The 357,572-nt window shown below is 46.3% G+C and carries 336 protein-coding genes, 4 pseudogenes and 1 riboswitch (1 of these 341 only partly in view); of the genes and pseudogenes, 99 read left to right on the top strand and 241 right to left on the bottom strand.

What is annotated here, in order from left to right:
* Positions 1–63 precede the first annotated feature (63 nt).
* From DHU66_RS05705 to DHU66_RS05695, 3 genes are all read right to left on the bottom strand, one after another.
* The gene (locus DHU66_RS05705) at positions 64–1,410 is read right to left on the bottom strand and encodes a DEAD/DEAH box helicase (RefSeq protein WP_108774912.1); all 1,347 of its coding nucleotides are present in this window, start codon (positions 1,408–1,410) and stop codon (positions 64–66) included.
* A complete protein-coding gene (locus DHU66_RS05700) occupies positions 1,403–1,771 on the bottom strand; it encodes a DUF3846 domain-containing protein (protein ID WP_167836283.1) in 369 nt (122 codons plus the stop codon). Before DHU66_RS05700 ends, DHU66_RS05705 begins: the two co-directional genes overlap by 8 nt.
* 96 nt (positions 1,772–1,867) lie before the next feature.
* Positions 1,868–2,494 carry a sigma-70 RNA polymerase sigma factor region 4 domain-containing protein gene (locus tag DHU66_RS05695; protein ID WP_108774910.1) on the bottom strand — a complete coding sequence of 209 codons (627 nt, stop codon included), beginning with the start codon at positions 2,492–2,494 and terminating at the stop codon, positions 1,868–1,870.
* A 644-nt stretch (positions 2,495–3,138) separates the two neighbouring features.
* On the opposite strand from DHU66_RS05695, the gene DHU66_RS05690 reads away from it, so the two are divergent.
* From DHU66_RS05690 to DHU66_RS05680, 3 genes are read left to right on the top strand one after another with little or no spacing between them, the layout of a single operon-like run.
* Positions 3,139–4,170, top strand: a complete 1,032-nt coding sequence (locus tag DHU66_RS05690; RefSeq protein ID WP_209451749.1) for an ABC-three component system protein — start codon at positions 3,139–3,141, stop codon at positions 4,168–4,170.
* Entirely contained in the window at positions 4,155–4,403 is a 249-nt protein-coding gene (locus tag DHU66_RS12580; protein ID WP_342587731.1) for an ABC-three component system middle component 7, read from the top strand. Before DHU66_RS05690 ends, DHU66_RS12580 begins: the two co-directional genes overlap by 16 nt.
* On the top strand, positions 4,388–5,203 hold the full coding sequence (locus tag DHU66_RS05680) for an ATP-binding protein (RefSeq protein WP_108774907.1): 816 nt from the start codon (positions 4,388–4,390) through the stop codon (positions 5,201–5,203). Before DHU66_RS12580 ends, DHU66_RS05680 begins: the two co-directional genes overlap by 16 nt.
* Here the strand turns inward: DHU66_RS05680 and tnpC (DHU66_RS05675) are convergent.
* From tnpC (DHU66_RS05675) to tnpA (DHU66_RS05665), 3 genes are all read right to left on the bottom strand, one after another.
* Positions 5,171–6,763, bottom strand: a complete 1,593-nt coding sequence (tnpC, locus tag DHU66_RS05675; protein WP_135358314.1) for an IS66 family transposase — start codon at positions 6,761–6,763, stop codon at positions 5,171–5,173. The genes DHU66_RS05680 and tnpC (DHU66_RS05675) overlap by 33 nt on opposite strands.
* A 240-nt stretch (positions 6,764–7,003) precedes the next feature.
* A complete protein-coding gene (tnpB, locus tag DHU66_RS05670) occupies positions 7,004–7,357 on the bottom strand; it encodes an IS66 family insertion sequence element accessory protein TnpB (protein ID WP_108774905.1) in 354 nt (117 codons plus the stop codon).
* On the bottom strand, positions 7,350–7,709 hold the full coding sequence (tnpA, locus tag DHU66_RS05665; protein ID WP_108774904.1) for an IS66 family insertion sequence element accessory protein TnpA: 360 nt from the start codon (positions 7,707–7,709) through the stop codon (positions 7,350–7,352). The genes tnpB (DHU66_RS05670) and tnpA (DHU66_RS05665) overlap by 8 nt, the downstream gene beginning before the upstream one ends.
* Positions 7,710–7,816: 107 nt before the next feature.
* On the opposite strand from tnpA (DHU66_RS05665), the gene DHU66_RS05660 reads away from it, so the two are divergent.
* Positions 7,817–8,776, top strand: coding sequence for a DUF2326 domain-containing protein (locus DHU66_RS05660; RefSeq protein WP_209451748.1), 960 nt, complete (start codon positions 7,817–7,819; stop codon positions 8,774–8,776).
* The gene (locus tag DHU66_RS05655; protein ID WP_108774902.1) at positions 8,760–8,972 is read left to right on the top strand and encodes a helix-turn-helix domain-containing protein; all 213 of its coding nucleotides are present in this window, start codon (positions 8,760–8,762) and stop codon (positions 8,970–8,972) included. Before DHU66_RS05660 ends, DHU66_RS05655 begins: the two co-directional genes overlap by 17 nt.
* Before the next feature lie 217 nt (positions 8,973–9,189).
* Here the strand turns inward: DHU66_RS05655 and DHU66_RS05650 are convergent, their stop codons facing one another.
* The 3 genes from DHU66_RS05650 to DHU66_RS05640 form a co-directional block, all read right to left on the bottom strand.
* Positions 9,190–9,519 carry a hypothetical protein gene (locus DHU66_RS05650; protein ID WP_108774901.1) on the bottom strand — a complete coding sequence of 110 codons (330 nt, stop codon included), beginning with the start codon at positions 9,517–9,519 and terminating at the stop codon, positions 9,190–9,192.
* A gap of 107 nt (positions 9,520–9,626) precedes the next feature.
* The gene (locus tag DHU66_RS05645) at positions 9,627–10,235 is read right to left on the bottom strand and encodes a VanZ family protein (RefSeq protein ID WP_108774900.1); all 609 of its coding nucleotides are present in this window, start codon (positions 10,233–10,235) and stop codon (positions 9,627–9,629) included.
* Positions 10,235–11,137 (bottom strand): sugar phosphate nucleotidyltransferase, encoded by a 903-nt coding sequence (locus DHU66_RS05640; RefSeq protein WP_108774899.1) that lies wholly within the window; start codon positions 11,135–11,137, stop codon positions 10,235–10,237. Before DHU66_RS05640 ends, DHU66_RS05645 begins: the two co-directional genes overlap by 1 nt.
* Positions 11,138–11,685: 548 nt before the next feature.
* On the opposite strand from DHU66_RS05640, the gene DHU66_RS05635 reads away from it, so the two are divergent.
* On the top strand, positions 11,686–13,413 hold the full coding sequence (locus DHU66_RS05635) for an IS1634 family transposase (protein WP_108774898.1): 1,728 nt from the start codon (positions 11,686–11,688) through the stop codon (positions 13,411–13,413).
* Positions 13,388–13,600: a hypothetical protein gene (locus tag DHU66_RS05630; RefSeq protein ID WP_108774897.1), complete on the top strand. Its 213-nt coding sequence runs from the start codon at positions 13,388–13,390 to the stop codon at positions 13,598–13,600. The genes DHU66_RS05635 and DHU66_RS05630 overlap by 26 nt, the downstream gene beginning before the upstream one ends.
* Before the next feature lie 65 nt (positions 13,601–13,665).
* Here the strand turns inward: DHU66_RS05630 and DHU66_RS05625 are convergent, their stop codons facing one another.
* The 17 genes from DHU66_RS05625 to DHU66_RS12325 all read right to left on the bottom strand — a co-directional run bounded on the left by DHU66_RS05625 (position 13,666) and on the right by DHU66_RS12325 (position 31,430).
* Entirely contained in the window at positions 13,666–14,340 is a 675-nt protein-coding gene (locus DHU66_RS05625; protein WP_108774896.1) for an acyltransferase family protein, read from the bottom strand.
* Positions 14,341–14,363: 23 nt separating this feature from the next.
* Complete coding sequence (locus tag DHU66_RS05620; RefSeq protein ID WP_167836282.1) at positions 14,364–15,809, bottom strand: flippase; 1,446 nt, start codon at positions 15,807–15,809, stop codon at positions 14,364–14,366.
* Positions 15,810–15,834: 25 nt separating this feature from the next.
* Complete coding sequence (locus DHU66_RS05615) at positions 15,835–16,548, bottom strand: glycosyltransferase family 32 protein (protein ID WP_108774894.1); 714 nt, start codon at positions 16,546–16,548, stop codon at positions 15,835–15,837.
* Positions 16,538–17,773: a hypothetical protein gene (locus DHU66_RS05610; protein WP_108774893.1), complete on the bottom strand. Its 1,236-nt coding sequence runs from the start codon at positions 17,771–17,773 to the stop codon at positions 16,538–16,540. The genes DHU66_RS05615 and DHU66_RS05610 overlap by 11 nt, the downstream gene beginning before the upstream one ends.
* A gap of 3 nt (positions 17,774–17,776) precedes the next feature.
* Positions 17,777–18,799 carry a sugar kinase gene (locus tag DHU66_RS05605; protein ID WP_108774892.1) on the bottom strand — a complete coding sequence of 341 codons (1,023 nt, stop codon included), beginning with the start codon at positions 18,797–18,799 and terminating at the stop codon, positions 17,777–17,779.
* A 14-nt stretch (positions 18,800–18,813) separates the two neighbouring features.
* Positions 18,814–20,391 carry an aldolase catalytic domain-containing protein gene (locus DHU66_RS05600; RefSeq protein ID WP_209451747.1) on the bottom strand — a complete coding sequence of 526 codons (1,578 nt, stop codon included), beginning with the start codon at positions 20,389–20,391 and terminating at the stop codon, positions 18,814–18,816.
* A gap of 21 nt (positions 20,392–20,412) precedes the next feature.
* Entirely contained in the window at positions 20,413–21,069 is a 657-nt protein-coding gene (locus DHU66_RS05595) for an acylneuraminate cytidylyltransferase family protein (protein ID WP_108774890.1), read from the bottom strand.
* Between the two features lies 1 nt (position 21,070).
* The gene (locus DHU66_RS05590; RefSeq protein ID WP_167836281.1) at positions 21,071–21,913 is read right to left on the bottom strand and encodes a 6-hydroxymethylpterin diphosphokinase MptE-like protein; all 843 of its coding nucleotides are present in this window, start codon (positions 21,911–21,913) and stop codon (positions 21,071–21,073) included.
* 44 nt (positions 21,914–21,957) lie between these two features.
* Positions 21,958–23,172 (bottom strand): glycosyltransferase family 4 protein, encoded by a 1,215-nt coding sequence (locus tag DHU66_RS05585; protein ID WP_108774888.1) that lies wholly within the window; start codon positions 23,170–23,172, stop codon positions 21,958–21,960.
* A gap of 1 nt (position 23,173) precedes the next feature.
* Positions 23,174–24,178 carry an acyltransferase family protein gene (locus DHU66_RS05580; RefSeq protein ID WP_108774887.1) on the bottom strand — a complete coding sequence of 335 codons (1,005 nt, stop codon included), beginning with the start codon at positions 24,176–24,178 and terminating at the stop codon, positions 23,174–23,176.
* Positions 24,165–25,277: a glycosyltransferase gene (locus tag DHU66_RS05575; RefSeq protein ID WP_108774886.1), complete on the bottom strand. Its 1,113-nt coding sequence runs from the start codon at positions 25,275–25,277 to the stop codon at positions 24,165–24,167. Before DHU66_RS05575 ends, DHU66_RS05580 begins: the two co-directional genes overlap by 14 nt.
* Positions 25,278–25,332: 55 nt before the next feature.
* Positions 25,333–26,214 (bottom strand): glycosyltransferase family 2 protein, encoded by an 882-nt coding sequence (locus DHU66_RS05570; RefSeq protein ID WP_108774885.1) that lies wholly within the window; start codon positions 26,212–26,214, stop codon positions 25,333–25,335.
* A gap of 1 nt (position 26,215) precedes the next feature.
* Entirely contained in the window at positions 26,216–27,184 is a 969-nt protein-coding gene (locus DHU66_RS05565; protein ID WP_108774884.1) for an acyltransferase family protein, read from the bottom strand.
* Positions 27,184–28,371, bottom strand: a complete 1,188-nt coding sequence (locus DHU66_RS05560; RefSeq protein WP_108774883.1) for a radical SAM protein — start codon at positions 28,369–28,371, stop codon at positions 27,184–27,186. Before DHU66_RS05560 ends, DHU66_RS05565 begins: the two co-directional genes overlap by 1 nt.
* 25 nt (positions 28,372–28,396) lie before the next feature.
* Positions 28,397–29,596, bottom strand: coding sequence for a glycosyltransferase family 4 protein (locus DHU66_RS05555; RefSeq protein ID WP_108774882.1), 1,200 nt, complete (start codon positions 29,594–29,596; stop codon positions 28,397–28,399).
* 299 nt (positions 29,597–29,895) lie between these two features.
* A complete protein-coding gene (locus DHU66_RS05550; protein ID WP_108774881.1) occupies positions 29,896–31,026 on the bottom strand; it encodes a glycosyltransferase family 4 protein in 1,131 nt (376 codons plus the stop codon).
* Between the two features lie 89 nt (positions 31,027–31,115).
* A complete protein-coding gene (locus tag DHU66_RS12325; RefSeq protein WP_209451746.1) occupies positions 31,116–31,430 on the bottom strand; it encodes a hypothetical protein in 315 nt (104 codons plus the stop codon).
* A gap of 169 nt (positions 31,431–31,599) precedes the next feature.
* On the opposite strand from DHU66_RS12325, the gene DHU66_RS05540 reads away from it, so the two are divergent.
* A complete protein-coding gene (locus DHU66_RS05540) occupies positions 31,600–33,078 on the top strand; it encodes an ISL3 family transposase (RefSeq protein WP_108774880.1) in 1,479 nt (492 codons plus the stop codon).
* Positions 33,079–33,212: 134 nt separating this feature from the next.
* Here the strand turns inward: DHU66_RS05540 and DHU66_RS12035 are convergent, their stop codons facing one another.
* The 8 genes from DHU66_RS12035 to DHU66_RS05505 form a co-directional block, all read right to left on the bottom strand.
* Positions 33,213–33,431, bottom strand: coding sequence for a hypothetical protein (locus DHU66_RS12035; RefSeq protein WP_135358313.1), 219 nt, complete (start codon positions 33,429–33,431; stop codon positions 33,213–33,215).
* A gap of 435 nt (positions 33,432–33,866) precedes the next feature.
* Positions 33,867–35,393: an LCP family protein gene (locus DHU66_RS05535; protein ID WP_167836279.1), complete on the bottom strand. Its 1,527-nt coding sequence runs from the start codon at positions 35,391–35,393 to the stop codon at positions 33,867–33,869.
* A 112-nt stretch (positions 35,394–35,505) separates the two neighbouring features.
* A complete protein-coding gene (locus tag DHU66_RS05530; protein WP_108774878.1) occupies positions 35,506–36,225 on the bottom strand; it encodes a CpsD/CapB family tyrosine-protein kinase in 720 nt (239 codons plus the stop codon).
* Positions 36,226–36,231: 6 nt separating this feature from the next.
* Positions 36,232–36,996 (bottom strand): YveK family protein, encoded by a 765-nt coding sequence (locus DHU66_RS05525; RefSeq protein ID WP_108774877.1) that lies wholly within the window; start codon positions 36,994–36,996, stop codon positions 36,232–36,234.
* An 87-nt stretch (positions 36,997–37,083) separates the two neighbouring features.
* Complete coding sequence (locus DHU66_RS05520; protein ID WP_167836278.1) at positions 37,084–38,382, bottom strand: ATP-binding protein; 1,299 nt, start codon at positions 38,380–38,382, stop codon at positions 37,084–37,086.
* 363 nt (positions 38,383–38,745) lie between these two features.
* Complete coding sequence (locus tag DHU66_RS05515) at positions 38,746–39,744, bottom strand: SGNH/GDSL hydrolase family protein (RefSeq protein ID WP_108774875.1); 999 nt, start codon at positions 39,742–39,744, stop codon at positions 38,746–38,748.
* A complete protein-coding gene (locus tag DHU66_RS05510) occupies positions 39,731–41,245 on the bottom strand; it encodes an MBOAT family O-acyltransferase (protein ID WP_108774874.1) in 1,515 nt (504 codons plus the stop codon). Before DHU66_RS05510 ends, DHU66_RS05515 begins: the two co-directional genes overlap by 14 nt.
* Positions 41,246–41,535: 290 nt before the next feature.
* Positions 41,536–42,921 carry an IS200/IS605 family element transposase accessory protein TnpB gene (locus tag DHU66_RS05505; RefSeq protein ID WP_108774873.1) on the bottom strand — a complete coding sequence of 462 codons (1,386 nt, stop codon included), beginning with the start codon at positions 42,919–42,921 and terminating at the stop codon, positions 41,536–41,538.
* Positions 42,922–42,982: 61 nt separating this feature from the next.
* Between DHU66_RS05505 and tnpA (DHU66_RS05500) the strand changes: the two genes are divergently transcribed.
* From tnpA (DHU66_RS05500) to tnpC (DHU66_RS05480), 5 genes are all read left to right on the top strand, one after another.
* Entirely contained in the window at positions 42,983–43,423 is a 441-nt protein-coding gene (tnpA, locus tag DHU66_RS05500) for an IS200/IS605 family transposase (RefSeq protein ID WP_108774872.1), read from the top strand.
* 266 nt (positions 43,424–43,689) lie between these two features.
* Positions 43,690–44,898, top strand: a complete 1,209-nt coding sequence (locus DHU66_RS05495) for a HipA domain-containing protein (RefSeq protein WP_108774871.1) — start codon at positions 43,690–43,692, stop codon at positions 44,896–44,898.
* A 179-nt stretch (positions 44,899–45,077) separates the two neighbouring features.
* Complete coding sequence (gene tnpA / locus DHU66_RS05490; protein ID WP_108774870.1) at positions 45,078–45,350, top strand: IS66 family insertion sequence element accessory protein TnpA; 273 nt, start codon at positions 45,078–45,080, stop codon at positions 45,348–45,350.
* Positions 45,347–45,700 carry an IS66 family insertion sequence element accessory protein TnpB gene (tnpB, locus tag DHU66_RS05485; RefSeq protein ID WP_108774869.1) on the top strand — a complete coding sequence of 118 codons (354 nt, stop codon included), beginning with the start codon at positions 45,347–45,349 and terminating at the stop codon, positions 45,698–45,700. The genes tnpA (DHU66_RS05490) and tnpB (DHU66_RS05485) overlap by 4 nt, the downstream gene beginning before the upstream one ends.
* A gap of 49 nt (positions 45,701–45,749) precedes the next feature.
* Complete coding sequence (gene tnpC, locus DHU66_RS05480) at positions 45,750–47,438, top strand: IS66 family transposase (RefSeq protein ID WP_108774868.1); 1,689 nt, start codon at positions 45,750–45,752, stop codon at positions 47,436–47,438.
* Positions 47,439–47,473: 35 nt separating this feature from the next.
* On the opposite strand, the gene DHU66_RS05475 is transcribed toward tnpC (DHU66_RS05480), so the two are convergent.
* From DHU66_RS05475 to DHU66_RS05390, 18 genes are all read right to left on the bottom strand, one after another.
* Positions 47,474–48,853, bottom strand: a complete 1,380-nt coding sequence (locus DHU66_RS05475; protein WP_108774945.1) for an RNA-binding domain-containing protein — start codon at positions 48,851–48,853, stop codon at positions 47,474–47,476.
* 250 nt (positions 48,854–49,103) lie between these two features.
* Positions 49,104–50,354, bottom strand: a complete 1,251-nt coding sequence (locus DHU66_RS05470) for an ATP-binding protein (protein ID WP_108774867.1) — start codon at positions 50,352–50,354, stop codon at positions 49,104–49,106.
* A 411-nt stretch (positions 50,355–50,765) separates the two neighbouring features.
* A complete protein-coding gene (gene rfbC, locus DHU66_RS05465) occupies positions 50,766–51,374 on the bottom strand; it encodes a dTDP-4-dehydrorhamnose 3,5-epimerase (RefSeq protein ID WP_108774866.1) in 609 nt (202 codons plus the stop codon).
* Position 51,375: 1 nt separating this feature from the next.
* Positions 51,376–52,299, bottom strand: coding sequence for a dTDP-4-dehydrorhamnose reductase (gene rfbD, locus DHU66_RS05460; protein WP_108774865.1), 924 nt, complete (start codon positions 52,297–52,299; stop codon positions 51,376–51,378).
* Positions 52,296–53,327 (bottom strand): dTDP-glucose 4,6-dehydratase, encoded by a 1,032-nt coding sequence (rfbB, locus tag DHU66_RS05455; protein WP_108774864.1) that lies wholly within the window; start codon positions 53,325–53,327, stop codon positions 52,296–52,298. Before rfbB ends, rfbD begins: the two co-directional genes overlap by 4 nt.
* A gap of 3 nt (positions 53,328–53,330) precedes the next feature.
* Positions 53,331–54,242 carry a glucose-1-phosphate thymidylyltransferase RfbA gene (gene rfbA / locus DHU66_RS05450; protein WP_108774863.1) on the bottom strand — a complete coding sequence of 304 codons (912 nt, stop codon included), beginning with the start codon at positions 54,240–54,242 and terminating at the stop codon, positions 53,331–53,333.
* Positions 54,243–54,307: 65 nt separating this feature from the next.
* Complete coding sequence (locus DHU66_RS05445) at positions 54,308–55,492, bottom strand: MerR family transcriptional regulator (protein WP_209451745.1); 1,185 nt, start codon at positions 55,490–55,492, stop codon at positions 54,308–54,310.
* Positions 55,482–55,715, bottom strand: a complete 234-nt coding sequence (locus DHU66_RS05440) for a DUF1653 domain-containing protein (protein WP_108774862.1) — start codon at positions 55,713–55,715, stop codon at positions 55,482–55,484. Before DHU66_RS05440 ends, DHU66_RS05445 begins: the two co-directional genes overlap by 11 nt.
* Positions 55,716–55,821: 106 nt before the next feature.
* Positions 55,822–57,072, bottom strand: coding sequence for an ATP-binding protein (locus DHU66_RS05435; protein WP_108774861.1), 1,251 nt, complete (start codon positions 57,070–57,072; stop codon positions 55,822–55,824).
* A 367-nt stretch (positions 57,073–57,439) separates the two neighbouring features.
* Positions 57,440–58,561 carry a UDP-galactopyranose mutase gene (gene glf / locus DHU66_RS05430; protein WP_108774860.1) on the bottom strand — a complete coding sequence of 374 codons (1,122 nt, stop codon included), beginning with the start codon at positions 58,559–58,561 and terminating at the stop codon, positions 57,440–57,442.
* Positions 58,562–58,576: 15 nt separating this feature from the next.
* Positions 58,577–59,578: a hypothetical protein gene (locus tag DHU66_RS05425; protein WP_108774859.1), complete on the bottom strand. Its 1,002-nt coding sequence runs from the start codon at positions 59,576–59,578 to the stop codon at positions 58,577–58,579.
* Positions 59,579–59,629: 51 nt separating this feature from the next.
* Positions 59,630–60,481: a peptide chain release factor N(5)-glutamine methyltransferase gene (prmC, locus tag DHU66_RS05420; protein WP_425349068.1), complete on the bottom strand. Its 852-nt coding sequence runs from the start codon at positions 60,479–60,481 to the stop codon at positions 59,630–59,632.
* A complete protein-coding gene (prfA, locus tag DHU66_RS05415; RefSeq protein WP_108774858.1) occupies positions 60,478–61,560 on the bottom strand; it encodes a peptide chain release factor 1 in 1,083 nt (360 codons plus the stop codon). The genes prmC and prfA overlap by 4 nt, the downstream gene beginning before the upstream one ends.
* Positions 61,561–61,571: 11 nt before the next feature.
* Positions 61,572–62,768 (bottom strand): RNA polymerase sigma factor RpoD, encoded by a 1,197-nt coding sequence (rpoD, locus tag DHU66_RS05410; protein ID WP_108774857.1) that lies wholly within the window; start codon positions 62,766–62,768, stop codon positions 61,572–61,574.
* A 112-nt stretch (positions 62,769–62,880) separates the two neighbouring features.
* Positions 62,881–63,084, bottom strand: a complete 204-nt coding sequence (gene rpmE / locus DHU66_RS05405; protein ID WP_108774856.1) for a 50S ribosomal protein L31 — start codon at positions 63,082–63,084, stop codon at positions 62,881–62,883.
* Between the two features lie 87 nt (positions 63,085–63,171).
* Positions 63,172–64,449 carry a UDP-N-acetylglucosamine 1-carboxyvinyltransferase gene (locus DHU66_RS05400; protein ID WP_108774855.1) on the bottom strand — a complete coding sequence of 426 codons (1,278 nt, stop codon included), beginning with the start codon at positions 64,447–64,449 and terminating at the stop codon, positions 63,172–63,174.
* Positions 64,450–64,501: 52 nt separating this feature from the next.
* Positions 64,502–65,356 (bottom strand): MurR/RpiR family transcriptional regulator, encoded by an 855-nt coding sequence (locus DHU66_RS05395; RefSeq protein ID WP_135358312.1) that lies wholly within the window; start codon positions 65,354–65,356, stop codon positions 64,502–64,504.
* A gap of 95 nt (positions 65,357–65,451) precedes the next feature.
* Positions 65,452–65,757, bottom strand: coding sequence for a hypothetical protein (locus DHU66_RS05390; RefSeq protein ID WP_108774853.1), 306 nt, complete (start codon positions 65,755–65,757; stop codon positions 65,452–65,454).
* 608 nt (positions 65,758–66,365) lie between these two features.
* On the opposite strand from DHU66_RS05390, the gene DHU66_RS05385 reads away from it, so the two are divergent.
* Positions 66,366–67,007, top strand: a complete 642-nt coding sequence (locus tag DHU66_RS05385; protein ID WP_108774852.1) for a DUF6088 family protein — start codon at positions 66,366–66,368, stop codon at positions 67,005–67,007.
* On the top strand, positions 66,991–67,902 hold the full coding sequence (locus DHU66_RS05380) for a nucleotidyl transferase AbiEii/AbiGii toxin family protein (protein ID WP_108774851.1): 912 nt from the start codon (positions 66,991–66,993) through the stop codon (positions 67,900–67,902). Before DHU66_RS05385 ends, DHU66_RS05380 begins: the two co-directional genes overlap by 17 nt.
* A gap of 191 nt (positions 67,903–68,093) precedes the next feature.
* Here the strand turns inward: DHU66_RS05380 and DHU66_RS12150 are convergent, their stop codons facing one another.
* A complete protein-coding gene (locus DHU66_RS12150) occupies positions 68,094–68,252 on the bottom strand; it encodes a hypothetical protein (RefSeq protein ID WP_167836277.1) in 159 nt (52 codons plus the stop codon).
* Between the two features lie 87 nt (positions 68,253–68,339).
* On the opposite strand from DHU66_RS12150, the gene DHU66_RS05370 reads away from it, so the two are divergent.
* A complete protein-coding gene (locus DHU66_RS05370) occupies positions 68,340–69,113 on the top strand; it encodes an RNA-guided endonuclease TnpB family protein (protein WP_108774849.1) in 774 nt (257 codons plus the stop codon).
* A gap of 326 nt (positions 69,114–69,439) precedes the next feature.
* Positions 69,440–70,231: a LytTR family DNA-binding domain-containing protein gene (locus DHU66_RS05365; protein WP_167836276.1), complete on the top strand. Its 792-nt coding sequence runs from the start codon at positions 69,440–69,442 to the stop codon at positions 70,229–70,231.
* 117 nt (positions 70,232–70,348) lie between these two features.
* Here the strand turns inward: DHU66_RS05365 and DHU66_RS05360 are convergent, their stop codons facing one another.
* The 6 genes from DHU66_RS05360 to ispF form a co-directional block, all read right to left on the bottom strand.
* Positions 70,349–71,776, bottom strand: coding sequence for a PTS sugar transporter subunit IIC (locus tag DHU66_RS05360; protein WP_108774847.1), 1,428 nt, complete (start codon positions 71,774–71,776; stop codon positions 70,349–70,351).
* A gap of 407 nt (positions 71,777–72,183) precedes the next feature.
* Complete coding sequence (gene fba / locus DHU66_RS05355) at positions 72,184–73,053, bottom strand: class II fructose-1,6-bisphosphate aldolase (protein WP_108774846.1); 870 nt, start codon at positions 73,051–73,053, stop codon at positions 72,184–72,186.
* 111 nt (positions 73,054–73,164) lie between these two features.
* The gene (gene rpoE, locus DHU66_RS05350; protein ID WP_108774845.1) at positions 73,165–73,512 is read right to left on the bottom strand and encodes a DNA-directed RNA polymerase subunit delta; all 348 of its coding nucleotides are present in this window, start codon (positions 73,510–73,512) and stop codon (positions 73,165–73,167) included.
* 93 nt (positions 73,513–73,605) lie between these two features.
* Positions 73,606–73,980: a hypothetical protein gene (locus DHU66_RS05345; RefSeq protein WP_135358310.1), complete on the bottom strand. Its 375-nt coding sequence runs from the start codon at positions 73,978–73,980 to the stop codon at positions 73,606–73,608.
* Positions 73,981–74,076: 96 nt separating this feature from the next.
* On the bottom strand, positions 74,077–75,285 hold the full coding sequence (locus tag DHU66_RS05340) for an HD domain-containing protein (RefSeq protein ID WP_108774843.1): 1,209 nt from the start codon (positions 75,283–75,285) through the stop codon (positions 74,077–74,079).
* Complete coding sequence (gene ispF, locus DHU66_RS05335; RefSeq protein WP_108774842.1) at positions 75,286–75,762, bottom strand: 2-C-methyl-D-erythritol 2,4-cyclodiphosphate synthase; 477 nt, start codon at positions 75,760–75,762, stop codon at positions 75,286–75,288.
* A 39-nt stretch (positions 75,763–75,801) separates the two neighbouring features.
* On the opposite strand from ispF, the gene DHU66_RS05330 reads away from it, so the two are divergent.
* On the top strand, positions 75,802–77,010 hold the full coding sequence (locus tag DHU66_RS05330; RefSeq protein WP_167836275.1) for a CCA tRNA nucleotidyltransferase: 1,209 nt from the start codon (positions 75,802–75,804) through the stop codon (positions 77,008–77,010).
* A 441-nt stretch (positions 77,011–77,451) separates the two neighbouring features.
* Here the strand turns inward: DHU66_RS05330 and DHU66_RS05325 are convergent, their stop codons facing one another.
* The 11 genes from DHU66_RS05325 to dtd form a co-directional block, all read right to left on the bottom strand.
* A complete protein-coding gene (locus DHU66_RS05325; RefSeq protein WP_108774840.1) occupies positions 77,452–78,030 on the bottom strand; it encodes a phosphoribosyltransferase family protein in 579 nt (192 codons plus the stop codon).
* Between the two features lie 8 nt (positions 78,031–78,038).
* The gene (locus DHU66_RS05320) at positions 78,039–79,100 is read right to left on the bottom strand and encodes a benzoate/H(+) symporter BenE family transporter (protein ID WP_108774839.1); all 1,062 of its coding nucleotides are present in this window, start codon (positions 79,098–79,100) and stop codon (positions 78,039–78,041) included.
* A 250-nt stretch (positions 79,101–79,350) separates the two neighbouring features.
* Positions 79,351–80,121 (bottom strand): hypothetical protein, encoded by a 771-nt coding sequence (locus tag DHU66_RS05310; RefSeq protein ID WP_108774837.1) that lies wholly within the window; start codon positions 80,119–80,121, stop codon positions 79,351–79,353.
* 47 nt (positions 80,122–80,168) lie between these two features.
* Positions 80,169–80,675, bottom strand: coding sequence for a GNAT family N-acetyltransferase (locus tag DHU66_RS05305; RefSeq protein ID WP_108774836.1), 507 nt, complete (start codon positions 80,673–80,675; stop codon positions 80,169–80,171).
* 35 nt (positions 80,676–80,710) lie between these two features.
* Entirely contained in the window at positions 80,711–81,034 is a 324-nt protein-coding gene (locus tag DHU66_RS05300) for a cyclic-di-AMP receptor (protein ID WP_108774835.1), read from the bottom strand.
* Positions 81,035–81,106: 72 nt separating this feature from the next.
* Positions 81,107–81,772 (bottom strand): hypothetical protein, encoded by a 666-nt coding sequence (locus DHU66_RS05295; protein ID WP_108774834.1) that lies wholly within the window; start codon positions 81,770–81,772, stop codon positions 81,107–81,109.
* Positions 81,756–82,310 carry a TetR/AcrR family transcriptional regulator gene (locus DHU66_RS05290; protein WP_108774833.1) on the bottom strand — a complete coding sequence of 185 codons (555 nt, stop codon included), beginning with the start codon at positions 82,308–82,310 and terminating at the stop codon, positions 81,756–81,758. The genes DHU66_RS05295 and DHU66_RS05290 overlap by 17 nt, the downstream gene beginning before the upstream one ends.
* Positions 82,311–82,437: 127 nt before the next feature.
* Positions 82,438–83,538, bottom strand: a complete 1,101-nt coding sequence (gene ychF, locus DHU66_RS05285) for a redox-regulated ATPase YchF (protein ID WP_108774832.1) — start codon at positions 83,536–83,538, stop codon at positions 82,438–82,440.
* Between the two features lie 3 nt (positions 83,539–83,541).
* The gene (locus tag DHU66_RS05280) at positions 83,542–83,745 is read right to left on the bottom strand and encodes a DUF951 domain-containing protein (protein ID WP_108774831.1); all 204 of its coding nucleotides are present in this window, start codon (positions 83,743–83,745) and stop codon (positions 83,542–83,544) included.
* A 4-nt stretch (positions 83,746–83,749) separates the two neighbouring features.
* Entirely contained in the window at positions 83,750–84,613 is an 864-nt protein-coding gene (locus tag DHU66_RS05275; protein WP_108774830.1) for a bifunctional 5,10-methylenetetrahydrofolate dehydrogenase/5,10-methenyltetrahydrofolate cyclohydrolase, read from the bottom strand.
* 24 nt (positions 84,614–84,637) lie between these two features.
* On the bottom strand, positions 84,638–85,084 hold the full coding sequence (gene dtd, locus DHU66_RS05270) for a D-aminoacyl-tRNA deacylase (protein ID WP_108774829.1): 447 nt from the start codon (positions 85,082–85,084) through the stop codon (positions 84,638–84,640).
* A gap of 181 nt (positions 85,085–85,265) precedes the next feature.
* Here dtd and DHU66_RS05265 point away from each other — a divergent pair, with 181 nt between their 5' ends.
* Both DHU66_RS05265 and DHU66_RS05260 read left to right on the top strand, forming a co-directional pair.
* Positions 85,266–86,417, top strand: coding sequence for a C40 family peptidase (locus DHU66_RS05265; RefSeq protein WP_209451743.1), 1,152 nt, complete (start codon positions 85,266–85,268; stop codon positions 86,415–86,417).
* 115 nt (positions 86,418–86,532) lie between these two features.
* Positions 86,533–87,675, top strand: a complete 1,143-nt coding sequence (locus tag DHU66_RS05260) for a C40 family peptidase (RefSeq protein ID WP_167836274.1) — start codon at positions 86,533–86,535, stop codon at positions 87,673–87,675.
* 79 nt (positions 87,676–87,754) lie between these two features.
* On the opposite strand, the gene cuyB is transcribed toward DHU66_RS05260, so the two are convergent.
* The 7 genes from cuyB to DHU66_RS05225 all read right to left on the bottom strand — a co-directional run bounded on the left by cuyB (position 87,755) and on the right by DHU66_RS05225 (position 96,601).
* Positions 87,755–88,462, bottom strand: coding sequence for a cysteate racemase (gene cuyB, locus DHU66_RS05255; RefSeq protein WP_108774826.1), 708 nt, complete (start codon positions 88,460–88,462; stop codon positions 87,755–87,757).
* The gene (locus DHU66_RS05250) at positions 88,459–89,694 is read right to left on the bottom strand and encodes a carboxylate--amine ligase (protein WP_108774825.1); all 1,236 of its coding nucleotides are present in this window, start codon (positions 89,692–89,694) and stop codon (positions 88,459–88,461) included. The genes cuyB and DHU66_RS05250 overlap by 4 nt, the downstream gene beginning before the upstream one ends.
* Positions 89,695–89,705: 11 nt before the next feature.
* A complete protein-coding gene (gene asnB / locus DHU66_RS05245) occupies positions 89,706–91,553 on the bottom strand; it encodes an asparagine synthase (glutamine-hydrolyzing) (protein WP_108774824.1) in 1,848 nt (615 codons plus the stop codon).
* Positions 91,554–91,653: 100 nt separating this feature from the next.
* Entirely contained in the window at positions 91,654–91,995 is a 342-nt protein-coding gene (locus DHU66_RS05240; RefSeq protein ID WP_167836273.1) for a phage holin family protein, read from the bottom strand.
* 11 nt (positions 91,996–92,006) lie between these two features.
* Positions 92,007–93,143 (bottom strand): D-alanyl-D-alanine carboxypeptidase family protein, encoded by a 1,137-nt coding sequence (locus DHU66_RS05235; protein ID WP_167836272.1) that lies wholly within the window; start codon positions 93,141–93,143, stop codon positions 92,007–92,009.
* 26 nt (positions 93,144–93,169) lie between these two features.
* Positions 93,170–95,722 (bottom strand): heavy metal translocating P-type ATPase, encoded by a 2,553-nt coding sequence (locus tag DHU66_RS05230; protein ID WP_108774821.1) that lies wholly within the window; start codon positions 95,720–95,722, stop codon positions 93,170–93,172.
* Between the two features lie 99 nt (positions 95,723–95,821).
* Positions 95,822–96,601 carry a MurR/RpiR family transcriptional regulator gene (locus DHU66_RS05225; protein ID WP_108774820.1) on the bottom strand — a complete coding sequence of 260 codons (780 nt, stop codon included), beginning with the start codon at positions 96,599–96,601 and terminating at the stop codon, positions 95,822–95,824.
* A 114-nt stretch (positions 96,602–96,715) separates the two neighbouring features.
* On the opposite strand from DHU66_RS05225, the gene DHU66_RS05220 reads away from it, so the two are divergent.
* The 4 genes from DHU66_RS05220 (at position 96,716) to bsh (ending at position 100,807) form a co-directional block, all read left to right on the top strand.
* Positions 96,716–97,525: a PHP domain-containing protein gene (locus tag DHU66_RS05220; protein WP_108774819.1), complete on the top strand. Its 810-nt coding sequence runs from the start codon at positions 96,716–96,718 to the stop codon at positions 97,523–97,525.
* Positions 97,526–97,599: 74 nt separating this feature from the next.
* Complete coding sequence (locus DHU66_RS05215) at positions 97,600–98,547, top strand: TAXI family TRAP transporter solute-binding subunit (RefSeq protein WP_108774818.1); 948 nt, start codon at positions 97,600–97,602, stop codon at positions 98,545–98,547.
* Positions 98,544–99,722: a sodium/glutamate symporter gene (gltS, locus tag DHU66_RS05210; RefSeq protein WP_209451742.1), complete on the top strand. Its 1,179-nt coding sequence runs from the start codon at positions 98,544–98,546 to the stop codon at positions 99,720–99,722. Before DHU66_RS05215 ends, gltS begins: the two co-directional genes overlap by 4 nt.
* Positions 99,723–99,832: 110 nt before the next feature.
* Positions 99,833–100,807 carry a choloylglycine hydrolase gene (bsh, locus tag DHU66_RS05205; RefSeq protein ID WP_108774817.1) on the top strand — a complete coding sequence of 325 codons (975 nt, stop codon included), beginning with the start codon at positions 99,833–99,835 and terminating at the stop codon, positions 100,805–100,807.
* A gap of 119 nt (positions 100,808–100,926) precedes the next feature.
* Here the strand turns inward: bsh and DHU66_RS05200 are convergent, their stop codons facing one another.
* From DHU66_RS05200 to tnpA (DHU66_RS05190), 3 genes are all read right to left on the bottom strand, one after another.
* Positions 100,927–102,819, bottom strand: a complete 1,893-nt coding sequence (locus tag DHU66_RS05200) for an ABC transporter ATP-binding protein (protein WP_108774816.1) — start codon at positions 102,817–102,819, stop codon at positions 100,927–100,929.
* A complete protein-coding gene (locus tag DHU66_RS05195) occupies positions 102,812–104,587 on the bottom strand; it encodes an ABC transporter ATP-binding protein (RefSeq protein ID WP_108774815.1) in 1,776 nt (591 codons plus the stop codon). The genes DHU66_RS05200 and DHU66_RS05195 overlap by 8 nt, the downstream gene beginning before the upstream one ends.
* A gap of 279 nt (positions 104,588–104,866) precedes the next feature.
* A complete protein-coding gene (tnpA, locus tag DHU66_RS05190) occupies positions 104,867–105,349 on the bottom strand; it encodes an IS200/IS605 family transposase (protein WP_108774814.1) in 483 nt (160 codons plus the stop codon).
* A gap of 77 nt (positions 105,350–105,426) precedes the next feature.
* Here tnpA (DHU66_RS05190) and DHU66_RS05185 point away from each other — a divergent pair, with 77 nt between their 5' ends.
* Complete coding sequence (locus DHU66_RS05185; protein ID WP_167836271.1) at positions 105,427–106,722, top strand: RNA-guided endonuclease InsQ/TnpB family protein; 1,296 nt, start codon at positions 105,427–105,429, stop codon at positions 106,720–106,722.
* A gap of 203 nt (positions 106,723–106,925) precedes the next feature.
* On the opposite strand, the gene DHU66_RS05180 is transcribed toward DHU66_RS05185, so the two are convergent.
* The 3 genes from DHU66_RS05180 to DHU66_RS05170 form a co-directional block, all read right to left on the bottom strand.
* Positions 106,926–107,849, bottom strand: a complete 924-nt coding sequence (locus DHU66_RS05180) for a transketolase family protein (RefSeq protein WP_108774812.1) — start codon at positions 107,847–107,849, stop codon at positions 106,926–106,928.
* Positions 107,846–108,667 (bottom strand): transketolase, encoded by an 822-nt coding sequence (locus DHU66_RS05175; protein ID WP_108774811.1) that lies wholly within the window; start codon positions 108,665–108,667, stop codon positions 107,846–107,848. The genes DHU66_RS05180 and DHU66_RS05175 overlap by 4 nt, the downstream gene beginning before the upstream one ends.
* Positions 108,668–108,813: 146 nt before the next feature.
* Positions 108,814–109,674, bottom strand: a complete 861-nt coding sequence (locus DHU66_RS05170; RefSeq protein WP_167836270.1) for a DMT family transporter — start codon at positions 109,672–109,674, stop codon at positions 108,814–108,816.
* A gap of 179 nt (positions 109,675–109,853) precedes the next feature.
* On the opposite strand from DHU66_RS05170, the gene DHU66_RS12435 reads away from it, so the two are divergent.
* Positions 109,854–111,431 carry a hypothetical protein gene (locus DHU66_RS12435; protein WP_108774809.1) on the top strand — a complete coding sequence of 526 codons (1,578 nt, stop codon included), beginning with the start codon at positions 109,854–109,856 and terminating at the stop codon, positions 111,429–111,431.
* Here DHU66_RS12435 and DHU66_RS05160 read toward each other — a convergent pair.
* The 12 genes from DHU66_RS05160 to DHU66_RS12630 form a co-directional block, all read right to left on the bottom strand.
* Positions 111,428–112,075: an HAD family hydrolase gene (locus DHU66_RS05160; RefSeq protein ID WP_167836269.1), complete on the bottom strand. Its 648-nt coding sequence runs from the start codon at positions 112,073–112,075 to the stop codon at positions 111,428–111,430. The two genes, DHU66_RS12435 and DHU66_RS05160, sit on opposite strands and share 4 nt — an antisense overlap.
* On the bottom strand, positions 112,068–112,811 hold the full coding sequence (locus DHU66_RS05155; RefSeq protein WP_167836268.1) for a gamma-glutamyl-gamma-aminobutyrate hydrolase family protein: 744 nt from the start codon (positions 112,809–112,811) through the stop codon (positions 112,068–112,070). Before DHU66_RS05155 ends, DHU66_RS05160 begins: the two co-directional genes overlap by 8 nt.
* A gap of 75 nt (positions 112,812–112,886) precedes the next feature.
* Positions 112,887–113,204, bottom strand: coding sequence for a PTS sugar transporter subunit IIA (locus DHU66_RS05150; protein WP_108774807.1), 318 nt, complete (start codon positions 113,202–113,204; stop codon positions 112,887–112,889).
* Positions 113,205–113,206: 2 nt separating this feature from the next.
* Complete coding sequence (locus tag DHU66_RS05145; RefSeq protein ID WP_108774806.1) at positions 113,207–113,521, bottom strand: PTS sugar transporter subunit IIB; 315 nt, start codon at positions 113,519–113,521, stop codon at positions 113,207–113,209.
* A gap of 25 nt (positions 113,522–113,546) precedes the next feature.
* Positions 113,547–113,849, bottom strand: a complete 303-nt coding sequence (locus tag DHU66_RS05140) for a PTS sugar transporter subunit IIB (protein WP_108774805.1) — start codon at positions 113,847–113,849, stop codon at positions 113,547–113,549.
* A gap of 177 nt (positions 113,850–114,026) precedes the next feature.
* Positions 114,027–114,284: a hypothetical protein gene (locus DHU66_RS05135; RefSeq protein WP_108774804.1), complete on the bottom strand. Its 258-nt coding sequence runs from the start codon at positions 114,282–114,284 to the stop codon at positions 114,027–114,029.
* Positions 114,285–114,354: 70 nt separating this feature from the next.
* On the bottom strand, positions 114,355–115,410 hold the full coding sequence (locus DHU66_RS05130) for a Gfo/Idh/MocA family protein (RefSeq protein ID WP_108774803.1): 1,056 nt from the start codon (positions 115,408–115,410) through the stop codon (positions 114,355–114,357).
* A gap of 12 nt (positions 115,411–115,422) precedes the next feature.
* Positions 115,423–116,868: a glycoside hydrolase family 1 protein gene (locus tag DHU66_RS05125; protein WP_108774802.1), complete on the bottom strand. Its 1,446-nt coding sequence runs from the start codon at positions 116,866–116,868 to the stop codon at positions 115,423–115,425.
* A gap of 99 nt (positions 116,869–116,967) precedes the next feature.
* Positions 116,968–118,203, bottom strand: coding sequence for an MFS transporter (locus DHU66_RS05120; protein ID WP_108774801.1), 1,236 nt, complete (start codon positions 118,201–118,203; stop codon positions 116,968–116,970).
* A gap of 147 nt (positions 118,204–118,350) precedes the next feature.
* The gene (locus DHU66_RS05115; RefSeq protein WP_108774800.1) at positions 118,351–120,717 is read right to left on the bottom strand and encodes a phosphoketolase family protein; all 2,367 of its coding nucleotides are present in this window, start codon (positions 120,715–120,717) and stop codon (positions 118,351–118,353) included.
* A gap of 160 nt (positions 120,718–120,877) precedes the next feature.
* On the bottom strand, positions 120,878–122,065 hold the full coding sequence (locus tag DHU66_RS05110; RefSeq protein ID WP_108774799.1) for a metallophosphoesterase family protein: 1,188 nt from the start codon (positions 122,063–122,065) through the stop codon (positions 120,878–120,880).
* A gap of 246 nt (positions 122,066–122,311) precedes the next feature.
* Positions 122,312–122,704: an InlB B-repeat-containing protein gene (locus tag DHU66_RS12630; RefSeq protein WP_108774798.1), complete on the bottom strand. Its 393-nt coding sequence runs from the start codon at positions 122,702–122,704 to the stop codon at positions 122,312–122,314.
* Between DHU66_RS12630 and DHU66_RS05100 the strand changes: the two genes are divergently transcribed.
* Positions 122,699–123,451: a hypothetical protein gene (locus DHU66_RS05100; protein ID WP_108774797.1), complete on the top strand. Its 753-nt coding sequence runs from the start codon at positions 122,699–122,701 to the stop codon at positions 123,449–123,451. The genes DHU66_RS12630 and DHU66_RS05100 overlap by 6 nt on opposite strands.
* A 168-nt stretch (positions 123,452–123,619) precedes the next feature.
* The gene (locus tag DHU66_RS05095; protein ID WP_108774796.1) at positions 123,620–125,005 is read left to right on the top strand and encodes an IS200/IS605 family element transposase accessory protein TnpB; all 1,386 of its coding nucleotides are present in this window, start codon (positions 123,620–123,622) and stop codon (positions 125,003–125,005) included.
* 404 nt (positions 125,006–125,409) lie between these two features.
* Here the strand turns inward: DHU66_RS05095 and DHU66_RS05085 are convergent, their stop codons facing one another.
* A complete protein-coding gene (locus tag DHU66_RS05085) occupies positions 125,410–126,888 on the bottom strand; it encodes a nucleoside hydrolase-like domain-containing protein (protein WP_108774795.1) in 1,479 nt (492 codons plus the stop codon).
* 214 nt (positions 126,889–127,102) lie between these two features.
* Between DHU66_RS05085 and DHU66_RS05080 the strand changes: the two genes are divergently transcribed.
* The 4 genes from DHU66_RS05080 to DHU66_RS05065 all read left to right on the top strand — a co-directional run bounded on the left by DHU66_RS05080 (position 127,103) and on the right by DHU66_RS05065 (position 130,608).
* On the top strand, positions 127,103–128,509 hold the full coding sequence (locus DHU66_RS05080) for an MATE family efflux transporter (protein ID WP_108774794.1): 1,407 nt from the start codon (positions 127,103–127,105) through the stop codon (positions 128,507–128,509).
* Positions 128,506–129,081 carry a cytidylate kinase-like family protein gene (locus tag DHU66_RS05075; protein WP_108774793.1) on the top strand — a complete coding sequence of 192 codons (576 nt, stop codon included), beginning with the start codon at positions 128,506–128,508 and terminating at the stop codon, positions 129,079–129,081. The genes DHU66_RS05080 and DHU66_RS05075 overlap by 4 nt, the downstream gene beginning before the upstream one ends.
* Before the next feature lie 69 nt (positions 129,082–129,150).
* Complete coding sequence (locus DHU66_RS05070) at positions 129,151–129,696, top strand: phosphatase PAP2 family protein (protein ID WP_108774940.1); 546 nt, start codon at positions 129,151–129,153, stop codon at positions 129,694–129,696.
* Between the two features lie 63 nt (positions 129,697–129,759).
* Positions 129,760–130,608, top strand: coding sequence for an HAD family hydrolase (locus DHU66_RS05065; RefSeq protein WP_108774792.1), 849 nt, complete (start codon positions 129,760–129,762; stop codon positions 130,606–130,608).
* Between the two features lie 55 nt (positions 130,609–130,663).
* Here DHU66_RS05065 and DHU66_RS05060 read toward each other — a convergent pair whose 3' ends face one another.
* The 11 genes from DHU66_RS05060 to DHU66_RS05010 form a co-directional block, all read right to left on the bottom strand.
* Complete coding sequence (locus DHU66_RS05060; protein WP_167836266.1) at positions 130,664–131,959, bottom strand: C1 family peptidase; 1,296 nt, start codon at positions 131,957–131,959, stop codon at positions 130,664–130,666.
* A 43-nt stretch (positions 131,960–132,002) separates the two neighbouring features.
* On the bottom strand, positions 132,003–132,920 hold the full coding sequence (locus DHU66_RS05055; protein ID WP_167836265.1) for an alpha/beta hydrolase: 918 nt from the start codon (positions 132,918–132,920) through the stop codon (positions 132,003–132,005).
* A gap of 110 nt (positions 132,921–133,030) precedes the next feature.
* Complete coding sequence (ltrA, locus tag DHU66_RS05050; protein ID WP_108774013.1) at positions 133,031–134,338, bottom strand: group II intron reverse transcriptase/maturase; 1,308 nt, start codon at positions 134,336–134,338, stop codon at positions 133,031–133,033.
* Between the two features lie 684 nt (positions 134,339–135,022).
* Positions 135,023–135,841: an HAD family hydrolase gene (locus DHU66_RS05045; protein WP_108774789.1), complete on the bottom strand. Its 819-nt coding sequence runs from the start codon at positions 135,839–135,841 to the stop codon at positions 135,023–135,025.
* Positions 135,838–136,812 (bottom strand): Gfo/Idh/MocA family protein, encoded by a 975-nt coding sequence (locus DHU66_RS05040; RefSeq protein WP_108774788.1) that lies wholly within the window; start codon positions 136,810–136,812, stop codon positions 135,838–135,840. The genes DHU66_RS05045 and DHU66_RS05040 overlap by 4 nt, the downstream gene beginning before the upstream one ends.
* 196 nt (positions 136,813–137,008) lie before the next feature.
* A complete protein-coding gene (locus tag DHU66_RS05035) occupies positions 137,009–138,451 on the bottom strand; it encodes a transposase (protein ID WP_108774787.1) in 1,443 nt (480 codons plus the stop codon).
* A gap of 297 nt (positions 138,452–138,748) precedes the next feature.
* Positions 138,749–140,191, bottom strand: coding sequence for a transposase (locus DHU66_RS05030; RefSeq protein ID WP_108774786.1), 1,443 nt, complete (start codon positions 140,189–140,191; stop codon positions 138,749–138,751).
* 317 nt (positions 140,192–140,508) lie between these two features.
* Positions 140,509–141,645, bottom strand: coding sequence for an amidohydrolase (locus DHU66_RS05025; RefSeq protein ID WP_108774785.1), 1,137 nt, complete (start codon positions 141,643–141,645; stop codon positions 140,509–140,511).
* 91 nt (positions 141,646–141,736) lie between these two features.
* Positions 141,737–143,194, bottom strand: coding sequence for a TrkH family potassium uptake protein (locus DHU66_RS05020; protein WP_108774784.1), 1,458 nt, complete (start codon positions 143,192–143,194; stop codon positions 141,737–141,739).
* Positions 143,195–143,200: 6 nt separating this feature from the next.
* The gene (trkA, locus tag DHU66_RS05015) at positions 143,201–144,565 is read right to left on the bottom strand and encodes a Trk system potassium transporter TrkA (protein WP_108774783.1); all 1,365 of its coding nucleotides are present in this window, start codon (positions 144,563–144,565) and stop codon (positions 143,201–143,203) included.
* Positions 144,566–144,665: 100 nt separating this feature from the next.
* On the bottom strand, positions 144,666–145,232 hold the full coding sequence (locus tag DHU66_RS05010; protein ID WP_135358309.1) for a uridine kinase family protein: 567 nt from the start codon (positions 145,230–145,232) through the stop codon (positions 144,666–144,668).
* A gap of 300 nt (positions 145,233–145,532) precedes the next feature.
* Between DHU66_RS05010 and DHU66_RS05005 the strand changes: the two genes are divergently transcribed.
* A complete protein-coding gene (locus tag DHU66_RS05005) occupies positions 145,533–146,678 on the top strand; it encodes a hypothetical protein (protein ID WP_108774781.1) in 1,146 nt (381 codons plus the stop codon).
* A gap of 79 nt (positions 146,679–146,757) precedes the next feature.
* Here DHU66_RS05005 and DHU66_RS05000 read toward each other — a convergent pair whose 3' ends face one another.
* The 6 genes from DHU66_RS05000 to mutL form a co-directional block, all read right to left on the bottom strand.
* The gene (locus tag DHU66_RS05000; protein WP_108774780.1) at positions 146,758–147,405 is read right to left on the bottom strand and encodes a CpXC domain-containing protein; all 648 of its coding nucleotides are present in this window, start codon (positions 147,403–147,405) and stop codon (positions 146,758–146,760) included.
* Entirely contained in the window at positions 147,405–148,100 is a 696-nt protein-coding gene (locus tag DHU66_RS04995; RefSeq protein WP_135358308.1) for a hypothetical protein, read from the bottom strand. Before DHU66_RS04995 ends, DHU66_RS05000 begins: the two co-directional genes overlap by 1 nt.
* Before the next feature lie 58 nt (positions 148,101–148,158).
* Positions 148,159–148,884 carry a Bax inhibitor-1/YccA family protein gene (locus DHU66_RS04990; protein ID WP_108774778.1) on the bottom strand — a complete coding sequence of 242 codons (726 nt, stop codon included), beginning with the start codon at positions 148,882–148,884 and terminating at the stop codon, positions 148,159–148,161.
* A 125-nt stretch (positions 148,885–149,009) separates the two neighbouring features.
* Positions 149,010–149,591: a zinc ribbon domain-containing protein gene (locus DHU66_RS04985; protein ID WP_108774777.1), complete on the bottom strand. Its 582-nt coding sequence runs from the start codon at positions 149,589–149,591 to the stop codon at positions 149,010–149,012.
* Positions 149,588–150,490 (bottom strand): tRNA (adenosine(37)-N6)-dimethylallyltransferase MiaA, encoded by a 903-nt coding sequence (gene miaA / locus DHU66_RS04980; protein WP_108774776.1) that lies wholly within the window; start codon positions 150,488–150,490, stop codon positions 149,588–149,590. The genes DHU66_RS04985 and miaA overlap by 4 nt, the downstream gene beginning before the upstream one ends.
* A complete protein-coding gene (gene mutL / locus DHU66_RS04975; RefSeq protein WP_245309398.1) occupies positions 150,490–152,397 on the bottom strand; it encodes a DNA mismatch repair endonuclease MutL in 1,908 nt (635 codons plus the stop codon). The genes miaA and mutL overlap by 1 nt, the downstream gene beginning before the upstream one ends.
* Before the next feature lie 65 nt (positions 152,398–152,462).
* On the opposite strand from mutL, the gene DHU66_RS04970 reads away from it, so the two are divergent.
* Positions 152,463–153,071, top strand: coding sequence for a YigZ family protein (locus tag DHU66_RS04970; RefSeq protein ID WP_167836264.1), 609 nt, complete (start codon positions 152,463–152,465; stop codon positions 153,069–153,071).
* Here the strand turns inward: DHU66_RS04970 and DHU66_RS04965 are convergent, their stop codons facing one another.
* The 5 genes from DHU66_RS04965 to DHU66_RS04945 all read right to left on the bottom strand — a co-directional run bounded on the left by DHU66_RS04965 (position 153,072) and on the right by DHU66_RS04945 (position 158,346).
* A complete protein-coding gene (locus DHU66_RS04965; RefSeq protein ID WP_108774774.1) occupies positions 153,072–153,977 on the bottom strand; it encodes a glycoside hydrolase family 25 protein in 906 nt (301 codons plus the stop codon).
* A gap of 61 nt (positions 153,978–154,038) precedes the next feature.
* On the bottom strand, positions 154,039–155,196 hold the full coding sequence (locus DHU66_RS04960) for a toxic anion resistance protein (protein WP_108774938.1): 1,158 nt from the start codon (positions 155,194–155,196) through the stop codon (positions 154,039–154,041).
* 43 nt (positions 155,197–155,239) lie between these two features.
* Positions 155,240–157,057, bottom strand: a complete 1,818-nt coding sequence (locus DHU66_RS04955; RefSeq protein WP_135358307.1) for a bifunctional UDP-sugar hydrolase/5'-nucleotidase — start codon at positions 157,055–157,057, stop codon at positions 155,240–155,242.
* 105 nt (positions 157,058–157,162) lie between these two features.
* Positions 157,163–157,738: a ferritin family protein gene (locus DHU66_RS04950; RefSeq protein ID WP_108774772.1), complete on the bottom strand. Its 576-nt coding sequence runs from the start codon at positions 157,736–157,738 to the stop codon at positions 157,163–157,165.
* Between the two features lie 143 nt (positions 157,739–157,881).
* Entirely contained in the window at positions 157,882–158,346 is a 465-nt protein-coding gene (locus DHU66_RS04945; protein WP_108774771.1) for a GyrI-like domain-containing protein, read from the bottom strand.
* Positions 158,347–158,605: 259 nt separating this feature from the next.
* Between DHU66_RS04945 and DHU66_RS12025 the strand changes: the two genes are divergently transcribed.
* Genes DHU66_RS12025 through DHU66_RS04915 form a run of 6 tightly spaced genes read left to right on the top strand, consistent with a single transcriptional unit; the run spans position 158,606 to position 162,672 of the window.
* Positions 158,606–159,067 carry a hypothetical protein gene (locus DHU66_RS12025; RefSeq protein ID WP_135358306.1) on the top strand — a complete coding sequence of 154 codons (462 nt, stop codon included), beginning with the start codon at positions 158,606–158,608 and terminating at the stop codon, positions 159,065–159,067.
* 4 nt (positions 159,068–159,071) lie between these two features.
* Positions 159,072–159,698 (top strand): hypothetical protein, encoded by a 627-nt coding sequence (locus DHU66_RS04935; protein ID WP_135358305.1) that lies wholly within the window; start codon positions 159,072–159,074, stop codon positions 159,696–159,698.
* Positions 159,699–159,747: 49 nt separating this feature from the next.
* Positions 159,748–160,560: a hypothetical protein gene (locus DHU66_RS04930; protein ID WP_108774768.1), complete on the top strand. Its 813-nt coding sequence runs from the start codon at positions 159,748–159,750 to the stop codon at positions 160,558–160,560.
* Entirely contained in the window at positions 160,547–161,395 is an 849-nt protein-coding gene (locus DHU66_RS04925) for a DUF2705 family protein (protein WP_135358304.1), read from the top strand. The genes DHU66_RS04930 and DHU66_RS04925 overlap by 14 nt, the downstream gene beginning before the upstream one ends.
* Complete coding sequence (locus tag DHU66_RS04920; RefSeq protein WP_108774766.1) at positions 161,388–162,029, top strand: ATP-binding cassette domain-containing protein; 642 nt, start codon at positions 161,388–161,390, stop codon at positions 162,027–162,029. The genes DHU66_RS04925 and DHU66_RS04920 overlap by 8 nt, the downstream gene beginning before the upstream one ends.
* Entirely contained in the window at positions 162,022–162,672 is a 651-nt protein-coding gene (locus DHU66_RS04915) for a DUF5028 domain-containing protein (protein ID WP_108774765.1), read from the top strand. The genes DHU66_RS04920 and DHU66_RS04915 overlap by 8 nt, the downstream gene beginning before the upstream one ends.
* Positions 162,673–162,689: 17 nt before the next feature.
* Here the strand turns inward: DHU66_RS04915 and DHU66_RS04910 are convergent, their stop codons facing one another.
* The 5 genes from DHU66_RS04910 to DHU66_RS04890 form a co-directional block, all read right to left on the bottom strand.
* The gene (locus DHU66_RS04910; RefSeq protein WP_108774764.1) at positions 162,690–163,478 is read right to left on the bottom strand and encodes a CPBP family intramembrane glutamic endopeptidase; all 789 of its coding nucleotides are present in this window, start codon (positions 163,476–163,478) and stop codon (positions 162,690–162,692) included.
* Between the two features lie 132 nt (positions 163,479–163,610).
* A complete protein-coding gene (locus tag DHU66_RS04905) occupies positions 163,611–163,811 on the bottom strand; it encodes a helix-turn-helix transcriptional regulator (protein ID WP_108774763.1) in 201 nt (66 codons plus the stop codon).
* A complete protein-coding gene (locus DHU66_RS04900; RefSeq protein ID WP_108774762.1) occupies positions 163,804–164,166 on the bottom strand; it encodes a DUF3796 domain-containing protein in 363 nt (120 codons plus the stop codon). Before DHU66_RS04900 ends, DHU66_RS04905 begins: the two co-directional genes overlap by 8 nt.
* A 134-nt stretch (positions 164,167–164,300) precedes the next feature.
* The gene (locus DHU66_RS04895; protein ID WP_108774761.1) at positions 164,301–166,352 is read right to left on the bottom strand and encodes an AAA family ATPase; all 2,052 of its coding nucleotides are present in this window, start codon (positions 166,350–166,352) and stop codon (positions 164,301–164,303) included.
* 8 nt (positions 166,353–166,360) lie between these two features.
* The gene (locus DHU66_RS04890) at positions 166,361–167,293 is read right to left on the bottom strand and encodes a hypothetical protein (protein ID WP_108774760.1); all 933 of its coding nucleotides are present in this window, start codon (positions 167,291–167,293) and stop codon (positions 166,361–166,363) included.
* 182 nt (positions 167,294–167,475) lie between these two features.
* Here DHU66_RS04890 and DHU66_RS04885 point away from each other — a divergent pair, with 182 nt between their 5' ends.
* From DHU66_RS04885 to DHU66_RS04865, 5 genes are all read left to right on the top strand, one after another.
* The gene (locus tag DHU66_RS04885) at positions 167,476–170,049 is read left to right on the top strand and encodes a PD-(D/E)XK nuclease family protein (protein ID WP_108774759.1); all 2,574 of its coding nucleotides are present in this window, start codon (positions 167,476–167,478) and stop codon (positions 170,047–170,049) included.
* 2 nt (positions 170,050–170,051) lie between these two features.
* Complete coding sequence (locus DHU66_RS04880; RefSeq protein ID WP_108774758.1) at positions 170,052–173,183, top strand: UvrD-helicase domain-containing protein; 3,132 nt, start codon at positions 170,052–170,054, stop codon at positions 173,181–173,183.
* A gap of 78 nt (positions 173,184–173,261) precedes the next feature.
* Complete coding sequence (locus tag DHU66_RS04875) at positions 173,262–174,242, top strand: ROK family protein (protein WP_108774757.1); 981 nt, start codon at positions 173,262–173,264, stop codon at positions 174,240–174,242.
* Complete coding sequence (locus DHU66_RS04870) at positions 174,239–175,114, top strand: histidinol-phosphatase HisJ family protein (RefSeq protein ID WP_108774756.1); 876 nt, start codon at positions 174,239–174,241, stop codon at positions 175,112–175,114. The genes DHU66_RS04875 and DHU66_RS04870 overlap by 4 nt, the downstream gene beginning before the upstream one ends.
* Positions 175,115–175,118: 4 nt before the next feature.
* Positions 175,119–176,480 (top strand): MATE family efflux transporter, encoded by a 1,362-nt coding sequence (locus DHU66_RS04865; protein WP_108774755.1) that lies wholly within the window; start codon positions 175,119–175,121, stop codon positions 176,478–176,480.
* Between the two features lie 11 nt (positions 176,481–176,491).
* On the opposite strand, the gene DHU66_RS04860 is transcribed toward DHU66_RS04865, so the two are convergent.
* The 8 genes from DHU66_RS04860 to DHU66_RS04825 all read right to left on the bottom strand — a co-directional run bounded on the left by DHU66_RS04860 (position 176,492) and on the right by DHU66_RS04825 (position 182,771).
* Complete coding sequence (locus DHU66_RS04860) at positions 176,492–177,061, bottom strand: alpha/beta hydrolase (RefSeq protein WP_108774754.1); 570 nt, start codon at positions 177,059–177,061, stop codon at positions 176,492–176,494.
* The gene (locus DHU66_RS04855) at positions 177,048–178,082 is read right to left on the bottom strand and encodes a zinc-ribbon domain-containing protein (RefSeq protein WP_108774753.1); all 1,035 of its coding nucleotides are present in this window, start codon (positions 178,080–178,082) and stop codon (positions 177,048–177,050) included. The genes DHU66_RS04860 and DHU66_RS04855 overlap by 14 nt, the downstream gene beginning before the upstream one ends.
* A 47-nt stretch (positions 178,083–178,129) precedes the next feature.
* Positions 178,130–178,840, bottom strand: a complete 711-nt coding sequence (locus DHU66_RS04850) for an FHA domain-containing protein (RefSeq protein WP_108774752.1) — start codon at positions 178,838–178,840, stop codon at positions 178,130–178,132.
* Positions 178,841–178,910: 70 nt separating this feature from the next.
* A complete protein-coding gene (gene rsmI / locus DHU66_RS04845) occupies positions 178,911–179,768 on the bottom strand; it encodes a 16S rRNA (cytidine(1402)-2'-O)-methyltransferase (protein WP_108774751.1) in 858 nt (285 codons plus the stop codon).
* Positions 179,765–180,973: a regulatory iron-sulfur-containing complex subunit RicT gene (ricT, locus tag DHU66_RS04840; RefSeq protein ID WP_245309396.1), complete on the bottom strand. Its 1,209-nt coding sequence runs from the start codon at positions 180,971–180,973 to the stop codon at positions 179,765–179,767. The genes rsmI and ricT overlap by 4 nt, the downstream gene beginning before the upstream one ends.
* On the bottom strand, positions 180,957–181,946 hold the full coding sequence (locus tag DHU66_RS04835) for a DNA polymerase III subunit (protein ID WP_167836263.1): 990 nt from the start codon (positions 181,944–181,946) through the stop codon (positions 180,957–180,959). Before DHU66_RS04835 ends, ricT begins: the two co-directional genes overlap by 17 nt.
* Positions 181,939–182,565: a dTMP kinase gene (gene tmk / locus DHU66_RS04830; protein WP_108774748.1), complete on the bottom strand. Its 627-nt coding sequence runs from the start codon at positions 182,563–182,565 to the stop codon at positions 181,939–181,941. Before tmk ends, DHU66_RS04835 begins: the two co-directional genes overlap by 8 nt.
* Positions 182,566–182,573: 8 nt before the next feature.
* Entirely contained in the window at positions 182,574–182,771 is a 198-nt protein-coding gene (locus DHU66_RS04825) for a hypothetical protein (protein WP_108774747.1), read from the bottom strand.
* A gap of 96 nt (positions 182,772–182,867) precedes the next feature.
* Between DHU66_RS04825 and DHU66_RS04820 the strand changes: the two are divergent.
* A pseudogene (locus DHU66_RS04820) lies at positions 182,868–183,629 on the top strand (M15 family metallopeptidase); the annotation flags it as partial.
* Positions 183,630–183,712: 83 nt separating this feature from the next.
* Here DHU66_RS04820 and DHU66_RS04815 read toward each other — a convergent pair.
* A complete protein-coding gene (locus DHU66_RS04815; RefSeq protein ID WP_167836262.1) occupies positions 183,713–186,238 on the bottom strand; it encodes an MBL fold metallo-hydrolase in 2,526 nt (841 codons plus the stop codon).
* 258 nt (positions 186,239–186,496) lie between these two features.
* The gene (locus DHU66_RS04810; protein WP_108774744.1) at positions 186,497–187,030 is read right to left on the bottom strand and encodes an NUDIX hydrolase; all 534 of its coding nucleotides are present in this window, start codon (positions 187,028–187,030) and stop codon (positions 186,497–186,499) included.
* A gap of 202 nt (positions 187,031–187,232) precedes the next feature.
* Here DHU66_RS04810 and DHU66_RS04805 point away from each other — a divergent pair, with 202 nt between their 5' ends.
* On the top strand, positions 187,233–188,237 hold the full coding sequence (locus DHU66_RS04805) for a serine hydrolase (protein ID WP_108774743.1): 1,005 nt from the start codon (positions 187,233–187,235) through the stop codon (positions 188,235–188,237).
* Positions 188,238–188,288: 51 nt separating this feature from the next.
* Here the strand turns inward: DHU66_RS04805 and DHU66_RS04800 are convergent, their stop codons facing one another.
* Positions 188,289–188,801: a QueT transporter family protein gene (locus DHU66_RS04800; protein WP_108774742.1), complete on the bottom strand. Its 513-nt coding sequence runs from the start codon at positions 188,799–188,801 to the stop codon at positions 188,289–188,291.
* A gap of 141 nt (positions 188,802–188,942) precedes the next feature.
* Between DHU66_RS04800 and DHU66_RS04795 the strand changes: the two genes are divergently transcribed.
* Positions 188,943–189,779: a Cof-type HAD-IIB family hydrolase gene (locus DHU66_RS04795; protein ID WP_108774741.1), complete on the top strand. Its 837-nt coding sequence runs from the start codon at positions 188,943–188,945 to the stop codon at positions 189,777–189,779.
* An 11-nt stretch (positions 189,780–189,790) separates the two neighbouring features.
* Complete coding sequence (locus DHU66_RS04790; RefSeq protein ID WP_209451741.1) at positions 189,791–190,969, top strand: MFS transporter; 1,179 nt, start codon at positions 189,791–189,793, stop codon at positions 190,967–190,969.
* Positions 190,970–191,018: 49 nt separating this feature from the next.
* On the opposite strand, the gene DHU66_RS04785 is transcribed toward DHU66_RS04790, so the two are convergent.
* From DHU66_RS04785 to istA (DHU66_RS04760), 6 genes are all read right to left on the bottom strand, one after another.
* Entirely contained in the window at positions 191,019–192,377 is a 1,359-nt protein-coding gene (locus tag DHU66_RS04785) for an MATE family efflux transporter (RefSeq protein WP_108774937.1), read from the bottom strand.
* Positions 192,378–192,511: 134 nt separating this feature from the next.
* Positions 192,512–193,240, bottom strand: a complete 729-nt coding sequence (locus DHU66_RS04780) for an energy-coupling factor transporter transmembrane component T (RefSeq protein WP_108774739.1) — start codon at positions 193,238–193,240, stop codon at positions 192,512–192,514.
* Complete coding sequence (locus DHU66_RS04775) at positions 193,237–193,887, bottom strand: ABC transporter ATP-binding protein (protein WP_167836261.1); 651 nt, start codon at positions 193,885–193,887, stop codon at positions 193,237–193,239. The genes DHU66_RS04780 and DHU66_RS04775 overlap by 4 nt, the downstream gene beginning before the upstream one ends.
* Positions 193,888–193,921: 34 nt before the next feature.
* Positions 193,922–195,769, bottom strand: coding sequence for an IS1634 family transposase (locus tag DHU66_RS04770; RefSeq protein ID WP_108774718.1), 1,848 nt, complete (start codon positions 195,767–195,769; stop codon positions 193,922–193,924).
* 385 nt (positions 195,770–196,154) lie between these two features.
* A complete protein-coding gene (locus DHU66_RS04765; RefSeq protein ID WP_167836257.1) occupies positions 196,155–196,973 on the bottom strand; it encodes an ATP-binding protein in 819 nt (272 codons plus the stop codon).
* On the bottom strand, positions 196,948–198,534 hold the full coding sequence (istA, locus tag DHU66_RS04760) for an IS21 family transposase (protein ID WP_167836256.1): 1,587 nt from the start codon (positions 198,532–198,534) through the stop codon (positions 196,948–196,950). The genes DHU66_RS04765 and istA (DHU66_RS04760) overlap by 26 nt, the downstream gene beginning before the upstream one ends.
* A 222-nt stretch (positions 198,535–198,756) precedes the next feature.
* On the opposite strand from istA (DHU66_RS04760), the gene DHU66_RS04755 reads away from it, so the two are divergent.
* Positions 198,757–199,494 (top strand): GntR family transcriptional regulator, encoded by a 738-nt coding sequence (locus DHU66_RS04755; RefSeq protein WP_108774737.1) that lies wholly within the window; start codon positions 198,757–198,759, stop codon positions 199,492–199,494.
* Positions 199,495–199,627: 133 nt separating this feature from the next.
* Here the strand turns inward: DHU66_RS04755 and tnpC (DHU66_RS04750) are convergent.
* Positions 199,628–200,812, bottom strand: a pseudogene (gene tnpC / locus DHU66_RS04750) (IS66 family transposase).
* A gap of 228 nt (positions 200,813–201,040) precedes the next feature.
* Here tnpC (DHU66_RS04750) and DHU66_RS04740 point away from each other — a divergent pair.
* Both DHU66_RS04740 and istB read left to right on the top strand, forming a co-directional pair.
* Positions 201,041–202,573, top strand: coding sequence for a Mu transposase domain-containing protein (locus tag DHU66_RS04740; RefSeq protein ID WP_108774734.1), 1,533 nt, complete (start codon positions 201,041–201,043; stop codon positions 202,571–202,573).
* Complete coding sequence (gene istB, locus DHU66_RS04735; RefSeq protein WP_108774733.1) at positions 202,570–203,322, top strand: IS21-like element helper ATPase IstB; 753 nt, start codon at positions 202,570–202,572, stop codon at positions 203,320–203,322. The genes DHU66_RS04740 and istB overlap by 4 nt, the downstream gene beginning before the upstream one ends.
* Here istB and DHU66_RS12020 read toward each other — a convergent pair.
* From DHU66_RS12020 to DHU66_RS04670, 14 genes are all read right to left on the bottom strand, one after another.
* A complete protein-coding gene (locus DHU66_RS12020; protein ID WP_135358302.1) occupies positions 203,288–203,515 on the bottom strand; it encodes a hypothetical protein in 228 nt (75 codons plus the stop codon). The two genes, istB and DHU66_RS12020, sit on opposite strands and share 35 nt — an antisense overlap.
* Before the next feature lie 49 nt (positions 203,516–203,564).
* Positions 203,565–203,918, bottom strand: coding sequence for an IS66 family insertion sequence element accessory protein TnpB (gene tnpB / locus DHU66_RS04730; RefSeq protein ID WP_108774732.1), 354 nt, complete (start codon positions 203,916–203,918; stop codon positions 203,565–203,567).
* On the bottom strand, positions 203,915–204,187 hold the full coding sequence (tnpA, locus tag DHU66_RS04725) for an IS66 family insertion sequence element accessory protein TnpA (RefSeq protein ID WP_108774731.1): 273 nt from the start codon (positions 204,185–204,187) through the stop codon (positions 203,915–203,917). Before tnpA (DHU66_RS04725) ends, tnpB (DHU66_RS04730) begins: the two co-directional genes overlap by 4 nt.
* A gap of 150 nt (positions 204,188–204,337) precedes the next feature.
* A complete protein-coding gene (locus tag DHU66_RS04720; RefSeq protein WP_108774730.1) occupies positions 204,338–205,015 on the bottom strand; it encodes an HAD family hydrolase in 678 nt (225 codons plus the stop codon).
* Between the two features lie 21 nt (positions 205,016–205,036).
* The gene (locus DHU66_RS04715) at positions 205,037–206,110 is read right to left on the bottom strand and encodes an SIS domain-containing protein (RefSeq protein ID WP_108774729.1); all 1,074 of its coding nucleotides are present in this window, start codon (positions 206,108–206,110) and stop codon (positions 205,037–205,039) included.
* Between the two features lie 17 nt (positions 206,111–206,127).
* The gene (locus DHU66_RS04710; RefSeq protein WP_108774728.1) at positions 206,128–207,471 is read right to left on the bottom strand and encodes an MATE family efflux transporter; all 1,344 of its coding nucleotides are present in this window, start codon (positions 207,469–207,471) and stop codon (positions 206,128–206,130) included.
* Positions 207,472–207,582: 111 nt separating this feature from the next.
* Positions 207,583–208,554, bottom strand: a complete 972-nt coding sequence (locus tag DHU66_RS04705; RefSeq protein ID WP_108774727.1) for an SIS domain-containing protein — start codon at positions 208,552–208,554, stop codon at positions 207,583–207,585.
* A 40-nt stretch (positions 208,555–208,594) separates the two neighbouring features.
* Entirely contained in the window at positions 208,595–209,431 is an 837-nt protein-coding gene (locus tag DHU66_RS04700; protein WP_108774726.1) for a PTS system mannose/fructose/sorbose family transporter subunit IID, read from the bottom strand.
* 14 nt (positions 209,432–209,445) lie between these two features.
* On the bottom strand, positions 209,446–210,234 hold the full coding sequence (locus DHU66_RS04695; protein WP_108774725.1) for a PTS mannose/fructose/sorbose/N-acetylgalactosamine transporter subunit IIC: 789 nt from the start codon (positions 210,232–210,234) through the stop codon (positions 209,446–209,448).
* Between the two features lie 15 nt (positions 210,235–210,249).
* Positions 210,250–210,723 carry a PTS sugar transporter subunit IIB gene (locus DHU66_RS04690; RefSeq protein ID WP_108774724.1) on the bottom strand — a complete coding sequence of 158 codons (474 nt, stop codon included), beginning with the start codon at positions 210,721–210,723 and terminating at the stop codon, positions 210,250–210,252.
* Between the two features lie 69 nt (positions 210,724–210,792).
* Positions 210,793–211,224, bottom strand: a complete 432-nt coding sequence (locus tag DHU66_RS04685; RefSeq protein ID WP_108774723.1) for a PTS sugar transporter subunit IIA — start codon at positions 211,222–211,224, stop codon at positions 210,793–210,795.
* A 131-nt stretch (positions 211,225–211,355) separates the two neighbouring features.
* Positions 211,356–212,021 carry a deoxyribose-phosphate aldolase gene (deoC, locus tag DHU66_RS04680; RefSeq protein ID WP_108774722.1) on the bottom strand — a complete coding sequence of 222 codons (666 nt, stop codon included), beginning with the start codon at positions 212,019–212,021 and terminating at the stop codon, positions 211,356–211,358.
* Positions 212,022–212,044: 23 nt separating this feature from the next.
* A complete protein-coding gene (locus DHU66_RS04675; protein ID WP_108774721.1) occupies positions 212,045–212,668 on the bottom strand; it encodes a hypothetical protein in 624 nt (207 codons plus the stop codon).
* Positions 212,669–212,692: 24 nt separating this feature from the next.
* Entirely contained in the window at positions 212,693–213,373 is a 681-nt protein-coding gene (locus tag DHU66_RS04670; RefSeq protein WP_108774720.1) for a ribulose-phosphate 3-epimerase, read from the bottom strand.
* A gap of 410 nt (positions 213,374–213,783) precedes the next feature.
* On the opposite strand from DHU66_RS04670, the gene DHU66_RS04665 reads away from it, so the two are divergent.
* Positions 213,784–215,478, top strand: a complete 1,695-nt coding sequence (locus DHU66_RS04665; RefSeq protein ID WP_108774719.1) for an IS1634 family transposase — start codon at positions 213,784–213,786, stop codon at positions 215,476–215,478.
* A gap of 643 nt (positions 215,479–216,121) precedes the next feature.
* The gene (locus DHU66_RS04660; protein ID WP_108774718.1) at positions 216,122–217,969 is read left to right on the top strand and encodes an IS1634 family transposase; all 1,848 of its coding nucleotides are present in this window, start codon (positions 216,122–216,124) and stop codon (positions 217,967–217,969) included.
* 77 nt (positions 217,970–218,046) lie between these two features.
* On the opposite strand, the gene DHU66_RS04655 is transcribed toward DHU66_RS04660, so the two are convergent.
* Genes DHU66_RS04655 through DHU66_RS04640 form a run of 4 tightly spaced genes read right to left on the bottom strand, consistent with a single transcriptional unit; the run spans position 218,047 to position 221,489 of the window.
* The gene (locus tag DHU66_RS04655) at positions 218,047–218,595 is read right to left on the bottom strand and encodes an energy-coupling factor transporter transmembrane component T (protein WP_108774717.1); all 549 of its coding nucleotides are present in this window, start codon (positions 218,593–218,595) and stop codon (positions 218,047–218,049) included.
* Positions 218,592–219,956: an ABC transporter ATP-binding protein gene (locus tag DHU66_RS04650; protein ID WP_135358301.1), complete on the bottom strand. Its 1,365-nt coding sequence runs from the start codon at positions 219,954–219,956 to the stop codon at positions 218,592–218,594. Before DHU66_RS04650 ends, DHU66_RS04655 begins: the two co-directional genes overlap by 4 nt.
* Before the next feature lie 23 nt (positions 219,957–219,979).
* Positions 219,980–220,858, bottom strand: coding sequence for an ABC transporter substrate-binding protein (locus DHU66_RS04645; RefSeq protein WP_108774715.1), 879 nt, complete (start codon positions 220,856–220,858; stop codon positions 219,980–219,982).
* Between the two features lies 1 nt (position 220,859).
* Entirely contained in the window at positions 220,860–221,489 is a 630-nt protein-coding gene (locus tag DHU66_RS04640) for an ECF transporter S component (protein ID WP_209451740.1), read from the bottom strand.
* Between the two features lie 92 nt (positions 221,490–221,581).
* Positions 221,582–221,680: riboswitch (TPP riboswitch) on the bottom strand.
* A gap of 202 nt (positions 221,681–221,882) precedes the next feature.
* Between DHU66_RS04640 and treR the strand changes: the two genes are divergently transcribed.
* From treR to DHU66_RS04620, 4 genes are all read left to right on the top strand, one after another.
* A complete protein-coding gene (gene treR, locus DHU66_RS04635) occupies positions 221,883–222,599 on the top strand; it encodes a trehalose operon repressor (protein WP_108774714.1) in 717 nt (238 codons plus the stop codon).
* A gap of 109 nt (positions 222,600–222,708) precedes the next feature.
* Positions 222,709–224,661 carry a PTS system trehalose-specific EIIBC component gene (treP, locus tag DHU66_RS04630; RefSeq protein ID WP_108774713.1) on the top strand — a complete coding sequence of 651 codons (1,953 nt, stop codon included), beginning with the start codon at positions 222,709–222,711 and terminating at the stop codon, positions 224,659–224,661.
* An 11-nt stretch (positions 224,662–224,672) separates the two neighbouring features.
* Positions 224,673–226,316, top strand: coding sequence for an alpha,alpha-phosphotrehalase (treC, locus tag DHU66_RS04625; protein WP_108774712.1), 1,644 nt, complete (start codon positions 224,673–224,675; stop codon positions 226,314–226,316).
* A 60-nt stretch (positions 226,317–226,376) separates the two neighbouring features.
* A complete protein-coding gene (locus tag DHU66_RS04620; RefSeq protein WP_245309394.1) occupies positions 226,377–226,706 on the top strand; it encodes a putative quinol monooxygenase in 330 nt (109 codons plus the stop codon).
* 124 nt (positions 226,707–226,830) lie between these two features.
* Here the strand turns inward: DHU66_RS04620 and DHU66_RS04615 are convergent, their stop codons facing one another.
* The 8 genes and pseudogenes from DHU66_RS04615 to DHU66_RS04580 all read right to left on the bottom strand — a co-directional run.
* On the bottom strand, positions 226,831–227,418 hold the full coding sequence (locus DHU66_RS04615; RefSeq protein ID WP_108774710.1) for a GGDEF domain-containing protein: 588 nt from the start codon (positions 227,416–227,418) through the stop codon (positions 226,831–226,833).
* Positions 227,412–227,729 (bottom strand): hypothetical protein, encoded by a 318-nt coding sequence (locus DHU66_RS04610; protein ID WP_108774709.1) that lies wholly within the window; start codon positions 227,727–227,729, stop codon positions 227,412–227,414. Before DHU66_RS04610 ends, DHU66_RS04615 begins: the two co-directional genes overlap by 7 nt.
* A gap of 272 nt (positions 227,730–228,001) precedes the next feature.
* A complete protein-coding gene (locus DHU66_RS04605) occupies positions 228,002–228,187 on the bottom strand; it encodes a hypothetical protein (RefSeq protein WP_108774708.1) in 186 nt (61 codons plus the stop codon).
* A 72-nt stretch (positions 228,188–228,259) separates the two neighbouring features.
* Positions 228,260–229,105 carry an SAM hydrolase/SAM-dependent halogenase family protein gene (locus DHU66_RS04600; RefSeq protein ID WP_108774707.1) on the bottom strand — a complete coding sequence of 282 codons (846 nt, stop codon included), beginning with the start codon at positions 229,103–229,105 and terminating at the stop codon, positions 228,260–228,262.
* Positions 229,102–229,965 carry an SAM hydrolase/SAM-dependent halogenase family protein gene (locus tag DHU66_RS04595; RefSeq protein WP_209451739.1) on the bottom strand — a complete coding sequence of 288 codons (864 nt, stop codon included), beginning with the start codon at positions 229,963–229,965 and terminating at the stop codon, positions 229,102–229,104. Before DHU66_RS04595 ends, DHU66_RS04600 begins: the two co-directional genes overlap by 4 nt.
* A 15-nt stretch (positions 229,966–229,980) precedes the next feature.
* On the bottom strand, positions 229,981–230,823 hold the full coding sequence (locus DHU66_RS04590; RefSeq protein WP_167836259.1) for an energy-coupling factor transporter transmembrane component T family protein: 843 nt from the start codon (positions 230,821–230,823) through the stop codon (positions 229,981–229,983).
* Positions 230,820–232,532: an ABC transporter ATP-binding protein gene (locus tag DHU66_RS04585; protein ID WP_108774706.1), complete on the bottom strand. Its 1,713-nt coding sequence runs from the start codon at positions 232,530–232,532 to the stop codon at positions 230,820–230,822. The genes DHU66_RS04590 and DHU66_RS04585 overlap by 4 nt, the downstream gene beginning before the upstream one ends.
* A gap of 79 nt (positions 232,533–232,611) precedes the next feature.
* Positions 232,612–233,151 (bottom strand): annotated as a pseudogene (locus tag DHU66_RS04580) (ECF-type riboflavin transporter substrate-binding protein); the annotation flags it as partial.
* A 127-nt stretch (positions 233,152–233,278) separates the two neighbouring features.
* Between DHU66_RS04580 and DHU66_RS04575 the strand changes: the two are divergent.
* Positions 233,279–234,772: an ISL3 family transposase gene (locus DHU66_RS04575; protein ID WP_245309389.1), complete on the top strand. Its 1,494-nt coding sequence runs from the start codon at positions 233,279–233,281 to the stop codon at positions 234,770–234,772.
* A 208-nt stretch (positions 234,773–234,980) separates the two neighbouring features.
* Here the strand turns inward: DHU66_RS04575 and DHU66_RS04570 are convergent, their stop codons facing one another.
* The 15 genes from DHU66_RS04570 to DHU66_RS04500 form a co-directional block, all read right to left on the bottom strand.
* Positions 234,981–236,057: an SIS domain-containing protein gene (locus tag DHU66_RS04570; RefSeq protein WP_108774704.1), complete on the bottom strand. Its 1,077-nt coding sequence runs from the start codon at positions 236,055–236,057 to the stop codon at positions 234,981–234,983.
* Positions 236,054–236,716, bottom strand: a complete 663-nt coding sequence (locus DHU66_RS04565) for an HAD family hydrolase (RefSeq protein WP_108774703.1) — start codon at positions 236,714–236,716, stop codon at positions 236,054–236,056. Before DHU66_RS04565 ends, DHU66_RS04570 begins: the two co-directional genes overlap by 4 nt.
* A complete protein-coding gene (locus tag DHU66_RS04560; protein WP_108774702.1) occupies positions 236,700–238,055 on the bottom strand; it encodes an MATE family efflux transporter in 1,356 nt (451 codons plus the stop codon). Before DHU66_RS04560 ends, DHU66_RS04565 begins: the two co-directional genes overlap by 17 nt.
* A gap of 218 nt (positions 238,056–238,273) precedes the next feature.
* On the bottom strand, positions 238,274–239,245 hold the full coding sequence (locus DHU66_RS04555) for an SIS domain-containing protein (RefSeq protein ID WP_108774701.1): 972 nt from the start codon (positions 239,243–239,245) through the stop codon (positions 238,274–238,276).
* 31 nt (positions 239,246–239,276) lie between these two features.
* The gene (locus tag DHU66_RS04550) at positions 239,277–240,119 is read right to left on the bottom strand and encodes a PTS system mannose/fructose/sorbose family transporter subunit IID (RefSeq protein WP_108774700.1); all 843 of its coding nucleotides are present in this window, start codon (positions 240,117–240,119) and stop codon (positions 239,277–239,279) included.
* A 145-nt stretch (positions 240,120–240,264) separates the two neighbouring features.
* Positions 240,265–241,083, bottom strand: coding sequence for an ATP-binding protein (locus tag DHU66_RS04545; RefSeq protein WP_167836257.1), 819 nt, complete (start codon positions 241,081–241,083; stop codon positions 240,265–240,267).
* The gene (gene istA, locus DHU66_RS04540; protein WP_167836256.1) at positions 241,058–242,644 is read right to left on the bottom strand and encodes an IS21 family transposase; all 1,587 of its coding nucleotides are present in this window, start codon (positions 242,642–242,644) and stop codon (positions 241,058–241,060) included. Before istA (DHU66_RS04540) ends, DHU66_RS04545 begins: the two co-directional genes overlap by 26 nt.
* Positions 242,645–242,844: 200 nt before the next feature.
* Entirely contained in the window at positions 242,845–243,645 is an 801-nt protein-coding gene (locus tag DHU66_RS04535) for a PTS mannose/fructose/sorbose/N-acetylgalactosamine transporter subunit IIC (RefSeq protein ID WP_108774697.1), read from the bottom strand.
* A 29-nt stretch (positions 243,646–243,674) separates the two neighbouring features.
* Entirely contained in the window at positions 243,675–244,139 is a 465-nt protein-coding gene (locus DHU66_RS04530; RefSeq protein WP_108774696.1) for a PTS sugar transporter subunit IIB, read from the bottom strand.
* A gap of 14 nt (positions 244,140–244,153) precedes the next feature.
* Positions 244,154–244,570 carry a PTS sugar transporter subunit IIA domain-containing protein gene (locus tag DHU66_RS04525; RefSeq protein WP_108774695.1) on the bottom strand — a complete coding sequence of 139 codons (417 nt, stop codon included), beginning with the start codon at positions 244,568–244,570 and terminating at the stop codon, positions 244,154–244,156.
* Positions 244,571–244,572: 2 nt separating this feature from the next.
* Positions 244,573–247,206, bottom strand: a complete 2,634-nt coding sequence (locus DHU66_RS04520) for a PRD domain-containing protein (RefSeq protein ID WP_167836255.1) — start codon at positions 247,204–247,206, stop codon at positions 244,573–244,575.
* 399 nt (positions 247,207–247,605) lie between these two features.
* The gene (locus DHU66_RS04515; RefSeq protein ID WP_108774693.1) at positions 247,606–248,472 is read right to left on the bottom strand and encodes an NAD(P)/FAD-dependent oxidoreductase; all 867 of its coding nucleotides are present in this window, start codon (positions 248,470–248,472) and stop codon (positions 247,606–247,608) included.
* Between the two features lie 105 nt (positions 248,473–248,577).
* A complete protein-coding gene (locus DHU66_RS04510) occupies positions 248,578–249,324 on the bottom strand; it encodes a carboxymuconolactone decarboxylase family protein (RefSeq protein ID WP_108774692.1) in 747 nt (248 codons plus the stop codon).
* A gap of 19 nt (positions 249,325–249,343) precedes the next feature.
* Positions 249,344–250,249 carry a LysR family transcriptional regulator gene (locus DHU66_RS04505; RefSeq protein WP_108774691.1) on the bottom strand — a complete coding sequence of 302 codons (906 nt, stop codon included), beginning with the start codon at positions 250,247–250,249 and terminating at the stop codon, positions 249,344–249,346.
* A 20-nt stretch (positions 250,250–250,269) separates the two neighbouring features.
* On the bottom strand, positions 250,270–251,637 hold the full coding sequence (locus DHU66_RS04500; RefSeq protein ID WP_108774690.1) for an MATE family efflux transporter: 1,368 nt from the start codon (positions 251,635–251,637) through the stop codon (positions 250,270–250,272).
* A 496-nt stretch (positions 251,638–252,133) separates the two neighbouring features.
* On the opposite strand from DHU66_RS04500, the gene DHU66_RS12015 reads away from it, so the two are divergent.
* Entirely contained in the window at positions 252,134–252,328 is a 195-nt protein-coding gene (locus DHU66_RS12015; RefSeq protein ID WP_135358300.1) for a hypothetical protein, read from the top strand.
* A gap of 85 nt (positions 252,329–252,413) precedes the next feature.
* Entirely contained in the window at positions 252,414–253,622 is a 1,209-nt protein-coding gene (locus DHU66_RS04490; protein ID WP_108774688.1) for a CapA family protein, read from the top strand.
* 87 nt (positions 253,623–253,709) lie between these two features.
* On the opposite strand, the gene DHU66_RS04485 is transcribed toward DHU66_RS04490, so the two are convergent.
* The 4 genes and pseudogenes from DHU66_RS04485 to DHU66_RS04470 all read right to left on the bottom strand — a co-directional run bounded on the left by DHU66_RS04485 (position 253,710) and on the right by DHU66_RS04470 (position 257,260).
* Positions 253,710–254,252: a glutathione peroxidase gene (locus tag DHU66_RS04485; protein WP_245309386.1), complete on the bottom strand. Its 543-nt coding sequence runs from the start codon at positions 254,250–254,252 to the stop codon at positions 253,710–253,712.
* A 57-nt stretch (positions 254,253–254,309) separates the two neighbouring features.
* Entirely contained in the window at positions 254,310–254,852 is a 543-nt protein-coding gene (locus DHU66_RS04480) for a glutathione peroxidase (RefSeq protein ID WP_108774687.1), read from the bottom strand.
* A 108-nt stretch (positions 254,853–254,960) separates the two neighbouring features.
* Positions 254,961–255,443 (bottom strand): annotated as a pseudogene (locus DHU66_RS04475) (GNAT family N-acetyltransferase).
* 431 nt (positions 255,444–255,874) lie between these two features.
* Positions 255,875–257,260, bottom strand: a complete 1,386-nt coding sequence (locus DHU66_RS04470) for a transposase (protein WP_108774686.1) — start codon at positions 257,258–257,260, stop codon at positions 255,875–255,877.
* Between the two features lie 166 nt (positions 257,261–257,426).
* Between DHU66_RS04470 and DHU66_RS12625 the strand changes: the two genes are divergently transcribed.
* Positions 257,427–257,552, top strand: a complete 126-nt coding sequence (locus tag DHU66_RS12625; RefSeq protein WP_108774931.1) for a transposase — start codon at positions 257,427–257,429, stop codon at positions 257,550–257,552.
* A gap of 419 nt (positions 257,553–257,971) precedes the next feature.
* Here DHU66_RS12625 and DHU66_RS04460 read toward each other — a convergent pair whose 3' ends face one another.
* The 5 genes from DHU66_RS04460 to DHU66_RS04440 form a co-directional block, all read right to left on the bottom strand.
* Positions 257,972–258,925: an ABC transporter ATP-binding protein gene (locus tag DHU66_RS04460; RefSeq protein ID WP_108774685.1), complete on the bottom strand. Its 954-nt coding sequence runs from the start codon at positions 258,923–258,925 to the stop codon at positions 257,972–257,974.
* Positions 258,912–260,015, bottom strand: coding sequence for an ABC transporter ATP-binding protein (locus DHU66_RS04455; protein ID WP_108774684.1), 1,104 nt, complete (start codon positions 260,013–260,015; stop codon positions 258,912–258,914). The genes DHU66_RS04460 and DHU66_RS04455 overlap by 14 nt, the downstream gene beginning before the upstream one ends.
* 11 nt (positions 260,016–260,026) lie before the next feature.
* Positions 260,027–261,064, bottom strand: coding sequence for an ABC transporter permease (locus DHU66_RS04450; protein ID WP_108774683.1), 1,038 nt, complete (start codon positions 261,062–261,064; stop codon positions 260,027–260,029).
* Positions 261,065–261,067: 3 nt separating this feature from the next.
* Complete coding sequence (locus DHU66_RS04445) at positions 261,068–262,003, bottom strand: ABC transporter permease (RefSeq protein ID WP_108774682.1); 936 nt, start codon at positions 262,001–262,003, stop codon at positions 261,068–261,070.
* A gap of 75 nt (positions 262,004–262,078) precedes the next feature.
* Complete coding sequence (locus DHU66_RS04440; RefSeq protein ID WP_108774681.1) at positions 262,079–263,716, bottom strand: peptide ABC transporter substrate-binding protein; 1,638 nt, start codon at positions 263,714–263,716, stop codon at positions 262,079–262,081.
* Between the two features lie 529 nt (positions 263,717–264,245).
* Here DHU66_RS04440 and DHU66_RS12145 point away from each other — a divergent pair.
* Positions 264,246–264,407: a DUF6110 family protein gene (locus DHU66_RS12145; RefSeq protein ID WP_167836254.1), complete on the top strand. Its 162-nt coding sequence runs from the start codon at positions 264,246–264,248 to the stop codon at positions 264,405–264,407.
* 105 nt (positions 264,408–264,512) lie between these two features.
* On the opposite strand, the gene DHU66_RS04435 is transcribed toward DHU66_RS12145, so the two are convergent.
* Positions 264,513–265,874, bottom strand: coding sequence for an MATE family efflux transporter (locus DHU66_RS04435; protein ID WP_108774680.1), 1,362 nt, complete (start codon positions 265,872–265,874; stop codon positions 264,513–264,515).
* A 148-nt stretch (positions 265,875–266,022) separates the two neighbouring features.
* Between DHU66_RS04435 and cls the strand changes: the two genes are divergently transcribed.
* A complete protein-coding gene (cls, locus tag DHU66_RS04430) occupies positions 266,023–267,537 on the top strand; it encodes a cardiolipin synthase (RefSeq protein ID WP_108774930.1) in 1,515 nt (504 codons plus the stop codon).
* Here the strand turns inward: cls and DHU66_RS04425 are convergent, their stop codons facing one another.
* The 11 genes from DHU66_RS04425 to lacZ form a co-directional block, all read right to left on the bottom strand.
* A complete protein-coding gene (locus DHU66_RS04425; protein ID WP_108774679.1) occupies positions 267,538–268,086 on the bottom strand; it encodes a histidine phosphatase family protein in 549 nt (182 codons plus the stop codon). It abuts the gene before it with no gap.
* Between the two features lie 4 nt (positions 268,087–268,090).
* A complete protein-coding gene (locus tag DHU66_RS04420) occupies positions 268,091–268,435 on the bottom strand; it encodes an iron chaperone (protein ID WP_108774678.1) in 345 nt (114 codons plus the stop codon).
* Between the two features lie 94 nt (positions 268,436–268,529).
* Positions 268,530–270,308, bottom strand: a complete 1,779-nt coding sequence (locus tag DHU66_RS04415) for a DUF2075 domain-containing protein (protein WP_209451738.1) — start codon at positions 270,306–270,308, stop codon at positions 268,530–268,532.
* A 33-nt stretch (positions 270,309–270,341) separates the two neighbouring features.
* The gene (locus DHU66_RS04410) at positions 270,342–270,665 is read right to left on the bottom strand and encodes a nucleotide pyrophosphohydrolase (protein ID WP_209451737.1); all 324 of its coding nucleotides are present in this window, start codon (positions 270,663–270,665) and stop codon (positions 270,342–270,344) included.
* Between the two features lie 47 nt (positions 270,666–270,712).
* Positions 270,713–271,000 carry a DUF5963 family protein gene (locus DHU66_RS04405; protein WP_167836253.1) on the bottom strand — a complete coding sequence of 96 codons (288 nt, stop codon included), beginning with the start codon at positions 270,998–271,000 and terminating at the stop codon, positions 270,713–270,715.
* Between the two features lie 36 nt (positions 271,001–271,036).
* A complete protein-coding gene (locus DHU66_RS04400; RefSeq protein ID WP_108774676.1) occupies positions 271,037–271,855 on the bottom strand; it encodes a SagB/ThcOx family dehydrogenase in 819 nt (272 codons plus the stop codon).
* A gap of 2 nt (positions 271,856–271,857) precedes the next feature.
* Positions 271,858–272,226, bottom strand: coding sequence for a Rid family detoxifying hydrolase (locus tag DHU66_RS04395; protein WP_108774675.1), 369 nt, complete (start codon positions 272,224–272,226; stop codon positions 271,858–271,860).
* Between the two features lie 117 nt (positions 272,227–272,343).
* Complete coding sequence (locus tag DHU66_RS04390) at positions 272,344–273,660, bottom strand: MATE family efflux transporter (protein WP_108774674.1); 1,317 nt, start codon at positions 273,658–273,660, stop codon at positions 272,344–272,346.
* 260 nt (positions 273,661–273,920) lie between these two features.
* Positions 273,921–275,075, bottom strand: a complete 1,155-nt coding sequence (locus DHU66_RS04385) for an iron-containing alcohol dehydrogenase (RefSeq protein ID WP_108774673.1) — start codon at positions 275,073–275,075, stop codon at positions 273,921–273,923.
* A 1-nt stretch (position 275,076) separates the two neighbouring features.
* Positions 275,077–275,469 carry a MarR family winged helix-turn-helix transcriptional regulator gene (locus DHU66_RS04380; RefSeq protein ID WP_108774672.1) on the bottom strand — a complete coding sequence of 131 codons (393 nt, stop codon included), beginning with the start codon at positions 275,467–275,469 and terminating at the stop codon, positions 275,077–275,079.
* Positions 275,470–275,616: 147 nt separating this feature from the next.
* Positions 275,617–278,664: a beta-galactosidase, LacZ type gene (gene lacZ, locus DHU66_RS04375; protein WP_108774927.1), complete on the bottom strand. Its 3,048-nt coding sequence runs from the start codon at positions 278,662–278,664 to the stop codon at positions 275,617–275,619.
* A 28-nt stretch (positions 278,665–278,692) separates the two neighbouring features.
* On the opposite strand from lacZ, the gene DHU66_RS12010 reads away from it, so the two are divergent.
* The gene (locus DHU66_RS12010) at positions 278,693–278,875 is read left to right on the top strand and encodes a hypothetical protein (protein ID WP_135358299.1); all 183 of its coding nucleotides are present in this window, start codon (positions 278,693–278,695) and stop codon (positions 278,873–278,875) included.
* Positions 278,876–279,609: 734 nt separating this feature from the next.
* On the top strand, positions 279,610–280,884 hold the full coding sequence (locus DHU66_RS04365; protein WP_167836252.1) for a DDE-type integrase/transposase/recombinase: 1,275 nt from the start codon (positions 279,610–279,612) through the stop codon (positions 280,882–280,884).
* Between the two features lie 23 nt (positions 280,885–280,907).
* Here the strand turns inward: DHU66_RS04365 and DHU66_RS04360 are convergent, their stop codons facing one another.
* Entirely contained in the window at positions 280,908–281,888 is a 981-nt protein-coding gene (locus tag DHU66_RS04360) for a hypothetical protein (RefSeq protein ID WP_108774669.1), read from the bottom strand.
* Positions 281,889–281,955: 67 nt separating this feature from the next.
* On the opposite strand from DHU66_RS04360, the gene tnpA (DHU66_RS04355) reads away from it, so the two are divergent.
* The gene (tnpA, locus tag DHU66_RS04355; RefSeq protein ID WP_108774668.1) at positions 281,956–282,426 is read left to right on the top strand and encodes an IS200/IS605 family transposase; all 471 of its coding nucleotides are present in this window, start codon (positions 281,956–281,958) and stop codon (positions 282,424–282,426) included.
* Here tnpA (DHU66_RS04355) and DHU66_RS04350 read toward each other — a convergent pair.
* Positions 282,423–282,764, bottom strand: a complete 342-nt coding sequence (locus DHU66_RS04350; protein WP_425349070.1) for an aldo/keto reductase — start codon at positions 282,762–282,764, stop codon at positions 282,423–282,425. The genes tnpA (DHU66_RS04355) and DHU66_RS04350 overlap by 4 nt on opposite strands.
* Here DHU66_RS04350 and DHU66_RS12620 point away from each other — a divergent pair.
* Positions 282,684–282,851, top strand: coding sequence for a winged helix-turn-helix transcriptional regulator (locus DHU66_RS12620; protein WP_425349069.1), 168 nt, complete (start codon positions 282,684–282,686; stop codon positions 282,849–282,851). The two genes, DHU66_RS04350 and DHU66_RS12620, sit on opposite strands and share 81 nt — an antisense overlap.
* Positions 282,852–282,894: 43 nt before the next feature.
* On the opposite strand, the gene DHU66_RS04340 is transcribed toward DHU66_RS12620, so the two are convergent.
* From DHU66_RS04340 to DHU66_RS04325, 4 genes are all read right to left on the bottom strand, one after another.
* Positions 282,895–283,173: a DUF1905 domain-containing protein gene (locus tag DHU66_RS04340; RefSeq protein WP_108774665.1), complete on the bottom strand. Its 279-nt coding sequence runs from the start codon at positions 283,171–283,173 to the stop codon at positions 282,895–282,897.
* Between the two features lies 1 nt (position 283,174).
* On the bottom strand, positions 283,175–284,611 hold the full coding sequence (pepD, locus tag DHU66_RS04335; protein ID WP_108774664.1) for a beta-Ala-His dipeptidase: 1,437 nt from the start codon (positions 284,609–284,611) through the stop codon (positions 283,175–283,177).
* A gap of 267 nt (positions 284,612–284,878) precedes the next feature.
* Positions 284,879–285,436, bottom strand: a complete 558-nt coding sequence (locus DHU66_RS04330; RefSeq protein ID WP_108774663.1) for a DJ-1/PfpI family protein — start codon at positions 285,434–285,436, stop codon at positions 284,879–284,881.
* Complete coding sequence (locus DHU66_RS04325; RefSeq protein ID WP_108774662.1) at positions 285,433–285,999, bottom strand: DJ-1 family glyoxalase III; 567 nt, start codon at positions 285,997–285,999, stop codon at positions 285,433–285,435. The genes DHU66_RS04330 and DHU66_RS04325 overlap by 4 nt, the downstream gene beginning before the upstream one ends.
* Before the next feature lie 142 nt (positions 286,000–286,141).
* Here DHU66_RS04325 and DHU66_RS04320 point away from each other — a divergent pair, with 142 nt between their 5' ends.
* From DHU66_RS04320 to DHU66_RS04310, 3 genes are all read left to right on the top strand, one after another.
* Positions 286,142–286,894, top strand: a complete 753-nt coding sequence (locus DHU66_RS04320) for a MurR/RpiR family transcriptional regulator (protein WP_108774661.1) — start codon at positions 286,142–286,144, stop codon at positions 286,892–286,894.
* Between the two features lie 96 nt (positions 286,895–286,990).
* A complete protein-coding gene (locus tag DHU66_RS04315; RefSeq protein ID WP_108774660.1) occupies positions 286,991–287,881 on the top strand; it encodes an ABC transporter ATP-binding protein in 891 nt (296 codons plus the stop codon).
* A complete protein-coding gene (locus DHU66_RS04310; RefSeq protein ID WP_108774659.1) occupies positions 287,878–289,125 on the top strand; it encodes an ABC transporter permease in 1,248 nt (415 codons plus the stop codon). Before DHU66_RS04315 ends, DHU66_RS04310 begins: the two co-directional genes overlap by 4 nt.
* 35 nt (positions 289,126–289,160) lie before the next feature.
* Here DHU66_RS04310 and DHU66_RS04305 read toward each other — a convergent pair whose 3' ends face one another.
* Positions 289,161–289,976 carry a Cof-type HAD-IIB family hydrolase gene (locus tag DHU66_RS04305; RefSeq protein ID WP_108774658.1) on the bottom strand — a complete coding sequence of 272 codons (816 nt, stop codon included), beginning with the start codon at positions 289,974–289,976 and terminating at the stop codon, positions 289,161–289,163.
* Positions 289,977–290,126: 150 nt separating this feature from the next.
* On the opposite strand from DHU66_RS04305, the gene DHU66_RS04300 reads away from it, so the two are divergent.
* Complete coding sequence (locus DHU66_RS04300; RefSeq protein ID WP_108774657.1) at positions 290,127–291,179, top strand: threonine aldolase family protein; 1,053 nt, start codon at positions 290,127–290,129, stop codon at positions 291,177–291,179.
* A gap of 56 nt (positions 291,180–291,235) precedes the next feature.
* Here DHU66_RS04300 and DHU66_RS04295 read toward each other — a convergent pair whose 3' ends face one another.
* Complete coding sequence (locus tag DHU66_RS04295; RefSeq protein ID WP_108774656.1) at positions 291,236–292,984, bottom strand: ABC-F family ATP-binding cassette domain-containing protein; 1,749 nt, start codon at positions 292,982–292,984, stop codon at positions 291,236–291,238.
* Positions 292,985–293,049: 65 nt separating this feature from the next.
* On the opposite strand from DHU66_RS04295, the gene DHU66_RS04290 reads away from it, so the two are divergent.
* Positions 293,050–294,480, top strand: coding sequence for an aminotransferase class I/II-fold pyridoxal phosphate-dependent enzyme (locus DHU66_RS04290; protein ID WP_108774655.1), 1,431 nt, complete (start codon positions 293,050–293,052; stop codon positions 294,478–294,480).
* A gap of 305 nt (positions 294,481–294,785) precedes the next feature.
* Here the strand turns inward: DHU66_RS04290 and ltrA (DHU66_RS04285) are convergent, their stop codons facing one another.
* The 5 genes from ltrA (DHU66_RS04285) to DHU66_RS04265 form a co-directional block, all read right to left on the bottom strand.
* Positions 294,786–296,093 (bottom strand): group II intron reverse transcriptase/maturase, encoded by a 1,308-nt coding sequence (ltrA, locus tag DHU66_RS04285; RefSeq protein WP_108774013.1) that lies wholly within the window; start codon positions 296,091–296,093, stop codon positions 294,786–294,788.
* A 617-nt stretch (positions 296,094–296,710) separates the two neighbouring features.
* On the bottom strand, positions 296,711–298,135 hold the full coding sequence (scfB, locus tag DHU66_RS04280; protein ID WP_108774654.1) for a thioether cross-link-forming SCIFF peptide maturase: 1,425 nt from the start codon (positions 298,133–298,135) through the stop codon (positions 296,711–296,713).
* A gap of 82 nt (positions 298,136–298,217) precedes the next feature.
* Positions 298,218–298,367 carry a six-cysteine ranthipeptide SCIFF gene (gene scfA / locus DHU66_RS04275; RefSeq protein ID WP_108774653.1) on the bottom strand — a complete coding sequence of 50 codons (150 nt, stop codon included), beginning with the start codon at positions 298,365–298,367 and terminating at the stop codon, positions 298,218–298,220.
* 66 nt (positions 298,368–298,433) lie between these two features.
* Positions 298,434–300,437 (bottom strand): alpha/beta hydrolase family protein, encoded by a 2,004-nt coding sequence (locus tag DHU66_RS04270; protein WP_108774652.1) that lies wholly within the window; start codon positions 300,435–300,437, stop codon positions 298,434–298,436.
* Positions 300,434–300,979 carry an NUDIX domain-containing protein gene (locus tag DHU66_RS04265; protein ID WP_167836251.1) on the bottom strand — a complete coding sequence of 182 codons (546 nt, stop codon included), beginning with the start codon at positions 300,977–300,979 and terminating at the stop codon, positions 300,434–300,436. The genes DHU66_RS04270 and DHU66_RS04265 overlap by 4 nt, the downstream gene beginning before the upstream one ends.
* A gap of 47 nt (positions 300,980–301,026) precedes the next feature.
* Between DHU66_RS04265 and DHU66_RS04260 the strand changes: the two genes are divergently transcribed.
* Both DHU66_RS04260 and DHU66_RS04255 read left to right on the top strand, forming a co-directional pair.
* Positions 301,027–301,443 carry a nucleoside 2-deoxyribosyltransferase gene (locus DHU66_RS04260; protein WP_108774650.1) on the top strand — a complete coding sequence of 139 codons (417 nt, stop codon included), beginning with the start codon at positions 301,027–301,029 and terminating at the stop codon, positions 301,441–301,443.
* A 131-nt stretch (positions 301,444–301,574) separates the two neighbouring features.
* Complete coding sequence (locus DHU66_RS04255; RefSeq protein WP_167836250.1) at positions 301,575–302,777, top strand: MFS transporter; 1,203 nt, start codon at positions 301,575–301,577, stop codon at positions 302,775–302,777.
* 31 nt (positions 302,778–302,808) lie between these two features.
* Here DHU66_RS04255 and DHU66_RS04250 read toward each other — a convergent pair whose 3' ends face one another.
* Positions 302,809–303,312: an HD domain-containing protein gene (locus DHU66_RS04250; protein WP_209451735.1), complete on the bottom strand. Its 504-nt coding sequence runs from the start codon at positions 303,310–303,312 to the stop codon at positions 302,809–302,811.
* Positions 303,313–303,448: 136 nt separating this feature from the next.
* Between DHU66_RS04250 and DHU66_RS04245 the strand changes: the two genes are divergently transcribed.
* A complete protein-coding gene (locus DHU66_RS04245; RefSeq protein WP_108774648.1) occupies positions 303,449–305,053 on the top strand; it encodes a gamma-glutamyltransferase family protein in 1,605 nt (534 codons plus the stop codon).
* A gap of 45 nt (positions 305,054–305,098) precedes the next feature.
* Here the strand turns inward: DHU66_RS04245 and DHU66_RS04240 are convergent, their stop codons facing one another.
* The 3 genes from DHU66_RS04240 to DHU66_RS04230 are packed head-to-tail and all read right to left on the bottom strand — an operon-like array spanning position 305,099 to position 308,560.
* A complete protein-coding gene (locus tag DHU66_RS04240) occupies positions 305,099–305,977 on the bottom strand; it encodes a Nif3-like dinuclear metal center hexameric protein (RefSeq protein WP_108774647.1) in 879 nt (292 codons plus the stop codon).
* Positions 305,974–306,807 carry an MBL fold metallo-hydrolase gene (locus tag DHU66_RS04235; RefSeq protein ID WP_108774646.1) on the bottom strand — a complete coding sequence of 278 codons (834 nt, stop codon included), beginning with the start codon at positions 306,805–306,807 and terminating at the stop codon, positions 305,974–305,976. Before DHU66_RS04235 ends, DHU66_RS04240 begins: the two co-directional genes overlap by 4 nt.
* Before the next feature lie 49 nt (positions 306,808–306,856).
* Entirely contained in the window at positions 306,857–308,560 is a 1,704-nt protein-coding gene (locus tag DHU66_RS04230) for a PTS transporter subunit EIIC (RefSeq protein ID WP_167836249.1), read from the bottom strand.
* Between the two features lie 95 nt (positions 308,561–308,655).
* Between DHU66_RS04230 and DHU66_RS12005 the strand changes: the two genes are divergently transcribed.
* Positions 308,656–310,539 (top strand): BglG family transcription antiterminator, encoded by a 1,884-nt coding sequence (locus DHU66_RS12005; protein WP_167836248.1) that lies wholly within the window; start codon positions 308,656–308,658, stop codon positions 310,537–310,539.
* A gap of 71 nt (positions 310,540–310,610) precedes the next feature.
* Here the strand turns inward: DHU66_RS12005 and ltrA (DHU66_RS04210) are convergent, their stop codons facing one another.
* The 12 genes from ltrA (DHU66_RS04210) to DHU66_RS04155 all read right to left on the bottom strand — a co-directional run bounded on the left by ltrA (DHU66_RS04210) (position 310,611) and on the right by DHU66_RS04155 (position 324,168).
* On the bottom strand, positions 310,611–311,918 hold the full coding sequence (gene ltrA, locus DHU66_RS04210) for a group II intron reverse transcriptase/maturase (RefSeq protein ID WP_108774013.1): 1,308 nt from the start codon (positions 311,916–311,918) through the stop codon (positions 310,611–310,613).
* A gap of 617 nt (positions 311,919–312,535) precedes the next feature.
* Positions 312,536–313,060: an MBL fold metallo-hydrolase gene (locus DHU66_RS04205; RefSeq protein ID WP_245309401.1), complete on the bottom strand. Its 525-nt coding sequence runs from the start codon at positions 313,058–313,060 to the stop codon at positions 312,536–312,538.
* 5 nt (positions 313,061–313,065) lie between these two features.
* A complete protein-coding gene (locus tag DHU66_RS12430) occupies positions 313,066–313,308 on the bottom strand; it encodes an MBL fold metallo-hydrolase (protein ID WP_245309383.1) in 243 nt (80 codons plus the stop codon).
* 13 nt (positions 313,309–313,321) lie between these two features.
* On the bottom strand, positions 313,322–314,296 hold the full coding sequence (locus tag DHU66_RS04200; protein WP_108774924.1) for an aldo/keto reductase: 975 nt from the start codon (positions 314,294–314,296) through the stop codon (positions 313,322–313,324).
* 476 nt (positions 314,297–314,772) lie between these two features.
* Positions 314,773–317,487, bottom strand: a complete 2,715-nt coding sequence (locus tag DHU66_RS04195) for an ABC transporter permease (RefSeq protein ID WP_108774644.1) — start codon at positions 317,485–317,487, stop codon at positions 314,773–314,775.
* Positions 317,484–318,173: an ABC transporter ATP-binding protein gene (locus DHU66_RS04190; protein ID WP_108774643.1), complete on the bottom strand. Its 690-nt coding sequence runs from the start codon at positions 318,171–318,173 to the stop codon at positions 317,484–317,486. Before DHU66_RS04190 ends, DHU66_RS04195 begins: the two co-directional genes overlap by 4 nt.
* 76 nt (positions 318,174–318,249) lie before the next feature.
* Positions 318,250–319,248: a sensor histidine kinase gene (locus DHU66_RS04185; protein WP_108774642.1), complete on the bottom strand. Its 999-nt coding sequence runs from the start codon at positions 319,246–319,248 to the stop codon at positions 318,250–318,252.
* A complete protein-coding gene (locus tag DHU66_RS04180; RefSeq protein WP_108774641.1) occupies positions 319,245–319,901 on the bottom strand; it encodes a response regulator transcription factor in 657 nt (218 codons plus the stop codon). Before DHU66_RS04180 ends, DHU66_RS04185 begins: the two co-directional genes overlap by 4 nt.
* Positions 319,902–319,920: 19 nt before the next feature.
* Positions 319,921–320,418, bottom strand: a complete 498-nt coding sequence (locus tag DHU66_RS04175; protein ID WP_108774640.1) for a zinc ribbon domain-containing protein — start codon at positions 320,416–320,418, stop codon at positions 319,921–319,923.
* A gap of 191 nt (positions 320,419–320,609) precedes the next feature.
* Positions 320,610–321,863: an ATP-binding protein gene (locus tag DHU66_RS04170; RefSeq protein ID WP_108774639.1), complete on the bottom strand. Its 1,254-nt coding sequence runs from the start codon at positions 321,861–321,863 to the stop codon at positions 320,610–320,612.
* Positions 321,864–322,043: 180 nt separating this feature from the next.
* Complete coding sequence (locus DHU66_RS04165) at positions 322,044–323,645, bottom strand: spermidine synthase (protein ID WP_108774638.1); 1,602 nt, start codon at positions 323,643–323,645, stop codon at positions 322,044–322,046.
* Positions 323,646–323,907: 262 nt separating this feature from the next.
* Complete coding sequence (locus DHU66_RS04155) at positions 323,908–324,168, bottom strand: hypothetical protein (protein WP_108774636.1); 261 nt, start codon at positions 324,166–324,168, stop codon at positions 323,908–323,910.
* 436 nt (positions 324,169–324,604) lie between these two features.
* Between DHU66_RS04155 and DHU66_RS04150 the strand changes: the two genes are divergently transcribed.
* From DHU66_RS04150 to DHU66_RS04120, 7 genes are all read left to right on the top strand, one after another.
* Entirely contained in the window at positions 324,605–327,889 is a 3,285-nt protein-coding gene (locus DHU66_RS04150) for a hypothetical protein (protein ID WP_108774635.1), read from the top strand.
* Between the two features lie 24 nt (positions 327,890–327,913).
* Positions 327,914–329,410: a SpaA isopeptide-forming pilin-related protein gene (locus DHU66_RS04145; RefSeq protein ID WP_108774634.1), complete on the top strand. Its 1,497-nt coding sequence runs from the start codon at positions 327,914–327,916 to the stop codon at positions 329,408–329,410.
* Entirely contained in the window at positions 329,407–329,940 is a 534-nt protein-coding gene (gene lepB / locus DHU66_RS04140; RefSeq protein WP_108774633.1) for a signal peptidase I, read from the top strand. Before DHU66_RS04145 ends, lepB begins: the two co-directional genes overlap by 4 nt.
* 48 nt (positions 329,941–329,988) lie before the next feature.
* Complete coding sequence (locus tag DHU66_RS04135) at positions 329,989–331,194, top strand: DUF7601 domain-containing protein (protein WP_108774632.1); 1,206 nt, start codon at positions 329,989–329,991, stop codon at positions 331,192–331,194.
* Positions 331,195–331,219: 25 nt separating this feature from the next.
* Positions 331,220–331,969, top strand: coding sequence for a class B sortase (srtB, locus tag DHU66_RS04130; protein ID WP_108774631.1), 750 nt, complete (start codon positions 331,220–331,222; stop codon positions 331,967–331,969).
* 40 nt (positions 331,970–332,009) lie between these two features.
* Positions 332,010–332,711 (top strand): hypothetical protein, encoded by a 702-nt coding sequence (locus DHU66_RS04125; protein WP_108774630.1) that lies wholly within the window; start codon positions 332,010–332,012, stop codon positions 332,709–332,711.
* A 726-nt stretch (positions 332,712–333,437) separates the two neighbouring features.
* Positions 333,438–334,565, top strand: a complete 1,128-nt coding sequence (locus tag DHU66_RS04120) for an IS110 family RNA-guided transposase (protein ID WP_108774629.1) — start codon at positions 333,438–333,440, stop codon at positions 334,563–334,565.
* Between the two features lie 382 nt (positions 334,566–334,947).
* Here the strand turns inward: DHU66_RS04120 and DHU66_RS04115 are convergent, their stop codons facing one another.
* Positions 334,948–335,214, bottom strand: a complete 267-nt coding sequence (locus DHU66_RS04115; RefSeq protein WP_108774628.1) for a hypothetical protein — start codon at positions 335,212–335,214, stop codon at positions 334,948–334,950.
* Positions 335,215–335,347: 133 nt separating this feature from the next.
* The gene (locus DHU66_RS04110; RefSeq protein ID WP_135358296.1) at positions 335,348–336,475 is read right to left on the bottom strand and encodes an AAA family ATPase; all 1,128 of its coding nucleotides are present in this window, start codon (positions 336,473–336,475) and stop codon (positions 335,348–335,350) included.
* Positions 336,476–336,587: 112 nt separating this feature from the next.
* Here DHU66_RS04110 and DHU66_RS04105 point away from each other — a divergent pair, with 112 nt between their 5' ends.
* On the top strand, positions 336,588–336,803 hold the full coding sequence (locus tag DHU66_RS04105) for a hypothetical protein (RefSeq protein ID WP_108774626.1): 216 nt from the start codon (positions 336,588–336,590) through the stop codon (positions 336,801–336,803).
* A gap of 81 nt (positions 336,804–336,884) precedes the next feature.
* Here DHU66_RS04105 and gpmI read toward each other — a convergent pair whose 3' ends face one another.
* The gene (gpmI, locus tag DHU66_RS04100) at positions 336,885–338,474 is read right to left on the bottom strand and encodes a 2,3-bisphosphoglycerate-independent phosphoglycerate mutase (protein WP_108774625.1); all 1,590 of its coding nucleotides are present in this window, start codon (positions 338,472–338,474) and stop codon (positions 336,885–336,887) included.
* A 266-nt stretch (positions 338,475–338,740) separates the two neighbouring features.
* On the opposite strand from gpmI, the gene DHU66_RS04095 reads away from it, so the two are divergent.
* The 5 genes from DHU66_RS04095 to DHU66_RS04075 all read left to right on the top strand — a co-directional run bounded on the left by DHU66_RS04095 (position 338,741) and on the right by DHU66_RS04075 (position 343,631).
* Positions 338,741–339,829 carry a phosphate/phosphite/phosphonate ABC transporter substrate-binding protein gene (locus DHU66_RS04095; RefSeq protein ID WP_108774624.1) on the top strand — a complete coding sequence of 363 codons (1,089 nt, stop codon included), beginning with the start codon at positions 338,741–338,743 and terminating at the stop codon, positions 339,827–339,829.
* A gap of 197 nt (positions 339,830–340,026) precedes the next feature.
* Positions 340,027–340,803, top strand: a complete 777-nt coding sequence (gene phnC / locus DHU66_RS04090; RefSeq protein ID WP_108774623.1) for a phosphonate ABC transporter ATP-binding protein — start codon at positions 340,027–340,029, stop codon at positions 340,801–340,803.
* A complete protein-coding gene (gene phnE, locus DHU66_RS04085; protein ID WP_108774622.1) occupies positions 340,800–341,648 on the top strand; it encodes a phosphonate ABC transporter, permease protein PhnE in 849 nt (282 codons plus the stop codon). The genes phnC and phnE (DHU66_RS04085) overlap by 4 nt, the downstream gene beginning before the upstream one ends.
* 11 nt (positions 341,649–341,659) lie before the next feature.
* Complete coding sequence (phnE, locus tag DHU66_RS04080; RefSeq protein ID WP_108774621.1) at positions 341,660–342,484, top strand: phosphonate ABC transporter, permease protein PhnE; 825 nt, start codon at positions 341,660–341,662, stop codon at positions 342,482–342,484.
* Positions 342,485–342,551: 67 nt separating this feature from the next.
* On the top strand, positions 342,552–343,631 hold the full coding sequence (locus tag DHU66_RS04075; protein ID WP_108774620.1) for an alpha/beta hydrolase: 1,080 nt from the start codon (positions 342,552–342,554) through the stop codon (positions 343,629–343,631).
* Between the two features lie 58 nt (positions 343,632–343,689).
* Here the strand turns inward: DHU66_RS04075 and DHU66_RS04070 are convergent, their stop codons facing one another.
* Positions 343,690–344,460 (bottom strand): tyrosine-protein phosphatase, encoded by a 771-nt coding sequence (locus DHU66_RS04070; protein ID WP_108774619.1) that lies wholly within the window; start codon positions 344,458–344,460, stop codon positions 343,690–343,692.
* Positions 344,461–344,536: 76 nt separating this feature from the next.
* Here DHU66_RS04070 and DHU66_RS04065 point away from each other — a divergent pair, with 76 nt between their 5' ends.
* The 3 genes from DHU66_RS04065 to DHU66_RS04050 all read left to right on the top strand — a co-directional run bounded on the left by DHU66_RS04065 (position 344,537) and on the right by DHU66_RS04050 (position 348,245).
* Positions 344,537–346,057 (top strand): bifunctional metallophosphatase/5'-nucleotidase, encoded by a 1,521-nt coding sequence (locus DHU66_RS04065; RefSeq protein ID WP_108774618.1) that lies wholly within the window; start codon positions 344,537–344,539, stop codon positions 346,055–346,057.
* 72 nt (positions 346,058–346,129) lie between these two features.
* Positions 346,130–346,411: a hypothetical protein gene (locus DHU66_RS04060; RefSeq protein WP_108774617.1), complete on the top strand. Its 282-nt coding sequence runs from the start codon at positions 346,130–346,132 to the stop codon at positions 346,409–346,411.
* A 412-nt stretch (positions 346,412–346,823) separates the two neighbouring features.
* Positions 346,824–348,245, top strand: coding sequence for an IS4 family transposase (locus tag DHU66_RS04050; protein ID WP_108774616.1), 1,422 nt, complete (start codon positions 346,824–346,826; stop codon positions 348,243–348,245).
* 242 nt (positions 348,246–348,487) lie between these two features.
* Here the strand turns inward: DHU66_RS04050 and DHU66_RS04045 are convergent, their stop codons facing one another.
* From DHU66_RS04045 to DHU66_RS04025, 5 genes are all read right to left on the bottom strand, one after another.
* Positions 348,488–348,811: an FtsB family cell division protein gene (locus DHU66_RS04045; protein ID WP_245309380.1), complete on the bottom strand. Its 324-nt coding sequence runs from the start codon at positions 348,809–348,811 to the stop codon at positions 348,488–348,490.
* Positions 348,812–348,844: 33 nt separating this feature from the next.
* Positions 348,845–349,117, bottom strand: coding sequence for an RNA-binding S4 domain-containing protein (locus tag DHU66_RS04040; protein WP_108774615.1), 273 nt, complete (start codon positions 349,115–349,117; stop codon positions 348,845–348,847).
* Positions 349,114–352,527, bottom strand: coding sequence for a transcription-repair coupling factor (gene mfd / locus DHU66_RS04035; RefSeq protein WP_108774614.1), 3,414 nt, complete (start codon positions 352,525–352,527; stop codon positions 349,114–349,116). The genes DHU66_RS04040 and mfd overlap by 4 nt, the downstream gene beginning before the upstream one ends.
* A gap of 99 nt (positions 352,528–352,626) precedes the next feature.
* Positions 352,627–353,205: an aminoacyl-tRNA hydrolase gene (gene pth, locus DHU66_RS04030; RefSeq protein WP_108774613.1), complete on the bottom strand. Its 579-nt coding sequence runs from the start codon at positions 353,203–353,205 to the stop codon at positions 352,627–352,629.
* A complete protein-coding gene (locus DHU66_RS04025) occupies positions 353,202–354,161 on the bottom strand; it encodes a hypothetical protein (RefSeq protein WP_135358295.1) in 960 nt (319 codons plus the stop codon). Before DHU66_RS04025 ends, pth begins: the two co-directional genes overlap by 4 nt.
* A gap of 220 nt (positions 354,162–354,381) precedes the next feature.
* Between DHU66_RS04025 and DHU66_RS04020 the strand changes: the two genes are divergently transcribed.
* From DHU66_RS04020 to DHU66_RS03995, 6 genes are all read left to right on the top strand, one after another.
* Positions 354,382–355,161 carry a M15 family metallopeptidase gene (locus DHU66_RS04020; RefSeq protein ID WP_209451734.1) on the top strand — a complete coding sequence of 260 codons (780 nt, stop codon included), beginning with the start codon at positions 354,382–354,384 and terminating at the stop codon, positions 355,159–355,161.
* A 63-nt stretch (positions 355,162–355,224) separates the two neighbouring features.
* Entirely contained in the window at positions 355,225–355,701 is a 477-nt protein-coding gene (locus DHU66_RS04015) for a low molecular weight protein-tyrosine-phosphatase (protein WP_108774611.1), read from the top strand.
* 155 nt (positions 355,702–355,856) lie between these two features.
* Entirely contained in the window at positions 355,857–355,991 is a 135-nt protein-coding gene (gene rpmH / locus DHU66_RS04010) for a 50S ribosomal protein L34 (RefSeq protein WP_108774610.1), read from the top strand.
* A 34-nt stretch (positions 355,992–356,025) separates the two neighbouring features.
* The gene (gene rnpA, locus DHU66_RS04005; protein ID WP_108774609.1) at positions 356,026–356,358 is read left to right on the top strand and encodes a ribonuclease P protein component; all 333 of its coding nucleotides are present in this window, start codon (positions 356,026–356,028) and stop codon (positions 356,356–356,358) included.
* A gap of 20 nt (positions 356,359–356,378) precedes the next feature.
* The gene (gene yidC / locus DHU66_RS04000; protein ID WP_108774608.1) at positions 356,379–357,272 is read left to right on the top strand and encodes a membrane protein insertase YidC; all 894 of its coding nucleotides are present in this window, start codon (positions 356,379–356,381) and stop codon (positions 357,270–357,272) included.
* Positions 357,269–357,572, top strand: the beginning of a protein-coding gene (locus tag DHU66_RS03995) for a Jag family protein (protein WP_108774607.1). 335 nt of this gene lie beyond the right edge of the window; only the first 304 of its 639 coding nucleotides appear in the window; its start codon is at positions 357,269–357,271; its stop codon lies beyond the right edge, outside the window. The genes yidC and DHU66_RS03995 overlap by 4 nt, the downstream gene beginning before the upstream one ends.

The raw sequence follows: 357,572 nt of genomic DNA, 5'->3' as shown, positions 1-357,572 counted from the left end.
AGCATTCAGACTACAATTTAATGGCAAGAATATGCGGAACCCGTCTCTTTAACTAGCGTTCCGCTAAAGCGGAACGGCGCACCGATGAAGCGGAACAGCCGTTCCGTTTTTCCGGATTGTGCAGATTCTTGCCTTGGCCTGATCAAAGTTACTCATAGAATAATCGAGGCTGTAGAACACCATGGTATGTGCCGCCGTAAGTGTGATCCCAAGTCCTGCTGCTGCGATCTGACCGACAAAAACCTGACAGGAAGGATCCGTCTGGAACTGCTTTACTTCATCATCCCGATCCTTTACCCCACCGCGAACCACGGCGTATCCGATGCCCTTACCTTTTAGCAGCTCCTCGATGTCATCCATCTCGGCCACAAACCGTGCCATCACAACGAGTTTCTGGCCATCGCTTACCGCCGCATCGATGATGTCTGACAAGGCATCTAGCTTCGCATGGCTGACCGGGCGGACATGGTGTTCATCATCCGTCAGATGGCCGCCTGTAAGCTGGGAGAGCCTGAGCATCTTTGTCAGGACATTGGCTGCTGTCACCTCGGAGCCTTTGAGCTGAGTGAAGCAATCCTCCTGCAGCTGTTCATACATCTTCATTGCCTTCGGCTCCAGATCAATCTTTCGTACTTCCTCCCGGATCTGTGGCAGATCAAGGCACTCCGCCTTAGTCACCCTGTAGGCGATGCAGTGCATCCGCTTTAGGAAGTCATCTGCCATCGACTGCCGGAAGACCGGGATATGGTTCCCGTATCCTGTCATGTCAAAGTAGCGATTTCGGAAGGCATAAAAGCTCGTGCCAAAAATCCGGCTGTCTAAGAAGCGATACTGTGAGAACACATCCATCTCCCGGTTGGTAATGACCGTTCCGGTAAGGAGCAGCTTGTATCTTGCCTTATCCCCGAGATGCTGCATCCCCTTTGACTGGCGGGACCTGTTGTCCTTCAGCTTATGACCTTCATCGGCAATGATGAGATCAGCATCAAACTTCAAAAGCTCCGCTTCCAGCCTCCATGCGGACTCATAATTTACAATAAGAACCTGCAGACCATCCGACGGGATCTTAGAAATCTGCTGTTTCTTCTTTTCACTAGTGCCTTTCAATACCGTGATATTCACCGGATAGTCGGCAAACGCCTGAAACTCCTCTTCCCATACCCCTGTGATTGACAGCGGGCAGGCCACAAGGACCCGATTCACCAGTCCAAACTGATAGAGGGCACCGGTAACTCCAATGCTCGTCAGCGTCTTTCCGGTTCCCATTTCCATGAGAAATGCCGCCCCGTGTGATCTCATTCTTCCGTCGGAAAGACCAAAGACCTGGCAGGCGAAGTCATACCCCGCCTGCTGGTGAGCATAAGGACGAACCTTGACCGGCATTGGAAGTGGCATCGGCCGATCAATCATCGCTGTCCTCACTTTCTTTGCGGTACATAAAATCCGGATCGCCATACATCATCATGTAGATGGCAGCCTCTATATCTGTCAGGGAATCAAACTCCTCATTCTCCGGGCGGCTGCCGATACAAACGATTGTTCCGCAGTAGACATCCACGGGATTTCCATTATCGCCCCTGATGATCCGGTTCATCGGCAGTCCCATGAGTTTTCCCTCTTCATTGCAGAGAACAGCGGTATCCTCCGACAGCGGTTCCGTCACCTCGACAGGGCCTCCGACCAATTCCTTCAGTGACTCATAGACCGCTGGAATCACTCTGATCTCCGCCTTCTTGCCTGGCTTTGCAACAACAACTTTCCATGTGTTCATCGTGTGTTTCTCTCCTTTCTGAGAAATAAATGAAATACAAGGGAAGAAGGAATCGTCCCTCTTCCCCCGTAAAGGAGCCATAAAAATCAACCGGTCTTATTCCTTGTGACGATCTTCTCCGTGGTAACCAAGCTTATCGGCCAGAGCCTTCGTAAGACGCCTCTCAATTCGCTGGATGCTGCGGCTGATCGACTTCGGATCCCGATGCAACTCATCTGCAACCTCATTCTGCTTCCGTTCACTTCCAAAAACTCCGAACATGATGGTCTGGTCCGCATCATTCAGGCTGCAGAGAAATTCATGGACAAACACTAAGACAGGGTCCTCATCATCGTCTTCCTCCCCGTTCTGCTTTGCTTCCCACCGAAGATATGTCTCCTTATCTATTGGACTGCATCCAGCGTTAAGCCCCCTGTCATCTGTGTCTTGCCGCCTCTTGTAACAGATATAAAGGCCATCCGCATGATCCTTGTCATTGCGCTTCTGGATATTCACCTTGTGATCTTCTTCTGCCAGTATCTTGATCCACTCAGAATTGTCCTCTCCGTTCTTGCCATGGAGCGGAACAACAGGCGGCACTGCCGCACCCATACCAATTCCCGTCACGTAGTGGTAGTTGCCCTGCTCATCGACGAAACCTTCCCGGTTCTCGTCGTAGCGGTCCTTTGCGATATCCAGTCCTCCGAACTGGTCGGAATAATCCTTACTCTTGCCTCTTGGCATCTTTTGTTCCTTTCCGCTGAGCTGTTGCTGCGGCGGGAAAGCACAAAAAAAGGAGCCGGCTGATAGTTCACCGACTCCTGTCACCTGAAAATGTGCACGACAAGAACGGTGAAAAGCATCAGAGACAAGAAACCCTGTATTGGATTCTTGTGACCTCTATGTGCTTCCCGCCGTCTTATGCGCACTCAGACTTTGAGATAGATTTATTGGTAATGTGGGAGGCCGTTCTTTCCTGAACGTTCCTCCCGGGAATTAAGGACTTGCATCTGCAATACGGCCTTTTTCTACGGTGGCCGGATCGTTCTTCTGACTTCTGTGTTCATCGCTTGGCTCCTTTCTGTCTCTATAAACGAAGTGAAACGAAATCTTTGTCACATCCTTTTCTCAAACAATATATTTGAGATTTGTATGCGCTTGTGCTATCCTATGGATAGATTCCTTATTTTCTGTAGTTCCTTTTGAACTACTGTGATTATAGGAAATTGGCTTTTTGAAACAGGTCTCGTTTGGGTCAAGCCGGGTCATCGTGGGTCAAACGAAGAAGGGAGCATGGCCTCGTGGAATTCAAGACAATATTTCAAATTCTGAAAAAGTACCTATCGGACGGTGAAGACACTCCGACTTTTATGCGAGACCTCATCTCTATGCTCACCGATGTATCTGAGAAAGACTGGGACACAAAGAAAGATCCGTCCAATCCAGACAGGGTGTCTGACGATACTTTGATAAATTATTCAAAAAGAGGACTTTCCGCGAAGCTTGCACGCCAGATCATGTATCGTACAAAGGAAGAGTATTTAATTGAGCGGATAAATGAATGCCCTTCAGGTACGCGAGAAGCAATGGCCAAAGACTTTTCTTCGTATGATCCATCTGTCAATGAATCCAATGTCGCAGACAAAGCAGCAGGTTGGATCATCGAATGCATACGAAAGAAAGCAGGTTTTGTATCAGAGGATCAGCTGTCGCAGCAAAGATGGGAACAGCAATCTTCAGATCTGAAAATGAAATATGGTAATTATCTTCTTGCAGAGTCCGACAACTTCTGCCCGATCTGCGGCAGGCGGTTGATTGCCATTCGTAACAGCCAGTCGGTCCCTGTTTATGAGGTTAGCCTCATTGATAAGACCAAGGACCCGACACCAGAGAACCTGCTTGCCATGTGTCCGAACTGTGCTGCCAACTATCAAATGGACGACAATCCAAAACTGCAAAAAGAGCTGGAAGCAAAAAAGAGCGTGCTCTCCACACATGAACAAAGCATCGAGACATTGGAAGACCTTCCTCTTGAAGCAGGGATTACCGGGGTTGTTACGCGGATAAAGAAATTAAAAGAAAAAGATCTTGCCGAAGCAGCGCTTGATCCAAAAGATCTGACAAAAAAGATTGATCCTACTGTTGACATCGCACTCTATATTTCAGTGAGGACATATGTAACTACCTACTTCAATAAGATCAACCAGATTATGATTAACCTGGATAAGAAAAATTTGATTGATTATGAAGAAGTACAGGATCAGATGAAGGGAATCTACAGGAGGCTCTCAAAAGCAAAGAAAAGTAAGGCAGAGATCTTCAATGAGATTTCCCGAAAGATACAGAGAGTAACTTTGCAGGAAGATATCTACTGCCAGATTGTGGTTTCCTACTTTATACAAAGATGCGAGGTGTTCTAATAATGCAGTTACCAAGCAAACTCTACCCATACGAAAAAAGCACTCTCGCTTTAATCCCGAGAGTGCTTGAACTATTGCAGTTTGGTCCGATAAAGGTTATAGATCTATACACATCTATGCGGCAGTCATTGGCAGATCCTACGGATTTTCTTTCTGTGATGGACTGTCTCTATGCGCTTCGTTCTGTAGATATCAATTCTGAAGGTGAGGTGTATACATGCTTAAAGAAATAAGCTCTCCAGCGTTTAGAGAGAAAGGGAAAGAACGACCTCCGATCAAATTTAAACCCGGTCTTAATGTTGTTCTTGGCAAAGAGGACGGTGCAAACTCAATCGGCAAGTCTTCTGCCCTTCTCGCCATTGACTTTGTGTTTGGCGGCAATACATACATCAGCAGCGATGGTGTAAAACATATAGGACATCATACTATTTTCTTTACATTTGAATTCGATGGAAAAAAATATTACTTTGCCAGAAATACGGAAAACGCAGAGCAGATACAGGTATGCGATTCACACTATAATCTCACTGGTTCAGTCTTCACAAAAGCGCAATATATCGATTGGCTGAAAAAGAAATACCACATTGATTTCCAAGGACTGAATTTCCGGCAAACGCTGAGCAGCTTCTTCCGCATCTACGGGAAGGGTAATACTGATGAGACAAAACCGCTTGCCGGCATTCCGGGCGATAACATGGAGAAATCCATTAACCGGCTGATCGCACTCTTCAATCGCTATCAGGAAATCGAGGATTATACCAACCGCCGTACAGCACAAGAGGATAAACTAAAGGCGTATAAGCAGGCTCGGTCCTACGACTTTGTATCCAATCTTGTGGGTGGCAAAGAACAATATGAAAAAAATGAGGCTGAGATCAAATCATTGAAGATGCAGCTAGAAACTCTGACCTCAGAACAGGTGGAAGGTAAGCGCTCGATAATCCGTACCTATGATAAAAACCATTTCCAGGTACACTTAACGGTGTCAATGGGAATGGTTTTACATACCAAGCTTTTGATGGACTTCTTCTGACCATGGCAGAAGTCTATCAGGTATTGTTGTACAGCCTTCATTGATGATCTTTGGAAGTTCTTCAAGCAGGTAGGTGAAGTATGGATACAGTTTTAATCCATTTGCTTTTGCTGTTTCGACGATGGAATAGATGCCTGCACTGGCTTCTGCTCCTCTTGGTGTGTCGATCAGAACCCAGTTCTTCCTTCCTACTGTGAATGGGCGGATTGCGATTTCTGCCGCATTGTTGTCCAGAGGCACTTGTGCATCCTCCAGAAATACCCGAAGATATTTCTCCTGATTCAGTGCATATTGAAGGCTCTTTCCTGTTTCTGATGACTTATCCGTGCTTTCTGCTGCTGATTTGTCCTTTACCCACGCGAAAAACTCATCTACCAGAGGTTTGATCTTTTCCTGTCTCTTCTGCAGGTGCTCTTCTGGTGGAAGATCCTGGATCAGATGTTCTTCATGGTAGATTCTTTGAATTCTCCGTACCGCCTCTGTGGCAATTGGATTGTTATACTTCCTGCCATTTGCCTTCACGATTGTTGAAAATTTTCGTTTCAAATGTACCCAGCATCCTGCCACTTTGAACTTTGCCGGATCCTCTTTCTCCAGCTTGTGGTAGGCTCCGTATCCATCTGTCACCAGAGTACCTTTAAAATCCTTCAGGTAATTCTTTGGATTCTCATGTCCTCTGGTTGGACAGTACTGATAGAGAATCACTCTATGCCCAGGAATCTTTGCATTGGTACGGTAGTCCCACATGTAGGATTTGGAACCTGCTTCCCGGCCATCCCGGATTACTTCGAATGGTGTTTCATCGGCGTGAAGAATTCTCTGTTTTGTCATTTCCTGCTTCAGGGCTTCACACACATATCTCAGATATTGATCGTAGGCGCGGATGACCCAGTTTGCCATCACTGCTCTGCTGATATGAATGTCATTCTGCGCATAGGCAGCTTCCAGTCTGTACAGAGGAATGGCATTCACGTATTTTGCAGTTATGATGGAAGAAACCAGAGATGGGGTGGCAATACTTTTTGGAAACATTTCTGCCGGCTTAGGTGCTCTGACAATTGTCTGATTGTCATCTTTGGCATAGACAGCGATATGATAGGTGACTGCTTCAAAAGAAGCTGGTCTGTGTTCCAGCTTATAGATCAGTTCTTCAGACAGTCTTTTCCACTTTCCTTTGCCGTACTGCTTGTTAAGTTCGTCTTCCGTAAGCTCAAGATATTCATCTCTGTGATTGGTAATCTTCTGCCAGTCTTCCTGCTTTTTACCTTTAGCCTTTTTCTTCTTTGGTGCAGCTTCATCCAGTACAGGATCAGCTGCCTTTTCATCAGAAATCTCTTCTGCCTCATTCAGGCCGAGATCAAACTGCAGCTGCTGAACAAATTGGGATGACTCTGTCTTTCTTCCAAATGATCTCTGATTCATCAGGCGGATTTGCTCGGTAAGTTCATCAATGTGACGTGTCAGGGTTTCAATAGTTTCCTGCTGATTCATAATCAGCTTTACCAGAATGGAAACTGGCATGGCTTCAAGTTCTTCCTGACTCATCTTCGGTGTGCTCATGCCATAGGTATACACGAATAAAATGCACGTTTCAACCAGCCGAAATTGTGGAAAACTTCCGCAATGTTCAGTGGTTATGAAGACGTGCGCCTGCCTTTTTATCACGTATTATCAGGCAGTTTTCGAGCCGCTGTAAAGCAGCACAGGCAGTAGCTGAATACAAACAGTCCTGCCTGAAAGCGAGCCTTAAATGGCTTCTAATCAGGCCGTTCTCCAGAAAAACTGTGGAAAAGAAAATTTTTATCCTGTGTACTTAGGATGAGAAGGATGAATGGATGATTCGATAGCGAATCCGGTCATCAGGTTGTGATACTGCTCTGGTGTCATCGCTTTCAGCTCGCTGCTTGATCTTGGCCACTGAAACCTGCCATTCGCCAGGCGTTTGTACAAAAGCAGAAAGCCGTCTCCATCCCAGAGCAGGCCCTTCAGCCGGTCGGTTCTCCTTCCACAGAAGAGAAAGAGTGTTCCTTCGTCATATGGATCCAGCTTGAATACTTCCTGGATCGTGCAGGCCAGTCCATCAACTCCATATCTCAGATCCGTATAGCCGCAGGCAATATAGATCTTCTTAAACGAATTCCCGTCTTTAAACATTGGACAGCGCCCTCATGATCCGGACAAGCATAGCATCCGATATGTCTTCATTCAGGTTAACCGTCATGCCATCTTTTTCAATCTGGGCGACAGAATGCGGCTTTACCGGAACCGAGCATTTCAGCTCAGCTATATCCAGAGCAGGTCTGTTCGCTTGAACAGGTTTGTTTACTTCAGAAAGAAGAAGATCTGTGCCTACCTGCATTCTGAGCTTCTGCTGCCATCGGTAGAAAGCTTTTTCACTGATATTGTGCTGGGCAAGCCACACCTTCTTCTTCATTCCGCTTTCGTTGCATTCCTTGATAACGCCAGCCCAATACTGTGCCCGCATAGCATGGGTAACCCGCTCCATAAAGACATCACTCTCCTTTGTCGAGTCCCGAAAATCCCTGGACTTTACGGACTCATCTTGCCAGAGTGTCTCTCTTTTTAACAGGTACGGATTATCGAGCACTTACGGTGGAAGCACATAATGAAGAGGACATTGAAAAGAGCAGGAAAAAATCCGAACTGAAAGACAGACGCTTACGCCTGGAAGAACAGATCGATGACAAGAGAAGAAGACTCTCGCTCATCAAACTGAGCCTTGAATATGGTGTCTATCCAACAGAGGCAGACCTGACAGCATTGCAGAAATTCTTCCCGACCGTAAACCTGCGGAAGCTTTATGAGATAGAAAAGTATCATAAGAAACTGGCCAAAATCCTTGACGGCCAGTTTAATACAGAGCGTGAGAATCTTTTGTCGGATATAAACGAACTGGAGAACCAGCGAATGGTTCTGAATGATCAGATTCGACAGCTTGGATTTGTAGGGAATCTGTCAAAAGAATTCCTGGTCAGGTACTCTGAGATAAAGGGTAAAATGGATGCGTTGCGAATCCAGAATCAGGCCTATCTCACATTAACAGAACTTCAGGAACAGAAAAAAGCCGCTGATAAGATGTTAAAAAGAGCCATTGCCTCCATCCTTGCAGATATGCAGGATTCAATAAACGATCAGATGAAGGCCTACAATGATACCCTATTTGCAGAGCCGCATAAGCCTCCGGTACTACAGTTTAACGACTATAACAGCTATCGTTTTGAGACGCCGGACGATACTGGAACAGGTTCGAATTTCAAAGGAATGATAATTTTTGACCTTGCCATTCTTGCTCTGACCGATCTTCCGGCAATCGCTCACGATTCACTTATACTCAAAAATATCAGCGATGGTTCGATCGACGGAATCATGAAGATCTACAGCCAGAGTGAAAAACAAATATTCATTGCTTTTGATAAACAAGATTCATATGGTCCACAAACTAGGAAGATCTTATACGACAATAGAGTATTGCAGCTCTCTGATGATGAAAGAGAGCTATATGGAGAGTCTTGGAATATAGGAGTAATAAATCCTGATGAAAATCAGTTATAAAAAACTATGGAAGCTGCTTATTGACCGTAATATGACAAAAACCCAGCTACGCATCGCAGCTGGGATCAGTTCTTCTTCACTTGCAAAATTAGGAAAGGATGAAAATGTCACAACATCAGTTTTGCTAAAGGTTTGCTCTGTCTTAAAGTGTGATGTGTCAGACATTATGGAAATTGTGCCAGACAGTGAAAAATAAAAAAGCCCCGGCGCAGCAGATCAATTGATCTACCAGCACCAGGGCTATAGCTCTATGTTGACAAATAAGGTACACAATTACTGCCACCGCCGCCTCAGTACCTGTCACCGGCATCCGTGACCTTGAAATCGTAGTACATTTAGATCGTTTAACCCTCATATGAAGTTAAGGGTTCAGTTTGTCCACACGGATTTTATTTTTTCTTGGGTTCCCTTGTTTATTTCAGTTTTTCAAGGATCTCATCTGCGCTCATCCCACTAGCTAATAATCTCTCAACCACACTCTCGGCTTCTGCCTTCTTAGCTTCTTCAGCGGCCTTAGCATCTGCCTTTGCCTTCTTTGCTTCCAAGGATGCCACTTCTTTTTCGGCCTTCTTCAAAGCAGACTTCTTTTCTTTCAGGTCAGCCTTCAAAGTGTCAATGTTAGCGGTAATGGATGTGATCTCGGCTGTGAGTGTTTCCTTTGCGGACTGCTTTTCTGCAATCTGTGTTGCAAAATCTGCAGTCACAGTTTTGGGCTTATTCTTGCTACCTTTAGTTCTGGGCATAGGACACAAACCTCTTTCCAAAATTATAATCGTTTAAATTAAGTATTGTGTAGGTATGAGAACAACATAAACTTCTCATTTTTAGTATATCACAAAACTATATTCTTTTACAGACGTTTTCTTGCCTTCATCACCGCACAATACATCAATCCGCCTAGCACTCCGCCGACTGTGTTATAGAAGATGTCTGATAGCTGAAATGTACCCAAGCGAAGCAATAATTGTAGTATCTCAATGCTTATCGAAAAGATAAATGCTATCTTCCCGCTATGCCACAGTATCTTCTTCCAGCCGTTTCCAATTTTCTCTCCGAATGTCCACATCACTACTGCTGAAAACGGCACCATCATAATTACGTTCTCGATGCACTCGGTGGTCAGCTTCTGTTCGCCATTCACAGTCTCCCAGATGCCCCAGCCACCCATGATATCAGCCAAAGGATTCATCCACTGGCTTCGATTCAACAAGGTGCGGAAAAGAACAAGTGAGGTAACAAAAGCCAAGAAAAACAGTTTCCGAAAGAACACGCTCTCTTTGAACTTCTGATACCACGTCACAATGGCGCTCTTCCAACCTTTTCCGGCCTCTTGAGGCTCATACGCATACAGGTAGAAAAACATTGCGAGGAAGGAAAGCAGGAGTGAAAATCCGAACGGCTCATACAGAGCAGTCAAGATGTTTCTGAGAATTTTGGCTAACACTTCAAGCACATTCATTACAGATCACTGAACAGATCAGCCTTGTACACGCCTTTTTCTAACATTTTCTTGAAGCTGTCCTTTACAGCTGCGACATCCTCGTGATAGGTCATACCGTACCAGGTGTCGTTGGTCTTCAGAACCTTCACAGACATCTCGCCCTGCTCCAGCAGCTCACCGATGAAAATAGGAATCAGATACTCTGCTTTCAGAGGATTGCCCGGAACTTCCTTCTCGAAGAACTCTTTGAATCCGTCCTCCAACACATCCAGAAAATCGGGAGTCAAGCCCCACATATTCATGGAAACCAAAGAATTCACATCAACAACCACACCGTCTGCCTCTGCTCCATCTGCAGTCTTTACGATGTTCTTGGTCTCCACAACCTCAGTCAGGTTGTTTTCCTCATCCATCTTGCAGATACCGCGAGTCACACCGCCGTTATCGGACAGAGTGTTCTTCAGAACGAAACCAGCCATGCAGGACTTGCCGCCATTCACCAGATACTCGTGTACAGCCTTGAAGCCTTCTTTGCCATAGTAATCATCTGCATTGATCACAATGAACGGAGTCTTTATTACGCTCTTTGCTGCAAGCACAGCCTGACCAGTTCCCCACGGTTTTGTGCGGCCTTCTGGCAGAGTTCCCGGAATATCGTTGATATCCTGGAAAGCATAGTCCACAGTTACATTATGAGCGGAGCAGATAGAAGCAATGCGGTCACCAATGACCTCTTTGAACTCCTTCGCGATATCCTTACGGATAATAAATACCACATGGTTGAAACCAGCTTCAATCGCATCATGGATTGAGTAGTCCATGATGATATGTCCGGCATCATCCACCGGCTCCAACTGCTTAATTCCCGTTCCGAAGCGGCTACCGATACCGGCTGCCATGATAAGTAACGTTGTTTTCATATTCATAGCCTCTCTATACACAATTATTGTCTTGAAATAGTCCTACTCTTTTGATTTTTGTTTTTCACCAGATAGTAAAACACAGAAATCATAATACACATAGCACTTGTGTACACCCAGCATACTATGCCATACGTTTTTTCTCCGTAGATTAAGCAGTAGAAAATTGTCCAAACCCACATATGAATCAAGTAAGTTGTCGTACTTATACTGCGCATAACTGAATAGACTTTACTATCATATAATTTGATTCCAATCACCAACTCGAACAGACTAACAGATGCTGCAACTAAAAAGAAATCCGCCCAAAATTTATTTTCTATGAATATATATCTAAGGATAAGAGTTGTCGCAAAAAAAGTAACGGCCTTGAATTTATTTCCGTCTTTTTTTACATCACTCTTAACTTCCAGAAAAATTATCCCTCACATTGAGATTGGCAGATTCTGAGAGTGAATTTCTCCAGTATTTATCGAAGAAATTCACTCTTTTTTTATGCTCTGGTGGTATAATATTAGTGGGATAATTGTACCACCAGTGAGGCTGCTATGTATCTTAATTCAAGAGTTAAAATTCCTTCTGATAAGGGTAAAATTTCTATTAAATCTGTTCGCGGTTATCAGTATGTTTACTATCAGTACGATACGAATTACCGTCCGGAGAGAAAGTACAATATGCCCAGGCGTACAACGATTGGTAAGGTGTGCAAGGATGATCCTTCCATGATGAATCCCAATCCCAGCTACCTGAAGTTTTATCCAGATGCTCAGCTCCCTGAGTTCAATGACACAGGCCGCAGCAGCTGTCTTCGGGTTGGCACATGGATCGTGATTGATCATTTGATTCATCATTATCACCTGCAAGGATATCTCAAAGACATCATTGGTGATAAGTACGGTCTGTTCCTTGACCTGGCTGTTTACACAATTGTCACTGAGAATAACGCAGCTCAGTATTATCCGGATTATGCCTATGACCATCCGCTGTTTACCAGGGACATGAAGATCTACAGTGATTCGTCTGTCAGCACATTCCTGCATGATTTAACCAGGGATGAAAGCATCAGTTTTCTGAATGCATGGAATGAGCACAGAGACCACCGCAGTAAGATCTACATCTCATATGATTCAACGAACAAGAAATGTCAGGCAGGAGATATTGAACTGGTTGAAGTTGGACACAGTAAGACGGGACAGTCTGATACGATTTTCAACATGTCTATCGCATATGACAGGACGAACAGAGAACCGCTGTTTTATGAAGCTTATTCTGGCAGCATTACAGATGTCACTCAATTGACAGAAATGATTGAGAAGGCAAAAGCTTTTGGCTACAAACATGCAGGCTTCATTCTTGACAGAGGCTATTTCTCGGAAGCCAACATTCGGTTCATGGATGATAACGGATATGACTTTGTCATCATGGTTAAAGGCATGAAAAAGATGGTAAGCCAGATCGTACTTGCCAATAAGGGAAGCTTTGAGGAAGTATATTCCTGCATGATCCATGAGTATGGCATTCCCGGCACCACTATCGCAATGCCTGTATTCAGAGGCGACAGTAAAGACCGGTATGTCCATATCTACTTCAATGAATCCAAAGCGGCACAGGAGAAAGCACAGCTATTGCAAAAGATTGATGTGATGGAGAAGTGTCTGAAGAAACATCAGGGAGATCCCATTCATCCAGATGCCATCTTCAGCCACTATTTCGATCTCATTTACTATCATGAGGGGCAAGAGGATGAAGTCTTTCAGGCGGCAGCTGCCAGGAATGATGTCATTGAGCAGGAAATGAAGCTCTGCGGCTATTTCTGCATTATTACCTCAGAGAAGATGAATGCCAAAGAGGCCCTTCTTATGTATAAGAGCAGAGATGATTCTGAGAAGCTGTTCAGAGGAGACAAATCGTATCTTGGTGAACGAGCAGAAAGAGTTTATACAATCGAGCCATTTGAATCAAAAATCTTCATTGAATTTGTGGCACTGATCATCAGATCCGGTATTTATACATCACTGATCGAGCTGATGAAGGAAGAAGGAAAGAGGATGAATTACATGACAATTCCAGCAGCGGTGAAAGAGCTGGAAAAGCTTGAAATGATCCGCTATGCGGATGGAGACTATCATCTGGACCATGCCATCACAAAAACACAGAAAGAAATACTGAAAGCATTTGGCATGGATGAGAGAACCGTCAGAGAAAAGATCAAATCACTGAGTGTACAGCTCAGCTGTCTGGAGGAAGAACATGGCAAGAAGAGCAATCACGATTGAAGAAAAGATCAGCAGGAAGGAAGAGGAAGTCTTCAAGCTGAAGAAAAGATATGAGGAAGCCTTGGAAGAGCTGAATACATTGGTCAAGCAGAAGAAAGAAGCAGAGACCAAGGCAGTAGCACAAGCATTCCAGGAGAGTGGAAAGACAGCCGAAGAAGTGATTGCCTGGATAAAAAACACGAAATAGAAAGACAGCCGTTGGGTAAGCAAGCTCAACGGCTGTAAGCATTCAAGGGATAATATTTCTGGAAGTTAAGAATCACTCAGGGAAAACCCGATTGGAATATAATATAATCCCTGCAATATACGTCCATTTAATATAGTCTTCTGTATAATACTACCAATTGTCAAAATAAGTGGATGAGTATCAGAATACCGACCTAATGAAACGATATAACTCAAAAGTAAACTGACTATTGCTACTGCAGTCACATAAGCACACTTTATTCGTTTTGATTTAATGGCATTTAATAGAAAGAAGAGGAAAATCAATCCATAAACTGTAGACAGCAAATACCACAATTGCCATGAGTTATAGTGCATTCCTCCCAAAAGCAAATTTCTCAAATATAATGCCATTGCTTTTAATGGTGTTACATTTTGACTCCAGTAATCATAAATTGCTAGTGGAAGATATATTATGCTCCACTTTATATACATTTTTAGAATCTTTATAAGTTGCTTCTTTATTGGCAACAAATCACTATTATCATGTATCCGCTTTCCAAGTAAAAATCCAGACGATATGAAGAAAAAAGGCACTGCTAACCCTGAAAACGTATCAAATATCGCCTGTATATTTTCACTACTTTCATGAAATGGCTCTGTATGAATAGCTACAACCACCAATGCCATTATAAATTTAACAAAATCGATGGTATTATACCCTGCCTGCCTGCCTGCCTGCCTGCCTGCCAAAATTATCATTCAATTTTTCCACCTTTTCAATCCTATTTTTTAATTATTTTTATGGTAGTTTCAACAACCTTTTTATAATTTAGCATCATTACGATTGTTACAATGACTATCGTCAACACTCGCACTATCGGATAGCTATACAAAATATTTGTCACTACTGTATAAGCAAGAACAGCCATTGAAAGGACTATTATCTTTTGTACAGAAAACAGTGCCTGCTTTATATTAGCACTCTTCTTCAATGAAGCACAAAGGCATCCATGTCCTATTGCAAACAAAATATAGCACACCAAAGTAGTATATCCAGCTGCAATATATCCAAATTTAGGAATCAATAGATAATTCAAAAAAATATTTAGGATTGCACCTAAAACCGACACAATCATCGAATACTTAGTTTTTTCAAAGTAAAACTCCACGTTAATAAAAAGCGTATACAAATATGTGAAATAAATTGAAGCTGCTACTGGAGGTATACAATAGATAGCCTCTGCATATTCTTTTGACGCTAAAATTCCAATTATCTCCGGGCCGATTAGCATCACTCCACAAACAGCAACTGCAATTATAATGCAAAGCGGAAAACTTTCTTTTTCAATTTTATCATATTTTTTTTCATCCAAATTTTGATACATCGATGGTATAAATGAGCTATTTATTGCGTTTATCATCAGCGTCATTATTGATGCTACGGTGTACGCCACGCTATATATTGCTGCTTTAGAGTTACCCACCATATTCCCTATCATGATTCTATCAGCCTGTCCCAAAATATTTTGAGATAAATAGTGTGGTATAAGTGGAAGATTAAATGCCAAGGCAAATTTCCAGTATCCTTTATCAAAGAGTCTTTTTCCTTTGTATACTTGCAAAACATAAAATACCAAACCGACGCATATTTGCACAAGCGCATAGGAAAACACTCTTGCAAAAACTTTATCCTTAGCCGTAACAACCGCTATGACTCCCAAAATCGGGCTTAAAATCGACAAAATCAGTGTGACCGATACAACATTCCGATACTTAAATTCGAATCTATTTCTCTGCATCCAAAACAAATACGCAGGTTCGAATAAAAGCTGAACAAACATAACCAGCATTAAAGATGTAGGCAATTCAAACAGTTCATTCCAAAACGGCCTGTTCAAAAAATAAATGACAAAAAAAGCAACTGTCACTGTTGTTGAAAGTCCCTGTAATGAAGAAATAAACTCTGCCCTTTTATCTTTATATTTTATCATACCATTATTAACAACAGCGCCTGCAAGATTTAATGTCACAAAAATGCTAACAATCGAATACCATGATTGATAAATTGTAAACAGGCCATAATCTTCTGTTGGTAATAGCCGCGTAAATATCGGCATTGTTATCATGAAGATTGCTTTTTGCAAGAAGTTACATATTGTAAACCATATTCCCGCTTTTACTGCCATTCCCATGCTATTATACTTTTCAACTATTTTCTTTAATTTCATTGACATATCCAATCTAATAAACTGCTTACTTTTTTATAAGTCTTTTTATTTTATGCCATCGGTCAATATTTTTATGTCCAACGAATCGTCTCATAGTATTCTTAAAGCGATCCATCGGAGAAAACCAAGTTGCAGCATAGTGGTGAATAGAATAAGCTCTTTTATCAATCTGTCCTCGCATATCACCATCCGTTGGGTTAAAATAGTACTGAGGATAGATAGTGTAATCTTTTACTGTTTGAAGTTGTCCGTTGCATTGCAAACCATTATTTACCAGGATTCTTGTAACTCTACGGCCAATTGCTAAGATCTTTGATGGATCGTCCCACACAAAATATTCTCCAATATAACTATCCATAACTTCTTTACACAACCAATCTCCTTTTTCGGCTGCAAGAATAAGTCCAGTACTCACAATCTCACTGTTTCCAAATCCGGCAAATTTTCCCTTCTCAAGCAAATTATCCAGATTTTTTACTAGTTGAACATCTGTATCAAGATATACTCCACCATAATTATATAAAACATAAAAGCGGGCATAATCAGCCACAAATGCCCATTTTTTCATTTCATGTGCTTTCTGCACATATTCGTTGCAATTAATATCAAAATTGCTTTCATTCCATTCCTTTATTTCATAATCTGGACAGAATTTCTTCCAGCTCTCAATGCATCTTTTTATAAGAGCAGGTTTTTCATTTCCACCAAACCAGCAATAATGTATAACTTTAGGAATCATATTCTATCTCCTTTCCTTTCGACAAACCACAAAAATAGCCCATAATAACGAATACCATCATGCCAATACTTGACTTAGTAATTCCTGTAGCTAAAAAGCACACCAACATGTCGATGTAAATACTCATTATCATTGCTTTACTTTTAACATCACATTTTATAGCGTTAATTTGCCTAAAGATGTTAACAAACAAGCCAATAAAAATAAACAACCCAACATAGCCTGCCTCACCGATAATTGTTGCCAGATAATTATCGTTTAGTGCATCACCATTTTGTTTTCCCATCGCCCATTTATTGGCCCAGCCATACAACTCATATAGCTTTGAGTAATGTTTGACTGCTTCTGAGGAACCGTATGTGGCAAATCCCGATCCAAATGGAAAATAGCTATTTGCTGTTTTAAAACCATATCGTATAAGAAGAGCTCTCGGAGCTTTTTCATCCAGAAGATAGCTTGTAATCTGGTATGAGGATGTTGCCACACCAGCAATACCTAATGGAATTATCGTTTTAATGTCAATTTCTTGATTTTTATTCAACTTTCTAAAAAGAATCTGCAAAACGATATACGTGACAAAAATGATATAAACAGCACCCTTTGTAGTTAACAACATATTTATAAGTGCCAACAGTTCATATGTCCGAACATTTTCTCCTCTATTTTTCCACAAGATGAAGAGAAGTTCACACCCAACAATCGCTCCATATCTTCCACTATTACCAAATACAAAGTAATATGCCGGGATTCCATATCTTTGATCTGCTGAATATGATGCCATGCCAATATCCACAAACAAACTCACAAATCCACACAGCGCTCCCACTACCAGCATTATCTTGCAAAGTGTTTCAAGTGAATCCGCTACATATTCATCATCATAATTCAATGCGATATATTTTCCTGCTATAAAGCCAACAAAAATCTTCCATTGTAAAAGTGCATCAATAAATACTGACATCCAACTATATGCCAAGCCACTAAATATATTAGAAATCAATCCATAAATGGTAAAAAACATCATCAGAATGACAATATTGCTATCTGCTTTATACAAATTTCTCTTAGCGAATAAGATCATAGCATACATTGCCATTATCACTGTTAGCAGTTCATCGCAGTATCCAATAGCTGGATTACCCATGTTTAACTCCAGTGATAAACTCATCGGCAACATTACTATCGCTAAAATTAGTAAAGACTGCTTATTTTTTCTTATTTTCATAATTTAGCGTTGCACCCTTCCATTCCCTCCATTCTTTATCAGGTTCTCAACATCAGATACTGTCACTCTGTTAAAGTCCCCTTCAATCGAATGTTTCAGGCAGCTCGCAGCAACTGCAAATTCAATAGCATCCTTATCATTTTTACCCGTGATCAAACTGTAAATCATTGCACCGGTAAAGCTATCACCACCGCCGACACGATCCACAATATCAATATCATAATGAGTGGAATAATATGCCACGCCACTTGCATCATAAATCATTCCGCTCCATCCGTTGCGGCTTGCATTGATGCTCTCTCGCAATGTAATAGCTACCTTCTTGCACCCGAATCGTTTGCAAATCTCCCTGGCCACATACTCATAGCCACTCTTATTCAGCTTTCCAGATTCGACATTATTATTCGGTGCCTTAATTCCAAGAACCTTGTCCGCATCTTCTTCATTTGCAATGCAAACATCAACATACTGAACAAGTTTACTCATCACATCCTGAGCTTTTTCGGAACTCCAAAGATTTTTTCTGAAGTTCAAATCACAGGAAATCGTGATGCCCTTTTCCTTTGCTTTTTTACAAGCCTGCTCACAGATTCGCACCATATTGTCAGACAGAGCCGGGTTAATACCTGTCCAATGGAACCAGTTCACGCCATCAAACAACGCATCCCAATCAAAATCTGTTGGCTCAGCCAAAGCAATCGATGAAAATGCTCGGTCGTAAATTACCTTAGATGGACGCTGCGAAGCTCCCTTTTCAAGATAATAAAGTCCCATTCGGCCATTCTTGAAAAAGGTCTTGCTCGTGTCAACGCCGAAGTACCTCAGAGCATTCAACGAGGCATGCCCAATATCATTATCAGGAACAACTGTCAAAAACTCCGACTGAACGCCAAAGTTAGCCAGCGATACTGCAACATTCGCTTCTCCGCCACAAAAAGTGGCATCCAAACTATCTTTTTGAAATAATTTTGTATATCCAGGCGATGCCAATCTTAAAAGAATCTCACCAAAAGAAAGCACTTTCATTCTATACTGTCTCCTCAAATCTTCACATAATGTGGTTTGGTTAAAAAGTTCAGTTCTACAAGTGTGCTATACTTTTTCAGCATCTCTGTCATTCCCTGGTTCATTGCATCAAGGACAGCCGTTCTCGTAACGAACGCCATTGTAGATTCCCCATAGTTTTCTTTTTCATCGTGAGAATATCCATCAAATCCAGCCAAATAAATCTTTTTTACACCCATCTGTGCAAAGAATTTAATTGCCATCAAACCAGCATTATCTTTCACTGCTTCAATGTCGCACAGAAGATCTCGATATTTTGTCTGAAGATAAACATTGTCAGCCGGAATATTTGATGTAACAATGCACTTTTCCCTGTTTGATGCATCTAATTCTCTAAAACGTCTCAGATTGCTCAGGAAAATATAGTCTGTGTTCACAAGAGGGTAGTTATAATTAACACTTACTGTCACGACATCTTCATTTACGAAAGATGCAATCTCATCCTTTTCCTCTATCGAACTTTTTCCGGGAGCAATTAACAATACTGTTTTCCCACGCAAATTCTCAATTAATTCGGTCTTATGTTCTTCCTGTGACTTTCCTGTCGCCATATATCTTAAATAAAGCTCTTCAATATAATCCTTATCATAGGATACTTTTTTATCCTCATCCATCATGTCAAAAATTTCATTCATATTTTCTACAGTCAGAGTCTTTTTGTCGTCTAAGTATCCTGCATAATTTGGATGTGCGTTATGCGACGCAGATAAATAATTCGGTAGCGAATAGCCCCAGTAGTTACGCTGATAGAATTCATTCAAAATCTCATCGATAATAGAGAGCAGTGGTTTGATATCATAGTTGCCATCAGCATTATCATTCAGGTACTGCACAAACAGCTCTGTGTTCAAATTTCCAGCACCACGTCCCATTCCATAGACAGAAGCGTCAATGATCAACTCACGATCAGAATGTAGATCCACCAAGCTCTGAGCATTCGAGTAAGCCAACTGCATATTATTATGCGAATGGAAGCCAATTTTAATTTTCTCATTCAAATTATGCTCAACCAAATAGAAGAGTCTGGTCAAGTCTTTACGTTTCATCATGCCAAAACTGTCCACGATATAAAACGCATAAGGTTCCAATTCATTCACTCGACGAATCAAATCAAGGAACTCTTCATCCGTATAGCTCAGCGAAACCATTGCCTGAACAAAGACCTTGTAGCCTTTGCTTTTGATAGCTTTACATTCTTCTAATGCAGCTACACGATCTTTTTTATGAAAAGCTACACGCAAACCATCTACAGAAGTTCCATCGTACTCTGGCAAATCTTCGGGACGATACTTACCATAGTCAGTAAGCATTACAAAGGTTTTTCCCTCTTTATTTTGTGGAATAATTTTTGCAACCTCATCGAGAGAAGTGAATTTTGTGACATCTTTATCATATTCCACAGTATTCATGAGGAAGCCACATTCAATAATATCGATGTTGGCATCCACAAGTCCGTGAACAATCTTTTTCTCATTATCAAAGCCAAATCTACAATTATTGCAATAGCCACCATCTCTAAGTGTGCAGTCCAGTACCTGTATTTTACTCATCATGCTTTCTCCATAAAATTGATTTTACTTTTGCTGAAGCTGATAGTTATAGATTGCATCAGCAATCATAAAATCCTCTGCCTCATCGATATCAACACTTTCAATTTCGCCCACCTCAACGATAAACGGTTTATCACCAATTCGACGATTAAGATCTGTCATAACATTGCTTCTGTAAATATAGAAGCCACTGGTTTCTTCATAAAGTGCCGGCAAGTCCTGTGTACGCGGAATATTATTCAGCTCATAGTTAAACGGCTTTCCATCTTTCCACAGAAAATCCTGCAACTTCTTTGCTGCAAACGAAGAATCATATTCCCCACTCTTAACTGCTTCCAAGCCCTTTTCGATGGACTCTTTCTTAATGAACGGAGCAGTCGTATGTGTCATCACATAAATATCCGCCGGTACTTCATTTGCAAAGCAATGCAGAACTTCATTCATCTTTGTAGTATCCTGATCCAAACTGGTCGAACGCTGAAGATACTTTACTCCTTCCGGGATAAATTCCTGAATATCTGGATTACTGCAGTAAACATAAACCTCGTCTACCCCCTCAACGGTCAAAAGAGTAGACAGGATATAATGGCAAAGCGGCTTGCCGTTGGTAAAGCTCTTGGTATTTTTCTGCGGCAAACGACGATTATTAAGTTTCATAGGAACAATTGCTACTGTTTTCATCTTAATTTTTCTCCTTTAAAACATCTTCCAATTTCATTCTTTTAAATGTTTCTAACATGCCACCACGGGTACAGTTTACGATTTTGATTCCGTGCGTATCTGCGTATTCTTTTGCAGCCTGATATCCAACACGCATTCTGATCGGATTAGATGCGGCGTTTTTATCAACAAATCCGCTCTCTACAAAATGATTTTTCTCTCCCTTTGGATAATTACAGTCTGCACCCAGAAGGTAGATTTCTTTAAATCCCATATAGATAGCAATTTCAATCAACGAATACGTAATAGAATATCCGTCATACACTACTTCGTATGCGTTTGGACTAAAATCAACGGAATAATCTTCATATGCACCTCTATAAATGTGATAGTTTCCGTTGTAAGGGAACTGTATATAGTTTGCTGGCAAATGAAAATACCTTCCGAGCTGATCCGCAACAAAAACATTGTCGGCAGTCTGATAATAGTCTAAAATTGAATTTTCCATTTTTTCATAGACCTGTCTATCTTGAATGCCGTAATATGTTGGTCTCCAATCTGTTTTATCAAATATCTTAGTAATTGAATTCATACCAAATGTAATTTCATCTTTTATTAGTTCTAGATCTGACATAGTCAAACTTGGACCAGTAGCAACAATAAAGCAACGATCCCCCTTATGAATATTTTCCATTTTTCTTATTGCTGCAAATTTTTTATCGTCGAATCCATTTTTTCTTTTTTTTATCATTTTTTCAACATTATGTTGATCAGGATAATCCTTGCACCGCCAATAATACAATTTTATCTTCTTAAATAGAGGGTTTGTATCTGACAGATAAACAAGTTTTTCTTTAATATTCACTCCAAGTCCACCTCCACAACTAATAAGCATCTACTCTGAAATAATTATAAAAAGTCTTTCAAAAGGGTCTTATATTTAGCTTCCCATGTCAAATATTTATTCACATATTGATAACCGTTTAGTCCCATCTGTTTTGCCAGTTCTTTGTCCTGTCCCAGTGTTACAATTGCTTTGCAATAGTCTGCCTTGATGTCGTCAAGTGCCTGTTCCGTATTTACAAATACACCGCAGTCAACTTTCTTTAGCAGTCTACAAAAGCTTGTATCAAACGCGACAATTGGCACAGCATATGCCATTGCCTCAAGCAGCACATTTCCACTTGTTTCTCTAAGACTCGGCAAAACAAAAACATCTGCCTGCTGATATGCTTCAGCAATTTGATCCAATGGGCGATTACCCATTAGTTTTACATTTTTTCCAATACCACTATCTGCTATTTGTTTTTCGATTAATGCGCGATCATCGCCATCACCAAAAATCAAGAGTTCCCACTCCATATCGGTAGGCATCAGCGAAAGAGCGTCAACAAGAAAAGCTATTCCTTTTTTTCCAATCAATCGTCCTACAAAAACAATTTTGAGAATATCGTTTTTTCTTTTCTGAATAGGAATATTTTTGTATTCATCTCTTAATGCCAACTCTGGCATTAATGGCACATCTTTTCCTACGATGCGAGAAATTTGTTTTTGAGTTTCATTATTTATGCAATATATCTTATAATATGAGCGCAGTGCTTTCTTATAAAAGGGATTCCATGAACAGCTCTTATTTACAAACTCTCTAAAATTCGCAACCAGTTGATTTTTTTCATAGACCTTCAATGGCTTAGGTGTGACCTGTGCACCACCCATTGGTCCCCAAATCACCTTTGCACCTTTAGCTTTATACATCTCACTTGGAATCCTGTAATCATTCATAGTAACATGATGAATTACATCAAAATGAATTCCTGAGTGCTTAACCCAAAGCCAAGCCCAATGCTGCCATAAAATGTAATACATATGATGAAAGGCTGAATGCTTTTCTCTGAACCAGTTAAGTGCGTCAGGAACATCTACAATAACCAATTCGACATGTTGTATATTAAATTCTTCAAGTCCTTTTCTTGTGTCCTTCTCATTGAATTTCTTGGTAAGAAGGATTATTCTATCGCCTTCTTTATAGTTTTTCTCATACTGTAAAACCCAATTCCAGCCAATACTATCCTCTGATCCCTTATAAGGATTCACACTATATGCAGAAATAAGATAATTCATCATTTCACCTCCCAAGAATCAGCGTTGAAAGAATTCGATTATTTCTAACGATGTATTTCGACAGAATTATCGGAGCTATCAATCCAAAAATCAACATTAGCCAAGCATATATTAAATAATCAAGTCCTAAGATTTTGCCACATATAACAAAAATTGCTTGCTGCACATAATACCCAATCATATATATATCCATTCCATAATCGCCTAGCAACATCCATACCTTTTCTCCGCAATGGTAATGTTCAATCTGCACGGCAATAACAAAAAGCAGAAATACACCAATAACGGTTACTGCGGTTGCCAAAATCCAAGACTGAGACTTATAGATCCTAACAAACGCAAGCATCATATATCCTACGGAAACAACCGCTATTATCACTATTCCTTTTACCGACATCAGTAGTTCGGAATTCTTTATTTTTTCATAAAGATGCTTTCTCACAGCACCACCCATAAAGTAAATCCATGCGTAACTAAGGAAAAAACCAACAGCATATCCAGACTGTTTGAAGACAACAGTGTTTAGCATATATAGTACAAACATAGTACCCGTTAAAGCTGTGCGATTTATAGTATCAAATAGGATTCCAAAAATAGAAATAATAAACAGGGCGTACAGAAACCAAAGACCGCCGTTCGGATTATTTCTTCCAATTAAAACATCTACCGCAAGAGTAGAATAATTAAGCGGATTCCTTGCAAATGCACCAAATAATAGCTTAAGAACGGCTGTGACCACTGTTAAAAAGAAATACGGCACCATCAGCCGCTTAGCTTTTTTAACAATTGCTTGTCTCTTTTCACTAAAGCTACGTCTTTTCTCGCCTTCAAGAAATCCACTAATAAAGAAAAAAGCTGACATATGAAAACAATATACAAAACTTTTTATAAAGCCCAAAATAGTCGGTGTTTCTGTCGGATTAAAAGAATGTCCAATGACGACACAAAGCACAGCCATTCCACGCATTATATTTATTTCATTAAAATATTGTTTTTTACTTTTTTCCATCGTCAAGCCTTTCTCTTTCTATCTCTAAAAATTGTTCTACCCTTTGTTTCGTAGAAAGTTTATATCTATACTTCATGCAGTTTTCAATATACAGTTTGCTATTGGAAACCACATCTTTCAAATCTGATTCATCCCACTGTTTCTTGGCAATACCCAACTGATATTCTTTGATGTAGGTAGAATTTAGCGGAACATCTGTTGTCACAATAGGCGTTCCAACCGCAATCGCTTCTACGATGGAAATCATATTATTATCTTTCACCGTATTAACGAGCAACGCCTTTGATTTAGACAAAATCGGGAGCAGTTCATCATGTGTCATCTTTCCAGTGAAGATTACATTCGGAGCTATTCCCAGAGTTTGTGCCATCCTCTGAAGTTTTTCTTTCAGCTCACCTTCGCCTATAATGTATAGCTGACAAGTTTCATCATACTGGTTCAGGTATTTCGCAAACTTTTCAAGTATCCCATCAATTTTCTTTCGTTCAATCAACTGTGAACAAACCACAAAGATATTTTCCTTCTCAGTAGATGCCTTAAACTTATCAAGATTGACGCCATGATCAATTACATTTACATCTGTGTTCATGCAGTATTTCTTCACAAAGTTCCTTGCCTCTACTGAGCGTGCAACAACCTTTGCATTTCGCATGAAGAGTCTTGCTATAACTCCATACCAAATCTTTGATGGTATTTTCTTCATGATGGCATTATGCTTTGCAAGTTCATGCCAGATAATTGTCTTGTCTGGTGCTGCTCGATATGCCATCAAAGAGTTCAGTGAGAACACTTCACTTGTAATAATAAGATCATATTCTGAACGATGTTGTTTTACATACTGATATGTCTCCGGCATAAACGGTAAACAGTGCGGCATACAAACTTTTTGGCACTTACACTTCCACCACAGTACCTCAAATGGATATGTTTCGCTTTTTGTCGGTTTGAACGGCTCTCCTCCAACTAGCGTTACAGAATGGCCTAATTCATGGAATGCCAAACAAAAGTCATACATCATCGTATCTTTTATTGATGTAGCTCTTTTTATATTTTTTGTTTCCGATGTGTACATAATCGGATTGATAACAAGTACTTTCATTAAATATCTCCTATCATCTACTGACAGAAGACATTTAGGCACTTAATCAATCGAATTACTGTGCTTTATTCCATCGGGCGTATAAGAGCAATCCCCCCGGTATGCACACTGTTGCAAGAATTTTATGTCTTGATTTGCGAATCAAATCGACAACTTTGACTCCCGCAAATCTCCCATATACAATATATTGTAGTCCACCCTTGATTCTGTATCTTGTCTTTAAGTCGGACTCCATGAATTCCTCTGCTCGATGCATACACCCAACTGGCGAAGCAATATTATGCTTACGGCGATTATTGGTTAATCCATCTTCAAGATAATTTCCAATATAAATAGCCTTATTAATATGTACCATCTGATATTTTCTGGCCATTCTAACCCAAACAAGATCTTCCCCAAGGAATTTCTCATTCGGATATTCGGGAAAAGGGAATTCCTTCAAGCAATGTGTTTTGAACACCTCTGCTTTATCTGAGCTGGTGTCATCACCATTTACGCGCACATCAATATAGGAACCTATTCTTTCATCTACATCAAACTTCTTGCCATTGACTTTGCCATCAGGGAATGCTCTGAGAAACGCATATCCACAAATATTATTTTGTAGTCTGTATTTCTTGTGAATCTTCAGTATCGACTCAACCGCATCATCAGTCACACAGTCATCTGAATCAACAATAAAGGTAAGTTCGCTGCAAATAGTCTGTATTCCTACATTTAAAGCAGTGTGTTTTCCACCGTTACTCTTATAGATATATCGTATTGGAAAATCACTATTTTCTTGTAACTGAGTAATTAGATTTTTCGTACCATCAGTACTTCCGTCATCAACTACAAGCCACTCAAAATCTTTTACAGTTTGCTTTTGCAGCGAATCCCAAAGGCTTCGCAATACCCCCCCCCGATTAAAAGTTGGGGTTAAAACTGTTACTGTCATTTTATGATCTCACTTTTCTAACTAAATTATCTTGGACAACCTTCAATATACTTGATAAAAGTAGAGTCAGCCCAATTGTCCACAATACAATTTCTAAGTCACTCACTTGTTTTCCTTCCGCTGTCTCCTTTTCAAAGAAATAGAGAATAAACGGATGGATGATATAAATTTCATAGGATATTGTTCCTAACCAAATCAGAAATCTTTTCTGTATCTTCACTTTTTTCAATAATTCAATCAGAGGAACAATAAATGAAATCGTAATAATGTTCCGAAGAATTGTCTGAAACAGTTGATTATCAAAACCCGCCGCGCTTAAAACAAGTCTTCCGATAAACAAAATTACAAAAGCTGCAATTGCAACAATTTCTTTTCTCAAATAACAGATTTCAAAATAAGAATCTATTTTTCTCTCATACATCGCCCACAAAATGCCGAGAGGCATTCCAATAATAGATGCATACATTTCATCTCGCGGGTTAACAAAAGCACTTATCAAGATATAAGCAATAGTTATAACCGCAAACCAATATGCTCCTACATTGATTTCTGTATGGTTAAACACTGCATAGAATACAATGTATACGGCTATAATCACCCATATAAACCAAAGCGGTTGAATGTATCGAATTGTAAATGCTTCAGCAATTGCTCTTGTAGGTGTTTGCCCCCCCCCGATAATTTCCAGTCCTATCCAGACGATTGCGACTATCACATAGGGAGCAATAATGTTCAAAAGCCTTTTGGACAGAAACCCTTGAAGATAATTTTTCTTTTGCAGTAACCCACAGGTCAAGCCATAGCCTGACATAAAGAAGAAGAATCCCACTATCGGAAAAGCAATGTACCAAATCGGTTTCACATACACAGGTAAATTTGATAACCGAAAAGATATGTGGTGCAACATGATAATTATTGCCGCAATTCCTTTACAGCAATTCGTAGTCGTCCTATCCAATCGGCCACCCATTACTTCGTCTCCATCTGCTGTGCGATATCAGCATCCACGATTTCCTCGCCGGTCTTATGCTTCAACTGCTCCTTGCTCGCCTCACTCAGACCGTTGTTGATCACACAGTTCATATCGCAGGTGCTGCACTTATCCAGCTCCTCTTTGGTAACTTTGCCATCGCGGTAGTCACGGCAGATCTTCAGCTCGTACATGCTGTACGGATGCTTGGTGAACAGAGCCTTGAACTTGTGAACCAGAACCCAGGTAGCCGGCTTCCAGATGTACTTGTGCATCGCAGGACTTACGCTGCCGATCATCCAGCAGTCACGGTCGCAGCAACGAACCTTTGCACGAACCTTCTCGGCCTCCGGGCTATTCCACAGCTCATCCCAAGTCTGGTTGTTCAGGTTGCCCATGACCTCTTTGTCCTTGGTGCCATTGCAAGGCATAACATCGCCATACGGGTCGATGAAGAAGGTATCAAAACTCATGTCGCAAGGCAGCAGACGCTTCTGGCCGTAGATGTAGTTGATCAGGCCGTGGTTGAAGTAAGCACGGAACCACTTCTTCGGGCTATTGCTACGGAGCAGTTCATTGACCAGATTCTCGAAGTTCTTTGCGACCATAGGACGGTCATGGATGATGTTCTTTGCCTCAACGAAGTAGAAGCTGTTATGCAGAGAAGCAGTTGCAAACTCCATGCCCATCTCATCGGAGATTTTGTACAGAGGAACAAGGTCAGGAGCGTTCTTATCCTGGACGGTCATGCCGAAACCAACGTCCTTCATCCCCATCTCACGCAGCTTCTTCAGCGTGCCGTAACCACGCTGGTAGCCGTTCTGCAGACCACGGATTTCATTATTGGTCTGTTCCAGACCTTCGATAGAGATACGGATACCAATCTGCGGGAACTCCTTACACAGGTCAACAATGCGGTCGGTGAAGAAACCGTTCGTGGAAATAACGATACGGTCAGACTTCTTGTACAGTTCGCGCACGATATCCTTCAGGTCAGTGCGAATGAACGGTTCACCGCCGGTGATATTTGTGAAGTACATCTTCGGCAGTTTCTTGATGGTTTCGATGCTGATTTCCTCTTCCGGCTTAGAAGGTGCTTTGTAGCGGTTGCACATGGAGCAACGAGCGTTGCAGCGGTAAGTGACGATGACCGTACCATTCAGTTTCTTTTCGTTATTGTTAGCCATTTTTCTAATACCTCTATCTCTCTTTTTATCTATAAATTTTCATAATTTTCTCGTAATACTCATCAATGGTATCAAAGCTGATGTCCTTGCAGTTCTTGCTATATGCTTCACACAGCTCCTTATCACCCCAGAGCTTCTCAATCTTTTTCTTCAGATCTTCGGCATTACCGCTTTCAAACAGCTCGCCGGTCTTGCCGACCTGAATCAGCTCCGGGATACCTCCGATGTTCGCTCCCAGCACCGGTGTGCCGTACATCTGGGATTCCATCACGGAGAACGGACAGTTCTCATACCACTCAGACGGGTAGATGGAGAATCGTGCTTCACGGATGAGTTTTTCCAGTGCCTCACCCTTCTGGAATCCTACGTTCTTGATGTTCTTAACACCATTCACCGTCTCTTCCAGAGGGCCAGTACCTGCGAAGATGAACTGCACATCCGGCAGATCCTTGCAGACCTTGATGAGTGTGCCGATGCCCTTTTCTTCAGAGAAGCGGCCGAAGTAGAGGACGTAGTCCTTCTTCGGAATCTCTTTCCACTCCACCTTGTCGATGAAGTTGTGCATCGCCACGGTCTTCGTTGCAAACAGAGGATTACTGTCCATCTTGCTCTTCATGAACTCGGAGCAGCAGATCATCGTGTCAATGTACTTGTAGGTACCCTTCCACTTCCAGAACTCGGCTTCCATCATGCCGATGGCAGATTTCGCCGTGGAACCGTGGATGCATTTGCCTTTCATGCAGTTCACGAAATGGCCACCGAGACACTTCTCACAGTTCTGGTGGGTGTTCGGATTGTTCAGCATGTGGTTCGGGCAGACCAACTGGTAGTCATGTGCCGTGAAGATGATCTTACACTCTCTTCCGGTCTCCTTGCGCCACTTCACGATTTCCAGGATGATGGAAGGTGTCAGCTGGTAGTTGAAGTTGTTCAGGTGACAGACATCCGGTTTGAAGTCGTCCAGAACTTTCCGCAGCTGCACTCTTGCTTCCTTGCTGTAGATGGTCTTGATCGGGTAGGTCAGCTTGCTCAGTTTGCTGCCACCGTGGAAGTCCATATCAGATGTATAAGCATTGACTCGGTTGCCCACGCAGCGACCTTCATGTTCCATACCGAAGTACTGAACCTCGTGTCCATGCTGCTCCAGTGCCTCACCCAATTTGAATATATACGTCTCACTTCCGCCGTTTCGGTGCAGAAATTTATTCAAAATCAGCGTCCTCACGTTAAATTTCTCCTTATTTTATGTTCTATTTCACTACCTCTGTTCAGATGCAGCACTTCCAATGTATTGTTCATAAACCAGAGTGCTCCATACAAACGCAGGTAGTGATACTGAAAGTTCTTATGATAAAATCATCTGCTGTTACTGAACCTGGGTAGCGAGATAAAAACCGCACTCGCAGCTCTACCCATATCTCAAAAAGTGCCGTAAATACGCTATTTTTCCAGCGTTTTCACTATGTACATCTCACCACCTGCGTTCGGTTAGAGGAGATTATTTATTATCAATACTCTCATCTATTATTTTCTCCTGTACAGTTTCATCGTTTCCTTTACAACTTCATCCCAGTTGTATTTTTTGCAGATAAAGTCAGCTGCATGCTTCTTCATTTTCATAACCATTTCAGGATGGTCACAGGCATCTTGCAATTTTTCTTGCAAGTCCTCTACATTCGTCTTTTGGAAAATTAACGCCTTATCTTCCACAACCTCTGCGCACTCTGGAATATCGGAAACCAGACAGCAATTGCCATAACTCATTGCCTCCAGAAGACTTAATGGCATTCCTTCCAAATCAGACGGCAGCGTGTAAATGTAAGCATTGCTGTATAGTTCATCCAGCATCGCTCCCTGCACAAATCCGGTAAAGAGAATCCGATCGTCACCCTTCGCCAGTTCTTTCACTTCCTCCATAAAGGAATCCGTATCGCTGGAACCGCCTGCGATGACCAGCTTTTTATCCGTCTTGACATTCTTGAAGGCCTCAACAAGATATCGAATACCCTTTTCTGGCACCAGACGACCGAGGAACAATATGTATGAGTCTTTTTTCAGCCCGAACTTATCTTTAATCAGACTTGCTTCCCGAATCTGCGGCCTATTCACGCCATTAGGAATAAAGTGCGTTTCTCTTCCATAAGTTTCCTTAAAATAGTCCTGCACTCCTTTGCTCAGAACAATGACCTCGTCTGCATATTTCGCAGCATTTTTTTCGCCTTGGTGGATAAACTTAGAACCAAGTCCTGATTGCCATTTCTCGCGCTGCCAATCAATGCCATGGACGGTAACAACAACTCTTTTCCCAAACATCTTCGGCAGCCATGTAAAAAAAGCTGGTCCTTCAGCATGAATATGTACTACATCATATCTTCCGAATGCGCTGTAAAGAGCCGCAAAAAAAGATGAACTTACAGCCGCAAGTCCACGCCGTTCAATAGTCGGAACAGACTTCTGACGGATTCCCTCGTACTCCGTTTTACCAGCATCGTCATATTCTGCACCACTCACATGATGGCCTGCTCTGTTGTAACAGGTCACGTCACAGCCATTCTGCGCCATTCGGGTGCAGAGCTCTTTGACAACGATTTCTACTCCGCCTTCTCTCGATAATCGCTTTTGTCCGAACATCGCAATCGCAAGTTTCTTACTCATAAATCTTTCCCACAATCCCACTCAATTTCTTCATCAATCTCTCGGCCAACACAAAGAGCGGATAGGCTTGTTCACCTGTCCGCTGGCTGTCACCCCACCCTCATGATCGAGATTTCTTCCTGTGCAGCATTTCTGCCACCCAAAAAGATCAGTCGTTCATTCTTCGGGTAAGAAAATATGAACTTCGGGTCGCGGAGCCTATCATTCTCTGCCGTACCCTTGTCCCTATTATGACAGCCGCGTATTATTTCACACTCCCCATGAATCGTAACAATGACTCTTTTTCCAAAAAATTTAGGTATGGCACACCAGAATGCCGGACCCTCTGCGTGGATATGAACAGCACCATAGTTTCCCCATGCAGCACATAAAGATGCAAAAAAAGAAGACGAAACCGCAGCCATACCCTTTCTCTGAATAGTCGGTACCGTCTTAATACGAACACCCTTATAACTTTTTAGGGTCTTTCATTTTTCTTGTGTGATGCACTAAAAGAAGGCAGCCTATAGAGAATATCATCTATTTACAAAAAGAGATTTCCTGATATCATCTCGATTGCACGTCGCCCAAGATATGCAATACGGGATAAAAAGGAAACCTCTTATGAATCAGAATTATACATACACCGAGGCGAATGGGCAAATGTCTTTTGCTGCCCGGACTCAAAATGACTATCTGATGTTCCCAAGCCACCTGACGGGGTTCCATCAGGAGAGCGTTGAAGAGGTTCCTATTCGAGACGTCAGGCCCTTCCACTCCATGCGGAAGAGCAAACTGAGTGAGAATACCTTCAAAAGGGCTTATATTCTGCGCGGTAAATTGGACCAGCTGGACCATCCTGTATGCTCTTGCTGCGGGCGCAGGATGTACAAGAATCAGACCTACCACACGAAGATCAAACACATTCCCTTTCAGGCATGCCAAACCATCATTGAGTGCGACAAGTACCAGTGGAGATGCAATCTCTGTGGCAAGACCATCACACCGGATGTCGCGTTCAAGGCAGATGATTCGATGATTACAAAGGAGCTTGAGCAGCTGATCATCCGCTATCTTTCTATGGATGAATTTACCCTTACGGACACGGCAATCATTACTGGCGTCAACATCAATACGATCAAGAAGATCGATCTTAAGCGTCTGAAGGGTCTTTACGCGGATGAGAATGGCAAGCTCAAAAAGCCTGCCGCCTATGCAAGGTATCTTGCCATTGATGAGTTCAAGCTGCATAACGGACACAAATATGCGACGCACATCATAGACCTGATAACCGGTGCGGTGCTGTTCATCCGAGCAGGCAAAACAAAGGCCGTTGTAGAAGAATTCATGGAGCTGGTGGGTGACGACTGGATGCATCATGTAGAGGCCGTTGCCATGGATATGAACAGCGACTTCCAGGAGGCTTTCAAGGCAAAATGCGGTTGGATCCAGATCGTTTATGATCATTTCCACATCGTCAAGAACTTCAACGAGAAGGTCATTGCCGAGGTTCGGAAGGAGGAACAGATCCGCCTGAAGAAGGAAGGCCTGGTCGAGGAAGCTACTGTTCTGAAGGGGTCAAGGAAGATACTCTGTGCCAGCAGGGAGTCCCTGCAGAAACACGATCAGGAAGCCCGTGAGGGCAAGGTGTGCCGCAAGGGATCTGCGATCTTCGGTACGACCGATTACAGGCATACCCATGACGATTTCGAGCGGCGATACGACGACATCATCAACTCGAACAAGCTGCTGTTCACCTGTGATCTGATCAAGCAGGCCATGCAGGAAGCATATGCCTCAGCCAATCAGGCGACGATGATCGAGAAGTTTACAGATATCATCGACTGGTGCAGGGGCACGAAAAATGAGCACTTTCTCTGGTTTGCCAGGCTCATTGAGAACCACTTTGACGGCATTGTGGGATACGGGCTCTATCCGATCAGCTCCGGGAAGATAGAGGGGATCAACGCACACATCAAGGTCATTCGCAGGAAAGCCTATGGCCTTCCAGATGATGAGTACTTTTTCCTAAAGATCATGGATGCATCCAGAAATCCGTACAAGAGGATCTGATGGATAAAGCTGTTCCGAGACCGTGGGCCCCTCGGCGATGCTCCCACGGTCCGCCCGGGAGTACAGATGCACGGAGAGCAGAAGGCACCTGTGGAGGACCGGGGCAGAGGACCTCGGAGACGGTCAGGAAGGGCTCATCCCACAAAAAAAGTGAAAGGGCCACTTTTTAATTGCTTTCCATCAAATACCGATCCACTTACATGATGGCCTGAACGATTATATACGGTGACTTGATTTCCAAGGGATGCAGCATGTGTAGCTAATTCCTTCACTGCGATTTCCACTCCACCCTCTCTAGAAGGGATGCGTTTCTGTCCAAATACTGCAATTTTTAATTTCTTCTTCCTTACCACTTGCACATCTATCTACCCCACCCCCGAAACCAATTCACATCATCTGACCGTCCTCTTCTACCACCTCAACTACCAAAACTAGCAAGTTTATAACCTTTGTAATGAAATAGTCAATGCCCTATGGAACAAGAATTTGGCTGTCCTACTCTCTACTCACATTGTCAACCATTATCTCTGGCTTCTCTGTGAATGGATGCCATAAGAATCCTCGCCGTACTCTTCCATTCACCCGCAGGTCTAATCATTCTCTCGCCGTTCAATCGCTGACCATCCCGTGAATGAATGCCGGAGCATGGAATACAAACGTTCATAAGCAAGCGATTGTTAAGCTCAGTGAAGAAAAGGCACCTGTTATCATTTACACTGGTTTGTTATTACTCCAGACTAGCACACACATAAGAAAAAAAAGAGAGATTCATCTCTCCCTGTCATAATTCAGTTCTCCTGGAATGTTGTCTTTGCGCCATCAGGTAGGTCTTCCATCTGGATTTCTTTTCCACTCAGTACCTTCTCGATCTGTTGTTTTGCAAACTCTTCCTGTGATGCAAAAGGTTTACACACATATAACTGACGGTCAAATCCCATGGAAGCCGTGCCAGCATATGTTCCCTCTCCGCCAAGATGATAGCGATAGTATGACCAGTCCTGTCCATTGTTGGTACTCTTGTACAGACTGTACATCGTATCCAGAGAAACATTGGACAGGAAATTATCCATCGCTGACTTGATGACAGTCAGATAATCTCCCTTTCTGCAATTCTCCTGAATCTTCTTCAGAAGACCCTCCATCACAATACCATGATGCTCATTCCGCCCATAGTCACCATTACTCAAAGAATAACGCTCACGGGAATAAGCAAGTGCCTCTGCACCATTAAGCGTAATTGTACCCTCAGCAAAATCATATCCACGTCCAGAGAATGCATACGGGTTATCCACTGTAATACCACCCATATCATCTACCAGAGCAGAGAAATGGTCAAAGTCTGTCACCATATAATCGGTAATATTCAGTCCAAACTCCTGATTAATGCCATCCAGTGTATTCTGAATGCCATCATTGCCAAGATGGGTCAACTTGTCCAGACCATTATCCAGAGCTGGATTCTTGATGTAATAATCGCGCGGAATAGAAATCATCAGAATCTGTTTCAACGTCGGATTGACAGCAACCATCATATCCACATCCGTTCTGCCATACAGAGAGAACGAAGTGGAAGAGGCATCATGTCCCGCCACATAGATCACAAACGAGCCAGAAGAGGAAGAAGCAGTATCTGAAGAAGCACTTGATTCTGATGCATTGCCAAGCTTAACAGAATCCAATACAAAGGTATCAGAATCAAAAGAGGCATATTTTGCAATGGAAGAAATGGAAGAGGAGAAAGCCTGATTCAATACCAGCACATCACCTTCATTGTCATACAATGCTTTAAGTGCATCTGATACTGTATCCTTCTGTACCAGTGTCAAAGATGTCACGCCAAGCTTTTCTTTGAGCTGTTCCAAAGCATCACTCTGATCCTGCTGATCAAACTCACCCTGTACAATAAACTTTGCATCCGCGTAATCTTCCAGATTTACAGAAGGCTTTGTTGAAGAGAAAGTGGAAGAATGATCACTTCTATAATCTGCACTCATGACATACAGATTCATTGTTCTCACTGCTGTATGGGCAGGTTCAGAGAATACGCTTGCTTCACGGCTCTGCAGTTTTGGCATCAGCACACAGCATAAGGCCAGAACAGCTGCCAGTACACCATTGACAATAGCTGCTCTTTTCTTCTTCAAAGAAAGAATCAGTAATACAGCAAGAACAATAACTGCTGCTACAATAGCTATCAGTTTTTTGTTCCCAGCAAGCACCCCATACTTCCCTGCCAATACCACTGTCAGCACAGCAAGCACAGCACATACAAGCCATAGAATCAGACCAGGTTTGAAATGTTTGTTACTTTCCATAAGCCCTCTCAAAAAAAGAAGCCACATCTTCTGCAGCTTCTCCTTGTGTTCTTAATATGACTTGTATATGATACTACAGTTCATCTCATTCATTCCAGATAAATTGTACAGCTCACTTTTTCTTCTTGTCTTTATGCTGATAATACTCTGCACCATAAGCATAATAATCTTTGTAATAATAACTGCCTGAGCCTCGTCTTGTATCGACTCTGTTAAGCACAAAGCCAAGAAGCGGAGATCCCGCACGTTTCAATGCCTGCACTGAGTTCATAACCAGCCTCTTGCCTGTCATACCGCTGCGCACTACCAGAAGGGAACCATCACAGTACTTGGAAATATTCAATGCATCCGCAACAGAGCCAAGCGGCGGACAGTCAAGAATAATGTAATCAAACGTCTTTGCGCATGAATCCATCATTTCCCCAAAGCGCTCACTCTCCAGCAAAAACGTAGGATCCGCTACCAGATTGGTAACCGGCATCATATAGCCATTAGGAACATTCGTACGATATATCACATCGGGAATATCTGCCTGCCCTGAAAGAAGATGCGCAATACCGACAAAGTTCTCCCCTGACACAAGATCAAGCCTTGTACGCATCTCTGACAAACGCAGATCACAGTCAATCAACAGTGCACGCTTCCCAACCGATGCCATAGAGCGCCATAATCCTACTGAAATATATGACTTGCCCTCATTAGGAACCGAAGAGGTAATCATTACTCTTTTAACATTTGGACCAGAGAAAGAAAGATTAATACGAAGCTGATTCAATGCTTCAGACACATCAAAGGGAAGATCAGGCAGCTTATTGATCGTTAATGATTTCATATCTGCTTAGTCCTCCTTCTTTCTATGCTTCCGGCCGCTCCGCTTTTTTCCCTCAGGAATTGCTGCCAGCGGCTGTACACCAAATACCTTGTTGATATCTTCCGGCGTCACAAACGCATCATTTGTCACATGCTTAATAATAATCACAGCACAATATAACAGCGCAGCAAGCACTCCGCCAATCAAAGCATTCTTCTTATAGGATGGCGAAGACTTATGATCAGGCACCTGCGCCTCTTCAAACACATTCGGCTCATCCGTCTTCATCACCTTCGGCAGATATGTCTTTGCCTGTTTGGCAAGCTCATTGGCAATATCTGCAGACAACTGCGCATTGGTCGTCGTTACCGAAAGATTCAAAATACGTGTATCCGAAGGATTAGATACTGTGATCTGTCCCTTCAGCGTCTCTACATCTTCATCCAGGTCAAGATCGTCAATAACATCCTGAAGAATACTGCTAGACTTAACCAGTTCCTGATAATCTGCTTTCAACTGCGTACTCACCTGCAGCGAAGATAAATCCACAATTTGATTAGAACCAGATGTGATATACATTCTCGATGTAGCCGTATACTTTGGGGTCACCAGGAAGAGCGTCAGCAGGTAAACAACAACCGCGCCCGTCACAAATAGTCCCACAATCTGAACAATATGTATCCAGAGCAGATAGAAGATCTCACCAAGATCAATTTCTATTTCATCATCGCTTTCAGTATGATTCACAGGCAGATTTACCATCTCGCCACCGGTATTTACTTCTTTACCCACAGAACCCCCTCCTATGCTTTACCGGTCAATGATACCCCATTTTCCAAAACTTCAACAGAAAAATCATATCAGAAACAAGATTTTGTACTATATGCACCATGCCGCATACAGCGGAACAGAGAACAAATCATCCTGCCAGCCAAAGTTCAATGCAGATATGTGTACTGCAAAGGCAGGATGATACTTGTTCCGGTAATTCTGCAGGCTGGTAGAGCGCTTATGCCGCCCAGACTTGATCTCTACCGGAATAATCTGTTCCGCATGATCCAGAATAAGATCAATCTCCATGCTTGGTGAAGGCTTATAGTAATACATCTTGATACCAGCAGCTTTCAGCTGCTGAATCACATAATTCTCTGTCAAAGCTCCCTTATAAATATTCTGGCTTTCCATCAGCAAATCACGATAATGCAGCCCACACATATGCCGCAGCAGCCCCACATCCGATAAATAAATCTTAAAGCTGCTATCGTCCTCATAGCTCTTCAAAGGCGGCAAAGGAGCCTGCAGGCTGTGTACCGCATAGACCATACCTGACGCATACAGCCAATCCAGAGGCTCGCTGAAATCACGTCTGTTGCCGCCAGAACGAACCCGACTGTATTGAAACTTTGGATTCTCTTTCGCAAGCTGCCTGGGCACAGAATGATACACCTGCGTGATCTTGACAGACTCCTGCGGTGAAGTTACATACTTGGTCATATCCGCAAGATAAGCAAGCTGCAGGTTATCATAAATAACAGAATCTACCGCAAGCGCATTCTTACCATGGTCAAGATATGACTGCACAGCCTCCGGCATTCCACCCACATACAGATAATCCTGATACAAATGAAGTGCTTTCTCATGGATGCCCTGTGCCAAGGGTGCTTTTTGCACATACGCATTCCGAATGCCATCCCTCAGCAGCTCTTCACCGCACGCAAGCAGAAACTCTTCAAAATCAAGAGGATACATCTGCACGATGTGCACCTTGCCAACCGGAAAAGAACTATGGAAGCGGTGCATTTTTACACCTAACAAACTTCCCGCACAAAGAATCCGATAATTCTTCTCTGACTCACAGAAATACTTCATGGAAGTCACAGCGCGCTCACAGCACTGTATTTCATCAAAGAACACAGGTGTCTTTTCATCAACTGTTCTGCCGAACAACTGCGAAATCTTCATCAGAATCATTTCAGGGTCAAGACTCCCTTCAAACACAGAAGCAACATCATTTCTCTCCTCTAAGTTAATATAGACATAGTCATGATACACATCCTGACAGAACTTCTTCATCAGCCACGTCTTGCCAACCTGTCTTGCCCCAATCACCATCAAAGGCTTCTGTTCCTGATCCCTTTCCCACTTCCTGATCACTTCATAAAACTTTCGATACATCATCACAGGCACCTCTGACTTTCTGTATTTGCATTCTATCATTGTTAGGCATTCCAATGCGCACATTTTATGAATCATTTCATCTTTTTCACGTTAAAAAGATGAAACATTTCATTTTTTTAACGTCAAAACATGAAATTCATCAAAAGTAAACAGTTCTCTGCAAACTCTTCTGCGCTGTATTCCATTCCAAATTTCATCTGATCAAGTAGAGACTTTAGTAATGAGCAGTAAAGGAAATGTCATATTGTATTTCATTCAGCATTCCAAGTTTCTTCAAATCTACATACTCCGGCAATAATCAGCAGCACACATTGGTGGCTCCTGTTATACACACTATCTGGTGCTATCCTAGCGCATTCACCCTCATGACTGTGAATTAATCTGCTTGATATTGGCATTCACCTGTTCCAGAAACTCATCTGCCATCTCATCCCAGCTGCTGTAAGCAGAATCACCTCTGTGGTCAGGCAGATCCATGGTTTCAAGGATACTGATCAGGTAGTCTGTAACTTTCCATGCACCGGAATCATTGAGGTGATCGCCGGCATCTCTTGTATCCTTGTTCCAATCGATGCCAATCTCATCCACAATTGCATTGAAGTCAATATATGTAATATCCCAGTCTTCGGCAAGCTGCTTCAGATAGTTATGCATTCCCATGGAGAAGTTAACCGGTGTCGGTGCACTGACCAGAACAAGCTGGGCACCGGCATCTTCTACTTCCTGCTTGATCTGCTCCAGAATAAGCTGATTCAGCCAGGGAATCTTATATTGCTGATCCATTGGTGACATATAGGAACTCAACGAGGTGCATGGTGCAACAGCCCCATTGAGATAGTACCCTTTCCAGGATGAATACTTTGCATAGTCATTTTCACCAAGCATCTTCCAGATGTTGTGATACTGGAACACTGGGAACAAAGTGTTCAGCCCTTCTTCCAGAACAGACTCTATGCCGGAGACGGAACCATAGCTGCGGTAAATGGCATCTGTCTCCAGGATGACAACCTTAGGATGCTGAGTTCTTAAGGCAACCGTAAGCATATGCTTCATTTCTTCAATTGTCTGGGCACCCTGTGATGCGACAAAAGAAGTAATGCCTGTATCGTGATAAATCTGCAGTGGCGAAAAGGAAGAGTAAGCTTCACTGTCTCCTATAATCAGCACATCAAGGCTGTCTTCATCCTGTGACAAGAGATCCGTCTCAGCCGCATTGCGGTTCAATATTTTCGCATCTTTGGTAGAGACAGCCGTGTATAGAAATGCATTGGACACAACATCCAGCAGCACACCAAGGACCAGGAAGAAGGCGATACAGCGCAGCCAGATTCTTTTCTTGTTTTTCTTCTCAGAATCCTGCATAGATTAGACTCACCTTATCATAGCCAGTGCCATAGGCACCTAAGATCACAATCGCAAAGAATAACAGATACACACATGCCCAGCGCACCGGTGTCTTCTGTCTGCTTAGAACGTCATACACATTGACACCATTTTCCTGCAGGATGTCATAGATCAGCACAAGCAGAATGCCGATCACAATCACCAGATAGTCATGATGATCCAGATTCAGTGACATCAATCCGCCATTCCATAATGCTGAAAGCTGGAAGTTCTGAAAGATCCGCTTGAACATATTAAGACCGGCTCTTAGCCCATTGGCACGGAAGAACATTTCACCAGTAAAGAGAATCACCCATGTACGCAGAATGCGGAACGTATGCCAGAATACATTGTTCTTGTTGAAGCCAGTCTTTGCATAGAATGCTTTCTTGACTGGTTCCAGCATCTCCCCGATCATCAGAATCACCAGGTAGTAAATGCCATAGAAGATATAGTTCATCTGCGGTCCATGCCAGATGCCATTGAATAACCACACAGGTGTTAATGACATTGCACAGATACCGATTTTGGTAATGTATTTGCCAAACTTCTTCTTAGCAAACTTATTCCACTTTATGCAGAGCTTGGATGTCGTTACCGGATAGAACAGATAGGTCTTGCACCAGACGCCAAGGGTAATGTGCCATCTGCGCCAGAACTCTGCTGCCGACTGTGAGAAGAACGGCTGCCGGAAGTTCTCTGGCAGTGTAATGCCAAACATCTGGGCGGAACCAATGACAATATCCATAGCACCAGAGAACTCCATATACAGCTGCAGTGCATAGAAGATCCCAGAGACCGCTGTCATGGCACCGGTGTAGCTGTTATAGTTGGTAAACAGAACATTCACGGCTGTATTCAGCCTGTCCGCAATCACCATCTTCTTGAACAAGCCCCACAGGATCCGTACGCATCCTGCCTGCAGTGCCGCAAGATGAACATTTTCACCTTTGGTCAACTGTGATGCAGTATCCTGATACCTTGCAATCGGACCTTCCATGGTCTGCGGGAAAAAGCTCAGAAACAGTGCCACAGAACATAAACTGTGATCTGCTTTCACTCTGCCCCAGTAAACTTCTGTCAGATAACTCACTGCTTCCAATGTATAGAACGAAATACCAATCGGTGCTGCAATGGTTAGTGCAGAAACAGAACCATGGCTGAGATCATTAAAAATCCGGATCAAGAAGTTGGTATATTTCACATAGAGCAGTGCACCAAACAATCCAGTCAATCCTAATAGAAACAATGCTTTTCTTGTTCTGGATTTCTTTGGTGCCTTGTCTATGACAAGCCCCATGATGTAGACAAACAACGTTGTGGCTAACAGATAAATGATGAGTTTCTTACTGCACAGGATGAAATACATCCAGCTGAACAATAGCAGGACATACTTGCGGAAACGCACAGAAGAAAGATGATAGATCAATACACAGCATGGCAGAAATAAAAGCAGGTAGATCAGATCTGTATATGCCATGTACAAACCTCCTTCCACAGGTTATGTCTGTCAAACATAGCATGTTATCCAAAGAGCGATCATACTGTCATATTCCTGATGCCGCAAGGGATGAGTCTTAAGATTCCGTTAAGATTCGTGAAGCTCCCCACCTAAGTCCTCGCTTACGTCCGGACTATAGATGGAGCTTCCAAAAGCTTGTGTGCTTTCAGACTTTCGTCTCCTTCAGATACGGTTGCAGCACAGTATAGCTTGCTGACGCTTGCTATACCCATCTGCACTAACTTTTGGGAGACTTATGTGCAGAACAATCAGCTGACTGCTGTACCTATTGCAGTGTTTAACTGCCATAGATCAGCTAATGTTCTGGAGCTTCCACTGCCCAGATCAGGAACTTCTGCCTGTATCTGGGGTAGTGCTTTCAACAGTTCGCGAATAAAATATCGTGCTCCAATGTTGTATGACGCATTGAGATCACAATTGTACAGCTTTCCATTCATGAACTGACAAATGTCATAAGGAACTCTTTCTTCCATCCTGCCTTTATAGATGGAATGACGAATCATGGATTCTGTTTTTTCAGAACGCGGTACATCGCTGCCGCGTTTTACATTGCCAGAACCATCATACGCAAGCTTACTTGTATTCCATGCACAGACGCGCGATATCCGCATGCCATAACGATGCGCTAAGCGTTCAGCCGTATTCTGCACATCACGGTGTTTCCACATGACAAGCTTCTGTTTCTTTGAGCCTTTCTTCTTACCTGCCGTGTCCAGATGCTCAAATACAATTGTGTGGCATTCATTTGCCATGGCATACTCCACAATTGCATTGGCAATCAGGCGGGCATGGTTCAGGTTTCTTCGCTTTGCCAGATTCCAGAGTCTGCCGCTGTCATGAGATCCGTGATAGCGCTGGAAATCAGATACGCGGTGCAGCGCATTGGATACAGAGTCTTTTTCTCTGCCAAAGTTAATAAACTCCCTTGACAGGACAGTTCCCTTAGAATCCAATACACTGCACACGGCATCTGTACCAATGCCAAGATCTACCGCACATATCTTCTGTTCAAAGATCGGCGTATGATGCAGTCTGACATTCTCCTGAATCGTAAAGCGAAGCTGATAGTGTCCATGTTTCTTTTCAATGACGGGTGCGGACAGCTTTGCGTTATGCAGACGCTTTCTGCTGTTCAAATACCTGATATCTGTCTTGGAAAGGCGGATTTCTCTCCATACCCAGTCATTGTTAACATAAACCTTTACCTGAGCAGTGCGGCCAAGCTGATCCCAATTGAACATATTGCCATTAAAGAAACACGGCATGAGATGGTCACACGTATCGATCTGCGGCATCACGCCTTCACATTCATTTTTTATCCATAGCTCGAAAAGTTTGAAATACGTGGTTACTTTGCCAATGGCATCCGCAATCGCAGCTCTTCTCAGATAAACAGGGAACTTATAAAACTGGTCATCGAAGTTATACGCTGCCTGGTTGTTCTTATTGCTGTGGATCAGGCATTCAATAAGGCGCACTCTGCCTTTGCTATAAGATATCGGCTCAACAGCGTCCCAGTTTACGCGGACTACAGGTATCAGATATTTAACAGCAGAAGCGTAATACGCGCTTGTGTTCTTAATTGCTGATTCACTGCCTTTGAAATGTAATCCGTAACTTGACGTCAGTATCATATGTTCCTCTAAGGATATTATAACATATTCAGTGGTACAACATTCACAGAGGTGAAACGATATGCAATATTGTAATGGATATTATACAAATCGGCATGCGGTGTACAGATTGCAATATCACTTAGTGGTTTGTACAAAATACAGGCATCCTGTATTAGTAGACGGCATTAAGGACAGGCTCATCCAAATCAGCTATGCCATTATTGAGAATAGCTGGAAGTCTAAGATACTGGAGATTAACACGGATACGGATCATGTTCATATCCTGTTTGAAACGTCACCACAAACGCAGCTTTCCAAGCTGATTCATAACGACAAGACAGTTACGTCCAGACTGCTTAGAAAAGAATTCTATGACACCTTAAGGCCTTACTACTGGAAGCCATATTTCTGGTCTGACACATATTTCATCAGCACCGTATCAGATACAACAGAGCAGATGATCCGTAAGTATATTCAGGAACAAGGCCAAAAGAAAAATGACGCTGCTAACCCCGCCTGAGCCTACACCGCTTTGTGCAAACATTGAGGGTTTGGCTATAGACAGGGTATGCGCAGCGCATCAATCAAACTTACACATTCAGGATTTTCATCAGTTCATGCATTGGTTCTGATCTGTGATTTCACTGTATTCGATCTGCTTCTGTTCCATATTCACACTTTCCTTTGTCCTTTTCATTCTGACAGAAACCAGTTCTGTTTGAAAGCGATGCATTATCCGCATTTTCACTCACAAATTACCAGTATTTTCCGCTACAATGATGATGTATGGCACTCTTTACATTTAAGAAGAAAAATCCTGTCTATGTGCTGATGCACAAAGACAAACCCGTCCTGCATGGCAGCTTTGATTTTGGCCGTCATGCCTTCGGGGAGGATGTAGAAATCATTGATCCTGTCCTTTTACCGGTTGGTGTGACCCACGAAGATGGCACCATCTCTCTGCACAAGCTGAATCACTGGTACCGCTGGCGGGGAATCCCCGGTTATCGGGTCGGACTGCTGCAGCTGGAAGAGCGGCTGGAGATCAGAGATCCTCTGGAATTATTGGAAAGGGAATATGCACTGTCTGTCTCGGACACCTTCTGGCGCAAAGCTGCGGATGATCCCATCACATGGAAAGAAGTCAACTTCTTCCACCGTTCCTTTGACCAGCAGGGCTTTGGTCTTGCCATGTTCTCCAATGTCGGTGCTCATGCCGGCCATGATGCCCGTCATACGCCTAATAACACTACCTGTGGCTATCATCGCAAAGCATGGTTCAGGCGCAATGGCCGTCTGTTCCTGTTAAAGGGCGGAACACCCTTCTATCAGCAGGAACCTGTCAATGAATGGCTTGCATGCCGTATTGCCCATCAGCTGGGCATTCAGCCAGTTCCTTACAACAATGAAATCTACGAAAACAATCTTGTATCTGTATGTCCTGCCATGACCAGTGAAGATGTGGATCTGGTCACGGCCGGTGATGTCCTGAACAGCGTTCATTCAGATGCCCGTCATTTCCAGTATGATGACTATATCCGCGCACTGGAAAGTCATGGCATCATGGATGGCAAAGAACGCCTGTCCGACATGCTGGTCATGGATTATCTGATGATGAACACAGACCGTCATAACCAGAATTTAGGCATTCTCGTGGATGCCAATACCGGCAGATGGCTGCAATGTGCACCTGTCTTTGATACTGGTACAGGACTTGGCTGTCTGGTGGATGACAATGAAATCTTTGAACAGTATCACAGTGAATCATGCAAACTGTTCAATGCCAGAAACTTCTCCCATGAGATTTTGCTGGATTACATTGATCTGAAACGGTATGACTTCAATGCTCTGGACGGACTGCCAAGAGCATATGGCAACCAGCTTGTCAAATACCAGTCCACAACCAACATTTCCAATAAGAGAATCAACGAATCATACCGCCTGTTCTGTAAACGCATCCTGATGATCAGGAAAGCTGCTGCAAGCGTACAGTGATGAATGTCTGCCCCAATAGCAGGCATTTTCTTTCTTATAATACGTGCCAATAGCCCGTCTTATTAGATCCAACTCGTTCCAGCAGTCCATGTTCTTTAAGAGTAAGCGTCAAAGTAACACCGTCTTTCAATAAATAGCAGGATATCCGATACTGTATGCAGTAAAGGAGATCCTGTTTTATGAATGAAGAAGAATGGAAATTGCTCTGGGATCAGTTTGAATTATCGGATGAGTCTGTCAAAGAGTTCTGCAGTCGTATCGGGATGAAGCCACGGGCTTTTTACTACTTTAAGAATAAATACCAGGATGATAGCACCTGTCAGTTATGCCCTGTTGTTATCAGTCATTCTACTGAGACAGCAGTAAGGTTCAATGGCATTCCGGTTTCTTATGATAATGGCATTTCTGATCTGGAACTGCAGAGAATCATTCGTCTCTGCAGAGATCTATGATGCCCTTTGAAAAGATCGGTAAGCTGTATCTTGTGACTGGTGTTACTGATCTGAGAAAAGGGATTGATGGCTATGCCGCATTGATTCAGTCACAGCTGCACCAGAGCCCAATGGACCATTCGATGTATCTTTTCTGTAATCGTGACAAAACAAAGCTGAAGTGTCTTTACTTTGACAGCACAGGCTTCTGGCTGTTATATAAACGTCTGGAGAAAGGCCATTTCAAGTGGAAAAAGGATGATGCCAACCACTCTGTCATGATCAGTGAGCAGCAGCTCGGATGGCTTTTGGATGGGCTGAAGATTGAACAGAAAAGTGCTTTTCAGCCTGTCAAAAAAGATTATATATGAGGCTTTAATGCTGTTACACAAATGCATGCAAGAATGTATAATATAATCAATGATAGACGAGAAAGAATTCAAAAAAAATCTCGACAATATGAGCCATGATGCCCTGGTATCATTTGCTTATTCCCTGGCTGTTAAGAACTCTGCACTTGAAGAAAACTATCAGGCTTTGAGACGCAGAGTTTTTGGTATTAAGCACAATGAACACAATCCGCATGTTTCACCAGATCAGCTGTCATTGTTTAACGAAGCAGAAGCGATTGATGATACTGCTTCTGTTGATCAGAAGAAAGAGCCATCTGGGGATGATATTATCGTTAAGCCGAGTAAAAAGCACAGGCATGGCAAGAATGCAAAGCTGAAGAATGTCCGCATCATTGATGAACCGGATATTGAACTTGAGGACAGAAACTGTCCAAAATGCAGTAAACCAATGGGAGAACTGGCTCCTACTGTTTTTGAATGGCTTGAGCATATCCCGGAGGAGTATGTTCTGCACCGTGTAAGAATCCATAACTATACATGTCATTCATGCAATAACCAGAATATGAATTGCGTGACATATCATGGCAATACAGACTGTCTGCCTGTAAAGCCGATTCAGAGTTCATTGGCCTCAGCTTCTGTAATCAGCCATATTGCGTATGAGAAATATCTGGTCGCCGTTCCCATCTATCGTTTGTCTAAAGATCTCAGGACCAGAGGAATTGAAATCAGCCGCCAGGTAATGTGCAGCTGGCTGATGAAGTGTGCAGAGCTATATCTGGATCCCATCGTCAGACGAATGACTGAGGATCTGAGAAAGTGTAAAGTTCTCAATATGGATGAAACATCGCTTGAGGTTCTGGAAGATATCCGTAACGGATCCAGAGAAAAGAGCTATACGTGGCTTGCCATGAGCGGAAAACACGAGACAAAGCAGATGGCTTTGTACTTTTATAATGTCTCAAGAGCATACAGCTTTATCTATGAGATCCTGGGCCATGATTTTCATGGTGTCATTCAGTCAGATGGCTATCAGGCATATGACAAATATGAGGCTGCCAGCGCTCATGCCGGGTGCAGCGCACACTGCCGCAGAAAATTTGAAGAAGCAGCGAAGGCCTATACTGATCTCTATGCAAAGTATAGCAGCCTGAAAGATAAAGAAGAGATCAAACAACTTCTTGATAACAATCCGTCCTTCGGCATCATCATTCGCTTTCTGGATGAATACTCAAAACTCTATGGCATAGAGAAACAGTTGAATGAAGCCAAGGCATCTCCAGAGACTATTCTCAGGATCAGGCAGGAAAAAGAGAAGCCAATATGGGAAGAGCTCAGGAATCAGCTGGATTACATGGATGAGAAACTCATGACCAGCGGAAAGCTTGGAAAAGCGATTACATACGCAAAGAATCAGTGGGACAAGCTGATGTATTATCTGAGCGACTGGCAGGTTGGACTGGATAATAATCTGGCTGAGCGTGAAGGAATAAAACCTTTTGTCATGGCGAGAAAAAATTTCCTGTTCGCTGATACAAAGCACGGAGCGAAATACTCCTGCATGTACTTCTCGATCTTAATATCAGCCAGAATGAATTCCCTGAACCCAGAGAAATATCTTGCCTGGCTGATTGATCAGATGGCAAGAGCTTCAGTCAATGGAGGCATTCAGGAAGAAGATATCCAGAGATGCCTGCCATACGCAGCTGATCTGCCACAAGATCTTCAAATTTCAAAGAACTGCTCTGAATCCTAATACACATACAAGATACTCAGAACAGTCCTTATTTTCTATACGTGGCTATATTGACGCTTACCTTTAAGAAAAGCAATGCCCCTGTCAATTGTTGTCTTGCCAACCCCGATTGCCTTCATTAACTGCTGTTTTGTCATACCAGGTTCCCGTTCTAATTCATCCAGAATCTTCTGCTGATTTTGTGATAAATGAACGTTATCATGACCATTTCTATCGCGTTCATTCTTAGGAGTCTTTTGCTTATTTTCGCTCTTTTCACCCATCACATTGATCCAATGAAACGGGATTTTCACAACAATAGAATTTTCTCTGAATTCAAAAGCCTCTCTGCCATACAGTTTTGTAATTACAGGAACACCTCTTCCTGTCTTCTCACTGATATGCAGCTGCAGAAAGATTTCAGACAGCTTTCTGTTCACCGGTACAGATTCTCCTGCAAAGAAACCTTCCATTGTCTGTGCACCATCAATGGTGCCGCGGGACAAAATTTCAATCCGATCTGAAAACACACTGATCATCGGCTCATTGCCAGATACCCAGAGATTATGAACAAACGCATTGATGACAGCCTCACGAAAAGCTGCATTTTCAAATAATGGAACGTCTTTTCTTTCCACCACACGGTTGGTTTCATCTGCCTGAATGATGTTCAACACATCTCCATAGCGCAGCACTTCATCCAAGGTGTACAAAAGGCACTGATAGCCAAACTCTCTGACAGAATACAGCTTGTCTGCTTTACTCGATCCCGAGAAGATGGATACCCGCAGCGGCATATGAGAATTATCCGAAAGCAATTGAGCCAGCAGATTATACCTGCCATCCTCCGTATAGAAAGACAAATTCTTCTTAAATGTTTTCGGATTCAGTTTGATCCCCTTTGCCCCGTAATAGATCAGCAGCTTCTCAAATGTAAGGTCCTGATACTGTGACGGGGTGTTTTCAATTGTCGGCTTGCCATGGCGAAGAATCTCAAACAAGTAAGATTCCTTCTCAGGATATCTGCGCAGATTTTCCTTGCTGGAACCGATTCGGATATAACGTTCACGTCCAAAAGACACAGGCACAGTCCTGGCAGCAGGAATGACAAGCAATACTACTTTCTTCCCATCTATCTCACTCTCTTCAAAGCGAAAATTCACATCCGGAGACAATTGCCTTGCCAGGAAATGCTTTACTGGTTCCTTCTTCACATCACAGTTGGGATTAAACTTTGTACCGGTAACCTCATGCGTCTGATCATTAATTCCCCATACGAAATAGCCATAGGATCTTCCCTCTACAGCAGCACTATTTGCAATTTCAGAGATGTATTCGCCAAGTTCAACAGGATCAAACCAGTTTTCTGTGCATTTGCACCATTTCAGCTCTTGCTCACAGAGCTGGATCTCTCTAATCACTTTATTAACATCCATCATCTATCACCTGCAAGAAGTATGACATATATGGACTGTAATAAGGCAGCAAAAAGACAGTCAGGCCATAGTTCAATCTGATCATCACATTCGAATTGAATCAATTCACGAATCGTTACAAATCGTTTTGCAACAATAAAAGAATCGTTGCAAGCAATACTGCAACGATTCAGATTGTGTAAATAATTGCTACTTGTGGAAATCCATTGTTATGAATCTGCAGCGTTAATAACCTCAACTCATAAAACAGTCAGATATGATACCTTGTTGTTCTTGCATGTCCTGTTTTAACAATCAGGTTTCTTTCAATCAATGAATTCAGGAGCCGGATTACTTTAGCTTTTGTCATGCCCGTCCGTTCCGCAATATCTGTACTGGAGAGTATATTTCTTCCTTTTAATGCATCATAAACCTTTCTTTCATCATCAGTCATTTCTAGTCCTTCCGATAGAACCGGAAGAATAACTCTTACTGCAGTTTCAGTAGTGTCAAATACCGGTCTCTGGCTCTTTCCCTCATAGGACATAAGAATTCTCTGAATACCTGTACCAAATGCCTCAATGTAATTCATTCGGTAAAACACGGATGCTAATGTAGGATTTCGTAGTATCGAAATCCCACCTTTCAGATAATTATCCTTGTCAAGCCCCTCTGGCAGACCACCAACTGAGATAATTTCAATACGGTCATCATACATTGCAATATGAATATCAGCATTTACATCCCAGCTCCGATGGACTAATGCATTTGCGACTGCCTCCCTGAACGCTTTTTCTGGAATCAATTCTCTTTCCTTGCGCTGAATTCCTTCGATAACCTGTTCGACATAATATCTTCTATATACACCCACTGCATCATCATACTGTTTCAGTACCGATACCCCTTTGGAGGTTACCCGCTCCTTCATCACATTCAAATTGCTTCCAAATTTCACCATATCGATTCCAGGAAAATTATTACGATCAGCTAATAATGCAGCCGCAATGTTATATCCATTCTTCTCATCGTATAAATCAAGGGTTTTCATGATATCAATTGTCAAGGACTGAATATGGATAGTTTCTTTTAACTTTTCCTCAAGAATCGTAAATTTTAATTTCTGATCCTCAGATTTCAAATCTTCATAATTGCGATTAGATCCAGCAAGAGCAAGCCTTCTGAGTCCAAGTGCATCAACTTCAATGGTCGCAGTATCATTGCGCTGATATGCCTTGCCTTTATAGAAATATGGCTTTTCTACGCCTTCTTCAACAAATAATGAAATAGTATGATCCTGAGGATGTTCTGCAAAATAATAATCCGGGCGCGGATGAATTGAATCATTAATCATATTTTCAATATCGAGCTTAGCCTGATCAAGATTGGATAACCCGACTACAGTTCCATCATCGCTAACGCCAAACAGAATCTCCCCACCGGAATAATTAGCAAATGCACTGACCGTTTTCAAAAATGAACCTGTAATCTTTTCCTTTATTTCCAAAGTCTTCGTTTCATTCATCGTATCGTTTCCTTCTGAGCAAATATTATTATCGTTGCAATCGTTTTGCAACGATTAATGAATCGTTACATATTTATTTGCAACAATAAAAGATTCGTTGCATATTTCCTCTATCAAGTCAGCTTCATCATGGATGATTTACATCGAAAAAACATTGAGATATCAGTGATAAGCAAAATTATTCGTTATCAACAATATAACGCTAATCATGAGATTGACCACTACGCATTATCGAAACGCAAGAGTTTGAATATTTGCATTATTAATACCCCAATATGTGAATCATTACAAATCGTTTTGCAACAATAAAAGAATCGTTGCATACAATACTGCAGCGATTCAGTTATCATTACACAATCGTTTGAAACGATTGCATCAAAAAAGCCAGGACCTTCATCCTGACCTTGTGCCTTAGAACTTGAATGTATCCTTCAGCCCTACCCATTTCTGATCTTTATCAGACAGATTCAGCGGTGTGCCATCTTCCAGGGTATATCCTTCTGCGCTTGGTGTGCCGTTGTAAGTACCCTTGAGCTGCGGCCATTCAACACCGATCTCAGGATCATTCCAGGCCATGCCGCCTTCATCATTGGGATGCCAGTAGTCATTGACCTTGTAGCAGAACTCTGCTTCATCGGAAAGTACCAGGAAGCCATGGGCAAATCCTTCCGGAATCAGGAACTGCTTCTTGTTGTCTTCGGAAAGTGTGACACCATACCACTTGCCATAGGTGGCACTGTTCTGTCTCAGATCAACAGCGACATCAAATACCGTGCCTCTGACCGCTCTGACCAGCTTGCACTGCGGATAGTGCTTCTGGAAATGCAGGCCTCTGAGCACACCCTTGGTGCTCTTGGACTGGTTATCCTGAACAAAGTTAATGTGGAAGCCAGCTTCCTCCATATCCTTCTCATTGTATGTTTCCATGAAATAGCCGCGGGCATCCCCATGTACGGTTGGTGTAATCACACACAGACCTTCAATGCCGCCAACATTCTTCTCTACTTTGATCTGTCCCATCTTACAAACTCTCCACATCTAATTCATCAATATAGCGCTTGACTGCATCACGCCAGTCCGGCAGCGGTGTAAAGCCATTTTCAACAAGCTTGCTCTTGTCAAGACGGCTGTTGAACGGTCTGGCCGCCTTGCTTAAACCATATTCCTCTGTGGTCACCGGAATTACCTTTGTCTTAAAGCCGGCATCCTTGTAAATCTCCTTGGCAAAATCAGCCCAGGAAATATAGCCGCCTTCATTGGTCGCATGATAATAGCCATACTTGTCAGTCTCAATCATATCGACCAGCAGTCTGGCCAGATCAAACGTATAGGTCGGCGTCCCGATCTGATCATTGACAACTCTTACCTCATCATGTGTCTTGCCAACTTTCAGCATCGTCTTGATGAAGTTCTTGCCGTTTTTGCCAAAGACCCAGGCAATGCGGACAATGAAGTACTTCTGCAGTGTATTGGCAACGGCCAGCTCCCCTTCCAGCTTTGTCTTGCCATACACATTCAGCGGCTGATAGTCCTTGCAGTCAGGCTGCCATGGTGCGGTGCCCTTGCCATTGAACACATAGTCCGTGGAAATATAGACCATCTTGGCATCCAGCTCCTTTGCCACATTGGCAATGTTCTGGGTACCGCCGGCATTGACAGCTCTGACCTTGGCGACTTTGTCATCATCCTCAGCCATATCCACTGCTGTCCATGCTGCACAATGGACAATGACATCGGGATGAATGTTCATCAGCGTATCATGCACTGCCTTTGCGTCGGTAATATCCATTGCCACATACGGCATGGCAGTAACAGCAGAACCATCCTGCACACCAGCATAGGCCGGGGCAATATCAGAACCAATGCCCTCATAGCCGCGCTTTGCCAGCTCATTCATCACATCATGGCCAAGCTGGCCGGAAACACCTGTTACAAATACTCTCATCCAATTACCTTCTTCTTGCCATACATCTCTTCATAGTAATTCTGATAGTCACCGGCAATGATATCCTTCCACCAGTCCTGGTTGTCCAGATACCACTTGATCGTCTTCTTGATGCCATCCGCAAACTTTGTCTCCGGCAGCCATCCCAGATCCCTGTGAATCTTGGCCGGGTCAATGGCATAACGCTGGTCATGGCCCTTGCGATCCGTGACGTGCTGAATGAGAGATTCCGGCTTGCCAAGCTCCTTCAGGATGATCTTGACGATGTCAATGTTGCGCATCTCATTGTGACCGCCGATGTTGTAAACCTCACCAACATTTGCTTTCCTGATAATCAGATCAATGGCACGGCAGTGATCCTCCACATACAGCCAGTCACGGATGTTCATACCCTCACCATATACCGGCAGCGGCTCATCGGCAAGAGCTCTGGCAATCATCAGCGGAATCAGCTTCTCCGGGAACTGGTAAGGACCATAGTTATTGGAGCAGCGGGAAATCGTTGTCGGCAGGCCATAGGTTCTGTGATAGGCATTGACCAGCAGGTCAGCACTAGCCTTGGAAGAAGAATACGGAGAAGAAGTATGCAGCGGTGTCTCTTCCGTAAAGAACAGATCCGGACGGTTGATCGGCAGATCGCCATATACTTCATCGGTAGAAACCTGATGATAACGCTTGATGCCATACTTGCGGCAGGCATCCATCAGCACACTGGTGCCAATGATATTGGTCTCCAGGAAGATCTCAGGATTTTCAATCGAACGGTCCACATGACTCTCAGCTGCGAAGTTAACAACCACATCCGGCTTTTCATCCGCAAACAGCTTGTATACACCCTCACGGTCACAGATATCCAGCTTCACAAACTTGAAGTTCGGAGCATCCATGATATCCTTCAGTGTCTTCAGATTGCCGGCATAGGTCAGCTTGTCCAGGCAGATGATCTCATCCTCCGGGTGTGCTTTTCTTTCATAGAAGATAAAGTTGGAGCCAATGAATCCCGCTCCGCCAGTCACGATCATTTTCATAGTTTACTTTCCCTCTCTTTTTGCAATCGGTCCCTGCACAGAACCACTCACCAGACTTCTCAGATACGCCCCATACGGACTCTTGCCATACAGATCTGCCATCTTCAGAAGCTGTTCCTCATCAATCCACTTGTTATAGTAGGCAATCTCCTCCGGCACCGAAATACGAATGCCCTGAATATGCTCAATGGAACGCACATAATTGGCTGCCTCTGCCATCGATTCCACCGTGCCGGTATCCACCCAGGAGAAACCTCTGCCAAGAATCTGCAGATCCAGATCATCATGTGCCAGATAAACCTTGTTCAGATCCGTAATTTCATACTCGCCGCGGGGAGAAGGCTTCAACTGTTTGGCATATTCCACACAACGGTTGTCATAGAAATACAGGCCGACAACCGCATAGTTGCTCCTGGGGTGGGCCGGCTTTTCTTCCAGAGACAAAACATGTCCCTTCTCATCAAAGTCGGCAATGCCAAAGCGCTCCGGATCCGATACATACTTGCCAAAGATTGTTGCCTTGCCAAGATGCTCGGCATCTCCCACAGCCTTTCTCAGCATGCGGCCGAAGTGGTTGCCATAGAAGATATTATCTCCCAGCACCAGGGCCGCACAGTCATCACCGATGAAATCTTCACCCAGCACAAATGCCTGGGCAAGACCATTCGGTGTTTCCTGCACCTTGTAGGAAAAATGCATGCCAAACTGAGAGCCATCTTGCAGCAATGCCTCAAAATTACCGATATCATGCGGCGTAGAAATAATCAGAACATCCCGGATCCCCGCCAGCATCAATGTACTCAGCGGATAAAAGATCATCGGTTTGTCATACACCGGCAGCAGCTGCTTCGATGTCACCCGGGTCAATGGATACAGCCGGGTCCCCGAACCACCGGCCAGAATAATACCCTTCATACATGTACCTCCTGTAGACAGCAGAAGTATAAAAGGTGACGCAAGGTCACCTTCAAGCATTATTTTTACTTTTTTACGGCAAGAAACACACCGGCATCCTTTGTAATCGTAAAACCGCCCGCTGTCATCTTCACCACATAGTCATGAAATTCCTTGTAGCGGTCCAGCAGCAGCTGATTCTGATTGCCATGACATGACAGAATATAGGCAATCAAAGGCTCCGCCTCATGCAGGACAATCGAATCCTGATATTTTCTTCTTTCGATATCCCCAAAATAAGGAGACAGCAGCTGGGCACCATGATCCAAGCCAAACTTCTCATACAGCTTGTCTTTGGACAGCACAATCTGCGGCGAGAATGACTGCACAAGCTCTGTGATCTCTTTCATATGCCTGGAACTATACGTACTGGCCTCCAGATGTCCATTCACCTTGAGTACCCTGGCACATTCCTGCAGCACCTGTGAAAGATCATCGCAATAAAACAGCATGTGATTGGCAATGACAAGATCAAATGTATTGTCATCAAACGGCATATGCGCTGCATCAAACACCATGCAGGAGAATCGTGCATCATTTCGGAAGCGGTTCTGCACATCATGAATCATACCGGCTGAAATATCCGACAGTACAATCTGTACATGCGGCGGCAGAACAGACAGATTCTGCTGCCACAGGGCACCATTGCCGCAGCCAATCTCCAGGATCTTCATGCCATCCTGAATGGATGCCTGCTGATACAGCCACACAAACCAGCCCAAAGGATTGGTAGAATAGAGGGAATGGAGACGAATACGGGCGGTGATATTGGCCGCATTCTGATACTGTGTTTTCAGGCTGCGCTCCATGGCATCACTGTCAATCAGGGCCAGCATGTGATCATAGTCCACTTCCTGTCCCTTCTTTAATGCGGACATGGTTGAAGACAATGCTTCCGCAACTGCCTGCATCTGTCCGATTCTTTCCTGTACCAGTTTCTGCTGCACACGCATTGTCTCCAGCAGGAAATGCTGATCAGCACCGGCCATCGTCATCTCCCGGATATCATCCAGAGAAAAGCCAAGATACTTGTACAGAAGAATCTGCTGCATGCGGCCAAGATCTGCATCATTGTATAACCGTGCTCCAGCATCAGAATGAGCAGAAGGAGACAGCAGGCCAATACGGTCATAATAGCGTACCGTACGCAATGACACATGGGCACGCGCTGCAAATTCCCCCGATGAATAAAAGCCCTTCTTAGTCATCATCCACCAGCTCAAAGCGATACTTCTGCTTTACATCCGGATATTTGGCATGATCCACCTCAGACAGAAACATACTCTTTGGACGCACAAACAAGCCATAGTCCCCATATAATGCCCGATAGATCACAACCACCTCGCGACTCTCAGTATCAATGGCTTCATCCAGCACATAGTAGTACTTTCCCTTGAAGTGTCTGTATACTCTGTTTTTTACAAGTTCCCGCATATCAGTATCATAGCATGCATATCAGTAAAAGAAATGTACTACAAGCTGAGTATACATGTATAGACAGAAGATGCGCAGCCAGAACACAGTGGACTTACTGCTGTTATTAGCCAATCTTGTATTTTGTTCCTCTGCCTTTTCCTTCAATTGTGATGTATTGCTTTTCAGCCATTGCTTTTAACAGCCCGGCTGTCTTTGACCTGCCAAACGGAACCGCAGCCGCAATTTCACTGATTGATTTTGGCATTGTTTTGCTTAGAATCTGATAGACAATCTTTTCATCTGCAGACAGCTTTTCCTTGCTGATGACCGGCAGAATGACATGAATTGAGTTTTCATAAACCTCAAAAGCCGGTTTCTGGATGCTGTTTTCATATGCTTCCCGGATTCTCAGAATTCCTGTTCCCAATATTTCTACAAGGTTCAGTCTGTAGAATACATTCCCCAATTTTGGATTTCTCAGTATTGAAACACTCCCCCTCAGATATTCCTCTTTGGAAAGACCGGGTGGCAGCCCTCCCGGTGATGATACTTCAATCCGGTCATCAAACATCATTATCCGGATATTGACATTGATATCCCAGGTTCTGTGAATCAGTGCATTGGCAACTGCTTCTCTGAATGCCTCTTCAGGTACTTTTTCGATTTTGATTCGATCCATCCCGTGAATTTCTTCATATTGATAATAATCACGAAATATTTCCATTGCTTTTCCGAGCTCATCAATAACCGATTGATGCTCAATAACCGCGCGTTTCAGAATCACATTGATGCTTTCCCCAAATCTGGCAATATCAATGCCAGGAAAACCATTCTCATCCGCCAGAATCTCAGCGGCATGGTTATATCCTTCCCCGTCACTGTATAAATTCAGCGTTTTCAATACATCCCGATTTAACGATGTAATACCGATTTTCTCCTTTGCCAGTCTCTCAAGAGTATTGAACGTCAGATCCTGTTTTTCGGCCGGGAGGTCCTCAAAATTGATGTGTTCACCCCTCAGGACCAGTCTGCTCAGTTCCAGACTGTCAGCCTCAATCGTGGCCGTGTCATTTCTTCTATACGCTTTGGATTTATATGTATACGGAGTATTTCTTCCTGACCTGACCACAAGTGTCACTGTTTTGTCTGACTCCTGAACGGACAACTCGTAGGGAGGCTGTGGATGAATCGAATCATTAATCTTGTTTTCGATATCCAGACAGGCTTGTACCGGATCATCCAAACCAACGACATCACCATGATCATCCACTCCGAAAACAATCTTTCCACCATCGTAATTGGCAAAAGCACTTACGGTCTTCAAGAATGTATTCGTAATATCTGATTTAAACTCCAGTTGTCTTGTCTCTTTCATGATGGTCGTCTCCAATCTATTGTACTTTCAGGGTAAAGGAATCCGCGTATATTTTCAACCATATTTTTTTGCAACCGAATTTGTGATTGTTTTCCAACTGTATTTTTGAATTTTCACCTGAAAATCACGTAATAATTCAGGCACAGATGGATTTCAAACCAATGTTTCAATTGTTTTTGCGTGCAAATACAAACGAAATCGGTCATAAATCCGGTTGTATTTTTTTGCAGCCGGATTTATGACCGCTCAGCAGTTGTATTCTTTGCCAATAGTTTGTTATCTTTCAGGATCCGGCGGATCACATGTATGCAGGCAGACATCTGATGACATAGCAAGATTAAAAAAAGAACCTTGCGGTTCTTTCTTGTTAAAGCAGGATTTCATCTGCTTTGTTCAAAGCACTGGCAATGACAGCATCCATGTCATAGTACTTGTATTCGCCAAGACGGCCGCCAAAGACAATGTTGTTTTCCTGATCGGCAAGTTCACGATACTTCTGATACAGCTCGGAATTTCTTGCATCATTGACCGGATAGTAAGGCTCATCGCCCGGCTTCCACTCAGAGGAATACTCTCTGGAAATGACGGTGCATGGAATATCCTTACCTTCATCATCCATGCCAAACTCAAACCACTTATGTTCGATGATTCTGGTCCATGGTGTCTCTCTGTCTGTGTAGTTGACAGCCGCATTGCCCTGGAAATTCGGCGTATCCAGCAGTTCTGTCTCAAAGCGGACAGAGCGGTACTGCAGTGTACCCAGGCTGTAGTTGAAGTAGGCATCAATCGGTCCTGTATAGATCACCGTATCTGCCAGTGCATCAAACTGTTCCTTGTTCTTCAGATAGTCCTCATGCAGACGGACCTCAATGCCATCCAGCATATTGGCAACCATTTTTGTATAGCCGCCCATCGGAATTCCCTGATACAGGGCATTGAAATAGTTGTTATCAAAGGTAAAGCGCACCGGCAGACGCTTGATAATGAATGCCGGCAGATCCTTGCAGTCGCGTCCCCACTGCTTCTCTGTATAACCCTTGATCAGCTTCTGATAGATATCGGTGCCAACCAGAGAAATAGCCTGCTCTTCCAGATTCTTCGGCTCCTTGATGCCGGCAGCTTTCTTCTGTTCCTCTATTTTTTCATATGCTTCCTGCGGCGTCACAACACCCCACATCTTATTAAATGTGTACATGTTAAAAGGCAGGGAATACAGCTCCCCATGATAATTGGCCACCGGGCTGTTGGTAAACCGGTTAAAGGTGGCAAACTGCTGTACATAATTCCATACTGTCTGATTGTTGGTATGGAAGATATGCGCGCCATACTGATGGACGTGGATGCCTTTGACATCTTTGGTATACACATTGCCTGCAATCTGATCCCTGCGGTCAATGACCAGGACCTTTTTGCCTGCTTTCTTTGCCTCATGTGCGAATACGGCACCATACAGACCAGCGCCAACAACAAGATAATCGTACTGTTTCATCTTATCTCCTTTTTCTTAATACTGTGTATATTCAGCCCAGGTGCCATCACTCGGCATCCACTGGTTCTCACCGATCTGGTACCATGTATAGCCATCTGCCTGAGCTGTGGCAATCACATCATACTCCTGACCAGCTGCAGTCGAACCAACCTCATTGCCAGACAGAGAAGCACTGTCTCTGATCCTGACGGCATCTGCAGTCACCTTCAGATGACCGACATAGCCCTCATGTACATTGGCTGTTGCTGCTGCAGTTGGTGTAGGCGTCGGTGTTGGCGTCACGGTCGGTGCGGCAGTGGCTTCCACTGTCTCCTTCGGTGCAGCTGTTACGGCCGCAGTCTTATTGGTCAACCTGCCTTTGAGATCTGACACAATACTGCCGCCAGTGAAATGATCCACCAGATAGATACCGCCAGCCAGCAGTGCCAGAGTCAGGATAATGAATAACAGAATGGCCGGCAGCACAGAATGATGTTTCTTATTGTTCCTGTGATGTGTTTCCGGTTCCTGTCTGCTCTTCGGGGCTGTCTTTCTTTCTGTTTCTTCCTCATGTTCATTGGGATCAAACAGCGTATCCTCCAGAGACCTTCTCTGTTCACGGCTGGGATCATACTGCTTTGTCTCAATTGCCTCTTCCTGTTCCAGCTTCTTCATCTCTGCTGTTTCCTGAATCGGCAGATCTTTGACATCCAGATCCGTAAAGGCACCCGGCTCGGCATGACGGGGCTTTGATCTATGAGAGGTCTGTTGATACTGACCATAGTAGTCATCATAGGAATTGTTCTGTGGATAAGAGCGGGATGCATGCTGCGAAGGCCGCTCATATGTTTCATCTCTTTCCACACGCTGATGCCTCTGACCAGTCTGCTTTTTCTGTGCTGATTTATCTTCATCCAGAGAAGGCAGCACAAAGTCATCCTCATCATCCAGCAGCCAGCCGCAGTGCGGACACTGCTTCATATCCGCCGGCACTTCAAAGCCACAGTTTTTACAAATGCGCTTTCCATTTGATGTCATGATTCCCCGCCTCCTTATATATCTATATCCCGGGATGATTGTATCATCCTATTACAGATTCCTGTAGACAAACAGCATGCGGTCCTTGCCATTCATATCCTTCAGAATCTCATGCTTCCAGCCAGGAAGTGCCTTCTCCACAAGCTGTGACATCCGCTCACGCTGGTCCCAGCCCATCTCAAAGGCCATAAAGGCTTTATCTTTCAGCACCTTCTGGCAATCCGCAAAGATTTCCCGATAGAATTTCAGGCCATCCTCACCGCCAAACAATGCCACATGCGGCTCAAAGTCCACCACCGACTTTTCCATCTTCTCTTCCTGGGGAATGTATGGCGGATTGCATACAAGCACATCCACCCGGATGTTCTTCTCAATCAGCGGCTGCAACATATCGCCTGCCATAAACTGCACATCGGCTTCATTCATCTGTGCATTCTTTCTGGCCGTCACCAGTGCTTCCTGGGAAATATCGGTTGCCATCATATGCACATGCGGTTCTTCTTTGCATAACGTGATGGCAATGGCACCGGAGCCTGTGCCAACATCCACACAGTGAATGGTTTCATTCTTCGAGAAATACTGATCCATTCTGGCAAGAATGTTGGCACACAATTCCTCGGTCTCCGGCCGGGGAATCAGCACGTCCTCATTGACAATAAACTTGTACCCATAGAACCAGGAATACCCCAGCACATGGGCCATTGGTTCCTGTTTCAGAATTCTGGCCATGCCTGCTTCAAAGCTATTGCGAAGATCTTCCGGCATCTCTTCCCTGAAATTAGCATATAGGTTATAGCGCTCCTGCTGTGAAAGCTCCACCAGATAGGCCATTACCGTTTCACGCGGCACATCATTCTGGTCACACAGCTTCTCATATTTTCTGACTTCCTGTTCAAATGTCACAGTTTTGCCTCCTGCAGCAGTCTCTTCTCTTCCTCAGCTTTTAAGCCGGCAATCATGCCATCCAGTTTCCCCTCCATGATCCGATCAAGCTGGGTAATGGTCAGGCCAATGCGGTGATCCGTCACCCGGTTCTGCGGATAGTTGTAGGTACGGATCTTTTCAGAGCGGTCCCCCGTACCAATCTTAGCTTTGCGCAAAGCCCCGGCCTTGGCTTCTTCCTTTTCCCGTTCATATTCATACACACGGGAGCGGATAATGGCCATGGCCGTCTCCCGGTTTTCAATCTGGGATCTGCCTTCCTGGCAGTTTACCGTGATGCCGGTGGGCTTATGCACAATGCGCACAGCCGAATCGGTCTTATTGATATGCTGGCCGCCGGCACCGGAAGAACGGTGCGTCTCAATCTCAAGATCATTGGGATCAATCTCAAAGTCACTCTTTTCCACTTCCGGATAGCAGTAGACCGTAGCCGTACTTGTCTGGATACGGCCTTGTGATTCGGTCTTAGGCACACGCTGCACGCGGTGCACCCCACTCTCCCATTTCAGCCTGCCATACACACCGCCGTCTTTCGCCTTGATCGAAAAGACAATCTGAGAGAAGCCGCCTGCCTCTCCTTCGGATGCCTCCATGACCTGTACCTTCCAGCCCTGGCTTTCCGCATAGCGGCTGTACATCCGGAACAAGTCGCCGGCAAAAATATTGCCCTCATCACCGCCGGCACCGCCGCGGATCTCCATGATGGCATTGCAGTCATCGGAAGGATCATGCGGAATGAGCAGCTTCTGGATATGAGCCAGCAGCTCCTCTTTCTGCTTTTCACATTCTTCTTTCTCACTGGCAGCCATTTCCTTCAGCTCCGGATCCTCTTCCTTTGCCATCTCGTCTGCCTGCTGCAGCCGCTCATCCAGATCACACAGCTGATGATATGCCTGTACCGGTGCTTCCAGCCTTGCCTGTTCCTTGCTCAGCTTTGTCAGCTTCGCAGGATCCGACACAATGTCATCCTGCATCATTTCCCGGGCAATCTCATCATATCTGCCAGCCATCTCTGCCAGTTTTTCCTTTACGGCATCCATTCACAAATCTCCTAACTCTTCAAATCTTCCAGCTCCGTGCGGTGGGCATGCATCCGATGCAGCCGGCGCAGAGCCTTGGCCTCAATCTGTCGGATTCTTTCCCTGGTCACATCACACGCCTTGCCAACCTCTTCCAGGGTCTTGGGCCGGCCGTCATCCAGACCAAAGCGCATCCGCAGGATCATCTCTTCCCTTGGCGGCAGTGACTTGAGCATATCAGCCACCATGTCCTTCATCGCCTGATCGTTCATGTAATCTTCCGGATTAACAGCAGACTTATCCTCGATGAAATCACTCAGCGTGCTGTCTTCCTCTTCACCAGCCGGTGTCTCCAGAGAGACCGGCTGCTGGGCAATGCCCTGAATCTCACGCACCCGTTCCGGCGTCATGCCATTGCCAAGTTTACGGGCAATTTCTTCCACAGTAGGTTCCCGGTTCAATTCCTGCATCAGGCTGCGCTGGGCACGATTGACCCGCATGATCTGCTCCGTCATATGGACCGGAATACGGATATCGCGGGACTGGTCAGCAATAGCCCTGACCATGGACTGACGGATCCACCATGTTGCATATGTAGAAAAACGGAATCCCTTGGTATAGTCAAACTTCTCCACAGCCCGGATCAGGCCGAGGTTGCCTTCCTGGATCAGATCCTGGAAGGACAGGCCGCGGTTGGTATACTGCTTGGCCATGGATACAACAAGGCGCAGATTGCTCGAGATCAGAAGATCCTTGGCATCCTTGTATGCCTGAGAATCCACCGGATTTTCCTGCATGGCTTTGGCAGCGTCCTTCTCCTGCTGTGCTGTCAGCAGCGGGATCTGACCGATCTGGCGCAGATACTGCCGCTCGGCATCGCCAACACCATGAGAGCGGTTTTCCTCAATGTACGGAGCAGCCACATCATGATCTTCATCAGCTTCCTCGTCTTCCTCAGAAGATTCATCCTCCTCATCTTCATCCTCATCAGAAGAAGAATCATCCCCGTCATCATCCGAGAACAGATCTTCCTCATCATTCAGGAAAATATCATTTTGCTGGCACCAGTTGAAAAGATCCTCTTCCTCATCCTCACTGAGATGATTCTTCTCGGCCATCTCCATAATGTCCTTTTCGCTGATTTCCTCATTCTTTGCGGCTTTTTCGGCAAACAACTTCTTGATTTCATCCAATGATAAAAGCGTCTTTTTTGTTTCCTCTTTCACCATGACAATATCTCCTGTTCCTTTCTATTTTACAATGAAAACAGGATCTTTGCCTCCCCACAAAAAAGTGCAAACAAAAACAGCTGACATCCATCAGCTGTCTGTTGTGTCCATCTTACTTCAGGCCGTACTTCTTGTTGAACTTCTCTACCTGGCCAGCAGCCTGAGCAAATCTCTGACGGCCAGTATAGAAAGGATGGCAATTGCTGCAGGAGTCAACTCTGATCTCCGGCAATGTGGAGCCTGTCTCAAACTCAGCACCACAGGATGTGCAGATTACCTTAGCCTTGTAATACTTCGGATGAATTCCTTCTTTCATGTTCATTCTCCCTTCTGCCTTACGCCTCTACGCGTGCGTAAAGAAAGTTGCGACAGTATATTACCATCCACAGACTGACAAATCAAGTCAGTCTTCTTCGTCATCCGCAACCTTTTCACGCCATACCTTAGCACCCAGGGCATTGAGCTTGTCATCAATGTGATCATAGCCGCGGTCGATATGATAGATGTTGGAAATCGTGGTTGTGCCCTCTGCCAGCAGACCTGCCACAACCATGGCAGCCCCGCAGCGCAGATCAGTTGCGGCCACCTTGGTGCCATACAGCGGTGTCGGTCCATGAATCACAGCCTCGCCCTGATGCACATCAATGTTGGCACCCATCCGGCACAGCTGCTCACAATGCTTGAAGCGCTCCACATAGATCGTCTCTTCCACATGGGAATCACCCTCTGCCTGGGTCATCAGGGATGTCAGCGGCTGCTGCAGATCCGTGGCAAAACCCGGATACGGACGGGTTGTAATATCCGTTCCCTTAAGATGATCACTGTGGCGCACCGTAATCGAATCCACCGTGACATCCATGTCCACGCCCATCTCTTCCAGTTTCAGCAGAAGGGCTTCCAGATGATGGGGAATGACATTGTTGATCTTCATCTTTTCCGCCATGGCAGCCGCAATAATGATATACGTGCCTGCCTCAATGCGGTCCGGGATGATCTCATGGAAACAGCCGGACAAAGACGTCACACCGTCAATGGTAATGACATTGGTACCGGCACCGCGGATATGTGCACCCATCTTGTTTAACAAGGTTGCCACATCAATGATCTCCGGTTCTCTGGCTGCATTTTCAATCGTCGTTCTACCCTTGGCATAGACAGCTGCCATCATGATATTGATGGTGGCACCAACGGAAGAAATATCCAGGAAAATCTTGTCTCCGACAAGCTCATCCGCATCGATTTCAAAGCATCCCTTTTCATATTTGACCGTTGCGCCAAGTGCTTCAAAGCCCTTGAGATGCAGGTCAATCGGACGGGGGCCGAGATAGCAGCCGCCCGGCATCTTCATTCTGACATGGTGATACTTGCCAAGCAATGCACCCATAAAATAATAGGAAGCACGCAGCTTGGTGACCGCATCATCCAGCAGATCCACATTCTGCATGTGGGTAGGATCTATAATCAGATGGTCCGCATGGGGCTGATCCACCTGTACATTCAGTATCTTCAGTATTTCCGCAAGATTGCGTACATCCGCAATTTCCGGAACACCAACGATGGTTACCGGCCCATTGGCCAGCACCGCCGCCGGAATCAGGGCAACCGTCGCATTCTTACTGCCGGAGATCGTTACTTCTCCATTGAGCCGGTGTCCCCCTTCAATCTTGATTACTTCTGGCATATGATTTTCCTTTCCGCCTCAAATGCAGCAGACATATTGTACTGCAAAGGCGTTACTGTGCAACTTTTCCAGCGTTCTTGAGCATTGTCTCCTGCTGTTTCAGCCCCTGCATATTGGCTTCATAGTCTCTGGCAAACACAAAGCCATACAGGATATCGGCCAGCAGGCCCATGCCTTCCCAACTGCCAAGTGCCCGCACACCTGTACCTTCGGCATGGAAGGCAGAGTGCAGCACAATTGTGGCATTCTTCTGCAGGCCGGTATGGGCATAACCAGTCAGCAGAATGATCGGAATATTCTTCTGCCGCAGAATTTCCGATACCGACTGCAGGGAAGATGAATTTCCATTGTAGCAGAGCATAATCGCCACATTATCATCCTGCCAGGAAGCTGCCTCAATCAAATCGGTGTTGGGCAGAATCGGCAGCCGTACATCACAATTGATGCTGCGCAGACGGGCAGCCAGTTCCAACTGTACCGGATAGTCTGTGGAATTGCCATAGATCACAACTTTATGATTCCGGGCAATCAGATCTGCTGCCTCCTCCATCTTGGAAAGATCCAGATCATTGAATGTATCCGTCAAGGCACGGTACTTCAAAGACAGGATATGACGGGCAATGCCATCTGCAGAATCATTCTGCTGAATGACAGCATTTGTGACCTCATCCCCGGCAATGAAAGAATTCATTTCCCGGGCAAGCTGTACGCAAAGCTCCTTATGGCCGCGGAAGCCAAGCTTCTTGCAGAAACGGATAACAGTACTCTTGGAGACATACAGCTTTTTGGCAAGATCATCCAGCGGCATTTCAATGACTTCCCGTGTATGATCCAGGATATAATCCGATATCTGATTCTCAGCCGGTGTAAATCTCTCCCGGTTTTTAACTTTATCTCTTACAAGCATATAACCTATTTTAAACGGAATATGAAGACTTTGAAAATGAAAATTGTCTCTGCCTTCCTGCACGCGCCATCCAAAAAAAGCATCCGTATGGATGCTCAGCCCTTCAGCCCAATGAAATATGTAATCCAGCGGACAATGATAATAATTGCAATCATTGTCCAGGTTACCATGGCAGGCATTGTCAGATGATGCTTGTCACGCTTTGCCCAGACATACCAGATACCTACCGGCGGCAGAAATGCACACAACAGATACGCATACCAGTTTTCCTTGCTTAACAGATCCGTAATCCGTTTCTGTCCCTCCGCATCCGTGGTCTGTGCCAATTCACTGCGGATTCTGTCATTTTCCTCTTTCAGCTCTTCTTTGCTGAGCCGCTTGCGGCGATTTGCCTTTGCCATACGATACTACCTCCAGGAACACTTGTCTTCTATTTTATAGGCAAAACGCAGCGCTTTCAACATAATTAAAATGTCTGGCTTGGGAAGAAGCCAGACCGGATGAAATGCGGCACATTGGGGGAAAGCCGCATTTTCCATGAGCCTTTCTCAGAGCCAACCGAATTTCTATTTGGGGTGAGGACAGTACAAACAACTAGGTCAATACTGTATTCGGGGGAAGCTGGCTCCTCAGCAAAAGACTCTTCGTTATTATACGTCGGTTTCTGACAAACCATAGATGCAGAGGGAAAATCACCAACCAAATTCAAGAAATGACGCACTTTTTTCACAAATTTCAGATTCATTTAAGCGGTTTCACAAATAAATAATTCGGTAGAAGCCACTCCCCTTTATGGGGCGGTTTTACTATTAGCCTTGTTTTTCAATATAGTGTTCGATTGTCTCTTGTGATACTTGCCCGATAGGTGCGGCAAAATATCTCACCCCTGCAGAAATCTTCAATGTAAAAGTGATAGAGACTTTCCTTTCGCTTGAAAATTGTCCAGCTCTGAATTAGACTACAAATTAGAAATATATTATTTCTATTTTGTATTAAAGGAGGCGGGCTTATGACACAAGGTGAACAGGTGTATGAATTTCTGAAAAGTAATTTCAAGGAGAATGAGCCGATCCTTCTGGCTGAGATCATGATCCCAGGAATGAATGATGTAACAATTCGTCAGCAATTAAAGAAGCTCACCACCAAAGGACTGATTAAACGCTTTGATACTGGGATTTACTACATTCCCAGGAAATCAATATTTAAATCAGGATCTACACTTTCTGTTGATGACGTAATCAGGATCAAATATCTGAATGATCAAAATGGATGCTGTGGATATCTTGGCGGGCTCCTATTTGCAAACAAAATTGGAATCACTACACAGGTTCCTATGACCTATGAGGTATTTACAAACAAGGCAACCACAAAATACAGAAACACAACAATTGGTAATGTCCGGGTTATACTGAAAAAGCCCTATACAATCATTACAAAAGAAAATGTTTTAGAACTGCAGTTTCTTGATTTAATAAAAGAAGTGGATGAGGTTTCTGAGATCGATGGGCCCAGGCTCCAGAATCAGTTAATATCTTACATGAAAGCAAAAGGAATGAACTTTAATAGTCTTAAGCCATACCTTAAATATTATCCAGATAAGATTTACAAAAACATGTATGAAGCGGGGTTACTGAATGGAATATCTGCATAACAATCGAGCTGAATTTCTAACAGCGATTAACTTGACAACAGAGAAGTATGGTATTTTACCTGCTGTTGCTGAGAAAGACTATTATGTAACTCTGATCCTCCGGGGCCTTGCCGAGCGGCTTCCTTTTATCGTCTTTAAGGGTGGAACTTCCCTATCGAAATGCCATAAGGTGATCAAACGTTTTTCCGAAGACATTGATGTAGCAATTGATGAAAAACTGACACAAAGTCAGCAAAAGAAAGTGAAAGAAGCTATTAAGGCAACTGCAGAGGAACTCGCACTTAGCATTCCTAACCTTGATGAAACAAGAAGCCGAAGAAGCTACAACCAGTATGTTATTGCTTATCACTCTGTTCTGGGCGAAGAAGACAATGCCGCACCGCCAAAAGTTCTCCTGGAAACAACAACATTTGAAGTTTCTTTTCCAACAGTAATTCTTCCAGTACATAGCTATATCGGTGACATGATGGAAGAAGAAGCCCCAGAGGCGATTGAAGGATTCCTGCTTGAGCCATTTACAATGAAGGTACAGGATCTTGACCGTACACTGATTGATAAGACTTTTGCTATTTGCGATTACTACATGAGTGGAGCCACAGAGCGGCACTCAAGACATCTTTATGACATTTACAAATTGCTTCCTCTTGTTCCGCAAACAGAAGAATTTAAGAAACTGATTGAGGAAGTTAGAAACGAACGGGCAAAAGATATTAAAATCTGCCATTCCGCTCAGCCGGGTGTGGATATTACAGAAATCTTGAATGAAATTATTGAAAAGAGGATATACAAGACCGACTACGATAATCTGACTTCAAGAATACTCGAAGAACCTGTGCCCTACGAGACTGCAGTAAAGGGTATAAAAGCTATAGCAGATTCAAAAATATTTTCATAGGGACGCTGCATACAACAAGTTAACAGATGTTCTATTTTGCATATCTTTCTTTCTGACGCATTTCATAATGCAATACCGGCATGTCCTTCTGTCTTTACATAGTAAAGCTGCATCAGACCTGATGAGTACCCGTCCCCACCAGGATCCTGTTTGCAGCAATTGAATCAGAATAGCTCAATACTTATTATCATTCACTCTGTCTGATTGCTTTCATCATCTGAAAGCACCACAGCTCCTTCAGGTTCCAGACAATTCTTTGGCACAAGGATTACCTTGTAATCCAGTCCTTCCGCAAGCTGAACAAGCGCATCAACACCAAGGCAGTGCTTTTTATCTCTTGTTTTCGCCATTTCTTTCCAGTAGTGTTTTTTCAACATCTGCCCGTAATTCTTCCATGCGTAAAACGTGCTGTATGTGATTTTATACTGCCTGAATACATGCAGAAGTTCATGGATGGCAGCTGGACACTGGGAACAGCGAAGCTTGTGGAGCTGAACAACATCTGGTATCTGCATATTTCAGCAACAAAGAGCACAGATGAATTCGAAAGGAGTGATGTGAAGCATGTTGTAGGCATCGACAGAGGTCTCAGATTTCTGGCAACTGTTTATGATGAACAGCAGAAAACACAGTTTTTCAGTGGAAAAGATATCTTACGCAAGCGTGACCGATTCGACGCGGTGCGTGCGCAGCTTCAGGCAAAAGGAACACGGTCAGCCAGACGGAGACTGGCAAGTATTTCCGGGCGAGAGAACCGTTGGATGAGTGACGTCAATCACTGCATCAGTAAGGCACTCGTTCGTAAGTATGGCGCAGGAACGTTATTCGTATTGGAAGATCTGACCGGAGTATCTTTTGAAGAAGACAATATGCACGGGGCAAAGCAAACACACGACTTGCGAAACTGGTCATTTTATGACTTCAAAACAAAGCTGACGTATAAGTCTGGCGAAACTGGCTCTTTTGTGCTGAAGGTAAACCCGCAGTACACTTCTCAGCGCTGCCCAAGATGTGGTGCGGTTATAAAAGAAAACCGTGATCAGAATCTGCACTTATACAAATGCGGCCAGTGCAGGTATTCCAGCAACGATGAACGTGTCGGTGCAATGAATATCTATATGCTCGGTACGCTGTGGGTCAGTGGAAATGAAAAACCGCAGTTCGATAAGATTGAACTGATCGAGCATGCGGAAACCGTGTCAGTGAGTTAGGCTAAGGCTTCGGTATACCGGAGTGCTATCAAACGAGTGTTGTCAATCATCCGGCGATGTAACGCCACAGGAGGTGTAATCCTCGCTTGCAGAAACCAGGAGGCTCAAAAGAGCACATTTGTCCTGGTGGAGGCAGTTACAAGCCTCGTCCCTTTAGGGGCGGGGCAATTGACAAGACGATGCAAAATAGTCTGTACAGGAAATTGTAAGCACGTTCAAATTCTTCTTTCATTGATATCAAAGCAAAATGAAAAATTAATTCTTTTTTGCAAAAAATGTACAAATCATCTGTTTGCGTCGTATACTTTCTGCAGGCAATTATGAGCATGAACAGAAAAGAACTCATCCATCGTACAATGCAGTACATTCTGGATCTGATGGATGTGAATGTAACAAATACATGTGCCTGTCTGGCTGAGGATGTCTATTGGATCGGCATGCATGAAGGAGAGATTTTTCATGGACGGAAGGAAGTGTATCAGAAGCTGGCAGAAGCCGTCCATCCAATGCATGGACAGATTTCAGGCATCACCAGTACCGCAACTGAACTTGCCCCTTCTGCGTTAAGCATCATGACCGAATTCCGAATGATGTTCAGCCAGCCGTCCAATTTCTCCTCGGCAGTCATTATTCGTATTCATGTCATCTGGGCAATGCGCAATGGTATTGCCAGGATTGTCTTTCATCAATCCAGCATTGCTGAGCCAATCAACACATCCTCAAAGATGTTTTCCTTCCAGATGGATGAAACAACCCTTGACCGTTTTCCGCTCAAAGATGACCGTGTGCTGATCCGCGGCCTGAATGACTACTATTTCTACTATCCGGTTTCATCCATATCCTGGATGGAAAGTGTAGACAGATCAACACACACCATGATCCACCTGCCTAACCGCAATATCATTTCCATTGACCGTCTGCGCAGCTTTGATGCCAACTATGGCAGCAGCTTTCTGCGGGTATCCCGATCCATCATGGTCAATCCCTTCTATATCCGCCAACTGACAAGATATCAGCTGCTGATGGACAATGGAGATATCATCCCGGTACCAGAAAAGAAATACATGATTATCAAGAAGGAACTTGCGGACTGGAGCAACAGTTCCATTAAGCGCTGAGCCCAAACCATATACACGCCAAAGGAATCACACGCAGCATCTGTGTGATTCCTTTTCCATCAGGCAAAAAAACAGCTCTGCATTACACAGAACTGTTTTTCAATTATTATGTTCAGCTTACGCTGCAGCAGCCTCTTCCTTCGGTGCCTTGTTTGCTGCAATAACAAACGGTGTGTACAGAAGGATAGAAGAAGCGAAGGCGATCAACTGAGACAGAGCACCCATCAGCTTACCACCAGAAGCCAGGAAGCCCAGCAGTACAGGCGGAGTGGTCCACGGTGCATCGACTACCATCATCGGGCAGAAGCCAATCTTTGTCAGCACATAACCAATGATGACAGAGAGCAACGGTGCGCAGAAGAACGGAACTGCGAACAGCGGGTTCATAACCATAGGAATACCGAAGATGATCGGCTCGTTGATATCGAAGATGCCGCACGGAATAGCCAACTTTGCAATTGCCTTATAATCGTCTCTCTTGGAGAACAGCAGGATCGCAATGATCAGGCCGCCGGTAATACCGGAACCAGTCATAGAGAAGAATGTAGAACCGAAGGCATTGCAGATGATGTTGTAACCAGCAGTTGCAGGCTCAGCAGCTGTCTTGAACGGAATACCTGTCTCGGTATAGATTGCCAGGTTCTCAGCACTTGCCTGTGTCATGAATGCTGTTGTAACAGCAGACATAACGTTAGGTCCATGAATTCCGAAGAACCACAGCAGCTGCATCAGGAAGACAACCAGCAGATAGCCAGGCAGACCAGTCATGATCGCCTTCAGAGGTGCCATGATTGTTGCAATAACCTTGAAGATGTTTGTTCCGATCACATTATTGAAGATGAAGCCAATGATGGCAACAACCAGGATGCAGATGGCAACCGGGAACAGTACAGCGAAGGATGCGCTGACATTCGGCGGTACGGAATCAGGCAGCTTGATTGTAACCTTGCCAGAGTTAACCAGCTTGACATACAGCAGCGTAACCAGAATACCAACCAGCAGACCTACGAACAATGCGTTTGCATCAGTGAAGGACTGCAGGACGCCGGAACCAGCTGCGATGGATACCTGTGTATCCTCAGCAGCCCCCTTGGCAAGCTCCAGTGCACCATTGCTTGCTGTAACGACATCAGAAGCCTTGGCAGTAGCAGTGATGGATGTGCTCATCAGAGTAACCAGGGAAGAAAGCGCCAGAACCGGCACAGTCTTGTCACCATGACGTCCCAAGTTTTCTGCAAAGTGCATTGCCACAAGAATGCAGACATTGACAGCCATGAAATTCATGCAGCCATAGTTTGCTGTTGTAACAATCGGTGTGAGATTCTCCAACCATGCAAGGCCAGGGATGTTAGCCAGCGACAGGTAAACTGTCGTGGATCCTGCCGGATCGTGATGGAATACTACCCACTGGAACAGTGTGCAGAAGGCACCAACGATGACGATCGGCATGTTGTCGATAAAGGCGTCCTTAATGGCGGACAGAACCTTGTTCGACTGCATCTTGCCTGCTACGGTGAGGAGTCCGTTCATAAACTTCTCATTCATAATTATCGAAGTCCCCTTTCAACGCTTTTTATTCTAGGCCTATTGAAAACGCTTGCAACCTCACAGCCCCATTTTGATACATTCTTGCCAGCAAATTCATTTATGTGTAAATTATGTGACACTTAGTTATCTTCATTTTGTGACATTTTTTGTAACAAATTTGTATTTTTGAGTCAAAACCTGCAAAAATGGCAATTTTGATGCGAAATTTCATATTTTTTCCCTTCTGTACGCCTCATTTTTCACCATTCCGATCACCCACATTTACGTATCAATACTCACTTTTCATGCACTGCATCGCTGTTACAGACATGCGCTATTCTAAGCACGTATTCCTTCTCTGACTCACTGATTTCCCACAACAAAAGCAGGCTTCCGCCTGCTCATGTTCATACTTTCAGCTGTAATTACTCAGCCTTGCCGTCAGAACCGTAAGCCTTGATCAGCTCTTCAGCCTTAGCAACGATTGCATCCTGGCCCGGTTTCAGCAGCTTACGAGGATCGTAGCCCTTGCCTTCCAGATCCTTGCCAGCTTCGATGTACTTTCTTGTAGCATCAGCGAAGACCAGCTGCAGCTCAGTATTGATGTTAACCTTGGAAACGCCCAGGGTAACAGCCTTATGAACCTGCTCATAAGGAATACCAGAACCACCATGCAGAACCAGCGGCTTGCCATCAACAGCCTTGTTGATCTCATCGAGTCTGTCGAAGTTCAGGCCAGCCCAGTTAGCCGGATACTTGCCATGGATGTTGCCGATACCAGCAGCGAGGAAGTCAACGCCCAGATCAGCAACTCTCTTGCACTCAGCCGGATCAGCCAGCTCGCCCTGAGAAGTTACACCATCCTCAGTGCCGCCGATACCACCGACTTCGCACTCAACGGAAATACCCTTGGAATGTGCCAGAGCAATGATTTCCTTACTCTTGGCAATGTTCTCTTCGATGTCATAATGAGAACCATCGAACATAACGGATGTGAAGCCAACCTCGATGCACTTCTTGGCACCCTCATATGTGCCATGATCCAGATGCAGAGCAACCGGAACCGTGATACCCATGGAATCATGCAGATCGCGGACCATGTCAGCGACAACCTTGAAGCCGCCCATGTACTTGCCGGCACCCTCAGAGCACTGGATGATTACCGGAGACTTCATTGCCTCAGCAGCAGTCAGAATGCACTTTGTCCACTCCAGATTGTTCGTATTGAACGCCGGAATCGCATAATGACCTGCATGAGCCTTGTTGATCATTTCTGTTGCAGAAACCATTACCATAATCAATTTTCCTCCTAGTTTTTGCATTACCATTTTATCGTTTTCTCACGCAAATGGAAAGCTTTTGCAAAAGAAAGGGAAAGCACACCCCATATGCTTCCCCAATTCCTCTCAATACTTATTATTTTCACTATCCTGATCACTGATATCGAGGCTGTTGTCCTGATCGTCTGTATCCACCTCGTCATCGTCATCATCCAGCTCAATATCCGATGTATCCGTATGAATCTCATCAAACTTTCTGCGGTTGCGCAGATCCCACTTGTTATTCTCCAGTGATGCAAAGCGATTATCCAGCATCAGCTCACTATAGAACTGGCTCTTCTTCCTTCTCTGCTTATCCTCCGGAATATCCATGGACTTGCATACCGCCTGCCATAGCTTCAGAAACTCAATCTCTTTCTTCCGCTTCTCCATGTAGCCATACGCCACATCCGTCATTGTTTCTCTTGCACTCATACCTCAGCCTCCCCGATGCTGCACTTTCTGCAGCTCCAGCTTTAAAACAGCGCGTGAATTGTAAAGCATCCTGTTGCCCATGTCAACGCAATTCTAAGCAGGGTACACAATTTCCCAGATCAGTCTAAGATGACTCGCGGCATCTGTGCCATCCATCACCTTGTATTCCACCATCCACCGGCCTGCTTCCTGCCTGTAATCACACAGCTGCACATCCAGTTTCATCATGCCATATGGCGAAGAAATCTCACTTGTGCCATTGCCCAGATGGGAAATCCTGGTAAGGGAAGAAAAATCTCCCCGCCGCTGCAGAACAATCTCATCTTCCAGAAAAGAAATATCATGACGGTACTGGTTTCCTTCAAAATAGGACAGCCTGTTTTCTTTCAGCAATGCGTCTGTATCCGCAATGATACGTGTTTCTTTTGCCAGCAGATCCTGCTGAATCAGCTTTACATGCACTTTCATGGGTGTCATTTTAAGCCGCTAGAGCACTTTGTCAATTCACATGAACATACAAAAAGACGGCTCTGTATGATGCCGCCTTCCCCTCATGAAAATATTTCAATCTACTTCTTTGGGATAGAAGACCTTCTTCTCATCACGCCCCGGACCATGCGTTAACGAATAGACAATGTTGCTCGCATTGGCCAGCTCACGCACACTGCCATCCGGCATCAGCACAAAGATGGAGCCAGCACTTTCACTATACGGCACATACGGCCGCTGTCTGACTTCATCCTTCTGGAAATAATAATCAGGATCCAGATGCAAATGTGTCAGATTGGCACGGACTCTGCGGTTATGCACAGAACTGGAGTCCCCATATCCAAACAGATGCCGGTTCAATATCCGGGACGCAAGATCAGACACAATCGGGTCCGGATGATGTTCCAGGCATAAGAAACCATAGCTGCAGGTCGACTCATCCAGCCGGAAATATTCATCCAGAGACAGTTTCTGATCTGCCACCAATGATTTCAGTTCCGGAATGATGCTTGGATCAGAAGGATCCTTGAGATCACGCAGCCTTGCAAACAGCGCCGAAAGCATGCTTTCATATGCCCTTGCGACCGGATGATAATACACCTGCCAGTACATGTGATACCTGGCCATGATGTAATTCTCCACGGCATAGACACCGCTCTCCTTGACAAGCATCTGCTGATCTTTGACCCGCAGTGTACGCAGGATGCGTTCCAGGTCAAACGTACCATAGCGGGTGCCTGTAAAGTAGGCATCCCGCAGCAGATAGTCCATCCTGTCCGCATCCAGCTGAGAAGAAATCAATTGTGACAGCAGCGGATTGGCACTCTTATGACGGATGACATTTGCCACATCATGGCTTAATCCCTTCGCACAGCCTTCCAGAATGCCGCGGATCTCAGGATCATGCTCAATCACCCGGCAGGTAATCACTTCATGCGATGTGCGCGAAATTGACTCAAAGGCATGAGAGAACGGGCCATGGCCGATATCATGCAATAGACCTGCACACATCACGGTCAGCTTCTCCCGCTCATTCAATGCAGCACACAGATCCGGCACTTCCGTGACCATTCTGCGCACAATCTCATAGACGCCAAGACTATGGGAGAAGCGAGAATGCTCTGCACAGTGATACACCATGTAGGCACCGCCCAGCTGATGAATTCTCCTGAGTCTTTGCATCCACATGCTGTTAATCAGATCCCAGACCACCTGATCTTCCACATGAATATACCCATGCACAGGATCCCGCAGCACCTTCATCTCATTCGTTCTGGCAAACATTCACCTGTTTTCCTCCAGCAGCACAACCGCCTGGGCCAGCACACCCTCTTCTCTGCCCACAAAACCAAGCTTCTCACCACGGGTTGCCTTCACCGATACATTGTCAATATCCGTATGCAGGCAGGACGCAATGTTCTCACGCATCTTCATGATATGCGGGGCCATCTTAGGCCGCTCAATCATGACAAGCGCATCCACATTGCCAATGTGATATCCCTTTTCCTGCATCATGCGTGCCACTTCCTTCAGAATGATCAAAGAAGATACGCCCTCCCATTTGGGATCCGTATCCGGAAACCACTTGCCAAGATCTCCTAAAGCAAGAGCACCAAGAATGGCTTCCGCCACTGCATGCACAAGTGCATCGGCGTCACTATGCCCCACCAGACCTTTCTCATGCGGAATCTCCACACCGCCCAATATCAGCTTTCTTCCCGCAGCCAGCTGATGAATATCACTGCTTTGTCCAATTCTCATTGTCTTTCTCCCGTTTTCTTTCGATATAATTATACTGCTATGAATCTTCCAGAATATGTCACAATGCTATTGAAAAAGCTCAATGATGCCGGATTTGAGGCCTATGTCGTCGGCGGCGCTGTCCGTGACAGTCTCAGAGGAGAAATTCCCCATGACTATGACATCACAACAAATGCCCTTCCTGATCAGATGAAACAGGTCTTTCATGACTTTCATCTGATTGAAACCGGCATTCAGCACGGTACCGTTACCGTCATGGTTAACCACAAGCCTGTGGAAATCACGACATACCGCAAAGATTCTCCCTACCAGGACCACAGGCATCCCGATCATGTCGAGTTCACCAGTGCGCTCAAAGAAGACTGTCAGAGAAGAGACTTTACGATCAATGCCATGTGTTACCACCCAGATCAGGGATTTGTTGATTTCTTCGGCGGAAAAGAAGATCTGAAAAAAGGAATCATCCGGTGTATTGGCGATCCGGAAAAGCGCTTTGAAGAAGATGCCCTGCGCATCTTGCGGGCACTGCGCTTTGCGGCACGCTTTTCCTTTGCCATTGATCCAGATACGGCGAGAGTACTGCTGGAAAAGAAAGATACACTGTCCTATGTCTCCATGGAACGCATCAATGAAGAATTCACAGGGATCCTGAAAAGCAAAGGATACGCCGACATTCTGGAGGATTACAGAGAAGTCATTGAAGTCTTCCTGCCGGAAATCAAAACCATCCGTGATGACAATTGGAAACAGCTGCATCAGCGCCTCGATGAAGAAACAACCAAGCGTGCAGATATCCGCATGAGCCTGATCCTGTATGCCCTGCAGGACAGAATGCAGGCCAGAAAAGTTCTGAAACGGATGAAGTATTCCAACCATTTCATCGCCACATGCACAGATCTGCTCAATACTGCCGACGATCCAGCCACCAGCGATATTCAATTCAGGCAGGTATTAGGAAGAATGCAGACGGATACAGATACCTGGTTTGCCTTCCAGAAAGCACTGCACCCGGAAATGTCACTGGCAGAAAAGAAGCAGCAGTACGCTCGTCTTACCAATGATGCATACTGCTGGAAACTGTCGCAATTACATATCACTGGCAAAGATCTGATCAAAATCGGCATCAAAGGGATTGCCATCGGTGATACATTGCGTATTCTGCTGGAAAAAGTCATGCATGAAGAAATCCCCAATGAAAAGGAAATTCTGCTGCAGGAAGCACAGAAGTACCACAGCCACCAGAAATAGTCGTGATTTTCAATCATGAACGCAGCAGGCTTCAATCCTTGAAACCACCCTGCCAATCAGCGATCATATTGCATGTAAAAAGGACCACCGGTGACGGTTGTCCCTTCGTTCGCTAAAATAACCGCAAACTTTTCAGGGGTTGGCGGTTATTTTTTTGAATCTTTATTTGATCCAAGTGATACAGCCTGTATCACTAACATGGCTGTCTGTAAGACAATCACGATCATCTCATAAGGACTCATAGGCTCCGCCTTCTAATGCCTGGCATCGTGATAGAAGGGACATCATGCTTCTAATTTCGTGTGTGCATTGGAGGGAACCAACCGCCACCGTACTGGTGATCCATCTGCAGGGATTTTCTTTGTACATCAGATGATCAGGAAAGCATTGCTTACCTACATAAAAAGCAGACAGCCAAAGCCGTCCGCTCTTGATCATAACTTAGCCAATCGGCTGGAAAACGCCATTGTCATCTTTCTTAAACAACGGCAGTTTCTCCAGGAAAAGGATGTCCTTTCTGTTAGCCGCATCGCCTTCTGCCAAGACTGCTGCTCTGCATACAGGCTGTGCCCCTGCCTTGATGGCAAGATCCTCAATAGCCTGCAGAGATTCCCCAGTGGAAATGACATCATCAATCAGGCAGATTCTCTTTCCTTTCAGAAGCTGTGCATCATTGCCATCCAGATACAGCATCTGCGGCTTTGCCGTGGTAATGGACTTCACTTCATGTGATACCACATTCTGCATGTAGCTCTTCACACTCTTTCTGGCCACCACAAACTGTTTTAAACCCAGCAGCCGGCTGACCTCATAGGCCAGGGCAATTCCCTTGGCTTCTGCTGTTAACAGCTGTTCAATCGGACCGTTTTCCTGAATCTTTTCAACAAGCTGCTTTGCGGCAGCCTGAATCAGTTCGGTATCACTGATGATCACAAAACTGGCAATGGCGGTATCATCACTGATCCCAATGACTGGCAGCTGTCTTGTGACACCTGCCACATGCAATGTATAGGTCTGCATGATCCACCTCAAAGACCAAGGAATCTGGCTGCTACACCTGCCAGCATGCCAAAGAACGGATTGGTAACTGCTGTGACTGTCATCGTCAGTGCACCAACAGCCGGTGCTGTTGCAAGAGCAGCCGGCGCATCCAGGGCAACGGTCTTGAAGACACCCAGTACAAACAGGAAGCCGGCGATGGAAGAAGACGGTACATACTTGCCGATCTTTGGCAGTAAGCCGGAAAGAAGGATGATGCCGATGGCGGCCATCATGGCAACGCCTGCCCACACAGCATGCGGAGCAGCTGCCGTGGCAGAGATGATGGATTCAACCGGTGCCCCGCCGAAGAAGGAGGAGCACATATCAGCCAGTGAAGAGATGAAAGTCAACTGGTCAACGTTATAGTGAGCAGTACTTGCCATGCTGGCAGTGATGGAGCCAAAGGAAATATTGGAACCAATGTTCAGGCAGGCAATGCCAAGGGCCCCGAAGATCACATTCTTATTGATGGCAAACTTCTGATGCTTGAAGTTATCATCCACGACAGTGATGGTCTTCTGCTTTCCTTTTTCAAAGATGGCAGATGCGATGCAGGAAGCCACAACTGAGATCAGGATCGTGTAGACAAGGACGTTGGAGCTGTTGCGGGCAATGACATACGTGATGATGGCTGCTGCCAGTGAAACACCGCCGGCAATCTTGTCTTCTTTGATCATGTCAATGGCTGTCTTGGAGAGCATGATGCCGACACCAGCCATCATGCCATTGGCAATGTCGCTGCCGATAAAGTCCACAATCTTTGTCAAAGAGCCGGTCAGGCCAACAATGGCCATGATGACGCCGCCGATAAAGATAATCGTGCATGCCTCAGACCGGTTCTTGCCAGCCTTGCCGGCATACGTGATCGTCTCTGCCTGGAAGGAAATCGGCGCAACATTCTGGGTGACAGTGTTGCCAATGGCACCAACAAAGAATGCCAGTGCGGTTGGAATGCTGGCAAAGCCAAGGCTCAGTGCAAGCAGGCCCTGCGGCAGACCATTCAGCACCACGCCAATGACAGCCAGTATATCTGTGATAATACTGCTCATAGTGTGATATATCCCCTTTCATCTATCTTCATTCATCCAGAGATGAACTGAAGCCCACAAAGCAAAAAACATTCCGAAACACACTGGAAAGCATTTCGAAATGATACCTTGTTCTAACATCATTTTCAGATATGTACAAGCCATTTCTAAAAAAATGAAAATCTTGAAAAATCTTTTCACAGATCCGCCTGGCATCAGAAAAAACAGGCATGTCATCTGGCATGCCTGCGCACTGTTTATCAATTGTGTCTTATCCAATCTGTCCGATCAGCGCGGCAATCGTATCCGCATCCAGCTTGTTATCATCTCTGGTCAGAATCTGATAGTAATAGCCATGCGCTGACCAGGTTGCACTCTGGACAAGATCATCCTGTCCCTTCTCTGTGACTTCAATGCCATCAACATCCACGATATTGGACTGGCGGTATGCATTGGTATCTGCTGTTTCCAGATCATTGCGCTCACACTTGTGCAGAATGTACTCAACCGTACCATCATCATCGGTATAGCGCACATCATAGATGTAATCCTTGACGATCCAGTATTCCTTGTTGGAAACACCATTGATACTGTCAGGAACAGCAAAGGTAAAGTTGGCACTCTTATCAGCCTGGGAAGCACTCTTCAGCTGCACATAGATATAGCTTCTTCTGCCGCCAATGCCCCAGTCTTCGGGATCCATGATCAGACTGCCATTCTGTCTGAGCACCATTGCCAGCACACCAACACATGCGATGATCACCACAATAGCCGCCCAAAAAGGTACACCCTTTTTCTTCTTATGGGCTGCATCTTCCACCGCTTTTTCTTCCTTTGGTGCCTCTTCCTGCACCGGTTCTTCAAGAGATTCCGCAGCCTTTCCTTCTGAAGAAGCTTCTGGATTCTCAGCTTCCTGTGCCTCTGCCTTAGATTCTGCAGGCGTTACGGCAGATTCTTCCACTTTCACCTCAGTTTCTGTCTCATCAGCCATGGCGGAATCATCTTCCTTCTTTATCTCTTCATTGTTTGTTTCATCATTCATGTCAATACACTCCAGTAATGTAGCTGTGTCTTATTGTACATGACTTTTCACTTCTGTGCATCCAGTACCTTCTGTCCGGCCATTCTTGGCGAGCCATCATCCATCCAGACAGTCCCGCACCAGACAAAGCCGCTTTTCTCCATCAGATGACGCATGCTTGCATTCTTTTCATGGGTATCCATGCGCAGGTTTGCAATGTTTCTGTCCCGGGCAAGCTTTTCAGCATACTGGATCAGCACACTGCCATATCCTTTTCCTCTGCCTGCCACAGCAGTTCTATGAATCACGCCATACGGCTGATCATTCAGCCACTTGCCCTGAATCTGATGATAATGCGGATCATCCCCGAACAATATGGCAGTTGTGGCCACAATCCGTCCTTCATCCACCAGTACATAGCTGCCATGTGCCGCCATATCCTTTTCAATATCCTCTCTGGCAGGATAGCTTCCCTGCCACTGCGGATTGCCGGCTTCCTGCATCCACTTCTTTGCCTGGGCATAGATCTGCATCACTTCGTCAAGATCTTCTGTTCTTGTTTCTCTGAAGTCCATCACATAAAAAGAGCGGTTCCCCGCTCATTCCTTTCTTACAGCTTCTTGAACTGCTCAACATCCAGGACAAAGATCGTTGCCCCGCCGACCTGTACTTCAACCGGGAACGAAGCATAGCGGCCGATGTCATAGCTGGCAGTGCTCGGCACAATCTCTGTGCGGCGCTTTGCCTCTGAGCCAATCACCTCAATGCACTTGTCAACCAGATTGTCCTCAGTACCAACAATCAGCGTCGTATTGCCGGCTCTCAGAAAGCCGCCGGTCGTCGCCAGACGGGTCATGTAGAAATTATTCTTGGTCAAAGCAGAAGAAACGGCTGAAGCATCATCATTAGAAACAATAGCAAGGATCAGTTTCATTTCTCTTACCTCCTGTTGTGATTATTTTAGCACCAGTTGCATGTAATTGAGTGACCAATGCGTGAGAATTGTCTAGAGAAGTTTAAGCCCCATGGCAATCATCCACACATAGGCAAGCGTCTTTGGCATCATCAAAGCACCAATCGGCGGCATCTTGCTTGCCAGCATGGTCACCGGCAGATAGCAGCCAAAAGACAGCAGAATGGCCCAGGTCATATGCGTCATGCCGGTCTGATAAAACAGCACCATCATGATTGCACCGACAACTGTAAACGGAATATTGCGGTACAAAGACCAGCGCAGACTGCCTTCGGAATGGAACCAGTTATTCTGCGGGAACAAACACAGCACCATGCGCACAAAGGCACAGGCAAACAGCACAAACACCACTTTTGTCGAAGCCAGCCAGGCAGGGAACATCTCCGTCCAGATCATGAACAGAATCAGATAGAAGACGGTCATGGTTTCTGAGGTGATGGCTTTGCCAAGACCCAGCCAGAAATCAGACTTCTCACTCCTGCCAAACAGATTTACCTTGATTCTTGGCACCAGATGAAAGGCATCACCGCCGCCCAGTACCAGAGCCAGTGCTCCATACAGCTCAAACACCAGTCTGCCATCCGCATTCTTCAGAAACAGAATGCCTGCCACCAGGTCAAACAGCAGATAGCACACATCAAACACAGACTCAAAGATTCCCGTAGCCTTCGGCCTGAACTTCTCACTTTTTTCTTCCATACTTGCCTCCATATGCATATGCATTCACAACATCCAGCACGATCTTCTCATTAAAGTGATTCCGCAGCACCATGCCATTGATCAGATCCATCAACAGCTGTACAAAGCCATCCGGATCAATCTCTTTGCATACAGCAGGATCCTGGGACAGAGCACGCTTCAGCATCTGCTGCAGGCCGGCTTCCATCCTGCCCATCGCCACTCTGGCATCCGCCTTTGTGCCAAACACCATGGCATGGCTGGCAAAGAAATTGGGATACTTTTTCTGCCCACTGGCAAGATCATGGACAATGCGGTCCACCGTATCCGCAAAAGACAGATTCTGCATGCCATCCAGAGAGAGAATATCCTGCCATACCGAAGCCACACTCGCCATCACCAGTGCCTCTTTGCCTGGATAATAGTTGTACAAGGAGCCAAGGGCGATGCCAAGCTGCCGTGCCACTCTTCTGGCATTGACACCCTGAATGCCTTCCTGTCTGACAATATCCCGGCACACAGATAAGATTTCTTCTTTGCTGGTTACGTTGTGATTCATATGATCCTTTCAACTTGAACATTGTTCATTATAGCCTGCATCGCATCACCGTCAAGCTTTCTGCACGAAAAAAGGCAGACTGTGCTGCCCTGTACATATTGGTATCAGAATCTAAACAATTTGAGGATCAAACATTGAAGCGGAAGAAGACGACATCGCCATCCTGCATCAGATAGTCCTTGCCTTCCACACGCAGCTTGCCATGTTCCTTGAGAGCCTGCTCGCTGCCATACTCCATCAGATCTTCATAGCTGTAAACTTCTGCCTTGATGAAGCCGCGCTCAAAGTCAGAATGGATGATGCCCGCACACTGCGGTGCCTTCATGCCCTCATGGAACGTCCATGCACGGCACTCCGGCTCGCCAACCGTAAAGAACGTTCTTAAGCCAAGCAGATGGTAGGCAGCCTGAATGATCTGATCCAGACCAGACTGTTCAATGCCAAGGTCATCAAGGAATGCCTTCTTTTCATCCTTATCCAGTCCTGACAGTTCTTCTTCCATCTTGGCACAGATGGCAATGCAGGAAGAACCTTCTTTGTCCGCAAATGCCTTGACAGCCTGATAGTACTTGTTGGATGCCGGATCCCCGATTTCTTCATCCGACATATTGGCAACATAGATCACCGGCTTGCCTGTCAGCAGGCCGTAGTTCTTCAGATTCAGCCTGTCATCCTCATCCAGATCCAGCAGACGGACAGGCTTCCCCTGTTCCAGTGCTTCCTTGAAGCGGGTCAGAGAATTCATCTCCTTCATTGCTTCCTTATCCTTGGTCTGTGCCTTCTTGGCAACCTTGCCAATACGGTTCTGCACGGTATCAAGATCTGCCAGGCAGAGTTCCATGTTAATCTCATCAATATCACGGACCGGATCCACACTGCCCTCGACATGCTCAATATTGTCATCATCGAAGCATCTGACCACATGCACGATGGCATCCGTCTGACGAATGTTGGCAAGGAACTGGTTGCCAAGGCCTTCACCCTTGGAAGCACCCTTGACAAGACCCGCAATATCCGTGAATTCAAATGTCGTATAAATTGTCTTGCGCGGATGGAACATGTTAACAAAGTCATCCATTCTCTTATCTGGCACTTCCACCACACCGACATTCGGCTGAATGGTCGCAAATGGATAATTCTCCGCCAGCACCTGGCTGTTTGTAATTGCATTGAACAACGTTGACTTGCCCACATTCGGCAGTCCGACAATACCTGCTGTTAAAGCCATCTCTTACTCTCCTTCTTCTGAAGAAACGTGTTCCACAACCTTCTTCAGCTTCTTCTCAAACTCATGCCGCGGAAACATGACCACAGCCCCGCATCCCTGACACTTGATCTTGATATCCGCGCCCATGCGGATGATCTTCCATGTTTTTGCCTTATGGCAGGGATGTTCCTTCTTCATCTCGACAATATCATTGAGCCCATATTCCATATTATCATCCCACTTTCAGCCGATAGGAACGCATCGTATTCATCAGCAGGGCGCAGATCGTCATCGGTCCCACACCCTTTGGCACCGGTGTCACCATATGCACATACGGCAGCACATCCTCCGTATTCACATCTCCGCACAAATGACCGTCTTCCCTGCGGTTGATGCCCACATCCACAACACAGGCACCTTCTTTGACATACGTATGATCAATCATCTCCGGCACACCGACCGCTGCCACCAGAATATCCGCTTCCTTTGTAATCTGCCGCAGACGGCGGGTATGACTGTGGCAGATGGTCACCGTCGCATTGCGGTCCTGCAGAAGGCGCGCCACCGGATTGCCAACCAGCCGCGATCTGCCGACCACAACTGCCCTGGCACCATCAATCGCACATCCCATCGCATCCAGAATAGACAGGATGCCCAGCGGCGTACATGGCGCAAAACACGGTTCCCCGGCATACAGCCTGCCGACATTCAGCGGTGTCAGACCATCCACATCTTTGCCAACATCAATGCAGAAGATCGCATGATTGGCATCCAGATGATCAGGCAGAGGCATCTGCAGCAGAATGCCATCACAGGCATCATTCTGATTGCAGGCAAAGATGACATCCTCCAGGCCTTTCTGCGAGATATCAGCCGGCAGATGGTGGACAACATTCTCAATGCCGACAACCTCACATGCCTTCTTCTTGCCGCGGATATAGGAAAGCGAAGAAGGATCATCCCCGACCAGAATCGTATCCAGACGGGGTACCCGCAGCCCATTGGCACGGTATCCTTCCACTTCTTCCTTCATTTGTCTTTTCAGCTTCTCTGACAGCAGACTGCCATACAAAAGCTTTCCTTCACAGCATTCCATACACAAACCGTTCCCTATTATACATCAGAGCGTATCGGAATCGAGAACGATTGTCACCGGGCCGTCATTCAGCAGACTCACCTTCATATCCGCCCCGAAAATACCCTCCTGCACATCAAAGCCATAGCGGCGCATCACATCATTGAAGTACAGATACATCTTTTTCGCATGATCCGGTCTGCCGGCTTTGGAAAAGGAAGGACGGTTGCCCTTGCGGCAGTCCGCATACAGCGTAAACTGCGAAATGGACAAAATGGCACCGGACACCTGTTCAAGATTCAGGTTCATCTTGCCGTTTTCATCCTCAAAAATTCTCAGTCTGGCAATCTTATCTGCCATCTTGTTGATCACTGCTTCATCATCACTATCCGCAATGCCAACCAGAATCATATACCCTCTGCCAATAGCACCATGGACACTTCCATCGATCGTTACCGACGCTTCACTTACTCTCTGTATCACTGTTCTCATGCGTCAATTTTCACCTTTGCGCACCATTTTTTCAAGTCAATCGGCACAAGCCGATTTTCGAATATTTGCAATACGACAATTCTGTGAGTATGTCCTGATAATCCGCTTTCATTGTGTGAGACGCATGTGAAATCTTAAGATTTTGTTGCAAGGCATGTTTTTTGTGTGCTTAACTACGGCCATGCGTACAAATACAAAAAAACGGATGGCAAAGGCTTTTATTCCCTTTGCGGCTGCCGGCATGATTGCCCTGACAGCACCGCTGCATGTCTTTGCGGCAGATGAAACAGCCACACAGTCTCTGGCTGTCTATTCCATTGACATCAATGATGCCAATGCCATGGATACACTCAAGCAGCAGGCCATTGACAGCTATGTCAAAGCAAATGGTTCTGTGAAGGAAGATGACATTGACGCTTCTGCCAGCCTCATCAGTGTCGAAGGCCTCAGCCTGAACCACACCGGCCTGCAGACAGTCTCCATCTCCCTGCAGCCCGCGGTCTACACAAACGCTGAGCATACCACAAGCACCCTGCAGCAGGCCTGGACAACAAGCGCTGCCGTCACCGTCACTTCAACCGGTGCCCCCAGAGTTGTCCTGAAGCAGGATGAAGTCACGGTAGATTACCAGTCCAACTTCAGCTATGCCGACAATATTGCTATTCTTTCTACTTCCAGCGGTTCCCTGCCAGTCATTCAGGAAACCGACAACGTGGACGTCAATACCGAAGGCACGTATACCTGCACTGTAACAGCCATTGATGAGCGCGGTCAGAAGACAACCGTGTCCTATAGCGTGGTTGTCAAAAAGCCAGCCGAGGTTGTAAGAGCAGAGGAAGAAGCGGCCAAGAAGGCTGCCGAAGAAGCCGCTGCCCGGGAAGCAGCACAGAAAGCAGCTGAGGAAGCTGCTGCCCAGCAGGCCGCTCAGGAAGCAGCTGCCGCGGCAGCGGCCACAACAACAACCGTATCCACCAATGTGGCAGCCAATCCAACCGGCTCCTCCATTGCGGACTATGCCCTGTCATTTGCCGGCAGTGCCTATGTCTATGGCGGTTCATCCCCATCCGGCTTTGACTGCTCCGGTTTCACCCAGTATGTCTATGCGGCATTTGGCTACTCCCTGCCAAGAACATCCTATGGCCAGGAAGCAGCCGGCACCATCGTGTCCGTGGCTGATGCCCAGCCAGGTGATCTTGTCACCTATAACGGACATGCCGGCATCTACATTGGCAATGGCCAGATGATCAATGCCATGAATCCAACCCAGGGTGTGGCAGTATGTTCCATCTATGCCATTACCAACGGGAACATGTTAATTCACAGAATTGGCTGATGTCATCACATCACAGTCCGCAAAAATGTATTTGTGGACTGTTTTGGCTTATTCTTCACCAATCCTTCACACAGCTCACTTGAAATGGAGGGACGATCCGGTTAGACTTTCAAATATGGTGACAACAAGAAAAGTATTCGCAGCCGCAGCTGGCACTGTTTGCCTGCTTCTTAATTTCTCACCGGTTTACGCTGATAATTCCAGCACCGGAACAGTGAGTACAGACACCGCCAGCCTGCGCATCTTTGAAATTGATATGAATGACCAGAATCCTCTGGCCACCCTGAAACAGAAAGTGATCGAAGAAAGAGCCGGCTATGATGCCGCCGTCAACCTGAACAACATCAATATGGACGCTTCTTCGATCTATACCGACACCTTCGACCGCACAAAACCAGGTATCCAGAAAGTCAACATTTCTGTATCACTTGTACGCAGCAGTGATTCCACTGTCGGCTATGACTTTACCGAATATGCCGCAGTCAAAATGGTCTCTCCCAATGGGCCCCAGGTCATTTTGAAGCAGCCGTCCGTCACACTGGATCTTGGCACTGCCTTCAACTATGGCGATAACATCGGCTATGTTTCCTCTACCGGCGGCAAGCTGCCTGCCATCAAGGAAACCGATAACGTAGATATCAATGCCGAAGGCACATACACCTGCACCATGACGTTCTATGATACTTCCGGAACCAGTTCCGAAGTGTCCTATGATGTCACGGTGAAAAAGCCGGTGGAGGTTGTCCGGGCTGAGGAAGAAGCCGCTGCCCAAGAAGCTGCAAAACAGGCCGCGGATGAAGCTGCCCGCAAAGCACAGGAAGAAGCCGAAGCCCAGGCTGCTGCAGCTGCCCAGCTGCAGGCACAGCAGATTGCCTCTTTGATCAGCAGCAGCTCCACAACCGTCAATACAGGCTCCGGCAATTCCATCGTAGAATTCGCCACGTCACTGATCGGATCCAGATATGTCTGGGGCGGTACCTCACCGGCAACCGGCTTTGACTGCTCCGGTTTCACCCAGTATGTCTACAGCCAGTTCGGCATTTCCCTGCCAAGAACATCCTATGGTCAGGAAAATTCCGGTACGCTTGTGTCCGCATCGGATGCCCAGCCGGGAGATCTTGTCACATGGAACGGCCATTCTGCCATCTATGTTGGCAACGGCATGGTCGTCAACGCCATGGATCCTTCCAATGGCGTCAAGGAGTGCAGCATGTATGCGATCTCCAATGGCAACATGCAGATCCACAGAGTCAGCTGATCATTTACACAGCAGATTGAAAGAGTATGTTCCGCAGCAGGACATACTCTTTTTCATAATCCGCATAAAAAAGCATTCATCAGAGTTTTCCCTGATAAATGCCTCCACATGTTATCACACAGGTTTTGACTAAAGCATCCATGGCATCCAGATACCAGGGATCAGCAAGTTCTGTGTAATTGTTCTTCAATACAGACAGTTCTGTACATGCCAGAATGACAGCGTCACAGCCCTTTGCCCTCATATGTTCACAGATGCTCTGGAACAGGGCAAGATTGCCGCGCTGTCCCTTCTTGATCTGTTCATAGATGATCTGCATGACACTGCGTTGATCATCCGCGTCCGGATAGACGCATGTGCAGCCATTTCGCCGCAACGCCCTGCCATAGAGATCATTGGCAACCGTGCCATCCGTGCCCAGTACACCGATCGTTTTGCCAACCGTTTTAGCATAGCTGGCAGCTTCATCAATCATCGAGATAAAATGCCCGTCCATAAGCTGTTCAAAGCGATCCTGGAACACATGGCTCGTATTGCATGGCACTGCCAGATAGTCGCAGCCGCATGCCTTGAGCATTTCGACATCCTTTGCCATGACGGCCCACAGCTCTTCTTTCCTGCCAGCTTTGATACTGCCGGTGCGGTCGGGAATATCCGCATGCGACCACAGCAGAATGTTCAGATGATCCTGATCCTTCTCCGCCTTGGTGGCCTGGGTAAGCTTGAGATAGAACACTTCACTGGCTTCAGGCCCCATCCCCCCGATGATGCCAAGTGTTTTTTTCATTCGGCGCTCTCCGGTTTGGGATAATACTTTGCAAACTTGCCAAACTGGCGGCGCAGCTGTTCCTTGACGATCAGGAAGCGCAGCGGATTGTGCATTTCATCATAGCGGTATTCCAGCGAAGAAGAACTGCGTCCAATCTTCTCCAGATGTCTTGCCTTTTCAACAAGATCCTTGTCTTCGGTATACTTGAACGCAACGGCACTTGGAATCAGATGCCAGTAAGTCTCCTGCGTGCATACCTGCAGGTCCTCACCCGGATCCTCATACTTCTCCACAATCAGCCTGGCCAGATTCAGGCCGGCTCCGGTCATATAGTAATTGGAGCGGCCCTGGCGCAGATTGATCTCAAACACATAGAAGTTGCCGGTATTGCCGTCTTCCTTGATGTCAAAGTTGGAGAAACCGGTATAGCTGATCGTTTCCAGCATCTTGCGGATCTTTTCCGCCACCGGGAATTTCGTGACGTCTTCGGTCACAATTGCCGCATGGTTGCCCAGGCCGGTCGGCGTATGTTCCTCAACCATCGTATGGCCAAGGCACATGGCTCTGACCTTGCCCTTGTTATCCGAGAAACAGGTCAGTACGCGCATATTGCTGTCACCGCCGGCAACCATCTTCTGCAGAATCATCTTGTCACTGTAGCCATGGCTGTAGATCGTTTTGACAATCTGTACAGATTCCTCAGGACTGTGGGAGACGTATACCTTGCGCATGCCCTCAAACTCATGCATGAAGTATTCTGAAGAAAAGGAAGGCTTGATGATGATCGGATAATCAAAGCCAAGCGCATCTGCCTCTACTTCTGTAAGTTCCACCGGGCCTGTCTTGACAACTGTCTTTGGATACGGAATGTCAAAGCGGTCACACTCCTGGTAGAATTCTGCTTTCTTCTGAATTTCCTGATAAATGGATTTTGGCGGCATCGGGCAGTGATAGCGCGGGAAGCGGTCATGCAGACGGATGAGCATATCCGCATAGCGGTCTGTGCATGCCATCAGATACAGCTCTCCATCCGGATGCGCCTTTTCAAAATCCTGCAGCACCTGAATGACGGTCTCATCCTCTTCCAGATCCGGCAGGGCTGTATAGTGCAGGATGGAAGAATACATGGTTGGCGCCATCTTGTAGCGGCCAAAGCACCATGATTTCACGCCATATGCCTCATGAAACGCCCGGGCCAGGTTATAGCAGTTCAGATCAGCCCCGAGCATGACTGGAATAATATTCGTCATACTGCCTCCTTTTATTCCCCAAAGAACACTTTATGCCAGGTCAGGAATGTCCAGGCCGTCCAGATCTTTCTCTGGTTCATGGCTCTGCCATCCTTATGATCATTCAGCAGCTTCACAAGCCTGTCCGTATCAAAGTACTCATTGGCCACCTCACTTGTGAAATCATCACGAATCTGCTTATACCACTTGTCCTCTTTGACCCACTCACGAATCGGCACCGGGAAACCCTTCTTCTTGCGGAAAGCCCACTCCTGCGGAATCTTCGTGCTGGCAGCCTTGCGGAACACATACTTTGTATCAATATCATTGATCTTATAGTCAGCCGGAATCCGGGCAGCTTCTTCCACCACATAGCGGTCCAGATACGGCACGCGCAGCTCCAGAGAACTTGCACACGACATCTTGTCTGCCTTGAGCAGAATGTCTCCCGGCAGCCACAGATGGAAGTCGAGATACTGCTTCTTCTCCAGCTCCGAAAGATCCTTCACCTTATCATAGATCGGCTGGGTAATATCTCTCACGCCAGGTCCCTTGCGGTAGGACGGCTTGAGAATGTCATACGCTTCCTTCTCGGAGAACACTCTGGCCTGGCCGATGAAGTAATCCTCCGGCCGGCCGGTGCTGGCCAGAATCATGTCATGGCCCTTGAAGTACGGCAGATGGCGGACCATATCCGCAGCCAGGATCCGCATCCCCTGCGGCAGACGCTTGTACTTCTTCATCATGTCATACTCGTCATACCACTCATAGCCCGCATAGATCTCATCGGCACCCTCACCAGACAGGACGACCGTGACGTGCTGGCGGGCAAGCTTGGCAAGGAAATACAGCGGTACACTGGAAGGATTGGACTGTGGCTCATCCATGTGATACTGAATATCCGCAAAAGCTTCCATGCATGCATCTCCATCCAGCTCCTGCCGGAAATTCTTCACATGCAACAGAGAACTCAGACGGCTTGCATCTTCTGTCTCATCAAAGTTCTTGGACGGGAAGCCGACCGAGAATGTATCTTCCGGCTTGAGTTCCTCTGTAATATAGGAAGAATCGACACCGCCGGACAGGAAGGAGCCTACCGGTACATCAGAGATGCGGTGTGCTTTGACAGTCTCTTCCACCCGCCTGACAATCTCTTCGGCAACATCATCCATCGATGCCGTTGTCTTCCTGGAGAAATCGATATCCCAGTACTGCTCAATGTGCATCTGGCCATCCTGGAAGATAAACCAGTGAGCCGGTTCCAGCTTGTAAGTTCCCTTGAAGAACGTTTCATCCATGGCGGAATACTGGAAAGTCAGATACGGACGCAGCGCATCCGGATTGACTTCCTTGTGCCAGGCAGGATGTTCCAGGAAGGATTTGATTTCAGATCCAAAGATCAGATTGTGATTGTCCAGGAAGGAATAGTACAGCGGCTTGATGCCGAAGTAATCTCTGGCACCATACAGGCGGTTCTTTCTGGTATCCGCAATCACAAAGGCAAACATGCCGCGCAGCCGTTCAGCTAAGCCTGTGCCCCACTCTTCATAGCCATACAGCAATACTTCAGTATCGCATTTGGAATGGAAATGATAGCCCTTCTTCTCCAGGATCTCCTTGAGTTCCATGAAGTTGTAGATCTCACCATTGAAGACAACCACAACCGACTTGTCTTCGGAAATCATCGGCTGGGCACCGGCTTCACTCAGATCAAGAATGGAAAGTCTGCGGAATCCCAGGGCAACGGCATCCTTGTCACTATTGCCATGGACCCAGTACCCTTCCATATCCGGTCCTCTGTGCCGGATGCGCTCCGACATCTTTTGAATCATATCTTCACGGCCATCATACATGCCCGTAAAACCTGCAAAACCACACATACAGGGAACCTCCTTTTGTAAAGTACAACTTATTATACGGCAGGCGTACTGGATGCGCCAACACCAATACCGCCAGAATAAAAACGGCAGTGTGCCGTTTTTACTCGCCAATGATCCAGTTCAGCAGCGTATTGAAAATTGTCAGCAGAATGCTGGCAAGAAAAGCCGATCCAAAGCCATCAAGATAGCAGCCTGGCGATACACTGAGGGCAATGACCAGGATAAAGGCATTGATGAACAGTGAGAAGATGCCAAAGGACAGAATTGTCACCGGCAGTGACAGCACCTTCAGGATGGGTTTTAAGGTCGCATTGAGCAGAACCAGAACGAGTGAGGCAAAAGCCATTGCCTCAACACCGGAAAAGGAAATTCCGCTCATTGTATTGTCAATCAGCCAGAGAGACAGAAAATTTACAAACCATCCAATCAGAAACTTACGCACGTACAACCTCCTTATGCATGCGGCTTGATCAGCCTCGATGCATATTTATAGACAAACAGCAGGGCAGACGCGACGGTCACCACCGCACACAGAATACCAAAGACATTTGTTTTCTTCGATGATGCATCACTGCTGGCATCTTCAGAAGTCGTCTTGGTCAGCGGGAACCTGCCCATTTCTTCCCCATTCATCGAAATCACAAGATACCCGCGGCAGTCAGAAGCACTTGTCTCATCCATGACTTCAATGGAAGTTGTCAGGGCAGTCTCATCTGCATCCTTGGCCATCAGCACCGAAAGATCCGAATTCAAAGCAAAGCTCACATGCACATTGGTGCCATTATCCATGATATCCAGCTCTTTGGTCCCGACCGCATCCTTTGTGATGGCAACACTCTTGAAGTTGTTATAGCCATCATCCAGCAGCTTTGTCAGATCAGAAAAAGCAGTTTCTTCACTGTCTGCCTGCATGACCGCCGCCGTTAAGCGCGTCCCGTCTCGGGAAGCACTGGCCACTGCCGAAACACCCGTATCATCCTGCCAGTAATAATAGCCATCCAGACCGTCATAGGAAAACACATCCCGTGATACGGTTGCATCATCCGACAACGTATACGAAGATGCCCCATAGAGATCTTTGGCATTGGTATCCAGCGCAGCACCAAGCAGGCCCAGATCATGGGCAGTTGTCACCTGGGCATCATCTGCTGCCCCCGTCACATTGGTAAAAACAGTCTTGGTCATCGACAGGGCAGCCGCCTTGTTATTGAGCAGCTTCACGCCGTCTTCACCAAGCAGTGACAGCGCATAAGACGCATCCTGATAGCCGCCAAGCATCGCCTGTGCCCGCAAATCCGCCACTGCATAGCTCTTCTTGTTCTCAAGACCGGCAGACGTGTCAAAGCTTTCATCCTTGCTCAAAAACGTCACTTTCTCTTCTGTACTGTCATATGAGACAAGCACATTCATGGCAATGGCCATGGCCCCGGCAGGCACCTGTGTCTGACTGTCTTTTTCATACAGCACCGACCCGCTGCCAGTATCCATCAACACGGCATGGCCGCTGGCGATTTCCATATCATCCGCATGCACCGGCAGAAACGTTAAAAGGCATGCCGGAATCAATACTGCTGTGATCCAATTCTTCATATGCATGCCTTTTATTATAATCAGTTTTATACGCGGCGGGCAATACGCAGCAGACGCAGTGAGTTCAGCACACACAGCATCGCCACACCCGTATCCGCAAAGATCGCCATCCACATGTTGGCAATGCCGAAGGCACCAAGCACCAGACAGGTCAGCTTGACGGCAATGGCAAAGACGATGTTCTGGTTGGCAACCTTCAGAATGCGGCGAGATGCCTCAATGGCAAGCGAAATCTTGGCCGGATCATCATCCATGATGACCACATCCGCAGCTTCAATCGCCGCATCAGAGCCAAGTGCGCCCATGGCAATGCCCGTATCCGCAGCCGCCAGCACCGGCGCATCATTGACGCCATCTCCCACAAAGGCTGTCACACCCTGGCCATGAATGGCCTGCACACGCGCCACCTTATCCGCCGGCAGACATGCCCCATAGGCATGGTCCACGCCAAGCTCACTGCCAGCCAGATCCGTGATCGCCTGATTGTCACCAGAGACAATCATGACCTTTCTGCCCATGGCATGCAGATCAGAAACTGCTTTCTTTGCGGTCGGCTTGAGCTGATCGCGCAGCACAAGAGCACCAAGATAGGCATCATCACATGCTACATACACAAGCGTACCGGGTTCATTGACTTCCTGGAAGGCAATCTGATGATCCTGCATCAGTCTGGCATTGCCTGCCAGCAGTGCATGTCCCTTGTACGCAACAGACAGACCGCGGCCGGCAATCTCACTGACATCAGAAAGATCGCTCTCCTGAATGGTGCCTTCCCAGGCAGCTTTGATGCCCCTGGCAATCGGATGGTTGGAATAATATTCCACAGCACTGGCAGCCTCAAGAATTTCATCCTTGTTTTCACCAACGACCTTTTCCACGGCGAATACACCGCTGGTCAATGTGCCGGTCTTGTCCATGACAACATTCTTTGTTTTGGCAAGTGTTTCAATCAGATCAGCACCCTTGACCAGAACACCGCGTGAACTCAGGCCGCCAATGCCGGCAAAGAAGCTCAGCGGAATGGAGATCACAAGCGCACATGGACACGAAATAACCAGGAATGTACAGGCACGGTAGATGCCTTCCTGCACGCCATAGCCCATCAGCGATACAACAGTCGCGGTCACAACAGCAGCACCGACAACAGCCGGCGTATAAATCCGTGAGAACTTCGTGATGAAGTTTTCAGCCTTGGCCTTGTGGGCATCACTGTTTTCCACCAGATCCAGAATTTTTGCGACGGTGGAATCACCATACGCCTTGGTCACTTTGATTTCCAGCACACCGTTTTCATTGATGGAGCCAGACAATACCATATCGTTGACATCCACATCCACCGGTCTGCTTTCACCCGTCAGGGAGGCTGTGTTCAGCGAGGCAGTGCCTTCGACTACCACGCCATCCAGCGGTACTTTCTCACCCGGCTTGACCTGGACAATATCACCAGGCTGCACCGTGGCAGGATCCACCCTGACCCAGTCATCTGCCTGTTTGACCATGGCATAGTCAGGACGGATCGCCATCAAAGAGCCGATGGATTTACGGCTGTGGTCAACAGCAAGATCCTGGAAGAATTCACCGATCTGATAGAACAGCATGACACCGGCTGCTTCCTTGAAGTCACGCAGATAAATGGCCGCAAAGGTCGCAACTGTCATCAGGAAGTGTTCATCGAACAGCTGGCCATGGCCAATGCCGCGGAATGCCTTGAGAATGACATCATAGCCAAGAATCAGATAGGAAGCCAGGCCAAAGATGATGGCAGCTGTGCCATGCATGACAAGAGACAGCACAAACAGAATGGCACCCGCAATCAGGCGGATGATCATCTTCCGGTTGTCATCTTCCTCCTCTGCTTCCTCTTTTTCTTCCTTGTGTTCATGCAGAGCGGACACGCTGGCATCTGGTTCCATACTGGCAACAACATCGCGCATCTCCTTTTCAATGCGCACTGCATCTTTGACATCCGCCTCATAGCTCAGCCGGCTGTTCATGAAGTCCAGTGCCACATTTGAAATGCCGTCAATCCCAGAAATCTTCTTTTCCAGCCTGGCAGCACAGTCGGCACAGTCAATATCCTTCACTGAGAATACATAGATTTTCTTCTGCACATCACCTTTGTCCACAATGCGGGCATCCGGTTCTTCACGAGCAGCAATCTCACGCACTTCCTTTTCAATGCGGGCATTGTCCTTTGGATCACACGTATACTGCAGTGACTCCTTCAGAAAGGACAGACGCACATCCTGAATGCCATCAATCTTCTGAAAGCTTTCTTCCAGCTTGTCAGCACAATCCTGACAGTCAATGCCGGTAATGGCGAACGACCGCCTGATGGTTGTTGCTGCATCCTTGATCTCTGCCTCCGGCTCGACATCCATGATGGTCTTTTTGATCACAGAAAGCAGTTCCTTCTGCTTTGCAGGATCACAGTCATAGCGCAGTGTATGGGACATGAAGGACAGTGATACATTGTCCAGCCCTTCGATGCCGGCAACAGCACGCTCTACCTTGGCAGCACAGTCTGCACAGTCGGTTGTCACATCCAGCTTATATGTCTTATGTTCATGTGCGCTCATATTCGTATCCTCTTATGTCTTTATACCAAACAGTTGAACAACTGTTCATATGTAAAGTATAGTCTTTCTATCCTGATCGTCAATAAGAAAATGCCGGCATCACGCTTTGCCAGCATCCACATGAATCTTGGGATCCGTTTTCTTGATCCGGTCATTATAGCGCAGCAGTTCCTGGCCAAGGTATTCAACGCCATACAGCATGGAAACACCGCTTGTCAGATCATAGGTCTGCGGCAGTAAATACCGCTGCATGACGATGGGAAGCACTGCCTCGGCAAGAGAAGCAAGCGTGGAATCCGGATTGCCGGTCATTACCAGAATATGGCTGCCGTATTTCTGATTCAGCATTGCCTGTTGGACCATTTCCCGGTTTTCACCGCTTTCTGAGAGTATCAGAATCACATGTTTCTCTGTATTGCCAAGCTGGGGCGGATAGAAGACATCGGTAACGGCTGTGGCATAAAAACCGGCATTGGACAGATAACGGGCTGCATACATCGCCAGCGCACCGCAGTTGCCGCACCCCATGACCGTCACGGCATCACTTTCACAAATCATTTTCACTGCTTTCTGCCAGGCATCATTGTTTTTCTGAATCAGATCAATTGTTGTCTGCAGGGCAGAGACCATATAGCCGGCACATGTATTTTGATCCGGCATCTGCTGTTCATATGCCTGAATCCGGCTTAAAAACACAGGATAGGATGCACAGCCAAGCTTCTTGTACATCCGTGCCACCGTTGCCGTGGATGTACCGGTTTCCCGGGCAAGCTCACGGATATTCATCTGTACAGCCTGGGCAGGATGCTCAATGACATACTTGAACACACCGCTCTCATTCTCGTTCAAAGAAATAATCTGCGTATAACCAAATAACATACAGGCATCTTATGCCGGTTCCCGGAAAAATGCAAACAGGAAAGTCATGCGGCGGAATGCTTGACGCATCCACCGGCGGCATGTATTCTCCCAGTAAAGAAAGGATAGTCAATCATGATTGAACGCAACTTTCATACCCATACAAGCCGCTGCGGCCATGCCGTCGGCACAGACGGAGAATATGTACAGGCTGCCATACAGGCAGGCGTCAAAGTACTTGGCTTTTCGGATCACGCTCCTTACAAGGATCCCGAGCCAACCGAACGCATGAATATAGAGCAGGTGGATGATTACTTTTCCTGTATCGAAGCATTGAAAAAGAAATACCAGGACCAGATTGAAATCCATGTCGGCATGGAAGTGGAATGCTATCAGAGTGAGTGGGAAACATTAAGACAGTGGCGGCAGCGCAGTGAATACTGCCTTCTGGGCCAGCACAATCTCAGCTATGGCGGCAAAAGCTCCTATGATCTGACCACAAAGAAAGAGCTGGACATGTATACCGATCAGCTGGAATATGCATGTGCGCACAATCTGTGTGACTATATTGCCCATCCGGATGTATGCATGTGGAGCTATCCTGTGATCGATGAAAGTGTCAGACAGATCGCCCAAAGGATCGCGGATATCTCCAATACATATCACATCCCGCTGGAGCTCAACTGCGGCTCTGGTGTCCGCCAGGGAATGATCAAATATCAGGATGGATACCGCTATGCCTATCCGGTCCGCATCTTCTTTGAAGAATTTGCAAAGAAGAACTGTGACATCATCATTGGCATGGACATCCATGATCCAAAGCTCTTTCTTACAGATGAATACCTCAGAAGAGCACTGTCTGTCATTGAAGGACTCAACTGTCACATTCTCGACAAGTATGATCTGATCAGCGAAGCATCCCGCCGCAAGAAGTTATTCTTCTGAAAGCAGGATGCTTTTTTGCGCAGTGCGTGCCGTCTGCCTGTGCTATAATCTCACCGCTAAAAAGGAGAACTGGCATGAAAAGAACAATCACAGCTGCCATCGTATCCGCAGGTCTTGTGCTGAGCGGCTGTTCCAGGAAAACATCCATCCGTTTTGGAACCGCACCTGAAGGCGGTGTCTATTACAGCTTTGGCGCAGAGCTTGCCAGACTGGTTACAGAACAGGATCCTGATTACCAGATCAGTGTGCGCTCTACCGCCGGATCGGCAGCCAACCTGCGTCTGCTTTCAGAGGGATATATTAAAGCCGGCATTGCCCAGTCTGATCTGATCAATGAAATGTATTACGATGCAGACAGTGCCGATACCGACAATGCAAAGACATATTCTGCCATTGCCTCTTTGTACATGGAAGCCGTCCAGATCGTGGTGCGCAGTGATTCTGATATTCATACGCTCTTTGACCTGCAGGGAAAGAAAGTTTCCATCGGGCAGGAAGAAAGCGGCACGGAGCGCAATGCAAAGGAGCTGCTGGATGCGGCCGGCCTGCAGGAAGGTGATGTCACCACATTGAATTACGATTATGAAGATGCCATGGATCATCTGCTGAACAAGGACATCGATGCGATGTTTGTGACTGCAGGTGCACCGGCTGACATCATCGAAGAACATCAGGACGAAATCCGCCTGCTGTCTCTGGATGAAGACATGGTCAATCACATTCTTGCCCTGGCACCGGGGCTGGAAGCTGTGACGATTCCATCAGATACATATGGAAGCCCGGATGCAATTCAGACCGTTGGCGTGCGGTCTGTACTTGTGGCATCCAATGAAGCTTCATCAGATCTTATCTACCTCATGACAGACACTCTCTTTGCAAAAACAGAAGAGCTGCAAAGCAGTGTCAGCGCAGACCTGCAGCTGGATCCTGCAGAAGCCGTAAAAGGCATCACAATCCCATTCCATGAAGGGGCCTTGAAATGGTATGAAGAACATGACATTGATACCGAGGTGGCAGGATGATCTCACTGACACTTGACCGCTATCAGACCATGGCCGTGGCTGTAATCGTGCTTGCCTTTGGATCCTGGCTGAAAAAGAAGATTCCGCTGCTGGAGCGTTTCTGTATCCCTTCACCCGTTGCCGGCGGTCTGGTTTTCTCCATTCTCACCTGCATCCTGTATGTATCAGGCATTGCCGAAATCTCCTTTGACAGCTCCTTAAGCGAAGTGGCAATGGTGCTCTTCTTTACTTCGGTCGGCTTTCAGGCAAACATCAAGGTCCTCAAAGAAGGCGGAAAAGATCTGTTTCTCTTTCTGGTTCTCGTCATCATTCTGATCACTGCCCAGAATGGCGTGGCAGTCGGGCTTTCCCGCCTGCTGCATATTGATGCCCTGATCGGCCTTTGCACGGGATCCATTCCTATGGTTGGCGGACACGGCACAGCCGGTGCCTTCGGTCCTGTCCTGGAAGATTTCGGCATCACCGGTGCCACGACGATTGCGACCGCAGCTGCCACCTTCGGTCTGATCATGGGATCCTTAATGGGCGGACCATTGGCAAATGGTCTGATCACCAAAAAGCATCTGCAGCCTAAGGATGATGCAGCCCATCATGAAACCTTCCAGGAAACCCTCAAAGGCCTTGAGAACTATCCCAATGCCGTATTTGCATTAATTGTCTGTGCCGGCATCGGCACCATTCTTTCCTGGCTGCTATCCAAAACAGGCATGACATTTCCCATCTACATCGGGGCAATGATTGCGGCTGCCATCTTCCGCAACATTGCCGAAATCTCCGGCAGATTCACCATCCACATGGAAGAGATTGACTCCTTTGGCAGCATCTGCCTTTCCATCTTCCTTGGCATTGCCATGATCACACTGAAAATCTGGCAGCTGGCAGATCTTGCCCTGCCGCTGGTCATTCTGCTGATCGGCCAGACCGCACTGATGTTTGTGTATGCGCGGTTCATTGTCTTCAAATGCATGGGCAGTGATTATGACGCCGCCGTGATCGCGGCAGGTGTGTGCGGCTTTGGCATGGGTGCCACTCCCAATGCCATGGCAAACATGCAGGCAGTCAGAGAAAAGCATGGTGAAAGCATCAAGGCATTCCTGCTCATCCCGATTGTCGGATCCCTGTTTGCGGACTTCATCAACTCACTCATCATCACGATTTTCATCAATCTCATATAGAAAATACGGACTATCAATGAAGACAGCCCGTTTTTTTTGATACGCTTAAACAACGCAATCATCCTATAATAATGGAAGATGCTTTGATCACATCACAAGGAGGCAAAATTATGTGCACATGTGCTACGTACACAACAAAAGATCATTACTTTGGCAGAAACCTGGACCTGGAATTTTCCTATCAGGAATCTGTCACCATCACCCCGCGCAATTTCCCACTGCCTTTCCGCACCAAAGACACACTGACAAATCACAAGGCATTGATTGGCATGGCCTTTGTCTGCAATGGCTATCCTTTGTACTATGATGCCACCAATGAAGACGGTCTTTCCATGGCCGGACTCAACTTCCCAGGCAATGGTTATTTCCCGGAACCTTTACACGATGGAAAGGATGAAATTTCGCCATTTGAGTTTATTCCATGGATTCTTGGCCAGTGTGCCACAGTTTCTGATGCTGAAAAGCTGCTTGCCAGCATTCGCCTCGTCAACATTCCTTTCTCCAAAGAACTGCCGATCACGCCATTGCACTGGATGATCACGGACAAGGAAAGATCCATCGTCGTTGAATCAACAAAAGACGGCCTGCATGTCTATGACAACCCGGTTGGTGTCATGACCAACAATCCAACCTTTGACAAGCAGCTGTTCCGTCTGAATGATTACCGGAATGTTTCCGCTGCTTCTCATCCATCCGCATTTGGAAAGATTGACCTGGATGAATACAGCCGCGGCATGGGCGGAATCGGCCTGCCGGGCGATCTGTCATCTGGATCCCGCTTTGTCAAAGTGGCATTCACAAAGCTGAACTCCGTATCCAAAGAGGATGAAAACTCCTCCGTCAGCCAGTTCTTCCATATCCTTTCTTCTGTGGAACAGCAAAGAGGATGCTGCGACCTCGGTGATGGCAAATATGAGATCACCATCTACTCCTCCTGCTGCAACATGGACAAAGGCATTTACTACTACCGCACCTATGACAACAGCCAGATCTCAGCTGTTTATATGCACCATGAAAATCTGGATGCAGATAAGCTGATCAGCTATCCATTGGTCACAAAGCAGCAGATCAACAACATTAACTAAGGAATAAAAGTACAGTTAGACAAAGAAGGAATTCAGGTGATCATGGCCTGAATTCCTTTTTCACGCAAAAACGGACAGGGGGAATTTTCCTCTGTCTGTTCCAGGATAAATGCATTTGCTTACTCAAGCTCAAAAGCACCTGTATACAGCTGATAATACTGTCCCTTCTGGGCAATCAGTTCTTCATGCGTACCGCGCTCAATGATGCGGCCATGGTCAAGCACAATGATGACATTGGCATTCTTGACCGTAGACAGACGGTGAGCAATGACAAATACCGTTCTGCCCTGCATCAGTCTGTCCATACCAGCCTGTACAATCTGCTCGGTTCTGGTATCAATGGAAGAAGTTGCTTCATCCAGGATCATGACCGGCGGATCGGCGACGGCTGCTCTGGCAATGGCCAGCAGCTGGCACTGTCCCTGAGACAGATTGCTGCCATTTCCAGCCAGCATCGTCTGGTAGCCCTTTGGCAGATGGCGGATAAAACCATCCGCACCAGCCAGCTTGGCAGCGGCAATACACTCACCATCCGTTGCGTCCAGTCTGCCATAGCGGATATTATCCATGACGGTGCCGGTAAACAACACCGTATCCTGCAGGACAATGCCCAGGGATCTGCGCAGATCTGACTTGCGGATCTTGTTGATATTGATGCCATCATAGCGGATCTTGCCGTCCGGAATGTCATAGAAGCGGTTGATCAGATTGGTGATCGTCGTCTTGCCGGCACCGGTGGCACCAACAAAGGCAACCTTCTGGCCAGGCTTGGCATACAGAGACACATCATGCAGAACCGTCTTTTCCGGCGTATAGCCAAAGGTGACATCAAAGAAGCGGACATCACCCTTCAGCGGTGTATACGTCACGGAGCCATCTGCCTGATGCGGATGCTTCCATGCCCACATATCCGTCTTTTCAGATGTTTCCTCAAGCACGCCATTCTTTTCCGTCGCATTGACCAGGGTGACATAACCCTCATCCTGCTCCGGCTTTTCATCCAGCAGATCAAAAATGCGCTCTGCCCCGGCAAGGCCCATGACAATGGCATTGATCTGCGGTGAAATCTGCTGAATGTTACCAGCAAACTGACGGGACATGCCAAGGAATGGCACGACTACGGCAATCGAGAACGGCAGTCCGGAAATCGAGAGATTCGGTACATTCTTCTCAATGAAGATGCCGCCGGCAACTGCCACAAACACGTAGATGATATAGCTGACATTGTTCAGAATCGGCATCAGAATATTGGAATACTTGTTGGCATTGCGGGATGCCACAAACAGTTCCTCATTCACCTTGTCAAAGTCTGCCTCGGCAGCTTTTTCATGGTTGAACACCTTGATGACTTTCTGGCCATTGATCATCTCTTCAATGAAGCCCTCTGTCTTGCCGACATATTTCTGCTGGGCAATGAAGTAACGGGCAGACTTGCCGCCAACCTTCTTCGTGATGATCAGAGAAACAACAGATCCAATAATGATGACAAGGGCCATCCAGACACTGTAGTACAGCATGATGCACAGAATCGTTGTCAGGGTGATCGCACTGATCATCAGCTGCGGGAAGGACTGGGAAATCATCTGCCGCAGTGCATCCGCATCATTGGTATAGTGCGACATGATATCGCCATGCTTGGTTGTATCAAAATAGCGGATCGGCAGAGATTCCATGTGATTGAACATCGTAACCCGCATCTTGTGCAGAGATCCCTGGGTAATAATTGCCATCAGCTGGTTATACATAAACCCGGCGATCAGTGAAATTGCATAGAGGATGCCAAGGATGATACACAGATGCAGAATCTGGCCAGATACCTGGCTCCATTCCAGCCCATTTGTCCAGGCATCCTGCAAAACGGCGATAACCTTCTGCTGGAAAACACTTGGGATGGAGGAAATCACAGCATTCACAATAATCAGAAAAATGACAAATGGCAGCAGTTTCGGAAAGAAGCTGAACTCCATCTGAATCAGACGCTTTACGGTCTGTCCGGCGCTCTTCTTACGCATTTGCGGGCACCTCCTTTGCAGCAGGCGACACCGTTTCCGTGCCCGCCTTGTTCTGCGATGTATAAACTTCCTGATAAATCTTATTCGTTTTCAGCAGTTCCTCAGAGGTACCGATGGCATTGATCTTGCCATCATCCAGAACAATAATCCTGTCAGCGTCCTCCACCGAAGAAGTACGCTGGGCAATGATAATCTTGGTCGTTTCCGGAATATATTCCTTCATTGCCTTGCGGATCATGGCATCCGTCTTTGTATCAACCGCACTGGTAGAATCATCCATAATCAGAATCTTCGGCTTCTTCAGAAGCGCTCTGGCAATACACAGACGCTGCTTCTGACCGCCGGACACATTCGTGCCGCCCTGCTCAATGCGGGTATTGTAGCCATCCGGGAACTGATTGATAAACTCATCCGCACAGGCAAGATGACACGCCTCTTTGATCTGCTCATCCGTCGCATCCGGATTGCCCCAGCGCAGATTGTCCGCAATCGTACCAGAGAACAGCACATTCTTCTGCAGCACCATGGCAACGGCATCACGCAGCACCTTCAGATCATAATTGCGCACATCTTCCTTGCCAACCCGCACCGTGCCTTCCGTGGCATCATACAAACGCGGAATCAGAGAAACAAGCGATGACTTGGACGAACCAGTACCGCCAATAATACCGATCGTCTCACCAGACCTGATATGCAGTTCAATATGATCCAGCACATGGCGGTCAGCCAGCGGATTGTACTTGAACGCAACATTGTCAAAGTCAATGGAACCATCCTTGACCTCCATGACCGGATGTGCCGGCGAAGTCAACGTGCTCTTCGCCTTAAGCACTTCCGCAATTCTTTCAGCACTCTCAGCAGAGAAAGTAATCATGACAAAGATCATCGACAGCATCATCAGTGAGACAAGAATTTGGAAAGAATACGTCAGCATAGTGGAAAACTGTCCGACATCGAATGCCTGTCCATGAGAGAGAATGACCGTTTTGGATCCAACCGAAAGCACAAACAGCATGACGCTATAGATGGCAACCTGCATCAGCGGGTTGTTCCAGGCAAGAATGCGTTCTGCTTTGGTGAAAATTTTCTGAATTTCCTGTGAAGCATGATCAAACTTCTTTTCCTCATAATCTTCACGCACATAGGATTTCACTACCCGGATGCCAGTAACATTTTCCTCCACGGATTCATTCAGAGCATCATACTTCGGGAAGCCTTTGCGGAATAACGGCATGGCAGACTTTGCCACAATATACAAGCCAAGACCGAGGAAAGGAATAACGATCAGAAAGATAAAAGACATCCTGCCGCCCATCATATATGCCATGATGAAAGAGAAAATCAGGTTCATCGGCGCTCTGATGGCAGTACGGATAATCATCATGAATGCCATCTGTACATTATTGATATCCGTGGTCAGTCTGGTCACCAAAGAGGCAGATGAAAACTGGTCAATGTTTGCAAATGAGAAACTCTGGATGTTGTAGAAAACATCATGGCGCAGGTTCTTGGCAAAGCCGCAGGCACTGTCAGCACAGTAAATGCCCGCCATCCAGCCACAGAACAAAGACGCAAATGCCAGCAAGAGCATCTTCCAGGCATAGCCGACGATCACATTCAGTCCCGCCCCAGCCTTGATGTCATTGACAAGCATGGCAATCAGAAACGGAATCAGAGCTTCACAGATTACCTCGCCAGTCACAAACACCGGTGTCAGGATCGTTGCCCGCGTATACTCACGCAGACTCTTCAGAAGTGTTTTAATCATACATACTCCTTTCCCTGTATAAATCTAATCATACAGCCGCTCCCTCATAAAGAAAAAGCGGGGATCATTTCCCCTCAATGCGGAATTACTTCCGCAATAAAACTGCATGCGTTATTGTAAACCCTTTTCCCGTCAAATATCAACAGCAATACAGTTAGATCACCAACATTTCACAAAGGTCGTGTCCATCCGTTTTACAACGCAAAAGAAGAAAAAAGCTGCCCGGCAGCCACCGGACAGACTCTTTCAATGAAGAATAAAGCAAGGAATCCCGGCAATTCATTGCCGGGAGGAATTGCTTTCCTTTTCTCTTGCAGGTGAGTGATCTCCACCTTTGCCATCATACTGATTCTGGATATACCGTTTTACTGTTTCTTTGCTCATGTTGCCAACACTGCCAACATAATAGCTTGGCGCCCATAGCTTATCACCCCAGAACATCGCTTTCCTGATTTCCGGATGTGCTTTCAGAAACAGTCTGGCAGACGCTCCTTTCAGGTTTTTTACCACATCAGTAATGCTGTACTTCGGTTTGAAACTGCACAGCAAATGGATATATTCTGGCATCACTTCCATTTCCTGAATGTTTACATCTGCCTGCTTTGCAAGACTTTGCAGAATATCTTTCATCTCATTCACAAGCTCAGGCGTTGTAAACCATGGATTACGGTACTTCGTACACCAGATAATATGAAAGTGCAGATTATACACATATCCACGTTCATAAATGGCATCTTCGATTCGATCTATATGTCTCTTCATATGTATCCTCTTTTTTGTTTTATATATCATATGTATACCATATATAATAAGCAATATATATGTGTTATAATTATAACATGAAGAAGATGTCTGATTACATGTTCCATATTGGACTGCAGATGCGTGTATATCCGTCTGATCGACAAAAGGCAATGATTCGCATGAACGGCGGCGCCTCACGCTTTGTATACAATCGTCTGGTGGCTGTGCACAATGAGATGTTCCGTCTGAGAAAAAGTGCATCACTGTCTCCAACAGACACAGAAAGGCTTGCATATCTGGCATCTGCATATGGTGATGCAAAATCTATCAAGAATGCAATTCCTTTCTTGTGGGACTGCGATTCAGACATGGTACTTCATGCCATTATGAACTATAAGCGGGCGTGGAATCAGTTCAGAAAAGTGAAAGGAACCAGTATTCCAACATTCCACAAGTTTGACAACACGTATTGCTATCAGACCAGCAATCATTATGCCGGAAAGAAGTTGAATACCGTTCCACACGTTGTCGGCCTGTACGAAGGAAGCGTACGCTTTACAGACAGGAATCATCTTGTGCTGCCGATGCTTGGTACGATCCGCATGAAAGGTTCCCGTAAGCTGATTGATGCGCTGCTGAATCGTGTTGCAGAAACACGCATTGGTACTGTTGCCATCAGGATGGATGCGTGTGGAGACTGCTATATTTCGCTTGCTCTGGCATCAGACGAACCATTTCATACTGCTTATGTCAGAACTGGCAGAGCGGCAGGCATGGATCTGAATCTTTCTAACTTTCTGATGGACAGTGATGGCTGTGTGATCGAATCACCGCGTTATCTGAAACAGGCAGAAAAGAAGTTGCGCAAAGCGCAGCGTGCCCTTTCACGAAAGTACGAAGCTGCCAGACGAGATGGCCGAGACTATCGTACGTGCAGAAATTACCAGAAAGCACGTCTCAAACTGGCCAAATGCCATCGTCATGTGGCAAATCAGAGATTGGACTTTATCAGATGTACAGCAGACAAAGAAGTCAAAAGCCACGACTATTTGTTTGCCGAGGATCTCAAAGTTCAAAATTTGAAAAAGAACCACAAATTGGCAAAGGCAATCTCAGATAGTGGATGGAGAACTTTTCTGACTGAGTTGCAAAGCACAGCTTCCAAACGCGGAAAGATATGTCTGCTTGTCGATCCCAGAAACACGACACAGACCTGCTCGTCATGCGGCTGTGTTATGTCAGACGACAACAGAATCGTACTGGGACAGGAAGAATGGGTGTGCCCAATGTGCGGCACACACCATGTACGCGATCATAACGCCGCCATCAATATTAAAAATGCCGGTCTTGCCTTACTACAGGAATCCGACATTGCGATAGATATCCGCTGATCAGCGGTATGGGCAGTACGTTTCTGCCCTCATAGTTTGGCAACTCACTATGAAAACCGCCCTCTCACTGGCAGACCTCCACTTACCTGCTGCGGCAGATAAGCGAGTCAGCTGTATCAGGGTAAGTTGGAGTGCGTCAGCGCACGCTATGCATGTGCTGATGTTCCTTCAAGCCTGCGGCTTCAGCCGCGGGTAGTTGACACTCAAAGCAGGAACTGCTCAATCTGGCTGGCAACGCCCTCACCATCCAGCTGATATTCATGCAGCAGAACATCCGCTGCAGCACTCTCGGCAAAGCCATACATGCCGATATGATGAATGAAGCGCGGGCAGGACTCACTGGCAATATCACTGATCAGAGAACCAAGGCCGCCAATCACGGAATGTTCCTCAACCGTGAACACCTTCTCACTCTCTTCCAGTACCTTGACAATACCTTCTTCATCCGCCGGCTTCAATGAGCATACATCCACCACCGTCAAATCAATACCCTTCTTTGCCAGAATGTCTGCCGCCTTCATGCTGGACTGTACCATCAGACCTGTTGCGAATACCGAAATCTTCTGGTGGCCATGGCGCAGCACATTGACCTTGGTAATATCAAACTTTGTGTCCGGTGTATAGAAATCCTCCACCTTGGATCTGCCAAGACGGATATAGCATGGTCCATCATAGGCAGCCGCATAGTCTACCACTGCCTTGGTCTCATACTGGTCACACGGACAGAACACAGCCAGACCAGTGATGGCACGCATGATGGCAATATCCTCAATGGCCTGATGTGTGCAGCCGTCTTCACCAACGGTGATGCCGGCATGGGAACCAGCAATCTTCACATTCAGATGCGGATAGGCAACACTGTTGCGGATCTGTTCCCAGCATCTGCCGGTCGCAAACATGGCAAATGTGCTGGCAAATGGAATATAGCCGCTGGCCGCAAGACCAGCTGCCGTGCCGATCATATCCTGCTCGGCAATACCCATATCAAAGAAACGTTCCGGGGCCACCTTGCCAGCCATGGCACTCTTGGTGCTGCCGGCCAGATCGGCATCCAGCACAACAATCTTCGGATTCTCGGCAACGAGCTTTGCCAGCTCCTCACCATATGCTTCACGTGTTGCCTTCATGCCTTCTCAACCCCCAGTTCTCTCATTGCCTCATGGTACTGCTCTTCATTCGGTGCCTTGCCATGCCAGCCAACCTGGTTCTCCATGTAGGAAACACCCTTGCCCTTGATTGTATGGGCAATGATGCAGGTAGGCTTGCCCTTACATGCCTTTGCGGCATCAAAAGCCTTCTGGATCTCATCATAATTGTGGCCGTCAATCTCGATCGTATTCCAGCCAAAGGCCGCAAACTTCGGTGCAAACGGCTCCGGTCCGATGACATCAGATACCTTGCCATCGATCTGCAGACCATTGTTATCAATGATCGCACACAGATTGTCCAGCTTGTAATGGGCAGCTGCCATGGCAGCCTCCCACACTTCGCCTTCCTCACACTCACCATCACCAAGCAGTGTATAAATGCGATGGTCATTCTTGTCCAGGCGGTTGGCAAGTGCCATGCCTACAGCAGCCGCAACACCCTGGCCCAAAGAGCCTGTACTCATATCAATGCCATCCAGGTCATTCATATCCGGATGTCCCTGCAGGCGGGAATGCAGGTGGCGGATCGTCAGAAGCTCTTCTTCAGGAAGAAAGCCTTTCTCTGCCAGTACCGCATACAGCAGGGGAGCCGCATGCCCCTTTGAGAGAACAAACCGGTCACGGTCAATCGTGCCAACGTTATCCTTATTGATGTCCATGACATTGAAGTAAAGAACCGTCAGAAGATCCGCGGCAGACAAAGATCCACCCGGATGTCCCGACTTGCCGGCATACACCTCACGAATGATATTCACCCGAATGTTATGTGCATGCTGCTGCAGCTCGCTCTGATCCATCTTTTATAGACCCTCCATATCGGCAATATTCTAACACACAACCACAAACTTGACAGCATTGGCAAAATACTCACATGACTGCAGGCACAATCATATGATGCGCAATAGATGGAAAGCTGTCATTTCTGAATGGCATGATTTCTCTTTTACGCTGCCTTATCTCTTGTTGTCGAAATCCAGACGCCAAGCAGAATAATGGCACCGCCGATCAGTTTTCTGCGTGTGATGGTTTCATGCAGGATACCCCAGGAGAGCAGCACGCCAAAGATCGGCATCAGGTTCATGATGACTGCAGCTGTGGATGCCTTCATCCCCTTTAAGCCATAGTTATACAGCAGTAAGGCACCTAGTGAGCACGCCGTGCTGAGATACAGAAGGGTAAGGATAAAGGCAGGCGTGATATTTGTCAGAACTGGTTTTTCCAATGCCAGCATCGGCACAAAGAAGACTGTCCCGATGGCACATTGATACATGGTCAGTGTAAAAGAATCATATTTGTGGGAGATCGACTTGGTCTCATAGTTATAGAAGCCCCACAGGAAGCCGTCAAAGAGTAATAACAAATCGCCGAGAAGGGAGGATGACTGCCCAGGATCAAACTGGGTCAATACCGCGACTCCGATGATGGATGCTGCAATGCCTGCCAGCATTCTTTTCGATGGCCGTTCCCGATAGACGACAAGTCCCACTAGTGCGGTTAAGGCAGGGAAAGCAGCTTCAATTAAGGAGGCATCGGATGCCGAAGTCTTTGCCAGGGCCACATTCTCCAGTGCGTAGTACACACTGATACCCAGAATTGCGGAAACAAGAACCGGCTTTAAGTCCTGCTTTGCAATATGCACCCTGTTCTTGCGGAACAAAAAAACCACCATCATCAATACAGAAGAAATGGCAAAGCGGATCAGGCACAGCAGGATCGGCGTAATGGATGCATAGGCAATCTTGGTGGCAATCACCGATGAACTCCAGAAAAAGATGGCAAGTATGGCACACAGGTAGTATTTCATGCATTTTCCCCTTATCGTGCACCATTGTAGCATTTCCACCTGTCTTCCAAACATACTCCATATCATGCACACTACGTGTTATCCCATTATTGTGAGTGTCATGATATTATTACTTTTTTGAGTATTTTATTTTGAAATGGTGTAATATATGAATGTAATAATATTGGGGAGGTGAAGGTATGCACCTGGGGATGTCCAAATCAAAAAATTCTACGTCTCTGTATGTGTTGAAATCCACATACAGCAACGGCTTTCATTCGACCAAGATTGTCGAGAAGCTTGGCACGGTGGAGGAACTGCAGGAAAAGCTGAATGGGGAAGATCCGATTGCCTGGGCTAAGAAACACATTGAAGAGATGAACCGGCTGGAGAAGGAAGAGCGCCGTGAAGTGACGGAAAAATACTCACCGGTCAAGCAGATTGAGAAGAATGAGCAGCGCACGTTCAATGGCGGCTATCTGTTTCTGCAGCAGGTTTACAACACGCTTGGTTTCCCGCAGCTCTGCAAGGATATCCAGCGGCGCCATCATCTGAATTACAATCTGGATGCGATTCTGTCACGCATGATCTACAGCCGTCTGATTTATCCGGATGCCGGCATGCCGCTGTATGATGCGTCCCGTCTGTTCATCGAACAGCCGGATTTCACGCCGCGCCAGATCATCCGTGCCACAGAAGTTCTGGCTGAAGAAGCTGACCGCATTCAGGAAACAGCCTATGCCAATACCAGAAGAATCTTCGGCCACAGCACTTCTACACTGTACTTTGATGCGACCACCTGTCTGTATGAAGCCGGCACCATCAAAGGCAGGCAGCTGCCGGTTATTCCGATGGACCTGTATTTTGACGGCAACTTCATGCCGATCTGCTACTCCATCAACCCTGAGCATCTCAAGGAAGTACCGCAGACAAGACTGGAAAAGCAGCTGCGTGATGCCTTCCGCACTTCGCAGGCCATTTCCTTTACCGACAGCGGCATCGTCTCCGGTGCCAGTACCACCTTCAAAGACTGGGGCATTCCCAATGGCTACATCATGCGGCTGAACTATGACAACATGCGGGATGAAGAAAAGCGCGCTGCCCAGGATCCCACCGGCTGGTCCCGTTCGGACACTGCCGGCCTGTTTGATCTGAGCAAACTGCGCAAAGAAAGTGAAATCACCAATCCATCTCGTTTCTATTACAAAGAAATGCAGGTACGTGCCCCTGGCGGACTGCGCAGAGTCATCATTACCTACTCCAATCACTATGGCACGATTGAGCGCCTGGAACGGGAACTCAACATGCTGCGAGGCGGTGATCCGCTGCTCTTCCAGCAGTCAGCCAATATGCCAAGCTATGCCGATGGCATTGCCGTCTATGTCACCAACACAGAGATTCCGGCAAAGGACATCATCAAGATGGAAGATACCCGTTCCAATGCGCATAACATCTTCCGCATCCTGAGCATGGAAATCCCAGACAATACCGACGGCATCCCGCTGAGTGATGAGATCCAGGCTCACTTCATCACATGCTTCTGCACACTGACGGTTGTGTCTGCCCTTGTAAAGCGGCTGGATATGTTCGGCCGTTCTGGCGAAGTACTCGAGCAATTGCGCCGCATGAACTTCATGAAGATCCAGTCGGAAGGCTATGTACCGCTGTATACCCGTACAGATCTGACCGATCTTTTGCATGACAATGCCGGTTTCCGCACCGACCACCAGATCATCTCCAAACGGCAGATGGACAAGATCCTTAAGGCAAGAGTCTAAAGGATCTTCTTCAGGTCAGAAATGTGATGAATCACCGGGATATCCACTGTGCATTTACGTTCCTGGTTGATGATCCATACCGGCTTCATGCCTGCCCGCCAGGATCCCAGCACATCCCGATAGAAGATATCGCCGACATAGACACATTCTTCCGGTTTCGCCCCAGCCAGTTCACAGGCTTTCAGAAACAGCCTGGGATCTGGCTTTTTGATGCCAAAATCACCGGAAATAAATACCATGTTTTCATCAAAGAAGCTCTCCAGCCCGCTTTTTTTCAGCTTGTTCCTCTGGGCATCGGAAGGTCCGTTGGAAATGATGCCAAGCCGGTATTTCTTTTCAAGATAAGAAAGCGTATCTGCCGCATCTTCCATCGGCACACAGTACTTGTACAGCAGGGAGTCCCAGTACGTATTGAAGTCAGGATAGGGCAGCTGAATATCAAACACCTTTGCCAGCATCTCCTTGATGTAATTCTTGTTTACATCACCCTTCTGATCCCAGATCATCACTTCCTGCAGCACCGCTTCAAACTCCATTCCCGAAAGATCCGTATTCTCTTTCAGAATGTCATGATACGCATTCCAGGCATACAGTTCCCGGTTGCCAAGCGTATCATCAAAGTCAAAGAAGATCGTCTTAATCATGATGTGCTTCCTCACACACATGCAGGAATGCCTTGAACAAAGACAGCATCTGTTTGTTTCCACAGGCGGTCATCATCTCGGGATGAAACTGCACCCCGCACATGAACGTGCCATCATCTTTTTCCATGCCTTCCACAATCCCATCCGGTGCCTTGGCTGTGACATGGAAACCATCTGCAATATCCTTAACACTCTGATGATGCCAGGAATTGACCATGGCTTTTTTGCCAAGAACGCCCGCAAGGAAGGAATCCTGCTGAATGGAAATGGCATGGGTGGCCTGTTCACGGGGCCGCTTCTGATCATGCTGAATGGCATGGGGATACTGACTTGGGATATCCTGGTACAGTGTGCCTCCATATGCCACATTGATGGCCTGCAGACCTTTGCAGATGCCAAAAACAGGGATTGAAAGAACATCACAGGCATGAATCACAGCCAGAAAGAACCGGTCTGTGCCTGTATCACACATGCCGCATGAGGGCAGAACCTGCTCACCATATAATAAGGGATCCATATCAGCCCCACCGGTCACAATCACACCATCCAGGCCGGATAACATGTCCGAAACATCATCCAGATCAGAGATCACCGGCAGAATGATCGGAATGCCGCCAGCCAGAGAAATACTGTCTACATAATCCTGGTTGACATAGGCACGCTTTGTGCCAATAAATACATCATTTGTGTCCATCTGCTCAAAATTGCCAAGCAGACCAACCTTCATCTTTGTCATGCAAAACCCTCCATGCCACCATTGAAACATAAAAAAGACTCTGCATAAAGCAGAGCCCTCATGTGTGTGACAGAATTACTTCTTTTCAGCAAGCTTCTTGTACAGTGTGACAAAACGCTCAGCCAGAATACCGAATGCCTCAGCACTCATCAGCTGGTCCTCTGCATGAGTCAGCAGAAGATCCATCTCAACCTTCTCACCCTGTGCTGTCTTTGTCAGCAGCTTGGCATGAGCATCATGACCTTGTGTGAAAGCCTCCTGGCCTTCCTTGATCAGCTTCTCAGCCTCGTCGAAGTTTCCTTCTGCAGCCGCATCAATCGCACCAATATAATTGGAGCGTGCTGTTCCTACAGATGCAATAATATTAAATGCTACAAGCTCTGTTCCTTCCATGCTTACTTTCCTTTCTTCATCAGCTCTTCAGCGCGGGCCAGCGTTCCCTTGCCATCCATCAGGCCATACATCTGCATCGGGATATCGCTGATTGCCTTATCCGGATGAGCAGCCTGCAGCTTGCCAAGTGCATAACGAACCTGCGGGCCAAGCAGAATGGCATCTGCCTTCTCATACTCACGGTCAAAATCACCCAGTGAATATGCAGCAATGTCATAATCCTTGCCCTGTGCCTTTGCAGCTTCCTTCATCTTGTTCACAAGCAGGGATGTAGACATACCTGCTGCGCAGAATAATCTGATTACCTTTTCAGCCATGATTCTTTCTCCTTTTTATCTATGCTTACTTCAGATGCTTCTCGGCCAGTGCCAGTGCAGCAGCACCGTCCATCAGGCCATAAGAACGCATATCAATCACATCAACCGGCTTGTTCGGGAACAAACCCTTCATCTTGGACAATGCGAAACGAACCTGCGGGCCAAGCAGAATAACATCTGCGTCTGCTCCCTTGGCATCCGCTTCTGAAAGAGAATATGCATTGATATCATAATCCTTTCCATTCTTCTTCGCAGCTTCTCTCATCTTATTGACGAGCAGGCTGGTAGACATGCCAGCCGAGCAAAACAATGTGATTTTCTTTGCCATAATGATTCACCTTTCTTTCAGCTACATTAGCCTTTCTGCTTCTAGGATATATCGAAACCGCTATCATTTCAATCATTTACCGTGTCATGAAACTGTCTTTTTTTGTCATATTTTACGTATTCATGACACTTTTCATCCAGATAAAAAAAGCAGGAAACAGCTTCCTGCCTTCCTGTATCAGCCAATTTTGCCGCCCGTAAACTTCTGACCATTGATCAGAACACGGATCATCAGCACACCGCCCCACGGCTGAGACTTGATCAGCTTCTTGGCATAATCAGCCGGATTGCCATCCGTGCCTTCTTTATAAGTAGCCTCAAACTGCATCTCCATCGGGCTCAGATTCTTTACATACACATACTTCGGATTCTCATTGGCTTCCAGAAGCTTGCGGATCTCATCACGCTTCAAAGCTGAGTTAACATTTACCAGCATCTTCATATCTCCTTTGTTCATTCTTATTATAATTCACTCTATTTCAAAGTGAACAGCAGAAACTTAATGTTCAAAAGCCGCCCATGTTGAAATGCTTCATGATCTCCGGCATTTCCTGTGTCTGCTCCTGAGTTTCTTCCGTCTCCTCATCACACGGAAACACAATCCCGGCATCCTGTCTGCCATTGTCCAGCACCGCCATCACCTGCAGGCTACGCTGCAGCCAGATCTCCATCTGACTGCGCTCATTGTGATCCATCACTTCCTGCATGCGGACAAACTCCGTGACCATCTTGTCCGGCTCCTCATGGGTATCAATACGCGTCACTGCTTTTGTCTTCCGGTCCGTGAACGTCACATTGTCGATATACCCAGGACGGTCATCAATCACGATTGTGCCATCGGTTCCCTGCATGACAATGCCGCTGTGGGATGCCGAATCCTTGGCCGCTGTACATACAGCCTTGAACTGGCCATAGTCCATTAACAGCACACCGGAAGTATCAATGCCATTCCAGCCTTTGTTGGCCATGTAATAGCTGAACCGCGGGGCGCCAAACAAGCCTGCCACAAAGTGCACGTTATATACATTCAGATCATACAGGGCACCACCGGCAAGAGCCGGATCAAAAGCCGGTGCCACATCGTGATTGACATAGCGGTCATAGCGGGAGGAATACTGCGAGAAGTTGCAGCGGATCAAAGTCAGGTCACCAAGCTTGTCCAGCCACGGAATCAGCTCTTCATAGTTGGCAGAATAGCGGGACATGATGGCCTCAAACAGCCAGGCACCTGTTTCTTGGGCAATCTGTACAAGTTCCTGTGCCTGTGCATAGGTAGCACAGAACGGTTTTTCGACAATGACATTCTTGCCTGCAAGCATCGCCTTTTTCGCAAATGCATCATGCGCACTGTTAGCCAGGCCGATATAAACCGTGTCGAAGCTGCCATCTTTCAGAAAAGCATCATAGTCTGTATAGACAGATGAAATGTGGAAAGCATCTGCCACCGGCTGGCCATGATCAGGATTGCGGCACCACAGTGCGGTCACCGGAATCTCTGCCTTTGCAAAGCAGGACAGCGCCTGGCGGACAATCATGCCATTGCCGCAGACACCAACTCTCATGCCATCACCTTCTCAGTCAAGATCCTCACCATTGCTGGCAATGACCTTCTTGTACCAGTAGAAAGAATCTTTTCTTTCACGGTGCAGATCACCGTTGCCATCGTTATCCTTGTCAACATACACAAAGCCATAGCGCTTCTTCATCTCACCGGTAGATGCTGAAACAAGATCCGTGCAGCCCCACATTGTATAGCCCATCAGATCCACGCCATCTTCCACAGCTTCCTTCATCGCCTTGATATGATCACGCAGATAGTTGATGCGGTACGTATCATGGAACTTGCCATCCGCACTGCGCTCATCCACAGCACCAAGGCCATTCTCGACCACAAACAGCGGAATCTCATAGCGGCCATAGATCTCATTCAGATAGATGCGCAGGCCTTCCGGATCAATCTGCCAGCCCCAGTCACTTGCCTTGAGATACGGGTTCGGCACACCGGTAAACATATTGCCGGCTTTCTTCTGCACTTCAGGATCTACCGTAGCAGTCGAAGACATGTAATAGGAGAAAGAATAGAAGTCAACCGTGCCCTCCTTGATGTCCTCAAGATCACCCGGCTCCATGCGTACATGGATGTTGTGATCCTTGAAGTAGCGCTTTGCATAGTAAGGATAATGACCTCTGACCTGCACATCGCCGCAGAACCAGTTGTTCATATTCATGCGGTCCTGTGCTTCCTTGACATCCGCCGGATTGCACGTATACGGATACACCATCTGGCCGGCAATCATCAGACCGATCTTGAAGTCAGGATTGATCTGGTGGCCGATCTTAACCGCTCTTGCACTTGCCACAAACTGATTATGCAAAGCCGTAAAGCGGTCAGATGCCTCTTCCGGTGTCTCGTTCATCATGAACATCGGCTTGCCATCTTCGCCATGCATGCCAAGCGACATGATGCGGCCCATCGCACCGGCACCGATATTGATCTCATTAAAGGTCAGCCAGCACTTTACTTCATCCTTGTATTCATTGAACAAGGTTGTGGCATACTTGACAAAGCAGTCAATCACTTCACGTCCGGCCCAGCCATTGTACTTTTCACTCAATGCCCATGGCAGCTCATAGTGGGAAATGGTCACCAGCGGCTCAATGCCATACTTTCTGCACTCCGCAAACACATTGTGATAGAAGGCAAGGCCCTTCTCATTCGGTTTTTCCTCTTCACCAGTCGGAAAGATTCTGGCCCAGTTGACGGACAGACGGAAGCACTTGAATCCCATTTCACCATACAGGGCAATGTCTTCCTTGTAGTGATGATAGAAGTCCACAGACTCATGGGAAGGATAGTAAACATCCGGATGGATTTCCTTGTCCCACAGACGCGGTGTGCTCACTGTACCGCCGCGAATATGGTCAGGGACATTCTCGCCCTTGCCGTCTTCCTTCCAGGCACCCTCAAACTGATTGGCAGCTGTTGCACCGCCCCACAAAAAATCTTTTGGAAATGGCATATTTTCTCCTCCTGTTAAAAAAGGACATCTGAAAAGATGTCCTCAAAGCCAAAGATTGTTTTTTGCCAAACACCTCTGCATGCCTTTATTATAGCAAAGTTATTTTGTTGCGGCAGATTTGCGCAGAAGCAGGGCGCCGATGATAAACAGAATGCCAAGCGTTGCAACCGAGATATTGACGCTGTTGGTCAGAGATACCGTGACGCCGACAAGCATTGTGCCCATGAAAGAAGCACCCTTGCCGCAGATATCATACAGGCCGAAGTACTCACCCGAAGCATCGTTTGGAATCAAAGAAGCGTAGTAGGAACGGGACAGTGCCTGGATTGCCCCCTGGAACATACCGACCACAAATGCCATGATGCCAAACTGCCACAGAGAATGCATGAACAGGGCAAATACAGCAACGGCAAAGTAACCGCCGATGCAGATGGAGATCAGCGTCAAAGAACTGTACTTCCTGGACAGATTGCCAAACAATGATGCAAAGGCAAAGGCAACCACCTGCGTTAACAGCAGCACAACCAGCAGGCCGACCTGATTCAGGCCGAGCGAAGTACCGATCGCAACCGCCTCATCGATGATTGTATACACACCGTCAATATAGAAGAAGAACGCCAGCAGGAAGTAAAATATCTTCTTTTCATTTGTATACATGTGCGTCAGCGTATGACCGATGCGGGCAAAGGAAGCACGGATCTTTCCCGAAGCGTGCTCCACATAGTTCTTCTGTTTGTAGCCCTTGAGCAATGGCATCGTCACAAACAGCCACCACAATGCCACCACAAGGAAGGCAAGGAAAATAGACAGTTTCTCATTCATCTTGCCGGTATTGCCGAGCAGATACAGGGCAAGGGCAACAATGAACGGGATGCAGGAGCCAAGATATCCCCATGCATAGCCAAAGGAGGAAACCTGATCCATTCTTTCCGGCGTCGTCACATCAATCAGCATAGAGTCATACAGAACAAGTGAAGACTGATAGGCAATCTTGGCAACCACATACGTAACCAGATACAGCATCCAGTTTGGCACAGCGCCAAGCATTGCACAGCCAATGACGCCAATGATCAAAACAGCCATGAACATCGGTTTGCGGAAGCCTTTGTTATCCGAAATGGAACCAAGAATCGGTCCCAGGAAGGCAACCACCACAGTTGCAATCGATGTCGCATAGGACCAGGCGGCCAGATAGGCACTGCCTGACATGCCAGCACTCTTTGCCAGCGCATTGAACCAGATCGGAATCAGGGTTGACACCATCATCGTAAATGCCGAGTTGCCGATGTCATACATAATCCACGACTTCTCCAGCTTGTTAAAGTTCTTTAACATACCTTTCCTCCCAATGCATTCTTTGTAAATTTATCATTCTTCCAAAAACGCTGCTATCTTCTTTCAGTATAGTGTATGTAAAGAACATGTAAAATCAGTTTTTTCACTTTTTTGCCAAAAAAAGGAGAGACTTATCTCTCCCCTGCATCAGCCTTTCTGCCACTTCCAGTTAGCAACTTCCGGCAGATCCTGTCCGTATTCACGGATGTACTGACGGTGTTCCACCAGCTTGTTTTCCATCTGCTGGAACAGATGTGCCGTCTGATCATGGAACTTATCCTGCGGCAGACGCAGCAGAACATCTTCAACCAGATGGAAGCGGTCGATATCATTCTGCACGCGCATATCAAACGGTGTGGTGATCGTGCCCTCTTCCTTGTAGCCGCGTACATGCAGGTTGCGGTTATGACGGCGGTATGTCAGCTCATGAATCAGCGTCGGATAGCCATGGAAGGCAAAGATGATCGGCTTGTCGGTTGTAAACAGCATGTCATACTGGGCATCGGAAAGTCCATGCGGATGTTCCTGAGATGGCTGCAGTTTGAACAGGTCGACAACATTGATCACCCGGATCTTGAGATCCGGCAGTTCTTTTCTCAGGATGGATACGGCCGCAAGTGTCTCCAGCGTCGGTGTATCACCGGCACAAGCCATGACCACATCCGGTTCACATCCCTTGTCATTGCTTGCCCAGTCAATGATGCCAAGACCCTGTGTGCACAGATTCACTGCTTCTTCCATGGAGAACCACTGCGGACGCGGGTGCTTGGAAGCAATCACGACATTGACATAGTTGCGGCTTCGCAGGCAGTGATCCATTGTACTCAGCAGGCAGTTGGTATCCGCCGGCAGATAGATGCGCACCACATCAGCCTTCTTGTTTGCAATGTGGTCCATGAAGCCAGGATCCTGATGGGTGAAGCCATTGTGATCCTGCTGCCAGATATGAGATGTCAGGATGAAGTTCAGTGAGGCAATGTCCTGGCGCCATGGCAGCTGATTGCATACTTTGAGCCACTTGGCATGCTGGGCAGCCATAGAGTCGACAACTCTGACGAAGGCTTCATAGGAATCAAAGAAGCCATGTCTGCCTGTCAGCAGATACCCTTCCAGCCAGCCCTCACACATATGCTCGGAAAGCATGCCATCCATGATTCTGCCATCTCTGGCCAGATGCTCATCCGTCGGCAGCATCTCTGCCTCCCATGGACGATTCTCTGCCTCAAAGGCATGGTTCAAACGGTTGGACATCCCCTCATCCGGTGAAAAGATACGGAAATTGCGTGCCTTGTCGTTTGCCTTGAAGATATCACGGACAAACTTGCCAAGTTCCATCATGTCCTGTGCTTCTGCAGAACCCGGTTCTTTCACATCCACCGCATAATCACGGAAGTCCGGCATGATCAGATCACGGAGAAGCTTGCCGCCATTGGCATGCGGATTGGCTCCCAGACGGTGATCTCCAATCGGAGAAAGCGAGCGAATCTCATCCTTCAAGGTGCCATTTTCATCAAACAGTTCTTCCGGATGATAGCTCTTCAGCCAGCCCTCCAGGATATGCAGATGTTCTTCATCCTTGATTTCCACCGGTACCTGATGGGCATGGAAGCTGCCCTCAATCGGGACACCGTCCACCTTCTTCGGTGCGGTCCAGCCCTTTGGTGTACGCAGGACAATCATCGGCCAGAACGGACGGGTATCATCATGATTTTCACGGGCATTCTTCTGAATGGCACGAATCTCTTCGATGACTTTATCCATCGTCTCTGCCATCAGCGGGAACATCTTCTCAGGATCATCACCCTCAACAAAGTACGGCTTCCAGCCATAGCCATGCATTAACGATGTCAGCTCATCCTTGGAAATACGGGACAGAATGGTCGGATTGGAAATCTTGTAGCCATTCAAATGCAGGATCGGCAGCACCGCACCATCATGTTCCGGATTCAGGAACTTGTTGGAATGCCAGGAGGTAGCCAGCGGGCCTGTTTCAGCCTCGCCATCACCAACAATAACAGCCGCAATCAGATCCGGATTGTCAAACACAGCACCAAAGCCATGGGCTAAAGAATAGCCAAGCTCGCCGCCTTCATTGATGGAGCCAGGCGTCTCCGGAGCGCAGTGTGAAGGCACGCCGCCCGGGAACGAGAACTGCTTGAACAATTTCTGCAGACCTTTCTCATCCTGGGTGATATTCGGATACACTTCAGAATACGTGCCATCCAGATAGTCATTGGCAATGTAGAAGTTGCCGCCATGACCAGGTCCGGACAAGAGAATCATATCCAGATCATACTTGTTGATGACACGGTTCAGATTGACGGTCACAAAGTTCTGGCCAGGCACCGTGCCCCAGTGGCCGACAATCTTCTTCTTCACATCCGTCATGGTCAAAGGACGCCGCAGCAGCGGATCATCCAGCAGATACAGCTGGGCCGCAGACAGATAATTCGCTGCCCGCCACCACTCCTGCATCCGGTGCAGATATTCATTAGAATTAAAATCAGTACTCATGAGAATTTCTCCTTCGTGTTCTCTGATTATATCATTTTCTTATCACAATATTACAGCTATCACGCATAGTATGCATGCATATAATAAACATGCATATGCATGTCATACCAGTTCATCACGTATGTCTCATTCCAGGACAGCAGGCAGTGCCAAAAAACACTCACGCACCATCCTGCCACACAAATGACAGATGATTGGGATCTGCTGGTGGATCCGCAAGCAGATCATTCAGCCATGGCCCATAGTTGGTATCCGCCAGCTGTGCCTGCACAAGTGTCAATGCCGGATCGGCCTGAAACGTACCAGCCTGCGCTCCTAAACTCCCCTCCTTCAGTGCCGTAAAGATGTTCAGAAGCAGACTCTTCCCCTGTTCATACAGCGGATCACTCTCGGCATTCTTCAGCAATTCCTCAACCGTTGCCAGCTGATTGTCCACAGCCTGCTGATCAGCAGCTACCATATCACTCACACACTGTTGAGAGCCATAGGCAGAAAAGTCAATTGGCTCCGTGGAAAAAGACACATCCTTTCCCATGATCGAAAGCACACCAAAGCAATGTGTATCCGTCAAAGGCATTCCACTGATGATCTCATGCAGAGAATCCTTCACCAGGATTGAGGGGTGATGCTGATGGCCGGTAAGAGCCAGCTGTACATGATACTTTACAAGCAGATCATACAGTCCTTCATTCTGGATATGATAGCTGGCATAGCGTTCATCATCAGCCTTATATAATACAGAACGGTGTGCCAGGAAGATGATCTTGTCATTGCGCAAAGATGCCTCTTTCAGCTTTTCCTTCAGCCACTTCATCGTCTCTTTGGAGAATTGTGGTGTCCTGCCCTGATCAACCGCGCCATCATCCATTGCCAGCAATGTCACATCACCAATGCGTCGCACATAGCTCAGGGAAGAAGGATCCTTGTCTTCCATATCCAGCAAAGACGCATAGTTTTCCTCATACGTATCCGCACCTGAAAAGTCATAGTCGTGATTTCCAGTTGTCATCACCACCGGAATACCGGCATCCCTGACCCGTTCCAGAATCGATGCCAATGCCCTTTCATCATCCGGATTGCCTGTATTGGTATTATCACCGGTCAGGATGAATACATTGGGATGCTCCGCAATCACCTGACTGACAAAGGCCTCCATGAACTCACGTGAATACGGCTCTGCCGGTACAACTGTACTGGCAGAATCCGGATCCAGTGTAAAGTGCAGATCGCTGGACACAATGGCAGTAAAGTCCGTTATATCAGAGCTTTGATACACATCTTTCTTTGCCTGTGCACAGCCAGACAGAGTCATCGCCAAAATCATCAGAAACACAGTGATTCTTTTCATGAACTACATTATATATGGAAGAATAGGTGAGGAAATGCATGATGCTCACAGCATGTATCCTTCCTCCGGAAAGGCACGCTGTTACGCATTATTTAACGGGACTTTGACAGTTTGCTTTGAATAGAATTTCTCAAAGGGGCTGTAACGAATAAGATGATTTGACATAGTTAAGTCAAAGAATCTTGGCGTTGCAGCCACTTCTGCTCTATGCATGCAAGCTGTTATCTGGTTTCTGAATTATCTAACTTAACGAGGAAATTTCCTGCGGATAAACAGAGAAGAGACAATAGTTGCACCAAGCATAGCCAGCGACCCACCAAACATAACATACACTCCTGTCAGTATTGCCTCAACACCTGTCTGCGGACTGATTCTGTTACTGTCCGCATTCGAAGATGAAACATTAGAAGCGGCTGATGTTTCCCATCCTGCATACAGAGTCAGATTCTCTGTTACAGTATGGGAGAGATCATATTTCTGTGTGCAGGCAGAATCTGTATACCAGCTGGTAAAGGTATATCCCTGCACATTTGGATCAGCAGGTGCACTGATCTTACTGCCATAATTACTAGGAAGATCTGCAGTGATTTGAAGTATTGCTAAATCTGGTCTAGACTGAAGGCAGGAGATCCTATGCATACAAGAATACAGATCATCATGGCAGCCGCCTGTATCAGTGCTCTTTGCGGCTGTAAATCCACTGCTTCTTCCTCTTCCCCATCTGCTGTTCCTTCTGTCTCACCCTCTTCATCTGCAGCAGCCGTTTCACCAACGCCAGCTCCGTCTGCCTTTCCATCACAAACTGCGGTATCATCCAGTCTCATCAAAAGCTGGTCCAGCAAAGAGGTCGCAGACGGCGGCACACACGTTTTATCAACGCCTGTCATCACAGATGTCAGTGCCTCGGATGATCAGATCACAATCCAATGGCAGCCTGTAGCCAACGCATCCCAGTATGATATTTCCTGGGGCAGAGCAGACTTTCTGACAAGCGATCCATCGTTTACCTTTGCAACCGATGAAAGCACATGGCCTAATGACATGGTCGGTTCTGATCCCATCCACATACATATCGGTGCCACAAATGACCAGAATCAGGATTCTGCTTATACAGATGTGGAAATACAGGCATCCACAGGCACAATCACCTTTGCGTTCTATGACTATGACAACAAGGATGTCAAAGTTGGTCAGGCCAGTGTGGATACGTCATTTCCTGCAGGCGTCCAGACATTCACTGTTTATGGCAATACAGTCTGTGTGGGTCCCCTGCAGGTCACACAGGCACCAGACGGCTGGTCGTTCCGCGGCAGTTTCAGTTTTGCAACAGAGCCGATTCAGCCAGATCAAAACAATACTGTATCGATCTTTGTGATAAAGCAGTAAATGCCATCTACTCATACAGGATACCTGTATTTTGTACAAACCACTAAGTGATACTGCAATCTGTACACCGCATGCAGATTTGTGTAATATCCATTACTATATTGCATAGCGCTTCACCTCTATGAATGTTGTACCACTGAATATGTTATAATATCTATGGAGGAACATATGATACTGACGTCAAGTTACGGATTACATTTCAAAGGCAGTGAATCAGCAATTAAGAACACAAGCGCGTATTACGCTTCTGCTGTTAAATATCTGATACCTGTAGTCCGCGTAAACTGGGACGCTGTTGAACCGATCTCTTATAGCAAAGGCAGAGTGCGCCTTATTGAATGCCTGATCCACAGCAATAAGAACAACCAGGCAGTGTATAACTTCGATGACCGGTTTTATAAGTTCCCTGTTTATCTGAGAAGAGCTGCGATTGCGGATGCCATTGGCAAAGTAACCGCGTATTTCAAACTTTTCGAGCAATGGATAAAAAATGAATGTGAAGGCGTTATGCCGCAGATCGATACGTGTGACCATCTCATGCCGTGTTTCTTTAATGGCAATATGTTTGCCTGGGATCAGCTTGGCCGCACTGCTCAGATAAAGGTTTATGTTAACAATGACTGGGTATGGAGAGAAATCCGTCTTTCCAAGACAGATATCAGGTATCTGAACAGCAGAAAGCGTCTGCATAACGCAAAGCTGTCCGCACCCGTCATTGAAAAGAAACATGGACACGATCAGCTTCGCTTTACGATTCAGGAGAATGTCAGACTGCATGACACGCCGATCTTTGAACAGAAGATATGTGCGGTAGATCTTGGCGTTGGTACAGATGCCGTGTGCAGTGTGTTGGATTCTAAGGGAACTGTCCTGTCAAGGAAGTTTATTAACTTTGGCAGAGAAAAAGACTCTGTATCCAATGCGCTGCACCGCGTATCTGATTTCCAGCGCTATCACGGCTCTCATGACAGCGGCAGACTCTGGAATCTGGCAAAGCGGAGAAACCTGAACCATGCCCGCCTGATTGCCAATGCAATTGTGGACTATGCCATGGCAAATGAATGCCACACAATTGTATTTGAGCATCTGAACACGGCGGGTAAGAAGAAAGGCTCAAAGAAACAGAAGCTTGTCATGTGGAAACATCGTGATGTGCAGAATACGGCTGAACGCTTAGCGCATCGTTATGGCATGCGGATATCGCGCGTCTGTGCATGGAATACAAGTAAGCTTGCGTATGATGGTTCTGGCATTGTAAAACGCGGCAGCGATGTACCGCGTTCTGAAAAAACAGAATCCATGATTCGTCATTCCATCTATAAAGGCAGGATGGAAGAAAGAGTTCCTTATGACATTTGTCAGTTCATGAATGGAAAGCTGTACAATTGTGATCTCAATGCGTCATACAACATTGGAGCACGATATTTTATTCGCGAACTGTTGAAAGCATTACCCCAGATACAGGCAGAAGTTCCTGATCTGGGCAGTGGAAGCTCCAGAACATTAGCTGATCTATGGCAGTTAAACACTGCAATAGGTACAGCAGTCAGCTGATTGTTCTGCACATAAGTCTCCCAAAAGTTAGTGCAGATGAGTATAGCAAGCGTCAGCAAGCTATACTGTGCTGCAACCGTATCTGAAGGAGGCGAAAGTCTGAAAGCACACAAGCTTTTGGAAGCCCCATCTATAGTCCGGACGTAAGCGAGGACTTAGGCGGGGAGCTTCACATGGGGACAAGTACATACCATGTCATTGGACCGGTTGTTGGAAAAGCCTTCCATGACGGCCTGGCATTGAAGAAGTAATCCAAGGATGTGCAGGGCAGCTGATGGCCTTGCTCAGACCTATTGATGCATTAACATGATAACGGAAAAGGACCACCGATGACGGCTGGTCCTCCGTTAGATTCATAGACTGCTGATCTTTGTGAGGGATAGGCAGTCTGTTTTTTTTGATCATTATATGATGTGAATCACTGCTTCACCATATCTGGTAATGGGAAGCCCTGTATCATTGCGTACCACCAGCAGGAAGATGAACTGATCGTCTTTGACAGCATCTTCTGGAATCGTAAAGCATGTATGCAGTGACAGCGGATCAAAGACGCGCAGTTCTTTCATGGTGCCATGATATGTTGTACCGGCATGATACAGCCGCCAGCCATAGTGCAAGCCTCTGCCATCAGGATCCTGTACAACTGCAAAAAGAGAAATTGTTTCACCTGGCTTTGCCGTAAAATCATCCTGTTCCAGTTTCACAGCCGGGGCATGTGTACACTGATCTTTATGCATATGTGTCCATTGCATGCGTACCGCAAATTCTTCCTGATATGCCTTGATGAAGGAACTGTCACAGCCTGCTTCTCCGGAATATATATCATCTGTCTTGTTCAGCTTTGTACCATCCTGGTAAAGCCTGCCAATCAATGTGCCATAACTGCCATCTTCCAGTCCTCTTAAACCAGTATTTAATAAAGGAATATAGGTGTTGCTGTCACCTTCACCAAGAAATTCATCCTTTTCAAAGGACACCGGCGGCAATTGTGGAAAATGCCAGTCAATGTATGGATGCAGGCCAAACTGATAATCATCCGGCTCTCCTTTGTAATAGATGCCATCACCCATCAGGCCATACTTTTCTCCTAATGGACTGCCGCAGTGCTTGATATATTTATTCAGCCATTCTGGATTAAACATGTACCGGCAATCAGCCGGTGCATTCTTTGAGGCAAAGTAGCTGCCATAGATATCTTCAGACCGCAGCAGTTTCAGCTTTGGAAACAAGGGCCTGCCATATTTCAGCCATGTCTTATCCTGGCCAACACCATCCATGATGCCAAAGATTCTGACTTTGTCTGTGACATACTGCTGGATTTCAGCCCATTTGTCTGTGCCTTGATACGTATTGGCAATACGCATCAGTGCACGCACAATCGTATTGGCGCCACCCCAGGAACACAAATACAGCGGTCTTTCATCATCCTTCTTGATCGCTGCTGCAATCAGCCGGGAACCATCGGTTTCCTGGCTGACATCACCCTCAAAGGCAGTATTGCCATAACATGTGATCTTCATCAGCTCTTCCACGGTTGGGTATCCCGATGCATTCTCCCGTAAATACGGCAGGCACTGTGCATATTCATTCTGCCAGAGATGCTCGATCCAGCCAGTTTCAAAAGGCCGATAGGATTTCAGCTTCGCCGCATCAGGATCCGGTCCTGGCAGTCTGGGATTTCTCTTCCAGGCAGCTTCGCCTGCGCACAGATAATCAGGCTGTATTTCACCCTGTGTATGAATGCCGTCACCATTGAAATGAAACTGGGAAGATGTGTAGATCACACCTTCCAGATCCACTTCATTGAGATACAGACATAAATGAATCAAAGAATTCATGTCATCGCATTCCATGTCTGTTGTTATGATCATCCGCTGCTTCATGTCAATCACTCCTGTTTTCTTATTGCATCATACCGTACTTTTTGTGCCATGATGCAGCCATTTTCGAGCTTGACAAAAACTGGTTTTGGCGCGAAACTCCAGAATGTTATCAGACACGATACGAAACAAGCCCATTGGCTGTCACGATACAGTGTGCGCATTTTGCGTTCACTGTATTTTTTTATCGGTCTGGTATGAAAGGGGATATTCATACATGGAAGAAAAAACAAATGCCTTCATGGAGACAGAGAGCGTCGGCAGACTGATGCGGAAGTTCTCTGTCCCCTGCATCATTTCACTGCTGGTTGCAGCCCTCTACAACATTGTTGACCAGATCTTCATTGCCAATGCGAGCTACCTTAGCTCCTACGGCAACGCTGCCAATACAGTTGTCTTTCCACTGACTATTGTTGCCCTGGCCATTGCCGTCATGATCGGTGACGGTGCCTGCGCCTATGTCAGCATCTCACTTGGTGCCGGTGAACAGGAACGTGCCCACAAAACGGTAGGCAATGCCATTGTACTCTGCATCATTGCCAGCATCATTCTCACAGCCCTCTATCTGATTCTGCAGGAACCGTTACTGACATTGTTTGGCGGCAGAGTCAACGCAGACACATTCAGGAATGCCAAAGAATACTTCTTCTGGATCACGCTTGGCATCCCCTTCTACATGTTCGGTCAGGCCGTTAACTCCATTATCCGTTCAGATGGCTCCCCCAACTTTGCCATGGCAGCCACTCTGGCTGGTGCGATAGCCAACATCATCCTGGATCCTGTTTTCATCTTCCCGATGCACATGGGCATGGCCGGTGCTGCCATTGCCACCGTCATGGGTCAGATCCTGACAGCCATTCTTTCCATCTGGTACCTATTCCACATGAAAGCCATTCAGCTGCATAAAAACAGCTTCGGCCTTTGGGGAAGCCTGATGAAGAAATTCCTGTCGCTTGGCATCACAAGTTTCCTGTCCCAGATTTCACTCGTTGTTTCCATGGCCGTTGTCCAGAATGTATGCACAAAATACGGCGCCCTGGATCCGATCTTCTCCCAGGAACAGTATGCCCAGATCCCGCTGGCAGTTCTTGGCATTGTCATGAAATTCTTCCAGATTGTCATTTCCATTGCCGTCGGCCTTGCGGCAGGCTGTATTCCGGTGGTTGGCTATAACATCGGTGCCAAGCGCAATGACCGTGCAAAGAAATTCTTCTCCTATCTGCTGACAGCAGAATTCCTGATCGGTCTGGCAGCCCTTGTCATCGTCGAAGTCTTCCCTGCCAATATCATCAATCTGTTTGGTGCAAGGAACGAAAGCGAATACTACCGCGACTTTGCCATCAGATGTTTCCGCATATACCTCTGCATGATGCCGCTGGCAACCGTAAACAAAGGTTCCTTCATCTTCCTGCAGGCGATGGGCAAGCCGGTGGAATCCACCATCATTTCCATGGTCAGAGAAATTGTACTTGGTGTCTCCCTGCCAATCCTGCTGCCGCTGAAGTTCCAGCTGAACGGTCTGCTGTATTCCTTCCCGGCAGCCGATATTCTTACGTTTATCGTCGCATTATGTATTATCATACAGACATACAGAGAACTTGATAGAAAGGAGAAAATTGCATGAACAGAATCATTACCATCAGCCGTGAATTTGGCAGCGGCGGCCGCACCATTGGCAGACTGACCGCAAAAAAGCTGAACATTCCCTGCTATGATGCCGAGATCATTCAGAAGATTGCGGCAGAAAGCGGCTATGCCGAAAGCTATCTCAAAGAGGACAGCGAAGACACACCTGGCGGCTGGCTGGGTGCCGTCCTGGCCAACCGCCAGGCAGGCCCGACCAACCAGGATCTCATCTGGCAGATCCAGTGCAAGGTCATTCTCGATCTGGCCGAGAAATCACCATGTGTCATTGTCGGCAGATGTGCCGACTATGTCCTGAAAGACAAGGAAGACTGCCTGACTGTCTTCATCCATGCCAGCATGGAAAAGCGGGCAGAGCGCATTGTCAAGGAATATGGCGAGCGTCCGGAATCTCCTGAGCAAAGACTCAAAGACAAGGATAAGCGCAGAGCAGCCTATCACCGCTTCTATACCGACATGAAGTGGGGCCATGCCCAGAACTATGATATCTGCCTGGACTCTGGCAGACTTGGCATTGACAAGTGTGTCGACATCCTCACCCAGCTGTACTGATTGATCCAGCCTGATGCATATCCATCAGGCTTTTCTTTGCCAATCCGCTACAATAATACCGGTAATATCATGCTTACATGGATTCAAAACACAGACTGGATGATTCTGCACTTCATCCAGCACTATTTGCGCTGTCCCTTACTGGATTTTCTAATGCCCAAAATCACGATGCTTGGCAATGGCAGCCTGATCTGGTTACTGGCGGCTGTCCTTCTGTTTGCCTCAAAGAAATACCGGAAATACGGCATTGCATTGATGGCAGGAATTCTCTGTGGAAACCTTACCTGTGATGTCATTCTGAAGAATATCATCGCAAGACCCAGACCATGCTGGATCGAAAATGTAAATCTGCTCATTCATATGCCAAAAGATTATTCCTTTCCATCCGGCCATACCCTTACAGCGGTCATCAGTGCCGTGATCATTACATGTGCCAATCACAGGTTTGGCTGGGCTGCCATTCCTCTTGCCATCCTGATCAGTTTCTCAAGACTGTATCTGTTTGTCCATTTTCCATCTGATGTACTGACATCTATCGTATTCGGAATCATCATCGACCTGACCGCTGTATCTGTTGTCAGACGAACACCGAAACACACAGCGGATCAATCCTGATTTTGCCTGCAGGAAAATCATTTACAACCTGCATTTATCATTTGCCGGTTACAATACTGACATATGGAAAAAACAGAACAGACAAAGATACAGTTATTCGCATGTGATCTGGATGGCACCCTGCTCAATGAGGACCATCTGACCGACAGTGCATCCCTGGATATGATTGCCAAGGTGTTCAAATACCGCAGATATTTTTCTGCGGCTACGGGCAGATCCCTGCACAGGCATGAGCTGGAACGGCTTGGCCTGCAGAATATCTATCGGGTATGCATGAATGGGGCCATGGTGATCAGCCCGGATAACAGCGTGATTGCCAGCCATCCTATCCCGCAGGATACAGTCGCCGATATACTTGAAGCATTCCCAGACAGCGAGATTGAATTCATCAGTGCAGAATGCACCCTGTCCAGAGGCACCATGGAAACCAAAATAGAGGAATTCAAACGGTTTGGCTTTCGTGAAATCCCAGGATCACCCCTCCGGATGCGCAACTTTGTAATGGATTTTGTGTTCAACTGTACAGATGAACAGATTCTGTCCTGTCCGATATACAAGATCAACACAAGCTTTGACAATGAGGCAGAAAGCAGAAAGATGGATGCTTTTCTTTCTGAACACAGAGATACATTGACCAATGCCCCGACCATTGCAGGCATGTATGAGATCACTGCCAGGGGTATCTCCAAGGCGGTTGGCGTCGCAGAGCTGGCAAAGCATCTTAATATCACAGAAGAAGAAACAGCCGTGTATGGGGATGGCCTGAATGATCTTGAAATGCTGAAATACTTTGCCAACTCCTATGCCATGGCCAATGGCTGTGGAGAAGCCAAAGAAGCAGCACATTATCAGATCGGCACCAACAAAGACCATGCCGTTGTATTTCACATTCTGAATGAACTGGGATTGTAGAAAAAAATGCCAGCAGGTTTTTGAAACAGCCTGCCAGCATTTTTTCATCCTGCTGCTACATCCAAGGCAGATCCCACGGCTTCAATACCACAGGTTCCTTCTCCAGGTATTCTTTCTGTTCTTTGCTCAGGAAATCCTTGTGAATCGCCGCTTCAAAGACATAGGTTCTGAAATAATCTTCACTGCAGGCATAGATGCCGTCTTTTCCACTGTCTTTGCCCCAGGAGTTTTCAATCTTCCATCTGACCGGCTTACCATCTTCATCCAGATGCACGCCTAATAGAAGAACATTGTGGTTTGGTGAACTCTCACAAGTTTCCAGCAGGTCTTTCTTACTCATCGAAAGATCACCTGCTGCAGCGGAAAGCGCATAGCTGTCCGGATCAAGAATTCCTTCTTCTCTGTCAATGAAGGCACCTGCATCCAGGCCGATCCATACCGGCTTTCCTGCTTTGAGCTGGGCAATGCACAAACCCTCCAGTTTATCCATTTCCAGGTTTAATCTGACCCGGTTGTTTTCAGCCATATTGCCATTGTCGTGAGACACAATGCATACATGCATTGGTTCATAGGATGTCGGCTCACAGATCACATGGACATACTGGGAAAGATCAATGCCGGCATACTTCTGATAGAAAGATAACGGAGTCAGAGCTTTCTCTTCGTGCATGTGATTATCTTTATCACGCCATGCATAATCAAAGCTTTCAACCGGCTGTCCAAACAGGATGCACTGCAGACGGTAGATCTGTGTCATAGCCTGTGCTTTGATGGCATTCCTGTCTTTCTTTTCAGCCTTGCGGATCTCTGCACCGTATTTCCTCAGGATGCGGTTGGTCAATTGATCCGCTGTCTTTGTATGGCTGGAAGCCCATGTCTCCGGCATGACTTCCTTTGGTACAAGTCCATACTTTGTCACAAGACCTCTGACCTGATCCCAGACATTGCCATCACCAATACCACGGAACAGATACTGCACCTGGCGTGAAGACAGTGGTTCATCGGCTGTTTCCATAGCCATATTCAGCCAGTTATTGGCCTTTTCCAGCTTGTCATAGAAGGCCAGATAGTTTTCTGAGAATTCAAACTGTTCGACATTCATCTTCTCTGCAGTGATCTCACGCAGGTAGTTGAGTGCAGAAAACATCCAGCATCTGCCGCTTTGTTTCTGGGCAGTGATGCCATGATGTGCCACCTCCACATTGAATGCCTGATGCAGCGATGCACTCTTTCTTGCATCCAGAGCCAATGTCATCAGATCCTCATGGCCTGCCATAACGGATAGCACATGATCCTGTTCTGTCAGTGAATCCGACAGTTTTTCAAGATATTCTTTGTCTAATACTTCCATTGCGATACCTCTTGTTTTCTTCTCAAGTGTACCGCAGATCGCATCATTCCGCCGAAAACAAAGCCGGCAATGCTGTATACAGATATCTTGTCGTGGCATGGGAGTTATGCTTTTCGCCATCCCCGATATGCCATGTTGTATTGCCAGTATCAGAGAAATCAAAGAGGTCTGTCTGTTTCAACGATTCCATCTGTCTGACCATCGTATCGTTGGCAAAGTCATCACTGCCAGTGGCTGCCCATACCCGGAAATCATCTTTGCCATATCCTTCTGCCTGAATTGCGTTTGTGATATATCCGGCGGGATCATTTCTCGCCTGATCATCTGCACCCCAGTACAAGGAGCCAGACATGGCAATGTATTTGGAAAAGAGGTCCATGCTGTCACACATGCGGTACCATGTTGTGACAGCACCCATGGAGAAACCGCCAAAGGCACGGTGCTCACGATCTTTGTACACACTGTATCTGGCCTCGACAGCCGGCAGCAGATCTTTTCTGAGCTCAGTGCCAAAGTTCTTTGTCAGTGCCGCATCATAGTCATCGTTATCATCTTCCTGGTTATCGGGATAATAGGAAATGCCCACAATGATCATCGGCTCCATCTTTCCGGTCCGGATCAGATTGTCAATCATGACCTTATCCACACGGGGATCATCCGGTGTACCAAGGAACCTTGCGGCAGAGCCGCCCATGCCATGCATCAGAAACAACACATCATACTGCCTGCTTGCATCATAGCCATAGGGCACATAGACAATGGCATACTTCTGCATGTCACGGTTTTCACCCTTATAGCCATAGGTATTGGTATCGTAGTACAGCATCTCCAGCGTTCCGGAATGTCCTGTACGCATGGTGGCATAGAACGGCACTTTGGGCAGAGCAGAGGAACCACAGCCTGCCAGCAGTACCATCACCACTGTGATGATGGCAATCATTTCTTTTCTCAGTTTCCGCATTCTGTTTTCCTCCATATTGGTCCAAATAGGGTAGAGTGAGCCGCGTTAGCGGCTCGACCCTCCCGTTGCACCGTACGTACGGTTTTCCGTATACGGCGCTACGTTTGTATTTACTTACGATTATTGAGGTAGTATTCCAACGGGTTGACCAGTCCTGGTCGACCTGTTTTCCTACTTGGCAGGGCCAGTACTTTCGGGCTGAGAGCGTAATTTACCACATCCATTCCACTCCTCCGATACCATCCTAGGCGTGAGTTGGCTACCTTGTATGTATCTTCATCGGTGAAATTACAATGGAACATAGCGTTAAGCCTTTGGAGATTTGTGTCTATACGCTTCGGTTTCTTCCATTGCTTGATGATGATGACTCTGACTTTGTGCCGCATCCACTGTCCATATTCATCGAGGAAAGCCTTCATATCTCCGATGATGAAATAATTGATCCATCCTCTGACGATCTGATTCAGTTTTGTGAATGTGACGGCCAGAGGTCTGGATATTGCTTCCTTGCGTTGCAGGACAGCCTTGGTTTTCGCCATCAGCCGTTTCTTTCTGTCATCACTCGGTTTGCAGTGCCATCCGTCTTTTGCCTTCCAGTACGTAAAGCCTAGGAACTCGCTGTGTGTTGGCCTGACCACCTTTGTCTTGGTTGGACTGACCTTCAGAAACAGCTTTCGTTCCAGCCATGAGGCTACCGACTTCATCACTCTGTCTGCCGCCATTTCGCTCTTCACGAAGATGTCGCAGTCATCTGCGTACCGCACAAAATGCAGTCCTCTGCTCTCCAGTTCTTTGTCAAATTTATCGAGATAAATAAGGCTAAGTATCGGACTGAGGGGTCCGCCTTGCGGAACGCCTAGTTCAGTTGGTGATACGAGTCCGTTCACCATGACGCCAGCCTTCAGAAAGGACCGGATCAGGTGTAACGTTCTCTTGTCGTTTACCTTTTCTCTCAAAATGGAGATTAATTTGTCATGATTCACCGTATCGAAATACTTTTCGATGTCGAGATCAATCACCCAGTCGTATCCGCTGTTCAGATTATTCAGGACATCCTTCATCGCATCATGTGCGCTTCTGTTTGGCCTGAATCCATAACTATGGTCACTGAATGTGCTGTCGTAGATGCCGCTGAGTACCTGGGCTGCTGCCTGCTGTACCACCCGGTCTGCGACTGACGGAATACCTAATGGCCTTTGCTTGCCATTGGGCTTGGGTATATAGACCCTGCGGACTGGTTTCGGTCTGTACTGCATGTTCCGGATCTGCTGTTTGATTATTTCTTTATGTTTAGAGAAATACTCATCCAGCTCACTGGTTTTCATGCCGTCCACGCCGGCCGCGCCACGGTTTCTCTTAACCCTTCTGATCGCTTCTTCCAAGTTTTCGTCACTCAGAATCACTTCAATTAATTCCATACCGCTGTGCCATTCCTTTCTATCTGTAGATTATTCAGAATCATCCCGGGGCCCTTTGCCGTCAGAGGTTACGATCCTCTGCTGTAGGCTTATCCTCCCTTTCGGACTATCCGAACATTGCGTATAGTGGGGCACACTATACAAACATTAGGTCCTTCGCTCCACTTCCGTTACAGAAGCTTCATCACTACTATGACCTCAGCTGACTTCCTGCGATAGACCTTTATCCGACCAGATGATAACGATAGCTGTTTAAAAGCGTCTCGGTTTCCCTGTGTTTGGGTTCATCTGTCCGCAGGATCTCTCGGGGTAAGACACACATCTGTAATTTCCATAGCTTCCTGATTTACCGGTCGGCTTTACGTTTGTCTTTTGGACTTCAGCTTGCATAGCAGCCTTATCCGCCTTATGGCCTCAATCAGGTTTCTGTACGTAAGCTCAGAAATATGCTAGCTACTGCTTTCGCTCTGGGTTATTCACCCTCGGCTGGTAGTTCACTTCGCTTGGCGACAAATACCCGCGGCCTGCCTCTATTGCAGGCTAGATGTGTGCCATGCCCGACACACTATGAAACTGACACCCTCGGCAGGTGTCAGTGTCTTGTTTACTTTATTTTAATATCATTTATCTTTGCATGCTTGTAAGATGCCTGATTTCAACATCCTCGCATCCAGCCTATGCATATCAGACCAGTTCAAAGTGTTCCATGGCTTTGGCAAGACCATCATGATCAATGTCATCGGTCACGTAGTCTGCTGCCTTCTTGAGCTCATCAAACCCATTGCCCATGGCAATACCAGTATGACATCTTTGAATCATATCCAGATCATTGCCAGAATCGCCAAAGGCATACGTATCGGCCATATCCCCCTGCAACATCTCCACAAGCTTCTCAATGGCTGTACCCTTACTGACGCCTTTCCTGGTAATCTCACCGGATTTCCTGCCTTCTTCGATATGATAGCCGGCTGTGGAAACTAGTGTCAGCTGTGGACTCATTACCTTCTGAAAGTCATCCATGATTTCTTCAGTGGCAAAGCCGATATCGATTTTCAGAATATCCTGGCTGCGATACTGGGTGAATGGTTTGGCACCGAATTTCTGCAGCTTATCCTGAAAGGATGTAAACCTTGGATCAAAGGCAGCTGACTTTTCAAAGCGGTCCATCTCTGCCACATTTTTGAACATCTCATACGAACTCTGCAGCGAGTAGGCACCATTTCTTTCCTCTGCCTGAAAGACCGTCCTGGAACAGATGGCATGGGGAATGGGATTGGTATACAGGATCTTTCCATGCATGAAGATACCGGCACCATTGCAGTAGATCACACCATCCATGTCAAGATCCTTCACAGCCCACAGTGATGACAAGTGCCTTCCAGTCGCAAGAAAACATAAGTTGCCCTTCTGCCTGGATCTTTCAATTGCCTTTTTTGCACTGGGAATCAGGCCATGATCATGGCTGACCAGTGTGCCGTCAATATCAAAGAACAAATATTTCATGCATGTTTCCTCCAGCAGCCGGAAATTTCTTCCATCACTTCCATATTGCGCAATGAATCATCCCATGACATGACATTACTTTCGATTTTTCCTTCTTTAAGAAGCTGCACAAAGTGGGCAATCTCTCCATGGAAATCATCATTCTCATAGGGCACCTGATATGTTTTCTCTGCTTTGGCTGTTTTCACAGTGAAGTGATCCGGCCGGTGGGCCGGGGCAAAGGCTATGGATCCTCTGGTGCCGCAAATGACGGCATGGGATGGAATATTCCTGTCAAATCCGCAGGCAATCTCTGCTGTTCCGTTATGAAAGGCAAGCTTTGCTCTGACAAACATATCCACGCCTTCTTTCAGGACCAGATCTTCCAGTTCCACCTGCGGCAGCCCCGGAAACAGATCAATCGCCAGAGCCGTCAGATAGCAGCCGCCATCCAGAAGGCAGCCGCTTCCCTTACCGGAAGTATGATAGCCTTTGCCAAACAGAGCAGGCGGCAGGACAGAACTGTTTTCAGCGCTGATCTGCATGATATCCCCTATCTCAGACAGATGTTTTTTCATTGCGGTATATGCCGGCTCAAAGCGCGTCTTCATCGCTTCCATATACAGCGTATGGCTGTCACGGGCAGCCTGGATGACCTGTTTCATTTCATCTGTTGTAATCACCGCAGGTTTCTCAGACAGCACCGGCTTATGTGCCTGCAGTGCCTTGACAGCCCACTCGGCATGCAGAAAATGCGGCAGAGCAAGATAGATGGCATCCACGTTTTCATCCTGAATCAGCGCATCAAAATCGGTATAAATGACATCACACGGAAACTCTTTCTGAAAAGCTTCCATTTTTTCCTTACTGCGGCCGGAAATGGCGTACAGACGACAGTTATCAAAATGGGCAAGTGACGCACAGAAGCGCTTTGCAATCCCACCGGCACCAATGATACCCCAGCGGACGGGAAGAATTGTATTCTGAATCATAATTACCTCCGGGGCTATTATAGGCACGAATAAGAAAAACCGTCCATGGGGGATAGACGGTTTGAGTAGTGTCGAAAACCCGGAAGGCAACTGATAGGTATCTGACGGCTGAGAAGCCGGAGATATAAAAAATTGCGGCCAAGGCGCAATAAAAACAACTTTGGAACTCGTTCTTTCAAAACTGAATCTTCAATGCTTACAGCTCATCCTTTATCCAGGCATCAAGATGGATATTGATGCCGGCAAAGATTGCGAAGAAAGCATGCTTGGATCCATTACGGATTTTCATCTGGTGAAGATGATAGTCGTTCAGGATTCTGGTGTTCATTCTTTCTGTCGAAGTTCTGTTCCGGTAAATCTCTTTCCACTTTTCAGACCTGTATGGAACAGGTCCGAAGAGCCGGATGTCATCACCGTCATTGACGTATATCGTTCTTCCATAAGCGGAAGAACTGCACTCATTCGCAAATGGACAGGAGGAAATCTTATTCATCCTGAGTGGGCAGCGGAATTTTCTGCGCTTTCTCTGAATGTCGTAGCCATAGTCATACATCGGTGTTCCATTCGGACAAACAGGCACGCCATTCTCATTCAGCTTGAACTTATCAAAGGGATTGTCCCCAGCAGACCGTTGATTGCGGTCGATGATTGGAATAATATTCTTGTGACGGAAGAACTGAAAGATGGCAAGACTGTCAGAAGCTGCGTCAAAGCACATGTATCGCGGGTGGATATCGGGATTCATGTCAAACAGACGTGCTGAGGCAGATATGGTGGTCAAAGCATCGTGCCGTGAGGCTTTCTCAAGATCGATATAGATAGGCAAGTCTACTGATCTATGGGGATTGTGGTACGAGATGTTGTAAAGAGTGTAGCCGAGATAGTAGGACTCAAGATCACTGTCCCATCCGATGTCAGCGTCAGGTGCAGAATAGCGGACGAGAGGATTTCCATCCTTATCCAATTTGACTTTGTGGCCAAATGGAGAGGCGTGGATGTGAAGCGAAGAACCATCTCCGGACAAGATGAGATTATTCGACTCAATGAATCCCATGTCGGAAGAAGGAATCACAGCCAGTGCATTGAAGAGAGACTGAAGTGTGTAGATCATCCGATCCCGATCCCATTCGGCGCCGTTTTTATATTTGTCAGCGAGAAATAAGGTTTCGGAATGTGAATAGTTAATCAGCTTGTCATGGTTCTTGGGTTTCTTTTGAGAAGGCTTCGTATAGTAACCCTGCTGCAGCAGATCAGAGAGATGTGGATCTGAGTGCGTTAAACGATTGATAAAGTCGTAATGAGAAGCAGGACCAGGCGGAGAGAAAGAGCCAATCAGCCATTGAAGCAGAAAATCAGAAGACAGATCTGCACACCAGTTATGAATGGACAAATACCCGAGGTGCTGCATGAGAATGAAGGACCGGATGAGCACAGCGGGGTCATGAGCCGGACGGCCGGTAACAGAGTAGAGAGGAAACAGAACATCTACGGCAAGATCGACGTCCAGCTTCCGAAGCTTATGCAAAGCAGAATGGAACTTAGAAGTATCCAGTCGTTTAAGCTGAGCATAACCAAGATGATCTTTTTCATCCCTAAGGAAAGCACGATATTCCAGGGACGAAGAGATATGTTTGAGCATTTCACTCACCTCCCACCTTTTCAAGAAAAGCGAGCGAAGCGAGCAGGGCACGCTTGAAATTTTGTCAAGAGTTGACAGCGAAAAAGTGGGGGGATTATGAAATGAGGAGCACAGAGAAAAGAGCGTTGCCTGTACTCCTAAGAGTTTTCGACAACGCTCGGTTTGAGTAGTGTCGAAAACCCGGAAGGCAACTGATAGGTATCTGACGGCTGAGAAGCCGGAGATATAAAAAATTGCGGCCAAGGCGCAATAAAAACAACTTTGGAACTCGTTCTTTCAAAACTGAATCTTCAATGCTTACAGCTCATCCTTTATCCAGGCATCAAGATGGATATTGATGCCGGCAAAGATTGCGAAGAAAGCATGCTTGGATCCATTACGGATTTTCATCTGGTGAAGATGATAGTCGTTCAGGATTCTGGTGTTCATTCTTTCTGTCGAAGTTCTGTTCCGGTAAATCTCTTTCCACTTTTCAGACCTGTATGGAACAGGTCCGAAGAGCCGGATGTCATCACCGTCATTGACGTATATCGTTCTTCCATAAGCGGAAGAACTGCACTCATTCGCAAATGGACAGGAGGAAATCTTATTCATCCTGAGTGGGCAGCGGAATTTTCTGCGCTTTCTCTGAATGTCGTAGCCATAGTCATACATCGGTGTTCCATTCGGACAAACAGGCACGCCATTCTCATTCAGCTTGAACTTATCAAAGGGATTGTCCCCAGCAGACCGTTGATTGCGGTCGATGATTGGAATAATATTCTTGTGACGGAAGAACTGAAAGATGGCAAGACTGTCAGAAGCTGCGTCAAAGCACATGTATCGCGGGTGGATATCGGGATTCATGTCAAACAGACGTGCTGAGGCAGATATGGTGGTCAAAGCATCGTGCCGTGAGGCTTTCTCAAGATCGATATAGATAGGCAAGTCTACTGATCTATGGGGATTGTGGTACGAGATGTTGTAAAGAGTGTAGCCGAGATAGTAGGACTCAAGATCACTGTCCCATCCGATGTCAGCGTCAGGTGCAGAATAGCGGACGAGAGGATTTCCATCCTTATCCAATTTGACTTTGTGGCCAAATGGAGAGGCGTGGATGTGAAGCGAAGAACCATCTCCGGACAAGATGAGATTATTCGACTCAATGAATCCCATGTCGGAAGAAGGAATCACAGCCAGTGCATTGAAGAGAGACTGAAGTGTGTAGATCATCCGATCCCGATCCCATTCGGCGCCGTTTTTATATTTGTCAGCGAGAAATAAGGTTTCGGAATGTGAATAGTTAATCAGCTTGTCATGGTTCTTGGGTTTCTTTTGAGAAGGCTTCGTATAGTAACCCTGCTGCAGCAGATCAGAGAGATGTGGATCTGAGTGCGTTAAACGATTGATAAAGTCGTAATGAGAAGCAGGACCAGGCGGAGAGAAAGAGCCAATCAGCCATTGAAGCAGAGAATCAGAAGACAGATCTGCACACCAGTTATGAATGGACAAATACCCGAGGTGCTGCATGAGAATGAAGGACCGGATGAGCACAGCGGGGTCATGAGCCGGACGGCCGGTAACAGAGTAGAGAGGAAACAGAACATCTACGGCAAGATCGACGTCCAGCTTCCGAAGCTTATGCAAAGCAGAATGGAACTTAGAAGTATCCAGTCGTTTAAGCTGAGCATAACCAAGATGATCTTTTTCATCCCTAAGGAAAGCACGATATTCCAGGGACGAAGAGATATGTTTGAGCATTTCACTCACCTCCCACCTTTTCAAGAAAAGCGAGCGAAGCGAGCAGGGCACGCTTGAAATTTTGTCAAGAGTTGACAGCGAAAAAGTGGGGGGATTATGAAATGAGGAGCACAGAGAAAAGAGCGTTGCCTGTACTCCTAAGAGTTTTCGACAACGCTCGGTTTCTTTGGGGGGGAAGTATTTCTCCAGGATGGGGGGTCTGGAGAACTTCCTAATCTTTGGGAGATTATCATCAGATGTTTTCCCATCTGACAGTTGTAATACTAGGAGAAAAATGTGATACAAATATGTCCTGTATGTGAACAATAGGTGAACTTTTACAATTGTTCTCCGGCGATGTATACCTGTCTGACAGTTGAGGATACTTCAAACGGTGAGCCATCGATGATGACAAGATCCGCATCCTTGCCCACTTCAATGGAACCCACTCTGTCTGAAACACCGATATGCTCAGCCGGATGGATTGTGATGGCCTGCAATGCATCAAAGGGATCCATGCCTGCCTTGATGGCATAACCGGCACAAAGCGGCAGATACTGCAGCGGAATAACCGGAGCATCGGTAATAATCGACACATGGCAGCCCGCTTTGGCAAGAATGCCAGGCGTTGTCCAGGATTTGTTCTGCAGCTCAAACTTGGACGCATTGGTCAAAGTCGGTCCAACTGCCAGAGGCAGATCCGGATACCGTTTCAGAATATCCACAATCAGATGACCTTCCGTTACATGTTCCAATGTCAGTTTGACATCAAACTCTCTGGCAATCCGGATCGCCGTCAGAATATCATTGGCCTGATGGGCATGAATCTTCAGCGGGATCTTCTTCTCAATGACCGGAATCATGGCCTCATACTTCATATCAAAGGCAGGCATCTTCAGCGGATCACCATTGGCAGCAGCTTTGCGTGCCATATAATCCTTCGTCTGAAACAGCATATTGCGAATCACAGCTGCCGTGGACATCCTTGCACAATTACCTTTATCCTGATAGCAGCGCTTCGGATTTTCACCAAGTGCACACTTCATGGCAATGTTGTCTCTTACGATCATGTCATCTACACAGATGCCGGTTGTCTTTACACACGTCCAAAGACCGCCGATTGCATTGGAACTGCCTTGTCCGGTGGCAGCACACGTCACGCCTGCCTTCGCTGCCATGGCAATGGCAGGATCCTGGGGATTGAAGCTGTCAATCGCACGCAGCTGCGGCGTACAGATATCATTGCGTTCATTGTAGTCACGCCCCTCAAAACCAATGCCATAGCCATCCAAGCCAAGATGACAGTGCGCCTCTACAAAGCCCGGATACACATTGGCATCCTTTACATCCACCAGTTCTTCATCAGATGGCAGATCCGTGCCGATATCTTGAATCTTTCCAGCCTTTACCAGAATGTCAGCACGATATGGCTCACGGTGAATGGCATCATGAACCAGTCCATTATGAATAATCATCTCGATTTCCTCCTGATAGCAGTCAGTATAGCACGATGAAAAAACACTGCCAGCAGATCAGCTGACAGTGTGTGCATTTCTATTGTGATGCTTATCTTCTCTTGCGCCATGTACGGCGGGAGAACAGCATGATGATCGGATAGATCTCCAGACGGCCGGCCAGCATATCAAAGGTCATGACAATCTTTGAAAGGGCACTGTACGCCGCAAAGTTGGAAGTCGGTCCAACTGCATCCAGACCAGGCCCGATGTTATTGAACGTTGCCATGACTGCAGAAAAATTGGTTTCTACCGTAAAGCCATCCAGAGAAACGATCAGGAAGCTGAGGATGACGATGCCGGCATAGGCAATCAGATATGCCTCACAATTGCGGATGACCTGCTCATCCACTTTGCGGTCATTGATACGGATGGCACTGACTTCATCAGGATGCTGGTTTTCATGCACGTTGCGGCGCAGAATCTTGCCAAGCAGAATCACCCGGATCACCTTGATGCCGCCGCCGGTACTGCCTGCACAGGCACCAACAAACATCAGGAACAGAATGATGGCCTTGGCAAAAGCAGGCCACAGATTGAAGTCCGTTGTTGCATATCCGGTTGTGGACATGATTGTCGCAACCGTAAAGGCACAATGCCGGATCGTTTCTGACAGTGAGCCATACATTCCGCGTACATTGAGCACCAGAGCTGTAATCGTCACAGCAATGATCAGCAGATACCCGCGAAGTTCCTCATCCTTCCAGACTGCTTTGAAGTTGCGCAGCCAAAGCAGGTAATAGATCGAAAAGTTAACCGCAAAGGCAAACATGAAGATCGTTGTTACCCACTGAATGTAAGGCGAATAGGAAGCACAGGAGCTGTTGAGAACAGAGAAGCCGCCGGTGCCGGCTGTGCCAAAGGCAATGCAGCAGGCAGAGAACCAGTCCATCCCGCCAGCCAGTAGAAAGATAATGTTCAGTACAGTCAGGACAAGATACAAACGGTACAGGATCAGTGCCGTCTCCTTCATGCGCGGTGCCATCTTGCCAACGGCAGGACCGGGGGACTCTGCCCGCAGAATATGCAGGGTGAAGCCCTGATTCTTTCCGCCAAGGGGAACAATTGCCATCAGGAAGACAAGCACGCCCATGCCGCCGACCCAGTGTGAGAAAGACCGCCACCAGAGAAGTCCCTTGTCCAGTGCTTCCACATCCGTAAGGATGGAAGAACCAGTGGTCGTGAAACCTGAGACCATTTCGAATAAACAGTCGATGTAATTGGGAATTTCCCGGGAAAAGAAGAAGGGAAGACAGCCAAGAGCAGACATCACCAGCCAGCTCAGGCCAGTTGTAACAAAGCCTTCCCGCTGATAGAAGCCCTTTCTGGCATTCCGTGTCAGAAGGAACAGAATACCGGCACAGCCAAGAATAATCGGCAGGGTCAGGCAATAGCCATAGATGGCAGCAGGTTCATGATAGCCAATGGATATGAACAATGCCGGCAGCATCAGGCCCGCTTCTACAACCAGAATCCAGGCAATGATGCGCCATATCATTTTCCAATTCATCTCAGCTTACTCCCCGAAAATATCATTCAGCGTACCAATGACATGATCACTGGCCGCAACAATGACAACTGTATCACCGGCATGGAACGTCATATCACCATGGGCAATCTCTGTCGTTCTGCCGCTGCTGATCGATGCAATCAGAACATTCTTCTGAATCGGCATATCCTTGAGCTTTTCACCGATGTGCTTTGTATTTTCATCCACAACAAACTCCAGCACCTCAGCATTGCCGGACGCAATCTTATGCACTGACAGGGCAGACAGACCAGAACTGTGCTCCATCGCTCTTACATAGCGGACAATATGCGTCGTGCACAGATCCTTCGGGCATACCGTCGGTCCCACCGGCAGACTGTCCAGAATACGGCTGCTGTCACCGCGGCCAAGCTTGGTAATCGTCAGCGGAACATGACACATGGACGCATACATGGATATAACAATGTTCAGCTCATCAATGCCTGTGCAGCTTACCACAGCATCATAGTCCGTCAGATCCTCTGTTTCCAGAAAAGACTGACTGGACGCATCCCCATGCACTACCGTTGCGTCCGGCAGCAGATCAGCCAGTTCCTCACAGCGCGATGCATCCGATTCAATGATATTGGCAGTCATGCCAGAACGTCCCAGTTCAGAAGCCAGATAGTAGCTGATCCGGCCGCCCCCGGCAATCAGAACATGGCGGATATTCTTCCTGATAATGCCAAGATGAACAAGCATCTGATGCAGATTATTGCTGGAACCGGTAACGGAGATTCTGTCACCCGCCATCAAAGACGCATCACCACGTGGGATGATCACCTCGCCATGACGCTCAATTGCACAGACAAGAACACGTGTATGCACCGCATTTTCCAGTTCACTCAACCGTTTGCCGCACAGCAGGGATCCTTCTGCCACCCGCAGTTCAATCATCTCCATACGAGCCTTGGCAAAGGTCTCACGTGTCAGAGATCCCGGCAGCTTCAGAAGCTGGAAAATTTCATGGGCTGCCTGACGTTCCGGATTCACCACCAGATACAGGCCGAACTCATCACGCATTTCATATGCCTGGGCAACATATTCAGGATCACGGATACGCGCAATGCAATTGATGTGCGGATTCAGATGCTTGGCGGTAATGCAAGCCAGCAGATTGACCTCATCCGCATTGGACACCGCAATCAGCACATCCATATCGGTAATGCCTGCTGCCTGCAGTGTCGACAGCGATGCACCATTCCCCGTCACCGCAATGACATCATAGGCACCCTGCGCCTTCTCCAAAACATCCGGACGCACATCCACAAGCGTGATGTCATGTCCTTCCCTGGACAGCTGCGCCGTACAGGTATATCCCACCTTGCCTGCGCCAACGATTAATATCTTCATACTTAAAAAAACCCTCCCAGAGGCAGGAATATTGTAGCACTACTGATTTTTAAAGCAATCAAATCACCGGAAAGGCCAGACAATACGCCGCTTCTGGCTGTTATTCGTATGCTTTCAGCACCAGATCTGCCTGTTTCTCCGGCTCAAATGCCGCAAAATACTTCTCTTCCAGAGGAATCCAGCGCGCATTGAACACGGCAAGCTTCTGCTCCCCTTCACGCGCCAGAAGGCGTTTCTGCTGCAAAGACGGATCAATCGTTACAAACACGCAGAAATCATAGTATTTCCGCAGCTGCGAATGCATGCAGTAGGACCCCTCCACAACAAGTATATTTCCAGGCACAAGAGATACCGTCTCTCCAAGTGCCATCTGTGTACAGTCAAACTTCTGATAGGAAAAGGGTTTATGAAAGCGCCACTGTTTCAGCACTTCTTCCACACGTTCATGGTCAACGTTTTCTCCCGGTACTGCATATCTTGCCGAGGTACGCTGATATTCCTGCAGGAAGAAATCATCCATGTGCAGCAGGTCAGCATGCAGATCACAGGCCAGCAGCGTCCCCAGTGTTGTCTTGCCTGATCCGCATCTGCCATCAATGGCAATGATGCAGGGCACCGGAAGTTCAGACGCCCTTTTTCTCAGAATTTCACGTTCTTTTTCCCACATATTCTCATTTTTACCATGCATTCATATATGTGTCAAACCATGAGAAAAGGCCCTCACACCGGGCCTTCTCTCTTTTTATTTAAGGGGATAGAATCTTTGGCGAATTGCTAAAGGGGGAGCAATTCCTTTAATGATCCAAAGTGCACTTTCCTTGTGCAGTTATAAGATAGCAAATACGTCCCGCAGAATTATGTCTTAAATATGTGACTTTGTGTGATTTTACAAATTCCTACTTGTATCGATACAGCCGGGTACACTATCATGCAGTCAGAAAGCACCATAGAAAGCGGGGAAACCACGATGACACAATCTTTACCGGCCGGGCTGAATGATCAGCAGTGGTCTGCAATGATGCGCACCCTGCAGGACCATCCGGCCACCATGAACGATTACCGCAAAGTGATCAATCTGCTGTATGCCTGGCATGATGGCCAGTATTCCATTCTGACCATTACGCCACAGGCTGCTCGAGACTATTTTGACCATCTGGATGAGAAGGCAAAAGACGGCACCTTGAGTGCCAATACTGTCCACCGCTACAAGGCAACACTGCGGGCAGCAGGCAGCCGCATCGCAGCCTGCCCATCTCTGTTTCCCGGCTACCAGAATCCCTTTGCCGGCATCATGCACAATGAAATCAGAGCCCGTACAACCTATCAGAAAGATACTTTTGCAAATCCTGCGGATATCCGGACTATGATCCATGTTTTGCCAAAGCTGCCGGCAAAGAAGCAGATCCTGCTGGAATGCATGATCTACATGGGCCTCAAGCCAAAGCAGTTGGAAAACATCCGTCTGGACAGTTTCACCATCAATCCGCGCAATGAGAAAGAACTGCTGCTGACATTCAATGATGGTACGTATCTGGAGAAGAAGACAACCGGCAGAAGAGTAATGCCAGATGCCCGCATGAAGCTCATCAGCCGCAGTGCCAGCGGCACAGCAACATGGCAGGTAACTGCCGTATGGCGCTTCTTTGGTGATTACAGCAGGAAACTGCGCGCCTATCACCTTGGCATCGGCAACCAGAAAGAAGACCGTCCGTTCTTCCTGACCAGCCGGAAACAAGCCTATTCCTACCGGGCACTGCACAGTCTGCTGGCCGAAACATGTACACAGGCGGGCCTGAACCCCAACGCCATCACGCCCTATCAGTTATATCTGTATGGCACCATCCGTTCCAAACTCATCTTTGATTCTCTGCTGGATCAGAAACATCTGCGGGCATCCATGGATACCTCCAAGTCACGGGCAGAGAAGAATCACATCCTGACTGAAATGAGACAGCTCGAGAATGATTTTCTGCCTCTGATTGAAGATGGCTGGATCGGCGGCTGGTACAAAGAATATCCGGCAGACCGCAAAGCACTGGTGGATGAAATTGCTGTCCAGATGGGAAACGACTTCCTGAAAGAGGCAATCGGCCTGAACATGGCACATATCTAAAGCCATTTCTGCGGCATCTGTCTTTCTATCGTAAAAAAGGAGTCCACTTTCATTGGTGAGACTCCCTTTTATATATGTTTCAGGCTCTGCCAGCCGGCGACATGAACAGTGAAACCATCCAGTCCGCATTGACCAGTGGCATCTCACTGTCATCCACCTTGTAGCGTTCCGGCTTCTGGTTCATTTCTTCTTCCAGCATCGCTGTTGGAATCATGAAGGCCATGCCCTTATCTCCGGTTTTGACATTGATGTGCATGACATCATTTTCTGTGCGCTGGTATTCAATCGAAGTGATGTCCTCCGGCTTACCCTTCTTGTTGTCCACAAATTCGATGAAGCAGTCATATTTGGCCAGTTCCACCATGACATCATTGACACCATCTTCCAGAATCTGGATTTTTTCCGTGAATTCTTTGACGGTGGCACAGCGGCGCAGCACATAGCCCTTTTGTACCAGCGGCTTTGTGAAGGCCCTGATATCCATTTTGCCAAAGTCATGGGCACATACCCAGATGGCAAACTTATGGATCGGATCTTCATACAGCAGATCTTTCTGGACAAGGAACTGCTTGTGGCAGTGCGGACATTCCTGCTGGAAAATCTCACCATATACACAGCGGTCACGCAGATCCGGATCCTGCTGGACGTTCACAGCATCATAGACTGTCATATCAAACACATATCCACAATACGGACATTTATATTTCACATCATGATTCTCGCTCATTAACTGCGGTACACTCTCCCTTCATATGCAATGCCAAGCTGTTCAGACAGCTGCCTGATTTTCTGCATGGCTTCCTCATCCGAGACACTCAGCTTGTCTCCTATAAACAATGCCAGCAGCCTGACCTGATCATCCACGGCATACGGCATGGCCTTAAACGGTGTATGGTCCGGCAAGCCCGGAACATCCTCAGCTGTATAACCAGTGATAAATGGACCATCTGTTCCTGACAGACAGGCTTCATATTCATGAATCTCATCATCTGAAAGAAAACCAGTCAGCACAATATCGGCATAGGCTGCATTGCGCAGATCATCCAGACGGGCATCATTGCGCAGAAACAGCAGATCCTCATCCACGTTCTTTTCCACACCGGCCAGAAACGATGCATTCTTTTTCAAAAGATCCTCATCACTTTCCACCAGTCTTGCCGTACGGCCAAAGACATCCTGCATTGACCAGAAGCCAAGCATCTCGGGATCATCCAGCCCGCGCGTACAGTTTTCCCAATCCGGGCCGACGGAAAGCACATTGAACATCACTTCGCCATCATCGCTGCAATAGCAGGAACACAAGGCAAAGCAGTCATCCTCATGAATCTCAATGCGGTCCTTCAAGGTTTCGGTCAGATCATCTGCTTCAATCGTCAGAAACTGATGCCTGTATTCATTTAATCTGTATTCTTCTATCTTCATTTTCACCAAGATTATAACAAGAAAAAAGGCAGGAAGCCCTGCCTTGCAAGAAACACAATCAGTTCCGGGAACTGCTGCGGGATCCCACAATCCGCAGGATATACAGGAACATGTTGATGAAGTCCAGATACAGCTCAAAGGCACCATAGACAGCCAGATTGCCGCTGAGCATTTCATTGCCCTGGGTCTGATAGTAGATTGCCTTGACTCTCTGCATATCCCATGCAGTTAAGGCACCAAACAGGACGACGCCAATATAGGAGATCACCAGGCCATCACGCAGTGATGGGATAAACAGAGCCAGTACAGAGGCCAGCACCAGAGCGAACAGGCCGCCGATCATGATGCCGGAGAAACGGGAAAGATCCACGTTTGTATAGTGGCCGATCACGGCGCAGGCAAAGAACATGACTGCCGCAAAAGCAAAGGCGGTAAATACGGTTGTTAAGCCAAACTCCAGAGGCAGGATTGAGAAGGTGAAGCCGGTGACACCGGCATAGACATAGAACATGGCTCTGGCTGTGCCATTTGACATGGTTGTCAGTCTTCTTCCCATTGAAATGCAAAGGCCGATCTGGACGATGAATGCCACAAGGAATGCCATACTGATGGAGCCATTGGCAAGCATCTTGTACATCCAGCCTCCTGACATGATATTGAAATAGCCAAGGGCGGCTACCAGGGCAGTAATGCCAAGGCCGGCACCCATGGTCACAAAGACACGGGACAGATACGACTGCAGGGTTCCGCCCGCGGAATAGACGTTTTCACGATTGAATTCCATGAATTTCAGCTCCTTTCGCTGTCCCCCATCGGGGTATTTATCAGTGTACGTGTTTCAAAACGTTTGTCAATCCAGGTACTATACAACCATGCCCAAACGTTTTCATCTTTCATCAAACGTTCACATTAATGCGGCAATGGCGTACCGCAATGTGTGCAGAAACGATTCTCAGGATCATTGATGCCAAGACACGAAGGACAGATGATGCTGCCCTGCTGCCATGATCCAAGAATATTTTCAATTTCAGGATGATTCTGGATGTCCAGCAGGCATGTCATCTTTTTCCCATTTGCCAGAATATGCAGAATGCCATTGCCATCCAGTCTTCTTTCCACCTGCAGATCCTGAATCTGCTGTCTTTGAACAGGAAATACATGGCTGCCATCCTGCTGCACAAGCCAGTTTCTGCCAAGGAACAGGCCTTTCTGCAAGACGATCCACGCTTCCTCTTTAAATTCGTCCACTGTACCGCCGCTTTGAATCAGGGTGCGCAGCTTGGCAAAACGATGCTGGCAGACACAAAGAAGGATCACTGCCCCAGGGATCAATACCATGGCAGCCACAAGCACAAAGGCATCCAGCGACCATCTTTGATGCCATCCCAGCAGAATCACGCCTGCCAGAACAATGGAAATACCTGTCCAGATGCCAAAGTCATACCAGGCATTGGTGCGGATCAAGTGCCTGATCTTCTCATACATATTCATGAATTACTCCAATTGATGATCTCTTCCGCCATCTTCTGTTTCTCCTTTTCATCCGTAATGTCAAACCAGTGTACAGGCAGCTGATGGCGCAGCCATGTATACTGCCGCTTGGCAAACTGACGGGAATGTGTCTGAATCTGTGTCTTTACATCATCCAGCGTACATTCTCCTTTTATATACGGCTCAAATTCCCGATAACCGATCCCCTGCATCGCCTGATCCGAAAACGCGCTGCCATTTTGCAGCAAGTCTTTCACTTCCTGTTCCAGCCCCAATGCAAACATCTTCTCTACACGTGCATTGATGCGTGCATACAGCTTGTCTCTGTCCATCGTACAGCCGGCAATCCAGATATCATAAACGGGCATATGCGTCTGGGCCGCTTCCAGAGAAGACATCGTCTGGCCCTGACGTGCAAGAATCGTCAGTGCCCGCATCACCCGCCTTCTGTTATGGGGATGAATCTTTTCTGCCTGCACAGGATCTTTTTCCACAAGCAGTGCATACAGGGCATCGTTGTCCATCTGATCAAGAGCCGGATCGATTGTCTCTTCATGGTTTTCTGCCGGGAAAGCATAGTCATACAGACATGCTTTCAGATACAGACCGGTGCCGCCGCAGATGATCGGAAATTTCTCTGTTGCATCAATGATGGCACGGGCCATCTTCTGAAAGTCTGCCGCACTGTAATGATCACGCGGTCCAAGAATATCAATCAGCTCATGCGGGATTCCCTGCATCTCTGCCTTGGTAATCTTGCCAGAGCCAATATCAAAGCCTCTGTATACCTGGATTGAATCACCGGAGATGATGATGCCATCCAGCTGCTTTGCCATTTCTACGGCAAAATCGGATTTGCCAGCCGCTGTCGGCCCGGCTATCACAAGCACCTTCTTCATCAGCGGAACCCTCTTGCCAGTGTCTTTTCATCCACGATCACAAAGACCGGCTTTCCTTCCGCCGTCACAAACGGATCCTCACACTGAGACAGCTGTGTTAACAAAGACTGCATCTCCTCTTTGCCAAGATTTGTATTCTGACTGCGCAGAGAGATCGCTTTTGCCATTTCCTTCTTCAACTGTGCCAGTGCATCTACTTTTTCTTCATGGCGGAACCCATCTACCAGATCTTCCAGAAAAGCAGAAGGATCCAGATCCTGCAGCCAGGAAGGAATTTCACGCACCATCAGAGTATCACTGCCAAATGGCTCAAAGTGAATATACAGGCAGGATACCTGGTCATTGATCACACCAAGACGCCTGACAAGATCAGAGCCGGCATGGATGGTAATCGGCACCAGTAAAGAAGACATCACCGGTGCTTTCTGCAGACTGTCAATCACCTTCTGTGTCTCTGCCACTGCCATTGCCCGCTTCTGATCAATCACGGCAAGGCCCTTTTCACACGCACACAGAATCCACTTACCCTTATACTGGCCAATCACATCCATCATCGGAAACGACTTTTTCTTTGGCTTATACTTCGTCTGTTCCTGCACACTGTAATGAGACAGCAGGGCATTGTCCTGGGCAATTTCACTCTGCACAGGTGTTTCCGCCGTATTTCTGCTTTCTTCTGCAGGTAATATTTCCGACTGACTTGTGACGATTGTCTCCGGTTCTGGTATTTGCTCTGTATTTTCTGTTTCCTGCTTCTGGATAAGCTGGCTGTCCCTGCGGTTTTGTCTATTTCGTATGCTTTCTGTCTGTTCTGTTTTCTCTTCGCTCGCCGCCAGATCTTTGGGCCGCAGCTCTTCGGCATCAAAGGACTGGGGATGATAATACGGTGTACGGATCACCGGCTTGCTTTCCGGCACCGGTACTGATTGGTTCAAAGCATCATGAATGCCATCACGGATCAGATATTCCAGCTGTGTTTCCTTGGACAGACGGACTTCCCACTTGGAAGGATGCACGTTGACATCCAGCAGATGGGGATCCATGTCGATATTCAGGACTGTTAATGGATATCTGCCTGCCGGCAGACCATTGCCATAGCCATCCTGAATCGCCTTGTATAATTTGAAATCCCGTACAATGCGATGATTCATGAAAACATGTTCCATGGTGCGGGAAGCACGGGTAATAACCGGCTTGACGATATAGCCGGATACCCGGTAATCAAAGTCATTCAGATCAATCTTTACGGCATTCTCTGCAGCCGGTCTGCCGGCAGCCTGAAACAGCACTTCCAGCAGATTACCATTGCCGGATGTACGGAATGCTTCTTTATCCTGGGAAAACAGACGGAAGGCAATCTCCGGATGGCTCAGGGCAAAGGAAACGAGTAGATTCTGGATCAAAGATGCCTCATAACTGGCGGAGCGCAGATGTTTGAGTCTGGCAGGGGTATGGTAAAACAGGCCTTCCACCGTGATCGAAGTGCCCCCAGGGCATGCCATGGCTTCATAGGCCGTCTCTTTGCCGTATTCCATGACAATGTGGGTGGCATCATTGCCATCACTTGTGTTCATGGTCAGTTTGGAAACAGACGCAATGGAAGGCAAGGCTTCCCCGCGGAATCCTAATGTATGAATATTCCAGAGATCATTCTGGACACGGATTTTGCTTGTCGCATGGCGCAGAAAAGCCATTCTGGCATCGATATGATCCATGCCGCAGCCATTGTCCTCTACCTGTACCTTTTCAATGCCGCCATCCGTAATGGACACGACAATTCTCGTACTGCCGGCATCAATGGCATTCTCCACAAGTTCCTTGACAACCCCCATGGGCCGCTCCACGACCTCGCCGGCCGCAATCATATTGGCAATCTGTACATCAAGCTGCTGTATTCTGCTCATCATATCTATTTTATCATCGATTGCCCATCTTCTGTCTTCTTTCCTGCAGGATGTGTATAATACCTTTCATGCAGATCAAAGAAGAATATCAGCAGGAAACCATCATCCGCAAATCACGCTTTCTATGTATTCTGCGTCCCGTACACACAGAGGAAGAAGCACGTGCCTTCATCCATGAAGTGCAGAAGGAATACCACGATGCGACCCATGTATGCACAGCCTGGGTGATGGGTGAAAACAATCAGCTGCAGCGGTCCAATGATCATGGCGAGCCAGCCGGCACTGCCGGGGTACCCATGCTGGAAGCACTGAAGAAAAGCGGCATCCAGGATGTGTGTGCCTGTGTGGTGCGATGGTTTGGCGGCATCAAGCTTGGCGCCGGCGGTTTGATCCGTGCCTATGGCGGCATCACGGCCGATACAATTGCCAGTGCGCCTAAAGTCATGGAAGTGCCGGTGGATGTATATGAGGTACGCTATCCCTATGCCATGCAGGGCACGCTTGAGACATGGCTGCGCCAACAGGGTACCATCAAAGACACGCTGTATGATGAAGACATTACCGTACTGGTGGAAACCGAAAACAAAACGTTCCCTGAGAAGGTCAAAGACCTCTCCCGGGGAACGGTCACGCCAAAATATCTGCGCACGACGATGGCGTTCAAAGATGCAGAATAATTACTTCTCAATCAGCCGGATATCCAGATCTACGTTAGTAGATACACCATTTAACGTGCCGCTTTCTGAATACTGCCACATGGCATAGGTATACGGATAGCTGCATACTGTATCATATTCTGCCACCCAGAACGGATAGCCGGTCAGATACTGGGGATCAAAGACTGTGTCATACGTGCCGGTGCTGGCATACAGCATCGGTGAATAGCCGGCATTGGCAATATTATCCAGGAAGACTGCCGCATCTGCGGTACGTTGCTCTCTGGTCGTCGTATTGCCGCGGGCATTGGTTTCATCCGAATACATTTCCATGTCATAGACTACCGGCAAATCAATGGATTCCGAATGCAGACGCTCTATGACCCACTTGGCTTCCTGGGCAGCCTCATCCTCAGAAACTGCCTGTGAGAAGAAGTAGACACCCACCTGGATGCCAGCATCATGTGCACCTTTGATATTTCTGGCAAAAGCAGAATCTTCGGTAATGGTACCCTGGTCATAACCCCGATAGCCAATGCGGATCATGGCAAACTGCACACCATCTGCTTTCAGGGCTGCCCAGTCAATGGTGCCATTATGTTCAGACACATCTACGCCAAACTGTGATGTGTAGCGATCATCCTCATAGCTGTAAATGCCATTGTTACTGATGAGATTGGTCATGTCATACATGTTGTATTCACGGTTTTCTGTATTCATCTGCACATCTGTCACCGGATCATATTCATAACGATCTTCACGATTGATGCAGGAAGTGATGGCAGCACACACAATCAGCACGAAAATACCGATCAGAAACAGCGGCATCCGGCTGGATGTCTTTCTGCGGCGGTATGTTCTTCTGGTTCTGTATGTTCTTGTGCGTGTTGTTCTGTGTGTCGTTCTGCGTCTTCTTTTCGCTGCCATCGTGTCCTCTAAAAACAACTGCCGGCGGCAGCTGTTTTTCTTTGTCTTTCTATTTGATCTGTTACTGATTTACCTGCAGCATCTTCTGATGCAGTTCACCTTCAATACGGGTCAGCTCCTTCTCCGCTTCCATCCGCTTCTGGTGGCCTTCTTTCTGGATCTGCAGCACTTCATCCAATGTGGCAATCAATTCCTGGTTGGTATGCTGCAAAGTTTCCAGATCGACAATGCCGCGCTCAGATTCCTTGGCCGTATCCACGGTTGCCTGATGCAGTGTCTCGGCATTCTTCTTGAGCAGATCATTGGTCATGTCGTTAACAGCACGCTCTGCCTCCATGGCTTTGCGGGAATGTTCCACCCCAAGGGCAAGAACCATCTGGTTCTTCCACAGCGGAATGGTATTGACAAGCGTAGACTGAATCTTCTCCGTCATGATTGTGTCATTGTTCTGCACAAGACGGATCTGCGGTGCCATCTGGATGGACACGGTACGGGTAAGCATCAGATCATGAAGCTTCTTCTCAAAGCGATCACACGCATTCTGCAGATCATTGGCAGCCTGGGCATCTTCCGGCAGGCCGGATGCCTTTGCCTTGGCCTGCAGAGCAGGCAGCTCCTTCTCCCGCACCTGTGCAAGTCTTTTCTTACCGGCAATGATATACATCGTCAGTTCCTTTGTATTCTGCTGGTTGCGCTCATACAGCTGATCCAGCAAAGCAATATCTTTCAGCAGCTGAATCTGATGATCCTCCAGCACATCAGCGATCTTATCCACATTGGCTTCGGTCTTGGCATACTTTGCCTTCATGGCTTCGATCTTTGTCCCACTCTTGCGGAACATGCCAAACAGACCTTTGTCTTCTGAAGCCTCTGCCGTACCCTTGAGCTCCACAACCAGATCACCCAGCAGCTTGCCAACTTCACCAAGATCCTTGGTACGCACATTGTTCAAGGCTGTATCACTGAAATCCGTGATCTTCTTCTGGGCCTGAGAGCCATACTGCAGCACGATATTGGACTGCGTAATATCAATCTGCTTGGCAAAGTTATCTACCGTTGCCTGTTCCTTCGGGCTCAGCTTGCTTTCATCATAGACATCCGCCGCAGGCTGTTCTTCCGGCTTTGCCTCTTCCTGCTTTGCGGCAGGCGTTTCATCCGCACCGGCAAGTGTCAGTTCAATTTCCGGTTCTGCCTGTGCTTCCTTATTATTTTCACTCATGATCATCCCTCGCTTTTCAGAAATTATAGCATGTCCTCTGTGCTCAATCATCCCCTGCCTGTGATGGATGGAGGCGATTGTAAATCCAGGCAAAGATACGCACAATGATGATCAGAAGCACCACAGCACCTACAATGCCAAGGTACACCATCCAGCCAAAGCGGGATGTATGCACAAAGTAGTTGTGTACGTTCATTTTAACGGCTGTTACTTTCTGGATAGTACTCTGATACTGCCCCGCCAGAGTGTGCACGGCATTTTCACCGCGCGGGAAAGATTCCAGATAGGCCATCTCTGCCCACAGCGCATTCATTTCTGTACCATCGGATGCCTTCAAAGGTGTATCGCTGGCAGATGTGGCTGCTTTGGGATCACCATACAGTGTCACCTGCAGGATACCTCTGCTTTCCGTACCTGCTGAATCCAGAATCTGTTTCACACGGGCTGTATAGACAAGCGGATAATAGGCATCATCACTCACCTTTGCCCAGTATTTATCTGTTTCCCGCACATAGACATCCACCACCTGGTTCATCGCCAGCCGCTGATCCAGCACTGTATACTTCATCCTGCCCATGGCAAGCTGTGATAAAGCATTCCGCTGCCCCTCATGATAGTCAATCTCACAGATCTTCCGCAGATCTGAACCCTTGACATAGGCACCATACAATGGCTGTGACAAGGAGCCGGCATCATTGCCGGCAAGACCGGTATCCAGCAGATTCATCGCTATGATCTGCCCATTGGGCAATGGCATGGCAAGCTCATCAGCACCAGCAAGTGACACGGCATAGCGGCCCGGCAGCGCTGTCTGATGATTCCAGGCATCACTCAGGGCATCCATAATGAAATCACGTGTGTCGCTTTGTTCATCATTTGGATCTGTATACACATGATCACTCACGCCGGCAGTCTGATCCGGATCCTGACCAAGAGCACGCAGCTTCGCTTTTGCCTGCTGCCTGGCATCATTCACCGCTGTAAGCACAGATTCATCCGCAAGAGAAGGATCGATTCTGACATACTGGCATGAGGAGATTGTGCGTGCATCCACATCGATATCCAGAACGCCGAGATTTCTGCCCTGGCTGTCTCCATTGACAATCCAGGTATCCTTTTGCCGGGATGGTGAAGAAGTCATTTCATCCTGGTGCCCATTGATGATCAGATCAATCCCTTCGATCTTGTCAGCCAGAATATCACACAAGCGTGATGTATCTTCCCTGGCGGCATCATGGCACATCGCAATGATGTACTGTGCACCGTCTGCCTGCAGTGCCTTCACAGAAGCACTTGCAGATTCCAGGGGATCCTGCACCGAAATGCCATCACCTGAAAGGCCATCAGACATGACGCCGAAGATGCCAACCTGCACTCCACCGCATTCTAATAATAAGGATGGCAGAAAGATGTTTGTGCCTTCCAGAGAAACATTGTCCAGCACAACATACGGCTTTTCCACCGGCGCATTCCACATGGAGACAAGACTGTCATGGTCATAAGAGAAGTCTTTTTCTCCCGGCATCACGGCATCATAGCCCATCTGTTTCAGCAGTGATAACACCGTGCCGTCTGGTATCAAAACGGATGCGGATGTGCCATAGGAGAAATCTCCGGCATCCAGCACAAGCGTGGCATCGTTTTTCTGGCTGGCAATCGTGCCTGCCAGTCCTGCAAAACCGCCTGTCTGTATCGTTTCACCATTTTCATTGACTTCCAGAATGGGATCCAGCTGTGCCAGAAGACCGGATGTAAACAGAATCCGGATCGTCCGGTTTTCTGCTTTCACCGGCAAAGTACACAGAGCCAAAGCCAGAACAGAAAGCAAGGAAATGATCCCCTTTTTCAATAGTTTCCCCATATGCCATCATTGTAGCAAATTTCCACCCATGCAAACGAAACCTTAAGAAATCTTAAACAAAGAAAAGAAAAAGACTCCGGAAGATCCGGAGCCTGATGAAGCAGATTAGTCCTTGAAGTATCTGTCGAGCAGAGCCTTGAAGCCCTTGCCGTGACGTGCTTCATCTCTTGCCATTTCATGAATAGAATCATGCAGGGCATCGAGATTGAGTTCCTTGCACTTCTTAGCCAGTGCAGTCTTGCCATTGGTTGCACCATTTTCAGCCATGACTCTGACCTTCAGGTTCTCCTTTGTGGAAGCGGAAACGACCTCACCGAGCATCTCAGCATAACGGGAAGCGTGATCAGCCTCTTCGAAAGCAACCTGTCTGTAGAACATGCCAACTTCCGGATAACCCTCACGGATGGCAGCTCTGCTCATAGCCAGGTACATACCGACTTCAGAGCACTCACCGGCAAACTCATTGCGCAGCTGTGCCTTGATCTCTTCCGGAACATTGGAAGCGACGCCTACAACATGCTCAGAATCCCACTTCAGATCCTCGGTCTCATCAACCGGCTCAAACTTGGACTTCGGAGCCTTGCAGACAGGGCAGACCCAATCCTCAGGCAGATCAGCAAACTTGACGCCTTCCTTCTCCTCATCATAAATGTGACCGCATACAACACATCTGTACTTCATCTTCAATTTTCCTCCAGTTTTCTAATCAATCCAATCTCACCATCTCGGTGAACACTGTCTATTATGATGATATCCCACATGGATTTCAAGTAAGCTGACCTGATTAGTACGGATTTTACAAAATGATCATTGAATACTTACAATCAGCCATTTATTTTCCTTACCGGCAGCCAGATCTCTGTGTAAATATCTTCTGCCTTCTCTGGCATCGGTGCATACAGTTCAATATTGTAATTGGCACGCAGTGCATATGTATCCCGATGCGCAGGCACCCACTTCGACCACACTTCTGTATTTACTTTCTGCAAAGCATCCGGTAAAGCACCATGGCATGGAAAGACCGCCCAAAGCCCATCCTCAAATGAGAATGCCGTATCGCCATCTTCAAACTGTTTCCAAGGCTGATAGAGATCTCCAATCATATACTCCATTCCTTTGCCATCGGAATCATAGCAGACGCCAAACATACCAAGAATGCGCCTGTGATCCCCATCTTTCATGATCTCATCCCAGAACTCTGGAATTCTGGCATAGCAATCCTCCAATGCAAAATGACGGCTGATGCCAACAACGGTAAATGCCTTCTTCTCCTCAATGCGAAATTCCATGGTATTGCCTCCTGCCCTGATCGTAGCACATCCAATCCCTTTAGATTCCAAAAAGATGTTTTGGCAGCTTCAGCGCAATTTTTGAAGGATGCCAATGGTTAATCATTGCTAATGCGAAATGGTAAAGATAGTATTTCTGTGTTAGATAAATGTAAAATAGTTTGCCAGTTTTTTTGCTGTTGACAGCAGAAATATGGTCATATATTATTCCTCCAGGAAGCGCTTTCATATCAGAATATTTTTTCTAGGGAGGAAGAAAATGAAAAAATCAAAACGTGTTTGGGGAGCAGCTCTTTTTGCATCACTATTATTGGCACCATGTAGCGCAGTACATGCGTCTACAGAAGATAAGTATTTTACAAATTTTACTATTTCTGCAAGAAGCTTTACTCCTGTAAGTGCACCCCGTGAGAAGTCGAATGCATCTTCTGTATATGCATACGTTACTAAAGCCGGGAATTCTGTCAAAGCTCAGACATGGGCGTGTGGTTCTACTTCGTGGAATTCGAATCTTACGCAAGATTATACAGGGAGTCCGACCAATTCAGTCAGTTTGGATATCGGATATGAATATGAAATTTATAATGGTATTTATGAAGCAGGATATCGCTTTGCCGGATTAAAGTTGCAGTCAGACAATATCATTCGTTCGGATGTTGTTTCAGGACGCTGGAGCGCAGATAGCATTAGAACTTCAGGAATGATTGTAGCAAGGTATTGATCATATGGGTCATTCAAAGAAAGCTTTATTGCTGGTAGTATTAGTATCATTATTGACAGGATGTGGTAATGCTTTCACTAGTTCAAAAATCAAAAAACAGGTGAAAAAGTACGAGAATGAGCAGAGCTTTGTTCTTACATCAGATTTTTTTTCTGGGCAATTATCTTATGAGATATTGGAAACTGGATTGATGACCAGCTTTGCTCAGTATGAAGATCAGCTTAGCGAGTTCCAGACATTTGCAAGTGCTTATGATGCTTCGAAAGACCAGTTAAAGGATGGCTATCATCTGATCCTTGTAAAATTGCGTGTCACGAATCTGAATGCTGTACCCCATCCAGATATGTTTCCAAGCTGGGATGATCTTCCTGAAGATTGCTTTCGCGCTGATATCATTTATCTGGCAAATCTGGAGCAAGTGAGCGATATGCCTGATTATTGGGATGAAGTAATATATTTTGATTCACCATATGATTCCAAAATACATTCGATGGCGTATCGGCTGCCCCAGGGAGATTCAATGGACTACACTGTTGGTTTTCTGGTAAAAGCAGAAAGTATGGATCAGCTTTATCTGACAGATCACGCAAACGGAGCCGATGGGTTTTTTATTCATGTAAATATGAGTTGACCAATTATCACACATTTCTGATGATGAGTTTCTATGGGGAGAAATACTGTTGAAAGAAAAAATTAAAGTAGAGATTCAAAAGATGCTGTCAAGCAGGGGCTTCTGGGCTTCAGCAGCTATTGTAATGATTTTTCCGGTTGCGGATTTTGTGCAGCAATTGCATAATTTTATTGCTTATCACTATCCTCAAAGTATTTTTATTAAATGGATGGCTATGCCAAATAATACTTATGCATCACGAATGTTTTTTATTCTGTATCCAGTGCTTGCAGCTCTTCCTTATGCATGGAGTCTGGCAGAAGACCTGCGGTCCGGATATGCTGCTCAACTGCTGGTAAGAGAAAAAAGAAAAGAGTATTTCTGGGGCAAGATTACAGCCTCCTTTCTTTCTGGCGGTGCCGTGATCAGTGCAGCTTTGCTGGTTAATATATTATTGCTGTCAATGATGCAGCAAACTACTATACCCAGAATTTATTATCTGACATCAGGAATTTTCGCTGGAGATTTCTGCTCAGTAATTTTCTATACGCATCCTGTTTTGTATGCAGTGATCTGGTTTATTATTTCTTTTTTATGGGGTGGAGCCTTCAGTATGTTGTGCTGTGCCTTAGGCTTCTTTATTCGCAGACGTATCGTCCTGGTTCCCTCAATGCTGATCGTATATATACTGCAGGCGGTTATTTCCGAGGTCTTTCCCATTTATCAAAACGAAGCCAGAGTTGGAACGGAATGGATTAATCTTGTAACAGCAGCCCCGAATACTTATCATCCAGGATGGGCGATACTCTTAAATTTAGCGTGTATCATACTTGTATCAGGAGCGCTTGTTTATTTCCGAGGAAGAAAGTATGAAGTTTTGTAGACTTCTCAGGTATGAATTTACAGAACAAATTATCAAAAACAGGAGATATCTTATCGTTCCCCTGTTCACATGGTTTTATTGCTTGCAAATCAGCGGTCTTTTTTACAACATTAATCCTGATTTACACGCCAGCATTGGCGACTACCTTCTTTATATTTTCTCCGGAACAGACCCATTCGTTAAGTCGGGGCAGTTTGAATATCCGTTTTTCTGGATGGCTCTTTTGATTATCAGCTTTTTTGTCATCACAGGATTTGTGCAAAAGGATCTTCATGGTTATGGAGCACAGATGCTGATCAGATCGAGTACAAGAAAAAAGTGGTGGGCATCAAAATGCGTATCTTGCATTCTGATGAGTGCAGTATTTGTTGCTTTGGTAATCCTGTCTACTGCAATTTTCTGCCTTTGCAGCAATGGAAGAATTTCATTTATCTTGTCATCAGAAATTATTGAAGCTGCCGCAAATGGAACATATTCTGCAGCACAGAATAACCTCAATCTTGATGCAAGAACAACAGCAGCATTACTGCTAAGCATTCCAATAACGATTATCGGTGCTATGAATATGATTCAGCTTTTCTTCAGTCTGCTGATCGGAACGATTGGAAGCTTCATACTAGTGAATGCTTATATGACAATGGTTCTCTTTGTTGTCTCCCCGGTTATTCTTCCTGGATACCTCATGCTGAATCACTCATCAGTATTTATTGTCGATGGATTGAATTACCGACTTGGAATCATCAGTGGTTTGCTTCTGATCATCGCCGCATGGCTGTTAGGAAACATGATATTTCAGAAAGCAGATATCATTGAAAGGGAAAAATTCGATGATTAAATTTGAAAATGTTACAAAAGTAATACAAAAGAACACGGTGATCCGCAATGTGACTTTGGAATTACATCAAGGTCATATTTACGGTCTGTGTGGCTATAACGGATGTGGAAAGACTATGTTGATGAGACTGATGTGCGGTCTCATACTGCCTACTGAAGGAAAAGTGTTGATCGATGACAAGCAGCTTGGAAATGATATTGATTTTCCTGACAGGACCGGTGTTCTGATTGAAAACCCTGTTTTTCTTGGTGGATATGATGGCTTTCACAATCTGAAATTCCTTGCTGACCTGAATGGCTATATCAATGATGATGACATCAGAGAGACTCTTGATCGTGTCGGACTGGGGGATAATCAAAAGAAAGTAAAGAAGTATTCACTGGGTATGAAACAAAGACTTGGTATTGCTGCTGCAATAATGGAAAAGCCAGAAATCATTTTATTAGATGAGCCTACAAATGCTCTTGATGCCGCAGGTGTCGAAATGATTGAACAGATTTTACTGGAAGAGAAAAAACGTGGTGCTTTGATTGTTCTTGCCTGTCATTATGATCAGTTCTTAAGAAAGGTTTCTGATTGTATTTACCATATGGATAATGGACAGATTATTGAAAAGGAACTGCTTCATGAATAAAAAACGAATGATTACGATTCTTGTAATTGCTGGAATTCTGATGTGGGCAGTCCGCTATACAATGTTGAATGATGGATTCAAAGTAGGCGTAAGAAATCCGGTGGTTCAATATCAGATTGGCGATACAGTAGACTTTGAAGATGATAAAAGTGGAGGAGCAGTGTTATATAAAAATCTGCATGTCACAGTAGATGACTGCCATTTGTATGACACAAATGACTACCTTCAGAAAATACATAAGGATCGCAGTGATTTTCAACTTCTGCTGGGAGATAAGATTGTTGAGTTAACTGTTACGATAGATAATCAAAACCCAGATTTTGTAGAAAAATCTGATGGAGCATATAGTCCAGACGATGCTGTCAATTTCAATTCATTTGAACTCACTGGACCTGACTGGTATGTATTCCCACACCGGGAATTAATGGCGTATGCAAATCCTGTATTTCAGGACAATACGGATGCCAGCACTTCATTGGTGTTTTTGCCTGATGAGAAATATCAGATGAAGTGGGTATTTAGTTTATCGCAGGGAAGAATGAGTGATCGCCGCTGGAAACAGATCGCAAACGAAGATATGGCATTGATCCTTACATTTACACCGATCGAAAAACGGGTGGCTATAAAATGCACTAGCAATTAGTCGCCCAAAAGTAGATGTCAATAATTTTCTGCACTTTTGATCTTCCGGCAGAAAACCATCAACAGCAGAATATTGACTACAAGCGTGATGATGCTTGACTCGATCATGTAAGTACCGCCGGATAACAAGGTATTTGCAGAAGCACGCAGTGTTAACAGATGTGGATAATCATCCGCAAGACTAACTCCTCCCAGGAAGATTCCCCCGACGATATTCCAGACCGCATGGGCCATGACAGGCGCAGCCAGTGTGTTCTCTGCTTCATACAGAGCCGTCGTAAACAAACACATGGTAATGACATTGATCACCGGAAGAATGCCTGCTTCAAAGGCACCGCCATGCATCAGCGTAAATAATGCTGTTGTTACAATAATTGCGGCCGCAAGAGAATACCTTTGCCTGACAAGCTGGTAAATATATCCTCTGACCAGCAGTTCCTGCATGACAGTATTTATGAATGCGGATAAGATCCACAGCCAAAGCATGGAAACCGAATTCTTTCCGACAATCGTCAGCTGATGTGACAGCAGCAGAACACCTGAAACAATGCCGATCCAGCAGATTCCCACTGCACAGCCTATCATTATTCCTTTGCCAGAAGGATCTCTCACCGGAATAGAGATTTCTCCTTTTTCCCTGAACAAAAATACAATTGTAAAAGCGACTATGACTGCAAATGGGATCAGTTCTGCAAAGAAACGCCACAAAGCCGGATTCTCCACAGGAATATCGATGATCCCTGACAAAACAGCCCATCCGATAAAAAACACAAGTATCTTCAAAATGGTTACTGACAGTTTTTTCATGAAACCTATTCTAATAAGATATTCTGATTTGTTAACAGTATGCCTCCTACAGTAAAACCTGCAGACGGCATGATCAGTCTTCTTCATTTTCCCAATGGGGATTGCGCAAGAGAACTCCTGACTGATATTCCATCATTCTTCTTCGACTGTAAAGATATCTTCAATTGTCACTTTGAAAACCTCAGCAATTTTCCATGCAAGTACAAGCGAAGGGTTATATTTTCCTTTTTCCAGGTTGCCGATTGTTTCTCTGCGGACACCAGCCATGCGGGCCAGATCCTCCTGTTTCATGTTGTATCTGGCACGATATTCTTTGATTCTGTTTTTAATCATTGGCAGCAGTTTCTTCCCTTGCTTCAAGAATAGCGAAGCTGACACCAAACAGCAGCACGATGACACCAAAACACATGCCAAATGGAATTGCAACGGCGTCTCTTCCCTGAAAACAGAAAGAGCCAAGAATCATCAGCGGAACCAGTGAGATGATTCCTGCCAGACAGGCAATCACGGAAGCTTTACGTACCTGCTGGATAAACATTTCATCCGGAATCACCCAGAAATACTTCAGATAATATAAATAAGAAAAGAATGCCCCTAAGCCATGATTCCCTGTTTTCCAGCCAATGACAGGAACCAGAGCAAGCAGGGAGAGAAAGCCCATGTAGTTAATTCGTCTCAGTCTTTTCATATTCTTATCTCCTTTGTTATGTGGTGTATATCTATCATAATGTTATAATTTCACCACATTTTTATCAACAGTTATCGATTATTTGTAAAAAAGACCAGCACCGTATTGGATACTGATCTTGATGATCGCTGCTGTTATTCTGCCTGTTCCATCTCTTTCAGGATGCTGAAGTCTTCCTTCTTTAACAGGTCCATATCTGCATTTTCTTCTTTGAGCAGACGTTCTGACTGTCTCAGTATGGCTTCCTCAATGGTATTGCGGGCCAGTCTGCCATTGCCGGCAGTGGCAGCACTTTCTGCCTGTTTCTGATCAAACCAGGCAGTCAATGGTGCTTTGACACTGTCATCAATGCGGTATCCCTTGCCCTTTGCAATCTGATCTGCAATGGCCATCAGCTGTTCACCTGTATAATCCGGGAATTCGATGATATTGGGAAAGCGGCTCTTCAAGCCGGAGTTGGCTTCCAGAAAAGCTGCCATTTCTTTCTTGTAGCCAGCCAGGATGACAATCAGATCATCCCGGTTATCTTCCATTGCCTTGACCAGTGTATCAATAGCTTCCAGGCCAAAGCTGTCATCCCTGCCTCTATACAGGGAATAGGCTTCATCAATGAACAGCACCCCGCCAAGTGCACTGCGTATCACGGACATGGTCAATGGCGCTGTCTGGCCGACATACTTTGCGACAAGATCGGCTCTGGTGACTTCGACAAGCTGTCCCTGTGACAAAGCGCCAATGGCTTTCATATACCGGGCAAACAGCCGGGCAATGGTTGTCTTGCCTGTGCCGGGATTGCCGGTAAAGATCATATGTTTGGAGATCTCAGTCGTCTTGAGACCCTGCTGGCGGCGGCGCTGGTTGATCAGCACATGAGCCTGCAGAGAGCGGATATAGCTTTTCACATTATCCAGGCCAATGACAGAGTCAAGTTCCTTTGATACAGCATCCATCTCTGCCTGGCTGTTCTGGCTGCGGCAGATGGATATCTTTTTACCATCATAGAGTGCATATGGCACATCATCTTCCACCTGCAATGAAATTTCTTTCGCATTATCTTTCAGCACTGCCTCAGACAGGCTGATATAGAAATCATTGAACTGGGCAATGATGGCATCCGCACCATGTTCTTTATCATAGTGGGAAAGCACCCAGTCATTGAGGGATGGGTCAATGGTCAATGTGACATGGAGCTGACTGTCACACTTCTGCTGTAATTGTTCTGTCTGTCTGGAAATGATCTGTTTGACTGCATCCGCATCAAGGCTGACAAAGGTGATGGTATCCAGCACATGTTTCATAAAATCAGCACCAAAGGCATCCTGCACATCAGAAAGGGAGCCATGCGTGATAAAGATCAGATATTTGTCCTGCGCAGACAGGGAATCGACGGCATCTTTGACAAGGCCGCTCTGGTTTTCCACCAGGATGCCCTGGCGCAGCACATACCGCTTGTTCAGCAGGACGCTGCCATTTTCCGCCAGTGATGAAACCATCCGCAGAAATGGCGCAAATCCCTGTTTGAAGTTTTCAAACACGATCATGCCGCCATTCTGGTGCAGTGCCTGGTATAGATCCTGTACAAAGACCTGTTCCTGAGAAGCACTTGTATAGCGGGATAAATCAATGGTATTCACATCGGGTGAAGTAAAGATCTGATGCTGGTAGAGAACACGGGAAGTTGCTGCCACACAGGCATGTCTGCCGACACCCTCTTTACCCATGATCAGAATCACATTGCGGGCATGATTTCTCTCAGTTCCCATCACATACGGGCGGCGCAAAGCAGCACACAAGTTATGCACGGCTTCCTTCTGGCCGATGATCTCCTTGTTCAAAACCTCTTCCATCTGTGCAAAGACTGCTTTGTCATCAACCGGTTTTTCCTCTTTGGGTTCCTGGACATGGTAGTCCTCTTTCAAGCTTTGATTGAGTGCATCCATATCATCATTCAGCTTCTTCTGATCCGGTGAAATCTCTTTGCTCATCTGTTCCAGCTGCTTCTGCTGCTTCAAAAGAATCGCATGCAGCTGTGACATGGCCTGATCATCACTGACAAGCACATTCTTTTCATCACTGACTTCCTGCAGTCCTTCCAGATCAGATGCTGAAAGAGAGCGGTCCTTCCCCATCACCTGTTTCCAAAGCCGCTCTTTCTCTTCTTCCTTGTCCCGACGGTCTTTCCCCATAGTATTCCTTACGCTTTCCTGCTGTCCTCATTCTCACCAGAAGGCATTTCCATGCCCGTATCACCTGCCAGGCCATCCTTCTGCAGCACAGCCTCCAGAGTCGAAATATCCGCAGACAGATTGATAAAATCCTGGTCTGTCATCGAAGAAATGATGGTCTTCATCGCCTGGTTGATCAAAGCTATCGTCTTGGTCAGTTTCTGCCTGGTTGGTGCAAAGTTCGGATCACTGGTCACACTCTGCAGCGTATCATACTGATTCAATATCTTCAAAAGGATCGGCAGATAGTACGCATACAGCTTCTCAAGCTTGGAGGCAGAATCCGGAAACTTCTTCTGCAATTGCTGAATCTGCTTCAGCAGTGCACATGTCTCATACAAAGAATCTGAAATTTCCTTGTCTGGAATATCCTGGTTCAGCCGATTGATCTCATCAATGAAATACTGGACATTCTTTTCCTGCTTCGGATTCTGATCCGGCTGCTCCTCTGGCCCCTTCTTTTCTTCTGCCGGTGTATCCATATGCTCGGCTGCTTCCACATCCACCACATCATCCCGCACTGCTTCCTGACCGCGTGCCATCTGCAGCAATGTCCCGATCATCTGCTCACAGGTATCCGGATAGCGGCTGGCAAAACTGTCAAAATCAGCCAGATATGAGCCATCCCGGTAAACATCCAGTGATGTCAGAGACTGATAGCGGGATCCATGCAGACGAAGCGTGAAGCTGTCCGACACTTTCAAAGCAGGACACTGCTGAAAATATCTGCGCAGAAACACATTGATTCTGGCCCGCTGATCTGGTGAAAGATGCACGGAAGAAGAGCGGAAGGAACGCCTGCTTCTGCCGGTGTCATCTGCCTTCTTGCTGGAATTGACTGCCGCAAAGGCAATTGCGGCCACAGCGATGATCATGATGACAAGCGGTAAGATCGACTCCATAAAATTACCACCTATAAATATAAAGAACAGAAGAAACAGCCACCAATAATTTCTGTTATAGTTTCTCATCGAAAACTCCTTGTTTGACTCGTCATGATTATATCATGTCCTGCAGATCCTTTGCATTTACCAACAGCGTACAGGCGCCATCTTAAGGCGTATTGAAATGCTATAATCATGACATGACAAAGATGATCATTACCGAAGCTTACCGCGGTGAGCTGTTGCTGCATGAAATGGCGCTGCAGAGTGAGCACAATGCCATTGCCGGCCTGCAGATCAAGCCGCTTTCCACTCTGCTCCATGCCATCCCTGACGACCCTGTGCGTTCTGCCTTACTGCTGCAGAAAGCCATCCTGCCAAAGAAAGATGACTTTCCTGTCTTTGCAAAGATGTTCCACTATCCAGCCTTCTTCCAGGAAATCTTAACTTTTGCAAGAACCTGCATTCTGCTGCAGATTCCTGCCTCTTCACTGCCAGAGGCATCACAGCGTGACCGGGAGCTGAAGATGCTGACAGAAGCTGCGATGACCTTGCCATTAAGCGAGAAAAGCACCATCGCCCATCTTGAAAATGACCTGTCTGTCATCAAAGCCAACCCGGATGCCTGCATCCTGCCATGGTTTGCAAAGAATGACTTTGATTACAGACTGATGCAGCAGTTGAAGCAGGTACTGCCGCAATGGCATGAAGAGCGTTCTGTCTCTCATGCAGATCTGTCCCATGCCCTGAATCCCCGCCAGGAGATTGAATGCATTGCCCAGCGCATCTGTAGCGAGAATGTGCCATGCACACTCATCCTGACAAGTCCGGCAGCCCAGCTGCCTGTTGTACAGGAAGTATTCGGCCGCTATGGCATTCCCTTTTCCAGCCTGACAGGCAGTGAGCCAAGCCGTATGGCCTTCCGTTTTGCCCTGCTTGTCGAAGCCGCCCTGCACAATGATGGCACATCGCTTGCCAAAGCCATCTCAGCCAACTGCTTCCCGATCAAAGCAGACGGCAGCCTGATGGACTACTTCTCACAAATGCTCACCAGCAACGATCCACCCGCCCATGTATCTGACCTGTTTGCCAGCCATCCGGTCTTTGCAAATCAGGCAGGAACATGGCAGATACTGGAACAGAAAGCACAGGCCTGGTTTGATGCCTGCAGGCCGTATCTGGATACCCTGCTTTCTTCCAAGGATCCCGCCGATCTCTGCATGCATGCTTTTGAGATTCTGCGCCATCACCCCGATCTGCAGGATCAAAATGCAGCTGATGAACTGATGGCATTGCGTAAAACACTCATCGATGTACTGGATCAGATCGAAACTATGGATGATCTGCAGTTCCTTCTGGCCGGTGTCAAGAATGCGTCGGTGTCTCATCACACGATCGCCAGCACCTTCTGTCTGGTCACCGATCTGAAACATCCGGTTCCACAGCGCAAAGTCAGCTATGTGGCAGGATGCGACGGCACCAGCTGGCCCGGTTTTGCGCCATGCACAGGCTTGTTTGATGAAGCTTATGTCAAAAATGTAAAGGCATATCCGACACTGCGGCAGCGCCATGATGCCTGGATGGATTGTCTGCAATGGGTGCCCAGCAGCGGTGAAGCCATCCATTACTCCTGGAGTGTCAGTGACTATGAAGGCAGAGAAATCCAGGTTGCCTATGAACTGCAGGAACAGTTTGGAAAGCATGTAAAAGGCATGCGGCCAGAACGGCTGCAGCCATTTGCCGCAAAAGAACATCAGCTTTCCGCTTCTCTGGCAGCGGATCTTTACCTGGACCATGGCAAAGCCACCGGTTCCATTTCGACCATTGAGCGCTGGTTTGCCTGTCCTTACAGCTGGTTTATTGAATCCGGTCTGAAAGTACGCAAAAATGATGCGGCGATGCTGGATGCTGCTACCATCGGCACCATGCAGCATGCCTTGATGGAAATGGCGGTAAACAAGTATCACAAACAGTATGCGGAAATGAAGAAAGAAGAAGTCCAGGCATTTGTTGAGGATTGCTATGGGCTGCTTGCCAGGACGCATCCTCATGAGACACAACTGCTTGCTTTATCCAGCCGGCGGATGACAGATTCCCTGCTGGATGCCCTGGCATTTCTGCAGGATTTTGAAAAACATACTGCTTTTGTGCCGCAGAAGGCCGAGTATCACTTTGAACATCATCCGATCGGCACAAATGTATTGCTGCGGGGGACCATTGACCGCATGGATGTCTATGGCGAGGAACTGCTGCGCATCATTGACTACAAGTCGTCCCAGCATACGTTATCCATGCCAAAGGTAGAAGCCGGCCTGCAGCTGCAGCTGCTGACCTATCTTGTGATTGCCCAGGAAATCACTGGTCTGACACCGGCTGGTGCCTACTATTATTCCCTGAAGGCAAAGGATCTCACCATGTCTGCATCTGCTATCCAGGGACGCGGCAAGAAAAGAGAAATTGTCTGGAATCAGCAGACACCGGAAGAAGTGCAGACATCGTTTCTGAATGCCAGAAAGCTGTCTGGATGGACGTTTATCAAACGGGGAACCGAGCTGGATGACAATGGCCAGCACATCACATCCCTGACGGTGATCCGTGACTTTGAACAGGCAAAAGAGCTGATGGAACATCTGTATTCGTATTTCTACAAGCAGATCAAAGCAGGCAATATTGCCCTTTCTCCCAAGGAGGGTGCCTGCACATTCTGTGATTACCGCGGCATCTGCCGCTTCCATGGCCGCTATGAAAAGATCAGACCGATCAAGGAGGATTAAGCATGCTGGATGAACAACAGATGGATGCCCGTGATACAACGGGGATCAGTGTGATTGTGTCTGCTTCAGCTGGTGCCGGCAAAACCAGCGTGCTGGTGGAGCGGTTATTGAAACGCTGTCTTGTTGACCATGTACCGCTGGAAAGGATCCTGGCCATGACCTTTACCAAAGCTGCAGCGCAGGAGATGAAATCCCGTCTGGCCTCAGGATTGAGCCAGCATCTGGCACAGGCAGAGACAACGGAAGAAAGAAACTGGATCAGTGACCAGCTCATTGCTTTATCTGCCGCTCAGATTACAACCATTGACTCGTGGTGTCTTGCCATCATCCAGAAATATGCGGCTGTGATCGGCCTGGATCCGGCAGTGTGCACAAATGTGCTGGATGAAGGCACCCGTCAGGTCATGTCGCATGAAGCGTTCTGTCAGTGTCTTGGCAGTATGGACATGGAAAAGGCATACCGGCTGGCCACGATGTTTTCTGCCCGCAGTGAAGATTACAGTGCCCTGGAACAGGCTGTAAACAGTGTCAATACCCATGCCCAGTCTGCCTTTGATCCATCTGCCTTCTATCAGGACTGCCGTGACAAATACAGCCCGGTGAAGTCACTGTCCGATTTTGATCCGGATATTCTGGCCGCCTTTTTTGACCGCATGATTCTGTCTGTCTCCAATCTGAATGACCTGCTGGATGAGATGAAGACTGCTGCCCAGGAGGATGAAAAAGTTGATCCCAAGACGCTGCAGGGTGTGCGCAATGGCATTGTCAATGTACTGGATGCTTTGCAGCAGCACAGCTGGGGCCTGTATCTGTCCGCTTTGGAAACACTTGCTTTACTGCAGACATCTCCTTCGACAAAGAATCTGCCCTATGACCGTGCCCGCAAGGATTTTTCCGCCCGCATCAAAGCCCTGCTTGCAGGTGCGCAGGATGAAGCCACGCTTGTATCTGATGCCAATGACATGGTACCGATCGTGAATGACTTCCTGGATCTATGTGAGCATACAGCAGATACGTTTGCCAGGATGAAAGCAGACAATACATGCATGGATTTCTCTGATATGGAGCGCTATGTGCTTGCGATTCTGCAGGCTGACCATGGTGAAACAGCTGCCCGCATCCGGGACAGCTATGATGAGATCATGGTCGATGAGTTTCAGGATACCAGCACGCTGCAGAATGCGATCATCAATGCCGTGGCGAAGAAGGACAATGTCTTCCGGGTAGGTGACGTCAAGCAGTCGATTTACCGGTTCCGCAGTGCCCGGCCTGCCTTGATGCGGGCATGCCTGAAAGATCCTGAAGAAAAGCATATTACCCTGCGCCACAACTTCCGTTCCATGGAAAGCATCGTCACGTTTAACAATATCCTGTTTGGCAGTCTGATGAATGTGGAAGGCATGCATGATCGATATACGGAAGATGACAAGGCTGCCATCGGCCGCAGGGAGCAAAAGGAAGAACCGGTGCCTGTCATCTTTACCTTTGTGTCTTCCCCACAGACACAAGGGGATGAGGACGAAGAAGAAGAGAATGAAGATGCCAAGCAGTTAAAGGCTGCCTGGATTGCCAGCCACATTGCCGCCATGCATGAAGAAGGTCATCCGTTTTCTGACTTTGCCGTGCTGGTGCGCTCCCATGCCAGCAAGATTCCCTTACGCAATGCCTTTGATGATGCCGGCATTCCCTATGACATCGATGCCAGAGAAGGATTCTGGATGTCTGATCTGTGCGTATTGATTCAGGCTATGGCCGGATGGATGTTAAATCCGGATGATGCCATCAGTATGACCACCGTGCTGACCAGTGCGTTCTGTCAGTTCTCAGATGAAGAGCTTGCAAAGATGAAAGTTGGCCATAAGACACTTGTACAGGGTGTCAGAGAAGCACATCCGGAATTGTTTGAGGCGTTTGCCAGACTGCGGCAGACGGCAGACAAAGATGGCATTCCTGCTCTTATGGACCAGATTGCAAAGACAAACAATTTCTACGATCTTCTTTCTGATAAAGACCAGGCAAACTTTGACTTTCTGTGCCAGAAGATCAATGCAAAGCAGCCTGTCAGCCTGTATGACTTCCTGGTGATGATGCGCAATGGTGCTGATGAGAAATCCAGTGAAGCGCTGTCGCATGGCACAGATGATGATGTGGTCAGAGTATGCACGATTCATCAGTCCAAAGGCCTGCAGTACAAGATTGTCTTTCTGTGGTCGGACTCTCAGAACCGCTTCCAGGATGACAAAGCTCCTGTCATCATCCATGATGAGCTCAAACTCGGCCTTGGCTGGATGGATATCCATACCCGCCTGAAACGGCCAACCGTCCAGGAACTGGCTGTATCCCATGCCTGCAACCTGGAAGACCAGGAGGAGTTTATCCGTCTGCTGTATGTTGCTTTGACCAGGCCCCAGCAGCGTCTGTTCATTGTGGACAGTGAGCCAAAGCGTGATTACAGCCGCAGCCTGACCAGAGGCGTGATTGCCGCAAGGCGGGGCATGAGCGGACTGATCCTGGCCGCGATGAAGGAAGGACCGTACTTTGAAGTACATCATGAATCACTTGCGGCCGTACCAAAGCTGACAAAGAAGAAAACAGTATATCCTGCCCAGCTGCCGCACATGCCTGCACAAGAAGATATCAATGGTGCCCTGCGGCCTAGTGAAACAGAATACACAAGCATTCCGCCGCTGTCCCGCAGCAGCCATGAGTCCGGCAAGGCCTATGGCACTCTTATGCATGAAACCATTGCATCACTGCCAGACAAAGTCTGGACCATGGAAGACATTCATGAGGACGGACTTACCCCTGCTGATCAACAGAAGCTTGTCCACTTTGCCAACACAGCATTGTACAGGCAGTGCTTGCAGATGCATATTCACAAAGAATATGCATTCTATGTGATCGACACAGAAAGCAGGCATGCCATCACAGGTGCCATGGACTTTGTGGCAGAAGATCCAGACAAGGTCATCATGATTGATTTCAAGACAGACGATGCCAATGATGCTGAAATCAGGAAGAGATATCAGGCACAGATTGATACCTACCGAAGAGCCTTGGAAATCCTGTATTCCGAAAGAGTCATTGAAACCTATGGCTACTCTTTCCATAATGAAGATTTCATCGCATTCTGAAGCACTGTGTAAGCAGTGCTTTTGTTTTGTTGCAAGAGAAAAGGAAGCGTGTATAATCGTTTCGTCAGAGGTTGACGAATGAATCGGAATACGAAGCTGAAACAGGATGATATTGATGCGGTACGCCAGATCTTCTTTGACGGAAAATGCCATACAAGGATGGAACTTTGTACATTGTGCGGAATTTCCGCCGGCGGGATGACAAACATTCTCAGGGAACTGCTTTTGTCCAGACAGATTCTGTATGTATCGGATGTGCCCTCACGCACCGGCCGCCATGCCAAGCAGTATTGCCTGAATCCAGAGTACTGCCATGTAGGTATGCTGGCATGCGTAAGCCAGGGTGATAATTTCCGCTTTCTGACGGAAAGCAGAAAGCTGGATGGCAGCCCTGTGTTCCATCAGGACATGCCGTCGGAAAAAGGATCCCTGCAGGATTTCAGGCATGCCCTTGGAACACTGCGCACAAGTGATCCTGCCGTCCAGGTGCTTGTCATCAGTATCCCCGGTGTCTGTATCAATGGCACGATCGGGGTCTGTGATCTGCCATTGCTTGCCCATAAAGACCTGCATGATATCCAGGAATTAAATGGTGTGCAGTGGGTGAATGAGAATGATGCCAATGCGATGTGCATCGGCCTTGTGCATGCATATCCGGATACAGATACAGCGGCGCTGGTGTTCCAGCCAGCTGCGGAATTAATCGGCTGCGGTATTGTGATCCATGGTCGTTTGTACAACGGCACAAGTCATCAGGCCGGTGAGATGCGTTATCTGCCGTGGGGCACAGAGAAAGAAAAGAAAGAGAGAACGAAGAAGGAGCCAGCGCGCATGTTAGCTGAAAGCATGGGTGCTTTGGCAGCCGTGCTGGATCCGGATCTGATTGCCTGGACAAGTGAGCTGACCAACGAAAAGCTGCATCCAGAAACGTATGGGATCCGATTGGATCCGCACATTCAGATTGTGCATGTACAGGACAAAGACAGTCTGCTTTGGACCGGCTTATACGAAATAGGAAGAGATATCCTGAAAAGCAGGAAGATGGGAGAAGAACGATGATTGCGGATTATCATTTGCATTGTGAGTTTTCAGATGATTCCAGAGAATTGATGGAAAATCAGATTGAACAGGGCATTGCCATTGGCCTGGATGAGATGTGCTTTACCGATCATGTGGACTATGGCATCAAGCGTGACTGGGATGATCCAAGAGGTATTCTGTACCGCGGCGGGGATGGCATCAGTTCTTCCTCAGACCAACAGGATCCGCTTGCCAATGTGGATTATCCCCGCTATTTTGAGAAGCTGCATGCCCTGCAAAAACAGTATGCGGGAAAGATCACCATCAAAGCCGGTCTGGAGTTTGGCATACAGACCCATACGATTGGTGATTATGAAAACCTGTATGCAAAGTATCAGAATGATCTGGACTTTGTGCTGCTCTCCATGCACCAGGTACATAACAAAGAATTCTGGAATGGTGACTACTTCAAGGGAAAGAGCCAGAAGGAATACAATGATGACTATTATGAGGAGATTCTGCATGTGCAGCAGAACTTCAAGCATTACAGTGTTCTGGCGCATCTGGACCTGCTGTCCCGCTATGATCCAGCAGGTCCCTGGCCATTTGAAAAAGAAGAGGATCTCATTGCGGCCATTTTGAAACAGGCTATTGCGGATGGCAAAGGCATTGAGATCAACACGTCTTCCTGGCACTATGGCCTCAAGGATACCCAGCCCTGCCGGAAGATTCTCAAGCTCTATAAAGACCTTGGCGGCACTCTCTTCACCTTTGGCTCTGATGCCCACAGCACAAAATATGTCGGTGACCACTTCAAGGATGCCCGCCGGGTTGTCAAAGAAGAGATCGGCATCACGCAGTTCTGCACATTTGACCATATGAAGCCCATCTTCCATGAGATTGAGGATTGACGGCATGAAGAAACAAGGGTTGTTTTCTGATGCCGTCTTCAATCACAAGCTGTTCTCTCTGGCCCTTCCCCTGGCCCTGCAGAGTCTGATGCTGGCGGCAGTGGCAGCCGCCGATGCCATCATGCTTGGACGGCTCGATCAGAACTCCATGTCAGCCGTATCGCTGGCAACCCAGGTCCAGTTTGTGATGACCATGTTCATCTCCGCCATCACAGCCGGCGGTTCCATCCTGGCAGCCCAGTACTGGGGAAAGCAGGATCTGCATGCGATGACAGATATCTTTCATATCATGCTCAGGCTGTCTGTTCTGATTGACCTGATCTTCGGCATTGCCTGTGTCTTTTCACCAGGTATTCTCATGGATTTCTTCACCAACGATCCAACTCTGAAAGAAATCGGCTGCCAGTACCTGCGCATCGCCGGCTGGTCTTACTTCCTTGTAGCAGTATCACAGAGTTTTCAGATGATGATGAAAGTCAGTGAACATGCCCATGCGGCTGCCATGATCTCCACCGTCACTGTTTTCATCAACATTGGTCTCAATATGATCCTGATCTTCGGTTTGCTTGGTTTCCCGGTTCTTGGGGCAAGAGGTGCAGCCATCGCCACTTTGATCTCCCGGATCATTGAGCTCATCTGGTCCATCTCACTTTCTTACACGGATGGCTATCTCCATCCACAATGGGAATCTTTGTTTCACAAGAACAAGCTGCTGAGCAAAGACTTTGCCCGTATTTCCCTGCCTGTGCTGTTTGCCTCATTGCTGTGGGGTGTTGGCTTCACATCCTATACGGCCATCATGGGACATTTAGGCCAGGCTGCCGCCGCTGCCAACAGTGTGGCGGCAGTAGTCAGAGATCTTGCCTGCTGTATGTGCAACGGTATTGCCGGTGCCGCCGGTGTTGTCCTTGGCAATGAACTTGGCCAGAACCACATGGATACCGCAAAGGACTACGGCATCAGAATCATGAAGATCAGCTTCCTGGTCGGCTTTGTCACAACCGGGTTCATTCTGGCTGTCATTCCGGCTGTCCTGCAGTTTTATAAACTGTCCGGCATGGCAAGACAATACCTCATTGGCATGCTTGTCATCACATCGTTCTACATGATTGGCAGATGCGTTAACACCATCATGATCAATGGCATCTTTGACGGCGGCGGTGATACAAAGTTTGATATACATTCGCTCATTGTCACCATGTGGTGCATTGCCATTCCAACCGCCTTAGCCGGTGCCTTTGTGTTTCACTGGCCCATCCTGGCCGTCTATGCATGCACATGCCTGGATGAAGTCGGCAAAATTCCATGGGTCATGGTTCATTTCTACCATTACAAGTGGCTGCAGAATCTGACCAGGGCATATTAAAACAGCGTGCCCTAAAGCACGCTGTTGAGCCATTGAATTCCATGTACAACGCGCGGTGTATCATCCGCAAAATGGCTGCCCGGTTCCTTCACAAACGTATGTGTCATTGACAGATACTGCTGTGTTTCCAATGTTTTATCCTCAACAGACGCAAGAACCGGATTGCGGCTGTTTTTTTCTGTATCACCCAGTGAAAGGTAGACCGCCTCTGCCTGAACAGGATGTGCTTTCAGCCAGTCAATCCAGCCGGGATACCATAAGGATCCAGATGCACAAAGCACACCGGCAAAACCGTTTTCTTTTGTGGCAGCGTACAGGGCAAATAAGCCAGCCAGAGAATAGCCGGCCAGAATAGATTTCTGAGGCAGATGTACTTTCAGTTCATCCAGAAAGGCATCTGCGTTTCCGGCAAAATCATTGCCTTTCTTAAACACCTTTGGGGAAGGCCATGGCGACAGACAGCTGTCCCAGTCAAAGTCATACACAAACAGGATGGGATTGGAAACAGGTATATCTTGCGGTTCTTTGCCAATCCAGACAACCGGGATGCCGCTTCCTTCCTGAAACTTAAAACCAGGCATTGGTAGGCATCATGTGGTACACAGCCAGAACCTGCAGGATCAAAAAGAGTGTCAGAATGATCAGCTGCAGCCAGCCGTTTGTCTTCTGCATATCCTGATGCAGAATGAGGACTTCAAAGACAAGCAGGCACAGCACGCCGAAGGTGCCAAGCACCGGTGTGATGGCTGAAAAGATAATCGTCAAAAGCGCCAGCAGGCTTATGAAGAACAAGGATGCACTGATCTGCTGCAGAATGACAGATGCATTTGCTCTTTTGCGCTCACTGATAAAGCGGGCCAGGAACAGGAAGCCAATGACAATCACTGTCATGACCATGCCGCACTGGAAGAAGGAAGAGAATGTATAGCCCATGTTGTTCATGGCAATCGAGACCTTGATATCCGTTCTTCCAACTGCCTGCAGCACAAACTCCAGCGCACTGACCGCAAAGGAACGGGTCAGCCATGTATTGACAATCAGAGAAAGCAGAATGGCCACGCCAACATCCACCCATGGCAGACTCACAATCGCAAACGGATCTCTGATCACATCCCAGAACGGCATCAGATACATCTTCCAGTCAATATCCGCCTTCGGCATCTGCATCTTCACGTTCTCTACAGCAGGCTCTGTTTTCTTTTCTGCCTTTGGGACAGCAGCGTGTTCCGGTTCTGTCTTTTCTTCTGGTTTTGTTTCAGCACTTTCTGCCTTGTTTTCCACAGGCGTTTCTGCAGCAGCAGCTTCCTGCTTCTGATTTTCTGTTTCTGCTGTCTTCTCTTCAGGCTTCTGGGCTTCCTGTTCAGCCGTTTCCGGCTTGTTTTCTACAGGCGCCTCTGTTTCTTTTGATTCATTTTCCTGCTTTGGCGCTTCATCTGCCAGAGGCTTTTCTTCTTCTGTATTTTCAGCAGGCTTTGTTTCTTCGGCCTTTACTTCTTCCGGCTCTGTCTTTGTTTCAGCTAAATCCGGCTGCTTTGTTCCGCAGAACGGGCAGAAGGCAGCGTCATCCGCAATTTCTTCCTGACAGTTGATACACTTTTTCATGGTTAATCTCCTTTCCCCAATGATCCAAAAAAGCCCGGATTTCCGGGTTAGTTATACAGCCATGCATTGACCCGGATGTGGGCTCTGCCAAGGGTGATCAAATCGCCTGTATGCAGTCTTGCCCTGCCAAGCGGCGGCAGTTTCATATCATTCAGGAACGTGCCATTATGTTCGGATACATCTTCCACAAAGACTTCGCCATGTTCCAGCAGCAGTTTTGCATGACGGCGGGATACGGCCGGCTCTGAGATAATGACATCGCAGACATCTGCCTCTCTGCCAAGCAGACACGGAAAGCTTCTGACTGACACTTCCGTTTTGGACTGGCCGATCATGATGGTCAAAGATACACCCGTGATGGCCTGATTGACTGGCTGTGATTCTTCTGCCTGCTGCGGAATACGGCTGGAAGGCTGATTGTGCATGGATGGCACAACATTTGTCTCCATAGCTTCATCTTCATCCGCATGAGGATTCTTGAACTGCATCAGGTCAAGATCATCTTTTGGCTGTGCCTTGTTCAGCACAAGCGGCTCAGCCGCTGTGGCAGCCGCGGCTGGTGCTGCATGCACCGGTCTGACAGCATGTGAAGATGACGATGTCAGCGATGATGCAGCCGGGGCTTCTTTCTCTACATAAACGATCTGGTTCTTTTTAATGGCAAGTACAACAACCGCCACGCTCAGCACAATGATCATGCCCACCAGCACAACCAGCAATGCTTTGACCAGCGTCGGATCAGACAGTATAGCACTCATAAATCGATTCCTTTCGCTCGCTAAATTCTTCCTTATTTTACATCAAACAGCCACAATTTCACTATCCTGCTCACTTCTGATGCGGATCGCCATGCACAAGCTCATACACACGATTCTTAGGCACGCCAAGTTTCTTTGCCGTCTGCTTCACCGCATCCGAACGGCTGATGCCATTTTCCACCAGTGCATTGACACACTGCAGAATATCATCATTGCTCAGCTCTGCTTCTTCCTGCCTGGCACCTTCCACCATCAGAACCATCTCACCCTTTAAAGACGGGCATACTTCCAGCAGCTCTTCCAGAGTGCCGCGCAGAAATTCCTCATGCACTTTGGTTAATTCTCTGGCCAGCACTGCCTGCCGGTTTCCAAATACAGCAAGAACATCTGTTAACATTCTTTCAATCCGATGCGGTGCTTCATAGAAGATCAATGTCATCGGATAGTCCTTGTACATCTGCAGTGATTTGATTCTGTCGGTATGGGAAGGCGGCAGAAAGCCGACAAACAGGAATGGCTGTGCCTTTAATCCCGATGCCACAAGCGCATCCAGAAAAGCAGAGCAGCCGGATACCGGAATGACCGGAAAGCCGGCATCCACGGCATCCATGACAAGTCTCTGGCCGGGATCATTGATCAATGGATAGCCGGCATCTGAAATCAGGGCAACGGTATTGCCTTCCTGCAGAAGCTTGATGATGCCTCTGGCACTTGTATCCTCATTGAAGTTCTGATAGGCAATCAGACGGCTGGAAATGCCAAAATGGTGGAGCAGCTGCCCGCTTGTCCGTGTATCCTCACAGGCAATCACATCTGCCTGTGATAGCACCTCCCGTGCTCTTGGCGTCATCTCATTCAGATTGCCGATCGGTGTCGGTACCAGATACAGCTTTGGTCCTTCCTGCTCAAATGATTTCTGGCGTTTCACGCGTTCTCCTCTTTCTTGCGGCGGCCAAACGTGCGTACCGTCACATTCTTTGCCGGTTTCCGATCGGCAGTTTTAGCGGCAGGTTTCACAGACGGCTTGCTGCCCTGCTCATTCTTATTCCGGCGGCCAAATGTACGCACTTCTGTGCGGCTGTTCTTTGCCGGCTCATTTGCATTCACATCACGGCGATGTCCTCTTGCCATGTGGGCATTCTTGTCACGCATCTCACGAACCGGTTCACTATGCGCAGTGTGTTCCGTTTCACGATGTTCAGGATGCTGGCCGACATGAATGATATTCTTATGCACTGGATGCCCAGGATCATCCTTTTTGCGCTGCATGACCACGCCTTTGCGGGGAATGGCCTTCTCACGCAGTTCATCCAGTGTCAGAAATACCGCATTTTCACGGTTTTCCAGCTTGGCTTCATTGGACATCACATTCATATTCGTGATGCGGTAAATCTCGCCATCATACTCTACCTGAGATCCCATCTTGGGCAGGCCGGCTGTCATTTCCTTGTAATCATTGTCTTCATACTTCAGGCAGCACATCAGCTTGCCGCACATGCCGGACAGTTTGTCGATGTTCAGTGCCAGCAGCTGGTTCTTGACCATATTGATGGAGATGACATCGAATCTGCTCTTGAACCTTCTGCAGCAGCATTCCATGCCGCACATGCCGATGCCGCCTACCATGCGGGCCTTGTCACGCTCGCCGATCTGGCGCAGCTCAATCCGGCAGTGCAGCCGGCTGCCAAGCTTCTTCAGCAGTTCACGGAAATCTACCCGCTGATCAGACAGATACACAAACAGCACTTTGGAGCGGTCCAATGTGTACTGCGCGCTGAGCAGGTTCATATCCAGCTTGAGATCTGCAATTTCCTGCTTACAGATGGCAAAAGCGCGGTCATTTTCCCGCTTGTTTTCTTCATTGATGCGCAGATCGCGTCCTGTTGCCACCCGGATGATGGGCCGGGTCGGCATCCGCAGGCCGTATTTGGCCACGGCAACGGCATCTGCCTCGGCAACACCAAGCTCCAGGCCCTGCTGTGTTTCCACCACAACATGTTCTCCCTTGTGGATCTCAGCATTCTCTGTGCCAAAAGAATACGGCCTGCCGGCATTTTCAAAGCGCACCGGCACCGTATACGTATAATTCACCGCTTCCACAGGTTCCCTGGTTTCCTTAAGTTCCTGACTCACGTTTAAAATCCTCCAGTCTTTCATATGTCTGCGCCATCAGTAAGTTCACATCATTGAACTTATTGCAGCGCTCTTTCTGCTGATTGCAGATGATGATCAGCCTGCCATAGTCATCCTGGCTGCCACGGGCATCTGCCAACGCTTCCCGATACCACTTCGGGCCATCCTGATTTCTCAGAATCACATCATGGGCATACAGATCCAGCAGACCAAGGAAGTACTGCACCATGGCAGCGCCATCTGCCTTCTCGCTCTGACGATAGCTGATGTCATAATCTACCAGCAGTTCTGAAAACGGACCGTTCTTTCCCAGATACTGCTGAAACATGGCCACGGCATTCTGCCACGGGGCAGAGGATGGTGCTGCCAGCAGTTCCTCAGGACTTCGTACAAGCCGGGACAGCAGGGAAATATCATCATCTGCCATACCGTGTTCTTTGCCAATCTGCCGGTAATAATCAGCACCAGGCAGACGGAAAGAGAGCACTGTACAGCGGCTGATGATCGTTGGCAGCAGCCTGCCGATGTTATCCGTTGTCAGGATCGCTGTTAAACCTTCGCCGGGTTCCTCCAGAAACTTCAGCATACTGTTCATGGCAGCGGCCGAGCTGTTTTCTGCATTCAAAATCAGATAGCAGCGGTTTCCACTGCCCTTTTCTGCACTTGTCAAAGAGAAGCGTCTCTGCAGCTCATCAATGTCATTCTTACTGATGGCCTTCTTTGATCCATCCAGCACAGCAAAGTCCATGTGGCTGTTATTGGCAATCCTGATACACTCCTCACACTGTTCACAGGCAAGCCCATCCTGTTTCTCACAGAACAGACTCTGTGCCAGCAGATACGCTGCTTCCTTTTTCGGCGTACCGGGCGGGCCTGCAAACAGCCATGCATGCGAGATTCTGCCGCTGGTACAGGCATTGTTCAATGCCTCATACACAACCGGCTCCATCTTCTGCAGAAGCTCTTTAACCATTGAGCAGTCCCAGAATGCGGGCCTCCACATCATGAGCTACCGTATCCGCATCACGGGTGGCATCCACCACCTCAATCCGCTCTGAATACATGGCAATCACTTTCTGATAGCCTTCATAAACACGCTGATGAAATGCCTGACTCTCCTGATCCAGACGGTCAAGATAGGTACGGCTGGAAATGCGGGCAAGCCCTGTCTCAGCAGGCACGTTAAGAAAATACGTGCGGTCCGGCATTCTGCCGCCCGTTGCAAACAGATTGATGTCATACACTTCCTGAATGCCGATCTGTCTGCCGCAGCCCTGGTATGCCAGAGAGGAATCCACAAAGCGGTCAGAAATCACCGTGATGCCTTTCTCTAAAGCAGGCAGCACAATCTCGACAAGATGCTGGCGGCGGCTGGCCGCATACAGCAGAGCCTCTGTGCGGGCATCCATTGCCGTATTGGCCGGATCAAGAATGATACTGCGGATCTTCTCCGCAATCTCACTGCCGCCCGGCTCTCTTGTATACATGACCTGATAGCCCTTCTTCGACAAAGATTCCACAACTTTTGTGGATACCGTTGTCTTGCCAGAGCCATCCGGTCCTTCCAATGTTATAAACAGTCCCTTTTTCATCCCAGAAATTATACCACGAACACATTCAGCTTCTGCATCCATACTTTTGGTGCCAGAAGAGCTCTGACAGATATTGTGCTGTATTTCCAGGCGCAGCCAGCTTCATATCCAACAACGATCTCCGTATCATTTCCAACCTTTTTCCTGATTCCCTTGCAGCAGCTGACGATGTCAGCAACAGCAGGGGAATACGTATTTGTGTTCACAGGTGCTGACACACAAGTTAATGGAGGGCTTTTACATATTGTCTAAGTTTAAGTCTGCCTGCATTGACAAACATTTCTGTGCTATCATGTCGGGGCATGAAATATCGTAGAAAGAAAAGACATCTGCGCTATCAGCGCCTGGTTGTCGTAATAGCCGTGATGGCTCTGATTCTGGCCAGCATTGTTTCTCTTGTGGATACGATGCGTCATAAACAGAGTGCTGCTTCCCCGTCTGCCTCTGCTGTTTCCAGTGCGCAGGCATCGGAAACTGCTGATTCTTCCGCTTCTGCCGCCTCAACATCCAATCCCACTGCCGTCTTTACAACGGCATCCACAGATCCGGAAAATGATACCCGTCTCACAGATCCCAGCAGCATTCTCTTCTGTGCAAACAAAAAACATCCTCTGCCATCGGGCTATGCCCCTGAGGATGTGCGTTATGTCAATGTTGCCCAGATTTATAACAATGCCGTGATGCGGGAAGAGGCTGCCACGGCGATGGAGAATATGTTTGCGGCCGCCCAGGCTGACAGCATCACATTGACGCTGGGCTCTGGATACCGCTCCTATGACCTGCAGACAACACTGTACAACAAATATGTAGATGATGATGGCACCGACTATGCGGATTCCATTTCCTCACGGCCTGGATATTCCGATCATCAGACCGGGCTGGCTGCAGATCTCAACGGAGATGATGAAAGCACGTATTGTGACAAGAGCTTCATCAATACCGATGCCGGCCAGTGGCTGTATCACAACGCTTACAAATACGGCTTCATTATGCGCTACCCTGAAGGCAAGACAGACTATACCGGCTATGACTATGAGCCATGGCATTACCGCTATGTCGGTGTCGATACAGCCACCGCCATGTATAACATCGATCCGGACCTGTCCTTTGAAGAATACTTCGGCATTTCCGGCGGCGACTACAACAGTTAGATTTTCTTTCTCAGATACAGACCGGTTTCTTTGTGGAACCGGTCTTTCATTTCTTCCGGAATCTCCTGCACAGTCCGGATCTCCATCGTCTTTTCACCCGCAAGATACGAAGGATTCTTCGATAGAGAAATGCCATACTGCGCGCATAACTGTGCCAACAGAATCTGGATGGCATTCTGGTTCACGCTGGCTGCGATATGCATATTCCAGCCCGTATCATCGGCACACCTCTGCAGAAGTTCTTTTTTTCCCAGACCAAGCTGTGGTGACAGGAAGGCAGCCTCAAAGCAGCGCACACCAGATACTGTCTTGATGCCAAGCTTATATGGTTTGACATCCTCCCCTGCAAACATGGCATGGATCAGTGTCATGGCAGCGTTTTGTTCAAGCGGATTTCCCCCATGGCTCAGGATCATCATTTCATCCTGTACTGCAGATGATTCCGGCACTGACACGGCAGAACCACTCGGGATTCCAAAGGACAGCTTCCACCCGGTTGTCTTGGTAAACAGTTCAGAAAAAGACGGATCTGCCTTGCTCTCATCCAGCAGGCTGATCACATATTCCTTCTTTTCTTCATAGTAGGAAATCTTCTTCACATTGCCGGCAAACAGATTGTGCAGCAGAATGTCCGCTGCCTGGTGGTTCATGGCCTCATGCAGCGATACATGCCAGCCCGTATCATGGAAGATCTTCTCATCCACATTCTGCAGTACGGTCTTATCAAAGGCATCGGGATAGTCACAGATGATCTTCACCATTTTCTCATCCTGGTAAAAGCCAAGTTTCCGGTAAGGAATCTCTTTTAACAGCTCGCTCAGTTCTGCCTGCACATCCTGCATGGCAGGTTCCTTCTTCTTTGTCTGTTCCGCAATCTCTGCTTCATTGTTTCGTCTGAACAGAAACATCCTTCTGGCATCACGGCTGAAATAGACAGAATTTTCAATGATATTGGCAAACTGCTGCAGCTGTTCTTCTTCCTGTGCATCACACCGATCGGCATGGATGGTTCTGCCGGTATACATTGCATACAGATCCTGCATGGTAAAAGTGCGGTAAGGATAGTTCTGCTGCCAGAAGGCATAGAGTGCTTTCTGCTGCTGTGGATCAGCGATATCTGTACCATGCATGGTATTTGATAATTGCTGAGGCAGCTGTTTTCTTTGGTGATGAAATGAGAAAGAAAGGGAAGTGCCGGTGGATGGCTGATAGACATGATTGGCCAGATTGCCAGAAAGCTCTGTGCCAAGGACACTCATGGCATCTTCATCACCATGAACCAGCACAATCTGATGGCAGCCAAGACGCTCCATCAGTGCCAGCAGTTCTGACTTATCAGAGTGGGCAGACAGACCGACCTGGACAACTTTGCACTTCACTGGCAGAAGGGTGCCGTCAATCACCGCATCTTTTTCTTCCTGATCTGCATCCATCATATTCAGCAGCGTACGGCCAGGTGCTTCTTCATCCTGATAGCCGGTGATGATGATCACGGCATTTTCATCCGGCACCAGTTCCTTTGCATAAGTGACACTTGGTCCACCCGTTAACATGCCTGAGCTTGCCACAAAGATCGCAAGTCCTTTCTGATGCACCAGTTCCTTCCGGTCCATCGCATTGCTGACAGGCTGAATCGCATCATGAAAGAACGGATTCTGTCCCTTCATGATCTTTCTGGCCAGCACAGCCCGCAGATATGTTGGGTATCGCAGATATGCCATCGTCATATCCCTGACCATGCCATCCACATACACCGGCACCATCGGAATCTGTTTCTTTGCCATGGCCTTGCTTAAAATCAGCAGCACTTCCTGCGATCTGCCCAGGGCAAAGGAAGGAATCAGCACTTTCTTTCCCTGCTGGACTGCCTCGCTGACCGTATCAATGAGCTTCTGCTCCTCGCCCTGACGGTTGGCATGGAGCCGGTTGCCATAGGTCGATTCAAACAAGCCGACATCCGGGCGGAGTCTTGGAATCCGGATCCCTTCAATGGTCTCCTGCGCAAAGCCAGACACATCGCCCGAGTAGAAAATCGAGCCTTCCGGTGTCAGCAGATAAATGCAGGCAGCTCCGGCAATATGACCGGCCGGATAAAACGTAAATGTAATGCCTTCTTTGATCTGGTACGGTGTTTCAAAAGGAACCGGCACCACCCTTGCCATCATGGCATCCACATCATCCTGTGAGTATAAAGGGACACTGCCCTCTGCCCGGTTCATCAGCTTCAGACTGTCTGCCAGCAGGATTCTTGTCAGATCCATGGTCATCGGCGTCATATAGATCCTTGCACCGGGATATGCTTTGGAAATCACCGGCAGAGAACCCGTATGGTCCATATGGGCGTGGGAAACGATGATCGCATCCACATCACCAGCCTGCTGGACAGCCTGAAAATCAGGCAGAGGATCCTTACTGCCTGATTGATGAATGCCTGCATCCATCAGAATCCCCATCTCTTTCAGTCTGACATAGATACAGCTGCCTCCCACTTCTCTGGCACCGCCAGCAAACACAAATTCCATAGTTTTCCTCCGTGCTTTCCATTCTACCATGCTGTACCGTTCTCATTCTTTTTGAAAGTCAGCCAGAACATCTCAGTAGAAAACTGTTCCTTTTCGTGCCGGTATATGACGCAATCACAGAAAAAGGCTGTTCTATGCCGATCCACATCCTGCCATCATTTCTGCTTTACTGCTTTCTCAATGGTATTACAGCAGGCAAAGAGCACTGGTTCTGTGTGCCGTATCACTCGTCATATAAATGAATCACAGGATGATGGATCACGGGTGGGTGATGCGGTACAGGATCTCTGCCGTTAATCCCCAGATCACGCCATGGTCTGTATTGTAAAAGCGCATGACTTTAATTTGCGGACGGAAAGCATAATCAGAACGGTGGATCAGTTCCCTGATGGCAGCCTGATCCTCCGGTCTCATCTCCATCTGTACTTCCAGCCCCGATGGCTCATGTATTTGGAACCATGACAGCGGCATCGTAAAGACACTTTCAATTTCAGAGGTCCCATACGTATGATGATAATCCTCAAGATGACAGCGGAAGGCATGTACAGCAATGCCGCCGGGACCCGGAAGTGTAAACAGCGGCGTCACATCATGAAGCTGCTCCTGCCTGATCAGCAGTTCCTCACATGTCTCACGGGTCGCTGTTGCCTGCGCTGTCTCATCAGCTTCTTTCTGTCCGCCCGGGAAACAGATATCTCCGCCCTGCGGGATGGAACGCTGGCGGACTTCAAACAGAATATCCGGTTCAGATGTCTGATCCAGAAACGGAACCATCACCGAAGCTTCTTTCATATGTCTCCTTCTTTCTAACAAATACGTCCTGTTATATTAAACAAACATGCCGGCATCTGCCATGATGAAGCCCGAAGCCAGCAGGGATGATGCATCATTCTGCTTTTTCAGATCATTTCAATACATCATTTGCACAATTCCGCATGAATGTTCAGACAATCTTCAGGATAAATCTTAAGATTTGCGGTACCATGTTGACATTGTGAAAAAGAGACTGCTGAACATGTTATGTGCCTGTTCTCTGCCTGGGGCAATGGTCATCACACCCGTACAGGCAGAAGACCAGGTGTCTCTTGTTTCTCTGGACGCCAGAGTTCAGCAGTTTGTGGACGAGTATGATCTGGATGAGGACTCTTTTTCGCTTGCCTATTGCAACACAGTATCGGGTGAATCCTGGCAGTACAATGGCGATACCTATATGTTTGCGGCAAGTACCTACAAGCTGCCGCTGAACATGTATTACTACCTGCAGGAAAATGCCGGCAATATCGACCCGAATGAAGCCATCGGCATGTACACCCTGTCTCAGGCACACTACCTTTCCATTGTACAGTCCGACAATCCTTCCTCAGAAACACTGATGTATGCCCTTGGCTCCTATGATCAGTACAAAGATCTGATGTTTGAAACCTTCGGATCCCAGAAGTATCAGGAAGAAGGCGGCATCGATCCCATCACCTATCAGGACAATGACTATCCGGCAGACTTCCTGATGGATGTGCTTCAGTACCTCTATAACAACCAGGATCAGTTTCAACAACTGCTCTCCTATATGTCCGATCCCGATCAGAGCAACGGTTTTGACAACGATCTTACCCAGCAGACAACGGTCTATCAGAAACAGGGATGGTATGACTATGTCAATGATGTGGCCGAAATCGTCATGAGTGATCAGCCCTATCTGGCTGTGGTCATGGTAGATGTGGAAGGCAGATATGACAGTGCTGAGATCTGCTCGGCTGCCAATGATCTGCTGTATCAGTACAATCAGGACTGCATTGCCAATGATGCACCGGTACAGACAACCGCAGCCAATGATGAAACAGGATCCAGTGAGGAAACCGCACAGGCAGAAAGTACAGATACAGAAGACACAGAAGCTGCAGAAACTTCCGCAAAGGGTGGCATCAACTGGCCGCTGCTGGCAGCTGTCATTGGTGTCTTTGGCGGTCTGTTCTTCCTTGTATTGACCATCAGCAGAAAATAAAACATGCACGTTCCTGCGGCAATTGGAACAGTACATGTTTTTTTGCACGTTTTATTCGAAAATCTTTGTCCGGGACAACGCCTTGACTAACAGCCAGCCAAGAATCACTGCAATCAGTTCTCCAACGGCAACTTCTGCGCCCATGATCAGAAGTCCCAGTACAAAATTTCCCTGGAAATAGAGTGCTGAAAGTTCTGCGCCGACAAAGAAGAAATTAAAGATCACCGGCATCAGAATGGACCACAGCGGGAACCCTTTGATCGTATGGCTGCGCAGCCTGTATGTGCACCAGGCAGCCAGGAAGGTTGCCAGTGTTCCTACCACCGCATCCAGCATGCCGGTCGGATTAACACCCATGGCAGCACCAATCAGATTGGTCAGGAAACAGCCAAGTGTCACGCCCCAGATCGATGGTTCATAGATCAGTGGCAGAATCGTCAGTGCTTCGGCCAACCGTACCTGAATATTGCCGAAGGAAAACGGTGCCAGTACAAGGGAAACAACCGTGTAGATGGCAGCGATCATGGCAGTCTTTGCAAAACTGTCCAGATTTACTTTTTTCATGAAAAAACATCTCCTTATTTTCGTTTTACGTCAGGTAGCCGCTACTGACGGGGCAAGTGTCCAATAAAAAATTTTACCACCCGGGGATGATATGGCAAGCATTCATGCTAGAATAGTCCGGCACATAAAAGAGGATAGAATATGATCAAAGCAATACTTCTGGATATTGACGGCACACTGACCAACAGTGAAAAAAAGATTACGCCGAAAACACTCGCAGCTTTGAAGCATGCGCAGGATAAAGGCATCATTCTGGTCATTGCCAGCGGCAGGCCGACCCGCGGGGTTGTACAGTATGGAAACCTGCTGGATATGCCGTACCATCATGGCCTGTATGTTGCCTATAATGGCGGCCGTGTCACCGATTGTGAAAACCAGGAAGTACTGGTAGATATCACCATGCCGCAGGACCTTGTCACTGCCGTTTTGAAGCACATGAAGAAGTTTGATGTGATTCCGATGATTGCATATGGCGAATATCTGGTGGTAGAGAATGTCTTTGCCGGCATGATTCATGATGGTGACAGAGAATTCAATGTCATTGAATATGAATCCCGCTGCTGTGATTACCGTCTGATGGAAGCAAAGGATCTGGTATCCTTTACCAACTTCCCGGTACATAAGATTCTGACAGCTGCAGACAGCAGCTATCTGCAGGCACACTGGCAGGAAATGAGAGAGCCTTTCAAAGACACGCTGTCCTGCATGTTTACTGCCAATTTCTACTATGAATACTGCCCGAAAGGCATCAACAAAGGCACTTCCATCCGAATGGCAATGGAAAAGCTGCACATCAGACCCGAGGAAGTTATCGCCTTCGGTGATGCCGAGAATGATATTTCCATGCTGGAATATGCCGGGATCGGGGTTGCCATGGGAAATGCCGCAGAGAAAGTCAAAGAGATTGCGGATGAAGTTACAGATACCAACGACAATGACGGCATTGCAAAGTCACTGTACAGACATCTGGATATCTGAAAGAGAATATAATGTTGCGTTCCAACTATAAAGCAACCATCCATGCCTGCTATGCAGGTTACATCACCCAGGCCGTCGTCAATTCCTTTGCCCCGCTGCTGTTTGTCACGTTCCAGAAAGAATATGGCATTCCATTGGCACAGATCACCTTCCTGATCACATTCAACTTCGGTTTCCAGCTTGTCATCGATCTGCTCAGCGCAAAGTTTGTCGATAAGATCGGATGGCGCACCAGCATCGTTGCGGCGCATATCTGTGCTGCCCTGGGTCTCATCCTGCTTGGCATTCTGCCGAATGCTCTGTCAAATGCCTTTGTGGGGCTTTTGATCAGTGTCATTATCTATGCCATAGGCGGCGGCCTGATCGAAGTCCTCATTTCACCAATCGTTGAAGCCTGTCCAACGGATGACAAAGCATCAGCCATGAGCTTACTGCATTCCTTCTATTGCTGGGGTGTTGTCGCCGTTACCCTGATCTCCACTCTGTTCTTCCACATCTTCTCCATCCATCACTGGCCGATCCTAGCCTTTCTCTGGGCCATCCTGCCAATCGTCAATGGCTTTGTCTTCTCAATCGTCCCGATCAACACACTGACAGAGCAGGGAAAAACCATGCCCGTACACCAGTTACTCTTACAGCCTCTGTTCTGGATGTTATTTATCCTGATGATCTGCGCCGGTGCTTCCGAGCAGGCCATGAGCCAATGGGCATCTGCCTTTGCCGAAAGCGGCATGCATGTCTCCAAGACCGTGGCAGACCTGGCCGGACCATGCCTGTTCTCTTTCCTGATGGGACTCTCCCGTGTCATTCATGCCAGCACCCATGGCATCGACATCCGGAAATATCTGATCTTCAGCGCCCTGTTATGCATCATCGGATACTGCCTGGCATCCCTGACATCGATCAGCTGGATCGGGCTGGCAGGCTGCGGCATTGTCGGCTTTGCCGTAGGAGCCATGTGGCCGGGATCCTTCTCCATTGCGGCAAGACAGCTGCCAACAGGCGGCACGGCGTTGTTTGCATTACTAGCCTTAGGCGGGGATCTGGGCTGCAATGCCGGCCCGACATTAACCGGCATGATCTCCGCTGCCAGCCATAACAACCTGCAGGCAGGCCTGCTGGCCGCCATCATCTTCCCGGCCGTCATGGCCATCATGCTGGCAGTACTGCAAAAAAGAAAAGCAGCATAACAGCACAATAAAGGCGTGAAATTCATCAAGGACTTCACGCCTGTTTTTCTTATGCCTGCTTTGCTTTCATCTTTTGCAATACACCAGGGAAGATATGCCTGAACAGCAGAATACATGTAATGGCAGCAAAGGCATCAGCTGCAGCTTCGGCGCCAAAGACACCCATGGCCCCAAAGAAATGGGAGAGCAGGAATGCCAGCGGCACAAGCAGGAAGATCTTTCTGAGCAGGGCGATGAATAATGAAATACCTGGCTGATTCAGGGAGACAAACATGGTCTGACAGGCTCTCTGCATGCCAAACACGGTCATGCCTGCCATAAACAGAGGCATGGCTTTCTTAACGCCGGCAATCAATGTGGCATCACTGGTAAACAAAGCGGCAAAGAAGCCGGGGAAGAAGATCATCATCAGGCTCATGAAGCAGTTGAACAAGGTCATGTTCAGGAAGATCACCTTAAAGCCTTCTTTGACTCTGTCCGGGCTGCCATGGCCATAGTTATAGGAAATGACCGGAGAAGCACCGTTCTGGAAGCCGTTGAGCGGTACGGCAATCATCTGCATGCATGAGGACATGATGGTCAATACGCTGACATACAGATCTCCGTACTTAACCAGGATGCCGTTCATGACAAAGCCGATGATGCTTTCGGTGGATGCCATGACAAACGGGGAAATACCAAGGGCAAAGATCCTATGCATGATTTCCCTGTTGGGCTTCATATCCGCAAAGCAAAGACGCAATGATGATTTCTTTGAGACAAGGAACAGAATGATCCACAGGGCACTGGCAAACTGGGACAGGATGGTTGCCCAGGCCGCACCGGCAACACCCATGCCAAAGCCGAACATGAACACAGGATCCAGTACGATATTCAATACCGCACCAAGGATGACAGTAGACATGGCCAGACCGGGATGCCCCTGCACATTCAGAAATGGGTTCATGCCGATGGCAGCCATGACAAATAAGGTACCAAGCAGATAAATAGACAGGTAGGTATGTGCATATGGAAGGGTAGCGTCACTGGCACCGACCAGTCTGAGCATCGGATCAATCGTCAATCCGAAGATTACCATCAGGATCACCCCCAGCACCATGATGATGACAAAGCCATTGTTCATCATCTGGCTGGCCCGTTTCTTTCTGCCGGAACCTAAGGCAATAGAGGCAAGCGGTGCACAACCGCCGCCGGTAATCATGGCAAAGGCAGAGATCAGGATGATGATGGCATTGCACACACCAACACCAGCCAGAGCCGTTGTGCCAATGTCAGGAATATGTCCGATATAGATACGGTCCACAATACTGTAGAGAAGATTGACAAGCTGGGCTGCAATGGCAGGCACTGCCATCTTCCAGATCACACTGCTCATCTTGCCGCTGGCAAATATTTCATCAGTTTTCATAACACCAAAAGTATACCGCTTTCTGTTATTCACCGTGCTTTCCCTCATGATTCATTGTTTCACAATTCTGGTAAAAACAGAAAACTGAAAACCAGCAGTAATTCCAATTCACTGCTGATTTTCAGTTGAGAAGCTTACAGTACAATACAACAGAATGGAAACAGGACACACGTTACGGCAAGAAATATCATGTCACGTTTCCGAATGACAGGAGCCTGATAGGAGGTTCTTGTCTGATGAGAGGAAAAGCCCCTTGATTCCATTGCCATTGCAAGTTCATCTGACCACCTGGTTGTTTTCACCATGAGAGTTACAAGCAGCTTAGGAGAAAATGGCAGTACATGAATGCCCCTAGCCTGGAATGCAATCTTTGTCTTCTTGTATTCCTGTGCCATGTGTGGAAATACATTCCATGCCGCAAGCAGCCCATAGGCAAACATCTGCGGAACATGGAGCTGTTTTTCAAAGGAGCGCACCATTGTGACCGGATCACTAGTCAAAGCAAACAGCAGGCCGATTGATGCATACACAAGCACTCTTGAGGCAAAGATCAGGCCGTTATAAACATTCCCGGGAATCATTGCCAGTGTAGAACCTGTCATGATATGACTGTTTACAACCGAAGATGGCGCAGAAGTGAAACGGTATCCGGTAAAGAACATTCCAACTGCCAGCAGGGTAATAGGAATCATTGGATAAAAATAGAGATGAACACCCCTGTGTTCCTTGATCAATGACTGCAGACAGAGGATGGATGACACCAGAAAAACAACAACATTCAGGATTGGATTGTGAACGCCTGCCAGAATCATTGTCATCACGACAAGGCCAATCAGTTTCGCAGATGGGTTAAGAGAGCTCATCGAATCTCCTTTCTGACCAAAGTATGATCTTTGATCATCCAGATTTCATCCGCAAATACCTTTGCAAGTTCTTGTTCATGTGTGGAAAACACAAGTGCAATATGCTTTGCTCTGGCTTCCTGCAGCAGATTGGTCATGATCGTGTATGCACTCTGAGGATCCTGGGCACAGGTTGGCTCATCACATAACAGCAGCCGGCAGCGGCTGTTCATCATTGCCGCTGCACCAAGTCTTCTCTGCTGTCCCTGGCTTAAAAGATAAGGAGAAACATCACGATATTTCCATAAATGAATTTCACGCAGGATTTTCTGGGCATCATCATTGTTATCTTTATTCATGCCAGCTTCAATCTCGTCCCGTACGGTTCCGCCAATAAACTGATCCTGAGGGCTTTGCGTAATCATCCCAATCTGTCCAGCCAGATGGCGCCTCATTTTCCTGATCTCTTTATCCGGAAAAAGAATCTTCCCATGGTACGGATACAAACCGAATACAGCGCCAAACAAAGTACTTTTACCTGATCCACTCTCGCCAAGGATGGCATAGCTGCCACCCTGGCGAAGGGTCAGATTTACATGATCCCAACTTTGACAGTTTGAAGTAATGAAAGTGCTAGAAATTCCGATGAATATTGGATTTTCCAGCACTTTTTGCGTTTTGATTTTTGTAGTATGTAGGGGCCTATCCGGACGTCTTTTTGAATTTTTTTCTGAGGAAACCGACCTTGTATCTCTTCTTGTCTAATCCTGCATTTGTATAGTTCTCGAGGGCATCCAGTGTTTTACTTCCTTTGTAGGTTGAAAGATAGTACATTCCATCATCTGCAACATTCATATTCTTCAGTGTGGTAATCAGATTTCTGGCCGTGATGTGTGTGCTTCTGTCATCCAGGCTGCAGCTCAGCAGACGATAGACAAGCAGAGCTGTGTAGCACACCAGGAAATGTGCTTTGATTCTTCTCTGTGCACTGTGGTACACAGGCTTTGATCCAAAGTTTGTCTTCATCACTCTGAAACAGTCTTCAATCATGTAGCGCTTGTGCATAATGTTCAGTACATCTTTCACATTGGCATCTGTCAGATTCGTCGCAACGGCATAGTAGCCATCGTACTTCTCTTCTTCATCGATTCTTGCCTGATCCAGATCATAGCTTACTTCTGCTTCCTTTCCGTCCTTGTCCCTGGCGATACGCTTCAGAAAACGCCGGACGTCATTCGGACCTTTCTTGATTTCTTCCGGATCCTTCATCTTGATCATCTGCTTTGCACGCTCGATCTGTCTGTTTCGTACGGTCCGCTGGTACTCCATCATTTTCCTGGAGAAGGTGATGATTACAACCTGCTCCAGAGTTCCCTTGGCTTTGACTTTGCGGGAACTTCCGTTCTGTAACTGCTTGTATTCAAACAGTCCAAGATCAATTGCTTTGTATGCAGTGTCATTGTACAGAGCCAGATTCTCAGGATTGCGGTGGTCAAACTCTTTCATGAAGCTGATCGTTACAGGTTTGTCATTTGACAGGAGCCTGTAGTTTTTATCGTTGAAGACAACAGCCTTCACTTCTTCAGAAAGCTTCTTTACTGACTGCGTTACAATGAAGGATCTGCCGCCCATCGCATTGAACTGACGGATATTGTAGGAGCCAAGTCCGGCATCTGCACAGTAGATGATGTTGGATTTCTCAAGAGCCGGCAGGATCTTCTTCTCCAATGGTACTGCAGTAACCTGCTCACTGGTGTTGCCGGAATGCAGGCACATCGTGATCGGAATACCGCGCTTGTCCATGAGCAGTCCCATTTCCACAATCGGATTGGGACGGTGCTCTTTACTGACACCATATTTTCGAAGCCCATAGGACAGTAATTCTCCTGTCACTTCATCGAAGATGTCTTCATCATCCTGCTCGGTCTCACAGTAGAAATTGGTGCAGTCATAGTAGACCACAGAAGAATCACGGGGAATGACATGGCTGCTGTTCTGATACAGCCATTCAAGATAAGCGTCGGTATTGTTCTCCAGAATATCAAGAAAGCGCAGGATCTGATGATACTGGATGTCAGGCTGCTCAAAGAAGGAATCCAGATGATCACACGTGCCATACTTGGAGCACGGATCCAGAATTCTGCTGTATGTAAGGAACTTATTGATCTGGTTATAGTCGAACGTATCACGTCGATCTGCTGTATGAATGTTGAAAAACTCATTCAGGCGCAGCTGATTGTAAATGTACTGAAGATAGAAGTAGCCAATGTTCTTCAGAGAAGAGCGGGAGGCGTCATCGGAAGTCTGGTCAACTTTTTCGTTGAGATCAACAGAGATCTGAACGGACTCTTTTCCCTGCCTGGAATCTTCATTCATCCTGGCGATCAGCTGCTTGCAGTAAGCAACGGGATCATCAGTAATCTTAAGAAGCTCAGAATGCTTGCCCAGCTTTTTCACATTCTTGGTAGTTGATTTGCCATCAGTTGTACGGAAACCCATCTGAGCATAGTAGGTTGGATCTTTCAAACGCTTATCATAGTAAAGTTTCATGCCTGCATACCTTCTACAGGACTAGTGTACCATAAAGCATACAACACATACAACATAAAAATACAAGAAATTTGACAAAATTAGATAAAGAAAAAGCCGCAGTCATGCGGTTTTCGAGAAATTCTATTCAAAGCAAACTGTCAAAGTCCCGTTCACAGCCCCCTTCATTAGTGTGGAAATTATATTTAATACTTCCTCTTCTTATAAATATATATTTAAGTTTTACTAATACTTGTTTTTAATGCAGACGCCGGGACTTTGGACGCATAGATCCGGCATGAGATGGTACCGGCAGTGCGGAAATTGATGGACTCACTGAACCGGTTGTCATGGTACCGCCATAAAAGGGTGATCCCTTGTCGGTATTGGACAGGGGATCATTTGATTACTGTGTATTACTTCGTGAAGCTTGCTGCTGTGCAAGGGCGGCAGCTATATCGATATTTCTCATGCTGTCACCTTCGAGTGTTATTGTGTATGCCTTGGCAGTCAGACGGTTCATGATCGTATCTGCGATTGCGCCTCCTGCCTGTGAAAGCCGGTTATACATTTCTTCAGGCATTAGCTGTGAGCAGATCAGGAAAGAACGATGAATACTGGATCTGGGTTTCGATGAGATCAGTCGGTACAGGAAATCCGCATCTTCACTGGTTATCCTGGTAAGCATAAAGTCGTCAATGATCACCAGGTTCGTATTAACCAGCTTCCTGAGGAATTTCTCTCCTTTACCTTTGCTTTCCTGATTGTGGTAGGTGCTCATAAGGTCAGGCATGATGAAGTATCTGACTGTATACCCATGCTCACATGCTTCGTTGCCATAAGCACAGGCAAGGAACGTCTTTCCGCCTCCTGTTGCCGATTGAATCATGATGTTCAGCTCACTGTCTATGAATTCACACGTTTTCAGCTGATCGATCAGAGGAATATTCAAATGTCTCTGAGGCAGATAGAGAAGGTTGTTAAAATCTGCAGATGGGAAAAACAGTTTAGCTGCTTTCTTATAACGGTCTGCTGTGCGATTGCCGTTCCCAATCAGCTGACAACTGATGAGCTGGTCAACTACCTGCAGTGCCGATTGATCAGCCAGTTCACCGCTTTCTGCCATTGCGTCAAAGAGATCAGCCATTTCTTTCATGCCAAGCTGCCTTATTTCTTTACTGACGGTTTTCGGCGTGATTTCATTTCTTCTTGTTCTTCTTGGCATAATACTCTGCTCCTCTGACAAATGACTTTTCCTGGGTGCCATCTGATTCAACTTCACCTGTATCAGGCTGTATTACAGCCATATCTTGTCCGGCATAAAGAATCGCTTTAATATTCTTGTAGACTGGTCTTTTGTAATGGTCCAGTGCTATCTGACAGGCATGTTCTACTCTTGGCCGAGGATATGTGTCTGTCAGTTTTAGTATTGAAAGTACGGTATTGTAATAACGCTGCTCTGCACCGCCGTTTCTGAAGAAGCGGTCAACGACTTCATAAGTGTATGGACCGATCTCCTTTGCCCATTTCAGGAATCTGTTACTGTTCCACTTGCCGAAGCTTGCACTGTTTGGCGGGCGGTGTTCGTCCCAGATGTCATACTTGCCAATACCAGCCTTAATCTTGTGCGTGCAGATAAAATCACCTTTCATAGTCCAGCATTCAATACGGTCACTGAAGATCCTGAGCCAAACTTCTTCACCAATGTGCTGATACGGAACAGAGTAAAAATTCTTGTTGTATTGGAAACAGATATTTGGATATATCTTTGCTTTTTTCCTGGTGAAATATTCGTATTGAATTGATGGTAATGGAGAGAGCCGATCCTTTTCGTAGTCGGTGTACAGGCTGAGTCTGCTGCCTTCCTTCTTCTGAAACGGCTTTGCATTGAATTCATCCAGTTCCTTACGAACATACTTGTTGTATTCCTCAATTGAGAAGCACTGGATGTTGCGCAGCCGACCAAGGATGGCGGATTCAAACTTGCCAACGACATTCTCTACATGCGCTTTATATCGTGGCGCCCGCACCTTGGCAGCTTCAAGAATGATGCCGTAATAGTTGGCAAACGCTTCATAATCAGCCTGATAGATAACATCACCGTTCTTTGGATGCCTGATAACACCAGTCTTGAGGTTGTCACAGATGATGACATGCGGACTGCCATGAAAGTATTCCAGCATATGCACATTTGCTTTAATCCAGTTTGGCAGCTTCATATCCGGGAAGACTTCAGCGTATGCATAGCCGCTGAATGGCAGAATTGCAGCGAACAGCCACGCTTTCTGAATTTCTCCCGTGTACGGATCTTTCCAGTATGCTGGATCTCCGGTCCAGTCAACTTCGATTTCTCTTCCAGGCTCATGCCTGATTACCTCAGAATAAGATTTCTTGGTCAAATGTTCTTCAAGATGAAGCTGGAACTGGGTTTTCTGCAAATGGGGCAGATTGGCTCTTTCACATGACTCTGCATATTCATCAAACAAGAGTTTCTTAGTGACACCAGGCTTGAGAAGCTCCTTACAAAGCTGGTCATAGTCTGGCTCAACATAGAGAACCTGCTTTGGTCCATCCGATTGAGGAATGTCACTTCTTCTGAAGATCTTATCAAGCTGACTCGAATCAAACTGATCAAGATCTTCCGGTATCCATTTGTTCTTTTCCATCACCTCCTTGATGATGGATACCTTGTTTTTTGATGTGTGGGTCATTCCCGCAATATCCCGCTGTGAGAATGATCCCGAAGATAGATACCGTGCGATGTCAATGTACTTTGACTTTTCCATGCTTAAAGCACCTCCTTTGACGTACGAAAAAGCTGCACGTTGCTTTCCGTACAGCTTCATCTTAGTCAGAAAAGAGACGCTTCGAAGTTTACGCTTCTTCGCCACAAAAAAAGGCGGTACCGATAGATCCGGAAGACCGGGTCCAAAATTTCCGGTTCACTGGGTCCAACGTACCGCCGTTTGCATTTTTAATGATAATATATATAAAGAGAGGGATTTGACATGCCAAAACAACCTAAATATCAAGAAATTTATAATTACTTCAGGGATCAGATTATCAATGAATATATAAAACCTGATTCTCCACTCCCTCAGGAACCAGAGATAATCCAACAGTTTTCTGCATCGCATATGACAATTAATAAAGCAATGACACAGCTGGCCGTAGATGGTTATATCCGTCGAGTTCCTGGGACAGGCTCCTTTGCTTGTGACGATTATAAAAAGAAATTTCAGTCGTCGCAGGATAGCCTTCAATCAATCAACGACATTATCATTTCTAACGGTATGGTACCGCATACAGTTATTGTCTCATATCAGGTAAAGAAAGGTAGTGAGCTCCCTGAACAGTCAGCCATACTGAACATCAAGCCAAATGAATACATTCATGAAATCGTTCGTCTAAAATATGCCAATGATCGTCTGCTGTGCTACACCGTTGCTAGACTTTCTCAAAAAATTCTTCCTGTAATTGATATTTCAAAATTAAGTGGTTCCCTCGATGAATATGTAATTCAGGCAGGTATTAAAAAATCATACGGTTACACAACGCTTCAGGCGACTCTACCGACGGAAGAACAAAAACAATATTTTGATAACAGTAATATTGCCCTTATGCATCAAACAATCTTTTGGAATGTTGACGATGAACCATTTGAACTTTCTGATAATTATTATGTTGGCGATGCATTTGTTGTTCGGGATTTCAGCAGACTACTGCTCTATGAAAACAATCAGTAAAAGATTGAAGAAAACTTAAACTAGTACATCGAATAAAAATTAACTAGCCATTTCAAGCTGTGTTGTTGTAATGTAAGCGTCAATATAGCCACGTATAGAAAATAAAGACTGCTCTGAGTATCCTGTATGTGTGTCAGGATTCAGAGCAGTTCTTTGAAATTTGAAGATCTTGTGGCAGATCAGCTGCGTATGGCAGGCATCTCTGGATATCTTCTTCCTGAATGCCTCCATTGACTGAAGCTCTTGCCATCTGATCAATCAGCCAGGCTAGATATTTCTCTGGGTTCAGGGAATTCATTCTGGCTGATATTAAGATCGAGAAGTACATGCAGGAGTATTTCGCTCCATGCTTTGTATCAGCGAACAGGAAATTTTTTCTCGCCAGGACAAAAGGTTTTATTCCTTCACGCTCAGCCAGATTATTATCCAACCCAACCTGCCAGTCGCTCAGATAATACATCAGCATGTCCCACTGATTCTTTGCGTATGTAATCGCTTTTCCCAGCTTTCCGCTGGTCATGAGTTTCTCATCCATGTAATCCAGCTGATTCCTGAGCTCTTCCCATATTGGCTTCTCTTTTTCCGGCCTGATCCTGAGAATAATCTCTGGGGATGCCTTGGCTTCATTCAACTGTTTCTCTATGCCATAGAGTTTTGAGTATTCATCCAGAAAGCGAATGATGATGCCGAAGGACGGATTGTTATCAAGAAGTTGTTTGATCTCTTCTTTATCTTTCAGGCTGCTATACTTTGCATAGAGATCAGTATAGGCTTTCGCTGCTTCTTCAAATTTTCTGCGGCAGTGTGCGCTGCACCCGGCATGAGCGCTGGCAGCCTCATATTTGTCATATGCCTGATAGCCATCTGACTGAATGACACCATGAAAACCATGGCCCAGGATCTCATAGATAAAGCTGTATGCTCTTGAGACATTATAAAAGTACAAAGCCATCTGCTTTGTCTCGTGTTTTCCGCTCATGGCAAGCCACGTATAGCTCTTTTCTCTGGATCCGTTACGAATATCTTCCAGAACCTCAAGCGATGTTTCATCCATATTGAGAACTTTACACTTTCTCAGATCCTCAGTCATTCGTCTGACGATGGGATCCAGATATAGCTCTGCACACTTCATCAGTCAACTGCACATTACCTGGCGGCTGATTTCAATTCCTCTGGTCCTGAGATTTTTAGACAAACGATAGATGGGAACAGCGACCAGATATTTCTCATACGCAATATGGCTGATTACAGAAGCTGTGGCCAATGAACTCTGAATCGGCTTTACAGGCAGACAGTTGATCAACAGAAGCAGTATCATCAATCGCTTCTGCTTCGTTAAACAATGACAGCTGATCTGGTGAAACATGCGGATTGTGTTCATTGTGCTTAATGCCAAAAACTCTGCGTCTCAAAGTGCAAATTCCGGTTCGTCGGTACATGTCTTCCGCTAAAACCGGTGCATTTATGTTGAATTGACGGTGCGGGCGCGTCGCTTTAACGGTGCGCCTTTTATTATGGTTGTGTAGTTTGATGAAAGGAGATTACAATGCAAAACTACACTACCATTATGGGCATTATCCGTATGAGACAGCAGGGTCTCTCATACCGGCAATGCCACGATCGCTTCAAGGTCGGAAACAGTACTATCACCCTGCTCATGGCCAGATACCAGGACCTTGGCTTATCCTTGACAGACCTGGAGAAAATGGATCCCCAAAAGGTTGTCCAGGCGTTCTATCCACCGGATGAAAAACGGCGCAAAGATGTTCCGCTGCCTGACTTCAAGAAGATCCATGAACGTCTTATGGAGAAAGGAAGTAAAGCCAACCTGTTCTTCCTCTGGACCGAGTATAAGCAGGACAATCCCAACGGCTATCAATATTCGCAATTTGCGGAATACTACCACCGCTATGTCGAGCAAAACTTCGGAAGCCAGGATGTCTCCATGGCTGTCGAACGTATCTCTGGTGAGAAGGTATTTATCGACTGGGTCGGTGACCAACCGGAAATCATTATGAATCCAGAATCAGGTGAGCTTCAGAAAGTTCATGTATTCGTCACGACGGTTGGGGTGAGCAGTTATCTATTCGCCGAACTGTTTCCTAACGAGCAACTGCCGAACTTTATGAAAGGCACTAATGATGCCCTGGCATTCTATGATGCGGTTAGGAAATATTTAGTCCCTGATAATGCGGCTACAGCGGTTACCAAGCACACAAAGGATGTTTTGCTTATTAACAGCACTTATCAGGATCTTGAAAGTTTCTATGACACCATTATTCTCCCACCGCCCGCCTATAAGCCAAAAGGAAAACCAACTGTGGAAAAACATGTTCAGCTTCTTGAAACATGGCTTTTGGAAAAACTGAAGGAGAATGTTTACAGCAGCTTTGCCAGCGCCAATGAGGCCTGTAAAAAGATAATAGCGGACATCAATGACAGGAAGCCAACTGGTTGGGAACATTCCCGTAAAGAGATGTTCGAGCTCTACGATAAGCCGCAGATGAAGAAACTTTCCGACGGTACCTTCACAACCTGCGACTATGTAGCGTTTGATCATATCCCAGCAAACTATCACTTACCATATGATGGCCACTACTACTCTGTATTGTACACGTACTATAACAGGCCAGCCATTTTGAAGGCCACTATGACAGAAATCCGGATCTGTGATGAAAACAACAGACTTCTCTGCACTCACCCAAGATCTTACAAGAAATTTCCGAAATACATCACTAACGATGAGCATATGTCGCCAGAGCACCGCTTCTATAAAGAAGTAAACATGCATGATGGTGATTATTATCGCAGATGGGCATCGGCGATCGGAAAGGATATGTTTACACTGATTGATACCGTCCTCCATAGCTCCAAGCACGAAGAGCAGAGTTACAATTCGTGCGACGGAAAATCAAAGGTTATTGTCAATATGGCTGCACGCAAATGCATAGAGCTTAACAGCTGTAAGTATTCATACTTCAAGAGAATTCTTAATGACATTCTGAATAACGGAGGCAGGCCTTCTGGAGATTCTCTTCCGGAACATAAGAACATCCGTGGAAAGGACTTCTACAAATGACCGACCGCAGAATCCTTGAAAGTACTGAAGAGCTTTGCATGAAGTTAAGACACATGAAGCTATCGGGCATGGCTGATGAACTTGAGCGTCAGAATAATGACCCTAATCACGACCTTGTTTCATTTGATGAACGCTTGAACGGCATTATCAACGCTGAGTGGAATCTTAGATATAACAAGAAGCTCAACCGCTTCATCAAGAAAGCCACTCTCCGATATCCTGAAGCTGACCTTGACGACACTATTTATAATCCCGCTCGTCAGCTGGATACCGATACCATTGAACGCCTGTCCAAATGTTCCTGGATTGAGGAAGGAAGAAACCTTCTCGTTACAGGGGCCTCCGGCAGCGGTAAATCATACATTGCCAATGCATTGTGCATATGTGCGTTACGACAGTTCAAGACTGTTCGCTATAGTAAAACCAGCACGCTCATATACGAACTTGAAAAGGCGGATCTTGAGAAGACTCACCTGGAATACATATCCAAACTAGCAAAGCTGGATCTGGTTGTGCTGGACGACTTTGGACTCATGGACCTCGATCCAGATAAGTGCAGAAATCTCTTTGAATTGATAGACGCCAGAGAAGGAAGAAAATCCATGATTGTGATATCGCAGCTTCCAGTCTCCTCATGGTATGAGCTGTTCAAGGACAACACTTACGCAGATGCCTGTCTGGACCGATTGGTCAACAGAGCATTCAGACTACAATTTAATGGCAAGAATATGCGGAACCCGTCTCTTTAACTAGCGTTCCGCTAAAGCGGAACGGCGCACCGATGAAGCGGAACAGCCGTTCCGTTTTTCCGGATTGTGCACTCAAAGCTTGATAGTTTTCTTCAAGTGCAGAGTTCTTAACAGCCAGGGAATAAGCAAATGATACCAGGGCATTATGGCTCAGATTATCGAGATTCTTTTTGAATTCTTTCTCGTCTATCATTGATTATAATATACATTCTTGCATGCTTTTATGCAACAGTATTAAAGCCTCATATATAATCTTTTTTGACAGGCTGAAAAGCACTTTTCTGTTCAATCTTCAGCCCATCCAGAAGCCATCCGAACTGCTGCTCACTGATCATGACAGAGTGGTTGGCATCATCCTTTTTCCACTTGAAATGGCCTTTCTCCAGACGTTTATATAACAGCCAGAATCCTGTGCCGTCAAAGTAAAGACTCTTCAGCTTCGTTCTGTCACGATTACAGAAAAGATACATCGAATGGTCCATTGGGCTCTGGTGCAACTGTGACTGAATCAATGCGGCATAGCCATCAATCCCTTTTCTCAGATCAGTAACACCAGTCACAAGATACAGCTTACCGATCTTTTCAAAGGGCATCATAGATCTCTGCAGAGACAAATGATTCTCTGCAGTTCCAGATCAGAAATGCCATTATCATAAGAAACCGGAATGCCATTGAACCTTACTGCTGTCTCAGTAGAATGACTGATAACAACAGGGCATAACTGACAGGTGCTATCATCCTGGTATTTATTCTTAAAGTAGTAAAAAGCCCGTGGCTTCATCCCGATACGACTGCAGAACTCTTTGACAGACTCATCCGATAATTCAAACTGATCCCAGAGCAATTTCCATTCTTCTTCATTCATAAAACAGGATCTCCTTTACTGCATACAGGATCGGATATCCTGCTATTTATTGAAAGACGGTGCTACTTTGACGCTTACTCTTTACGCATCTAAGTTATAGCATTTACAAGAGAATAATTATAGATAGTTACTTAATTTATGTTATACTAGCTAATCTCTTATATACTCAAATGTCTGGTGAATCAAAACTGCAGCTTCATGAAGGTTTTTAACAACTGCAAATACTCGTGCCTTATCCTCTTCCGTTTCGGGATTAATGGAGGGTACCATTATCACATTACAACCTGCCGCATAAGCTGCTTTAACACCGTAACCAGTATCTTCAATCACAATAGTATCCTTAGGTTCTACTCCCATTTTTTTACAAATGGTGATATAAATCTCCGGATCTGGTTTTCTTTTTATCACTTCGTCTCCACATAACACATAAGAAAAGCGATCAAGTAATCCAACACTCCGGAGTCTTTCTTCTGTAGCAGACCGATTCGTTGCTGTAGCGACAGCATAGATAACACCATCTTCTTCAAGCTGTTTGAGAATATCTTCTACAAACGGCATCTGACTTAATTCTTCTTTCATATACTTTGACGCATTTGTCTGTACATCTTTTCTCATTTTTTTAATATGTTCTGCAGATACATCCGTAAGATAGGTATCCAAAACACGATCTACATCCCTGCCATTGATTCCAACTACTTTCGGAAACAAATCTGCAAATGTCTGGCTTCCATTATTCAACCCTGCTTCACGCCAGGAGCGCTGCCAGATCCATTCTGTATTCAGCAAAATGCCATCACAATCAAAGATTACTCGTCTATATGTTTGCATACACTTTTCCTTTTCCGCTTTTTAATATTTGTAACTCTGCATCATTCGGTGGAAATCAGGAGAATCGTTCTCATTGCAATCAATTCCCTGCTCTTCTGAGAGTAGTCTGGCAATAATCTGCAGAGGAACTACATACTCGAATGACGCGAAATATACAGAATCATGAAACGGATATTTCAGGACATTTGAATATGTATTATCTGTGTCTGAAGTAATAACAAAGTTATGAGAGCCTTTTCTCTTTTCCAGATAGTCAAGAAGACGAATCAGCCTTTCACGATGTCTGCCTTCAGGTGCCAATGCAAAAATCCATGTCTGATTATCGATTGCGTGATAAATGCCGTGCATAAACTCTTCCATTTCAAATCCGTCAACACAACACCGTAAGCCTTCAAGTATTTTTAACGTTCCTTCAGATTCTGCAGATAAGACGTTGTCATATCCAATTACAATGATGCGATGTGCAGAAAGAAGTTGTTCATGATTGTTGAAATACCAGTCTTCGGCAGTATGTCCGATCTCCTTAATCGAATCACTCGACTTCAGCATTTCCGATTGTATTGAATCCTTATCTTCTTTTGTAATCAAGAATTCTTTTTCAGCTATTTTCAGTGCAAGGAGAGTTAATTCTGCCATTGTACCAAAATAACCTTTTGTTTTCGGTCCAGTATCCTCAATCCCTACATCAAGCTGGATATTCACTTCTGCAGCAGATGCCACAGGGCAGATCAAATCAGACGTCATTGATAGTGTTATTGCACCTGCTTTCCTAGCTTTATGAAGTGCTTCGATCGTACTTTGAGATCTACCGCCTTGTGAGACTCCAATTACAGCTGTTTCTGCTCCGTTTAGATACTCAGTATCGACAAATTCCATTGAGTGCATTACCGTTACTGTTCTACGCAATACACTCTGCATTACTTTCTTCACTCCAAGTGCAGCATTGTAAGAAGTACCGGAGCCGACTAAATAAAGACTTTTAAAATGATGTTCAATCAAATATTCAGCACAATCATTCAGAATTACATCCTGATTTTTGACAATAGATTGAACTGCAGTGGATGATTCAAAAATGTAGTCATACATATCTCCCATATCATTACCTCATATTTCTAATTCGCATATTGAAGAATATTTAACACATGTTTCTTTCTGAAGAACAGTTCCGCCAGAATCTCTCGAGTCCATTGGTCAATATTCATTGCCCACCAGATCCAGATAATTGGCAGATGCAGATATCCAAATAACAAAACAAGATCAACTCTTACACACCAGATGCCAATGAATGTGATGATCATCGATGTTTTGACATAACCGGCTGATCTTAGGTAGCCAAATACAACCTTCTGCTTGTTAACAGGATATTGAGACCAGAACATGGTCAGAAGATATACAGATCCGATCTCTATTAGTTCTGGTTTATCTGTTAGTAAGCTGATTGCGGATTTTGAAAAAAACAAAAGGAAAAGACTTGTAATCAAACTAATCAGTCTACAGTAGAAACCCAGCCGCTGCCATGCCGCTTCATAAAGCTCTTTATTCTTTGCACCAATTGCATTAGAAGAAAGTGATAATGCCGCGGTCATGAATCCAGCTGTCATCATGTCACAAAACCCTTCTCCCTGAAGTCCAAACTGGAATCCAGCATAAGCATTCTGCCCATAACTAAGAATGACTTTGGAAAGGACAACCATTGCAAATGACCAAAAGGTATTTTCAATTGCGGCTGGAATTCCTGCATTGATAATTTCGTGAATAATACAGAAATCTCTAGAAGAAAACTCTACTTTTTTTCTGATCAACAATCCATGCTTCCCATATAGTAGTCTGATGCCAACCAGAAACATCACAGTGTATTGAAGATTTTGTGCAATCGCTGCACCTTGAAGATGCAATGTAGGTATTAAATCAAAACCAAAAATCAAAACATACCCAATGATAATATTCATTAAATTACCGATAAATGCGATGTAAAGCGGAACTTTTGTATTCCCTTTCGCCTGAAATGCAGAAGAATTTAAGTGGACAAGTGCTACAAGTGGGTAACTCCAAATTGACTGTCTAATATACTGTGCAGCTTGTACAATCAATTCTTGTTCTGTACTCATAAAACCAAGAAGATATTCTGCATTTAGATAGATCAGAATACTTGCAATCAAAGCAACAGGTAATACAATTGTGTACAGTATCTGTTGCAATCTTGCGCATAACTCAGGTCTTTCTTCTCCGAATGCTCTTGCAAGGAAAATCATAGTACCGATTGAAAAACCTTTAAACATTGCAAAATAAATACTGTAAATTCGTGTTGCGATTCCATACGCACTAATTTCGTTAATTTCCAGTCTTCCGATATATGCTGTAAGAATCATTCCTGATACGGTAAGCAACGCATTCTCCAGAATTGCCGGTATCAAAATTGCGAGTATTCTGCGATCAAGTTTTTCTAGCTTTCTCATCAAATTTTCCTCTTAAAACACAATCTTACTTCATAGAAACAGCCCGCACACTGTAATTGTATGCAGGCTGTACAGAAAGGGGATTTCAATCAATATTGGTTAGCAGCAAAATTAATAGTTGTACTTCCACATGTACTTACGCCAGCTAAGCGGATGCTGACGGCGATCAGCGAGAAGGTGGTTATAAACACCAAGCAGTTCGCTGTAGAAGCTGTGGTCAAAATATTCTGATACTTCTCCAAGCTCACCCATACCGTAATCGAGACCATCGATTACTGTGAGATGATTATTGAACTTGTTGAGGAATGTAATTGCACGGTCATCTACAGCTCTTGTTTTTCCTGTGCTCTTGAGGAGCAGATATGCTGTATCTTTTTCTGTGATTTCAAATGGGCCATTGAAGAATTCATCACAGTGAATTACAGCAGAATTGATCCACTGCATTTCCATAAAGATGCATATTGTCTGCTGCTGAGCAGCTTCCCAAGCAGTTCCTGTTCCCATTGTGTAGATTAAATCATCATTTGCATAATCAAGAGAGAACTTAATTGCATCCGGAACTACATCCTTGCAAGCTTTCGGAACGATTTCGTTCATCTTTTTCATCGCAGCAACCATTTCGTTATATATTTCTGTATTGCCTTCAACATTATTAAGAATTTCGTATGTGATAGCCAGTGCAAGAGCGCTCTTGCTTTCTTCATACAGAGCTCCATCTACGCCTGTATCTTTGAACTGTACTGTCAGATCAACTACCTTTTCCAGTTCTGTATCAGTTTCAAGCTGAAGACCTACAACTGTAGCACCGAGTTCTTTCGCTTTCTTTGCAGCCTCAACAGTCTGGCGAGTATTACCACGACGTGATGCAACAAGAACGATAGAATGTTCATCAACATTTTTCGGCGGATTATTTGCAAATTCATTCGCATTACCGAAATTGGTTGTTAAAGTCTTAGATTCGTGTGTGAGATAATAGTATGGCGGATAGAAGCATGCCAGAGATCCTCCACATCCTGCGAAGCTCACGTTTTTGACTTCTTTGTCAGCCATTAATTCGCTGACTGCTTTCTTTACATCTAACATTTCATTTTTCTCCTTTTCTAATGTTATTTCATTGAGTTTATTATGCTGTGAGAATGCCAAGAGCCTTAAGAATGACACCAAGTACAAGACAAAGCATGACAACCGCAACCGGATGAACGCCCTTCTTAACTACTCGATACATAATCAGGACACCTGCAAGCTGAAGCAGACAGGGCATAATGCTATCTAACAAATCCTGGAGAACAAGTGCTTCTCCCATCGCAAGTGGAGTTGTAATCGAAACAAGAGATGCGGTCATACCGCCGACGATAATAAGACCTGCAATGGAACAGCCATACATTACCTTATCAAACATGTTGTTCTCACTGATTTCTTTAATCAGTTGCCCACCCTTTGTATAACCAAACTTTGCACCATACCATGTAATGGAGAAACTAGTAACAAAGGAAATAATCATTGCGATGATTGGTCCCAGAATGGAACCTTGCTGCGCAAGAGAGATACCAATAGACATCGCAATCGGACGGATAGTACCAGGAATAATTGCATCACCGATACCTGCCAGAGGTCCCATTAATGTGGTCTTTACTGAAGAGATTGCACGCGGATCGAATGTATCAGGATTGGCAGCATATTCTTCTTCCATTGCGGCAGCTACACCAAGAATGAAGGCACCGCACTGTGGAGTAGAATTGTAGAATTCATCTTCTGCTCTGTATCTTTCTTTTTTCTTTTCAATTTCATCAGGTTCGCAATAAAGACGATCCAATGTATTGGATATACCTCTCATAAAGGAGGCTCCCTGCTGGTTTTCAAAGTTCCACATGCATTCCATGTGCCAGCTTCCCCAGAAAAATTCAGCAATTTTTTTATTCAGTGGAGTATTACGCTGAAGTTCAAGACCTTTTTGTGACATTTTGTGATCCTCCTTTAGTCATCCAGCTCATCATGTTCGTCCACACCAGCTCCTGCAAGAGCGGTCTTACCGGAATCATTGCCATATCTGAGATGATAGAAAATAAAAGCAAGAACGATTGCAACCGCAGCTACATACGTAAGGTTGAGATGTCCTAATGCAGCAATCAAGAAACCAAGGAAGTAGAATACCCAAGTCTTTTTATTGACCATAATATTGAGCAGTGTTGCAAAACCGAAGAAGCATACGAGCTGTGCACCAAGTGATAAGCCGGAAATAACTACCTGAGGAATCATGGAGTTCAGTTTCTCTACAAAGCCACTTCCGAAGTAAACAACAACAAAGGCTGGAATAAATTCGAATAATGCATTTACAATTATCCCTCCCCACAGCGGATAAGCTTTTGCTGCCTTGAAGTCTCCTCTATCAATTGCTGCATGAATGGAACGGTTCATGGAGATTAAAATGATAGAACGAAGATTAACAAGTGCATTATAGAGAGTCGTTACGATTGTAGCGATTGCAAGCGCTGAACTGACATCAAGTTTGTTGATGATACAGAGAGCGGTAGCGATCAAAGAACCAAGGTTCATGTCATAACCAGAAGCCCCAATTGCAATGAAGCCCATGGAAACCATTTCCATCTGTGCGCCAATTGCGAGGCCTGTTTTCAGATCGCCTAATAAAAGACCAACAATCGTACATGTGATGAGCGGCCGTTCTCCATTAAGACGACCAAGAATTCTCGAGTCAAGTCTTTCGTAAATTGCGATTAGACCTACGATTAATGCTTTAACAAACATTTTTCTAATCTCCTCTTATAAATTTTCTTTTGTTAGATCTACACGTTTTGTGGATGGAAGCTGTTGGATAAATACTTTGACACCAGCATCAAGAATTTGCCGAGTTTGTTCAATTTCCGTTGGAGTGAGATAAATTGTCTCAGAATACTTCTTAGTTCCCTCTTTTTTCTTTGTGCCCCCGTAGTTGATTTCCTTCAGTTTTGGATATCCCTTAACGAATCTTAATGCATTATCTACATTACCGAATACGATAAAGATTCGATCATTCAGGGACTCCACCTTAGGCATTTTTGCTAGTGCTTTTTCAACACTGAAGATGTTGAGTTTCACACCAGCAGGTTTTGCCATCTTAAGAACCTGTGACTGAAATTCGTCTGCTGCTATAGAATCATCGATCAGAATTATTCTCCCGATATCAAGATGATGCGTCCAAGCTACCGCTACCTGTCCGTGTACGAGTCGGTGGTCTACCCTAACGCCTGCAATCATTTCCTTTCTCCTTTCTATTTTTTTAAATTTGATCTTTTTCTTTACTCCGCTTCCGTCCTGTTTGAGTAATTAAAGATCATCATCATCATCCTCTTCTATATCTTCCATTCTGGAACTGACTTCAACCGGCTTATGGAGATCGCTGTTACACTTCTCTCTAAGCAACTCAACATTTAGCTCTTCTCCAGTTAATAAGAAATCTACCAGAATACCTAGGTTTACGTTCGCGACCAGGAAAAATGGATGGTCGTTATAATGTTTCATAAACCAATTGCATACACTTCCACCAAACAGATCTGTACAGACCAGTAAGTTTTCATGTTCGAAATCTGTTTCTTTGAACACTTGCTGCACTGTTTCTTCCATATCGAAATCCGGAGTAGTATAGCAGGACAGAAATTTAACTTCTGTCGTGTCTCCAGCAATTATGTTCATTGCGCTTTTAAATCCTTCTGCAAGCTTTCCGTGCGTTGCTACTACAATTTTTGTTATCTTTTCCATTCTTTTTCCTAACTTTCGCAGAATTTTTTTCTCCTTTTCATCAAAATTTGCGCATTAATAACATCTTTTAATAATTTCTATTGATTTAAATTGTTTTATCTTTGTCAACAATAGTCCGTTTACAATTGCTATTAATTGAAATACTTCCTTTCGCCTTCAATAATCTCAATCGTATTGCTTGCACCTATATAGGACGCTCCAGCCTCGATAAATGCACATGCATCCTCATAGGTTCTTATCCCACCTGAAGCTTTAATTGCGACCCGATCTCCAAGGATTGATTTCATGAATCTTACCTTTTCAAGTTCGGCTCCTTTAAAACTCCTCCCAGTCGAAGTCTTCAGACATGAGGTGCCGGCATCCAATGCCATAAAACATACTTTTTCAAGACATTCTTCATCCATCTTACAAGTTTCAAGAATTAACTTTGTAAAGATTCCGCGATCTTTACAGAACAATGAGAGTTCTCTGATCTCACGTTCCAAATATTCATACAGTCTGTTTTCAACTGCATACTGGTTCAGTGTTCCTTCGATTTCACGATAGCCAACACGATACAAATCTTCGAAGTCAGCAAGCTGTGCTTCTATCGATTCTTGTCCAAGCGGGAAATCAGCCCCCGCAGCAACAATTACATCTGTTCCTTCCAGATATTTCACAGCATGATCACGTTGAAAGCGATTGGCAAAGCAGCATCTCACATTATACTTTCTTGCTACTTCAAGATATTCATCAAACACTTCATTTGTTTTATTTCCATGACTGTGTTCAATATATTTATTAATATTTCTAATCATAGTTTCCTCCTAACTTCTCGGAATTAAGCTTGTGTCTGAAGCAAAGCTATTATGTTTTCCTGGACTTCCTGTTCATATTTTCGGGCATTAAGCAAGTCGCCTTGATTCGCGTACATCTTAGATAACAAATATGTACTGCGAAGTCGCTTTTCACCAGATTCTGTTTCAACTCTTTTTAATACTTCATCAATATACGCTGATCCATTCTCCGCTAAAGTGTCGTAAATAATTTCACAATGATGAACACTCTCTGTAACTCCATCTTCTTTCAACTTTTTTAGACATGTACCACCTTCTTTGTAATGTCCCTGCGCCATAAAATAATTGAATAGCATTCCGTAAAGCGCTTTCTTTTGCTTCTTATTTAGCTTAGCCTGTTCAAAATCTGCCAATGACTTTCTGATGTTTGAATAGTTATTCTGTGCGATTTCATTTTCGAGCTGAAGATATGCAAGATTAAATCTCGGAAACATTCCTTGATTATCTGACAAAATAATTTCGTATTTCTGATTATCCCCTTTCATTAAAGCGATCGTCAGTTCTTCCAGAACTTGTTTGCGTTTTTTGCGAAGTTTTAGGTCATGAAAAACAGAATACAGGAATGTAACTATCACCCCTATTATTAGAACAATGGAATAACTCTTCATAGTCTCCCCTCCTGAAGATTAATTTTATTTTTCGATGAATTTTCGAAATTCATTAATCTTTTCCGAAACACTCTTATTCTGGTTGTAAACACTCTTTGTCCCTAACACATACGCATTTGCACCAAGAATTTTGCATTTTTCAGCCCGTTCGAAATTGATCCCTCCATCAACTTCGATAATCATATACTTTCTGCCAACTTCCAGTGTCATCTCTCTTGCCTTGCGAATTTTCCTCTGAAGTGATTCTGTAAATGCATGCGATCCATTTTTTGAATTTGTTGTACAAAGATCAATCAAATCAACTTCTTCAATTACGTCGCGAATCAATTCCAGTGATGTACCGCAATTAAGTGCAATAGCAGGATAGGCTCCTCCTTTTCTGATCAGATCTATGTAATGACTGATCTTTGAACAGCATTCAATATGTACCTGAATATAGCAGCCTTCACAATATGGAAGAATGTTGCAAATCAGATTATATGGTTCATTGATTTCGATGTGAATATCCAACGGAATGTTTGTTCGTTTTCGAAATAATGGAATTAAGTCTGGTGACAAACAGGTTGTTGGGTCCATTGGCGTAAATGTAGTATCCATTACATCAAAGTGAATCAGGTCCGCATCTGAACGATTCAGCTCTTGAATTTCTGCCTCGAGATTCAGACGATTTCCACAGATAATCGATGGAGCAATGTACTGTTTCATCTTTCATCCTCAACTTTCTTCCTTGTTTACGATAATAATATATTGATGTGTAAGCGCTGTCAATTGTAATTATATATTTTAATTATTTTTGTGTTTCTTAAATATATGTTTAAACATCATAGGCAATGTAAAATATGCTAATAAAGCGTACTTATACTGATAAAAACGGCAAAATGTAGTCTGTAGTTAAATGTTACGCCTCTTATATAATGTCTATTAGCAGCTCAGGTTGTTTGTCCCTGGGCCCGTCTTTAGAGCATAGCACCATGAATCTTTAGGAGTCCTTATTAGTCAAATCATTCATTCAGCCCTATTTCATGGGATTTTTTTGATGCGTGAAAATTTGACAAATTTATTTTTTAACTATTCTATATATGGTGTTATGGTGCTATAATATAAGAGGGTGCTTTATGGCCTACTTTCTTAAGAAATCTAACCTGAAAAAAGGTGTCTATCTGCAGATCTACGAGTCTTTCTACAACCCGGAAAGGAGACAGACCTGCCATCGTTCTTACAAGGCTTTGGGCTATGTAAATGATTTGAAGACTGATGAAATTCCGGATCCTGTCACTCACTACAAACAAGTTGTTGAAGAGATGAATCAGGAACGCAAGAAAGAGAAAGTCAAACGCATCTCTACTTCTTCTCCGATGCGCTCTTTAGGCTACTTTCCCCTGCATGCAATTCTCGAAAAGCTGCAGGTGAAAAGATTTATCGATCTGTATCAGCTTACTAATGACTTTCAGTTCAAGATTACGGATGTTCTCTTTTCGTTGATCTATGCGCGTGCTATCAATCCATGCAGTAAATTACGCACTTTCCACGAGGTGCTGCCATTCCTGTTTCAGGAATATGATTACTCCTATAATCAGATGCTCAAAGGAATAGAGTTTCTTGGAAGTAATTATGAAAAAATTGTTGAATTATTTACTGCTCAGGTTTCCGAAAAGTACAGTCTTTCCACTTCGACAACATATTTTGACTGCACAAACTTCTATTTTGAAATTGACCGTGAAGACGATTTCAGAAGAAAAGGGCCAAGTAAGGAAAACAGGAAAGATCCTATCATTGGGCTTGGCCTTCTGCTGGATGCCAACCAGATTCCGATTGGGATGAGAATGTATCCAGGGAACGAATCCGAGAAACCAGTTCTCAGGGATATTATTGCCTCTATGAAAAACAGACAAGGCATTAAAGGGAAAACCATACAGGTAGCTGACAAGGGACTCAACTGCTCTGAAAATATCATTAACGCGGTAAGCAATGGTGATGGCTATCTCTTTTCTAAATCTGTAAAGACACTTCCTGAAAAGGAAAAAGTATGGGTTCTTCTGGAAAACGGATATCAGAATGTTACGAACCCAGATGGAAGCCTTAAATACAAATGGAAGGCATGTGTCGACAAATTCCCATATACCTATACAGACAAAGACGGCAAAAAGCATACAGTCAATTTAAAAGAAAAACGGGTTGTAACATACAATCCGCAGCTGGCTAAAAAGAAGAAATTTGAAATCATGAAAATGGTTGATAAAGCCACCAGATTATCTCAGTCTATGGCCAAGAAAAATGAATATGGTGAATCTTCAAAATACGTCACATTCAAGTCAACCAGTAAAGGCGAAAAGACAGATGACAAGGTGGTTACAGAGATAAATGAAGCGCAAATCGAGAAAGACCTTAAGCTGGCAGGTTATAACCTGCTGGTAACTTCAGAAGTTAATATGGCTCCCAAAGACATCTACAGCACCTATCACAATCTCTGGCGTATTGAAGAATCCTTCCGGATCATGAAATCCGACCTGGATGCACGCCCTGTATTCTTGCAGAAAGAGGACACAATCAAAGGACATTTTCTGGTCTGTTATCTGACAGTTCTTCTGGGCAGGATCCTTCAATTTAAGATTTTGGAAAATAAATACTCTTCATCAGAAATATTCAATTTCATGAAGGAATTCAATGTAGTAGAAGCAGATGGAAAATACATCAATCTGGCAACCAACAGTCCCTTTATAAAGGAGTTTGCAGAGATGACAAAGCTGCCTCTGGATCACTATATATTGAACTCCAGAAAAATAGAAAAAGTGCTGAACTTCCGATTTTGATATCGGAGGTTTAGCACCATTTTTTAACGTTAACTTCTAAAGTCAGGTAATATATTGATGTGTAAGCGCTGTCAATTGTAATTATATATTTTAATTATTTTTGTGTTTCTTAAATATATGTTTAAACATCATAGGCAATGTAAAATATGCTAATAAAGCGTACTTATACTGATAAAAACGGCAAAATGTAGTCTGTAGTTAAATGTTACGCCTCTTATATAATGTCTATTAGCAGCTCAGGTTGTTTGTCCCTGGGCTGCTCTTTATAATGGCCTTAACTGAGAAAGGAAAAGTCCCAGAGCTACAATTTGCTTAGACAACAAAGACTCTGGGACCTGGTATCAAAACCATGGTCATTATAACAGATTTTGATGTAGAAGTCGTTGCCGGAGAAGAAAGCATTTTTAATCAGGATTAATGAAACCTGCGTTTGTCCTGTATGTCAGTCAGATCTTCTGGTTCGTGATTCAGTAAGGCGTAAAGTGAAAGGCACGGGACTTTGACAGTTTGCTTTGAATAGAATTTCTCGAAAACCGCATGACTGCGGCTTTTTCTTTGTCTATTTTTGTCAAATTTCTTATATTTTCATGTTGTATGTGTTGTATGTTTTATGGTACAATAGTCCTGTAGAAGGTATGCAGGCATGAAACTTTACTATGATAAGCGTTTGAAAGATCCAACCTACTATGCTCAGATGGGTTTCCGTACGACTGATGGCAAATCAACTACCAAGAATGTGAAAAAGCTGGGCAAGCATTCTGAGCTTCTTAAGATTACTGATGATCCCGTTGCTTACTGCAAGCAGCTGATCGCCAGGATGAATGAAGATTCCAGGCAGGGAAAAGAGTCCGTTCAGATCTCTGTTGATCTCAACGAAAAAGTTGACCAGACTTCCGATGACGCCTCCCGCTCTTCTCTGAAGAACATTGGCTACTTCTATCTTCAGTACATTTACAATCAGCTGCGCCTGAATGAGTTTTTCAACATTCATACAGCAGATCGACGTGATACGTTCGACTATAACCAGATCAATAAGTTCCTTACATACAGCAGAATTCTGGATCCGTGCTCCAAGTATGGCACGTGTGATCATCTGGATTCCTTCTTTGAGCAGCCTGACATCCAGTATCATCAGATCCTGCGCTTTCTTGATATTCTGGAGAACAATACCGACGCTTATCTTGAATGGCTGTATCAGAACAGCAGCCATGTCATTCCCCGTGATTCTTCTGTGGTCTACTATGACTGCACCAATTTCTACTGTGAGACCGAGCAGGATGATGAAGACATCTTCGATGAAGTGACAGGAGAATTACTGTCCTATGGGCTTCGAAAATATGGTGTCAGTAAAGAGCACCGTCCCAATCCGATTGTGGAAATGGGACTGCTCATGGACAAGCGCGGTATTCCGATCACGATGTGCCTGCATTCCGGCAACACCAGTGAGCAGGTTACTGCAGTACCATTGGAGAAGAAGATCCTGCCGGCTCTTGAGAAATCCAACATCATCTACTGTGCAGATGCCGGACTTGGCTCCTACAATATCCGTCAGTTCAATGCGATGGGCGGCAGATCCTTCATTGTAACGCAGTCAGTAAAGAAGCTTTCTGAAGAAGTGAAGGCTGTTGTCTTCAACGATAAAAACTACAGGCTCCTGTCAAATGACAAACCTGTAACGATCAGCTTCATGAAAGAGTTTGACCACCGCAATCCTGAGAATCTGGCTCTGTACAATGACACTGCATACAAAGCAATTGATCTTGGACTGTTTGAATACAAGCAGTTACAGAACGGAAGTTCCCGCAAAGTCAAAGCCAAGGGAACTCTGGAGCAGGTTGTAATCATCACCTTCTCCAGGAAAATGATGGAGTACCAGCGGACCGTACGAAACAGACAGATCGAGCGTGCAAAGCAGATGATCAAGATGAAGGATCCGGAAGAAATCAAGAAAGGTCCGAATGACGTCCGGCGTTTTCTGAAGCGTATCGCCAGGGACAAGGACGGAAAGGAAGCAGAAGTAAGCTATGATCTGGATCAGGCAAGAATCGATGAAGAAGAGAAGTACGATGGCTACTATGCCGTTGCGACGAATCTGACAGATGCCAATGTGAAAGATGTACTGAACATTATGCACAAGCGCTACATGATTGAAGACTGTTTCAGAGTGATGAAGACAAACTTTGGATCAAAGCCTGTGTACCACAGTGCACAGAGAAGAATCAAAGCACATTTCCTGGTGTGCTACACAGCTCTGCTTGTCTATCGTCTGCTGAGCTGCAGCCTGGATGACAGAAGCACACACATCACGGCCAGAAATCTGATTACCACACTGAAGAATATGAATGTTGCAGATGATGGAATGTACTATCTTTCAACCTACAAAGGAAGTAAAACACTGGATGCCCTCGAGAACTATACAAATGCAGGATTAGACAAGAAGAGATACAAGGTCGGTTTCCTCAGAAAAAAATTCAAAAAGACGTCCGGATAGGCCCCTACATACTACAAAAATCAAAACGCAAAAAGTGCTGGAAAATCCAATATTCATCGGAATTTCTAGCACTTTCATTACTTCAAACTGTCAAAGTTGGGTACATGAATGCCCCTAGCCTGGAATGCAATCTTTGTCTTCTTGTATTCCTGTGCCATGTGTGGAAATACATTCCATGCCGCAAGCAGCCCATAGGCAAACATCTGCGGAACATGGAGCTGTTTTTCAAAGGAGCGCACCATTGTGACCGGATCACTAGTCAAAGCAAACAACAGGCCGATTGATGCATACACAAGCACTCTTGAGGCAAAGATCAGGCCGTTATAAACATTCCCGGGAATCATTGCCAGTGTAGAACCTGTCATGATATGACTGTTTACAACCGAAGATGGCGCAGAAGTGAAACGGTATCCGGTAAAGAACATTCCAACTGCCAGCAGGGTAATAGGAATCATTGGATAAAAATAGAGATGAACACCCCTGTGTTCCTTGATCAATGACTGCAGACAGAGGATGGATGACACCAGAAAAACAACAACATTCAGGATTGGATTGTGAACGCCTGCCAGAATCATTGTCATCACGACAAGGCCAATCAGTTTCGCAGATGGGTTAAGAGAGCTCATCGAATCTCCTTTCTGACCAAAGTATGATCTTTGATCATCCAGATTTCATCCGCAAATACCTTTGCAAGTTCTTGTTCATGTGTGGAAAACACAAGTGCAATATGCTTTGCTCTGGCTTCCTGCAGCAGATTGGTCATGATCGTGTATGCACTCTGAGGATCCTGGGCACAGGTTGGCTCATCACATAACAGCAGCCGGCAGCGGCTGTTCATCATTGCCGCTGCACCAAGTCTTCTCTGCTGTCCCTGGCTTAAAAGATAAGGAGAAACATCACGATATTTCCATAAATGAATTTCACGCAGGATTTTCTGGGCATCATCATTGTTATCTTTATTCATGCCAGCTTCAATCTCGTCCCGTACGGTTCCGCCAATAAACTGATCCTGAGGGCTTTGCGTAATCATCCCAATCTGTCCAGCCAGATGGCGCCTCATTTTCCTGATCTCTTTATCCGGAAAAAGAATCTTCCCATGGTACGGATACAAACCGAATACAGCGCCAAACAAAGTACTTTTACCTGATCCACTCTCGCCAAGGATGGCATAGCTGCCACCCTGGCGAAGGGTCAGATTTACATGATCAATCACAGGATGCTGCTCATCCTGATGCCATACAGTCACATCCTGCATCTGCAGCACAACATCACCAATGTGATTTCTTCCTGTATCTGCCATGTATGGCACTGGTTCAGGATTCAGATCTTGCAGATTTCCAGGAAAAATCTGACCATTGCGCATATGGCATACAGAAGTGGCAGCGCCAAGCCAGTTTTCAGGATGATGGTCCACCGCCACAATGCCTGTACCGTACTGTCTGTGCATCTGCATTAGTTTTTGAACAAGATCATGCCTGGATGCCTGATCTATGCTGGCAAATGGCTCATCCAACAGCAGCCATCTGGGTCTCAGAAGCCATAAACATGCCAATGCTGTTTTCTGCTTTTCACCGCCTGACAGGATCATCAGCTTTCTGTTCTCCAGATGGGAAATACCGCAGAAAGCCAGTGCTTCTTTGATTTTCTGTTCAAAGTTTTCCTTCTTTTCCTGAAGATTTTCCAAACAGAAGATCATCTCATTGCGTACCGTATCCATACAGAACTGCAGGTCAGGATTCTGAAACATCATACCAACATAATGGCAGCGTTCAGATGGATCCATTTTTCCAGGATCCTTTCCATCTACAAGTACGGTACCTTCTTTCAAAAAACCGGCATAATGCGGATACAGCCCTGCCGCAAGATACAGGAAAGTTGACTTTCCTTCCCCGGTATTACCATCCAGCAGGGTGATATCCTCCTGTTTGAATTCACAGCTCAGGTCTTTCAGAATCAGAGGTCCCTGCTCATCATAGGCAAAGCTCAAATGTGAAGCAGAAATGCTCACAGTCAGTCATCAAAGAATTCGTTCGTGAATTCTTTCTCCCTGCGCTTGGAAATGACGTTCTTTTTAACAAGGAAGTCTGCCATGTTATTCCACATCGCCGGCTTGATACGTCCCCATTTGCCATTTTCATCAACCCAGATCGGTGCAAGATGCTTCGCACCAGCGACAAGCATGTTGTCACTGCTTGCTTCCGGGATCATATCGCTGACTTCAAGAATCTTCTCTGGATCTGCAGCCATCCTGCGGTACGAAAGATCCGTAACATGCAGGAAGGTACGCAGCGCATCTGCCTTATTGGCAATCGCATTGCCGGTTGCTGCAATTGCCGGTGCGCAGAAGTTGAAAATCGGATCTGCATCTCCAAAGTTGATGTAGTTCACTTCTTTGCCAGCATCGAGCAGAGCATACTTTTCCCAGTTCTCATAGACCCATGTCGCATCTGCCGTTGTACCAAGTGTTGAGACAATGTCCCCCACATCCATCATCACTTTCTTGACCTTGCTGTAATCACCGCCATCTTTCTCAACAAGATAGCCAACAACCGGATGATACCAGGGCAGATCCCAGTATGTCAGTCTCTTTCCCTCCAAATCTTTCATTCTGGTAATTCCGGCAGATTTCAAAGAAACCAGTCCAGAATCACATTTCTGTGTAAACTGGGCAATACCGGTCAGAGCAACCCCCTGCTCCATGTTCATTAACATCGAAATTTCCGGTCCGCAGATCATATCCGTAGTGGACGGATCCATGGCGTGGTGTACCTGTCCCTCAATGTCTACATCCAGTCCTGCCTTTTCATACTCCCCATTCTTTTTCGCTGCGAGAATACCTGCATGAATCGTATTCGGGAACCAGTCAAAAACAATCTTCAGTTTTTCCATGTTATGCCTCCTCTTCATGAACAACTGCATGCTTTACCGTTTTGCCAATTGCATAATTCTTTAAAACACCTGTCTTTGCCAGGCCATCTGAGACGGCCTTGATAATCAGTGCTGAGAAAACAATGCCGCTGATGGAACGAATAATCAGATGCCCGCAATGCATCCCAAATGGCAGCATATAATATTGGAGGTAATACAGCTCATAGCCATAAATGAAGACACCGGATAGAACAGATGCCAGTGAGAGAGATGCCATATCCCATCTCTTATAGCGGAAAATGGCAAAGCCAAGTTCTGTCCCAAGCCCCTGGATCAGACCTGTAATAACAACAGCGATGCCTCCAGAGTTTCCCATTAACAGTTCGACAACCGAAGCCAGCACTTCAGCAATCAAGCCTGCCCCTGGCTTGCGGATGATGTAAGCTGCCATTGTTCCGGCCATGAACCAGACGCCATAAATGATGTCAAATGAGAAATCGCCAAGACCAGTTGTGGTCAGTGCAACAGAAAGGCCCATTCCAACATTGAAAACAGCCAGATACACAATGGCAAAAATAATGCCAAAGCCGGCCATCAGAATGACATCCCGCAGCTCCAGATGATGCATGATGCTTTCTTTTTCTTCTTTCATGAAGATCCCCTTTCAGACATAGGCGGTTATCCACCAGAAAAGGGCATCTTTTAACAAAAAATGATCAGAACTATTTTTCCTGCTGAAAAAAATTCTGATCATCATCACTTCCCTACATCGGCATTGTCCGAATCAGGTTTAAAGGGTCTGTGCAACGCACACTCTCAGCTGACGCTCCCCCAGCAGATATTCACTTGTCGCTTCCTACTTTAGCACCATACAATTTGCAGTCAAGGAGCGAATATCATAGCAGAATTCAGGATCAGGGTGATATGCAAAACATTCTTTCATGGGTTACGAATCTAATCTGATACAAGCAAACAGATTTGCTTTGGTGTCTTTCCACCTATGACATCCTGAAAATTACCTGTGTATAATGAACACGGAAAGCATATGTCAAAGTATCAGGAGATTGAAAACAGAATACGGGCACAGATTGAGGATGGCACTTATTCTGCCGGTTCCTGCCTGCCGGGAGAGCATGAACTGATGGAACACTATGGCGCATCCCGTGATACCATCCGCAAAGCACTGTCACTGCTGGCACAGGATGGCTATATCCAGAAGGCAAAAGGGATCGGTTCCATCGTACTATCCATCAACCGATTCGCCTTTCCAGTCAACGGCGTTGTTTCCTTCAAGGAGCTTGCTCCAACCATGGGAAACCATGTAGAAACTGAAGTTATCTGCTGTGAGAAGACACATCCGGATGAGAAGTTTCAGAATTATTTGAAGATGAATCCGGATGATTGGATCTATCTTCTGCAAAGAGTCAGGCGCGTCGATGGCGAAGCCATCATCCTGGATACCGACGTTCTCAATGCGGCGATCTGTCCTGGCATCACCAGGGAAATCGCAGCCGACTCCCTGTATGCATATCTGGAAGGTACACTGCATCTGCCGATTGCGTATGCCGAGAAGAAGATCACCTGCCAGAGTGCAACCAATCAGGATATGCGCTGGCTGGATATGAAGCACTTCAACATGGTTGTCAATGTGGAATCCTTCACCTATCTGGACGATGCACGTGTCTTCCAGTACACATCCAGCCGCCATCGACCAGATAAGTTTGTGTTCCGTGATTTTGCCAGAAGAAACCCCAAAGCATGAAACGCTCTCTTTTGCGGAGAGCGTTTTCATTTTGCTATTGACATACATGTACGTACAGGCTAATATCACTATGCAGAACATGTACGTACATGTACATAGAGAGGCAAATATGGGAAATTTCGAAAATGATGCTTCAAAACTGCTGGAATACGTTGGCGGGAAAGACAACGTGAAAGCAGTCTCTCACTGTGTCACCAGAATGCGTTTTGTCCTGATTGACCAGTCTAAGGCAGATGTCAAGAAGATTGAGGCCCTGCCTTCTACCAAGGGAACCTTCACACAGGCCGGACAGTTCCAGGTCATCATCGGCAATGATGTGGCTGACTACTACAACGATTTCATCAAGATCTCCGGTCTGGAAGGTGTTTCCAAGAATGCTGTCAAGCAGGCAGCCAAGTCCAACCAGAATCCCGTTCAGAAGCTGATGACCAATCTGGCTGAAATCTTTGCACCACTGATTCCTGCGATCATTGTCGGCGGCTTGATTCTTGGTTTCCGCAATGTCATTGATTCTCTGTATATCTTCGGTGACGGCACACAGACACTTGTTGCCACCTCCCAGTTCTGGGCTGGAGTAGACAAATTCCTGTGGCTGATTGGTGAAGCTGTCTTCCATACCGGCATTCCGGTAGGCATCTGCTGGTCCGTTCAGAAGAAGATGGGCGGTACTGAAATGCTTGGTATAGTCCTTGGTCTGACCCTTGTCTCCGGCCAGCTGGTCAATGCCTATGCCGTTGCCGGCATGGCAGCCGATGCCTGGGCACCTGACTATGTCTGGAACTTCGGCTTTGCATCGGCAAGAATGATCGGCTATCAGGCACAGGTTATTCCTGCAATGCTGGCAGCCTTCACACTTGCCTATCTGGAACGCTTCTTCAACAAGATCACACCATCCGTCATCAAGATGATTGTTGTCCCGTTCTGCTCACTGCTGCTGGCCGTCATGGCAGCCCACTTCGTTCTGGGCCCGATCGGCTGGACACTTGGCACATGGATCTCTGATGTCGTCTATGCCGGAATCTCCGGAAAGTTCCGCATCATCTTCGCTGCGATCTTTGGTTTCTTCTATGCGCCGCTTGTTATCACCGGCCTGCACCACATGTCCAATGCCATCGATCTGCAGCTGATCGCCGATACGCCGCTTCATGGCACAATGCTCTGGCCGATGATCGCTCTATCCAACATTGCCCAGGGATCTGCTGTGTGGGCCATGTCCGTTCTGCAGAAGAAAAATGCAAAAGCACAGGAAGTCAATATTCCTTCTGCCATCTCCTGCTGGCTGGGTGTTACCGAGCCTGCTATGTTCGGTGTCAACCTCAAGTATGAATTCCCGTTCTACTGCGCCATGACAGGTTCCTGCATCGCTGCCATCATTTCCGTCGGCTTTGGCGTCAATGCCTCTGCCATCGGTGTAGGCGGCATTCCAGGCTTCCTGTCCATCATGCCGCAGTTCTGGGGTGCCTTCTTCCTGGCTATGGCCGCAGCAATTGTCATTCCATTTGTACTGACACTGATCATCGGCAAAAAGAGACTGACAACCGAAGACCGCATCACAACTGTTGATACAGAAGAAGCACCGGCAGCTGCTCCTGCCGCATTCACAAAGGCAGAAGAAAGCGAAGAAATTGCATCCCCGGCAAGTGGAAAGCTGATTGCAATTGAGGATGTTCCGGATCAGGCCTTTGCTTCAAAAGCAATGGGTGATGGCTTTGCGATTGAACCAACGGATGGAAAGATTGTGGCACCGTTCTCTGGTACAGTCACGGTTGCCTTTCCAACCGGACACGCTTATGGCATCAAGGCTGCCAATGGCAAAGAAGTACTGATTCACATTGGCATGGATACGGTCGAGCTTGAGGGCAAAGGCTTCCATGGCAGAGTCAAGCAGGGAGATACTGTCCATCAGGGAGATGTATTGACGGAAGTAGATCTGGACTATATCAAGTCACAGGGTAAATCTGTCGTAACACCGGTCATCCTGACAGATGGAACCGCGGTAACATTATTAAAGAAAGACCAGTCCGTACAGGCTGGTGAAACAGGAATTGCAAAACTTAGCTAAGGAGGCGTGCGATGGATCGCAGCAGTACTGTCGTCTATCAGATTTATCCAAAATCATTCTGTGATGCCAGCGGAGATGGCTGGGGTGATATTCAGGGCGTGATTTCCCGTCTTGATTATCTTCAGGAGCTGGGCATCAACTGTATCTGGTTCAATCCCATGTGCATTTCGCCTCAGAAGGATAACGGCTATGATGTACAGGATTACAGGAATATTGATCCCCGCTATGGTACTATGGCCGACTTTGAGCAGCTTGTCAAAGAATGCAAAGCACGCGGCATTGATATCATGCTGGACATGGTCTTCAACCACACTTCCACCGAACACGAATGGTTCCAGAAAGCACTGCAGGGTGATTCAAAGTACAAAGCCTACTACATCTGGAAAAAAGGCAAAGGCCCCGGTGTACCGCCCAACAACTGGCAGTCAAAGTTCGGCGGTCCAGCCTGGGAATATGTACCAAAGTTTGACGAATGGTATCTGCACCTCTTTGATGTATCACAGGCGGATCTTGACTGGACCAACCCTGCGGTCAGAAAAGAAATGGCAGGCATTGTCAATTTCTGGATGAAAAAAGGTGTCCATGGCTTCCGCTTCGACGTCATCAATGAGATCTCAAAATCGTCATTTGAAGATGATCCAAACAACTTTGACGGCCGCCAGTTCTATACCGATCAGCCGCTGGTACATACCTATCTTAAAGAGCTTAACACGAACAGCTTTGGCAATGATCCCGAGGCAATGACGGTTGGTGAAATGAGTTCTACAACTGTCAAAAACTGTTCCGGCTATGCCGGCGATGACAGCCATGAACTCTCCTCTGTGTTCTCGTTCCATCATCTCAAAGTGGATTACAAGGATGGAAAGAAGTGGGAATTGCAGCCGTTTGACTTCATGCAGTTGAAACATCTGCTCAATGAATGGCAGGTCGGCATGCAGGAAAACCATGCCTGGAATGCTTTGTTCTGGAACTGCCACGATCAGCCAAGATCGGTATCCAGATTCGGTAATGATACAAAATACCGGAAGGAATCTGCCAAGATGCTGGCAGCGGCAATTCATCTGATGCGTGGCACGCCGTACATCTACATGGGTGAAGAGATTGGCATGCCCAATGCCGGCTTTGATGACATCAGCCAGTACCGTGATGTGGAATCCATCAATGCCTATCACATTCTGAAGCAGGAAGGCAAAAGCGAACAGGAGATCCTGCATATCCTCAATGAGCGCAGCCGTGACAATGCCCGCACTCCCATGTGCTGGGATGCCAGCAGTAAGGCCGGCTTCACAACCGGCACACCATGGATTCCGCTAGGTAAAACACACAAGGAGATCAATGTGGAAAATGACCGCAAAGATCCGGAAAGCATCTTTGCCTGGTATCAGAAACTGATCTCTCTGCGCAAGTCGATGAAGATCATCCAGGATGGTACATACAAACCTGTGTTAGAAGAACATCCTTCCGTATTTGCCTACGAAAGACTCTGGAATAATGAAATAATGATTGTTCTCAGCAACTTCTTCGGCAAAGAAACAGAAGTAGATCTCAATGATCTGGAAGGATACAGCATTCTTCTCAGCAATGTCCACCGGGAAAAAGCACAAAAACATATGACACTGCAGCCATATGAGTGTCTTGTTCTCTACAAGAAATAAGATGAAGAAGGAGTATGTCGAAAGCATATTCCTTTTTGCTATACTGAAGAAGAGGTAAAAATGATGAGTCTGACTGTAAATCTGTATTACCACGGCACCAATGGCAGTGCCAGAAAGTTTGCTATGGAAATGGAATCCTCCGGCATTGCGGATGCCATCCGCAATGAACCGGGAAATGAGCGCTATGAGTACTTCATTCCCCTGAATGATCCGGAAACCATTCTGTTAATTGACAGCTGGCATGATCAGAAGGCACTCGATGCCCATCATCGTTCTCCTATGATGGAGCAGCTGGCAAAACTCCGGGATAAATATGATCTGCACATGGAGGCAGAGCGCTATGTATCCACGGAAGATAATCCGGATGACAAAGCATATATCCGAGGCTAAATGTAAAAAGAAGCAGTAACAGTGCAAGCCACTGTTACTGTTTTTTACTATTACGCACATGTCATTTGTTTTGGATCATTGCCGGGTCCGCCATCCTATCTGACAGCCAGACAGCAGCCCATTTTCATTCATGTTTGCGTCTGTCAAAAGGAGAATCGCTCCGACAGCGGTGATAGTAATGTCCCTTGTCCTCATACATGGCCCTATCTGCCTTTATGACAATATCATCCATATTGCCGATCGAGCCGCTGTGAATGGTATAGCCAAGCGCAATGCTGTATCCTTCCGTCTGGCATGTATTCTTGATCCTTTGGATCAGATCCCGTGCCCCGGCATCATCCATTCCTTCCTTTATCATCAGAAATTCATCACCGCCCATGCGGACAACATGATCTTTATCTGCAAAGCTGACAAGAATGTCTGAAATGCTGCAGATCAAATGGTCGCCAGAGAGATGGCCATGCCGGTCATTCTCTTCCTTGAGGCCATTGATATCACCACTGATGAACGCTGCCGTTTCCTGTCGTTTCCTTGTGGAAAGATACTTTGCCAGGCCGGCTCGGTTCAATACACCCGTCATGGGATCACGCAGACTGTGGGAAAGTGCCTCAGAAATATTGTTGCGGTTCTGGATCATCACCGACAAGAAGTCTGTCAGTGTAGAAAGAATATAGCCTGCCCGATGGAAGTTTTCCTCATAGGCATTCAGCACAAGTGTAAAGCCGACCGATCCCCGGCATTGGCCAGATGGCCGGAAATCACATTGCGGATTTCGTAGCCTGACAGCCAGAAATCCGGATGTTCCTGAGAGAATGACGGATAATCGGCAATCATGACAACTTTGTTTGTCTCCAGCATCCTATACAGAGTAACAAGCCTGCTCATCAGCACGCTCTGCAGTTCGTTCTTCAAAGCAGGAGAATCCGCTGCATACCATTCATACGTACAGCATACCGTTCCATCTGCCCGCTCTTCAAAGACAAGCAGATGCTCCGCCTGCAGATTCTTTCCGATTTCATCCACTGTCTTCTATATGCCGGCAGATGTATTTTTTTCTCCCATGCCAGAGGCAATGGCTTCACTGGCCCATATTTCATCATGCAGCATTCTGCTGACCTGCGCAGAACGGTCACCGTCGTCCGGGGAGCAGATGCTTATCCGCAGGCTTGTTCCCTTCCACTGCACAAGCATATCGCGGGTGTTGTAAGCCGCATTGGCATTGCGTAAAAAGATACGTCACATGCGCATTCCCACCCGTGGTCAGAAATGCTTTCCAGTCCAGCTGGTCATCTCCTTCAAAAAAACAAACCCTGCACATATCCCTCTGCCAGAGCAAGAAATTCCTTCTCTATCTGACAGTCATACATCGCCAGCATACGTTTGTTTGCATACACAATCGCAGCTGTGCCATCTGAGCGGACAATGCATATACCATGAATCATATCATCATAAAACTGATGAAATGCTGAAAGCTCATCCATAACCTGCCCCCTGCTGTTAACAAGGTGTGTCGCAGCATCTACACTGCTGTCATACCGCGCACAAACAGAAAATCAGGACAATCGCAGCTGTATCTGCCAGTCTTTACCAAAGGAAACGCCATACTTCGCCATGAAGTTATCCTTGTTGCAATCCAGACTCAGATAGCCGGAGGAACCGCAGTACAGCACGGGTTCGCCTTGTTTGACATAGCCAAAGCTTCTGGCATAGACCACATTCTGATCAAAGACACAATGCCCGGAATGTGAAATCACCACATGAATCAATGTGCCAGTTGGAATCTCCAGACGGCGCCACATTGCATTGTCCACATTGAACTGAATGCCGCCAAAGTGAGGCAGTCCTGTCATCACAAAGCACGAAAGCACATTGTCTTTCAGCTCTGGTTTCAGATGATACTCTTCGCATTCCACTACCTCACTGACCGGATAGGCAGGGCCAATCTGCTCATAGGTAATGATGCCGGCAGACAGCTTCGCGGCACAATAGCCAAACAAGTCTCTGCCATCAAAAACGGCTGCCTCATGCGGACCATGGTACCGGTTGATGCTTTCATCAATCTGACGCACTTCTTTGATGCCGACAGAATATTTCAGATGTGTCAATGAGCCGTTATCCGGTGTGATGACAATACTGCCATCATTCAAAAGCGCCGCACATGCCCTTCGGTCTGTACCAACACCTGGATCCACGACTGAGACAAAAATCGTGCCTTTAGGCCAGTATGGCTCAATGGTTTCCAAAGCAAGTGATGCCTCAAACGGATCAAACTGGCGAATCTCATGACAGCTGTCTACAATCTCGACATCATGATCCACCATGCGGATCACACCCTTCATCTCAGATACCGCAGACCATGACAAAGAAAAATCTGTCTGCAGGACAATACTTGGTTTCATGCCGTCACCTCAACGGTCCATTCACTGCCAAATCCGACATGGAACGTGTTGACAAAGGAGCCCTGTGATACGGCAAAGCTGAGATTCATAAGCTCATTGGTATAAGCCAGCGGCTCATCCTTGTTCACCATGCCAAAGGACTTTTCAAACGGCAGGTCTTTGTCAAAGACAACATCATCACCATGACGGATGATGACATGAATCTTCTTTCCATACGCAAAGCCGTGGGCAAGAAGCGCGTTGGTATCGATGTTGGTAAACAGATTGCCAAAGTTGGGATCATCGATCTCAATCATCCCAGCAGCTTTCTGATCACGGTACTGGGCCTGCGGCATGGGCAGTTTCACAACATCAGCCGGATCATAGGCAGGTCCAACCTGTTCAAAGTCGATGATGCCGGCCGCCAGGCGGGCAGCACAATAGCCAAACAAATCTCTGCCATGGAAGACAGATGTCTCATCGGTACCGGCATGATGCAGGCGGTTGATTGTTTCATCAATCTCCCTGATTTCCTGAATACCGTTGTACTTTGCCACATGTGTTAAAGAACCGTTGTCCGGCGTGACGATGTAATAGCCGTCTTTTGTATAGCATACACATGCCTTTCTGGCGGTGCCGACCCCAGGGTCTGTCACAGCCACGAAGATGGTTCCCTTTGGCCAGAAACGCATTGCCTGCCACAGGCGGTAGGATGCACTCCAGATATCAAACTGAGGCAGTTCATGGGTGCTGTCAATGATTTCAATATGGCGGTCTACACTCTTGACGACCCCATACATGGCAGCCACGCTGGAATCCTTATAGCCAAAGTCGGTCTGAAATACGAGCATTTCCTGAATCGGAGAAATGATAGATGACATGATGGATACCTCCTGTTATTTGATGAATGGATTATAGAAATAGGAATGGTTGATGAAGAAACGAACATACAGAGCGCCGAATAAGACAAGGGCACTGATGACAATGCTGAGATAGTCTTCTTTGGTCAATGGCTTTCTGACATACCACGTTCGTTTCTTATGTTTGCCAAAGCCGCGCAGATCCATGGCATTGGAGATCAGATCAATGCGGTCCATGGTTGTCATGATCAACGGGGAAAGAATGGCAGAAGAGTTTTTCAGACGGGAACCCATGCTTGCTTTCCTGGACATATCCAGGCCGCGGGCTTCCTGTGCCATTTTGATCGTCTCATAGTCACCGGCCACATCCGGGAAATAGCGAAGCGTCAAAGACAGGGCTGTGCCGACCTTGTAGCTGATGCCGATGCCATTGAGCGATGAGGCGAATTCACTCGGGTTAGTTGTCAGAACAAAGATGATGCCAAGCGGAATGACACTGAGATACTTGCAGAACTTGGAAATCTCATAGAACAGCTGTTCCTGGGTGACGATGTAACTGCCGGCAATGGTGAACAGAACATGCTTTGTGCCATAGATTCTGACACCGTACTGGGGATCAAACAGGAAAGTGAGAAAGAAGTTGGCAATCAGAAAGATGAAAACATAGATATACATGATTCGCACCTGAGAGAAGCGGATCTTTGCAATCTTCATGAGTATAAGTGACATGACCATGATGCTCAGGATGACACGAATGTCATAGGTAAACATGACGGCACTTGTCAGAAGCAGGAAACAGATCAGTTTGGTCACGCCGCTCAGCCTGTGCAGGAATGTATTCAACTGGGCATAGGAGAATGTTTTCAGTTTCAGATTCATCTTGTCATTTCCTTTCTGGCCCTGCGGTCATATTCAATAAAGCACTTCACAAATTTCTGGGGCTGATCAATATCGGCCTTCTCAGCCAGCTCATACAGGGATGTAATCTTCAGATTGGCTTTCTCACTCAGTTCTCTATTGGAAAGAATCTGATAGGAAGGCCCGTCTGCCAGAATCTTTCCATCGCACAATACAATTGCCCTTGGTGTATATTCCAGCATCAGATGCATGTCATGCGTGATCAGAATGATCGTCTGTCCCTGTTCATTCAGACTCTTCAGAAATTCCATGATTTCGCTGTAATGATAGTAGTCCTGGCCGGCCGTAGGCTCATCCAGAATCAATACTTTTGGATTCAATACCAGAATAGACGCAATGGTCACCCGTTTCTTCTGTCCATAGCTCAAGGCACTGATCGGCCAGTTTTTAAACTCAGACAATCCGCAGATCTGCAATACACGCGTGACTCTTTCATCCACTTCCTTCTCATCCATGCCTCTGATTCTCAATCCTAAAGCCACCTCATCAAAGATGCCTGTCTTGGAGATCATCTGGTTAGGATCCTGCAAAACGATGCCGACAAAGGCAGAACGCTCGGAAATGGTGTACTGGGATAAGTCGGTGCCTTCCATTGTGACCGTACCGGCATCTGGCTTGATAAAGCCAGTCAGGATCTTGGACAAGGTAGATTTGCCGGCACCATTTTTACCGACGATGCTTAACATCTCACCTTTGTGGACAACCGCAGATACATCCGAAAGAATTGGCTTGATGCCATCATAGCTGAAAGAAATGTGGCTGATGTTCAGCAGAGGTTCTCTTTCTGGCTGGGATGGATTGGAAGCATTCTGATGGAACCAGGCTGCCAGGCTGGGCTTTGCCTGTGTCAGGTCCATCGTCTGCAGTGATTCCGGATGCATATTCGCCGTGATCTTTACACCGGCATAGCGGCATGCGGTCAGATACAGTGGTTCCCGGATGCCATATTTTCCAAGCACATCGGCAGACAGAAGGTTTGCCGGCGTATCATCCATGACAATTCTGCCATCATTGACCAGGACGATGCGGTCCACCGGACAGTGCAGCACATCCTCCAGGCGGTGTTCAATGATGATGACCGTCTTGCCATCTCTGCACAGATCATTGATCAGCTCAATGGCAGTTCTGCCTGTCAATGGATCGAGGTTGGCCAGAGGTTCATCAAACAGCAGGATATCGACATCATCCACCATGACACCAGCCATGGAACATCTTTGTTTCTGACCGCCGGAGAGTTCATGCGGATTCTGATGCAATAGATCCGAAAGGCCGACACTGGCTGCGATCTTTGCGACTCTCTGCTTCATCTCATCCTGCCCAATGCGGTCATTCTCCAAAGCAAAGGCAATGTCTTCGCCAACCGAAAGACCGATGAACTGGCCGTCGCTGTCCTGCAGCACCGTGCCGACTTTTTGTGACAAAGCAAACAAAGAGGCAGGACATTGGATGCCATCAATGATCAGATCGCCTTTCATCTCACCCCGGTAGGCATTGGGGATCAGGCCGTTGATACAATTGCCAAGCGTGCTTTTCCCACTGCCGCTTGGCCCGGCAATCAGAATCTTTTCACCCCGGTGGATTTTCAGATTGATATCATGCAGGGTTGGCTCTGCCTGGGCATAATACTGAAAGCTGAAATTCCGGAATTCTATGATGACATCGTTATCCATTTGCATACTCCTTAAAACCACAAAAGGAACACGGCCCTAAAGAGGGCAATGTTCCTGCATGAAACTGAAATGCTGTTACTTACTTGTTTTTTGCAAGAGATCCCTTGGAAACCTTGGTTGCACTGTATGCCTTCAGCAGCAGTAAGCCAACCACAGCTGCTGTGATGGCATCTGTCACAAAGGCAATGGCACCCTGGGCAAAGACCAGCTTGGCAGATTCACCATAGATGACAATATCCAGAACCGGTGCCACAACGATCCAGCTGACTGCATGAGCAATCACGGTGTACAGCACAAATGTGCCTGCTTCCTTGCCGGAGAACTTGCCATCCTCAACCTGCGGCGCAATCTTTTTGGCGCAAAGACCTGTGATCAAAGCACTCAGACCAGAAGCAATGATCCAGCTCCACCATGGGCTGCCATAGGAAATAAAGTCATTCAGTGCATGGCCGATGAAGGCAACCAGGAAGCCGCACAGAGGACCATACAGGGCAGCGAAGAAACCAGAGATGCCATAGGCAATCTGCAGGTTGGTCTCCGGTACCGGAGAAGGGATCTTGACAAACATGAACAGCACAAGGAAAACAGCTGCACCAAGACCCGTAGCGACAATTGACTTTGTAGAAAATTTGGCTCAATCCCAAAACCTGTTGATATGACGCCATGTGGGACGGAGATATAGTACGAATATAAAAATGGATCTCGTATAATTGTGTGTACCCAAACATACAAGATAGGAGATCCATATGAATGTTAACACACAGCCGCTTATTCAGGAAGAATTACTTGATACCAGATCAGACGATCTGCGCTCCGATGCACATGATCTGATTGATTCAATTTCTGATGTGCAACTCCAGAGTGGCATTTTAACATTCTCATCAGGTCTGCCATCCTTTACCCAGGTTGGTATGCCGGAAACGGCCGTTAAAGAGATCTCTATAGGCACATCATCCAGACCTGCCAGGCGCAGTGTCACTGAATATTTCTTTAAGGGAAAGCTGAATCGTCTGAACGGACAGCCGATTTACTGCAACTGCTGTGGCCAGGAAATGGTGTATAACGGCACAACTGAGGTTGACTTGAAACACATTCCTATGGGAGGTATCTATACTCATATCGTTGTATCCAAGCAGAGAGCACTCTGCCAGAATAAGAACTGTCCGGTCAGTACTTATACAGAACCACTAGATTTCAAGGCTCAGGGACATCTGATTACAGCTGCTCTTGAGAACTATACACGCGATCTGCTTCGCTTTGGACTGACAATGAAGGAAATATCCATCATTACCGGTTTAAGCAAGAATACAGTCAAGGAGATCGATAAGAAGCGCCTTCAGGAGCTGTATACCGTTAATGGTGAAGGCAAGGAACTGAAGAAGCCTGCAGAATGCCTGGAGTATCTTGGCATTGATGAATTTCTTCTTCATAAAGGCCATAAATACGCTACGTTGATCATGGACCTGAAGAGCGGACATGTGCTGTACCTTGCCTATGGCAAGAAGAAACAGACTGTATATGACTTTATTGACTGGGTCGGCATCGACTGGATGAAGAACGTGAAGGCTGTGGCCTGTGATATGAACAGTGACTTTGAAGAAGCCTTTAAAGATCGCTGTGAATGGCTGGATATTGTCTATGACCATTTCCATCTGGTCAAAAACTTCAATGACAAGGTGGTATCAGAAGTCCGTAAAGAGGAACAGAAGCGCCTGATAGAAGAAGGCAATACAGAAGCTGCCAAAGCTCTCAAAGGCTCTAAGTATGTTCTGATGACAAGTGCTGAAACAAGAAAGCAGAAAGAAAAAGATGCCAAAGCGGGCAAAACCATTGCCCGTGGAAGCGATCTGTTCAAGAAGCCGGAGGTGAAGCAGAAAGCAGGCGTTGAAGAAGAATACAAGAAGCTATTGGATGAAAACAAGCTGTTCTTCACCATGGATCTGGTAAAGGAACAGCTTGATAAAGCATACAAAGCAAATAGCGAAAGAGGCATGAAGATTCATATTAAACGGATCATACGCACCTGCAAAGCAACAGAGAACAAGCATTTCATATGGTTTGCCAAGCTGCTGGAGGAACACATGAAAGGAATTATCTCTCATGCAAGAGTCCATATCTCATCCGGCAAAGTTGAAGGAACCAACCAGATGATAAAAACATTGAGACGCAAAGGATACGGCTATCCAGATGATGAATATTTCTTCCTGAAGATCATTGATGCCAGCAGGAAATTCTCATGACCTCTGGGTACATCTATCAACAGGAATTAGGACTGAACCGAAAATTTCTTATCCATCATTTCATCCCCTTTATTAATGAAACAGCATGATTATAACATCATGGTGTCAGAATATTTCGTGTATTTTCAGAAAGTCTTTCACTGTAAGCGCTGCAATTCCGTGCTTTTTCATAGATTGCAATACCGGGCTTCATTATCTGCTCTCTTTTTTACTTTTCGTAGCAGTAACTTCCCATCTCACGGTGGAAGTCAGGATCTGTACTTACGGTCAGATCAATGCCTCGATCTGATGCCATCTGTTCTGCAATAACCTGTACGGGAACAATGTACTCCAGTCCCTCAAACAAGTTGTCTTTGACAAACGGAAACTGCATCACAGGCATGACATCTGCACTTTGACCGGAAGTAATCAGAACCGAACTGCAGTGCTTATGCTGCTGAAGATAGTGCAGCAGTCCCAGCATTCTCCTGTAATGATATTGATCTGCACCAAGCCAAATGATCAATGTATTTTCATCCACGGCATGATAAATGCCATGCATGAACTCTTCCATTTCAAATCCCTGTACCGGACAGTTGACCGTTTCCAGAATTTTCAAAGCGCCTTCATATGCAGAGGCAACACTACTCATATAGCCGACAACAAATATTTTTCTGGATTGGAGAAATATTTGTCTGTTCTGTTCGTAAAACGCCTTGGCTTTTACAGCAATTGGCGGAATTACGTCTGCGCAGGAAAGCAGTTCATGATACAGTGTTTCTTCACTGATGGCCGGTTCTCCTTTCAAGAGTGCAATCGCTTCAGAAAGCACAATGATCGTTGCCACAGAGCAGAAATATCCTTTTGTCTTTGGCCCCATATCTTCCTCACCAACCATGAGTTCAATGGTGATATCAGCCACAGACGCAACCGGAGAGTGAAGATCTGAGGTAATGGCAATGGTGACACAGCCATGGTCTCTGCCCTTGCGCAATGCATTCATCGTACTGGTGCTTCTGCCACCCTGAGAGATTCCAATGACCAGAGAATCAGCCGGAATCACATTCACACTGTCAACAAACTCCATTGCCATTACTGCCCGCGCAGGAACATGCAGAATATTTTCACAGGCACAGGCAGATGCCAATGAGGCATGATAGCTTGTTCCGGACCCTGCCAGAAATACACTTTTCATCTTCTTTATGTTTGGCCTGTCTTTTAATGCTTTATAAATGGCAAGCCTGTTATTAATGATATTCCTGACAGCCTTATCTGATTCACAAATATATTCATACATTGATTTCATATAAAGATCTCCATCATCTTCTTCACTTCAAGCAGAGAGGACACGATAGCAAATGATCGTTGAATGTCCTCTGTTGTAGGGGTATTAATGGATGGAACCATGATCACCCTGATGCCTGCGGCACTAGCTGCTCTGACCCCATATCCTGTATCTTCCAGAACAAGAGCATCTTCCGGCCGGCAGTTCATTTTCCTCAGGACAGTCTGATAGATTTCCGGATTCGGCTTGCGGTACTTCACTTCATCTCCGCACAAAATACAGTCAAAGCTGGTCAACAGGTGCAGCTTTGAAAGCCTCTCTTCTGTCTGGATGCGGCTGGTTGTTGTCGCCACAGCTTTTGGAATCTGCAGTTTTTCCAATACAGCCAGCAGCTCCATCACCCCCGGCATCACATCAACCTCTGCCAATAGTTTTCTGCTTCCGATTTCACGAGCCTGCGCCAGCGCAATCCTCCATGGTTCATGCGGATATTCTGCCGCCAGCATACGTTCTACATCTTCCCCGGTAATACCGACAGCTTTACAGAATGCACTTCCAAACGAATCAATTCCATTTAGACGTCCACTTTCTTCCCATGCCTTTTTCCAGATAAATTCTGTATTCAGCATCAATCCATCAACATCAAAAATGACTAATTCTGGCTTAACACTTAGCTGCATTTGTCTGCTCCTTTACATAGCTTTTTACATTTCTGACTTTAAATATAATTGCTGCAAAAATATCCCTTGCCCACTGATCCACATCCATCGCAATCCAGATCCAGACAATATTCCAATGCAGGAGGAAACCGAAAATATATGACAGTAGAACGCGGCATCCATAAATTCCAATCAGACTGATGACAAGAGGCGAATTATAATAACCTGCCGAGCGCAGATAACCATACAGGATTTTCTGATGGTGCTGAGGATACTGCGAAATGATCATCATATAACAATAGATTTTTGCAATCTGGATCAGTTCTGCTTTATCCGTTAGAAGTCTGAGTACAAAGGGGGAGAACAGCAGCAGAAACAGCATGGTAACGCCGCTGATCAGCCGGCAGTAATAATTCAGCCGATTTAATGCATTCTGATACAGGTTACTGTCCGAGGCACCGATCGCATTTGCAGAAAGCGACATGGCTGCCGTCAGAAAACCGGCGGACATCATATCGCAGAAAGCTTCTCCCTGCATGCCAAGCTGATATGCTGCATATTCAGTTCTGCCATAGCTTAGAATGACACAGCTCATGTAAACAGCAGCTATATTCCACAGTGAGTTCTCAATAGAAGCAGGTGTTCCGGTTTTAACGATTTCCCTGCATTCATTCAGGCTCAGCCGGCTTTCAATTTTCTGGGACGAAAACAGACCGTTCTTTCCATACAAGAAATACAGCCCGGTAGAAGCCATCACCAGGAATGAAATATTCTGAGACCAGGCGGCGCCAGATAAACCAAGTCTTGGAGCACCTTTTCCAAAGATCAGCATATAGCCAAGTATCAGATTGACAATATTGCCAATAGTTGCGATTTCAAGTGGTGTTTTTGTATTTCCATCTGCCTGGAATGCTGTTGCATTCTGATGCACAATAGATATCAGCGGATAGAACCATATTGTCTGCATCAGGAATTTCTGAGCCTGATCCAGCAGAACTGTTTCCTCTGTCATCGTGGATAACAACTGCCGGGAAAACAGGAAAATCAGAATCATGGCAACAGCAGCTAATGGAAGCAGTAACAAATAGCAACCCATCTGAAGCCTGCTGCACGCCCTGACATCATTTTTTCCAAATTTTCTGGCCAGAAGCGCCATTGTCCCAATAGAGAATCCTTGTGAAATCGAGAAATAGATCGAATATATCCGATTTGCGATTCCATATGAACTGATTTCATTGATACTGAGCCTTCCGATATAACCGGTCAGGATCATACTTGAAAGCAGCAGCAGCGCATTTTCCAAGATAGCGGGAATCAGAATTTGAAGTATCCGATGATCCAGAGATGTGCTTCTTTTCATGCTTTCCTTTTCTCCTCTATGTAAATACAGCCATTATTTTTTTCATCCTTTCAGTGCCATCGCAGTACTGAACATGTAGAAATAATCAAAACACATGATTCTGAATAAAATGATGAAGAGATGAATATTGTAATGAATATTAAGATAACTTCAGCCCACATACAGATCCAGTATGTGGGCTGAAAGTCAATCAGCAAAATATATAAGCAGACGTTCAATTAATATGCGAATTTCCACATGTATTTTCTCCAGCTCAGAGGATGCTGGCGGCGATCTGCAAGGAGATGATTATACACTCCAAGCAGTTCACTATAGAAATCATGATCATAATATTCGGAAACTTCGCCCAGTTCCTTCATACCATAATCATACCCATCGATAATGGTTGTATGGTTGTTGAACTTCTCAAGGAAGCGAATTGCTCTTTCATCAACTCCTCTTGTTCTGCCGGTAGATTTCAGAAGCAGATAAGCAGTGTCTCTTTCTGTAATCTCAAATGGTCCATTGAAGAATTCATCGCAATGAATTACAGAGGAATTGATCCACTGCATTTCCATGAAAATGCAGATGGTCTGCTGCTGGGCAGCTGCCCATGCAGTACCGGATCCCATTGTATAAATCATGTTATCGTTTGCATAATCCTGTGCAAATGCAATCGCATCCGGAACTGCTTTCTTCTGCGCAGCCGGAACAATCTCATTCATCTTGCTCATTGCATCTGTCATTGCATTGTATACTTCTGTATTATGCTCAACAGCATTTACGGTCTCATAAGCAATCTTCAGAGCATAAGCACCCTTGGATTCCTCATAAAGGGCACCATCCACGCCAGTGTCCTTAAACTGGATTGTATAATCCGCAATCTTTTCAAGCGGTGTATCCGTCTCCATCTGCAGAGCAATTACAGTTGCGCCAAGATCCTTTGCGCGCTGTGCAGCGCTGACAGTCTGGGGTGTGTTTCCCCTGCGGCTTGCGCATACAACGATGGAGTTCTCACCAACATTTGCAGGGGTATCTTCTGTAAATTCATGACCGTTAGCATAGTTTGTGGAAATCATCTTTGCTTCACGGGTCACATAATAGTATGGTGCATAGAAGCATGACAGTGAACCGCCACATCCAGTGAAGCTAATGTTGTTAATGTGCTTTTCTGATACAATTTTTTCTACAGTGCTTTTAACGTCAAACATTTTCTTTTTCTCCTCTTCTGCTTTTTTCTCGTTATGCGACTGTTAAAATTCCAAGATAATTCAAAATAATTCCAAAGACGAAGCATGCAACGATGACATACATTGGTTTAACTTTGCCTGATTTGATAATGCCATACATGATCCATGTCATAACCAGCGGAATAATCTTCGGCATAATACCATCGAGAACATCCTGCAAAACAAAGGCAGAGCCAAATGAGATCGGTGTTGTAAGATTAGCCAATGATGCAGACATACCGCCAATAACAAACAGGCCGGCAATGGAACATACAAACATCACTTTTTCCATGACGTTGGATTCTGATAACTGCTTAACGAACTCCTGGCCTTTCGTATAGCCGAGTTTACCCATGTACCAGGTAAACGGTGCACTTGTTGCGATGGAAATTGCCATCGCAAGAATCGGTCCAACGATGCTGCCTTTCTGGGCAAGGGAAATGCCGATAGACATTGCAATGATACGGATGGTTCCCTGGAACAATGAGTCACCGATGCCTGACAGAGGGCCCATCAAAGCAACCTTGACAGCGTTGATTGAGGCAGGATCAAACGTATCCGGGTGGGCAGCATACTCCTCTTCCATTGCTTCGGAAATACCAAGTGTCAGAGCTGCACACTGAGGTGTGATATTGAAGAATTCCAAGTGTCGTCTGTATGCTGCTTTTTTCTTTTCAATTTCATCTTTGTCAGGATACAGACGATCGATACAGTGCGACATTGCATACATATAAGCTGTGTTCATCTGGCGCTCATAGTTCCAGTTTGTCTGCATACACCATGCGCCCCAGAATATTTCCTTCAGCTTCTTATGCAGAGGGTAGTTTTTCTGTGTTTCCAAACCTTTCTGTGACATATTGCAGACGCCGGGACTTTGGACGCATAGATCCGGCATGAGATGGTACCGGCAGTGCGGAAATTGATGGACTCACTGAACCGGTTGTCATGGTACCGCCATAAAAGGGTGATCCCTTGTCGGTATTGGACAGGGGATCATTTGATTACTGTGTATTACTTCGTGAAGCTTGCTGCTGTGCAAGGGCGGCAGCTATATCGATATTTCTCATGCTGTCACCTTCGAGTGTTATTGTGTATGCCTTGGCAGTCAGACGGTTCATGATCGTATCTGCGATTGCGCCTCCTGCCTGTGAAAGCCGGTTATACATTTCTTCAGGCATTAGCTGTGAGCAGATCAGGAAAGAACGATGAATACTGGATCTGGGTTTCGATGAGATCAGTCGGTACAGGAAATCCGCATCTTCACTGGTTATCCTGGTAAGCATAAAGTCGTCAATGATCACCAGGTTCGTATTAACCAGCTTCCTGAGGAATTTCTCTCCTTTACCTTTGCTTTCCTGATTGTGGTAGGTGCTCATAAGGTCAGGCATGATGAAGTATCTGACTGTATACCCATGCTCACATGCTTCGTTGCCATAAGCACAGGCAAGGAACGTCTTTCCGCCTCCTGTTGCCGATTGAATCATGATGTTCAGCTCACTGTCTATGAATTCACACGTTTTCAGCTGATCGATCAGAGGAATATTCAAATGTCTCTGAGGCAGATAGAGAAGGTTGTTAAAATCTGCAGATGGGAAAAACAGTTTAGCTGCTTTCTTATAACGGTCTGCTGTGCGATTGCCGTTCCCAATCAGCTGACAACTGATGAGCTGGTCAACTACCTGCAGTGCCGATTGATCAGCCAGTTCACCGCTTTCTGCCATTGCGTCAAAGAGATCAGCCATTTCTTTCATGCCAAGCTGCCTTATTTCTTTACTGACGGTTTTCGGCGTGATTTCATTTCTTCTTGTTCTTCTTGGCATAATACTCTGCTCCTCTGACAAATGACTTTTCCTGGGTGCCATCTGATTCAACTTCACCTGTATCAGGCTGTATTACAGCCATATCTTGTCCGGCATAAAGAATCGCTTTAATATTCTTGTAGACTGGTCTTTTGTAATGGTCCAGTGCTATCTGACAGGCATGTTCTACTCTTGGCCGAGGATATGTGTCTGTCAGTTTTAGTATTGAAAGTACGGTATTGTAATAACGCTGCTCTGCACCGCCGTTTCTGAAGAAGCGGTCAACGACTTCATAAGTGTATGGACCGATCTCCTTTGCCCATTTCAGGAATCTGTTACTGTTCCACTTGCCGAAGCTTGCACTGTTTGGCGGGCGGTGTTCGTCCCAGATGTCATACTTGCCAATACCAGCCTTAATCTTGTGCGTGCAGATAAAATCACCTTTCATAGTCCAGCATTCAATACGGTCACTGAAGATCCTGAGCCAAACTTCTTCACCAATGTGCTGATACGGAACAGAGTAAAAATTCTTGTTGTATTGGAAACAGATATTTGGATATATCTTTGCTTTTTTCCTGGTGAAATATTCGTATTGAATTGATGGTAATGGAGAGAGCCGATCCTTTTCGTAGTCGGTGTACAGGCTGAGTCTGCTGCCTTCCTTCTTCTGAAACGGCTTTGCATTGAATTCATCCAGTTCCTTACGAACATACTTGTTGTATTCCTCAATTGAGAAGCACTGGATGTTGCGCAGCCGACCAAGGATGGCGGATTCAAACTTGCCAACGACATTCTCTACATGCGCTTTATATCGTGGCGCCCGCACCTTGGCAGCTTCAAGAATGATGCCGTAATAGTTGGCAAACGCTTCATAATCAGCCTGATAGATAACATCACCGTTCTTTGGATGCCTGATAACACCAGTCTTGAGGTTGTCACAGATGATGACATGCGGACTGCCATGAAAGTATTCCAGCATATGCACATTTGCTTTAATCCAGTTTGGCAGCTTCATATCCGGGAAGACTTCAGCGTATGCATAGCCGCTGAATGGCAGAATTGCAGCGAACAGCCACGCTTTCTGAATTTCTCCCGTGTACGGATCTTTCCAGTATGCTGGATCTCCGGTCCAGTCAACTTCGATTTCTCTTCCAGGCTCATGCCTGATTACCTCAGAATAAGATTTCTTGGTCAAATGTTCTTCAAGATGAAGCTGGAACTGGGTTTTCTGCAAATGGGGCAGATTGGCTCTTTCACATGACTCTGCATATTCATCAAACAAGAGTTTCTTAGTGACACCAGGCTTGAGAAGCTCCTTACAAAGCTGGTCATAGTCTGGCTCAACATAGAGAACCTGCTTTGGTCCATCCGATTGAGGAATGTCACTTCTTCTGAAGATCTTATCAAGCTGACTCGAATCAAACTGATCAAGATCTTCCGGTATCCATTTGTTCTTTTCCATCACCTCCTTGATGATGGATACCTTGTTTTTTGATGTGTGGGTCATTCCCGCAATATCCCGCTGTGAGAATGATCCCGAAGATAGATACCGTGCGATGTCAATGTACTTTGACTTTTCCATGCTTAAAGCACCTCCTTTGACGTACGAAAAAGCTGCACGTTGCTTTCCGTACAGCTTCATCTTAGTCAGAAAAGAGACGCTTCGAAGTTTACGCTTCTTCGCCACAAAAAAAGGCGGTACCGATAGATCCGGAAGACCGGGTCCAAAATTTCCGGTTCACTGGGTCCAACGTACCGCCGTTTGCAACATATCGTCCTCCTTTAATTATCAAGATTTTCCAAATCATCGATCGATGCATCCGCTGTCTTTTTAACACTGGGCCCGTTCGAAGATCCAACGTATTTCACTGTGTAGAGAATAACAGCCAGCACAATACCTACCAAAGCAAGTCCAGTCAGACTCATTCCCGAATAGGCTGCCAGCAAGAAGCCGGCAAAAAAGTAAACCACTGTATTCCTGTTAACCATCGTTGACAGAAGCATTGCAAATCCATAGAAAGCAATTATATTAGCGCCTAAGGATACGCCGCTTGTCACCCACGAAGGCACAATTTCGGCAATAGACTGAACGACACCTGCGCCAAAATACACTGACAAGAAGACCGGGATAATTGTGAACAGGACATATAGCACAGGACCATATACAATATCCACACGCTTTGCTTTGGCAAAGTCGCCCTTGTCTACCGCCGCATCGCACATATGGGCAAACTGAATACGAATGATACTGGAAACTGTACCCAAGACGGTAGCAAGCAGTGTCATCGGGACAGCAATTGTGATTGCTGTTTCAATATCAGCACCTGTCATAATACAAATGGCACAGCCAACCAGAGAACCCATATTCATATCGATTCCGGATGCACCAATGGACATCATGCCAAGTGTCGCAAGCTCCATCTGTGCGCCAACCGTCAGTCCTACCTTGATATTGCCAAGCAGCAGACCGCAGATTGAGCAGGTGATTAATGGTCGCTCAAAGTTCAGTCTTCCCAGCATTCGGGAATCCAGAATCATGAGGACGGAAATGAGAGTCACAATCAAAGATTGAACTAAATGCATATTTTCACCTCCATTTTCTGATTGTGATGTTACAGCACAAGATCTTCGCGTCTGGTTGTCGGGAGCTGTTGCATAAACAGCTTGCATCCGGTCTTTTCAATCTGCTTGAGGTCGTTCTGCTCTTCCGGGGTAAGGTAAACAACTTCAGAAAAGACTTTTGATCCAGGCTTCTTTACAGTTCCTCCGACATTCAATTCCTTGCATGTCGGATGAGCAGTAATGTAGCGCGCAGCATCATGCGTCTGACCAAAGACAATGAACACAATGTCGGAAAGAGAATCAATTTTGGCTGCATTTTCCAGTGCCTTTTCAACTGAGAAGACGTTTAATTTGCATCCTGCTGGCTTAGACATTTTCAGAGCCATTTTTTGAAAATCATCTGACGCTGCTTTATCATCAATGACAATGATTCTTGTTGCGCCAAGATAGTGCGTCCACGAAAAAGCCACCTGTCCATGAACAAGACGATGATCGATTCTTACTGCTTTTATCATGTCCTTCCTCCTTTCTAGATATCCTCATCAATTCCTGTACAGTTACTAATCACGTCATTGCAATAAATCGCCTGAAATTGGGATGAAGACAATTTCTTTTTGAGATCTTCAACACTTTCATTTGTTACGATAAAATCAATTAACAGTCCCAGACTTGAATTTGTGATGAGATGAAAATCCTTGTTTTTCATTGCTTTGATAAAGCCGTTGTTGACCGATCCACCAAGCAAATCTGTAAATACAAACACTTCTTCTTTTTTCGGATCATAGTCTGCAAAGAGTTCATCAATTGCCTTTTCCAGATTGAAATCCGGCATTAAATAACAGCACAATGTTTGAATGTTTGTGGCACCGGTGATGATCTTTAGCGCAGAACAGAATCCATCCGCCAATGTTCCATGCGTTGCAATAATGATCTTTCTTTCCTTCATGGTTAATCCTCACGATTTTCTTTGCTTAAGAATGCATATAGATACTTCATTTCAGCTTCCGGGATCATAATGTTGTAATGCTGCTCCACCTGACTGAAACTCTCTTTTGCCTTTTGAATAAAATCGGAATGCTGAGAGACAAATTCTGCTGTTGCATTGTCGTGTTCAATCAGTCCGGTCTTTGTTACAAGTCGTTCAACAAGTATACAAACGTGGATATAAATTCCTACAAGTCTCTTCCCATCCAGCCTGATATTCATTTTCTGCTGCAGAATTTCTACAGATTCAGTAATGGCATCCAGCAGCGGCTTCGGATTCAGAATCGTCAGATAATTTACGATATTGATCAAGGTAAAATTTCTCCTGATGTTGAAGGTAAGCTGCTGAACACTAGCTTCATCAAGATAACCAGATAATTTGTGACTGATAAGATCAAGGTTTGATGTTGCCACAAGGCTTTCAAGGGGAATAAACGGTGCCACTGTCAGGCCCGGATCTTCGGTACCGATGATCATCAGGACATTTCCGGAATTGACAATATCGGCGATGTTTCCTTCCATCATTTTTTCAAATGGGACAATGAGAAACTCAACCGGTATTTCCCGTGGAAGTGAGTCCCTGAACAGATTCACCATTCTTTGTGATGTCTGCAGTCCGCTCTCACTGGTAAAGAGAATCATGTCGCGCTGGCGTGCCTTTACAATCGCATACTCGACTTTGTAATCCTGGTCCGCCTGATCAAATACAGCTTCGATCGAACACCCGGATTTAATCTTGTAGCCGATGGACAGCGCCATCTTGGTAGAAACATTGTTGATGATGCCAACGTTTCTGTTTCCGATAAATTCGTTATTCTGGACAATTTCTTCGAGACTTCCCATGTCGACAAGAATCACGACATCGGCATAGGAATTGATTCTGGTCAGTTTTTCCCGCAGGATATCCCTGATTTCATCAACCGTTGTATTAATTGGCATATCGATGGAATCAAACACATAACTGCCAATCAGGGAATTCACTGCAGATGCAATGGATGTGGCTGTTGAATAGCCATGGCAGATAATAATGCCAAAGATCTTATTCCGATTCAGGTCTGTATTGTAGCGGGATAGCAACAGTGACATGATGATACTGACAATATCTGGAAGCCCCGTCTCCAGATTTGTTACTGCGAGTGAGTTGATTTCATCCATGATCATTGACTCACTGACATATTCACGACGCATTGTTTCTTTTGCCGCTTTAATGAGCTCGCGATTTTCTTCTGCCCAGTGTGAGAATCTGCTCTTGTACTCGTTGTATATATAAAGCAGCTTGGCAATCAGAAAACTGAAATTCCCCGGAATATTGATGAAGTGTTTTTGGGCAATCACATTCACAATATTCATCATGGTGACTTCCATACCCTGAAGTGCTCTGTCAGAATTTGAGTTTGTTACAATCAGATCCTCACCGATGGTTGTATAGATCTCCTTGAATGCTTTGCTGATGTCGGTTTTGCTCCCCATTTTGCAAGTCTGGAGAATGATGTTGAATAATTCAAGATACTGATCAACCTCACTGCCAACCTTGTACTGGCTGCAGTCAAGGTACTCCACATTCCTGTCTGAGATTTCAATCTTTTCAAGCTGTCTATCTGGAAGATCATATGTATGGATGCGAATCCTGCCGTCCTGCATGCCACTGGATGCTTTGGCACAAGTCAGTCGGATAACTTTGGCAAGACCAACAATGTTGTCATCGAAACTTGCAGCAGCTAAAATGCGGAGAACATTACTGGAAATCTCAATGGACGCTTTGAATTTTGCTGCCTCCTTTTGAAACAGATTGACAACAATTCCTTCTCTTTCTTCCTTGGGACGTTCATCAAAATCATGAAGATGAACGGAAACAGGAATACATCTCGCAAATTCGTTATTCAGATAATCACCTGGTTTTTCATTACTGAGAAAAAGAAAATGTAATTTGCGATTGACTGCTGATTCACAATAAGTGAATACATACTTCAGCAGTTCATTGCTGACATTCTCAATATGCTGGATGATGAAGACGGTCTCACGGTCCATACGCTGCTGCAGCAGTTTTCTGGCATTGACTGAACTGCTGGGATCCTTGCTCAATTCAACCAGGATCACTTCACAATCCCGATGCAGGATACCTGAGCCAAGCTTTGACTGTCTACAGATCATCTCAGCTAATGTCTTCTTTCCGCAGCCTTCATTTCCATAGATCAGAAGAGGAAGCCCAGCTGGCGGATAGTTGAAAACCTCGATACTCTGACGAATGGCACGACGCAAGGATCCATCATATCCAATAAGCTTTTCAAAGACATTTGGGATACGGTCGCTGGTGCTCAGATAAGCAACCATGTCACTGATATCCAGAAAATCCATTTTCTTTACTGGAACCCGGTATTTTTCTTCAATTACACGCGTATTGAAGAAATAAACCGGTCTGGATTTCACTTTGAATGCGCAACCTTCTTCAACAAGCTGATTCAGATACTGGGATGCAATTGTGCGTGAAATATGCATTTCCTCAGCAATCATGTTTGTTGTGAAAGCATTGAAATCCTGCATATCAAGTTCTTTTGTCTTCTTGTTAAGATATTCTGCGATTTGGTTTTTCGTGTTCATACTGATCTCGATTACATTTTTCATTTTAGTTACCATTTTTCTTTTTCCATTTTTGTAGTCCTTTTTGCGTCACAATCCACCGCCGCTGCGTCAATATCGACACTAGATCATTTCATCGACAGATTCTATTGAACAGCATTTGTTTGTATTCTATTTGTTAACAGTAATTGTCCAGTGGATTTGAATATCCGAAGATTATCACTATCTGTAATTCGATCACACACATTTTGTAAGATTGATGTACTATCGAAAAAAGACGCAAGTTGTTATCGACTCCCAAGAGCTATTTCACAATCACCAAGCGTATCATTTACATAGCTTCTTCCTCATCTGAGGCTAAACAAAAAGGACAGAGGAATTCATCTTCTGTCCTTCGTCACAACATTGTCAGGAAGCGATTTACTTCTTTGCTGCAAGGTAATCCACCGCAGACAGAGCAGCAATATTGCCCTGACCGGCACTCTTGATGTACTGGTAAGGGCGTCCGGCAATATCACCAGCCGCAAACAGACCCGGGATGTTTGTTTTCATCTGCAGGTCTACCTTGACTGCATTGCCATCGGTCTCAAGACCCGGGACAAGCTGGCCAGGGAACTGTGCCTCACGCAGAATGAATACACAATCCACCGGATATTCACCACCGGATGTAACAAGCGCCTCTGTCTTCTTTTCACCGCGGATTTCCTTCGGCATTTCTCTGACAACTTTGACATTGTTCTTGAATTCTGGTTCATCCTTGTACAGCGGGAAGTACGTTACACTGGAGCACACTTCACCAAGGAAGTCTGCCTCAGCTTCTTCTTTCTTTGAACCGCCGATGACCGCAACATCCTTTCCTTTATATAAAGGCGCATCACACGTTGCACAATAGCTGACACCTCTGCCAAGGAACTTCTCTTCACCAGGATACGGCTTGCCGGCAACCACACCTGTTGCCAGGATGACCGTACTGGCCTCTGCCATCGTGTTGTCATCCAGCTGCAAAGTGAAGTAGTCACCCATTGCATACACACTTGTCACTCGCTTTTCGGTGATGGTGATGCCAAGCTCTTCCAGCTGCTTGTTAAAGGCAGCAGCCATCTGCTCTCCTGTCACCGACGGCAGACCAAGATAGTTCAGAATCGGATGCTTGACAACCTGCATCTTATTTGAGAGATCATGGGAGCCAAACAGTACAATGTTCTTGTTGCGGACTTTTGCTGTAATGGCAGCCTCCAAACCGGCCGGCCCAGTGCCGATCACGGCAATATCATAACGATTTTCCATATCGTAAACCTCCGTTGTTTTCACATTATACGCAGGTAAGCCATTTTTAACCAAACAGAATGCCCACGAAAAACAGCGGCACTTCGCCGCTGCATTTGTTTCTGTTTATTTCAGATGGCTGTACTGTTCCTCACTGACAGGCTCACACCACTCATTGGAAGTTTCCACGCCTGGCACTTCAATGGCAAGATGGGCCATCCAGCTGTCTCTGGCAGCGCCATGCCAGTGCTTGACTCCCGGGGCAATAGTGATCACCGTGCCAGGTTTCAACTGTACGGCATCCTTTCCCCATTCCTGATACCAGCCGGATCCTCCGACACAGATCAGGATCTGGCCGCCGCCCTGCTTTGCATGATGGATATGCCAGTTGTTGCGGCAGCCTGGCTCAAACGTAACATTTATGATTGCAAACGGCTTCTCACAGATCGTTGACAGCCAGCTTCTGCCAGAGAAATACGCTGACAAAGCATTCGGTTCTCCGATCGGAAAGAAGATCTCATTCTGGAAGGCATCTTTGTCCTCCTCTGCTTCCTCTTCCCATACTGTCTTGGCAATCGTGAAAGCTGCCCATGCCTTTGGCCAGCCGGCATAGAAGGCAATATGCGTAATGATGGCCGCAATTTCCTTTCTGGTAACACCGTGTGCTTTGGCATTGCGCAGATGATAGGCGAGCGAACTGTCCGTAATCCCGCTGGAAATCAGTGCCGTCACGGTCACAATACACCGTGTTTTGACATCGATATCGGTATTGTTCCAATCCTCGCCAAACAGAACATCATCATTAAAATGAGCAAAATCCGGTGCAAACTCCCCCAGAGCATCCCGGCCTGCTGTCTGAACAATCTTTTCCATACTCCTATTCTCTCCTTTTTTATGATGCTTCCTCAATCTGATCCTGCATGTTGTACTGTTCCTTCAGCTGTGCAATCATCTTTCTGCCAGCAAGGGACAGCGGCAGATCCTTCGGCCATACCAGAACACAGCCCTGGCACAAAGCCGGCTTCAATGGCCTGAAAACAAAGAGAGAAGGATCCAGCAGCTCGGTGATGCTGTTGACCATGATGCAGATTCCGACGCCTTCCTGCACAAGATAGGCATTGTTGACAGCGAGGTTGTCTGTACAGCGGATCTGCATCTGCGGATAATACCTGCCAAACCAGTGTTCCAGATCATTCAGCACTTCCGGACGGGATGGAACGATCAGCTCCCTGTGCAGCAGATCTGCTGCCTCAATGTCAGTTTTCCGGGCAAGCGGATCATCCGTTTTCATCAGCACTCCGCACTGCTCCGCGCTTTTCAACTGGATATAGGCATATTTTGTCAGATCCACCGGTTTCAGCAGAACTGCCATGTCAAGCAGGCCGCGCTGCAGACGCTCACTGACATCATCCGCACTTCCTGTAAACACGTTAAATTTCACACGGGGATGCGCCTTCTGGAAGTCCTTCATCATCCGCGCCACTTCCTTCATGGCCTTGAGCTCACCACAGCCGATCCCAATCGTACCCTCCAGCTGACTTTCACTGTCCTGCAGCTCCTCCTGTGTCTTATCCACAAGATCCAGGATCTGCCGTGCCCTTCTTTCCAGCAGAATGCCCTCTTCACTCAGACAGATGCCATGACTGCTGCGCACAAACAGCGTTACGCCAAGTTCCTTCTCCAGCTGGGCTATCTGCCGGCTCAGTGAAGGCTGCGAGATATGAATGACCTGCGCAGCCCTGTTCATACTCTGCTCGCGGGCAGTAATCAGGAAATACTCCAGCAGTCTCAGTTCCATTTTTCTACCTCATCTTTTTCTTATTGTATCACTGTCATTGTCTTCCACTTACCCTGCTTATAGCGCCACAGGCAGATCACAGCCCGCACACACCAGTCCATTGCCATGGCAAGCGCCACGCCAATGACACCCATTTTCATCTGCACGCCAAGCACCCAGGAGAATACAAATCTGACCAGAACTGTCGAAGCGATGGAGACAATCATATTGAAGCGCACATCGCCGGCTGCCCGCAGACCATTGGGCAGGGCACCGCCAAATGGCCAGACAGCGCCATTGAACAGATTGTGAATCAATACCAGAATAACAACCAGGTGCCTGACTTCATCCGATACCGGATAGACTCTCATAAACAGCGGTGTCAGTGCAAGAATCACCGCATTCCAGGCAACTGCAGAAACAACCGTGATTTTATTAAGCCTGCGGAAGTAATACTCCGCTGCTTCAGTATCACCAGCACCCATGCACCGTCCGATAACCGTAATATAGACAGGTCCCATGGTAATGACCATCAGAGCAGCAAGCGACCAGATGGTCTGGGCAATGCCATTGGCAGCTACCTGGGCAGTGCCAAACATTGTCGGGATGGTACTGAGAATGATTTTGACCAGCTGGAAGATGCCGTTTTCAATGCTGTTGGGAACGGCAATGCCAAGAATGCGGTGGACCATATCACCTTCAAAAGCAAAGATATGCCTGTTTTCATAATATACCGGCAGTTCCCTGTGAAAGCAGATCATGGTGACGGCAACTGCAGAGAAAAGACGGGACAGAAAGGTCGGCCAGGCAACGCCGGCAACACCTGCATGCAGGACAAAGATGCCGATGGAATTTCCGACAACATTAATGATGTTGGCCAGAATGGAGATCTTCATTGTAATCGATGTGCGGCCGATGCTGCGGCAGACAGCAGCCCCGGCATTGTAAATGCCTAATGGCAGAAAGGACAGAGCCACAATGCGCTGGTACGTAACGCAGGCTGCCATGACACCTGGTTCTACCCTGCCAAACAGCAGTGAAAGCAGCGGTCTGTTGAACAGCAGGACCAGAACCATGCACAGGCCGGATATCACGCCAGATACCATCAGCAGCTGACTGGCCGCATCATTTGACTCTTCCCGGCTGCCCTTGCCAATATACTGGCTGACTACGACTGCCCCGCCGGATGCCAGGGCTGTAAAAACATACAGGAAAAACGTCACCAGCATGTTGGTCAGCGTTACGCCAGACACTGCCTCTTCACCGGCAAAGCTCACCATAAAGGCATCTGCAATTCCCACCAGGGAAACAAGCAGCTGTTCCCCCAGGAACGGCAGAATCAGATGCTTCAGATCACGGTCTGTAAACAATTCCCTGCCTCTTTTTGTATTCTTCACTGCTTCTGTCATTTCTGCATCACCATTCCTTTTCCTTGCAGAAAAAGAATAGCACTCAGTCAAAATTATCAGAAATGCTTATTGCATCATAGCGCGCTATTCAAATTATGCATGTCTTTCACAATCAGTTATATATGGACACATTACACCGCATATGACGCAAATATCAGCAGAAACAGCTATGTTTATAATAGTTGCAGTTGGCTTATTTATCATGAATTTGTTTATCCCGAGGGTTACACAATCGGAACATGTAGGTGGACAGATCATCCCTCATTAGGGATCACGCCATACACTTGTAAGATTGCCTCCCAAATGTATAGATATTAATATTAATAATGATATGAGACGCAATCCAAACTTCAAATGTCCGAACTGCGGGGCAAAACTGCATATCAGCAAACCAAAGAAACGGTTTTCCAAGGACACATATACCTGCGGCAGCTGTCATAAAACTTTTGTTGTAAAGCATAACTGGCTGCTCTTATTTATCGAATTATATATTGTGATGAAATTGCTTGTTTTCGTATCACGGGCAATTGCCGGGAAAATGGTTTTTACCAGATACGGAGAATGGATCGTATTTCTTATAGAAATCGTGCTGGCTTTTCTTCTTTCCTTTTTCGGGCCAGCTTGGGTGCAGAAGTTAAAAATCATCAAATTTGTTGAGAAAAGTGACATCTGCACGGAAGAAGATCAATAATACCGTATCCTTATTTATCCATGTGATACTTCTGTTCTTCTGTATTCCTGCTCTTTCTTATATATAATGAGCACGAGAGATCATCATGTCCAAGAAGAAAAAGAAGCGTCATCTGCGTAAAAGCATCAAGGTTTCATTACTTGCCTGTGCCTGCCTGATCACAGGCACTTTCCTGTTCAGATCATGTACAGGCAGTAATCAGAAAGAAGAAGTGGAACAGGTGGCTGCACAGCCATCTTCATCTCCTTCTTCCTCACCAGAAAGCAATACGCATTCCTTTCGTCTGTTCCTGCTGGGGGATGCCCTCACCCAGGAACAGCTTCTGGCCCAGGCACAGCAGGCAGACGGCAGCTGGGATTTCAGTATGTTTGATGACATTACAGATCAGGCCAAAGCGTACGATCTTGCCTTCTACAATCAGGAATCCGTTCTGGGTGGTGATCATCTAGGCATCAGCTACTTTCCCACCTTCAATGGTCCGCAGGCATTTGGTGATTATATGGTATCCAAAGGCTTCAATCTGGTGTCCAAGGCAAATAATCACTGTCTGGATCGAGGAGAGCAGGCTATTCATAATAGTGATGCGTACTGGAGCTCAAAAGCTGGTGTCATATCAGCAGGCACAAACGAATCCCAGGCAGAGCAGGATGCGGTTAATGTGCATGAGTGCAATGGCATTACCTATGCCTTCAATGCATGGACGTATGGCATGAATGGCAATGTATGCCCGGATGGCGAAGAATATCTGGTGAATTGTTATCGGGATGATCCGCAGAAGATGCTGAACTGGGTAAAAGAAGCAGACCAGAAAGCAGATGTCGTGATTGTCTCCATGCACTGGGGGACCGAATACATAAGCCAGCCTGACGAGGAACAATTATCCCTGGCCCAGCAGTTAGCAGATGCCGGTGCAGATATCATCATCGGCAACCATCCCCATAACATCCAGCCGGTCACCCACATCGGTGATCATGCCGTTGTCTTCTATGCACTTGGCAATGGTATTTCTTCCCAGGATACCACCATGGGCGGCACACCGGAATCCGTATTAACCGGGCTCATTGGCTCTGTTACGGTCACAAAAACAGAAACAGACGGAACTGTACAGACAAGCATCTCTGATGTACGTGCCGATGTGATCTATACAGCCCATGATGATCACTGGGGAAATATTCATGGCAGGATGTTCAAGGATCTCACGGATGAAGAACTGCCAGATCATGACACATATTATCAGGATGACATCAGTATCATTCATGCCATGGATGACAGTATTCACATTGGATTGGAATGATAAATGCCAGCATGTAGAAATTGTCCAGATCGCAAAAACAGACCACACTTCCATAAGGATATGTGGTCTGCATTTTCTGGCTCTGTCTTACAGAGTCTGCTCAATACACTTTCTGACATCGTCCATATCTTCGGTGCATTCAAACCGTTTGATGACATTGCCTTTGCGGTCAACGATAAACTTGGTGAAATTCCATTTGATATCTGATGTCTTTTTATAGTCTGGCTTCCATTCCTGTAACAGATCATCCATTAATTCTGATTCTTCACCTGTAAAGCCATGGAATGTCTGCTGTGATTTCAGATAGGTATACAGGGGCAGTTCACGGATGCCATTGACTTCACTCTTGTGGTACTGGGGAAATGTAATGTGATAGTTTTCCACACAGAAGTCATGGATATCCTTGTCTGATCCAGGTGCCTGTCCCATGAACTGGTTGCAGGGAATATCCAGCACGGTAAAGCCTTTGTTATGAAAGTCTTCCTGCATCTGCTGCAATTGCTCATACTGCCAGGTAAAGCCGCATTCCGTCGCCGTGTTGACGATCAGTAATACCTGATTGCTGAAATCCCGGAGTGACTGCTGGCTGCCATCCATGCATGGCAGACTGTATGTCTCAATCTTTTTCATTGTCTGTATCTCCAGAGCCAATCATAGCAGAATTTTATTCGTTCACAATCGTGTTTCTTACAGCAGGCTTTCAACGTATGCTCTGACATCAGCCATGTCAGCCGTCGGCTCAAACCGCTTGACGACATTGCCTTCACGATCCACCACAAACTTTGTGAAGTTCCACTTGATGTCTGTGGTTGTCATGTAGTCCGGTGCCACCTTGGACAGCAGATCATTCATTTTGTCTGCCATCGGGCCGCTGAATCCTTCAAAGCCCTTCACACTCTTGAGATAGCGGTACAGATCCAGCTGATTGTCACCATTGACATCACTCTTTTTGTACTGCGCGAAGGTTGTATGATAGTGCAGTGTGCAGAACTCATGAATCTCTTCATCACTGCCCGGTGCCTGACCATAGAACTGGTTACATGGAACATCCACAATCTCAAGCCCCTTGTCATGCAGGTCCTCATACATCTTTTCCAGCGGTTCATACTGCGGTGTAAAGCCGCAGCCTGTTGCTGTATTGACAATCAGGATGACCTTGCCCTGGAAATCTCTCAGTGACTTTGTACCGCCGTCGACGGTAGGAACAGAATAATCATATACGTTACTCATGGTAATTTTCTCCTTTGTTGATTTCTGCCATGATCATATAGTTAGTTGCATCATACTTCAAACGAGATGCTCACAGTTCCATACCAAAAGCGTATGCCAGGTTCCTGATTACCTGTCTGATCTCAACACTGCATAGTAACTCACATCGCAAAGCCACTGGTTATTGATCGCAGTACCGCGCATCGTGCCTTCATACTGCATTCCGCACTTTTTCATCACCAGGCCGGAATTTGGATTATTGCCATCATGCCTTGCCTGAATCCGATTAGCTTTTACCTGGTCGAACAGGAAATCAATGACTGCTTTGAGTGCTTCGGCTGTGATACCCTGATGTCACCACTTTCTGCCAATGCAGTAGCCGATTTCTACCATTTCTGTCTTTTCATCCAGATCAACAACCGAAATGGAGCCAATTGGTTCATTGAGATCTTTTGGTACAATTGCCCATTGGTAAAAGGAAGAATTCTGATAGGAAAAAAGCCATTCCCTAAATGTCTTCTCTGCATCATCCACACTTGTATAAGCAGGCCAGGTCAGATACTTAGTGACTTTCCTGATCAGATGCCCAGTTGTGATACATTGCCGCAGCATCCTCAATCTCAAGTCTTCTTAGCAATAGTCTTTGGTTTCTATATTACAGGTTCCACAATGATTTCATTGTTTATTCTCCATTTTCTATGCCGGGTCTCTTCTCAATGATCATCCGCAATTTTATCTAAATTATGAGTAACTTCCGGATGTGATTATCATTCCATTTCTCACATAGTATGCCTGAAGAGCTTATTCAGCACATGCATTGATGATAACTAGCTGGATTTATCGATCCAATCTGTCAGGATCCAGAAGGAAGTGAAGCTCCCCACCTAAGTCCTCGCTTACGTTCGGACTATAGATGGAGCTTCCAAAAGCTTGTGTGCTTTCAGACTTTCGTCTCCTTCAGATACGGTTGCAGCACAGTATAGCTTGCTGACGCTTGCTATACCCATCTGCACTAACTTTTGGGAGACTTATGTGCAGAACAATCAGCTGACTGCTGTACCTATTGCAGTGTTTAACTGCCATAGATCAGCTAATGTTCTGGAGCTTCCACTGCCCAGATCAGGAACTTCTGCCTGTATCTGTGGTAATGCTTTCAACAGTTCGCGAATAAAATATCGTGCTCCAATGTTGTATGACGCATTGAGATCACAATTGTACAGCTTTCCATTCATGAACTGACAAATGTCATAAGGAACTCTTTCTTCCATCCTGCCTTTATAGATGGAATGACGAATCATGGATTCTGTTTTTTCAGAACGCGGTACATCGCTGCCGCGTTTTACATTGCCAGAACCATCATACGCAAGCTTACTTGTATTCCATGCACAGACACGCGATATCCGCATGCCATAACGATGCGCTAAGCGTTCAGCCGTATTCTGCACATCACGATGTTTCCACATGACAAGCTTCTGTTTCTTTGAGCCTTTCTTCTTACCTGCCGTGTCCAGATGCTCAAACACAATTGTGTGGCAGTCATTTGCCATGGCATAGTCCACAATCGCATTGGCAATCAGGCGGGCATGGTTCAGGTTTCTGCGCTTTGCCAGATTCCAGAGTCTGCCGCTGTCATGAGATCCGTGATCGCGCTGGAAATCAGATACGCGGTGCAGCGCATTGGATACAGAGTCTTTTTCTCTGCCAAAGTTAATAAACTTCCTTGACAGGACAGTTCCCTTAGAATCCAATACACTGCACACGGCATCTGTACCAACGCCAAGATCTACCGCACATATCTTCTGTTCAAAGATCGGCGTATGATGCAGTCTGACATTCTCCTGAATCGTAAAGCGAAGCTGATAGTGTCCATTTTTCTTTTCAATGACGGGTGCGGACAGCTTTGCGTTATGCAGACGCTTTCTGCTGTTCAGATACCTGATATCTGTCTTGGAAAGACGGATTTCTCTCCATACCCAGTCATTGTTAGCATAAACCTTTACCTGAGCAGTGCGGCCAAGCTGATCCCAGGCAAACATATTGCCATTAAAGAAACACGGCATGAGATGGTCACACGTATCGATCTGCGGCATAACGCCTTCACATTCATTTTTTATCCATTGCTCGAAAAGTTTGAAATACGCGGTTACTTTGCCAATGGCATCCGCAATTGCAGCTCTTCTCAGATAAACGGGGAACTTATAAAACCGGTCATCGAAGTTATACACTGCCCGGTTGTTCTTATTGCTGTGGATCAGGCATTCAATAAGGCGCACTCTGCCTTTGCTATAAGAGATCGGCTCAACAGCGTCCCAGTTTACGCGGACTACAGGTATCAGATATTTAACAGCAGAGGCGTAATACGCGCTTGTGTTCTTAATTGCTGATTCACTGCCTTTGAAATGTAATCCGTAACTTGACGTCAGTATCATATGTTCCTCTATAGATATTATAACATATTTAGTGGTACAACATTCATAGAGGTGAAACGATATGCAATATCGTAATGGATATTACACAAATCGGCATGCGGTGTACAGATTTTAATATCATTTAGTGGTTTGTGCAAAATACAGACATCCTGTATGAGTAGATGGCATTAAGGACAAGCTCATCCAAATCAGCTATGCCATTATTGAGAATAGCTGGAAGTCTGAGATACTGGAGATTCACACGGATACGGATCATGTTCATATCCTGTTTGAAGCCATATTTCTGATCTGACACATATTTCATCAGCACCGTATCAGATACAACAGAGCAGATGATCCGTAAATATATTCAGGAACAAGGCCAAAAGAAAAATGACGCCGCTAACCCCGCCTGAGCCTACGCCACGTTGTGCAAACATTGAGGTTTTGGCTATAGACAGGGTATGCGCGGTGTTATCAATCAAAAAGCAAGGTGCTCTTTCCACACCTGCGAATACCAGTTACAATCTTAATCCGACCGTTCCATTGTTTCCTTATCAGTTTTTCAAGATATATTTTTCTTTCTATCATAGTATAACCATCCGGAATTTATTAATAATTATTGTCTTCTTTCGACTGCATATTATCATGCAAAGTTTTTTATCACAAGCAATAAAAGAACCTGCAGGGCTCATTCTGCAGGTTCCATCAAGGAGGATATGTAAGGGTAAATTATGCGTTGTAATGTTCTTTGGACCACTTGGCGAATTCTTCGTCTGTGGCCAGGACAGAATGTGTTTTGGTCAGCTGGTGAATGACACCCTTGCTGTAATCAACACCTTCTTTGTCCTTATCATAGCTCAGTGCCACTCTCTTCTTTTCCACAATAGGATTTGGATGCGGAATGGCAGATAGCAGCGATCTTGTGTACGGATGAATCGGATTGGAGAAGATTTCATCCGTCGTGCCTGTTTCGACAATGTATCCCAGGTGCATGACACCGATTCTGTCAGAGATGTATTTGACCATGGCAAGATCATGGGCAATGAACAGATATGTAATGCCCATTTCATCCTGCAGGTCCTTCATCAGGTTGACAACCTGTGCCTGAATGGAAACGTCCAGGGCGGAAATGGCTTCATCAGCAATGACCAGTTCCGGATGCATGATCAATGCTCTTGCAATACCAATACGCTGTCTCTGGCCGCCGGAGAACTGGTTCGGATAACGGGTCGCGTGTTCATGAGACAGACCGACACGGTCCAGAATCGCATAGACCTTGTTATCCAGGTCTTCCTTATCCTTATACAGGTGATGCAGCTCAAGTCCTTCGGCAATGATTTCCTTGACCTTCTTGCGCGGGTTCAGGCACGCCATCGGATCCTGGAAGATCATCTGCATATTGATTCTCAGGAAGGACTCATCCTTCTTGGACAGTTTGCCCGAGATATCATGACCGTCAAAGATAATCTTGCCGGCGGTTGGATCATACAGGCGGATGATGGCTCTGCCGGTGGTAGACTTGCCAGAGCCGGATTCACCGACAAGGCCGTATGTCTCACCACGGTAGATATCGAAGGAAATGCCATCCACAGCCTTGGTTGTATAGCTGCGGGAGATGCGGAAGTACTGCTTCAGGCCTTCCACATGCAGCAGCGGTTCCTGATTGTAATCAATTTCCGGCATAGCGTTCATCCTCCTCCTTCATCTTCTTCAGTCGATCTTTCAGCTGCTCAGGCATCTCAACCTTCGGCGCTCTCGGGTCACACAGCCATGAGGCAACTCTGTGCTTGCCGCCAACGTTGTACATCGGCGGTTCCGCCTTGTAATCAATGGCCAGCGCATACGGATTGCGCGGTGCAAAGGCATCACCCTGGATTCTTTCCAGCAGGTTCGGCGGGGTACCGGGAATGGCAAACAGACGGGTGGAATCCGTATCTGTATCCGGCATGGAAGCCAGCAGGCCCCATGTATACGGATGGCGCGGATCATAGAAAATCTCATTGACATCACCCTTCTCAATGATGCGGCCGGCATACATGACATCCACATAGTCTGCTACCTTTGCCACAACACCAAGATCATGGGTAATGTAAATAACCGAAATGTTATGTTCTTCCTGCAGCTTCTTGATCAGCTCCAGGATCTTGGCCTGAATGGTCACATCCAGTGCCGTAGTCGGCTCATCACAGATCAGGATATCCGGATTGCAGGCCAGGGCAATGGCGATGACAACACGCTGTCTCATGCCGCCGGACAGCTGATGCGGATATTCCTTGAACCGCTTCTCAGGATTCTCAATACCAACCTCCCTCAGCAGATCCAGAGCTCTCTTGCGTGCTTCTTCCTTAGACACATTCTCATGGGTTGTGATCGGCTCCATGATCTGCTTGCCAATCTGCATGGTTGGATCAAGAGACGTCATCGGATCCTGGAAGACCATGGCAATGTGCTTGCCATTGAAGCGATAACGAATTTCACGCTGAGACAGCTTGGTCAGATCGACGGTCTGCTTTTCACCCTTTTCATCCGTATACGTATAGTTGATCGTGCCGGAATCAATGCGGCCGTTGCTGGCCAGAATGCCCATGATGGTCTTGACGGTAACGGACTTGCCGGAGCCGGACTCACCAACGATGGCAATGGTCTCGCCGCGGAACAGGTCCATGCGGACACCGCGGATGGCATTGACTCTGCCGGCAGATGTTTCAAACGAGATGTTCAGATCGCGGATGGAGAGTACGCGGTCCTCTTTCTTACGTGGTACAAGTGACATACGCTTCCTCCTTATCCCTGCTTCTGGTTCGGATCGAAGGCATCACGAATGCCATCTGCGAACAGATTGAAGCTCAGCATCAGCAGAGCCAGCACGATGATCGGCGCAACCAGAATGAATGGATGCACGGTCATGGACTTGTAGCCATCAGAGATCAAAGAGCCAAGGGATGCCTGCGGAGGCTGGATGCCCAGACCTACAAAGGACAGGAAGGCTTCTGTGAAGATGGCATTGGGAATAGAGAACATGGACATGATGATCAGCTGTCCGAAGATATTGGGCATGATGTCCTTGAAGATGATGTAGAAACTCTTGGCACCCATGGTTCTGGACGCAAGGACATATTCACTTTCCTTGAGTTTCAGCATTTCAGCACGGGCAATACGTGACATGCCGATCCATCCGGTGATCATCAGGGCAAACACGATGGAGGTAATGCCGCTTGGCAGTACAAGACCAAGCAGGGTAACAACAACCAGGGTCGGAATACCATTGAGCACTTCGACAATTCTCTGCATGACCATATCAACCTTACCGCCGAAGTAGCCGGAGATCAGACCATAGGACATACCGATCACGATATCGATGATGGCTGCGGCAAAGGCAATAATCAGTGAGACTCTGGTTCCTTCCCAGACACGGGTGAACAGGTCACGGCCATTGGTATCGGTGCCAAACCAGTGATACACATTCGTGAAGCCTTTCTGTGCATAGACATTGACGCCGTTTTCCTTGCCGGCAAAGATACCGAGCTTTGCAAGGCCCTGAATACGGGGCGGCAGTGACTGCTCTGCCTGGTTGATCGCTTCACCGGAATAGCCGGAGATCATCGGACCGACAATAGCGAAGAAGATAATGATCAGAATGATGACCATGCCGACAACAGCGCCCTTGTTCTTGCAGAAGGATACCCAGACATCGTGCGCATACGATGTTGTCTTATACACCTTGTCATGAAGCTTTTCGTTCTGCTGAACAAACTGGAAATCATCTTCTGTATAATCGTCGATGACTTCATCTGTCAGAACAGGTCTGCTTGTTTCACTCATAGGTTAATTTCCTCCTTTCGCCACTCTGATGCGAGGATCAATGACGCCATAGAGTACATCAACAATGAGCATCATGATGATGTACATGGCGGAATACGTGAAGGCACACGCAATGACAACGTTATAGTCATTGGACTGAATGGCCTGCACCATTAACATACCAATGCCGGGAATGGCAAACACCTTTTCCACGACCATGGAACCTGTCAGCAGGTTGACCAGCAGCGGTCCCATAATAGTAACAAGCGGAATCAGCGTATTACGCAGGGCATGGTGGACAATCAGCGGACGTTCCTTGACGCCTTTTGCTTCAACCAGGGAAATATAATCAGATCCCAGCACATCGATCATTTCAGAACGGGTGAAACGGGAGATGTTAGCCATCGGGAACATGGCAAGTGCAATCGTAGGAAGAACACTTGATGAGAAGGGAATGGAAGTGTTGTAGAGGATCGGTGCCCACTTGAGCTTGAAGCCGATATAGAAGGCCAGCAGCAGGGCGAATACATAGGATGGAATGGAGACACCAAGAATGGAGACAACAGAGCACAGGGAATCAATCCAGCTGTTATGATGGAGTGCTGCGGCAATGCCAAGCAGAAGTCCGAGAATCGAGCCAAGCACCATGGCCTGGGCGCCAATGCGGATGGAGACGCCAAGCGGTCCCATCAGCATTGCTGTGACTGATCTGTTCTTGGTCAATACGTAGGAGACACCGAGATCTCCATGCAGCATATTGACGAGATATTTGAGGAATCGCACGAAGAATGGCTTGTCCAGGCCGTACTTGGCATACAGGGCAGCCTTCTGGGATGCTGTCAGTTTCTCATCATTGAATGGAGATCCCGGCATCAGATCCAGCATCAGGAACAGGACAAAGATGATGACCAGCAGGGTCAGGATACTGATCAGCAATCGCTTCAGTATGTATTTTGTCATAAACTATCCTTTCTAACATAGAATGGAGCGAGTTTTGTTAAACCCGCTCCATGATCGTTGTGTGATGAATGAGCCTTAAGCAGCTCTCTTCATATGACGATAGGAATCGACACCTGCGTTGTGGAACTCAATTCCTGTAACCTTCGGATTGATCATCATCGCACCGCCATTCTGATATACCGGGCAGGTTGCATAATCATCCAGCAGCATCTTCTCTGCAGCAACCAGATCAGCCCAGCGTGCCTCGGCATCAGATGCATCATCACCTGTCTCAGCCTTGTTCAGCAGCGCATTGTAATCATCATTGCTGTAAGAGCCGTTGTAACCAGCAATATCAGACTTGAACAGATCCAGATATGTCTGCGGGTCTGCATAGTCAGGACCCCATCTGGTCAGACCAATCTCATACTCATGCTTTGTCATCAGATCCAGTCTTGTCTTCTTAGGCTTGGAATCCAGATTGACAGTCAGGCCAGGCAGATTCGTCTGCAGCTGCTGCTGCAGGTTCTCAGCCACAGCCTTGCTCGCTTCAGAATCCTCGAACAACAGGGTAACTGTGACATCTCCACCCAGAGCTTCCTTAGCCTTTGCATAAGCAGCCTGCGCAGCCGTAACATCTTCCTTGATCAGTGTGCCGGCAGTATCACGATAATCCTTGCCATCCGGTCCATATGCGAATTCCTTCGGGATGAAGCCCTCTGCCGCAACAGAACCATCTTTCAGAACATCCTTGGCAATGCTGTCACGGTCAATGGCAAGCGAGATAGCCTCACGCAGATCCTTGTTCTGCAGTGTTGCATTGTCAAAGTTGTAATCAAGTCTCCATGCATATCCCTGCAGACGGGTTGTAAAGCCCTCCTGATCCTTATATGCATCAACCTGCTCACTGGCCAGCTTGACAACATCAATATTGCCAGACTGATATTCAAGCATAGCGGACTGTGTATCCTGCAGGAACTTGAAGGTTACAGTATCAACATCTGTATTGGATGCATCCCAGTAATCATCATTCTTTGTGAATGTATACTGGTTGCCTGTCTGCCAGTCTGTCATTGTATACGGACCACAGTACAGCAGATCATCAATACTCTGGGCAAAATTGTCGCCTTCAGACTCATAGAACTTCTGATTCAGCGGGAAGAAGGACGGGAATGCCATCAGTGAAAGCAGGAATCCGCACGGCTGGGTCAGATGAACAACAAATGTCTTGTCATCGGTTGCCTCAACACCAAGCTCACTCTTATCCTTGGTACCGGCAATAATATCAGCCGCATTCTCAACGCCGATCGTTGTTTCAATGAAGTTATACTCAGAAGCCAGATCAGGATCGACCAGACGCTGCCATCCATAGACAAAGTCAGAAGCAGTCACCGGATCACCATTGGACCACTTAATGCCATCACGCAGATGGAAGGTATATGTCTTGCCATCATCGCTGACATCCCAGCTCTCTGCCAGATCAGGCTGTGCCTGACCATCCGCATCCAGCTGTGCCAGTCCTGCTTCACACATTGACTGCATGATGAAGGAGTTGCCATCTGTTGCATACTCATAATCCATTGTGTTCAAATCTGCATCCATTGCGACGGTTACCGTCTTGCCGGATCCAGAAGTTCCGCTGCTGGCTGCAGCAGTACCACTGCCGCTGCCTCCGCAGCCCGCCAGCATTGCCAATGCAAGAGCCAATGCCAGTGGTTTCTTGTAAGCTGTCATTTATATTCCCCCTCTCTGGAATTAATTGCAATTTTAAGGCCATCCGTGAAAATTACAATATTAAATTTCATGATTTTTTCATAATTTGTTAACTCTATCTACACTTTTCATGTAAATTCTTACATTCGGCTATGATTTTTACTTCTAAAATCGTATTTCAGACACTTTTTTCTGTTTTTCTTCGCCAGTTTGTGCTATAGAAAAACACTTTCTGCAAAATGTGTACCTCATTATTGTCTGTTTTTCAAAAGATTTTCGATTTATGATCAGAAAATCAAAAATGCATATTTTGGTAAAACCATGGGATGTGTCACGTCAGATGCAGCACCATGTACCAAATCGCATACGTATCTGATTGCAATGTTCCCCATTGCGCTTTCATATCTGAAAGTCATCATTTCAAATTCGTGTTACTTGCAAAAAGACTGTTGAAGCCAGTACAAATGCACATTGACAAAATCTGTGTATGCGTTAAAGCAAAACTAGTTAGTTTATATATACTAACCGTATAAAAAAGGAGAATAGATTCATGAGTTCCTGGACAAATGCAAGAATGATTGCGTACGGTTTCCTGCTTGGCACTGCCGGTGTTTCGATTCTGGCCAGCAGGGATGCCAAGCAAGTTTATACGCATGTGACCGCTGCCTGCAAGCGGGGCGGCACTTCATTGATGAAGACCTTCACAGCATGACATCCCTGCTGCCAAAGCAGAAGGAAAGCATGCATGCAGGCAAGACAGCAATTGCCTGGATCCTCCTGATAAAAAGACATGTCTGAGATAAGCAGGCATGTCTTTTTAGATACGCAGTTGTGTCCATTCACCCTTCTCGAAACGGTATCTGAGAAGAACAAAGCGTGAGAATTGATCAGAAAGAACACCGAGCCAGATACCCGTCAGGCCAAGTGCAAATACGGATGTCAGCATCCATGTAACAATGGTACGGATAAGCGTCACACTGAGCAGTGAGGCAAACAGGCAGTATTTGACATCACCGGCACCGCGCAGGCAGCCGCCGTAGATGACCTGAGAGATCTGGAACAGAGCAATGACGATGATGAATCTGGAGATCAGCACACCATCTGACAGGATATCTGGGGCATTGAAAAACATGGAGAATAATGTTTTGCCGAAAAAGAAGAAGATAATGGCAACAACGATGGAGATGGCCAGACCGACATGCTGGCAGAGGCTGCCATAGATCTTTGCCAGATCTGGTTTCTTTTCACCAAGGGAGCGGCCGATCAAAGCAACCGCAGCGACCTGCATGCCATCGCCGAAGGAGAATGTCAGGCTCAGGAAATTCATACCTACCTGGTGGGCCGCAAAGGCATCGGTGCCAAGTCTTGCAGCAATGACGGCCGTTGTCATAAAGCCCACTCTCATTGCAAAGTTTTCAATCAACAGGTTATAGGCGAGATGCCAGATGGACTGCATGACGTTCAAGGAAGCACTGACCTTTTCTTTTACAATATAGGGAATCGAAACAAAAGAGTTCTTTTTGAACAGGGACTGCAGTGACATGGCAAAGGAAGCGATGGTGCCAAGCACCGTTGCCACAGCAGCACCGAACAGATGCCATTCCGGGAAACCAAAGTTGCCGTTGATCAGTAAATAATTAAAGCAAATGTTGACAAGGGAAGAAACGATATTGGTTGTCATGGCGATCTTGGTATTGCCGGCCCCGCGCTGGGCTGCGTTAATCACCATGGTCAGTACATTGAAGATCATGCCGCCCTGGATGACCCGGAAGTAGATCACAGCGGCATCATGGGTATCACTGTTGGAGCCGCAGAGTCTGATGATGGGGCTGGCAAATGCAACAGACAGGATGCTCAAAGCAATACAGACAATCACTGTAAACCACAGTGCTGTTACCAATACTTCATTAGCATTGCGCCTGTCATTCTGTCCCTTTCTTCTTGCAACCAGGGCAGAAACGGCCACATTTGTTGAAAAGAAGACTGCCAGGGTAATGAACTTTGGCTGGGTGGTCAGACCAACTGCTGCCACCGCATAGGTGCCAAGGGAGGAAACCATCATGGTGTCAATCATCCCTGCCAGAGATATAAAAAAGCTTTCAAGAACAGCGGGCCATGCCAGTTTCACTGTTTCCTGAAGCAGTTTTCTGCGGTCATATGTCTCTGTTTGTTGTTCCATCTCCTCTTCCTCCCTTTGATGCAGTAACTCTAGCAGAGATTTACCATTGTGTTTACTGTTTTTCCAAATGTTGGAAATTTGTTCTGGCAGGATGTCGTATAATAGCACCATAACGGCTCACATTATGCCGGAAAGGGCATCACTGCTTATGAAATATGTTGAGAAACTGCTGCGGCCGGCAATTCTGATTCTGGGCGGTATCGTTGAAATCGCAATTGTTCTGGGATTATTCCACTTCTTCACAAGCTTTGCATGGGTAGATCTGGTACTCAGACTGATCAGCACGGTCATTGTCATCACTGTCATTAACAATTCCCGCCACCTGTCATTTGATATGATGTGGATTCTGCTGATTCTGCTGTTCCCGCTGCCAGGAACACTGATCTACTTATTCCTGGGTGCCAATCTGGTCGCTTCCAGAACAATCTCTGCTCTTGTCAAAGAAACCAGAAAAGCCAGCTGCTGTCTGCAGCAGGATCCCAGGGCTCTTCATGATCTGCAGGCAGAAATGCCGGATCTGTCCGGTGATGTGCACTATCTCAGTGCCACTGCCGGCTTCCCGATCTATCACAATACCGGCTTTGACTATTATCCACTCGGAGATGACGGCTATCCCGTCATGCTGGAAGAGATGCGCAAAGCAGAGAAGTTCATCTTTCTGGAATACTTCATCATTGAAAGAGGTGTGATGTGGGATGGCATGCTGGAGATTCTGAAGCAGAAGGCACAGCAGGGCCTGGATGTACGGGTGATGTACGATGACATGGGTTCTCTTGCCACGCTGCCAGCTTCTTATGCAAAGCAATTGGAGCAGGAAGGCATCAAATGTGTGCGTTTCAATAAGCTCAATCCTGTCATTGGTGCAGTCATGAATCACCGGGATCACCGCAAGATCATGGTGATTGATGGTAAGACAGCTTTCTCCGGCGGTATCAACCTGGCGGATGAATATATCAACCGCATCGTAAAACACGGACACTGGAAAGATAACTGTATCCGCATCAAGGGTGAAGCTGTCTGGTCCTATACTGTTCTGTTTCTGACGAACTGGAATGCTTTGCGGCCAACGGATGAGGATTTCAGCATCTTTCACGCCCAGGCTGAACAGGGTGAAGCGGATGGCTATATTGCCGCCTATGGAGACAGCCCGTTTGACAATGAAAGCACCGGCCAGAATGTTTACATGAACATCCTGAACAATGCAAAGAAGTATGTATATATCTCTACACCCTATCTGATTATTGACACAGAACTGGAGAATGCTCTGATTCTTGCCGCAAAGCGGGGTGTGGATGTCAGAATTCTGACTCCTGGTGTTGCGGATAAAAAAACAGTCTGGTATATCACCAGATCGTTCTATCAGAATCTGATTGCGGGAGGTGTGAAGATCTATGAATACACACCCGGCTTCAATCATGCCAAGGTTTTTGTCAGCGATGATAAAGCTGCCACTGTAGGCACCATCAATCTGGATTACCGCTCTTTGTATCTGCACTTTGAAAACGGCACATATCTGTGCGGTTCAAAGAAAGTCATGAATATCAGAGATGATATGATTGCATGCTATCAGGTATCTCATCAGATGCACAAAGGCGACATTAAAGAAAACATCTTCCAGCGGATGGCTATCGGCTTCATCAAGCTGTTTGCAGCACAAATGTGATCAGAAATCGTATACAATGATCTGACCGTTTTTGATGCCATAGTTCGCAAATTCCTCATTGCTCATATCATGGAAATAGGATTCCGTGATTCTGGCAATGCCATTATGTGCGACCAGCAGATAGGTCTTATCTGTATCCTGCTTCAATTCATCCAGCAGATTATAGATACGTTGCGCCATCCGCATCATGGATTCCCCGCCAGCATAGCTGTCACAGAAGTTCCTTCTTGCCAAAGCAAATTCCCTGCTGTCACGGGCAAGACCCTCCCATCTGCCAAAGCACTGTTCGCGCAGTCTTGGCTCCACGCGTACAGGAAGACCTGTGATCTTTGCAATTTCCAAAGCTGTATCATATGCACGGCTCAATGGCGAGCACAGAATCTCATCAATATGCACCTCACCAGCATCGATTCTTCTCTTTAATTCCATGCCGGTTTCCTTCGCCTGCTGTCTTCCCTTTTCTGTCAATGGACTGTCGGTAGATCCGCAGATCTTGTTTTCCACGTTCCATACCGTCTGTCCATGGCGGACAAAATAAATCTTCCCCATACACTCACTCCTTATGATGCACACCGCACCATACCGCAATCTCTTGGATCAGATCCAGAGGCAGTGTATCATCATACGGAATCTGAATCGCACCCTTGCTGTAACGGAGATTGCGCTTTTTCAGCTCAGCAGTGAAGTATTCTACACCATCACCACCAGGATAGATACCAATGTGATGTTTCGCAGCTGCCATATGGATCAGATTGTGTTTGTCCCACCATGTAGGCATCCCCCAGGATATCTTCTCAACAGCATCTGGCAGTACCGAACGGATTGTATCTCTGACAGCATTTAGATTATCCTGTACAGCTTCATCCTGCTTTGCAATATATTCATCAATCGGGTTCAAGAGATACTTCCTCCCTCATATGTCCTGTTAATAAACACCTGCCGTTTTCAGAATCTCCTGAATCATCTTTTCAGCAGGCAAAACCGCCGCCATTTCAGGAATATCTTTTCATGGCAGGTCCTGCCGCTTTCAGCAATGCTGCTCTCAGCTCATCATCCACCGCATACAGATATAATCCCTGTACCCCTCTTGTCAGCAGCACGTTGATCTCATTGCGGATGAATTCCCTTCCAAACTGTGCCCGGCTTCCATCTGCAAGCGTGCGGAACTGGGTCGCTTTCTTATCTGCACTCTGCGAAGGATCAATGACAATTTTGCCATTTCTGTATTTTACCGAAGGGCCGAGAATGACACCCGCATAATTGAGATCAAAGCCCTGAATTGTAAAGGTGGAACCAACTTCATTAAGAGAAACAGGCTGTTCTGCCCACGACATTTCCTTCAGTTGTTTCTGCTGCTTTCTGCCATTTGCGATGCGGGGCAACTGCAGGTTCCATGGCATCTTCCAGTCGCCAATCGTGACATACCAGTAATCATCCTGTTCCGGCTTCTTTTTATCAATATAATCCCAGTCAAATGTAGCAAGAATCCTGGACAGCTTTGTATGTTCATGGCTTGCCCTTGCCCGGATTGCCTGTTCCAGTTTCTTTGGGCTGTCAAACACTCTCAGATCATAGTTTTCATCTGCCGGAATCGGATCCAGCTGCAGATGATCTGTAAAATTCCTGATCCAGTGCACCGTTTCCTGACTTCCCTGAATACGCAGCTGTTGTTTCAGCTCAAAATAGTAGCTGATGCCTTTCGAACCGATCTGATTTCTTGCCTCGGACCTGAGCCTGCTTACATAGGCAGGATCCCAGTATTCCTGCGTATGAAGGGTCTGATGTTCGTCAAACATGATGACGGTGACTTTGGTCATCCTCCTCAGATCTTCCAGCTGATTATGCCCGCGGTAGGACTGCTTGCCCTGTGTCCACAGCAGATGTGCCTCATCCACAAACACCACATCCACCGGCGGCCTGCCAATATGGTTATTGATGAAGGCTGTTGGTTTGCTCACAATTTCCCGGTCCACGCTCTTCAAAGCAAGCTTCCTGGCAATCTGCTGGTATACCTTCAACTGCTGGTCATGATTGACAATCAGATGACAGTTATATGGAGAGCCATCCGGCTTTTTTGCAGTGCACAGTTCATAGAACAGGTTGCTGTTGAGGACAGTCTTGCCAGTACCTGCTTCTCCTGAGACAAAGATCAGCTGACCGATTTCCTGGCTCTGCAAAGCTGTATCAATGATCTCCAGAATCATATCTTTATCATGTTTTTGCTCATCAGTCAGCTTATGGAAAGGGGATGCCTTGAAAATATCCGATTCTTCAATCAGCCGCTGCTCCGGAAACAAGTCTGCATTGAGATGATGCAGCTGTTTCCAGATGCGCCGGAAAATTTCATTGAATTCTTCTTCCGGGAAATACTTGTCCTGCTCATTGCCGCGCCGGTTATAGATTCTTTCCACTTTCTGCACGCCAAGCATGTAATGCATCAGACGGTTTTCCACATCCAGGGTCAATGACTTATTAAAGTGATCATGTCCGATGATGAACAGTCTGGCATTTTCATCCTGTACAAACCGGTGCTGCCAGGTATCATCCTGCTTCGCTGTCTCATAGTGCTGCATCGTTCTCTGGATGATATTATTGGACTCGCCGATATACACCTCGTAATGATCGCTGCCTTTGAGATTGTGGATATACACAGTTGGATATCGCAGGATAAATCTGGCATTCTTCTGATCCGGTCCTGTTTCCAGTTCATTTTCCAGACATTTCAGTGCCGTCTCATTATCTTTGATTTGATAGATCACCGGATTGTCCATTCCTCTCACCCCTGTGCCGCAATCGTTTGTTCCTTATAATTCAGTATACTTTTTACTTGTTCCTTTCGCCTTCTCAACAGGATATTTCTTCTCATTCTGATCAATCTTTTCATTGATAATCCGGTCCGGATCAAGATCCAGCTTGTCGGAAAGAAGAAGGCAGTAGTTCATTACATCCGCCAGTTCTTCCTTTACTGCCTGCCTGTCATAATGGTTTCCATCCCATTGAAAACATTCCAGCAGTTCACCAGCTTCTATCGAAATAGATTTGGCTAAATTTTCCGGACTGTGAAACTGGTCCCAGTCACGATCCTTTGTAAATTGAATGATACGCTTGATTGTTTCATCCGTAATCATTGTCATTTTCTCCTGCCCAAGCTTCTGTATATATTATCTTTGGATGTTCATCTATGATGATGCATGTTTCGAATGGTTTCTTCCACGCAGACAGAAAGTATCATGAAGATTCCACACACAGCACCCATATAAGGGCCCATGGGGCTGCCTGCATACTTTGCGCCAGTCTGTGTTAATTGGTAAATCGGAATGCCAAGCATTCGGACTGTCAGTGCACTTACATCTGTACGGTATGCCTTTGTGTAGCCATAATAGATGGCAATGCTCATGCATATCATAGCAAGTACAAATCCCACAGTCAGTGCAATCATGATTCTGATGTTTTTCTTCTTCACCAGCCAGCCTTCGGATGATGCAAAGCTATTGTATCATTAAAGTCCCTGCTCTTTCACAAAGGCATAGATATCATCTTCCTTGTCTTTGTCCTGCTTTGATATAGTGCCGACACTCATAGCATACAGAATGAACTCATCATTGCCATCCAGACCGAATGTCTGGTCTGCCAGTTTCCCATTTACAGCGCCAATGGCACATCCGCCAAGCGAAATGCTTGCTGCAGAAAGGTAGAGATTCTCAGTGATGTGGCCAGCATCTGCCATGATCATCCTGCCGGCATAGATACCATATCTCCATTCTGCTCTGTAACATACATAGCCGTAGTAAAAGACAACATTTGCCTTTGATGCCCAGACCTGGCCATCTAATGATTGAGAAATGAAGTCTTTCAGATCAGACACTGTTTTAAGCAGCTCAATGGAATGCGTCATCGGCAGGTAGTGGTAAAGACCGTCTTTTAAGCCTTCCACGTTCTGGATAGCCATATAGACTTCAAACTCATGGCGGGCCCCACCGCAGGGAACGGTTCGCAGTGTGGCATAGTGTTTTCCACGTATGCCTTTGATTCCCTGGGAACACCAGAGCAGATAGCTTACCTGCAGCAGGCTCATCTTCTGCTGTGTATACACACGGTGCGACTGACGGTTGTTGATCACATGCATGAAATCATTGTCAATCATAAGATCCTGATAGTTCACAGGCAGTTTGATGCTTTGATCCGTCATTGGTTCTTTGACCAATGGCGGCTGCGGTTTCTTCAGGTCCTGATCACTCTGATAATCCGGTACATCTTCCATCGGTTTCAGGAAATCACGGTTTGCCTGTATCAGCTTCTTGATTTCTTCTTGTGTCATTTTCAAAGCTCCGCAATTGCCTCAATCTCACACAATAGTCCCTTTGGCAGTGTTTTCACGGCAACACAGCTTCTTGCCGGCTTGCCTTTAAAGTACTTTGCATACACTTCATTAAAAGCAGAAAAGTCGCTCATATCCGCAAGAAAGCAAGTTGTCTTGATCACTTTGGTAAAATCACTGCCGCCTGCGTTTAACACAGCACCCACATTCTTACAGGACTTTGCGGCCTGGGCGGCAATCCCTTCCGGTGCCTTTCCTGTAACAGGATCCACGCCAATCTGACCGGATGTAAACACATAGTTCCCGGAAATATAGCCCTGGGCATACGGTCCAATCGCTGCCGGTGCATCTTTCGTAATAATCTCTTTCATATTCTTTCCTCTTTTCTGACTGAAGTCTTGTATGTATGCAGTATAGCCACAAAACTGCTGTCTGAGGCAAAGAAAAACCTGTCTCTCATATAGAAACAGGTCATCACTGATACGATGTTATGCAGTTGTTTTCTTCAGGAAGGCAAGTCCAATCAGTAATGTTGCGATATCTGCAGCCGCCTGTGCTAAGAGCACACCCCAATAGCCAAAGATGGCGGACAGCACAAGCAGGAAGAGGATGAGGAAGATACCCTGTCTGGAAATAGAAAGTACAAAGGCTGGCATGGCTCTGCCTTCTGCCTGAAACAGCGTTGTACATACCAGGACGATGCCGATGGCAGGTGTTGTTGCCATCATGCAGCGCAGGATGTTTTTGCCTGCTGTGACAACATCTGCCTGCTGGATGAACAACCGGATCAGCTGCGGGGCAAAGATCATGGATACGATGAGGAAGATGAATGCGGTGATGCATTCGACCATGATATCGAAGCGGATGACTTCGTTCAGTCTTGTTTTATCTTTGGCGCCATAGCTGTATCCCAGCAATGGCTGTGCACCGAAGGCAAAGCCAACCATGATCAGTACACTGACCATATTCACCTTTGCGGCAATACCATATCCTGCGATCTGACTGGTGCCATAGGGCAGCAGGAAACGGTTTGTTAACAAGACGGCCAGGCTCTGCATCGTATTGGTAATCGATGCCGGAATACCGATAACCAGCATTTCTTTGACCAGCTGCTTTTGTGCTTTTGCCTGATGTATGTCCAAAGACAGATAGTTTGCTCTGTGATGAATGACATACAGGAAGAGAATATCGGAGATCACATTACTGATCACAGTCGCAACCGCAGCACCGGCTGCCCCCATATGCAATGTGAAGATGAAGATCGGGTCCAGGATGATGTTGCATACAGAACCGATGATCGTACAGATCATGGCTGTGCCGGCAAAGCCTTCTGTCCGCAGCAGATTGTTGGGCACGATGTTGAGAATAATCGCCGGTGCACCAATGGCAATCCAGATGTAATAGGACATCGCATACTGGATCGTATCTTCCCGCGCTCCTAAAAGATGCAGGATCGGATAGCGCAGCAGCACCAGAACCAGTGCAGTGACGATGCCGGTGCCAATAGAGGCATAGATGGCAAAAGAACTCATCTTTGAGGTCTTGTCATACTCTTTCTGACCGAGAAACCGTGATATGGCTGTGCTTGCCCCCAGGCCAAAGATATCGCCAAAGGCAATCATCAAAGAAAAGATTGGTGCACACAGGGAAACACCTGCCACCAGTGATGTATTCTGAGTCTGGGCAATAAACCATGTGTCTACCAGATTGTAGACAAGAGAGACAACCATGCCCATGACTACCGGCAGGGCTGCTTTGAAATATGCCTTGTGTACAGGCATTGTTGTAAAGATTTCATTTTGCATATGGCCATTGTACTAAAAATTGAGTGATTTTGCTGTTGTTTCCGGCAGGCTGTGCATTGTTTCGCCATCTGCGCAGCATCTTTCTGCATGTCTTCCTTCACTCCTTCATAGTATGCTGTAATGATGCAGCTAATGCTCCATACAACGATCATGATTGGTGAAATGCGCAGAGTCTTCCAGCTTTCTCCCATTCCAAACAACGCCGAAATCTTCAGATCCTCTGTCATGTTTTCTTAATACAGCAGCTTTGTTTTCATCGCTTACAGACAGTCATGCAGGATGGCTTTGACATCCTCTTTCAACAGTGGAACATAGGCATTTGCCAGTCTGCCTCTGCCAGCATGCTCCGCCATCTCATCAAAGTGTTCTTCACCAATGCCAAGCTCCCTCAGTGTCATTGGTACACCTAGTGACGCAAAGAACTTCTCGGTTTCATCGATGGCCTTTTCGGCTGTTTCCTGATCATCAAGACCTGTGATGCCCCAGACATCTCTGCCATATTGGGCAAAGCGGCCAACCGACTTTTCATTAAGGATGTGGCGCATCCATCTAGGCGTGATGATGGCAAGACCAACACCATGGGTAACATCATAGAAAGCACTCAGTTCATGTTCAATCGCATGGCAGCACCAGCCGCCATAGGCACAGCCCTGAGAGAGAATCCCATTGCAGGCCAGCGATGATGTCCACATCAGTTCTCCTCTTGCCTGGGCATTGTCAGGTTCTCTGACTGCCACAGGCGCATAGCGGATCACTGTCTTGATCGCACCTGCCAGCATTTGATCTGCCAGATATGTATTATCTGGTCCAAAGTACTGTTCCAGCAGATGGGACATGATATCAATGGTGCCAGCTGCAGTCTGCTTTGCCGGTACTGTATACGTATAGGTTGGATCCAGAATGGACACCTTTGGCATGGTCAGCGGATTGCCGTAGCCAAGTTTCTCATTGGTATCCAGGTTGGTGATGACAGCACCATCATCATACTCACTGCCCGTCGCAGCCAGAGTCAGCACACTGACAAGCGGCAGAGCATTTTCGGTCTGGATGTTTTCAGACACCATCTTCCAGGGATCGCCGTCATAATACACACCAGCTGCTACAACTTTGGCACAGTCAATCACACTGCCGCCGCCAACAGCCAGAACCACATCAATGCCATGTTCCCTGCAGAGGGCAATGCCTTCTTTGACACTGGTGATTCTGGGATTGGGGGCAATGCCAGCCAGTTCATAGATTTCACAGTCTTTCAACAGATCATAAATCTGCTGGTAAATGCCATTGTGCTTGATCGAGCCGCCGCCATAGCAAAGCAGCACCTTCCTGCCAAATTTTCCAATTTCTTCAGGCAGATGCTCAATCTGTCCCTTGCCAAACAACACTTTTGTTCCAGCCTGATATTCAAAGCTTTCCATCTTATTTCCTCCTGTCTTGAATTGCCTGACTGCAGGCACTGATATATCGTTCCGTTAAAGCAAGCAGTTGTTTCTGTTCTGATCTGCTGAGATCTGACATTGCCTGTTCTTCACTTCCACGCACTGCTTTGACGATACTGCCAGCTTCCTTCTTTCCCTTTTTGGTCAGGTGAATCGTCTTGTTCCGGCGATCATCCGGCATATCGTCCATCTGAATCCATCCCTTCTTCAGAAAGAATGTCACCGCGGTATACACCGTCTGCTTGGGAAGGCTCCACATCTCTTTCAGCATCGTCTGCGTACAGCTGTCATGTGCACAGATCACTGACAATACCGAAAGACAGGATTCATTCAATCCGACAGACCTGGCATATTCGGCATATGCCGCATCCATGCGTGCATATATTCTTAATAGGCTTCTATCACATCAGATACGTTCTGCTTCATTGGTGCCTCATTAATACGATATTATGATAGGAATCGTTTATTACTGTTTTAAGGAAAGCGATCCAGTTTTAACTGCAGGAAGCTGATGCCTCTTCTATTTTCTGCTGGCTGGTATCACTTTCCATGCCATATCAAAGACCAGTCTGTGATCTGGTTTCAGATGATATTCCTCTAGTGGCTGTGCACCCCAGCTGTTATCACCGCCAACACCCATCTGTTTCAGGCTGCAGCGCACAACGGTATACCTGCTGGCAGGCAGCTCATATGGATGCTTGGCCTCTTCCAGCTGTGCAGGTGTATACGGAATGGCAGAGAAATCCATGCCGTCTTTCTGCATTGACATCAAGCGGACTCTGTTTCCTTCCTCATCTGAAATTTCAGCCCATCGAGTACCGTTATGATTCCCGGCTTCCTGTGGCACGATATAGGGCTGCACATTGTCCTTTACCGCATTGGCATACACATCGATCTTTGCATGATTGCGGTCGCAATAGGTTTCCGCCGGGCCGCGGCCATACCATTTCAGATGTGAGAAGGCCGCATCCCATTTCATCAGAATGCCAAATTCCGGCATGTCTGCCAGGCCTTCCTTTGGATCCATGACAGCCTCCATGTGCACCGTGCCATCCCCGTAGATCTGATAGGTCAGATCTGCTGTCTGTCCACCTGTACCAGGCAGCCAGTATTTCCATTTGATCGAAACACAATTGTCCTGTTCTTTGACAATGGGATATCCAGCAAACACCTGCTTTTCTGCCTCTGACATTTCCACTGGGAAGGCTGTCTGGTATTGTGATGCCAGTTTCCACATGCCCATTCTCTGCTGCATGCCATAGCCATTGTCATTCTGGGTTGGTGCCCGCCAGAAGTTCAGTCGTGGCACTGCCTCCAGCCATTCACGGTTTCCGGTCCGGCACGATGTCAGCCCGCCTTTGTTCTTTTCAAACAGGAAGTCAAAGCCATCACCAATGACTCCAATGTTGTAATCACCATGAATCACTTTCAGACTGCCGACATGCACTTCCTGTTTCATCTTGTTGGTAAATACACCCTGCGCCCAGCAGACTTCTGTACCCTCTGGATTCCATGGCGTATCGTGCTTCAGCTGCCAGCTGATGGTTTCTGTATATTCACCCGGTGCATCCGGAATTGTGATCGGATTGGAAATCTCTGCTGTTTCACCTGGCTTGACACATACGTGCAATGGCATTCGCTGCAGTACCATGCCTTCCTGTTTCAGCACAATCTCGGCATCATACGCATCTGTATTGGTAAACAGGGCATGGTTTGTGATCTGAATCGTATCCTTATTGATCACCGCTGTGATGTCCTGATAGACGGCTTTGACTTCCTGCATCTTGGCATATGGTTTATGCTCACCTGTCAGTAAGCCATCAGCAGAGAAGTCCGCATCATTTGGCCGCTCCAGAAAGTCGCCGCCATATGCCTGATACTCCTGTCCAAAGCGATTCTTTCTGCGAATGGTCTGGTCCACCAGATCCCAGATAAAACATCCCTGAAACAAAGGATTGCGATAGGCAAGTTCAATATATTTATGCAGACCGCCGGTAGAGTTGCCCATGGAATGGGAACATTCACACAGAATCATCGGCTTTTCAGGATGTTTTTGAAGGAACTGCTCACATTGGGCAGCTGGTGTATACATCTGTGATTCCATGTCGGATGTGCCATTGTACCTGCGGTCGTGCATGATGCCTTCATAGTGCACAGGACGGCGAGGATCCAGCTTGCGGAACAACTGTGACATTTCATAGATATCTTTGCCGCCATAGGATTCATTGCCAACCGACCAGATCAGGATGGACACATGATTCTTATTGCGCTGATAGGTGCTATTGACTCTGTCCAATAGCAGATCGAGCACTTCTTCACGGTCTCCAGGCAGTGCCTCAGACTGTGGTATCTTACCCTGCAGAACCATATCGAAAATACCATGCGATTCCAGATTGTTTTCGGCAATCATCATGATGCCATACCGGTCACAGTCTTCATAAATCCAGTGTGCATTGGCATAGTGGGAAGTACGCAGCGCATTGATGTTGTTCTGCTTCATGAGAAACACATCCTGCCTGATCTGCTTTGGATCTGGCACTCTGCCATGGTCACAGTCAAACTCATGCCGGTTGACACCCTTGAACACAACCCGTTTTCCATTCAGCAGGATCTGCCTGTCCTTGATTTCAATATTACGGAAACCTGTTTCCTGCATGATCCATTCTGTTCCGGTATATAACAGCAGCTGATACAGATGGGGTGCTTCTGCACTCCATAGCTTTGGCTGATCCACGATGCAGTCAAAGCTGACATGTTCTTTGTTTTCAACTGTCCCGGATGCGATCTCCCTTCCCTGATACAGCAGTTTCCAGCTTGTACAGCCAGAAGGCTGAGATATCTGCAGCTCTGTATGAAGCGTACCGATATTTTTCTGCTCGTTCCAGCTGCCTTCCACCTTGAGATCTTCAATGTGATCATGGGGAACGCTGTACAGCCAGACATCACGGAAAATCCCGGAGAAGCGGAACATATCCTGATCCTCCAGCCAGGAGGATGGTGTCCACTTGATGACCTGGACGGCAAGGCGGTTGATGCCGCCATGCAGATAAGGACTCAGCAGAAAGTCATGCGGTGTAAAGGAATCCTCGCTGTAACCAACATAGCTGCCATTGCACCAGAGAGCCATGCCGGATTCCACACCTTCAAATGAGATGCGGATTTCTTCGCTCTGCATTGCCTGCGGCACAGTGAAAAAGGTGACATAGCTCATGACCGGATTGTATTTCTCTGGTGTTTCCAGAATGTGCAGCGGTTCTCTGCCATCCCATGGATACTGAATATTATTGTAGGATGGCTTGTCATAGCCCTGCAGCTGGATATGACCAGGAACCTGAATCTCATCCCAGTCTGATACATCAAAGTCACACTGTTCAAAGCCATCCGGTGTACCGTCAAAGTTTTCTGCATAGTAGCACTTCCAGATGCCATTGAGGCACATCCGATACGATGACTTCTGTGCCTGCAGTTCTTCTTCACTTCGGTACCACACATGATCTGAATGTGCCGGCAGCACATTCTGCCTGCATGTTCTGACATTCTCAACAGTCTTTCTGATATCTTCTTCCATATGATCTTTCTCCCCTGATACTACTTGTATGACCATCATAGCCCGTGATGCTTCCAGACGCAATGTCCAGCCAAGACGTAAAAAACTGCCATCTCTGCAGTGCAGGGATAACAGTTCTTCGGCGTTATCTGGCGGCATGCCACTTGCTGCAAAGCATCTGAACAAAGTCAGGCGAATGCAGGAAGCTGGCATCCTTAGTCTGCAGCGATGAAATCTGCTTCATTTCTGTCTCAGACAGCGAGAAATCCAGGATGTGAACCTCCCCGCCTAAGTGCTGACGCACTATAGACGGGGCTTCTGAGGGCTTGTGTTCCCTCAGACTTACGTCTACACAAACGATACGGTAACAGCACAGCACACAAGCCGAAGCTTATGTGCCCATCTGTACTAACGTTTCGCAGACTTATGTCGGGATCGTCAGACTGTCGCAGGAAGCAGAGGGTACAAGACCCTGTTGATCTTCCATAGGTCAGCCAACGTCCTTTGGGTTCCACTCCCAATCCCAGAGACTTTTGTCATAAGATTGGGTGATTCCATAAACACCCCGCGGATAAAATAACGGGCTCCGATGTTGTAGCTGGCGGAAAGGTCGCAATTGTAGATCTTTCCGCTTTTGAATACACAGACGTCATATGGCGTATCTTTTGATACTTCTCTCCCTCGCCTGACACGCCCGCTTCCGTCATACGCAAGGCGGCTTGTACCCCACGCATTGACACGGGAAATACGAATCCCATAATGATGGGCAAGACTTTCTACGGTTTTCTGAATGTCAGCATGCTTCCACATGGCAAGCTTCTGCTTCTTACTGCCACGTTTTTTGCCTTTTGTATTAAGATGTGTAATAGTTAAATGAAAATGTCACCTTTCTGATTTTTTGAAAATGTCACCCTTTTACGGGATGGATATCAGTATTTGAGTAGAATGCCTCATTGGAGGTGTTCTATGAAGAACGATAAAGACAAGTCCGGAGCGTTGAAACTTCTGATTCAGAAGCAGAGCGATCCACATATCACTTACCAAGAGATAACTGAGAAAACTGGTTACAGTAAGAGACAGCTTATACGGCTTGCGGGGGAGCTGAATGAAAAGGATATGCAATCTATCCTTGTTCATGGTAATACCGGCAAGAAGCCAGTAACGACTGCCTCCGACCAAGAAGTCAGTTACTTAGAAGAATTCAAGAAAGCATATCCAAGCATTACCATAGCACAATTCAGAGATATCTACCGAGAGGATGTAATCTGGGGAAGAGATCCTGAGAGGAAAGGAGATGCAGCGAAATATGGACTGAAGGATAGAAGTAAATCTTGGTTCAGAGATCTTTTCGTACGAGAAGGTTGGAAGTCACCAAGTGCCAAGCCGATTCGAACAGATGGTTCGCATGTATCGCATCCAATTCGTAGGCCGAGAGACCGCCGCGGAGAGCTGATCCAGATTGACGGCACTCCATATGATTGGTTTAACGATGGCAGAGCTTACGCACTGCATCTGGCAGTAGATGATGCAGGAACCGAAGTGCTCGCAGGATGGTTCATGCCTACAGAGTGTACCAGAGGATATGCACGCATGATGCGTCTAATCCTTGAAAAGTACGGTGTTCCGATGGCAACATATTCTGACAAGGATTCTGTCTTCAGAAGTGTTAAATCCGGAAAGCCGTCACAGTTCGCGGACATGCTTGCCCGTCTTGATATCAAGATGATCTTTGCCAATTCACCACAGGCTAAAGGACGTGTAGAGCGGTACAACGGCACTGCTCAGGGACGCCTTCCGAATGATATCATTCGATTCCATATTCCACATAACTACAACACGCTGAACCGCTGGTTTAATGAGAAGTACATTCGTTATCTCAACGCAAAGTTCTCATTCCCGGTTCTGGATCCAGTCGATGCATTTCGTCCGCTTCCGACAGATTTTGATTATTCTGCCGTGTTCTATGCGGAATATCCAAGGACCATGAGAAACAATATGTTTTCGATGGGAAACTCATTATATGAAGCCTTTGACGCTGATGGAGTAATGTTCGAAATCTATCAGAAGACACCTATTACTGTGAAGATTGATGCCTTTACTGAAGAAATGTACATCAATCGATATGGCAAACACTACAAATGCGTAAAGGTGGGCGAGCGTAGAAGAGATCCGATCTATGAAGCGGACAGTCAGAAGGACGTACAGCGCATCCTCAGTGTTCTGGAAGATCATAGAAAGTAGTATTCGTGACAAAACAGTAACAATTAACAAACGGTGACAAAATCAAAAAATCTTAACACTTTTGTATTAAGATGCTCCATGACAATAACGTCACATTCATACGCAATGGCAAAGTTGACAATCTCCCGCGCGATCTGATGTGCAAGATTCGCATTTCTTCGTTTTGCAATATTCCAAAGCCGTCCGGAATCATGTGATCCATGCAGAGACTGAAATACAGATACACGATGCAAGGCATTGTTCACAGAGTCTTTTTCTCTTCCGCGCATAATGAACTTACGCGCCAGGACAGTACCCTCAGAGTCCATGACGCTGCATACCGCATCTGTATTTACGCCAAGGTCAACAGAACAGATCTTCTGCTCCGATACAGGCTTTGCGGATAATTCTATAGTTTCCGTTACCACAAGTCTCAGATTCCAGCAGCCGTGCTTCTTTTCCAACACAGGAGCGGAGATTTCTCCATTTCTACCTCTCTTATTGAGATAGTCCACATCCGTTTTGGAAAGACGAACGGTATCCCATACCCAGTCGTTATTGCGGAACACCTTGATCTTTGCTGCATAAGGCAGCACTTCGCCAGTTTCTTTGTCTATTACCGGCTTGTATGTGTTGCCGCGATACAATGCCGGCATCCGATGACTGCAGGCATCCAGCTTTGGCACTTCTCCTTTACAGCCGTTTTCCTTCCAGTTCTTCAGTGCTGACTGATAAGCAGAAACGATGCCAAGTGCCTGTGTAATAGCGGCTCTGCGATAATAAGATGGAAATTTTGGGAACCTCTGATCGAAGGAATCAGATGAAGAAAACCCATCAGAAGAATGAATCATGCATTCAAGCATTCTCTGACGCCTTTGCAAGCTATTTGCTTCACACAGGGCTTCCCAATTTTCAAGTGCAGGGTGAACAAGATAGGAAACGGCATTCGAAAAGAGATCTGCTGTTCTTTTCAGTGCATCATAGTCATCCCGAATACGCACCCCATAGCTGCCAACAACCTGCATTATTTATTTCCTCCTATGCACAGTATAACATGTTTAGTGGTAATATTGTAGAGGAGGAGACACTATTATGGATTATTACACTGAATATCATAAGAACAGGCACGCAATCTACAAACTTCAATACCATTTGGTTGTCGTTACAAAAAACAGACATTCAGTGCTTACAGAAGAACTCTCGAATCGGCTGATCCAGATCAGCCGCAAAGTAATAGAAGACGATTGGAAATGCCGGGTATTGGGAATTAATACGGACAAAGATCATGTTCATATTCTTTTTGAAGCGTCCCCTCAGACGCAGCTCTCTAAATTGGTGAATAATTATAAAACCGTTACTTCCCGGCTGCTAAGGAAAGAGTTTTCGTCCGCATTAGAAAAATATGATTGTAAGGATCGATTCTGGTCTGACAGCTACTTCCTGAGTACCGTATCAGAGACTACAGAAGAAGCAGTAAGAATTTATATTCAGGAACAGGAGAAGCGTGATAATGAAGGATATCGCCGTCATGCAGGAAGAAGAAAGGCGGCTAACCCCGCCTAAACGTCTTTTACCGCTATAGACTGGGTATGCGCCGCAACTAAATCAAGATTCTGTTTCGTGCGTTCCAGATAAACGGATTTTGAAATGATGCCAATGCCTTTCTGCAGGCTGAAGCGCAGGATGATCTGGGCAGGTGTTTTGTGATGTTTTCCACTGATCTGTGTCACGATGGGATTTGTGAACAGACCGCCCTGTCCCAGGCCTAGTGGTCCCCATGCCTGAAAGACAATGTCATGGGCATGGCAGAAGGGAATCACATGATCGGCAGGATGCAGCGAATTGCTTTCATACTGATTCACCGCGAAGTATATCCGGTGGTGCCGCCAAAGCCGGAGTATTCCCTGACAGAGCGCAGAAAGACACTGAAGAAAGTGGTCTATAGTCTGTGTGAATGGGGCAGAAAAAATATGTCTGGAACATTCTAGCATGTTAAAAAAAGCAGAAGCGGTTAAGCTCCTGCGCTTTTTACTATGCCGTAATCTTTACCTGTATGCTGTCACCATCCTTTTTGCCTAACTGTTTCCGGATGGATTTCAGCACACCGATGATGTAGCAGATCTTGCCATGTTCATCCTTGACGCCCATATTGACGATACTGCCATCATAGGGGATACCGTCAAATTCGGCATGCACTCTGACCCGGCCTTTGCCAAACTCCCTGCGGATATCATACGGAAAGATGATGTAGGCACCGCCCTTGTCAGGAATCTCATGCAGGATGGCAGTAAACGAATATTCTTTCTGCATATCAGTCCCTGCACAGGGCAATGATCTCTTTCAGCATTTCATATGCTCTGTCAAAGGATGCCAGGTCAAGTTCCTCATCCGGTGTATGGGCACCATGTGCGATCGGCCCAAACGTAATGATATCCATTTCCGGATCCAGTCCCTTGAAAATACCGCACTCCAGACCGCCATGTCCCGCTGAAACTTCCAGCTTTCTGCCATGGGCAGCTGTCACTTTGGCATACTTTTCCCGCATCTGGCTAACTTCAGCATAATTCCATCCAGGATACCTTGCAGAAACTTCCATTCTGATGCCAAGCCGCTCTGATAATCTTTGCAGAATGCCAATCAGGTTATCCACCCCGCTTTCCAGGGCAGAGCGGATCAGTGTCTGCATATGTACCTTGTTTCCGTCCGTATGTACAATACCAAGATTCAATGATGTCAGGGTCAGCCCTTCAATGGCCAAAGAACGATGCTGGAAGCCGTTTGGCATCAGATAGATCATATCCAGCAGGGCTGCAGAAGAGTCGTCATCTGCGTGCTGCAAAGGCTTTGAACCCGGCTTACAATCAACCTGAAAGCCAGGATCACTGATGCGTAATTCTTCCCTGATCGCTGCTGCACTTTTTTCCACAGATGCCTGCAGGCAGGATACATCTGCAGGTGTTGTAAAGATATATTCTGCCTCTCGGGTAATGGCATTATCCTTACTGCCGCCTTCCAGTGATACAAGATTCATCCTGATGCCATTACGCTGTGCTTCTTCCAATATTCTTGCGGCAAGGATATTGGCATTGCCGCGCTCTTTGTGAATTTCGCCGCCGGAATGGCCTCCCTGCAGGCCATATACATGCAGTACATAACCAGGATCACTGTTTTCTGCCATATGCATGTTATAGTCAAGATTCACATCACAGCCGCCGGCTGAAGAAGCAGCCGTAACCACTTCCCCGCCGCCATCCAGACTGATCAGCCGATGCCCGTGCAGATCTTCTTTATGAAGCTTTTCCGCTCCCAGCAGACCAATTTCCTCCATCGTTGTAAAGATACATTCCAGCGGCGGATGGGCAAGACTGTCATCCTCCAGAATAGCAAGCATATAGGCCACACCCATGCCATCATCTGCACCAAGGGTGGTACCTTTTGCTTTTAACAAATCGCCATCCACATACAGATCCAGCGGATCCTTGGTAAAGTCATGATCACTGTCAGCTGTCTTTTCACATACCATGTCCATATGCGCCTGCAGAATCAGCACAGATGCATTTTCATACCCCCTGCTGGCAGGCTTGTCAATTGTGACATTCCATACATCATCCTGATGCCAGACAAACCCGTGATCCCTGGCAAACTGCACAACAAAATCAGAAATTGCTTTCTCGCTGCGTGAACCACGCGGAATCTTTGAAATTTCATCAAACCAGTAACACTGTCTTTTCTGCAGATCAAATTCCATCGTTTTTCATCTCCTGTTTGATCTAATGATATGACGAAAGATAAAAGATGCCCAGACACAGAAAAGAGAAAAGCTGGCAAAGATCCTCCGTCACATAATCTGATGTAATTTCTTTCATACGGGAAACAGCCACATACAACATGTCCATCAGTGAAGGAAAAAGCCGGATCACCAGTATTCATCATGGTTTTCCGGCATTGTGGAAGAACAAACTGTCAAAGATTTTTACATTCGCGCCCCGGCAGCAGTCATGCCGGGTTCTTTTATTCATCTGCCGCCTGCTTTGTTATACAAAAGACGCTGCTTCAAAGGGGAAGGATCAATGCCTAGTGCCTCCATGATCCTGAAGGCAAAGGGATATGGCGTTGCCGGCCCTTGTGAGGTAACAAGGTTGTGATCCCATACTGCCGGGGCATCCACAAAGTTTCCATCTGTCAGCACCTTGTCATAGCCGGTATAGCCGGTAACGGTTTTTCCTTTCATGACACCTGCCGCATGGACAACCTTTGTCCCGGAACACATTGCCCCAATCAGCTTATTGTGATCATTGAACCAGCACAGAGTATCCATAACCTCACTGTTTTCCATCAGTTTCGTCCAGGATGCCCTGCCGCCAGGCACAATGATGATGTCACAGTCCTTTGCCTTTTCAGCATCAAATGGTTCATCTGCCCTGATATCCATTCCCTGCATGGAATGCACCCAGAGATCCTCATGAAAGCAGAACTTCGTAACGGATACACCAGCCCGGCGCAGCAGATCTGCAATCTGCACAGTTTCACTTTCCTCAAAGCCTTCCATCATCAATACTGCTGCCTTCTTCATGCCTGCTCTCCTCCCTCATCAAATGCCTTTTCATAAACCATTCTCTTCTTCACTGGTTCAGGATCCACGTCCAATGCCTCCAACAGGGCAAAGGCAAACCGCCAGGCCAGTGCCGGGCCCTGTGAAGTAATCAGATTGCCATCACTGACAACCAGTTCATCACGCCATGTTCCATCTGTCAGCCTGTCCCTGATACCTGGATAGCTCGTATAGCAATGGCCCTTCAAAACCCCTGCCTTCTCAAGAGCCAACGGTGCCGCACAGATTGCTGCAATGATCTTCCCCTCTCTGTTCATCTGCTGCAGCATTTCCTGCAGCTGCCTGTCTTCACACATATTCTCTGCACCCTTGTATCCACCAGGCAGAATGATCATATCCGCCTGTGCATCCATACTGCTTAGCACATGATCTGCCCTGATCACATTGCCCCACGCACCGGTGACATCTCTGTTCTGCAGTGCACACAGCTCACATTCAACTTCCGCTCTGCGCAGCACATCCGCAATTGTCAGTGCTTCTCCTTCTTCACATCCATCCGGTAAAATCAAAACTGTTTTCTTCATTTCCTTTCCACCTCCCTGCTGCACATGTAAGAATACGCATCCAAACACAGATCATGCGATATTTCCAGATTGTGGAAAACATTCATATTCCATGTGCTGAACAGACCTTGCGAAGGTAAGATGAAAGCAGGAGGAATTTGTTATGATCTATGGAAAGCCAGCTGTTATTCTGCTGAATGAAATTGCCAGTGAAAGACCTGATTCGGCCAATGCAGCAATTGCCCGCTGGCTGCTGCACCAGTCAGATCCTGACCAGCTTTCCATCAGAGCAGTTGCGGATGGTGCCCATGTCGGCATCGCATCTGTTTCCCGCTTTGTCAAAGATATTGGCTTTGAAGACTTTTCCTCTCTGCGGGACATGCTCAAAGAAGGGTTGGACAAGCCGGAGCCTGTGAAAAAGGTGGATCAGGATGCCAGAATTGTGTTAGAGGAAGAGATTACAGCCGGCATCAGGCTGGCCAGTACCGTAAACATGCAGGCAGTGAAGCAGTGTGCAAAGGCTATTGCCCGCTATCAGAAAATCTGGGTGTTTGGCTTGATGAAAGCAGAGGCAGCCGCGATCTGTCTGGCGGATGATCTGTGCCTGGCAGGCAAAGACGCAGCGACTCTGTTTTCCCATACCCAGCAGATGGCATGCATCAAAGCAGTCGGAAAAGATGAACTGATCATTCTGTTCAGCTATACAGGCAGCTACTTTGACATCAATGAGACAGAAAATGCACAGCTGCACATCCATGCCCCGGTGATCATGATCAGCGGCGGGAAAAACATGTATCCAAATCTGACAAGTTTATTTGTGCCGTATCCATCCCGCCTGGACAAGGCCAGCCATCCATATTCACTGATCTACATGGCAAATCTGATCATGCAGGCATACCTGGAAGACAAGCGCTGAGCTTGTTTTCTTTTTCTTTACCATACCTTTACGCATTCTTAATCAATAGACTGTGTCATATCCTGTATAATATAGACACTTACAGGAGATTGTCTCATGGAACTTACCATATCACATTTACAGAAATCTTTTACCGGAAAGCAGGTACTGAAAGATCTCTGTCTGCAGGCAGAAAGCGGCAGTGCTTTAGGACTGCTTGGCCGCAATGGTGCCGGCAAAACGACAACAATCCGTATCCTGCTGGATCTTTTCCCCGCGGATGGCGGTGAGATTCTGCTGGATGGAAAGCCGATTGATCGAACAAAAATCAGGTTTGGCTATCTGCCGGAGGAGAAAGGACTGTATCCCAAGAAAAAGATTCTGGATCAGCTGATTTATTTTGCGCAGCTGAAGGGCATGGCATATTCTGATGCAAAGACGCAGTGCATGGCATGGCTGAAGAAATTTGGCCTGGATGCATATGCAAATAAGAAGCTGGATACCCTTTCCAAGGGCAACCAGCAGAAGACGGCCTTGATTACCGCACTGGTTCATGATCCGGACATTGTTATTCTGGATGAGCCGTTCTCGGGGCTGGATCCGGTCAATGCCCGGGTGCTGGAAGATGCTGTGCGGGAAGAGATTGCCCGTGGAAAGATTGTGCTATTCTCCGGCCATCAGATGAATTATATTGAAGAGTTCTGCAACAACATTGCGATCCTGCGGGATGGAAAGATTGTACTGTCCGGATCTTTGCATGATATCCGTGCTTCCTATCCGCAGAACAGGCTGCTTGTGCGCAGTCAGAATATCAGCAAGATTATTGAGAAGTATGACGCACAGCCGTTTGAGACAAATGGTGCCGTCATCACGATGGAACAGGAAGCTGACAAGCATGCTTTGATGCAGGAACTGAGTGAAAGCTATGATCTGGATGAGATGCGCATCATGATGCCGACACTGGCAGATATCTTTGTGGACTATGCTGGAAAGGAGGCCAAGGCATGAAACAGTTTGGAATCATTCTGCGCTTTGAGCTGAAAGAAATCTTTTCCTCCAAGGCATTCAAAGCTGTGACCATCATTGCGGTGATCATCATGGCATTGATCATGTTTGTGCCAAAGCTCATCAAGACCATCCTGACACCTTCTTCCTTAAGCAATAATACGATTGCCGTCAGTGCTGACTGGGATACGATGAATCAGACCGATGTCACTGCGATCCAGTCTGCGATCACAAAAGCACTGCCGACCGATGATGTACAGTTTGTCACAGATGATGCGGACACGCTGCAGAAACAAGTCAAAGATGAAGAGCTGGATGGCGCTGTCATGATCAATGCGGCTAACTTTTCCCGGTATACCTACTATGTCAAGGACCAGTCCATGTATGATGCCAATACAGAAGCATTCGACGGCATCTTCACGACTGCCCTGCAGCAGAAAGCACTGGAAGAAGAGAATATGTCTGCTGCCAAGGCAGGTGCGATTCTGTCATTGAGTGCCTCTCATGATATTGTCAATCTTGGTGCAGACATGTCCACTTCCTTCATCTATGCCTATATCATGGTCATGGCACTATATACCGTCATTGCCATGTATGGACAGATGGTTGCCTCAAGAGTGGCGGCCGAAAAAGATTCCCGCGCAATGGAATTACTGATCTCCAGTGCTTCGCCGACTTCACTGATGTTTGGCAAAGTCATCTCAGCATGTCTTGCCGGTATCTTCCAGATAGTCGTTATCTTCGGCTCTGCCATTCTCTTTGCAAAGATGAACAGGTCCGTCTGGGCAGGCAGTCCTCTGCTTTCATCCATCTTCAACATTCCCGGATCACTGCTTGGCTATATGATCATCTTCTTCCTGCTGGGACTGCTGATCTATGCCTTCCTGTTCGGTGCCATCGGTTCCACCGTATCCCGCATCGAAGACCTTGGCACAGCCATCACGCCGATCACCATGATCCTGGTCATCTGCTTCATGATTGCCATGTTCTCTATGTCATCCGGCAACCTCGACAACACCTTCATCAAGGTATGCTCGTACATCCCGTTCACCTCACCAATGGTCATGTTCACAAGAATTGCCATGACCACGGTACCTGCATGGGAAATCATGATCTCCATCGGCATCCTGATCATCTCGGTCTTCCTGGTTGGCAAACTGTCCGCCAAGATCTACCGTACCGGTGTCTTGATGTATGGTCAGAAGATCAAGCCTGTCACATTATTGAAGATGATCTGGAAAGCATAAGAAAAAGGGCAAACGCCCTTTTTTGGTATATATGCTTACTTGTGTAAAGCATACTTGTAGATCACTTCGGCCACGCCATCCTCTTCACAGGTATGCTCTGTGATCACATCACACAATGGTTTCATTTCCTCCACTGTGTTGGCTACACCCACGCCAAGGCCGGCATCCTGGATCATACTGAGATCATTGTAGTTATCGCCAATGGCAATGGTGTCCTTGATATCAATGTCAAGAATGCTGGCAAGATGCTGAAGGCCGGTGCCTTTATTGACGCCTTTCTTATTGAATTCCAGATAGCGGTTGGAGGAATAGCTGACATCCATGTCTGCTGTCATGGGTTCCAGTTCTTTGGCAATCCTGTGCAGATAGTCAGTATCTGTGTTTTCATACAGGCACTTGACGATGTCCTGCCCTTTCAGAAAAGACAAGTCATCATGATCAAACTCGGTAAATGCCTGTCTGCCATTCAGATAATCCACTTCACCAGGATTCATGTTATATGCCCATACCGTATCCAGCGTATAGATATGCTGGCAGACATTGTACTGCTTTCCTTTGGTAAACAGATCATTTGCCTGATCCCAGCTGATTCCTGCAAAAAAGAGCAGCCTGTCATCTTCATTGCGGGTGATGGCACCGCCATTGAACGAGATTACATAAGAGCCAGACCGCCTGTACTGGCCGATCTCTTTCAGTGTGCCTTCCGCGGTCCAGAACGGCCGGCCGGTTGCACACACAAAGATGCCGCCGGCAGCCTCAAAATCCGCAATGGCCTTCCGGTTTCCCATTGAAACCGTCTTGTCTTTCCGTAACAATGTCTCATCCAGATCACATGCAATCAAACGATACATACTATTATCTCCTTTATCTGCTTTCATTTTGCGTCTGGGCACTCAAAAACGCCAGATATGATTGCATTTCTCCTCCTGCCGCAAAGATGCTTGTGTGACGGCGGCAAGAATACTACTATGTAACTGTTTACAGGAAAAAGGAGATCTCCTATGGAAAGAAACGAGAAGATCATGATGGCTTCTGATTATCAAAACAGTGCCCATCCCGCCATTCTTGCTGCTATGGCAGCCTCGAACGAGAAAGCGATGCCAGGATATGGCACGGATGAAATCTGTGCACAGGCCAAGGAACATATCCGCCGGGCATGTGACTGCAGGCATGCGGAAGTAGAGTTTCTTGCCGGCGGCACCCAGGCCAATGCCGTTGTCATCGGGGCGCTGCTGAAGCCATATCAAGGTGTGATTGCGGCAGACAGCGGTCATGTCAGTGTACACGAAGCCGGTGCCATCGAGCATACCGGCCATAAGGTACTTCCGCTTCAGGGAAAATGCGGCAAGATCAGCGCAGCTCAGATTGAAGCATGCATGCAGGAATATGAACAGGATGATAACCATGATCACATAGTCATGCCGGGCATGGTCTATCTCTCCCAGCCGACCGAGTTTGGCACGCTATATTCCAGAAAGGAACTGGAAGAGATCAGTGCTGTATGCCATAGGTATCATCTGCCTTTATATGTGGACGGGGCAAGACTGGCCTATGCCCTGGCAGCCAAAGTAAATGATGTAACCCTGCCCGATCTAGCCAGACTGTGTGATGTCTTCTACATCGGCGGCACGAAATGCGGTGCCTTCATTGGTGAAGCCGTTGTCATCCCGGATCCCCATCTGATTCCGCACTTCTTTACAATCATCAAGCAGGATGGAGCCCTGCTGGCCAAGGGATGGCTGCTTGGCATCCAGTTTGATGAGCTGTTCAAAAATGATCTCTACATGCACATTGGTAAAAATGCGGTTCAGTATGCAGAGCAGATTAAGCAGGAACTTGTCAAAGATGGATACAACTTGTACTTCGACTCCCCAACCAACCAGATCTTCTTCGTCATTGCAAATGATAAACTGGAGACATTAAGCCAGAAAGCAGTCTACAGCTACATGGAGAAGTATGATGAAACACATGCTGTGATCCGCTTTGCGACAAGCTGGTCCACAACAAAAGAAGATGTGGACAAACTGTGCCAGATCATCCGGGAAACACGATAAGCAAGATACAACAGATCATCGCTGTCAATGCAGCGTATCATCTGTTGTTTTTTCATTCAGTTTTCTGCCTTCTCAGACAGTTCCATCCACCGTTCTTCCATCTCATCCATCTGACTGCGGGCTGTTTCCAGATCGGCACTGATCTTCTGGATCTCAGGATAGTCAGTAGCATTGTTCAGCTGCTCTTCCAGATCCCTGACGTTCTGCTCTGCACCTGGAATCTCTTTTTCCAGCTTTTCCAGCTCTTTCTTTTCCATATAGCTCAGACGGTTGGAAGGCTTGGGTGCACTAACCTTTCGCACTTCCTTATTCTTTTCTTTCTCTTCACTCTTTTCCGCCGCCTGTGCATCCAGATAATCAGAATAGCTTTCCTGATGAATTTCAATCGTGCCATTGTTAAAAACAAACAGTCTTTCTGCAATCCGATCCAGGAAATAGCGGTCATGCGATACAGCTAATACCGCACCCGGGAAATCCTGCAGAAAGCTTTCCAGGATGGTCAGCGTATCGGTATCGAGGTCATTCGTCGGTTCATCCAGAATCAGAATATTCGGAGACTGCATCAGGATACTGCAGAGATACAGTCTTCTCTTCTCACCGCCAGAGCACTTTTTGATCGGCTGATACTGCTTTTCTTTAGGAAACAGGAATCTTTCCAGCATCTGGCTGGCTGTAATGGTTTCATGATCTGCAGTTGTGATCGTATGGCCAAAGGATTCCAGATAGTCCATGACCCGTTCATCCTCTTTGAACACTTCATTGTGCTGGGCAAAATAGCCGATCTTGACCGTTTCACCAATACGCACCGTACCTGTATCCGGTTTGATCTGGCCGACAATGACCCTTAACAGTGTGCTTTTGCCGCACCCATTGGGGCCAATGATGCCAATGCGGTCATGATGCTGCACTTCATAGCTGAAATGACAGAACAGCACATGATCTCCATATACCTTTGAAACATCCTCCAGCAGGATTGTATTGCCGCCAAGACGGGTAACACCAGCCTGTAACTGCAGTGTCTGTTCCTGCGCAGGATCTTTGATCGCGGCAATCTTTTCATACCGCTGGATTCTGCTCTTCTGTTTTGTGCTTCTTGCCTGGGCTCCGGCACGGATCCATGCAATCTCATGGCGCAGGTAGTTTTCCCGCTTGGCCCGGGAAGCTTCGGCCTGTTCCCTGCGAATTTCACGCTGTTCCAGATAATCCGCATAATCACCTGTATAGCAGTAGAGATGTCCCCTGTCTACTTCAACAATGTGATTGGTAATCCGGGCAAGGAAATAGCGGTCATGGGTGACCAGTACCACGGCTTTGTCCGATTTCATCAGATACTTCTCCAGCCAGAGAATCATCTGCTGATCAAGATGATTGGTCGGCTCATCCAGAAGATAGAGATCTGCCTTCCTGATCAAAGCAATGGCCAGAGCAAGACGCTTCTTCTGACCACCTGACAATACATCTGTCATGGCATCATAATCTGTCAGGCCAAGCTTATTCAAAATGGACTGAATCTGGTAATCCTCCACCTTCTCTTTCAATGCATCTTGGACTGTCTGAAAGATTGTTCTGCCTGAAGGAAACTCACTTGCCTGCGGGCAGTAGGAAATCACCAGATCCTTCTTTGCTGTGATCTCACCCGTATCCAGCTTCTGCTTCTGGGCCATCACGGCAAGAAAGGTACTCTTGCCGGCACCGTTTCTGCCAACCACACCCCATTTGTCACGGTCATTGACAACAAAGTTCACATGATCCAGAATCGGTTCGGTATTATATTTAAAACTGGCATTTTCCAAAGACAGTAACATGTTCCACCTCAATTCCTGTGTTATTGTACACGATCCAAACAAACCTGCACCAAAAGGAGGCACCCATGACACTCTATGACAATTACATACGTTATGCCAAAGGAGATATGTATCCGTTTCATATGCCCGGGCATAAGCGCAATACAGAGCTGATGCACATGATGAATCCGTACATGTTTGATTCTACTGAAATCACAGATCTCGATGATCTGCACAATCCAGATGACAAAGCAGGATGGATTCAGGATTCCGAGAAGCTGGCCGCAGAGCTGTTTCACAGCAGATACTCTTTTTATACGGTCAATGGCTCTACCGGTGCTTTGATTGCGTCTGTACTTGCTCTTTCAAAGCCGCATCAGAAAGTACTTGTGGCAAGAAACTGCCACATCTCAATCTACAATGCCATTACCCTGGCACAATTAGATTCCATTTATCTCTGGCCCAAAATGGACAGGGATGGCATCTGTGCCTCCATCCAGCCAGAGCAGATCCAGCAGGCCTTCCAGGATCATCCTGACATTGCTCTTGTCATCCTGGTATCGCCAACCTATGAAGGTGTATTGTCAGATATCAGCGGGATCGCTGACATTGTCCACAGCCACAATGCAAAGCTGTTGATTGATGAAGCCCATGGCGCCCATCTTGCCTTAGATCACAGATTCCCAAAGAGTGCCGTTGAAACAGGAGCGGATGTCGTTGTGCAGAGTCTGCATAAAACGCTTCCCTGCTTAACACAGACTGCCATATTACATGTGTGCTCAGACAGAATGGATCCCAATACAATCAGAAGAATGATTGCGGTGGAGGAAACAAGTTCACCAAGCTATGTACTGGTATGCAGCTGTGATCAGTGCATTCATCTGATGAAGGACCATGGCAGAGAATTGTTTGATGCATACTGGCAGAATCTGCAGGAATTTGATAATGCCATCCAGCCGCTGCAGCACCTGCATGTTGTCTGTCATGGCAAGGATAAAGACAATCATCCGGATTTTTATGCCTTTGATCCAGGCAAGATTCTGATCAGCACCAGAAGAACAAATCTTACCGGACCAAAACTGGCAGAAATTCTGCGGAATACGTATCATCTTGAAACAGAATACACCCGCATGGATGCCGTACTTGCCATGACAAGTGCAGCCGATCGTGATGAAGGCTTCCAAAGACTGGAAGAAGCATTGCTGGAAATTGATGCAGAACTGAAAGCGCAGGAAGATCACCAGAATCCAATCTCACTGCCAGATACCATTACCACCGGTACACTATCACCATGGCAGGCCATGGAAAAAGAGGCTGAAAATGCAGAGCCAGACAAAGCCATTGGCAGAATTGCAAGAGAAGCCGTCTTTGCCTATCCGCCTGGCATTCCCATTCTTGTGCCGGGGGAAGTCATTACCAAAGAACAGCTTTCCTATTTGAAAAAGATGCAGAATGCCGGCCTGCAGGTCGTTTCCGCAAGTCATGGCTTTCCGCATCATCTAGAAGTGTGCCGCTGAAGACGATGATCTGTATTTCTATATGCCGTCCTCCAATTCTGATCGATGAAGTACAGCGGGTACCAGATCTTTTTCGAACCATTAAAATGGCATGTGATGAAGCATGCTTCAGAACCGCTTGCAGGAAGAGCTGCGATGGTTGAACCTGCACCGCTTTCTCTAAGTGAGATGATGAACGGCTCATTTCGTGACCCCTTCATGCCAGCATGGTACATCTTAAATAGGGTAGAGTGAGCCGCGTTAGCGGCTCGACCCTCCCGTTGCACCGTACGTACGGTTTTCCGTATACGGCGCTACGTTTGTATTTACTTACGATTATTGAGGTAGTATTCCAACGGGTTGACCAGTCCTGGTCGACCTGTTTTCCTACTTGGCAGGGCCAGTACTTTCGGGCTGAGAGCGTAATTTACCACATCCATTCCACTCCTCCGATACCATCCTAGGCGTGAGTTGGCTACCTTGTATGTATCTTCATCGGTGAAATTACAATGGAACATAGCGTTAAGCCTTTGGAGATTTGTGTCTATACGCTTCGGTTTCTTCCATTGCTTGATGATGATGACTCTGACTTTGTGCCGCATCCACTGTCCATATTCATCGAGGAAAGCCTTCATATCTCCGATGATGAAATAATTGATCCATCCTCTGACGATCTGATTCAGTTTTGTGAATGTGACGGCCAGAGGTCTGGATATTGCTTCCTTGCGTTGCAGGACAGCCTTGGTTTTCGCCATCAGCCGTTTCTTTCTGTCATCACTCGGTTTGCAGTGCCATCCGTCTTTTGCCTTCCAGTACGTAAAGCCTAGGAACTCGCTGTGTGTTGGCCTGACCACCTTTGTCTTGGTTGGACTGACCTTCAGAAACAGCTTTCGTTCCAGCCATGAGGCTACCGACTTCATCACTCTGTCTGCCGCCATTTCGCTCTTCACGAAGATGTCGCAGTCATCTGCGTACCGCACAAAATGCAGTCCTCTGCTCTCCAGTTCTTTGTCAAATTTATCGAGATAAATAAGGCTAAGTATCGGACTGAGGGGTCCGCCTTGCGGAACGCCTAGTTCAGTTGGTGATACGAGTCCGTTCACCATGACGCCAGCCTTCAGAAAGGACCGGATCAGGTGTAACGTTCTCTTGTCGTTTACCTTTTCTCTCAAAATGGAGATTAATTTGTCATGATTCACCGTATCGAAATACTTTTCGATGTCGAGATCAATCACCCAGTCGTATCCGCTGTTCAGATTATTCAGGACATCCTTCATCGCATCATGTGCGCTTCTGTTTGGCCTGAATCCATAACTATGGTCACTGAATGTGCTGTCGTAGATGCCGCTGAGTACCTGGGCTGCTGCCTGCTGTACCACCCGGTCTGCGACTGACGGAATACCTAATGGCCTTTGCTTGCCATTGGGCTTGGGTATATAGACCCTGCGGACTGGTTTCGGTCTGTACTGCATGTTCCGGATCTGCTGTTTGATTATTTCTTTATGTTTAGAGAAATACTCATCCAGCTCACTGGTTTTCATGCCGTCCACGCCGGCCGCGCCACGGTTTCTCTTAACCCTTCTGATCGCTTCTTCCAAGTTTTCGTCACTCAGAATCACTTCAATTAATTCCATACCGCTGTGCCATTCCTTTCTATCTGTAGATTATTCAGAATCATCCCGGGGCCCTTTGCCGTCAGAGGTTACGATCCTCTGCTGTAGGCTTATCCTCCCTTTCGGACTATCCGAACATTGCGTATAGTGGGGCACACTATACAAACATTAGGTCCTTCGCTCCACTTCCGTTACAGAAGCTTCATCACTACTATGACCTCAGCTGACTTCCTGCGATAGACCTTTATCCGACCAGATGATAACGATAGCTGTTTAAAAGCGTCTCGGTTTCCCTGTGTTTAGGTTCATCTGTCCGCAGGATCTCTCGGGGTAAGACACACATCTGTAATTTCCATAGCTTCCTGATTTACCGGTCGGCTTTACGTTTGTCTTTTGGACTTCAGCTTGCATAGCAGCCTTATCCGCCTTATGGCCTCAATCAGGTTTCTGTACGTAAGCTCAGAAATATGCTAGCTACTGCTTTCGCTCTGGGTTATTCACCCTCGGCTGGTAGTTCACTTCGCTTGGCGACAAATACCCGCGGCCTGCCTCTATTGCAGGCTAGATGTGTGCCATGCCCGACACACTATGCAAAATACCCGCACGATTTTCCCACGGGTATTTCTTAATCTGATTGTTTATTCCTGTTCTGCCTGCATGGCAGCCTCTGCTGCCTTAATCATGATCGCACACTCAATTCTCTTGCGGAAGATCTCACAGCCATACTCATACGTACCATGGATATCACCTGTAGCATGGTAGGCATTGGCTGCACAGCCGCCGGCACAATACAGTCTTGCCCAGCAGTTGTCACAATCATGGCGGGCATACACATTGCACTGGCGGAATTCATCCCGCAGTTTTGTATTCGTGACGCCATCCCAGATATTGCCCATCTTGTAGTTTTCATCACCCACAAACTGATGGCATGGATACAGATCACCCTGGGCTGTGACAGCCAGATATTCCGTGCCGGAACCGCAGCCGGAGATTCTCTTGTAAATGCACGGGCCATGTTCGAGATTGATCATGTAGTGATAGAACGTGATCGGGTGGCCTGCTTTTTCTCTTCGGATCATATCCCTGGCCAGGATCTCATACTGTTCAAAGATGACCGGAAGATCTTCTTTGGTCAAAGCAGAAGGAGAAGAAGGATCTGCTACTACCGGCTCCATGGACAGTTCATCAAAGCCAAGATCATCCGCCATGTGGAAGATATCTTTGGTGAAGTCTGTGTTGTAGTGGGTAAAGGTGCCGCGCATATAGTATCCTTTTCCTCCGCGGGCCTTTACCAGTTTCTGGAAGTTTGGCACAATGCGGTCATAGGAACCATGTCCTGCCTTATCCACACGGAAACGGTCATTGACCTCCTTGCGGCCATCCAGAGACAGCACGACGTTGTAGCACTCTTTGTTGGCCCATGCAATGACCTCATCATTCAGATTGACGCCATTGGTCGTCAAGGTGAAGCGGAAGTTCTTTCCCTTTTCCTTCTCAATTGAGCGGGCATAGGCAACCAGCTGTTTGCAAACCTCAAAGTTGACAAGCGGCTCCCCACCGAAGAAGTCCACTTCCAGGTTCCTTCTGGTACCGCTGTTTTCAATCAGAAAGTCCAGAGCTCTTTTGCCTGTCTCGAAACTCATCAGACCGGTCTTGTTATCATACTTGCCCTGGCTGGCAAAGCAGTAGGAACAGTTCAGATTGCATGTATGGGCCACCAGCAGGCACAGTGCCTTGACGACATTGGACTTGTTCTTCAGTTTTCCTGCCAATGGGGCAAACGTATCTTCGGTAAACAGCTTCTTCTGGGCAGTCAGCGCATCAATGTCCGCAAAGGTATCCGCAATATCCTTTTCAGAAACGATCTCCCCGGGATTGCCATCCGTATCCTGCAGCTGCCTGCCAAGATACTTCTCGGTGATTTCTTTCTGTGCCTCTTCTTTGGACAGACCTTTGTCCAGAAGGGCAATGGCATCATAGGCCATATCATCCGTGACATGGACAGAAGCACTGTACACATCCAGGACGATGTTATATCCATTCAGTTTGTATTGATGAATCATGCTTAATCCTCCAAAACGCAAACAGACCGGAACAGCACCAGTGCCGTTCCGGCCCATCTTTCTTCATACCCTGTACAACAACTTACTTGTTGTTCTTATTCTCACAGTTCTGATTGGCAATACCGCAGGATGTCTTGCATGCACTCTGGCAGGATGTCTGGCACTCGCCGCAGCCGCCGTTACATACAGACTTCTCCATGTCGCGCGTATTCAATGTTGCAATATGCTTCATTTCCACATTCCTCTCTTTCCTTGTCTTTCAAGTATTGTAGCATTCCTGTCAAGCTGACAACAGACTTTACTTCTTTGTACTTTTTGCTTTCTTGTCCTTCCTGCCATTGCCCGTATGTGCATTGAACCAGTCGGTAATCTCCTGCATTCTTCTGATACGGTGCAGCGGTTTGCCAGAGCGGGAGAGCTCATGTGTTTCTCCATGGAAAATGCACATGCGGGTTTCCACATTTCTGACCGCCAGTGCCTGCATCATCTGCATGCCTTCCGGCAGCGGGCAGCGTCTGTCCTCATCTGAATGGATGAACAAGGTCGGTGTCTTGACATTCTCAGCATATTTCAGCGGAGAATGTTCCCAGAGCTTGTCATATTCAAACGGTGTTTTGGCTGCATTCTGATCTGCACCGAAGTACGGGCCGATATCACTAATGAAGGACATGGAAACCCAGTTGGATATAGAACGCTGGGAAGCAGCGGCACAGAAGCGGTCTGTATGCGTAATGATCCAGTTGGTCATAAAGCCGCCATAGGAGCCGCCGGTCTCACACACACGCTTGGGATCGATGGCAGGATACTTCTTCAGTACCGCATCCATGAAGTCCATCAGGTTCTGGTAATCCACTTCACCATACTTGCCGCGGATATCTGCAAAGGCATCGCCGCGTCCGTCAGATCCGCGAATATTGGTGTAGAAGACAAAGTAGCCCTCACTTGCCCATACCTGCATCTCATGGAAGAACATCTCACCATAGACACAGCGCGGTCCGCCATGAATATCAAACACAGCCGGATACTTCTTTTTCTCATTGTATCCCTTCGGCAGCAGCACCCATCCATTGAGCACCTCACCCTGGGATGTATAGACAAGCTTCTGCGGCTGCGCAATATACTTGTCCTTCAAAGCTTCATCATTATAGGCCGTCACTCTCTTCAGACCAGATCCATCCCTGTCCATCACATACACCTCAGACAGATGATTCCAGTCCTGGCCTGCAAAGGCAATCTGATCCTCATTGGCAGCCAGACAGTAGGCATTGATTCCCTGAGTAGAAATCTCCTTCCGGGAGAACTTCTTGTCAAAGTCGAGCAGCACCGTATAGTAATCCTTTGTAGCAATCGTAATCCAGTGATTCCTGACACTGACAGATTCCCTGCCGCCGCCAAGCGTTGTATCACCAACCACAGAATCATACAGAGAAATCTCAGGCTTGAAGATTACTTCCAGCTTATCCTTTTCAATACGGGAAACTTTTCCTGTTTCATTGACCCCGTACTCTTTGAGATCACATGCCTGGCCATACAGCTTTCCGTTCAATACAAACAGATTATTGAAGCTCATGCCATCTTTTCCATAGATCGTCTCTGTCTTTTCTGTTTTGACATCGTACGCATATACCCTGTTATACAGAGACTGACGGCGGGTACGCTCATTGCCGGAATAAATAATGCGCTCACCATCCACCAGCATCGCATCCGTATCAAAAGCCGGAGCCGTCAGGCGCTTTACACCAAACGGATTCAGCTCAATCAGGAACAATGCCGTACGATTGCCATTGACGAAGTTCTGGCCATTGAACCAGTACGGCACCTCATCTACAACCTGATAATTCTCATGCTCTTCCTTCTGCTCATCCGCATACTTCTTTCTGCCTTCCTCATCCAGCAGATATACATCCGGATTGTGCATATCAATCGTACCAAGAGCCGCATATACGCCATCCTTTACCTTCTTCACAGAGCTCATGGCAAATGGCAGGGTAAAAGCTTTGACGGCTTCACCGCCATCAATATGAATACGGTACAGATCCGTTGTCAAAGCAGCAGTATCCTCCGTATGGCGGGATAACAGCAGCGTATTGTCATCTTCCCAGCATACAATCGAAGCATTCAGCGTACTGGTCAGCTGCACCGGCCTGTTATCACGCAGAACCCACACATCACGCTTATACGTATTCTTCTTCTCATCCGCATACGCTACCTGCCATGCAAGCGTCTTCCCATCCGGGCTGTACTGCAGATTTTCTACATAGTGATACGTCACAAGATCATGAATCGTAATCTTCTCACTCATATCCGTCCTCTTTCCTTGAATTCCTTCACCAGAAACGTCATACTGACCGTCTTGGCATCCGGAATCTTTCCGTCTGCTATTTTATCAGTCAGCTCCGCCAATGTCATTTTAGACAGCTCCAGATACTCATCATCATCCGTATGCTGCCCGGCAAACTTTCCCTGTCGGGCATAATACAGATCAATCACCTCAGAATCATAGGCAGGCGTTGGATAAATCTTGCCAAGATACACCCAGTCAGTACCTTTATAGCCTGTTTCCTCTACAATCTCACGCTTTGCCGTTGTCAAAGGATCCTCTCCCTTTTCCTTCTTGCCAGCCGGAAACTCAACAGTCACCTCATGCTGGGCATAACGATACTGGCTCACCAGAAAGAACCTGCCGGATTCATCTTCCAGCGCAATGCCAACACCACCGGGATGTTCCACCACCTCACGGGGCGCATTCGTGCCATCCGGCATCTCTGCCACATCCTTATGCACATGCAGAATCTTCCCATCATACACAGATTCCTGTTTCAGTGTCTTTTCATCCAGATTCATCACACACTCTTCCTTTCGCGAGTATAGTAATGCAAAAGGAGACATTCATGAAGAAGAAAGTATATTTTGCCGGCAGTATCCGCGGCGGCAGAGAAGATGCCCAGCTGTACAAAGATGCCATTCAGCACATCCAGGAAACAGATATCGTATTAACCGAACATGTCGGTGATCTCACCCGCTCAATCCATGAACAGGAAAGAGACAGGGATAACCTCATCTACACCCAGGACACAAACTGGCTGAAAGAATGTGATCTTGTCATCGCTGAATGCACAAGACCATCCCTCGGCGTCGGCTATGAACTCGCCTTTGCAGAAAGCCTGAGAAAACCAGTCTTTGTCTTTTACAGACCAGAAAAGTGCCAGCTCTCCGCCATGATCAAAGGAGATCCTTATTTCAGTATCTTTACATACAGAACCAGGGAAGAACTGTTCCAGAAGATTGATGACATTCTGCAACAATAACTTTATTTTGAAGGCAAATGGCAGATTTACCTATATTTATGGGATATCTGCTTTTTTCTAAATGCAGTGGAATAACTGGTTTCTGAAATGTAATCGCTTTCATGCTAGAATTACAGACAGAGAGGTATTGTATGATGAGATCATATTCCTATCTGAACGCGAAATATGCGCTTGTTTCTGCTGCTTATATGATGCTGGTGGTAGCGGTAGGCGGCTATGCCTACAACTTTCTGTCTCAGTCTGGTCTGTCTGATGGCATGGCCGGCACTGTTATTACCTGCGTATCTCTGACTGGTCTGATTCTGCAGACTGTATTTGGCTCTGTCATTGATTCTTCTGAAAAGCTCAGTGAGAAAAGCTTTATTTCTCTGACCATGATTCTGGCAGCAGTCCTGGCCATTGTGCTGTTATTTGTGAAAAATACAATATTTCTGTGCATTCTGGTAATCTGCTGCTTTACGATGTGCACTTCCGGTTTTCCATTCTTTAATTCTCTTGCTTTTGCTTATGAAAAACAGGGACATGCGATCAACTATGGCATTGGCCGCGGTATTGGCTCTGCTGCCTATGCAGTAGGTTCTTCCCTGCTGGGAACTCTCTGGGGACACTATGGCAAAGCTGTCATGCCATGGTATCTGCTGGTGTTTGCTTTGATTACATGGACGCTGATGCAGATGATGCCAGATCCTGTTCATGAAAGGAACCAAGAGAAGAAGACTGAGAATACCGGCTATATCCGCTTCTTCCACAAATACAGGCGTATTCTGCTGCCGGCTGCTGCTATGATCATGCTGTACTTCTGTCATATGCTGGTCAATACGTATCTGGCCAAGATCATTGCTTCGATTATTGGCGCACAGCAGGCAGGCACTGCCGGTACGGTGGAAGGCTTCCAGGGAACTGCCCTGTTTATTCAGGCTATGTGTGAACTGCCCACCATGTTTGTTTTTGCCTGGCTGATGAAAAAAGCATCGGTAAACAGACTGATGATATTCTCTGCCGTCATCTATTCCCTCAAGCATGCAATTATCCTGTTTGCTTCTAATATCGGCATGCTGTACTTTGCCATGGTCCTGCAGATGCTGTCCTACGCCATCCTTGTCCCGGGCAGTGTCTACTTTGCCAATGAGATTGTTTCCGGGGAAGATCGCAACAAGGGACAGGCTGTTATGGCAGCCACCACGACGGTTGGCGGTCTGCTGTCCTCCTTCATCGGCGGCCAGCTCTTCCAGCACTTCGACGTACATACGGTCATTGCCATCGGCACTGCCGTATCCATGATCGGCACGATACTGATGATTGCCGGCATCACAAAAATTGAAAAGAAGTCATAAATAAAAGCCAGGCTTTACATCTTGCCTGGTTTTATTCTGCTTTCTGATAAATCTCTTCCAGCAGTTTTGTACCTGTCTTTGTCCGGTAGATGTTCTTCTTTCCTTCCTCTATAGCCTCTTTGGACATGTGGCTTTCATCCGCATTGACCAGGAAGTCTGCTTCCAGCAGAATGCGGTAATCCCTGCCATCCACATTGGTATATGTATGATGATGGCTGACAAGATACACAATCCGTTCCTTCATGCTTTCCGGAATATCCACATCTTTAAAGAATTCTTCTGTTAATGGTCCGCCTTCCTTTTCCTGATACACACCATTGGTATTGCCATACTTCTTCCGGCATAACGGACAGGCAATGTCATGCACAATTGCTGCCAGTTCCAGCGTTTCCTGTTCCTCATCGCTCAGATTCTCCAGAATACCAATTGTCCTGGCAAAACTGTGCACCTTTGTATAATGCGCAATATCATGCAGATTACCCTGCGAATACGCCGCCATCTTTACCATCACCTGTGCAACCATCTTCTCATCCATATGCGTCATCCTTTCACTAGTAATTTGCACTCATTATACGCGCATCCTTGAAAGTCATTTATGAAAATGATCTGACAATCAGGGCCAACTCATATCATCTGCAGTATCATGAAACAAGCACAGAAAGGACAATCTCATGAACTTTGATCCCATGTATCAGCCCTATGCCGGCAATCGTTATTGTTTAACTGCAAATCATGGCATGGTAGCCACCGGCAGTGCTCCGGCTGCAGTGGCAGGTCTTCTCATCCTGCAGAAAGGCGGCAATGCCATAGACGCTGCTGTGGCCACAGCCGCTGCCTTAACCGTCTGTGAGCCAACCGCCAATGGCCTTGGTGCCGACGCCTTTGCCATCATCTGCTGCAACAACCAACTCTATGGCCTCAATGCCTCCGGTTATTCTCCCTATGACATTTCTCTTGATAAGCTGTCTTCATTTCAGAAAATGCCAACCCATGGCTGGGCTCCCGTCATGGTCCCGGGTGCTGTCAAAGGATGGGGTGAACTGGTAAAGAGGTTTGGCAGGCTGACATTAAAGGAAGATCTCGCCCCGGCTATTGATTACGCCGAAAACGGATATGCGGCAGGGCCAATGCTGGCATACATGTGGAACAAAGCCGCCAATCGTTTTCAACAGATTTTCAAAGGAAAACATGAGTTTGATGCCTGGTTTGATACATTCACGAAGGACGGAAAAGCGCCACAGTTTGGTGACCTTGTCATCCTCAAGGACCATGCGAAAACGTTGAGAATGATCGCCGACACCACTACCGATGCCTTCTATCATGGTGAAATCGCAGACAGAATTGAAGCACAGAGCATTCGTGACGGTGGATATCTGAGAAAGAAAGATCTCGAAGATTATCGGGTTACATGGGTGGATCCGGTATCCGTCAATTATCATGGCTATGATGTGTTTGAACTGCCGCCCAATGGCCAGGGTATTACAGCCCTGATGGCATTGAATATTCTGAATCAGTTCCACTTTGATCATCGTGATGTCAACAGTATTCACACAGCCATTGAAGCCATGAAGATTGCGTTTGCGGATGGGCTGGAAGCTATTACGGATCCAAAGGAAATGAAGCAGGATTACAGAGATTTCCTCAAAGAAGAATATAGCAGAGAGAATGCAAAGCGCATTGATCCTGACAAAGCAAACATCTATACAAGAGAGACACCTCCAAAGAGTGGAACGGTATATCTTGCCACAGCAGACAAAGATGGCAATATGGTCTCCTACATTCAGTCCAATTACATGGGCTTTGGCTCTGGCATTGTCATTGAAGACACCGGCATTGCCCTGCAGAATCGAGGAGCAGATTTCTCCCTTAACAGAAATGATGCCAATGTCCTTGCCCCACACAAGAAAAGCTATCACACAATCATTCCAGGATTCCTTTGCAAAGAAGGAAAGCCATTGGGAGCATTTGGCGTCATGGGTGGATATATGCAGCCGCAGGGACATGTACAATTGCTTACCAACATGATTGACTTCCATCTCAATCCACAAATGGCTCTGGATGCGCCAAGATGGCAATGGACAAGAGAAAACAAGATTCTGTTGGAGCCAGAGTTTGACAATGCAATTGCCCAGGCATTGGTAAGAAAGGGACATGAGATCCAGATTGCCACAGAACGCACACCCTTTGGCCGAGGACAGTGTATTCTGCGCAAGGAAAATGGTGTGCTGATTGGTGCCACTGAATCACGCACCGATGGAAACATTGCCTGCTGGTAAGTAAGCAGATTTTCATAAAAGTCAGGCGATTCGACCTGCCATTTCTTATACAATGAAATGATTCATATCACCCGACTGAATGAAATCTGCTTTCATTTCCTCATGCCCCAGTGCCTCCGGCAGCCATTTCAGCATGTATTTCATGCCAAACTCTTCCACATTGAAGTGGCCTACGGCAAGAATTGCCTTGGAATCGCCAAGCATCATGCCATCCCGCATATATTCATTCACCGTGTAGTCGATCAGTTCCATAGTAATAAGGCAGTCAACCTGGTGCGCATTGATATAGCTGATCGTTTCCTTATCCGCAAAACCTATACAGTGCATTGGAATAGCGATCCTTCTGATAACTGTCTCAGGATCACCAATCAGACGAATTCCATTCAAGTTGATACCGCTAATAATCTTTCTTGCAAGTTCTTTTACATGAATTCCATCCGGAACATACAGTTCAATGGGCATACCACCAAATTGAACCGGATTCTTTGCTTTACTAACATAATATTGTTCAAGACCAGCATAATGCAAGAAGCCGAGGAAGATGCCATCGTACCAGCCGCCATTGCCATCGGGAATGCCAGAATGAATGTAATCATGATCGCGCCAGACCGTAATGCCATATTCATCCAGCAATGCTTTCTTACGCAGATAGACACTGTTTTTCTCATTCTGCAGCCAATCCTGATGATCACCATGATTCCAGAACAAGGCTTCATGAGAAATGATCAAATTAGCACCAAGTTCATGCGTCTTTCTGATCACATCTACAGACGCAAAGCATGTTGTTACGATACCGGTACACCCTTTGTCTGTATCACCATATAGGACCTGATCTCTTGTTGTTTTCGGATCAATTGGGTTACCGTCACGATCAAATCCTCTGGAATAGGATTTGATCTTTGCAATTACCTCAGATATTTTCATTCATCTCTCACTTTCTCCGGCACATAGATAATATTCCCCTCACCACCATCCTGGCGTCTGTTTGTGGAAAAATCAATTTTTCTTGCCGCAAAACATTTCATGCCATTGAATTCAATCTCCTGATGGTCGTCTGTTCCATCCAGAATTGACTTTGCAATTGCAATATCTTCATGAAGCAAAGACATCGGAGACTCACAAGTGCCATGCTGGCGAAGAATGCGATCATAAAGAGGCTGCAGATCCTTCAGTTTCTTTAACGTAATTCTAGTGAACGTTTCAACAGAAGTGCATTCCTTCATGCAGAATAACGTGAATACACCACACGCATCACCATAAAGCATTGTCCTATCTTCTTTGACAAGAAAAACCATCATGCCTTGGGTATGTCCTGGCGCATGATATGCCGTTACATGTACATTTCCAAGATCGAATTCATCTCTATCGTGCAGATTTGTAAAATCATCGTTATGTAAAGGCACAAACAGATCTTCACTGTAATCATCCAGATTCTTGACATAATTGCCCAGAAACTTCTTTCGCGCAGGAATTTCTCCGTGCTCATGATATAAATCAAGATCAGCAAGATTCATATATACCTTGCTCCACTGGCCGGCACCGCCTGCATGATCGAGATGACCATGAGAAAGAACCACATCGTATGGCTGGTCTGCCAGCCTATCCACATAGGTTTTCAGATCTCCGAATCCATATCCCGTATCAATGAGAACGCCTCTTTCATTTCCGCGGATATAATACATGCATGCATCATTCCAGAAAGCACGGATTCTGGTAATATGCTCTGTTACTTTTTCATTGCTATAGAATTCCATCTTCCTCTCCTTCTAACGTCAAAGAAGCGGCAGAGCCGCCTCTTTGCAATTATTCCTTTGTGGCTTGTTCAGTCTTCATTCTCTTTTCTTCTTCAATCTGCTGTCTATCAAAGATTTTCATGAAAGGTGTGAAAATCACCATATCAACAACCATCAGAACAAGAATCAGAATCAGTGCTGGTACATTTCCACCTGTGGCAAGGAATGCCTGCAGTGGAGCAGGAACTGTAAATGGCATTGTGATATAGAAACGGCCGACTATATGAGCACTTGCCAATGCATAATAGACACAAATATTCAGAATCTGACAGATCACGGATGGAATGAAATAATACAGGTTCAACACTTCCGGCAGACCGAATACATATGGTTCAGCAATATTGAAGAAGGCAGGAACAGCTGCAACTTTTGCCAGGGATCTTGTACGCTCAGACTTAGCGAATAGCAGAAGCCAGAGATTCATACCGCAATTGCCAAGAATCCAGCCGCCAAACACAGCAGTCATAGAGCCGGCATAAATGTATGGAAGCTGTGTTACAGCTGTACCAGCTGCAACTGCCTCGGCATTGGCCGCAATTGCCGCTGTTGTAATCGGTGTGGTAATTGCACTCATCATGTTGTCACCATGAATACCAAAGAACCAGAACAGTGATGTCAGCAGAGAAAGAATCAGAATAGATGGCAATGTTCCTGATGCTCTCATCAGAGGCTGGAAAATCGTGTAAATCAGATCTGTAATGCCGCCGCCTGTGAAATGAACAAGCACCGCATTGATGATTGAGAACAAAACGACATTGAATACCAGGGCAATCAGAACATTGAACGGAGCTGCCACATTCGGAGGTACACTGTCAGGCAATTTGATCTTGATGTTATGCTTGTCAAATGCCCGTGTGATTTCAACGGTCAGAAGCGCAATAATCATGGCACCAAACATATAGCCGGCACCAAGTCTTGCATCATTCAATGTGCCATTTTCAATGTCCAGGGCACCAGAAACAACCAGGAACACCAGCAATGAAGCTATCATGTTATTGATTCCGTTCATCTTATAGTTTGTTGCAAGACGATAGGAAACCCCGCAGACAACATAAATTGAGATGATGCCAATTGTCAGCATATAAGGCGTAATCAACAGTGAATAGTTATTCGCCGCCCACGCCTTCCATGCCAGCAGGAACGCATAGAAGAAATTGCTTGGCTCAGTAATTGAAGCCGGTACTGGTGGAATGGCCAGCAGAATAGAGAAACCACCAACAATTGTTGCCGGAATCAAAATTGTCAGACCATCACGAACTGCTGCCAGATGACGCTGGTTGCCAATCTTGGATGCAACCGGAACCAGATACTGCATCATCCAGTCGGAAAACCGCTCTAGTGCGGATTCCTTTTTCTTTACTTCAGACATACGTTTTCCTCCCGATGTAGAAGGATCTTCATGCATCATCAATGTACGAATATAGTCATCCAACTGTTCACCATCACACTTGGCATACAGATCCGCAGGCAACTGAATAACAGAAATTTCATCAAACTGGTCCGCTAGTTTCTGAATCTCATTCAGCTGAAAACTCATCTGCGGTGCTACTAGAATATAGTCATATCTGCCTATCACCATTGGAAGTTCACTATATCCTATTGCATCAATATGCCAGCACTCATCCTCTCGCAAATGCTTTTCCATCTGAGCGACAAGTATTGATGTTGAATTTCCACCGGAACATACCAGCAGAACGTACACTGGTTTTTGCATGTAACTCCTTTCACTATCTGAAGTATGAACTTTTCTCTTTGGATTTGTGGCTGAACATTTCCGTTTTAAAAAGGAAATCATGCTACTATTTGTGTATGAATACAGAACAAAAGATTCTGGAAATTCTCATGCATACCGACCAGCCTCTTGCAAGCAAAGACCTTGCTTTTCAACTTGGCACTTCAGATAAAACTGCTTTGAAATATCTGAATATGCTGAAACAGGAACTGGCTGGATCCGGTGCTGATATTGAAATCAGACAGCGCTCTGGTTCTGTCCTTCTGATCCAGGATCAGCAGAAGTTTTCTTCTTTCTGCTCCAGATTTTATCAGAAAGATCTCTTCAATGATCCAATGATTCGCAGTCGTTATATTCTGATGCGCCTGTTACTGGACTCATCACATCTGGATGGTTATGTACTGGCGGAAGACATTGGCATTTCACCTGGAACATTACGTTCTATTATCCGTTCCCTCAAACCTGTACTGCAGAAATACAATCTAAGCCTACACCGTTCACATCTTGATGGCTATCGCATTTCTGGCAAAGAAGAGGATATACGCCATTGCCTTTCAAGAGAAGGCAATGCCATGTTTATTGAAAACACTTTGGTATCCAACCCTTACCAGGGAAATCTGCAGTCTTCTTTGCACCAGATGATCAGCGATGCTTTGCAGCAATTTAACATTGCTGTTTCCAGCGACAGCATCAATGCCCTTTCCCTGCATGCACTGATTGCGATTAACCGCATTGAGACTAATAATCCTGTGGTTCTGCAAAATTATATAGATATCGCCAGGATCAAGTCAAAGCCAGAGTACAACGCAGCAAAAAAGATTGCATCCGAAATTTTCAAAGGTATTCATATTCAGCTTGATGAATCTGAAATTCTGTATCTTGCCATGCATATTGCAGGTAAACAAAGATTGCTTGGTCATGATCAATTTGACAATGAAATCAGTGATGATGCCATTTTGTTCTATAACAAATTCCTACGGCAAATCCTGCACTTGACGGGTGAAGACTTCTTTAATGATGAAGATCTCCGTTCCTCTCTGTTGAATCATATTGCACCCTTTCTGACCAGATTAAAGAGAAATATGCTCATTGAAAAAACCGAGCTGTCAAGCATCAAAAGTGAATTCCCTCTGGCATATGACACTGCTGTCAGCGGTCTTACCATCATTGACCAGGCACTTCCTGAAGCAGAGATTTCATTCTTTGCACTGCATCTGCAGCTTGCCTACGAAAAGAGAAAAGACGCAAACCATATTCGCTACAATGTAGCCATCTATTGCGAAGAAGTATCCAGCATTTATCAGATTGTCACATTCCGATTAAATCAGTACTTCAAAGATGATATCAATGAAATCATGTTTATTTCAAAAGATAAACGTAAGGATATCGAGCCCGGGATTTATCAGTTATTCCTTTCACTTTCTGACGATATGGAAGGTACATTTGAAGGAACGATCCATATCTCAGCGGCGATGTCTGAACCTGACATTTCAGCAATCCGCAGGCGTATTATTCAGCTAAATGCTGCCTTCTTTGACAACATCATGGTCAAGCCATATCTTTTCTGGACCATATCCGCGAGCAGTCAAATTGATGTTCTGAACCAGATGACAGATCTTACTGCGCGTAGCGTTCCGCTTCCTGCAGATTTTCTGGAACGTGTGCTGCATCGGGAAGCTTGCGCATCTACTGCATATAATAACCGCATCGCTATTCCACATCCTATTCTTAATGATGACATGCCCAGCTTTATTGCCATTGCCAGATTAAAGAATCCTGTTCAGTGGGGAAACAAAATGGTTCAGCTTATATTCCTTGTTTCCGGAAACAATGCAGTCAATCAGTGGTTCTACGATCATCTGGCAAAGACCATCAGTGATGAAAAAATTGTCCAAAGGTTGCTTCAGGCACCGGATTTCAAAGCATTCCGTAAAGTGTTTGAATCCAATAGGGTAGAGTGAGCCGCGTTAGCGGCTCGACCCTCCCGTTGCACCGTACGTACGGTTTTCCGTATACGGCGCTACGTTTGTATTTACTTACGATTATTGAGATAGTATTCCAACGGGTTGACCAGTCCTGGTCGACCTGTTTTCCTACTTGGCAGGGCCAGTACTTTCGGGCTGAGAGCGTAATTTACCACATCCATTCCACTCCTCCGATACCATCCTAGGCGTGAGTTGGCTACCTTGTATGTATCTTCATCGGTGAAATTACAATGGAACATAGCGTTAAGCCTTTGGAGATTTGTGTCTATACGCTTCGGTTTCTTCCATTGCTTGATGATGATGACTCTGACTTTGTGCCGCATCCACTGTCCATATTCATCGAGGAAAGCCTTCATATCTCCGATGATGAAATAATTGATCCATCCTCTGACGATCTGATTCAGTTTTGTGAATGTGACGGCCAGAGGTCTGGATATTGCTTCCTTGCGTTGCAGGACAGCCTTGGTTTTCGCCATCAGCCGTTTCTTTCTGTCATCACTCGGTTTGCAGTGCCATCCGTCTTTTGCCTTCCAGTACGTAAAGCCTAGGAACTCGCTGTGTGTTGGCCTGACCACCTTTGTCTTGGTTGGACTGACCTTCAGAAACAGCTTTCGTTCCAGCCATGAGGCTACCGACTTCATCACTCTGTCTGCCGCCATTTCGCTCTTCACGAAGATGTCGCAGTCATCTGCGTACCGCACAAAATGCAGTCCTCTGCTCTCCAGTTCTTTGTCAAATTTATCGAGATAAATAAGGCTAAGTATCGGACTGAGGGGTCCGCCTTGCGGAACGCCTAGTTCAGTTGGTGATACGAGTCCGTTCACCATGACGCCAGCCTTCAGAAAGGACCGGATCAGGTGTAACGTTCTCTTGTCGTTTACCTTTTCTCTCAAAATGGAGATTAATTTGTCATGATTCACCGTATCGAAATACTTTTCGATGTCGAGATCAATCACCCAGTCGTATCCGCTGTTCAGATTATTCAGGACATCCTTCATCGCATCATGTGCGCTTCTGTTTGGCCTGAATCCATAACTATGGTCACTGAATGTGCTGTCGTAGATGCCGCTGAGTACCTGGGCTGCTGCCTGCTGTACCACCCGGTCTGCGACTGACGGAATACCTAATGGCCTTTGCTTGCCATTGGGCTTGGGTATATAGACCCTGCGGACTGGTTTCGGTCTGTACTGCATGTTCCGGATCTGCTGTTTGATTATTTCTTTATGTTTAGAGAAATACTCATCCAGCTCACTGGTTTTCATGCCGTCCACGCCGGCCGCGCCACGGTTTCTCTTAACCCTTCTGATCGCTTCTTCCAAGTTTTCGTCACTCAGAATCACTTCAATTAATTCCATACCGCTGTGCCATTCCTTTCTATCTGTAGATTATTCAGAATCATCCCGGGGCCCTTTGCCGTCAGAGGTTACGATCCTCTGCTGTAGGCTTATCCTCCCTTTCGGACTATCCGAACATTGCGTATAGTGGGGCACACTATACAAACATTAGGTCCTTCGCTCCACTTCCGTTACAGAAGCTTCATCACTACTATGACCTCAGCTGACTTCCTGCGATAGACCTTTATCCGACCAGATGATAACGATAGCTGTTTAAAAGCGTCTCGGTTTCCCTGTGTTTAGGTTCATCTGTCCGCAGGATCTCTCGGGGTAAGACACACATCTGTAATTTCCATAGCTTCCTGATTTACCGGTCGGCTTTACGTTTGTCTTTTGGACTTCAGCTTGCATAGCAGCCTTATCCGCCTTATGGCCTCAATCAGGTTTCTGTACGTAAGCTCAGAAATATGCTAGCTACTGCTTTCGCTCTGGGTTATTCACCCTCGTCTGGTAGTTCACTTCGCTTGGCGACAAATACCCGCGGCCTGCCTCTATTGCAGGCTAGATGTGTGCCATGCCCGACACACTATGAAAAGACTTCCAGCTCATTTGTCTGAAAGTCTTTTTAATATAATCAATTACTTTTTGATATCCAGATGTCCGCCAACTGGGAGAACATGAATTCTTTCTGGGTTCTTTACGAAATCCTTTAATACTGCAGGATCACCATTGAATTCCTTCCAGTCAGATCGGACACATCCCCAGTGGATCGGGATGAGCTGACTGTTGGGATACTTGTCAGTGAGGATCTTGACACCATGCAGGCCGATATGCCATGTACCATCAGAAATATCCATCAGGATAACGTCCGGTTCCTTCAGCTGCAGCTGTTCTTCAATCAGTCTGGAATCTCCTACCATCCACACCGTTCCATCCGGTGTATCCATGTAGAATCCGCAATAGTCTTCCTTCTTGAAATATCTTTCTTTGGAATGCTTCGGTGACTCATTCTGCCAGTTGTGCCAGGCAGGGGTTAATGTCACCCTGACTGGTCCAATCTGGAAGGTATCGGTAATATCATAGCCTTCTGCCTCGATATCCAGCTCTTTGAACAGCTCTGCCACATATTTTGTGGTGCAGAATGTGTCCGTTTTATCCTTCAGTTCTTTCAGACTGGCTCTGGAGAAGTGATCATTTCTGCGTGTGGTACATCTTCCGGCTGGAATGGCGCCTCAGTCATAACCGGCATATCAAATCCCTTTAGCAGCGGATCAATCAGAATGATTGTTCCTCGGCAGTTGATCATGGCGCCGCCATTGCCAAGCCAGTACACAGCCGTATCATTGCGTGACGCAAAATCGCTGGCATCCATCTGGATGCGTTCAGCCTTTGCCTGCTGTTTCTCACTCATATATTTCTCCTGCTTATTTATGCGGAATCAGCCCTGTCAATGCATGCGGCTGATACAGCTCCTCCAGATACTTTGCATCATCATCGCTCAAAACAAAATCCACAGCCCGTACGGCATCATCAAAGTGATTCATCTTGGTGGCACCGACAATCGGTGCTGCCACACCTCTGTGATACAGCCAGCTCAGCGCAATCTCACTCATCGAAACATTGTACTTCTCTGCCAGTTCTTCCACCCTGCCAATAATCTGCAGATCATTGTCCTTATAGGCATCATACTTGGCCCGGATTACTTTATCCGTCTGACTGCGCTTGGAATCAATTGTCCAGCCCGGATGTGCCAGATGCCCACCAGCAAGCGGCGAATACGGAATCAGAGAAACACCATACTGCTGGCATACCGGAATCAGTTCACGCTCATCCTCACGATAGAGCAGATTGTAATGATTCTGCATAGTGGAGAACAATGTCCAGCCATGCTTCTCAGCACACACCTGCATATTATGGAACTGATACCCATACATAGCCGAAGCACCAATAGCACGCACCTTGCCAGCTCTGACAAGATCATGCAAAGCTTCCATTGTCTCCTCAATTGGCGTGTCATAGTCAAACCGGTGAATCTGATACAGATCCACATAATCCGTACCCAGTCTTGTCAAAGAGCCATCAATCTCACGCATGATTGCTTTCCGGCTCAGATGTCCCTCATTGAAATACACCTTTGTCGCAATCACAACCTTGTCCCGCGCAATGCCAAGATCTTTCAGTGCTTTGCCAATATATTCCTCACTTGTTCCATGCGAATACTGATTTGCCGTATCAATGAAATTGACGCCAAGATCCAGGGCATGGCCAATCATTTCCTTTGTTCTCTCCTGATCCAGTGTCCACAGGTGAAAATCTTCAGACGCCTTTCCAAACGACATGCCGCCAACCGCCAGCCTTGATACTCTGATATCTGTTCTGCCTAAATTAACGTATTTCATGATATCCTCCTGATCATTCATGCTCTCTGGTTTATTTATAGCACTGCACATCACCATCCGCCTGAAATATTCTTCCTGCCAGCAATGCAAATGATGCATATGGTGTTATCAGCTATCAGAACATAACCACTTTTCATGCAGTATCACATACAACATTGTCAGGCCTGAACAGAAATGCGATTTATTCTTTGTTTATAGCGTCTATATGGCATTCATGCATATATAAATCTGTTAAATTTTTGTAAAGTGCCATGATGTAAAATAAAACTGTTTTGCTTTTTTCGGCTGTTTTGTTTTAGAAATTTCGGCACTTTTATTTTATATTTTTCGGATTAATGACCAGAATACCCTGCAAATAATGCGCATATCTCAGGCATCCACATACTACAAATCGCAGAGAATAAAAAATGCCGAAAAGCCAATATTTTTATTGACTTCCCAGCATTCATGCATATTCAAACTGTCAAACTTTTATGTTAAGCATTCTCGTTTCTGAGCGCTTCTACCAGGTTTTCTTTAGCCAGTTTCCTGCCGCCATACAGCATGGCTGCGCCAACTGAGGCAAAGATGGCAATGACGGCAATCAGAATGGCCTTCCATGGCAGAATAAAGCCAAAGTCCATCTTGTTGCGAACCGAAAGATAGATGCCATATGTAACAAGAACAGACACGGGAATACTGATGATCAAAGAACGTAAGCCATAGAGCAGACACTCTTCATACAGCATCTTCCGGAAGCTCTTCATGGTCATGCCCACAGATCTTAACATGGCAAACTCTTTCCTGCGCAGCTGCAGATTCGTAGAGATCGTATTAAAGATGTTTGCAGTCGCAATCAGGGCAATCAGAGTAATGAAGGCATAGCTCAGTGCTGAGATCATAAAGATAAAGGACTCTTCCTGCTGCCTTGAAGCCGTCATATCCGTGACCGTCAGACTGCTGCTCATCTCATTGGCCGCATCCGTCATGATCTTTGCCGTACTGGCATGGTCTTTTGCCGCAAACTGCATCCACACATTGTTGGAACTGGTATACTGGCTGTCAGCCTGATTCATCTGTGCAACGGCATCAAGCATGGACATTGGATAAATAATGCCAGAAGTCCGGTAGCCAATGCTTTCATAAATCTCTGAGGAGGAAATCACAGCACCAATCCTGAACGGAATCAGAATCTGCACCTGATCTGCCGGTATCTTCTTTGCTCTGACAGGATCCAGGGACTTTCCTTCCTCCTGCATCGACTGTATATAGTCATCATCATAATACAATATGTATTCTTCACCATTGATGGTGTCAGAACCGCCGTAAATCATGCCCTCCATCTGTCTGATGGCACGATTGTAAACCGTAAAGTCCCTATTGCTTCTGACAACCTGAATTTCTTTTGTTTTGCCATCCTCATTTACAGCCAGCTCCGTGTTATAGAACAGGCCAAGCGGCTGATCCGCATGGAAGTATTCTGTTTCTGTTAGACCATTGTCCCGCAGCATCTGCCTGAAGGAATCATCGTCCACAAAGATAAACTGGCTGGAATGCAGCGGAATCAGACTGCCTGTGCTGTCAGTCAGCTGCAGGGCTTCTGCCGTAAGCAGACTGGGATCAATGAGTAACTGGTACGGACTTGCTGCAGAATAGTACATGCCGGATGTCACATCACCACAGCTTTTCATGCTGTCATAGACCTCATTTACGCTGCCGGCATCAATGACAGGTGAATTGCTGACCATCTGTACCATAATGTCATATGGATTAGTGCTGTACTCCAGCTGCATGGTTTTATGCAGATACAATGAGAATGAAGAAGCACTGACAAAAAGTACGACCGAAACGCTCAGGGACAGAATGGTTGTCCGGAATCTTTTGCGGGAGCGCTGGAAATTGCGGGATGTCAGAACACCTTCCAGTCCAAACAGCTTTTTAATATACTTTGGAGTACGCAGAGATTTCTTACGGATTCTGATGTCATCTTTCTGACGGATGGCATCCATTGGGGTTGCCCTGATAGCCCTGTGAGCAGGAATCCAGGCAGCGGTCAGTACCGTTGCCATACAGATAGCACTGGCCAGCAGAAGTCCTTTCCAGCTGATAATCAGATGCAGGGATGCAGTTGAACCAGATCGTAAAGCAGTCAGTGTGCCTGACATCAGATGCAGGGTAATGCCGGTGCCAAGAAGACCAACTGCAATGCCCGGGATGATGCCGGCAGCACCAGTCATCAATGCTTCAAACAGTACAGTTGAACGAATCTGGGCACGTGAAGCGCCAATCGATTTCAGCAGGCCATATTCCTTCTGTCTTTCTGATACTGAAATCGTAAACGCATTGTAGATCAGGGAAACAGAGCCAACCATGACAAGACCAATCAGGATCGCTGCCAGTCCTCTGATAACAGCCAAAAGACTGTCAGAAACACCGCCAAGAGCCGGCTCATCAAACCTGGTCAGATCACTATGAAGCGTCAGCAGACTTTCATCCGGTACCCTCTGCATGAACGATTTCAGATGCCGGATATTCTTCAATGTCACGTACACATTGACACCTATGGCATCACCGCCTTTTGTAAAGACAGTAAAGCCGGGACAGGAAAGACTCTCTGCCTCTGTGCTCAGTCTTTCATAATAGCCCGTCACCGTATAGGTCTTTGCAGAAGCATCAACGATCTCTTCTTTGCCATAATCAAGGATATCCAGATCACTCATCACTTTGCCGTTATCAGTGCGCGTGCCGACATCTACCGTCAGACTCTCACCAATGTCATAAGGATCTGCCATATAACTTTTCATATTCTCCGGCAGAATGATTTCATTCTCATTTTCAGGCAGATGGCCGGATGTCAGCTTTACCTTCAGCAGAGAAGAATTCAGATCTCCGGATTCAATCAGCAGATACGGCTTATAGTCATTTGCAGAAGGAATCTTTGCCCAGCCATTGATCTGCATCATCAAAGCTTCTCTGACTTCTTTGTCATCCGCCACCATCTTTGCACTGTCAGAATCCTGGGCATGATAGACAGCTTCAAAGGAACCGTCCTGTTCCCTTACAGTATTCTTCAGCCACTGTACACAGCTGAATGCGCCTTCGATCACCGCCGTAAACAGGGCCATGGAAAGAATCATGCCAATCCACGTAATCCGTGTTCTGGTATGATTTTTCTTCATGGTGCGGGCCGCATATCTTGCAAAGATATTCATACGCGCGCCTTCCTGCGCACATCAGAAACAATGCGCCCATCCTCAATTGTCATGATCCGGTCTGCCTGCAGGGCAATATTCTCATCATGCGTAATCATGATCAAGGTCTGCTCATAGGTGCGATTTGAATACTTCAGCAGCGATACAATTTCCTGTGAATTTTTCGAATCCAGATTGCCCGTCGGCTCATCCGCCAGTACAATCGCCGGCATATTCATCAGCGCCCTGCCAATGGAAACGCGCTGCTGCTGGCCACCCGACAACTGATTGGGAAGACTGTACTTCCTGTTTGACAGCTGCAATATCCGCAGCAATTCGTCCAGCCTGTTCTGATCCACCTTTCTGCCATCCATTAATACCGGCAGCGTCATATTCTCCACTACATTCAGGACCGGAATCAGATTATAGAACTGATAGATGATGCCTACCTCACGCCGTCTGAATACAGCCAGCTGGTCTTCATTATTGGCATATACATCCTGCCCATTAAGATACACCTTGCCCGATGTTGGCCGATCTACCGCTCCCAGAAGATGCAGCAGGGTTGATTTGCCAGAACCGGAAGAGCCCACAATGGCAACAAACTCCCCCTTATCCACGCTGAAACTGACATGATCCAGGGCAACCGTCTGATTATTTCCCTCCCCATAGATCCTGGTCAGATCTTCTGTTCTCAAGATTTCCATCTGTGTCTTCCTCCTTTGACACCTGTATCATCCATCTTCAGAATGACAAAACAGTGACAAGAATCTTAAGATCGCATCAGATTGTCTGGGTATAAAAGCGTATCACAAAGCAGGCACCATGATCGTTCATCGCCTGAATCGTGCCATCCTGCCGGGAAATGACTGCCTGAGCCAGCGCAAGACCAATGCCAGCCGCATTGGGTGATGCATTCTTTCCCTTATAAAATCGCTCAAAGATATGCGGCAGGTCTTCCTCATCAAAGCCTGTCCCATTGTCATGAATCACAATCTCGGTATACAACGGTGTCTGTCTGGCCGTGATGGTGATTCTGCCGCCTTCACCCGTATGTTCCATACAGTTTTTAATGATGTTGCCAAGTGCCTCTGCAGTCCAGTACACATCACACACAACCTGCGTACTGCCAATATCCTTTTTTACCTCTGTCCCATTCAGATCCAAAGCAGTGCGCAGACTTTCCATTGCCTGCTCCAGCAAGTCAGATACAGAAATCTTCTGCTTCTTCATCTGTACCGTGCCGGCATCCAGCTTTGACATCTTCAGCAGCTGTTCCACCAGACTTTCCATATGATGCAGGGATCTCTGCATCTCACGGCGGATATGTTTCTGCTGTTCTGCAGACATCTTTTCATCCCGCAGCAGCTGCAGATTCAGATGCAATGCCGTTAACGGCGTACGCAGCTGATGTGAAATATCCGCCAGTGCCCTTGTCATCATCTTTCGATCCTCTTCCAGATGATCCGCCTGACTTCTTAACTGCATCGTTGTCTTGGCAATCTCATTCTGCAGAACAGACAGCTCCCCTTCCTGCATATCAGAAATCATGATCTCCCTTTTGCCATGAAGTACCTCATCCAGTTCCTCTGACAGTCTGGCAATGGCACGATAGCGATGCACAGCAAAGTATAAGCCAGTCAGAAACAGCAGAACTCCGCATCCCAGCACAAGCATGCCTGCATATACATCGTAAAGAAAGCCCAACGTACAAAGCACGATGATCACAAGCAAAGCCGCAAGCACTTCTTTACGGATTTCCGGATTATGAAAGATCTTCATAACAGCCGGTACCCCAATCCCCTGACTGTCTGCAGAATCACCGGATGCACAGGATCTTTCTCAATCTTGCTGCGAAGCCGCCTGATATAGACAGACAGGGTATTGTCATTCACATAGTCGCCGCAGCATTCCACGATCTCATCAAGCAGGAATTCCCTGCTGAGCAGTTTTCCGCGATGATCCAGAAAGATCTGCAGCAGCTTGTATTCCATTGCGGATAACACAATCTCTTTTCCATCACGGGACACATGTGCCGTGTCCATATCAATGACAAGCCCATCAATCACAACTGGTGCCGCCTGATGCCGTCTTCTTAATACATTGCGGATCCTGCTCAGCAACACCTGTGGTGAAAAAGGCTTTTCCACATAATCCTCCGCCCCCAGATCAAAGCTTTGAATCTGCAGACTTTCATCATCCCGCGCTGTCAGAAAGATGACCGGAATCTCTTTATCCAGAGAACGGAAAAAAGACAGGCCATCGCCATCCGGCAACGTCACATCCAGCAGAATCAGATCAAGGTCTTTTCCCACAAGCTGTCCTGCCATTGCGGCTGTACCTGCACACAGCACCTCATACCCATTTTCTTTCAGAAACAAAGACAATGAACTCTGAATGGAGGCATCATCTTCCACAAGCAGAATAACCGGCATAACTGACAAAAAGGCCGCCTCAGTTCAGCGGTCTCTTCTCCTCAACTTTCTTTTCAGGCTGATTCTGATGAAGCACAATTTCCTCTGTCACTGCATCATCCTGCGGAATCCTTGCCCCACAGTGATGACAGAACACTTCATCCACTTCCAGCTTCGTACCGCACTCCGGACAATACCGCACCACCTTGACCTTCTGCTCCGGCTGTCTCATGCCACAGTACGGGCAGAACAAAGATCCATTGGGAATACGCTCTCCACACGCAGCACAGCGCACAATACCACGCATCTCATCAATCGATGACTGCCTCTCTCTGATTCCCTTCTGCAGACGAACCGCTTCCTGAATCATATCCGCATTCAGATCATCCGGATCATTGCGGTGTACCGCCACATAATCCTCACCAAGCTTCTCATAAATATGGCTCAGCTGCCCCTTCATCGTATGAATCTGCCACTGCAGCCTGATAATCTCAATTTCCTTTCGAAACCAGTTCACAATTTTTCCAAAGATATCCATACGAATATTATAGCCGCAATTCTTCGATGAGAAAAAGACGCTTTGGCAAATTTATGGACGACTTTCCATGCAAAACTAATAGACAATTTGCTAGCAGCTTTTCGATTGATAGATCCAGGGGCAGACGAGAAATTTCCACACAGTAAGTGGAAAATCACCAGAATGGTTCGCAGCATTGGTTCTGCGCACTGCTAAGGAAGCAGATACACCGGAACCTGATAGACCTTTTCATTGATGGGCCGTATCTTGTCCGTATTACAGATAATCAGACCGGTCTCGATTTTCATCTTATATTTATCCAGCACGGAAAAATTCTTTGCGGCATGTACAGGCAGGATGCCTGCCTTGATCTCAATCGGATAGATCTGATCTCTGATGACATACAGAAGATCGATTTCTTTCATGTCTGTGTCCCGGTAGTAATACAGGAAATCATGCGGATCCAGATTGAATGCATAAGCATTTTTAACGATTTCACTGACAACATACGTCTCAAAGAAGGCTCCATTCATTGCTGAATTGGACAGCATTTCGGCATTTGGCCATTTGCAAAGCCATGCACAAAGTCCCGTATCCATAAAGTAAATCTTTGGAGCTTTAATAATCCGATTGGAAACATTTGCCATGTATGGCTGCAAAAGAAAGATAATCCCGGAAGTTTCCAGAATTGAGATCCATCTCTTACAGGTTCGCACATCTATACCGACCGATCCGGCAATCTCATCATAATGAAGTTCCTGGGCTGTGCGCAGTGCAGCAATGGAGATGAAATTGCGAAACTGCAATTCATTTGAGGCATTGATCAGCTTTCTGACATCTTTCTCTATATAGGTACTCACATAAGATTTGAAGAACGCATTGCGCTCTGCAGCACCTGATACAACATCCGGCATTCCGCCTTGAAAGATTGTCTCAAAGATTTCTGCTCTTGTATGGTACGGAATCTTCTTACTGTTCTGCAGTTTCATCCAGAAAGATATCTCAGGAGAAAAGCAGTTTTCTTCCAGCTTCTGTTTCTCCATACTTGAAAAAGACGCCATATCTATTACACCGCACCTGCCTGCAAGAGAATCTGATATTCCCTGCTGCAATTCAAAGCGGTTGGAACCCGTCAGAATATACATTAACTGCCTCGGTGCATCCTCTTTCATCCACTTCAATCTCTGTTCATCAATAACTTTCTTGATCTCATCCAAAAGGCCCGATGCTTTCTGAATCTCATCAATAATCAAAGGCCACTGATATGTCTCCAGAAACAAACGGGGATTGCTTTGCGCAAGCAGACGATCATCCATATCATCCAAAGTTACCTTCTGATACTTCTCACCATAGAGATGATCGATCGTAGTAGACTTGCCCACCTGCCTCGATCCATAAATCACAATGCAAGGAAAGGATCTTCCTACTTCTTCAATAGTTTTTTCAATGGAACGATGAAAATACATGATCTTTACCTCCGCTTCTACTCTTATTATATTTTATTTCGGTTAAAATATCATCGGAATGTAGTTTTCACCGGATTATCTTCATCAGTTGCCAGTTTCATGACTTCCGTCTGTAAATGGAAAGCTCAGTAATGTTGAATATGCACAAAAGAACAAAAACAGGAGAGAATCTCTCCCCTGTCAGAATGATTTCAGTAAACCCTGTAAACCTTCCTCTTTGTAAATCTCTTTATATGGCTGTACCTGTTCACGAATGATGTTATCAAGTTCCTTCATTCCTAACAGTTCTACCGGCGCTTTGTCATCTGTTAACAGATGGCCGCTGCTGTGATAGACGGACATCTGTGATGATGCCTGACGCATGAATTTTTTCAGCTGACTGCACAGAATCGTACTGATACTGCTTTTCATCTGCGCACTCATATCCTGATCACTTGCAAACAGTTCTCTGTTGGTGTTGCCTGGCACATCCACTGTCATAACATTTGAAAATACGGAAGCGATTGTATCTGACAGCCAGTCGGCAATACCTCCCTGTCTGGTACCATGCATATTCAGGTTTACAACCATCACACCACCAGGTTTGAGATGTGTCTTCACACTGTTGAAAAACTCAACAGATGACATCTGAAAAGGGATGGTAATATCCTGGTAGGCATCCACCATGATGACATCATACGTGTCATCTGTCTCATTCAGATATGCCCTGCCATCATATTCACTGACCGGGATAGTCTCAGGCAGTTCAAAATATTTGTGGGCAAGATCCGTAATTTTGCCATCAATCTCCACACCGGAGATATTCAGTCCCGGCATATATTTATTCAGCTGATGAGCATAGGTGCCGGATCCCATGCCAAGGATCAGTACATCCTTTGGATTCTGCACCATATATGGTGCTGCCAGAGCATAGTCATAATACATGCCGGTCAGACGGTTGGTTTTCTCCAGAAGTGACTGAACGCCAAACAATACATTTGTAGAAAGAATCGTTTCCGTTGGCGTATCCTGCACACGTAGATAGTTGTATATTGATTCTCCTTCATACAGAATACCGTCTTTTGACTCCCAGAAAGCAAAGTTGGTCTGATATCCCAGCAGGCTTGCGACGATGAACAGGATCGCTGCCGTCACGCTTTTCTTCTGGCCCCGCCTTTCGCTGAGGAAGTAGACGATGCATAAGGCAATCAGGATGCCGGCAAAGATCAGAAATGTAATGCTGGTGCCAACGGTGGGAATAGTCACAAATGTCGGCAGGAAGGTGCCCAGGATACTGCCAATGGTATTGGCCGCACCCAGTGTGCCAACCACACTGCCGCCTTCCTCCAGAGAGCGCATTGTATATTTTGCCAGTGAGGGCGTCACTGTGCCTAACAGGAACAATGGAAACACAAATACAATCAGGCAGGTAGCAAAAGCCGCAAGAATCAGATAATTGGCATTGACCGAGAAGATGACCAGTGCTGAGATGCCAACAATAATGTACTTTCCAAGAAATGGGATCAATGCCAGCCAGATGGCCGCAAACAGGATTCTGCCATAGAGGTTGTCCGGATTCTGATCCTTGTCTGCTTTTTTACCTCCATATATATTGCCGGCTGCCATAGCAATCATGATCATGCCAATGATGATCGTCCACACAATCTGAGAGGAGGAAAAATAAGGCGCAATCAGTCTTTGGGCACCAATCTCTACGGCCATCACAGCCATGCCAGAGAAAAACTCTGTCAGGTAGAGATAAAGTTTATTCTGCAGAATACGGGGATAGGATGCTGAGTTCATAGTTGTTCTCCTGTTATTTGTATTAATCATACACACAGGCTCCTACTCAATCTATTTAATTTGACCAGGCAAAGTACTGCTGTTGAAAACACGCTACATTTTTCCTGATGGATACCATATTCAGCGTATCCAGAAAGACATCTCTTGCGATTTTGAGACTGAAAGTGATTGTATGTGAAACATACGCAAGCTTAAAACTGCAGCTGCCGCAATACCATCTGATCTTCTTATCCCGGCGGTAAAGCATTGGATGCACAGTACCTCACACAGGGCATACATCCGGCCTGGTGGAACACAGATTTTCATTTGCCCTGCATATCTCCCCAGTCATTTTACAGAATGTATCCTTCTGATTGTCAGTCAGCCGGGTAAATTCTTTCTGTACTGCCCTCTGTCTCACGCTGATTGCATTCTTTACACATAGAAGCTTTCTGTGCCAGTTATCTTCGCACAAAATAACATAGTGAACCAGATCATCCGCAATATCCTGGCTGGATATCCTGGCACGGATGACATCAGGCATACCTCGTCCTGTGGCTTGTAAGACCCTTATATAATATGTAAGTTCTGCAGCGAAGAAGCCCTCCTCTGTTTTCCAGTCTGCCCGACATATGATCTGCATCACAATACATGGCAGAAAGAATAAACGATTGCGCCATCATACGGCCACTTCTGCAACTATTACCCTACCTTTTGTCTTTTTCAATAATAAATAACTTTTTCTGATCAATCTTCTTGCATTTCTATCCGGAACAAGTATTCTTTCACCAGAAGTGGGTGAAAACAGATCTACCGTGCAGATTTTTCCTTATATAAGTGCTTACAATGCTTATGTCATCTGGTTTTCCTGCTCTAGATCATCAGAAGATACAAACAAGATTGTATTTTTACCAGAACAAATGTATACCAAATTGGTATGCAATCAATATTATGACAGATAAGAATAGGCAGGTGATGGAATGAAAACTGTTTTTGGAAAGAAGATTGGGGCAGTCATATGCACGATTGCCATTGTACTGGGTACCTTGATCGGCCCGATGCCGGTTCTGGCAGAAGATACAACTACAGCAGACCCATCAACCACAGGCTTGGATCTGGGCAGTGGCGATTATGTCACTGGTTATCAGCTCTCTTATCAGGATGGCAATGACTGGGTCACTGTATCAGACAATACTACTAAGATTTCCATGTTTACCAAAGTAAAGATGAACGTATACTTTGGAAACATCTCTGCTACGACCCTCAAAGAGACGTATGGTGGAAAACTTTATCTGGACGTACCGTCGATATTATCCAATCCAACTGTTTCCAGTGGCGATGTGCAGGATTCCAGCGGTAATTATGTAGGATCTCTTATTGTTGACGGGCAGCGCATCACTCTGGCAATTGACGAAACTTATCTGTCCAATCAGCTTAAAAATGAAGGGAAAGACTTCTTGATTCAAAACGGCAGCCTGACTTTTACAGCCACACCAGATCCTACACAGATACGGGATAAATACACACAGCAGATCAAAATCGGAAAACTGGATGTCACCATCAACTTTGATCCGGATTCCGACGCAAAATCATCCGATCTTTCCCTGCAGAAATCCACTCCGGTTTATTCATCTGATGCAGAAGGCAATGGCTATCTCACCTATGCACTGACAGTGAAAGCAGGGGATGCAGCAATGCCGAAAGTTACTGTAGAAGATCATTTCACCAGCAACGCAAACTTTGTGGATTCTTATGTTGGCATCACTTCGACCGCAGTGAATCTGACATCTGAGACAAGTGCTTCTGTATATGAAGAAATCATTTCAGGCAGCAGTTCAGCAGCTCCTGGCAGTGTGCAGCTCTCTGTAGATAAAACTACTTCTGATCCAGGCACCATGCGATGGACAATTGGAGATATGGCTGCCAATGAAGTCAGAGTCCTGCACTATAAGGTTAAACTGTCTTCCGATTATGTTGGCAATGGATCAGCAGATAACGGTGCAATCACGAATACTGCTACGCCATATTCAAGAGGCTATGAACACAATTCTGCCTCATCTTCATTTACGCCACATGCCGGTGCAGCAATGACTAAAACTGCCGGTGATGCCACTGAAAACAGTGACAGTACAATTACAATCCCCTACACAATCACAGTTACAACAGACAAAAGCAATACATGGCCTCTGAAGAACCTGAAAATTTCTGACTACTTTGGCGACTCGCAGACACAAAATGCCAATAAAACAACTCTCTGGAATGCAATTACACCAACAACCGATTTCCCATATCTTGGCTTCCATGATTTCAAGATCATCGATGGCAGTACAACAACCGAAGTATCTGAAGGTACAAGTTCCAGTACGGCTCCCTATTATGCCTTGAAGGGAACAAACGAGTATCCGGGCTTCAACCTGTATATTGGCGATGTCGCACCTGGAAAAACTATCACTATCAAGGTAAATCTTACAATGAAGCCAATTTTCTCTGCTGGCCAGGTCAAGATTGGCAACCGTGGTATCCTTTTTTCCAACGATAAGTCATCTCTCGGCAACAAATATCTTGGAGGAGGGACAGCTCAAACAAGTTTTGATCAGCAGCACTGGGACAGAAAGATCATGGGATCTGCTACAGAATCCTCAATTATGCAGACACCGGATTCTGGTGATACTGTTTACACTTACAATTACAATGATTCAAATTCTCCCTGGACCACATCCGCTTCAAACAGTGCAATCGAAATTCCTGCCGGCAGTTATCGGTATCAGGTTGTCGTCAATGAACAGGCGATCTGGGATGTCTCATCCTCTCAGTTTACAGACACGCTAGGAAATGATGGTAAGTTTCTTCATTATGCAGGTTATCTGAGATTGGACTACTATTCAGATGGTGTCAGTTCCTCTGTATCAAATGGATCTGACAGTGATGTAGCAAAAGCACTGGCAGCTAAAACACCCACAAAGACAGTCTGGCTCAATATCAATGACATGTCCTCTTTCAATCTTTCCCCGAAGGATCTGGGAAGCAGTTTTGGCAAAGGTTCCTTCCTGCTGACCTATTATGCAAAACCTTTGACAGGTGCTTTCAGCAGTGTGAGGACAGGCAACAGCTTCACCCTGAGTGGAACAATTGTTGGTAAAGGCGATAAATCATACATACTGCCGGCAATGAATGTCAACACAAACGTAACAGTTACCGGCACCACGAATTATTCTGCGCATAAATATTCCTGGTACTACGATCCAAGCGACACATCTAATGGTTTTACCAACGGCAAGCTGTATTGGATCATCACGGTAGATGGCACCAAGGTGCCTGCTGGAATGCAGCTGCATGATGTTCCAGGAAGAGAGCCAAGCCATGCCACCGCAAATTCTATTGTTGGCATCTACTTCGGCAATACGCCGGATGAAGGCAGCTCCGTTACAGAGACCTATGGAAACTATGCCGAGTTATCTGCAGATTCCTCATTTGAGCAGATTGATTCATCCAACTATACATGGAAGCTTGATGGCAACGGTCCTGGCACTTTGACTTTCAACAAAGATATTGCCATTCCAAACGGAAAGACAATGTATATCATCGTGGCTATTTATCCTAACGATAAGCCATCTGATAATGCCCGGACGCAGACAACGTACTACAACACATTGCAGGAAAGATCAAATTCTAATATGGGCTGGAACGATGTCAATACAGCAACTCTGTATGTCCTTGGTCAGGGCACAAACTTCAAGGAATTTGGTGAGTATGGTACATACAATGCTGATACAAAGAAATGGAGTGATACACAAATTGCCCCAAATCACGCCATCAGCAGAATCCTGACATCTTACAACACAAACGAAGGAACTCAGACACTCACTTCCGGTACATATGTTGACTACATTCTGGTCGTCAACTATGCAGGTGATGAATCAGGCAAATTCAAAGTAGAAGCCGTTGTACCGGAAGGCATGGAACCTGTTTACGTCAGATATTTCTGGATTCCAAATGGACTGCGAAGTGGTAACAATGCACCAGCGATGCCAGAAATCAGCAGTGACGAACTTGGTACTGGCAACTGGACAGATATCGGCTTAAAGAATACTGCAATAGATAACGCTACTTATCAGGGAAGTGCTTATGCCTACTATGATTCTGAAAGCAGAAGAATTATCTTCATGGCAGATAATCTGCAAAAGGGCACACCTGGCCAGATAGATACGAATGACCTGCAGGTACAGGTTGTCATGCGGGTGACAAATTCTGATAACATTATTTGAAACAGTGCATCGTATACCAATACCATGAATGTTTACAACAGCAGTAACAATCTTGTCACAACAAGCAAAGTTACAACAACCGTCAAAACTCACACAGTTGATAAAACAGCTGGTGTTGTAAGCTACGGTATGGTTCCCTTTACAATTACTGCCAATCCCCTGGGTATTGATCTCTCACCAGATACAGACACACTGACGCTGGTAGATGAACTAGAAGGTTCAATGTCTTTGGATCCTGCTTCTATCACGGTACAGGATGGCAAGGGCAATACTCTTGACGCTAGTCAATGGACCGTGAGTATCACAAAAGATACTGCCAAAAAGACAGTCATGACCATGACCGTTCCGGATGGCAAGAAGCTGACAATCACATACAAGGCATCGATTGATGCATCGCCTGGAACTGACGTCTCATACAAGAATACTGCTCACTGGTATGGTGTAAGTACAGACAGCTATAAGACAATCAAGGATACTGTCCAATACGGCGTCGATGCAAGCATCGGATTCGAACACAATCCCATTATCAACCTTATCAAGGTTGATCAGGACAATGTCAGTAAGAAGCTGTCCGGTGCTGTGTTTGAGATTTACAAAACTACTGAAACGAATGGTACATGGGCAATAACCGGTGATCCGCTGGAAACAGCCACTAGTGACAGTAATGGCAGGCTGAGCTTTGGCTCTGGTACGACGAAGCTTCAATACAATACAGTCTATGCCATTGTCGAAAAGTATGCACCAGAAGGTTATGTAAAGAATTCCTCGCCATTCTTCATTGCCATGGCAAGAGCTGATAATGCAGGCAAGTATCCAAATGAATCCACCGATTGGAACAGTACCATCGACAGTAATCTTGTGACATACACAAAAGAGCAAGTGGCTGCCTGGGCTGCTCAAGGTGTCACGGTCAACTACCGTGGCAGTACGTATACCTACACAGCCTACAATCACAAAGTTTCTCTGAATCTTGTCAAGGAATTCCAGGATAAAGATGGCAGTACATTAACGACTCCACCGGATGGAACATTCTACTTCGGTCTGTACAGTTCTGATAACAATCTGGTGGAAAAACTGACCATTACATATTCGAATGGTACTGCTTCCTATCAGCTGACAGAGAATAATGTTACCAAGAGCGTTGATTCTGCAACATTCACAGATCTGAACGTTGGTGACAGATATTCTGTCTATGAACTTGATGCCAATGATGAAAAAGTGAAAACAGGACATATCCTTTACAACAAAGAAGGCAATGGCTATATCGCTTCCTATACTTTAAAGAAAACAGGTGATGCTGATCCTGTTTCATACGATCCTGCTACAAATCAGATTATCGTTGAAGATACAGACAGTGCCGGCACCGTAACAATCACCAATCAGGAATTCACGATTCCAGAAACTGGTGTCTATATCCGAGATAACTTCTGGTACTTTGTAGCATTCCTGTTATTGGATAGCATTACGATCTGTTACGTGCTGTATCTCAAACGCAGATTCAATAAGAGTCATAACAGATGAGGAAGACAGATGAAAAGCTGAAAAGAACTCCTGAAACGGAGCAGCCCTTATGGAAAGGGTATGTCAATCTGCTCATCCGGGCTGGCATCTTCATATTGATTATCGTTGTGCTGTTTACTCAAATACTGTTTCTGAAAAGAGTGAATGGCAATGATATGTTCCCATCATTGAAAGATGGTGATCTGGTTCTGGGCTTCCGCCTGGAATCAACACTGCGATCTGGTGATGTGGTTCTCTATCAGGCAGATGGTTCTCTGCACTTTGGCAGAATCCTGACATTGTCTGGCAGTACCGTTGAAATCAGCGGAAACGGCAGTGTACAGGTCAACGGTGTTACAGAGAGCGGAGAAATCCTGTTCTCCACCGACGATCCCGGTACGCTGACGTATCCATATACTGTCCCTGAAGGAAGTGTGTTCATCCTCAATGATGACCGCATGGAAACAGGAGATAGCCGTATCTATGGGGCAATCCCCATCAAAAGCATCAAAGGAAAAGTGCTCACTCTTCTAAGAAGAAGGGGCATATAAAATAGATGAAAACAAATCCCATCAAAAGAAAAAGAGAGGAAAACGAGGATGCGGAAAAATAAACTGACAAAAACAAGAAACATTCTTCTGAGTGCACTTGCTGCCGTAACACTGGCAGGAACAAGCGTACTCCCGGCATTGGCGGCAGATGACACAACGACGACTAATACAACAGCAGGTTCATTCACAAACACTTACACACTGACCCTGCCTGCAAATGAGGATGACGCAAAATATACAAGCCCGGCAGAGACATTCACATTCTCTTCTGGTACCAAAGATGCCACATCAACTACTGCCAATACAGCAACTCTGGCAGCCATCAAAAACACAACATTTAATCCTGATATTAACACTGTTCAGGAACTCAGCTCTCTTGATTCCAGAACGCGGGCTGCAATCAAGGCTGCCGCTGTACCTACTACCGTTACTCTTGATACAGCAGCCTATCCAACAACAGTAGATGGAGTCACAACAGGAGCTACAACAGCAGGTAATGCAGTTGCAGTCAATGTCACAACAACAGGCACATATAAAAATCCTGGCGTTTACTACTATGACTTCCATGAAGTTTCTGGCACAACCGCTGGTATCACCTATAGCGAAAATAATTACCGTGTTGCTTTAAACGTAGAGAATGATAATGGCACATTCAAGATTTCTTCTGTTAAACTAATTAATAAAAATTCTGGAAATAAAGTCGATTCCATCACTAACACTTATGGAGCTGGCAAACTTTCATTCACAAAGAAAGTTTCTGGTAACGCAGGTGATACTACAACAAAGACGTTCACTGTGACAGTAACTTTAACATCGGACAAAACTGTTAAATCTACAATTGGCGTGACCGGTACCAATGCTCCGGATGCCAATGAACTGAAAAACATTGATCCTGGAGAAAATGGCTGGACAGGAACAAAAAACCTGACATACACAGTCGTTGATGGCACAACAATCACACTTACAAATATTCCTGCTGGCGTTTCATGGCTTGTTAAGGAAGCTGACTACTCCAAAGATGGCTATGATACAACTTATTCTTTAGCAACCGGCGGTACAGCATCCCCCTCAGATCTGACAAAAACTATCCCTATGGTTGCTGGTCAGGATAACGCTGTTACTATCACTAATAAGAGAGATACCGTCATCGATACTGGTATCTTCACATCTAATGCTCCGTATTTCATGATCCTTGGCATTGCTGTGATTGGCGGTATTGCTTACTTCGCAGCTAACAAGAAGCGTCACGCTTAATAGAAAGAATGATTGATAAGACAAGATGGCAAAGAAACTGTTGAAAGTGCTGAATCGGATATTGGATGTGATCATCATCCTGTCTATCCTGATTGCGATGGCATACAGCCTGTATTCCATCTGGGACAACAACAGTATCTATGCTGCATCCTTGTCTTTATCTGTCAAAATCCGTGAGAAGAAGCCGACAGGGGATAAGCCGTCCTTTGATGAGCTGCGTGCCATCAATCCGGATGTCATGGCCTGGATCACTTTGAATGGTACAAATATTGACTATCCGATTGTCCAAGGTAAAAACAACGAAGAATATCTCAATAAAGATGTTTATGGAGACTATTCCCTTGCCGGCAGTATCTTCCTGGATACAAGATGTGACCCAAACTTTACCGATTTCAATGAGCTGATCTATGGGCACCACATGGAAAAACATGAAATGTTTGGTGACCTTGACCTGTATCTCGATCAGGACTTCTTTAACACCAATACAACGGGCACATTACTGCTGCCTGGAAAGAAAATCCCGGTAACCGTTGTAGCTGTCATGGTTGTTGAAGACAACGATGCCTGGGTCTTTGATCCCGCAGTTGTGGATGATGATCCTCAAGGTTATCTGAGTTATATCAGCACCAATGCCAGATACAGCAATGCTTCTGCATTGAACTCTGTTGTTACAGATCCAAATGCAACCCATCTGCTGACACTGTCTACCTGTTCCTCTGATCAGGAACGTGACAGAACTGCTGTTATTGTCTCTTATCCAGCAAATTATGAATGATGCGGATAAGAACACAGGCACTCTTACAAGGAGGGAAAGAATGAAGATTCTTAAAAGTAAATTGATTCATAAATGGATTGCCATTGGCCTGGCATTGTTTCTCTCCTGCCTGACAATACAGCCCATACTGGCAAAAGGTACAAGCCTGACTCTGAGAGTGCCGATCAATGTTGTCTTCTCATCAAGCGGGCTCAGTGCCCAGAAGACCTATCAGATCATCCTGACAGGTGATACAGGCAGTGAGCCTATGCCTGAAGAAGCACAAGGCAATCAGGACATCATCGAGATTGCCAAGGCAGATGGAACAGACTATGCCATTGAAATCTCATTTGAAGGTGTTGGTGACTACTGGTATCACCTGCAGGCAATTGACAATGACAACAACGAGCTTGGCAATTGGTACATGCATGTCTTGATTCAGAACATTGATGGTGATATGACTATCACCACAACTGTTCATGACAACACCAAAACAGGTGAAAAGACATCTGATATCACTCTGGTAGACAAACACCAGCCAGATGGTCCTGGTACAGATGACAATACACCTACACCAACGCCAACATCTGAAACACCCTCAATTGAAACACCAAGACCAACAATACCGGCAAACAGTACAACTGGTGTGCAGACCGGTGTTTCCACAAATGTTCTTCCCTGGGAAATAGCTCTCTTCTTCTCTCTGTGTGGACTGCTGGTTATCGTAGGATACCTGATCAGAGAAAGAGAAAAGCAGGAATAACAATCCTCTCTTATGAACAGGAGCCTCCATCTCATATGATGGAAGCTCCTGTTTTTGTCATTGAATCCTATATGATAAGTCCGTAAGCAATATCCCTGCAAGTAATTCGTCAATTCAGGATCTATACAGCAGAGGAAAAGATATACCATAATATACAGCAGGCTGTATCAGCACACTGAATGATGAATAGCCATGTTTCATAAGCAATCCTGGCGGTTCGTCTCCGGAATGATTGTTGCAGTATTAAGCTGTCTGATATCATAAAAAAGCGGTCAAGAAGCCCGCTGGATCATCATAAGCGGTGGCGGTTGTCCCTCCGAAGCAGTCATGCTTTAGGAGGGGTTGGGTGTCCCTCCTAAAGCAAAGCATCCTTAGATGCCTTTCGGCAATGATGTCGGCAGGGTTTGTGAGGTACAGCCTATGAGCGATTATGAGATCGTTATGGTAATCATTGGATTGATTACCCTGACTATCGCAGCAGTTAAGCTGGGATTGAGCATCAGCTCACATAACGTATCAAAAAAAATAACCGCTTGTCCCTCGAAAGATAGCGGTTATTTTAACGCATAGAGGGTCAACCGTCATCGGTGATCCTTTCACGTCTTTATATTAGACAATATGTAAAAGCCCTCCATTAACTTGTGTGTTCGAGGATCATCCCGCATACTTGTTATTGGCTTAATAAGATGGGGGAAGTTGCCTCATCCAAGAAAGGAAGGCCTTTACATGATAGCATACGTTGGAATTGATGCACACACTACAAACTACACTCTTTCGACTTATCTTGAAGGATCAGCAGCACCTGTGAACACAAATACCTATTCCCCTGCTGTTGCTAACATCATCAGCTACTGCAAGGGAATCAGAAAAAAGGTTGGAAATGATACAGAGATCGTTGTTGGATATGAAGCTGGCTGCCTTGGATTTAAACTGAAGCGTGATCTTGAGAGGAATGGTCTTACCGCAAAAATCCTTGCCCCTGCTTCGATTACCGGAACAGAAATAAACAGACGGCGCAGGAAGAAAACAGACAAGCGGGATGCTGAAGCGATTGCCAGATCGCTGAAGAATCATGAATACAGCGAAGTCTATACCCCCGATGAAGAAGATGAATCAGTACGTGATTTCATCCGTATGCAGCAGGATCACAAGAAGCAGCTCAGAGTGATCAAACAGCAGATCTGTGCCTTTACTACCAGGCATGGGTATCAGTATACCGATGGCAAAAGCTACTGGACAAAGAAGCACTTGAAGTGGCTTAAAGAACTTCCGTTGGAGGAGATTAATAAGGAAACACTGGATTCTTACCTGCTGTCATATGAAACAGTTTCTGATCGTCTGGAACAGATGAATAGACGCATTGAAGAGATCGCTGAAAAGGATAAATACCGTGAGGCAGTGCACAAACTGATCTGTTTTAAGTCGATCAAGGTTCTTACTGCTCTGGCTTTGATTGTGGAGATTGGGGATTTCACCAGATTCGTTAAAGCAAAGAACTTTGCGGCATTTCTGGGCCTGGTTGCAGGAGAACTCAGCAGCAGCGATGATCAGAATCAGACGGGAATAACAAAACAGGGAAACACCTTTTTGAGAAAACTCTTTGTCGAATGTGCACAATCCTTCTCCCGGGCATCATACGGCAAAAGTGAAGCTCTGAAGAAGCGGCAGGAAGGAAACGCTCCTGAAGTCATTGCATATGCGGACAGAGCGAATGAACGCCTCCGGAAGAGATACATGCGTCTTGTGCTTCACAATCGAAAGAGCCATAACAAAGCAACAGTAGCCATAGCACGTGAGCTGGCATGCTTTATATGGGGAATGATGACAGGCAATATTCATACTGTTCTTGCGTAAGATGATTTTATCGATTGTCGGGCAGTCAAGACTTGCGTTGAGCACTTCAGATCAGGAAATCATTGAATGACCTAAAAACAAACAGGAGGATATGAATTAGACTGAAGGCATCAGGAAGGAGCAGCCCGGATTTGAACTGGATGGTTCAGCTATCTGCGGTTCAGCTATGATGGCACGTTTCCATGGTGATCCACGATTTTAGACAGCAGAGCTGGCGGCGAAACCATTGGCCTGTGGGGTGGGAGAGCATTTGTCCCTGATACACGAATAACAGAATGGCTAAATACCGCGAACTGTTGAAAATCCGAGACTCTTTCCTCATGCCTTCAACAGCAGACAAAAAATATTGAATCAATCCGAAACTAGCACTTGACATTGGCTTTTACATAACAGCTGAAAATACGAAAAACTCAAATTGTTTTCGCATCTTTCTTCTGGTGCTTTTTTCCCAGAAATGTTCACGCAGAAATAATGATCTGATCTCAAAAAAGCGGTCTGATCTGCTATTTGTCAGTTCACGAATATTCCCGATATCACAGCTGCGGATAAGCTCATCTTCAAGGTTCTTTACCTGAGTCACGCAAATAGTCCTTAAATCATTCCTGCTTGAAGAAATCAGTTTAATATTTGCTTTCAGAATACTGCTCATTGGGATTTTTTCCTGAACCGGATTAACAACATACACTTTTCCAGGCTGATCAGTTTCATATCAGTTTCAAGTGTATCAATGATCTTTTTCTCATCAGCACCTTCTACAAAATAGCAATAATTCTTCAAAGCCATCAGACACTTCGTTTCTCAAGATCAGCCAGCTTATAAACAAGATCCACAGACGGAGACACTGAAAACAAATCATTTTCAACTGCACTTCGTACAGAATCTGTATTACGTTTCAAATAGTCTGATGCCCACACACAGGAAATCGGCATTTTTTCATCATTTACGTTCTTCTTCAAGAAACAGAATGAATGTTTGGGATATTGCATATCCAGAATATCCAGATTATGTGTAGTAAAGAATATCTGCCCATTTTCCGGAAGACATTCAACCATCACTGCCAGAAAAGCTTTTTCGATATCGCTGCTTACATACGCAAACTTTTCATCACAATAGAAGAATCTGCTCAGGTCTTTAAGCAGCCATGACATCATATCCGCAATATCTATGCCGGCTCTTGTACCGCTGGAAAGCAGATCTTCTTTTAATATCTGTCCTTGCTGTATGATGACATCAATATCTTTCAGATGAATCATATAAGAATCGGATGTTCCATCAATTCTGCTTACTTTCTCAATTGATGGGTCAATTGACTGCAGCACAGTAGAAAACACCTTCAGATAATCATCATCCGCATTATTGCGAATATGCACAAATGGATTATTAGATGTTGAGGCGAGATACCAGGAAATCGGAGGAATTTTCTCCAGCACAACATTCCAAAGCTTTTCTATTTCGTTAACAGAATTTATCCTCTCAATACATTTCTCATAACTGTCTCCATTATCAATGTTGGCTTTCTTAAGGTATGCATGAATCATTTCATTGGCATACTGGCCATTTGCAGACGCATCAAATACTGTCTTTAACTGATATAATTCCAGCTTTCCATCCGGCACAAAATCAATTGAAAAGAAAGCTGGCCTGCTCTGATCAGAAATATCATTGACTAAAGCCAGATACTCTTTGCGGGAAATAAATGCAAAAATATCTGCCATCACTCTGCCAAGACTCGTCTTACCAGTCGCATTTCCACCCATCAGAATATTCAGCTTCTTATATCTGAAATTTGTTCTTCCCTTCAGACACTCATCCACGATCGTCGAATGAACAACCTTTTTTGGATAAGACATATTGAGATGAAAATTCCTGAATGCCTTAAAATTATCAAGTTTCAAATCTATTACGATCATGATTACCGTCTCCATTATTACTCCACCTTGTATAATGAAACTGTAATTAGCTATTTGCCGTTATCATTGCAGACTCAAAAAAGTTACATATCTGCTGTACAAAGGAGATGCTATGGAAAAGCTGCGTGGAAGAACCAAATACTTCTTCATCGTTCTGGGGATCTGGTTCCTGATCAAACTGACTTACAATCATTTCTTTGCAGCATCCAGCCTGCTGAAAGCTGGCATGACAGAATCAGACAGAATCTTTTTCCCTGCGGCAATTGCAGCCGGCCTTACTCTGCGCTGCCTTGTATATTTCGATGACAAGATCAATATGAAAAAGTAATCGAAAGAAAGCAAAAAAAAGAGGGTGCCAGTAAATCTTCACTTAGATTCACTGTGCATCCTCTTTTAAATGTCGTGATGATTACTTGATGATGGATTCCAGCCACCACTCAGGCTTCTCATAACCAAGGATCTTGACGACAGTAGCCGCAACATTTGCCAGACCGAAGTCGTCTCCTTCCTTCATCTCTGTGCCTTCCGGACCATTGTAAATGGCAAACGGAACTCTTGCCAGAGAATGAGATGTCTTCGGTTTCGGTGTGCCATCCGGGTTTGTTCCCTTGTCATACATCTCATCGGAGTTGCCATGGTCTGCAGTCACAATCAGTGTGTAGTCATACTTCTTGCAGGCATCCATCAGTCTTCTCAGCATCAGGTCAACAGACTCGACACCAATCATGGTTGCCTCATAGTTGCCAGTATGGCCGACCATATCGCCATTCGGATAGTTGCAGCGCAGGAACTGATACTTGCCAGAGGCAATAGCCTCAACCATCTTATCTGTGATCTCGCAGGCCTTCATCCAAGGCTTCTTGTCAAACGGAATGATATCGGAAGGAATCTCAACCCAGTCTTCCAGCTCATCAGAGAACTTCTCAGAACGGTTGCCATTCCAGAAGTATGTCACATGTCCAAACTTCTGAGTCTCAGAGCATGCAAAGCTGTGCACACCCTTCTGTACAAGATACTCGCTCATTGTATGCTCAATGTGCGGCGGTTCAACCAGGAAGTGCTCAGGCAGCTTGAGATCGCCATCATACTGCAGCATGCCTGCATAGTATACCTTCGGCTTCTTGACCTCATCAAATGCATTGAAGCCCTTGTTCATGTAGTCAAAGGCCTTGGAAATCTCAACAGCACGGTCACCTCTGAAGTTGAACAGAATGACCGAATCGCCATCATCAATCGTACCAACCGGATTGCCATCCTTGTCAGCTACCACAAAGCCCGGCAGATACTGATCTGTATAGCCGCCTTCCTTGCGGTATGTCTCAATAGCCTCACGGGCAGAAGAGAACTTTCTGCCATCACCCATCACATGGATGTGCCAGCCTTTCTCAACCATGCCCCAGTCAGCTTCATAACGGTCCATCGTAATGACCATACGGCCGCCGCCGGAGGCAATCGCACAATGATAATTGTCATCATTCAAAGACTTGATGACATCTTCCAGCTGATCGACATACTGCAGAGCACTTGTCTCCGGTACATCACGGCCATCCAGAAGGGCATGCACGCGTACCTGCTTCAGTCCTTCCTTCTTGGATTCCTTCAGCATGGCAATCAGATGAGAAATGTTGGAATGCACATTGCCGTCAGACAGCAAACCGATGAAATGCAGCTTGCCATCATGTTCCTTAGCATACTTCACAGCATCCTTCCATGCCTGAGACTCATAGATCTTGCCGGATTCAATCGACTCATTGACAAGCTTGGCACCCTGTGAATAAATCTGTCCGCAGCCAAGAGCATTGTGGCCAACCTCAGAGTTGCCCATGTCCTTGTCAGTCGGCAGACCAACTGCAACACCCGATGCCTTGATCGTTGTGTGCGGCCACTTTGTCATCAGCTCATCAATCTGCGGCTTATACGCATGCAGAACAGCATTGCCATGGTCCTTCTCAGTCCAGCCAACACCATCCATTACAACTAATACTACTGGTTTTCCCATATGTATTCTCCTTCTACACGCTTCATTATAGTATAAGAAAATGCCTGTTGGACACGCGCAATCGCTTACATGCACAAAAACACATCCAGCAGAATGTCAATATCCCGTCTCAGGCAGAAAATGCAATTTGTTACATGAAAACTTTTTGCAAGATTCCGATTTCTTCACGTCGTAGAAGCGTATCTGCCGCATTCTTTACCCAAAATTTATTCTTCGAAAACTTTCCATGTGCTATCATTCTCATGTTCAATTCAAAGGGAGGAATTATGAACATTAAAAAGGTTACCGTTTCACTTCTGGCCGCTGCCATGCTGGCTGGCTGCGGTGGGGGCAGTGCCGCTGCTGCTTCTTCCACAGCTGCATCCGGATCCAAGGACATCGATGAGATCAAGATGCAGTTCGTACCTTCTCGTGATGCCGAGACAATTCTGAAGCAGACAACAGATCTGCCGCAGCTTCTGATCGACGCAATGAAGGAAAAGGGCTACAACATCGGCAAGATTGATATCACCGTTGGTGCTGGTTCTGACTACAACGTCACAGGCGAGGCTCTGGCTTCCGGTTCTGTTGACATTGCATGGCTGCCGGCAGGTACCTATGCACAGTATTCTGATGAGACACAGGTTGTTCTCACAGCTACACGTGACGCTCTGTCCAACGACTCCACCGATCCTACAACATGGAACGGCGATGCCAACAAGACAACACGTGTTACCGGTGAACCTGTCACTTACTACAGAGGCCTGATCTATGCTGGTCCGTCCGAGAAGGGCAAGGCACTTGCTGCCAAGGTTGCAGCTGGTGAAAAGCTGACATGGGACGATCTGAACAATGCAAGCTGGGCAGTCGCATCCACAACATCTTCCTCTGGCTATATCTTCCCGTCTCTGTGGCTGATGCAGAACTATGACGGCAAGAAGATCTCTGATCTCTCCAACACAACACAGACAAACTATCCGACAGCCTTTGCTGAGGCTGCTGCAGGTTCCGTTGATGTCGTTCTCTGCTACGCTGATGGCCGTATGGACTATGAGCAGGCATGGACAACACCGACAACTGAGCAGGATTCCACAGGTATCCAGGGCTTCGGCAGATCCGATTCCATCTGGAACGAAATGAGTGTCATCGGCGTTACCGACAAGATCTACAACGATACCGTTGCAGTCACAAAGGCTAACCCGGACATCTACAACGACGACTTCATCTCCGCATTCCAGGATGCTATGATGGAGATCGCCGGCACTGATGAAGGCAAGAAGATCTTCGCTGTCTACTCTCATACAGGTTATGAGAAGGCCAACGATTCTGACTATGACTCCATCCGTGAAGGTCTGAAGGAAGTTTCCGGCAACTGAGCCTGAACAATTGATTCACACCAAGCCATGCATGCAGATATGCATGGCTTTTTGTATCCTTTCTGGTCTGTCAAGATATGACAGGATGCACGGAATACATGGCTTTACAGGCTATATTCCTGCCGGTTTTTATTGCGCCAAATGTGCTTTCTTATATAATTGTGTTGTTTCAAAAGAAAATTGGAGAATACACATAAATGATTGAATTCAATGATGTTTCCAAGACGTATCCAAATGGCACTAAAGGTCTTCAGCATGTCAATCTGAAGATTGAACAGGGAGAGTTCGTTGCCATCATCGGTCTGTCCGGTGCCGGCAAGTCCACACTGATCCGCACCATCAACCGCATGATTGATATCACCGATGGTCAGCTGATCGTCGATGATGTTGACGTCATGACCCTCAAGGGAAAGGCACTGCGCCGGTTCAGAAGAAAGGTTGGCATGATCTTCCAGTCCTTCAACCTGATTTCCCGTGCAACGGTCATCAATAACGTTCTGACTGCCAATGTACCGGATATGCCCTGGTACAAAGTACTGTTTTCCATCTATTCCAAAGACCAGAAAATCAAGGCTCTGGAAGCACTGGACAAAGTTAACATTCTCGACAAGGCCTACAGCAGATGTGATGAGCTGTCCGGAGGCCAGATGCAGCGTGTTGCCCTGGCAAGAACACTGAACCAGAACCCGTCCATTATCCTCGCCGATGAGCCGGTCGCATCACTGGATCCGATCATGGCTGATGTTGTCATGAGCGACTTTGCCAAGATCAACAAGGATATGAACATCACCATCCTGCTGAACATCCACCATGTTGATCTTGCCCTGAAATACGCCACAAGAGTCATTGGTATCCGTGCCGGCCATGTCGTCTATGACGGACCTGCTGACAAGGTAACCAAAGATGTACTGGATCAGGTATATAACGGAAAAGTTGTTCCTAAATCCACAGATCCACAGGTGAAAGCCGCATGAGCGAGAAAGCAATCGAAAAGAAAGCACCTCTGTTTGACCGCATCTTCAAACCGGAACACATTGTTCTGGACAACGGCCACACAGTTGACAGACCACGCTCACGGACACCATTGATCACACTCATCCTGCTGGTTGTCGTCATCATCTCCCTCCAGGTCACCGACTTCGACTTCGGCATCCTCATCAAGCGCGGCCATGAACTTGGCGTCATCATGAGCCAGATCTTCCAGCCCGACTTCTCCTATTTCCCGAAAGTCGTCAAACCATTGCTGGATACCATCCAGATGTCACTGCTGGGAACAGTGCTGGGCTGCCTGATTGCCCTGCCGCTGGCCATCTTTGCTTCCAGCAACATCTGCCACAACAAAGTCATCGTCTCCATCCTGCGTTTCATCCTGGCCATCACCCGTTCCGTGCCAACCCTCATCATCGCAAACATCTTTGCCCTGATGTATGGCATGGGCACCTATGCAGGCTTCCTGGCCATCACCATCTTCACCATCGGTGTTGTTGCCAAGATGCTATATGAATCCATCGAAACGATCGATATGAAACCGTTTGAAGCCATGACATCCTTCGGTGCCACAACCCTGGAAGCCTTCTGGGCCGCATGCATGCCCCAGATCCTTCCGACCTATCTTTCCCACTCCCTGTACTGCTTCGAGATGAACGTTCGTGCTTCCAGTATCCTCGGCTATGTTGGTGCCGGCGGCCTTGGCTTACTGATCTCAGAACGCGTCGGCTGGCGTGACTACAGAGGACTTGGCATGGTACTGCTGTCCTTGTTCGTTGTCGTTGTCTTCATCGACTTCTTCAGCGACTGGCTGCGTGAAAAACTGTCCTGAGGAGGTGCGCAATGTCTGAAAAGAAACTCACAGTAGAAGAAGTATACGACAACCGCCCGCGCCACTTCGCGGCAAGACTCATTGCCTTTTTGATCCTGCTGGCCCTGGTTGTCTGGTCCAAATCCGGCATCAACTTCACCGGCATCGTCGAATCCGGTGCAGATATTGCCAAAGGTACGGTCTATGGCTTAACACACCCTGACTGGTCCTTGCTGACAGACATGAGCCATGACGGTGTTCTCTACCTGACAGCACAGACCATCGCCATCGCCATTCTGGGAACTCTGTTTGGCGGCATCCTGTCCATCCCGATTTCATTCCTGGCTTCCAACAACATCGTACCAAAGCCCATCGCAGCCATCTTCCGTCTGCTGATCCTGCTGATCAGAACCATTCCATCACTGGTATGGGCACTGATGCTCATCAGAGTCACCGGACCAGGTGCCTTCTGCGGTGTTGTCACCCAGTCCATCTGCTCCATCGGCATGATCTCCAAGATGTACATCACGGCCATTGAAGACCTGGATACAGGCATTCTGGAATCACTGGACGCGGCAGGCTGCACAACCTTCCAGAAGATCCGCTGCGGCATTCTGCCTCAGCTGTCCGCATCCTTTGTCTCCACGGTCATCTACCGTTTCGACATCAACCTCAAGGATGCCACAACCCTCGGCCTCATCGGTGCCGGCGGTATTGGTGCATCCCTGGTCATTGCCATCTCCGGACGCAGATGGCGCATGGTCGGTTCCTTCCTGCTTGCCCTCATCATCCTGGTACTGATCATCGAGTACTGCTCCACCAAGATCCGGGCAAGACTGGCAAGAGGCAGACAATAAGCATCACAAGCTGGCAAAAGCCAGCTTTTTTCATCACTTCTCACAAAAACCGACATACACTTAAGATATGAAACACATCATTCTTATCCTGATTCTGATTCCGCTACTGATCTTCGCCGGTGATACACCGCTGCCAGATGAAAATGAAGCAGGCGAGCCGATTACGCCGGATTACACCACCTGGCAGAAAGATGTAAAAGCAGCCATGATGGATCTGCGGGATGTATCGGATGACTTCTTTCAGGAAACAGAGCAGGGGGGTACGCTGCAGTATTTCCAGTATCAGACAAAAAACTATGACAAAGATATGTCAGAGGAAACCAAGTATGCAGTTGTCTATACGCCTTATGGCTATACGCCAGACAGGCAGTACGACATTCTTTACCTCATGCATGGCTATGGCGGCGATATCGATGTCTGGCTGGGATCTCCCTCACAGCCAGGAGAAGTGAAGTATATGCTGGACCATATGATCGAAGATCATACGATTCAGCCTGTGATCGTGGTGTGTCCTACCTACTACGACAATAACCAGGATGAAGATACAGATAACATGGACACAAGCCTGCTGGAACCATTTGGCAAAGAACTGCGCAATGATCTGATTCCAGCCATTGAAAGTACCTATTCCACGTATGCTGAAACAACCGATGAAGCAGGACTGCAGAATTCCGGCACGCACAGAGCCTTCGGCGGTTTTTCGATGGGAGGGGTTGCCTCACTTTACCGGATGATGGACAGCATGGACATCTTTTCCTGTTTCATTGACTTCTCTGGCCCAATTTACTGGTCAAATCTGGTCAATACACAGGAAGGAGACTGGGCAGCCGCATATCTGAAACAGAAAATTACAGAGCAGGGATATACTGGCAAAGATTTCTACCTGTATCTCGCCACAGGTTCCCAGGATGAAGCCTATCCATTAATGGATACCATGGTACAAAGCCTGATCAGTGAAGGGGACATGTTCCAGGTTGGAAAACCGGGAAAGGCAGGCATCAATGTCACATATGGCGTCTGTGATGGTGAAATGCATGACTGGCATAACCGGGCAAGATGCCTGTTTAACATCCTGCCTATGCTGAGTGACCACATGAATGGCAAAGATCTCAAAGAGAACAGACACAAACACGGCCATCATCATTAAAAAGAGATGTCCATTCACTTTCATATGAGTGCGGCACCTCTTTTATGTTCCTTTTCTCTTATTCCGTATACTTATCTTTCAGATCCTGCAGCTCCTTCCTGCTCAGACCATATTCTTTCTCAAAGAATTCATTGAGATCAGGATACCTGTGATGAATATTGGCAATGACATCTCTGCCAATCTTCTCTGAAACACCATCCTTCATCTGTAACAGTTCTTGCAGTTCAGGATTCTTTGCAATCTGTTCTTTATGTCCCTTCATACTGCCATCAATGAATGGCTTCCGGCATTCATTGGAAAAGATATAATCCTGAAAGACGGTCTCATCATCACATCCCAGTGCCAGCAGTAATAACATTGCCGCCACACCAGTTCGATCTTTGCCAGTGGCGCAGTGAAACAGAATCGGCACATCACCGGCTTTGATCTCATCAAACATGACCTGGAAGGCCTGATTGCCAAAGGGCATCTCCTGGTAATACGCTGTCAGCTTTGCTTTCTGTTCGGCCGCATCCTTGCCGGTCTTCATCATGCCTTTTGGTGAAAAGTCGATATCCTCACCGCCCTTGGACACAACCCCCGAGTGCTGCAACATTTTGATCCCCGGCAGGTCTGGATCCGGCTTTCTTTGAATCTCCTGCTTGGTACGCAGATCCAGCACCGCTCTGATTCCCATCTGCGTTAATTCATGTTTTTCCTGTTCATTGAGCAGATACAGACCGCTGCTGCGGTAAAAATATCCTGCTTTGACTTTTTTTCCATCTTTGGTGGGCAGACCGCCAAGATCACGAAAATTCAGTTCTTTGCGAAATAACCATTTTTCATTCATACGATGACAAGCATAACCGAAAACTGTCTGATTCGCCAGTTGATGCGCTATAATACAGGCCTGATGGAGATTATTTATGAAACGAATCCGAATTCTGGCAACATCTGATGTCCATGGTTATATCTTTCCGTACAGCTACGCTGACGGCATGAATGCAAATATTGGTTTTGGCCGCATCAAAACCATGATTGATTCCCTCAGGGATGAAAATACTCTGATTCTAGATAATGGCGATGTGCTGGAAGGCTCACCGCTGATGTTCTATCACTATACAGACCATCCTGATGATGTCTCCCCGGTCACCACGGTCATGAATGAAATCGGCTATGACTATGTCAACGTCGGCAACCATGACTTCAACTATGGTGAAGAGGCACTGATGATGCACCTGCAGAACCTGAAGGCCCCCTGTATCACCAATAACTGGCTGTTCCATGGCAAGCCTTATGGACCAACCTATGTTCTGCGTGAAATCAATGGTGTGCGCATTGCCCTGTTTGGCCTGACAACCAAATACATCCCGCACTGGGAAAAGAAAGACCACATCGCGCACAGCCGTTTCCTGGATGCCGTTGAGGCAGCCCGCAGGACAGTAGACTGTATCCGCCGTCTGGAAAATCCAGATTATGTCGTATGTATGTACCATGGCGGCTTTGAGCGTGATCTTCAGACAGGTGAAACAACCGAGGATCTCACAGGTGAAAACCAGGCATACCAGATGATCAGGGAAGTTGCCGGCATTGATATCATGATCTCAGGCCACCAGCACCGCAGCCTGCAGGGAAAACTGTTCAACACGTACTATACACAGACAAGTGCCAATGGTGCCCAGCTGGCCTGCATTGATATCTACCCGGAAATTCATAACATCGAAATCAATCTGCTCGACTGTGACGCAAAGGCAGATGAAGACATGCTGAAACGTGTGCAGAAAGAGGAAGATGAATGCCAGAAATGGCTGGATACACCGCTTGGCACAACCACCATGGATCTGACCATCACCGATGAAAACGAAGCCCGTCTGCACAAGTCACAGGTTGTGACTTTCCTGAACCAGGTAACAATGGACTTCACTGGTGCAGATCTGGCTGCCAATGCCCTGTTCCTGCATGCCAAAGGGTTTAACAAGAACATCACGATGCGGGACCTTGTCAGCACGTATGTCTTTCCCAATACGATCGTTGTCAAGAAAGTCACCGGAAAGGTTTTGAAGGAATATCTGGAAAAAGATGCTGAGTTCTTCACATTGAAAGCAGGGGGATCCATTGGCGTCAATCCGCTGTATGACTATCCGAAGCCGCAGCATTACAACTATGACATGCTGGATGGCGTCTCTTATACCATCCATGTGGCCAATGACCCTGGTGAAAGAATCTCTGATCTGATGAGAAACGGAAAACCGGTGCAGGATGATGATGAATTCACGCTTGCCATCAATAACTACCGGGCTGCCGGCGGCGGCAACTATGACATGTTAAAGAGAGCGCCGGTTGTCAAAGAATACAGTGAATCCATGGTCGAAATCCTGGCAAAGTACATCATGGAGCACAAAGTCATCTCCTTTGAACCAGTGCATAACATTACCGTCACGCTATGACCAGAACACAGCACAGATTCATCACAATCTGTGCTTTTTTCATGCAATTCTGCCTTATAATGAGGAAAAGGGGTGAAGAGAATGGTCTCATTTGAAGTCAGTGCCAAAGATTTTCTGTTTCTGAAACAGACTGTGGAAACCATGACAAAGTATATTGTCAGAACGGTATACAATGGGGAAGACGTTCTCTTTGATATTCCGGAGAAAAGCCTGAATGACTTTCTGCTGGATTACCGCTCTTTCTATGTCCGCAAGGGACTGCAGAATGAAGAAGAAATCAATGATACCGGTGTCAGGCTCAACCGCATCTATGAAGAACATATTGAACCCGTGCTGAAAGAAAACAATATGTAACATGAAAACAGCGTGCCTTGGCACGCTGTCAATGGCGTAAACCTAAATTTAACGGTTTACGCTATTTTTTTGTCTTTATGTCACCAGCTTTCTCATATTGAAGCTTTAAATACAGCTCAAATGTAGTATAGGATAATATAATTTCAAATAATTTAATTAGCTATTATTCTGTATAATTGTAGTATAGGAAGGAGGCTCTTATGTTTGTCAAAGTAGTACCTAATAACAAAGGTAGGAAGGATACTTTCTTCATCTACCTCACCGAGTCTTATCGTGACAGGAACGGAAAGGTCAGGCACCGTACCGTCCGCAGCCTTGGGCTGTTTGAGAAGGATCAGGTCCCATATATAAAAGCTGCTTTCATGGAACCCAAGCCTCGCCTCGTATACGACGGGAAGTAGTATAGAATTCTGTGGATCTGAGAGAAAAACTGCGGATCTTCTCTTCTATCCTGTGTGACCCTTCGCTCTTTGATCATGCCCGCATTATTCCCGGCTCTTTTACCAGAGAGAACGGGAAGATGCCGCTCCGAACTCTTCTTACGTATCTCATCTTCCGGCATGGAAGGACTCTTTCTGAAGACATTGCCAGGTTCTTCCCATATGTTTCTGATAAAGGAACGCCAAGCAAGCAGGCAGTGCTGAAGCGCATGAGTGTACTCAACTACACTGTCTGGCTTCAGATCCAGCGTCTTTTCCTTGAGAGGATATATCTGCCGATGAAGAAAGATCATGTCAAAGGCTATCTTCTGATCGCTATAGACGGGACGTTCGTAACACTGCCGAAATCCGATGTCCTGAATCAGTGCTTTGGCCAGCGGGAGAACACAGCCTCTAAAAAGAATTCGAAAAATCAGTCACCTCCGCAGGCAAAAGTATCGATCGCCTACGATGTGCTCAATCACGCAGTACTGGACTTTCAGGTCGATCATCAGAATGTATCAGAGATACCGCTGATGTTCAGACATCTTGAAGCACTTGAAGATATCCTGAAAGATCAGAAGATCATCATACTTGCGGACAGGTATTACGGTTCCGCAGAACTGTTCAAGTACTGTGAGATGAAAGGATATCATTATCTGGTCCGTGCCAAGTCGAATTTCTTCAAGCATTACAGGGAAAAGCTGCCGCCGAACAGCCGCGATGACATTCTGAGTATAACAATGGATAAATTATGGATAGGCAGAATAATCCATGATTATATACGCATGTATGTCCAGAAACATCCGGAGCTGACTGTCCGTCTGGTGAAGGGACATTATGAATATGACCAGGAAGAGCTGACATACTGTGACAGGAAAAAGAAAAAGCATATTGAGATCGATGCCGAATATTTCACGGACCTTGACCCTGAGGAGTTCGATGCGGATGAGATCATAGGCATGTATCACAACGACAGATGGGATATTGAAACAGCCTACGATACTCTGAAGACACAGCTTGATATCGAACAGGTCAATTCTCATAATCCGATCAGTGTGATGAACGAGATCATGGCAAAGATCATTTTCTTCAACGTTGAGAATCTTGTATGGAAGGAAAGCCAGAGACAGCTGGCCAGGAACGACTGTATCGTCAATAATAAGAGCGTCATTGAAAAAGTGCACTGTGCATGGTTCATCAGTGCTTTCTGCAGTGGAAAGTTCGGCAGAGAATCAGTTGGAAAGCTGATCAGAGAGTGCAGGCGTATCAGGATTCTCATACGCCCCGACCGGCATTACAGCCGGTGGAACAAGTTCAGGATCAAGATTGATAACACACGTCACAGGATAGATGGAAGGAACAATCCGCCACTGAAAATAACAAAAGCCGGGCTGGCAACATCTAATCATTGACCAGCCGGCTCCCGTAGTATAGAGGCAGAACCCTCTAAGCAACTCAAGAATAGAACGATAAGACATTTAATGCAAGACAGTCATATGTTCAGATTCTGACAGGAAACTGGCAGACGCTTTCCTTTACGCGCATTTTTTCAGGTCAAACTACAGCAGAAAAGCTCAAAAAAAAGCGTAAACCTTCTGGCTATAGGTTTACGCCATTGACAGCGTGCCTTGGCACGCTGTCTTTGTTCTTCGTATTACTTGCTTGTATCTTCAGGCAGATAGAAGATCTGTTCACCCTGTTTTGACAGATTATAATTGGATCTGGCATAGCTTTCCACATAATCTGGATCCTGCAGTTTCTGCTTCTGATCGGTCAGCTTCTCATTCTCTGCCTTTACCTGGGCATATTTGCTCTCCGCATCAGAAAGCTGGCTGCGCAGCCTTACCGTCGTTACAACTTCCTTCGCCACGGAAAACATCAGCCATCCTGATACGCAGATCACTGCCACACAAAACAGCTTCATCAGCGGTGACAGCTTCTTTGCCTTATTTTTTTTTCTCTTTCTGATCTGTGCCATACACAAGTTTTATACCACGCACAGCAGAAACCTTCAATCCTTGGAAGCTTCTCCAACCCGTGATTCCCCGATGATTTCATACATTGACGAGGCATCTTTTTTCTTCTTTGCCTCTTCCACCGACAGCACGCGCACCTCCAGCCGTCTGGACCCAAAGGTTACAGCCACCACATCGCCAACCTTCACCTCATGCGAAGGCTTGACAGCCTTGCCATTGATTTCCACCCGCTGATTGGCCGCAAGCTCATTGGCAATCGTCCTTCTTTTCATGATTCTGGAAGCCTTCAAATATTTGTCAATTCTCATTTCTTCCTTGCCTCCCACGCTGACTCCATCACCTGAATCGACATGTCCAGCACATCTTTGGTTCTGGGCAGCGTTGCAATAATCGTATTGTTTGTATACCGGATGCGGATATCCTTGGAAATATTGGAGAAAATCTCAAACAGTTTCACACCATCCACCTGTGAGGAAAACAGGGTAGAGAACGTGATCTGCGGCTGTCCGTTCACTTCCCGGTAACTCTGTACATACGGCTCATTCAATAACAGATCCAGCTTCTTCTTCAGGAATAATGTCTGCACAGCCTTTGGCAGCTTTCCATACTGGTCCACAATCCCGGCCGCATACGCATCCAGTTCTTCTCTTGTCCTGATATTTTCAATCTGATGATACAGATCCAGCTTATCATAATCATTCGCCGAGAAGTTCTTTGGAATATACCCGGATACCGATACATTCGCATGCTTTTCTGTCACAGGTTTCTTTTCTTCCTGTTCCGGATGCGTCTTCTTCTGAATCGCCTCTTCCAGCATTTCAATGTACATATCGATACCAACCGTATCAATAAAGCCAGACTGATGCGGACCCAGAAGATCACCTGCACCGCGTATCGTCAGATCCCGCATTGCAATCTTATAGCCGGATCCCATCGTCGCAAACTCACGCACCGCCTGCAGTCTCTTCGCTGCCACCTCAGACAGCTGCTTCCTTGGCGGCACCAGCAGATACGCATATGCCTCACGGTCAGAACGTCCCACTCTGCCCTTGATCTGATACATCTGTGCCAGGCCGAAATCCTGGGCATTATCGATGATGATCGTATTGGCATTGGGAATATCGATGCCATTTTCCACAATCGTCGTACATACCATCACATCCACTTCATGATTGGTAAACCGCATCATCGCATCCTCAATGTCCTCACGGTCCATCTGTCCATGCACAATGCCAATCCGTGCTTCCGGCAAAAGATGCCGCAGCGTTCTTGCCACATTGTAAATCTGCTGGATGTTGTTATAGAGATAGTACACCTGGCCATGTCTTGCCAGCTCCTTCTCAATGGCTTCCACAATCAATCCCTGATTCTTCTCTGCCACATATGTCTGCACACTGTAGCGATTGCGGGGCGGTGTCTCCAGCTGTGACAAAGAACGGATGCCGATCAAAGACATCTGCAGGGTTCTTGGAATCGGTGTTGCACTCAATGTCAGCACATCGATGCCATTCTTCATCTCTTTGATCTTCTCTTTATGCTCCACGCCAAAGCGCTGTTCCTCATCCACCACCAGCAGGCCAAGCTGCTTGAAATGCACATCTTTGGACAGCAGACGATGCGTACCAATGACAATATCCACGGTACCCTTGCTCAACCCTTCCAGTGTATTCTTGACATCCTGTGCAGACTGGAAACGGTCCAGCACACGGATCGTTACCGGATAGCCCTCATACCGCTTCTGGAAGGTATGCAGATGCTGCTCAGCCAGGATTGTTGTCGGACACAGCACGGCTGTCTGATAGCCATCCGACACCGCCTTGAAGGAAGCACGCACCGCTACTTCTGTCTTGCCAAAGCCAACATCCCCGCACACCAGACGGTCCATCGGCTTGTCGCTTTCCATATCCCGCTTGACATCCTCAACCGCTTTCTGCTGATCCGGTGTCAGCTCATACGGAAAGCTGTTTTCAAACCGTCTTGTCATCTCATTGTCAGGTGAAAAGGCATGGCCGATATGCTGTTCACGGCTGGCATACAGTTCGATCAGCCGGTCGGCAATATGATTGACATTCTCCTGCAGCTTCGCCCGTGTCTTCTCCCATTCACCGCTGCCCAGCTTGTTCAATCGTGGTACAACACCCTCACGTGAAACAAACTTGCGCACCAGCTTGAACTGTTCCAATGGCACAAGAAGCTCGGCATCGCCGCGATACACAATCTTCAGGAAATCCTTGCGCACACCCTGAATCGTACGATTCTCAATACCGACATACTGACCGACGCCATACTGGGCATGCACTACATAATCACCTGGATTCAGCTCATCATAACCGGAAATCACCTGAGCAGAAGAGAACTTCTTCTCATAGCGGCTGTGATGATGGCGCACTTCAAACAGTTCATTGGAGGTGTACACTGCCACACCGGCATCTGCCAGCAGGAATCCTTCCGGATATTCACCCGTATAAAAGGAAATCCCATCCGGAATCTCACCGTCATCTTTCAGATCATGATACCGGATCTTCAGCTGCTTCAATGTATCCTTGACAGTATCCTGTTCCCGTTTATTCAGGACAATGACATTCTTTCCCGGTACATCAATCAGCTTTAACTTGATATCCAGCGGTTCATTAGGCACATGCACTTCCTGAATGTTGGAGATATTCGATGTCAGGGGATCTTCCGGCAGTTTCGTACAGTCAGATGCTATACGATGAATATCATGGTACATCGTATAAAAAGGCAGTGCTTTGCCTTCTGATACCATCTCCTGCAGATAGACGGCTGTCTCTTCCATCAGATGCTTTGCCCCATCAAAGACAGCATCCTGATCGGAATACAGAATCAGCGGATGTCCCATGTAATCCGCCAGGCATGCCGTCTTGTCAAGCAGTGCCGTATAGCGGTACATCCTTGGCTCCCGGATATGATGATCCAAAGCATCCAGATCACTTTCAATCTCACCAGACAGCAGGGCATCATTCTTTTCTGCTAATACCTTTTCTGCCTTCGTGCGGATGGCAGAAAGCTGTTCTTCGTTAAACAGAACATCTGATGCCGGTACGATCCGTACCTGATCAATCGTTTCCACTGTCTTCTGTGTAGAAGGATCAAAGAAGCGGATGGAGTCGATCTCATTGTCAAAGAATTCAATGCGGACAGGCTGCGGATTATTGATCGAGAAGACATCCACGATGCCGCCGCGGCAGGCAAAGCTCAGCGGCTGATCAATATGGGCTGTCTCACTGTAACCGCCAGCACGCAGTTTCCGCTTGAGATCATCCATACTGATGACATCATTCACCTTCAGAACCATGCAGGCATCCGCAAAGTCAGCCGGGAAGGGCAGATTGCGCAGATAGCCGGAAGGACATGTGACAACAACCTGTGCAGGCTTCTCCAATAGGGAAGAAAGTGCATCTACCTTGCCGGCTGTAATCTCCAAAGAAGAGGCCAGCGCTTCCATGCGCAGCGATTCATCCGCGCCAAAAAGGGCGCATTCATCCTGAGAGAGTAGGGATGAAACCCTCTCAAACAGACGCTGTGCCTGATACAGATTCTTTTTTACAACCAGAATGGGACGGGGTTTCTGCAGATAGGATGCACTGATCACAAGTGCTTCCTGAATCAAAGATGATAAAGGCAATGGTCCCCGGTTTTCTTTAAGCATTCGGACGGCTTCATTGTCCTTCAGACAGCCGGCCAGCCATTCTGGCATACCTGTATATTTCTCGCTGATAAGCCTGCTCCTTTCATAAGCCAAGTTATTCTAGCATCACAAACACAGCCGTGCATCATACTTTGCACGGCTGCAGAATTACTTTTTTGCTTTCATATTATAATCGTTCATCACCTGATCAAACGGACGGAATACCCAGTCATAGGCTGCTTTGGATGCATCCAGCAAAGCTGCATCATACACATCACGCTCTGCCTTTGGCACTGGTGACAGTACCCAGTCCGGTACAAGATCATGTTCACCGGCTGCACTGTGGCCGACCCCGATCCGCACACGGGCAATCTGATCCGTCTTTAACGCATCAATGATTGACTTCATGCCTTTCTGACCGCCGCCAGAACCAGAAGCACGGATCCGCACAGAACCCGTTGGCAGATCCATGTCATCATGCAGGATCAGGATATCAGATGGGTCGATATGATAGAAATTGACTGCCTGGGCAACCGCACTGCCGCTTTCATTCATATAGGTAAGCGGCTTCATTAACAGAACACTTTGTCCCTGGATCCGCACGGTCTGTACCAAAGCATTGAACTTTTTCACATCAATGCCGGTATCCAGACGGTCAGCCAGCAGATCAATGGCCATAAAGCCAGAATTATGCCTGGTCTTCTCGTACTCTTTGCCAGGATTGCCAAGCCCCGCAATCAGCTTCATTTCTTCTCCTCCGTAAAGGACGTACCAAAATCACTGTTAGCAGCCATCAGATCTTCCGCATCACGGGATGCGGACTCTGTCTGTTCCTTCGCATCTGTCTCTGTATTTGTTTCCGCATTGACAGATTCACTGCTTTCCTGCTGATCCTCATGCGAACCTGCATCCTTATTTTCAGTTTCAGCAGCTGTATCTTCTTCATGATCCGTTCCGGATTCAGCCTCATCCTTTTTTTCATCGGCCATATGCACACCGATATTCTTCAGCCATGCCTCACCAATTCTTGTCTGGTTGAACTCTTTGGCAACGGACATCATCTCATCCATCTTGTCCTGTTCACCATTGTCTTCATACAGTTTGACAAGCATGGCAGATGTCAGCTGCTTATACAGACCGATCAACTGCTTGGAATATGCCATATCCTGATAATCACCATCCATGACCTTTTCAAAGAAGGCTCGGCCAAGATCATCTTCCTTGTTATAGAACTTCAGGCAGGCAAGGGACAGTTGATAATCCAGACGTGTCTGATACCAGGCAAGATCACCGCCAAGATGGTCATACATTGCTTTAATCCTGTCTTCCTGTCCATCTTTCTGCAGAATGTTCGGAATGGCAAGGAAGTAATAGAAGAAGGAATCATCCTCGGACATCTTCTTTTCCTGTTTCAGATTTTCCAGGTCAATAGCAGCCAGCTGGCCGTCAAAATCTTTCTCCTCATAGCGGTTGTGATACGCTGTACCCCAGAGCTTGAGAATCTGAAACTTTGTTTTCTGTTCCAGGGTTGTGGAAGCCTCAATCTCTGTATCTACTGCCTGAAAGAAGTCATTCTCCTTGTCCAGCAGCCTGACAACATTGATCACCTTATCCATTCTTTTATTGCTTTTCTGCATGATCATCATTCTGACAACCATATAAATCATCAGGGCATACAGAAGAAATGTCATTCCTTTGCTCATAGTTCTGATCGGCGCGGATCTGCCCACATCCAGCAGTTGGAAACGCCTTCCTCCTTTTCCTGTCATCCAGCGGCCATGCCGCCTTCCATTTTCTTGCAGAAACTTCCTGCAGTCTTTGACATTATAGCCAAAAGCAGACATTGTGAAAATGCCATCAGATTTGCAATTTTAACATATGTCTTTTACCATGTTAGCGGAACAGATGTTCCCGAGGTACCTTATGTCTGAGCAGAAAAAGAAAAAAGGATTCCGCTTTAATCCAAAACTGACCATTACAATCGTAATTGTGATACTTGTTGCTGCCCTTGGTATCGGCCTGATTCTGAATTATCGCCGCAACAATGATGAGCAGAAGATCACTGCCAAAAATGCCAAAACAACGGCTGCTGCTTCTACGGCATCAAGCACGCTGCCGGCAGAAGCCTCTGATATCAACAGCTACACGTATTTGTTAAACAAGGATACTGCATCACTGGATCCTACCTATGTACCATCTGATCTTGCTGATCCGGAAAATGTACAAAGTACTTCCAGCGTCTTTGAAATCCGTGCAGAAGCTGCCACCCAGCTGGAAGCCATGGTCAAGGCCGCATCCGATGCCGGCATCACACTGTATGTATCTTCTGGATACCGCAGCTATGATGATCAGGACAAGCTGTATTCCAGCCAGGTGCAGCTGCTGACAGAAGCCAAGGCCATCACAGCATGTGAAAAGGCAGGATATTCCGAACATCAGCTCGGTCTTGCCGTGGATCTGACCGATGATGTCAATACAACAAGTCAGACCGAAGCCTTCGCAGATACAGATGCCGGCAAGTGGCTCTATGAACATGCCCATGAATATGGCTTCATTCTGCGCTATCCAAAAGGCAAGGAATCCATCACCAAGTACAACTTCATGCCTTGGCATTACCGCTATGTCGGCACAGATACAGCCAATGCCATGTATGCCATCTCTCCGGATGAGACGATGGAGGAGTACTTCAGTTCCAGCAATTAACAAAACAGCCGCGGGGCTGTTTTTCTTTAGCAGTTTCACCCCGCCCAAGTCTAAGGAGTAAATATGATCAGAATTCTATTTGTCTGCCATGGCAACATCTGCCGTTCCGTCGGTGCCCAGTACATCATGCAGGATCTTGTAAACAGAGCCGGGTGCAGTGATGACTTTTACATCGATTCCGCTGCCACATCCACAGAAGAAACCGGCAATCCAATCTATCCGCCTATGAAAGCAGCCCTGCAGAAAAACGGCATTCCCATTGGCAGCCACAGGGCAAGGCAGCTCAAAAGGGAAGACTATGAAAAATATGATCTGCTCATTGGCATGGATGAAGAAAACATCTTTCTGATGAAACAGATTCTCAAAGAGGATCCTGCTCATAAGATCCATTACCTGATGGAATATACAGATTCACCTGATCAAAAGATCGATGATCCATGGTATACAAGACAATTCCAGAAATGTACGGATAAGCTGGAAAATGGATGTAAAGGACTTTTTGCCTGGACCAAAAAGACATTACATACAGAAAAGTTTTGAATCTGATTCATTCATCATGACGCTGGAAGTGTTCCTCCTGTTGCGCAGCTGAATTTGCGCAAATTTTCAAACACATCAAATTGACATTGACAAACCTCACTATTATTATATAAAAGCGTTTGTTCTAAACATGTAAAAAACAGGAGGTGGCATGAATGAAGAGAACATACCAGCCTAGCAAAAGAAAAAACAAGGCGACTCATGGCTTCAGAGCACGTATGGCTACAGTAGGCGGTCGTAAGGTATTAGCAAGACGCCGTGCAAAGGGCAGAAAGGTACTTTCCGCCTGAAATCAACCACCGCGGGGTGGTTTTTTTATTCATCATGAAGAAGAAAAACAGAGTCAGAAAAGCAGAGGAGTTTCAGAAGATCATCCATACCGGCAAAAAGAAGGTATCTCCTGCGTATATCTTTTATTATCTGCCGAAGAAGGAAGAAGAAGCCCGGATTGGAATTTCACTGCCGAAGAAGATCGGCCATGCGGTTGACCGCAACCTGTATAAGCGGCAGGTGAGAATGATGTGCCAGGACTTGATAGACTTTCAGAATTATCCTCTGGATGGGGTGATTATTCTGCGGTTTTCCTATCGGGATCACAGCTATGCAGCGAACAAAAACATATTGGAAAAACTACTTACTGACGCTACAATAAAGTAGTTTACAAATAGGAGATTACGATGAAATTAAAGCCTCGTACAAAGAAGATTCTCACAGTGCTTCTGTTCGTGGGAATTGCCGCAACACTTACGGGATGTACTGTTCCGCGTGACAGCTCCGGCAATATCATTCTGATTGACACAACAACAACATTCAAACAGGTCATGAGTGATGAAAACTGGTTCAGTGCCATCTTCGTATGGCCGCTGGCACAGGCCATCAACCACATGACGCCGAAGATGGGTGTCGGCCTTGCCATTACTGTGATCACCGTCATTGTTAACGGCATTCTCGCTGCCGCAACTATCAAAGGAACCGTTGGTTCCCAGGAAATGCAGCTGATTCAGCCTGAGATCCAGAAGCTGCAGAGAAAGTATGAAGGCCGTGACGATCCTGCTTCCAAGCAGAAGATGGCTATGGAAATGCAGCAGCTGTATGCCAGTCATGATATTCATCCGATGGGCACCATGGTCGGAAGCTTCCTGCAGCTGCCGATCCTGATGGCAATGTATATGGCCGTCCAGAGAGCCGCTGCTGTACAGAATGGTTCCTTTATGGGACTGAACCTCAAGACAACACCGCTGACTGGCATGAAAGAGGGCCAGTGGATGTATCTGCTCATCTTTGCATTGATGGGACTGACACAGTTTGTGTCCATGTATCTGCCGATGCACTTTGCCAAAAAGAAGGCAGAAGCCGCTGCTGCCAAGCAGCACCGCAAGCCTGAAGAAACAAGCGGCAACCAGCAGAAACTCATGCAGATCTATATGATGGCCATGATCCTGATCTTCGGTCTGATGTGGCCGACTGCCATGACCGTTTACTGGACAATCAACTCCTGCGTCACAATTGTAAAGACGATCATTGTGCAGAAATACATCGATCACAAGCAGGCAGAAAAGAGGAAAGCATGAAAAACTATACCGGCAGTTCCATTGCAGAGATTCTGGAAGCAGCCGCTGAAGAAAACGGTGTTTCCAGCCAGGATCTTAAATACGTCATCACCAGCGATAACAAAGAAGAAGGCACCGTCAGTGCCGACGTCTATACGATGGAAGATGTCAAAGAATTCATCTTTGACTACCTTGGTGATTATTTCACCGGCATTGATGAAGACATCGAAGTTGCGATCGAAGAAACAGACAATGGCTTCATCGTCAACCTCAATGCGGATAACAATGCTGTTCTGATCGGCCACAATGGCAAGACACTGT

It is taken from the genome of Lactimicrobium massiliense (assembly GCF_900343155.1).
Lineage (GTDB): Bacteria > Bacillota_I > Bacilli_A > Erysipelotrichales > Erysipelotrichaceae > Bulleidia > Bulleidia massiliensis.
This window is presented reverse-complemented; position numbering and strand designations above follow the sequence as displayed.

Bases quoted from the DNA above. Each gene is read 5' to 3' on its own strand.
- DHU66_RS05705 (WP_108774912.1), bottom strand. From the start codon at position 1,410: ATGATTGATCGGCCGATGCCACTTCCAATGCCGGTCAAGGTTCGTCCT.
- DHU66_RS05700 (WP_167836283.1), bottom strand. From the start codon at position 1,771: ATGAACACATGGAAAGTTGTTGTTGCAAAGCCAGGCAAGAAGGCGGAG.
- DHU66_RS05695 (WP_108774910.1), bottom strand. From the start codon at position 2,494: ATGCCAAGAGGCAAGAGTAAGGATTATTCCGACCAGTTCGGAGGACTG.
- DHU66_RS05690 (WP_209451749.1), top strand. From the start codon at position 3,139: ATGCTCACCGATGTATCTGAGAAAGACTGGGACACAAAGAAAGATCCG.
- DHU66_RS12580 (WP_342587731.1), top strand. From the start codon at position 4,155: ATGCGAGGTGTTCTAATAATGCAGTTACCAAGCAAACTCTACCCATAC.
- DHU66_RS05680 (WP_108774907.1), top strand. From the start codon at position 4,388: ATGCTTAAAGAAATAAGCTCTCCAGCGTTTAGAGAGAAAGGGAAAGAA.
- tnpC (WP_135358314.1), bottom strand. From the start codon at position 6,763: ATGAGCACACCGAAGATGAGTCAGGAAGAACTTGAAGCCATGCCAGTT.
- tnpB (WP_108774905.1), bottom strand. From the start codon at position 7,357: ATGTTTAAAGACGGGAATTCGTTTAAGAAGATCTATATTGCCTGCGGC.
- tnpA (WP_108774904.1), bottom strand. From the start codon at position 7,709: ATGGAGCGGGTTACCCATGCTATGCGGGCACAGTATTGGGCTGGCGTT.
- DHU66_RS05655 (WP_108774902.1), top strand. From the start codon at position 8,760: ATGAAAATCAGTTATAAAAAACTATGGAAGCTGCTTATTGACCGTAAT.
- DHU66_RS05650 (WP_108774901.1), bottom strand. From the start codon at position 9,519: ATGCCCAGAACTAAAGGTAGCAAGAATAAGCCCAAAACTGTGACTGCA.
- DHU66_RS05645 (WP_108774900.1), bottom strand. From the start codon at position 10,235: ATGAATGTGCTTGAAGTGTTAGCCAAAATTCTCAGAAACATCTTGACT.
- DHU66_RS05640 (WP_108774899.1), bottom strand. From the start codon at position 11,137: ATGAAAACAACGTTACTTATCATGGCAGCCGGTATCGGTAGCCGCTTC.
- DHU66_RS05635 (WP_108774898.1), top strand. From the start codon at position 11,686: ATGTATCTTAATTCAAGAGTTAAAATTCCTTCTGATAAGGGTAAAATT.
- DHU66_RS05630 (WP_108774897.1), top strand. From the start codon at position 13,388: ATGGCAAGAAGAGCAATCACGATTGAAGAAAAGATCAGCAGGAAGGAA.
- DHU66_RS05625 (WP_108774896.1), bottom strand. From the start codon at position 14,340: ATGATAATTTTGGCAGGCAGGCAGGCAGGCAGGCAGGCAGGGTATAAT.
- DHU66_RS05620 (WP_167836282.1), bottom strand. From the start codon at position 15,809: ATGAAATTAAAGAAAATAGTTGAAAAGTATAATAGCATGGGAATGGCA.
- DHU66_RS05615 (WP_108774894.1), bottom strand. From the start codon at position 16,548: ATGATTCCTAAAGTTATACATTATTGCTGGTTTGGTGGAAATGAAAAA.
- DHU66_RS05610 (WP_108774893.1), bottom strand. From the start codon at position 17,773: ATGAAAATAAGAAAAAATAAGCAGTCTTTACTAATTTTAGCGATAGTA.
- DHU66_RS05605 (WP_108774892.1), bottom strand. From the start codon at position 18,799: ATGAAAGTGCTTTCTTTTGGTGAGATTCTTTTAAGATTGGCATCGCCT.
- DHU66_RS05600 (WP_209451747.1), bottom strand. From the start codon at position 20,391: ATGATGAGTAAAATACAGGTACTGGACTGCACACTTAGAGATGGTGGC.
- DHU66_RS05595 (WP_108774890.1), bottom strand. From the start codon at position 21,069: ATGAAAACAGTAGCAATTGTTCCTATGAAACTTAATAATCGTCGTTTG.
- DHU66_RS05585 (WP_108774888.1), bottom strand. From the start codon at position 23,172: ATGATGAATTATCTTATTTCTGCATATAGTGTGAATCCTTATAAGGGA.
- DHU66_RS05580 (WP_108774887.1), bottom strand. From the start codon at position 24,178: ATGGAAAAAAGTAAAAAACAATATTTTAATGAAATAAATATAATGCGT.
- DHU66_RS05575 (WP_108774886.1), bottom strand. From the start codon at position 25,277: ATGAAAGTACTTGTTATCAATCCGATTATGTACACATCGGAAACAAAA.
- DHU66_RS05570 (WP_108774885.1), bottom strand. From the start codon at position 26,214: ATGACAGTAACAGTTTTAACCCCAACTTTTAATCGGGGGGGGGTATTG.
- DHU66_RS05565 (WP_108774884.1), bottom strand. From the start codon at position 27,184: ATGGGTGGCCGATTGGATAGGACGACTACGAATTGCTGTAAAGGAATT.
- DHU66_RS05560 (WP_108774883.1), bottom strand. From the start codon at position 28,371: ATGGCTAACAATAACGAAAAGAAACTGAATGGTACGGTCATCGTCACT.
- DHU66_RS05550 (WP_108774881.1), bottom strand. From the start codon at position 31,026: ATGAGTAAGAAACTTGCGATTGCGATGTTCGGACAAAAGCGATTATCG.
- DHU66_RS12325 (WP_209451746.1), bottom strand. From the start codon at position 31,430: ATGGCTGCGGTTTCGTCTTCTTTTTTTGCATCTTTATGTGCTGCATGG.
- DHU66_RS05540 (WP_108774880.1), top strand. From the start codon at position 31,600: ATGCAATACGGGATAAAAAGGAAACCTCTTATGAATCAGAATTATACA.
- DHU66_RS05535 (WP_167836279.1), bottom strand. From the start codon at position 35,393: ATGGAAAGTAACAAACATTTCAAACCTGGTCTGATTCTATGGCTTGTA.
- DHU66_RS05530 (WP_108774878.1), bottom strand. From the start codon at position 36,225: ATGAAATCATTAACGATCAATAAGCTGCCTGATCTTCCCTTTGATGTG.
- DHU66_RS05520 (WP_167836278.1), bottom strand. From the start codon at position 38,382: ATGATGTATCGAAAGTTTTATGAAGTGATCAGGAAGTGGGAAAGGGAT.
- DHU66_RS05515 (WP_108774875.1), bottom strand. From the start codon at position 39,744: ATGCAGGATTCTGAGAAGAAAAACAAGAAAAGAATCTGGCTGCGCTGT.
- DHU66_RS05510 (WP_108774874.1), bottom strand. From the start codon at position 41,245: ATGGCATATACAGATCTGATCTACCTGCTTTTATTTCTGCCATGCTGT.
- DHU66_RS05505 (WP_108774873.1), bottom strand. From the start codon at position 42,921: ATGATACTGACGTCAAGTTACGGATTACATTTCAAAGGCAGTGAATCA.
- tnpA (WP_108774872.1), top strand. From the start codon at position 42,983: ATGCAATATTGTAATGGATATTATACAAATCGGCATGCGGTGTACAGA.
- DHU66_RS05495 (WP_108774871.1), top strand. From the start codon at position 43,690: ATGGCACTCTTTACATTTAAGAAGAAAAATCCTGTCTATGTGCTGATG.
- tnpA (WP_108774870.1), top strand. From the start codon at position 45,078: ATGAATGAAGAAGAATGGAAATTGCTCTGGGATCAGTTTGAATTATCG.
- tnpB (WP_108774869.1), top strand. From the start codon at position 45,347: ATGATGCCCTTTGAAAAGATCGGTAAGCTGTATCTTGTGACTGGTGTT.
- tnpC (WP_108774868.1), top strand. From the start codon at position 45,750: ATGATAGACGAGAAAGAATTCAAAAAAAATCTCGACAATATGAGCCAT.
- DHU66_RS05475 (WP_108774945.1), bottom strand. From the start codon at position 48,853: ATGGATGTTAATAAAGTGATTAGAGAGATCCAGCTCTGTGAGCAAGAG.
- DHU66_RS05470 (WP_108774867.1), bottom strand. From the start codon at position 50,354: ATGAATGAAACGAAGACTTTGGAAATAAAGGAAAAGATTACAGGTTCA.
- rfbC (WP_108774866.1), bottom strand. From the start codon at position 51,374: ATGGGACAGATCAAAGTAGAGAAGAATGTTGGCGGCATTGAAGGTCTG.
- rfbD (WP_108774865.1), bottom strand. From the start codon at position 52,299: ATGAGAGTATTTGTAACAGGTGTTTCCGGCCAGCTTGGCCATGATGTG.
- rfbB (WP_108774864.1), bottom strand. From the start codon at position 53,327: ATGAAAATGATCGTGACTGGCGGAGCGGGATTCATTGGCTCCAACTTT.
- rfbA (WP_108774863.1), bottom strand. From the start codon at position 54,242: ATGAAGGGTATTATTCTGGCCGGTGGTTCGGGGACCCGGCTGTATCCA.
- DHU66_RS05445 (WP_209451745.1), bottom strand. From the start codon at position 55,492: ATGATGACTAAGAAGGGCTTTTATTCATCGGGGGAATTTGCAGCGCGT.
- DHU66_RS05440 (WP_108774862.1), bottom strand. From the start codon at position 55,715: ATGCGGGAACTTGTAAAAAACAGAGTATACAGACACTTCAAGGGAAAG.
- DHU66_RS05435 (WP_108774861.1), bottom strand. From the start codon at position 57,072: ATGAAAGAGACAAGACAACTGGAGTTTAAATCAGATATTACGAATACA.
- glf (WP_108774860.1), bottom strand. From the start codon at position 58,561: ATGAAACAGTACGATTATCTTGTTGTTGGCGCTGGTCTGTATGGTGCC.
- DHU66_RS05425 (WP_108774859.1), bottom strand. From the start codon at position 59,578: ATGACATCAAATGGAAAGCGCATTTGTAAAAACTGTGGCTTTGAAGTG.
- prfA (WP_108774858.1), bottom strand. From the start codon at position 61,560: ATGGATGCCGTAAAGGAAAAACTGGCAGAGATGGCTGGCAGATATGAT.
- rpoD (WP_108774857.1), bottom strand. From the start codon at position 62,768: ATGGTGAAAGAGGAAACAAAAAAGACGCTTTTATCATTGGATGAAATC.
- rpmE (WP_108774856.1), bottom strand. From the start codon at position 63,084: ATGAAAGAAGGAATTCATCCGAAGTATTACAAGGCTAAGGTAATCTGC.
- DHU66_RS05400 (WP_108774855.1), bottom strand. From the start codon at position 64,449: ATGCCAGAAGTAATCAAGATTGAAGGGGGACACCGGCTCAATGGAGAA.
- DHU66_RS05395 (WP_135358312.1), bottom strand. From the start codon at position 65,356: ATGCTTGTAAGAGATAAAGTTAAAAACCGGGAGAGATTTACACCGGCT.
- DHU66_RS05390 (WP_108774853.1), bottom strand. From the start codon at position 65,757: ATGGCAAAGGCAAATCGCCGCAAGCGGCTCAGCAAAGAAGAGCTGAAA.
- DHU66_RS05385 (WP_108774852.1), top strand. From the start codon at position 66,366: ATGACACAAGGTGAACAGGTGTATGAATTTCTGAAAAGTAATTTCAAG.
- DHU66_RS05380 (WP_108774851.1), top strand. From the start codon at position 66,991: ATGGAATATCTGCATAACAATCGAGCTGAATTTCTAACAGCGATTAAC.
- DHU66_RS12150 (WP_167836277.1), bottom strand. From the start codon at position 68,252: ATGGCGAAAACAAGAGATAAAAAGCACTGCCTTGGTGTTGATGCGCTT.
- DHU66_RS05370 (WP_108774849.1), top strand. From the start codon at position 68,340: ATGCAGAAGTTCATGGATGGCAGCTGGACACTGGGAACAGCGAAGCTT.
- DHU66_RS05365 (WP_167836276.1), top strand. From the start codon at position 69,440: ATGAACAGAAAAGAACTCATCCATCGTACAATGCAGTACATTCTGGAT.
- DHU66_RS05360 (WP_108774847.1), bottom strand. From the start codon at position 71,776: ATGAATGAGAAGTTTATGAACGGACTCCTCACCGTAGCAGGCAAGATG.
- fba (WP_108774846.1), bottom strand. From the start codon at position 73,053: ATGGTAATGGTTTCTGCAACAGAAATGATCAACAAGGCTCATGCAGGT.
- rpoE (WP_108774845.1), bottom strand. From the start codon at position 73,512: ATGAGTGCAAGAGAAACAATGACGGATGTGGCGTATGGCTACATGGAG.
- DHU66_RS05345 (WP_135358310.1), bottom strand. From the start codon at position 73,980: ATGAAAGTGCATGTAAAGCTGATTCAGCAGGATCTGCTGGCAAAAGAA.
- DHU66_RS05340 (WP_108774843.1), bottom strand. From the start codon at position 75,285: ATGTTTGCCAGAACGAATGAGATGAAGGTGCTGCGGGATCCTGTGCAT.
- ispF (WP_108774842.1), bottom strand. From the start codon at position 75,762: ATGAGAATTGGACAAAGCAGTGATATTCATCAGCTGGCTGCGGGAAGA.
- DHU66_RS05330 (WP_167836275.1), top strand. From the start codon at position 75,802: ATGAATCTTCCAGAATATGTCACAATGCTATTGAAAAAGCTCAATGAT.
- DHU66_RS05325 (WP_108774840.1), bottom strand. From the start codon at position 78,030: ATGCAGACCTATACATTGCATGTGGCAGGTGTCACAAGACAGCTGCCA.
- DHU66_RS05320 (WP_108774839.1), bottom strand. From the start codon at position 79,100: ATGAGCAGTATTATCACAGATATACTGGCTGTCATTGGCGTGGTGCTG.
- DHU66_RS05310 (WP_108774837.1), bottom strand. From the start codon at position 80,121: ATGAATGATGAAACAAACAATGAAGAGATAAAGAAGGAAGATGATTCC.
- DHU66_RS05305 (WP_108774836.1), bottom strand. From the start codon at position 80,675: ATGGACTTCAGAGAAACAAGAACAGAAGATCTTGACGAAGTGATGCAG.
- DHU66_RS05300 (WP_108774835.1), bottom strand. From the start codon at position 81,034: ATGAAACTGATCCTTGCTATTGTTTCTAATGATGATGCTTCAGCCGTT.
- DHU66_RS05295 (WP_108774834.1), bottom strand. From the start codon at position 81,772: ATGGAAGAAAAAAGTGAGAAGTTCAGGCCGAAGGCTACGGGAATCTTT.
- DHU66_RS05290 (WP_108774833.1), bottom strand. From the start codon at position 82,310: ATGAATCACAACGTAACCAGCAAAGAAGAAATCTTATCTGTGTGCCGG.
- ychF (WP_108774832.1), bottom strand. From the start codon at position 83,538: ATGGCTTTAACAGCAGGTATTGTCGGACTGCCGAATGTGGGCAAGTCA.
- DHU66_RS05280 (WP_108774831.1), bottom strand. From the start codon at position 83,745: ATGGAATATGGGCTCAATGATATTGTCGAGATGAAGAAGGAACATCCC.
- DHU66_RS05275 (WP_108774830.1), bottom strand. From the start codon at position 84,613: ATGGAATGCTGTGAAGGAAAGCTTTTGTATGGCAGTCTGCTGTCAGAG.
- dtd (WP_108774829.1), bottom strand. From the start codon at position 85,084: ATGAGAACAGTGATACAGAGAGTAAGTGAAGCGTCGGTAACGATCGAT.
- DHU66_RS05265 (WP_209451743.1), top strand. From the start codon at position 85,266: ATGCGTACAAATACAAAAAAACGGATGGCAAAGGCTTTTATTCCCTTT.
- DHU66_RS05260 (WP_167836274.1), top strand. From the start codon at position 86,533: ATGGTGACAACAAGAAAAGTATTCGCAGCCGCAGCTGGCACTGTTTGC.
- cuyB (WP_108774826.1), bottom strand. From the start codon at position 88,462: ATGAAAAAAACACTTGGCATCATCGGGGGGATGGGGCCTGAAGCCAGT.
- DHU66_RS05250 (WP_108774825.1), bottom strand. From the start codon at position 89,694: ATGACGAATATTATTCCAGTCATGCTCGGGGCTGATCTGAACTGCTAT.
- asnB (WP_108774824.1), bottom strand. From the start codon at position 91,553: ATGTGTGGTTTTGCAGGTTTTACGGGCATGTATGATGGCCGTGAAGAT.
- DHU66_RS05235 (WP_167836272.1), bottom strand. From the start codon at position 93,143: ATGAAGAATTGGATCACAGCAGTATTGATTCCGGCATGCCTTTTAACG.
- DHU66_RS05230 (WP_108774821.1), bottom strand. From the start codon at position 95,722: ATGAGCGCACATGAACATAAGACATATAAGCTGGATGTGACAACCGAC.
- DHU66_RS05225 (WP_108774820.1), bottom strand. From the start codon at position 96,601: ATGTTATTTGGTTATACGCAGATTATTTCTTTGAACGAGAATGAGAGC.
- DHU66_RS05220 (WP_108774819.1), top strand. From the start codon at position 96,716: ATGATTGAACGCAACTTTCATACCCATACAAGCCGCTGCGGCCATGCC.
- DHU66_RS05215 (WP_108774818.1), top strand. From the start codon at position 97,600: ATGAAAAGAACAATCACAGCTGCCATCGTATCCGCAGGTCTTGTGCTG.
- gltS (WP_209451742.1), top strand. From the start codon at position 98,544: ATGATCTCACTGACACTTGACCGCTATCAGACCATGGCCGTGGCTGTA.
- bsh (WP_108774817.1), top strand. From the start codon at position 99,833: ATGTGCACATGTGCTACGTACACAACAAAAGATCATTACTTTGGCAGA.
- DHU66_RS05200 (WP_108774816.1), bottom strand. From the start codon at position 102,819: ATGCGTAAGAAGAGCGCCGGACAGACCGTAAAGCGTCTGATTCAGATG.
- DHU66_RS05195 (WP_108774815.1), bottom strand. From the start codon at position 104,587: ATGATTAAAACACTTCTGAAGAGTCTGCGTGAGTATACGCGGGCAACG.
- tnpA (WP_108774814.1), bottom strand. From the start codon at position 105,349: ATGAAGAGACATATAGATCGAATCGAAGATGCCATTTATGAACGTGGA.
- DHU66_RS05185 (WP_167836271.1), top strand. From the start codon at position 105,427: ATGAAGAAGATGTCTGATTACATGTTCCATATTGGACTGCAGATGCGT.
- DHU66_RS05180 (WP_108774812.1), bottom strand. From the start codon at position 107,849: ATGAAGGCAACACGTGAAGCATATGGTGAGGAGCTGGCAAAGCTCGTT.
- DHU66_RS05175 (WP_108774811.1), bottom strand. From the start codon at position 108,667: ATGGATCAGAGCGAGCTGCAGCAGCATGCACATAACATTCGGGTGAAT.
- DHU66_RS05170 (WP_167836270.1), bottom strand. From the start codon at position 109,674: ATGAAATACTACCTGTGTGCCATACTTGCCATCTTTTTCTGGAGTTCA.
- DHU66_RS12435 (WP_108774809.1), top strand. From the start codon at position 109,854: ATGCACCTGGGGATGTCCAAATCAAAAAATTCTACGTCTCTGTATGTG.
- DHU66_RS05160 (WP_167836269.1), bottom strand. From the start codon at position 112,075: ATGATTAAGACGATCTTCTTTGACTTTGATGATACGCTTGGCAACCGG.
- DHU66_RS05155 (WP_167836268.1), bottom strand. From the start codon at position 112,811: ATGACAAAGATGAAGGTTGGTCTGCTTGGCAATTTTGAGCAGATGGAC.
- DHU66_RS05150 (WP_108774807.1), bottom strand. From the start codon at position 113,204: ATGGAAGGAACAGAGCTTGTAGCATTTAATATTATTGCATCTGTAGGA.
- DHU66_RS05145 (WP_108774806.1), bottom strand. From the start codon at position 113,521: ATGGCTGAAAAGGTAATCAGATTATTCTGCGCAGCAGGTATGTCTACA.
- DHU66_RS05140 (WP_108774805.1), bottom strand. From the start codon at position 113,849: ATGGCAAAGAAAATCACATTGTTTTGCTCGGCTGGCATGTCTACCAGC.
- DHU66_RS05135 (WP_108774804.1), bottom strand. From the start codon at position 114,284: ATGCTGGTAAATGTTAACTCAGCTTTGAAGCGTGATGAGATCCGCAAG.
- DHU66_RS05130 (WP_108774803.1), bottom strand. From the start codon at position 115,410: ATGAGAGTTGGTGTCTGCGGCAATGGCATGATTGTCCGCCAGGCGCTG.
- DHU66_RS05125 (WP_108774802.1), bottom strand. From the start codon at position 116,868: ATGCCATTTCCAAAAGATTTTTTGTGGGGCGGTGCAACAGCTGCCAAT.
- DHU66_RS05120 (WP_108774801.1), bottom strand. From the start codon at position 118,203: ATGTTAAAGAACTTTAACAAGCTGGAGAAGTCGTGGATTATGTATGAC.
- DHU66_RS05115 (WP_108774800.1), bottom strand. From the start codon at position 120,717: ATGAGTACTGATTTTAATTCTAATGAATATCTGCACCGGATGCAGGAG.
- DHU66_RS05110 (WP_108774799.1), bottom strand. From the start codon at position 122,065: ATGAAAAGAATCACTGTGTTTCTGATGATTTTGGCGATGACTCTGTCT.
- DHU66_RS05100 (WP_108774797.1), top strand. From the start codon at position 122,699: ATGCATACAAGAATACAGATCATCATGGCAGCCGCCTGTATCAGTGCT.
- DHU66_RS12630 (WP_108774798.1), bottom strand. From the start codon at position 122,704: ATGCATAGGATCTCCTGCCTTCAGTCTAGACCAGATTTAGCAATACTT.
- DHU66_RS05095 (WP_108774796.1), top strand. From the start codon at position 123,620: ATGATACTGACGTCAAGTTACGGATTACATTTCAAAGGCAGTGAATCA.
- DHU66_RS05085 (WP_108774795.1), bottom strand. From the start codon at position 126,888: ATGAAGCAGCGGATGATCATAACAACAGACATGGAATGCGATGACATG.
- DHU66_RS05080 (WP_108774794.1), top strand. From the start codon at position 127,103: ATGGAAGAAAAAACAAATGCCTTCATGGAGACAGAGAGCGTCGGCAGA.
- DHU66_RS05075 (WP_108774793.1), top strand. From the start codon at position 128,506: ATGAACAGAATCATTACCATCAGCCGTGAATTTGGCAGCGGCGGCCGC.
- DHU66_RS05070 (WP_108774940.1), top strand. From the start codon at position 129,151: ATGCTTACATGGATTCAAAACACAGACTGGATGATTCTGCACTTCATC.
- DHU66_RS05065 (WP_108774792.1), top strand. From the start codon at position 129,760: ATGGAAAAAACAGAACAGACAAAGATACAGTTATTCGCATGTGATCTG.
- DHU66_RS05060 (WP_167836266.1), bottom strand. From the start codon at position 131,959: ATGGAAGTATTAGACAAAGAATATCTTGAAAAACTGTCGGATTCACTG.
- DHU66_RS05055 (WP_167836265.1), bottom strand. From the start codon at position 132,920: ATGCGGAAACTGAGAAAAGAAATGATTGCCATCATCACAGTGGTGATG.
- ltrA (WP_108774013.1), bottom strand. From the start codon at position 134,338: ATGGAATTAATTGAAGTGATTCTGAGTGACGAAAACTTGGAAGAAGCG.
- DHU66_RS05045 (WP_108774789.1), bottom strand. From the start codon at position 135,841: ATGAAATATTTGTTCTTTGATATTGACGGCACACTGGTCAGCCATGAT.
- DHU66_RS05040 (WP_108774788.1), bottom strand. From the start codon at position 136,812: ATGATTCAGAATACAATTCTTCCCGTCCGCTGGGGTATCATTGGTGCC.
- DHU66_RS05035 (WP_108774787.1), bottom strand. From the start codon at position 138,451: ATGCTCAAACATATCTCTTCGTCCCTGGAATATCGTGCTTTCCTTAGG.
- DHU66_RS05030 (WP_108774786.1), bottom strand. From the start codon at position 140,191: ATGCTCAAACATATCTCTTCGTCCCTGGAATATCGTGCTTTCCTTAGG.
- DHU66_RS05025 (WP_108774785.1), bottom strand. From the start codon at position 141,645: ATGATTATTCATAATGGACTGGTTCATGATGCCATTCACCGTGAGCCA.
- DHU66_RS05020 (WP_108774784.1), bottom strand. From the start codon at position 143,194: ATGAATTGGAAAATGATATGGCGCATCATTGCCTGGATTCTGGTTGTA.
- trkA (WP_108774783.1), bottom strand. From the start codon at position 144,565: ATGAAGATATTAATCGTTGGCGCAGGCAAGGTGGGATATACCTGTACG.
- DHU66_RS05010 (WP_135358309.1), bottom strand. From the start codon at position 145,232: ATGTGGGAAAAAGAACGTGAAATTCTGAGAAAAAGGGCGTCTGAACTT.
- DHU66_RS05005 (WP_108774781.1), top strand. From the start codon at position 145,533: ATGACACAATCTTTACCGGCCGGGCTGAATGATCAGCAGTGGTCTGCA.
- DHU66_RS05000 (WP_108774780.1), bottom strand. From the start codon at position 147,405: ATGAGCGAGAATCATGATGTGAAATATAAATGTCCGTATTGTGGATAT.
- DHU66_RS04995 (WP_135358308.1), bottom strand. From the start codon at position 148,100: ATGAAGATAGAAGAATACAGATTAAATGAATACAGGCATCAGTTTCTG.
- DHU66_RS04990 (WP_108774778.1), bottom strand. From the start codon at position 148,884: ATGGAATTCAATCGTGAAAACGTCTATTCCGCGGGCGGAACCCTGCAG.
- DHU66_RS04985 (WP_108774777.1), bottom strand. From the start codon at position 149,591: ATGAATATGTATGAGAAGATCAGGCACTTGATCCGCACCAATGCCTGG.
- miaA (WP_108774776.1), bottom strand. From the start codon at position 150,490: ATGAAGAAGGTGCTTGTGATAGCCGGGCCGACAGCGGCTGGCAAATCC.
- mutL (WP_245309398.1), bottom strand. From the start codon at position 152,397: ATGATGAGCAGAATACAGCAGCTTGATGTACAGATTGCCAATATGATT.
- DHU66_RS04970 (WP_167836264.1), top strand. From the start codon at position 152,463: ATGCAGATCAAAGAAGAATATCAGCAGGAAACCATCATCCGCAAATCA.
- DHU66_RS04965 (WP_108774774.1), bottom strand. From the start codon at position 153,977: ATGGCAGCGAAAAGAAGACGCAGAACGACACACAGAACAACACGCACA.
- DHU66_RS04960 (WP_108774938.1), bottom strand. From the start codon at position 155,196: ATGAGTGAAAATAATAAGGAAGCACAGGCAGAACCGGAAATTGAACTG.
- DHU66_RS04955 (WP_135358307.1), bottom strand. From the start codon at position 157,057: ATGGGGAAACTATTGAAAAAGGGGATCATTTCCTTGCTTTCTGTTCTG.
- DHU66_RS04950 (WP_108774772.1), bottom strand. From the start codon at position 157,738: ATGAAGTACAGATGTGTTGTATGCGGTCACATTTATGATGAGGAGAAG.
- DHU66_RS04945 (WP_108774771.1), bottom strand. From the start codon at position 158,346: ATGGAATTTCGCATTGAGGAGAAGAAGGCATTTACCGTTGTTGGCATC.
- DHU66_RS12025 (WP_135358306.1), top strand. From the start codon at position 158,606: ATGAAAAAATCAAAACGTGTTTGGGGAGCAGCTCTTTTTGCATCACTA.
- DHU66_RS04935 (WP_135358305.1), top strand. From the start codon at position 159,072: ATGGGTCATTCAAAGAAAGCTTTATTGCTGGTAGTATTAGTATCATTA.
- DHU66_RS04925 (WP_135358304.1), top strand. From the start codon at position 160,547: ATGAAGTTTTGTAGACTTCTCAGGTATGAATTTACAGAACAAATTATC.
- DHU66_RS04920 (WP_108774766.1), top strand. From the start codon at position 161,388: ATGATTAAATTTGAAAATGTTACAAAAGTAATACAAAAGAACACGGTG.
- DHU66_RS04915 (WP_108774765.1), top strand. From the start codon at position 162,022: ATGAATAAAAAACGAATGATTACGATTCTTGTAATTGCTGGAATTCTG.
- DHU66_RS04910 (WP_108774764.1), bottom strand. From the start codon at position 163,478: ATGAAAAAACTGTCAGTAACCATTTTGAAGATACTTGTGTTTTTTATC.
- DHU66_RS04905 (WP_108774763.1), bottom strand. From the start codon at position 163,811: ATGATTAAAAACAGAATCAAAGAATATCGTGCCAGATACAACATGAAA.
- DHU66_RS04900 (WP_108774762.1), bottom strand. From the start codon at position 164,166: ATGAAAAGACTGAGACGAATTAACTACATGGGCTTTCTCTCCCTGCTT.
- DHU66_RS04895 (WP_108774761.1), bottom strand. From the start codon at position 166,352: ATGGGGAAAGACCGTCGGGACAAGGAAGAAGAGAAAGAGCGGCTTTGG.
- DHU66_RS04890 (WP_108774760.1), bottom strand. From the start codon at position 167,293: ATGGAGTCGATCTTACCGCTTGTCATCATGATCATCGCTGTGGCCGCA.
- DHU66_RS04885 (WP_108774759.1), top strand. From the start codon at position 167,476: ATGACAAAGATGATCATTACCGAAGCTTACCGCGGTGAGCTGTTGCTG.
- DHU66_RS04880 (WP_108774758.1), top strand. From the start codon at position 170,052: ATGCTGGATGAACAACAGATGGATGCCCGTGATACAACGGGGATCAGT.
- DHU66_RS04875 (WP_108774757.1), top strand. From the start codon at position 173,262: ATGAATCGGAATACGAAGCTGAAACAGGATGATATTGATGCGGTACGC.
- DHU66_RS04870 (WP_108774756.1), top strand. From the start codon at position 174,239: ATGATTGCGGATTATCATTTGCATTGTGAGTTTTCAGATGATTCCAGA.
- DHU66_RS04865 (WP_108774755.1), top strand. From the start codon at position 175,119: ATGAAGAAACAAGGGTTGTTTTCTGATGCCGTCTTCAATCACAAGCTG.
- DHU66_RS04860 (WP_108774754.1), bottom strand. From the start codon at position 177,061: ATGCCTGGTTTTAAGTTTCAGGAAGGAAGCGGCATCCCGGTTGTCTGG.
- DHU66_RS04855 (WP_108774753.1), bottom strand. From the start codon at position 178,082: ATGAAAAAGTGTATCAACTGTCAGGAAGAAATTGCGGATGACGCTGCC.
- DHU66_RS04850 (WP_108774752.1), bottom strand. From the start codon at position 178,840: ATGAGTGCTATACTGTCTGATCCGACGCTGGTCAAAGCATTGCTGGTT.
- DHU66_RS04835 (WP_167836263.1), bottom strand. From the start codon at position 181,946: ATGGTTAAAGAGCTTCTGCAGAAGATGGAGCCGGTTGTGTATGAGGCA.
- tmk (WP_108774748.1), bottom strand. From the start codon at position 182,565: ATGAAAAAGGGACTGTTTATAACATTGGAAGGACCGGATGGCTCTGGC.
- DHU66_RS04815 (WP_167836262.1), bottom strand. From the start codon at position 186,238: ATGGAATTTGTGTTTGCTGGCGGTGCCAGAGAAGTGGGAGGCAGCTGT.
- DHU66_RS04810 (WP_108774744.1), bottom strand. From the start codon at position 187,030: ATGAAAGAAGCTTCGGTGATGGTTCCGTTTCTGGATCAGACATCTGAA.
- DHU66_RS04800 (WP_108774742.1), bottom strand. From the start codon at position 188,801: ATGAAAAAAGTAAATCTGGACAGTTTTGCAAAGACTGCCATGATCGCT.
- DHU66_RS04795 (WP_108774741.1), top strand. From the start codon at position 188,943: ATGATCAAAGCAATACTTCTGGATATTGACGGCACACTGACCAACAGT.
- DHU66_RS04790 (WP_209451741.1), top strand. From the start codon at position 189,791: ATGTTGCGTTCCAACTATAAAGCAACCATCCATGCCTGCTATGCAGGT.
- DHU66_RS04785 (WP_108774937.1), bottom strand. From the start codon at position 192,377: ATGAAAACTGATGAAATATTTGCCAGCGGCAAGATGAGCAGTGTGATC.
- DHU66_RS04780 (WP_108774739.1), bottom strand. From the start codon at position 193,240: ATGAGCTCTCTTAACCCATCTGCGAAACTGATTGGCCTTGTCGTGATG.
- DHU66_RS04770 (WP_108774718.1), bottom strand. From the start codon at position 195,769: ATGAAACTTTACTATGATAAGCGTTTGAAAGATCCAACCTACTATGCT.
- DHU66_RS04765 (WP_167836257.1), bottom strand. From the start codon at position 196,973: ATGCCAAGAAGAACAAGAAGAAATGAAATCACGCCGAAAACCGTCAGT.
- istA (WP_167836256.1), bottom strand. From the start codon at position 198,534: ATGGAAAAGTCAAAGTACATTGACATCGCACGGTATCTATCTTCGGGA.
- DHU66_RS04755 (WP_108774737.1), top strand. From the start codon at position 198,757: ATGCCAAAACAACCTAAATATCAAGAAATTTATAATTACTTCAGGGAT.
- DHU66_RS04740 (WP_108774734.1), top strand. From the start codon at position 201,041: ATGCAAAACTACACTACCATTATGGGCATTATCCGTATGAGACAGCAG.
- istB (WP_108774733.1), top strand. From the start codon at position 202,570: ATGACCGACCGCAGAATCCTTGAAAGTACTGAAGAGCTTTGCATGAAG.
- DHU66_RS12020 (WP_135358302.1), bottom strand. From the start codon at position 203,515: ATGATAGACGAGAAAGAATTCAAAAAGAATCTCGATAATCTGAGCCAT.
- tnpB (WP_108774732.1), bottom strand. From the start codon at position 203,918: ATGATGCCCTTTGAAAAGATCGGTAAGCTGTATCTTGTGACTGGTGTT.
- tnpA (WP_108774731.1), bottom strand. From the start codon at position 204,187: ATGAATGAAGAAGAATGGAAATTGCTCTGGGATCAGTTTGAATTATCG.
- DHU66_RS04720 (WP_108774730.1), bottom strand. From the start codon at position 205,015: ATGCAAACATATAGACGAGTAATCTTTGATTGTGATGGCATTTTGCTG.
- DHU66_RS04715 (WP_108774729.1), bottom strand. From the start codon at position 206,110: ATGGGAGATATGTATGACTACATTTTTGAATCATCCACTGCAGTTCAA.
- DHU66_RS04710 (WP_108774728.1), bottom strand. From the start codon at position 207,471: ATGAGAAAGCTAGAAAAACTTGATCGCAGAATACTCGCAATTTTGATA.
- DHU66_RS04705 (WP_108774727.1), bottom strand. From the start codon at position 208,554: ATGTTAGATGTAAAGAAAGCAGTCAGCGAATTAATGGCTGACAAAGAA.
- DHU66_RS04700 (WP_108774726.1), bottom strand. From the start codon at position 209,431: ATGTCACAAAAAGGTCTTGAACTTCAGCGTAATACTCCACTGAATAAA.
- DHU66_RS04695 (WP_108774725.1), bottom strand. From the start codon at position 210,234: ATGTTTGTTAAAGCATTAATCGTAGGTCTAATCGCAATTTACGAAAGA.
- DHU66_RS04690 (WP_108774724.1), bottom strand. From the start codon at position 210,723: ATGATTGCAGGCGTTAGGGTAGACCACCGACTCGTACACGGACAGGTA.
- DHU66_RS04685 (WP_108774723.1), bottom strand. From the start codon at position 211,224: ATGGAAAAGATAACAAAAATTGTAGTAGCAACGCACGGAAAGCTTGCA.
- deoC (WP_108774722.1), bottom strand. From the start codon at position 212,021: ATGATTAGAAATATTAATAAATATATTGAACACAGTCATGGAAATAAA.
- DHU66_RS04675 (WP_108774721.1), bottom strand. From the start codon at position 212,668: ATGAAGAGTTATTCCATTGTTCTAATAATAGGGGTGATAGTTACATTC.
- DHU66_RS04670 (WP_108774720.1), bottom strand. From the start codon at position 213,373: ATGAAACAGTACATTGCTCCATCGATTATCTGTGGAAATCGTCTGAAT.
- DHU66_RS04665 (WP_108774719.1), top strand. From the start codon at position 213,784: ATGGCCTACTTTCTTAAGAAATCTAACCTGAAAAAAGGTGTCTATCTG.
- DHU66_RS04660 (WP_108774718.1), top strand. From the start codon at position 216,122: ATGAAACTTTACTATGATAAGCGTTTGAAAGATCCAACCTACTATGCT.
- DHU66_RS04655 (WP_108774717.1), bottom strand. From the start codon at position 218,595: ATGAGCTCTCTTAACCCATCTGCGAAACTGATTGGCCTTGTCGTGATG.
- DHU66_RS04645 (WP_108774715.1), bottom strand. From the start codon at position 220,858: ATGGAAAAACTGAAGATTGTTTTTGACTGGTTCCCGAATACGATTCAT.
- DHU66_RS04640 (WP_209451740.1), bottom strand. From the start codon at position 221,489: ATGAAAGAAGAAAAAGAAAGCATCATGCATCATCTGGAGCTGCGGGAT.
- treR (WP_108774714.1), top strand. From the start codon at position 221,883: ATGTCAAAGTATCAGGAGATTGAAAACAGAATACGGGCACAGATTGAG.
- treP (WP_108774713.1), top strand. From the start codon at position 222,709: ATGGGAAATTTCGAAAATGATGCTTCAAAACTGCTGGAATACGTTGGC.
- treC (WP_108774712.1), top strand. From the start codon at position 224,673: ATGGATCGCAGCAGTACTGTCGTCTATCAGATTTATCCAAAATCATTC.
- DHU66_RS04620 (WP_245309394.1), top strand. From the start codon at position 226,377: ATGATGAGTCTGACTGTAAATCTGTATTACCACGGCACCAATGGCAGT.
- DHU66_RS04605 (WP_108774708.1), bottom strand. From the start codon at position 228,187: ATGGATGAGCTTTCAGCATTTCATCAGTTTTATGATGATATGATTCAT.
- DHU66_RS04600 (WP_108774707.1), bottom strand. From the start codon at position 229,105: ATGAAACCAAGTATTGTCCTGCAGACAGATTTTTCTTTGTCATGGTCT.
- DHU66_RS04595 (WP_209451739.1), bottom strand. From the start codon at position 229,965: ATGTCATCTATCATTTCTCCGATTCAGGAAATGCTCGTATTTCAGACC.
- DHU66_RS04590 (WP_167836259.1), bottom strand. From the start codon at position 230,823: ATGAATCTGAAACTGAAAACATTCTCCTATGCCCAGTTGAATACATTC.
- DHU66_RS04585 (WP_108774706.1), bottom strand. From the start codon at position 232,532: ATGGATAACGATGTCATCATAGAATTCCGGAATTTCAGCTTTCAGTAT.
- DHU66_RS04575 (WP_245309389.1), top strand. From the start codon at position 233,279: ATGAATGTTAACACACAGCCGCTTATTCAGGAAGAATTACTTGATACC.
- DHU66_RS04570 (WP_108774704.1), bottom strand. From the start codon at position 236,057: ATGAAATCAATGTATGAATATATTTGTGAATCAGATAAGGCTGTCAGG.
- DHU66_RS04565 (WP_108774703.1), bottom strand. From the start codon at position 236,716: ATGCAGCTAAGTGTTAAGCCAGAATTAGTCATTTTTGATGTTGATGGA.
- DHU66_RS04560 (WP_108774702.1), bottom strand. From the start codon at position 238,055: ATGAAAAGAAGCACATCTCTGGATCATCGGATACTTCAAATTCTGATT.
- DHU66_RS04555 (WP_108774701.1), bottom strand. From the start codon at position 239,245: ATGTTTGACGTTAAAAGCACTGTAGAAAAAATTGTATCAGAAAAGCAC.
- DHU66_RS04550 (WP_108774700.1), bottom strand. From the start codon at position 240,119: ATGTCACAGAAAGGTTTGGAAACACAGAAAAACTACCCTCTGCATAAG.
- DHU66_RS04545 (WP_167836257.1), bottom strand. From the start codon at position 241,083: ATGCCAAGAAGAACAAGAAGAAATGAAATCACGCCGAAAACCGTCAGT.
- istA (WP_167836256.1), bottom strand. From the start codon at position 242,644: ATGGAAAAGTCAAAGTACATTGACATCGCACGGTATCTATCTTCGGGA.
- DHU66_RS04535 (WP_108774697.1), bottom strand. From the start codon at position 243,645: ATGCATTTAGTTCAATCTTTGATTGTGACTCTCATTTCCGTCCTCATG.
- DHU66_RS04530 (WP_108774696.1), bottom strand. From the start codon at position 244,139: ATGATAAAAGCAGTAAGAATCGATCATCGTCTTGTTCATGGACAGGTG.
- DHU66_RS04525 (WP_108774695.1), bottom strand. From the start codon at position 244,570: ATGAAGGAAAGAAAGATCATTATTGCAACGCATGGAACATTGGCGGAT.
- DHU66_RS04520 (WP_167836255.1), bottom strand. From the start codon at position 247,206: ATGAACACGAAAAACCAAATCGCAGAATATCTTAACAAGAAGACAAAA.
- DHU66_RS04515 (WP_108774693.1), bottom strand. From the start codon at position 248,472: ATGGAAAATCGTTATGATATTGCCGTGATCGGCACTGGGCCGGCCGGT.
- DHU66_RS04510 (WP_108774692.1), bottom strand. From the start codon at position 249,324: ATGGAAAAGATTGTTCAGACAGCAGGCCGGGATGCTCTGGGGGAGTTT.
- DHU66_RS04505 (WP_108774691.1), bottom strand. From the start codon at position 250,249: ATGGAACTGAGACTGCTGGAGTATTTCCTGATTACTGCCCGCGAGCAG.
- DHU66_RS04500 (WP_108774690.1), bottom strand. From the start codon at position 251,637: ATGACAGAAGCAGTGAAGAATACAAAAAGAGGCAGGGAATTGTTTACA.
- DHU66_RS12015 (WP_135358300.1), top strand. From the start codon at position 252,134: ATGAAATTGCTTGTTTTCGTATCACGGGCAATTGCCGGGAAAATGGTT.
- DHU66_RS04490 (WP_108774688.1), top strand. From the start codon at position 252,414: ATGTCCAAGAAGAAAAAGAAGCGTCATCTGCGTAAAAGCATCAAGGTT.
- DHU66_RS04485 (WP_245309386.1), bottom strand. From the start codon at position 254,252: ATGAAAAAGATTGAGACATACAGTCTGCCATGCATGGATGGCAGCCAG.
- DHU66_RS04480 (WP_108774687.1), bottom strand. From the start codon at position 254,852: ATGAGTAACGTATATGATTATTCTGTTCCTACCGTCGACGGCGGTACA.
- DHU66_RS04470 (WP_108774686.1), bottom strand. From the start codon at position 257,260: ATGATACTGACGTCAAGTTACGGATTACATTTCAAAGGCAGTGAATCA.
- DHU66_RS04460 (WP_108774685.1), bottom strand. From the start codon at position 258,925: ATGCCGGAAATTGATTACAATCAGGAACCGCTGCTGCATGTGGAAGGC.
- DHU66_RS04455 (WP_108774684.1), bottom strand. From the start codon at position 260,015: ATGTCACTTGTACCACGTAAGAAAGAGGACCGCGTACTCTCCATCCGC.
- DHU66_RS04450 (WP_108774683.1), bottom strand. From the start codon at position 261,064: ATGAGTGAAACAAGCAGACCTGTTCTGACAGATGAAGTCATCGACGAT.
- DHU66_RS04445 (WP_108774682.1), bottom strand. From the start codon at position 262,003: ATGACAAAATACATACTGAAGCGATTGCTGATCAGTATCCTGACCCTG.
- DHU66_RS04440 (WP_108774681.1), bottom strand. From the start codon at position 263,716: ATGACAGCTTACAAGAAACCACTGGCATTGGCTCTTGCATTGGCAATG.
- DHU66_RS12145 (WP_167836254.1), top strand. From the start codon at position 264,246: ATGAGTTCCTGGACAAATGCAAGAATGATTGCGTACGGTTTCCTGCTT.
- DHU66_RS04435 (WP_108774680.1), bottom strand. From the start codon at position 265,874: ATGGAACAACAAACAGAGACATATGACCGCAGAAAACTGCTTCAGGAA.
- cls (WP_108774930.1), top strand. From the start codon at position 266,023: ATGAAATATGTTGAGAAACTGCTGCGGCCGGCAATTCTGATTCTGGGC.
- DHU66_RS04425 (WP_108774679.1), bottom strand. From the start codon at position 268,086: ATGGGGAAGATTTATTTTGTCCGCCATGGACAGACGGTATGGAACGTG.
- DHU66_RS04415 (WP_209451738.1), bottom strand. From the start codon at position 270,308: ATGGACAATCCGGTGATCTATCAAATCAAAGATAATGAGACGGCACTG.
- DHU66_RS04410 (WP_209451737.1), bottom strand. From the start codon at position 270,665: ATGATTACGGATGAAACAATCAAGCGTATCATTCAATTTACAAAGGAT.
- DHU66_RS04400 (WP_108774676.1), bottom strand. From the start codon at position 271,855: ATGACACAAGAAGAAATCAAGAAGCTGATACAGGCAAACCGTGATTTC.
- DHU66_RS04395 (WP_108774675.1), bottom strand. From the start codon at position 272,226: ATGAAAGAGATTATTACGAAAGATGCACCGGCAGCGATTGGACCGTAT.
- DHU66_RS04390 (WP_108774674.1), bottom strand. From the start codon at position 273,660: ATGCAAAATGAAATCTTTACAACAATGCCTGTACACAAGGCATATTTC.
- DHU66_RS04385 (WP_108774673.1), bottom strand. From the start codon at position 275,075: ATGGAAAGCTTTGAATATCAGGCTGGAACAAAAGTGTTGTTTGGCAAG.
- DHU66_RS04380 (WP_108774672.1), bottom strand. From the start codon at position 275,469: ATGGATGCGGCATATGCCGAATATGCCAGGTCTGTCGGATTGAATGAA.
- lacZ (WP_108774927.1), bottom strand. From the start codon at position 278,664: ATGGAAGAAGATATCAGAAAGACTGTTGAGAATGTCAGAACATGCAGG.
- DHU66_RS12010 (WP_135358299.1), top strand. From the start codon at position 278,693: ATGACCATCATAGCCCGTGATGCTTCCAGACGCAATGTCCAGCCAAGA.
- DHU66_RS04365 (WP_167836252.1), top strand. From the start codon at position 279,610: ATGAAGAACGATAAAGACAAGTCCGGAGCGTTGAAACTTCTGATTCAG.
- DHU66_RS04360 (WP_108774669.1), bottom strand. From the start codon at position 281,888: ATGCAGGTTGTTGGCAGCTATGGGGTGCGTATTCGGGATGACTATGAT.
- tnpA (WP_108774668.1), top strand. From the start codon at position 281,956: ATGGATTATTACACTGAATATCATAAGAACAGGCACGCAATCTACAAA.
- DHU66_RS12620 (WP_425349069.1), top strand. From the start codon at position 282,684: ATGATCGGCAGGATGCAGCGAATTGCTTTCATACTGATTCACCGCGAA.
- DHU66_RS04340 (WP_108774665.1), bottom strand. From the start codon at position 283,173: ATGCAGAAAGAATATTCGTTTACTGCCATCCTGCATGAGATTCCTGAC.
- pepD (WP_108774664.1), bottom strand. From the start codon at position 284,611: ATGGAATTTGATCTGCAGAAAAGACAGTGTTACTGGTTTGATGAAATT.
- DHU66_RS04330 (WP_108774663.1), bottom strand. From the start codon at position 285,436: ATGAAGAAGGCAGCAGTATTGATGATGGAAGGCTTTGAGGAAAGTGAA.
- DHU66_RS04325 (WP_108774662.1), bottom strand. From the start codon at position 285,999: ATGAAGAAAACAGTTTTGATTTTACCGGATGGATGTGAAGAAGGAGAA.
- DHU66_RS04320 (WP_108774661.1), top strand. From the start codon at position 286,142: ATGATCTATGGAAAGCCAGCTGTTATTCTGCTGAATGAAATTGCCAGT.
- DHU66_RS04315 (WP_108774660.1), top strand. From the start codon at position 286,991: ATGGAACTTACCATATCACATTTACAGAAATCTTTTACCGGAAAGCAG.
- DHU66_RS04310 (WP_108774659.1), top strand. From the start codon at position 287,878: ATGAAACAGTTTGGAATCATTCTGCGCTTTGAGCTGAAAGAAATCTTT.
- DHU66_RS04305 (WP_108774658.1), bottom strand. From the start codon at position 289,976: ATGTATCGTTTGATTGCATGTGATCTGGATGAGACATTGTTACGGAAA.
- DHU66_RS04300 (WP_108774657.1), top strand. From the start codon at position 290,127: ATGGAAAGAAACGAGAAGATCATGATGGCTTCTGATTATCAAAACAGT.
- DHU66_RS04295 (WP_108774656.1), bottom strand. From the start codon at position 292,984: ATGTTACTGTCTTTGGAAAATGCCAGTTTTAAATATAATACCGAACCG.
- DHU66_RS04290 (WP_108774655.1), top strand. From the start codon at position 293,050: ATGACACTCTATGACAATTACATACGTTATGCCAAAGGAGATATGTAT.
- ltrA (WP_108774013.1), bottom strand. From the start codon at position 296,093: ATGGAATTAATTGAAGTGATTCTGAGTGACGAAAACTTGGAAGAAGCG.
- scfB (WP_108774654.1), bottom strand. From the start codon at position 298,135: ATGATTCATCAATACAAACTGAATGGATATAACATCGTCCTGGATGTG.
- scfA (WP_108774653.1), bottom strand. From the start codon at position 298,367: ATGAAGCATATTGCAACATTGAATACGCGCGACATGGAGAAGTCTGTA.
- DHU66_RS04270 (WP_108774652.1), bottom strand. From the start codon at position 300,437: ATGAGTGAGAAGATTACGATTCATGATCTTGTGACGTATCACTATGTA.
- DHU66_RS04265 (WP_167836251.1), bottom strand. From the start codon at position 300,979: ATGAATCTGGATGAAAAGACACTGAAACAGGAATCTGTGTATGATGGG.
- DHU66_RS04260 (WP_108774650.1), top strand. From the start codon at position 301,027: ATGAAGAAGAAAGTATATTTTGCCGGCAGTATCCGCGGCGGCAGAGAA.
- DHU66_RS04255 (WP_167836250.1), top strand. From the start codon at position 301,575: ATGATGAGATCATATTCCTATCTGAACGCGAAATATGCGCTTGTTTCT.
- DHU66_RS04250 (WP_209451735.1), bottom strand. From the start codon at position 303,312: ATGGATGAGAAGATGGTTGCACAGGTGATGGTAAAGATGGCGGCGTAT.
- DHU66_RS04245 (WP_108774648.1), top strand. From the start codon at position 303,449: ATGAACTTTGATCCCATGTATCAGCCCTATGCCGGCAATCGTTATTGT.
- DHU66_RS04240 (WP_108774647.1), bottom strand. From the start codon at position 305,977: ATGAAAATATCTGAGGTAATTGCAAAGATCAAATCCTATTCCAGAGGA.
- DHU66_RS04235 (WP_108774646.1), bottom strand. From the start codon at position 306,807: ATGGAATTCTATAGCAATGAAAAAGTAACAGAGCATATTACCAGAATC.
- DHU66_RS04230 (WP_167836249.1), bottom strand. From the start codon at position 308,560: ATGCAAAAACCAGTGTACGTTCTGCTGGTATGTTCCGGTGGAAATTCA.
- DHU66_RS12005 (WP_167836248.1), top strand. From the start codon at position 308,656: ATGAATACAGAACAAAAGATTCTGGAAATTCTCATGCATACCGACCAG.
- ltrA (WP_108774013.1), bottom strand. From the start codon at position 311,918: ATGGAATTAATTGAAGTGATTCTGAGTGACGAAAACTTGGAAGAAGCG.
- DHU66_RS12430 (WP_245309383.1), bottom strand. From the start codon at position 313,308: ATGAGTGAGAAACAGCAGGCAAAGGCTGAACGCATCCAGATGGATGCC.
- DHU66_RS04200 (WP_108774924.1), bottom strand. From the start codon at position 314,296: ATGAAATACGTTAATTTAGGCAGAACAGATATCAGAGTATCAAGGCTG.
- DHU66_RS04195 (WP_108774644.1), bottom strand. From the start codon at position 317,487: ATGAATATCTTTGCAAGATATGCGGCCCGCACCATGAAGAAAAATCAT.
- DHU66_RS04190 (WP_108774643.1), bottom strand. From the start codon at position 318,173: ATGGAAATCTTGAGAACAGAAGATCTGACCAGGATCTATGGGGAGGGA.
- DHU66_RS04185 (WP_108774642.1), bottom strand. From the start codon at position 319,248: ATGAAGATCTTTCATAATCCGGAAATCCGTAAAGAAGTGCTTGCGGCT.
- DHU66_RS04180 (WP_108774641.1), bottom strand. From the start codon at position 319,901: ATGCCGGTTATTCTGCTTGTGGAAGATGATGCCTCCATTCAGAGTTCA.
- DHU66_RS04175 (WP_108774640.1), bottom strand. From the start codon at position 320,418: ATGGATATCTTTGGAAAAATTGTGAACTGGTTTCGAAAGGAAATTGAG.
- DHU66_RS04170 (WP_108774639.1), bottom strand. From the start codon at position 321,863: ATGTATTTTCATCGTTCCATTGAAAAAACTATTGAAGAAGTAGGAAGA.
- DHU66_RS04165 (WP_108774638.1), bottom strand. From the start codon at position 323,645: ATGAACTCAGCATCCTATCCCCGTATTCTGCAGAATAAACTTTATCTC.
- DHU66_RS04155 (WP_108774636.1), bottom strand. From the start codon at position 324,168: ATGCCTGATGTCATCCGTGCCAGGATATCCAGCCAGGATATTGCGGAT.
- DHU66_RS04150 (WP_108774635.1), top strand. From the start codon at position 324,605: ATGAAAACTGTTTTTGGAAAGAAGATTGGGGCAGTCATATGCACGATT.
- DHU66_RS04145 (WP_108774634.1), top strand. From the start codon at position 327,914: ATGAATGTTTACAACAGCAGTAACAATCTTGTCACAACAAGCAAAGTT.
- lepB (WP_108774633.1), top strand. From the start codon at position 329,407: ATGAGGAAGACAGATGAAAAGCTGAAAAGAACTCCTGAAACGGAGCAG.
- DHU66_RS04135 (WP_108774632.1), top strand. From the start codon at position 329,989: ATGCGGAAAAATAAACTGACAAAAACAAGAAACATTCTTCTGAGTGCA.
- srtB (WP_108774631.1), top strand. From the start codon at position 331,220: ATGGCAAAGAAACTGTTGAAAGTGCTGAATCGGATATTGGATGTGATC.
- DHU66_RS04125 (WP_108774630.1), top strand. From the start codon at position 332,010: ATGAAGATTCTTAAAAGTAAATTGATTCATAAATGGATTGCCATTGGC.
- DHU66_RS04120 (WP_108774629.1), top strand. From the start codon at position 333,438: ATGATAGCATACGTTGGAATTGATGCACACACTACAAACTACACTCTT.
- DHU66_RS04115 (WP_108774628.1), bottom strand. From the start codon at position 335,214: ATGAGCAGTATTCTGAAAGCAAATATTAAACTGATTTCTTCAAGCAGG.
- DHU66_RS04110 (WP_135358296.1), bottom strand. From the start codon at position 336,475: ATGATCGTAATAGATTTGAAACTTGATAATTTTAAGGCATTCAGGAAT.
- DHU66_RS04105 (WP_108774626.1), top strand. From the start codon at position 336,588: ATGGAAAAGCTGCGTGGAAGAACCAAATACTTCTTCATCGTTCTGGGG.
- gpmI (WP_108774625.1), bottom strand. From the start codon at position 338,474: ATGGGAAAACCAGTAGTATTAGTTGTAATGGATGGTGTTGGCTGGACT.
- DHU66_RS04095 (WP_108774624.1), top strand. From the start codon at position 338,741: ATGAACATTAAAAAGGTTACCGTTTCACTTCTGGCCGCTGCCATGCTG.
- phnC (WP_108774623.1), top strand. From the start codon at position 340,027: ATGATTGAATTCAATGATGTTTCCAAGACGTATCCAAATGGCACTAAA.
- phnE (WP_108774622.1), top strand. From the start codon at position 340,800: ATGAGCGAGAAAGCAATCGAAAAGAAAGCACCTCTGTTTGACCGCATC.
- phnE (WP_108774621.1), top strand. From the start codon at position 341,660: ATGTCTGAAAAGAAACTCACAGTAGAAGAAGTATACGACAACCGCCCG.
- DHU66_RS04075 (WP_108774620.1), top strand. From the start codon at position 342,552: ATGAAACACATCATTCTTATCCTGATTCTGATTCCGCTACTGATCTTC.
- DHU66_RS04070 (WP_108774619.1), bottom strand. From the start codon at position 344,460: ATGAATGAAAAATGGTTATTTCGCAAAGAACTGAATTTTCGTGATCTT.
- DHU66_RS04065 (WP_108774618.1), top strand. From the start codon at position 344,537: ATGAAACGAATCCGAATTCTGGCAACATCTGATGTCCATGGTTATATC.
- DHU66_RS04045 (WP_245309380.1), bottom strand. From the start codon at position 348,811: ATGGCACAGATCAGAAAGAGAAAAAAAAATAAGGCAAAGAAGCTGTCA.
- DHU66_RS04040 (WP_108774615.1), bottom strand. From the start codon at position 349,117: ATGAGAATTGACAAATATTTGAAGGCTTCCAGAATCATGAAAAGAAGG.
- mfd (WP_108774614.1), bottom strand. From the start codon at position 352,527: ATGCCAGAATGGCTGGCCGGCTGTCTGAAGGACAATGAAGCCGTCCGA.
- pth (WP_108774613.1), bottom strand. From the start codon at position 353,205: ATGAAGCTGATTGCGGGGCTTGGCAATCCTGGCAAAGAGTACGAGAAG.
- DHU66_RS04025 (WP_135358295.1), bottom strand. From the start codon at position 354,161: ATGAGCAAAGGAATGACATTTCTTCTGTATGCCCTGATGATTTATATG.
- DHU66_RS04020 (WP_209451734.1), top strand. From the start codon at position 354,382: ATGTCTGAGCAGAAAAAGAAAAAAGGATTCCGCTTTAATCCAAAACTG.
- DHU66_RS04015 (WP_108774611.1), top strand. From the start codon at position 355,225: ATGATCAGAATTCTATTTGTCTGCCATGGCAACATCTGCCGTTCCGTC.
- rpmH (WP_108774610.1), top strand. From the start codon at position 355,857: ATGAAGAGAACATACCAGCCTAGCAAAAGAAAAAACAAGGCGACTCAT.
- rnpA (WP_108774609.1), top strand. From the start codon at position 356,026: ATGAAGAAGAAAAACAGAGTCAGAAAAGCAGAGGAGTTTCAGAAGATC.
- yidC (WP_108774608.1), top strand. From the start codon at position 356,379: ATGAAATTAAAGCCTCGTACAAAGAAGATTCTCACAGTGCTTCTGTTC.